Source organism: Lysobacter sp. CC-YZS074, assembly GCF_056739745.1.
The window spans coordinates 173014-628072 of sequence record NZ_CP200301.1 but is presented as its reverse complement, the minus strand read 5'-3'; the positions used below and the strand labels follow the sequence as shown (position 1 = coordinate 628072).

General features: G+C 70.4%; 405 protein-coding genes, 4 tRNA genes and 2 pseudogenes (2 of these 411 running past the window's edge). 163 read left to right on the top strand and 248 right to left on the bottom strand.

All coding sequences use genetic code 11. From position 1 onward, the window contains the following. The 7 genes from U8331_RS02725 to U8331_RS02695 form a co-directional block, all read right to left on the bottom strand. Positions 1-456, bottom strand: partial view of an ABC transporter ATP-binding protein gene (locus U8331_RS02725; protein WP_481132104.1) — the 5' portion only. 393 nt of this gene lie to the left of the window's left edge; 456 of the gene's 849 nt are visible here — the first part of the coding sequence; its start codon is at positions 454-456; the stop codon falls past the left edge of the window. 19 nt (positions 457-475) lie between these two features. Then, the gene (locus U8331_RS02720) at positions 476-1264 is read right to left on the bottom strand and encodes an ABC transporter permease (protein ID WP_481132103.1); all 789 of its coding nucleotides are present in this window, start codon (positions 1262-1264) and stop codon (positions 476-478) included. A 13-nt stretch (positions 1265-1277) separates the two neighbouring features. Next, positions 1278-2477: a cystathionine gamma-synthase gene (locus U8331_RS02715; RefSeq protein ID WP_481132102.1), complete on the bottom strand. Its 1200-nt coding sequence runs from the start codon at positions 2475-2477 to the stop codon at positions 1278-1280. A 126-nt stretch (positions 2478-2603) separates the two neighbouring features. After that, a complete protein-coding gene (locus tag U8331_RS02710; protein WP_481132101.1) occupies positions 2604-3980 on the bottom strand; it encodes a pyridoxal-phosphate dependent enzyme in 1377 nt (458 codons plus the stop codon). A 298-nt stretch (positions 3981-4278) separates the two neighbouring features. Further along, on the bottom strand, positions 4279-4497 hold the full coding sequence (locus U8331_RS02705) for an HP1242/YdcH family protein (protein ID WP_481132100.1): 219 nt from the start codon (positions 4495-4497) through the stop codon (positions 4279-4281). A 420-nt stretch (positions 4498-4917) separates the two neighbouring features. Then, positions 4918-5514 (bottom strand): hypothetical protein, encoded by a 597-nt coding sequence (locus U8331_RS02700; RefSeq protein ID WP_481132099.1) that lies wholly within the window; start codon positions 5512-5514, stop codon positions 4918-4920. Further along, positions 5511-5987, bottom strand: coding sequence for a DUF4398 domain-containing protein (locus U8331_RS02695; RefSeq protein WP_481132098.1), 477 nt, complete (start codon positions 5985-5987; stop codon positions 5511-5513). The genes U8331_RS02700 and U8331_RS02695 overlap by 4 nt, the downstream gene beginning before the upstream one ends. On the opposite strand from U8331_RS02695, the gene U8331_RS02690 reads away from it, so the two are divergent. After that, the gene (locus U8331_RS02690) at positions 5980-7089 is read left to right on the top strand and encodes a PilT/PilU family type 4a pilus ATPase (protein ID WP_481132097.1); all 1110 of its coding nucleotides are present in this window, start codon (positions 5980-5982) and stop codon (positions 7087-7089) included. The genes U8331_RS02695 and U8331_RS02690 overlap by 8 nt on opposite strands. Positions 7090-7272: 183 nt before the next feature. Here U8331_RS02690 and maiA read toward each other — a convergent pair whose 3' ends face one another. From maiA to rplM, 5 genes are all read right to left on the bottom strand, one after another. Continuing rightward, positions 7273-7938, bottom strand: a complete 666-nt coding sequence (maiA, locus tag U8331_RS02685) for a maleylacetoacetate isomerase (protein ID WP_481132096.1) — start codon at positions 7936-7938, stop codon at positions 7273-7275. A gap of 96 nt (positions 7939-8034) precedes the next feature. Then, positions 8035-9021, bottom strand: a complete 987-nt coding sequence (locus tag U8331_RS02680) for a fumarylacetoacetate hydrolase family protein (protein ID WP_481132095.1) — start codon at positions 9019-9021, stop codon at positions 8035-8037. Positions 9022-9165: 144 nt separating this feature from the next. After that, positions 9166-9240 (bottom strand) — tRNA-Gln (locus tag U8331_RS02675). A gap of 24 nt (positions 9241-9264) precedes the next feature. Then, positions 9265-9657 (bottom strand): 30S ribosomal protein S9, encoded by a 393-nt coding sequence (gene rpsI, locus U8331_RS02670; RefSeq protein ID WP_481132094.1) that lies wholly within the window; start codon positions 9655-9657, stop codon positions 9265-9267. Positions 9658-9666: 9 nt separating this feature from the next. After that, positions 9667-10095, bottom strand: a complete 429-nt coding sequence (gene rplM / locus U8331_RS02665) for a 50S ribosomal protein L13 (RefSeq protein WP_215218826.1) — start codon at positions 10093-10095, stop codon at positions 9667-9669. 237 nt (positions 10096-10332) lie between these two features. Between rplM and U8331_RS02660 the strand changes: the two genes are divergently transcribed. Continuing rightward, a complete protein-coding gene (locus U8331_RS02660; RefSeq protein WP_481132093.1) occupies positions 10333-11448 on the top strand; it encodes a (Fe-S)-binding protein in 1116 nt (371 codons plus the stop codon). A gap of 97 nt (positions 11449-11545) precedes the next feature. Then, positions 11546-12193: a 2-polyprenyl-3-methyl-6-methoxy-1,4-benzoquinone monooxygenase gene (gene coq7 / locus U8331_RS02655; protein WP_481132092.1), complete on the top strand. Its 648-nt coding sequence runs from the start codon at positions 11546-11548 to the stop codon at positions 12191-12193. Positions 12194-12338: 145 nt separating this feature from the next. On the opposite strand, the gene speD is transcribed toward coq7, so the two are convergent. Then, the gene (gene speD / locus U8331_RS02650; RefSeq protein WP_481132871.1) at positions 12339-13130 is read right to left on the bottom strand and encodes an adenosylmethionine decarboxylase; all 792 of its coding nucleotides are present in this window, start codon (positions 13128-13130) and stop codon (positions 12339-12341) included. A gap of 175 nt (positions 13131-13305) precedes the next feature. Between speD and crp the strand changes: the two genes are divergently transcribed. Then, complete coding sequence (gene crp, locus U8331_RS02645) at positions 13306-13995, top strand: cAMP-activated global transcriptional regulator CRP (protein ID WP_481132870.1); 690 nt, start codon at positions 13306-13308, stop codon at positions 13993-13995. A 286-nt stretch (positions 13996-14281) separates the two neighbouring features. Here crp and U8331_RS02640 read toward each other — a convergent pair whose 3' ends face one another. The 8 genes from U8331_RS02640 to U8331_RS02605 all read right to left on the bottom strand — a co-directional run bounded on the left by U8331_RS02640 (position 14282) and on the right by U8331_RS02605 (position 21493). Next, on the bottom strand, positions 14282-15058 hold the full coding sequence (locus U8331_RS02640; protein WP_481132091.1) for a haloacid dehalogenase-like hydrolase: 777 nt from the start codon (positions 15056-15058) through the stop codon (positions 14282-14284). Beyond that, entirely contained in the window at positions 15055-15846 is a 792-nt protein-coding gene (gene trpC / locus U8331_RS02635) for an indole-3-glycerol phosphate synthase TrpC (RefSeq protein WP_481132090.1), read from the bottom strand. Before trpC ends, U8331_RS02640 begins: the two co-directional genes overlap by 4 nt. A gap of 4 nt (positions 15847-15850) precedes the next feature. Further along, a complete protein-coding gene (gene trpD, locus U8331_RS02630; RefSeq protein WP_481132089.1) occupies positions 15851-16885 on the bottom strand; it encodes an anthranilate phosphoribosyltransferase in 1035 nt (344 codons plus the stop codon). 148 nt (positions 16886-17033) lie between these two features. Further along, complete coding sequence (locus tag U8331_RS02625; RefSeq protein ID WP_481132088.1) at positions 17034-17606, bottom strand: anthranilate synthase component II; 573 nt, start codon at positions 17604-17606, stop codon at positions 17034-17036. 1 nt (position 17607) lies between these two features. Beyond that, the gene (gene trpE, locus U8331_RS02620) at positions 17608-19164 is read right to left on the bottom strand and encodes an anthranilate synthase component I (RefSeq protein ID WP_481132087.1); all 1557 of its coding nucleotides are present in this window, start codon (positions 19162-19164) and stop codon (positions 17608-17610) included. 99 nt (positions 19165-19263) lie between these two features. Then, positions 19264-20283, bottom strand: a complete 1020-nt coding sequence (gene yegS / locus U8331_RS02615) for a lipid kinase YegS (RefSeq protein WP_481132086.1) — start codon at positions 20281-20283, stop codon at positions 19264-19266. A gap of 174 nt (positions 20284-20457) precedes the next feature. Further along, positions 20458-21132 carry a ribulose-phosphate 3-epimerase gene (gene rpe, locus U8331_RS02610; RefSeq protein WP_481132085.1) on the bottom strand — a complete coding sequence of 225 codons (675 nt, stop codon included), beginning with the start codon at positions 21130-21132 and terminating at the stop codon, positions 20458-20460. 25 nt (positions 21133-21157) lie between these two features. Then, the gene (locus tag U8331_RS02605; protein WP_481132084.1) at positions 21158-21493 is read right to left on the bottom strand and encodes a J domain-containing protein; all 336 of its coding nucleotides are present in this window, start codon (positions 21491-21493) and stop codon (positions 21158-21160) included. Between the two features lie 182 nt (positions 21494-21675). On the opposite strand from U8331_RS02605, the gene U8331_RS02600 reads away from it, so the two are divergent. The 3 genes from U8331_RS02600 to U8331_RS02590 all read left to right on the top strand — a co-directional run bounded on the left by U8331_RS02600 (position 21676) and on the right by U8331_RS02590 (position 24161). Next, positions 21676-22617 carry a phosphoribosylaminoimidazolesuccinocarboxamide synthase gene (locus U8331_RS02600; RefSeq protein ID WP_481132083.1) on the top strand — a complete coding sequence of 314 codons (942 nt, stop codon included), beginning with the start codon at positions 21676-21678 and terminating at the stop codon, positions 22615-22617. 1 nt (position 22618) lies between these two features. Next, a complete protein-coding gene (locus U8331_RS02595) occupies positions 22619-23095 on the top strand; it encodes an Mpo1 family 2-hydroxy fatty acid dioxygenase (RefSeq protein WP_481132082.1) in 477 nt (158 codons plus the stop codon). A 178-nt stretch (positions 23096-23273) separates the two neighbouring features. Beyond that, positions 23274-24161 (top strand): DMT family transporter, encoded by an 888-nt coding sequence (locus U8331_RS02590; protein ID WP_481132081.1) that lies wholly within the window; start codon positions 23274-23276, stop codon positions 24159-24161. A 209-nt stretch (positions 24162-24370) separates the two neighbouring features. On the opposite strand, the gene U8331_RS02585 is transcribed toward U8331_RS02590, so the two are convergent. The 6 genes from U8331_RS02585 to hppD form a co-directional block, all read right to left on the bottom strand. Beyond that, on the bottom strand, positions 24371-25231 hold the full coding sequence (locus U8331_RS02585; RefSeq protein WP_481132080.1) for an NAD-dependent epimerase/dehydratase family protein: 861 nt from the start codon (positions 25229-25231) through the stop codon (positions 24371-24373). 3 nt (positions 25232-25234) lie between these two features. Further along, a complete protein-coding gene (gene nhaA, locus U8331_RS02580) occupies positions 25235-26470 on the bottom strand; it encodes a Na+/H+ antiporter NhaA (protein ID WP_481132079.1) in 1236 nt (411 codons plus the stop codon). Positions 26471-26521: 51 nt separating this feature from the next. Next, a complete protein-coding gene (locus U8331_RS02575) occupies positions 26522-27502 on the bottom strand; it encodes a calcium/sodium antiporter (protein WP_481132078.1) in 981 nt (326 codons plus the stop codon). Positions 27503-27581: 79 nt separating this feature from the next. Next, positions 27582-28265 carry a lectin gene (locus U8331_RS02570; protein ID WP_481132077.1) on the bottom strand — a complete coding sequence of 228 codons (684 nt, stop codon included), beginning with the start codon at positions 28263-28265 and terminating at the stop codon, positions 27582-27584. Positions 28266-28384: 119 nt separating this feature from the next. Beyond that, complete coding sequence (hmgA, locus tag U8331_RS02565) at positions 28385-29680, bottom strand: homogentisate 1,2-dioxygenase (RefSeq protein WP_481132076.1); 1296 nt, start codon at positions 29678-29680, stop codon at positions 28385-28387. Between the two features lie 14 nt (positions 29681-29694). Beyond that, positions 29695-30789 carry a 4-hydroxyphenylpyruvate dioxygenase gene (hppD, locus tag U8331_RS02560; protein WP_481132075.1) on the bottom strand — a complete coding sequence of 365 codons (1095 nt, stop codon included), beginning with the start codon at positions 30787-30789 and terminating at the stop codon, positions 29695-29697. Positions 30790-30898: 109 nt separating this feature from the next. Between hppD and U8331_RS02555 the strand changes: the two genes are divergently transcribed. Beyond that, positions 30899-31378, top strand: coding sequence for a MarR family winged helix-turn-helix transcriptional regulator (locus tag U8331_RS02555; RefSeq protein ID WP_481132074.1), 480 nt, complete (start codon positions 30899-30901; stop codon positions 31376-31378). Between the two features lie 113 nt (positions 31379-31491). On the opposite strand, the gene U8331_RS02550 is transcribed toward U8331_RS02555, so the two are convergent. Both U8331_RS02550 and U8331_RS02545 read right to left on the bottom strand, forming a co-directional pair. After that, complete coding sequence (locus tag U8331_RS02550; protein ID WP_481132073.1) at positions 31492-33084, bottom strand: peptide MFS transporter; 1593 nt, start codon at positions 33082-33084, stop codon at positions 31492-31494. Between the two features lie 211 nt (positions 33085-33295). After that, the gene (locus U8331_RS02545; protein WP_481132072.1) at positions 33296-34159 is read right to left on the bottom strand and encodes a tryptophan 2,3-dioxygenase; all 864 of its coding nucleotides are present in this window, start codon (positions 34157-34159) and stop codon (positions 33296-33298) included. A 150-nt stretch (positions 34160-34309) separates the two neighbouring features. Here U8331_RS02545 and U8331_RS02540 point away from each other — a divergent pair, with 150 nt between their 5' ends. From U8331_RS02540 to U8331_RS02520, 5 genes are all read left to right on the top strand, one after another. Then, positions 34310-37522 carry a lamin tail domain-containing protein gene (locus tag U8331_RS02540; protein ID WP_481132071.1) on the top strand — a complete coding sequence of 1071 codons (3213 nt, stop codon included), beginning with the start codon at positions 34310-34312 and terminating at the stop codon, positions 37520-37522. Positions 37523-37730: 208 nt separating this feature from the next. Further along, on the top strand, positions 37731-38804 hold the full coding sequence (gene pdhA / locus U8331_RS02535) for a pyruvate dehydrogenase (acetyl-transferring) E1 component subunit alpha (RefSeq protein WP_481132070.1): 1074 nt from the start codon (positions 37731-37733) through the stop codon (positions 38802-38804). After that, positions 38801-39802: an alpha-ketoacid dehydrogenase subunit beta gene (locus U8331_RS02530; protein ID WP_481132069.1), complete on the top strand. Its 1002-nt coding sequence runs from the start codon at positions 38801-38803 to the stop codon at positions 39800-39802. The genes pdhA and U8331_RS02530 overlap by 4 nt, the downstream gene beginning before the upstream one ends. A gap of 96 nt (positions 39803-39898) precedes the next feature. Then, on the top strand, positions 39899-41302 hold the full coding sequence (locus tag U8331_RS02525; RefSeq protein WP_481132068.1) for a dihydrolipoamide acetyltransferase family protein: 1404 nt from the start codon (positions 39899-39901) through the stop codon (positions 41300-41302). Positions 41303-41421: 119 nt separating this feature from the next. Continuing rightward, positions 41422-41805, top strand: a complete 384-nt coding sequence (locus U8331_RS02520; protein ID WP_481132067.1) for a VOC family protein — start codon at positions 41422-41424, stop codon at positions 41803-41805. A gap of 1 nt (position 41806) precedes the next feature. Here U8331_RS02520 and U8331_RS02515 read toward each other — a convergent pair whose 3' ends face one another. The 16 genes from U8331_RS02515 to birA all read right to left on the bottom strand — a co-directional run bounded on the left by U8331_RS02515 (position 41807) and on the right by birA (position 54239). Next, on the bottom strand, positions 41807-42916 hold the full coding sequence (locus U8331_RS02515) for a GGDEF domain-containing protein (protein ID WP_481132066.1): 1110 nt from the start codon (positions 42914-42916) through the stop codon (positions 41807-41809). 201 nt (positions 42917-43117) lie between these two features. Beyond that, positions 43118-44431: a tryptophan--tRNA ligase gene (locus tag U8331_RS02510; protein WP_481132065.1), complete on the bottom strand. Its 1314-nt coding sequence runs from the start codon at positions 44429-44431 to the stop codon at positions 43118-43120. A 125-nt stretch (positions 44432-44556) separates the two neighbouring features. Continuing rightward, positions 44557-44757, bottom strand: coding sequence for a CsbD family protein (locus U8331_RS02505; RefSeq protein WP_481132064.1), 201 nt, complete (start codon positions 44755-44757; stop codon positions 44557-44559). Between the two features lie 202 nt (positions 44758-44959). Further along, entirely contained in the window at positions 44960-45124 is a 165-nt protein-coding gene (locus U8331_RS02500; RefSeq protein ID WP_481132063.1) for an entericidin A/B family lipoprotein, read from the bottom strand. Between the two features lie 135 nt (positions 45125-45259). Further along, positions 45260-46183, bottom strand: a complete 924-nt coding sequence (rocF, locus tag U8331_RS02495) for an arginase (protein ID WP_481132062.1) — start codon at positions 46181-46183, stop codon at positions 45260-45262. Positions 46184-46886: 703 nt separating this feature from the next. Then, positions 46887-47429: a hypothetical protein gene (locus U8331_RS02490; RefSeq protein WP_481132061.1), complete on the bottom strand. Its 543-nt coding sequence runs from the start codon at positions 47427-47429 to the stop codon at positions 46887-46889. Positions 47430-47888: 459 nt separating this feature from the next. Next, complete coding sequence (locus tag U8331_RS02485; protein ID WP_481132060.1) at positions 47889-48299, bottom strand: hypothetical protein; 411 nt, start codon at positions 48297-48299, stop codon at positions 47889-47891. A gap of 1 nt (position 48300) precedes the next feature. Then, entirely contained in the window at positions 48301-48720 is a 420-nt protein-coding gene (locus U8331_RS02480; RefSeq protein WP_481132059.1) for a hypothetical protein, read from the bottom strand. Next, a complete protein-coding gene (locus U8331_RS02475; protein WP_481132058.1) occupies positions 48717-48986 on the bottom strand; it encodes a hypothetical protein in 270 nt (89 codons plus the stop codon). The genes U8331_RS02480 and U8331_RS02475 overlap by 4 nt, the downstream gene beginning before the upstream one ends. Next, entirely contained in the window at positions 48983-49222 is a 240-nt protein-coding gene (locus U8331_RS02470; protein WP_481132057.1) for a helix-turn-helix transcriptional regulator, read from the bottom strand. Before U8331_RS02470 ends, U8331_RS02475 begins: the two co-directional genes overlap by 4 nt. A gap of 94 nt (positions 49223-49316) precedes the next feature. Then, on the bottom strand, positions 49317-50168 hold the full coding sequence (locus U8331_RS02465; protein WP_481132056.1) for a hypothetical protein: 852 nt from the start codon (positions 50166-50168) through the stop codon (positions 49317-49319). A gap of 89 nt (positions 50169-50257) precedes the next feature. After that, positions 50258-51490 (bottom strand): tyrosine-type recombinase/integrase, encoded by a 1233-nt coding sequence (locus U8331_RS02460; protein ID WP_481132055.1) that lies wholly within the window; start codon positions 51488-51490, stop codon positions 50258-50260. Positions 51491-51665: 175 nt separating this feature from the next. After that, positions 51666-51741 (bottom strand) — tRNA-Thr (locus U8331_RS02455). Positions 51742-51753: 12 nt separating this feature from the next. Then, positions 51754-52440 carry an SPOR domain-containing protein gene (locus tag U8331_RS02450; protein ID WP_481132054.1) on the bottom strand — a complete coding sequence of 229 codons (687 nt, stop codon included), beginning with the start codon at positions 52438-52440 and terminating at the stop codon, positions 51754-51756. 48 nt (positions 52441-52488) lie between these two features. Next, positions 52489-53229 carry a type III pantothenate kinase gene (locus U8331_RS02445; RefSeq protein ID WP_481132053.1) on the bottom strand — a complete coding sequence of 247 codons (741 nt, stop codon included), beginning with the start codon at positions 53227-53229 and terminating at the stop codon, positions 52489-52491. Then, entirely contained in the window at positions 53226-54239 is a 1014-nt protein-coding gene (gene birA / locus U8331_RS02440; RefSeq protein WP_481132052.1) for a bifunctional biotin--[acetyl-CoA-carboxylase] ligase/biotin operon repressor BirA, read from the bottom strand. Before birA ends, U8331_RS02445 begins: the two co-directional genes overlap by 4 nt. 193 nt (positions 54240-54432) lie before the next feature. On the opposite strand from birA, the gene U8331_RS02435 reads away from it, so the two are divergent. Then, positions 54433-54690, top strand: a complete 258-nt coding sequence (locus tag U8331_RS02435) for a hypothetical protein (protein WP_481132051.1) — start codon at positions 54433-54435, stop codon at positions 54688-54690. A gap of 24 nt (positions 54691-54714) precedes the next feature. Further along, positions 54715-55473, top strand: coding sequence for a M90 family metallopeptidase (locus U8331_RS02430; protein WP_481132050.1), 759 nt, complete (start codon positions 54715-54717; stop codon positions 55471-55473). Positions 55474-55648: 175 nt separating this feature from the next. Here U8331_RS02430 and U8331_RS02425 read toward each other — a convergent pair whose 3' ends face one another. The 12 genes from U8331_RS02425 to U8331_RS02370 all read right to left on the bottom strand — a co-directional run bounded on the left by U8331_RS02425 (position 55649) and on the right by U8331_RS02370 (position 64756). Next, a complete protein-coding gene (locus tag U8331_RS02425; RefSeq protein WP_481132049.1) occupies positions 55649-57046 on the bottom strand; it encodes an ATP-binding protein in 1398 nt (465 codons plus the stop codon). 138 nt (positions 57047-57184) lie between these two features. Further along, a complete protein-coding gene (locus U8331_RS02420; RefSeq protein ID WP_481132048.1) occupies positions 57185-57868 on the bottom strand; it encodes a response regulator transcription factor in 684 nt (227 codons plus the stop codon). Positions 57869-57931: 63 nt separating this feature from the next. Continuing rightward, the gene (locus U8331_RS02415; RefSeq protein ID WP_481132047.1) at positions 57932-58306 is read right to left on the bottom strand and encodes a PepSY domain-containing protein; all 375 of its coding nucleotides are present in this window, start codon (positions 58304-58306) and stop codon (positions 57932-57934) included. Positions 58307-58465: 159 nt separating this feature from the next. Beyond that, positions 58466-59389, bottom strand: a complete 924-nt coding sequence (locus tag U8331_RS02410) for an arginine deiminase-related protein (RefSeq protein ID WP_481132046.1) — start codon at positions 59387-59389, stop codon at positions 58466-58468. Further along, positions 59386-60405 carry a tRNA dihydrouridine(20/20a) synthase DusA gene (gene dusA / locus U8331_RS02405; RefSeq protein ID WP_481132045.1) on the bottom strand — a complete coding sequence of 340 codons (1020 nt, stop codon included), beginning with the start codon at positions 60403-60405 and terminating at the stop codon, positions 59386-59388. Before dusA ends, U8331_RS02410 begins: the two co-directional genes overlap by 4 nt. Positions 60406-60436: 31 nt before the next feature. Continuing rightward, positions 60437-60955, bottom strand: a complete 519-nt coding sequence (locus tag U8331_RS02400) for a GNAT family N-acetyltransferase (RefSeq protein WP_481132044.1) — start codon at positions 60953-60955, stop codon at positions 60437-60439. A gap of 72 nt (positions 60956-61027) precedes the next feature. Then, positions 61028-61834 carry a hypothetical protein gene (locus tag U8331_RS02395; protein WP_481132043.1) on the bottom strand — a complete coding sequence of 269 codons (807 nt, stop codon included), beginning with the start codon at positions 61832-61834 and terminating at the stop codon, positions 61028-61030. A gap of 99 nt (positions 61835-61933) precedes the next feature. Then, the gene (locus U8331_RS02390) at positions 61934-62377 is read right to left on the bottom strand and encodes a hypothetical protein (RefSeq protein WP_481132042.1); all 444 of its coding nucleotides are present in this window, start codon (positions 62375-62377) and stop codon (positions 61934-61936) included. 118 nt (positions 62378-62495) lie between these two features. After that, on the bottom strand, positions 62496-62900 hold the full coding sequence (locus U8331_RS02385; protein ID WP_481132041.1) for a hypothetical protein: 405 nt from the start codon (positions 62898-62900) through the stop codon (positions 62496-62498). A gap of 198 nt (positions 62901-63098) precedes the next feature. After that, positions 63099-63821, bottom strand: coding sequence for an HAD family hydrolase (locus U8331_RS02380; protein ID WP_481132040.1), 723 nt, complete (start codon positions 63819-63821; stop codon positions 63099-63101). 104 nt (positions 63822-63925) lie between these two features. Beyond that, the gene (locus U8331_RS02375; protein WP_481132039.1) at positions 63926-64273 is read right to left on the bottom strand and encodes an EF-hand domain-containing protein; all 348 of its coding nucleotides are present in this window, start codon (positions 64271-64273) and stop codon (positions 63926-63928) included. 300 nt (positions 64274-64573) lie between these two features. Continuing rightward, positions 64574-64756: a CPXCG motif-containing cysteine-rich protein gene (locus tag U8331_RS02370; protein WP_481132038.1), complete on the bottom strand. Its 183-nt coding sequence runs from the start codon at positions 64754-64756 to the stop codon at positions 64574-64576. Positions 64757-64945: 189 nt separating this feature from the next. On the opposite strand from U8331_RS02370, the gene U8331_RS02365 reads away from it, so the two are divergent. Further along, positions 64946-65443 carry a hypothetical protein gene (locus U8331_RS02365; RefSeq protein WP_481132037.1) on the top strand — a complete coding sequence of 166 codons (498 nt, stop codon included), beginning with the start codon at positions 64946-64948 and terminating at the stop codon, positions 65441-65443. Positions 65444-65453: 10 nt separating this feature from the next. Then, positions 65454-66677 carry a PQQ-dependent sugar dehydrogenase gene (locus U8331_RS02360; RefSeq protein ID WP_481132036.1) on the top strand — a complete coding sequence of 408 codons (1224 nt, stop codon included), beginning with the start codon at positions 65454-65456 and terminating at the stop codon, positions 66675-66677. Between the two features lie 190 nt (positions 66678-66867). Here U8331_RS02360 and U8331_RS02355 read toward each other — a convergent pair whose 3' ends face one another. Together U8331_RS02355 and U8331_RS02350 are read right to left on the bottom strand one after the other, a co-directional pair. Continuing rightward, positions 66868-67788: an EF-hand domain-containing protein gene (locus U8331_RS02355; RefSeq protein WP_481132035.1), complete on the bottom strand. Its 921-nt coding sequence runs from the start codon at positions 67786-67788 to the stop codon at positions 66868-66870. A gap of 221 nt (positions 67789-68009) precedes the next feature. Further along, complete coding sequence (locus U8331_RS02350) at positions 68010-68819, bottom strand: N-acetylmuramoyl-L-alanine amidase (RefSeq protein WP_481132034.1); 810 nt, start codon at positions 68817-68819, stop codon at positions 68010-68012. Between the two features lie 305 nt (positions 68820-69124). On the opposite strand from U8331_RS02350, the gene U8331_RS02345 reads away from it, so the two are divergent. The 3 genes from U8331_RS02345 to U8331_RS02335 all read left to right on the top strand — a co-directional run bounded on the left by U8331_RS02345 (position 69125) and on the right by U8331_RS02335 (position 72031). Next, a complete protein-coding gene (locus tag U8331_RS02345) occupies positions 69125-69652 on the top strand; it encodes a porin family protein (RefSeq protein WP_481132033.1) in 528 nt (175 codons plus the stop codon). A 196-nt stretch (positions 69653-69848) separates the two neighbouring features. Further along, the gene (locus U8331_RS02340) at positions 69849-71144 is read left to right on the top strand and encodes an APC family permease (RefSeq protein ID WP_481132869.1); all 1296 of its coding nucleotides are present in this window, start codon (positions 69849-69851) and stop codon (positions 71142-71144) included. Positions 71145-71224: 80 nt separating this feature from the next. Beyond that, complete coding sequence (locus U8331_RS02335) at positions 71225-72031, top strand: hypothetical protein (protein WP_481132032.1); 807 nt, start codon at positions 71225-71227, stop codon at positions 72029-72031. A 113-nt stretch (positions 72032-72144) separates the two neighbouring features. On the opposite strand, the gene U8331_RS02330 is transcribed toward U8331_RS02335, so the two are convergent. From U8331_RS02330 to U8331_RS02310, 5 genes are all read right to left on the bottom strand, one after another. Then, the gene (locus tag U8331_RS02330) at positions 72145-73443 is read right to left on the bottom strand and encodes a metallophosphoesterase (RefSeq protein WP_481132031.1); all 1299 of its coding nucleotides are present in this window, start codon (positions 73441-73443) and stop codon (positions 72145-72147) included. A gap of 420 nt (positions 73444-73863) precedes the next feature. Next, on the bottom strand, positions 73864-74103 hold the full coding sequence (locus U8331_RS02325; RefSeq protein WP_481132030.1) for a hypothetical protein: 240 nt from the start codon (positions 74101-74103) through the stop codon (positions 73864-73866). Positions 74104-74262: 159 nt separating this feature from the next. Continuing rightward, positions 74263-75072, bottom strand: a complete 810-nt coding sequence (locus tag U8331_RS02320; protein ID WP_481132029.1) for a TSCPD domain-containing protein — start codon at positions 75070-75072, stop codon at positions 74263-74265. An 81-nt stretch (positions 75073-75153) separates the two neighbouring features. Beyond that, the gene (locus tag U8331_RS02315; RefSeq protein WP_481132028.1) at positions 75154-76038 is read right to left on the bottom strand and encodes a histone H1-like repetitive region-containing protein; all 885 of its coding nucleotides are present in this window, start codon (positions 76036-76038) and stop codon (positions 75154-75156) included. A gap of 124 nt (positions 76039-76162) precedes the next feature. Continuing rightward, positions 76163-78316 carry an adenosylcobalamin-dependent ribonucleoside-diphosphate reductase gene (locus tag U8331_RS02310; RefSeq protein ID WP_481132027.1) on the bottom strand — a complete coding sequence of 718 codons (2154 nt, stop codon included), beginning with the start codon at positions 78314-78316 and terminating at the stop codon, positions 76163-76165. A 616-nt stretch (positions 78317-78932) separates the two neighbouring features. Here U8331_RS02310 and U8331_RS02305 point away from each other — a divergent pair. From U8331_RS02305 to U8331_RS02275, 7 genes are all read left to right on the top strand, one after another. Then, a complete protein-coding gene (locus U8331_RS02305) occupies positions 78933-80390 on the top strand; it encodes a Do family serine endopeptidase (RefSeq protein ID WP_481132026.1) in 1458 nt (485 codons plus the stop codon). A 37-nt stretch (positions 80391-80427) separates the two neighbouring features. After that, complete coding sequence (locus U8331_RS02300) at positions 80428-80820, top strand: hypothetical protein (protein WP_481132025.1); 393 nt, start codon at positions 80428-80430, stop codon at positions 80818-80820. 6 nt (positions 80821-80826) lie between these two features. Beyond that, entirely contained in the window at positions 80827-81417 is a 591-nt protein-coding gene (locus U8331_RS02295) for a phage holin family protein (protein WP_481132024.1), read from the top strand. 61 nt (positions 81418-81478) lie between these two features. Further along, entirely contained in the window at positions 81479-81925 is a 447-nt protein-coding gene (locus U8331_RS02290) for a hypothetical protein (RefSeq protein WP_481132023.1), read from the top strand. Continuing rightward, positions 81922-83070 carry an AI-2E family transporter gene (locus U8331_RS02285; RefSeq protein ID WP_481132022.1) on the top strand — a complete coding sequence of 383 codons (1149 nt, stop codon included), beginning with the start codon at positions 81922-81924 and terminating at the stop codon, positions 83068-83070. Before U8331_RS02290 ends, U8331_RS02285 begins: the two co-directional genes overlap by 4 nt. Before the next feature lie 208 nt (positions 83071-83278). Further along, a complete protein-coding gene (locus U8331_RS02280; RefSeq protein ID WP_481132021.1) occupies positions 83279-83995 on the top strand; it encodes an HAD family hydrolase in 717 nt (238 codons plus the stop codon). Then, positions 83992-85368, top strand: a complete 1377-nt coding sequence (locus U8331_RS02275; protein ID WP_481132020.1) for a leucyl aminopeptidase family protein — start codon at positions 83992-83994, stop codon at positions 85366-85368. Before U8331_RS02280 ends, U8331_RS02275 begins: the two co-directional genes overlap by 4 nt. A 45-nt stretch (positions 85369-85413) precedes the next feature. On the opposite strand, the gene U8331_RS02270 is transcribed toward U8331_RS02275, so the two are convergent. From U8331_RS02270 to U8331_RS02255, 4 genes are read right to left on the bottom strand one after another with little or no spacing between them, the layout of a single operon-like run. Further along, entirely contained in the window at positions 85414-86016 is a 603-nt protein-coding gene (locus U8331_RS02270) for a response regulator (protein WP_481132019.1), read from the bottom strand. A gap of 52 nt (positions 86017-86068) precedes the next feature. After that, positions 86069-87271: a sensor histidine kinase gene (locus U8331_RS02265; protein ID WP_481132018.1), complete on the bottom strand. Its 1203-nt coding sequence runs from the start codon at positions 87269-87271 to the stop codon at positions 86069-86071. Between the two features lie 23 nt (positions 87272-87294). Then, positions 87295-88065: an ABC transporter permease gene (locus U8331_RS02260; protein ID WP_481132017.1), complete on the bottom strand. Its 771-nt coding sequence runs from the start codon at positions 88063-88065 to the stop codon at positions 87295-87297. Beyond that, entirely contained in the window at positions 88065-88982 is a 918-nt protein-coding gene (locus U8331_RS02255; RefSeq protein ID WP_481132016.1) for an ABC transporter ATP-binding protein, read from the bottom strand. Before U8331_RS02255 ends, U8331_RS02260 begins: the two co-directional genes overlap by 1 nt. 221 nt (positions 88983-89203) lie before the next feature. Between U8331_RS02255 and U8331_RS02250 the strand changes: the two genes are divergently transcribed. From U8331_RS02250 to U8331_RS02235, 4 genes are read left to right on the top strand one after another with little or no spacing between them, the layout of a single operon-like run. Then, positions 89204-90466 (top strand): efflux RND transporter periplasmic adaptor subunit, encoded by a 1263-nt coding sequence (locus U8331_RS02250; RefSeq protein ID WP_481132015.1) that lies wholly within the window; start codon positions 89204-89206, stop codon positions 90464-90466. Positions 90467-90526: 60 nt separating this feature from the next. Beyond that, positions 90527-91219: an ABC transporter ATP-binding protein gene (locus U8331_RS02245; protein ID WP_481132014.1), complete on the top strand. Its 693-nt coding sequence runs from the start codon at positions 90527-90529 to the stop codon at positions 91217-91219. Positions 91220-91247: 28 nt separating this feature from the next. Continuing rightward, on the top strand, positions 91248-92405 hold the full coding sequence (locus U8331_RS02240; RefSeq protein ID WP_481132013.1) for an ABC transporter permease: 1158 nt from the start codon (positions 91248-91250) through the stop codon (positions 92403-92405). A 31-nt stretch (positions 92406-92436) separates the two neighbouring features. Continuing rightward, positions 92437-93750 (top strand): ABC transporter permease, encoded by a 1314-nt coding sequence (locus U8331_RS02235; protein ID WP_481132012.1) that lies wholly within the window; start codon positions 92437-92439, stop codon positions 93748-93750. 230 nt (positions 93751-93980) lie between these two features. On the opposite strand, the gene U8331_RS02230 is transcribed toward U8331_RS02235, so the two are convergent. From U8331_RS02230 to U8331_RS02175, 12 genes are all read right to left on the bottom strand, one after another. Beyond that, a complete protein-coding gene (locus tag U8331_RS02230; protein WP_481132011.1) occupies positions 93981-96266 on the bottom strand; it encodes a carboxy terminal-processing peptidase in 2286 nt (761 codons plus the stop codon). 315 nt (positions 96267-96581) lie between these two features. Beyond that, entirely contained in the window at positions 96582-97610 is a 1029-nt protein-coding gene (lipA, locus tag U8331_RS02225) for a lipoyl synthase (protein ID WP_481132010.1), read from the bottom strand. Between the two features lie 63 nt (positions 97611-97673). Then, positions 97674-98375 carry a lipoyl(octanoyl) transferase LipB gene (gene lipB / locus U8331_RS02220; protein WP_481132009.1) on the bottom strand — a complete coding sequence of 234 codons (702 nt, stop codon included), beginning with the start codon at positions 98373-98375 and terminating at the stop codon, positions 97674-97676. After that, complete coding sequence (locus tag U8331_RS02215; RefSeq protein ID WP_481132008.1) at positions 98363-98641, bottom strand: DUF493 family protein; 279 nt, start codon at positions 98639-98641, stop codon at positions 98363-98365. The genes lipB and U8331_RS02215 overlap by 13 nt, the downstream gene beginning before the upstream one ends. Before the next feature lie 131 nt (positions 98642-98772). After that, positions 98773-99993 (bottom strand): D-alanyl-D-alanine carboxypeptidase family protein, encoded by a 1221-nt coding sequence (locus U8331_RS02210; protein ID WP_481132007.1) that lies wholly within the window; start codon positions 99991-99993, stop codon positions 98773-98775. Positions 99994-100066: 73 nt separating this feature from the next. Continuing rightward, on the bottom strand, positions 100067-101305 hold the full coding sequence (locus tag U8331_RS02205) for a septal ring lytic transglycosylase RlpA family protein (RefSeq protein ID WP_481132006.1): 1239 nt from the start codon (positions 101303-101305) through the stop codon (positions 100067-100069). Continuing rightward, positions 101302-102441 (bottom strand): lytic murein transglycosylase B, encoded by a 1140-nt coding sequence (gene mltB / locus U8331_RS02200; RefSeq protein ID WP_481132005.1) that lies wholly within the window; start codon positions 102439-102441, stop codon positions 101302-101304. The genes U8331_RS02205 and mltB overlap by 4 nt, the downstream gene beginning before the upstream one ends. A 99-nt stretch (positions 102442-102540) precedes the next feature. Continuing rightward, the gene (gene rodA / locus U8331_RS02195; RefSeq protein WP_481132004.1) at positions 102541-103653 is read right to left on the bottom strand and encodes a rod shape-determining protein RodA; all 1113 of its coding nucleotides are present in this window, start codon (positions 103651-103653) and stop codon (positions 102541-102543) included. After that, positions 103650-105638, bottom strand: a complete 1989-nt coding sequence (mrdA, locus tag U8331_RS02190; protein WP_481132003.1) for a penicillin-binding protein 2 — start codon at positions 105636-105638, stop codon at positions 103650-103652. The genes rodA and mrdA overlap by 4 nt, the downstream gene beginning before the upstream one ends. A 1-nt stretch (position 105639) precedes the next feature. Further along, positions 105640-106125: a rod shape-determining protein MreD gene (gene mreD / locus U8331_RS02185; RefSeq protein WP_481132002.1), complete on the bottom strand. Its 486-nt coding sequence runs from the start codon at positions 106123-106125 to the stop codon at positions 105640-105642. Further along, positions 106122-107252, bottom strand: a complete 1131-nt coding sequence (gene mreC, locus U8331_RS02180; RefSeq protein WP_481132001.1) for a rod shape-determining protein MreC — start codon at positions 107250-107252, stop codon at positions 106122-106124. Before mreC ends, mreD begins: the two co-directional genes overlap by 4 nt. Positions 107253-107398: 146 nt before the next feature. Then, on the bottom strand, positions 107399-108445 hold the full coding sequence (locus tag U8331_RS02175) for a rod shape-determining protein (RefSeq protein WP_481132000.1): 1047 nt from the start codon (positions 108443-108445) through the stop codon (positions 107399-107401). Positions 108446-108729: 284 nt separating this feature from the next. Here U8331_RS02175 and U8331_RS02170 point away from each other — a divergent pair, with 284 nt between their 5' ends. Further along, a complete protein-coding gene (locus U8331_RS02170) occupies positions 108730-109662 on the top strand; it encodes a carbohydrate kinase family protein (protein WP_481131999.1) in 933 nt (310 codons plus the stop codon). Positions 109663-109678: 16 nt separating this feature from the next. Here U8331_RS02170 and U8331_RS02165 read toward each other — a convergent pair whose 3' ends face one another. The 16 genes from U8331_RS02165 to U8331_RS02090 form a co-directional block, all read right to left on the bottom strand. Beyond that, positions 109679-110146: an aminoacyl-tRNA deacylase gene (locus U8331_RS02165; protein WP_481131998.1), complete on the bottom strand. Its 468-nt coding sequence runs from the start codon at positions 110144-110146 to the stop codon at positions 109679-109681. 176 nt (positions 110147-110322) lie between these two features. Continuing rightward, positions 110323-111039: a hypothetical protein gene (locus U8331_RS02160; RefSeq protein WP_481131997.1), complete on the bottom strand. Its 717-nt coding sequence runs from the start codon at positions 111037-111039 to the stop codon at positions 110323-110325. Between the two features lie 257 nt (positions 111040-111296). After that, entirely contained in the window at positions 111297-113246 is a 1950-nt protein-coding gene (locus tag U8331_RS02155) for a M1 family metallopeptidase (protein ID WP_481131996.1), read from the bottom strand. Between the two features lie 78 nt (positions 113247-113324). Continuing rightward, positions 113325-114095 carry a bifunctional demethylmenaquinone methyltransferase/2-methoxy-6-polyprenyl-1,4-benzoquinol methylase UbiE gene (ubiE, locus tag U8331_RS02150; RefSeq protein WP_481131995.1) on the bottom strand — a complete coding sequence of 257 codons (771 nt, stop codon included), beginning with the start codon at positions 114093-114095 and terminating at the stop codon, positions 113325-113327. Between the two features lie 107 nt (positions 114096-114202). Further along, entirely contained in the window at positions 114203-115606 is a 1404-nt protein-coding gene (hslU, locus tag U8331_RS02145; protein ID WP_481131994.1) for an ATP-dependent protease ATPase subunit HslU, read from the bottom strand. 4 nt (positions 115607-115610) lie between these two features. Then, positions 115611-116162 carry an ATP-dependent protease subunit HslV gene (gene hslV / locus U8331_RS02140; protein ID WP_481131993.1) on the bottom strand — a complete coding sequence of 184 codons (552 nt, stop codon included), beginning with the start codon at positions 116160-116162 and terminating at the stop codon, positions 115611-115613. A 266-nt stretch (positions 116163-116428) separates the two neighbouring features. Beyond that, the gene (xerC, locus tag U8331_RS02135) at positions 116429-117253 is read right to left on the bottom strand and encodes a tyrosine recombinase XerC (protein WP_481132868.1); all 825 of its coding nucleotides are present in this window, start codon (positions 117251-117253) and stop codon (positions 116429-116431) included. A 242-nt stretch (positions 117254-117495) separates the two neighbouring features. Then, positions 117496-118167 carry a DUF484 family protein gene (locus tag U8331_RS02130; protein ID WP_481131992.1) on the bottom strand — a complete coding sequence of 224 codons (672 nt, stop codon included), beginning with the start codon at positions 118165-118167 and terminating at the stop codon, positions 117496-117498. Next, positions 118164-119003 carry a diaminopimelate epimerase gene (gene dapF / locus U8331_RS02125; protein ID WP_481131991.1) on the bottom strand — a complete coding sequence of 280 codons (840 nt, stop codon included), beginning with the start codon at positions 119001-119003 and terminating at the stop codon, positions 118164-118166. The genes U8331_RS02130 and dapF overlap by 4 nt, the downstream gene beginning before the upstream one ends. Positions 119004-119010: 7 nt before the next feature. Next, a complete protein-coding gene (gene lptM, locus U8331_RS02120; RefSeq protein WP_481131990.1) occupies positions 119011-119400 on the bottom strand; it encodes an LPS translocon maturation chaperone LptM in 390 nt (129 codons plus the stop codon). Positions 119401-119437: 37 nt separating this feature from the next. After that, the gene (locus U8331_RS02115) at positions 119438-119839 is read right to left on the bottom strand and encodes a YbaN family protein (protein WP_481131989.1); all 402 of its coding nucleotides are present in this window, start codon (positions 119837-119839) and stop codon (positions 119438-119440) included. Between the two features lie 241 nt (positions 119840-120080). After that, positions 120081-122219 carry a S9 family peptidase gene (locus U8331_RS02110; RefSeq protein ID WP_481131988.1) on the bottom strand — a complete coding sequence of 713 codons (2139 nt, stop codon included), beginning with the start codon at positions 122217-122219 and terminating at the stop codon, positions 120081-120083. A gap of 207 nt (positions 122220-122426) precedes the next feature. Next, the gene (locus U8331_RS02105) at positions 122427-124538 is read right to left on the bottom strand and encodes a prolyl oligopeptidase family serine peptidase (RefSeq protein ID WP_481131987.1); all 2112 of its coding nucleotides are present in this window, start codon (positions 124536-124538) and stop codon (positions 122427-122429) included. Positions 124539-124740: 202 nt separating this feature from the next. Then, positions 124741-125091, bottom strand: a complete 351-nt coding sequence (locus U8331_RS02100; protein WP_481131986.1) for a hypothetical protein — start codon at positions 125089-125091, stop codon at positions 124741-124743. A gap of 190 nt (positions 125092-125281) precedes the next feature. Further along, positions 125282-126202 (bottom strand): patatin-like phospholipase family protein, encoded by a 921-nt coding sequence (locus U8331_RS02095; RefSeq protein WP_481131985.1) that lies wholly within the window; start codon positions 126200-126202, stop codon positions 125282-125284. 25 nt (positions 126203-126227) lie between these two features. Continuing rightward, a complete protein-coding gene (locus U8331_RS02090) occupies positions 126228-127205 on the bottom strand; it encodes a helix-turn-helix transcriptional regulator (protein ID WP_481131984.1) in 978 nt (325 codons plus the stop codon). Positions 127206-127361: 156 nt separating this feature from the next. Between U8331_RS02090 and U8331_RS02085 the strand changes: the two genes are divergently transcribed. After that, on the top strand, positions 127362-128027 hold the full coding sequence (locus U8331_RS02085; protein ID WP_481131983.1) for a DUF481 domain-containing protein: 666 nt from the start codon (positions 127362-127364) through the stop codon (positions 128025-128027). Between the two features lie 211 nt (positions 128028-128238). Here U8331_RS02085 and hemC read toward each other — a convergent pair whose 3' ends face one another. From hemC to dtd, 8 genes are all read right to left on the bottom strand, one after another. After that, positions 128239-129147, bottom strand: a complete 909-nt coding sequence (hemC, locus tag U8331_RS02080; RefSeq protein ID WP_481131982.1) for a hydroxymethylbilane synthase — start codon at positions 129145-129147, stop codon at positions 128239-128241. A 101-nt stretch (positions 129148-129248) separates the two neighbouring features. Further along, positions 129249-129971 carry a LytR/AlgR family response regulator transcription factor gene (locus U8331_RS02075; protein ID WP_481131981.1) on the bottom strand — a complete coding sequence of 241 codons (723 nt, stop codon included), beginning with the start codon at positions 129969-129971 and terminating at the stop codon, positions 129249-129251. A gap of 81 nt (positions 129972-130052) precedes the next feature. Beyond that, positions 130053-130745: an alpha/beta hydrolase gene (locus U8331_RS02070; RefSeq protein WP_481131980.1), complete on the bottom strand. Its 693-nt coding sequence runs from the start codon at positions 130743-130745 to the stop codon at positions 130053-130055. Between the two features lie 46 nt (positions 130746-130791). Next, on the bottom strand, positions 130792-131829 hold the full coding sequence (locus tag U8331_RS02065; RefSeq protein WP_481131979.1) for a patatin-like phospholipase family protein: 1038 nt from the start codon (positions 131827-131829) through the stop codon (positions 130792-130794). Between the two features lie 90 nt (positions 131830-131919). Beyond that, positions 131920-132918 carry an SDR family oxidoreductase gene (locus U8331_RS02060; RefSeq protein WP_481131978.1) on the bottom strand — a complete coding sequence of 333 codons (999 nt, stop codon included), beginning with the start codon at positions 132916-132918 and terminating at the stop codon, positions 131920-131922. A 51-nt stretch (positions 132919-132969) separates the two neighbouring features. Further along, positions 132970-133045: transfer RNA gene (locus tag U8331_RS02055), tRNA-Ile, on the bottom strand. Positions 133046-133127: 82 nt separating this feature from the next. After that, a complete protein-coding gene (rpoD, locus tag U8331_RS02050) occupies positions 133128-135011 on the bottom strand; it encodes an RNA polymerase sigma factor RpoD (protein ID WP_481131977.1) in 1884 nt (627 codons plus the stop codon). A 101-nt stretch (positions 135012-135112) separates the two neighbouring features. Beyond that, on the bottom strand, positions 135113-135553 hold the full coding sequence (dtd, locus tag U8331_RS02045) for a D-aminoacyl-tRNA deacylase (protein ID WP_481131976.1): 441 nt from the start codon (positions 135551-135553) through the stop codon (positions 135113-135115). A gap of 115 nt (positions 135554-135668) precedes the next feature. Here dtd and U8331_RS02040 point away from each other — a divergent pair, with 115 nt between their 5' ends. The 3 genes from U8331_RS02040 to U8331_RS02030 all read left to right on the top strand — a co-directional run bounded on the left by U8331_RS02040 (position 135669) and on the right by U8331_RS02030 (position 138706). Next, entirely contained in the window at positions 135669-136595 is a 927-nt protein-coding gene (locus U8331_RS02040) for a lauroyl acyltransferase (RefSeq protein WP_481131975.1), read from the top strand. Between the two features lie 70 nt (positions 136596-136665). Next, positions 136666-137208 carry a PH domain-containing protein gene (locus U8331_RS02035; RefSeq protein WP_481131974.1) on the top strand — a complete coding sequence of 181 codons (543 nt, stop codon included), beginning with the start codon at positions 136666-136668 and terminating at the stop codon, positions 137206-137208. Then, positions 137201-138706 (top strand): PH domain-containing protein, encoded by a 1506-nt coding sequence (locus U8331_RS02030; RefSeq protein WP_481131973.1) that lies wholly within the window; start codon positions 137201-137203, stop codon positions 138704-138706. The genes U8331_RS02035 and U8331_RS02030 overlap by 8 nt, the downstream gene beginning before the upstream one ends. Positions 138707-138721: 15 nt before the next feature. Here U8331_RS02030 and U8331_RS02025 read toward each other — a convergent pair whose 3' ends face one another. From U8331_RS02025 to def, 6 genes are all read right to left on the bottom strand, one after another. Then, positions 138722-139738, bottom strand: coding sequence for a glycosyltransferase family 4 protein (locus U8331_RS02025; protein ID WP_481131972.1), 1017 nt, complete (start codon positions 139736-139738; stop codon positions 138722-138724). After that, positions 139738-140811, bottom strand: a complete 1074-nt coding sequence (locus U8331_RS02020) for a CDP-glycerol glycerophosphotransferase family protein (protein WP_481131971.1) — start codon at positions 140809-140811, stop codon at positions 139738-139740. Before U8331_RS02020 ends, U8331_RS02025 begins: the two co-directional genes overlap by 1 nt. Then, positions 140808-141623 carry a glycosyltransferase family 2 protein gene (locus tag U8331_RS02015; RefSeq protein ID WP_036212241.1) on the bottom strand — a complete coding sequence of 272 codons (816 nt, stop codon included), beginning with the start codon at positions 141621-141623 and terminating at the stop codon, positions 140808-140810. The genes U8331_RS02020 and U8331_RS02015 overlap by 4 nt, the downstream gene beginning before the upstream one ends. A gap of 78 nt (positions 141624-141701) precedes the next feature. Beyond that, positions 141702-143000: a 16S rRNA (cytosine(967)-C(5))-methyltransferase RsmB gene (gene rsmB / locus U8331_RS02010; protein WP_481131970.1), complete on the bottom strand. Its 1299-nt coding sequence runs from the start codon at positions 142998-143000 to the stop codon at positions 141702-141704. After that, on the bottom strand, positions 142997-143926 hold the full coding sequence (gene fmt / locus U8331_RS02005) for a methionyl-tRNA formyltransferase (protein WP_481131969.1): 930 nt from the start codon (positions 143924-143926) through the stop codon (positions 142997-142999). The genes rsmB and fmt overlap by 4 nt, the downstream gene beginning before the upstream one ends. A 151-nt stretch (positions 143927-144077) precedes the next feature. Continuing rightward, positions 144078-144590, bottom strand: coding sequence for a peptide deformylase (gene def, locus U8331_RS02000; protein WP_481131968.1), 513 nt, complete (start codon positions 144588-144590; stop codon positions 144078-144080). Positions 144591-144760: 170 nt separating this feature from the next. Between def and U8331_RS01995 the strand changes: the two genes are divergently transcribed. From U8331_RS01995 to U8331_RS01965, 7 genes are all read left to right on the top strand, one after another. Continuing rightward, positions 144761-145912 (top strand): LysM peptidoglycan-binding domain-containing protein, encoded by a 1152-nt coding sequence (locus U8331_RS01995; protein WP_481131967.1) that lies wholly within the window; start codon positions 144761-144763, stop codon positions 145910-145912. 74 nt (positions 145913-145986) lie between these two features. Further along, complete coding sequence (dprA, locus tag U8331_RS01990; protein WP_481131966.1) at positions 145987-147258, top strand: DNA-processing protein DprA; 1272 nt, start codon at positions 145987-145989, stop codon at positions 147256-147258. A 73-nt stretch (positions 147259-147331) separates the two neighbouring features. Continuing rightward, entirely contained in the window at positions 147332-147820 is a 489-nt protein-coding gene (locus U8331_RS01985; RefSeq protein WP_481131965.1) for a DUF494 family protein, read from the top strand. Positions 147821-148014: 194 nt separating this feature from the next. Next, entirely contained in the window at positions 148015-150492 is a 2478-nt protein-coding gene (locus U8331_RS01980) for a DNA topoisomerase I (protein WP_481131964.1), read from the top strand. Between the two features lie 243 nt (positions 150493-150735). Then, entirely contained in the window at positions 150736-151290 is a 555-nt protein-coding gene (gene tsaC / locus U8331_RS01975) for an L-threonylcarbamoyladenylate synthase type 1 TsaC (protein WP_481131963.1), read from the top strand. Positions 151291-151366: 76 nt separating this feature from the next. Next, positions 151367-152113 (top strand): DUF4124 domain-containing protein, encoded by a 747-nt coding sequence (locus U8331_RS01970; protein ID WP_481131962.1) that lies wholly within the window; start codon positions 151367-151369, stop codon positions 152111-152113. Continuing rightward, complete coding sequence (locus U8331_RS01965; protein WP_481131961.1) at positions 152110-152778, top strand: DUF4124 domain-containing protein; 669 nt, start codon at positions 152110-152112, stop codon at positions 152776-152778. Before U8331_RS01970 ends, U8331_RS01965 begins: the two co-directional genes overlap by 4 nt. An 8-nt stretch (positions 152779-152786) precedes the next feature. Here U8331_RS01965 and U8331_RS01960 read toward each other — a convergent pair whose 3' ends face one another. Beyond that, entirely contained in the window at positions 152787-153563 is a 777-nt protein-coding gene (locus tag U8331_RS01960; RefSeq protein ID WP_481131960.1) for an SDR family oxidoreductase, read from the bottom strand. Positions 153564-153648: 85 nt separating this feature from the next. On the opposite strand from U8331_RS01960, the gene U8331_RS01955 reads away from it, so the two are divergent. Beyond that, positions 153649-153990 carry a hypothetical protein gene (locus U8331_RS01955; RefSeq protein ID WP_481131959.1) on the top strand — a complete coding sequence of 114 codons (342 nt, stop codon included), beginning with the start codon at positions 153649-153651 and terminating at the stop codon, positions 153988-153990. 522 nt (positions 153991-154512) lie between these two features. Here the strand turns inward: U8331_RS01955 and sppA are convergent. Then, a complete protein-coding gene (sppA, locus tag U8331_RS01950) occupies positions 154513-156393 on the bottom strand; it encodes a signal peptide peptidase SppA (protein ID WP_481131958.1) in 1881 nt (626 codons plus the stop codon). A gap of 64 nt (positions 156394-156457) precedes the next feature. Then, a complete protein-coding gene (locus U8331_RS01945; RefSeq protein ID WP_481131957.1) occupies positions 156458-157900 on the bottom strand; it encodes an MATE family efflux transporter in 1443 nt (480 codons plus the stop codon). Positions 157901-158020: 120 nt separating this feature from the next. Here U8331_RS01945 and U8331_RS01940 point away from each other — a divergent pair, with 120 nt between their 5' ends. After that, positions 158021-159211, top strand: coding sequence for a DUF3667 domain-containing protein (locus U8331_RS01940; RefSeq protein ID WP_481131956.1), 1191 nt, complete (start codon positions 158021-158023; stop codon positions 159209-159211). A 29-nt stretch (positions 159212-159240) separates the two neighbouring features. Here the strand turns inward: U8331_RS01940 and U8331_RS01935 are convergent, their stop codons facing one another. Beyond that, positions 159241-159897: a DUF3106 domain-containing protein gene (locus tag U8331_RS01935; protein ID WP_481131955.1), complete on the bottom strand. Its 657-nt coding sequence runs from the start codon at positions 159895-159897 to the stop codon at positions 159241-159243. Then, a complete protein-coding gene (locus U8331_RS01930) occupies positions 159884-160879 on the bottom strand; it encodes a hypothetical protein (protein WP_481131954.1) in 996 nt (331 codons plus the stop codon). Before U8331_RS01930 ends, U8331_RS01935 begins: the two co-directional genes overlap by 14 nt. Positions 160880-161019: 140 nt before the next feature. On the opposite strand from U8331_RS01930, the gene U8331_RS01925 reads away from it, so the two are divergent. Next, on the top strand, positions 161020-161175 hold the full coding sequence (locus U8331_RS01925; RefSeq protein WP_481131953.1) for a hypothetical protein: 156 nt from the start codon (positions 161020-161022) through the stop codon (positions 161173-161175). A gap of 143 nt (positions 161176-161318) precedes the next feature. Beyond that, positions 161319-163553: a primosomal protein N' gene (locus U8331_RS01920; protein WP_481131952.1), complete on the top strand. Its 2235-nt coding sequence runs from the start codon at positions 161319-161321 to the stop codon at positions 163551-163553. Between the two features lie 155 nt (positions 163554-163708). Here the strand turns inward: U8331_RS01920 and U8331_RS01915 are convergent, their stop codons facing one another. Then, positions 163709-164464: an NYN domain-containing protein gene (locus U8331_RS01915; protein ID WP_481131951.1), complete on the bottom strand. Its 756-nt coding sequence runs from the start codon at positions 164462-164464 to the stop codon at positions 163709-163711. An 84-nt stretch (positions 164465-164548) separates the two neighbouring features. Between U8331_RS01915 and U8331_RS01910 the strand changes: the two genes are divergently transcribed. After that, a complete protein-coding gene (locus U8331_RS01910) occupies positions 164549-165844 on the top strand; it encodes an NAD(P)/FAD-dependent oxidoreductase (RefSeq protein ID WP_481131950.1) in 1296 nt (431 codons plus the stop codon). A 145-nt stretch (positions 165845-165989) separates the two neighbouring features. On the opposite strand, the gene rpoH is transcribed toward U8331_RS01910, so the two are convergent. The 6 genes from rpoH to rhlB all read right to left on the bottom strand — a co-directional run bounded on the left by rpoH (position 165990) and on the right by rhlB (position 172159). Next, positions 165990-166883, bottom strand: a complete 894-nt coding sequence (rpoH, locus tag U8331_RS01905) for an RNA polymerase sigma factor RpoH (protein WP_481131949.1) — start codon at positions 166881-166883, stop codon at positions 165990-165992. Positions 166884-167049: 166 nt separating this feature from the next. Continuing rightward, positions 167050-167742, bottom strand: a complete 693-nt coding sequence (gene ung / locus U8331_RS01900; protein ID WP_481131948.1) for a uracil-DNA glycosylase — start codon at positions 167740-167742, stop codon at positions 167050-167052. Beyond that, the gene (locus U8331_RS01895; protein ID WP_481132867.1) at positions 167739-168545 is read right to left on the bottom strand and encodes a response regulator; all 807 of its coding nucleotides are present in this window, start codon (positions 168543-168545) and stop codon (positions 167739-167741) included. Before U8331_RS01895 ends, ung begins: the two co-directional genes overlap by 4 nt. Positions 168546-168562: 17 nt before the next feature. After that, positions 168563-169507 (bottom strand): permease-like cell division protein FtsX, encoded by a 945-nt coding sequence (ftsX, locus tag U8331_RS01890; RefSeq protein WP_481131947.1) that lies wholly within the window; start codon positions 169505-169507, stop codon positions 168563-168565. After that, a complete protein-coding gene (gene ftsE / locus U8331_RS01885; protein WP_481131946.1) occupies positions 169504-170190 on the bottom strand; it encodes a cell division ATP-binding protein FtsE in 687 nt (228 codons plus the stop codon). Before ftsE ends, ftsX begins: the two co-directional genes overlap by 4 nt. A 199-nt stretch (positions 170191-170389) precedes the next feature. Next, the gene (rhlB, locus tag U8331_RS01880) at positions 170390-172159 is read right to left on the bottom strand and encodes an ATP-dependent RNA helicase RhlB (RefSeq protein WP_481131945.1); all 1770 of its coding nucleotides are present in this window, start codon (positions 172157-172159) and stop codon (positions 170390-170392) included. A 221-nt stretch (positions 172160-172380) separates the two neighbouring features. On the opposite strand from rhlB, the gene trxA reads away from it, so the two are divergent. From trxA to U8331_RS01865, 3 genes are all read left to right on the top strand, one after another. After that, positions 172381-172707 (top strand): thioredoxin TrxA, encoded by a 327-nt coding sequence (gene trxA / locus U8331_RS01875; protein WP_481131944.1) that lies wholly within the window; start codon positions 172381-172383, stop codon positions 172705-172707. A 282-nt stretch (positions 172708-172989) separates the two neighbouring features. Continuing rightward, on the top strand, positions 172990-174801 hold the full coding sequence (gene rho / locus U8331_RS01870) for a transcription termination factor Rho (protein WP_481131943.1): 1812 nt from the start codon (positions 172990-172992) through the stop codon (positions 174799-174801). 94 nt (positions 174802-174895) lie between these two features. After that, entirely contained in the window at positions 174896-176710 is a 1815-nt protein-coding gene (locus U8331_RS01865; protein ID WP_481131942.1) for a monovalent cation:proton antiporter-2 (CPA2) family protein, read from the top strand. A 48-nt stretch (positions 176711-176758) separates the two neighbouring features. Here the strand turns inward: U8331_RS01865 and U8331_RS01860 are convergent, their stop codons facing one another. From U8331_RS01860 to U8331_RS01845, 4 genes are all read right to left on the bottom strand, one after another. After that, positions 176759-179875, bottom strand: coding sequence for an ankyrin repeat domain-containing protein (locus U8331_RS01860; protein WP_481132866.1), 3117 nt, complete (start codon positions 179873-179875; stop codon positions 176759-176761). Between the two features lie 280 nt (positions 179876-180155). After that, positions 180156-180428, bottom strand: a complete 273-nt coding sequence (locus tag U8331_RS01855) for a YcgL domain-containing protein (RefSeq protein WP_481131941.1) — start codon at positions 180426-180428, stop codon at positions 180156-180158. 126 nt (positions 180429-180554) lie between these two features. Then, the gene (cydB, locus tag U8331_RS01850; RefSeq protein ID WP_481131940.1) at positions 180555-181568 is read right to left on the bottom strand and encodes a cytochrome d ubiquinol oxidase subunit II; all 1014 of its coding nucleotides are present in this window, start codon (positions 181566-181568) and stop codon (positions 180555-180557) included. Further along, positions 181568-182995, bottom strand: coding sequence for a cytochrome ubiquinol oxidase subunit I (locus tag U8331_RS01845; protein WP_481131939.1), 1428 nt, complete (start codon positions 182993-182995; stop codon positions 181568-181570). Before U8331_RS01845 ends, cydB begins: the two co-directional genes overlap by 1 nt. Before the next feature lie 186 nt (positions 182996-183181). On the opposite strand from U8331_RS01845, the gene U8331_RS01840 reads away from it, so the two are divergent. Further along, the gene (locus tag U8331_RS01840) at positions 183182-185605 is read left to right on the top strand and encodes a S9 family peptidase (RefSeq protein ID WP_481131938.1); all 2424 of its coding nucleotides are present in this window, start codon (positions 183182-183184) and stop codon (positions 185603-185605) included. 456 nt (positions 185606-186061) lie between these two features. Next, entirely contained in the window at positions 186062-187018 is a 957-nt protein-coding gene (gene hemF / locus U8331_RS01835; protein ID WP_481131937.1) for an oxygen-dependent coproporphyrinogen oxidase, read from the top strand. Between the two features lie 301 nt (positions 187019-187319). Here hemF and polA read toward each other — a convergent pair whose 3' ends face one another. The 4 genes from polA to U8331_RS01815 form a co-directional block, all read right to left on the bottom strand. Beyond that, positions 187320-190124 (bottom strand): DNA polymerase I, encoded by a 2805-nt coding sequence (polA, locus tag U8331_RS01830; protein ID WP_481131936.1) that lies wholly within the window; start codon positions 190122-190124, stop codon positions 187320-187322. A gap of 800 nt (positions 190125-190924) precedes the next feature. After that, positions 190925-191203, bottom strand: coding sequence for a hypothetical protein (locus tag U8331_RS01825; protein ID WP_481131935.1), 279 nt, complete (start codon positions 191201-191203; stop codon positions 190925-190927). A gap of 71 nt (positions 191204-191274) precedes the next feature. Continuing rightward, entirely contained in the window at positions 191275-194424 is a 3150-nt protein-coding gene (locus tag U8331_RS01820) for an RHS repeat-associated core domain-containing protein (RefSeq protein ID WP_481131934.1), read from the bottom strand. Further along, positions 194421-197165 carry a hypothetical protein gene (locus tag U8331_RS01815; RefSeq protein WP_481131933.1) on the bottom strand — a complete coding sequence of 915 codons (2745 nt, stop codon included), beginning with the start codon at positions 197163-197165 and terminating at the stop codon, positions 194421-194423. Before U8331_RS01815 ends, U8331_RS01820 begins: the two co-directional genes overlap by 4 nt. Positions 197166-197344: 179 nt before the next feature. On the opposite strand from U8331_RS01815, the gene U8331_RS01810 reads away from it, so the two are divergent. The 4 genes from U8331_RS01810 to chaB all read left to right on the top strand — a co-directional run bounded on the left by U8331_RS01810 (position 197345) and on the right by chaB (position 199872). Further along, on the top strand, positions 197345-197650 hold the full coding sequence (locus tag U8331_RS01810) for a DUF2782 domain-containing protein (protein WP_481131932.1): 306 nt from the start codon (positions 197345-197347) through the stop codon (positions 197648-197650). A 22-nt stretch (positions 197651-197672) separates the two neighbouring features. After that, entirely contained in the window at positions 197673-198068 is a 396-nt protein-coding gene (locus tag U8331_RS01805; RefSeq protein WP_481131931.1) for a cupin domain-containing protein, read from the top strand. 80 nt (positions 198069-198148) lie between these two features. Further along, a complete protein-coding gene (locus U8331_RS01800; RefSeq protein WP_481131930.1) occupies positions 198149-199579 on the top strand; it encodes an MFS transporter in 1431 nt (476 codons plus the stop codon). A gap of 65 nt (positions 199580-199644) precedes the next feature. Further along, positions 199645-199872, top strand: a complete 228-nt coding sequence (gene chaB / locus U8331_RS01795) for a putative cation transport regulator ChaB (protein WP_481131929.1) — start codon at positions 199645-199647, stop codon at positions 199870-199872. Positions 199873-199884: 12 nt separating this feature from the next. Here chaB and U8331_RS01790 read toward each other — a convergent pair whose 3' ends face one another. The 7 genes and pseudogenes from U8331_RS01790 to U8331_RS01760 all read right to left on the bottom strand — a co-directional run bounded on the left by U8331_RS01790 (position 199885) and on the right by U8331_RS01760 (position 210709). Further along, the gene (locus tag U8331_RS01790; RefSeq protein ID WP_481131928.1) at positions 199885-200733 is read right to left on the bottom strand and encodes an EAL domain-containing protein; all 849 of its coding nucleotides are present in this window, start codon (positions 200731-200733) and stop codon (positions 199885-199887) included. A 70-nt stretch (positions 200734-200803) separates the two neighbouring features. Continuing rightward, positions 200804-202267: pseudogene (locus U8331_RS01785) on the bottom strand (sensor domain-containing diguanylate cyclase); the annotation flags it as partial. Positions 202268-202875: 608 nt separating this feature from the next. Continuing rightward, on the bottom strand, positions 202876-205056 hold the full coding sequence (gene uvrD / locus U8331_RS01780; protein WP_481131927.1) for a DNA helicase II: 2181 nt from the start codon (positions 205054-205056) through the stop codon (positions 202876-202878). A 65-nt stretch (positions 205057-205121) separates the two neighbouring features. After that, entirely contained in the window at positions 205122-206885 is a 1764-nt protein-coding gene (locus tag U8331_RS01775; protein ID WP_481131926.1) for a GAF domain-containing protein, read from the bottom strand. Then, positions 206878-207429 carry a biliverdin-producing heme oxygenase gene (locus tag U8331_RS01770; protein ID WP_481131925.1) on the bottom strand — a complete coding sequence of 184 codons (552 nt, stop codon included), beginning with the start codon at positions 207427-207429 and terminating at the stop codon, positions 206878-206880. The genes U8331_RS01775 and U8331_RS01770 overlap by 8 nt, the downstream gene beginning before the upstream one ends. Before the next feature lie 80 nt (positions 207430-207509). Further along, positions 207510-209867 carry a S9 family peptidase gene (locus U8331_RS01765; protein WP_481131924.1) on the bottom strand — a complete coding sequence of 786 codons (2358 nt, stop codon included), beginning with the start codon at positions 209865-209867 and terminating at the stop codon, positions 207510-207512. Positions 209868-209977: 110 nt separating this feature from the next. Further along, the gene (locus U8331_RS01760; RefSeq protein ID WP_481131923.1) at positions 209978-210709 is read right to left on the bottom strand and encodes a YdcF family protein; all 732 of its coding nucleotides are present in this window, start codon (positions 210707-210709) and stop codon (positions 209978-209980) included. Positions 210710-211016: 307 nt separating this feature from the next. Here U8331_RS01760 and U8331_RS01755 point away from each other — a divergent pair, with 307 nt between their 5' ends. Genes U8331_RS01755 through U8331_RS01740 form a run of 4 tightly spaced genes read left to right on the top strand, consistent with a single transcriptional unit; the run spans position 211017 to position 215488 of the window. Continuing rightward, positions 211017-212213, top strand: a complete 1197-nt coding sequence (locus tag U8331_RS01755; protein WP_481131922.1) for a beta-ketoacyl-[acyl-carrier-protein] synthase family protein — start codon at positions 211017-211019, stop codon at positions 212211-212213. Between the two features lie 2 nt (positions 212214-212215). Continuing rightward, positions 212216-213019 carry a beta-ketoacyl synthase chain length factor gene (locus tag U8331_RS01750; protein ID WP_481132865.1) on the top strand — a complete coding sequence of 268 codons (804 nt, stop codon included), beginning with the start codon at positions 212216-212218 and terminating at the stop codon, positions 213017-213019. Then, the gene (locus U8331_RS01745; RefSeq protein ID WP_481131921.1) at positions 213012-213830 is read left to right on the top strand and encodes a glycosyltransferase family 2 protein; all 819 of its coding nucleotides are present in this window, start codon (positions 213012-213014) and stop codon (positions 213828-213830) included. The genes U8331_RS01750 and U8331_RS01745 overlap by 8 nt, the downstream gene beginning before the upstream one ends. Next, positions 213827-215488: an NAD(P)/FAD-dependent oxidoreductase gene (locus U8331_RS01740; protein ID WP_481131920.1), complete on the top strand. Its 1662-nt coding sequence runs from the start codon at positions 213827-213829 to the stop codon at positions 215486-215488. Before U8331_RS01745 ends, U8331_RS01740 begins: the two co-directional genes overlap by 4 nt. A 69-nt stretch (positions 215489-215557) precedes the next feature. On the opposite strand, the gene U8331_RS01735 is transcribed toward U8331_RS01740, so the two are convergent. Further along, positions 215558-216025, bottom strand: coding sequence for a hypothetical protein (locus tag U8331_RS01735; RefSeq protein WP_481131919.1), 468 nt, complete (start codon positions 216023-216025; stop codon positions 215558-215560). Positions 216026-216177: 152 nt separating this feature from the next. Between U8331_RS01735 and U8331_RS01730 the strand changes: the two genes are divergently transcribed. Next, complete coding sequence (locus U8331_RS01730; protein WP_481131918.1) at positions 216178-216924, top strand: hypothetical protein; 747 nt, start codon at positions 216178-216180, stop codon at positions 216922-216924. Between the two features lie 56 nt (positions 216925-216980). Here U8331_RS01730 and fabG read toward each other — a convergent pair whose 3' ends face one another. The 8 genes from fabG to U8331_RS01690 form a co-directional block, all read right to left on the bottom strand. Beyond that, complete coding sequence (gene fabG, locus U8331_RS01725; protein ID WP_481131917.1) at positions 216981-217718, bottom strand: 3-oxoacyl-ACP reductase FabG; 738 nt, start codon at positions 217716-217718, stop codon at positions 216981-216983. A 254-nt stretch (positions 217719-217972) separates the two neighbouring features. Then, positions 217973-218368 carry a hotdog family protein gene (locus tag U8331_RS01720; RefSeq protein WP_481132864.1) on the bottom strand — a complete coding sequence of 132 codons (396 nt, stop codon included), beginning with the start codon at positions 218366-218368 and terminating at the stop codon, positions 217973-217975. Between the two features lie 56 nt (positions 218369-218424). Beyond that, entirely contained in the window at positions 218425-220788 is a 2364-nt protein-coding gene (locus tag U8331_RS01715) for an MMPL family transporter (RefSeq protein WP_481131916.1), read from the bottom strand. Beyond that, a complete protein-coding gene (locus U8331_RS01710; protein WP_481131915.1) occupies positions 220788-221465 on the bottom strand; it encodes a LolA-related protein in 678 nt (225 codons plus the stop codon). The genes U8331_RS01715 and U8331_RS01710 overlap by 1 nt, the downstream gene beginning before the upstream one ends. Next, positions 221392-222360 carry an LpxL/LpxP family acyltransferase gene (locus tag U8331_RS01705; protein WP_481131914.1) on the bottom strand — a complete coding sequence of 323 codons (969 nt, stop codon included), beginning with the start codon at positions 222358-222360 and terminating at the stop codon, positions 221392-221394. The genes U8331_RS01710 and U8331_RS01705 overlap by 74 nt, the downstream gene beginning before the upstream one ends. Beyond that, on the bottom strand, positions 222357-222662 hold the full coding sequence (locus tag U8331_RS01700) for an ApeI family dehydratase (RefSeq protein ID WP_481132863.1): 306 nt from the start codon (positions 222660-222662) through the stop codon (positions 222357-222359). The genes U8331_RS01705 and U8331_RS01700 overlap by 4 nt, the downstream gene beginning before the upstream one ends. Positions 222663-222825: 163 nt before the next feature. Further along, positions 222826-223518: a COG4648 family protein gene (locus U8331_RS01695; RefSeq protein WP_481131913.1), complete on the bottom strand. Its 693-nt coding sequence runs from the start codon at positions 223516-223518 to the stop codon at positions 222826-222828. Positions 223519-223555: 37 nt separating this feature from the next. Further along, positions 223556-223825 (bottom strand): phosphopantetheine-binding protein, encoded by a 270-nt coding sequence (locus U8331_RS01690; RefSeq protein WP_481131912.1) that lies wholly within the window; start codon positions 223823-223825, stop codon positions 223556-223558. A 134-nt stretch (positions 223826-223959) separates the two neighbouring features. Here U8331_RS01690 and U8331_RS01685 point away from each other — a divergent pair, with 134 nt between their 5' ends. From U8331_RS01685 to hemB, 4 genes are all read left to right on the top strand, one after another. After that, on the top strand, positions 223960-225390 hold the full coding sequence (locus U8331_RS01685; RefSeq protein WP_481131911.1) for an NAD(P)/FAD-dependent oxidoreductase: 1431 nt from the start codon (positions 223960-223962) through the stop codon (positions 225388-225390). Next, the gene (locus U8331_RS01680; protein WP_481131910.1) at positions 225387-226382 is read left to right on the top strand and encodes a chorismate transformation FkbO/Hyg5 family protein; all 996 of its coding nucleotides are present in this window, start codon (positions 225387-225389) and stop codon (positions 226380-226382) included. Before U8331_RS01685 ends, U8331_RS01680 begins: the two co-directional genes overlap by 4 nt. A 69-nt stretch (positions 226383-226451) precedes the next feature. Further along, positions 226452-226700 (top strand): hypothetical protein, encoded by a 249-nt coding sequence (locus U8331_RS01675; RefSeq protein WP_481131909.1) that lies wholly within the window; start codon positions 226452-226454, stop codon positions 226698-226700. Between the two features lie 138 nt (positions 226701-226838). Further along, positions 226839-227834 carry a porphobilinogen synthase gene (hemB, locus tag U8331_RS01670; protein ID WP_481131908.1) on the top strand — a complete coding sequence of 332 codons (996 nt, stop codon included), beginning with the start codon at positions 226839-226841 and terminating at the stop codon, positions 227832-227834. A 248-nt stretch (positions 227835-228082) separates the two neighbouring features. Here hemB and U8331_RS01665 read toward each other — a convergent pair whose 3' ends face one another. Further along, the gene (locus U8331_RS01665; protein WP_481131907.1) at positions 228083-228982 is read right to left on the bottom strand and encodes a TolB family protein; all 900 of its coding nucleotides are present in this window, start codon (positions 228980-228982) and stop codon (positions 228083-228085) included. 45 nt (positions 228983-229027) lie between these two features. Here U8331_RS01665 and aroE point away from each other — a divergent pair, with 45 nt between their 5' ends. Further along, positions 229028-229876, top strand: coding sequence for a shikimate dehydrogenase (gene aroE / locus U8331_RS01660; protein WP_481131906.1), 849 nt, complete (start codon positions 229028-229030; stop codon positions 229874-229876). 12 nt (positions 229877-229888) lie between these two features. Beyond that, complete coding sequence (locus tag U8331_RS01655; RefSeq protein WP_481131905.1) at positions 229889-230146, top strand: YkgJ family cysteine cluster protein; 258 nt, start codon at positions 229889-229891, stop codon at positions 230144-230146. A gap of 242 nt (positions 230147-230388) precedes the next feature. On the opposite strand, the gene U8331_RS01650 is transcribed toward U8331_RS01655, so the two are convergent. Beyond that, positions 230389-230931, bottom strand: a complete 543-nt coding sequence (locus U8331_RS01650; protein WP_481131904.1) for a gamma carbonic anhydrase family protein — start codon at positions 230929-230931, stop codon at positions 230389-230391. 127 nt (positions 230932-231058) lie between these two features. Between U8331_RS01650 and xth the strand changes: the two genes are divergently transcribed. Continuing rightward, entirely contained in the window at positions 231059-231826 is a 768-nt protein-coding gene (xth, locus tag U8331_RS01645; RefSeq protein WP_481131903.1) for an exodeoxyribonuclease III, read from the top strand. A gap of 24 nt (positions 231827-231850) precedes the next feature. Here the strand turns inward: xth and U8331_RS01640 are convergent, their stop codons facing one another. The 6 genes from U8331_RS01640 to U8331_RS01615 all read right to left on the bottom strand — a co-directional run bounded on the left by U8331_RS01640 (position 231851) and on the right by U8331_RS01615 (position 240301). Beyond that, complete coding sequence (locus tag U8331_RS01640; RefSeq protein ID WP_481131902.1) at positions 231851-232681, bottom strand: OmpA family protein; 831 nt, start codon at positions 232679-232681, stop codon at positions 231851-231853. A 1-nt stretch (position 232682) separates the two neighbouring features. Continuing rightward, positions 232683-233678: a type VI secretion system-associated protein TagF gene (gene tagF / locus U8331_RS01635; RefSeq protein ID WP_481131901.1), complete on the bottom strand. Its 996-nt coding sequence runs from the start codon at positions 233676-233678 to the stop codon at positions 232683-232685. Continuing rightward, positions 233678-237457 carry a type VI secretion system membrane subunit TssM gene (gene tssM, locus U8331_RS01630; RefSeq protein ID WP_481131900.1) on the bottom strand — a complete coding sequence of 1260 codons (3780 nt, stop codon included), beginning with the start codon at positions 237455-237457 and terminating at the stop codon, positions 233678-233680. Before tssM ends, tagF begins: the two co-directional genes overlap by 1 nt. Positions 237458-237476: 19 nt before the next feature. Then, entirely contained in the window at positions 237477-239000 is a 1524-nt protein-coding gene (locus tag U8331_RS01625) for a hypothetical protein (RefSeq protein WP_481131899.1), read from the bottom strand. A 103-nt stretch (positions 239001-239103) separates the two neighbouring features. Then, entirely contained in the window at positions 239104-239364 is a 261-nt protein-coding gene (locus U8331_RS01620) for a PAAR domain-containing protein (protein WP_481131898.1), read from the bottom strand. Positions 239365-239467: 103 nt separating this feature from the next. Next, positions 239468-240301, bottom strand: a complete 834-nt coding sequence (locus tag U8331_RS01615) for a M15 family metallopeptidase (RefSeq protein WP_481131897.1) — start codon at positions 240299-240301, stop codon at positions 239468-239470. 288 nt (positions 240302-240589) lie between these two features. Here U8331_RS01615 and U8331_RS01610 point away from each other — a divergent pair, with 288 nt between their 5' ends. Next, positions 240590-241315 (top strand): hypothetical protein, encoded by a 726-nt coding sequence (locus tag U8331_RS01610; RefSeq protein ID WP_481131896.1) that lies wholly within the window; start codon positions 240590-240592, stop codon positions 241313-241315. Positions 241316-241387: 72 nt separating this feature from the next. On the opposite strand, the gene U8331_RS01605 is transcribed toward U8331_RS01610, so the two are convergent. The 3 genes and pseudogenes from U8331_RS01605 to U8331_RS01595 form a co-directional block, all read right to left on the bottom strand. Continuing rightward, the gene (locus tag U8331_RS01605; RefSeq protein ID WP_481131895.1) at positions 241388-242407 is read right to left on the bottom strand and encodes a 3-oxoacyl-ACP synthase III; all 1020 of its coding nucleotides are present in this window, start codon (positions 242405-242407) and stop codon (positions 241388-241390) included. A gap of 163 nt (positions 242408-242570) precedes the next feature. Next, positions 242571-242879: pseudogene (locus U8331_RS01600) on the bottom strand (DUF4156 domain-containing protein); the annotation flags it as partial. A 287-nt stretch (positions 242880-243166) separates the two neighbouring features. Next, entirely contained in the window at positions 243167-246088 is a 2922-nt protein-coding gene (locus U8331_RS01595; protein ID WP_481131894.1) for a M16 family metallopeptidase, read from the bottom strand. 193 nt (positions 246089-246281) lie between these two features. On the opposite strand from U8331_RS01595, the gene U8331_RS01590 reads away from it, so the two are divergent. The 3 genes from U8331_RS01590 (at position 246282) to sstT (ending at position 249060) form a co-directional block, all read left to right on the top strand. Beyond that, positions 246282-246995 carry an SDR family oxidoreductase gene (locus tag U8331_RS01590; RefSeq protein ID WP_481131893.1) on the top strand — a complete coding sequence of 238 codons (714 nt, stop codon included), beginning with the start codon at positions 246282-246284 and terminating at the stop codon, positions 246993-246995. A 193-nt stretch (positions 246996-247188) separates the two neighbouring features. Then, positions 247189-247671, top strand: a complete 483-nt coding sequence (locus U8331_RS01585) for a tRNA (cytidine(34)-2'-O)-methyltransferase (RefSeq protein ID WP_481131892.1) — start codon at positions 247189-247191, stop codon at positions 247669-247671. Between the two features lie 165 nt (positions 247672-247836). Then, entirely contained in the window at positions 247837-249060 is a 1224-nt protein-coding gene (gene sstT, locus U8331_RS01580) for a serine/threonine transporter SstT (RefSeq protein ID WP_481131891.1), read from the top strand. A gap of 66 nt (positions 249061-249126) precedes the next feature. On the opposite strand, the gene U8331_RS01575 is transcribed toward sstT, so the two are convergent. Both U8331_RS01575 and nirK read right to left on the bottom strand, forming a co-directional pair. After that, the gene (locus U8331_RS01575) at positions 249127-250947 is read right to left on the bottom strand and encodes a DUF885 domain-containing protein (protein ID WP_481131890.1); all 1821 of its coding nucleotides are present in this window, start codon (positions 250945-250947) and stop codon (positions 249127-249129) included. Between the two features lie 218 nt (positions 250948-251165). Continuing rightward, positions 251166-252542: a copper-containing nitrite reductase gene (nirK, locus tag U8331_RS01570; protein ID WP_481131889.1), complete on the bottom strand. Its 1377-nt coding sequence runs from the start codon at positions 252540-252542 to the stop codon at positions 251166-251168. Positions 252543-252773: 231 nt separating this feature from the next. Between nirK and U8331_RS01565 the strand changes: the two genes are divergently transcribed. The 4 genes from U8331_RS01565 to U8331_RS01550 all read left to right on the top strand — a co-directional run bounded on the left by U8331_RS01565 (position 252774) and on the right by U8331_RS01550 (position 257090). Beyond that, positions 252774-253199 (top strand): DUF2946 domain-containing protein, encoded by a 426-nt coding sequence (locus U8331_RS01565; RefSeq protein ID WP_481131888.1) that lies wholly within the window; start codon positions 252774-252776, stop codon positions 253197-253199. A 99-nt stretch (positions 253200-253298) separates the two neighbouring features. Further along, complete coding sequence (locus U8331_RS01560) at positions 253299-255413, top strand: TonB-dependent copper receptor (protein ID WP_481131887.1); 2115 nt, start codon at positions 253299-253301, stop codon at positions 255411-255413. A gap of 107 nt (positions 255414-255520) precedes the next feature. After that, on the top strand, positions 255521-255901 hold the full coding sequence (locus U8331_RS01555) for a hypothetical protein (protein WP_481131886.1): 381 nt from the start codon (positions 255521-255523) through the stop codon (positions 255899-255901). A 112-nt stretch (positions 255902-256013) separates the two neighbouring features. After that, complete coding sequence (locus U8331_RS01550) at positions 256014-257090, top strand: LacI family DNA-binding transcriptional regulator (RefSeq protein WP_481131885.1); 1077 nt, start codon at positions 256014-256016, stop codon at positions 257088-257090. A 15-nt stretch (positions 257091-257105) separates the two neighbouring features. On the opposite strand, the gene U8331_RS01545 is transcribed toward U8331_RS01550, so the two are convergent. From U8331_RS01545 to U8331_RS01520, 6 genes are all read right to left on the bottom strand, one after another. After that, entirely contained in the window at positions 257106-258536 is a 1431-nt protein-coding gene (locus U8331_RS01545; protein ID WP_481131884.1) for a sensor histidine kinase, read from the bottom strand. A gap of 67 nt (positions 258537-258603) precedes the next feature. Continuing rightward, on the bottom strand, positions 258604-262290 hold the full coding sequence (locus tag U8331_RS01540; protein WP_481131883.1) for a hypothetical protein: 3687 nt from the start codon (positions 262288-262290) through the stop codon (positions 258604-258606). Between the two features lie 13 nt (positions 262291-262303). Continuing rightward, positions 262304-268585, bottom strand: a complete 6282-nt coding sequence (locus U8331_RS01535; RefSeq protein WP_481131882.1) for a DUF7927 domain-containing protein — start codon at positions 268583-268585, stop codon at positions 262304-262306. Positions 268586-268961: 376 nt separating this feature from the next. Continuing rightward, complete coding sequence (locus tag U8331_RS01530; RefSeq protein WP_481131881.1) at positions 268962-269657, bottom strand: response regulator transcription factor; 696 nt, start codon at positions 269655-269657, stop codon at positions 268962-268964. Between the two features lie 95 nt (positions 269658-269752). Beyond that, positions 269753-271465: an alpha-amylase family glycosyl hydrolase gene (locus tag U8331_RS01525; protein WP_481131880.1), complete on the bottom strand. Its 1713-nt coding sequence runs from the start codon at positions 271463-271465 to the stop codon at positions 269753-269755. Next, a complete protein-coding gene (locus U8331_RS01520; protein WP_481131879.1) occupies positions 271462-272964 on the bottom strand; it encodes an MFS transporter in 1503 nt (500 codons plus the stop codon). Before U8331_RS01520 ends, U8331_RS01525 begins: the two co-directional genes overlap by 4 nt. A gap of 219 nt (positions 272965-273183) precedes the next feature. Between U8331_RS01520 and U8331_RS01515 the strand changes: the two genes are divergently transcribed. The 3 genes from U8331_RS01515 to U8331_RS01505 all read left to right on the top strand — a co-directional run bounded on the left by U8331_RS01515 (position 273184) and on the right by U8331_RS01505 (position 279792). Continuing rightward, positions 273184-274812 carry an alpha-glucosidase family protein gene (locus U8331_RS01515; RefSeq protein ID WP_481131878.1) on the top strand — a complete coding sequence of 543 codons (1629 nt, stop codon included), beginning with the start codon at positions 273184-273186 and terminating at the stop codon, positions 274810-274812. Between the two features lie 10 nt (positions 274813-274822). Further along, complete coding sequence (locus tag U8331_RS01510) at positions 274823-277666, top strand: alpha-1,6-glucosidase domain-containing protein (protein WP_481131877.1); 2844 nt, start codon at positions 274823-274825, stop codon at positions 277664-277666. Between the two features lie 89 nt (positions 277667-277755). Further along, a complete protein-coding gene (locus tag U8331_RS01505; RefSeq protein ID WP_481131876.1) occupies positions 277756-279792 on the top strand; it encodes a glycoside hydrolase family 97 protein in 2037 nt (678 codons plus the stop codon). 18 nt (positions 279793-279810) lie between these two features. Here the strand turns inward: U8331_RS01505 and U8331_RS01500 are convergent, their stop codons facing one another. The 9 genes from U8331_RS01500 to U8331_RS01460 form a co-directional block, all read right to left on the bottom strand. After that, positions 279811-280149 carry a zinc ribbon domain-containing protein YjdM gene (locus tag U8331_RS01500; protein WP_481131875.1) on the bottom strand — a complete coding sequence of 113 codons (339 nt, stop codon included), beginning with the start codon at positions 280147-280149 and terminating at the stop codon, positions 279811-279813. 66 nt (positions 280150-280215) lie between these two features. Continuing rightward, entirely contained in the window at positions 280216-280353 is a 138-nt protein-coding gene (locus U8331_RS01495; RefSeq protein WP_481131874.1) for a hypothetical protein, read from the bottom strand. 40 nt (positions 280354-280393) lie between these two features. Then, the gene (locus tag U8331_RS01490) at positions 280394-280768 is read right to left on the bottom strand and encodes a nuclear transport factor 2 family protein (RefSeq protein WP_481131873.1); all 375 of its coding nucleotides are present in this window, start codon (positions 280766-280768) and stop codon (positions 280394-280396) included. Positions 280769-280841: 73 nt separating this feature from the next. Further along, complete coding sequence (locus U8331_RS01485; protein ID WP_481131872.1) at positions 280842-281144, bottom strand: hypothetical protein; 303 nt, start codon at positions 281142-281144, stop codon at positions 280842-280844. Between the two features lies 1 nt (position 281145). Then, the gene (locus U8331_RS01480) at positions 281146-281649 is read right to left on the bottom strand and encodes a GNAT family N-acetyltransferase (RefSeq protein WP_481131871.1); all 504 of its coding nucleotides are present in this window, start codon (positions 281647-281649) and stop codon (positions 281146-281148) included. A gap of 58 nt (positions 281650-281707) precedes the next feature. Beyond that, positions 281708-282151 carry a YbbD-related protein gene (locus tag U8331_RS01475; protein WP_481131870.1) on the bottom strand — a complete coding sequence of 148 codons (444 nt, stop codon included), beginning with the start codon at positions 282149-282151 and terminating at the stop codon, positions 281708-281710. A 599-nt stretch (positions 282152-282750) separates the two neighbouring features. Then, positions 282751-283542: a hypothetical protein gene (locus tag U8331_RS01470; RefSeq protein WP_481131869.1), complete on the bottom strand. Its 792-nt coding sequence runs from the start codon at positions 283540-283542 to the stop codon at positions 282751-282753. A 120-nt stretch (positions 283543-283662) separates the two neighbouring features. Then, complete coding sequence (locus U8331_RS01465) at positions 283663-284115, bottom strand: hypothetical protein (protein ID WP_481131868.1); 453 nt, start codon at positions 284113-284115, stop codon at positions 283663-283665. A 574-nt stretch (positions 284116-284689) separates the two neighbouring features. Continuing rightward, the gene (locus U8331_RS01460; protein ID WP_481131867.1) at positions 284690-287329 is read right to left on the bottom strand and encodes an alpha-amylase family glycosyl hydrolase; all 2640 of its coding nucleotides are present in this window, start codon (positions 287327-287329) and stop codon (positions 284690-284692) included. A 299-nt stretch (positions 287330-287628) separates the two neighbouring features. Between U8331_RS01460 and U8331_RS01455 the strand changes: the two genes are divergently transcribed. Together U8331_RS01455 and U8331_RS01450 are read left to right on the top strand one after the other, a co-directional pair. Next, on the top strand, positions 287629-290328 hold the full coding sequence (locus U8331_RS01455) for a TonB-dependent receptor (protein ID WP_481131866.1): 2700 nt from the start codon (positions 287629-287631) through the stop codon (positions 290326-290328). Positions 290329-290869: 541 nt separating this feature from the next. After that, positions 290870-292288 (top strand): solute:sodium symporter family transporter, encoded by a 1419-nt coding sequence (locus U8331_RS01450; RefSeq protein WP_481131865.1) that lies wholly within the window; start codon positions 290870-290872, stop codon positions 292286-292288. Positions 292289-292693: 405 nt separating this feature from the next. On the opposite strand, the gene eda is transcribed toward U8331_RS01450, so the two are convergent. The 6 genes from eda to U8331_RS01420 all read right to left on the bottom strand — a co-directional run bounded on the left by eda (position 292694) and on the right by U8331_RS01420 (position 299431). Next, on the bottom strand, positions 292694-293356 hold the full coding sequence (gene eda, locus U8331_RS01445) for a bifunctional 4-hydroxy-2-oxoglutarate aldolase/2-dehydro-3-deoxy-phosphogluconate aldolase (RefSeq protein WP_481131864.1): 663 nt from the start codon (positions 293354-293356) through the stop codon (positions 292694-292696). Between the two features lie 156 nt (positions 293357-293512). Continuing rightward, complete coding sequence (gene glk / locus U8331_RS01440; protein ID WP_481131863.1) at positions 293513-294484, bottom strand: glucokinase; 972 nt, start codon at positions 294482-294484, stop codon at positions 293513-293515. Continuing rightward, positions 294481-296406, bottom strand: a complete 1926-nt coding sequence (gene edd, locus U8331_RS01435; RefSeq protein WP_481131862.1) for a phosphogluconate dehydratase — start codon at positions 296404-296406, stop codon at positions 294481-294483. The genes glk and edd overlap by 4 nt, the downstream gene beginning before the upstream one ends. Beyond that, positions 296406-297113, bottom strand: coding sequence for a 6-phosphogluconolactonase (gene pgl / locus U8331_RS01430; RefSeq protein ID WP_481131861.1), 708 nt, complete (start codon positions 297111-297113; stop codon positions 296406-296408). The genes edd and pgl overlap by 1 nt, the downstream gene beginning before the upstream one ends. A 7-nt stretch (positions 297114-297120) precedes the next feature. Further along, the gene (gene zwf / locus U8331_RS01425; protein ID WP_481131860.1) at positions 297121-298587 is read right to left on the bottom strand and encodes a glucose-6-phosphate dehydrogenase; all 1467 of its coding nucleotides are present in this window, start codon (positions 298585-298587) and stop codon (positions 297121-297123) included. Between the two features lie 577 nt (positions 298588-299164). Beyond that, entirely contained in the window at positions 299165-299431 is a 267-nt protein-coding gene (locus U8331_RS01420) for a hypothetical protein (protein ID WP_481131859.1), read from the bottom strand. A gap of 266 nt (positions 299432-299697) precedes the next feature. Between U8331_RS01420 and U8331_RS01415 the strand changes: the two genes are divergently transcribed. Then, positions 299698-300276, top strand: a complete 579-nt coding sequence (locus tag U8331_RS01415; protein ID WP_481131858.1) for an outer membrane beta-barrel protein — start codon at positions 299698-299700, stop codon at positions 300274-300276. A 166-nt stretch (positions 300277-300442) separates the two neighbouring features. After that, entirely contained in the window at positions 300443-301036 is a 594-nt protein-coding gene (locus U8331_RS01410; protein WP_481131857.1) for a hypothetical protein, read from the top strand. Between the two features lie 193 nt (positions 301037-301229). Here the strand turns inward: U8331_RS01410 and U8331_RS01405 are convergent, their stop codons facing one another. From U8331_RS01405 to U8331_RS01385, 5 genes are all read right to left on the bottom strand, one after another. Continuing rightward, positions 301230-302267: an NAD(P)H-dependent glycerol-3-phosphate dehydrogenase gene (locus U8331_RS01405; RefSeq protein ID WP_481131856.1), complete on the bottom strand. Its 1038-nt coding sequence runs from the start codon at positions 302265-302267 to the stop codon at positions 301230-301232. A 10-nt stretch (positions 302268-302277) separates the two neighbouring features. Continuing rightward, complete coding sequence (gene secB, locus U8331_RS01400; protein WP_481131855.1) at positions 302278-302802, bottom strand: protein-export chaperone SecB; 525 nt, start codon at positions 302800-302802, stop codon at positions 302278-302280. Positions 302803-302939: 137 nt separating this feature from the next. Next, positions 302940-303377: a rhodanese-like domain-containing protein gene (locus U8331_RS01395; RefSeq protein ID WP_481131854.1), complete on the bottom strand. Its 438-nt coding sequence runs from the start codon at positions 303375-303377 to the stop codon at positions 302940-302942. A 60-nt stretch (positions 303378-303437) separates the two neighbouring features. Continuing rightward, the gene (locus U8331_RS01390; RefSeq protein WP_481131853.1) at positions 303438-303854 is read right to left on the bottom strand and encodes a hypothetical protein; all 417 of its coding nucleotides are present in this window, start codon (positions 303852-303854) and stop codon (positions 303438-303440) included. A gap of 51 nt (positions 303855-303905) precedes the next feature. Next, a complete protein-coding gene (locus tag U8331_RS01385) occupies positions 303906-304382 on the bottom strand; it encodes a YiiD C-terminal domain-containing protein (protein ID WP_481131852.1) in 477 nt (158 codons plus the stop codon). A 78-nt stretch (positions 304383-304460) separates the two neighbouring features. On the opposite strand from U8331_RS01385, the gene U8331_RS01380 reads away from it, so the two are divergent. From U8331_RS01380 to cfa, 10 genes are all read left to right on the top strand, one after another. Further along, positions 304461-305225, top strand: coding sequence for a uroporphyrinogen-III synthase (locus U8331_RS01380; protein WP_481131851.1), 765 nt, complete (start codon positions 304461-304463; stop codon positions 305223-305225). A 44-nt stretch (positions 305226-305269) separates the two neighbouring features. Beyond that, entirely contained in the window at positions 305270-306262 is a 993-nt protein-coding gene (locus tag U8331_RS01375) for a uroporphyrinogen-III C-methyltransferase (protein ID WP_481131850.1), read from the top strand. Then, the gene (locus tag U8331_RS01370) at positions 306259-307524 is read left to right on the top strand and encodes a heme biosynthesis HemY N-terminal domain-containing protein (protein ID WP_481131849.1); all 1266 of its coding nucleotides are present in this window, start codon (positions 306259-306261) and stop codon (positions 307522-307524) included. Before U8331_RS01375 ends, U8331_RS01370 begins: the two co-directional genes overlap by 4 nt. A gap of 51 nt (positions 307525-307575) precedes the next feature. Then, complete coding sequence (egtB, locus tag U8331_RS01365) at positions 307576-308859, top strand: ergothioneine biosynthesis protein EgtB (RefSeq protein ID WP_481131848.1); 1284 nt, start codon at positions 307576-307578, stop codon at positions 308857-308859. Beyond that, entirely contained in the window at positions 308856-309827 is a 972-nt protein-coding gene (egtD, locus tag U8331_RS01360) for an L-histidine N(alpha)-methyltransferase (protein WP_481131847.1), read from the top strand. The genes egtB and egtD overlap by 4 nt, the downstream gene beginning before the upstream one ends. A 62-nt stretch (positions 309828-309889) precedes the next feature. After that, positions 309890-310108: a hypothetical protein gene (locus tag U8331_RS01355; protein WP_481131846.1), complete on the top strand. Its 219-nt coding sequence runs from the start codon at positions 309890-309892 to the stop codon at positions 310106-310108. 65 nt (positions 310109-310173) lie between these two features. Further along, on the top strand, positions 310174-311274 hold the full coding sequence (locus tag U8331_RS01350) for a DNA topoisomerase IB (RefSeq protein ID WP_481131845.1): 1101 nt from the start codon (positions 310174-310176) through the stop codon (positions 311272-311274). A gap of 335 nt (positions 311275-311609) precedes the next feature. Then, positions 311610-312590 carry a hypothetical protein gene (locus U8331_RS01345; RefSeq protein ID WP_481131844.1) on the top strand — a complete coding sequence of 327 codons (981 nt, stop codon included), beginning with the start codon at positions 311610-311612 and terminating at the stop codon, positions 312588-312590. Between the two features lie 51 nt (positions 312591-312641). Beyond that, complete coding sequence (plsB, locus tag U8331_RS01340; protein WP_481131843.1) at positions 312642-315692, top strand: glycerol-3-phosphate 1-O-acyltransferase PlsB; 3051 nt, start codon at positions 312642-312644, stop codon at positions 315690-315692. 136 nt (positions 315693-315828) lie between these two features. Next, the gene (gene cfa, locus U8331_RS01335; RefSeq protein ID WP_481131842.1) at positions 315829-317037 is read left to right on the top strand and encodes a cyclopropane fatty acyl phospholipid synthase; all 1209 of its coding nucleotides are present in this window, start codon (positions 315829-315831) and stop codon (positions 317035-317037) included. Between the two features lie 221 nt (positions 317038-317258). On the opposite strand, the gene U8331_RS01330 is transcribed toward cfa, so the two are convergent. Beyond that, positions 317259-317468: a YdcH family protein gene (locus tag U8331_RS01330; protein ID WP_481131841.1), complete on the bottom strand. Its 210-nt coding sequence runs from the start codon at positions 317466-317468 to the stop codon at positions 317259-317261. An 87-nt stretch (positions 317469-317555) separates the two neighbouring features. Between U8331_RS01330 and ttcA the strand changes: the two genes are divergently transcribed. The 3 genes from ttcA (at position 317556) to U8331_RS01315 (ending at position 320509) form a co-directional block, all read left to right on the top strand. Next, positions 317556-318437, top strand: a complete 882-nt coding sequence (gene ttcA / locus U8331_RS01325; protein ID WP_481131840.1) for a tRNA 2-thiocytidine(32) synthetase TtcA — start codon at positions 317556-317558, stop codon at positions 318435-318437. Positions 318438-318513: 76 nt separating this feature from the next. Continuing rightward, complete coding sequence (locus U8331_RS01320; protein ID WP_481131839.1) at positions 318514-319419, top strand: recombination-associated protein RdgC; 906 nt, start codon at positions 318514-318516, stop codon at positions 319417-319419. A 241-nt stretch (positions 319420-319660) separates the two neighbouring features. Next, positions 319661-320509 (top strand): M48 family metallopeptidase, encoded by an 849-nt coding sequence (locus tag U8331_RS01315; RefSeq protein ID WP_481131838.1) that lies wholly within the window; start codon positions 319661-319663, stop codon positions 320507-320509. Between the two features lie 12 nt (positions 320510-320521). Here the strand turns inward: U8331_RS01315 and U8331_RS01310 are convergent, their stop codons facing one another. Together U8331_RS01310 and hemH are read right to left on the bottom strand one after the other, a co-directional pair. Beyond that, a complete protein-coding gene (locus U8331_RS01310) occupies positions 320522-321421 on the bottom strand; it encodes an alpha/beta fold hydrolase (protein WP_481132862.1) in 900 nt (299 codons plus the stop codon). Between the two features lie 14 nt (positions 321422-321435). Further along, complete coding sequence (gene hemH / locus U8331_RS01305; protein WP_481131837.1) at positions 321436-322404, bottom strand: ferrochelatase; 969 nt, start codon at positions 322402-322404, stop codon at positions 321436-321438. 183 nt (positions 322405-322587) lie between these two features. Between hemH and U8331_RS01300 the strand changes: the two genes are divergently transcribed. The 5 genes from U8331_RS01300 to U8331_RS01280 all read left to right on the top strand — a co-directional run bounded on the left by U8331_RS01300 (position 322588) and on the right by U8331_RS01280 (position 325845). Beyond that, positions 322588-323460 carry a lipid-binding SYLF domain-containing protein gene (locus U8331_RS01300; RefSeq protein ID WP_481131836.1) on the top strand — a complete coding sequence of 291 codons (873 nt, stop codon included), beginning with the start codon at positions 322588-322590 and terminating at the stop codon, positions 323458-323460. 79 nt (positions 323461-323539) lie between these two features. Beyond that, the gene (gene tatA / locus U8331_RS01295) at positions 323540-323782 is read left to right on the top strand and encodes a Sec-independent protein translocase subunit TatA (RefSeq protein WP_481131835.1); all 243 of its coding nucleotides are present in this window, start codon (positions 323540-323542) and stop codon (positions 323780-323782) included. Between the two features lie 31 nt (positions 323783-323813). Beyond that, positions 323814-324359: a Sec-independent protein translocase protein TatB gene (gene tatB / locus U8331_RS01290; RefSeq protein ID WP_481131834.1), complete on the top strand. Its 546-nt coding sequence runs from the start codon at positions 323814-323816 to the stop codon at positions 324357-324359. Next, positions 324356-325138, top strand: coding sequence for a twin-arginine translocase subunit TatC (gene tatC / locus U8331_RS01285; RefSeq protein WP_481131833.1), 783 nt, complete (start codon positions 324356-324358; stop codon positions 325136-325138). Before tatB ends, tatC begins: the two co-directional genes overlap by 4 nt. 2 nt (positions 325139-325140) lie before the next feature. Continuing rightward, positions 325141-325845 carry an RDD family protein gene (locus tag U8331_RS01280; protein ID WP_481131832.1) on the top strand — a complete coding sequence of 235 codons (705 nt, stop codon included), beginning with the start codon at positions 325141-325143 and terminating at the stop codon, positions 325843-325845. A 535-nt stretch (positions 325846-326380) separates the two neighbouring features. On the opposite strand, the gene U8331_RS01275 is transcribed toward U8331_RS01280, so the two are convergent. The 3 genes from U8331_RS01275 to U8331_RS01265 all read right to left on the bottom strand — a co-directional run bounded on the left by U8331_RS01275 (position 326381) and on the right by U8331_RS01265 (position 329123). Next, a complete protein-coding gene (locus tag U8331_RS01275; protein WP_481131831.1) occupies positions 326381-327298 on the bottom strand; it encodes a hypothetical protein in 918 nt (305 codons plus the stop codon). A gap of 123 nt (positions 327299-327421) precedes the next feature. Further along, on the bottom strand, positions 327422-328258 hold the full coding sequence (locus U8331_RS01270; protein ID WP_481131830.1) for a BPSS1780 family membrane protein: 837 nt from the start codon (positions 328256-328258) through the stop codon (positions 327422-327424). A 124-nt stretch (positions 328259-328382) separates the two neighbouring features. Beyond that, entirely contained in the window at positions 328383-329123 is a 741-nt protein-coding gene (locus U8331_RS01265) for a glutamine amidotransferase (RefSeq protein WP_481131829.1), read from the bottom strand. Between the two features lie 74 nt (positions 329124-329197). Here U8331_RS01265 and glyQ point away from each other — a divergent pair, with 74 nt between their 5' ends. The 4 genes from glyQ to U8331_RS01245 all read left to right on the top strand — a co-directional run bounded on the left by glyQ (position 329198) and on the right by U8331_RS01245 (position 338453). Next, complete coding sequence (gene glyQ / locus U8331_RS01260; RefSeq protein ID WP_481131828.1) at positions 329198-330133, top strand: glycine--tRNA ligase subunit alpha; 936 nt, start codon at positions 329198-329200, stop codon at positions 330131-330133. After that, a complete protein-coding gene (glyS, locus tag U8331_RS01255; protein ID WP_481131827.1) occupies positions 330133-332310 on the top strand; it encodes a glycine--tRNA ligase subunit beta in 2178 nt (725 codons plus the stop codon). Before glyQ ends, glyS begins: the two co-directional genes overlap by 1 nt. Before the next feature lie 389 nt (positions 332311-332699). Further along, positions 332700-334496 (top strand): autotransporter assembly complex protein TamA, encoded by a 1797-nt coding sequence (locus tag U8331_RS01250; RefSeq protein WP_481131826.1) that lies wholly within the window; start codon positions 332700-332702, stop codon positions 334494-334496. Further along, positions 334497-338453, top strand: coding sequence for a translocation/assembly module TamB domain-containing protein (locus U8331_RS01245; RefSeq protein ID WP_481131825.1), 3957 nt, complete (start codon positions 334497-334499; stop codon positions 338451-338453). Between the two features lie 37 nt (positions 338454-338490). Here U8331_RS01245 and U8331_RS01240 read toward each other — a convergent pair whose 3' ends face one another. The 7 genes from U8331_RS01240 to U8331_RS01210 all read right to left on the bottom strand — a co-directional run bounded on the left by U8331_RS01240 (position 338491) and on the right by U8331_RS01210 (position 348234). Continuing rightward, positions 338491-340146: a Na+/H+ antiporter gene (locus U8331_RS01240; RefSeq protein ID WP_481131824.1), complete on the bottom strand. Its 1656-nt coding sequence runs from the start codon at positions 340144-340146 to the stop codon at positions 338491-338493. Between the two features lie 98 nt (positions 340147-340244). Then, positions 340245-340976 carry a hypothetical protein gene (locus tag U8331_RS01235; protein ID WP_481131823.1) on the bottom strand — a complete coding sequence of 244 codons (732 nt, stop codon included), beginning with the start codon at positions 340974-340976 and terminating at the stop codon, positions 340245-340247. After that, on the bottom strand, positions 340976-341908 hold the full coding sequence (locus U8331_RS01230) for a hypothetical protein (RefSeq protein WP_481131822.1): 933 nt from the start codon (positions 341906-341908) through the stop codon (positions 340976-340978). The genes U8331_RS01235 and U8331_RS01230 overlap by 1 nt, the downstream gene beginning before the upstream one ends. A gap of 108 nt (positions 341909-342016) precedes the next feature. Next, positions 342017-343096, bottom strand: coding sequence for an SDR family oxidoreductase (locus U8331_RS01225; RefSeq protein WP_481131821.1), 1080 nt, complete (start codon positions 343094-343096; stop codon positions 342017-342019). A 160-nt stretch (positions 343097-343256) separates the two neighbouring features. After that, positions 343257-344642 carry a sialidase family protein gene (locus U8331_RS01220; RefSeq protein ID WP_481131820.1) on the bottom strand — a complete coding sequence of 462 codons (1386 nt, stop codon included), beginning with the start codon at positions 344640-344642 and terminating at the stop codon, positions 343257-343259. Between the two features lie 527 nt (positions 344643-345169). Then, positions 345170-347059, bottom strand: coding sequence for a tRNA uridine-5-carboxymethylaminomethyl(34) synthesis enzyme MnmG (mnmG, locus tag U8331_RS01215; protein ID WP_481131819.1), 1890 nt, complete (start codon positions 347057-347059; stop codon positions 345170-345172). 623 nt (positions 347060-347682) lie between these two features. Further along, positions 347683-348234, bottom strand: a complete 552-nt coding sequence (locus tag U8331_RS01210; protein ID WP_481131818.1) for a hypothetical protein — start codon at positions 348232-348234, stop codon at positions 347683-347685. Positions 348235-348492: 258 nt separating this feature from the next. Here U8331_RS01210 and U8331_RS01205 point away from each other — a divergent pair, with 258 nt between their 5' ends. After that, entirely contained in the window at positions 348493-349500 is a 1008-nt protein-coding gene (locus U8331_RS01205) for a pyridoxal-phosphate dependent enzyme (protein WP_481131817.1), read from the top strand. A 13-nt stretch (positions 349501-349513) separates the two neighbouring features. Then, positions 349514-349939, top strand: coding sequence for a ketosteroid isomerase-related protein (locus U8331_RS01200; RefSeq protein WP_481131816.1), 426 nt, complete (start codon positions 349514-349516; stop codon positions 349937-349939). A gap of 180 nt (positions 349940-350119) precedes the next feature. Here U8331_RS01200 and U8331_RS01195 read toward each other — a convergent pair whose 3' ends face one another. The 6 genes from U8331_RS01195 to bioB form a co-directional block, all read right to left on the bottom strand. Next, the gene (locus U8331_RS01195; protein ID WP_481131815.1) at positions 350120-350773 is read right to left on the bottom strand and encodes a hypothetical protein; all 654 of its coding nucleotides are present in this window, start codon (positions 350771-350773) and stop codon (positions 350120-350122) included. Between the two features lie 94 nt (positions 350774-350867). Further along, entirely contained in the window at positions 350868-351878 is a 1011-nt protein-coding gene (locus U8331_RS01190; protein WP_481131814.1) for a multidrug resistance efflux transporter family protein, read from the bottom strand. Positions 351879-351891: 13 nt separating this feature from the next. Next, positions 351892-352833, bottom strand: coding sequence for a malonyl-ACP O-methyltransferase BioC (gene bioC, locus U8331_RS01185; RefSeq protein WP_481131813.1), 942 nt, complete (start codon positions 352831-352833; stop codon positions 351892-351894). Beyond that, positions 352830-353642: a pimeloyl-ACP methyl ester esterase BioH gene (bioH, locus tag U8331_RS01180; protein ID WP_481131812.1), complete on the bottom strand. Its 813-nt coding sequence runs from the start codon at positions 353640-353642 to the stop codon at positions 352830-352832. The genes bioC and bioH overlap by 4 nt, the downstream gene beginning before the upstream one ends. Before the next feature lie 42 nt (positions 353643-353684). Further along, a complete protein-coding gene (bioF, locus tag U8331_RS01175; RefSeq protein ID WP_481131811.1) occupies positions 353685-354902 on the bottom strand; it encodes an 8-amino-7-oxononanoate synthase in 1218 nt (405 codons plus the stop codon). 3 nt (positions 354903-354905) lie between these two features. After that, a complete protein-coding gene (gene bioB, locus U8331_RS01170) occupies positions 354906-355973 on the bottom strand; it encodes a biotin synthase BioB (RefSeq protein ID WP_481131810.1) in 1068 nt (355 codons plus the stop codon). A 49-nt stretch (positions 355974-356022) separates the two neighbouring features. Here bioB and U8331_RS01165 point away from each other — a divergent pair, with 49 nt between their 5' ends. Then, entirely contained in the window at positions 356023-356847 is an 825-nt protein-coding gene (locus tag U8331_RS01165; RefSeq protein ID WP_481132861.1) for a double zinc ribbon domain-containing protein, read from the top strand. A 202-nt stretch (positions 356848-357049) separates the two neighbouring features. Here U8331_RS01165 and ubiA read toward each other — a convergent pair whose 3' ends face one another. Further along, positions 357050-357946, bottom strand: a complete 897-nt coding sequence (gene ubiA / locus U8331_RS01160) for a 4-hydroxybenzoate octaprenyltransferase (RefSeq protein ID WP_481131809.1) — start codon at positions 357944-357946, stop codon at positions 357050-357052. Between the two features lie 119 nt (positions 357947-358065). Here ubiA and U8331_RS01155 point away from each other — a divergent pair. The 15 genes from U8331_RS01155 to U8331_RS01085 all read left to right on the top strand — a co-directional run bounded on the left by U8331_RS01155 (position 358066) and on the right by U8331_RS01085 (position 372429). Further along, positions 358066-358142 (top strand) — tRNA-Arg (locus U8331_RS01155). Positions 358143-358163: 21 nt separating this feature from the next. Next, positions 358164-358679: a c-type cytochrome gene (locus U8331_RS01150; RefSeq protein ID WP_481131808.1), complete on the top strand. Its 516-nt coding sequence runs from the start codon at positions 358164-358166 to the stop codon at positions 358677-358679. A 115-nt stretch (positions 358680-358794) separates the two neighbouring features. Beyond that, on the top strand, positions 358795-360570 hold the full coding sequence (locus U8331_RS01145) for an ExeM/NucH family extracellular endonuclease (protein ID WP_481131807.1): 1776 nt from the start codon (positions 358795-358797) through the stop codon (positions 360568-360570). A 51-nt stretch (positions 360571-360621) separates the two neighbouring features. Next, positions 360622-361326, top strand: coding sequence for an alpha/beta hydrolase (locus U8331_RS01140; protein ID WP_481131806.1), 705 nt, complete (start codon positions 360622-360624; stop codon positions 361324-361326). Further along, complete coding sequence (gene zapE, locus U8331_RS01135; protein WP_481131805.1) at positions 361319-362416, top strand: cell division protein ZapE; 1098 nt, start codon at positions 361319-361321, stop codon at positions 362414-362416. The genes U8331_RS01140 and zapE overlap by 8 nt, the downstream gene beginning before the upstream one ends. 79 nt (positions 362417-362495) lie before the next feature. Next, positions 362496-362999 carry a hypothetical protein gene (locus U8331_RS01130; RefSeq protein ID WP_481131804.1) on the top strand — a complete coding sequence of 168 codons (504 nt, stop codon included), beginning with the start codon at positions 362496-362498 and terminating at the stop codon, positions 362997-362999. A gap of 47 nt (positions 363000-363046) precedes the next feature. Then, a complete protein-coding gene (locus U8331_RS01125; RefSeq protein WP_481131803.1) occupies positions 363047-363499 on the top strand; it encodes a DUF421 domain-containing protein in 453 nt (150 codons plus the stop codon). Positions 363500-363503: 4 nt separating this feature from the next. Further along, positions 363504-364856, top strand: coding sequence for a PQQ-dependent sugar dehydrogenase (locus tag U8331_RS01120; RefSeq protein ID WP_481131802.1), 1353 nt, complete (start codon positions 363504-363506; stop codon positions 364854-364856). Between the two features lie 29 nt (positions 364857-364885). Further along, positions 364886-366208 carry an amidohydrolase gene (locus U8331_RS01115; protein WP_481131801.1) on the top strand — a complete coding sequence of 441 codons (1323 nt, stop codon included), beginning with the start codon at positions 364886-364888 and terminating at the stop codon, positions 366206-366208. Positions 366209-366499: 291 nt separating this feature from the next. Then, entirely contained in the window at positions 366500-367384 is an 885-nt protein-coding gene (locus tag U8331_RS01110) for an NADPH-dependent 7-cyano-7-deazaguanine reductase (protein ID WP_481131800.1), read from the top strand. A gap of 187 nt (positions 367385-367571) precedes the next feature. Continuing rightward, entirely contained in the window at positions 367572-367931 is a 360-nt protein-coding gene (locus U8331_RS01105; RefSeq protein WP_481131799.1) for a LysM peptidoglycan-binding domain-containing protein, read from the top strand. After that, a complete protein-coding gene (locus U8331_RS01100; RefSeq protein WP_481131798.1) occupies positions 367928-368443 on the top strand; it encodes a hypothetical protein in 516 nt (171 codons plus the stop codon). Before U8331_RS01105 ends, U8331_RS01100 begins: the two co-directional genes overlap by 4 nt. Positions 368444-368542: 99 nt before the next feature. Further along, complete coding sequence (locus U8331_RS01095) at positions 368543-369640, top strand: hypothetical protein (RefSeq protein ID WP_481131797.1); 1098 nt, start codon at positions 368543-368545, stop codon at positions 369638-369640. Positions 369641-369648: 8 nt separating this feature from the next. Continuing rightward, positions 369649-371628, top strand: coding sequence for a BCCT family transporter (locus U8331_RS01090; protein WP_481131796.1), 1980 nt, complete (start codon positions 369649-369651; stop codon positions 371626-371628). 84 nt (positions 371629-371712) lie between these two features. Continuing rightward, positions 371713-372429 (top strand): UPF0149 family protein, encoded by a 717-nt coding sequence (locus U8331_RS01085; RefSeq protein ID WP_481131795.1) that lies wholly within the window; start codon positions 371713-371715, stop codon positions 372427-372429. A gap of 82 nt (positions 372430-372511) precedes the next feature. On the opposite strand, the gene U8331_RS01080 is transcribed toward U8331_RS01085, so the two are convergent. Further along, positions 372512-372829: an antibiotic biosynthesis monooxygenase family protein gene (locus tag U8331_RS01080; protein ID WP_481131794.1), complete on the bottom strand. Its 318-nt coding sequence runs from the start codon at positions 372827-372829 to the stop codon at positions 372512-372514. Between the two features lie 29 nt (positions 372830-372858). After that, on the bottom strand, positions 372859-373209 hold the full coding sequence (locus U8331_RS01075) for a tRNA-binding protein (RefSeq protein ID WP_481131793.1): 351 nt from the start codon (positions 373207-373209) through the stop codon (positions 372859-372861). 152 nt (positions 373210-373361) lie between these two features. On the opposite strand from U8331_RS01075, the gene sugE reads away from it, so the two are divergent. After that, positions 373362-373676, top strand: a complete 315-nt coding sequence (sugE, locus tag U8331_RS01070) for a quaternary ammonium compound efflux SMR transporter SugE (RefSeq protein WP_481131792.1) — start codon at positions 373362-373364, stop codon at positions 373674-373676. Positions 373677-373921: 245 nt separating this feature from the next. Here sugE and crcB read toward each other — a convergent pair whose 3' ends face one another. The 10 genes from crcB to U8331_RS01020 form a co-directional block, all read right to left on the bottom strand. Beyond that, positions 373922-374305: a fluoride efflux transporter CrcB gene (gene crcB / locus U8331_RS01065; protein ID WP_481131791.1), complete on the bottom strand. Its 384-nt coding sequence runs from the start codon at positions 374303-374305 to the stop codon at positions 373922-373924. 30 nt (positions 374306-374335) lie between these two features. Continuing rightward, positions 374336-374641: a VOC family protein gene (locus U8331_RS01060; protein WP_481131790.1), complete on the bottom strand. Its 306-nt coding sequence runs from the start codon at positions 374639-374641 to the stop codon at positions 374336-374338. An 83-nt stretch (positions 374642-374724) separates the two neighbouring features. Next, positions 374725-375333 (bottom strand): DUF1294 domain-containing protein, encoded by a 609-nt coding sequence (locus U8331_RS01055; protein ID WP_481131789.1) that lies wholly within the window; start codon positions 375331-375333, stop codon positions 374725-374727. Positions 375334-375345: 12 nt separating this feature from the next. Beyond that, entirely contained in the window at positions 375346-375585 is a 240-nt protein-coding gene (locus tag U8331_RS01050; RefSeq protein WP_481131788.1) for a DUF2200 family protein, read from the bottom strand. A gap of 115 nt (positions 375586-375700) precedes the next feature. Beyond that, on the bottom strand, positions 375701-377017 hold the full coding sequence (locus U8331_RS01045) for a hypothetical protein (RefSeq protein ID WP_481131787.1): 1317 nt from the start codon (positions 377015-377017) through the stop codon (positions 375701-375703). A 240-nt stretch (positions 377018-377257) separates the two neighbouring features. Next, positions 377258-378016 carry a hypothetical protein gene (locus U8331_RS01040; protein WP_481131786.1) on the bottom strand — a complete coding sequence of 253 codons (759 nt, stop codon included), beginning with the start codon at positions 378014-378016 and terminating at the stop codon, positions 377258-377260. Positions 378017-378134: 118 nt separating this feature from the next. Then, positions 378135-378959: a S1 family peptidase gene (locus U8331_RS01035; RefSeq protein WP_481131785.1), complete on the bottom strand. Its 825-nt coding sequence runs from the start codon at positions 378957-378959 to the stop codon at positions 378135-378137. 463 nt (positions 378960-379422) lie between these two features. Then, on the bottom strand, positions 379423-379923 hold the full coding sequence (locus tag U8331_RS01030) for a hypothetical protein (protein WP_481131784.1): 501 nt from the start codon (positions 379921-379923) through the stop codon (positions 379423-379425). 209 nt (positions 379924-380132) lie between these two features. After that, positions 380133-380684, bottom strand: coding sequence for a hypothetical protein (locus U8331_RS01025; RefSeq protein WP_481131783.1), 552 nt, complete (start codon positions 380682-380684; stop codon positions 380133-380135). Between the two features lies 1 nt (position 380685). Beyond that, entirely contained in the window at positions 380686-381621 is a 936-nt protein-coding gene (locus tag U8331_RS01020; RefSeq protein WP_481131782.1) for a hypothetical protein, read from the bottom strand. Positions 381622-381901: 280 nt separating this feature from the next. On the opposite strand from U8331_RS01020, the gene U8331_RS01015 reads away from it, so the two are divergent. Continuing rightward, positions 381902-384127, top strand: a complete 2226-nt coding sequence (locus U8331_RS01015; RefSeq protein WP_481131781.1) for an NADP-dependent isocitrate dehydrogenase — start codon at positions 381902-381904, stop codon at positions 384125-384127. 59 nt (positions 384128-384186) lie between these two features. Here the strand turns inward: U8331_RS01015 and U8331_RS01010 are convergent, their stop codons facing one another. Beyond that, on the bottom strand, positions 384187-385221 hold the full coding sequence (locus U8331_RS01010; RefSeq protein ID WP_481131780.1) for a DUF4344 domain-containing metallopeptidase: 1035 nt from the start codon (positions 385219-385221) through the stop codon (positions 384187-384189). A gap of 43 nt (positions 385222-385264) precedes the next feature. Continuing rightward, positions 385265-385474 carry a hypothetical protein gene (locus U8331_RS01005; protein ID WP_481131779.1) on the bottom strand — a complete coding sequence of 70 codons (210 nt, stop codon included), beginning with the start codon at positions 385472-385474 and terminating at the stop codon, positions 385265-385267. Between the two features lie 114 nt (positions 385475-385588). On the opposite strand from U8331_RS01005, the gene U8331_RS01000 reads away from it, so the two are divergent. The 4 genes from U8331_RS01000 to U8331_RS00985 all read left to right on the top strand — a co-directional run bounded on the left by U8331_RS01000 (position 385589) and on the right by U8331_RS00985 (position 389345). Continuing rightward, positions 385589-386476 (top strand): LysR substrate-binding domain-containing protein, encoded by an 888-nt coding sequence (locus tag U8331_RS01000; protein ID WP_481131778.1) that lies wholly within the window; start codon positions 385589-385591, stop codon positions 386474-386476. Between the two features lie 56 nt (positions 386477-386532). Further along, on the top strand, positions 386533-387411 hold the full coding sequence (locus tag U8331_RS00995) for a class I SAM-dependent methyltransferase (protein WP_481131777.1): 879 nt from the start codon (positions 386533-386535) through the stop codon (positions 387409-387411). Between the two features lie 172 nt (positions 387412-387583). Next, the gene (locus U8331_RS00990) at positions 387584-388117 is read left to right on the top strand and encodes a pseudouridine synthase (RefSeq protein ID WP_481131776.1); all 534 of its coding nucleotides are present in this window, start codon (positions 387584-387586) and stop codon (positions 388115-388117) included. Positions 388118-388256: 139 nt separating this feature from the next. Continuing rightward, complete coding sequence (locus U8331_RS00985) at positions 388257-389345, top strand: hybrid sensor histidine kinase/response regulator (protein ID WP_481131775.1); 1089 nt, start codon at positions 388257-388259, stop codon at positions 389343-389345. Between the two features lie 162 nt (positions 389346-389507). On the opposite strand, the gene U8331_RS00980 is transcribed toward U8331_RS00985, so the two are convergent. Both U8331_RS00980 and hrpB read right to left on the bottom strand, forming a co-directional pair. Further along, a complete protein-coding gene (locus U8331_RS00980; protein ID WP_481131774.1) occupies positions 389508-389867 on the bottom strand; it encodes a hypothetical protein in 360 nt (119 codons plus the stop codon). A gap of 99 nt (positions 389868-389966) precedes the next feature. Continuing rightward, on the bottom strand, positions 389967-392492 hold the full coding sequence (gene hrpB / locus U8331_RS00975; protein WP_481131773.1) for an ATP-dependent helicase HrpB: 2526 nt from the start codon (positions 392490-392492) through the stop codon (positions 389967-389969). A gap of 37 nt (positions 392493-392529) precedes the next feature. Here hrpB and U8331_RS00970 point away from each other — a divergent pair, with 37 nt between their 5' ends. After that, complete coding sequence (locus tag U8331_RS00970) at positions 392530-393336, top strand: TatD family hydrolase (protein WP_481131772.1); 807 nt, start codon at positions 392530-392532, stop codon at positions 393334-393336. A gap of 198 nt (positions 393337-393534) precedes the next feature. Here U8331_RS00970 and U8331_RS00965 read toward each other — a convergent pair whose 3' ends face one another. Together U8331_RS00965 and U8331_RS00960 are read right to left on the bottom strand one after the other, a co-directional pair. Further along, positions 393535-394305 carry an ABC transporter permease gene (locus tag U8331_RS00965; RefSeq protein ID WP_481131771.1) on the bottom strand — a complete coding sequence of 257 codons (771 nt, stop codon included), beginning with the start codon at positions 394303-394305 and terminating at the stop codon, positions 393535-393537. Continuing rightward, a complete protein-coding gene (locus U8331_RS00960) occupies positions 394302-395342 on the bottom strand; it encodes an ABC transporter ATP-binding protein (protein WP_481131770.1) in 1041 nt (346 codons plus the stop codon). Before U8331_RS00960 ends, U8331_RS00965 begins: the two co-directional genes overlap by 4 nt. A 156-nt stretch (positions 395343-395498) precedes the next feature. Between U8331_RS00960 and U8331_RS00955 the strand changes: the two genes are divergently transcribed. The 4 genes from U8331_RS00955 to U8331_RS00940 all read left to right on the top strand — a co-directional run bounded on the left by U8331_RS00955 (position 395499) and on the right by U8331_RS00940 (position 400036). Next, positions 395499-396290 carry a ferredoxin--NADP reductase gene (locus U8331_RS00955; RefSeq protein ID WP_481131769.1) on the top strand — a complete coding sequence of 264 codons (792 nt, stop codon included), beginning with the start codon at positions 395499-395501 and terminating at the stop codon, positions 396288-396290. Positions 396291-396529: 239 nt separating this feature from the next. After that, positions 396530-398071 (top strand): alpha/beta hydrolase, encoded by a 1542-nt coding sequence (locus U8331_RS00950; protein ID WP_481131768.1) that lies wholly within the window; start codon positions 396530-396532, stop codon positions 398069-398071. A gap of 22 nt (positions 398072-398093) precedes the next feature. After that, positions 398094-398840, top strand: a complete 747-nt coding sequence (locus U8331_RS00945; RefSeq protein ID WP_481131766.1) for an ABC transporter ATP-binding protein — start codon at positions 398094-398096, stop codon at positions 398838-398840. Beyond that, a complete protein-coding gene (locus U8331_RS00940) occupies positions 398837-400036 on the top strand; it encodes an ABC transporter permease (RefSeq protein ID WP_481131765.1) in 1200 nt (399 codons plus the stop codon). The genes U8331_RS00945 and U8331_RS00940 overlap by 4 nt, the downstream gene beginning before the upstream one ends. 71 nt (positions 400037-400107) lie before the next feature. On the opposite strand, the gene U8331_RS00935 is transcribed toward U8331_RS00940, so the two are convergent. The 5 genes from U8331_RS00935 to rpmH all read right to left on the bottom strand — a co-directional run bounded on the left by U8331_RS00935 (position 400108) and on the right by rpmH (position 405163). Further along, the gene (locus tag U8331_RS00935; RefSeq protein ID WP_481131764.1) at positions 400108-401130 is read right to left on the bottom strand and encodes an energy transducer TonB; all 1023 of its coding nucleotides are present in this window, start codon (positions 401128-401130) and stop codon (positions 400108-400110) included. A gap of 145 nt (positions 401131-401275) precedes the next feature. Continuing rightward, a complete protein-coding gene (gene mnmE, locus U8331_RS00930; RefSeq protein WP_481131763.1) occupies positions 401276-402634 on the bottom strand; it encodes a tRNA uridine-5-carboxymethylaminomethyl(34) synthesis GTPase MnmE in 1359 nt (452 codons plus the stop codon). Positions 402635-402753: 119 nt separating this feature from the next. After that, the gene (gene yidC, locus U8331_RS00925) at positions 402754-404445 is read right to left on the bottom strand and encodes a membrane protein insertase YidC (protein ID WP_481131762.1); all 1692 of its coding nucleotides are present in this window, start codon (positions 404443-404445) and stop codon (positions 402754-402756) included. Positions 404446-404460: 15 nt separating this feature from the next. Continuing rightward, positions 404461-404943: a ribonuclease P protein component gene (gene rnpA / locus U8331_RS00920; protein ID WP_481132860.1), complete on the bottom strand. Its 483-nt coding sequence runs from the start codon at positions 404941-404943 to the stop codon at positions 404461-404463. Positions 404944-405022: 79 nt separating this feature from the next. Next, entirely contained in the window at positions 405023-405163 is a 141-nt protein-coding gene (rpmH, locus tag U8331_RS00915; RefSeq protein ID WP_031374044.1) for a 50S ribosomal protein L34, read from the bottom strand. Positions 405164-405386: 223 nt separating this feature from the next. Between rpmH and dnaA the strand changes: the two genes are divergently transcribed. The 10 genes from dnaA (at position 405387) to U8331_RS00865 (ending at position 416687) form a co-directional block, all read left to right on the top strand. Further along, positions 405387-406721 carry a chromosomal replication initiator protein DnaA gene (gene dnaA / locus U8331_RS00910; RefSeq protein ID WP_481131761.1) on the top strand — a complete coding sequence of 445 codons (1335 nt, stop codon included), beginning with the start codon at positions 405387-405389 and terminating at the stop codon, positions 406719-406721. A 252-nt stretch (positions 406722-406973) separates the two neighbouring features. Further along, a complete protein-coding gene (gene dnaN / locus U8331_RS00905; protein WP_481131760.1) occupies positions 406974-408074 on the top strand; it encodes a DNA polymerase III subunit beta in 1101 nt (366 codons plus the stop codon). Between the two features lie 98 nt (positions 408075-408172). Further along, a complete protein-coding gene (recF, locus tag U8331_RS00900; RefSeq protein ID WP_481131759.1) occupies positions 408173-409291 on the top strand; it encodes a DNA replication/repair protein RecF in 1119 nt (372 codons plus the stop codon). Between the two features lie 127 nt (positions 409292-409418). Next, entirely contained in the window at positions 409419-411896 is a 2478-nt protein-coding gene (gene gyrB, locus U8331_RS00895; protein ID WP_481131758.1) for a DNA topoisomerase (ATP-hydrolyzing) subunit B, read from the top strand. 114 nt (positions 411897-412010) lie between these two features. Further along, a complete protein-coding gene (locus tag U8331_RS00890; protein ID WP_481131757.1) occupies positions 412011-412814 on the top strand; it encodes a M48 family metallopeptidase in 804 nt (267 codons plus the stop codon). 121 nt (positions 412815-412935) lie between these two features. Next, the gene (locus tag U8331_RS00885; RefSeq protein WP_481131756.1) at positions 412936-414126 is read left to right on the top strand and encodes a tetratricopeptide repeat protein; all 1191 of its coding nucleotides are present in this window, start codon (positions 412936-412938) and stop codon (positions 414124-414126) included. A 147-nt stretch (positions 414127-414273) separates the two neighbouring features. Continuing rightward, a complete protein-coding gene (locus U8331_RS00880; RefSeq protein WP_481131755.1) occupies positions 414274-414942 on the top strand; it encodes an energy transducer TonB in 669 nt (222 codons plus the stop codon). 102 nt (positions 414943-415044) lie between these two features. Continuing rightward, positions 415045-415800: a MotA/TolQ/ExbB proton channel family protein gene (locus U8331_RS00875; protein ID WP_481131754.1), complete on the top strand. Its 756-nt coding sequence runs from the start codon at positions 415045-415047 to the stop codon at positions 415798-415800. Between the two features lie 35 nt (positions 415801-415835). Next, positions 415836-416258 carry an ExbD/TolR family protein gene (locus U8331_RS00870; RefSeq protein WP_481131753.1) on the top strand — a complete coding sequence of 141 codons (423 nt, stop codon included), beginning with the start codon at positions 415836-415838 and terminating at the stop codon, positions 416256-416258. Positions 416259-416273: 15 nt separating this feature from the next. Beyond that, on the top strand, positions 416274-416687 hold the full coding sequence (locus U8331_RS00865) for an ExbD/TolR family protein (RefSeq protein WP_481131752.1): 414 nt from the start codon (positions 416274-416276) through the stop codon (positions 416685-416687). A 68-nt stretch (positions 416688-416755) separates the two neighbouring features. On the opposite strand, the gene U8331_RS00860 is transcribed toward U8331_RS00865, so the two are convergent. The 3 genes from U8331_RS00860 to cls all read right to left on the bottom strand — a co-directional run bounded on the left by U8331_RS00860 (position 416756) and on the right by cls (position 419439). Further along, positions 416756-417529 carry a pyridoxine 5'-phosphate synthase gene (locus tag U8331_RS00860; RefSeq protein ID WP_481131751.1) on the bottom strand — a complete coding sequence of 258 codons (774 nt, stop codon included), beginning with the start codon at positions 417527-417529 and terminating at the stop codon, positions 416756-416758. Between the two features lie 89 nt (positions 417530-417618). Beyond that, complete coding sequence (locus U8331_RS00855) at positions 417619-417894, bottom strand: hypothetical protein (protein ID WP_481131750.1); 276 nt, start codon at positions 417892-417894, stop codon at positions 417619-417621. A gap of 108 nt (positions 417895-418002) precedes the next feature. After that, the gene (gene cls, locus U8331_RS00850) at positions 418003-419439 is read right to left on the bottom strand and encodes a cardiolipin synthase (RefSeq protein ID WP_481131749.1); all 1437 of its coding nucleotides are present in this window, start codon (positions 419437-419439) and stop codon (positions 418003-418005) included. Positions 419440-419506: 67 nt separating this feature from the next. Here cls and U8331_RS00845 point away from each other — a divergent pair, with 67 nt between their 5' ends. After that, positions 419507-420595, top strand: a complete 1089-nt coding sequence (locus U8331_RS00845) for a PA0069 family radical SAM protein (RefSeq protein WP_481131748.1) — start codon at positions 419507-419509, stop codon at positions 420593-420595. A 207-nt stretch (positions 420596-420802) separates the two neighbouring features. Here the strand turns inward: U8331_RS00845 and U8331_RS00840 are convergent, their stop codons facing one another. After that, a complete protein-coding gene (locus U8331_RS00840) occupies positions 420803-422629 on the bottom strand; it encodes an SLC13 family permease (protein WP_481131747.1) in 1827 nt (608 codons plus the stop codon). A gap of 163 nt (positions 422630-422792) precedes the next feature. Between U8331_RS00840 and U8331_RS00835 the strand changes: the two genes are divergently transcribed. Together U8331_RS00835 and U8331_RS00830 are read left to right on the top strand one after the other, a co-directional pair. After that, complete coding sequence (locus U8331_RS00835; protein WP_481131746.1) at positions 422793-423890, top strand: sensor histidine kinase; 1098 nt, start codon at positions 422793-422795, stop codon at positions 423888-423890. After that, complete coding sequence (locus tag U8331_RS00830; RefSeq protein ID WP_481131745.1) at positions 423890-424324, top strand: response regulator; 435 nt, start codon at positions 423890-423892, stop codon at positions 424322-424324. Before U8331_RS00835 ends, U8331_RS00830 begins: the two co-directional genes overlap by 1 nt. 15 nt (positions 424325-424339) lie before the next feature. Here the strand turns inward: U8331_RS00830 and U8331_RS00825 are convergent, their stop codons facing one another. Then, complete coding sequence (locus tag U8331_RS00825; protein WP_481131744.1) at positions 424340-425071, bottom strand: 2OG-Fe(II) oxygenase; 732 nt, start codon at positions 425069-425071, stop codon at positions 424340-424342. 364 nt (positions 425072-425435) lie between these two features. Between U8331_RS00825 and U8331_RS00820 the strand changes: the two genes are divergently transcribed. From U8331_RS00820 to U8331_RS00790, 7 genes are all read left to right on the top strand, one after another. Next, a complete protein-coding gene (locus U8331_RS00820) occupies positions 425436-425999 on the top strand; it encodes a hypothetical protein (RefSeq protein WP_481131743.1) in 564 nt (187 codons plus the stop codon). Next, the gene (locus U8331_RS00815; protein WP_481131742.1) at positions 425996-426619 is read left to right on the top strand and encodes a hypothetical protein; all 624 of its coding nucleotides are present in this window, start codon (positions 425996-425998) and stop codon (positions 426617-426619) included. The genes U8331_RS00820 and U8331_RS00815 overlap by 4 nt, the downstream gene beginning before the upstream one ends. Positions 426620-426657: 38 nt before the next feature. Beyond that, positions 426658-427419, top strand: coding sequence for a hypothetical protein (locus U8331_RS00810; RefSeq protein ID WP_481131741.1), 762 nt, complete (start codon positions 426658-426660; stop codon positions 427417-427419). 84 nt (positions 427420-427503) lie between these two features. Continuing rightward, positions 427504-428262 carry a hypothetical protein gene (locus U8331_RS00805; protein ID WP_481131740.1) on the top strand — a complete coding sequence of 253 codons (759 nt, stop codon included), beginning with the start codon at positions 427504-427506 and terminating at the stop codon, positions 428260-428262. Between the two features lie 85 nt (positions 428263-428347). Further along, positions 428348-429058 carry a C39 family peptidase gene (locus tag U8331_RS00800; protein WP_481131739.1) on the top strand — a complete coding sequence of 237 codons (711 nt, stop codon included), beginning with the start codon at positions 428348-428350 and terminating at the stop codon, positions 429056-429058. Positions 429059-429088: 30 nt separating this feature from the next. Next, entirely contained in the window at positions 429089-429850 is a 762-nt protein-coding gene (locus U8331_RS00795; RefSeq protein ID WP_481131738.1) for a hypothetical protein, read from the top strand. 52 nt (positions 429851-429902) lie between these two features. After that, positions 429903-431306 (top strand): transporter, encoded by a 1404-nt coding sequence (locus U8331_RS00790; RefSeq protein ID WP_481131737.1) that lies wholly within the window; start codon positions 429903-429905, stop codon positions 431304-431306. 26 nt (positions 431307-431332) lie between these two features. Here U8331_RS00790 and U8331_RS00785 read toward each other — a convergent pair whose 3' ends face one another. The 5 genes from U8331_RS00785 to U8331_RS00765 all read right to left on the bottom strand — a co-directional run bounded on the left by U8331_RS00785 (position 431333) and on the right by U8331_RS00765 (position 436282). Then, a complete protein-coding gene (locus U8331_RS00785) occupies positions 431333-432784 on the bottom strand; it encodes a sigma-54 dependent transcriptional regulator (RefSeq protein ID WP_481131736.1) in 1452 nt (483 codons plus the stop codon). Positions 432785-432904: 120 nt separating this feature from the next. Further along, entirely contained in the window at positions 432905-434008 is a 1104-nt protein-coding gene (locus tag U8331_RS00780; RefSeq protein WP_481131735.1) for a class 1 fructose-bisphosphatase, read from the bottom strand. A gap of 86 nt (positions 434009-434094) precedes the next feature. Further along, on the bottom strand, positions 434095-434403 hold the full coding sequence (locus U8331_RS00775; RefSeq protein WP_481131734.1) for a hypothetical protein: 309 nt from the start codon (positions 434401-434403) through the stop codon (positions 434095-434097). A gap of 131 nt (positions 434404-434534) precedes the next feature. Continuing rightward, entirely contained in the window at positions 434535-435179 is a 645-nt protein-coding gene (locus U8331_RS00770) for a response regulator transcription factor (protein WP_481131733.1), read from the bottom strand. Then, entirely contained in the window at positions 435176-436282 is a 1107-nt protein-coding gene (locus U8331_RS00765) for a sensor histidine kinase (protein WP_481131732.1), read from the bottom strand. The genes U8331_RS00770 and U8331_RS00765 overlap by 4 nt, the downstream gene beginning before the upstream one ends. Before the next feature lie 144 nt (positions 436283-436426). Between U8331_RS00765 and U8331_RS00760 the strand changes: the two genes are divergently transcribed. After that, complete coding sequence (locus U8331_RS00760; RefSeq protein WP_481131731.1) at positions 436427-437164, top strand: DUF2306 domain-containing protein; 738 nt, start codon at positions 436427-436429, stop codon at positions 437162-437164. Here the strand turns inward: U8331_RS00760 and phhA are convergent. Next, positions 437116-438003, bottom strand: a complete 888-nt coding sequence (phhA, locus tag U8331_RS00755) for a phenylalanine 4-monooxygenase (RefSeq protein WP_481131730.1) — start codon at positions 438001-438003, stop codon at positions 437116-437118. The two genes, U8331_RS00760 and phhA, sit on opposite strands and share 49 nt — an antisense overlap. Before the next feature lie 133 nt (positions 438004-438136). On the opposite strand from phhA, the gene U8331_RS00750 reads away from it, so the two are divergent. Then, entirely contained in the window at positions 438137-438610 is a 474-nt protein-coding gene (locus U8331_RS00750) for an Lrp/AsnC family transcriptional regulator (RefSeq protein ID WP_481131729.1), read from the top strand. An 84-nt stretch (positions 438611-438694) separates the two neighbouring features. After that, the gene (locus U8331_RS00745; RefSeq protein ID WP_481131728.1) at positions 438695-439684 is read left to right on the top strand and encodes a GGDEF domain-containing protein; all 990 of its coding nucleotides are present in this window, start codon (positions 438695-438697) and stop codon (positions 439682-439684) included. Here U8331_RS00745 and U8331_RS00740 read toward each other — a convergent pair. After that, positions 439681-440706 carry a TIGR00266 family protein gene (locus U8331_RS00740; RefSeq protein WP_481131727.1) on the bottom strand — a complete coding sequence of 342 codons (1026 nt, stop codon included), beginning with the start codon at positions 440704-440706 and terminating at the stop codon, positions 439681-439683. The two genes, U8331_RS00745 and U8331_RS00740, sit on opposite strands and share 4 nt — an antisense overlap. Before the next feature lie 752 nt (positions 440707-441458). Next, a complete protein-coding gene (locus U8331_RS00735) occupies positions 441459-442235 on the bottom strand; it encodes a rhomboid family intramembrane serine protease (protein ID WP_481131726.1) in 777 nt (258 codons plus the stop codon). 137 nt (positions 442236-442372) lie between these two features. Between U8331_RS00735 and U8331_RS00730 the strand changes: the two genes are divergently transcribed. Both U8331_RS00730 and U8331_RS00725 read left to right on the top strand, forming a co-directional pair. Next, on the top strand, positions 442373-443542 hold the full coding sequence (locus U8331_RS00730) for a class I SAM-dependent rRNA methyltransferase (RefSeq protein ID WP_481131725.1): 1170 nt from the start codon (positions 442373-442375) through the stop codon (positions 443540-443542). 45 nt (positions 443543-443587) lie between these two features. Next, the gene (locus U8331_RS00725; RefSeq protein WP_481131724.1) at positions 443588-444637 is read left to right on the top strand and encodes a mechanosensitive ion channel family protein; all 1050 of its coding nucleotides are present in this window, start codon (positions 443588-443590) and stop codon (positions 444635-444637) included. Positions 444638-444655: 18 nt separating this feature from the next. Here U8331_RS00725 and U8331_RS00720 read toward each other — a convergent pair whose 3' ends face one another. Beyond that, complete coding sequence (locus tag U8331_RS00720) at positions 444656-444940, bottom strand: hypothetical protein (protein WP_481131723.1); 285 nt, start codon at positions 444938-444940, stop codon at positions 444656-444658. 91 nt (positions 444941-445031) lie between these two features. On the opposite strand from U8331_RS00720, the gene U8331_RS00715 reads away from it, so the two are divergent. Beyond that, positions 445032-446642, top strand: coding sequence for a DNA recombination protein RmuC (locus U8331_RS00715; RefSeq protein ID WP_481131722.1), 1611 nt, complete (start codon positions 445032-445034; stop codon positions 446640-446642). A gap of 145 nt (positions 446643-446787) precedes the next feature. Here U8331_RS00715 and U8331_RS00710 read toward each other — a convergent pair whose 3' ends face one another. The 6 genes from U8331_RS00710 to U8331_RS00685 all read right to left on the bottom strand — a co-directional run bounded on the left by U8331_RS00710 (position 446788) and on the right by U8331_RS00685 (position 451111). Continuing rightward, positions 446788-447927: an MlaA family lipoprotein gene (locus U8331_RS00710; RefSeq protein WP_481131721.1), complete on the bottom strand. Its 1140-nt coding sequence runs from the start codon at positions 447925-447927 to the stop codon at positions 446788-446790. A 62-nt stretch (positions 447928-447989) separates the two neighbouring features. Next, complete coding sequence (locus U8331_RS00705; RefSeq protein ID WP_481131720.1) at positions 447990-448277, bottom strand: STAS domain-containing protein; 288 nt, start codon at positions 448275-448277, stop codon at positions 447990-447992. Between the two features lies 1 nt (position 448278). Then, positions 448279-448923: an MlaC/ttg2D family ABC transporter substrate-binding protein gene (locus U8331_RS00700; RefSeq protein ID WP_481131719.1), complete on the bottom strand. Its 645-nt coding sequence runs from the start codon at positions 448921-448923 to the stop codon at positions 448279-448281. Positions 448924-448928: 5 nt separating this feature from the next. Then, positions 448929-449483: an outer membrane lipid asymmetry maintenance protein MlaD gene (gene mlaD / locus U8331_RS00695; protein WP_481131718.1), complete on the bottom strand. Its 555-nt coding sequence runs from the start codon at positions 449481-449483 to the stop codon at positions 448929-448931. A 90-nt stretch (positions 449484-449573) separates the two neighbouring features. After that, positions 449574-450323, bottom strand: a complete 750-nt coding sequence (locus U8331_RS00690) for an MlaE family lipid ABC transporter permease subunit (RefSeq protein ID WP_036209832.1) — start codon at positions 450321-450323, stop codon at positions 449574-449576. Continuing rightward, positions 450323-451111 carry an ABC transporter ATP-binding protein gene (locus U8331_RS00685; protein WP_481131717.1) on the bottom strand — a complete coding sequence of 263 codons (789 nt, stop codon included), beginning with the start codon at positions 451109-451111 and terminating at the stop codon, positions 450323-450325. Before U8331_RS00685 ends, U8331_RS00690 begins: the two co-directional genes overlap by 1 nt. A 303-nt stretch (positions 451112-451414) precedes the next feature. On the opposite strand from U8331_RS00685, the gene recC reads away from it, so the two are divergent. Together recC and U8331_RS00675 are read left to right on the top strand one after the other, a co-directional pair. Beyond that, positions 451415-454762: an exodeoxyribonuclease V subunit gamma gene (recC, locus tag U8331_RS00680; RefSeq protein ID WP_481131716.1), complete on the top strand. Its 3348-nt coding sequence runs from the start codon at positions 451415-451417 to the stop codon at positions 454760-454762. Next, positions 454759-455059: the start of a UvrD-helicase domain-containing protein gene (locus U8331_RS00675; protein ID WP_481131715.1), read on the top strand. The gene runs 3410 nt beyond the window's last position; the window shows 301 of its 3711 coding nt (coding positions 1-301); it begins with the start codon at positions 454759-454761; its stop codon lies beyond the right edge, outside the window. The genes recC and U8331_RS00675 overlap by 4 nt, the downstream gene beginning before the upstream one ends.

Below are 455059 nucleotides of genomic sequence, written 5' to 3'. Positions count from 1 at the left end.
GAGCGTGAGGAGCCGGCGGTTCGCGAGTTCGGCCAATTCGGAAAATTCCAGGATGGAATCCACTTGACCGCGCACCTGCCCCGCGCGCAGCCCCATCGCCGTCGCCCGCAGGAAAATATTCTCGACCAGCGTCCCTTCCTGGTTGAATCCCAGGCTCAGGTTCAGCAGGGCCTGGCGCGAGCCCTGCATCGCGACGTGTCCGCGCGTGGGCTGGAAAGCGCCCGTCAGCACCCGCAACAACGTGGTCTTTCCGGCACCGTTGCTGCCGATCAACGCGACCCGATCCCCTTCCTCGATGTTGAAGGTGACATCGTCCAGCAGCGTCGCGAACTGGCGCTTGGGCAGCGACGTCGCGGCACCGAGCAGAGTCTTGAACCAGGAGGTATCGCGCTGCTGCGGTTGCACGTAGTAGGGAACGTCGAGACCGACGTTGACTGCACGGATGTAAGCGCTCATCGATCGGGTACCCCCGTCCTTATATCCACAGGGGTACGAAACGTGCGTAGCGCCGGTAGAGCAAGCTGGCCAGGCCCCATCCCAGCAGGGTCAGTACGCCGACGTAGATCAGGCTCGATGACGGGATCGGCTGCCCGAGCACCGGTGCGCGAACCACGGTGATCAGGTGATAAGCAGGGTTGAGGTGCACCGCCCACCAGCCGATGTGCCCCGGAGGGAATCGCTCTCCCACCCAGAGGATGGGGGTCAGGAGCATGCCGAAACGGAGCATCGTATTCGCCGCCTCCCCCGTATCGGGATGGCGCGCGCCGACCAGTGACATGCAGGTCGACCACCAAACCATGTTGGCGACCACCAGCGGGAACGTGAGCGCCATACTGAAAATGTTGGTCCAGTGCATGTCCGGCGACCATATCAACACGCCAACAAGTACCAGCGACGAGCAGACAAAATAGAAAAATGCCTTGGACAGGGATCGCAGCACAAAGTCAGTCAGACGTGTGCGTCCGTCCATGATGAACGATTTGTGGCTGCGCAGGATGGAAGCCGCCTCGTTGGTGCACTGGACCATGAAGCGCCACACCACGTATCCCGTGGCGAGATAGGCAATGAAAAACGCGGGGTCGTGGCCCATCAGCCGCGAATAGATGCTGCCGATGGCTCCTACGAATATCGCCACCGGAAGGAAGACCCACGCCAGCCCCAGCCTCGTGCGCCGATACTTGGTCGCTATGTCGAGCCAGCTGGAATACGACCAGAACTCCGGATAGCGGGCGCTGTCCCGGAGATGGGAGAGGAAGCTCGGCATCACCGTTCGAGTCTCAACTGCCGTTCGTCGATGTCGGATCAAGCGACCGCTGAAGGTCTCCACGAAGGTCACCTACGCCTTCCACGCCCACGCTCAGCCGCACCAGGCTATCGCTCACGCCCAGCTCCGCCCTGCGCTCCACCGGCACCGACGCATGCGTCATGATCGCCGGGTGGTTCACCAGGCTCTCGACCCCGCCGAGTGACTCGGCGAGGGCGAACAGCTCAGTCCGCTCGCAGAAGCGCTTCGCCGCCTCGACGCCGCCTTTCAGCACGATCGACACCATCCCGCCGAAGCCGTCCATCTGTCGCTTGGCGAGCTCGTGCTGCGGGTGTGACTTCAGCCCCGGGTAGATCACCTTCTCGATCGCCGGATGGGTTTCCAGCCACTCGGCCAGCGCCTGCGCGTTCTCGCAGTGCGCCTTCATCCGCAGGTGCAGCGTCTTCAGCCCGCGCAGCGCCAGGAAGCTGTCGAACGGCCCCTGCACGCCGCCCACGGAGTTCTGCAGGAACGCCATCTGCTCGGCCAGTTCGGCATCGTCGCCGACCACCACCATGCCGCCGACCATGTCGGAGTGGCCGTTGAGGTACTTGGTGGCCGAGTGCATGACGATGTGCGCGCCGTGCTCGATCGGACGCTGCAGGATCGGTGAGGAGAAGGTGTTGTCGACCACCACGATCAGGCCGCGCTTGCGGGCGATCGCGGCGATCTGCGCGATGTCGACCAGCTTCAGCAGCGGGTTGGTCGGGGTCTCGATCCAGACCATCTTCGTCTCGGGACGGATCGCGGCCTCGAAGGCGGCCGGGTCGGCGAGGTCGACCCAGCTGAAGTCCAATCCGGCGGTGCGGCGGCGGACGCGCTCGAACAGGCGATAGGTGCCGCCGTAGACGTCGTCCATCGCGATCACGTGGCTACCGCTGTCGAGCAGTTCGAGGATCGTCGAGGTCGCCGCCATGCCGGACGCGAACGCATAACCGCGGGTGCCGCCCTCGAGGGCGGCGACGCAACGCTCGTAGGCGAAACGGGTCGGGTTGTGGCTGCGCGTGTATTCGAAGCCCTGGTGCACGCCGGGGCTCGACTGGACGTAGGTCGAGGTCTGGTAGATCGGCGTCATCACCGCGCCGGTGCTCGGGTCGGGGCTCTGCCCGGCGTGGATGGCCAAGGTGCCGAGACCGGGCCTGGAGCCGGACTCGCCGGTGTGTTCTTTGCTCATGTCGTGCGTTCCGTTACCACGGCGAGGCGACCGCGAAGTTTAGCAGCTGGGCGCCGGGCGATCGTGGAGTTCGTAAGCTGAACAGAGTTACGGATCGCGGCCGGCCTGCCCACAATTCGCCGGCCGTCACTCCACCCGCCGCCGCAGGTAGTTCAGCAGGTCGATCCGCGTGATCAGCCCCAGGAACCGCTCCCCTTCGGTGATGATCGCGACGTGCCCGCGGTCGAATACCGGCAGCAACGATTCGATCGGCTGGCGCACGTCGATTTTGTCGAGCTTGCTGACCATGGCGGTCGACACCGGGTCGCGGAACCGCGCCTCGTCGCCGTAGACGTGCAGCAGGGCGTCGGACTCGTCGACGATGCCTACCAGCTGGTCGCCCTCCATCACCGGCAGCTGGCTGACGTCGTACAGCTTCATGCGCTGGTAGGCGGTCACCAGCAGGTCGTTGGGGCCGACGACCACCGTGTCGCGCTGGGAGAACGGCCGCAGGATCAGGTCGCGCAGGTCGCCGTGCTGCTCGCGCTCGATGAAGCCGTTGTCGAGCATCCAGTAGTCGTTGTACATCTTCGACAGGTACTTGTTGCCGGTGTCGCAGACCAGCACCAGCACCTTCTTCGCGGAGGTCTGCTCGCGGCAGTAGCGCAGCGCCGCGGCCAGCTGGGTACCGGTGGACGAGCCGCCGAGGATGCCTTCCTTCTCCAGCAGCAGCCGGGCGGTCAGGAAGCTCTCCCGGTCCGAGATGGCGTAGGCCTTCTTCACCCGGGTGAAGTCGGAGATCGGCGGCAGGAAGTCCTCGCCGATGCCTTCCACCATCCAGCTGGCGGACTTCTCCACGATCTCGCCGCGGTTGATGTAGTCCTCGAGGATCGAACCGACGGGATCGGCCAGGATCAGCTCCGTATGCGGGGACTGCTCGGCGAAGCAGCGCGACAGGCCCGTCATGGTGCCCGAGCTGCCGCAACCGAACACGATCGCGTCCAGCCCACCGACCTCGGCCATCTGCGCGAGGATCTCCGGGCCGGTGCCGGCCTCGTGCGCGGCCGGGTTGTCGGGATTGCCGAACTGGTTGATGAAGTAGGCGCCCGGGGTTTCGCGCGCGAGCCGCTCGGCGAGGTCCTGGTAGTAGTCGGGGTGGCCCTTGGCCACGTCCGAGCGGGTCAATACGACCTGCGCACCCATCGCCTTGAGGTTGAAGATCTTCTCCCGGCTCATCTTGTCGGGGACCACCAGCACCAGCTTGTAGCCCTTCTGCTGGGCGACCAGCGCCAGCCCGAGGCCGGTATTGCCGGCGGTGCCCTCGATGAGGGTGTCACCCGGCCTGATGTCTCCCCGCGCCTCGGCCGCCTCGATCATCTTCAGGCCGATACGGTCCTTGATCGAGCCACCCGGATTCTGCGATTCGAGCTTGAAGTAGAGCTCGCAGGGACCGGTGTCGAGGTGCTGGGCCTTGACGATCGGGGTGTTGCCGATCAGGTCGAGTACGGAGGAGGCGATGGGCATTCGGGCACGGATATGGCGTCGCGCAAAGGGCGGCGGATACGGGAATTCTACGGGAAGGGCGCGGGGGCCTGGCTCCGGCGGCTCGTCGCCGCGGCGGGTCAAGCCGGACCGGATTTTTTGTAGGAGCGGCTTCAGCCGCGATCCTGGGGTGGCGCACGCGGCCGTTTACCCGATCGCGGCTGAAGCCGCTCCTACAGAAGCACGCCTATTACCGGCGCCCGATCGGGTTCGTCCGGGGCAACGGCGCCTTCGTGGGCGACGGCGGCCGACGAGGAGGCCGCCACCGCCCGCGAGGGACTCAGTGCCTCCGGGTGTCGTACATCCGGACCAGACGGTCCTTGGCGGCCAGCTTTTCGCGCTTCATGCGCGCCAGGGTGGTGTCGTCGACCGGCAGCAGGCCGAGTTCGGCGTCCATCACCTTCTTGTCCAGGGTCTGGTGATGCTGGTAGAGCTGCTTGAATTCGGGGTTTGCCTTGATCAGCGCTTCGATTTCCGGCTGCGGTTGTTCTTCGAACATGAAAGCCTCCTTCAGCACGAATGCAAACGCCCCGACCGGACGGTCGAGGCGTTGCGGGGTGTCATCAGCGGTGCCAGGTGCGGGACACGCGGGGCGGGTCCGGCCCCACCCGCCCCCGGCAGATCGGCCACCGGTTCGGTAGCGGATTCCTGTTCGGCGGCGTCTCGCGAAACGGGTATCTGCATGTCGGCCTGGTTCGTCGCCAGACGGAAAAATGTCCGTCTGGAGTCCGACCCTACTCCTCGGATTCGGGGGCGGCAAGCGGGGTTGGAGCGGGACGTGATGGCTGGCAGGCACGTGGGCGGCGGAACCCAGCGCCGTGGCGCATTCCGAGGCTAACCTGCTGATGAATAATGTATTTTTTACACGCCGATCCGCGACACCTGTGGCTCTTGTAGGAGTCCGTACCGGAGTCGGCGGTCACTCGTCGTCCGACGCTTCCTCGGCCTGGCGCAGCAGCTCGGCCTCCTGGCGGGCCAGTTCAGCCTCCCGCTCGCGGGCGGCCTTGAGCCGGGCGGCCTCGGCACCCGCGACGTTCTGCAGGGCCGACTCGATGTCCTCCATCGCTTCGGCGCTGCTGGTCGCCTGCGCACGCAGGCGGGCGGCCTCTTCGGCCTGGATCCGGGCCTGGATGCGCAGGCGTTCGGCCTCTGCCCGCGCTTCGGCCGCGTCGCGCTGGCTGGCCTCGACGATCAGTTCGCTGCGGGTACGCTCCAGCCGGTCGATCCGGCGCTGCATGGCCTCGGTGCGGGCGGCGACTTCGGCGATGCGGACGCGGCGCTCGGCCACGTACCGGGCGACGTCGTACTGGCTGCTGCGTGCGTTGGCGAGCACCTCCACCGCCTGCCGCGCCTGCAGTCGCTCGTACGCGGCGAGGTTGGCGGTTTCGCTGTCGGCGTCCAGCGTAGTGAGCTGCTGCGACAACTGGCTGACCACCACATCATCCTGGGCAAACGCGGGCATGGCGGCGAAGGCCAATGCCAGCGCCACCGCGGCGCCTCGGGAACGCAGGTTCATCGGCCACCTCCCAGACGGCGCTGCAGTTGTTCGACTTCGGCCTGGCGCTGCGCCAGTTCGGCCTCGGCCAGCGCCTGCCGGCTGAGCGCATGGGCCAGGTCGGCGTCGGCATGGGCCGCCGCCGCCAAACGCCGGGCATCGTCCTGCCGGCCTTCAGCCATCGCCGCCTGGGCACGGGCGAGACCTTCACGTGCCAGTTCGACCTGGTCAGCGGCGTACTGGTCGGCGTCCGCTCCGGTGGCGCGGACCACGGCCTGCTGCGCCGCGTTCAGCTCGGCGGTCGGCGGCGGCAGGGTCGCGCACGCACCGAGCGCGCAAGCGAGCACTGTGCCCATCAGCGGGAAACGAATTTGTGCGAAGCTGACATGCATGGGGATACCGTGGCGATAGTGTGTCGCCCGGCCATTGTGATCAGGGCGGCGTTGCGGTTGCAACGGGTCGCCGTCGCCAAAGAGAGGTGTGTGCATGGACATCGGCTATTTCCTGAAGCTGATGACGGAGAAGAACGCGTCGGACATGTTCCTGTCCACCGGCGCACCGGTCTACATCAAGATCGAAGGCAAGCTGCATCCGCTGGGCAACACCGGCCTGCCGCCGGGCATGGTCAAGAAGATCGCCTACTCCCTGATGGACGAGGGCCAGGTGCCGCAGTTCGAGCGGGAGCTGGAGCTGAACATGGCCTATGCGCTGCCGGAGGCCGGGCGCTTCCGCGTCAACGTGTTCAAGCAGCGTGGCGAGGTCGGCATGGTGATCCGCGCGATCCGCAGCGTGATCCCGTCGATCGAGGAGCTGCAACTCCCGCAGGTGCTCAAGAACGTCATCATGGAGCCGCGCGGGCTGGTGCTGATCGTCGGCTCCACCGGCTCGGGCAAGTCGACCACGCTGGCGTCGATGATCGACTACCGCAACAGCAACATCTCCGGGCACATCCTCACCATCGAGGACCCGATCGAGTACCTGCACCGGCACAAGCGCTCGCTGGTCAACCAGCGCGAGGTCGGCCTCGACACCCACGCGTTCCAGCACGCGCTGAAGAACGCGATGCGCGAAGCGCCGGACGTGATCCTGATCGGCGAGATCCTCGACCAGACCACGATGGAGGCGGCGATCGCGTTCGCCGAGACCGGCCACCTGTGCCTGGCCACGCTGCACTCCAACAACGCCGACCAGACGCTCGAGCGCATCCTCAACTTCTTCCCCGAGGCGGCGCACAAGAACGTGCTGATGAACCTCGCCCTCAACCTCAAGGCGGTGATCTCGCAGCGCCTGGTGATCGGTACCGACGGTCGCCGCCTGCCGGCCGCCGAGGTGCTGCTCAACACCCCGCACATCCGCGACCTGATGCGTCGCGGCCAGGTGCACGAGATCAAGCAAGCCATGGAAGAATCGCTGGAGGAAGGCATGGAGACCTTCGACCAGTGCCTGTTCCGGCTGGCCAAGGAAGGCAAGATCGACATGGAGGAGGCGCTGCGGGCAGCCGACTCGCGCGACGGCCTGGCGCTGAAGTTCCGGCTGTCGGAAGGCGCCGGTGCCGAGCACGACCCGTATGCGGACGTGTTTTCCACCGACCACTAGCCGACGGGGTTGTAGGAGCGACGTGAGTCGCGACCCACTGACCCGCCGAGGTCCCGCGCACGAACGTATTGGCTGGATCGCGCGATCGCGCCCCCGGGTCGATCGACGCGCGATGGCTTGTCAGTGGGTCGCGACTTACGTCGCTCCTACGAGGTCGCTCCCGCCGCTTGGAGGCGGCGCCGATCAGTTCGCCTGCGGCGCGTCCGGCTGGCTCTCCGGCCGGGCGGCGTCGAACTCCGGCAGCGCGAGGCAGTTGCGTTCGATCCGCTCGATGGTCGGGAACGGCGACAGGTCGAGGCCGAAGCGCCGGGCGTTGTAGACCTGCGGCACCAGGCAGCAGTCGGCCAGCCCGGGAATGTCGCCTTCGCAGAACTCGCCGGTGGACGGGTGGTCGGCAAGCATCGTCTCGACTGCGGCGAAGCCACTGGCGATCCAGTGGCGCACCCAGTCGTCCCGCTCGGGCTGGGGCACGTTCCAGGTGCGGTCGAAATACTGCAGCACGCGCAGGTTGTTGAGCGGGTGGATCTCGCAGGCCACGGCTTGGGCGATCGCACGCACGCGCTGGCGGTCGCGACTGGACACCGGCAACAGCGGCGGTGATGGCCAGGTCTCGTCGAGGTACTCCAGGATCGCCATCGACTGGCGAAGGATGCGGTCGCCGTGCTTGAGCACCGGCACCAGCTCCTGCGGGTTAAGCAACCGATAGTCGTCGGTGTGCTGTTCGCCACCATCCCGGACCAGGTGCACCGGCAAGGTGTCGTACGCCAGCGCCTTGAGGTTCAGGCCGATGCGCACGCGGTACGCGGCGCTGGAGCGCCAGTACGAATACAGCTGCAGTTGCTCCGACATCCGCGCCCTCCCCTCTGTCATCTGCGCTCCCCTGCGCACGGTAATACGGTGCCGGCACCGGCGGACGGCCGCCCGCCGGTGCGACACCGCCGCCGGTCAGGCGTCGTGGCGCTCGATGCGCTGTTCGATGGCACCGAAGATGCTGCGGCCTTCGCCGTCGAGCATCTCGATCCGGACGGTGTCGCCGAAGCGCATGAAAGGCGTGCTCGGCTTGCCGTCGCGGAGGGTCTCGACCGTGCGCTGTTCGGCGAAGCAGGAGGCACCCAGGCTGGTGTCCTCGTTGGCGATCGTGCCGGAACCGACGATGGCGCCGGCCGAGAGCGGCCGCGTCTTCGCCGCGTGCGCGACCAGCTGGGCGAAGTTGAACTGCATGTCCACGCCGGCCTCCGGTGCGCCGAACCACTTGCCGTTGACGTGGGTCAACATCGGCAGGTGGACCTTGCTGTCACGCCAGGCGTCGCCGAGCTCGTCCGGGGTCACGAACACCGGGCTGAGCGCGGACCGCGGCTTGGACTGCAGAAAGCCGAAGCCCTTGGCGAGTTCGCCGGGAATCAGGCCCCGCAGCGAAACATCGTTGACCAGTCCAACCAGTTGGATATGGCCGGCGGCCTGCTCGGGCGTGACCGCCATCGGGACGTCGTCGGTGACCACCACCAGCTCGGCTTCGAGATCGATGCCGTATTCCTCGCTGGGCACCCGCACCGGATCGCGCGGACCATAGAAGCCGGCGCTGACCGCCTGGTACATCAGTGGATCGGTGTAGAAGCTCTCGGGCACCTGGGCGCCACGTGCACGGCGCACGCGCTCGACGTGCGGCAGGTAGGCGCTGCCGTCGACGAATTCGTAGGCACGCGGCAGCGGCGCCGCCAGCGCCAGAGGATCGATATCGAAAGCGTCGCCCGCTTCGCCGGCGTTCAGGCGGTCCGACAGGGCATTCAGCCGGGGCGCGGCATTCGACCAGTCCTCCAGTGCACGCTGCAGCGTATCGGCGATGCCGGTGGCGCGCACGCCGCGCGTCAGGTCACGTGAAACCACGATCAGGGTGCCGTCGCGGCCACCTTCCTTGAGGGAACCCAGCTTCATTGGATGAGCCTTGTGTCGGGCGCTGCAGCGCGATGGTTTCAATTGTAACCGGTTAGCTGCGGCGGGCCAGCGCACGGCAGGCGCCCGGCCGCCCGAAACCGCGGGCAACAAAAAACCCGCCTTGCGGCGGGTTTCTTGCGGATCTGGCAGCCCCGGATGGATTCGAACCACCGAATGCCTGAGTCAGAGTCAGGTGCCTTACCGCTTGGCGACGGGGCTGTGGAACTTGTGTCGGAGCGTATTTTAGCGCTTCGAGAACTGGGTTGCACGACGTGCCTTGTGCAGGCCGACCTTCTTGCGCTCGACCTCACGGGCGTCGCGGGTCATGAAGCCGGCCTTGCGCAGCTCGCCCTTCAGCGAGTCGTCGTATTCGACCAGCGCACGGGCGATGCCCAGGCGGATCGCACCGGCCTGGCCGGTGGTGCCGCCGCCGGCAACGGTGACGTTGACGTCGAACTTGTCCGTCGACTGGGTCAGCTCGAGCGGCTGGCGCACGATCATGCGCGCGGTCTCGCGGCCGAAGAACTCGTCGATCGAACGCTGGTTGATGGTGATCTTGCCATCGCCCTTGCGCAGGTAGACGCGGGCGGTGGAGGACTTGCGGCGGCCGGTGCCGTAATTCTGCTGGATTGCCATGTCGGTACCTTAGATGTCGAGCGGCTGCGGCTGCTGGGCGGCGTGCGGATGCTCGGCGCCGGCGTAGACCTTGAGCTTGCGGTACATCGCGCGGCCGAGCGGGTTCTTCGGCAGCATGCCCTTGACCGCGATCTCGATGACGCGCTCCGGGTGGCGCTCGAGCGCCTGGCCCAGGGTCTCGGTCTTGAGGTTGCCGATGTAGCCGGTGAAGCGGTGGTACTTCTTGTCCGCCAGCTTGTTGCCGGTGACGGCGATCTTCTCGGCGTTGATCACCACGAGGTAATCGCCGGTGTCGACGTGCGGGGTGTAGACCGGCTTGTGCTTGCCGCGCAGGCGGTGCGCGAGTTCGGCGGCGAGGCGGCCGAGGGTCTTGCCGGTGGCGTCGACGAGGTACCAGTCACGCTGGACGGTCTCGTTCTTGGCGGTGAATGTCTTCATGACTGGTCTTCTATGGGTACCTGGTCGGGCTGGTTGCGGCTGCGTCCGTGGTGGACGCGGGCCGGAACTTCACCGCGCGTTGAATCGCCCGCAGTGCAACCGCGGAACGAAAGAGGCGGAATGATAGCGGCACTCGCGGGACATCGCAAGCCACCGGACCGCCCATGCTAGCATCGCCGGATGCCCGCCGCCACGCCCGCTCACCCTCTCCGTCGGGACGGGCCGGGAGCGCGCGCCGTGGTGGCACTGGCGGACCGTTGCGTGCAGTGCGGGCTCTGCCTGCCGGCCTGCCCCACCTACGGCCATGACCGGGTGGAGACGGAATCACCGCGGGGGCGGATCGCCTTGGCGCGGGCCTGGGAGCTTGGCACCATCGAGCCGACCGCCACCGGCGACGGACACCTCGACCATTGCCTGGGATGCCGCAGTTGCGAAGCGGTGTGCCCGGCCGGGGTGGAGTACGGCGACTTGCTGCGGCTGGTGCGCGAGCGGCAGCGGGATCGTCGCGGCGCGCCCCGGCTGCAGCAGGCACTCGAATGGCTGGTGGCGTACCCGCGTTGGCTGGACGGTCTCCTGGATCTGTACCGTCATCTTTATCCACTCGTCCCAAAGCCTCTCCGGCGACTGCCGCGACCGCCCCGTGCCGCGCTCCGCTCCAGGCCCGCGACGCCCGGCACCGACGGCACCTCCGTGGCGCTGTTCGTCGGTTGCGTCGCAAACCGTTACGAGGGCGCGGTCCGCGATGCCCTGGCGCGGCTCTGCGCCGCCATCGGTGTCCAGCTGCAGATCCCGGAGAACCAGGCCTGCTGCGGCAGCGTGCATGCCCATGCCGGCAACGCGGCCGGCGCCGGGACCCTGGCAGCACGCAACCGGGAGGCATTTGCCGGTCACCGCCGGGTACTCACCGTGGCGAGCGGATGCCACGAATCGGTCGCTGCCATCGCCCCCGGTGTGACGGAGGACGCGCTCGCATTCCTCGCTACCAGGCGCGACCGCCTGCGGTTCGCGGAACGCCGCGAACGGGTCGCGCTCCACCTGCCCTGCACCCAGCGCAACGTGGGGGGCTCGGCATCGGCATTGCGCCGGCTGCTGGACACGATTCCGGGACTTGAAGTGGTGGAGCTCGATGCCGGCTTCGGCTGTTGCGGGGCGGCCGGCACGGCAATGCTTGCACAGCCTGCCCGCGCGGCCGATTTCCGCCGCCCCCTTCTGGAACAGCTCGCCGCCAGCGGCGCCACACGGCTGCTGAGCGCGAACATCGGCTGCCGCCTGCACCTGGCCAACGGCACCGCCATTCCGGTGCAGCATCCGCTCGAGCTGCTGGCCGAGGCGGTTCGACCGGACCCGCTTTAGGAGCGGCGGGGCCGCGCTCACGTCGCTTCGACCTGGGCCCTGTCCAGCCGGGTGCGTGGCCCACTCGACCACGCCGGAGGTCCGCTAGACTGGCCGCATGACCCCCTCCAGCCGCCATCTCAGCCCCCTCGACCGCGTCCTCGACGAAGCCCAGCGCGCGCTGGAAACCGTCCTCGGCGCCCCCGCGGCCGAACGGCCGAACCCCGCGGCAGGGGAGCCCGATATCGTGCTGGCCGACGACGAACGCCGGCACGCCGCCGGGCTGATGCGGATCAACCATGTCGGCGAGGTCTGCGCGCAGGCGCTGTACTGCGGCCAGGCGGCGGTCGCCCGCGACGAGGCCACGCGCATGCACCTGCTGGCGGCGGCGCAGGAGGAGACCGATCACCTGGCCTGGTGCGCGGACCGCCTGCGGGAACTCGACAGCCGTCCGAGCCTGCTCAACCCGCTGTGGTATGGCGGCAGTTACGCGATCGGCGCGGTGGCCGGCCTGCGCGGCGACGGATGGAACCTCGGTTTCGTGGTCGAAACCGAACGCCAGGTGGAGGCGCATATCGACGAGCACCTCACCTCGTTGCCCGGCGACGACCACCGCAGCCGGGCGATCCTGCAGGTGATGAAGGCCGACGAGGCCCGCCACGCCGACAACGCCGAAGCGGCGGGAGCGCGGGTGCTGCCGTTTCCGATCCCGCGCCTGATGGCGGCGGCGTCGAAGGTGATGAAGACGGTCGCGTACCGGATCTGAGAAGGCGACCGCGATCACCGGGGCGGCAACGGGCGACCGGGCGTTCGATCGCGGCTGGAGCCGCTCCTGCAAAGGCGGGGACTCACGCCGCCAATGGAAAAGGCCGGCATCTGCCGGCCTTTTCGCACTACCCCGGACGTGCGACTCAGTCGACCAGGTTGCGGCCGTGGTAGAGCTCCTCGATCTCGCGCTTGAGCCGCGCCTCGATCTTCATGCGCTCCTTGAACGACAGGTTGCGCGCCTTCTCCTCGAACAGGTACTGGTCGAGGTCGAAGTCCTTCAGGTGCATCTTCGTGTGGAAGATGTTTTCCTGGTAGACGTTCACGTCGATCATCTCGTAGCGCGAGCGGATGTTCTTGGCCAGGTAGTCCTGGATCGAGTTGATCTTGTGGTCGATGTAGTGCTTCTTGCCCTTCACGTCGCGGGTGAAGCCACGCACCCGGTAGTCCATCACCACGATGTCGGACTCGAGCGACTCGATCAGGTAGTTGAGTGCCTTGAGCGGCGAGATCACGCCGCAGGTGGCCACGTCGATGTCGGCGCGGAAGGTCGCGATGCCGTTGTCCGGGTGGGTCTCCGGATACGTGTGCACGGTAATGTGCGACTTGTCCATGTGCGCGACCACCGCGTCGGAGATCACGCCCTTGGCGTCCTTCTTGTCGATCACCGGCTCCTCGGAGATGAGGATGGTCACCGACGCGCCCTGCGGGTCGTAGTCCTGCCGGGCGATATTGAGGATGTTGGCGCCGATGATGTCCGCCACGTCCGTCAGGATCTGGGTCAGGCGGTCGGCGTTGTAGGCCTCGTCGATGTACTCGATGTACCGCTGTCGCTCCTCTTCGGAGGCGGCGAAGCTGACATCGTAGATGTTGAACGAGAGCGCCTTGGTGAGGTTGTTGAAACCCTGCAACCTCAGGCGCGGCAACGGCTTGACCACGGCGTTTCCCGGTACGGCGAACAAGAAGGCGATTATGCGGCAATCGGGTGCGCGGGGAAAATGAAGATCGTGCCGCCGGTCACGACGCCAGCCGCGGGCATGCCACGCAGTGGCAGGATTTGCCTCGCGACGCCAGTTCGCCCTAAGCTCGCCCGATCATCCATCATTCATGATCATGTCAGCCCACCCGGTAGCTCCCTTGACTGCTCTGAGCCGCACCCACAGCCCCCTGCTTCCCGATGGCGCCGTGATCGAGCGGTTCCTGGCCCACTGCCACCGGCGACGCTATCCGTCGCGGACGGACGTGTTCCGCCCCGGCGATCCGGCCAGCACGCTGTATTACGTGGTGTCGGGTTCGGTCAGCATCATCACCGAGGAGGACGACGGCCGCGAGCTGGTGCTGGGCTATTTCGGGCCGGGCGAGTTCGTCGGCGAGCTGGGGCTGTTCATCGAGAACGACCAGCGCGAGGTGATCCTGCGCACCCGCACCCCGTGCGAGCTGGCCGAGATCGGCCACGAGCGCTTCTACGACCTGCTGCTGTCGCGGCTGGCGCCGGACGCGCCCAAGCTGCTGTACGCGATCGGTGCGCAGATCTCGCGGCGCCTGCTGGACACCAGCAGGAAGGCCGGGCGCCTGGCTTTCCTCGACGTGACCGACCGCATCATCCGGGCCCTCCACGACCTGGCCAGGGAACCGGAAGCGATGAGCCATCCCGACGGCACCCAGCTGCGGGTGTCGCGGCAGGAGCTTTCGCGCCTGGTCGGCTGCTCGCGCGAGATGGCCGGGCGCGTGCTCAAGAAGCTGCAGGCCGACGGCAAGCTGCACGCCCGCGGCAAGACGGTGGTGCTGTACGGCACGCGTTGAGGCGGCAGGCGTTGAGGAGTCCAGCGGGCGGCCCAGGGGCCGCCCGTTTGGTTTGGTGGTCCCGCCGGAACCCCGCCCCCAAGCGTACGGCTCCGGGTTCCGTAGGAGCGGCTTCAGCCGCGATCGTGGACGCGGCGCGGGCGAACGGGCATCCGATCGCGGCTGAAGCCGCTCCTACAACAGCCCGGGCACAGCCCGGACAGCGTGCACGGACACCGGAGTGGGAAGCGGTGCCGGCGTTCCACCGCCCCACCCGGCGATGCACAGGTCGCGACTTGCGTCGCTCCTACATGCCGCCGGCGGGCGGCGCGACCGGATCCCCCGCCCTTCCCGGGCAGCCCCAGTTGAGGACGGGCGTACCCGGCGGCAGCACGCGGCGGAACATTCCGACCCGGTCCGCCTTGGGGTTCACCACCACGGGCCTAGCGGCTGCCAGCAGCAGCGGCAGGTCGGCGCTGCTGTCCGAATAGGCGACCGCGACCGGCGCGGTGAAGCCAGCCTCGCGCAGCATCGTCATCTTCATTTCGTTGTGGCAGTGGCGGGTCGCGACCACCGCGCCGAACCGGGGGCCGACCTGCGTCCCGACCACCGGCACGTCCTCGTGGGCGACGAAGGCGAGGATCGCGCGGGCCAGTTCCGGCGGCGCGCCGGTCGCGATCACCACGCGGTCGCCGTCGACGCGGTGCCGGTGCAGCACCTCCAGCGCGACCGGCAGCAGCCTGCGGCGGATGCCGTCGGTGTGCAGGGCAACGTAGCGGTCGGTCAGTGCATCGAGGTCGCGGCGGCGGTGGAAGCCGACGGTGCCGGCCCAGACGAAGCCGGAGATCCCCACGCGCCGGGTCGGCAGGAACGCGATCATCGGCCCGAACACCGGGGCGATCAGCGCCGCCAGCACGGTGCGCCACCACGCGCGCCGGATCAGCCACTTGAACAGGTGGCCGCCGGAATCACCGTCGTAGAGGGTGTGGTCGAAATCGAACACCACCAGCGGCGCGCCGTCGCGCGTGGCCGGATAGGCCGCGCGGGCGTCGTCCTTGCGGGGACCCGGGCCGGCGGTGCTCATCGCGCGAACAGCCGCTGCAGCGCCGCGCCGGGATCGCGCTCGCGCATGAAGGACTCGCCGACCAGGAACGTCCCGACGCCGGCCTCGTGCATGCGGGCCACGTCGGCCGGGGTGGCGATGCCGCTCTCGGTCACCAGCGTGCGGTCCGGCGGCACCGCCGGCTTCAACGCCAGGGTGGTGTCGAGCGAGACCTCGAACGTGCGCAGGTTGCGGTTGTTGACGCCGATCAGCTCGCAGTCGGTCTGCAGCGCGCGCTCCAGTTCGTCGATATCGTGCACCTCGACCAGCACGTCCATGCCGAGCTCGTGGGCGAGGTTGGCCATCTCCACCAGCGGCGCGTCCTCCAGCGCGGCGACGATCAGCAGGATGCAGTCGGCGCCGATCATGCGCGCCTCGTACACCTGGTACGGGTCGACGATGAAGTCCTTGCGCAGCACCGGCAGCGTGCAGGCCTCGCGCGCCTCGCCGAGATAGCGGTTGCTGCCCTGGAAGAAGTCGACATCCGTGAGAACGGAGAGACAGGCGGCGCCGCCGGCCTCGTAGCTGCGGGCGATCGCGGCCGGGTCGAAATCCGGGCGGATCAGCCCCTTCGACGGGCTGGCCTTCTTGACCTCGGCGATCACCGCGGCCTCGCCGGCGGCGTGCCTGCGGTGGATCGCCTCGACGAAACCGCGCGCCGGCGGCTGCGCGGCGGCGCGGGCGCGGACGCTGTCGAGCGAACGGATCTTGCTGCGCTGCTCGATCTCCTCGTGCTTGCGGGCGAGGATGCGCTGGAGGATGTCGGTCATGCGGCTATTGTCCCGCGAGTTCACGCGTGGTGGCGACGAACTCGTCCAGTTTCGCCCGCGCCGCGCCCGAGGCGAGCGCCTTGCGCGCACGGTCGATGCCGTCGGCGATGTCCTCCGCCACGCCGGCCACGTACAGCGCCGCGCCGGAGTTGAGCGCGACGATCTCGCGAGGCAGGCCGTCTTCGTTCCGCAGCGCCTGCAGCAGCATCGCCTTCGACTCCTTCGGCCCGGACACCTGCAGGTTGCGGCTGGCCGCCATCGCGATGCCGAAGTCCTCCGGGTGCACCTCGTACTCGCGCACCTTGCCGTCGCGCAGCTCGCCGACCAGCGAGCCGGCGCCGAGCGACAGCTCGTCCATGCCGTCCCGACCCCACACCACCAGCGCTCGCTCGGCGCCGAGTTCTTCCAGCACGCGGACCTGGATGCCGACCAGATCGGGATGAAACACGCCCATCAGCACCGCCGGTGCGTTGGCCGGGTTGGTCAGCGGGCCGAGGATGTTGAACATCGTGCGCACGCCCATCTCGCGCCGCACCGGCGCGACCGCCTTCATCGCCGGGTGGTGCAGCGGTGCGTACATGAAGCCGATGCCGGTGCGCTCGATGCATTGCGCGACCTGCTCCGGCGCCAGTTCGATCGACGCGCCGAGTGCCTCGAACGCGTCGGCGCTGCCCGACTTCGACGACACGCTGCGGCCGCCGTGCTTGGCCACGCGGCCGCCGGCGGCGGCAATCACGAAGGTGCTCGCGGTCGAGATGTTGAAGGTGTTGGCACCGTCGCCGCCGGTGCCGACGATGTCGACCAGGTGCGTGCGGTCGGCGACGTCGACCGGCCGGGCGAACTCGCGCATCACCCGCGCCGCGCCGGCGATCTCGCCGACGGTCTCCTTCTTGACCCGCAGGCCGGTCAGGATCGCCGCGGTCATGCTCGGGCTGACCTCGCCGCGCATGATCTGGCGCATCAGCTCGACCATCTCGTCGTGGAAGATCTCGCGGTGCTCGATGGTGCGCTGCAGGGCTTCCTGGGGGGTGATGGGCATGGGTGTGTCTCTTCTTCTGGTTCGATCCGGGCTTGTGTAGGAGCGGCTTCAGCCGCGATCGTGGAGCCGGTGCGGGCGGACGACTGTCCGATCGCGGCTGAAGCCGCTCCTACACAAGCCCCGGCATGCGCAGTGATGTTGGCCTCCGTCAACGCTCGAGGAAATTGCGCAGCAGTGCGTGGCCGTGCTCGGTCAGGATCGACTCGGGGTGGAACTGCACGCCCTCGACCGGGTGCTCGCGGTGGCGCAGGCCCATGATCTCGTCGAAGCCGTCGTCCTCGGTCCAGGCGGTGATTTCCAGGCAGTCCGGCACGCTGTCGCGGGCAACGACGAGGGAGTGGTAGCGGGTCGCCTCGTAGCCGTCCGGCAGGCCGGCGAATACGCCGCGGCCCTCGTGCCGGATCGGCGAGGTCTTGCCATGCATGATCCGCTTGGCCCGCACCACCTGGCCGCCGTAGACCTGCCCGATCGCCTGGTGGCCGAGGCAGACGCCGAGGATCGGCACGCGCGCGCCGAGCCGCTCGACCACCTGCAGCGACACCCCGGCCTCATTCGGGGTGCACGGCCCCGGCGAGATCACGATCCGCTCCGGCGCCAGCGCCTCGATCCGCGCGACGTCCAACTCGTCGTTGCGGACCACCTTCACCTCGGCCCCGAGCACCTGCAGGTACTGCACGAGGTTGAAGGTGAAGCTGTCGTAGTTGTCGATCATCAGCAGCACGTCACAGTCCCCGCGCCGCTTCGGCCACCGCGCGGAACAGCGCGCGTCCCTTGTTCATGGTCTCGTCCCATTCCTTTTCCGGGTCGGAGTCGTAGACGATGCCGGCGCCGGCCTGCACGTGCAGGCGGCCGTCCTGGATCACCGCGGTGCGGATCGCGATCGCCATGTCGGCGTCGCCGTGCCAGCCGAGGTAGCCGATGCTGCCGGCGTAGACGTTGCGCTTGATCGGCTCCAACTCGCGGATCACTTCCAGCGCGCGGATCTTCGGCGCGCCGCTGACGGTGCCGGCCGGGAAGGTCGCGCGCAGCACGTCGGCGTAGCTCAGGCCCTGTTTGAGCGTGCCGGTGACCTCGCTGACGATGTGCATGACGTGGCTGTAGCGCTCGATCACGAACTGCTCGCCGACCTCGACCGTGCCCGCCTCGCTGACCCGGCCGACGTCGTTGCGGCCGAGGTCGATCAGCATCAGGTGCTCGGCGCGCTCCTTCGGGTCGGCCAGCAGCTCGGCTTCGAGCGCTGCGTCCTGCTCGGGCGTCGCGCCGCGCGGGCGGGTGCCGGCGATCGGGCGCACGGTGACGGTGCCGCGGCCGTCGGCGTCGTGCTGCAGGCGCACCAGGATCTCCGGCGAGGAGCCGACCACCTGCATTTCGCCGATGTCGAGGAAGTACATGTACGGCGACGGATTCAACGCCCGCAGCGCGCGGTAGACATCGACCGGGCGCGCCTTGAACGGCACCGATAGCCGCTGGCTCAGCACGACCTGGAAGATGTCGCCGGCGCGGATGTAGTCCTTGGACTGCTCGACCGCCTTGATGAAGCCCTCGCGGGTGAAGCCGGAGACGAAGTCGGCCTCGTCGAGCCCGGCCGGGTCCAGCGTTTCCGGGTATGCCGCGCCGGTGCGCAGTCGGTGCACCAGCTGGTCGAGCCGGCGGTTGGCGCGCGCGTACGCCTGCGGCTCGGCCGGGTCGGCGTGGACGATCAGGTACAGGCGGCCCTTGAGGTTGTCGAACACCGCGACTTCCTCGGACTGCATCAGCAGGATGTCGGGGGTGCCCAGCTCGTCAACAGGATGGCCGTCGGGTTTGGGCTCACCGCCGGGACCGGCCAGCCGCGGCTCGATGAAGCCGATGCACTCGAACCCGAACCAGCCGACCAGCCCGCCGGTGAATCCCGGCAGGTCGTCGATGGCGGGTACCGAATGCAGCGTGCGCAGCCGCTCGACCTCGGCGAACGGGTCGGCGACCTCGCGCGCGTCGACCAGCTCGCCGTGCTCGGTGACGTACAGGGTGTGGCCGGCGAAGGCGTACACGCGCGCGGCCGGCAGGCCGATGATCGAATAGCGGCCGAAGCGCTCGCCGCCCTCGACCGACTCGAACAGGTAGGTGTGCGGGCCGTCGGCGAGCTTGAGGTAGACCGAGAGCGGGGTGTCGAGGTCGGAATGGACCTCGCGGACGACCGGGATGCGGGTGTGGCCGGCGGCGGCCTGCTGCTGGAAGCGTTCGAACCGGTTATCGGTCTTGGCGGACGCGCGGGGCGCGACGTTCGTAGGCGTGGTCATGCGGCATTTCCTGGGAGTGCGACGGGGCGAGGACGGCGGCGGCAAGCCACCATCGCCAACCCGTGTCGGCACTGCAGGAAATCGGGTTCGCCCGGGAAATCATCGCGCTACTTTATCCGCTTCCTGCGACGTGCGCGACGGTCGCAGCAGGGCGCAATCGGCGGGCAGGTGCATGCGCGCGCGGCCCGCCACGCAGTCGATGCGGAACCGGGTCGACTCGACCGGCTCGCCGTCCAGATTGAGTACGAACGGCTGGTCGGCCTCGATCCGCAGCGACGGCAGCCGCGCGCGCACCGCCACCCGGTCCAGCGCCGCCTGTCGGCCGCGGGTCAGGACCGCACCGATGGTGGCCACGACTTCGCCTTCGAGCGTCGGCACGATGGTCAGTTCGAGCAGGTCGTCGTCGACCACGGCGTCCCGACACAGCACCTGGCCACCGCCCGCCTGGCGGCCGTTGCCGATGCCCAGCGCGATGAAGCCGCCCTGCCAGATGAAGTCCGCGCCGTCGGCGGAGGTGGCGCTGAAACGGGCTTCGATGGGATCGATGCGGCCGAGCCGCGCGATGCCGGTGACCAGATAGGCCAGACCGCCGAGCAGCTTCTTGAGGCCTTCGTCGGTCTCGACCGTGACCTGGGTGCCGAAGCCGCCGCTGGCGAGGTTGGCGCACCAGTGGCTCTGGTCACGGTCGAGGTTGTCGATCCGCAGCAGGTCGATCGCGACGGCGGGCCGTTCCAGCGCCAGTTCCAGGGCGACCAATGGCTCCAGCGGGATGCCGGCGGCGGTGGCGAAGTCGTTGGCGGTGCCCAGCGGCACCAGTGCCAGCGCCGGCAGCGCGTCGGCAGCCTCGTCGCGGTGGGCCAGCGTCGCGGCGACCTCGCTGAGGGTGCCGTCGCCGCCGGCCGCGACGATGGTGTCGACGCCGTCGGCAATGGCTTCGGCGACGTAGCGCTCGGCATCGCCGCCCTCCCAGGTCACCCGCACGTCCAGCCGGACGCCGCGTTCGCGCATCGACGCGACCGCGTCGCGCAGCGGCTCGTCACCGGCCGACTTGCCGTTGAGGATCAGCCGCCAGCGCGGCCGCGTGGCATCGGGTGCGGTGGCTGTCGGCGCGGCGGGCATGCGGCGAGGCTAGCAGCCGGCGACGGGCGCGCGGTGAATGCCGGCGCTGTCATCACCCGGTCATGCTCGATGCCCAGCATGGGAGGCCATAGCAGGGACGACCGGCGGAGGCGGGATTGCCTCCAGATTCCCCGGAGACCGGATGCCACGAGGCGTCCGGTCTTCTTTTTTCGCTCAGCCGCGCACACCGGCGACCGCGGCCTTCATCCGTCCGACCACGTCGGCGTAGTCGTCGGCGTTGAAGATCGCCGAACCGGCAACGAAGGTGTCGGCGCCGGCCGCCGCGATCTCGCCGATGTTGTCGGCCTTGACCCCGCCGTCGATCTCCAGCCGCACCGTCCGGCCGCTGCGGTCGATCCGCTCGCGCACGCGGCGCAGCTTGTCGAGCGTCGACGGGATGAACGCCTGCCCGCCGAAGCCCGGGTTGACCGACATCAGCAGCACCATGTCGAGTTCGTCGAGCACGTAGTCGAGCACCTCGACCGGCGTGCCCGGGTTGAGCACCAGCCCGGCCTGGCAGCCGTGCGATTTGATCAGCTGCACGGTGCGGTGGACGTGGCGGCTGGCCTCGGGATGGAAGCTGATCACGCTGGCACCGGCCTTGGCGAAGTCCGGCACGATGCGGTCCACCGGCTCGACCATCAGATGCACGTCGATCGGCGCGGTCACGCCGTGCTTGCGCAGCGCCTCGCAGACCAGCGGGCCTATCGTGAGGTTGGGCACGTAGTGGTTGTCCATCACGTCGAAATGGACCCAGTCGGCACCGGCCTTGAGGACGTTGTCGACCTCCTCGCCGAGGCGGGCGAAGTCGGCCGAGAGGATGGACGGGGCGATTACGGTCGATTGCATGGCATGGCCTCGGTGGGAGCGCGGGTCACTTCCGTCCGCGCAGGGTCTTGATCCGGTCGTAGGCGCGGTTGATCTCGCGCGCCCTGGTCTCCGCCTGCCGGCGCAGCTCGCTGGCAGCGCCGGCGACGCGGTCCGGGTGGTACTGGCCGATCAAGCGGCGATACGCACGGTCGACTTCCTCGTCGCCGGCGTCGGAGGTCAGCCCGAGCACGGCGTACGGGTCGTCTCGGCGCAGGCGGAACCAGTCGACATCGAAGGCGTGGCCGATCAGCAGGCCGATCAACGCGCCCAGCAACGGGTTAACCCGCAACAGTGCGGCGCCGGCGAACACGCCCAGCAATTTGCCGTACCAGCGCCGCATCGGCGTGCCCTTCCTCGACTCGTGGCGGACCGGGGCGGGAGCGCCCCGGCGAGGCCCGCCAGTCTACCTGCAGCCGGCGCCCGGCCGGCGTACACTGCCCGACCCCGTCGCGCACGCGCGCGACCACCGGTGCGGCGCGACGGCGGGCCACCGTGCCACGCGTGCCATCCAGGGATCCGACGTTGTCCACCACCGTGCTCCGCTCCGCGCTCTCCGAATCCGACCTGCCCGGCCTGCCGCTGCGCCACCGCGGCAAGGTCCGTGACGTGTTCGACCTGCCGCACGACCGCCTGCCGGCCGGCACGCCCCCGGGCGACTACCTGCTCATGGTCGCCACCGACCGCCTCAGCGCGTTCGACGTGGTGCTGCCCGACCCGATCCCCGGCAAAGGCGAGATGCTCTGCCAGATCAGCAATTTCTGGTTCGACCGGACCGAGCACATCGTCGCCAACCACCTGACCGGGATCGACGTCGCCTCGGTGCTGCCGGACGGTGTCGATGCCCCCCGGTATGCGAAGCGCGCGGTGGTCACCAAGCGCCTGAAACCGGTGCCGATCGAGTGCATCGCCCGTGGCTACGTGATCGGCAGCGGCTGGAAGGACTACCAGCGCACCGGCCGGATCAGCGGCATCGCCCTGCCCGACGGCCTGCGCCAGGCCGAACAGCTGGCCGAGCCGATCTTCACCCCGTCGACCAAGGCAGCGGTCGGCGACCACGACGAGAACATCGACTTCGACACCGCGGTGCGCCTGTGCGGCGCCGAGCTGGCCGAGGCGGTGCGCGACGCCACCCTGCGCCTGTACCGCTACGCCGCCACCTACGCGGCCGAGCGCGGCATCCTGCTGGCCGACACCAAGTTCGAGTTCGGCACCGATGCCGACGGCCGGCTGTATGTCATGGACGAGATGCTGACGCCGGACTCGTCGCGCTACTGGCCGGCCGACGAATACCGGGTCGGCAGCAGCCCGCCGAGCTACGACAAGCAGATCGTGCGCGACCACCTGGAGACGCTCGGCTGGGACAAGACCCCGCCCGGCCCGAAGCTGCCCGCCGAGGTGATCGAACGCACCCGAGCACGGTATGCCGACGCGCTGTGGAAGCTGGCGGGGATCAGCGTCGACTGACATGACCGCGCCAGTACGCCCGCTCGACCGCTGGTTCGCCAGCTACTCCGGCGACCACCGCAACGCCACCAACCAGCTGATCCACGTCGTCTGCGTGCCGGCGATCGTGTGGAGCATCGTCGCCCTGCTGTGGTGCATCCCGGCACCCGGCACCTGGTTCCGCGACGGCTTCTGGGCGGCACTGGCGATGTTCGCCGCCACCCTGTTCTATTACCGCCAGTCGCGCCGGCTCGGGCTCGGCATGCTGGCGATGTTCGTGCTGATGGCGTTGCTGAGCCGCGCGATCGCCGACGCGTTCGGCATCCGGGTGTTGCTGTGGACCGCGGTGGCGGTGTTCGTGGTCGCGTGGATCGGGCAGTTCGTCGGCCACAGGATCGAAGGCCGCAAGCCGAGCTTCCTGACCGATCTGACCTACCTGCTGATCGGCCCCGCCTGGGTGCTGGCCAAGCTCTACCGGCGGATGGGCTGGGCGTACTGAGCCACGTGGCATCGGCCGAACACGCGCCGGCGCGCATCACCTGCCATGGACCGGGTCGCAAACCGTTATGGCCGACGGGGCAAGGACAATGCCCTCCGGCCGGTGTCATCCTCTCCTCCTGCCGCTCGCCGCGCCCAGTGCCCGAGCAGCGCCGCCGAGTCCTGCCAGGAACCGCTCCATGTCCCCACGCGACATCGTCCTCGTGCTGCTGGTCTGCGTCGCCTGGGCCGGGAATTTCCTGACCTCGGCCTACGCCCTGCGCGAAATCCCGCCGTTCCTGTTCACCGCGCTGCGCTTCGTGGCGCTCGGGCTGCCGTTGCTGTACTGGCTCAAGCGCCCGGCGCCGGGACAATGGCCGCGGCTGCTGTCGGTCTGCCTATGCGTGGGCGTGCTGCACTTCGGCCTGAGCTTCGTCGCGCTCAAGCTGGCGGGCGACCTGTCGTCGCCGGCGATCGTGATCCAGAGCTACATCCCGATGACCGCGCTGCTGGCGTGGGTGGCACTCGGCGAGAAGTTCGCCTGGCGCACCGGCCTGGCGATCGCGGTCAGCTTCGGCGGCGTGCTGGTGCTCGGCTTCGACCCGCTGGTGCTGGACGATCCGCTGGCGCTGGCCCTGATGCTGCTGGCGGCGTTGTTCCTGGCGGTCGGGACGGTGCTGATGAAGGGCCTGCGCGGGATCGATGCATTCGCGATGCAGGGCTGGACCGCGTTGATCGCGGTGGTGCCGCTGCTGGCCATCAGTACTTGGCTGGAACCCGGTGCCCTCGCCGCGCTGCCGTCGGCGAGCTGGGTGGCCTGGGTCGGGGTGGCATACGCGGCGTTCATCTCCTCGCTGCTGGGCCATGGCCTGTACTACATGCTGGTGCAGCGCTATCCGGTTGCGCAGGTCACGCCGTGGCTGCTGCTGACGCCGGTGCTCGCGGTCGGTCTGGGCATCGCGTTCTGGGGCGACCGGCCCGGGCCGCGTCTGTTCATCGGCGGCGCGATGGTGCTGGGGGGCGTGCTCGGCGTGGCGTTGCGGGCGCTGAAGAAGGCGCGGACGTTGCCACCGGCGAAGGAAGTCTAGAGGCCGCGCAAGCGGATCGACTTCTGTAGGAGCGGCTTCAGAAGGCTCGTGCCACGCACTGGATTTCCGGCGCGGCGACTTCGGTCCACCGCGCGATCGACGGTCGCGCGAGCGCGTTGCCGCCGTTGGACATTCCGATGGCAGCGGGTCGCGACTGACGTCGCTCCTACGTACGCGTGGTGCTTGGGCGCGCCGGACGGAGGCCGCGCCTACGAGTGCGCGAACATCGCCGGCTCGGGCCGGAACGCGCGCGGCGCGTAGCCAAGGTCGCGCGTTGCGGGGCCGGCATCGAACACGAGATCCTCGCGCATGCGCCCAATCGCGGCGTCGCCGAGTCCGCGTGCGCGGCCGGTCAGCTGCGCAAGCCGCAACGCGAAGGCGAACAGCGGCGCGGGCAATTCCACCACGCGCGCCGGCGGCTGCAGGCAGGCAAGCACGCGTCCGACCATCTCCCGGTACGTCAGGGTTTCGCCCCCCGGCAACGCATAGGTCCGGCCGTGGCTGGCGGGACGCTCCAGACACGCGAGCGCGGCGTCGGCAAGGTCGTCGACATGGACCGGCTGACGCAGGCCGCACGCGCCGCGCGGCAATGGAAACACACCGCTCCGACGGGCGAGCGCGGCGATCCGGGTCAGGCTGGCGTCGCGACCGGCACCGTAGACGAGCGTCGGCCGCAGCAGCGTCGCCGCGGCGCCCCGTTCGGCGGCGCTGGCGAACACGGTCCGCTCGCCCTCGCCCAACCGCCGCACCAGGTCGCGCTCGGCCGGATCGACGGATTCGCGCTTGGTCTCGAGGCTGGTGGAACCGAACGCCACCACCCGCGGCGCCGCCACCGATCCCCGCGCGTACCAGCGCGCGAAACGGTCGAGTGGCCCGCAACTGAGGATGCTGTCGAAGCGCGGTGGCAGCGGGGGCATGCGGTCGAACTCGCCCTCCACCCAGTGCAGCCCGGGCCCGCCATCCGGCGGCCGGCGCGACAGCGCGGTGACCTCCCAGCCGGCGGTACGCAGGCGCTGCACCAGCGGCACGCCGATCTGGCCGCTGCCGCCGAACACCAGCGCGGTGCGCACGTTTCAGTCGCTCCGGGCGTTCGCCGGCAGGACCGCGCGCAACCAGAGGAATCCGATCAGCGCGGCGATCACCGAGGCGCACAGCACGCCGAGCACGGCGGCCTCGTAGTTGAGCGGGTCACGGTAGCCGAGCGAGGCGATGAACAGGCTCATGGTGAAGCCGATGCCGCACAGCACGCCGAGGCCGATCATCGACCGCAGGTCCATGCCGTCGGGGAAGCGCGCCCAGCCCAGCGCCCGCATCGACACCGCCGCGCCGACGATGCCGATGGGCTTGCCGACCACCAGTGCCAGCGCAATGCCCAGCGGCAGCGCCGCGAACGCCGCCTCGATGCTGAGGTCGCCCAGCGCCAGGCCGGCATTGGCGAACGCGAACACCGGCAGGATGGCGTAGGCCACCCACGGGTGCAGCGCATGTTCGAGATGCTCCAGCGGCGAGTGCTCGACCTCGTCGTTGATCTCGTTGTGCGGGTTGACGTGCGGGATCATCAGGCCGGTGGCGACGCCCGCCAGGGTGGCGTGCACGCCCGACTTCAGCACGCACACCCACAGCACCACGCCGAGCAGCAGGTACGGCGTCAGCGCGGTCACCCCGCGGCGGTTGAGCAGCCACATCAGCGCCAGCGCGGCGCCGGCCCACGCCAGCGCCACCAGCGACATGCCGTGCGAATAGAACAGCGCGATGATGACGATCGCGATCAGGTCGTCGACCACGGCGATGGTCGACAGCAGCAGTTTCATGCCGACTGGCACGCGCGAGCCGAGCAGTGCCAGCACGCCCAGCGCGAAGGCGATGTCGGTGGCGGTGGGCACCGCCCATCCGCGCATCGCCTCGGCATCGCCGTGGTTGAAGCCGGTGAAAATCAGGGCGGGAACCGCCACGCCGGCGATCGCGCAGACCAGCGGCAGGATCAGCTGCGAACGACCGGCGAGTTGCCCGGTCAGCGCCTCGCGCTTGATCTCCAGCGCCACCAGCAGGAAGAAGATCGCCATCAGGCCGTCGTTGATCCAGAGCAAGGCGGGCTTGGCGATGTTCAACTCGCCGATGCGGACCTGCACCGGCAATTCGAGGAAGCCTTCATAGGCTTCTTCCAGCGGGGAGTTGGCGAAGATCATCGCCAGCACCGCCGCGCCAATCAGCATGATGCCGCCGGCGGCTTCCAGGCGGAGGAAGTCGGTCAGCGCGTTCAGCGCACGCTGCGACAGCGGACGGCGGGTCGGGGAATGCGTTTCGGTCATCGGGGCAGTGTAACAACGGCCCCGGCCCGTCGGCGTGCACTACGCGGCGGCTCAGCCCTGCGCCGCGACGCGCCCGGCGCTGTCGATCAGCATCAGCTCGAAGGCGAACCACGCCAGGAAGCCGACCAGCAGCACCGCGCCCTCGCCACGGCTTACACGCAGGTCGCCGCGCAGCATCGGATAGATCACCAGCGCGAACGCGAGTGTCGCCGGCAGCACGAAACGGACCAGCATCCCCGGCAGCACCACCGGCTGCCACAGCGCCATCGCGCCGACGATCACCAGCAGGTTGAACACGCTCGAGCCGATGACATGCCCGACCACGATGTCGCCCTGTCCGCGGCGGGCGGCGGCGACCGCGGCCGCGACCTCCGGCAGGGCGGTGCCGATCGCCACCGGCAGCAAGCCGGTGAGCAGCGGCGACAGGCCCCGGCCCGCACCCAGTGCCAGCGCATTCGCCACCACCAGCCGGGAGCCGAAGTACAGCAACGCCGCGGCGATCGCAAAGCGGACGAGGTTGAGCCCGAGGTCGCTGCTGGTCCGGGCGAAGCCGCCGAGCTCCTCCTGCAACCCGGGCGCCTCGTGACGGGCACGGGCGAACGCAAACGCCAGCGTGGCAGCGAAGCCGAGCAGCAGCACGCCGCCCTCGACGCGCGACAGCATGCCGTCGAGGCCGAACACGATCGCGGCCGCGGTGCCGGCCACCAGCACCAGCAGCAGTGGATTGAGCGCGCGCCAGCGCACCAGCAGTGGCGTGGCCAGCGCGGCGGCACCAAGGGTCAGCCCGAAGTTCACCACGTTGCTGCCGATCGCGTTGCCCAGCGCCAGGTCCGGCTCGCCACGGGTCATCGCCTGCAGGTTGACCGCGATCTCCGGCAGCGAGGTGCCGAACGCCACCAGCACCAGGCCGGTCACGAACGGCGACGCACCGGCGCGCGTCGCCAGGCCGGAGGCCCCCTTGACCAGCGAATCGCCGCCGAGCGCAAGCAGCAGCAGTCCGAGCAGGAACAGGCCGAGCGCTTCCAGCATCATCGCGTCCTCCGGTGGGTCCGGCTCATTCTAGGCACGCGGGTGATACCGGGCGTGTGCCCGTAGCCGACCCGGAGCCCGCTCAGGCGCATCCCTCGACATAGTCCACGTGCGGCGGCCGCCCGACCCGCCACTCGGTGACGGTGCCCTGCGCATCGGTCTCGAAGATCAGCACGGTGTCGCCAGCTTCCGGCGCGGCAATGCGCAGGTACTCGCCGCCCTCGACGTACTTGTGGTTGCTGCGCTCGATGCGGTCACCGTACAGGGCCTCGATTTCCGCCTCGTCCATTCCGCGCCGGCCGCCACCCGGCGCGGTCAACCGGTCATTGGCGACGGAGTAGCGGACGAACTCGCCGTCGCCGAACATCAGTGCGAAATAGGCGATGCTCGGCTGCCCGGCCGGGTTGAGGTGGAAGCAGGTCTCGCCTTCGGCGGGGTTGCCGCTGAGCTCGCCGTCCCACGCCTCGCGCACCTCGTCGGCGCTCATGCCGAAGCGGGCGGCGCCGTAGCCGTCGAAGCGCGCCGGGCCGGTGCCGCTTTCGCCGTCCTGACCGTCCGTCGCCGGCACCTGCCCGGGGGACGCATCTACGGACGGGATGGCTGAAGCGCCAGCGGGGTCGGCGTCTACCGGCGTATCGGTCGCGACGTCCGCCACCGACGGGCCGGCATCGGTGGTCGCGGTGGCCGCCGGCTCGTCACCGGCGCAACCCGTAAGTGCCAGGGCCAATGCGGTCACGAGGAGGATTCGCTGCGGTGTGACGGGCATCGGTTGCTCCTGCGGAAGGACGGCGTCCGATCGTCCACGCGCGTTCGTCAACAACGCGCGAACGATCGCTCCACATACCTCCGCCTGCGACACCCCGCCGGGACAGCGGCCGGTGCCGGTCAGCCGGGGAAGTGTTTCCGCAGGCCCGCCCAGCACGCCTGGTAGTCGCGCTGCCGGTGCGCGGCGTCGACCGCCTGCCGGGTCGGCCGGATCACTCCGCGCGCCTCGAACATGAAGGCCATGGTGTCGCGCACCACGTCGGGCTTTGAGAGATCGGCACCCGACGCCTTCTCGAACGTGGCTGCATCCGGGCCGTGGCCGGTCATGCAGTTGTGCAGGCTCGCGCCGCCGGGCACGAAGCCTTCGGCCTTGGCGTCGTAGGCGCCGTGGATCAGGCCCATGAACTCGCTGGCGACGTTGCGGTGGAACCACGGCGGCCGGAACGTGTCCTGCGCCACCAGCCAGCGCGGCGGGAAGATCGCGAAGTCCATGTTGCCCACGCCCGGCGTGTCGCTCGGCGAGGTCAGCACCAGGAAGATCGACGGATCCGGGTGGTCGAAGCTGATCGAGCCGATCGTGTTGAAGCGGCGCAGGTCGTACTTGTACGGCGCGTAGTTGCCGTGCCAGCCGACCACGTCCAGCGGCGAGTGGCCGATGCCAGCGCGCCACAGGTGCCCCTGGAACTTGGCGACGAGTTCGAAGTCACCCTCGATGTCCTCGTACGCCGCCTCCGGCGACAGGAAGTCCCGCGGATTGGCCAGGCCGTTGCTGCCGATCGGCCCCAGGTCTGGCAGGCGCAGCAGCGCGCCGAAGTTCTCGCAGACGTAGCCACGCGCCTCGCCGTCAGGCAGTTCGACGCGGAAGCGCACGCCGCGCGGAATCACCGCGATCTCCTGCGGCTCGAGCTCCAGTACGCCCAGTTCGGTCGCGATCCGCAGCCGGCCCTGTTGCGGCACGACCAGCAGTTCGCCGTCGGCGTCGTAGAAGAAGCGCCCGTCCATCGACGCGTTGGCGGCGTACAGATGCACGCCGATGCCGGTCATCGCGGCCGGGCCGCCGTTGCCGGCCATGGTGAACAGCCCGTCGACGAAATCGACCCGGGTCTCCGCGGGCGGCATCGGCAACGGGTTCCAGCGCATCTGGTCCGGGCTGACCGGCCCGGCCTCGAAGTCGTTGTGCAGGCGCGGCTGCGCGTACGGCTCGAACGCGCCGTGCATCGCCGCCGGGCGGATCCGGTACAGCCAGCTGCGCCGGTTGTGCCCGCGCGGCGCGGTGAACGCGGTGCCCGACAGCTGCTCCGCGTACAGCCCGTGCGCGACCCGTTGCGGCGAGTTCTGCCCGACCGGCAGCGTGCCGGCGACGGCCTCGGTGGCGAACTCGTTGCCGAAGCCCGACTGGTAGCCGTTCGATTCCATCGCCGTCGGCCTGCTTACAGAACGCCGCGCTTCATCTGGTCGCGCTCGATCGACTCGAACAGCGCCTGGAAGTTGCCTTCGCCGAAGCCTTCGTTGCCCTTGCGCTGGATGATCTCGAAGAAGATCGGACCGATCGCGTTCTGGGTGAAGATCTGCAGCAGCAGGCGCTTCTTGGTCTCCATGTCGGCGTCAAGCAGGATCTTGTTCTTCTGCAGGCGCGGCACGTCCTCGCCGTGGTTGGGCACGCGCTGGTCGATCACCTCGAAGTAGGTGTCCGGCGTATCGAGGAACTCGACGCCCTCGCCGCGCATCTTTTCCACCGTCTCGTAGATGTCGTCGGTGAAGCAGGCGATGTGCTGGATGCCCTCGCCCTTGTAGGCGTCGAGGTATTCGTTGATCTGGCTCTTCGGGTCGTTGGACTCGTTGAGCGGGATGCGCACGATGCCGTCCGGCGCGGTCATCGCCTTCGACACCAGGCCGGTCTTGGCGCCCTTGATGTCGAAGTACTTGATCTCGCGGAAGTTGAACAGCTTCTCGTAATAGTCCGACCACTTCGCCATGTTGCCGAAGTAGAGGTTGTGGGTCAGGTGGTCGATGAAGGTCAGGCCGAACCCGGCCGGGTTCTGGTCGGCGCCCTGCACCGGCAGGAAGTCGTCGCCGTAGGCACTGCCCTTGTCGCCGTAGCGGTCGACCAGGTACAGCATGCAGTCGCCGATGCCCTTGACCACCGGCGCGTCGATCGCCTTGGTTTCGGGCTTGTGGTCGATGGCCTCGCCGCCGTTGGACAGCACGGTCTGGCAGACCTTGTCGGCCGGCTCCTTGAAGCGGATCGCGAAGCCGGCCGCGCACGGGCCGTGGGCGCGCGCGAAGTCGGCGGCGAAGCTGTCGGGATCCTCGTTGACCAGGAAGTTCACCCCGCCCTGGCGGTAGACCGTGATCGGCCGGGTCCTGTGCTGCAGCACCGCGATGAAGCCCATGCGGCGGAAGTAGCCGTGCAGCATGTCGCCCTGGCCTTCCGGCGCGGCGAATTCGACGAACTCGAAGCCGTCGATACCGAGCGGGTTTTCGAACGTGGTGACCTGCATGCCGAGGTTGGGCTGGGCGCTCATGGGGAACTCCGGGCTGGTGCTTGCGGAAAGCACGTGGACGATGCGGCCGTCACGGGCCGACTCTGGGTTTATAGTTTCACATGAAACCATACGCAAGGCACGGCGCAGCATGAACGACGGACCCGCGACCCCGCCGCACGCCCAGCTCGACCTTGAGCGCTTCCTGCCCTATCGGCTGTCGGTGCTGTCGAACCGGGTCAGCGACTCTATCTTCCGGATGTACGCCGACCGCTTCGCCCTGGGCGTGACCGAGTGGCGGGTGATGGCGGTGCTCGGTCGTTACCCGGACCTGTCCGCCAACGAAGTCGCCCAGCGCACCGCCATGGACAAGGTCGCGGTCAGCCGCGCGGTCGCCCGGCTGGTCGAATCCGGCCGGTTGCTGCGCGAGGTGCACGGCGACGACCGGCGCCGTTCGGTGCTGCGCCTGAGCGAGGCGGGCGGCCGGATCTATGACGAGGTCGCGCCGCTGGCGCTCGAGTTCGAACGCCGCCTGCTGGCCGGCATGGACACCGCCGAACGCGAGTTGCTGTTCCGCCTGCTCGACCGCCTGGACGAGCTGGAGCTGCAGGCCGAGGCCGCCAGGAACTGACACCGCGCAGGCGGCTTCCCTCCCGACGCGATACGAACCGGCACAAAAAACGGCGGCCTCGTGGCCGCCGTTCTGATGGAAGCGGCCAGGCCCGAGGGCATGGCCACACCGGATCAGCGCAGTTCCTGATCGGTCCGGGTGCCGGCCGCGGCCGGCTCTCCCAGCTCCTTCTGCCCGGCCAGCACGCGGTCGTGGCGTTCCGTATCCACGCCTTCGTGCATCAGCTTGCGGATCAGGGGCGAGACCAGGATGACGACCACACCGACGCCGATCGCGATCCAGCCAATCTGCTGGTAGACGTCCAGCACCGGGGTGGCGGTGCCGCCCTCGCCGGCTTCGGCGCCGGTCGCGTGGGCGATAAGGCCGCCGATGTAGTTGCCGGCCGCGCTGGCCAGGAACCACGTGCCCATCAGCAGGCTGACCATGCTGGCCGGGGCCAGCTTGGTCATCGCCGAGAGGCCCACCGGCGACAGGCACAGCTCGCCCATCGTGTGCAGCAGGTAGATCGCGAAGATGAAGATCACCGGGGTCGGGTTGCCGGTACCGGCGGCCACGGCGCCGGCGACCAGCACCAGGAAGCCCAGGCCGAGCTGCATCAGCCCGAGGCCGAACTTGGCCGGGGTCGACGGCTCCAGCCCGCGCTTGGCCAGCGCCAGCCAGAGCCAGGCGAACACCGGCCCGAGCAGGATGATGTAGATCGCGTTGAGCGACTGGAACATGCCGGCCGGGACTTCCCAGCCCAGCAGGGTGCGGTTGACCTGCTCGTCGGTATAGACGTTAAGCGAGGAGCCGGCCTGCTCGAACAGCGCCCAGAACAGCGGCTGCAGGCCGATCAGGAACAGCGCGGCGAGGATGCGGTCGCGGTAGATCCTGTCGAGCTTGAACACCGCGGTGAACAGGAGGTAGGCGACCACGATGGCACCGAACACCGCCAGCAGCATGCCGACCGCGGACTGGTACTGCACCAGGAACCAGACCACCACCACGCCGACCAGGCCGATCAGGTAGATCATCCACTCCGTCGGCACGCCCAGCATCGGCTTCCTCAGCAGCGCCGGGTCGGGCGCCTCGCCCTTGCCACGCAGGGCCGGGCGGCCCCAGACGAACACGACCAGGCCCAGCAGCATGCCGATGCCGGCCGCGCCGAAGCCCCAGGCCCAGCCGATCTCCTGACCCAGGTAGGCGACCAGTGCCGAGCCGATCGCCGCGCCGAGGTTGATGCCCATGTAGAAGATCGTGAACGCGGGGTCGCGGCGGGCGTCGCCCGGCCGGTACAGCTGGCCGACGATCGCCGAGATGTTGGCCTTGAGGAAGCCGACGCCCATGATGATGAAGGCGAGTGCCAGCCAGAACACGTTGAGCATCGGCGAGTCCTGCCCGCCGCTTCCCTCGAACGCCATGAGGCCGTGGCCGATCACCAGCAGGATCGCGCCGTACTGCACCGCCTTGCGCTGGCCGATGTAGCGGTCGGCGAGGTAGCCGCCGATCACCGGCGTGATGTAGACCAGCGCGGTGTAGGCACCGTAGATCAGGTACGCCTTCTGCTCCGAGAACAGCCAGTGCTGCACCAGGTAGAAGATCAGGATGGCGCGCATGCCGTAGTAGGAGAACCGCTCCCACATCTCGGCAAAAAACAGCACGTACAGACCACGCGGGTGGCCGAGGAAGGTCTTGCCTTCGTCGAGTTGGGCTGGGTGGTTGGCCACTGGCTTTCTTGCTCCCCTGCAAATCGGATCGGATCAGCCGCCCTTGGCCGGGCGGTCTCGTGTCGGGTCACGGCGCGGCACGATCCCCGCCCCGGCCTCGCCGCATGGGCGAAAACAGAGGAGGTTTAACCGCTGCATAACGCGCGCGTCAAATGAATGGCCGATTGTTGCGGTGCAGCGCGACGGCGCGCGGGCGAGCCGGTTCGCCGGGCTAGGTACGCGGGGCCCCGATCGAAGTGCGGACCTCGAACAGTTCGGGGAAGAACGTCAGCTCCAGCGCCTGCTTGAGGAAGCCGACCCCGGACGAACCGCCGGTGCCGGGCTTGAAGCCGATGATGCGCATCACCGTGCGCATGTGGCGGAAGCGCCACAGCTGGAACTGGCTTTCCAGGTCGACCAGGTCCTCGCACAGGTGGTAGGCCGCCCAGTGCGCATCCGGGTCCTCGTAGATGCGCTGGAACACCGGCAGCAATGCGGGCTCCGACGCCTGCGGCAGCGACCAGTCGCGTTCGACCCGATGCGCCGGCACCGCGTGGCCATGGCGGGCCAGGTAGCGCAGCGCCTCGTCATACAGGCTCGGCGCCTCCAGCATCTCGCGCAGCGACGCCTGCGCCGCCGGGTCATGGGCGAACACCTGCAGCATCGACGCGCTCTTGTTGCCGAGCAGGAACTCGATCATGCGGTACTGCAGCGACTGGAACCCCGACGACGGCCCGAGGGTGTCGCGGAAGCGCACATAGTCCGACGGCGTCAGCGTCTCCAGCACCGACCACATCTCGGTCAGCTGGCGCAGCACCTGCTTGCAGCGCGCGAAGATCTTCTGGCAGCTGCCGAGCTCGTCCGCGCGCAGGTGGACGATGGCCGCCCTGAGCTCGTGGATCATCAGCTTCATCCACAGCTCCGATACCTGGTGCTGGACGATGAACAGCAGTTCGTCGTGCTGGGCCGGGTCGGCCAGCGGGCGCTGGGCGTCGAGCAGGCGGTCGAGCCCGAGATAGCCGGCGTAGCTCATCCGCCCCGACAGGTCGGTGTGGATGCCGGTTTCCAGTTCCCGCTCGTTCTTGTCGACGCTCATCGCCTGCTCCCGTGGGGTGCGAAAGGGTATCGCATCGGGCCGCTCCGCCCGATCCGCCCGGCCCCGGCCGTCACGCCGGCGCAACTTTCCTGCGGCAAGATCGCGCGATGCCGCCGCGCAAGGCCGGCGGTCCAACCCGGGGAACGACTCATGGACAAGGTCACGGGCCGCCTGCTGGCGGGATTGCTGCTGCTGGGGATGTTCGGCGGCGCCGGTACGGCCGGCGCGCAGGTGGTGGTCAGCCAGGTGTACGGCGGCGGCGGCAACTCGGGCGCGACGCTGAAGAGCGATTTCATCGAACTGCGCAACAACGGCGCGGCCCCGGTGTCGCTCGACGGCTGGAGCGTGCAGTACGCGTCCTCGTCGGGCTCGAGCTGGCAGGTCACCACGCTGCAGGGCGGGATCGCCGCCGGCGGCTACTACCTGGTCAAGCAGGCCGATGGCAGCGGCGGCAGCGTCGACCTGCCGCCGCCCGACGCGACCGGCACCATCGCCATGTCCGGCAGCAACGGCAAGGTCGCGCTGGTGGCGGCGACGGCGGCGTTGACCGGCACCTGCCCATTGGCCGGCGCGGTGGATTTCGTCGGCTACGGCAGCGCCAACTGCTTCGAAGGCGCCGGCGCGGCACCCGGGCTCGGCAACACCACCGCGGCGTGGCGCGATGGCGACGGCGCGGTCGACAACAACGACAACGCGGCCGACTTCGAGCGCAACGCGCCCGCCCCGCGCAACAGCGGCAGCGACGAACCCCCGCCGCCCGATCCGGCGACCGAGCTGACCATCGCGCAGATCCAGGGCGACGCCCTGCTGTCGGCGTACGTGGACCAGCGGGTGGTCACCGAAGGCGTCGTCACCGCGCGCAAGTTCAACAACGGCTTCTTTCTGCAGGCCGCCAACGACGACGGCGACCCTGCCACGTCCGAGGCGGTGTTCGTCTACACCGGCAGCGCGCCGCCGGCGAGCGCCGCGGTGGGCCACCGGGTGCGGGTGACCGGCACTGTCGACGAGTTCGTCCCCGCCTCCAGCCGCAACCAGCTCGCCATCACCGAAATCGTCGACGCCGAGGTGGAACTGCTGGGCACCGGCGCCACCCTGCCCGCTCCGGTCGCATTGACCGCGGCCGACCTGTCGCCCGGCGCCGCACCGGCCACGCTCGAGCGGCTCGAAGGCATGCGCGTCAGCCTCGCCGAGGCGGTGGTGGTCGGCCCCAGCGGTGGCTCGATCGACGAGAACGATGCGCGCGCCACCACCGACGGCGTGTTCTACGTGACCCTGCCGGAGGTCGGCCGGCCGTTCCGGGAACCGGGCATCGGCGTGCTCGACCGGATCGAGGTGCCTGCCGGCAAGCACCCGCCGCGCTTCGACACCAACCCCGAGCGGCTGATGGTGCGCAGCTGGGGCCAGATCGGCGCCGAGCCGCTGTCGGTCGACGCCGGCGCCACGGTCGGCGGCCTGGTCGGCGTGCTCGACTATCACAGCGCGACCTGGGCGCTGACGCCCGATCCCGCCTCGCCGCCGGCGGTCAGCGGCGGAATGGCCCCGGTGGCGCTGGCGGCTGCCGGCGCCGACACGGTGACCGTCGCCGGCTTCAACCTGCTGCGCCTGTTCGACGAGGTCGACGACGACAACGGCGCGGTGACGCTGACGCCCGAAGCGCTGGACCGCCGGCTGTCGAAGGCGTCGATCGCGATCTGCGATTACCTGCGCGCGCCCGACATCCTCGGCGTGGTGGAAGTCGAGAACCAGCGCGTACTCGGCCTGCTCGCCGACCGCATCAACACCGGCTGCGCCGGCGCTCCGGGTTACGTCGCCCTGCTGCAGCCCGGCAACGACGTCGGCGGGATCAACGTCGGCTTCCTGGTCAGCCAGCGGCTGGTCGGCGCCGGCGCGCGCGTCGAGGTGCTCGACGTGGTGCAGTTCGGCAAGGACGCGACCCTCGCCAACCCCGACGGCAGCACCAGCCTGCTCAACGACCGCCCGCCGCTGCTGCTGCGCGCCCGCGTGCACCACGCCAACGGCGCGGCCTACCCGCTGACGGTGATCGTCAACCACCTGCGTTCGCTCAACGACGTCGACTCGACCGACCCCGGCAGCTCGGGCTGGCCGACCGACGGCGACCGCGTGCGGGCCAAGCGCGGTGCGCAGGCGGCGTTCCTGGCCGGGCTGGTCGAGTCGCTGCAGCAGTCCGACCCGGCCGCGAACATCGTACTGGTCGGCGACTTCAACGCGTTCGAGTTCAACGACGGCTACGTCGACGTGCTCGGCGTGGTGCGCGGCGACGAAGCGGCCGCGGACGAGGTGCTGCTGCACGTCGACAGCCCGCTGACCACGCCGCTGCTGGACGGTTCGGCCTTCATCGGGGAGCCGGCGCAGCGTTATTCGTATTCCTTTGGCGGCAACGCGCAGTCGCTCGACCACGTGCTGGTGAACGCCGCGCTGGTGGCGGGCGCCGGTTCGATCGCGGTCGAGCACGCGCGCATCAATGCCGATTTCGGGGTGGACAATTTCGACGACGCGACGATCGCGGTGCGCTCGTCCGACCACGACCCGGTACGGCTGACGATCGGCGTGCCGCAGTTCCGCAGCGCCGACCTCGCGGTGGAAGCGGAGGCCTCGGCTACGCGGGTGCGCCCCGGCGAGCCGGTGACATTCACGGTGCAGCTGGCCAACACCGGGCCGGATGCGGCCGAGGCCGCCGGGATCGCGTTCGCCCTGGACGCGCCGGTATCGCCCGCGGTGCAGGCACCCGCCGGCTGGACGTGTGCGCCGCCGGCGCAGGACGGCGGCACCACGACCGTCGGCTGCCACCGCCCCACCCTCGCCGCCGGCGGGGAGGCGACGTTCACGGTCGAGGTGCTTGCCCCGCCCGCGCCGTCCGACGGGTTGCAACTGGTGGCCGCGGCGCAGTCCCACGTCACCGACCCGGCCAACGGCAACAACCAGGCCACGGTGGATGTCGTTGTCGGCGCCGAGGCCGATCTGTCGGTGCAGCTGATCGGCCAAGCACGCCGCGGCGCGGTCGCGGTGTTCGTGGTGCCGGTCCGCAACGCCGGTCCGGACGCCGCGGAACAGCCGCGCCTGTTGCTGGAAGGCAACGTCGACAGCCGGCATGCGGCGGTCGCCGCGCCCGACGGCTGGCAGTGCACCACCGTGCGCGAGCGCGGCGTCGACTTCCGTGCCGAATGCCGGCGCGACCGCCAGGCGACCGGGACCGCGTGGTTCGCATTCGCGGTGGTGGACCCGTGGCATGCGCCCGGCGAGCCGGTCTGGTTCACCGCGCAGGTCGGCGCCGACACTTACGACCCGGCACCCGGCAACAACCACGACAGCGCCGAAGCCAGTGCCGGCCGCGGACGGCGCTGAGCCGCCCTGGGCACTACGGTAAACAGGGGCGTGGCGTCGCCGCGTCCCCTGCCCGTCTCCACGGCTCCGTTCCCACCGAGACCCTGCCGCGCCGGTGACACCGCGCGGCAATCCGTCCATACGGCGGGCGCTTGCCGCATCGCGCAACGGATTCTTCAGGCCTGCCCGGTATCATCGGGGGCTTCCGCATGACCGAGGAACAGGCGCAATGACGGTCGCCGCATCGTTCGAGATCGAATACCTGCAATACATCGGGCCCGACGGCAAACCCGTCGCCGAGCTGCCCGAAGCCTTCCGTGACCCCAGGGCGCTGCTGCCGCTGTTCAAGCAGATGCTGTTCGTGCGCACCTTCGACAGCAAGGCGATCAAGCTGCAGCGCACCGGCAAGCTCGGCACCTACGCCGCCTGCCTGGGCCACGAGGCCACCCACGTCGGCATCGGCGCCTCGATGAAGCCCGAGGACGTATTCGCGCCGAGCTACCGCGAGTACGGCGCGCAGTTCATGCGCGGGGTCAAGCCGCGCGAGGTGCTGCTGTACTGGGGCGGCGACGAGCGCGGCAACGACTTCGCCGAGGCGAAGAACGACTACCCGTGGTGCGTGCCGATCTCGACCCAGTGCCTGATGGCGGCCGGCGCGGCGCTGTCGTTCAAGCTGCGCAGGCAGCCGCGCATCGCGGTGGCCTGCTGCGGCGACGGCGGCTCGTCGAAGACCGACTTCTACGCCGCGCTCAACTCGGCCGGCGCCTACAGCTCGCCGCTGGTGCTGTGCGTGATCAACAACGGCTGGGCGATCTCGGTGCCGCGCAATTCGCAGACCGGCGCGCAGACGCTGGCCCAAAAGGGCCTGGCCGGCGGGCTGCACTGCCTGCAGGTCGACGGCAACGACTTGGTCGCCGTGCTCGAAGGCATGCGCCGCGCCACCGAGCGCGCGCGCAACGGCGGGGGCGGCAGCGTGATCGAGTTCATGACCTACCGCCTGCACGACCACACCACCGCCGACGACGCCACCCGCTACCGCGACGATGCCGAGGTCAAGGATGCCTGGACCCGCGAGCCGATGACCCGCCTGCGCACGTACCTGACCGACGCCGGCGTGTGGAGCGAGGACGAGGAGAAGGCCTGGCTGGAGGAATGCGGACAGAAGGTCGACGTCGAGATCAACGCCTACCTCGAGACCCCGGTGCAGCCGGTCGAGGCGATGTTCGACCACCTCTATGCCGACCCGCCGGCCGACCTGCTGGCCCAGCGCGAACAGGCGATCGCACGGGAGGGCCGCGCATGAGCAGCAACGACAAACAGCCCGCTCCGATCACGCTGATCGAAGCGCTGACCCAGGCGATGGCCTACGAGATGCGCGCCGACGACAGCGTGGTCGTGCTCGGCGAGGACGTCGGCGTCAACGGCGGCGTCTTCCGCGCCACCGCCGGCCTCCACGCACAGTTCGGCTCGGAACGCGTGATCGACACCCCGCTCGACGAGACCACGATCGCCGGTTTGACCGTCGGCATGGCCAGCCAGGGCATGAAGCCGATCGCCGAGGCGCAGTTCGACGGCTTCATGTACCCGATGGTCGACTTCATCGTCTGCCACGCGGCGCGCATGCGCTACCGCACCCGCGGCCGCCTGCACTGCCCGATGGTGCTGCGCGTGCCGTGGGGCGGCGGCATCCGCGCGCCGGAGCACCACAGCGAGGCCAACGAGGCGATCTTCACCAACGTGCCGGGCCTGCGTGTGGTCATGCCGTCCTCGCCGCAGCGCGCCTACGGCATGCTGCTGGCGGCGATCCGCGAGCCGGACCCGGTGATCTTCTTCGAGCCCAAGCGCATCTACCGGCAGTACAAGGAGCTGGTGCCGGATGACGGCGAGGCATTGCCGCTGGATGTCTGCTACGTGCTGCGCGACGGCGACGACGTGACCCTGGTGACCTGGGGCGCGCAGGTGAAGGAAGCGCTGGAAGCCGCCGACAAGCTCGCCGAGGACGGCATCAGCGCCGAGGTCATCGACGTCGCCACCCTGCGGCCGCTGGACTTCGCCACGATCGCCGAGTCGGTCAGCAAGACCGGCCGCTGCGTGATCGTGCACGAGGCGCCCAAGACCGCCGGCTTCGGCGCCGAGATCGCCGCGCGGCTGGCCGAGGAATCGATGTACGACCTGCTCGCACCGGTCGAGCGCGTCACCGGCTACGACACCCACATCCCGCTGTTCCGGCTGGAGATGAAGTACCTGCCGAGCGTCGACCGCGTGGTCGCCGCGGCGAAGCGGGCGATGGCCGCCGGCTGACCGCCGGTCGCGGTGGCCGGCACGCACCGGCCGCCGCGCGCACCCACCGATGCACTGCCCGGGCGCCGCGGCGCCCCCGCAAAACGAAGGACTGCCATGAGCAACAACAAAACCTTCTTCCTGCCCGACCTCGGCGAAGGCCTGCCGGACGCGACCATCGTCGAATGGAACGTCAAGGTCGGCGACACCATCAAGCTCGACGACGCGCTGGTCTCGATGGAGACCGCCAAGGCCGTGGTTGAGGTGCCCTCGCCGGTGTCCGGCAAGGTGCTGAAGCTGGCCGGCGCCGCCGGCGACGTGATCACCACCGGCGCGATGCTGGCGGAGTTCGAGGTCGACCCGTCGATGCCGCAGCGCGCCGAGGGCCAGGACACCGGCCACCACCACGGCGGCGGCCAGCCGGCGAAAGGCGTCGGAAGCGAGGACCCGGCACCGGACCACCGCGTGGTCGCCTCCGACGAGGGCGGCGCCATCGAGGACGAGGGCGAACCCGCGCCCAAGGGCCAGCCGCGGCAGGACAGCGGCACCGTGGTCGGCGCCATGCAGTCGTCCGACGCGGTGCGCAGCGAGCAGGCCAGCACGGTGGGCGGGGTCAAGGCGATGCCGGCGGTGCGCGCGCTCGCGCGCAAGCTCAAGGTCGACCTCACCCGCGTGCGCGCCACCGGCGCCGACGGCGTGGTGACGATGGCCGACGTCAAGCAGGCCGCCGCCGACGGTTCGGCCCCGCTCGGCGCCGCGCCGGCACCGCGCGCGGCCGACCGCGCCGCCACGGCACCCGCGCCGTCCGCCGCGCCGGCCCAGCGCAGCACCCTGTCGCAGGGCGGCCGGCCGATGCGCACCCAGCCGCCGGGCGTCGCCGCCAGCGGCCAGCCCGAGCAGCTCAAGGGCGTGCGCCGCAACATGGCGCGGGTCATGGCCGACGCGCACGCCAGGGTCGTGCCGACCACGCTGGTCGACGACGCCGACCTGCACGCGTGGATCGGCAAGCAGGACATCACCGCCCGCCTGATCCGCGCGATCTGCGCGGCCTGCAAGCAGGTGCCGGCGCTCAACGCGTGGTTCGACGGCGACAAGCTGGTCCGCACCATGCACCCGCACGTCGACATCGGCATCGCGGTGGATACCGAGGACGGCCTGTTCGTGCCGGCCCTGCGCAACGCCGACATGCTCGACGGCACCGCGGTGCGCGGCGCGATCGGGCGCCTGCGCGGGCAGGTCGAGGACCGCAGCATCCCGGCCAGCGAGCTGTCGGGCTACACCATCAGCCTGTCCAACTTCGGCATGTTCGCCGGCCGCTACGCCACCCCGGTGGTGGTGCCGCCGACGGTCGCGATCATCGGCGCCGGCAAGCTGTCGCACGATGTCGTGGCGGTGATGGGCGGCATCGAAGTGCACCGCCGCATGCCGATCTCGCTGACCTTCGACCACCGCGCCTGCACCGGCGGCGAGGCCGCGCGCTTCCTCAAGGCGCTGCTGGACGACCTGTCGGCGCCGCAGTAGGCCACCGGCATCGATGCGAACGACCAGGGCGGCCGCGTGCCGCCCTCGTCGTATCTGCACCTGCTCCCCATCCGCGTCGCGCTACAGTCGGGCCGAGCCCCTCCCCACGGAGAACACCGATGGCCCATCGCAGCCGCCTCGCCGGTTTCATCATCGACAGCCGCAGCGACGACCTCGACGCCGCCGCGAAGTTCTGGAGCGGCGCGCTCGGCATCCCGGTCGCCGACCCCGATTCGGGCGGCACCGGCCAGTACGCCGAGTTCGGCGGCGCACCCGGCGACCTGCACGTCGAGGTTCAGAAAGTCGACCATCCCTCGCGCGTGCACCTCGACATCGAGACCGACGACATCGATGCCGAAGTCGCGCGGCTGGAGGCGCTCGGCGCCACGCGGGTCGCCTTCGTGAAGCGGTGGTGGGTCATGCAGGCGCCCGACGGCCAGCGCTTCTGCGTGGTGCGGATGCGCGAGGACAACGGGCGCGCCGCATCCAACCAGTGGGACTGACCTAGTCCGCCATCCGGAACGTGTCGTCCACCACGACCCGGTCGCGGCCGCCGGCCTTGGCCCGGTAGAGCGCCTGGTCGGCGCGCTCGAACACCTGCTCGGGCGCGTCCCGCTCCGGATCGCCCATCGCCACGCCCGCCGACACCGTCAGGCGAAACGGCAGCCCGCTCTCCACCACCTTGCGCCGGACCCGTTCGGCGACCTCCACCGCGCCGGTCGCGCGGGTGCCCGGCAGGATCAGCAGGAACTCCTCGCCGCCGAAGCGCACCGCGACATCGCCTTCCCGGATCGACGCGGCCACCGCCGCGGCCACCGCCTGCAGCGCGCGGTCGCCAAGCAGGTGGCCGTGCACATCGTTGATCTGCTTGAAGCGGTCGATGTCCACCACGACGACGCAGTACGGGCCGCGGTTGAGTCGCGCGAGCGCCTGCGGGTCGACCCGCAGCTTCGCCAGCGCCCCGCGGTTCAACAGCCCGGTCAGGGGATCGTGCCGGGCGGTGTACTCGATTTCGTCGTGGCGTTGCTGCAGGTCGGCGCGCGAGGCTTCCAGCGCCAGCAACATCGCGTCGCGCTCGTCGACCAACCTGCGCTGCTCGCGCGCGTAGCAGCGCAGCTCCAGCAGGTGCTCGGTCTGCCGCGCCAGGATCTGCAGCCCCTCGATCTGCCCCGGGTCGAGTTGGCGTGGGCGCACATCCACCACGGAAACGGTGCCCAGCCCGTAGCCGTCCGGGCTGCGCAACGGCACACCGGCGTAGAACCTCAGCGGCTTGTCACCCAGCCGCAGGTCCAGGCTGGAGAACCGCGGGTCGCGGGCGATGTCGCGGATGACCAGCACGCGCTCCGGGTCGCGGATCGCGTGGTCGCAGATCGCCAGGCTCCGCGGGGTTTCGCTGACGCCAATGCCGATCCGCGCCTTGAACCGCTGCCGGTCGCGGTCGATCAGCGAGACCACCGCCGCGGGCGTGTCGCACAGCGTCGAGGCGAGCCTGGCGATATCATCGAAGGGCTGTTCGGCGCCGGTGTCGAACAGATCGTAGCGGTCAAGCGCGGCCTGTCGCCGCGCCTCGTCCGCCGGGTCGGTCCGGTCGCCGGAATCGGTATCGGAAAGCATCAGGGGCGGAGGGAGGCGGGCCAACGGCGGCAGCATATCGGCGCCGGGCGGCCCGAAACGTGACGACCGGCGCCCGCGGTGCGCGCGGTCAGCTGCCGGAAAGCTTGCGCGGATGGAGCCGGAGCCCGGCGCGATCTCACCGTCCGCCGGCACAACCGGCGGCTCGGACCAGGATGCCCCGCAGTGACCCGGCGACGTGCCTCAACCCGTCCGGGCGGCGGCCTTCTCCGCGTCGGCGGCGGCCAACGCGGCCAGCGCGGCCTGCACGTCCCCGGCGCCCGTGTCCTCGCCCAGCGCCAGCGAAGCGTCTGCACCGGCGAAGCCGTCGCGCTTCAGCGCGCCGATGCGCAGCCCTGCTTCCCGCGGCGAGTCGAAGCCGGCGCTCTGCAGCAACACCCGGTCGCCCTCGACCAGCTTGAAGTAGAAGCGGCCGTCGCCTTCGCGGTACTGCTTGAACTGCGGCAGGACCGCACGCACGGTGCCCATGGTCGACGGCGTCGCGACCTGCGACAGATCCCGCAGGCCCACGGCTTCGCGCAACCCGCGCAGGAAAGGCACCGCGCGTTCCTCGCGCAGGCGCGTCGCTCCATCGCGCAGAATCGCCTCGATTTCCTGCGGCCGCGCCATCAGCGCCTCGTACTTCTCGCGCAGCGGCGCCACCTCGGCATCGATCCGCTCGAACAGCGCCGCCTTGGCCTCGCCCCAAGCGATCCCGTCGGCGAACGCCTGCCGCATCGCGGCGGTCTCCTGCTCCGACCCGAACGCGCGGTAAAGCTGGAACACGTTGGAGGTCTCGGCGTCCTTGGGCTCGCCCGGCTCGCGCGAGTCGGTGACGATCGAGTAGATCAGCTTCTTCAGCTCGGCCCGCGGCGCGAACAGCGGGATCGTGTTGTCGTAGCTCTTGCTCATCTTGCGGCCGTCGAGGCCCGGCAGCGTCGCCACCTGCTCCTCGATGACGACCTCGGGCAGGACGAAGTGCTCGCCGTAAAGATGGTTGAAGCGCTGGGCGAAGTCGCGCGCCATCTCGATGTGCTGGATCTGGTCGCGTCCGACCGGGACCTTGTGGGCGTTGAACAGCAGGATGTCGGCCGCCATCAGCACCGGGTACATGAACAGCCCGGCGGTGACCGCGGCATCGTCGTCCTCGCCGGCCTCGCGGTTGCGGTCGACCGCGGCCTTGTAGGCGTGCGCGCGGTTGAGGATGCCCTTGCCGGCGACGCAGGTCAGCAGCCAGGTCAGCTCGGTGGTCTCGGGGATGTCGGACTGGCGGTAGAAGCGCACCCGGTCCGGCTCCAGCCCGCAGGCGAGCCAGGTCGCGGCGATCTCCAGCGTCGAGCGCTGCACCCGCGCCGGGTCCTGCACCTTGATCAGCGCGTGGTAGTCGGCGAGGAAGTAGAAGCTCTCCACGCCGGCACCGTGGCTGGCCCCGATCGCCGGGCGGATCGCGCCGACGTAATTGCCCAGGTGGGGCGTGCCGGAGGTGGTGATACCGGTGAGGACGCGGGTCGGCTGCATGGGAGCAAAGCGGCTGGAACGGCCGGCCAGTTTACTGCAGCGCCCGCGCCGGTCCGGCCGCGGCAGGTCACCGGCAAAAGAAAACGGGCCACGCGGGCCCGTTTCCGGATCGCACTTCCGGGGGGTCAGTGCAGGGTGTCGCTGAAGTCGCGGACCTCGCGGTCGGCGCGATCGCGGTTCCAGCCGTAACGCTCCTGCAACCGGCCCGACAGGTACTCGGCGTTGCCTTCGGCGACGTCGAAGTCGTCGTCGGTCAGGTCGCCCCACTTGGCCTGCGCCTTGCCCTTCAGCTGGTTCCACTTGCCGGCGATGATGTCCTTGTTCATGGATGCTCCTCTCGGTTTCGATAAGGGAAGCGGTGCGATGCACCACGCATCCAGTGTCGGTCGGCGGACATTCGCGTCGGGTAGGCTTGGCGTTAATTAGGTGCGCACAACACTGAACACGCTGGACGGCGCTTCCGGTCCTTCAAAAAAAAAACAGGCCGGGAAAACCCGGCCTGTCTTTGATTCCACGCGGAATGCTGCCTCAGCACTCGTCGGACTGGTCACAGTCGAGGTGGCCTTCGGCCTCGCTCTCGATCTTGTCTCCGGCCGCTCCGACGTCCTCGCCGACGCCGGCCATCGTGTTGCAGGCAGTCAGGGCGCCCATCGAGAACAGGGACAGCAGCATCAGGGCAATCAGTCGCTTCATGGGTATCTCCTCGGCAATGGCTGGGCGGGGCCGGACAGCAGCGTGCTGTGCGACCGTGGCTGCATCATTGCGTCGGCACCCGTGAAGCGCGCGTGCAGTGACTGAACGGCAACCGCGCCGGCCCGCCCGGGCCGATCAGTCGCGCATCAGCGTCGACTTGCCGAACAGGCTCTCCACCAGGTCGATGGCGACCAGCGCGGTGGCGTTGTTGCGGTCGAGGATGGGGTTGAGCTCCATGATGTCGAGCGAGGCCATCCGGCCGCTGTCGGCGATCATCTCCATGCACAGCTGCGCCTCGCGGTAGTTCGGGCCGCCCGGAACGGTGGTGCCCACGCCGGGGGCGACGCTCGGGTCCAGGAAATCGACGTCGAAACTCACGTGCAGGTGGGTGTTGTCGTCCATGCCTTCCAGCGCCTCCTCCATCACCCGCTTCATCCCGACCTCGTCGATGTAGCGCATGTCGTAGACGTCGAGGCCGTGTTCCTTGACCAGCCGCTTCTCGCCCTCGTCGACCGAACGGATGCCGATCTGCCGCACCGCGCTCGGGTGGATGGCCGGCGCGTCGCCGATGAGGTGGGTCAGCTCCTTCGGCCCGAGACCGCACAGGCAGGCGACCGGCATGCCGTGGATGTTGCCCGACGGCGTGACCTGGCTGGTGTTGAAGTCGGCGTGGGCGTCGAGCCACAGCACGCGCAGGGTCTTGCCGCTCTCGCGGCAATGGCGGGCGACGCCAGCGATGGATCCGAGGCCGAGGCAGTGGTCGCCCCCCAGCAGGATCGGCATGCGGCCGCCGGCGAGTTCGGCATGCATTGCCTCCATCACCAGCCGGTTCCACTCGGCGACTTCGGCCAGGTGCCGGTAACCCTCGACGGGGGCGAGCCACGGGTTGCGCGGGCCTTCCAGGTTGCCGCGGTCGACCACGTCGATCCCGCGGGCGATGAGTGCCTCGCCCAGGCCGGCGATGCGCAGCGCCTCCGGCCCGAGCCGTGCCCCCCGGTCGCCGGCGCCGACGTCGGTGGGGGCGCCAATGAGCGAAACGGAAGGATAGGTGCGGGTCATGGGAGCCTCCTCGACTGGTGCGGCTGTCGGCATCGTAAAAGACAGCCAAGCAATTGATATCTATGGAAATTAAATCAGGCGCATCGGGATTGTGCCCCCAAATGTGCCCCCACGTTGCGCCCGCTGGGGCCGTGGTGATCCCGGCCAGTCTATCGTGCCGCCTCCGCTACTTCCCTCTACTTTAGTGACGCGCGGGCAGTGCTCACGCGCGCGATGCCTTGCGAAACCCGCCATCGCGTAGGGCTTCGTCCGCGCGTAGAGGCGTCCAACAATTCGCGCCGTTGGCCTCTTTAAGCGGTCCCAAAATCGGCAATTTGTTGCGCTTTAGGCGATCCAAGCGGGACACGGCGGTCACCGGGGAGGCCCCGCCCAACTTTGCCTAGCCCGTCTTCTGAATTGTTGAAGCGCGCAGGAAGGGGAACGCCCGGTCTCCGGGAGTCACGCCTCCGGACTCTCGGACGCCCCCGTCCGGCGGAAGGGCGCGGGCCAAACGCGCCACACGGCAAACGCCAACCTCCCGCCTCCCGCGCGTAGTGGTCAAAAAACTCCGGCAGTCGCTCGACACTTTGCCCGACAAGTGGGTCAGGCTTTGCCCTTCGGGTGTCCGAAAAGTCCGTTGATCCAGCGCCGATGCTCCTCGCTAGCTCACGACTGCCGCAAAAAAGCCCGCCGAAGCGGGCCGGGGTCGGCTTAGGCCGCTAGGTTAGTAATCCGGGCCGCCCTCACCGAAAGGCTGCTCCAGCCTCTTGATCCGCATCTCTGCCTCGACGAGCCGCGTGTAGAGGTCGTTCAACTGGAAGTCGATCTTGTCCTCGACGCGATCGATTCGCTGCCAAGCGTTATCAACGGCTTTCTTGTTGGAGTTGCCCATCTGGAGGGCCAGGTTGCCCACGTGCCACGCATAGAAAGCAAATGCAGCAACAAGACCAATCCGCCATGGCAGCGAGATGCTGAAGTCGGGCAGTAGGTACTCCGACCCCATCCAGATCCCTCCAATGACGGCCAAAAAGATTGCCAAGCAACCTAGCTCGTACATGATGGACAGGGCGACCAGCGCCCCCGCGATGGCGACTCCCAGCGCCATCCAGCCCGGGGACGTGCCGCCATCCAAGTAAGCTGCAACGCCCAGCGCTATCACTGATATCGCGAGCCCAGCGGGATAGCGCCAGTACCACGGCCACTCCCATATCTCTGAGAACGTGCCGTCGGGATCAGTCGTGATCCCCCATTTGCCCTCCTTCCCCATTTCGCACCGCCCTCTTTAAGGGTTCCCTCTTCCAGTATGCGCCGCGCCATTGGACACGACTGCTTGATCGCTTCAACCCCGCCCCACGCCCAGCATTGCGAGCAACGCCGCGCGTGCCGTGACTTGCCCGACTACCGTGCCGGCTCTACTACTTTTCAGGGTGTCAGAAAACTCCGCCACCTTGCCGTGATCTTGCCCCAATTCGCAGCTCTGTCGCCGTGCCTGTCGCGCCTATCTCTAACCGCGCTGTTCGGGCACGTTGCCGCTGGGTTCCCTCGCGCGCCATCAATCCCGCCCTCCCATTGGTAGAGTCTTAGAGGTGCCCGATGGTCGGGGCGGCGCGCGGCGGATTTTCCGGCTTATGGACCCGATAGCCGGGGCAGCGTGGCGATTTTTTCACCAGCACTGCCCCGATGGTCGGGTCAGTCCGCCCCGATGGTCGGGGTGGCGTTTTGTTTTTCAGGCCGCCAGCTGCTCGGGTGCCCGCCTCCACTTGGCCGACGCGGTGACGGTAGGGGCAACGTCCAACTTGCCCTTGCACGGATCAATGGGCATCCAAGTGAAAGCGTAGAGGTTCGGCCCGTGCAATCCGCCCTGTCGGGTCAGCTCGATCATCCCGAAGCGTTGCAGCTCCTCTAGCGCGCGCTGCAACGTGTCTTTTGATCGCCAACCCCGATCCTTCATCCATGACCACGGGGCGGCAAGGTCGCCATTGTTGTGGCCGTTGTACCCGGCGCCCATGTCCAGAATCAGCGCCTTCGACTTCAGCGACAGCGCGCGGAAGTTCGGGCTATCAATGACCGCCGACGGGATGCGCAGGAAGTTCCCGGCCTCGCGCCTGCCCAATGCCTTAGCTCGCGTCCGGGCCATGTCATGCCGCCTCCCTTGCGTCGGGTCCAGCCGTTGCCGTGTTGGGCGCGGCTGTCTGGCATCCGGCCTTTTCAGGGGTCGCGGTAGCGGTGGGAGCCGGTTGCACGCTGGCGGCGCCCTCCCGGTGCGCCAGACGTTGCCCCGCCGCCATGCGCGATCCGGTGCGGGATGCCTCCCTCATCCGGCTGCGGACCCGCTCCCATCGTGCGGCCACCATCGGCCCCACCTCGGCCAGCTTGTCGACCAGCGCCGACGGCAGCGACGCCCTTAGACGCGCCTCGCCATCGGGTTTGGCCATCTCGCACAGCAGGCCGCATACCCGCTCGCCGGCCAAGTGCTGGCAGCGGTGCCAGTCGTCGGCCAGCGGGCACACCGGCGCGCTGCATCCATCCCATCGGGGGCAATCGCGGGGGCACGTCATGCCGCCACCGCCTGCGCGATCAACTCGCGCGCTGCATCCAACAGGTCGGCTGCATCAACGATGCCGGGCACGGGGTCGGCCGTGATGATGGCCAGCCGCTGCAACTGGCCGCGCGCTGCATCGGTAGCGGACAAGGCCAGGAACAGCGCCGCCGCTTCCGCGCTATGCTTCGTCCCGCATCGGCCGCAAGCCCCTGCAATCGCCCCCTGCATCCCGTCGGTCGCCAAACTTGCCGGGGTCAGGGGGTTTTTATTGGGCGCCGTCATGCCGCGCGCCCCTTGCCGTCACGGTCGGCGATGCGAGCCGCGATCCATTCCGATATTTCGTGATGCGGCCAAGCCGAAGCCCTCTGGCCGATCTTCAATGGCGCGGGGAAGTCGCCCGATTGCACGCGGCGGTATATCTCTGACCGGCTAAGCCCGGTGCGGGCCTTTACTTGCGGCAGGCGTTCAAGGATCAAGGCGCCCGTGGCGGGCGGGGTCATAGTGATGCGGGCCGTCATGGCATCCCTCGCGATACCCAGAACCGTTCCGGGCTTGCGTCGGAATACTCAAGATTTCGGCCGCCGTAATGTCCTAACTTCGGACGGGTCCGTCCTAAGATCGGACGCGGGCGCCGGGAATTTTCGCCGCTCTTTTTAACACCGTGTCAGCGATTGTTGACTTCGCCGGCTTGTCCCACTGCCAACTGTCGAACAACGCGGAAAGGCGGTCAGCTGCCGTATTGTGTTCACGGGGTAAGTCGGAGAACGCCCATAGACCAGCGATCACACGCAGCAAGGTTTCTTCACGATCCGATCGGATTTCTGAGGATGCCCGCTGTGAGGCTTTATGGTCCCCCTTCAACTCATCTGCGATGCGTACAACGTCCTCCCGTAGGAACTTTGCAGCGTCAAACAAGTTCTCCGGCTGCTGCGCGAATAGGGTGTTGGTACTAGAGACCACGACGAAGCATCGCTGCTCAGGAAATCCCTGTTCGCACCAGCCCCTTGGCGCGATCGCAAGTCCCCCAATGTGACCGCCGCTTTCGCACGCCCGCCGTACGCTTGCCGGTCCAACCGTCAGATGCTTCCCCCACACAACAAAGGTGTGGCCCCATCCGGTACCGTGATCGTGATCCGGCTCCCAGCCGTCGCCATCCAAGTCGCCAAAAAGCTCAAGCTCCGTCCCATCGGAGAATGAGAGTGTTTGCCTTCCCTCGCACTGCCGGTAGTAGCTATCGCGACTGTTCCAAGAGAATTCGGCCTGAACTCCCCACTTGTCATACTGGAGGGAAGTGAGGAAGCCGTCTCGATTGGTCGTCATCACGACCGGCAACCACGCATGTCCTTCAATCGGCACGTCGGGACTGAGGCGATAAAGCATTAGTTGACGAAGCCCTTCGCGATCCGTTCCTAAGACCTCCGCCGCCTCATCCCAGTTCAGATAGATACGATTCTCATAAGGCATTGCGCACCCTCGCGCCCCTGTAGGGTCGCCGCGCCAGCGCCGCAGGGTCACGGCGTTTTCGCCCCGTCGGGCTAGGCGCGGCTGTTACGTCATGCCTTGCGCTTGAACGCCACAACCTTACCGGCGCCAACCCGCAGCGTATCCAAGTAGTCGGCCCATGCGGCCATCATCTTCTGCCGTTCCGCGAGGTATTGCGCGCGGTTGTATGCGGCCCGCACCTTGTTCCGCTCGGCGTGCGCCAGCTGGCGCTCGATCACGTCGGGCGCCCACCCCATTTCGTTGAGTCGCGTGGAGGCCATCGCGCGGAAGCCGTGGCCGGTCATGGTGTGCTTGTCATAGCCCATGCGGCGCAGCGCCGCGTTCACCGTGTTCTCGCTCATCGGCTCGGCCGGCGTCCGCAGGCTGGGGAACAGGTAGCGGCCGCGTCCGGTAAGCGGGTGAAGCTCGCGCAGGATCGCCACGGCTTGCGGGGCCAGCGGGACGACGTGCGCCTCGCGCACCTTCATCTTGTGCGCCGGGATGCGCCACAGCGCGCCGTCTAGGTCCATCTCGCTCCATTCGGCATGGCGCAACTCGCCCGGCCGCACGAACAGGTAGGGGGCCAGGCGCAGGGCGCAGCGGGTCGCAAACTGGCCGGTGTAGCCGTCCAACGCGCGCAACAGGTCGCCCATCAATGCCGGGTCGGTGATTGCAGCGCGCGACGTGCGCACGATGGGGGCCAGTGCCCCGCGCAGGTCCGCCGACGGGTCGCGGGTCGCGCGGCCGGTGGCGATGGCGTAGCGGAACACCTGCCCGCACTTTTCCTTTGTCCGGTGGGCGGTTTCGTTCGCCCCTCGGGCCTCGATCCGCCGCAAGGTGGCCAACAGGGTCGGCGCGTCTATCTCGGCAATAGGCAGCGAGCCAATCCACGGAAAGACGTTGTCGACCAGCATCCATTCCGACTTCACGAAGGTGGAAGGGGCCAGCTTGGCGCGCTGGGTCTCCAGCCATTCGCGGCCGATGGCCTCGAAGGTCTCGGCGCTGGACAGCTTCGCCCGGACCTTGCCGGCCTTGCGCTCGGCCGACGGGTCGCGCCCATCCCGCACGGTGGCGCGCGCTGCATCCCGCTTCCGTCGGGCCTCGGCCAGCGTGACCTCGGGATAGACGCCAAGCGCCAGCCGCTTTTCCTTGCCGGCATGGCGGTATTTCATCCGCCAGTAGCGCCCACCGGCAGGGGTGATTTCCAGATAGAGGCCGCCGCCGTCAAACAGCTTGCGGGCCTTGTCGCCCGGCTTGGCGTTGCGGATCGCCGTTGCGGTCAGGGTGCCGGTGTCGCTGGCCATCTGGGGGCATCTCCGCTATCGGATGGGGGCATTTCGCCCATGTGCCCCCTAATGTGCCCCCATGTGCCCCCGGATGCAACGGGACGCCCCGGAACCATGCGGGCACAAAAAAACCCGCCGTAGCGGGCTTTCAGCTTGATTTCGGACCTTCCGGGGACTACCTGAAACCGGTCTATGGTGCCGGCTGTCAGAATCGAACTGACGACCTACCGCTTACAAGGCGGTTGCTCTACCAACTGAGCTAAGCCGGCGAAACGCCCATTCTAACGTGAGCCGCCCTGGCCTCCGCGTGGCGGGGACGCGACCGCCTCGAACCCGTCGCAGCCCAGTGGTTCGTGGCCGGCCGCCGCGATCCGGGCCTGTGCCGCGGCGGCGTCGAATCCCTCGGCCACGGCGGCATCCACCCAGTACCGTGCCGGACCCGCGCCCACCGGGACCTGCTCGGCGGCGAAGCCGGCTTCCTGCAGCGCCTGCACGCGTTCGCGCGCGGCGTTCTCGTTGCGGTACAGGCCGAGCGCAACCGATCGTGCGTCCTCGCCCTCGCGGATCACGAACCAGTCGCGGAAACCGGCGGCGGCGATGCCGGCGGCGGCGGCCTCGGCGGCTTCCATGCTGGCTGCGGGCAGCAGCACCTTCCAGCTGCGGGCGCTGCCAGCGTAGTCGCGATATCCCCGCACCTGCACCGCCTGCGGGCGCAGTCGCGCCTGCGCCGCGTCCGCTGCCGCGGCCTCGGCAAACGGCCCGAAGCGCACGCAATGGTCGACCGTCGCCATCGCGGCGGCGGGTTCCCGCGCCACCGCAACCGCCTGCTCGGACACCAGTTGCAGGCGGGCGACACCGGCCGGTAGCGTGTCGACACGAGGCGCCAACGGCGCCGGGCGCATCGCCCACCACAGCGCCACCCCCAGGTTGAGTACCAGCAGCAGGACGATCAGCGCGCGGATCAGCATGGCGGGATTGTAGTCAGGCCGTCCACGCCGACGCATCCGCGCCGGAGTTCATGGCGCGGCGTCGACCGTGGCCCATTGCGCGAGCCCCTCCAGCACCAGGTGCGGCTTGAGTGTCGCCGCGGGCAGGTGCGGCGCCAGGGCCTGCGCCCCACCGCCGTGCAGCACCAGGCGCGGCGTCGTTCCCAACGCGCGCGTGGCGGCGTCGAGGCTGTCCCCGATCAGGCCCAGCGCGGCCCCGTCGCAGCCCGAAGCGAGGGCGTCGGCGGTGTCGTCGGCGAACTCGCGGTACTCGCCGCCGTCCACCGGCAGTTGCGCGGCGCGGGCGTGCAGGGCCTCGCGCATCAGGGTGGGTGAGGGGGCGATGCGTCCGCCGAGGTGCCGTCCCCCGTCGTCGAGCAGGTCCAGCGTCAATGCGGTGCCCACGCCGCAGACCAGCGCCGCGCCCTCGCCGGTCGCGTGCTGGCCGAGCAGGGCCAGGAAACGGTCGACGCCGAGCCGCGCCGGTTGCACGTAGGCGATCCGCAGGCCCCGCCAGCCACGCGTGGTCCGGGCCATCGAGATGCGCCGGCAACGCGCCGTCAGCGCCTGCAGCAACGCCGTCCGCGGCGTGTCGCCGGCCACGCTGGCGACGTAGGCAGTGTCGATCCGCTGCGGGAGCAGGTCGTCCAGGGCGCCGGCCCAACCGGCATCGCGGTGGGCCACCGACATCACCTCGCCGGGACTTCCGTCCGCGGCCAGTGGCGCTGCCTTGAGCCGGGTGTTGCCCAGGTCGAACAGCCAGGCCGTCATGTGCCGGCCCCGGCAGCGCGCCGCACGCTGACTTCGCCGGAATGGAAGCGCCGCTCGCCGCCGTTCTCCAGCCGCACCCGCAGCGCGCCATCGTCGGCCAGCCCGAGCACCGTGCCGGCGGTCCGGTCCTGCGCGCCCTGCACGTCGACGGCCTGCCCCGCCAGCGCATCCAGCGGGGCGTAGCGGGAAAGGAACGGCGCCAGCCCCACCGCATCGAATTCATCCAGCGCCGGTACCCAGCGCGCCAGCAGCGCCGCCGCCAGTTCGTTGCGCGACGGCAGCCGGGGTTCGCCCGTCGTGGCCAGCGTGTCCAGGTCGCACCAGGGCTGGTCGATGCGAGCGGCGAACGCGTCCGGCATGCGGACGTTGAGTCCGAGACCGATCACCGCGCGCACCGGCCCGGCGTGTTCGCCACCGCCTTCGACCAGCAGTCCGCCGAGCTTGCGCAGGTCTCCACCGTCGCCGACCACCACCAGGTCGTTCGGCCACTTCAGGCGCACCGCGTCGAATCCGAGCCCGTGCAGGGCTTCCACCGTGGCGATGCCAGCGACCAGGCTGAGTCCTCCGAGCCGCGACAGTCCACCGGCGAAGCTGCGCGCCAGCGACAGGTAGACGTGCGCCGCCAGCGGCGAGGCCCATTCGCGCCCGCGGCGGCCGCGTCCGCCGGTCTGGCGTTCGGCCAGCAGCACGACGGCGGTGCCATCACCGTTGCCGCTGCGCCGCAGCAGCTCGCTGTTGGTCGAATCCAGGGTCCAGGCCACTTCCAGTGCCGCGGTCCGCGCCCGCACCTGCGGGGGGAGGCGGGCGGCGATCGCATCGCTGTCGAGCAGGTCGAAGGGCTGCAACAGCGCATAGCCGCGCCCGGCTTGGGCCTCGATCGGTACTCCGGCCTCGCGCAGCGCCTCGATCCGCTTCCATACCGCGGTGCGGGTCTGGCCACTGGCGCGGGCCAGGGCGTCGCCGGACACCGGGCCTTCGATCAGCCGTGCCAGCAGTTCGCGCTCGTCCATCAGCCCGCCCCCGGGACGCGGCGGACAAGGAGGGACGTGGCGGGATGGCGGTTTCGTGGCATCGCCCGATTATGCGCGACCCGGTTCCGGGCACGCCGTTGCTGCGACGCAGCACCCCAGCCACGACGGGCGCGGAATCGCGTTATAGTCGGGAACTGGCCGGGAGCGCCGCCCCCGGCATCGCGAGGTCTCCATGCTGCGACTCTGCCTCTGCCTGGTGTTCGTCCTGCTCAGTGCCGGCGCGGCCGCACGCGAGGTCAAGATGAGCTCGCCCAACGGCGGTGGCTGCTCGGAGCAGGCCGTCGCCACCGCCAAAAAGGCGCCGGTCAGCGCGACCCCGGCCGCCGGCCCGGCCGCCGAAACCCGGATCAAGCCCAGCGTGCACAGTGACGCACCCGGCCGCCTCAGCTCGCCACGCTGGCACAGCTTCCTGCCCGGCATGTTCCGCTGAGCCGGACGCCCGCCTGGTTCGCCCTTGCTCGACCTGCTGCGCCGGTGGTGGCGCCCGGCCCCTGACCCGATCGACCCCACGCTCTGGCATGACCTCCGCCAGGCGTTGCCTTGGGTGGCAGCGCTCGACCGCGACCGCGACGCGCGCCTGCAGGCGCTGGCCGCACTGTTTCTCCAGCGCAAGGCGATCACCCCGATCGGCGATCTGCACCTCGACGCCCGCCAGCGCTGCATGCTGGCGGCGCTGTGCTGCCTGCCGCTGCTCGAATTCGGCGAGCAGGGGCTGCACGGCTGGTCGCAGCTGATCGTTTACCCCGATGCATTCCGCGTGCAGCGCAGCCACGTCGACGCGGCCGGCGTGCTGCACGAATGGCACGACGAGCTGATCGGGGAAGCCTGGGATGCCGGCCCGGTGATCCTGTCGTGGGCGGACGTGCAGGCCGACTGCGCCGACCCGGACGCCGGCTTCTGCGTGGCCGCGCACGAGATCGCCCACAAGCTCGACGTGCTCGACGGCGTGCTGGATGGCACCCCGCCGCTGCCGCGCGACTGGCAACGGGCGTGGGCGCGCGATTTCCAGCGTGCCTACGACGCCCTGGTCGAACAGGTCGAGGCGGGGATCGACACCGCCGTCGACGCCTACGCGGCCGAAGCCCCGGAGGAATTCTTCGCCGTGGCGACCGAGTACCACTTCAGCGACCCGGCGACGCTGCGTTCGGCGATGCCGGTCGTGGCCGCCCACCTGGAACGGCTGTACGGCCCCTCGCCATTCGCGAACCGCTGATCGAGGGGCCCCTGTAGGAGCGGCTTCAGCCGCGATCGTGGAATCGTCCACCCGTGCCGACCCCGATCGCAGCCAAAGCCGCTCCTCGGGCAACCGTGCGCCTCACCCGCACGAACCGCCACTACGTCCCTCCGCACGAAGCCTGCGCGTAACCCCGGAAAATTTCGGCGCCGGCTTACAGCCGCGGCGGCAACTGCACTTCGAAGCGGGCGCCGCCCAGCTCGTCGGAGGCACGCACGTCGAGCGTGCCGCGGTAGGCCCGCACGATGTCCTGCACGATCGCCAGGCCGATGCCGTGGCCCTGCACGCGCTCGTCGCCGCGCACGCCACGCTGCAGCACCAGCGCCACCTTGTCCGGCGGGATGCCGGGGCCGTCGTCGTCCACCGCCAGCAGCAGCCCCGGCCGGCGGTTGGGCGCGGTCTCCCCGGGCTTGACGGTCAGCAGCACGCGCGACTTCGCCCACTTGAACGCGTTCTCGAGGAGGTTGCCAAGCAGTTCCTGCAGGTCGCCGGGTTCGCCGATGAACTGCGCGCCCTCGGCGATGTCGAACTCGCACAGCACGCCCTTGCTGGCGTAGACCTTCTCCAGGCTGCGCACCAGCTGCTCGGCGTGCGGCTCGATGTCGACCGGTGCCGAGAACAGCGCGTGGCCACCCGAGGCGGCGCGCGCGAGCTGGTACGAGACCAGGTCGTTCATGCGCCGCAACTGCAGGTCGACGTCCTCGCGCAGCTCGGCTTCGGGCACCTTGTCGTCGAGGCGCGCGCGCAGCACCGCCAGCGGCGTTTTCAGGCTGTGGGCGAGGTCGGCGAGGGTGTTGCGCTGCTGGTCGAGGTTTTCGCGCTCGCTCTCGATGAAGGCGTTGATGCTCTCGGCCAGCGGCTCGAGCTCGCGCGGGTGGCGCTCGCTCATGCGCGAGGCCACGCCGCGCTGGACCCGCTTGAGCTCCTCGATCACCCGCCTCAGCGGCAACAGGCTCCAGCGCAGGATCACCGCCTGCAACAGCAGCAGGATCAGGCCGGCACCGCCGAGATAGCGCCACAGCGCCTCGCGGAACACCTCGACCTGCCGGCTCAGCGCGGTCGTGTCCTCGAGGATGTAGACGGTGTAGGGCACCTCGGCCGACGGATCATCGCCACTGGCGTAGATCAGTCCACGCCCGTAGCGGTACACCTCGCCGACATCGCCGCTGATCTCGGTGATGGGCAGGCGGCGTTCGAACACTTCCTCGCGCGCTTCCAGCATCTGCGCCGGCGGCAGCACCGGGCCCACGGACGATGCGGAGTCCCAGTGCTGGCCGTCATCGAGCACCACCTCGGCATACAGCCCGCTGCCGGGCCGGTCGAAGCGCGGATCGGGCGAGGTGTACGGCGGGATGAAGGTGCCGTCGCGGGCGAACTCGCTGTCGGCATAGGCCAGCGCGTAGCTGCGCAGGCGCTGCCTGAGGTTGCTTTCGGCGGTGTCGAGGAACGCCCGGTCGAGCGCATAGCCGGCGAGCGCGAGGAACGCGATCAGGCCGAGGCTGGCGGCGAGCACCTGCCGGGCCTGCAGCGAACGTGGCCGTCCCCACCTCATCGCGCGCGGACCGCCGCGACCGGAGTGTCGAAAAAGGGCGCGGCGGAGTCGGACATGCGCGGCAGGTTACAAAGGACGGCACGCCGGCGCGAGTGCGGGCGGCCGCGCGTGGCGGCCATGCCGTTGATGGTGCGCGGCCTACTCGCCGCTGCGCGGGATCGCGAACCGGTAGCCGCGGCCACGCACGGTTTCGATCGGCTTGAGCGTGCCGTCGGGGTCGAGCTTCTTGCGCAGCCGGCCGATGAACACCTCGAGCACGTTGGAGTCGCGATCGAAGTCCTGCTGGTAGATGTGCTCGGTGAGGTCGGCCTTCGACACCAGTTCGCCGGCGTGCATCATCAGGTACTCGAGCACCTTGTACTCGTAGCTGGTGAGGTCGACATTGCTGTCGTTGACGCTGACCGTCTGCGCGGCCAGGTCCAGCGTGACCGGCCCGCATTCGAGCGACGGCTTGCTCCATCCGGCCGCGCGGCGGACCAGCGCATTGAGCCGGGCCAGCAGTTCCTCGACATGGAACGGCTTGACCAGGTAATCGTCGGCGCCCTGCTTCAGGCCCTCGACCTTGTCCTGCCAGCTCGAGCGCGCGGTGAGGATGAGCACCGGGAACTTCTTGCCCTCCTCGCGCAGCGCCTTGATCAGCTCCATGCCGGACATCTTCGGCAGGCCCAGGTCGATGATGCCCAGGTCGAACGGCACCTCGCGCCCCATGTACAGCCCTTCTTCGCCATCCTGCGCCGCGTCGACCGCGAAGCCTTCGCGCTTGAGCCGCGCTGCGAGCGTTTCGCGCAGCGGTGCCTCGTCTTCCACCAGCAGGATTCGCATGGGTACTCCTTTACGGGTCGGCCGGCAGCCCTGAACAGGGGCCGTTGACTGAAGGTTGGACGTTCAGTTGTCGTCGCCGCGTGTACGGGCAGGCGCCCGCGCCGCGGCATCGTCGACATACACCCGGACCCGGCCGCTGGCGTCGACCACCTTGATCCGGTTGATGTCCCGTCCATCGTACGGCACCCGTTCAGCGCTGAGCACCTGCGCGCCGGTGCGGCGCTCGACCCGGCGAACCGCGGCCGACAGCGCGCGGTGGTCGGCGTCGCGCTCGGCGCGATGACCGGCGTGGCTGCGGTCGACCCGGCGCTCCACCAGGTCGCGGTGCGATTCGCGCGACTTGTCCCGCGTACGCTGCGCCGTCGCGTCGCCGGCCGCGGTCACGGTGACCGACAGCAGCACGACGGACAGGGCGATGGTGGCGGGACGGCTGGGCATGGACACTCCAGGGAATACATCTGCGCCGCACGCAGGACGCGGCGGTGATGCGGGCATTCTTGGAACGGGGCGGTGAATCCGATCTGAACTTTTTCTTCACATCCCGGGCAGCGTTCAGGCCCGACACGTTGCCCCACCGCGGGACGGCTGACAACCGCGTCAGTAGATCTCGCCGATGCAGCAGCGCAGTGAACCGCCGGCGGCTTCGAGCGCTTCCAGTCCCACTGTACGCAGGCCGAACCCTGCCGCGGCCAGTGCGCCGCGCGTGTCGTCCCCCAGCGCCTGTCCGGCGCCTTCGCTCATCCACACCGTGTCCTCCGACAGGGCGATGGCATTCCCGGCGAACGCCGCATGCTCGGCCGGTGACAGCACGATGGCGTGCGGTGCATAAAGCGCGGCGATCGCGTCCACCACCGCCGGGTCGGCAAACCCGCGCGGGCACAGGAGCGCGGCCCGGCCGGCCAGCACCGCGAGCACCACGTTGGTGTGGTATTCGCCCGCCGCCAGGTCGAACATCAGGGTCGCACGCAGGTCGAAGGCGTCATGCATCAGCCGCGCGCCCTCCTCGTCGCAGCGTTCCGACAGGCCGGCGAAACCGAGGCCGCGGGCGCGGTCGATCACCAGTGAACCGGTCAGCTCGCACGGGTGCGGTTGGCCGGAGAGATCGATCTCGGCGTAGTCGAGCACGCCGCCCAGGAAGCCGCGGATGTCCTTGCGCGCGGCTTCGCGCTGGCGCACCGGATGGCGCATGCGGCCCACCACGTAGCGGCCGGCGGCGGTGGCGAACACGTTGTTGGGGAACAACGCGTCGGGGGTGTCCGGGTCACCGGCGAAGCACACCGCCGGCAGCACCTGCGCGATCGCGCGATGCAGGTGGCGGTGCTCGGCCGAGGCGCGGACCGCATCGAACCCGGTGGCACCGGCCATGTAGCGGTTGTCCGACGCCGACTGCTCGGCCAGGCGGAAGCCGTCGGGCGCGACCAGGAACGCCGCCCGCGCAGTGGCCGGCCCGAAGTCCGGCGCGACCCCACGGGCGAGGTTGAGGAAGGCGCCGGCGTCGCGGGTGATGGCCCGGTTGATCATGCCGCGTCGGCCCGGGACTGGAAGGACTCCGTCACCTGCAGCGCGCGTTCGACCAGCGACCAGTCGGCCCCCGGCCGGTGCGCACCTTCGCTGAGCACCTGGCGGAACGCCCGGCCGCCACGCTCGCCGGCGAACAGGCCCAGCAGGTGGCGGGTGATGTGCTTGAGGTAGACGCCACGCGCGAGCTGGCTTTCGACATACGGCCGCAGCGCGCGCAACAGCTCGCCACGGCTGCGCAGGCCGGTGCCCGCGTCGCCGCCGAACCACGCGACATCGAGCCGGTGCAGCAGGTAGGGATCGTGGTACGCCGCGCGGCCGAGCATCGCGCCATCGACGTGGTCGAGATGCGCGGTCGCCTCGACCTGATCGGCAATCCCGCCGTTGACGACCACCTGCAGGTCGGGACGCTCGCGCTTGAGCCGGTAGGCCCAGTCGTAGCGCAGCGGCGGCACCTCGCGGTTCTCCTTCGGGCTCAGCCCCTGCAGCCAGGCGTTGCGCGCGTGGACCACGAACATCCGGCAGCCGGCGTCCGCCACGGTATCGATGAAGGCGCGGAACCTGTCGTAGTCGTGGTCGTCGTCGACGCCCAGGCGGCACTTCACCGTCACCGGCACATCGCACGCGGCCACCATCGCCGCGACCGATTCGGCCACCAGCGCCGGCTCCCGCATCAGGCAAGCGCCGAAGCGTCCCGCCTGCACCCGGTCGGACGGGCAGCCGCAGTTGAGGTTGATCTCGTCGAAGCCGGTGTCGGCGCCAATCCTCGCCGCCCGGGCGAGCAGTGCCGGCTCGCTGCCGCCGAGCTGCAGCGCCACCGGGTGCTCGACCGGATCGAGCGCCAGCAGCCGCGCGCGGTCGCCGCGGATCACCGCGTTGGCGTGGACCATCTCGGTGTACAGGCGCGCGTGCGGCGCCAGCAGCCGGTGGAACACCCGGCAGTGGGTGTCGGTCCAGTCCATCATCGGGGCGACGGACAGGCGCAGCCGGTCGGGCGGAATGGCGGGCGAAACAGTCATCGCGTCATTGTACGGACGGGCGGGCTTCGCCTCAGGCACCGGCCGGCGGTGCCCACACCATGTAGACGTCGGCACGCGCGTAGTGCGAGCCCGGCCGGGGGGCCGGGTGGTGGACGAAGCCGACGCTCTCGTACAGCGCCAGCGCCGGGCCCAGCTTGCGGCTGGATTCGAGGAAGAGTTCGCGCCCCTGCAGCGCGCGGAAGGTGTCCAGCGCGGCCCGCATCAGCCGGCGGCCGACACCGCCGCCACGCATCTCCGGCGCCACCGCCATCTTGGTCAATTCGTAGACACCGTCGCCTTCGTGCAACAACGCCACCGTGCCGACCGCGCGCTCGGTACCGTCCGGGCCGGTGGATATCGCGAACAGGATCCGGCCGCCGTTCGCCAGCAGGTGCACCTCCGGGTGGGAGAGCACTTCGCGGTCCACCGGTTCGACCGTGAACCAGCGTTCCAGCCATTCGAGATTGAGGCGGGCGAAGTCGTCGCGCCAGCGGGGCGCGAACTCGACGACGCGGATACCGTGGGCGGGATCGGGGGCGGCATTGTCCATGCGGCAATGATAGGAGCGGCGTCGATCCCGATGCAGCGCGCGGCCGCGGCATGCCGTCGGCACGCGCGGGCGTCAGCCGTTCCTGCCGTTTCCGTTATTGCCGTTGCCTTTGCCGTTGTTGCCCTTGTTGCTGTTGCCCTTGCCGTTGTTGCCGCGATGGCCCTTGCCCTCGTTGCCCCGGCCCTGCCCCTCGTTGCCACCATGGCCGCGGCCACGGTCGCCGGCTTCATCGTTGCCACGGCCGGCGCGGGCGTTGCCGTTGCCGTTGCCGCTGCCGGGGTTGCCACGGCTCGGCGACGCCGCGTGGCTGTTGTCGCCGGCCCGGTTGCTCCGGACCTGGCGGCGCGGGCCATCGCGGTCGTCCCGCTCGAGGATCAGCCGCGCGCGTTCCGGGTAGTCGTCGTACAGGTCCTCGTCGATCCGGATCGGCCGTCCCCAGCGGTCGTAACTCGACACCAGCCCGTTCTTGAGCCGGTGGAACTCCGGAGACCCCGGCTTGATACCCAGGCGCTGGGCCAGCGCACCCCAACCTTCGCCGCGGTTGTCCTGCCACTGGTCGGCGACGTAGCGGCACGGCCGGCCGATGAGCTGCGCGATCGCGCAGGCGTAATAGACGTCGCCCGCCGCCCAGCCGCGCTCGCCCAGCAGCGTGGTGACCAGGTCACGCGGCGCGCCGTAGTAGCGCACCATCTCGTCGACGAACGGCTGCTGGTAGCGGGTGCCGTAGCGGTTCACGTCGCCCAGCCAGGTGTCCACCCACACATCGCCGGTGCGCGGGTCCCAGCTGACGGTCTGGGCGGACGCGGTGCCCGCGCCCAGTGTCGCGGCCAACGCGGTGGCCAGCGAGAAGATGCGGAACCTGGTGTTCATGGAACCCATGGCGTGTTCCTCCGTTGCTTGGTGCGACAGGTCGACGATGGATGCTCGCGGCGTCGGGGTGAATGCGTTCTGAAATCGACCGCTCCGGGCCGACCGGCTTCAGCGGGAGATCACGAACTTGCCGAACGCCACTCCGAGGCTCCAGCCTTCGCCCTTGCCGGCAAGCGCCAGCGACACGTCCCCCTTGGTCATCACCTGGGCCTTGCTCGACCGGCCGGCGCTGGCGTGTGCCTCGGCGGTGGCATAGGTGCCCAGCACATCGTCGATGTGGCGAATGCCGGAAAACTCGCCGATGCCGTCCTCGATGCGGGTCTTGCCGAAACTCAGGCCGCCGCCCTTGGTTTCGATCTTCACCGCCATGCTCTGGCCGTTGTCGCAGGTGACCGTACCGTTGCCCGAACCGGTCTTGTAGAACACCGACCAGCCCGACAGGTCGAAGCTGAGCTTGCAGTCGATCGGATCGGCCGCACGGGCCGGAGAAGCGGTCATGGCGAGGCCGGCCGCGGCCAGGATCGGGAACAGCAGGACATGCCGGGAATGCATGGCGTCGACTCGCGAGGGAACGAAGCCGGCAGGCTACCCGAACGGCGGTCGCCGCACACCGCCATGACGAAACGGCACCGCGTGTGCGATGCCGTCGGGGTGGTATCGGGCGGGATGATCAGTCGTGGTCGCGCCAGCGCCGCGCTTCCCAGCGACGGCGGTCGTCGCGGTCCCAGCGGCGGTCGCGGCGGTCGTAGCGATCGCGGTCATAGCGCGCGTCGTAGTACGAGCCACGCACCTTGCACTTGCCGTTGTGGTTGCAGTTCACCCGGGTGTTGCCCGGACCGTTGCGGTAGTAGCCGTGCGCCACGCCGTACGGGGGGCCGGGCCGGTAGCTGCGCGCCACGCGGCGGTAGTAGGTCGGCCGGCCGTAGCGGTCGCGTACGACGATCAGGCGGTCGTTGTGGCCGTAGTGGCCGTGCCGGTAGTACGGCTGGCCGCTGCGGAACATCACGTCGGCCACGTCGACCAGTACCCGCACCAGGTCGTCGCCACTCTGGGCCCGAGCGGGGGCGGGCGCCATGGCGGCCATGCCGAGGCCGACGGCGAAAACGACCGGAGCGAGCCAGCGGGGGAAAGGCGATGTCGCGGCGGTGGGCATGGTGCGGTCCTCGGTTCGCCCGCGGCGGCGGGCACGGATCGACCATGCCGGGGCCCGGGTGAACCGTTTTTTAATATTCCGCTGACGCGACCGTCACGCCTTCCACCGGTCGGGTGCCGCTCAGGTTCGGGCCTGCGCCGCCAGCTCGGCGACCGCGGCGGGCAGCTCGCCGGCGGTGGCCACCGTACGCAGTCGCGGCTCGTCGACCGGCACGGCGGCCACGGTCTCGTGCGCCCATGTGGTGTGGTACGGCACGTGGATACCCCAGCCGCCGAGGGCGAGCACGGGAGCGATGTCCGAACGCAGCGAATTGCCGATCATCACGAAGCGCTGCGCCGGCAGCTCGAACTCCTCCAGCAGCCGCGCGTAGGTCGCCGGATCCTTCTCGCTGACGATCTCGATCCGGCGGAACAGTCCCGCCAGGCCGCAATCTCGCACCTTGGCTTCCTGGTGGAACAGGTCGCCCTTGGTGATCAGCACCACCTCGAAGTCACGCGCGATGGTCTCGACCGCTTCGCGCACCCCGGGCAGCAACTCCACCGGATGGCGCAGCAGTTCCTTGCCGAGGCCGACGATGCGGTGCAGGTCACTCGCGCTGATGCGCTCGGCGGTCAGCTCGACGGCCGCCTCGATCATCGACAGCACCATGCCTTTGACGCCGTAGCCGAACACCGCGATGTTGCCGGTCTCGACTTCGTACAGCCGCTCGTGCACCCGCGCGTCGGCCAGGTCGATGTAGCGGCCGAGGATGCGCTCGAACTCGAGCTGGGCGGCGTCGAAGTAATCCTGGCTGCGCCAGAGGGTGTCGTCGGCATCGAAGCCGACCATCGCGATCGATTCCATCGCGGCAGTATGCCGGCCACCGCCGCGGCGGGCCATGAAACAGCACTCGGTAAAAGAAGAGGGCGGCCGTGGCCGCCCTCCCGTGCAACGTCGCGGAACGCGGGTTACTCGGTTGCGCCGGTCGCGGCGCCGCCACCGGCCTGCACCTTGGCGACGTAGGCCTGGTACTCCTCGGCGGTAAGCGAGCCGTCGGCATCGACGTCGGCTTCGGTGAACACCTGGCCGAGCGCCGGGACCGCGGCGGCCTCGGTCTGGCTCAGGGCGCCGTCCTTGTCGAGGTCGACGTCGTTCCAGCTCTTCTTCACCGGTGCAGCCTCGGCCGGCGTGGCCGACTGCATCGCGGCCTCGGCTTCGGTCGCCTCGCCGGTGGTGGCGTCCTGGGCGAACGCAGCCGGCATGGCCAGCGAGGCGGCGATGGCGAGGAGGAGCGAGTGACGGGAAAGCTTGTTCATGGGGAATCTCCTGAAGTCGGATGGTGCAAAGAAGCGTGGTGCGGTCTGTTCTGTGTTGTCGCCGCCCGTGCACCTTGCCGAGGCCGAAATGAACCGATTCGGCCCCGCGGCTGTTAAATAAACGTTGGCTTAACCCCTCGGGAAACCGGATGCGATAGCCCCTTTGAACAGGCCCCACAAAACCGGGCACTTCCGCCCTGCGGCGCGTGCTGTAAGCGGTGAACGAGGCTGAACGGCAACGGAACCTTCATCCGCCGACGCGGCCCGCGATCGTCGCGCACTGCGTTGGCCCGGATGCGATCACTCGTTTTCCGCCGCGACCCGGACCGCGGGCGTGCCTTCTTCCACCGCCACGGTGACTTCGATCGGGCGGCAGCACACCGCGCAGTCCTCGACATAGCGCTGGTGCTCGACCGAATCATCGAGCAGCAGCTCGATCGGCTCGCCGCAATAGGGGCAATGCACGGTGGTGCTGGGCAACATGGCGGATCTCCACGGCTGGCCGCACGACGGTAACCACGGCGGCGTCAACGCAAGGACAGCCCTCACGCCTGTGTCACCGCGGCCGCGCAAAGCTGGCGCCGACGCCCTGCCCACCCGGCGCCACCGTTCCGTCGCCGCATCGGGCGTTCCGCCACTGACCGCCTGCCATCGACCGCACCGGAGCGCGCCATGAAGCTGCGACACGTTTTCAGCACCCCCGACCTGCCGACCGCCCGCGCCGTCATCGACGCCGCGTGCGATGCCGGCGTGCCCGACGAGGACATCCTGCTGGTGGCCCGATCGGACATCGAAGTCGACGGCATTCCGGACGAGCGCAAGGAAGCCGACACCGACATGGTGCCGGCCGCGGTCCGTGGCGCCGGCTACGGGGCCGGGGCCGGACTGCTGGCGGGCCTGGTCGCGGTGGCGATCCCGCCCCTGGGCATCACCCTGGCCGGCGCCGCCGCGGCCACGATCGCGGGGGCCGCGGTGGGCTCGTGGGCCTCGGCGCTGATGGGCTCCTCGCTGCCGGACCCGATCCGGCGCAAGTTCCACGACGAGATCGAGGCCGGCAACATTCTGGTCGTGCTCGATGGCGACAAGGACCTGCTGACCATGGTGGAGCCCCGCGTTGTCAGCGCGGGGGCGACGCCGCTACCTTTCGAGGCGTCCAAGACCCTGTCATGAGGCCCGTCCCATGTCCGTCCCCGATCGCCGCGTTTCCGGTACCGCCCCGCGCGTCCTGACTGCGCGCCTGCTCTACCCCGCCCTGCTCGCCGTACTCGCCGGCTGCAGCGCCGGTAATGGCGACGCGGCCGAGCCGTCCGCCGCCGCGCAGGCCGAACCTGCGGCCCCTGCGGGTGGAGCCGCGCCGGGCGGGGACGGCCGGCCATTCACCGCCACCGAGGTCGCCCGCTTCGACGAACCGTGGGGGATGACCTTCCTGCCCGACGGCCGGCTGCTGGTGACCGAGAAGGGCGGCGCGCTGAAGCTGCTCGCCCCCGGCGGCACCGCGGGCGAGGTCACCGGCGTGCCGGAGGTCGACCACGGCGGCCAGGGCGGACTGGGCGACGTCGTACTGCACCCGGAGTTCGCCGACAACGGTCTGGTCTACCTGAGCTATGCGGAAGCCGGCGACGGCGACACCCGTGGCGCGGCAGTCGCGCGCGCGCGCCTCGAGCCCGACGGGAACGGCGGCGGCACCCTGTCCGGCCTGGAAGTGATCTGGCGGCAGGTGCCCAAGGTCGCCGGGCGCGGCCACTTCGGCCACCGCATCGCCTTCGGCCCCGACGGCCATCTGTGGATCAGCTCCGGCGAGCGGCAGAAGTTCGACCCCGCGCAGGACATGCAGGCCAACCTCGGCAAGGTCATCCGCCTCAACGACGACGGCAGCGTGCCGGCCGACAACCCGTTCGCCGAACAGGGCGGCGTCGCCGCGCAGGTGTGGTCGCTCGGCCACCGCAACCCGCTCGGGTTGGCCTTCGATGCGCAGGGCCAGCTGTGGGAGCACGAGATGGGCCCCGCCGGCGGCGACGAGCTCAACCGCATCGAGCGCGGCGGCAATTACGGCTATCCGGTCGTTTCCAACGGTGACCACTACGACGGCCGTCCGATCCCCGACCACGACACGCAGCCACGGTTCAACGCGCCGCGAATCACCTGGACGCCGGTCATCTCGCCCGCCGGGCTGGTGTTCTACGACGGCGACCGCTTCCCCGAGTGGCGCGGAGACGCGTTGATCGGCGGGCTGTCGTCGCAGGCACTGGTGCGTGTCGAGTTCGACGGTGACCGCGCACGCGAGGCCGAGCGCTTCGACATGGACAACCGGATCCGCGAAGTCGAACAGGGTCCCGACGGCGACATCTGGCTGTTGGAGGACGGCGAAGGCGGCCGTCTGCTGCGCCTGAGCCCGGCAGGGTAAGCCGGGTCGACGCGGGCCCCATGCCGTGGTGGGGCGGGTTCAGCCGCGATCGTGAGGTCGGACGGGCGTGGCAAGCATCCGATCGCGGCTGAAGCCGCTCCTACAGGAATAACGGTCCCGGGAGGTACCGGGTCGGCAAAAAGAAGGCGCCCCGGGGGCGCCTTCGTTGTTTGCGGATGATCGGACGGGTTCAACCCGCGGCGGCCGCGCCGCCGTCTTCTCCACCACCGCCGTCCTCGTCGTCCATCCCGGTGCCATCGTCGTCCATGCCGTCGCGGTCGTTCATGGGATCGGGTTCGACCGCTTCGGTGTGGTCGTCGCGGTCGGCATCGCGCACGTTGCTGTCGTCCGCCCGATCGCCGGTGGCCCGGTCGTCGCCGTCGTCTTGGCCGGTCCGCGCGGAGGCGCGGAACTCCGCGTCGGTGACGAAGCCGTCGCTGTCGGCATCCATCATTTCGAAGTTGGCGCCGAAGTCGGCATCGACACCGCCCTCGTCGGCGCTGATGCGGCCGTCGCCGTCGGCGTCGAGCTGCGTCCAGACGCCCCTCTGGCTCGCCGCCGAATTCACGGCCGCGCGGTCCGCGCCTTGGGCACCGGCCGCATGCGCGCCGTGCTCGCCGCGGGCGTGGGTACGGAACTCGATATCGCTGACGAAGCCGTCGTGGTCGGCGTCCATCATGTCGAAACCATTGGCGAACTCGGCATCGACGCGACCTTCGTCGCGACTCACACGGCCATCGCCGTCGCCGTCCAGGTCGGCCCAGACGCTGCGCTGGACCACGTCGGCGTGGCCGGCGGCCTGCGCCGCGCCGCGCGACTCGACCGGGGGCGGCGGGGGCGCCGCACCGAGCGCATCGGTGGCGTCGTCCGCGGTGGGCACGCGCGGATCGACGGCCTGCTGCGCGGCCTGGGTCGGGTTGACCTGCGGCGGCAGCGCGGGGTCGGGCGCGACCGCGTCCTGTGACGGAGCGCTTTCACCGGTCGACCCGATGGCGGCGTTGGCATTGCCGTTGGCGTCGACGACGCCGGTGGCCTCCTGCGCGACGGCCAGCGGCGCGGCCAGCGCGGTGGCGAGTGCGACCGCCAGCAGATGGCGGGTCCGGATGTTCATGCGGTCTCTCCTGTGCGGTGGGGGAATTCGCGGCCGGCGCAGGGGACGCGCGGCAGGCCGACGATCGACCCGCCGGGATTTACGCGACGTGACGCCGTGCGGCACCAACGATGCCGTCACCCGGTGTTGGCGCCGTCTTATCGAAACCTCCTGTTAAACAACCAGCCGGAGCGCTGGCGACGCGCACGGCTGTTGCTGCGCAGCAAGCGATCGCGTGGCGGCTAGCGCGTGGGCAGCGGCGGTGGCGCGGCCGGCGCAGGAGCCGGCGCGGGCTCCGGGGCGGCCGGTGGCAACTCCATCAACTGCAACTGCAGGTCGTGGAGGATCTCCGCGTCGCCGGGCAGCCAGGTGCGCTCCTCGCGGGCGCGGTAGTGGCGATGGAACGCCGCCAGTGCCGCGCCGGGGTCTCGCAGGTCGTAGCCGACCAGGCGCAGCGCCGCCCACGGGTCGAACCCCGGCGGCGGGGCGGCCCGCACGTCGCGTGGCCACAGGCCGAATCCCGCCTCGGCCAGGCGCTGCCACGGGAACCGCACGCTCGGGTCGTCCTTCTTGGTCGGCGCGACATCGCCGTGGGCGACCACCAGGTGCGGCTGGATGCCGTTGCGTTCGACGATGTCGGCCAGCAACACCAGCAGCGACTGGATCTGCGCGTCGCTGAAAGGTTCGTGGCCGTTGTTGTCCAGCTCGATGCCGACCGAGGTCGAGTTGAGGTCGCTGATGCCGGCCCAGCGGCTGCCGCCGGCATGCCATGCGCGCGCCTGCTCGGACACCAGCTGGTACAGCCGGCCGTCGTCGCCGATCAGGTAGTGCGAACTCACCGGCCCGCCCGAGTTGCGCGTCTGCAGTACGCGCAACGCACCCTGCGCGCTGTCCATCGCGGTGTGGTGCAGCACGATGATGCGTGGACGACGCGGCTCGTGGTTGGGGGAACCGTACCACTGCGCGATCGGGTTGCGCGGCAGGCCACTGCTGGCGCACCCGGCCAGCAGTGCGACCAGCAACCATGCGGAAACGAGCGACAGACGTCTCATGCGCGACGACCTCCTGTTGAACGTCCATACCCTAGAGCAAGCGCGCGGCCGCCGCGCGCCGGGCCACTCGCGCGCGTGACAGACGGGCCGCGGCCCGTGGATGCGGCTACCGGTGCGCGGCCTTCGTCAAGACGCGCAATGTTCCAGCGGCGGGACGGTGCATCCAGCGATCCGCGCTTTGGCCGCGCCGCGCCGCACCCATCTCTTTCCCGCAGCGATGGCTGCCCAGGCATTCCGCCGGGGCCCCTCGCCGGTCGCCGCCGCATTCCTTCCCCGCGTCGCGGCGCCCGCAGCAGGAGTCAACGATGAGCAAGCGCAACATTCTTTCCCGCGGCCTTCTCGCCATCACCCTCGGCGCCGCCGTGTTCGGCGCGCAGGCGGCCGAACCGACCGGCTTCTATCTCGGCGCCGGTGCCGGCCAGGCGATGATCGACGACGGCGCGCTGGACGACGAGGACACCGCGTTCTCGGCCTTCGCCGGCTACGACTTCAACCGCTACTTCGGCCTCGAGGCCGGCTACGCGGACCTGGGCAAGACCGAGCCGCTCGGCGCCGCCGGCCCCGAGCTCGAGGCCGACGCCGCCTACCTGGTCGCGGTCGGCACGGTGCCCTTCACCGACCGCTTCTCCGGGTATGCCAAGGCCGGCTACAGCGACTGGAGCGTGGACACCTCGATCGCCGGCCTGGACGACGACGGCAACGACCCGACCTACGGCCTCGGCGTGCAGTACCGCTTCACCGACAACGTCGCCCTGCGCGGCGAGTACAACCGCTTCGAGGTCGAGGACAGCGAGATCGACCTGGCCCAGGTGCAGGTGCGGTTCGATTTCTGACCGCTGACCACCGACGTTCCACCCCACGGCCGCCGGCGATCCCGGCGGCCTTTTGCGTGCACGCGGCCGGCGTGGACGCTGGCGACGGGATCATGCAATCTGCGTCGGCAGCCACTGCAGGGGACAACCTTTGAGCGCTTCGAACCCTTCCGGCATCGCCGCCGCGCCGGCACCGACGCCACCGGGCGATCCGGCCATGGTGCGCGCGGTCAGCCGCTGGCAGCTGTTCGGCCTGGCGATCAACGACGTGATCGGCAGCGGCATCTACCTGCTGCCGGCCGCCGCGGCATTGCTGCTCGGCCCCGCCAGCCTGTGGGCGGTGCTGCTGGCCGGCGCCGCGGTCGCGCTGCTGGTGCTGTGCTACGCGCAGGCCTCGAGTTACTTCGACCAGCCCGGCGGCGGCTACCTGTACGCGCGCGAGGCATTCGGGCCGTTCGTCGGCTTCGAGGTCGGCTGGATGCTGTTCCTGACCCGCATCGCCAGCGCCGCTGCGCTCAGCAACGGCCTGGCCGAGGCGGTCACCCATTTCTGGCCCGGCGCCGCCGACGGTGCGGTGCGGGTGGCGATCGTGGTCGGGTCGCTGGCGTTCCTGGTGATCGTCAACGTGGTCGGCGTGCGCGCCGCCGCGCGTACCGGCGTGTTCTTGGCGATCGCCAAGCTGCTGCCGCTGCTGATGTTCATCGCGATCGGCGCGATGTTCGTCGACAGCTCGCTGGCCGCGCCGCTGGCCGGCGAGATCCCGCTGCGCGACCTCGGCGAGGCGGCGCTGCTGCTGCTGTTCGCGTACGCCGGTTTCGAGAACCTGCCGGCCGCCGCGGGCGAGTACCGCAATCCGCGCCGCGACGTGCCGTTCGCGTTGCTGGCGATGATCGCCACGGTGACGCTGGTGTACTTCGCGGTGCAGTGGGTCGCGCTCGGTACCCTGCCCGGCCTCGCCCGGTCGCAGACGCCGCTGGCGGACGCCGCGGCGCTGTTCGGCGGTGGCTGGCTGGCACTGCTGCTGACCGTCGGCGCGACGGTGTCGATCCTCGGCACCAACAGCAACACGATCATGCTCGGCCCGCGCTACCTGCACGCGCTGGCGATGGACGGCTACGGCCCGCGGGCGCTGGCGTCGATCCACCCGCGCTTCCGCACGCCCGCGGTCGCCATCCTCACCCTCGGCGTGCTGTCGCTCGCGCTCGCGCTGACCGGCTCGTTCGTGCAGCTCGCGCTGCTGTCGGTGGTCGCGCGCCTGTTCACCTACATCGGCACCGCGGTGTCGGTGCTGGTGCTGCAACGCCGTCATGGCGCCGCGCCGGGCGCAATGCGGTTGCCCGGCGGGCCGCTGATCCCGGTGCTCGCGCTGCTGCTGTCGCTCGGGCTGTTGGCCAGTGCAAAGCTCGAAAACCTCATTGCGGGCGCGATCGCGCTGGCCATTGGCGCGGTGGTGTACAGGTTCCGCCGCCGCCCGGTCGCCGGTTCATCCAGCGCCACCGTGGTCGGGGGCTGATCGCGGCGCGCGTTTTTCACGATGCGCGCACCGTGGCGCGGGCTTCATAAGGCTCCCCCACCGCGACGGAGCCGCACACGATGACCCGCACCCTGCCCCTGCAACTGTCGATCCTCGCCGCCGGCGCAATGCTGGCCCTGCCGGCCCAGGCGATCGACGATGATCGTTTCACCCTGCGCCTGAGCGCGATGTCGGTCGACGCGCAGAGCGAGTTGAGCGCGAGCACCGTCTTCGAAGGCGAAGACTACGATTTCAGCGAGGACTTCGACTTCGGCGGCGAGGAGACCGTGCCGCGGGTCGAAGGGCAGTTCCGCTTCGGCGAGCGCAACCGCCTGCTGTTCAACTACTTCAACTACGACAAGGACCGCCGCTTCACCCTCGGCGAAGACGTCACCTACGACGACGTCACCATTCCGGAAGGCAGCTTCCTCGACTTCGAGGCGGAGTTCGAAGTCGCCAGCCTGGTGTACGACTTCGCCGTGGTCGAGACCGACCAGCTCAGCTGGGGCCTGCAGATCGGCGCCGAGTACGCCAAGCTCGAGGCCAACGCCTTCGCCGATGTCGACATCGACACCTACAGCGCGCGCGAGGTGTCGGACGGCTACGCGCCGGTGGTCGGCACCCGCGTCACCTGGGCGCCCGCCGAGCAGTGGCGCGTCATCGCCCAGGGCCAGTACCTCGACGCCGACTGGGGCAACTTCGACGACTACGAAGGCGACCTCAGCCGCGCCAACGCGCTGGTCGAATACCGCTTCACCGACAACTTCGGCGTCCACGTCGGCTACGACTGGTTCCGCCTCGATGTCGAACAGAGCGGCAGCGACGGCGTGATTGGCTTGGAGCAGGAGTTCAAGGGGCCGGTCGCCGGCGTCACCCTGGCGTTCTGACTCGCGCGGCACCGCTCATCGGCGAGCGGCCGGACTGCCCTCGGGCAGCCGGCCGTTTTGCTTTGGACCCGTCCATAGCCCGCAACCGGAATGCCGATCGCCGCCCGGGCGGTTCAGTAGGGCTGCGGCACCGCCGACAGCTCGCGATAGGCCCCGAACATGTCGCCCAGGAGCTGCCGGTCGTTCGCCTCGAGCAGGCTGAACTCGCGCGTGCGCGTGGCAGGGGCGGTGTCGAGCCCCCGCGGAACACCGATGTCCAGCACCGACGGCACGCCGTTGTCGTAGACGAGCACCTCCGGCAGCGCCTCGTCGTCATTCACGTCGACCGCATACACGCGCCCGTCGTGCAGCTGTTCGATCCGCTCGACCACGCTATGGCCAACGACGACCTGCTCGACTCCGAAATGCACCAATACCCGGTCCACATCCTCGGTGGAGGCGGCGGGGTAAACACCATCCAGCTCGCGGAAATAGCCCCGGTACTGCGTGACCCCGGCGTCCCCCAGCACGCCATCGAGCGCCGCGCGGTCGGCCACCGCATTCGACGCCCAGTAGCCGCGCATGGCCGCGTTGAGACCGTCCACCGTCAGCCCGGCATCGGCGATTTGCGGGGAAACACCGCCGTGCGCGAAAAGCACGTCGCCAAGCTTGAGCACGACCGGCTGGGCACGCAGCCATGCGCCGATCACCGTGTCGGCGGCAAACGCCTCGTCGACGCCGCCCATCGTGCGCAGCGCATAGCGGTGCTCCGGATGCGCCCGCGAAATGTTGCCGCGCAGGATGTACTGGTCGTGGTTGCCCAGCACTATGCGCACGGCACCTCCGGCGGCATGCGCCTGCCGGGCGAGCTCGTGCAGACGCCACAGCACCGCGAACACCTCGCGGCCACGATCCACGCTGTCGCCCAGCACCACCAGCTGCCCGTCGCCGAATCGCCACTGTCCGGCGGCATCGACGATGCCCGTTTTTTCGAGCGCGGCGTCCAGGAACCGGAGGTTGCCCTCGAGGTCGCTCAGCACCACCAGCTTCCGCGGCATCGATGCGGCCGCCGGCGGCACCGGCGCGCTGTCCAGCGGGTAGGCGCGCGCTACGCCTGCGCAATCGATGCTCAGCACCGCCGAGCGGCCGGTTGCGCGACGTACCCGGTCCTCGCAGAACCACGACGCCGACCAGGTGCCGTCAGCACTCCGGCGCACCACCGGGCCGTCGAGGTGGCCCGGCAAGGTGACCTGCTCGCCGGTTCCGGCGTAGTGCTGCAGGCCGATAGCGCCCGGCCCGGCGGGTACAAGCAGGCGCGTGTGCACCCCGTTGGCGGTCAGCTCGACCTTCGCCGATGAAATTGCCGCAAGGGCGACTCCGGTGCACACCAGCACCAGCAGAACCAGAACGAAAATCCAGCGCTTCCATCGCATGCAGGCATCTCCATTGGCAGAACAAGACTCCCGGCCGCTCGGGGTGATCGCCGGGATTACCCCCTCTACGCAGTGCGATCCGGCGGCCGACTATCGTCGAGGGAAACACCGGATTCAACTCGGCATATTCAAGCGGCAGCCGAGCGCGGCGGCCGCGATGTTCAAAATGCACATTCGATCGCCCCGCGCCTGGCAACGATCATCGAGGTATAGCTCGCTGAGCGCCACCCAGAGCGGGCGGCGGAGCGCGACTTCATCGGCTGAGAAGGACATCATTCCGCCCCGGGATCGCCCCAAACCTGCCAAGCTCCAACCGGGGCATTTCGGTTGCGAACGCGACGGAACTTGCCGGGCCGGGCCGCGACAAGCGCGACGCATTTACACATGGGCGAGTTGGACAAGAAGCTCTCCGATGGCCCCTCAGGCGTCCCGCGGCACCAGCGGCATGCGCGCGTGCAGCGCGAACATGATGCCGGCGCCCGCCACCACCGCGCATGCAGCCCAGGTCGGCTGATGTGAAAGCTCCTGTGCGGCCACGATGCCGATGATGGGGGGCGCAAACGAGAGCAGGCTCGCCCAGTGGACGGACACGGCGTTCCCGCATGCAGCGCACGCCCGTGTCTGGGCCGGGCCCAAAAGGGCCTTCTGCAGGTCCGTCATCGCCCGCTTCCGGCAATAGGGGCAAACAACCATGGCGGCACCTGGAGCCGATCGCTGACAAGGCACCGGGCAGGACATGCGTGCGGTATCGCGTGCGTGCCCGGCGCACGGAAAAGGACTCTGCGGAGCCCTCTTCCGGTTACCTGCTGAAAATACCCCTTACCCGCACTTGCTGTAACCGCAGTTCAGGCACGTCGCGCAGCCGTCCATGATCACCACCGCCTTGGTATTGCACTTGTGGCACATGGTGGCGCTGGGCGGGAAGGCGACGCCGCCGTCGCCGGTGACCTCGACGTCCTCGCTGCGCGGAGTGTCGCTGATGCGTGGCTCGGGAAACAGCTGGCCGCTGCGGTCGTCGCGCGGCACCTCGCTTACTTCAGCGTTTTTTTTTGAGTCGAGCGCGGCGTAGGCGGCGCGCTTTTCGGCGATCAGGGCGCGCTGGGCGTCGCTCATTTCCGGGTCGTGCATCATGCCGATCGCCTTGAGGTGCTCCTCGACGATGCTGCCCAGCTCGGCCACCAGTGACGGCATGTAGACGCCGCCGGCCTTGAAGTAGCCGCCCTTGGGGTCGAACACGGCCTTCATCTCGTCCACCAGGAAGGTCACGTCGCCGCCTTTGCGGAACACGGCGGACATGATGCGCGTCAGCGCCACGATCCACTGGAAGTGGTCCATGTTCTTGGAGTTGATGAAGATCTCGAACGGACGGCGCTGCTCGTGCTCGCTGCCGGCGTTGAGGACGATGTCGTTGATCGTCACGTACAGGGCGTGCTCGAACAGCGGGGTCTTGAGCTTGTAGGTGGAGCCGACCAGGGTCTCGGGGCGCTCGATCTTCTCGTGCATCTGGATGACCTTGGCGCCGGGCTGCACGGCCTCGGGCGCGGGGGTCGCCGGGGTGGCGGCCTTGGCCTTGTCGTCGGCGGTGACGACGCTGTAGCCCTTGATTTTCTTGTCGATCTTGACGGCCATCGGCCAGCTCCTGGTGCGGTGTTGCGTGTGCGGTGAAGCGCCCCACCTCCCCGCCGACGGCGGGAAGGTGGGAAGCGCGGCTTACGTGTTGCCTGTCGTGGTCTTGCGTGCCGCGGTCTTGCGGCCGGTCGTCTTGCGGGCCGCCGACTTGCCGGCGCTGGTCTTCTTGGCCGGGGCCTTGCTGGCGGACGACTTGCGGACAGTCGCTTTCTTGGCGGTTGCCTTGCTGGCCGATGCCTTGCGGGCCGGCGATCTGGCGGCCGCGGTCTTCCTCGCGATTGCCTTCTTCGAGGTGGCCTTCTTCGCAGTCGCCTTCCTGGCACCGGCCTTCCTGGCGGCCGACTTGCGGGCGGTGGTCTTGCCCGCGGTCGACCGGCTTGCGGTCTTCTTGCTGGTCGCCTTCTTGCTGGTCGCCTTCTTGCTGGTCGCTTTCTTGCTCGCGGCCTTGCTCGCCGACTTACTGCTCGCCGACTTGCTGGCGGTCGCCTTCTTGGCGGTCGCCTTGCTGGCAGCCGACTTGCGGGCCGGTGCCTTGCTGGACGCGGTCTTGCTGGCGGCGCCCTTCTTCGCGGCGCTCTTGCGAGCGGTGGACTTGCTGGCCGCCTTGCTCGCCGACTTACTGCCCGCCGACTTGGCCGTCAACTTGCTGGCGGCCTTCTTGCTGGCGGCCTTCTTGCTGGCGGCCTTCTTGCCGGTCGCCTTCGTGCCGGAGGCGCGCTTGCCGATGCCGTTGCGCTCCATTTCCCCGGCCTCGTTGCGCGCCTCGGCGGCGACTTTGGCCAGCTTCTTCTTCGCGTTCCCCACCGACTCGCCCGCGGCCTCGCGGACGCGGGTCGCGCTGGTGCGGACGGTCGCCGCCGCTTCGCCAGCGGTGGTGGCGATGGTGGTGCCGATGCTGCTGGCGGTTTCCTTGACGCTTTCGGCCGCTTGCGAGAGCGTCGCCGTCACTCCATTACCGTTGCTCATGTGCCCTCCTCACGGGCGTCGTATTGGCTTGCGGGTAACGCGGTGAAACCTTGCGGTGAAACCATTGTGTTACCACGGCGATGCTATACCTGCTGCGCGCGGGTGGGACAGTGAACGCCGGCCGTCAGAACTTGCCGTAGTAGCCCTCTTTCAGGGCGTCGAACAGGTTGGCGGCGCTGTGCATCTCGCCGTCGTATTCGATCTGCTCGTTGCCCTTGACCTCCACCACCTGGCCGTCCTCGAGCTCGAAGCGGTAGGTGGTGTTTTCCAGGTCGGCTTCCTTGACCAGCACGCCCTGGAAGGCGGCCGGGTTGAAGCGGAACGTGGTGCAGCCCTTCAGCCCCTTGGAGTGGGCGTAGGTGTAGATGTCCTTGAAGTCCTCGTACGGGTAATCCGTGGGGACGTTCGCGGTCTTGGAGATCGAGCTGTCGACCCACTTCTGCGCGGCGGCCTGGACGTCGACGTGCTGCTTCGGGGTGACGTCGTCGGCGGCAATGAAGTACTCGGGCAGCTTCTCGGCGGCGTCCTCGGAGAACGGCATCGCCTTCGGGTTGACCAGCGCGCGGTACGCCAGCAGCTCGAACGAGAAGACGTCGACCTTCTCCTTCGACTTCTTGCCCTCGCGGATCACGTTGCGGCTGTAGTGGTGCGCGAACGACGGCTCGATGCCGTTGGAGGCGTTGTTGGCCAGCGACAGCGAAATGGTGCCGGTCGGCGCGATCGAGCTGTGGTGGGTGAAGCGCGCGCCGACTTCGGCCAGCTCGCTGACCAGCTCCGGGGCGACTTCCGCCACGCGCTGCATGTAGCGCGAGTACCTGGCGTGCAGCACCCGGCCCTCGACCTGCTGGCCGATCTTCCAGCCGTCCTTCACCATCTCCGGGCGCTTGCGCAGCATCTCGGCGTCGACCTCGAAGGTCTCGGTCATGATCGGCGCCGGGCCCTTCTCCCTCGCCAGCTCCAGGCCCATTTCCCAGCCGGCAACGGCCATCTCGCGGGCGATGCGGTCGGTGAACTCGCATGAGGCCTCGCTTCCGTACTTCATGCGCAGCATGGTCACCGTGCTGCCCAGGCCGAGGAAGCCCATGCCGTGGCGGCGCTTGCGCATGATCTCGTTGCGCTGCTGTTCCAGCGGCAAACCATTCACCTCAACCACGTTGTCGAGCATGCGGGTGAACACGCGCACGACCTCGCGGTACTCGTCCCAGTCGAACTCGGCCTTGTCGGTGAAGGCGTTGCGCACGAACTTGGTCAGGTTGACCGAGCCCAGCAGGCAGGCGCCGTAGGCCGGCAGCGGCTGCTCGCCGCAGGGGTTGGTCGCGCGGATGTTCTCGCACCACCAGTTGTTGTTCATCTCGTTGACGCGGTCGATCAGGATGAAGCCCGGCTCGGCGTAGTCGTACGTCGAGACCATGATCATGTCCCACAGGTGCCGCGCGCGGATGTGGCCGTAGATCTTGCAGGCGACCAGGCCGTCGTCGCGGACGATGTAGTTGCGGTGGGTCGGCCACTCGCGCCACACCACCTGCGCGGCGTCGTCGAGGTCGACGTCGCCCTTTTCCTTGATGTTGACCGGGAACACCAGCGGCCAGTCGCTGTCCTCGGCGACCGCTTCCATGAAGCCGTCGGTGATCAGCAGGCTCAGGTTGAACTGGCGCAGCCGACCGTCCTCGCGCTTGGCGCGGATGAAGTCCTTCACGTCGGGGTGCGACACGTCGAAGGTGCCCATCTGCGCGCCGCGGCGGCCGCCGGCCGACGACACGGTGAAGCACATCTTGTCGTAGATATCCATGAAGGACATCGGGCCGGAGGTGTAGGCGCCGGCGCCGGCGACGAACGCGCCGCGCGGACGCAGGGTCGAGAATTCATAGCCGATGCCGCAGCCGGCCTTCAGCGTCAGGCCGGCCTCGTGGACCTTCTCGAGGATGCCGTCCATCGAGTCCTCGATGGTGCCGGACACGGTGCAGTTGATCGTGCTGGTGGCCGGTTTGTGCTCGAGCGCGCCGGCGTTGGAGGTGATGCGGCCGGCCGGGATCGCGCCCTTGCGCAGCGCCCAGGTGAAACGCTCCATCCAGTACTGCTGCTTCTCGGGCGTAGGCTCGGCCTCGGCCAGCGCCTTGGCCACGCGGCGGTAGGTGGCGTCGATGTCGCCGTCGACCGGATCGCCGCTCTTGGTCTTGAGCCGGTACTTCTTGTCCCAGATGTCCTGGGACGCCGGCTGCATCGCAATGTCCTGGGTCGACGTGTCCATCTTCACCGCCTCGAGGCGCACCGTACTCATGCCTGTCCTGTCTCCTCGTGATGGCCGCGCATGGGGTCGCGGCGCTGTGTTGCCGTTGTCTGGTTGGGTGCCGGCACGTGGCCGGCCCGTGTTGTCGCATTGCCAGGCCGCCGCCCGGAAGGCGCCGACGGCGGCGCGCGCGAATGCGCCTGGCGCACCGCGTCGCATCCGATTTTTGTTACCGGTGTAGGTCCACCAAGGGCCTGCTCCGTCAGCCGTCCGGCCCGCGTCCTGCGGTGCTCCGGAAGGCGGTCCACCATCCCGAGCACACCCCTACGCTTGGGCCTCGACCGCATCACCAACCACAACATGTTGTGTGCGATGCAGGAGGGCAAGCTACGCCCGGGCGGGGGTGAAGTCAACGCTTCCGAAGCCCGGTACGGAGTGCTAGGGCGGGTGCCGGAGAGCAGTGGCCGGAACGGTCGGCCGATTGCGTTTTTGCGCCTCCGGTGGCGTCTTTGCACGGGATGCAGGCCACGCATGACCGGACGGCTCACCGGCTGAACAGGCTTCATCGACGATTAAATGCCGCTGCACCAGACTGGGCGCCTGCCGCCGGGCCGCTCGTGCGCGCCCTGCCGTCTGCATATGCCATCAGGGGTCCCGTATGCCATCGATGCCCAGCCCGAACTCCCCGCCCGCGCGGCGCCCGCTGCGGCTGCTTGCCGCGCTGACGCTGGCCGCCGGCTTCGGCGGTTTCGCCGCCACCGCGCTGCTGCACGGACTGCAGCAGCCCGCGGCCGCCTATCCCGCGCCGGCCGCGGTGGCGCCGATGGTGGGGCAGTTGCCGGCGGCGGTGGCCGGCCAGCCACTGCCTTCGCTCGCGCCGATGCTGGCGCGGGTCACTCCGGCGGTGGTGAGCGTGCACACCAAGCAGCGGGTCCGGGTCTACAACCCGTTCGCCAACGATCCGATCTTCCGCCGCATGTTCCCCAACGTGCCGCAGGAGCGCATCGAGCAGTCGCTCGGTTCCGGAGTGATCGTCGACGCCGCACGCGGCCTGGTGCTGACCAACCACCACGTGATCGAGGGCGCCGACGAGGTGTCGGTCACGCTGTCGGACGGCCGCACGATCGAGGCCGAGTTCGTCGGCTCCGACCCGGACACCGACATCGCGGTGATGAAGATCCCGGCCACCGGCCTGCAGGAGATTCCGCTGGCCGATTCGGCATCGCTGCGGGTGGGCGACTTCGTGGTCGCGGTAGGCAACCCGTTCGGCATCGGCCAGACCGTCACCAGCGGCATCGTCTCGGCGGTCGGCCGCAGCGGCCTGCGCGGACTCGGCTACCAGAACTTCATCCAGACCGACGCCTCGATCAACCCGGGCAATTCCGGCGGCGCGCTGGTCAACCTGGACGGCCAGCTGGTCGGCATCAACACCGCCAGCTTCAATCCGCGCGGCTCGATGGCGGGCAACATCGGGCTGGGTTTCGCGATCCCGGCCAACCTGGCGCGCAGCGTGATGTCGCAGCTGGTCACCACCGGCGAGGTGCGGCGCGGCACGCTCGGGCTCGACACCCAGGCGGTGACCGCGCGGCTGGCCGAGGGGCTCGGCCTGGACGCCGCACGCGGCGCGGTGGTCACCCGGGTCTTCGACGGTTCGGCCGCGGCCGCCGCGGGGCTGCAACCCGGCGACGTGATCGTCGCCGCCGACGGCGAGCGCATCGACAGCCCCGAGGAACTGCACAACTTCGAGGGCCTGCAGGCGGTCGGCAGCCGGGTCACCCTCGACATCCGCCGCGACGGCCAGGCGCTGCAGGTCGAGGCCGCCGTGCGCGAGCAGCCGCGCAGCTTCGCCGGGGCGCAGCTCGATCCGCGCCTGACCGGCGCCACCTTTGCCGAGCTGCCCGAAGGCCTGCGCCAGTCGGGGGTGCGCGGGGTGCTGGTGGAGTCGGTCGCGCGCGGCAGCCGCGCCGCCCGCAACGGCCTGCGCGAGGGCGACCTGGTGGTGGCGGCCAGCGCCGGCGAGTTCGACGACCTGTCGGGTTTCCGCGCCGGCTTCACACAGCCTCCCGCACAGTTGGTGCTGCGCGTCGTCCGGGGCAACCGGCCGGGACTCCTGCCGATGCAGTGACGCCGCGCGCCGCCCCGACGCCAAGGAGATTCCCCAGATGAGCCCGACCGACGCCACATCCTCCACCACCGCATCCACCTCCGGCACCGCGCTCAAGGACAGCCTGGGCGAGGCCGGCGGCCACCTGAAACAGGCCGCGCGCGATGCCGGCGAAGCGATCAAGGGCGCCGCCGGCGCGGCGGGTGACGAGCTGCGGCTCGGCAAGGCGCACGTGAAGTCCGACCTCGCCGACGGCGCGCTCGCCGGCCTGACCGCCGCCGAGCAGGCCAGCCTGGCGGCGCGCGAGCAGGCCGACCAGCTGATGGAGAAGGGCCGCGACATGATCGACAGCGCCGCCGAGCTGATCCGCGAGCGGCCGATCGCTTCGTTCGGCACCGCCTTCGCCGCCGGCTGGATCATCGCCAAGCTCGCCCGCGGCAGCCACCGGTAAGCGGCGGTGCAGCGCACCGGAGCGCCCGGCGACGCACCGCCCCCCGGCGGTCCCGCCGATCCGCACGATCCGCATGAGCACGACGCCCCGCCGCCGGACCTGATCGAGGCCCTGCGGCAGATCGGCGCCACCGGCCGCGCCAGCCTCGGCGCGTCGGTGGACTCGGTGAAGGCGCTGCGCTCGCTGGTGGTGGCCGACATCTCGCTGGCCCGCAGCGCGATGGGCCGCACGCTGGCGCTGAGCGGCGTCGCCATCGCCGCGGGCGCGTCGGCATGGCTGCTGCTGATGTCGACCCTCGTGGTGTTCCTCAGCCGCCACGTGGGCCTGTCGTGGTCGGTCGCGATGCTGCTGCCCGCGGTGCTCAGCCTGGCGGTCGCGGGGTGGGCCGGCTGGCAGGCGATGCGCTATTTCGAGCACACCCGCCTGCAGGCGACGCGGCGGCAGCTGGCCCGGCTCGGCATCGGCGAGCTGGCCGACTTCATGCCCGACCCGGACTCGCCCGAGTCCACCCGGGAAGCCGCGCGCCAGCGCGTGCCCGAGGACGGCGAGGGCAAGCCGCTGAAGGACGGGCGCGGCGTCGATCTCACCCCGCCCTGACCGCATCCACCCGCCAGCCGGTCCAGCACACGCACGGCCACAGCCAGGGGAGCGCCGCGCCATGAGTTTCGACAAACTGATCCAGAAGGTCGCCCAAGCCGAAGACGCACTGGAGGCGCACGAGCGCCGCATCGGCGCCGACCTGCGCCAGCTGCGCGGCTCCTGGAAGGCGATGTGGACGCCCGGCCGGATCGTGCTGGCGGGACTGGTCGGGGGCTTTCTCGCCGGCCGCGCCGAACCGTTCGGCAACGCCGCGCGCAGCGGCAGCGTGGTCCGCATCGTGTCGATGCTGACCAGCATGTTCGCCAGCACCACCGCCAGCCATGCCGCGGCCGAAGCCGAACAGGCCGCCGAGACCTCGGGACAGGTCGCCGGTGTGGTGGCGCCCGACGCTACGGCGATGGGCCAGTACGCGCAGACCGCGGCCGCCGAGCAGCTCGCCCACGAGCGCCTGCTGCGACACGCCGCCGCCGCGCGCGGGGCCGGCAGCGAGGCGGTCGACCCTTGAGCACGTCGGCCGCCGGCGAGCCCCCCGCCCGGGGCGCCGGGCTGGCGTCCGGCGCGTCGGCCCCGCGCGAACCCGTACCGGGCGACGATCCGCCGCTCGCTCCCGTGCGTCCGCGCGCCTCGGCCGCGCTGGTGGTGCTGGCGGTGCTCGCGGTCGGCTACACCCTGTGGGCAGCGCAGGACGTGATCCTGCCGGTGCTGCTGGCGGTGCTGTTCGCGCTGATCGGCAACCCGATCATCCGCGGCCTGCAGAAGCTCTTCATTCCGCGCGTGCTTGGCGCCGTGCTGGTGCTGCTGGGTGGCATGGCGGCGACGGCGGCGCTGGGCAACCAGTTGATCGACCCGGCCACCGAGTGGGCGCGCCAGGTGCCGCGCGAGATGCGCGAGCTCGCACCGAAACTGCGCGAGATGGCCAAGCCCATGCAGGCCGCCAACGAGGCCGCCGCCGACATCGCGCGCGCCGCCGATGCGCCCGAGGCCACGCCGGTGCAGGTGGTGCGCACCGAGGCCAACGAACCGTTCAAGAAGCTCACCGCCACCCCGCGCCTGGTCGCGTCGGTGCTCGCGGTGGTGCTGCTGACCTTCTTCTTCATGATCTACGGCGAGAGCCTGCAGCGGAACGCGCTGGCGCTGCTGCCGACGCGCCAGCAGAAGCGGGTCACGGTGGAGATCCTGCATTCGATCGAGCGCGAGATCTCGCGCTACGTGCTGACCATCAGCGTGATCAACTTCACCGTCGGCATGGCGCTGGCCGGGATCCTCTACCTGCTGCAGGTGCCGCTGGCCGAGGCGCTGCTGTGGGGGACGATGGCGGCGGTGCTGAACTTCGCCCCGTACGTCGGTCCGATGATCGGGATCATCATCATGCTGATGATGGGTTTCGTCGCCTTCGACGATCCGTGGAAATCGCTGCTGCCGGCGGGAATCTACCTTGCCCTGCACACGCTGGAGGGGCAGATCATCACCCCGATCGTGCTCGGCCGGCAGATGCGGCTGTCGCCGCTGGTGCTGATCCTCGCGCTGATGCTGTTCGGCTGGCTCTGGGGAATCATCGGGCTGTTGCTGGCGGTGCCGCTGCTGGTCTGCGTGAAGATCGTGCTGGCGCGGATCGAGGGCATGGAAGGCTGGGCGCGGCTGTTCGAGTGATGCGGGTGTGGAGGGCTCTTGCCGATCCCTGCCGGGTTTTTCCGGCGGGCTGTTGTAGGAGCGGCTTCAGCCGCGATCGTGGAAAGGACGCGGGCGAACCATTGTCCGATAGCGGCTGAAGCCGCTCCTACAAAGGCGTCAAAAGTCCTTGGATGGCAGCCCGCATCGCTTGCCGCGGCCACCCGCCCCGCCCGCGTAGAATGCTCCGGTGCATTTCACCGTCCGCGCCATCACCCTGGACCTCGACGACACGCTGTGGCCGATCGCCCCGGCGATCCTCCGCGCCGAGGACGCGCTGGAGGCTTGGCTGCGGGCACACGCGCCACGCGCGGCGGTCCGCTGGCCGCTGGACGCCCGCCGCCGGTTGCGCCAGCAGTGCGACGACGAGCGCCCGCACCTCGCCCACGACATGACCGAGCAGCGCCGCTGGATGATCGAGCGCATGCTGGCCGAGGCCGGCGAGGACACCGCATTGGTGCAGTCGGCCTACGACGCCTACTTCGCCGCCCGCTGTGAGGTCGAGCACTACGACGACAGCGTGCCGGCGCTCGAGCGGCTCGCCGCGCGGCTGCCGCTGGCGGCGCTCAGCAACGGCAACGCCTGCCTGCGCATGATCGGGCTGATGCACCTGTTCCGCTTCCAGCTCGGCGCCCGCGAGCACGGCGCGGCCAAGCCGACGGCCAGCATCTTCCACGCCGCCTGCGCGCAACTGGGCTGCGAACCCGGCGAGGTGCTGCACGTCGGCGACGATATCCGCACCGATGTCGAAGGCGCCCAGCGCGCCGGCCTGCGCACGGCCTGGATCAACCGCGAGGGCGCCGACTGGCCGCGCAAGCTGCCGCCTCCCGACCTCGAATTCACCACCCTCGCCGCACTCGCCGACTGGCTCGAAGCGGCCCCACAGCCGGAGTCGATGTCCGCATGAACCTGCCCCCCGGATTTGCCGCGCCCGCCACCACCGCCGACGCCCTGCCCCTGCACGTGGTGGACCGCGCCGGGTTCGCGGACTGGCGCCGGTCACAGGACGACGCGGCCGGTGCCTGGCTGGACGCCCAGGGTTTCGACGGCTCGGCCGGGAGCGCGCTGCTGCTGCCGGGGCCGGGCGGCGCCGCCGCCGCGGTGATCGGTGTCGGCGACCGCCTCGACCCGTACAGCTACGGCCATGCGCCCTCGGCGCTGCCGCCGCGCACGTTCCGCCTCGCCGGTGAACACGACGCGGACACGCTGGCGGCGCTGCGGCTGGGGTGGGGCTTGGGCGCGTACCGCTTCAATCGCTACCGCCAGCCGCCGCGGCAGCCGGCGCGGCTTGAAGTCGACAACGCCGCCGAGGTGATCGACGCGCTCGCCGCCTGCACCCGCGTGCGCGACCTGGTCAACACGCCGACCGAGCACATGGGGCCGGACGAGCTGGAGCAGGTCGCCTGCGAGATCGCCGAGCGCCACGGCGCGGCGATCGAGGTCATCGGCGGGGACGACCTGCTGGCGCGCAATTTCCCCACGATCCACGCGGTCGGCCGCGCCAGCCACCGCGCCCCGCGGTTGATCGCGCTGCGCTGGGGCGAGCAGGCCCACCCGCACGTCGCCATCGTCGGCAAGGGCGTGTGCTTCGACACCGGCGGGCTCGACCTCAAGCCGGCCGACGGCATGCGCAACATGAAGAAGGACATGGGTGGCGCCGCGCACGCGATCGCGCTGGCCGAGTGGGTGATGGCGCGCAGGCTGCCGCTGCGCATCACCCTGCTGGTCCCGGCGGTGGAGAACTCGGTCGGGCCGAATGCGTTCCGCCCCGGCGAGGTCATCACCACCCGTGCCGGCATCAGCGTCGAGGTCGACAACACCGATGCCGAGGGCCGGCTGGTGCTGTGCGATGCGCTGGCCTACGCCGGCGAGCAGTCGCCGGAACTGCTGCTCGACTTCGCAACGTTGACCGGCGCGGCCCGCATCGCCCTCGGCCCCGACCTGCCGGCGCTGTACAGCAACGACGACGGCGTCGCGGGCGAGTGGCTCGAGGCCGGCCTGCAGCAGCGCGATCCGCTCTGGCGGATGCCGCTGTGGCGCCCGTACTGGCGCTACCTGACCAGTGGCATCGCCGACATCGCCAACAGCGGACCGAGCCGGATGGGCGGCAGCATCACCGCCGCGCTGTACCTGGAGCGCTTCGTCCCGGCCGGGCAGAAGTGGGCGCACCTGGACGTCTACAGCTGGAGCGATGCCGACCGCCCCGGCCGACCGGCGGGCGGCGAGGCGCAGGGCCTGCGCGCCGCATTCGCGATGCTGCAGGCGCGCTGCGCCGGTTGAGGCCAGGCTCGCCGGGGCGCTGCCCCGGCGGGACGCGGCGCCGGCCTACAGCCAGCCTTTCTGCCGCGCCAGGCGATGGGCCTCGATGCGATTGCCGACACCCAGCTTGCCGATCGCCTCCGACAGGTAGTTGCGCACCGTTCCCTGCGAGAGCCCCAACCGTCCCGCAATGTCCCCGGCGCTCTGGCCCTCACCCGCCAAGCGCAGCACCTGGCGCTCGCGGTCGTTGAGCGGGTCGGCCTCCGACCAGGCTTCCAATGCCAGCTCCGGATCGATAGCGCGGCCGCCGCGATGCACCTGGCGCAGGGCGTCGGCCAGGCGCTCTGCAGGGGCGTCCTTGAGCAGGTAACCCGCCACGCCGGCGTCAAGCGCACGGCGCAGGAAGCCGGCGCGGGCGAAGGTGGTGACGATCACCACGCGCGTAGTCAGCTGGTGCCGATGCGCGCGCTGGGCAAGCTCCAGCCCGGTAAGGCCCGGCATCTCGATGTCGGTCACGAGCACGTCGGGCGCCAGCCGCTGCAGCTCGCGCCAGGCGCTTTCGCCGTCGCCGACCGCGCCGACCACCTCGATGTCGGGCTCCAGGTCGAGCAGCGCCGCGAGCGCGCCGCGCAGCATCGCCTGGTCCTCGGCAAGCAGGACGCGGATCACGGGTGGAAGGGGGCGACGGGCATGCGCGGAAACTTAGCAGAGCGGCATGCGCTCAGGATGCCTCCGGTGCAGCGTCGTCGTTTGCTGCCAGCGGCAGCCGCACCTCGATGCGGGTGCCGTGGCCACGCTGGGAGTCGATGCGCAGGCGCCCACCCAACCCCTCGATGCGCTCTCGCATCCCGTCCAGCCCGTTCCCCGGCACGATCGCCCCGCCGCGGCCGTCATCGGCGATCCGCAGCACCGCCTCGTCGCCTTCGGCAGCGAAACCGATGCGGGCGTTGCGCGCCTGCGCGTGCCGCTGGATGTTGGTCACCGCCTCGCGCACGGTCAGGGCCAGCACGGTTTCCACGCGCGGCGGCAGTACGCCTCCGGCGAGGCCGTGCGCGTCGTAGTCGTACTGCAGGCCTACGCCGCCGCATTCCAGCAGCAGCCGGGCCGAGGCCAACTCTGCGGCCACGCGCGCGGCGCGGATGCCGCTGACCGCCGCGCGCACCTGGGCCAGGGCGTCGCGGGAGACGCGGCTGACGTCGGCCAACTCGCGTTGGGCGCCGGTCGGGTCATGCATGATCAACCGACCGGCAAGGTCGGTCTTCAGCGCCACCATCGAAAGCGTATGGCCGAGCAGGTCGTGCAGATCACGGCCGATGCGCTCGCGCTCGGCGGTTGCCGCCAGCCGCCGCACCTCCTCCTGCGACAGCCGCAGCGCGGCGTTGCGCGCCTGGTTGATGCATTCGACCTGGACCAGCGTGCTGACGATGAAGGTGACCAGCGGCAGCCACACGACCGATCGCGCCGGATAGCCGATCCACAGCGCAAGGCCGACGAAGCCGATGTTGAGCAACAGCAGCAGCACGATCAGGCCGACCGCCGAGCCCACCTGCCGGTGGCTGATCATCACGCAGCCGAACACGAAATAGCTCATGCCCGACGGATACCAGGGCAGCAGCACGGCCGACAGCAGGACCATCGCGATCGCGTAGCGCGGGGCCGTGCGCGCCGGGGCGAGGAGGGTCCTGGCGTACAACAGCAGGAACAACGGATAGGAAATCGCCGTCAGCAGCGCCCAGCGTGCGTCGTACCCGCCCGGCGAGAACGACGGCACGATGAACACCCACACCGACCACAGTACGTGCACCGCGTCGAACCACGGCGAGCGGCCCGCGCGCAAGGTTGCGGCGGTCAGCGAATCCGGGGCCGGACGCAGCCAGGCCCGGACGGACGCGGGGACGAGTTTCATGGCACGCGGGTCGGTCATGGCGCGATCATGCCACCGCCGGCTCAGCCGACACGCTGCAGCCGGCGCAGTGCCAGCAGGAAGAACACCGCGGTGAACGCCACCAGCACGCCCAGGTGCAACCACACGCTGCCTCCGGACGACCGGCCGACCACCGCCAGCGCGATCTGTCCGAGGTGGTAGGACGGCCACAATGGCGCCAGCCGGGCGAAGATGTCCGGCAGCATCGCCAGCGGCAGCCACAACCCGGACAGGAACGACATCGGCAGGTACAGCAGGTTGACCACCGCCGGCGCGGCCGAACCGCCGAAGAGGGTGCCGACGAACAGCCCGAGTGCGCAGAACGGCAACACCCCGAGCACATCGACGACCAGCAGCATCGCCCATTGCCATGGCGCCAGATCGACATGGGCCAGGCCCGTGCCGAGCAGCAACAGCATCAGCGAGATGACGGTGGCGAAGCTCATGGCCATCGCCATCTTGGCGAGCAGGTATGCCCCGGGCGGCGTCGGCAGCGCCCGTCGAAGGGCCAGGAAGCCGCGCTCGCGTTCGCTGGCGACGGTCACGCCGAATCCGAACAGGGCCGCGCCCATCACCCCGAACACGCCGTAGGTAGCCAGCAGGTAGCGCGCGGCCTCGCCGCCGCCCCGGCTGTCCAGCAGCACCCCGAACAGCAGGTAGAACAACGACGGGAACAGCAGCGTCGGCAGCACGAACGCCGGTGTGCGCAACAACCGCAGCAGCTCGCAGCGGGCTTCCAGCCAGTAGCTGCGCAGCGACGGGTACGGGACGAGGGTGGAAGCGACGGTATTCATCAAGCGGCCTCGCGGGCGGTCGGGGACGGGGTGTCACGGGTCAGGGCGATGAAGGCTTCGGCCAAGCCGGCACGCTGGACTTCCAGCTCCGACAGCGCCGGGTCGTCCGCCAGCAGCCGGCGGACCACGGCCTCGGCTGCGTCGGTCACGATGTCCAGCCGCGCCTGTTCCCGGCGCACCCCGACAACGCCCGGCCAGCCGCGGACGCGCTGCGCGTCCAGCGCCGACAGGCAACGGACGCGCCGTTGCGAGACGTGCGCGCGGACCTCCTGCATGCTGCCCGCGGTGACCACCCGGCCGTGGTTGACCACGGTGACGCGGTCGGCGAGCGCCTCGGCCTCCTCCAGGTAGTGGGTGGTCAGCATCACCGCGCATCCACGGTCGACCAGCTCGCGCAATGCCTGCCACAACACCTGCCGCGCCTCGATGTCCAGGCCGGTGGTCGGCTCGTCGAGGAACAGCAGCCGCGGGTTGCCGCACACGGCGAGCGCAAACTGCACGCGGCGTTGCTGGCCGCCCGAGAGCTTGCCGTAGCGCCGCCGCAGCAGGCCGTCCAGTCCGGCCAGCGCCACGCAGTCGGCGACGCTGCGTGGATGCGGGTAGTAGCTGCGGGTGAGCTCGAGCAGCTCGCCCACCGTGTTGTTGTCGTGCAGGCCACCCGACTGCAGCATCACCCCGACCTGGCGCCGCGCCGCGAGCGTGTGCGGCGCATGCCCGAACAGCAGCGCCTCGCCGCGATCGGGCGTGAGCAGCCCCAGCAGCAGACCGATCGCGGTGCTCTTGCCGGCGCCATTGGGGCCGAGCAGAGCGTGTACCTGGCCGGCGTGCAGCTCCAGGTCGATGCCGTCGAGCGCGGTGACGGCGCCGAAACGCCTGTGCACGCCACGCAATGTCGCCAGCGCGTTGCCGTGTTTCATGGAGGGCCTCCGTGTCGGCCATGGACAGTGGCGACATGGTCGCCACCCGCCGCGGCCGCCGGCAGTCGCGGGCGTCAGCCCAGGCACATGACAACTGTCAGGTGACCGGCGATTGACCGATCGACTACGCTGCAGCCTGCTTCGACAGGCCGGCCCGGGGATGTGCACCGGAAAGGGGCCGGGGCTGTCACTTTTTCTCCGTCCAGAACGTCAATCACTCGATGACCGACTCCGCAGACCTCCTCAGCGAACTCAAGATCGACCGCAAGGCACCACCACCGCCCTCGAGGCGTGGACTCTGGATCGGCGCAGGCGTGGCCGCGCTGCTGGCAGTGCTGGTGCTTGGCGGCTGGGCGCTGTTCGGCCGCGACGATATGCCGGAGGTGCGGACCGCTCCGGTGGTGGCGATTGGCGGTAACAACGGCGGCAGCGCGTCGGTGCTCGACGCCACCGGCTACGTGGTCGCGCGGCGGATGGCGACGGTGTCGGCCAAGGTCACCGGCAAGGTGCGCGAGGTGCTGATCGAGGAGGGCCAGCGGGTCGAGGCCGGCGAAGTCATGGCCACGCTCGACCCGGTCGACGCCGCTGCCCAGCGCGCGCTGGCCAACGAGCAGCTCGGCGCCGCGCGCAGCCAGGTCACCGCGGCGCAGGCCCAGCTGCGCGAGGCCGAAGCCAACGCGACCCGGCTGCAGCCGCTGGTCGACCAGCAGCTGGTGTCGCAGGCGCAGTACGACCAGGCCGTGGCCGAGCGCGATGCATTGCGCGCGCAACTGGCGACCGCGCGGCGCCAGGCCGGCGTCGCCGAGGACCAGCTGGCGATCGCCCGCATCGGCGTCGACAACACCGTGGTGCGTGCGCCGTTCGCCGGCGTGGTGATCGCCAAGGCGGCGCAGCCGGGCGAGATGATCTCGCCGCTGTCGGCCGGCGGCGGGTTCACCCGGACCGGCATCGGCACGATCGTCGACATGGACTCGCTGGAGGTGGAGGTCGACGTCGGCGAGGCCTACATCGGCCGGGTGCAGCCGGCGATGCCGGTCGAGGCCACGCTCAACGCCTACCCGGACTGGCAGATCCCCGGCGAGGTGATCGCGATCATCCCCACCGCCGACCGGGGCAAGGCCACCGTCAAGGTACGCATCGCGCTGCACGAGAAGGACGAACGCATCGTCCCCGACATGGGCGTGCGGGTGAGCTTCCTGGAAAAGGCGCAGCCGGCGTCCGCGGATGCCGAAAAGCGCGGCGTGCTGGTGCCCGCCGCGGCGATCGTCCCGCGCGGCGACGGCGACGCGGCCTTCGTGCTGAGCGACGCCGGCGGAGCCGAAAGCGCGGTCGAACTGCGTAGCGTCGAAGTGGGCCGCAGCCTCGGCGACGACCGCGAAGTGATGTCGGGCCTGGCCGGTGGCGAGCAGGTCGTGCTCGATCCGCCCGAATCGCTCGAGGACGGCGCGCAGGTGCGTATCACGCAGGCGCCGGACGAAGGCTGATCCATCCGCTGCCGGCACGCCGCCGGCGACGTGCAACCCCTCCCAAACAAGGACGCCGCCATGTCACTGGTCTCGATCCGCAACCTCACCAAGAGTTATCAGCGCGGCCCGGAGACGGTCGAAGTGCTGCACGGCATCGACCTGGAAATTCCCGAGGGCGACTTCGTCGCGCTGATGGGGCCCTCCGGTTCGGGCAAGACCACCCTGCTCAACCTGATCGGCGGGCTCGACTCGCCCAGCGGCGGCGAGATCGAGATCAACGGCCAGCGCATCGACGCCATGGGCGCCGGCCAGCTGTCGAACTGGCGCAGCGACCACGTCGGCTTCGTGTTCCAGTTCTACAACCTGATGCCGACCCTCAACGCGCAGAAGAATGTCGAGTTGCCGCTGCTGCTGACCCGGCTGTCGGCCGCGCAGCGCAAGCGCAACGCCGAGATCGCGCTGAAGCTGGTCGGGCTGGAAGAACGCGGCAAGCACCGGCCCAATGAGCTCTCCGGCGGCCAGCAGCAGCGCGTCGCGATCGCCCGCGCGATCGTGTCCGACCCGACCCTGCTGATCTGCGACGAACCCACCGGCGACCTCGACCGGCAATCGGCCGAGGAGATCCTCGCGCTGCTGCAGTCGCTCAACCGCGACCACGGCAAGACCATCGTGATGGTGACCCACGACCCCAAGGCCGCCGACCACGCCCGCCGCACGATTCATCTCGACAAGGGCAGCCTCGTCGAGGGCGAGCTGGCCGCCGCGCACTGATGCGCGTTGCTTCCGAAGGAGCCGGGACATGAAATACCTGCACCTGATCTGGGCCGCGCTGTTCCGCAGCAAGACCCGCACCCTGCTGACGCTGCTGTCGGTGGTCGCCGCGTTCCTGCTGTTCGGCATGCTCGATTCGGTCCGCGTGGCGTTCAACGCCGGCGGCAGCGTCGCCGGCGCCGACCGGCTGGTGGTCGCCTCGCGCCTGTCGATCACCCAGACCCTGCCCTCGCGGCTGACCGCACAGATCGCCGCGGTGCCGGGGGTCGAGAAGGTCGTCTACGCCAACTGGTTCGGCGGCATCTATCGCGACCCGAAGAACTTCTTCCCCAACTTCGCGGTGGGCCCGGACTACTTCGAGCTGTACCCGGAGTACACGATCCCGGCCGACCAGCTGGAGGCGTTCAAGGCCGACCGCACCGGCGCGATCGTCGGCGCCGCGCTGGCCGAGCGCCACGGCTGGAAGATCGGCGACACCATCCCGCTGCAGGCGACGATCTTCCCGAAGGACGGCAGCAACGACTGGAGCTTCACCCTGCGCGGCATCTTCGAGCTCGAGGACGACCAGCGCCGCGGCGAGGAGAACCAGCTGATGTTCCACTGGGACTACTTCAACGAGGCCAACGACTACATCCGGGACGAGATCGGCTGGTACATGGTCAAGCTCACCGACATCGACCAGGCGTCGCGGGTGGCGCAGGCGATCGACGCGATCTCGGCCAACTCCGACCACGAAACCAAGACCCAGACCGAGCAGGCGTTCAACCAGGCCTTCATCAAGCAGTTCGCCGACATCGGCCTGATCGTCAGCGCGATCATGGGCGCGGTGTTCTTCACCCTGCTGCTGCTGACCGGCAACACCATGGCCCAGGCCGTGCGCGAGCGCATCCCCGAGCTGGCGGTGCTGAAGACGATCGGCTTCACCAGCCGCAGTGTGCTGATGCTGGTCCTGGCCGAGTCGGTGCTGCTGGTGGTACTGGGCGGCCTGCTCGGGCTGGCGATCGCCGCGGCACTGATGCCGGCGGTGAGCGCGGCCAGCGGCGGCATCGTGCAGCTGCCGACCGTGCAGACCCAGACCTGGCTGGTCGGACTGGCGCTGATGCTCGCGATTGGATTGGTGGTCGGCGCGCTGCCGGCATTGCGCGCGATGCGGCTCAACATCGTCGACGCGCTGGCGGGACGCTGAGCGCGGTCCACCCTTTGATGAGGAACCGGCAATGAAACGGATGAAGAAGTGGCTGGGCAACATCGGCGTGGTGCTCGCGCTCGCCGTCGGGCTGGCGGCGTGGATCGCGCTGCCGTGGTGGGGCGTGCTCGCGGTCGCGGTGCTGCTGGCGCTGTGGCTGGTGCTGACCCGCACCGGCCGGCTGGCCCTGGCCGCCACCCGCGTCGGCGTCGCCAGCCTGCCGCAGCGCTGGGGCGCCTCGTCGGTGATCATCGTCGGCATCGCCGGCGTGGTCGGCGTGCTGGTGGCGATGCTGGCGATGGGCGAGGGCTTCGCCGAGACGCTCAACAAAACCGGAAGCGACGACAGCGCGATCATCCTGCGCGGCGGCTCGCAGGCCGAGACCAACTCGGTGATCACCCGCGACCAGGTGCCGCTGATCTCTTCCCTGCCCGGCATCGCCAGCGGCCGGGACGGGCGGCCGCTGCTGTCGCCCGAGTTGTCGCAGGTGGTCAATCTGTCCAGCCAGGCCGACGGCACCGACGTCAACGCGCAATTGCGCGGTGTCGGCCCCAAGGCCTGGGAAGTCCGGCCGCAGGTGGAACTGGTCGAGGGCCGGCGGTTCGAGCCGGGCCTGCGCGAGCTGATCGTCGGCGCCGGCGCGCACGAGCAGTTCCGCGACCTGGACGTCGGCAACACCATCGAGATCGGCAACCAGCAATGGACCGTGGTCGGGCGCTTCGAGAGCGGCGACTCGCACGAATCCGAACTGTGGGCCGACACCGAGGTGGTCGCCAACACCTACAACCGGTCCGCCTACCAGTCGGTGACCGCCCGCCTGGCCGACGGCGGCATGCAGCAGCTCAAAGCCGCGATGGCCGCCGACCCGCGGCTCAAGCTCGATGTCGAGACCACCCGCAGCTACTACTCCAAGCAGTCCGAGGGCCTGACCAAGCTGATCAAGGTGCTGGGCACGGTGATCGGCACGATCATGGCGATCGGCGCGGTGTTCGGCGCGCTCAACACCATGTACGCGGCGGTCGCCGGCCGCGCGCGCGAGATCGCGACGATGCGCGCGATCGGCTTCCGCGGTCTGCCGGTGGTGGTGGCGGTGATGCTGGAAACGATGCTGCTGGCGCTGCTGGGCGGCATCCTCGGCGCCGCGCTAGCGTGGCTGGTGTTCAACGGCTACACGGTGTCGACGCTGGGCAACAATTTCAGCCAGGTGGTGTTCTCGTTCCGGGTCTCGCCGGAGCTGCTGTGGAGCGGACTGAAGTGGGCGCTCGGCATCGGCCTGGTCGGTGGCCTGTTCCCCGCGCTGCGGGCGGCCCGGCTGCCGGTGACGACGGCGCTGCGCGCGGCGTAGGACGGGCGCATCCGGTCGGAAGGGTCCCGCCCATCGCGGCGCGGCTCCGGGCTGTTGTAGGGGCGGCTTCAGCCGCGATGGTGGAGTCTGCACGCGCGACCGGTCACCCGATCGCGGCTGAAGCCGCTCCTACAGATGCAGCGCGCGGTAATGCACACCCGTGTATCTGGCATTGATGCAAAAAAAACGGGCGCTCGAAGCGCCCGTTTTCCATTGCGGCCGTCGTGACCTCAGTCTGCCCAGTGCCCCGCACTGGCCGACGCCGGCAGCACCGCCGCCGACAGCTGGGCGTCGTTGCTGAGCAACCACACGGCATCGGCCAGGATCGCGGCCGATTCGCGCAGCAGCGGGTCGGGGCGGTCCTCGGCGGCCTTTTCGCGGGCGGCGTCCTCGACGATGTCGCGCTCGTTGGCGGTCAGGCCGTCGTCGAGCGAGGCCACGGCCAACGGGTCGAGGGCCAGGCCCAGCTCCTTGCGGATGTCCTGGCGCTCCTGCCGGCGCGCCTCGTTGGCGTCGCGCTCGGCGCGGCGCTCGGCCTCGTTGAGCGAGATCGAGGTTTCGGCGGCTTCCTCGCGGTAGCGCTCGACGTCCTCCTTCCACCACTGGAACTCGCGGTTGTCGGCCACACGCTCGCTGTGCAGCGCCTCCAGTTGCGGCAGCAGCGGAGCGAAATTGCCGTAGCGGATATGCGGGACCTCGGCGATCTTGGTCCACGGCAGCGCGTTGTCGTAGGTGCTCTCGCCGTACTCGGTGGCGTCGACCGAGGCCGGGAACGCGATGTCCGGCACCACGCCCTTGTTCTGGGTCGAACCCCCGCTGACGCGGAAGAACTGGGCGATGGTCAGCTTGACCTGGCCGAAGCGCTCCTCCTCGTTGGCCGGCCAGCGGTCGAGATCGACCAGGTTCTGCACCGTGCCCTTTCCGAAGGTGGTCTCGCCGATGACGAGGCCGCGACCGTAGTCCTGGATCGCGCCGGCGAAGATCTCCGACGCCGACGCCGAGCCGCGGTTGACCAGCACCGCCAGCGGACCGTCCCAGGCCACGCCGCTGTCGCCGTCGCCCTCGACGCTGACCCGGCCGCCGGACTCGCGCACCTGCACCACCGGGCCCTGGTCAATGAACAGACCGGTCAGCTCGATCGCCTCGGTCAGCGAACCGCCGCCGTTGTTGCGCAGGTCGAGCACGACGCCGTCGACGTCCTTGGCCCTCAGCTCGCGCAGCAGCCTGGCGACGTCACGGGTCGCCGACGCGTAATCGTCCTGGTTGAGCCGGCGCCCCTCGAAGTCCTGGTAGAAGCCCGGCAGCTCGATCACGCCGATCCGCTGGTCGGGCGCCTCGCCCTGTCCCGGGACCGTCATGATTTCCGACTTCGCAGCCTGGTCCTCCAGACGCACCTCGTCACGGGTGATCACCACCCGCACCGGCTTGCTGTCGAGGCCGGCCTCGGCGGGGATCACGTCGAGCCGGACCTCCGAGCCCTTGGGCCCGCGGATCTTCTCGACCACGTTGTCGATGCGCCAGCCGATCACGTCGACCATCGGCCCGCTTTCACCCTGTCCGACCGCGACCACGCGGTCGCCCGGAGCGAGGATCTCGGACTTGTCGGCCGGGCCGCCCGGGACGATCTCGCGGATCGCGACGATGTCGTCCTGCTTCTGCAGCACCGCGCCGATACCCTCCAGCGACAGCGACATCGAGAGGTTGAAGTTCTCCGCCGAGCGCGGGGTGAAGTAGTCGGTATGCGGGTCGATCGCGCCGGCGTAGCTGTTGAGGAAGGTCTGGAACACGTCCTGGCCTTCCAGCTCGGCGACGTTCTCGGCGAGGTTGGCGTAGCGCTTGTCGAGGGTCTCGCGGATGCCGTCGGCTTCCTTGCCGGCCAGCTTCAGGCGCAGCCAGTCGTTGCGCACCGACTGCTTCCACAGCTGGTCGAGCGCGGCGGTGTCGGCGGCCCAAGCGGCGTCTTCGCGGTCGTAGTGGAAGCGGTCGTCGCCGGTGAAGTCGAAGATGTCCTGCTTGAGCAGCTCCCGGGCGTAGTCGACCCGCTCGTTCACCCGGTCGCGGTACAGCGCGAAAATCGCGTAGGCCGGCTCGAGCTCGCCGCTCTTGATCGCGTCGTCGAAACGGGTCCTGTAGCGGTCGAAGCGGGCGATGTCGGCGGCGGTGAAGAACTGCTTGCCGCCGTCGAGCGCCTCCAGGTAGCGCTCGTACATGTCGGCCGAGAGGGCGTCGTCGAGCGGCTGCGGCCGGTAGGCGTAGCGGCTGTCGGACAGCAGGCCGTACACCAGCTTGGCGGCGGTGACCTGGTAGTCGGTCGGCCCGCTGGGCAGCGTGGCGACGGACTTGCCGGCCGCCGGCTCCACCGGTTCGCGCAGCGTGGCCGGAGCCGCTTCCTGCGCCGCGGGCGCATCGGCCTGCGACGGCAGCGGGACCACCGGCGCAGTGCCGTTGTCGGCGCGCGCGAGCAGCGCAAGCGGCGCGGTGAGCAGGAGGGCGAACAGGGGGGTCTTGGCGATCATGGGGGACTTCTGGGGCTACTTCGCGGAGGGGTTCGCGGTCGCCGGTGGCGGCGGCCACGTGGTACGGACCAGGCTCAGGGTTGCAACAAGCTGGGACCGTTCGACAGTGCCGAAAGTTGCAGCAGGTGTCACGCCCATGGCGCACAAACCGGCCCTGCTGCGACGCGCGCCACCGTTGCGGTTCAGCTTGCGCCTCGGCACGACCGCGGCGGACACCCGAACAGCGCCGGCGACCATCGATGCCGGTCGCCGGCGCACCCCATCACATCAGGATCGACGCGAAGACCGCGCCAAGACGGCCAGCGTCCGCGGCGCTCAGGCCGGGATGGCGAGCCCGGCCTCGGCGGCCGAGCGATCGGCGTGGTACGACGAGCGCACCATCGGGCCGGACGCCACGTGAGTGAAGCCCAGCGAGGTACCGAACACCTCCAGCGCCTTGTATTCGTCCGGCGTCCAGTAACGCATCACCGGGTGGTGGTGGGCGCTGGGCTGCAGGTACTGGCCGATGGTGATCATGTCGACATCGTGTGCGCGCAGGTCGCGCAGGGTGTCGTGCACCTGCTCCATCGTCTCGCCCAGGCCGAGCATGATGCCGGACTTGGTGGTCACCTCCGGATGCTGCGCCTTGAACCTCGACAGCAGGGTCAGCGACCACTGGTAGTCGGCGCCGGGCCGGACGTTGCGGTACAGGTGCGGCACCGTCTCCAGGTTGTGGTTGAACACGTCCGGCGGGTTGGTCGCGAGGATCTCCAGCGCGCGCTCCATCCGGCCCTTGCCACGGAAATCCGGGGTCAGGATCTCGATCCTCGTGCCGGGGCTGTGGTGGCGGATCGCGGCGATGCAGTCGACGAAGTGCTGGGCGCCGCCGTCGCGCAGGTCGTCACGGTCGACGCTGGTCACCACCACGTACCGCAGCCCCATGTCGGCGACGGTGCGGGCCAGGTTGAGCGGCTCGGCCGGGTCCAGCGGCTTTGGCCGGCCGTGCGCCACGTCGCAGAAGCTGCAGCGGCGGGTGCAGACCTCGCCGAGGATCATGAACGTGGCGGTGCCATGGCCGAAGCACTCGTGGATGTTCGGGCAGCTGGCTTCTTCGCAGACCGTGACCAGGCGGTTCTCGCGCAGCTTCTCCTTGAGCTTGGCGACGGCGTTGCCGGACGGGATCCGCACCCGGATCCACGACGGCTTGCGCAACACCGGCGCCTCGGCGAACTGCACCGGCGAACGGCTGATCTTGTCGCCGGCGAGCTGCTTCACGCCTTCCTGTAGCCGGCCGGGTTGCGGCGAAACCGGCGCATCACCGCTGACGACCGCGAGCGGGATGGTCTTGGGCGTGGATTCGGTCATGACGGTCGAAGGGTCCGGAAAAGCGCGCCGCGGGCTTCCTGCGACAGGCGCGGAGGGAGGGAATCAGGCGGCCGGGAGCGCCGGCGGCGGCGCGTTTTCGACGGCGAGGCCGAACTGCGCGGCGAGGTGTTCGACCAGCGCGGGCTTGACCGCGTCCATTCCCGACGGGCCGCCCAAGTCTACCATCGAGGTCACCTGCAACCCCGCGTAACCACAGGGATTGATGCGCTGGAACGGCGACAGGTCCATGTCGATGTTGAAGGCCAGGCCGTGGAAGGTGCAGCCGCGCCGCACCCGGATGCCGAGCGCGGCGATCTTGGCGCCCGCCACGTACACGCCCGGGGCACCGTCACGGCGCACCGCCTCGATGTTCCAGTCGGCCAGGGTGTCGATGATCGCCTGCTCGATGCGGCAGACGTACTCGCGCACGCCGACCTTCAGCCGCTTCAGGTCCAGCAGCGGATAGAGCACGATCTGGCCGGGCCCGTGGTAGGTCACCTGGCCGCCGCGGTCGACGTTGACCACCGGAATGTCGCCGGGCATCAGCACGTGTTCGGCCTTGCCGGCCTGGCCGAGGGTGAACACCGGCTCATGCTCGACCAGCCACAGTTCGTCCGGGGTGTCGGCGCCACGGGCGTCGGTGAAGGCCTGCATCGCGCGCCAGACCGGCTCGTAGCGCTGGCGGCCGAGGTCGCGCAGGCGCGCCGGCGGCAGCACGCCGGGGCCGATGGCCGCGGGCGCGGCATCCGCGGTTATAGCGTCCACTTCACTTCCGGATGGTCGCGCAGCACCTGGTGGGCACGCTCGTACTGTTCGCGCGAGTCGGCGCGGAACGTGATGCGGACCGACACGTAGCGGCCGTTGGAGGAGTGCTTCCAGGTCACCTGCTCGGTCACCACCTCGATCCCGGCATCCAGCAGCAGGGTCGGCAACACCGTTTCCAGGTCCTTCTCGGCGGTGCCCATCGCGGAGAGCTGGAACTCGCCCGGGAACTGGAAGCCGTGTTCGGGGTTGTCGGATCGGATTTCCATGGACGGATTATGGGCGCGCCGGCGGTGCAACCCAAGGGCGCGGACGGAACGCCCGGTTCCAGCGGCGGTAGCGGACGGCGGAAACGGAACGGCCGGCTTGCGCCGGCCGTTCGCGTTGATGCCGGGGTCGGTCAGACCGACTCCCACCACATCCAGAACTCGTCCCACAGGCGCTTGAAGAAGCCGCCCTCTTCGACCGCGTCCAGGGCGACCAGCGGCCGCTGGGCGACCACCTTGTCGTCAAGCATGACCTTCACGGTACCGATCTCCTGACCCTTGCGGATCGGCGCCACCAGCGTCTTCGGGACGTCCATCATCGGCTTGAGGCGCTCGTAGCGGCCTCGCGGGATGGTCACCAGCAGCGGCTCGGCCACGCCGAGCTGCACCTGGTCGGCCCCGCCCTTCCAGACCTTCTGCTCGGCGACCCGGGTCCCGGCCTCGTACAGCTTGTGGGTCTCGTAGAAACGGAAGCCCCAGTTGAGGAGGGCCTGGCTGTCGTCGGCGCGCTGCTTCTCCGACGTGGAGCCCAGGACCACCGAGATCAGCCGCTGGTCACCGCGCTTGGCCGAGGCCATCAGGCAGTAGCCGGCGCCGGAGGTATGGCCGGTCTTGATGCCGTCCACGCTCTTGTCGCGCCACAGCAGCACGTTGCGGTTGGGCTGGGTGATCGGACCGACCGTGAACTCCTTGATCTTGTTGTAGGAGTACGACTTGGGGAAATCGTGGATCAGCGCGCGGCCGAGCAGGGCGAGGTCGCGCGCCGTCGACACGTGGCCCTCGGCCGGCAGGCCGGTCGGATTGACGAAGTGGCTGTTCTTCATGCCGATCCGCTCGGCATACATGTTCATCAGGGTGGCGAACGCGTCGACGCTGCCGGCGACGTGCTGGGCGAGCGCGATCGCCGCGTCGTTGCCCGACTGCACCACCATGCCCTTTTCCATCTGCACCAGCGGTGCGGTCTTGTTGACCTCGAAGCCCGAATAGCTGCCGTCGGTACCGGCGCCGCCGGTGCGCCAGGCGTGCTCGGTCATCATCACCGGGTCGTCTTCGCTGATCTTGCCGCCGGCCAGCTCGGCCGCGATCACGTAGCTGGTCATCACCTTGGTGATGCTGGCCGGCTCCAGCGGCTGGTCGATGTTCTCGCCGGCCAGCACGTTGCCGCTGGCGGCGTCCATCACGATCCAGGCCTCGCCCATCACTTCCGGCGGCGGCGGCACCGGCAGGGCGTCGCTCGCAGGCGCCTGCGCCGCCGGCTTGGGCGCGGGCGTGGGCTGCTGCGCGAACGCGAGGCCGACGGTGAAGGTGGTCAGCGCGGCCAGGCCGATCGCACGAAGGACAACGGGGGCTTTCATCGTTCAACTACTCCGGTCGGCCCCGGGGGCCGGTCTATCAGGATGTTTGGCGGGAACGCGCGGCTCGTCGCGGTCACTCGCGCACCGGCTGCGGGGTGCCGAACCCCAGGCCGATGATGCGACTGGACAGCGCAGAAACCGCCTGCGCGGCCAGCGGACCGACGCGCAGGCGCCAGACCTGCTGGCCGTTGGCGGACCCGCCGTGCAGGCTGGCGCGGTCGATACCGGCCTGGTGCAGCATGGCCAGGGCACGGTCGGCATTGTCGCGGGCGGCGAAGCTGGCGACCTGCAGGACCACGCCGTCATTGCCGGCCGTGGCGCTGGCGGGAGTCGCCGCGGCGGCGGGGGTGCCGGAGCCGGTCTTCCCGGGCACGGCCGGGCGACCGGTCGCGACCCTTACCCGGCGCTCGCGCATCCACGCGTCGAACTCGTCGGCGGTCATCGGCTTGCCGTCGCCGCCGAGGTCCAGGCGGCCACCGCCGGCGACAACGCGATCGGCGCTGGCGGCCTGCGCCGCAGACGGGCCGCCGACCGCGACGCCCGCGGGCGGTTCGATCGGGGTCGCCGGCAGGGCGGCGACCAGCCGGTCCATGCTGCTCGGCGCGGCGTCCGCCGCGGCCACCCGGGTGTCGACCGTGGCCGGCGCCGGCGTCCGGGCACGCAGCGGCTGGGCCTCGCCCGGCAGCAGCGCGCGCACCTCGACCCGGCCGGTACCCGCGCGGGTGATGCCCAGCTTTACCGCGGCGGCATAGCTGAGGTCGATGATGCGCCCTTCGTGGAACGGCCCCCGGTCGTTGACCCGCACGACCACGGACCTGCCGTTGTCGAGGTTGGTTACCCGGGCGAAGCTCGGCAGCGGCAACGTCTTGTGGGCGGCGCTGAACGCGTACATGTCGTACACCTCCATGTTGGAGGTCCGGCGGCCGTGGAACTTGTTGCCGTAGTAGGACGCAAGGCCTTCCGCGACGTAGCCGCTGGCATCGTCCATCACGTGGTAGTTCTTGCCGAGTACGCTGTAGGTCGAACGGTTTCCGTAGCGCGACCGCGGCTCGGCGACGACCGCGGGTTCGGGGATGCGCGACACGTCGATGTCGACGTCCGGCGCGGAGTCCTGGATGTGCGGCGCGTACAGCCCGCCCGCGGTGTAGTGGCCGCGCTTGGACGGGTCTTCCTGCGCCGGCGGATACGGCGACTTCAACCGCTGTCCGCCGCTGGCCGCGGGCTCACCGGGAACGCTGGCGGTGGGTTGCTTTGGCTGGCTGGCGCAGGCGGCCAGGCCCAGCACGACCGCGACGGCCGCCAGCCGCCTCATGCGCCGGCGTCTGCCAGTGCGTTGCGCGCGGCGAGCGGATCGCGGCCGGCGATCGCCTCGGCCAGTTCGTACACCGCCATCGCGTAGTGGCGCGAGTTGTTGTAGCGGGTGATCGCGTGGAAGTTGTTGAAGCCGATCCAGTATTCCTTGCCGTCCACGCCGTCGAGGGTGAACAGGGTCGCCTTGGGCGCACCCTGGACCGGGGTCGCGGGGGTGTAGCCGCGTGCGGCCAGCTGCTCCAGCGTGTAGCGCGGCTCCAGGCCTTCCGGATCGAACGCCACCGCGCCGTCGGCCTTCCTCGCGCGCACCACCACCGGGCCGCCGCGCTGCCAGCCGCCCTTCTCTACGAAGTAGTTGGCGACCGAGGCGAACACGTCGTCGAGGCTGTTGAACAGGTCGACCTTGCCGTCGCCGTCGCCGTCCACCGCGTAGTCGCGGTAGCTCGACGGCATGAACTGGCCCCAGCCCATCGCACCGGCATAGCTGCCCTTGAGCGTGGTGATGTCGAAACCGTTCTCCTCGCCCATGGCGAACAGCTGGGCGAGCTCGTCGCGGAAGAACGCTTCGCGCTGGTTCTCGCGGGCGACCTTGGCCGGCTCGTTGGTGCGCGGGTAGGCGAACGCCAGCGTGTACAGCGCATCGACCACCGGGTAGCTGCCCATGTTGCCGCCGTAGCTGGTCTCCACCCCGATGATGGCGGTGATGATCTCGGCCGGCACGCCGGTGTCCGCCTCGGCCTTCGCCAGCGCGTCACGGTGCCGGGCGAGGAATGCCTGACCGGCGTCGATACGGGCCTGGGTGATGAAGATCGGCCGGTACTCGCTCCACGGCTTGCCTTCGGCCGGACGCGACATCGCCTTGATGATGCTGTCGCGGATCTCGGCCTGGCCGAGCACCTGGGCGATCTCGACCTGGTCGACCCCGTAGCGGGCGGCCGTGGTGCGGATGAACTCGGCCTTGGCCACGTCCAGCGGCTGCACGTTCGGCACCTCGGGCGGTGCCGGCGGCGCGGCGGGCTCGACGGCGGCCGGTTCTTCCGGTTGCGGGGGAGGCGACGGCGGGGTCTGCGTGGCGCAGGCCACCAACGCGAGCGGGAGCGCACAAAGCAGGGCGCGGCTGGCGAGGTTTCGGGTCATCGCGGCGAGGTTAGCACTTGTTCCGGAGGGTCAAAACCGCGTGAGTGCCGCATGCCGCCCGCGAGTCAGGTTGTGTTGTCGTTCATGGGCCGGCGCGGGTCAGTGCCCGTGCACCGGCCGATGCGCGCGCACCGCCATCACCACGCCCAGCCCGGCCAGCAGCGAGACCGCCGACGTGCCGCCGTAGCTCAGCAGCGGCATCGGCACGCCGACCACCGGCAGCAGCCCGGCGATCATGCCGCCGTTGACCACCACGTAGACGCAGAACGCCAGCCCCAGCGCGCCGGCGACCAGGCGCGAGTAACCGTCGCGCGCGGCCGCGGCGATCCACAGGCAGCGGCCGACCACGAACAGGTACAGCGCCAGCGTCACCACCACCCCGACCCAGCCGAACTCCTCGCTGAGCACGGCGAAGATGAAGTCGGTGGTGTGTTCGGGGATGTAGTTCAGGTGGGCCTGGGTGCCCTCGCCCCAGCCCTTGCCGCTCAACCCGCCCCCACCGATGGCGATCTTGCTCTGGATGATGTTCCAGCCGGCACCGAGCGGGTCGGACTCGGGGTCGAGGAAGGTCATGATGCGGTCCTTCTGGTAGGGCCGCAGCAGCCAGAACCAGGCCACCGGCGCGACCGCCGCCACGCCGGCGATGGCGGCACCGAACCACCACCACGACAGCCCCGCCAGGTACAGCACGAACGCGCCGCTGATGCCGACCAGCATCGCGGTGCCGAAGTCCGGCTGCAGCAGGATCAGCCCGGTCGGCGCGCCGATCAGCAGGCCGGCGACCAGCACGGTGCGCAGCCGCGGCGGCAGCGGCTGGCCGTTGAGGTACCAGGCGGCCATCATCGGCAGGCTCAGTTTGAGCAGCTCGGACGGCTGGAAATAGAACACGCCCAGGTTGATCCAGTGCGCGCCATGGCGGCCCTGTCCAATCACCAGGACGGCGAGCAGCGGCAGCAGCGAGGCGCCGTAGATCAGCGGCGTCCAGTTGCGCAGCTGGTTCGGCGGCAGGCGCGAGAGCCCCCACATCGCCGCCAGCCCGACACCGAAACGCGCGCCCTGCGCGAAGACCAGCGACATCGACTGGCCGCCGGCGCTGTAAAGCACCGCCAGGCCGATCGCCATCAGCGCGAACAATGCGCCCAGCAGCGGCAGGTCCAGGGTGCGGACCAGGCGGAACAGCAGATCGATCAGCCAGCGCAGGATCACGTTCATGGCGCGACCTCCCCGGCGTCATTGGCGTCGACATCGGCGTCGGCGTTGTCGCCCGGTGGCGCCGCGGCCTGCGCATCGGCATCCGGGTTGGACACACCGGCCGCCGGCAGCGCCGGGCGCTCGACGTCCCCGAAGCCCTCCGGCATCTTGCCGAGCAGCCACGCGTCGAACACCGCGCGCGCGATCGGCGCGGCGGCGCTGCCACCGTAGCCGCCGTGCTCCACCACCACCGCCAGCGCGATGGTCGGTGCCTCCGCCGGTGCGTAGCCGACGAACAGCGCCGTGTGTCGCAGGTGGTACGGCAGCGAATGCGGGTTGGCGCTGATGTTGCCCTTGCGGCTGGAGCGCTGGGCGGTGCCGGTCTTGCCGGCGATGGTGTACGGCGCGCCGGCGCCGGCGGCGCGCGCGGTGCCGCGCGGACCGTTGACGGTAGCGACCATGCCCTCGTGCACCGCCTGCAGGTGCGCGGGGTTGTCGGTGATGGGTTCGGCCGGGGTGGGTGGCAGCGCCTGCCACGGCGCCTGGTAACCGTCGCGCCGGGCCTCGACCAGGCGCAGCTCGTGCAGGTCGCCGCCGTTGCCGATCGCCGCGGTGGCGCGCGCCAGCTGCAGCGCGGTGGCGATCCAGTAGCCCTGCCCGATGCCGGCGATCACGGTCTCGCCCGGGTACCACGGCTCGGTGCTGACCGAACGCTTGTAGTCGCGCGAGGGCACCACGCCCTCGTTCTCGCCCAGCAGGTCGATCCCGGTCACCTCGCCGAAGCCGTAGCGGTGCATGTACCGGGCGAAGGTATCGATCCCCATCTCCAGCGCGAGCTCGTAGTAGTAGGTGTTGACCGACTGCGCGATCGACTCGCGCAGGTCGACCCAGCCGTGGCCGCCGCGGTGGGAGTCGCGGTAGCCGCGGCGCTGGCCCGGGATGAAGAACTCGCCGCTCGAGAAGGTCCTGTCACCGGGCTCGCGCAGGCCGCTGTCCAGCCCGGCCAGGCCGACCATCGGCTTGACCGTCGAGCCCGGCGGCCCGCCACCGAGCACATTGCGGTTGTACAGCGGGCGCGACGGATCCTTCAGCAGCGCATCGTAGTCGGCCTGCGAGATGCCGTTGACGAACAGGTTGGTGTCGTACGACGGCTTGCTGACCATCGCCAGCACCTGCCCGTTGCGCGGATCGATCGCCACCGCCGAGCCGTCGGCATCACCGAACGCGGCGACCATCGCCCGCTGCAGGTCGAGATCGATCGACAGCCGCAGGTCGGCGCCGGGCACGGCCGGCACGCGCCCGACCACGCCCATCGGACGGCCGTCGACGTTGGTCTCCACCTTTTCGTAGCCGACCTGGCCGCGCAGCGCCTCCTCGTAGGAGCGCTCCAGCCCGGTCTTGCCGGTGTGGCTGAAGTTGGCGATGTCCTCGCCCATCGCTTCCACGTCCTCGGCATCGACCCGGGCGACGTAGCCGATCACGTGGGCGAACAGTTCGCCATGGAGGTAGCGGCGGTTGAGGTACGGGACGATCTCCACTCCCGGGTAGCGCCAGCGGTCGACCGCGAAGCGCGCCGCCTCGTCCGGGGTGACGCGCATCTTCAGCGGTACCGGCTTGAACCCGCGGGTCGCCTTGCGCGCCTCGTGGAAGGCCTCGATCTCCTCCGGCGTCAGCGCGACCAGCCGCGACAGCGCCGGCAGCCATCCGGCGGGATCGCCCGCCTCGTTCATGGTGACTTCGAGGCGGAACGCGGGGACGTTGTCGGCGAGGATCCGACCCTGGCGGTCGTAGATCAGCCCGCGCCCCGGCACCACCGGCCGCAGCTTGATCCGGTTCTGCTCCGAACGCGTGGCGTAGTCGTCGTACTGCCAGACCTGCAGGCGGAAATACCACAGCGACAGGCCCGCCAGCGCGACCACGACGCCGAGGAAGGCGAGCGCGGCGCGGCGGCGGAACTGCTCGGCCTCGGCCGCGGTGTTCTTCAGCAGGCGGCGTGGGCGGCGCATCTCAGCGCTTCCGCCAGTGGCCCAGGCGCAGCGCGTCGAGCAGCACGAACACCGGCGGCCACAGCAGCATGCCGGTCAGCGGCGCGAGCCAGAACATCATCGGCAGCGGCTGGATGCCCAGCGCGATGTGCAGGCCGGCGGTGACGATGCGGTCGTTCAGCAGCAGGCCGCCGATGGCGAGCGCCTGCTGCGAGATCGGGAAGAACCGCAGCCGGGCGCGGAAGCGCTGCAGGATGAACGCCATCACCACCAGCCGCAGCGCCTGCTCGCCGAGCAGGCTGCCGAACGCGAGGTCCGCCAGCAGGCCGACCGCGAAGGCGAACCCCAGGCCGAGCCGGTCGGGGTCCTCGATGACCCAGTAGGCCACCACCAGCGCCAGCCAGTAAGGACGCAGCGGCAGCAGCATCGCCGGCAGCGGCAGCAGCCCCAGCAGCAGCGCGGCGACCACGCTGGCGGGCATCAACCAGGCGGGCCGGTGACGACTCACCGGCGCACCTCGCCGTCGGTGGCGCGGTTCTTCGCGTCGCGCTCGGAGTTGCCGGTTCGCTCCGCCGCCGCAGGCGCGCCACCACTGTTACCGGATTGCGCGGCACTGTCCGGGACGGGGGGCGCCTGCCCCGGGGCGGCGGTGGGCGGGCCGGACGATTCCGGCGCCGCCGTCGCGGGCCCTGCCGGCGGGTCCTGACGGGCGCCCGGCGCATCCGCGCCGTCCGCCTCGGCCGGCATGCCGGGGTCGGGCAATGCCGCCTCGTCAATGCCCACCGGTGCCCGCGCCGGAATGCTGCGCAACAACAGGACATCACGGCCGCGATCGAGCCGCGCGGCCGGACGCACCTCGCCGACCAGGAACGCGCGGCTGTCGTCGGGCCGCAGGGTGACGATCGTGCCGACCGGGAACCCCGCCGGGAACCGCCCGCCCAGTCCCGAACTGACCAGCCGGTCGCCCACCCTGATGTCGGTCGACAACGGGATGTTGGGCAGGCGCAGCAGGTCGCTGCGTCCTTCGCCGTAGGCGACCAGCCGCACGCCGCTGCGGGCCACCGCCACCGGCAGGGCATGCGACGGGTCGGTCAACAGCAGCACGGTCGCGTGCATCGGTCGCGCCTCGATCACCTGTCCGACCAGGCCGCCGGCGTCGATCACGCTCTGCCCCACCCGCACGCCGTCGCGGGTGCCGGCGTCGAGCACCAGCCGCTGCCGGGTCGGATCCAGGTCGACATCGAGGATCGGCGCCAGCTGCACGTCGAGATTGCCGCGCTGCGCGGCGCCGAGCAGGCCGCGCAGGCGCGCGTTGTCGGTGGCCAGCGTCTGCAGCCGGGTGATGCGGGCGCTGTTGACCAGCAACTCGTTGCGCAGCCGCTCGTTCTCCTCGGTCAGCTGGGCCAGGGTGCCGGCGTCGTCGTAGAGCGTCCGGGCGACCTGGCCGGGCAACCCGGCGACCATCCACAACGGTTGCACCAACAGGGACGCCTGCTGCCGCGCGCGGTTGAGCCAGCCGCCGCGGTGGTCGAGCACGATCAGCACCAGCCCGAGCGCCAGGTAGGCCAGCAGGCGCAGGGTGCCGGCGACGTCGCCGCCGCGATTGGGCGTGGTGGGGCCGGCGTAGGGCGGCACGGGCTCGGCTCAGCAGAACGGTGGTGGAAGACGGCCCCTGCGACGCAACGGGCAAGGTCGGGACAGGCGGGGCCGGTGCAGACTCGAAGCGACCCCGCCTCCCGGACTCCCCGCGGCGGGGGAGAAAAGAAGCGGCTCGCGGCGCCTCACTCCGGCGCGAAGAATTCGTTGCCGTGCATGTCGACCAGCTCCAGCGCACGGCCGCCGCCACGGGCAACGCAGGTCAGCGGATCGTCGGCGACCTGCACGTGCAGGCCGGTCTCCTCGCTGATCAGCCGATCCACGTCCTTCAGCATCGCGCCACCGCCGGTCAGCACGATGCCGCGCTCGGCGACGTCGGCGCCCAGCTCCGGCGGGGTTTGCTCCAACGCCAGTTTGATCGCGGTGACGATGCCGGCCAGCGGCTCGCGCAGCGCCTCGAGCACCTCGTTGGCGGTGATGGTGATCATCTTCGGCACGCCCTCGGCGAGGTTGCGGCCGGTGACCTCCATGCTGCCGTTGTCTTCCTGCGGGTAGGCGCAGCCCAGCTCCATCTTGACCCGCTCGGCGGTGGCCTCGCCGATCAGCGTGCCGTAGGTGCGTCGCACGTAGGCGATGATCGATTCGTCGAAACGATCGCCGCCGATCCGCACCGACGCCGAGTAGACAATGCCGTTGAGCGCGATCACCGCGACCTCGGTGGTGCCGCCGCCGATGTCCACCACCATCGAACCGCGCGCCTCGGTCACCGGCATGCCGGCGCCGATCGCCGCGGCCATCGGTTCCTCGATCAGGTAGACCTCGCGGGCACCGGCCTCCTCGGCCGATTCCTTGATCGCGCGGCGCTCGACCTGGGTCGAGCCGCACGGCACGCACACCAGCACCCGCGGGCTCGGCCGCAGGAAACGGCTCTTGTGCACCTTGCGGATGAAGTGCTTGAGCATCTCCTCGGTGTAGGTGAAGTCGGCGATGACGCCGTCCTTCATCGGCCGGATCGTGGTGATGTGCCCCGGGGTGCGGCCGAGCATCTGCTTGGCCTCCGCGCCGACCGCCGCGACCGAGCGGTTGCCACCGATCAGCCGGTCCTGGCGCACCGCCACCACCGACGGCTCATTGAGGACGATGCCCTGTCCGCGGACATAGATCAGGGTGTTGGCCGTGCCCAGGTCGATGGACAGGTCGTTGGAGAACATGCCGCGAAACTTCTTGAACATCGTCGAAAGGGCCGTGGGATGGGAGCCGGAGCGATCGACTAGCCTAGCAACCCCCCCCCTGCCCGGCAACAGAAAAACGGCCCCGGGCGGGCATCTTCTGCCCGTCTCCGTCGCCTCCGCGACCGCCGTCACACGGCCGCGGCGCGGGCCGTCGCTGGCCGCCGCCCGGGCCAACCGCTAATCTAGGCGCCGCGCGCCGTCCGGCGCCGCATTCCCGCGCAATCCCCGCGCCGCCTGCACGTGTCCGGCCCCGACGGCCGGCTCCACCCGGAGTGTGAATACCGATGTCTGCCCTGATCTGCGGCTCGCTGGCCTATGACTCCATCATGGTGTTCCAGGACCAGTTCAAGAACCACATCCTGCCGGACAAGGTGCACATCCTGAACGTGTCGTTCCTGGTGCCGCAGATGCGCCGCGAGTTCGGTGGCTGCGCCGGCAACATCGCCTACAACCTCAAGCTGCTGGGCGCCGACCCGATCCCGATGGCGACCGTCGGCCAGGATTTCGGCCCCTACCGCGAGTGGTTCACCGAGCAGGGCATCCGCCTCGACCAGGTGCGCGAGCTGCCGGAGCTGTTCACCGCCCAGGCCTTCATCACCACCGACCTGGACAACAACCAGATCATCGCCTTCCACCCCGGCGCGATGATGGAAAGCCACAAGAACCACGTGCGCGATGTCGAGGGGGTCACCTTCGGCATCGTCGCCCCGGACGGCCGCGAGGCGATGCTGCAGAACGCGACCGAGTTCGCCGAAGCCGGCATCCCCTTCATCTTCGACCCGGGCCAGGCGATGCCGCTGTTCAATGGCGAGGAGTTCCGCCACTTCATCGAGCAGGCCGACTACGTGGTGGTCAACGACTACGAGTCGAACCTGCTGCAGGAACGCACCGGCTGGAACGAGGCCGAGATCGCCTCGCGGGTGAAGGCCTACATCACCACCCGCGGTCCGCGCGGCTCGGAGGTCCACACCGGCGAGGCGACGATCCAGATCCCGCCGGCGCGCGAGCGCGCGGTGGTCGATCCCACCGGCTGCGGCGACGCGTACCGGGCCGGGCTGATCTTCGGCCTGATGCGCGGCGACGACCTCGCCACCAGCGGCCGGATGGCCTCGCTGATGGGCGCACTGAAGGTGGAGCATCCCGGCACCCAGAACCAGCGCTTCGACTACGCGACGTTCGCCGCGCAGTACAAGGACCAGTTCGGCCACGCGATCTGATGTCCGCGCCGCCCGCTCACATCACCTGGGCGAGGTGCAGCATCCGCGGATTCGCGAGCCGCTCGAATTCACCGTAGGGCATCCGCACCAGGTCGGTATGGGTGCCTGCGTTGAACGCGATCTCCTCTTCGCTCGAAAGCCGGATGTCGGCGTACACCGGCATTCCGTAGAGATTGCCGAACGGCGGCATCGCGCCGAGCTCGCAGTCGGGGAACGCGTCGCGGAAATCGGTCTCGGCGGCCAGCTCGACGGCTGCGCCGTCCAGCGCACGCGACAGGCGTGCCAGGTCGGTCCGGTACGCCGCCGGCATCACCACCATCGCCAGCGTGCCGTCGACCTTGACCATCACGGTCTTGGCGAAATGGCGACTGCCGATCTGCGCGGCGTTGGCGGTTTCCTGCGCGGTGACGGTGCGGTCGTGGGTGAGCGTCTCGTACGGCACGTGGCGCTCGTCGAGGAAGTGGTGCAGGCGCGGCGCAAGCATGTCGGCGGCCTCCGCAGGCGGGAGTTTCGAGCCTACGCCGGTGAGTGTGTCGCGACGTGACGGAACCGTAGGAGCGGCTTCAGCCGCGATCGGGTAATCGTTCACCCGCGCCGGTTCCCGATCGCGGCTGAAGCCGCTCCTGCAAGAGCGTGCGGGAGGCTCCCGCGTGGCCCGGCTCAGTTCCAGTCGGGCAGCTTCGACGGCTCCAGCCCGCCGGTTTCGAACACCGCGGTGCGGGTGCCGCCTGCCTTCACCGGGAACTCGATCGACAGCACCGTCGCCTCGCCGGCGAGCTTCCACAGCGCCGCCTCGTCCTCGATGAACATCGCGATCGCCTCGTCGGTGTCGGGGCGGCTGGCGTCCATCCGTCGCGGCTCGCCGTCATCGGCAGTCACGCCGACCTTGCAGCCGCCGTAGCAGTCGAAGTCGCCGGCCTCCAGCGTCAGGTAGGCGCTGTCGCCCCACTCGGGATGGTCGCGGAAGATCAGCCGGACCGGACGCGGGGTGGCGCCGTCGGTCTCGACGTTCTCCTTCGCGTAGATCGCCGCCGACAGCTGCTGCTCCGCGCCGACCCGCTCGGTCTGATAGGCCCACAGCGCCTCCATCCGCGCGGCCTCGCTTTCCTCGTTCGCCTTGGCGGTCGCCTCGGCGTGCTGCGCCTCGACGCGGGCGGCCGCCTCGCTGTCGGGGTACTCGGCCCGCAGCACGTCGCCATGGGCCTTGGCCAGGCGCCAGTTGCCGGCCGCGAACTGCTCGTCGAACTGCGCGGCCATCGCCGCGGCGGCCTGTTCGCGGGCGGCGGCCTGTTCGGCACGCTGCGCCTCCGGGTCGGCGGCGGGCTGGCAGGCGGCGAGTGCCAGTACGGCGGACAACAACGTGACCTGGATCTTCATCGGGATTTCCTCGGCGACAGTCTGCCCATTGTAGGAGCGACGTGATTCGCGACCCACTGACAATCGTGTCGCCGCGCACAACGCGCTGCCCGGTCGCGCGACCGGCACATCGCGTCGATCGAAGCGGGAACAAGGGTCAGTGGGTCGCGAATCACGTCGCTCCTACAGAACAGGAACGGACGAAGAGTCGGGCATGCAGGTCGCAAAACAACGCGGCCGCCCGGAGGCGGCCGCGAGGGTCGTGCATGCCGGCGCGATCAGTCGGCCTGGGCGGCCGCTTCCTCGCCCTTAGCCTTCGCGATCACCGCTTCGACCGAGCCGGTGGTGATCGGGTGGTAACCGGCGCGCGCATCGGCCAGCACCGTCTCGGCCAGTGCCAGGCCTTCCGGCGTCTTCACCAGTTCGGCGTAGGTCGGCATGATCAGCTTGCGGCGGCCGACGCGCTCGAGGAATTCGGCGAGCTCCTCGTTGGCTTCGTCGTAACCGCTGCGCACCGTCAGCGGGTACCAGCGCTGGGCGATCTCGCCATTGGCGGTGCCGGTGAACCCGTACGCCTCATCGAGCGTAGCCAGCTGCTCGGCCGACAGCGTCTCCGGCATGCCTTCGACGAAGTGCACCCACTCCTGCGTGGTCCACGCCTCGGTCACCGACGCTGCCGGCAGCGCGCCGCCGTCCAGCCAGGCCTTGCGCGCGGCATCGACCGCGTCGAAGCGCGGCGAGGTGACTTCCGGCGCCGAGTCGGGGATGCCCGGCTCGTAGATCCACTGCTCCAGCTCGGCCTCGGTGACCTTGCCCGGGTGCTTGGCCAGCAGGTGCTCCTTCGCGTATTCGATGAAGGTCTGGCTGTCGATGCCCTGGAAGGCGAAGTGGTCGAAGTAGCCGCGCAGGAACGCGTCGAACACCTCGCGACCGAAGCGCTGCTCGAGGAACGCGAGGAACCACGCGCCCTTGTCGTAGGCGACTTCGCTGCCGTCGGCATCGATCGCCGGCTCCACGCCCGGGCGGATCGCCAGCGACTGTGCGGCGTCGGACATGTCGCCGATGGTGTCGCGCAGCGCGTTGCGGGCGATCGCGGTCTCCATGTCGGCGCGCTCCTTGCCGTACAGCGCCTCGACGATGCGGTTCTCGACGTAGCTGGTCACGCCTTCGTTGAGCCAGCCGTGGTTCGGGGTGACGAAGGTGACCAGGTTGCCCGACCAGCTGTGCGCCAGCTCATGCGCGATCAGCGACACCAGCGACTGGTCGCCGACGATCACGGTCGGGGTGATGAAGCTCAGGCGCGGGTTCTCCATGCCGCCGTACGGGAACGACGGCGGCAGCACGAGCATGTCGTAGCGGCCCCAGCGGTACGGGCCGTACAGCTGCTCGGTGACCTCGATCATCTTCTCGGTGTCGGCGAACTCCTCGGCGGCCTTCTCGACCATCCCCGGCTCGGCCCAGACGCCGCTGCGGTCGCTGATCGGCTCGAACACCAGGTCGCCGGCGGCGATCGCCAACAGGTAGGACGGGATCGGCTGCGGCATCTCGAAGCTGTAATCGCCGTCACGCTCGGCCTCGGGATCGTTGTCGGCGCTCATCAGCACCATCACGTCCTTGGGGCTGGTCACGTTTGCGGTGTAGGTGAAGCGCACCTGCGGCGTGTCCTGCAGCGGCACCCACGAACGCGCGTGGATCTGCTGCGACTGGCTGAACATGAAGGGCTGTTCGCCACCCTCGGTCATCGCCGGGGTCAGCCACTGCAGGCCCGACGCCTCCGGCGCGGTGTGGTAGCTGACGCGGATGCGCTCGCTGCGCTGCGGCGCCTCGATGGTGAGCTTGCTGCCCAGCGGCGGCTGCGGCTCGGCCAGGGTGTACTTGAGGTCGACCCACTTGCCGTCCTCGCGCTCGCCGACGACCTTTTCGATGGTCAGGTCGCGGGTGTCGAGGACCAGCTGCGTCGCTTCGGGGTCGACCCAGTCGAGGGTGTAGGTGGCGCTGCCGGCGAGCTGCTTCTGCTCGAAGTCGAGCGCCAGTTGCAGCGCCAGGTCCTCGATGCGGACCTTGCCCGGCTCGGCGTAGGAATGCTGGTCGAAGTGCGCGACCGGCTCGGTGGTCTCCGGGGTGCCTTCCGGCGGGGCGGCGGTGTCGGCGGCCGGCGCGGACTCGCGCGAGCAGCCGGCCAGCGCGGTGGCGCCGACCAGGCACAGGGTCAGGATCGATGAACGCATATCGGGCCCACGGTTACGGGTGAGCCGCCGAGTGTAGCGCCGCCGCCGCGGGGCGGCGAAGTGCCGTGTCTGGCGGCGTCAGGCCTTGTAGCCGGTGTGGATCGCGACGATGCCGGCCGACAGGTTGCGGTAGCTGCAGCGCGCGAAGCCGGCCGCCTCCATCATCGCCTTCAGTTCGGCCTGCGGCGGGTGCTTGCGGATGCTCTCGGCGAGGTACTGGTAGCTGTCGGCGTCGCCCGCGAACAGCCTGCCGAGCCGCGGCAGGATTTTGAACGAGTGGAAGTCGTAGACCGGCTTGAACCACTCCTGGGTGACCTCGGAGAACTCCAGCACCCGCGCCTGCCCGCCGACCTTGAGCACGCGCTGCATCTCGCGCAGCGCGGCGTCCTTGTCGGTGACGTTGCGCAGGCCGAATGCAATGGTGACGAGGTCGAAGCTCGCGTCCGGGAACGGCAGCGCCTCGGCGTTCATCTGCACGTACTCGAAGCCGGCGACGCGGCCGCGGTCGAGCATGCGGTCGCGACCGACCCGCAGCATGTCGCCATTGATGTCGCCCAGCACGATCGAGCCTTCGGCGCCGACCCGCTCGTTCAGCAGCAGGGCGATGTCGCCGGTGCCGCCGGCGAGGTCGAGCACGCGGTCACCCCGGCGCACCTGCGCGGTGGCGACGAAGTAGCGCTTCCAGACCCGGTGGATGCCCAGCGACATCAGGTCGTTCATCAGGTCGTAGCTGCCGGCAACCGAGGAGAACACCTGCCCGACCAGCTTCTGCTTGTCGCCGGTGGGGACGTCGCGGAAGCCGAAGTGGGTGGTGGTGGGGGCGCGGTCGTGCGGGGTCTGGTCGCTCATGCGGCGGATTATCGCACCGGTGGCGGTGGCGCCGGGCGTAGGTGACGCGGCCGTCGGTGAGGGTGGCCGGTGCGGCCGAGCGCGAGGCCAAGGCCGCGACCCGGCCGCTACAGGATGTAGCGACTCAGGTCCGGATCCTCCACCAGCTCGCCGAGGTGCTCGTCGACGTAGGCACGGTCGATCGTGACCGCCTCGCCGCCGCGGTCGGGAGCGGCGTAGCTGAGGGTGTCGAGCAGGCGTTCGAGTACGGTGTGCAGGCGGCGGGCGCCGATGTTTTCCTGGCGCTCGTTGACGGTCGCGGCGATCTCGGCGATGCGTTCGATCGCGTCGTCGGCGAACGCCAGCGACACGCCCTCGGTCTTCAGCAGCTCGACATACTGGGTGGTCAGCGCGGCCTTCGGCTCGGTCAGGATGCGGACGAAGTCGTCCTTGTCGAGCGAGCCGAGCTCGACGCGGATCGGGAAGCGGCCCTGCAGCTCCGGGATCAGGTCGCTCGGCTTGGCGAGGTGGAACGCGCCGGATGCAATGAACAGGATGTGGTCGGTCTTCACCGAGCCGTACTTGGTCGACACGGTCGAACCTTCCACCAGCGGCAGCAGGTCGCGCTGCACGCCTTCGCGGCTGACATCGCCACCGCCGACGTTTTCGCCGCGCTTGGCGACCTTGTCGATCTCGTCGATGAAGACGATGCCGTGCTGCTCGCAGGCCTCGATCGCGGCCTCGCGCACGTCGTCCTCGTTGACCAGCTTGCCGGCCTCTTCCTCGACCAGCTGCGGGCGCGCGGCCTTGATGGTCATGGTGCGCTTGTGGGTCTTGCCGCCGCCGATCTGCGAGAACATCTGCCGCAGCTGCTGGCCCATCTCCTCCATGCCCGGCGGGGCCATGATGTCGACGCCGACGTTGACCGCGGTCTCGATGTCGATCTCGCGGTCGTCGAGGTCGCCGGCGCGCAGCTGGCGGCGCAGCTTGGCGCGGGTGTCGGACTCGCGCGACGATGGCTCGGCGCCGATGTCGACGGTGGTGGTGTTCGCATCGCCCGCGCCGAAGCCGAAGCCGGTCGGCTGGCGCTCGCGGCGCGGCAGCAGCGCGTCGAGGATGCGGTCCTCGGCGCGCTCCTCGGCCTGGGTGCGGACCTTCTGCTTGGCCTGCTCGCGGTAGAGCTTGACCGCGGTGTCGGCGAGGTCGCGGATGATCTGCTCGACGTCCTTGCCGACGTAGCCGACCTCGGTGAAACGGGTGGCCTCGACCTTGACGAACGGCGCGTTGGCCAGCGTCGCCAGCCGGCGCGCGATCTCGGTCTTGCCGACGCCGGTCGGACCGATCATCAGGATGTTCTTGGGCATCACCTCGTTGCGCAGCTCGTCGTCGAGCTGGCTGCGGCGCCAGCGGTTGCGCAGCGCGATCGCGACCGCGCGCTTGGCGTCCTGCTGGCCGACGATGTGGGTGTCGAGCGCCTGCACGATCTCGCGCGGGGTCATGGTGGCGTTGGAGGTATCGGGCTTGTTCGGCATGGGATCAGAGCTCTTCGACGACGACGTTGCCGTTGGTGTAGATGCAGACCTCGCCAGCGATGCGGATCGCCTCGGTCGCCATGGTTTTCGCATCCAGCTCCGTGTGCGCCATCAGCGCGCGCGCGGCCGACAGCGCGTACATGCCGCCGGAGCCAATGGCGATGATGCCGTCGTCGGGCTCGATCACGTCGCCGGTGCCGCTGATGACCAGCGAGGTCTCCTTGTCGGCGACCGCGAGCAGCGCTTCGAGCTTCCCGAGCCGGCGCTCGGTGCGCCAGTCCTTGGCCATCTCGACCGCGGCGCGGGTCAGCTGGCCGTGCTTGGACAGCTTGGCCTCGAACAGCTCGAACAGGGTGAACGCGTCGGCCGCGGCGCCGGCGAAGCCGGCGATCACCTGGCCGTCCTTGCCGAGCCGGCGGATCTTGCGCGCGTTGGCCTTCATCACCGTGTGGCCGAGCGTCACCTGGCCATCGCCGGCGACGGCAACGTGGCCGTTGCGGCGCACCGACACGATGGTGGTGGCGTGGAAGACGTGGGGATTGTGGCTGGGGTCCATGCGGGCCTCCGGGGTCGAACCCCATGGATGGGGATGGCCGATGCGGCTCGCAAGGGTGCCTCACCCACGCCGAGGCGGCGCCTGTAGGAGCGACGTGAGTCGCGACCCGCCGACCGCTCACCTCGCGTCGCTCAACGCGGAGTCCGCTCGCGCGTCCGAAGATTCGCGTTCATCGCCGCGCCGGTAGTTGTCAGTGGGTCGCGACTCACGTCGCCTCCTACGATAATTCGCGGGCGAAGGTGACAAGCCCGGAAGCCGGAGGCTGGTCAGCCCTTCCGCTTCGCCCTTGGATGCGCGGCGTCGTACACCTTCGCCAGGTGCTGAAAATCCAGGTGCGTGTAGATCTGGGTCGTGGCGATGTCGGCATGGCCGAGCAGTTCCTGCACGCCCCGCAGGTCACCGGAAGACTCGAGGATGTGGCTGGCGAAGCTGTGCCGCAGCAGGTGCGGATGCACGCGCTTGAACAGCCCCTGCCGCTGCGCCAGCTGGCGCAACCGGTACTGCACCGCCCGTGGCGTGATCGGCCCGTTGCGCCCCGGGAACACCGGCGCATCCGCCGTCGCACCGGTGGACGCCCGCCACTCGGATAGCGCCCTTCGCGCATGCGAGCCCAGCGGCACGCTGCGCTGCCGGCTGCCCTTGCCGAGCACCGTCACCAGCCCATCGTCCAGCTGCAGGTCGCTCCAGCGCAATGCGCACAGCTCCGACAAGCGCAGCCCCGACGAATAGAAAAGTTCCAGCAACGCCCGGTCGCGCAACCCCAACGGCACATCGGTCGGCACCTCCACCAGCACCTTCGCCTCGTCGGGATCCAGCACCTGCGGCAACTTGCGCGGCGCCTTCGGCCCACGGATCCCCACCGCCGGATTGGCCGCCACCCGCCCCTGCTTCAGCAGCCAGCCGTAGAAGCTCCGGCACGCAGACAACCGCCGCTGCAGGCTCTTGGCCGACAACCCCCGCCGATGCTCCGCCGCGACGAAACCGCGCACCTGTTCCGGCTGCATGCCCGCAAGCTCGATGCCGTGCGCACAGGCCCACTGCGCCAGACCGTCGAGATCACGTCGATACGCATCCAACGTATGCGCCGACATCCTGCGTTCGACCGCCAGGTGCGAAAGAAAGTCGTCAATCGCCGAGTTCACGCCGTGGCTCCAATGGCTGTCCCCCTGCCCTCTCAATACAGCGCGACCCCGCCATGTCGAACGACTTCACAAATGACCCACCCGAAGCCCCCACCACACAAACGCCGACGCGGCGTCCCGGCCGGAGCCGGCACGCCCCAGCGCTTTTTGCCTGAGCGTCATCGCCATTCCGGCAAAAGCCCGAACGCCGCCTACCCGAACCGCCCCAGCGCCGTCGCCAGCGCCTCGCCCATCATCCGCAGGAACAACGTCCCCATCCCCGGGAAAAACCGGTTCGGATCACTGCTGCCCACCGCGATCAACCCCGTCCCCGGCAGCGGCAACAGCGCCGTCGACTGCACCTGCTCCGCCTGCGCCCCGTAGAGGAACGCGTGCTTCTCCGGCTGCAACCGCCCGCACAGCGGCTCACCGTCGGCCAGGCAATCGCGGAACGGCGCCAGCCGGGCGTCATCCGCACCGACCACCTGCAGCCAGTCGCTGTCCTCCAGCCCCTCGACCGGCCGGAACACCACCAGCCGCACCCGATCGCCGTTGAAATCCTCCGCCAGGCTCGCCGCCATCGCCCGCAACGTGTCGGCCGCGCTGTCCTGCCGCATCAACGCCAGCGTCAACTGGTGCGTCCGCACCGCCAGCCGTTCGTTCTCCTGCGCGTTGCCGAACAGCTCGTGCAGGCGCCGGTTGAGCTCGCGGTTCTTGTCGCGCAACACCTCCAGCTGGTAGCTCGCCAGCGATGCCGCCGGACCCTCGTCGCGCGGCACCACCAGGGTCAGCGACAGGTCGGGGAACTGCTGCAGGAAACGCGGATGACGGCGCAGCCACGCCGCCACCTCGTGCGCGCCGAGTTTCTCGGTCGTGTCAGTCATGCCACCCACTCTCCTTCGAACACGAAACTGGCCGGCCCGGCCATCGTCACCGGCGCCGCGTCGGCCGGCCAGCCGATCCGCAACTCGCCGCCCGGCAAGGCGACGGTGACCTCGCGGTCGACCTTGCCGCGCCGCATCAGCACCACCGCGGCCGCGCAGGCGCCGCTGCCGCAGGCCAAGGTCTCGCCGACGCCGCGCTCGTGCACGCGCAGGCGGATCCGTCCGCGCGATTCGACCTGGGCGAAGCCGACGTTGACCGACTCCGGAAAACTCCCGTGGCCCTGCAGCAGCGGAGCGATGGTGTCGACCGCGGCGGTGGCGACATCGTCCACCTCGACCACCGCGTGCGGGTTGCCCATCGACACCGCGCCGAATCCGACGATGGAGCCGCGGATCGCCAGCACGTACGGATCACGTTCGGCATCGAAGCCATGCAACGGAATGCGCGCGGGCTCGAACACCGGCACCCCCATGGTGATGCGGTAGCCGTCATCCAGGCGCTGCACCGCATGCGTGCCGACCGGGCTGTCGATCCGGAACCGGTCCTCGCCGGTGGCGCCCGCCCGGACCAGCCAGGCGGCGATGCAGCGTGCTCCGTTGCCACACTGTTGCGACGGTGAACCGTCGGCGTTCCAGATGCCGTAGGCCGCGACCGAGCCGGGAGCCCGGGCGTCCTCCACCGTCAGGATCTGGTCGCAGCCGACGCCGGCATGCCGATCGGCAAGCGCCCGACACAGTGCGGGCTTGGGTGGCGTGCCGCCACCGCGCAGGTCGAGCACGACGAAATCGTTGCCCGCGCCGTGCATCTTGCTGAAGCGCAGGGCCGGACCGGGCATGGCGGACTCAGCCATCGTCGTCGGCGGACCCGTCCTCCGCCGGGCTGGCCGGTACCGTGGCCGGGTCGATCGGGAGCGGATCGGCCGGCACTGCGGACGGTTCCGGCTCGACTGTGGCCCCTGCGCCATCGGGCGCGGGGTCGACCGCGTCGGGCATCGGATCGGTGGTGGCGGGGTCGTCGAGCAGCGGATCGACCGAAGTCGGATCGGGCAAGGCGCCTGCCGGTTCTTCGGCGGGCATCGTCGCCGGGACCTTGATGTCGACGGGCACCGTACCGGCCGGCACCTCGGGATCCTCTTCCACCGGCGCCTCCGGCATCACCAGCGGTCCCTTGTTTCCGCAACCGGCCAGGGCCAGCGGCAGTGCGAGCAGGAGCAATGCGGTTCGAGCGTTCATCGGCGCAGTGTAGCGGCGGCGCCCGTGGCTGCGTAGCTCACTGCGGCGGCGGTTCCGGCCGCGCCCACAGCCAAGCCGCCACGACCGCCATCACCCCGGTGCCCAGCGCCGCCATCCACCAGCGCGGCGCGGTCAACCACAGCACCAGCGCGCAGGCCACCATCGCCGTGGCCGCGAACCGCTTGGCCCGCCGCGACACCGCGCCATGGCGCTGCCAGTCGACGATCATCGGTCCGAACTGGCGGTGTCGCAGCAGCCAGCCATGCAGCCGTTGCGAACCGCGCGCGGCCGCGTAGGCCGACAGCAGGATGAACGGAACGGTCGGCAGGCCCGGCAACACGACGCCGAGCAGGCCGAGGCCGAGGCTCGACCAGGCCAGCAGCCACCAGGCCCAGCGCAGGCGGGAGGGTGGCTGGGGCGTGGGGGTCGGGTCCGGCATCGGGCCATTGTCGCCCGAGGGGACTTCCGTTGGAGGGTAGGAGCGACGTAAGTCGCGACCCACTGACCATCGGCGGCCGGCGGTCAACGCGCCTTCGCGGTCGCGCGATTGTTGCCGCGCGTCGACCGCGGCAAGGTTGGCTGTGTCGGCGGGTCGCGACTCGCGTCGCTCCTACAGAAGCATGGAAGCCCCGGGCCGTGCCCGGGGCCGGGGCCGGGGCCGGGGCCCGGGCCGGATCACATCAGCGCGCGGTCTCCGCCACGCCGAGGCGGTCGAGCATGAACGCGTACATCTCGGCCAGCTCGCGGTAACGGCGGAACCGTCCGGACTTGCCGCCGTGGCCCGCGTCCATGTTGGTGCGGAACAGCACCGGCTCGCTGCCGGTGTTGAGGTCGCGCAGGCGCGCGACGTACTTGGCCGGCTCCCAGTACTGCACCTGCGAGTCCCACAGACCGGTGCCGACGAAGGTCGCCGGATACGCCTGCTTCGAGAGGTTGTCGTAAGGCGAGTAGCTCAGCATGTACTCGTAGGACTCGACGCTGGTCTCGGGGTTGCCCCACTCGTCGTATTCGTTGGTGGTCAGGGGGATCGATGCATCGAGCATGGTGGTGACCACGTCGACGAACGGCACCTGCGACAGGATCACGTCGTAGGTCCGCGGCGACATGTTCGCGATCGCGCCCATCAGCAGGCCCCCGGCGCTGCCGCCGTACGCGGCGACGCGGTCGGGCGCGGCGTAGGCCTGCTCGACCAGGTACTTCGTCACGTCGATGAAGTCGGTGAAGGTGTTCTTCTTGTTCAGCAGCTTGCCGGCGTCGTACCACTTGCGGCCCATTTCCTGGCCGCCGCGGATGTGCGCCAGCGCGTAGACCATGCCGCGGTCGAGCAGGCTCACCACCGGCAGGTTGAAGTTGGGGTCGGTCGAACTGCCGTAGCTGCCGTAGGCGTACTGCAGCATCGCCGCGCTGCCGTCCTTCTCGAAGCCGTTGCGGTAGACCAGCGTGACCGGCACCTTGACGCCGTCGCGCGCGGTCGCCCACAGCCGCTCGGTGGTGTACTTCGACGGGTCGTAGCCGATCACCGGCTGCTGCTTGAGCTGGCGGCGCTCGCCGGTCTTCGTGTTGAGCTCGTACGTGGTCGCCGGCGTGGTCAGCGAGGTGTAGCTGTAGCGCAGCCAGTCGGTGTCGGGCTCGGAGTTGGTCGACAGCCCCATCGAGTAGGCGGTTTCGTCGGCCTTGACGTATTCGGACGCGGCGCCGGGCTGCCCCGCTTCGCCGCGCAGCAGGCGGATGCGCTCGAGTCCGCCGGAGCGCTCGGCCACGGCGGTGAAGCCGTCGAACAGCTCGAATCCGTCGAGGAACACCTCCTCGTCGTGCGCGATCCACTCCTGCCACTGTGCGCGCGAGCTGGCGTCGCTCGGCGCGGTCATCAGCTTGAAGTTGGCCGCGCCGTCCGCGTTGGTGCGGATCACCCAGCGGCCATCGTGGTGGTCGGCGTCGTACTCGACGTCGCGCTCGCGCGGGGCCAGGACGGTGAACTCGCGCGGGTCGGCGGCCGGGGCGCAGCGCGACTCGCTCGAGACCGTGCTCTCCACGCCGATGCAGATGTACTTGTCGTCACGGGTGCGGCCGATGCCCATGTAGAAGCTGTCGTCGTGCTCCTCGTAGACCAGCACGTCGTCGCTGGCGGGGGTGCCGAGCACGTGCTTCTTCACCCGCACGGTGAGCAGGGTTTCCGGGTCGTTCTCGACGTAGAAGATCGTGCGGTTGTCGTCGGCCCAGACGATGTTGGGCGAGACGCCGCGGATCACGTCGGGCAGCACCTCGCCGGTGGCGATGTCCTTGACCCGGATGACGTACTGGCGGCGGCCGACGTCGTCCTCGGCCCACGCCAGCAGGCGGTTGTCCTGGCTGACTTCCCAGTCGCCGACGCTGAAGTAGTCCTTGCCGTCGGCCATCACGTTGAGGTCGAGCAGCACCTGCTCGGCGGCGTCCATCGAACCCTCGCGGCGCGCATAGACCGGGTAGTCCTGGCCGGTCTCGAAGCGGCTGTAGTACCACCAGTCGCGCTCGCGGTACGGCACCGAGCTGTCGTCCTGCTTGATGCGGCCGACGATCTCCTCGTACAGCCTGTCCTCCAGCGGCTTGAGGCGCGCCATGAAGGCGTCGGCGTAGGCGTTCTCGGCGTTGAGGTAGGCCAGCATCACCGGGTCGTTGCGGTCGTCGTCGCGCAGCCAGTAGTACTCGTCCTGGCGCTGCGCGCCATGCGGCGCGGTGACCGTGTGCGGGCGCTGCTCGGCATCGGGCGGCGGCGGCAGGTCCTGGGCGAGGGTCGGGGCGGAGACGGTCATCAGTGCGGCCAGCAGCAGGGTGGGCTTCATGGGATGGGGTCCGGGGGTGGGAAGTGCAACCGGGGATTCGGGTTCGGGAGCCGTTCCGATATAGGAGTGGCGGCGGCATGCCGTCGCCGGTGGGTCGCGATCCGCCGAACGCTGGAGGCGATGTACAGGTCGCGACTCACGTCGCTCCTACAAGGGCATGAATGCGCATACGGAACGGGCCGGCGAATGGCCGGCCCGTTTTCAAACTCAATCGTTCAACTGGTTCCAGAGGAACGTATAGGCCAGCGCACTCATGTGCGCGGCCTGCTTGTTGTTGGCCGAGCCGCCGTGACCACCCTCGATGTTCTCGTAGTAGCGCACGTCCTCGCCGCCTTCGAGCATCTTCGCCATCATCTTGCGGGCGTGGCCGGGGTGCACGCGGTCGTCGCGGGTGGAGGTCATGAACAGCGTCGGCGGGTAGTCCTTGCCCTCCTGGTACAGGTGGTACGGCGAGAAGGTCTGGATGAACGCCCACTCTTCCGGCTTGTCCGGGTTGCCGTACTCGGCCATCCACGACGCGCCGGCCAGCAGCTTGTGGTAGCGCTGCATGTCCAGCAACGGCACCTGCACCACGATCGCGCCGAACAGCTCGGGGTACTGGGTCAGCATGTTGCCCATCAGCAGGCCGCCGTTGCTGCCGCCCTGGATGCCGAGCTTTTCCGGCGAGGTGATCCCGCGGGCGACCAGGTCCTGCGCGACCGCGGCGAAGTCCTCGTAGGCCTTGTGACGGTTGGCCTTGAGCGCGGCCTGGTGCCAGCGCGGGCCGTACTCGCCGCCGCCGCGGATGTTGGCGACCGCGTACACGCCACCCTTCTCCAGCCAGCCCTTGCCGACGCTGCCCGAGTACCCCGGGGTCATCGAGATCTCGAAGCCGCCGTAGCCGTACAGCAGGGTCGGCGTGCTGCCGTCGAGTTCCAGGTCCTTCGGCTTGACGATGAAGTACGGCACGCGGGTGCCGTCCTTGCTGGTCGCGAAGTGCTGGGCGACCTCGTGGGTGGAGGCGTCGAAGAACGCCGGCATCGACTTGAGCACCTGCGGCGCCTGGCCGACCTCGGCGATCGCCAGGGTGGCCGGGCTCAGGTAGTCGTCGGCATGCACCCAGACCGCGTCGCTATGGTCGGGGTCGACCGCGCCGACGCTGACGCTGCCCTCGGGCTGGCCGGTGAAGTCGCTGCGGCTCCACTCGCCTTCGCCACCAGCCGGCGGGGTCAGCACCTGCAGGTCGTTCTTGACGTCGTCGAGGATGTTGAGCACGAGGTGGTTGGCGGTGGCGGTGACGCCGGCCAGCGAGGTGGTGTCGGTTGGTTCGAACAGCACGGTGAAGTCGCCGCCGCCGGCCATGAAGGCATCGAAGTCCGCGGCGACTAGGCTGCCGGCCGGGAACGTGCGGCCGCCGGCCTCGTAGGCCTCGCGCAGCTCCAGCACCAGCCAGTCCTTGTGCACCGACTTGTTGGCCGAGTTGGGCGCGTCGATCTTGCGCAGCCCGCCATCATCGTCGACCAGGTACAGCTCGTCGTTGTAGAACGCCAGCGTGCGGCTGACGAAGTCGCGTTCAAAGCCCGGCGTGTGGTCGTGCATGGCGGCGATGTACATGTCATCAGCCTTGCCCTCGTAGACGACCTCGGCCTCGCCGATCGGGGCGCCGCGGGTCCAGCGCTTGACGATGCGCGGGTAGCCGGACTCGGTCATCGAGCCGGGCCCGAAGTCGGTGTAGACGTAGACGCTGTCGCGGTCGATCCAGCCCAGTCCGCCCTTGGCCTCGTCGCGGAAGAAGCCGCCTTCAACCCACTGCTTGCCGGCGAGGTCGAACTCGCGGGTGACGTCGGCATCCGCGCCGCCGCGCGACAGCGCGACCAGGCAGCGCTGGTACTCCGGCGGCAGGCAGTCGGCGCCGTGCCAGACCCAGTTTTCATCCTCGGCCTTGTTGAGGGCGTCGAGGTCGATAACGGTTTCCCACTCGGGGTTGTCGCTGCGGTACGACTCCAGCGTGGTCCGGCGCCAGAGGCCGCGCTCGTGCTGCGCGTCCTTCCAGAAGTTGTAGTAGTGGTCGCCGATCTTGGAGACGTAGGGGATCTTCGCTTCGGAGTCGAGGATCGCGCGGATCTGCGTTTCAAGCTGTTTGAACTCCAGCGTGCTGGCGAGTTCCTGCTCGGTGACGGCATTGCGGGCCTTGACCCAGTCCAGGGCCTGCTCGCCCTCGACGTCTTCAAGCCACAGATACGGATCGGACACGGCGGCCTCCTGGGCGTGGGTGGCGCCGGCGGCCAGGGCGAGGCCGGTGATCAGTGCGGCCTGACAGGCCTGCGACAGCGTGGACATGGGCGCTCCGGGATGGGGACGAAAGCACCGAAGCTAGCACAGCGACGGGCGCCTCCAGACGTGCCCGGAGTCATGCGGGTCGGCCACCGACGGATGCTCGGCGGGGCTATGCCATCGACCTGGAAGTGCCCGGCGACGGTCGCCGAACCGCGCTTCGCCTGCGGGGGCCGCGCACACGACGAACGGCCCCGCCGGCGCGACCTCAGGCCGCGCGGGGCAGCGCCGGTGCCGTCCGCGGCGAACCGCGGCGGCGGGCCTGTGGCCCGACCTGACGCCGCGCGGCAGTGGCGCCGCGCTGGACGCCGGCGCGGTCGGCGAGGCCCCGACGGACGCCAGCCGCCCGGGCATTGTGGGCGTCGTCGCTGCGCCGGACCCAGCGCAACGCGGCCCAGCCGCTCAGCGGCATGCCCAGCAGCCACAGCGGCAGCCAGCCCAGCGCCTCGTGGTGGCCTCGCGCGGCGGGGAGCAGCAGGACGAGGGTCGCACCGATGGCGAGGGCGTAGCGCAGGATGTCGTCGACAACGGTGGGGCTGGCGGCTTCGGAACGGCGCATTGGACGTGGCCCTGCAGGAGTGGGATGGCAGGATTGCGCCGGGGCATCTCACGGGCTGCGATTCGGTGCGGCCGGCGCAATGGCGCAACGGAGCAAGCAACAGCACCCACCCCTCCCGACAACACCCCTCCGACATACCCCCGACAACACCCCGACCGCGCCGCCTCCGGGACGTCGCCCCGCGCTACCCTCAATACCCCGCCTCATCCAGCGCCCGCTCGGCCTCGTATCGCCCCAGCGCGATCAACTCCTTCGCGCGCCAGAACTCGTAGAACTGGCACGCGTCGCGCGGGATGCGGATCACCAGTTCGGGCGGGTCGAGCGCGAGCTGCACGCGGGCGATCTGCGCCTGCATGGTGTCGAGCGAGCGGGCCATCAGTTCGGTGAAACCGTAGCGGCCGCCGTCGTTCTCGACCGCCCCGCGGTGCAGGCGGCGCTCGATCCAGTCCAGCAGGCGCGAGTGCGCCGGCGCTTCGTCGCCGATGCGCGGCTCGGGCGCTTCGGGTTCGGCGGGCGTCCCCGGCGGCCGGTTCGGCCAGCTGTTCATGTCCACCGCGATCAGCCGGTGCGCATCGCACAACCGGGTGGCGGTGATCGGCAGCGGCGCCAGCAGGCCGCCATCGACCAGTTCGCGGCCGTTGACCCGGTGCGGGGTGAAGATGCCCGGGATCGCGATCGAGCCGCGCACCGCATCCCACAGGTCGCCCTGCCGCAGCCACACCTCGCGCTGGCGCATCAGGTCTACCGCGACCGCGGTGAAGTCGATCGGCAGGTCCTCGATCTGCAGGTCACCGGTGCGCTCGCGCAACGCCGCCATCAGTCGGGTGCCTTCGAACAGCGCCGGCCGCCCGAACACCGGGTCGAGCAGGCGCAGCATGTCGGTGCGCGACATCGACAGCAGCCAGTCGCGGAACACCGGCAGCTGCCCGGCGGCGAACAGCCCGCCGACCAGCGCGCCGCTGGACGAACCGGCCACCGCGACGATGTTCAGTCCGCGCGCGACCAGCGCGTCGATCACGCCGATCTGCGCCAGCCCGCGCGCGCCGCCGGCGCCGAGCACCAGCGCGACCGGCTCGCCACGCTCGATCCTGGGAGCGTCGGCCGGCGCCATCATCCGCGCCACCGCAGGCCGGCGATCACTTCGGATCGCGCTCGTAGTTGGCGATCGCCAGCGACAACAACGTGCGGGCCTGCTCGCGCAGCGACGGTGGCTCGACGATCTCGGCGTCGCTGCCGTAATGCAGCACGTCCATCAGCAGCTCTCGGCCGGAGCTGTACGGCAGCTTCAGTTCGTAACGGCCGTCGGGAAGGAACCGCCCCTGCTGCTGCGAGTGCCAGTGCTCGTCGGCGACCCAGCGCGCGGCCTTGGCGCTGAACACGATCGTCGCCCAGCCCTTGGGCGTGCCGGAGAAAATCCCGTAGCTGGACGCCAGGTGCTGGTCGAGGTCCTCGTCCGGCAGGTCGCGCGCGGCTTCGTCGAGGGCGCGCGCGTTGCTGATGCGGTCGACCGCGAAGCTGCGCAGCGCCTCGCGCTCGTGGTCCCAGGCATCGAGATACCAGTTGTCGCGGTAATGGGTCAGGCGCTGCGGCGAGACCGTGCGCCGGGTGTGCTGGTCGGTCGAGCGGGCGCGGTATTCGAACGCCAGTTGCCTGCGGTCGAGCACCGCGGTGGCCACGTGGCGGAACGCGGTCTCGTCGAGCCGGCGGGTGCGGTGCGGAATCACCCGCACGCGCTCGACCGGCACCCGGCGGCCGCCGGCGTGGTCGTCGAGCAGCTTCTCGATGCGTTGCTGCAGCGGCGCCAATGCGTTCGACAGCACCCCGCCGCCGCTGCGGACCAGCAGTTGCTGCGCGGCCAGCAGCGAGTGCAGTTCGTCCGAGCTCAACCACAGGCCCGGCAACTCGAACCGACCCGGGTCGTCCGGGTCGTAGCGGAAGCCGGCCTCGCCGTTGCCGATCACCGGCGCCATCAGCTGGTCGCGCAGGTAGGCCAGGTCGCGATAGACCGTCGCCCGCGAGCACTCCAGCTCTTCCTGCAGGCGCGGCACCGTCACCGGGTAGCGCGCGGCGGTGAGGATGCGGTGCAGGGCGTGGATGCGTTCGATGCGTTCCATGGCGGGCGGTCCGGTGCGTCGGTGAAGCGACGAAGGCGCCAAGGATCGCACCGGCCGGTGCACGGCCGCCAGCGTGGGACGGCGCGCCCACTTTGCGGGTTGGGCCGGCGGCACCCCGTTGGCATACTGGCGACTGGCCCATTCACGTTGGCGAAGATGCTTGCCGCGCTGGGGCTGGTCCTGCTGTCCGGCCCGTTCGTCACCCTGCCACCGCCGGCGCATGTCGGCGAGCCCTCGCTGGTCGCGCTTGGCAGCGACCCGGCGCAACTGCGGCTGTTCTGCTGGTCGACCCGCTGCGGTGATGCCGAGTGGCGGCAGGCGCTGGCCCCGTCGAGCGAGCTGTTCGTCGGCACCGGCACGCAGGGCCCGCGTCGCCCCACCCTGCCAGGCAGCCAGCCCTGGATCGGCCTGTACGCGCCGGCACGCGCGCGGCTCAGCACCGACAGCTACGCCAACGACTGGCGCATCGGCACGCGCTACCGCATGCAGGCGATGGACACCGGCCCGACCCGACTCGACCTGCAGCTCGGCGCCGGCTACCGGATGGCATCGCTCCACGACGACGGCATCACCCTGCCCGGCCCGGTGCTGCGGGGCGCACTGGAGATCGCCCACGACCTCGGCCCGCGCGCGCACTGGAACCAGCGCATCCAGTTCGAGACCGGCCAGGGGATGACGTTCGTCAAGCAGTCAGTCGGGCTGGACGTCGAGCTTTGGCCGTTCTGGACGCTGGAAACCGACTTCCTGATCCGCCACGACGAGGTGGGGCTGAGCGGCAGCGAATCGGCCGAATCCTCGCTGAGGTTGCGGCGGCGGTTCTGAGGGGCGGGCGCTTCGGCGCGGGTGGCCCTTTGAGCGGCTCCCTTTCCTGCGCGGGTCCTCAGCGCGGGTTGGCGCCTTTGTAGGAGCGGCTTCAGCCGCGAATCGGCAACCCGCAGGCACACGATTCCACGATCGCGGCTCAAGCCGCTCCTACAAAAAGTTCCGGAGATACCTTGGGGAACGGCCCGCCGCAGCCGCACGCTTCCCCGGCCTACAGCCCGAGCAGCTCCCCGGCGCCACACTCCAGCAGTTCCGCGGCGACCGCGCGGCCCAGCTCCTCCGGCGATTCGCCTTCGCCACCCGCAAGCACCAGCCGGCCGTCCGCCGCCGAGCCGACCAGGCCCTGCAGCCGCAGCTGTCTGCCGTCGAGCGTGGCCAGCGCGGCCACCGGCACGTGGCAGCTGCCGTGCAGCGCGCGGTTCATCGCGCGCTCGGCCTCGACGCAGCGGCGGGTCTCGGCGTGGTCGAGCGCGGCGAACAGCGCGATCGTCGCCGGGTCGTCGTCGCGGCATTCCACTGCCACCGCGCCCTGCGCCGGTGCCGGCAGCCAGTCCGGTGCGGTCAGGCGGGCACGGATGCGATCCTCGAAGCCGAGCCGCTGCAGTCCGGCGCAGGCCAGCACGATGGCGTCGTAGTCACCGGCGTCGAGCTTGGCCAGGCGGGTGTTGACGTTGCCGCGCAGGTCGCGCAGTTGCAGGTCCGGACGCCGGGCACGGACCTGGGCCTGGCGGCGCAACGAGGAGGTGCCGACCACCGCGCCGTGCGGCAGGGCGTCCAGCGTCGCGTGGAGGTTGCTGATGAACGCGTCGGCATGGTCGGCACGGGCCAGGATCGCCGGCAGCGCGAAGCCGGGCTCCAGCTCCATCGGCACGTCCTTGAGCGAATGCACCGCGCAGTCGGCCTCGCCGCGCTGCATCGCCAGCTCCAGTTCCTTCAGGAACAAACCCTTGCCGCCAATTGCGGCCAGCGAGCGGTCCAGCACCTCGTCGCCGCGCGTGCTCATCGGCACCAGCACCACTTCAAGGCCGGGATGGGCGGCGCGCAGGGCAGCGGCGACGTGTTCGCTCTGCCACAGGGCGAGCGGGCTCTTGCGGGTGGCGATGCGCAGGGTCTGGCTCATCCGGCCATTATCGCAGGCCGCGACAGCCCTGTAGGAGCGGCTTCAGCCGCGATTCGGAACTGTCTGGCGGCGCCGGATCCGGATCGCGGCTGAAGCCGCTCCTACAAATGCTTCAGCGTCTCGCGCAGCCCGGCCAGGCTGCGCCGGCTGACCTCGAGCGGCTGCTTGCCGTGGCGCAGCACGGCATGGGTGTGGCCGTCGGGCATCCGGCGCAGCTCGGTGATCTCGTGGCGCGCGACCAGGCAGTTGCGATGGATACGCACGAAGCGCTCGCCGAATTCATCCTCGAGCGATTTCAACGACTCTTCGATCAGGTCCTCGCCGCGGGCGTGGTGGACGACCACGTATTTCTCCTCGGCCTGCAGGTAGTGGATGTCCTCCAGCGGGATCAGCCGCAGGCTGCCGCGCAGGCGCGCGCACAGGTGGCTGCGCGCGGGGGTGTCGCGCGCGGTGCGCTCGCGGCCGGCGGTGAACGTGCGCACCCGGTCGAGCGCGGCGGCCAGGCGCTCGGCACGGACCGGCTTGACCAGGTAGTCGATCGCCTCGGCTTCGAAAGCGGAGAGCGCGTGGGCGTCGTACGCGGTGCAGAACACCACCGCCGGGCGCGGCTCGAACGCGGCGAGGTGGCGTGCCGCCTCCAGCCCGTCGATGCCCGGCATCGCGATGTCGAGCAGGACCAGGTCGGGCTCGTGCTCGGCGCACGCCGACAGCGCCTGCGCACCATCGGCGGCCTCGGCGACCACTTCGACGCCGTCCATCTCCCGCAGCAGCCCCTGCAGGCGCTCGCGCGCCAATGGCTCATCGTCGGCGATGACTACCTTCATCCGCTGCCCCCTTTCGCACCGTCCGGCACGTGGCGACTCCGCGCCGCTCCGGGCCGATCTTAGCGCTGCCGGCGCATGGGGTCAGCCGGCGCCGAGGCGGGCTTCGAGCCAGTCGCCCAGGTCGCGGATCTGCTCGGCGCAGACCTGGTGGGCCATCGGGTAGGCCCGCCATTGCACGTCGAAGCCCAGCTGCCGCAGCAGCTGCGCGCTGCGCTCGCCGGCCTGGAACGGCACCACCGGATCCTGCGTGCCGTGGGCAAGGAACAGCGGCTGGCGCCGCGCCGCTTCCCCCACGGTCTGCGGCAGCGCCGCGAGTGATCCGGGCGACAGCGGCAGGTAGCTCGACAACGCCACCACGCCGGCCAGCGGCCGGCCGCGGCGCAGGCCGGTGGCGAGCGCGATGGCGCCGCCCTGCGAGAACCCCGCCAGCAGCACGCGCTCCGGCGCCACTCCGCGTTCACCCTCGCGCGCGATCAGCGCTTCGACCTGGGCCACCGACTGCTCGACACCGCTCTCATCGGCACGGTTGGCGAGGTCGAGCGCGACGATGTCGTACCAGGCGCGCATCGGCACGCCGTTGTTGATCGTGACCGGCCGCACCGGCGCATGCGGAAACACGAACCGCAATGCCGGCCAGTCCCCGCGTACCAGCTCCGGCACGATCGGGGCGAAATCATGGCCATCGGCGCCGAGGCCATGCAGCCACAGCACGGTCCATCGCGGGTCGGCCCCGGTCTCCTGTTCGACGGTCTGCAGCAGGGTCTGATCGTTCATCGCGGCATTGTGGCGGCTCGCCGCACCACGGCCAACCCGTGCGGCGTCAGTGGGACGAAGCGGCAGCGCTGCAGTCGGGTTCCCGGTCGATGACTCCCAACCAGGCGCCGCGCTCGACGCACTTGGGCGCGCGCGCCCTGGCCCGCTCCGCCGCCGCGTCCGCCGCGGCTTTGGCGCGGTCGTTGCGCAACCGGGCGATGGCGGCCTTGATCCGCGGCATCGCCGCCATCGCGGCCCGTTCGCCCTCGAGGATGGCCCGCTCGCGCTGCTCGAAGTCGGCCGCGCCGATCCCCGCCACCGTCGGCCGGATGACGATGTCGGCGCGCGCCATCTCCTGCTCACCGAGCTTCTGGCCCATGATGCTGATCGACTGGTTGACGATGCCGAGCAGGTGCGCCGGGTTCTGCCCCGACGCCTTGCTGGAGATGTCGACCGCGATGACGAAGTCGGCGCCCAGGTCGCGTGCGGCGTCCACCGGCACCGGACTGACCACCCCGCCGTCGACGTAGTGCCACTGGCCGATCGCCACCGGCTCGAACACTCCCGGCACGCTGCTGGAGGCGCGCACCGCCTGACCGGTGTTGCCGCGCGCGAACGCGACCCGCTCGCCGGTTTCCAGCCGGGTGGCGACCGCCGCGAACGGTTTGCCCAGGCGCTCGAGCGGGCGACGGTCGACCTGGTTGTTGACGTAGTCCTGCAGCGCCCTGCCTTCGATCAGACCGCCGGAAAACAGGCTGACGTCGCGGATCTGCGCTTCGTCGAGCGCCACCGCGCGCTGCTGCAGGGCGAACGGGTCCATGCCGCTGGCGTAGAGCGCGCCGACCACGCTGCCGGCACTGGTGCCGGCGACCACGTCGGGGTGGATGCCGTTGGCCTCGAGCATCTTGATCACGCCGATGTGGGCGAAACCCTTCGCCGCGCCCCCACCGAGCGCCAGGCCGACGCGGATCTTCGGCGGCGGCACGGAGGCGGCGACCGGCTCGGCCGGCGGGGGCTCGGGACGGACGTTGTCGCCACAGGCGGCGACGAGGCCGAGCGGAAGCAGCAACAGCGGCATCAGCCGGTGGCGGAGTGCAGGCGACATAGACAGGGCTGGACGGCGAAAACGCGGAGGATACGCCGGCGCCGCACCGCAGTTGAACCGGAGAGTGCTGGCGGGCGCCGCGATGCGGACTCAGCCGAGCAGCCCGGCAAGCGCTGCCACAACGATCGCGAGCAGCACAGGCACCGCGCCCATCCACGCCCACCGGTGGCGGCTCAGACGCCACTGGAAGCTGGAGTCGATCGCCTCGTCATCGAAGCGGCCGTGCGCGCCATGGTCACCGGCGACAGGCGAATGGAGGTTGTCCTCGCGTCCTTCGGGCAGCGGCTCGTCGGTGTGCTGGCCGTCGACGGCGGTGCGCGCCAGGTGTCCGTCGAGCCAGCCGGGTATCACCTTGTTGCCGAGGATGGCCTGCACCGCCGGCCAGCCGACCCACGACTCGCGGCGCTTGTGGGTGGCGGCCCAGACGATCGCCCGCGCCGCCAGCTCGGGCTGGAAGATCCTGCCCATCGGCCGCGGCCGGCAACCCATCGTCGTACGGCCCCAGCCGAACTGCGGCGTGTTGAACGCCGACAGGTGCACCATCGTGATCCGCACCTGGCTGCGCGCGTGGATCAGTTCGCTGCGGATCGAATCGGTGAATCCGCGCATCGCCGCCTTGGCGCCGCAGTACGGCGCCTGCAGCGGAATCGAACGGTACGCCAGCGCCGACCCGACCTGGATGACCACGCCGCGATCGCGTGGCCGCATCCGCTTCAATGCCGCGCGCGTGCCCCAGACCGCGCCGAGGTAGGTGACCTCGGTCGCACGCCGGAAATCATCCGGATCGACCTTGAGGAAATCGGAAAAAATGGTCGCCATCGCGTTGTTGACCCACACGTCGATCGGGCCCCACTCGCGCTCGACGCGCTCGGCCGCGGCCTCGACCTGGTCGTGGTCGGCCACGTCGGTCTCGACCAGCAGCGCCCGGGACCCGAGCGCCTCGATCTCGCGCCGCGCACCTTCAAGACCGTCACGCCCGCGCGCGAGCAACGCCACCCGCCAACCCTGCCGGGCGAATTCAACCGCGGTGGCGCGACCGATGCCGGCCGACGCGCCGGTCACCACCGCGATGGGAGCGTTCGATGACATGGCGCCACTGTGGCGTGGCCGCAATCGAAGCGGAGTGAAGTGGCGCGGACTTGGTGGGCCCACCAGGACTCGAACCTGGAACCAAAGGATTATGAGTCCTCTGCTCTAACCATTGAGCTATAGGCCCGCAGCGCGGGTGGCGATTGTAGCCCCGAAAACGACGAAGCCCCGCGCTGGGCGGGGCTTCGCGTGATGCTGCCGGAGGCGGATCAGTCGATATCGAGGAAGCTGCGCAGCTGCTCCGAGCGGCTCGGGTGGCGCAGCTTTCGCAGCGCCTTGGCCTCTATCTGGCGGATCCGCTCGCGGGTGACGTCGAACTGCTTGCCGACCTCTTCCAGGGTGTGGTCGGTGTTCATGTCGATGCCGAAGCGCATGCGCAGCACCTTGGCCTCGCGCGGGGTCAACCCGGCGAGCACGTCGCGGACGGTCTCGGTGAGGTTGATGTTGGTGGTCGCCTCGACCGGGGACTCGACGTTGGTGTCCTCGATGAAATCGCCCAGGTGCGAGTCCTCGTCGTCGCCGATCGGGGTCTCCATGGAGATCGGCTCCTTGGCGATCTTCATGACCTTGCGGATCTTGTCCTCGGGCATGTCCATTTCTTTCGCCAGCTCTTCCGGCGTGGCCTCGCGGCCGTACTGCTGGAGCATCTGGCGGGAGATGCGGTTGAGCTTGTTGATCGTCTCGATCATGTGCACCGGGATACGGATGGTGCGCGCCTGGTCGGCGATCGAGCGGGTGATCGCCTGGCGGATCCACCACGTGGCGTAAGTCGAGAACTTGAAGCCGCGGCGGTGCTCGAACTTGTCGACCGCCTTCATCAGGCCGATGTTGCCTTCCTGGATCAGGTCGAGGAACTGCAGGCCGCGGTTGGTGTACTTCTTGGCGATCGAGATCACCAGGCGCAGGTTGGCCTCGACCATCTCGCGCTTGGCCTTGCGCGCCTTGGCCTCGCCGTAGGCCATGGTGCGGCTGATCTCCTTGAGGTCGGCGAGCGACAGGCGCATCGACTGCTCGACGGCGAGGGTCGCCTCCTGTTCGGCGATGATCATGTCCTTGACGTCGCGCAGGCCGGACGCCCACTTCTGCTTGCGCTTGAGCAGCTCGTCGACCCACTCCAGGTTGGTCTGGTTGCCGTCCCAGGAGCGGATGAAGTCCTTGCGCGGCATCTTGGCGACGCGGGTGGCCAGCTCGAGGATCCGGCGCTCGTGCAGCTTCACCTGGGCGACGGTGTCGCGCAGGTTGCGCACCAGTACGTCGGTCAGCGGCAGCGGCAGCTTGAAGGTGACGAAGATCTCCGCCATGTCCTCGCGCAACTTGATCACCGACTTGTGCGCCGGGCCGTGCTTGGCGTAGGCCTTCTCGAACTTGGCGTACAGGGCGGCCAGCGCCTCGAAGCGGACCTCGACCTCGGCCGGATCGGGGCCGGTCGGGCCCTCGTCGGCGGCGCCCTCGTCACCGTCCTCGTCGTCGGCATCGTCGTCGGACTCGGCCTCGTCAACGGCGGCGGCCTTGTCGTCACCGGTATCGGCGGAGACCGGCGAGGCGGCGACGGTCGGGTCCTCGAGCTGGTCGAGGAAGCCGACCAGCAGCTCGGCCAGGCGCTTCTTGCCGGCCTTGTGCAGTTCGTAGTCCTGCAGGACCAGGTCGATCGTGCCGGGGAACAGCGCCAGCGAGGCCTGGACCTGGTTCAGGCCCTCCTCGATGCGCTTGGCGATCGCGATTTCGCCCTCGCGGGTCAGCAGCTCGACCGTGCCCATCTCGCGCATGTACATGCGCACCGGGTCGGTGGTGCGGCCGCCCTCGGCGTCGAGGCCGGTCAGCGCGGCGGCGGCTTCCTCGGCGGCGGTGTCGTCGACATCGCGGCCGCTGCCGCTTTCACCGGCGAGCAGCAGGGTCTCGGCATCCGGCGCGACCTCGTGCACCTGGATACCCATGCCGTTGATCATGCCGATGATGTCTTCGATCTGCTCCGGATCGACGATGTCGTCGGGGAGGTGATCGTTGACCTCGGCATAGGTCAGGTAGCCCTGCTCCAGGCCCTTGCTGATCAGCTGCTTGATGTCGGACTGGGGGGCCTGACGTTCGTTGGCCATACGGCTGTGCCACCACGTGATGGGGGGAAAGGAACCTTCTATTATACCAGCCGGCTCCCACCGCTGCCTGAAAGGCAGTGGCGACGCGGCTTTGCCGGGCCTCAGGCCCGCAGCAGGAAGGTGACCGGGCCGTCGTTGACCAGGCTGATCACCATATGGGCACCGAAACGTCCGGTTTCCACCCCGGGCGCATGCAGTTGCCGGCAGGTTCGCAGCAGCTGGTTGAACACCGGTTCAGCCTCCGCCGGCGGCGCCGCGGTGCTGAATCCCGGGCGCATGCCGCTGGAAGTGTCGGCGGCCAGGGTGAACTGGCTGACCAGCAGCAGGCCGCCGCCGGTGTCCGACAGTCCGAGGTTCATCCGTCCCGCCTCGTCGGCGAACACGCGGTAGCCGAGCAGGCGGCGCGCCATCTTCGCCACCTGGGTGTCGCCGTCGCCGGGCTCGATGCCGACGAGGGCCAGCAGGCCGGGACCGATCGCGCCGACGGTGACACCGTCGATGCGGGCGTTGGCCTGGGTGACGCGCTGGATGAGGGCAAGCATGGCGGTCGCTGGAACGGGATGGGCGCAGCCTAGTCGCAGTCGCCGTCTGGAGCCAGCGCGGCTGCCACGCCGGCATACACCGGCCGCGACCGTTGCCGTCGCTACACTGCCGGCGATGACCCACCTTGCCGCCCACCTGCTGTACCTGTTCGCCGCCCTGGTCGCACGCCTGCCGGGTCCATGGCGGGCGTGGCTGGCCGACACACTGGCCGAGCGCGCCGTGCGCCGGGCCAGCCGCGAGGCGCGGGTCACCCGCTGCAACCTCGCCATCGCCTATCCGCAGCTGTCCGAGTCCGAACGCGACCGCCTGGGGGGCGCGGTGATGCGCAGCACCACCCGGCAGATCCTCGACACCCTGCGGCTGTGGACCCGCCCGCATGGGGAAAACCTCGCGCTGATCGTCGAGCAGCACGGCACCGGGCACTTCGACGCGGCGCTGGCGAGCGGCCGCGGCGTCATCGTCGCCGCGCCGCATTTCGGCAACTGGGAACTGCTCAACCAGTGGCTGGCCTCGCGCACGCCGCTGGCGATCCTCTATGCCCCGCCGGAGTCGGCGGTCGGCGAGGCGTTTCTCAACCGGGTACGCGCCTCCGGTGACAGCGACCGGGTCACCCAGGTACGGGCCGACGGCGCCGGCGTGCGCCAGTTGTTCAAGCGGCTGGCGGCCGGCGGCGTGGTCGGCATCCTGCCCGACCAGCAGCCCAAGCGCGGCGACGGCGAGTTCGCGCCGTTCTTCGGCACCGAGGCGCTGACCATGACCCTGCTCGGCCGGCTGGCCGCGCGCAGCGGCGCGACCGTGCTGATGGCGTGGTGCGAGCGCATCGAAAGCGACGCCGGCCGCCCGGCGTTCGCGCTGCACGTCGAACCGGCCCCGGCGGCGGTGTCCGACCCCGATCCGAAGACCAGCGCCACCGCGCTCAACGCCGCGGTCGAGCGCATCGCCCGGCGCGACCCCGCGCAGTACCAGTGGACCTACAAGCGCTTCTCGTTGCGCCCCGCCGGCAGCGGCGAGGAAAACCCGTACTGGCCCGAGTGCTACTGAGCCCGGGCATCCCTGTCCGGCCCGCCGGCCGGCGGTTACCCTTCGCCACCGGGGAGTGAAGGGGACCACCATGGACACGATGCCGAAGACCGATCCGCAGGAGCCCGATCCGCACGCGGCGGACGACGCACCGCCGTGGCACGCGTTGCCACCGCGGGCGCGGCCGTTGTTCCTGATCGGCGCGGTGGTGCCGCTCGCCGTGCTCGGCATGGTCGGCGGAGGGCTCGTGGCGCTGGTTGCCAGCACCGCGGTCGACATCGAGCGGCTGGTCCTGGTGGGGTGCGGCGCGGCGCTGGCGGGCCTGGGCGGTGCGTCGTTCGGCCTGTGGCTGGGCCTCAAGCAGTACCGCCACACCGCCTGGCGGCTCGACGCGCACGGGCTGGCGCTGCGGCGCGGCCGGTTGTGGCAGCGCGAGACCCGGGTGCCCGCGAGTCGCGTGCAGCACCTCGACATCAAGCGCGGCCCGCTGCAGCGCGGGCGTGACCTGGCGACCCTGGTCGTGCACACCGCCGGCACCCGGCACAGCTCGGTGACGGTGCCGCACCTCGATGCCGGCGACGCCGAGCGCCTGCGCGACCGCCTCGGCCGTGCGGTCGACCACGACGATGACTGAGCCGGCCAGCACCGACTCGCCACGCGCCACCCCGCACACGCGGCCGGAGCGCCGCCTGCACCCGATGTCGTGGCTGTTCGTGCTGGTCGCCCAGCTCAGGCAGTTCATCGTGCCGCTGGTGGCGCTGCTGGTGTTCGGACAGGGCGACCGGAACGAGCTGTGGCCGCTGATCGGCGTTGGCGTGCTCGCGCTGCTCTCGTTGTGGCAGTACTTCACCTACCGCTACGACGTCGCCGACGACGCGCTGGTGGTGCGCAGCGGGCTGCTCGAGCGCAGCGTGCGGGTGATCCCGTTCGCGCGGATCCACAACGTCGCGCTGCAGCAGTCGGTGCTGCACCGGCTGTTCGACGTCGCCGAGGTGCGGCTGGAGTCGGCCGGCGGCAAGAAGCCCGAAGCCGAGATGCGGGTGCTGCGGCTGGAGGATGCGCTGGCGCTGGAGGCGCTGGTGCGTCGCCGTGGTCGCGGGGCCGGCGCGGCGACCGACGATACCGAAGCCACGACGCCGCTGCTTGAGCTGCCGCCTGGCGAAGTCCTCCGGCTGGGACTGGTCTCCAACCGCGGGCTAATCCTGCTCGGTGCCGCCTTCGCCGGCGTTTCGCAGTTCAACCAGCGGCTGATCCCGGACCTGTTCGAAGGTTGGGGCGAGGCGCTGTTCGGCTGGGCCGGCGAGCACGGGTTCGGGCCGGCGCAGTACGTGCTGGCCGGCGCCAGTTTTCTGTTGCTGGCGGTGCTGCTGTTGCGGCTGCTGTCGGTGGTGCTGGCGTTGCTGCAGTACCACGGCTTCCGCTTGAGCGAGCACGGCCGCCGGCTGACGGTTGAACGTGGCCTCGCCGCACGCTGGCGCACCAGCGCCTCGCGCCGGCGGATCCAGGCCTGGACCCTGCGCGAGGGCCTGATGCACCGCTGGCTGCGGCGGCAATCGCTGGAGGTCGACACCGCCGTCGCCGAGGAGCAGAACCAGCAGCGCGCGTTGCGCGAGGTCGCGCCGATCGCCACGCCGGAACGTTGCGAGGCGCTGATCGACCACCTGCTGCCACGCGTCCGCTGGGATGCGCTGGAGTGGCAGCCGCTGCCGCGAAGCAGCTGGTGGCGGCTGTGGCTGCCGTCGATCCCGCTGACCGCGCTGGCAACGGCGGTGCTGGGCTGGCACTTCGGTGCGCCCGGCCTGCTGGCGCTGGCGTGGTTGCCGTGGTCGGCATTCGTCGAGCGCCGCCACGCCGCGCGCGCGGCGTGGGCGCTGGGGCCGGAACTGGTCGCGGTGCGCGAGGGCTGGCTGGCCCGCCACTGGCGCTTCGCCGAACTCGACAAGCTGCAGGCGCTGCAACTGGTGCGCTCGCCGCTGGACCGGCGCTGCGGCACCGCGACGCTGTGGCTGGACACCGCAGGCGCCTCGCCGATGGCGCCGCCGCTGCGGCTGCGGTTCCTGCCGGTCGAACAGGTCGAGGCGCTTTACGCGCGGCTGTCACGCGAAGTCGCCCGGCGGCCGCTGCGCTGGTGAGTTGCGCCGCCGGGCTCAGCCGCCGCGCAGGCGCGCCAGCCCGGCCTGGTAGAACGCCTCGACCTGGGCCAGCTTGGACTCGATCCGGAATTGCTCCATCGGGTAGGCGACACGCCGCTGGCCGTCGCCGACCAAGCGCTGCAGCGCGCCCGCGAGCGCATCGACGTCGTCGACCGGCACCAGCGGCGTCCGCAGTTGCGGCGCGAGGTGGCGTGCGCCGTCGCTGGCGGTGGCCACGATCGGCAGGCCGGCCTGCATCGCCTCCAGCAGCACCAGCCCGAACGGCTCGCGCCGGGCCGCGCTGACGAAGCCGTCGAACGCAGCCAGCCAGTCCTGCGGGCGCTCGGCGAAACCGGGCATCAGCACGTCGTCGCCGGCCTGCTTTCGCAGCGCGTCCCATGCACTGCCCTGGCCGACGATCGCCAGCCGTGCGTTCGGCAGCCGCGCGCGCTCGAACGCGTCGACCAGCACGTCCAATCCCTTCCCCGGCTCCGCGCGACCGAGCGCGCCGACCAGGAAGGTATCATCCGCAATGCCGTGCTCGGCGCGCAGCCGCGCGCGTGCGTCGGCCGACGGCTCGCGCGGCAGGGTCCAGTTGTCGATCTGCGCCGAGCGCTCACGCAGCGCCGGCGGAATGTCGCCGAGCTGCCACGGCGCGATCGCGATCAGCCCGTCCAGCGGTGCGTGCTGGCGCGGCTTGTAGGCGATGTGCAGGGTCGCCACACGCAGGCAATCGAGCCCGTCCAGCCCGTGCAGCGCGCGGCAGCCGCCGCTGAGGTGGGCGTGGGCGACGTCGGGCCGCAGCCGCCGCAGCAGCCGCCGCGCACGCCACGACGCCGCGACGTTGCCGACCACCTCGACCTTCACCTTCGGATGCACCCGGTGCGCGATCGCGTCGGGGCGATTGGCGGCGCCGGCGCGGCGCAGCACCAGGGTGACGTCATGGCTCGCCGCCTGCGCCGCGGCCAGCTCCAGCGCGTGGCGTTCGCTGCCGGCGAAGCGGCTGGTCAGCAGCAGGTGGACGATGCGCATCAGGCCGGGCCCCAGTAACGCAGGCGGCGGCGCAGCTTGAACTTGCGCCACGGGTCGAGCGGGCGGCGCTTGAGCGAGGCCACGCCGCCTTCGGCGAGGAAACGGTCGACCGCTTCCAGTGTGCGCTCGCTGGAACGCCCGTCGCGGTACGGGTGGATGCGTTCGCCGAACTCACGGATCGCCGCCATCAGCTCCGGCGGCCGCGACAGCGCGCGCTCGATCGCCGGCTCGAACTGCGCCGGATCGTCGATGTCGATCAGCTGCGGCCCGGGGCGCCGGTTGCGGAAGGTGACCACCGGCTTGCCGGTCAGCAGGAACTCACTCAGCGCCGAGGACGTGTCGGAACACATCATGTCGACCTGCCCGAACAGGTCGAGGATGTTGTCGTCCTCGGCGAAGCGCAGGTGTTCGTTCTCCAGCGCCCGGTACATCGCCACGACTTCCGGGTCGGTCTTCGGGTGCAGGGTGACGATCCAGCGCCAGCGCCCGTCGCGCGACAGCCGCCTGACCTCGTCGTGCAGGGCTCGCGCGGCGCTCCACGACGGCGAGAACGTCGAGTGGTACAGGATCACCGGCGTATCGCGCACCGGCGGCACCTGCTCCGGCAGGCCGGCGAGGAACGGATCGAGCTTGGGCCAGCCGGTCTCGATCACCCGGAAGAAGCCGTGGCGCCCGGCCAGTGCCTGGAACGCGGCGGTGTCCTGCGGACCGGTGGTGCAGTACAGGTCGAAGAACGGGCGGATGTAGATGTGCCGCGGCTTGCCGGCGTCGAACCCGTGGAAGGTCTGTACCTTCACGCCCGGGAAGAAGTGCGGCAAGGCGTTGCTGGAGGTGAAGATCGCGGTCGGGTTCCACGCGCGGACCTGCTCGACGGTGACCAGCCGGCGCTCGTCTGCGGTGAGCTCGTCCGGCCCCTCGTCCTCGCGGCCGTCGAAGAACCACGCCACCTCGTCGCCGCGCGCGCGTGCGGCGGCCTGCAGCGGGCGGAGGATGCCCAGCGCATAGCGCACCGAGCCGTACAGCAGATAGCGCTTCGGATCAGCCGTGGCGCCGGCGCCACGACGGCCGGTCATCGATCCAACCCGTGGCGCAGCAGCACATCGCGCGCGCTTTCGATCGACCCGGGGTTCCGGTGCATCTCGTAGTAGCGCAACCGCTTGTAGATCGCATAACTGGCGGCCACGTGGGCGACGATGAAGCCACGCCAGCCATCCAGGATCGCCAGGCGCAACAGCCAGTCCTTCAGAAAGGCGGCCAGATAGACCAGCGGCGCCATCCATATCCGCGGCGCACGCCCGCGCGCGTGCCAGTCGCGGCATTTCAACTCGGCGTAACGCAGTACCTTGAGCTGCTTGTGCGGCAGCGTCGGGTTATGGAGGTGATGGAAGGGCGCTTCGAACATTTCCGCCGCCCCCTCGAAACGCAGCGACTCGTGTACCCGTGCGTCGGTCCAGCGCGCACGTCCACGGTGGTAAAGGCGCTCCACCTTCTCGCCCACCATCGGTCGGTACCAGCGCATCGGGGCGCCCATGTACCAGGTGCTGCGGCGGAGAATTCCGACCGCGGCTCCGCTCTGGAGCATCGACGGCAACCTGGTTTCCAGTTCGGCCACCAGCGCCGGTTCGAGGAATTCGTCCGCGTCCAGCACCAGTATCCAGTCGTGGGATGCCTGGGTACTGGCGAAGTTGCGTTGAGCACCGAACCCCAGCCAGTCCTGGTGGACCACGCGCGCTCCGTGGGCCTGGGCCACCGCCACGGTGTCATCGTCGCTGCCGCTGTCGACGACGAGCTTTTCGGACGCGAATGGCACGCTGTCCAGGCAGCGCGCGATGTTGTTTGCCTCGTTGTGGGTGATAACCACAAGGCTGATGGGAAGATGTGACATGGCTGGATAGTAATCCGTCGCGCACTCCCGGATGGAGATCGCGCACTCCGAAACAACCACCAGGCCGGGCCCGAACCGTTATCCGGCCTTGCGCAGCCGCGCGTAGAAGAAGCCGTCCATGCCGCCCTCGCCCGGCAGCCGCTGGCGGCCGGCGCCGCTGGCGTGGCCGAAGCGCTCGTTTAGCGACTCGGCGCGCGCGTCCGCGGTGCGGGCGAGGAAGGCGTCGACCTGCGCCGCGTTCTCGGCGACCAGGATCGAGCAGGTCGCGTACAGCAGCACGCCGCCCGGTGCGAGCGTGCGCCACAGGCTGTCGAGCAGGCCGGCCTGGGTCGCGGCCAGCTGCTCGAGGTCGGAGGCGCGGCGGTGCAGCAGGATGTCGGGCTGGCGGCGGATGATGCCGGTCGCCGAGCACGGCGCGTCGAGCAGGACCGCGTCGAACGGCGTGCCGTCCCACCACGCGTCGAGGTTGCAGCCGTCGGCGGCGTGCAGGGTCGCGCCGCCAAGGTGCAGGCGTTCCAGCGTGGCGGCGACCTGATGCAGGCGTACCGGGTCGATGTCGAGCGCAGTCAGCCGCAGCGACGGGTCGCGCTCGAGCAGGTGCGCGGCCTTGCCGCCGGGGGCGCTGCAGGCGTCGAGCACGCGCGCGCCGGCGGGTGCGGCGATCGCGTCGGCCACGAGCTGGGCGGCGCCGTCCTGCACCGACACCAGCCCGTCGGCAAAGCCCGACAGGGTCGCGACCGGCACCGCGCTGGCCAGCCGCAGCGCGTCGGGCAGGCCGTCGACGGATTCGGGTTCCAGCCCGGCCTCGCGCAGGCGCGCGGCGTAGTCGTCGCGGCCGATCCGGCGGGTGTTGACCCGCAGCCACAGCGGTGGCGGCTGCTCGCTGGCGGCGAGGATCTCCGCTTCGCGCCCGGGCCAGTCGGCGGCGATCCGCTGCCGCAGCCACTGCGGCCACTGCGCGTGCGGCTCGGCGCCGGGCAGGCCTTCGCGCAACGCCCGGCGCAGCAGCGCGTTGACCATCCCGGCCTGGTGCTGGCGGCCGAGCGCGCGCGCGGCTTCCACGGTCGCCGCGACCGCCGCGTGCGGCGGCAGGCCGAGCGGGTCGAGCTGGGCGAAGCCGGCCATCAGCAGCGCACGCAGTTCGCGATCACGCCGGGCCAGCGGCCGCGGCAGCCACGCCGCCAGCGCGGCGTCGTAACGGGCCGGCTGGCGCAGCACGGCAAGGCAGATCGCCTCGACCAGCGCGCGGTCACGCGGATCGGGCAGCGCCGGCAGCGCGGTCGCCAGTTCGCCCTTGAGCGAGCGGCCGTGGTGCAGCACCGCGTCGAGTACGCGCGCGGCGGTGGCGCGCGTCAGGGTGCCGGGGACCGGCTTCATGCGGTGCCGGCGGCGAGTAGTTCGCGCCGGCCGTTGAGGTAGTCGGCGGCGGCGACCGGCTTGCCGCCCTCGCGCTGCAGCGTCCGCACCCGCAGCGCGCCTTCGCCGCAGGCGATGTCGATGCCGTCGCGGCCGGCCAGCAGCACCGTGCCCGGCGCGCGGCCGTGGGCCAGCGGCAGCGCGGTGGCGGCATGGATGCGCACGCGCTCGCCGGCCAGCGGCGCCTCGGCCACCGGCCACGGATTGAACGCGCGCACGGTGTTGGCCAGTTCGACCGCGGGCCGCGACCAGTCCAGCCGCGCCTCGGCCTTGTCGAGCTTGTGGGCGTAGGTGACGCCCTCGGCCGGCTGCGGACGCGCCAGCGGCAGGAGGGTCGCGCGCAGCAGGCCGAGCCCGTCGGCCAGCACCTGCGCGCCGAGTTCGGCGAGGCGGTCGTGCAGCTGGCCGCCGGTCTCCTCCGGCCCGATCGGGGTCGATTGCGACAGCAGCACCGGGCCGGTGTCGAGGCCCTTTTCCATCTGCATCAGGCACACGCCGGTTTCGGCATCGCCGGCCTGGATCGCGCGCTGGATCGGGGCCGCGCCACGCCAGCGTGGCAGCAGCGAGGCGTGGACGTTCCAGCAGCCGTGTTCGGGGATGTCGAGCACCGCCTGCGGCAGGATCAGGCCGTAGGCGACCACCACCATCAGGTCGGGTTTCAGTGCGGCCAGCGCGTCGCGCGAGACCTGCGACTTGAAGTTCTCGGGCTGCAGCACTTCGATCCCGCGGGCCAGCGCCTCGCGCTTGACCGGCGACGGCGTCAGGCCGCGCCCGCGCCCGGCGGGACGGTCGGGCTGGGTGTAGACGGCGACGATCTCGGCCTTGTGGGCCGCGGCGCGCAGGCAGGGAACGGCGAACTCGGGGGTGCCGGCGAAGACGATTCTCATGGGCGCAATGCTACGCGAGGCGGTGGGGACGCTTCGGAGGGATGCGAGGGGACGGGCCGCGACCGGCGCGGGCTCCGGAGCCGCCGGATCGCGGCTGAAGCCGCTCCTAGAAAGGCCCCGGGCGGGTCCGGAATGTACCGGGCGCCAGGAGTCAGGCCGCGTTGCGGCGTGCCTTGGCCAGCTTCTTGCGGACCATCTCGCGCTTGAGCGGCGACAGGTAGTCGACGAACAGCTTGCCCAGCAGGTGGTCCATCTCATGCTGGACACACACCGCGAGCAGCCCGTCGGCGTGCATCTCGAACGGCTGGCCGTCGCGGCCGATCGCCCGGACGGTGATCTCGTTGGCGCGGGTGACGTCGGCGAAGATGCCGGGCACCGACAGGCAGCCCTCCTGGTAGACCTGTTCGCCCTCGCGCGCGGTGATCTCCGGGTTGATGAACACCAGCGGCCGGTCCTTCTCCTCGCTGACGTCGATCACCATGAAGCGCAGGTGCACGTCGACCTGGCTCGCCGCCAGGCCGATGCCGGGGGCGTCGTACATGGTCTCGAACATGTCGTCGAGCAGTTGCTGGAACTCCGGCGTGGTCACCCGCGCCGGATCGACCGGCTCGGCGACGGTGCGCAGGCGCGGATCGGGGAATTCGAGGATCGGGAGCAGGGACATGGCGGCAAAAGGGGGCGTGGGTCACAACCACGGGCAACAGTTGGATTGTAACGCCGTTATGCGTGCCGGATCGCTTGCAACCGCGCGGTTCATCTGGGCTATAGTGCCGACGGCCCCCGTCAGATACTGACGCGCGGGCGCACCTGCAAGGGGAACCAGGTAGAACCGCCATGTTGAAACCGATCCGCGCGGCCATGACCGCGGCGTTGCTGATTGTCGCCACCTATGCGATGGCCGCCGAGATGCGTGGCGACCACCCCGACACCTACGTGGTGAAGAAGGGTGACACCCTGTGGGACATCGCCGGCCGCTTCCTCGAGAAGCCCTGGTTGTGGCCGGAGATCTGGCAGGCCAACCCGCAGGTGCAGAACCCGCACCTTATCTATCCCGGCGACGTGCTGTCGCTGGCCTACCTCGATCGCGTGACCGTGGCCGAGCCGGGTCCGCGCGAGGTGGCTCCGGTCACCGGCGTACCGCTGTCGGAGATCGAGCCGTTCCTGAAGGACCTGCGCGTGGTCGACCAGTTCGACCACCTGCCGTACGTGGTCGCGCTGGAAGAGGGCCACATCCGCGCCAGCCGCGGCCAGGTGGCCTACGTCAAGGGCCTGCCCGACGCGCAGCCGGGACAGCGCTACCAGGTGGTGCGCCCAACCCAGCGCTACACGCGGCTGGACCGGGTGGCCTGCTGCGACCTCTTCCACAAGGACGATCTCGACTTCCGCGGCAAGCGCACGATCGATTTCGAACAGTTCTGGACCAATGCCGTGGTGTCCGACAACGGCCATGAGCTGCTGGGTTACGAGCTGATGCAGCAGAACACCGGCACGGTCACCCGTGGCGAGGTCGCCGGCATCGAGGCGACCACCCTGCTGCTGGACGACAGCGGCCGCGAGGTGCGCGTCGGCGACCGCCTGATCCCGGTCGAGGCCCAGCCGTACGACCTGCAGTTCTTCCCGCATGCGCCGAGCCAGCAGCTCGAGTACGGCCGCGCCCGGGTGCTGGCGGTGGCCGACATGCTCAGCACCGGCGGCAGCCGCGACGTGGTCGCGCTGTCGGTGGGTGCCCGCGACGGCGTCGACAACGGCACCGTGTTCTCCAGCTGGGAAATCGGCGACACCGTGGCCGACCGGGTCGAGAACGGTCCGTGGGACCGCAGCGAGGACACCTTCGGCCGGGCCGACAAGGTGCGCCTGCCCGACGAGTTCGCCGGCCACATGATGGTGTTCCGCACCTTCGACAGGGTCAGCTACGCGCTGGTGATGGACAGCATCCGTCCGGTCCGGGTCGGCCACGAGCTCAAGCACCCCGACGCCCCGTACTGAAGTAGGGGTTTCCCTACGACGATTCGCGACGGCGCCCGAGGGCGCCGTCTTCGTTTGCGGCCGATGCTGGACGGATGCACGCAGCCGATCCCAGCCTCGCTACCGCCATCGCTCCGCTACGACCGGAAGATCCCGAACCGCAGGCGCTCCCGGCCGAAGCGCCTGCCGACACCGAGGCGCTACTGCGCCTGGTGGCCTGTGGCGGCGCGGCCGAACCGCGCCGGCGCCTGCTGGAGCACGCCGCGCCCGCGGCGGCCTTGGTCGCCGGGCCCTCGCTGTGGCGTGCCTGCGGGCTCTTGCCGGCCCAGCAGGCCCGCCTCCGCCACCCCGCCCCCTGCGCGCTCGACCACGCCCGCGCCTGGCTCGACCACCCGCGCCACCACCTGCTCGGCTGGCACCATCCGGACTACCCGCCCCTGCTGCGACGGACACCGCATCCCCCGCTGGCGCTGTTCATTGCCGGGGAACCGGCGCTGCTCTGGCATCCGGCGGTGGCGATCGTCGGCAGCCGTTCGCCCACGCCGGGCGGCCGCGACAACGCGGCGACGTTCGCCCGCGCGCTGGCCGGCGCGGGACTGACCATCGCCAGCGGGCTGGCCGCCGGCATCGACACCGCCGCCCATCACGCAGCCCTCGCTGCGGGCGGGCACACCCTGGCGGTGCTCGGCACCGGCCCGGACGTTCCGTATCCGCGGAGCAACACCGGCCTGCACGCCGCCATCGCCGCCGACGGCGCAATCGTCAGCGAGCATCTGCCGGGGACCGGCCCACGCCGGGAACACTTCCCCAGCCGCAACCGCATTCTTGCCGGGCTCAGTCTCGGCACCCTGGTCATCGAGGCCGCGCACCGTTCCGGCGCGCTGATCACGGCGCGCCTCGCCGCGGAATCCGGCCGGGAAGTGATGGCCCTGCCCGGCTCGATCCACAACCCGCTGGCGCGCGGCTGCCACCGGCTGATCCGCGACGGGGCGGCGCTGGTCGAGCGTCCGGAGGACGTCGTCGACCTGCTGGCGCCGCTGGTGCAGCGACTGGCCGGCGACTTGCGCGAGCGGCTGGCCGCCCCCACTTCGGAGGCGAACCCGGCCATGCGCCAACCGGGGTCGACCGCCTCCCGCGCGACTGCGCCGGCGCGACGCCACTCCCACGGCCAGCGCTCGACCCAGGACGACCCCGCCGACGCCGACCACCACAGGTTGTGGCAGGCACTCGGCGAAGACCCCACGGATATGGACCAGCTGGTCGCCCGGACCGGATTGACGCCCGCCCGGCTGTCCTCCATCCTGCTGCTCATGGAGCTCGAGGGTCGCGTGGAGGCGCAGCACGGCCGGTATCACCGCAGCCGCTGAACCCGTCGCCTGGCGGGCGTGGCGGCCACCACTCCTGACCCACCGCGCCGCCTGCGGCGCAGGCCGAGGGGAAATGAAAGAAAGCATTCTGGACGTCCTGCTGTACCTGTTCGAGCACTACCTCACCGATGACGCGGACCTCGTCCGCGACCGCGACAACCTGCAAAGCGGCCCGCTGTTCGACGAGCTCGGGAAGGCCGGTTTCAGCCCCGCCGAGATCAACAAGGCCTTCGAATGGCTGGACGCGCTGGCCCGCCAGCGGCCCTCCGCCGCGCCCGCGCGCGCCGACGGTCCCGTCCGCGTCTACGCCGGCCCCGAGCTCGACCGCCTCGACACCGACTGCCGCGGCTTCCTGCTGTTCCTGGAGCAGCATGGCGTGCTCGACGCAGGCCAGCGCGAGCTGGTGCTGGACCGCGCGATGGCGCTCGACCAGGACGGCATCGACCTCGACGACCTCAAATGGGTGGTGCTGATGGTGCTGTTCAACCAGCCTGGCAGCGAGGCGGCGTACGCCTGGATGGAAACCCAGATGTTCGACGACGAACCCGATCCCGTGCACTGATTCCGTGCACCGCGCGGTGCAATGCGGATAATGCGCGGGTCGCCCGCCTGGCGGGCCCGTGCTTGACAGCGGCGCCCGCCGCGTGATTCCACTAATAAATGAATGCGTCAGCGCCCGCGGCCTCCCGCCGCGGGCGTCGTCTTCTCTCGCGCCCTCTCGCGTGGCCTTCACGGCCCGCCCGGAACCTGCCCCGCATGGCCAAGAACCTCCTCATCGTCGAGTCGCCCGCCAAGGCCAAGACGATCAACAAGTACCTCGGCAAGGACTTCGTCGTCCTCGCCTCGTATGGCCATGTGCGCGACCTGGTGCCGAAGGAGGGCGCGGTCGACCCCGAGCGTGACTTCGCGATGCGCTACGACCTGATCGAGAAGAACGAGAAGCACGTCGAGGCGATCGCCAAGGCGGCCCGCGGCGCCGACGCCATCTTCCTGGCGACCGACCCGGACCGCGAGGGCGAGGCGATCAGCTGGCACGTCGCCGAGATCCTGCGCGAGCGCGGCCTGCTCGACGGCAAGCCGCTGCAGCGGGTGGTGTTCACCGAGATCACCCCGCGCGCGATCAAGGAGGCGATGAACGCGCCGCGCGACATCGCCGCGCCGCTGGTCGATGCCCAGCAGGCGCGCCGGGCGCTGGACTACCTGGTCGGCTTCAACCTGTCGCCGGTGCTGTGGCGCAAGGTCCAGCGCGGGCTGTCGGCCGGCCGCGTGCAGAGTCCGGCGCTGCGCATGATCGTCGAGCGCGAGGAAGAGATCGAAGCGTTCAAGGCGCGCGAGTACTGGTCGATCGAGGCCGAGTGCCAGCATCCCTCGCAGGCCTTCAGCGCGCGGCTGGTCAAGCTCGATGGCGCGAAGTTCGAGCAGTTCACCATCACCGACGGCGAGACCGCCGAGGCCGCGCGCCAGCGGCTGGTGTCGGCCGCCGGCGGCGCGCTGCAGGTCACCGACGTCACCAGCAAGCAGCGCAAGCGCCGCCCGGCGCCGCCGTTCACCACCTCCACCCTGCAGCAGGAGGCCGCGCGCAAGCTCGGCTTCACCACCAAGCGCACCATGCAGGTCGCGCAGAAGCTCTACGAGGGCGTGGCGCTTGGCGACGAAGGCACGGTCGGCCTGATCAGCTACATGCGTACCGACTCGGTGGCGCTGTCGGTCGACGCGGTGGCCGAGATGCGCGACGTGATCGCGCGCGACTACGGCACCGGCGCGGTGCCGGACCAGCCCAACGTCTACAAGTCGAAGTCCAAGAATGCCCAGGAGGCCCACGAGGCGGTGCGCCCGACTTCGGCGCTGCGTACCCCGGCGCAGGTCTCGCGCTTCCTCGAGGACGACGCCCGCCGCCTGTACGAGCTGATCTGGAAGCGCGCGGTCGCCAGCCAGATGGTGCCGGCCACGCTCAACACCGTGTCGGTCGAACTGGCCGCCGGCAGCGAGCACAGCTTCCGCGTCTCGGGCACCACCGTGATCGACCCGGGCTTCCTCGCCGTCTACGAGGAGGGCAAGGACGCCAAGGCGAAGGAAGACGAGGACGAAGGCCGCAAGCTGCCGCCGATGAAGCCCGGCGACCGCATCCCGCTGGACCGCATCCACGCCGACCAGCACTTCACCGAGCCGCCGCCGCGCTATTCCGAGGCCAGCCTGGTCAAGGCGCTGGAGGAATACGGCATCGGCCGGCCGTCGACCTACGCTTCGATCATCGCGACGCTGCTGTTCCGCAAGTACGTCGAGCTGGAAAGCCGCCGCTTCCACCCGACCGACGTCGGCCGCGCGGTCAGCAAGTTCCTGTCGAGCCACTTCACCCAGTACGTCGACTACGACTTCACCGCGCGGCTGGAGGACGAGCTCGATGCGGTCAGCCGTGGCGAGGAGGCCTGGGTGCCGCTGATGGAGCGGTTCTGGCAGCCGTTCCACGAGCTGGTCGAGGACAAGAAGGAGTCGCTCGACAAGGTCGACGCCGGCAGCATCCGCGTGCTCGGCGCCGACCCGGCCAGCGGCCGCGAGGTCAGCGCGCGCATCGGCAAGTACGGCCCGCTGGTGCAGATGGGCACGGTCGAGGACGAGGACAAACCGAAGTTCGCCTCGCTGCAGCCGGGCCAGAGCATCTACTCGATCACGCTGGAGCAGGCGCTGGAGCTGTTCAAGATGCCCCGCCTGCTGGGCGAGCACAACGGCGATGAGGTCAGCGTCGGCATCGGCCGGTTCGGTCCGTTCGCCAAGCGCGGCAGCACCTACGCCTCGCTGAAGAAGGAAGACGACCCGTACAAGATCGACCTCGAGCGCGCGGTGTTCCTGATCGAGGAGAAGGAGGAGATCGCCCGCAACCGCATCATCAAGCAGTGGGACGGCAGCGACATCCAGGTGCTCAACGGCCGCTTCGGCCCGTACATCAGCAACGGCCAGCTCAACGGCAAGATCCCGAAGGACCGCGAGCCGGCGTCGCTGACGCTGGAGGAAGTGACGAAGCTGCTGGAGGAGACCGGCAAGCCCGCCCGCGGCCGCTTCGGCAAGAAGGCCGCGAAGAAGGCCGCGCCAGCCAAGAAGGCGGCCGAGAAGAAGGCGCCGGCCAAGAAGACCGCCAAGAAGGCAACAAAGAAGGCCGCAAAAAAGACGACCAGGAAGGCCGCGGCCAAGAAAGTGGCGAAGAAGGCCGTAAAGAAGGCGGCCACGAGCGCGGAATAAGGCGAGACCCCGCGGGCCGAGGCAACACGTCGCCGCCGCGCATGGCGGAGCGCTGCAGGAGCGACGTAAGTCGCGACCCACTGACGCCCTGGGCGCGCCGCGATCAACGCGCCGCCACGGTCGCGCGACCAGAACTTCGCGTCGATCGACGCAAGCCGGTTGCCAGTAGGTCGCGACTCACGTCGCGCCTACAGACCCGCTGATCGACACATGGCGGCCCGACGGGGCGCTATCCTGCCCGCCATGTTGACCGACCTCGCCCCTGCCCTCGCCGCCCTGCGCAACGGCGGCGTCGTCGCCTACCCTACCGAGGCGGTCTGGGGCCTGGGATGCGATCCATTTGACCAGGCCGCGGTGCTGCGCCTGCTGGCGATCAAGCAGCGGCCGGTCGACAAGGGCCTGATCCTCGTCGCCGCGCGGGTCGAGCAGCTCGACCCCCTGCTCGACTGGGACGCGCTGCCCGGGGAGCGCCGCGCGGCGGCCATGCATTCCTGGCCCGGTCCCAATACCTGGATCGTTCCGGCCGGTCCGCGCGTGCCGCCCTGGATCACCGGCGCCCACCAAGGCGTCGCCGTACGGGTCAGCGCGCACCCGGTGGTGGCCGCATTGTGCGAGTCCTTCGGCCCGCTCGTGTCGACCAGCGCCAACCGCTCCGGCCAGGCGCCGGCGCGGCGGCGCACAGCGCTCGACCCGGCGCTGTGCGCACTGGTGGATGTCACCACCGGGGGAGAAACCGGCAACCTCGCCGCACCGACGGCCATCCGCGACGCCCGCACCGGCGAGCTCCTGCGCGCCTGACCCGGCGCGTCGGGGACGCGTTCACACCGGTCGCGGCACCATGGCGCCCATGCACGCTCCCCGACACCGATCCGCGATGGCAATGCTCGCCCTGCTGGGTCTGGCGTTGCCGCCCGCGGGATCGGCCGCATCCACTGCCGACGGGGTGACGATCTACCGCTGCGTCGCTCCCGACGGCCGGCTGACCCTGCGCGATAGCCCGTGCGCGAACGGCGAGCGCCAGCAGGCGCTCGAGATGCTGCGGCCGCAGGACCCCACGCCGCGCCCGGCGCCGGCCCCGGTCACTCCGCCGGCCGCCGCTGCGACCGCTCCCGCTGCAGCGCCCCAGGTGGTCGTCGTGGAGCCCTACACGCCCACCTACGAGTGCACCACACCGGATGGCGACCGCTATGCCAGCCACGACCCGGCCGGCAATCCGCGCTGGGTGCCGCTGTGGACGCTGGGCTACCCGGCCACCGGTTATCCGTACCGGAGGGCGCCGTCACGGCCGCCTCTGCCGCCGGTGCGCCCCGCCGCCGCGGGTGGCGTTTCGATCGGCAATGGCCTGGTGTTCGACGGCATCGGCCGGCCGACCCCGGCGCCGCCGGGTGACCGCTCCCGGCTACCGGCGCTGCCGCCGGCGGTCGGACTGGCGGCGACGCCGGGCACGTGGATCCGCGACGACTGCCGCCCGCTGCCCCGGGCCGAGGTCTGCGAGCGCCTGCGCGACCGTCATTGGGAGCTCGGCCGCCGCTACAACAGCGCGTTGCAGAGCGACCGCCGCGCGATCGACGCCGAACAGCGCCTGATCGACAACCGGCTGGCAGCGGAGTGCGCCTCGTGACCGGTCCACGCCGGCTGCCACTGCTGATCCTGTGCGCGGTGGCGGCGGGTGCCTGGGCGCAGGATTCGGTGGTGATCTACCGATGCACCTCGGCCGACGGCGCGGTGACCGTGCAGAACGACACCCCCTGTCCGAAGGGCAGCCGCCAGGAGCGGCGCGTGCTCGAAACCGCACCGCCGTCCGCGCCGCCGTCCGCACCGCCCATTCCACCTCCCGCCGCTCCCGCGCCGGCAGCAGCGTCCTCCGCCCCGGTACTGATGCCGATGCCCGCGGCCTCCGCCGGGCCCGGCAGGAACCCGCCGGCGCTGCCCGACATCGAAACCGGCATCGAAGTGGAGCGGCGGCCACCGCCTCCGCTGTTCGCCTGCCGCACCTGGGAGCGCGAGGACTATCTCACCGACAGCGAGGTGCCGGCCGAACGCTGCGCGGCGATGCGCACCACCGGCCTGGACGGTGACCCGGCACGCGGCGCCGGCGCGGCCTGCATGATGGTCACCGATGCCTGCCAGCCCGTGCCGGCGGCGGAGCGGTGCGACCGCTGGCAGCAGCTGCTGCAGGCCAACGAAGCGACGGTGGAGTTCGGCCGCGCCGAGAACCCGGCCGCGGCGGTCGCCGAACTCGAACGCGTGCGCGCGATCGTCGAGCGCAATCTCTGCGACGGCTGAGCGCCGCCTCAGAACCCGTAACGCAGGAACCCGCCGTCCACCGCGATGCACTCGCCGGTGACGTAGCCGGCCGCCGGCAGGCACAGGAAGGCGACCGCCGCGGCGACCTCGTCGGGCTCGCCGACCCGGCCCATCGGCGTGCGCAGCAGCACCTCGTCGAGATAGTCGGGGTCGGCCAGCTTGCCGGAGGTGCGCCGGGTACGGATGTACCACGGCGCCACCGCGTTGACCCGGATGCCGTCCTCCGCCCATTCGACCGCGAGGTTCTTCGTCATCTGGTGCAGTGCCGCCTTGCTCATGCCGTACGGCGCGCCGGTGCGCACGTGCGTCAGGCCGGACACGCTGCCGACGTTGACGATCGACGACGCGGCGTGTCGGGTCAGCAGCGGGTGCAGGTAGCGCGACAGCTCGAATGCCGAGAACAGGTTGACCTCGAAGATCCGGCGCCATTCGTCGTCGCCGTAGTCGGTGCTCGGCTTGCCGGCGTTCATGCCGGCGTTGTTGACGAGGATGTGCAGGCCCTCGCCGAAATCCTCGACCCAGTCGAGCAGCTCGCGACGCTGTTCCCCGTCGCCGACGTCGGCGGCGAAACACTGCACCTCGCGCTCGGGGAAGTCCTCCAGCAGCTCGGCGCGGGCGCTGTCGAGTCCGGTGGCGTCGCGGGCGGCCAGCAGCACGTCGGCACCGAAGCCGAGCAGCTCGCGCGCGATCGCGCGGCCGATGCCGGCGCTGCCGCCGGTGACGAGGGCGAGTTGGCCGTCGAGCCGCCAGCGTTTCGGGTCCATGCCTGCTCCAGTCGGGGCGCCACGCCGGGACGGCGCGCTGGCGCGACCGGCGTAGGATAGCCGCGAGCCCTTCGAGGATGCCGCGATGCCCCGTCCGATCCGCGCCGCTTCGCTCCCTGCCGCCGTTTTCCGTGCCGGCCTGTCCGGTGCCACGCCGTGGTACGTGGCCGTTCCCCGTGCCGTGCGTCTGAATGCGCCGGGGTTCCGCCGGGTGGCGATGGCGGGCCTCGCCCTTGTTGCAGTTGCCGCGCTGTCCGCCTGCAAGCCGACGCCGCCGGATCCCGAGCGGCCGCCGGAACCGCAGGCCGCACACGCCGAACTGCGCGACGCAGTGCAGGCCCCCGTCGACAGGGCGCGCGCGGTCGAGGACGAGTTGCAGCAGGCCGCCGAGGCGCAGCGCGCGGCGATCGACGCGGCCGGCGGCTGAGGCCGTCGCGGCGGTTCCGTGCCCTCGCGCCGGTCGATGCCGTTGCGGCGGTCGACGCGTGATGGCGGTTGATGACCTGACGGCGGTCGATGCCCTGATGGCGGTCAATGCCGTGGCGGCGGTCGATGCCGTTGTAGGAGCGACGTAAGTCGCGACCCGCCGAACGCCCGGAACGATGTACAGGTCGCGACTTGCGTCGCTCCTACCAGAAGCACCGCACCAGGCCGGCAGTCGAAACCGTGGCGATGGCGGCGTTGCCCCACCGGCTTTTTGTAGGAGCGGCTTCAGCCGCGATCGTGGCGCCGGTGCGGGCGGACGATCATCCGATCGCGGCTGAAGCCGCTCCTACAGAAGCCCGAATCGTCGGGTCGTCGGATCCGATCGCCGGATCGCCGGTGACCGGATCGGGGTCGGGTCGGGGCCGGGATGCAGACAAAGACGCCACGGTGATTCCCGCGATGCCGGCGGAACCGCGGCCGGCAATGCTGCCGCTCGCCCCCACAAGCCGATCGCGCCGGCGCGCTACTCCCCGCAGAAGCAATGCGCCAGCGACTTCACCGGCACGCCGGCGACCGGTTGGATCGCGCCTTCGAGCAGCTTCAGGTCGGCGTCCACCTGCGGCAGCGCCTTGGCCAGCACGCCGCGGGCGATGTCCGAGTCACCCAGCACCATCGCGCCGATCCGGCTGCTGGCGAAGCCGGTGAACCACTGCTCGAACGGCGTCGCGATCTTCTCGACGTAGTACACCGCATAGTCGTCGCCGAGGTCGGCCAGCTTCGCGGCCGCGTCGATGGCCGCCTGCAGCCCGCCGAGCTCGTCGACCAGTCCGCGCGCCTTGGCCTGCGCACCGCTCCAGACCCGGCCGCGGGCGACCGCGTCGATGGCGGCCACCGGCTGTTCGCGCGCTTCGGCGACCTTGCCGATGAAGTCGCGGTAGCCCTTTTCGATCACCGACTGGATGACCTGGCCCACCTGCGGGTCCAGTTCGCGGGTGATGTCGAAGGCGCCGGCGAACGGCGTGGTGCCGACGCCGTCGGTATGCACGCCGATCTTGTCGAGCGCGCGCGGGAGGGTCGGGATCATGCCGAAGATGCCGATCGAGCCGGTGATCGTCGACGGGTCGGCGTAGATGCTGTCGGCGTCCATGCTGATCCAGTAGCCGCCGGATGCGGCCAGGTCGCCCATCGACACCACCACCGGCTTGCCGGCCGCTTGCAGCGCGACCACCTCGCGGCGGATCTGCTCGGAGGCGAACACCTCGCCGCCGGGCGAGTCAACCCGCAGCACCACGGCCTTCACGTTGGCATCGTCGCGGGCCTGCCGCAGCAGCGCCGAGGTGGATTCGCCACCGATCACGCCCGGCGGTTGCTCGCCGCCGGTGATCGAACCTTCCGCCACGACGACCGCGACGTGCGGGCGCACCGCGGCGACCGGGCCGATGGCGGTGTCCAGATGGCCGAGGTAGCCGTCCAGCGACACCTGGCGGAAGCCGCCCTCGGCGTCGGCATCGGCGACGCCGCGCTCGACCAGCAGGTCGGCGACCTGTTCGCGGGTCTTCAGGCCGTCGACGAATCCGTGCTCCAGCGCGTGGCGGGCGAGGTCGCCGCCGACCGCGGCGATCTGCTCCGGCAGCTGCCGGATGCCCGCGGCGATGGATGCCGGCGCGATGTCGCGCGCCTTGCCGATGTCGGCGAGGTAGCGGTTCCAGAGGTCGTTCATCCAGTACAGGTCGGCCTCCTTCGACTCCGGCGAGGCCGCATCGAGCACGAACGGCTCGGCCGCCGACTTGTACTCGCCCACCTTGAACAGGTGGACGTCGACGCCGAGCTTGTCCTGCAGGCCCTCGCGGTAGTACTGGCGATAGCGGCCGAGGCCTTCCAGCAGCATGCCGCCCATCGGGTCGAGGTAGACCTCGTCGGCCTGCGCGGCGACCAGGTACTGCTCCTGCGACATCATTTCGGAGAACGCGACCACCTGCTTGCCGCTCCCGCGCAGCCGGGCAACCGCCGCGGCGACCTCGCGCCGGCTGGCCATGCCACCGCCGACCAGGCCGTCGAGCTGCAGCAGCACGCGCTCGATCCGCTCGTCATCGCGCGCGTTGTCGAGCGCGCGCAGCAGGTCGCGCAGCTGCACCTCGCCACTGTCGTCGCCCAGCGCCTTGGCCACCGCGCGGGTGGCGGGGTCGACGCTGTACTGCTCGACCAGCGCGCCCTCCGGCGCGATCACCAGGGTGGTGCGGTCCAGCAGCGGCTCGATGCCGTCGCCGGCGCTCATCAGCGCCAGCACGAAGAACAGCAGGACGAAGAACACCAGATTGAAGATCAACCGGCGGGTGAAGTTCATCGCGTCCCACAGGCCGATGAAGAAACGCGCGATGGGGCCGCGATGCGGGGCCTGGGTCATGGGGTTCTTTTCCAAAGGAGCTTTGCAGTCGATCAGGCCAGCCTACCTGCTGGGCCGTTCCGCTTCATCGGTCGGAGGTCACCCGCGCCGCGTCGGGCGCCGGGTCGCCGGCTGACCGGTTCAGCAAGCGGCGCAGGTGTTCGGGCCGGCTGGAGCGGGAAAAACGCAGGCCGAGCAGCACCGCCGCGACCAGCAGCCCGGCGATCAGCCCCAGCCACATGCCGCGCGGACCGAGCGCCGGCACGAACCCGCCCAGCCCGAGCCCCAGGCCCGCGCCGAGCGGCATGCCGATCGCCCAGTAGGCCAGCACCGCCAGCAGCATCGGCACCCGGGTGTCGCCCAGCCCGCGCAGCGCGCCGGCCGACAGCACCTGCACGCCGTCGGGAAACTGGAACGCCGCCGCGTACAGCAGCAGCACCGCGGCCAGTGCGGCCACCGCGGCGTCGTCGGTGTAGAAGCCGACGATCCATTCGTTGCCCAGCAGCAGCGACAGCGCCGACACCGTCTGGGTGGCGAGCACGATCACGTAGCCGGCCCGCGCGGCGCGGCGCACGCCGCCGGCATCGCCGCGACCGAGCGCGTGGCCGACCCGCACCGTGGTCGCCTCGGCCAGCCCCATCGGGATCATGAAGCACAGGCTGGCGACGTTGATCGCGATCTGGTGCGCCGCCGCCGGGACCTCGCCGAGCCGGCCGATCAGCAGCGCGGTGGCGATGAACAGGCCGCCCTCCATCGCCACCGTGACCCCGATCGGCAGGCCGGTCGCGAGCAGCCCGCGGATCGTGGCCCAGCGTGGCGGGTCGAAGCGGGCGAACAGGCGCAGCCCGGCGAACCGCTTCGAGCGCCGCAGGTACAGCACGAAGGCGATCGCCTGCGCCCACATCATCACCGCCGAGGCCACGCCGGGTCCGCCCGCGCCCAGCTCCGGAAAGCCGAACGCCCCGTAGGTCAGCACGTAGCCGATCGGCAGCAGCAACCCGAGCCCGCCAAAGCCGAGCACCATCGTCGGCAGGGTGAAGTGCAGGCCGTCGCTGAGGTAGCGCATGCACAGATACAGGGTCAGCGCCGGCACGCCCCAGCGGATGCCGTGGATGAAGTCGGTCGCGCCGGGGACGATCGCCGGCGCGATGCCCATCGGCGCGAGCGCGTGCGCCGCGGCGGTCATGAAGCCGAACAGCAGCACCCCGAGCACCGCCGCCAGCCACAGCGCCTGGCGGAACAGCGCGCCAATCTCTTCGCGGCGGCCGGCGCCGTCGAGCTGCGACACCGCCGGCGGCAGCGACATCAACGTGCCCATCGGCACCATCATCGGCAGCCAGAACAACGCGGTGCCGACCGACACCGCGGCCAGCGTTTCGGTGCCGTGGTGGCCGGCGATGACGCTGTCGACGAAACCGATCAGGCCGGTCGACAGGTGGCCGAGCACCAGCGGCGCGGCCAGCACGGCGCTGCGGCGGATCTCGGTGGAGGCGCGCGGCGGCGCGGGGGAAACGCGGGGGGAGGACATCGGACAACCGATCGCGCGACTGCGGCCGCGCCGCCGAACCGCTGTCGGGCGCTGGCGCCGGGTCGCGGCGGGCCGCTATCTTAGCGCCCGCCAGTGACGGCTTCCGGGGAGAACGTCAGCATGAGCGAACACGCGACCACCGCCACCGCGCACCACGCGCTGACGCACTGCGAGAACTGCGCGGCCGAGCTGCACGGCGAGTTCTGCCACGCCTGCGGGCAGTCGGTGCACAACCCGATCCGCCACGCCGGGCATGCGGTGGAGGAATTCTTCGAGGCGTTCTGGCACCTGGACGGCCGGGTCTTCCGCACCCTGCGCGACCTGCTCTCGCCGGGCCGGGTCGCGATCAACTACCTCGCCGGCCACCGCGCCCGCTATATCGCGCCGTTGCGCCTGTTCGTGGTGCTGAGCCTGCTCACGTTCTTCATCGGCGCGGCGACGGTGCACTTCGACGACACCGACGTCGTGAACGTCAACGACAGCGCCGCTCAGTTCGAACGTGCCACCACCGTGGCCGAGGTCGAGCGGTTGCGCGACGAACTGACCGCCGAGATCGACAAGGCACGCGCCGACTCTTCGGATGTTCCGGGCGTTGACATGGCCCTTGTCGCCGCCGAGGCCCGTATCCGCGGTGCGGCCGCGAACCGGCTGGTCGAACTGGGACAGTCGCCCGACGAGCAGGCCGCCGACGCCGCCGTCGGCGCGGACACCGCCTCCGCGCGCGACGACGATGACGGTCTGCGGATCAACCTGTTCGGGCACCGCGGGGCCTGGGATCCGGACACCAACCCGGTGGTGATCGGCTGGTGGCCGGACTTCGCCAACGCCTGGCTCAACCGCAAGGTCGGCAACATCGAACGCAACATGGAGACCGAGGCGTTCGCCTCGCCCGAGTTCTGGGTGCAGGGCCTGATGGCGGCCGCGCCGACCGCGCTGTTCCTGCTGGTGCCGGTGTTCGCGCTGCTGCTGAAGATCGTCTACCTGTTCAGCCGGCGGCTGTACCTGGAGCACTTGGTGGTGGCGCTGTACAGCCATGCGTTCCTGCTGCTGGCGCTGGCGACGCTGTTCGTGCTGTCGCTGCTGGGTGACTGGCTGGGAGCGACCTCGGTGTGGGTCGGCATCGTGATCGCGCTGGCGTGGACCGGCGTGTTTGCGTGGATGGGGCTGTACCTGCTGCTGATGCAGCGGCGGGTGTACCGGCAGGCCTGGTGGCTGACGCTGCTCAAGTACCTGGTGGTGGGCAACATCTACTTCGTGATGCTGCTGGTCGCCACCATCCTGATGTTCCTCGCGCGCCTGGCGCAGGGCTGATCCCGGCACTTGGAGCAGGGCGCCGCCACCTAGCGGTGCAGCCGGTCCCAGAGCCAGTCGTCACGGCTGGCCGCCGCGGTGGACACCAGCTCCCGGCGCAGGCGTTCGCGCTCCTGCGGCGGGGTGCGCTGGACCAGCACCGCCAGGCTCTGCCGCTGCGGCGGGGTCATGGCGTGCAGCACCCGCAGCACGTCGGCGTGTTCCGCAGCCGGGACCTGCGCCAGCAGCGGCTGGAGCGCGGGGTAGTCGGCCCCCAGGTCGGGACCGAGCAGCCAGCCACGGCGTTCGCTGCGGTCCAGCGCCTGGAACTGGGCGCGCAGCTCCTGCTGGCGTTCGGCCGGCAGCCCGGCGAACCATCGCGCTGCCGTCTCCACCCGGTGCCGGGCGGACGGCTCCAGTGCCTGGGCGGCGCGGTAGCGTTCACGCCGGGCGCCGCGCTCGGCCGGTGGCAGCGCGTCCCATTCGGCCGCGCGGGCGGCGAAGGCCTGGCGCCGCGCCTCGCTCCAGCCGGCCCAGCGCGCGGCACGTTCCTGCAGGCGCTCGCGCTGTTCCGGCTGCAGCCGCGGCAGCACGGCCTCGAAGTCACGCAGCACCACGGGCGTGGACCAGGCCACCGCCGCGGCCATCCACAGCAAGGCGGCGACGCCTGCCCGCAGCGGCGCGTGCCGGGAATCAGTGCGGCTCATTGAAGGTCTCCCCGAGGGCGCCGGGTGCCGACGCGACGTTGTCCGGCACCGGCGGCGAAGCGACGACGCCCTCCTCGCGCATCGGCCCCGGCTCGGCCCCCGGCACGGGCGTGCTGGCGCCCTGGGCCGCCAGCCAACTGTAGAAGGCCAGTTCCCGGGCGGCGTCCATGCCCTGCGGATCGGCCAGCAGCTCGAAGTCCCGGTGCGAGACCAGTCCGGCTTCGGCGCCGTAGCGCGAGGCCGGTTCGGCGTCCGGCAGGCCATGCGAGCTTCCGGGTCGGGCGCGTTCGAAGCGCTCCGGCCACAGGAAGGTCGCCAGCAGCGCCAGCACACAGAGGGCCAGCAGCGCCCACAGCAGCGGCCGCAGGTCGCGCGGTGGACGCTGCGGCGGAATCGCGGCGGGCGCCACGGGCGGGGCGTCACCCAACGCGGATTCGCGGGCGCGACCCAGTCGGACCAGTCGCACCGGCGGCAGGGTCTTGATGCGGCGATGGACCTGTTCACGCAGACGCTGCCAGGCCACGGGGTCGGCGCGACCGTCGTCGTGGCGCGGCAGCGCCTGCTGCAGTGCCAGCCGGTAGGTCGCCGGCGCGACGCCGAGCACGGCGGCCGCCTCGGGTTCCTCCAGACCGGCCGCCAGCCGCAACAACAGCGCCGCGCGCGGCCCGCTGCCGAGCCGGGCGAGGCGATCGGTCGTCTCCAGTTCGGCGGCGACCGGTCCGTGCCGGCGCAGCCCGGGCTGGGCCAGCAGCAGCTCCCAGAACCGGCGCGGCCAGTCCGCCATGGCCATTGCCGCCGCCTCGGTCCGGAACCCCCGCATCGCCGCGGCCAGCGCGGCGTCGCCGGTGTCCGGATCGCCGCACTGGAGTTCGGCCAGAACCGCGCCACGCCGTTCGACGCCGCGCAGGAACGCCGCCAGCGCCGCCGGCGCCGCGTGGGCAGTGGGCGGAGTGGCTGGATGGAACGGAGGGGATTCGCTCATCGGAAGGACTTCACCATGACCCGATCATAGCGATCCGTACGGCCCCGGCCGGCGCTTGACAATCCCCGTAAATGTTCGCGAATGAAGCGTGACGAGGGTTGCGGCGAAAATCGGTTGTGCACAGACGGAGGCTTGGTCGCATGAATGCCCTGTTCAGCGTTGAGCGACGCCGCATTGCAGCAATGTTTCACGCGCAAGTGACTGATAAACATCGATTTAGCGTGCTTGGCACTTTTTTCACCAACCCGGCCGGAGGGCTTGTACCAGCGTCGTCGCGCGCCGTCGGCGCGAGTTGATGCACAGACTTATCCACACCAGATGTGGATAACGGGCATTTCCCTTTCAAAACCGGCACTTGGGCCCACTTTGTCAGAGCCGCGGCAGCAATGCCCCGCAACCTGACCCGCGGCGCCCCGGGACAGATCGCTAGACTGCCTCCATGCCGCCGTCCCCGTCGAACCCGCCCGTGCTGCGCGTCGCCCTGCCGTTGCCGCTGCCGCGCCTGTTCGACTATCTCACTCCTGTTTGCGACGGACCGGAGCCTACCGTCGGCGCCCGCGTGCGGGTGCCGTTCGGGGCGCGCGAACTGGTCGGGGTGGTGGTCGCACTGCCGGGCTCGGTGGACGCCGAAGCACCGGCGCTGAAGCCGGCGCTGGCGGTGCTCGACGCCGGGCCGCTGTTCGCCGGCGAGCTGCTGGAGTCGCTGAACTGGCTCGCGCGCTACACCCACGCCCCGCCCGGCGAGGTCTTCGCGACCGCGTTGCCGGGGCCGCTGCGCCACGGCGAAGCCCTGCCGGACACCCGGACCTGGGGTTGGCAGCTCACCGGGGCCGGCCGGACCGGATGGGAGGCGCTGCGGGCCGGCCGGCCACGGCAACTGGCCGAGCGGCTGGCCAGGGGGCCGCTGGACGAGGAGGCGCTCGACGCCGATCCGGCGGCGGGCGGGATCGCCGCCTGGCGAGCCGCCGCGCGCTCGCTGCAGCGTCGCGAACTGGCCGAACGGGTCGCGGTGGCCGGTTCGACGGCGGCGCCACTGCCGCGGCCCGGCCCCGTCCTGCACCCCGAACAGCAGGCGGCGGTGGACTCCGTGCTGTCCGGGCGCGGACGGTTCCACCCGGTCCTGCTCGACGGCGTCACCGGCAGCGGCAAGACCGAGGTGTACCTGCATGCGATCGCCGACTGCCTGGCGCACGGGCGGCAGGCACTGGTGCTGGTCCCGGAGATCGGGTTGACCCCGCAGTTGCTGGCGCGGTTCCGCGCCCGGCTGGGGGTGCCGGTGCACGTGCTTCATTCGGGGCTGTCGGACGGTGACCGCGCCCGCACCTGGGCGGCGTGCCTGCGCGGCCAGGCCCGGGTGGTGGTCGGCACCCGCTCGGCGGTGTTCCTGCCGCTGCCCGAGGCCGGGCTGCTGGTGGTCGACGAGGAGCACGACGGCAGCTACAAGCAGCTCGACGGCATCCGCTACCACGCCCGCGACTTCGCCCTCGTACGCGCCAAGGCGCTGGAGGTGCCGATCGTGCTGGGCAGCGCGACCCCGTCGCTGGAATCGCTGCGCAATGCACAGACCGGACGCTTCGCCTGGTTGCGGCTGCGCCAGCGTGCCGGCGGCGCGCAGCCACCGCGCGTGCGGGTGCTCGACGTCCGCAAGCGACCGCTGGTGGCCGGCATGTCGCCGGAGCTGCTGGATACCGTGGGCCGTGCGCTGGAAGCCGACGGGCAGGTCCTGGTGTTCAGGAACCGGCGCGGCTATGCCCCGGTGCTGCTCTGCCATGACTGCGGCTGGAGCGCGCAGTGCCAGCGTTGCGACGCCCCGATGACGGTCCATGCCGGCGGCCGCCGCCTGCAGTGCCACCATTGCGGCGCGCGCCGGCCGGTGCCCAACGCCTGCCCCGATTGCGGCGGGCTGGCGTTGCAGTCGCAGGGCGCCGGTACCGAACGGATCGAAGAGGCGCTGCAGGCGCGGTTTTCCAACGGCGAGGGCGATGGCGGCGACGTACCGGTGCTGCGGATCGACCGCGGCACCACCCGGCGCCGCGATGCGCTGGAGCAGCACCTGGCCGGTTTCGGCGAACGTCGCGGCATCCTGGTCGGCACCCAGATGCTGGCCAAGGGCCACGATCTGCCCAACCTGACCCTGGTGGCGGTGGTCGGCATCGACGAAGGCCTGTTCTCGGCGGACTTCCGCGCACCGGAGAAGCTGGCGCAACTGCTGATCCAGGTGGCGGGCCGTGCCGGGCGCGCCGAACGCCCCGGCGAGGTCGTGCTGCAGACCCACCACCCCGAGCACCCGCTGCTCGCCACCCTGCTGTCGGGCGGCTATGGGGCATTCGCCGAACTCGAACTGGAACAACGCGAAGCCGCCGGCTTCCCCCCCTTCGCACACCTGGCGATGCTGCGGGCCGAAGCCAAACAGACCGAACGGGCGGACGGCTTCCTGCAGGCCGCGCGGCGGGAGATCTCGAAAGTGCCGGTGCCCGGGCTGGAACTCAGCGGTCCGTTGCCGGCGCCGATGCCGCGACGCGCGGGTTACCAGCGCAGCCAGCTGCTGCTGTCGTCGCCGCAGCGGCGCGAGCTGCACGCCGCCCTCGACGCGGCCCTGCCGGCGATCCGCGCCCTGCCCGAGGCGCGGCGGGTGCGCTGGTCGCTGGATGTGGATCCGGTGGATCTGTACTGATCGTAGCCGGCGAGCCCGGACGGCGTCGGTGCTTCTGCAGGAGCGGCTTCAGCCGCGGTCGGGCATTTCCGTGGGCCGGCTCCGGCCAGATCGATCGCGGCTGAAGCCGCTCCTACAAAAACCCGAAGTTCGCGGGCTGATCGAGGGGCCGCCCGCTACTCCGCCTTCCGCGAGCGCTTCGAGGGCTGGCGCGGCCTGGGCTTCTCACGCACGCGGATGCTCTGCTCGTCGCGCTGGACGTCGAACAGGCCGGTCGCCTCGATCAGGTCGCTGAGCTTGCGGTAGCCGTAGTTGCGCGAGTCGAAGGAGGCCTGGTTGCCGATCTGCTGGCCAACGGCGCCCAGGTTGGACCAGCCGTCGTCGCCGCTGGCGAAATCGACCGCGCCGCGCAGCATCTGCAGCAGGCGCGCGTCGTTGCGCAGTTCGACCGGGGTGCGCGGCTCGGTGGTCGGGGCGGTGCCGCCGTTGTCGGCCTGCCCCAGCGCCTCGACGTAGGTGAACTTGGAACACGCGTTGACGAACGGGTCCGGCGTCTTCTTCTCGCCGAATCCGTACACCTTCACCCCGTCGGTCAGCAGCCGCATCACCAGCGGAGTGAAGTCGGCATCGCTGGAGACGATCGCGAAGCCGTCGAGGTTGCGCGCGTACAGCAGGTCCATGGCGTCGATCACCATCGCCATGTCGGAGGCGTTCTTGCCACGGCTGTAGGCGAACTGCTGGACCGGGCGGATGGCGTACTGGTGCAGGCAGGCTTCCCAGCCCTTGAGGTGCGGGTTCTTCCAGTCGCCATAGGCGCGGCGCACGTTGGCCACGCCGTAGCGTGCCACCTCGGTCAGGATCACGTCGAGCTTGGCCGCCGGGGCGTTGTCGGCGTCGATCAGCAGGGCGATGCGTTTCTCGTCTTGCGCCATGGTGGGTCTCCGCGGGTCCGGGCCGAGCCTAGCGCACCGCGGTGATCGGCAGGACAATGGCCCGGCCGCAAACCGGGAGCGTCGATGCAGCAGCCTCACGTGGTGATCGTCGGTGGCGGGTTCGCCGGCCTCTGGGCGTGCCGCGCACTCGCTCGCGACCCGGTGCGCGTCACCCTGGTGGACCGCCGCAACCACCATCTTTTCCAGCCCCTGCTCTACCAGGTGGCGACCGCCGGGCTGTCGGCGCCCGACATCGCCGCGCCGCTGCGGCACATCCTGCGGCGCCAGGCCAACGCCGAGGTGCGGCTGGGCGAAGTGACCGCCATCGACACCGCGAACCGGCGGATCGCGCTCGCCGACGGCGGCGCGCTGGGCTACGACTTCCTGCTGCTTGCCAGTGGCGCCACCCATGCCTATTTCGGCCACGACGAGTGGGCCGACGTCGCGCCGGGCCTGAAGACGCTGGAGGACGCGCTGGGGATCCGGCGCCGGGTGCTGCTCGCGTTCGAACGGGCCGAGGCGAGCAGCGACCCGGACGAGCGTGCGGCGTGGCTGGAGTTCGCCGTCGTCGGCGGCGGCCCGACCGGGGTCGAGCTGGCCGGCACCCTGGCCGAGATCGCGCGCCATACGTTGCGCCGCGAGTTCCGCCGCATCGACCCGTCTCACGCACGGGTGCGGCTGCTCGAAGCCGGGCCGCGGGTACTGGCGGGCTTCCCCGAGTCGCTGTCGGCACGGGCGGCCGCGCAGCTGCGCCGGCTCGGGGTGGAGGTGGTCACCGGCGCGCCGGTCAGCGCGATCGACCGCGACGGCTACACCCTGACCGGCGATGGCGGGCCGCGCCGGGTGCGGGCACGCACCGTGTTGTGGGCCGCCGGCGTCGCCGCCTCCCCGCTCGGGGCGCTGCTCGGTGCCGAGCTCGACCGCGCCGGCCGGGTGCGGGTGGATCCGGACCTGGGCCTGCCCGGCCGGCCCGAGGTGTTCGTCGCCGGGGATCTCGCCAGCGTGCGGTCCGACGGTCGCCCGGTGCCGGGCGTGGCGCCGGCGGCCAAGCAGATGGGGCGCCACGTCGCCGCCGCGATCCGCGCCCGGCTCGCCGGGCGACCCGCGCCGGCGTTCCGCTACCGCGACTTCGGCAACCTCGCCACCATCGGCCGCATGGCCGCGGTGGTCGACCTGCACGGCATGAAGCTGTCAGGCCTGCCGGCGTGGTGGTTCTGGCTGGTCGCGCACGTGTTCTTCCTGATCGGCTTCCGCAACCGGCTGGCGGTGCTCACCAACTGGGCATGGGCGTACTGGACCTACCAGCGCCACGCGCGGATCATTTTCGGCCGGCCGGAGGCGGAGGCGCCGACGGATCCGCGCGGCACCGGGCCTTTGTAGGAACGGCTTCAGCCGCGATCCGGCGACCGTTCGCTCGCGCCGGTTCCACGATCGCGGCTGAAGCCGCTCCCCCGAAAAGCCGGGCCGCGCAAAAGGAAACGGCCCGGTTTCCGGGCCGCCACCGTGAGACTCGTTACGCCCGCCGTCAGGCCGCGAACAGCGCGCGCATCTTCTTCAACGCGTTGGCTTCGATCTGGCGGATGCGCTCGGCGGACACGCCGTACTCGTCGGCCAGCTCCTGCAGGGTCACCTTGTTCTCGCTGCCCAGCCAGCGCCGGGCGACGATGTCGCGCGAACGCTCATCCAGGCCGGCGAGGCCTTCGCGCAACAGCTGCAGCTGGCTGTCCTCCTCGTCCTCGCGCTCGTACATCTGCGAGGGGTCCTCGGCATCGGCGCGCAGGTAGGCGGCCGGCGACGGCGGGGCGCGGTCGTCGTCCTCGTCGGCCGGGGCATCGAAACCGATGTCGCGGCCGGACAGGCGCGACTCCATCTCCAGCACCTCGCGCTTGGAGACGTTGAGGTCGGCGGCGACCGCGGTCACCTCGGCGTCGTTCATCCAGCCCAGGCGCTTCTTGCTCTTGCGCAGGTTGAAGAACAGCTTGCGCTGCGCCTTGGTGGTGGCGACCTTCACAATGCGCCAGTTCTTGAGGATGAACTCGTGCATCTCGGCGCGGATCCAGTGCACCGCGAAGCTGACCAGGCGCACGCCCTGCTCGGGGTCGAAGCGCTTGACCGCCTTCATCAGGCCGATGTTGCCTTCCTGGATCAGGTCGCCCAGCGGCAGGCCGTAGCCGTTGTAGCCGCGCGCCACGTGCACGACGAAGCGCAGGTGCGAATGCACCAGCTCGCGGGCGGCGTCGAGGTCCTCGTCGTCGCGGAAGCGGCGCGCCAGATGCTGCTCGTCCTCGGCGCTCAGCACCGGGATCTTGTGCACGGCGCCGATGTACGCGTCGAGCGAGCCGAGCGGCGTCAGCGCGTTGAGCGCAGGCACCGGCAGGCTGTTGGAAACCAGGGCGTTGGAAGCGGTGATCTCGGTCATGGCAAGGATGTTAGCAGTCGTCAAGGGGGAGTGCTAAGGCCGAATCAGGGGCTTCATCGTCCCATTCACGGAACAATCAGCCCCGGACACGCAGGTAAGACTGCTCCGGTACGCGTAAGTTCCGGGTCAACAGCGGGGCGAGGCCCGCAGTCCGATCAGCCGCGGGTCAGGCCGGCGGCGGCAGCGACCAGTCGATGGGGGCCTGGCCCCGCCGCACCAGGTATTCGTTGGCCGCGGAGAAGTGCCCGCAGCCGAGGAACCCCCGGTGCGCCGACAGCGGCGAAGGATGGGGCCCCTTGAGCACCCTGTGGCGGCTGCGATCGATCACCGCGCCCTTCTTCTGCGCGTAGCTGCCCCAGAGCAGGAACACCAGCCCTTCGCGTTCACGGTTGAGGGTTTCGACCACGTGGTCGGTGAAACCTTCCCAGCCCTTGCCCGCATGCGCACCGGCGGAGCCGGCCTCCACCGTCAGCACCGCGTTGAGCAGCAGCACGCCCTGTCGCGCCCACGGCAGCAGGCAGCCGTGGGACGGCCGCGGGATGCCGAGGTCGCGCTCGATCTCCTTGTAGACGTTGAGCAGCGACGGCGGCACGTCGACGCCCGGGCGGACCGAGAAGCACAGCCCGTGCGCCTGGCCCGGCCCGTGATACGGATCCTGGCCGAGGATCACCACCCGGGTGGCATCGAACGGGGTCGCGTCGAACGCGGCGAAGATGTCCGGGCCGGGTGGGAAGATCCGCGCGCCCTGCGCCTGCCGCTGGCGCAGGAAGGCCGACAGCGCCTGCATCTCGTCGCGTTGCAGGTAGTCGCCGACCCGCGCCTTCCAGGACGGTTCCAGCCTGATCCGGTCTTCGCTCACGCCAGCTTGGCCGCCCGCAGCTGGAACAGGGTCTTGGTCACCAGCAGGCGCTCCTCGATCGGCTTGAGCACGAGGTCGTTGGCGCCGGCGCGCAGCAGCGCGCTCTGGTTCTCGGGGTTGGCGTCGCCGGTCATCACCAGCACCGGCAGCCGGCGCTTGCCGTAGCCGAAGTCGCCGCGCACCCGTTCGAGCAGGTCGTGGCCGTCGAGATCGCCCTTCAGGTAGACGTCGGTCAGGACCAGGTCGGCGCCCGGATCGTCGTTGCCGCGGTGGGTTTCGAGGTACTCCAGCGCCTCCTCGACGCCGACGAAGTGCAGCACCTGCAACTGCTGGCGCTCGAGCATGCGCTTGGTCGCCAGTGCCACCACCCGGCTGTCCTCGACGTACAGCACGCGCGCGCCCGGGATAGGCTCGGGCTGCACGTAGCCGCGGATGAAGGCGGCCAGGGCGTTGTGGCCGAGCGCCTTGTCGAAGTAGTCGGTGACGTCCTCGGTGAAGCGGCGCGACTCCAGGTGGGACTGCGCCTCGCCCGACACCACGATCACCGGTACGTAGGCCTGGCCGGCGGCTTCGCGGACGGCCCGGGCGAGTTCGATGCCGTCACCGTCGGGCAGCGCCAGCGACGTGGTGACCAGATCGACCGGGCCGGCGGCGAGCGCCGCGCGGGCCTCGTCGATCCCGGCGCACGGCACCACCTCGGCGCCGGCCAGTTCGCGCACCAGCACGTCGCCGATCAGCTTGCGCACCAGTTTCGAGCCGTCCACCACCATCACCCGGGGGGCGTCGGCGGCCACGTGGCGCATCTTGTCCTCGGGATTGCTCATGTGTCGGTGGGTCGGGTCTGGCGGAGGTAATGGCCGGTGACCAGCCCGGCGCCGATCCAGCCGAGCAGGCCGGCGCCGAGCACGATCACCAGCGCATGCTGCGGACCGAAGCCGCGCAGGGCGAAGTCGCTGCCGTAGCTGCGGGCCAGGTCCGCCAGCGGCGCCCGCAGCGACAGGTCCGCCGCGGTCAGCAACGCCAGCGCGAGCGCGCCGGCGACCAGGCCGTAGCTGAGCCCAAGGTACAGGAACGGGCGGCGGATGAAGCCGTCGGTGGCGCCGAGCAGTTGCAGCACGCCGATTTCCTCGGTGCGCTGCTGGATGTCGAGCCGCACGGTGTTGCCGACCACGAGCAGGGCGCCGAGCCCGAGCATCGCCGCCAACACCCAGGCGACGCGCCCCCCGAAGCGCAGCCAGCCGTCCAGCCGCTCACGCCAGGCGGCGTCGTGCTGGACGATGTCGGCTTCGGGCAGTTGCCGCAGCGCGGCGGCCAGCAGCGCCTCGTCGCCGGCGGGGACCACCACCAGCAGGCTCGGCAGCGGATTGCCGTCCAGTCCCGCCAGCGCATCGCCGAGGCCGCTGGATTCGCGCAGTTCGGCCAGCCCCTGTTCCGGCGTGCGGTGCTCGACCGTCGCGACATCGGTGCGTTCGCGCAGCCGGTCGGCCAGCGCGCCGGCCACCTCGACCGTGATTTCCGGCTTGAGGAACAGGCTGATCCGGCGCGCCTCCTGCACGTCGCCGGCAAAGCGCTCGATGTTGGCCAGGGTCGCCCACAGGCCGAGTGGGAGCGCGAGCGCGACCGCCATCACGCCGATCGTCAACGCCGTCGACCACGGTTTGCGCAGCATCCGGCCGAAGCTGGCCACCAGGCTGTAGACGTGGTGGTCGAACCAGGTGCCGGCGCGCGAACGCGACGGGGCCGTGCGGCCGGGCGCAATACTCATTGGGCCAGGTCCTCCGGCGCGATGTCGTCGGCCAGTTCACCCTGGTTGAGCACCAGCACGCGCTTCTTCATGCGCTTGACCAGCGCAAGGTCATGGCTGGCCACCAGCACGCTGGTACCGCGTTCGGGCAGCGATTCGAACAGGGCCATGATCTCGGCCGACAGGGTGGGGTCGAGGTTGCCGGTCGGCTCGTCGGCCACCAGCAGTCTCGGCTCGGCGACGATCGCGCGGGCGATGCCGACGCGCTGCTGCTCGCCCGCCGACAGCTGCGCCGGCAACGCCTGCGCGCGGGCGCCCAGGCTGACCCGGTCGAGCACCGCGCGCACACGCTTGTTGATCTCGGCGCGGCGCATGCCCTGCAGCAGCAGCGGCAGGGCGACGTTGTCGGCGACGTTGCGGTCGGCCAGCAGCCGGTGGTCCTGGAACACCACGCCGACCTCGCGCCGGTGCATGGCCACCTTGCGGCCACGCACGCGCAGCAGGTTTTTGTCGCCGAACAGCACCGCGCCGCGGCTGGGCCGCTCGGCCAGGTGGATGAGCTTGAGCAGGGTGGTCTTGCCGGCGCCGGAATGCCCGGTGACGAACAGCATCTCGCCGGCGCCCACCTCGAAGCTGACCTCGCGCAGGGCCTGGCGGCCGCCGCTGTAGAGCTTGCTGACGTTGTCGAAGCGCAGAACGCTCATCGCGCACCTGTCGAGGACGATCGCCCAAGTATCGATGTCGGCGGCGGCGATGGCCAGCGGGAAGCCGCCGTGGAGCGGCGTGGCTCGCGATCCCCTTACCGGCAAGTACGACCGGCCAGGTGCGGCGACACCCCGGGGACGGTTGCCCCCGGAACGCAGCGGAAAGGGCGATGCCGGTAATGCGGCATCGCCCGGACCGTCATTTCCGCGAACGCGGGTCGCGCTTGACGATGTCCTCCAGCCGGCGGCGGATGCGCGAGAGCAGTCCCGGCTTTGCCGCCGCGCTGGTGCCGGAGGACGGCGGCGCCGGGGACGCCTTGGGCTTGGCCGGTCGCGCGGTGACCTCGCGAGGCTGCCTGGACCCCGCCTGCGATGCGGGCGTGGCGGCGACCGGGGCGTCCGTCCCGGCGTCCCCACCGTCGACCTTGCGGCCACCGCGCCGGCGCCGGCGCTTGCGCGGCGGCCGCTGCGCGTCGTCGTGGGGAACGGTGTCGGGCGCGGTGACCGCGGTCTGCGGGCGCGGTTCGCGCGCGGCCGGCGCCTCGGCACCGGGCTGCGCCGCGGTCTCTTCGCGGCGTGGACGACGGCTGCGGCCGCCCTCGCCCCGGCCACCTTCGCGGCGCGCGCCCTCGCCACCGCTACGGCGTCCACCGCCGCCACCGGTCCGGCTGCGGCCCCCGCCACGACGTTCCTCCTCGGCCGCACGCTGCTCGCGGGCTTCCTTGAAGATCGCGCCGATGCTCTCCTGCTCGCCGTCGTCACCCTCGACCGGCTTGCGCTCCGGCCGCGGCAGCGCGACCAGCAGGTCGGCCTCGACCGGCGCGGTCGGCAGCTTCTGCTCGATGTAGGCCTCGATGTCCGGCAGGCCCATCGCATAGCGCTCGCAGGCAAAGCTGATCGCGTCGCCCTCGGCGCCCAGCCGCGCGGTGCGGCCGATGCGGTGCACGTAGTCCTCGGCGTCGAACGGCAGGTCGTAGTTGAAGACGTGGCTGACGCCGTCGATGTGGAGGCCGCGGGCAGCGACGTCGGTCGCCACCAGCAGTTCGAGCTGGCCCTTCTGGAACCTGTTCAGCAACGACTCGCGCTTTTTCTGCGGGACATCCCCCGACAGCACGCCGACCCGATAGCCGCCCTTCTCCAGCGCGCGGGCGACCCGCTCGACCCAGACCTTGGTGTTGACGAACACCATCGTGCGCGCGCCTTCGCTGCGCGACAGCAGGCCCAGCAGCAGCGGGATCTTCTCCTCGTCGGCCGGGAAGTACACGACCTGGCGGACCTTGGCGGCGGTGATCGTCTCGGTTTCGACCACGAGCTTCTCGGGCTCGTTCATGTGTTCGTAGGCGAGCTCGAGCACGCGGTGGCTGAGGGTCGCGCTGAACAGCAGGGTCTGACGCTCGGTGCGGATCGGCATGCGCCGCAGCAGGAAGCGGATGTCCTTGATGAAGCCGAGGTCGAACATGCGGTCGGCCTCGTCGAGCACGCACATCTCGCAGGCGTGCAGGCTCACCACCTTGTGCTGCTTGACGTAGTCGATCAGCCGGCCCGGGGTGGCGATGATGACGTCGACGCCCTGCTGCAGCAGCTCGCGCTGCTTGTCGTAGTCGACGCCGCCGTAGACCAGGGCGAACTTGAGGCCGAGGTCGGATCCGAACTTGACCGCGTCCTTGTGGATCTGGATCGCCAGCTCGCGGGTCGGCGCCAGGATCAGCGCGCGCGGGTCGCCGGGCTGGCGCTCGGCCAGTGCCGGGCGGGTCAGCAGGCGGTTCATCACCGCGACCAGAAAGGCCAGCGTCTTGCCGGTGCCGGTCTGGGCCTGGCCGGCGACGTCGCCGCCCTTGAGCGCCACCGGCAGGGTCATCGCCTGGATCGGCGTGCACCGGGTGAAGCCGGCCGTCTCCAGTCCGCTCAGCAGGCTCGGATGCAGGTCGAAGGAAGAAAAGGAAATATCGGTAAGGGGCTTGTCGCTCATGCGGGTCGGGGTTCTCGGGATTTCTTTGCGAAACCAGGCGCTTTGCGCGCCTTGCGTGGGTGGCGTCCGCGAAGCAGACTGCCGGGGTCGGCCAGTTTCGTCCCTGACCGCAGCGTGCGGGGCCTTGAAGCCGCCGCGAAACACCCCAGTCTAACGCGTAACCCCCGGGCAGAAGGGGCCGGCGATCATCCGTCGCCGCCCGCCCACCGCAGGAGAAGCTTGTGAGCGACAAAATCATGCAGGTCGGCGATGCCGATTTCGATACCGCCGTGCTGCAGTCGTCCGAACCCGTGCTGGTCGATTTCTGGGCCGAATGGTGTGGCCCGTGCAAGATGATCGCCCCGGCGCTGGACCAGCTGGCCGAGGAGTACGACGGCCGGGTCAGGATCGCCAAGGTCAACGTCGACCACAACCGCGCCACCGCGATGAAGTACCACGTGCGTTCGATCCCGATGCTGCTGCTGTTCAAGGACGGCCAGGTGCAGGAAACCCAGATCGGCGCGGTCGGCAAGGGCCAGCTCGCCCAGTTGATCGAAAAGGCGCTCTGAACCGCGGCCGCCGAGGCCCGTTCCCCGCCTTTGCACCGGTGCCGCCCGCCACCCGCGCGGCGGCCCGGACTGAACCGTTGTTCCCGCGCCGCTTGCGGGCCTCCCGGAAGCGGTGCTAGTTTCGCCCTACCCGGCGCCTGAACAGTCGCAACGACCCGCCCCTGGCACCCGCCGGAGCGAGGCCCGCCAGACCGGTTCCCCGCCGCACCCTTCTCGAACCTTCGTCCCAGACGCTCCGCCCGCCTTTCCGCGGGCGCTCGCCGCTTAGCGAGGAATCCCCGCTTGTCCGATAACACCCCCGACGCCGGCGAGATCGCCGAAAAGCGCGTGCGCAAGCCGCGTGCCAGCAAGGCCGACACCTCGACGCCCGACAAGGGCGCGCCGGCCGCGGCCGACACTCCCAAGGCCGCCGCGGCCAAGGCGGAGGCCGTCCCCGTCCCCGCCAGCGCCCCGCCCGCGGAGCCGAAGTCCGCACCACCGGCCAAGGCCGACAGCCCCGCTGCGCCGCAGGCACAGGACAATGCCGGCGGTGGCAACGCCGGTGGCTCCGAGCCGCGCGAGGCCCAAGGCGAAGGTCGCGGCGAGCGCCCGCGCGGCGACGCCCCGCGCAACGGCGGCGAACAGCGCGGCGACAACAACGGCCGCGGCGACGGCAATCGTGCCGACAACCAGCAGCGCGGTGGCGAACAGGACGGCGGCCGCGGCAACCGGCGCGATCGTTTCCGCAACCGGCGCGACCGCAACCGCAACCGCGACGGCCTGCCCAGCGACGACGGCGGCAACGAGAACTTCGTCCCGCGCCCCAACCCGCAGGTGCCCGAGGGCTTCCCGAGCTACACGCTGACCGACCTCAAGCGGATGCCGGCGCACAAGCTGCTGGAGATCGCCGAGCAGCTGAACATCTCCGAGGGCGTCGCCCGCGCCCGCAAGCAGGACGTCATCTTCGCGGTGCTGAAGGTGCTGACCCGCCACGGCGAGGGCGTGCAGGCCGACGGCGTGCTGGAAATCCTGCCCGACGGCTTCGGCTTCCTGCGCGCGGCCGAGGCCAGCTACCTGGCCGGCCCGGACGACACCTACATCAGCCCGAGCCAGATCCGCCGCTTCAACCTGCGCACCGGCGACCACCTGTCCGGCCGCATCCGCTTCCCGAAGGACGGCGAGCGCTACTTCGCCCTGTCGATCGTCGACACCATCAACGGCGAGCCGCTGGAAGCAAGCAAGAACAAGGTCCTGTTCGAGAACCTCACGGCGCTGTTCCCGCGCCGCAAATTCAAGCTCGAGCGCGGCGACGGCAGCACCGAGGACATCACCGGCCGCATCCTCGACCTCATGGCCCCGCAGGGCAAGGGCCAGCGCGCCCTGATCGTCAGCCCGCCGAAGGCCGGCAAGACGATGATGATGCAGCAGGTCGCCACCGCCATCACCCACAACCATCCCGACGTGCACATGATCGTGCTGCTCATCGACGAGCGGCCCGAGGAAGTCACCGAGATGCAGCGCACCGTGCGCGGCGAGGTGATCAGCTCGACCTTCGACGAGCCCGCCGCGCGCCACGTGCAGGTCGCCGAGATGGTGATCGAGCGCGCCAAGCGCCTGGTCGAGCACAAGAAGGACGTGGTGATCCTGCTCGACTCGATCACCCGCCTCGCGCGTGCGTACAACAACGTCGTGCCGAGCTCCGGCAAGGTGCTCTCGGGCGGCGTCGACGCCAACGCCCTGCATCGCCCGAAGCGCTTCTTCGGCGCGGCACGCAACGTCGAGGAAGGCGGTTCGCTGACCATTATTGCCACGGCGCTGGTCGACACCGGCAGCAAGATGGACGAGGTGATCTACGAGGAGTTCAAGGGCACCGGCAACTCCGAGGTCCACCTCAACCGCCGCATCGCCGAGAAGCGCGTCTACCCGGCGATCGACATCAACCGCTCCGGCACCCGCCGCGAGGATTACCTGATCGAGCCCGAGCTGCTGCAGAAGATCTGGATCCTGCGCAAGCTGCTGCACGGCATGGACGAGATCGGCGCGATGGAATTCCTGCTCGACAAGATGAAGAACTCCAAGAGCAACGACGAGTTCTTCGCCTCGATGAAGCGCTGAGCCACAGGCGCCAAGCAGAAGGAAAGGCCCCGCAACCGCGGGGCTTTTTCGTAGGCCCATGCCGCGCCCCATAATCGCGGTACGGAGGTGACCGATGCACGGCGGCGGACTCGAATTGGCCCTGGTGTTCCTGCTGGCCGCGGTGATCGCGGTACCGGTGTTCCGGCGTTTCGGGCTCGGGGCGGTGCTGGGTTATCTGGCTGCCGGGGTGGTGCTCGGGCCCTATGGACTGAAGGTCATCCGCAATGCGGAGCCGGTCCTCGCCGCGTCCGAGATCGGCGTGGTGATGATGCTGTTCGTGATCGGGCTGGAGCTGTCGCCGTCGCGGCTGAAGATCATGCGCAAGCCGGTGTTCGGTGCCGGCGGCGCGCAGATGCTGGCCAGCGGGCTCATCCTCGGCTTGCTGGCGACGTTCGCCGGGTTCGGCTGGAAGGCCGCGCTGGTGGTCGGCCTCGGCCTGGCGCTGTCGTCGACCGCGGTGGGGCTGCAGCTGCTGTCCGAACGCAAGGCGCTGACCAGCGAGCACGGCCGGCTGGCGTTCGCGATCCTGCTGTTCCAGGACCTGTGCGCGATCCCGTTGCTGGCGGCGATCCCGCTGCTCGGCCAGGCCGCGGCCGCGGACGAGGGGCTGGGCTGGGAGGCGGTGCTGAAGGCGGTCGCGGCGATCGCGGCGCTGGTGATCGGCGGGCGGGTGCTGCTGCGCCACGTGTTCCGGATGGTGGCCCGGTCGATGATGCCGGAGGTGTTCACCGGCGCGGCGCTGCTGACAGTACTGGGCTCGGCGTGGCTGATGCAGGTGGCTGGCCTGTCCGCCGGGCTGGGCGCCTTCCTGGCCGGCGTGTTGCTGGCGGACTCCGAGTTCCGCCACGAGCTGGAAGCGCAGATCGAGCCGTTCAAGGGCCTGCTGCTGGGGCTGTTCTTCATGGCGGTGGGGATGAGCATCGACCTCCAGCGGGTATTGGCCGAGCCGCTGCTGATCGAGGCGATCGTGCTCGCGCTGCTGGCGGTCAAGTTAGCGATCCTGTTCGCGATCGGGGTGCGGCCGGGCGGCCTGTCGCGTCGCGATGCGCTGCAACTGGCGGCGGTGCTCGCGGTCGGCGGCGAGTTCGCCTTCGTGGTGTTCTCCGAGGCGGTCAAGGCCGGCCTGCTCGACGATGTCATGCGCGACCGGCTGGTGGCGGCGGTCGGCGTGTCGATGGCGCTGACGCCGCTGCTGATGATCGCGATCGCGCGCCTGCTGCGCGGGCATCCGGTGGTGCGGCCGCCGCGCGATTACGACCCGATGCCCGACGACGGCCACCCGCAGGTGCTGATCGCCGGCTTCGGGCGGTTCGGCCAGATCGTCGCGCGCCTGCTGCTGGCGCAGAAGGTGCCGTTCATCGCGATCGAGCACAGCGCCGACCAGGTCGACTTCATGCGCCGGTTCGGCAACCCGCTGTACTACGGCGACCCGGCCAAGCCCGACCTGCTGCGTTCGGCCGGCGCCGCGCACGTGCGGGTGTTCGTGGTCGCCATCGACGACCCGGACGCGAGCCTGCGCACGGTGCGGGTGATCCGCCGGCTGTATCCGGAGGCGAAGGTGTTCGCCCGCGCACGCGACCGCCGCCATGCGTGGGCGCTGATGGACCTGGGCGCGCACGCGCTGCGCGAGATGCTGCACTCGAGCCTGCAGATGGGCGAGGACGTGCTGGCCGCGCTCGGGGTGCCGACCGATGTCGCGCGCGACCACGCGCGGCGGTTCCTCGAACACGACCAGCGCCTGCTGCGGGCGCAGTACCTGGTGCACGACGACGAGGACGCGGTGATGCAGGCGTCCAGCGACGCCCGCCGCGAACTGGAACAGCTGTTCGACGCCGACCGCGGCGAAGGCGTGCTCGGCGGCCTCGCCGCACCGCGGTCGAAGGACTGATGCAGCCGGCGTCGCAACCACCGCCTCACCGGTGGGCTGACGCGCCGCTCAGCTGCGGTCGCGCAGGAACCGCGCCATCGAGACGTCGCCACCGGGCGCGGCCGGCGGCGCGAACTCGGCGGCAATGTCGACGAAGCCGCGCATCACGGCGATCTCGCGCGGGCTGCGATTGAGGCCGTCGCGCAGTTCGGGGTCGGCGCCGGCGCGCAGCAGCCACTTCACCACCTTCAACAGGCCGTGCAGCGCAGCCAGGTGCAGCGGCCCGAAGCCGCGCGGATCCTGGCTGTCCAGACGCGCGTCATGGTCGGTCAGTTGCTCCAGGCCGGCGATCAGCACGTCCTCGTCGGCGGCGCTGCCGGGTTCGGCGCGGGCGCCGAGCAGCAGCAGCAACGGGGTCGCGCCAGCAGCGGCGACATCCAGGTCCGGCTCGCCGTCGGCCAGCAACAGGGTGTCGAACAGCGCGACCAGGCGGGTGCGCTCGCGCGCGCTGAAGCCGTACATCGCCGCGCAGTGCAACGCGGTGCGGCCCTGCGAGTCGACCGCATGCACGTCCGCGCCGGCACCGAGCAGGCGCGCGGCCACGTCCGGCAGGCCCAGTGCGCAGGCGACCATCAGCACGGTAAGCCCGCCCGGCAGGCGCTGCTCGATATCGGCGCCGGCGGCCAGCAGGCGGTCGGCGATCTCGGCGTGGCGCATGCTGACCGCCGCCGACAGCGGCGTCGCGCCCGAGTGCGCGGCCAGCTGCGGGTTGGCGCCACGCGCCAGCAACAGGTCGACCACCGCCTGGTGACCGCCGCCGGCGGCGCGCAGCAGGCCGCTGCAGCCCTGGCTGTCGAGCGCATCGACCGGCAGCCCGAGGTCGAGCAGGCGGCGCACCGCATCGGCGTCCCCGACGATCGCCGCGGCCGGGACGTCGGACTCCTGCAGGCGCCGCCGCGGCAACGGCCAGCCGCGCCAGTCGAGCCAGTCGGCCAGGTCGCGGCGGCCGGCCGACAGCGCGACGCCCAGCGGGGTCTGGCCGTCGGCCGCGCGCAGGTCGGGGGCGGCGCCGCGGGCGACCAGCCGGCGCACCATCGGTTCGCGCCCCAGCGCGGCCGCCAGGTGCAGCGGGCTCATGCCGTGGCTGTCACGTGCGTTGAGGTCCACGCCGGTGTCGAGCAGGCGGTCGAGCAACGCCGGCCAGCCCAGTCGCACCGCGAGCGCGAGTGGCGGATCGCCCGCGCGGTTCGGCGCGAACGGATCGGCGCCGCGGTCGAGCAGTTCGAGCGCCAGCGGTTCCAGCCCGCGTGCTGGCGGATCGCTGGCCGTGCAGGCGGCGAGGAAGCGTGCCAGCCCACCCGCACCGGCGGGCGACACCGCCCGGTCGAGCAGGGCCCGCAGCGAAGGCAACGCCGACGGCCCCTGGCCGAGCAGCACCGCCATCGGGGTGCGGCCGGCGCCGTCGCGGACCTCCGGGTCGGCGCCGCGCGCCAGCAGCCATTCAAGCTGGTGCGGCGGCACCACGCCGTCGCCGTCATGCAACAGGGCGCCCAGCTCGGCCGGTCCGAGCAGCGCCGCCACGGTGCCGAGCTGGTATTCGCGTCCTTCGCCCAACCCCTCGCGCAGCAGGGCGGCCGGTGCGCGGTCGACCAGCGCGACCTCCTGGTCGCTGACGCTGACCGGCAGCGCATAGGCGGGATCCAGCGCGGCCACCAGCGGCCAGCGCCCGGCTGCCGCGGCGTGCTCGATCGCGCGCCTGCCGTCGTGGTCCAGCCGCTCGGGATCGACACCGAAGTCGATCAACCGCTGGACCAGCGCCGGGGTGGCGCCCTCGGCCAGGCAGGCCAGCATCAGCACGGTCCGGCCGCGCTCGTCGGCCACGGCCAGTTCGTCCGACCGGGCGGACGGCACTTTCGCCAGCACCCGCTCGAACACCTCCAGGTGGCTGCCACGCGCAGCCTCATGCAACGGCGTGCGGCCCTGCGCGTCCGCCGCGAGCGGGTCGGCGCCCGCGGCAAGCAGGGCATCCGTGGTATCGACGTGGCCCGCCATCGCGGCTTCGTGCAGTGCGCTGCGCCGGCTCCGGCCGCGCGCGTCGACCTTGGCCCGCAGCTTGAGCAGCAACAGCACGCCCGCGGGGTCGTCGTCCTCGGTTCCCGCCGCGGCCAGCAGCGCCGGCTGACCGTCGGCGGGCTCGGGCCGCGCGCCGCGTTCGAGCAGGAAGCGGGCCAAGCGCCAGTTGCCGGCGGCGCAGGCGATGCCCAGCGGCGACATGCCTTCGCTGTTGAGTGTTTCCAGCTCGGCGGCGGCGTCGAGCAGCAGCGCCGCCACGCCGGGGTCCGAGCTGCGCGCCGCCAGGTGCAGCGGGGTGTTGCCGTCGGCGTCGGTGGCGCGCGGATCGGCGCCATTGGCCAGCAGCGTCATCACCGCATCCGGGCGCCCATGCCAGCTGTCGCGGGTCGCCGCCAGCAGCGGGGTCATTCCGGCGTGCGGCCGGTTGAGCGCCACGCCGCGGGAGATCAGCGCACGCAGCAGGCGCAGGTCCGGCAGCACCGCGGCGAGCACGGCAAGGCTGCGCTGGTCGCGGTCGCCGGCGGGCGGCGGCGCGTGCGGGTCGGCACCGGCGTCGATCAGTTCCAGCGCGCGTTCGACCCGGCCGCCGCGTGCCGCCTCGTACAGCGCCGGCTCCAGCGGTTCGACCGGGCCGGTCGGGGCGACCCTGGCGATGAGCACGTCGTCCTCGATCGCAGCGGGCGTGGCCGCGGCAATGCCGGCGGTCGGCAACGGCGTCGTGAACGGCGGCTCCGCGGCCGGGAGCTCGCCGGCCGGCACGGCATCCTCGTCCTCGAACCCGTCGTCGAAGAACCGCAGCGCATCGGCCGGCGTCACCTGCTGCAGCCACGCGTGCAGCGCCACCGAGGCGACCAGCAACACCAGCGCCGCCAGCCAGCGCGGAGCGTCGGTCAGCAGGCCGGGCCAGGCCAGCGCGGTGACCAGCGCCGCCACGACGGCCACCGCGACCGCCACCGCCAATCCGCGCCAAGCCCCCGGCTCCAGACCGGGCAGCGCGCGCCAGTGATCGCCCAGGGCACCGCCGTCCCGCTCCAGGCCTTGCCACAACGGCCACAGCCGCCACAGCACGACAAGCGCGAGGCCCACCATCGCGCTCAGCCCGAGCGCCGCCATCAACGACCCGCCGCCAAGCAACGCCGACAGCGGCCACGCCACCGCCAGCGCGAATGCGGCGACCGCGCCGGCCCACAGCATCAGCAGCGGGGCCATCGCCCGGCGCAGTGGCGCGAACGTCAGCGGATCGCCGTTGCGCCCGTGGCGCGCGGCCAGGGCGAGCAGCGGCTGAGCCAGGGTACCGGCGACCGCCGCGACCCAGCCGCCGACCCCGGCCAGCAGCGCCAGCACCGCGGCGCCGGCGGCGAGGCCGGCCAGCGGTGCGGGAGGCCTGCGCCACTCAGGCATCGGTGCCCCAGTCGTCGGTCATCGGGTCGAGCGCTTCGCGGTGGGGCATCTGCAGGTGGAACCCGCGCGAGGCCAGGTTCTCGCGCACGGTGGCGGCATCGCTGCGGGCGAGCTTGCGGTCGGCGGTGAGCGCCAGTTCCATCACGAACTGCAGCTTGCCCAGCGGCTCGCGCACGGCCGCCGGCACGCGCTCGAAATCGTCGCGGGCGGCGAGGAACACGTAGGTGTCGTCCTTGCGGAGGCTCTTGTAGACGTACGCTTGCATGGCGGCGGCCGGGGAAAGCAGCGCGGCAACGGGATCGGGCCACAAGCATACCCGCAGCCACGCGCCCGCAGCCCCCGGCGCGCGCATCCGCCGTTCAGTGACGGGCCACGCCGCCCATGCCAGCCCTCAGTGGTATCCGGCGTCGGCGGCGACCTTGCCCTTGAACACGCTGTAGGACCACCACGTGTAGCCGAGGATCGCCGGCAGCAGGATCACGATCCCCACCAGCAGGAAGCCCTGCGACGACGGCGGCGAGGCCGCGTCCCAGATGCTCATGGCCGGCGGCACGATGTTGGGCCAGATGCCGAGCACCAGGCCGATGAAGCCGAGCACGAAGAAGCTCAGCGTCAGCAGGAACGGCCGCGCGTCGCGCCCCTCGCGCATCACCGCACGCCACAGCAGGAACGCGTTGGCCAGCGCCAGCAGCGGCACCGGCGCCAGCCACAGGAAGTTCGCGCCCTCGAACCAGCGCGCCATGATCCGCGAGTCGAGGAACGGCAGCCACGTGCTGACCAGTCCCATGAACACCACCACCCCGACCACCAGCGGCCGGGCCGTCACCCGCGCGACCTTCTGCAGCGGCCCTTCGGTCTTGAGCACCAGCCAGCTTGAGCCCAGCAGCGCGTAGCCGGTCACCAGCGCGATGCCGGTCAGCATCGAGAACGGGCTGAACCAGGCGAACGCGCCGCCGACATACTCGCCGTCGACCAGCGGCAGGCCTTCGACCAGCGCGCCGAGGATCACGCCCTGGGCGAAGGCGGCCACCATCGAACCCAGCGAGAACGCCGCGCCCCAGAACTTGCGCCCGCGGGTCGCCTTGAAGCGGAACTCGAACGCCACCCCGCGGAAGATCAGCGCGATCAGCATCAGCAGCACCGGCACGTACAGCGACGACAGCACCACCGCGTAGGCGCGCGGGAACGCCGCCAGCAACCCCGCGCCGCCGAGCACCAGCCAGGTCTCGTTGCCGTCCCAGATCGGGGCGGCGGTGTTCATCATGTGGTCGAGCTGGCCGCCGTCCTCGGCGAACGGCGCGAGGATGCCCAGGCCGAGCACGAAGCCGTCGAGCACGACGTACATCAGCACGCCGAACCCGATGATCGCGAACCACACCACCGGCAACACCGTCTGCAGGTCCATCACTCCGCCTCCCTGATCGCGTCGCCGTGGCGGTTGCCGACCGACAGCGGCCGCGCCGGCGTGCGCTCGCCCTCGTCGTGCTCGGGCGCCGGCTCGTGCGGCAGCGGACCGCGCCGGACCAGCTGCAGCAGGTACCAGATGCCGCCGCCGAAGATGATCGCGTAGGCCACCGCGTAGGTGATCAGCGAACCCAGCACCGCGGCTGCCTCGATGTTCGGGCTGACCGCCTCGCTGGTGCGCAGCAGGCCATACACCACGTACGGCTGGCGACCGATCTCGACCACGTACCAGCCGGCCAGCAGCGCGATGAAGCCGGTCGGCGACATCAGCCGCCAGGCGTTGAGCAGCCACGGCGAGTCGTACAGCCGCCGGCGCCGCCACGCCCACGCCGAGGCGATCACCAGCAGCAGCATCGCGGTGCCGATGCCGACCATGACCCGGAAGCCCCAGAACACCGGCGCGACCGGCGGCCGCTCCTCCGGCGGCACCGCGCTCAGCGGCTCGATCGTGCCGTCCCAGCTGTGGGTCAGGATCAGGCTGCCGAGCCGAGGCACCTCGACCGCGTAGTCGTTGCGCTCCTCGGTGGCGTTGGGCCAGCCGAACAGCACCAGCGGCAACCCGGCGCCCTCCTCGCCTTCTTCCCAGTGCCCTTCCATCGCCGCCAGCTTGGTCGGCTGGTGCTCGGCGACGTTGAGCCCGTGCAGGTCGCCGACCGCGACCTGCAGCGGCACGGCGATGATCGCGAACGCCACCGCCAGCCCGAGCATCCGCTTGCCGGCGGCGACGTGCTCGCCGCGGCGCAGGTACCACGCACCGACGCCGCCGATCACGAAGCAGGTGGTGATGAACGCCGCCAGCGCCATGTGCGCCAGCCGGTACGGGAACGACGGGTTGAAGATGATCGCCCACCAGTCGACCGGGTGGAAAACGCCATCGATGATCTCGTGCCCCTGCGGCGTCTGCATCCAGCTGTTGGCCGCGATGATCCAGAACGTCGAGATCAGCGTGCCCAGCGCGACCATGCAGGTCGCGAAGAAGTGCAGCTTGTGCGAGACCCGCTTCCAGCCAAACAGCATCACCCCGAGGAAGGTCGCCTCCAGGAAGAACGCGGTCAGCACCTCGTAGGAAAGCAGCGGCCCGAGGATGTTGCCGGCGCGCTCGCTGAGCACCGCCCAGTTGGTGCCGAACTGGAAGCTCATGACGATGCCGCTGACCACGCCCATGCCGAACGAGATCGCGAAGATCTTCAGCCAGAAGAAATAGAGGTCGCGCCACAGCGCCTCGCGCGTGCGCAGCCAGCGGAACTCGAGAAACGCCAGCCAGCTCGCCAGGCCGATGGTGAAGGCCGGGAACAGGATGTGGAAGGAGATCACGAAGCCGAACTGCACCCGTGACAGGAACAACGGCGAGAACCACTCTGCATCCACGCATCGCACCTCCGCGGCGCGCGGGGGTGCGCCGCGGCGACCATTGTACGCGCCGCCCGTCAAGCCATCGGTCGCGCCGACCGCGGAACCGCGACACGGGTCACCGTGGTCCATGACCGCTGGCCGGTTCGCCCATGCCGCGCCGCTGCTACGCTTCGGCCACTTTGTCCGCGGGAACCCTTGCCGATGCTTCGCCTGCTGCCCCTGTCCGCCGCCCTGCTGCTGTCCACCTCCCTGCTGCCCGGCAGCGCGTTCGCCCAGGGCATTCCGCTCGCGCAGAACGCGGCCGCCCCGACCCCGGTCACCCTCGACCAGGCCATGGCCGACCCCGACTGGATCGGGCCGCCGGTCGAGCAGGCGTGGTGGTCGTGGGACGGTACCCGCGCGCAGTACAACCTCAAGCGCGAAGGCGAGTCGATCCGCGACACTTGGGAGGTCGGCATCACCGGCGGCGTGCCGGTGCGCGTCGAGGGCGCCGCCCGCGCCCAGCTCGATGCCGCCAATCCCGCCTATGACGCCAGCCGCACCCGCATGGCGTTCGTGCGCAACGGCGACATCTTCGTGCGCGACCTGCGCAGCGGTGCGCTCACCCAGGTGACCCGCAGCAACGACGCCGAGTCGCGCCCGCAGTGGAGCCGCGCCGGCAACCTGGTGTTCCGTGCCGGCAACGACTGGTACCAGTGGCGCCCGGGCCTGGGCACCAGCCAGGCCGCGATCGTCAAGGCCGAGAAGGACCCCGACGCCGAGCCGCTGCCCGACGACCTGCGCGACCGCCAGCTGCGGCTGATCGAAACCCTCGCCACCGAGCGCGAGCGCCGCGAGGCGGCGCGCGAGCAGGAGCAGGCCTGGCGCGCCGCCGACCCCACCCGCGCGCCGCTGCCGGCCTACCTCGGCGACGGCCTGGCGATCGTCGACAGCGCCCTGTCGCCCGACGCCGCGTGGCTGCTGGTGGTCACCGAGCCGAAGGACGGCGACGGGGGCCAGAGCGGCAAGATGCCGAAGTACGTGACCGAATCCGGCTACGAGGAGTTCGAGGACGTGCGCGTGCGGGTCGGCCGCAACGCACCGCTGCCGCACCGGCTGTGGCTGGTCGAAGTCGCCAGCGGCAAGGTCGCCGAACTCGAATTCGACGCCCTGCCCGGCATCGGCACCGATCCGCTCGCGGCGCTGCGCGAGAAGGCCGAGCTGCCGCCGCTCGAGGGCGACCGCCCGGTGCGGGTGGAAACCGACGGCGACGGCAGCGGCCCGGCGATCCACTGGAGCGACGACGGGCGCAGCGCCGCGGTGCTGCTGCGCGCGGTCGACAACAAGGACCGCTGGATCGCGACGATCACGCCGGCCGCCGGTCAGGTCGACCGGGCGGCGCTCGCCACCCGCCACCGCCTGCACGACGACGCATGGATCAACTGGAGCTTCAACGACTTCGGCTGGACCGGCGACGGGGCGTTGTGGCTGCTGTCGGAGCAGACCGGTTATTCGCACCTCTACCTCGCCGACGGCGCCGGTGAACCACGCGCGCTGACCTCGGGCCAGTGGGAGGCCTCATCGCCGGTGCTCGGCGCCGACGGCCGCACGTTCTTTTTCATCTGCAACCGCAACTGGCCGGGCGACTACGAGGTCTGCGCGGTCGATCGCGACGGCGGCGGCGTGCGCGAGGTGACCGCGCTCGACGGCGTCGAGAGCTTCGCGCTGTCGCCGGACGGCTCGCAGCTGCTGGTGCGCCACTCCGACAGCTACCTGCCGCCGCAGCTGGCGGTGGTCGACACGCAGGGCGAGGAAACCGCGCTGCTGACCGACACCCGCAGCCCCGAATTCAAGGCGCGCCAGTGGATCCAGCCGGAGATCGTGCAGATCCCGTCGAGCGACGGCGCCGGCACCATCTGGGGCAAGTACTACGGCCCGGCCGACATGCAGCCCGACAAGCAGTATCCGGTGGTGATGTTCGTCCACGGCGCCGGCTACCTGCAGAACGTGCACGACCGCTACCCGGTGTACTTCCGCGAGCAGATGTTCCACAACCTGCTGGTGCAGAACGGCTACATCGTGCTCGACCTCGACTACCGCGCGTCCGAAGGCTACGGCCGCGACTGGCGCACCGCGATCTACCGGCAGATGGGCACACCTGAACTGCAGGACTACCTCGACGGGCTGGCCTGGCTGGGCGCCAACCGGCAGGGCGACGTCGATCGCGCCGGCATCTACGGTGGCAGCTACGGCGGCTTCATGACCTTCATGGCGCTGTTCAAGGAGCCGGGCACGTTCAAGGCCGGTGCCGCGCTGCGCCCGGTCGCCGACTGGTCGCAGTACAACCATGAGTACACCTCCAACATCCTCAACACCCCGGTGCTGGATCCGGAGGCGTACCTGCGCTCGTCGCCGATCGAGTTCGCCGAAGGCCTGCAGGACAACCTGCTGATCGCCCACGGCATGATCGACAACAACGTGTTCTACAAGGACTCGGTGGTGCTCGCCCAGCGCCTGATCGAACTGCGCAAGGATGACTGGGAGCTGGCCTCGTACCCGCTGGAGCGGCACGGTTTCGTGCATGCCGACAGCTGGTACGACGAGTACCGGCGGATCTTCGAGCTGTTCGAGGAGAGCCTTAAGTAGGCCGCGACACCCGCTTCGCCACTTGCACCACCGGCGCCTGCACACCCGCGTGTGCAGGCGTTTTTTTTGAGCCGACCTAGCCCGACCACCTCACGCTTTCCGCTTGCGCGACCGCGACCGCGACCGCGGGTGCAGGTGCGGATGCGGATGCGGATGCGGATGCGGATGCGGATGCGGATGCGGATGCGGATGCGGATGCGGATGCGGATGCGGGATTTTGTAGGAGCGACGTGAGTCGCGACCCACTGACAACCGGCCCGGGACCGGTCGACGTGCCCTCCGATCGCACGGCCGATGGATCGCGTTGACCGCGGCGCCGCCACCGGTCGACGGGTCGCGACTCACATCGCTCCTACTGGAGGCATCGCCTTCGCCGCGCCGGCGGGCACGCGACGCCTCCGACGCCCGGACACGCACGTGGCCGGCCCCGCCACCCCGCTCGCCTAGAATGCGCGCATGAGCACGCCCACCGCCTCCCCCGCCCCCGACTTCACCCGCGTCCGCGACTACCTCACCGGCCTGCAGGACCGCATCTGCGCCGCGATCGAAACCGCCGACGGCCAGGCCCGCTTCATCGAGGACCGCTGGGAGCGCAGCGCCGAGGGCAGCACCAGTGGTCTTTCGGGCGGCGGCGGCCGCACCCGCATCCTGCGCGACGGCGCAGTCTTCGAGCAGGCCGGGATCGGCTTCTCCGACGTGTCGGGCACGAAACTCCCGCCGTCGGCCACTGCCAACCGTCCGGAGCTGGTCGGCGCCTCCTGGCGTGCGGTCGGCGTCTCGCTGGTGTTCCACCCGCGCAATCCGTACCTGCCGACCACCCACGCCAACGTGCGCCACTTCCACGCGCAGCGTGACGGCGAAACCGTCGCGTGGTGGTTCGGCGGCGGCTTCGACCTGACCCCGTTCTACCCCTTCGACGAGGACGTGCTGCACTGGCACCGCACTGCCCGCGAGCTGTGCGAGCCGTTCGGCGGCGCGGCGCGCTACGAGGCCCACAAGCGCTGGTGCGACGAGTACTTTTTCCTCAAGCACCGCGACGAGACCCGTGGCGTCGGCGGGCTGTTCTTCGATGACCTGCAGGGCGACGCCGGGACCGACTTCGGCTACCTGCGCGCGGTCGGCGACGGCTTCCTCGACGCCTACCTGCCGATCGTCGAGCGTCGCCGCGACAGCCAGTACGGCGAGCGCGAGCGGCAGTTCCAGCTGTACCGGCGCGGTCGCTACGTCGAGTTCAACCTGGTGTTCGACCGCGGCACTCACTTCGGCCTGCAGGCCGGCGGGCGCACCGAGTCGATCCTGATGAGCCTGCCGCCGCTGGTGCGCTGGGAGTACGGCTACCAGCCGGAGGACGCCAGCGCCGAGGCGCGCCTGGCCGACTACCTGCGCCCAAGGGACTGGCTGGCGGAGCTGTAGGCAATAAAAAGCCCCGCAGGCAGGGGGGGCCGGCGGGGCTGGTGGAACGGGACCTGGGGAGGGGTCTTCGTTCCGGGGATCACTCCAGGGGAGGGAGAGATCGTCGACAGACGTTGCATCTGTCGAGGGCTAGTTGACCATTCCCTACATGGATGAATCGTGAAGATTCAGGTTAAAGATTTGTTGGATTCAGGACGGATTCAGAGCGCCAGAATCGGCCAATCTAAACCGCCCGGAGATGGGCGCGGCCGGGCGTTTATTGACCCGGTGCGCACCACGAGCGTGCCGGGCATCCGTCGGCTCAGTGCGCCTCGTCCCAATCCAGCCCCACCCCGCTGTCGACCACCAGCGGGACCCGCAGCCCGGCGGCCGCCGTCATCCGCCGCGGCACCTCGGCCAGCAGGGTGTCGACGAAGGCCGCATCGACCTCGAACACCAGTTCGTCGTGCACCTGCATGATCATCAGCGCCGGGGCCTCGCCGCCGTCACCGCGTTGGCCGGCCAGCCAGCCGTCGATGTCGACCATCGCCCGCTTGATGATGTCGGCCGCGGTGCCCTGCATCGGCGCATTGATCGCGGCGCGTTCGGCGCCGGCACGCAGGCCCTGGTTGCGGGCGCCGATGTTCTCCAGGTACAGGCGGCGGCCGAACACGGTTTCGACATAGCCCTGGTCGCGCGCCTGCTGGCGGGTGCGGTCCATGAACTCGCGCACGCCCGGGTAGCGGCTGAAGTACAGGCCGATGTAGTCCTGCGCCTCGCCGCGCGAGACGCCCAGCTGCTTGGCCAGGCCGAACGCGCTCATGCCGTACATCAGGCCGAAGTTGATCGCCTTGGCCGCGCGACGTTCGCCCGGCTCGACCGTGTCCAGGGTCTTGCCGAACACCTCGGCAGCGGTCGCCTTGTGGATGTCGGCGCCGGACGCGAACGCGCGCAGCAGCGCCGGGTCTTCCGACAGGTGGGCCATGATCCGCAGCTCGATCTGCGAGTAGTCGCAGGCGACGATCCGGCGCCCTTCCGGCGCGATGAACGCCTTGCGGATGCGACGACCGTCCTCGGTCCGGATCGGGATGTTCTGCAGGTTCGGGTCGGACGACGACAGCCGGCCGGTGGCCGCGCCGGACTGGTGGTAGCTGGTGTGCACGCGGCCGGATTCAGCGTTGATCATCTGCGGCAGCTTGTCGGTGTAGGTGCTGCGCAACTTAGCCAGTCCGCGGTAGTCGAGGATCACCCGCGGCAGCTCGTGCAGGTCGGCGATCGCTTCCAGCGCTTCCTCATTGGCCGACGGCTGGCCTTTTGGCGTCTTCACCAGCGCCGGCAGCTTCAGTTCCTCGAACAGCAGCGCGCAGACCTGCTTGGGCGAGTCGAGATTGAACGCGCGGCCGGCCAACTCGGTCGCGCGCTGCTGGGCGGCCAACATGCGCGCGCCGAGGTCGGCCGACTGCCGGCGCAGCTCGGTCGCGTCGACCAGCACGCCGTTGGCCTCGATGCGCTCCAGCACCGGCACCAGCGGCACCTCGATCTCGCGGTAGACGCGCTCCAGCTGCGCCTCGGCAGCCAGCTTCGGCGACAGCACCCGGTGCAGGCGCAGGGTGATGTCGGCGTCCTCGGCGGCGTAGCGGGCGGCGTCGTCGATCGCGACCTGGTTGAAGGTGATCTGCTTGGCACCCTTGCCCGCGACATCGACGTACTTGATGGTCTCGTAGCCGAGGTAGCGGCTGGCCAGCGAGTCCATGTCGTGGCGGCTGGCGGTGGCGTTGAACACGAAGCTCTCGAGCATGGTGTCGTCGGCGTAGCCGTTTACCTCGACGCCGTGGCAGCGCAGCACGTGCAGGTCGTACTTGCCGTTGTGGCCGACCTTGCGTTTGCCGGGATCGGCGAATGCCGGTTGCAGCGCCGCCAGCACCGTGTCGCGGTCGAGCTGCTTTGGTACGCCCGGATAGTCGTGGCCGAGCGGGATGTAGCAGGCGCGGCCGGGCTCGACCGACAGGCTCAGGCCGACCAGCCGCGCACACAGCGCGTCGAGTGAGTCGGTCTCGGTGTCGAAGGCGAATTCCCCGGCGGCCTGCAGGCGCGCGATCCATTCGCCCAACTGCGCCTCATCGAGCACGGTCTCGTACTCGCCGGGCGCCGACAGTGCGGGGTCTACATCCACCGGCGTCGCGGCGGCGCGCGCGTAGCCGGCGGCGGTGCTGCGCACACCGGCACGGTCGGCCGCGGCCTCGGCCGAATCGCCACCCTCCAGCTCGCGCAGTGCCTGCTTGAAGCCGTAGCGCGCGTACAACACCCGCAGCGCCTCGACATCGCGCCCGCGCAGCGGCAGCTCGTCGTACCGGCGTTCGAGCTGGAGGTCGGTGCGGATCGTGGTCAGCGTGCGGTTGAGCGGCAGCCGCTCCAGCGCCGCGCGCAGGTTGTCGCCGATCTTGCCCTTGATCGCTCCGGCATTGGCGATCACCCCGTCGAGGGTGCCGTACTCGGCCAGCCACTTGGCCGCGGTCTTCGGCCCGCACTTCTCGACGCCCGGGATGTTGTCGACCTTGTCGCCCATCAGCGCGAGGTAGTCGATGATCTGGTCGGCACGCACGCCGAATTTGTCGATCACCGCCTGGTCGCTGTCGAGCCGGCTGCCACTCATGGTGTTGACCATGACGATGCCGGGGCACTCGCCACCATCACCGTCGACGCACGGCCGCACCAGCTGGGCAAAGTCCTTGTCGCTGGTAGACACCGTGACATCGACGCCGGCGTCGGCCGCCTGCACCGCGAGCGTGCCGATCACGTCGTCGGCCTCGACCCCGTCGATGCGCAGGATGTCGATGCCCAGCGCCTGCACGATGTCGCACATCGGCTGCACCTGGGCGCGCAGCTCGTCGGGCATCGGCGGGCGGTTGGCCTTGTACTGCTCGTCGAGGTCGTCGCGGAAGGTCTTCCCGGGCGCATCGACCACGTAGGCGATGTAGTCCGGCTGCTCCTTCAGGTGCGCGCGCAGCATGTTGACCACGCCGAACAGCGCGCCGGTCGGCTCGCCGGCGTCGTTGGTCAGCGGCGGCAGGGCGTGGAAGGCGCGGTAGAGGTAGCTGGAGCCGTCGATCAGGACTAGTCGTTTCATCCGGCGATTCTACGGCCGCGGCCGTCGCCGCAAGGCCACCCCCGATTCGGGTCTCGTGTGACCTGTCGCCCTTGTACGGGCTCGCCGTGCATCAGTAGCGCCGCTCACAACGCCAAAGACGACGACGAGACCCTCCCCGCGCCGCGGAGTGCAGACAAGCGCGGGGCCATCTCCCGCGCGCTCGACTCTACCGCGTCCAGCCGGACTGGTCGGCCACCGCACTGCGCCGCATCGGCCACTTGTCCGACGATGATCTACACAAGATCCGCGATGTTCGCCGAGGGGCGCAGCGAATACGAATCCTCGGTAACACACGAAAACCCCAGCATAAGCATCTCCACGCGTGCCGGCGCCGACCAGGCTCCGTATACGCCGCTATATTGCCCTTGGCATCGCCCGCCTATGCCTACTGATACGTTAAGTGAAACTCGCGCTTGAGCTGGTGCCGCACGTGACCACACGCCAAGCGCTGGACTTCTTTGCCGAGAGGCCAGAAAGAGCCAGGAGTCCGAAGGGTAAGCGCTACGGCCAGCCCTATCGCACCCGTGAACAAGCCCGCCATCCGGCGGGCTTTCTCATGTCCAGCGAAGGCAGCGACGATCACGTGTGTAGAACTTTTGCAGCAAGGTGGCGCCACAGTGCTACACAGAACCATATCCTGCCCTCACTCCCACGCCCTGCTTCCAAAGTACGGCAGCCGTACTTTCTTCTCGACCGGCGCTGCAGCAACACGCCATTAGTCCAGCAGCAACGTCAAAAACGACAAGGCCCGCATTGCTGCGGGCCTTGTGCTTCGTGGGTCAGCTAATTGCTCTCTGGCCTCGTTGGAGTTGCATGGAATTGTTTATGAAGTGCGCAGAGATCAAGACAAACAAGGCTCCCACCCCAACGCCACCTCCAAAGAGCAATGCTCGCGGCCAGAAATCAGCTCGACCAGGCTCATCACCAACAACCAATACCCCGATCAAAAAAACAGGAATGAGGGCGGCGGTCACGGTGTTAGCAATCATGTAGGCGGACCAAAGCCAATGCCGCCACGCCGCCTTGCCTTTCACATGAATCTGCAGGAGCGCCGACATTATGAGTCCTGATGACACAGCCAACCCGCACACATAGCCGGCCCCGCAGAGCAAAAACACTTCGAGCCCCGTCATAACTTGTCCTCGACCCTCTCTTCGATGCGAGGAGCAGGCGGCTTCTCGATCGCCTTGTCAGCAACAGTATTCACCACAACCATGCCACCTTCTGGGACGGCAGCTTTCTGCACTGCATTCAAAGCGGTGCCAGCCACTTCATCTACAAGGCCGCCAGCAGCACCGCCCACTGCGCCTGTAACACCAGCAAGAGCCATCTTTTCGCCGTCGTAGTCGTACGAGTTCACATCACTGCCATGATCCATGGCGTTCCCGACTGTCTGCGCAGTTCCTTCGCCCACTATGGCTCCAATGATACCTGCTGTAGCTGCCGCTCCCACGGATGAGCCAGCTCCCAATGTGGCACCGGTAATCGCACCGCCAACTGCCCCGCCAAGTGCGCCCGCGAAGCCTTGCTTCAAATCGCCACCACTGGTTATGAGCGCTACAGCACCGCCTCCTATGCCGCCAACGATGAAGCCAATCCCACCGCCGATCGCATTGACAACGAGGCGCCCATCTGGATCTGTGGACTTGTACGGATTGTTATTGGCGTACCAATAGCGATTGAAGTTGAAGCCGTTGAGGGTGCTGACCCCAACTGGATCAACGCTCAGGAACCGCCCGACCTGCGGGTCGTAATAGCGCTGCTGCATATACGTCAGCCCGGTCCGCGCATCCTCCACATGCCCGGTGTACCCCGGCCCGTCCTTCAGCGGCCGGTTCAGCGCCTGCCCATACGGCTCGTACTCGGTGCGCTCCAGCACGCCGCGGTCCTGCCCGGTCACCACCACCGGGCTGCCCAATGCATCGGTGTGCTGGTAGCGGTTGCTCCAGGCGCCGGTAACGGTGTCCCTCTCGCGCGTCGCCACCAGGCTGCCGCCCAGGTAGATGTACTGGTGTTGCTGCGTCTTGCGCAGGTCGCTGTCGAACATCAACGCGCCGGACTGGCTATACAGGCTGTACTTGCTGCCCGCGCCTGTGACGAAGTCCCGCACCCGGCGGCCGTGGCCATCGTAGACGTAGCTAAGGGTGCCTCCGGCGGTGCTGGTGCGCAGCCGGTTGCCGTAGTCGAAGGTAAATGCCGCGCCGTTCTTCTGCGCCAGGTTGCCCTGCTCGTCGTAGCCCAGGCCCACCACCGTGGTGCCGCCACAGCCGCCGGCCTTGACGTTGGTCAGCCGCCAGAACTGGTCGTAGCAGTAATGGTGGTCGCGTGATTGCGCGCCACCAATCCGGACCTGCGTCAGGTTGTCCAACACGTCGTAGGCGTAGGTGGCGTTCGCGGTGCCGTACATCGGCGATTCCACGCCCGTCAGCCGGCCCAGCCCGTCGTAGCTCATGGTCCGGTTGCCGCGCTGGTTGCGGCCAGTCGCGCCGTCACTGATCGCGGCGACGTTGCCATTGCTGTCGTAGTCGTAGCCGTCGTCCAGGAACTTGGTGCTGCCGTAGGCGTCCATGCTGCGGTCAGGCAGGCCGCGGGCGTTCTGGGCCAGCGTATGAACGATGCCGTTGCCGTAGGTGAACCGGCTGATGGCGCCGTTTGGGTGGTAGCTGACGTCGGTGGCGTAGCTGCTGGCCTGCGTGGGTTGGCCCAGCGCGTTGGGAGCGTAGCCGACACTCAGCCCACCGGGGTACCCGTTTGCGCTGAGATGGCCGTTGGTGTTGTACCCGTGGGTGATCGACCAGTCGATGCTGCCCCACTGCATCCGCTCCATGGTCGGCAGGCGGCGGCGGTTGTAGGTATAGCTGCTGGTGACCACGTTACTGCCGTTGTAGGCGGTGACGCTGGCCGGCAGACCGTCGGGGGTGTAGCTGGTGACGGTGTCGCCTTGGCCATCCGGAAAGCGCAGCTCTACCGGGCGATTGCGGGCGTCAAACGTTCGGTCGATCCGCCGGGCCACGACCGCCGAGGCCGCCAAGCAGCCGGTTGCGGTGCTGTTGTAGCCGCCGGCCGACCACGCGAGGTTGCCGGCCGCGTCGTAGCCCATGAAGGTATCGCCAGTCTCCGGCTCGGATGTGCGGCACAACTGCTGATGGCTGTCGTAGTAGTAGTCGCGATCGAGGGCCACTGTGCCACCGGTCGGATTGCTGCTGTCGCTGCGGCGCAGCCTCAGCGGTTTGCCGAACGGATCCCGCGTGATGTGCGTATACGCCCCGGCGGGGTGCCAGACGGCGACGGGCGTGTCATAGCTGGGCCCGTCGAAAGCCTGGAACCAAGTGCGAGTCTGGTTGCCACGCGGGTCGGTCACGCGTGTGTAGGGGCCGCTCGCATTATTGAGATAGGACGTGGTGGTCGTCAGGTCACCCAGCTCCGAGTCCTGCGTAATGGTCCTTACCCGGCCAAGCGCATCGTAGGTGGTCGCGGTGCCCTCGAGACCTGCATCGGTCCAGACCCCCAGACTCCTGACCGGATAGGACTGAAAGGCCAGCTGTCCGGCGGCGTCATAACGGTTCACCACGATGCTGCGGGTGTTGGCCGGGTCGGCTTTGTCGTAGCTCTCCATCACCACCGGCCGCCACATGGCGTCGTAATGGGTCAGCTTGTAGCCGTTGCCGGTGCGTTCCCACATGCGCCAGTGGTTCGGCAGCCCGTAGACGCCCGACACCAACGAGAACGTACGGGCGGTCGAGGTCCACGCCACCATGTCGCCATCGGGATAGTCGGTCAGCTTCAACCGGCCCATGGCGTCGTACTGGTAGCCGGTGGTGAAGCCGTTCTCGTCGGTGACCGAGGCGATGGTGCCGTCGGGATTGACCGTTGCCGATTGTGTGCTGTTGTCGGCGTGCTTGATGTTGCGCGGAATGCCGCGGTACCAGTTGGACAGCGTGGTCTCCTTGCCCGCGCCGTCACGGACCCACGCCACGGTACCGTCGGCGTTGTAGCCGGCGGTCTGCCGGAGCTTGCCGAACGACTCGATTGCCTGCGGCTGCGCCTTGGCGGTGAAGGTGGTGTGCGACACCACGTCGCCGTTGCACGCAGTGCTGGCCGGCACCGCCGCCGTGCATTTGACGCTCGCGACCTGACCGAGCACCCAGTCGTCGAGATCGTCGCGGTAGGTGGTGACTTCGGTGCGGGAGTAATCAGCCGCCCAAGCCGGGGTAAGGGCCAGCAGGCTTGAGGCGGTCAAGTACAGGCCGATGCCGATCCAGTACGTCGTGCGGTTCATCGAGTGCCCTCCTCATCCATAAGGGGTTGCGAAAGCGGCTCGCCAGGACCGGTCGAGTAGGGATCGGGGCAGAACCCTTCGCACCCGCCGCCACCTCCGCCATCGCGCACCAGAACTGTTTTGGGTGCGGAATACACGCTGCAAGCTGCTGAATTGCAGGCCCTGACGCGATAAACATAGGTGCCCGCGAACCTCTGGGTTTCACTCCGGTAAACCGCACCCCCGTTGTAGATCGTCGTCCAGCCGGCGGTATTGGGATTCATCTGCAGTTCGTAAGCCGTCGCGTTGGCAACGGCTCCCCAGCGGACGACGTAGGCCTGGTTGGTGGTGGCGGCGGTCACTGGTACCGAAAGGCTTGGCGCGGCGACCGGCGACAGCGTCACCGTGCTCGTCTTTATCGCCGAGTAGCCGCTGCACCCGCCGGCATTGCATGCACGAACACGGTAGCCATAGCTGCCGTTGGCCAAGCCGGACACCGCCTTGCTCCTGCCGGCGCTGCCGTAAATCCGGGACCAGCTCCCGCCATCCTTACGCTGGTCCAGCTGGTAACTTGTCGCGCCGGTAACGGCTGTCCAGCTCACGGTGTGCGCACCGTTGCTGGTCGCGGGTACAGAAAGGGTCGGCGCGCTGGTCGGTGGCAACGTCACCACGGTGGTCTGCACCGCCGAATAGCCGGTGCATCCTTCGGCATTGCAAGCGCGGGCGCGGTAACCATAACTGCCGGCGCCCAGGCCGGAAATCGCCCGACTGGTGGCCGCGCCGCTGTAGACCCTGACCCAACTCCCGCCACCCAAGCGCTGATCCAATTGGTAGCTGGTCGCGTTGCTGACGGCGGACCAGCTCACGGTGAATTTGCCGCTGTTGTTTGTGGCCGGCGCCGTGAGCGCAGGGGCACCAATCGGCGGGACAGGATCGATGCCGCCATTCGACGCCACACTCGACCGTTTGACGCTTACCGGCCGGCCAAAGGCATCGAATGCACTGATGCGGTAGTCGAAGTTGCCGCCGTCCTGGACGACGACCCTGCGCAGAAGCGGCCTGTGGTACTCGGCGGCGAACCCGCCGCCGTCTGGCCGCGGGCTGGTGCCCCACTTTGCGGGGTACTCGTGATCGAGTTGGGTAAGGTCGTGAATGCTCCAAGAGGTACGGAGTACTGACGACCCCTTGCCCTCCTCCACCTTGAGCAGCTTCCCCTCGTTATAGCGGTAGCTGTTCCCATAGTGATAGCGGGTCCAGTTGCCCGCCGGGTCAGTCACCGTTGTTCTGGAAGAACCCGCGCAATCATCGCTGGTACAGCGGGGAATGCTGCAGTCCATGGTGGGCGGGCACACCGGGTACGACGAGTCGCCTCCCGGCTTGTAGTAGGTCGATGGGGAGCTATAGGCGTAGGTCCAGGCTCCCGCAGTCAGCCCGGGGCCGCTGATCTTCTTTTCAGCCAGCGACAACGCGTCGTAGGAAATTGTCCAGAACGAAACGTCGTCGTTGACGAAGTTGTGAGGGGTGGTGAAGTTGAGGCAGTTGAGCGGGACGTTGGTCCGCCCATGCGACCGGATTTCCACCTTGAAATCGCCCACCGCGCCGGACGGGTGTGTGACCCGCCCGGCAAACGAGTGAGGAGCCATCACGTCGGGATTTCGCGTGCACGTTCGCCACGGCTCGCTTGGAGGGCCCTGGATGTACTCGATCCTGGAGTTGAGGAACCCAGCAAAATCAATGGTCCATCGGGAAGTGTCCGGCAACACCACGGACGACAATGTCTTGTCGACGTTGTTGGCCGCTGCGTACTGGTATTTCCACGTTTTCCCGTGCGCCACGACACTGTCGATGTAGCCGTCACCGTTGTAGTGGATGTCTATGCGACGGGCATCACTGGATTGGATGGACGTCAGACGGACTGGCGAGGTCCTCGCATTGGTGTAGGCATAGGTGACCCAGTTCCCGAAACGGTCTTCGACTCGGGTGGGGTAGAGAACGTTGCGCCGGCGGGCGCGACGGCTCGTGGAATTTTTTGGAATCCCCAGCACCTCGATCACAGTGGTCGACTCCAGAATCGGCTCGAGATCCTGCGCCATCCAGTCAAACCAGTATCGGGTACCATCCGGGGCGACCGCGAGGAAGCCCTCGCCGCCGCCGGACCAGTTTTTGATGCTCGGCAGACAGGCGAGCCGGGTCTGATCCGCTGTGATCCAGTAATAAGGGCCCCCAGTGGAAGGCCTGGGCCGCGATGGATCCAGCAGCAGCATCTCGCCGCCGCCCGTGGGGAGTCTGAGATTGTGCCCCTGCCAGTAGTCTTTGGGGTGGAAGTAATCGGTTCCGACGGGAATAACAGGCGGACGCGCGCCGGCGACAGTGGTCACGGAACACCGCTTTCCCGGTGTATCAGCAATCGCGCTGACCCAGTCCGGGGCGAAAACGCCGCTGATGTTGGGGAGGTCGATCTCCCAATCCGCCAAAGGGAACTCGGCGTTGACGTAAGAACCCTTACGCGGGCGGACGGAAAAGCTCCGGGTGAACGCCACCGGCAGATCGTTGCTGCCAGGAACGCTGACATCCGTTACCGAGAACGACAACGCACCGTTGGACAGACTCACCTGGTCGCCGAACAGGTCCGGCCCGAGCGCATCGACCTTGCCGCTATCCGCGACGCGCTTGCCGTACTCCTCCCAGACCTGATTGGCTTCCTGGCCAAACCCCTGCCCGCTCGTCAGAACGAGCAGCATCGCGACACAGAACCGTTTCATCCCCTGTTCCTTCCGTGGGCCCTTCATCCTTTTCGAAGGGCATTTACATCGCTCGGAGCGCCTTCCCGCACCCCGACCCCAAAAAGGTTTTATACCGGGCAAAGCGACTCGCGCAACTTTTCGCCTGGAACGACGCACTCCGGAGCGGACGAGTATGCTCTCGGCACAGGTTCTTATCCATGACGAGGCCTCCCATGCGCATCGCTCTGCTCGCCCCGCTCGCGCTGTCCCTCCTGGTCGTCGCCTGTGCGACCACCCCGCTCGACCCGACGGCGTCGCTGCAAAACCCCCAGGTCACCCGCACGGTGGCCGAGAACGGCGACGTCATCGAGGAGTACCGCGTCGCCGGGCGCCTGCAGGTGGTCAAGGTCACCCCGTCGCGTGGCCCCGTGTATTACCTCCGGGACCAGGACGGCGACGGCCAGGTCGATGAGGACGAAGGCCCGGTATCGCCCGTGTGGTGGAGGCTGTTCGAGTGGAACTGACACCCCCAATGGAGAAATGCCGATGAAGGGCTTCGTCGACGACATCGAGAAACTCACCACCGACAACACCGATTTCCGCCGCGTGCTCTACACCGGCAAGCACCTGCAGCTGGTGCTGATGGCACTCGAGCCCGGCGAGGAGATCGGCGCGGAAGTGCACGACACCCACGACCAGTTCCTGCGCATCGAGGCCGGCCGCGGCGAAGTCGTGATCGACGGCACCACCCACAGGATCGAGGACGACTTCGCGGTGATCGTGCCCGCCGGCGCCCGCCACAATGTCATCAACACCGGCGATTCACCGATGAAGCTGTACACCCTGTACGGGCCGCCGGAGCATCGCCTGGACGTGGTCCACCCCGACAAGCCCGCCGCCGAGTCCGACGAGGAGCATTTCGACGGGCGCACGACGGAGTAGCCACGCCCCTGCGATGGATCCCAGACAGCCGGCCCCGCGCCGGCTGTCGTGTTTTCGCCACCCCCAAACGGACCGGAGCCTTGCGCCGCGAACGCCTGCTGCCGCTGATCATCGCCACCGCGCTGTTCATCGAGAACATGGATTCGACCGCGATCACCACCTCGTTGCCGGTGATCGCGGCGGAGTTCGCGGTCGAGCCGGTGGCGCTGAAGCTGGCGCTGACCACGTACATGCTGGCGCTGGCGGTGTTCATCCCGGTCAGTGGCTGGGTGGCGGACCGCTTCGGGGCCCGGCCGGTGTTCATGGGCGCGATCGGGGTGTTCCTGCTGGGATCTATCGCCTGCGCGGCGTCGCAGTCGCTTGGCGGCCTGGTCGCCGCGCGGTTCCTGCAGGGCTGCGGCGGCGCGATGATGGTGCCGGTCGGGCGGCTGGTACTGCTGCGCAGCGTGTCCAAGGCCGAGCTGGTGCACGCGTTGAGCTGGCTGTCGATCCCGGCCCTGCTGGGGCCGATGCTGGGACCACCGCTGGGCGGGCTGATCACCACCTACGGCCACTGGCGCTGGATCTTCCTGATCAACATCCCGATGGGGCTGCTCGGCATCTGGCTGGCGTGGCGCTACATCCCGCTGCTGAAGCAGCCGGTCAAGCCGCTGGACTGGCGCGGCTTCGCACTCTCGGCCAGCGGCCTGGCACTGGCGATGTTCGGCTTCTCCGTCCTCGGCCGGCACCTGGTCAGTCCCGCGCTGGCGCTGTCCGGACTGGTGCTCGGGCTGGCACTCATTGCCGGCTACGTGTGGCACGCCCGGCGCCACCCGCACCCGCTGATCGACCTGCGGCTGCTGGAACTGGCGACGTTCCGGATCGGCGTGATCGGCGGTTCGCTGTTCCGCATCGGCATCGGCGCGCTGCCGTTCCTGCTGCCGCTGATGCTGCAGACCAGCTTCGGCCTCAGCCCGTTCCAGTCGGGCCTGATCACCTTCACCTCGGCCGCCGGCTCGATGTTCATGAAGACCCTGGCCGGGCGGATCCTCCACCGCTACGGGTTCCGGCCGGTGCTGGTCGCCAATGCGTGGATCGCTTCGCTGATGCTGTGTGCGTTCGGGCTGTTCCGCGCCGACACGCCGTACCCGCTGATGGTCGGCGTGCTGCTGGTGTCGGGATGCTTCCGGTCGCTGCAGTTCACCAGCCTCAACGCGATCGCCTACGCGGAGGTCGACCAGGCACGGATGAGCCAGGCCAGCAGCTTCGCGGCGATGGCGCAGCAGGTCTCGCTCGCACTGGGCATCACGCTGGGCGGTTATGCACTGACCGTGTCGAGCCTGGCGACCGGCGAACCGACCAGCGCGGCGATCAACTTCACCTTCGCCTTCCTCACCATCGGCGCGATGTCGGCGAGCTCGGCGCTGATGATGGCGAAACTGCCGCGTGACGCCGGCAAGGAAATGGCCACGCGCGCGCGCAGCGGCCGCGAGGTGGCCGAGCCGAAGGTGGAGCAGCGCTCGGCGACCTGAGCCCGTTCGCGGCGCCTTGACCCGGCATGCGGATAGTCGGCAGTTCCCCGGACCGGAGCATTGCCATGCCCTACGACCGCATTTCCGACCTGCCCGACTCGGTGCGCGACAACGTGCCCAAGCACGCGCAGGAGATCTACAAGGAGGCGTTCAACAGCGCCTGGGACGAGTACAGGGACTCCGACGACCGCCGCGGCGACGCCTCGCGCGAGGAAACCGCGCACAAGGTCGCGTGGTCGGCGGTGAAGGGCAAGTACGAGAAGGGCGACGACGACAAGTGGCACGCCAAGTAGGCGTCGCTTCGCTCAACCCTCGCGCCCGTCCGGTCGCCCGGCGCACCAGTGCGCGAGCGGCATCGGTCGGCTGAACAGGAATCCCTGGCCCAGCTCGCATCCCAGTTCCAGCAGCGCGTCGCGCTGCGCGGCGGTTTCGATGCCTTCCGCGACCACGTCCAGCTCCAGGGCGCGCCCGAGCGTCAGCACCGCGTCGGCCACCGCGGCCGACGCGGTCGCGCCGAAACCGGGGCGCAGGGCCTCGACGAACACCCGGTCGATCTTCACCGCGGCCAGGCTCAGCCGGTGCAGTGACCCCAGCGAGGAGTGTCCCGTCCCGAAGTCGTCCAGGGCCGCCACCACGCCCGCGGCCCGCAGGCGGTCGAGCATGTCGCCGACGCGTACCGGGTCGTCCATCAACGCCCACTCCGTCACCTCGATGCGCAGTTGCGCGGGGGCGATGCCATGGTCGCGGAGCAGCGCGAGCAGCCGTCGGTCGAAGTCGGGGGTCCGCAGGTGGCGCGGCGAGACATTCACGTTCACATACTGGCCGGGGCCGAGCAGCGTCACCGCCGCGCGGGCGGTCAGGCCGTACATGCACCAGTCGATCGTTTCCAGCAGCCCGCCGGCCTCCGCGGCGTGCAGGAACTCTCCGGGTGCAAGCCGCCCGCGGCTCGGATGGCGCCAGCGCAGCAGGGCTTCGTAGCCGACCACCGCGCCATCGGCCAGGCGGACGATGGGCTGGAAGAACGGCTCGAACTCGTCGCGCTCGACCGCACGGCGCAGCTCGCCCTCGAGTCGCAGCTGGTCGGTGGCCTGCTGGTGCAGGGCCTCGTCGAACACCTCGAACTGCTGGCGGCCGTTCGCCTTGGCGCGGTACATGGCGATGTCGGCATCGCAGCAACTCGTCGGCGTGCCGGTAGCGCGGGTCGCTCACCACGATGCCGATGCTCGCCGAGGTGAACAGGTCGCGTCCGGCCACGACGATGGGCTCGCGCAGGCGTGCGATCAGCCGCTGGGCGAGACGCACCGGCACCTCGTCTCCGGCGATGTCGTCCATCAGGATCGCGAACTCGTCGCCGCCCAACCGCGCGGCCAGATCGGGCGCGCGCACGCAGGCCGAGAAGCGGCGCGCCACCTCGACCAGCAGCTGGTCGCCGACCAGGTGGCCGGCGCTGTCGTTGATCACCTTGAAGCGGTCCAGGTCCAGGAACAGGACGGCGAACCGGTGGTGCGGGTCGCGCTCGCGACGCGCCATCGCGCGCTCGAGCTGTTCGCGCAGGTAGGCGCGATTGGGCAGGCCGGTCAGCGCGTCGTGCATCACCTCGTGCTGCAGGCGCCGCTCGACGCGTTCGCGCTCGGCGATCTGCTCGCGCAGTTCGCTGGTGCGAGCGGCGACCCTGCGCTCCAGCCCGGCGTAGGCGTTCTTCAGCGAAGCCGCCGCGCGCTGGCGCTGCAACCCGTGCGCGATCTGGTAGCCGATGAAGGTCAGCAGCTCCTGGTCGCGCCGGTCGTAGCGCGTCCCGCTGCGGTAGCTCTGCACCGCCAGCACGCCGACCGTGTGCTCGTCGCAGACCAGCGGCACCCCGAGCCAGCACCGGGTCGCGCCGGCGTCGCCGTCGAGTTCGCCCTGCCGGCGCAGTGCTTCGACCTGCTGCCTGCCGGTGCCGGTGGTGAGGTCGGCCAGCAGCGGACGCGCGTTGCGCAGCACGTACTCGGTCACGCCGGTGCCGGGCGGGCGCGGCGCCGGACGCGGGTACAGCTCGTCGACGAAATAGGGAAAGTGGAGGTTGCCGTCGTCGCCCAGCAACGCGATGTAGAAGTTGTCGCTGGTGATCACCTCGCTCACGGCCGCGTGCACGGCGGCATAGAACTGGTCGAGCCCGGCGGCGGTCTGCGACAACTCGACGATGCGGAACAGTGTGGCCTGCAGCCGCTCCCCCCGTTCGCGCTCGGCCACCTCCTCGGACAGGGCGCGGGTGCGGCGCGCGACCTCGTGTTCGAGGGTGTCGACGGCGTGGCGCCGGTCCAGCGCGGTCAGGATGTGGCTGCCCATGAACGACAGCACCGCCTGGTCCTCCTCGCTGTAGCAGGGATAGGTGTCGTAGTTCTGCACCACCATCACTCCGCGAACCCGGCCGTCGCCGATCATCGGCACGCCGAGCCAGTCGGCGCTGTGCGGGCCGACGATCTGCAGCGGGCCGGACACTTCCGCGGCGAGGGTCGCGGTGGGGCCGCGCAGCGGACGCGCATCCGTCAGCAGGTACCAGGTGAGGCTGTGGCGGAGCGACTCGAGCGGCTCCTCTTCCAGGTCCGGCGACTGCCACGCCTCCTCGGCGGTGTCGACGAAATAGATGAAGCGCACGACCTCGCGTCCGGGATCATGCAGCGCGATGAAGAAGCTCTCGGCATACATCAGCCGGCCGATCACCCCGTGCAGACGCCGCAGCATGTCGGGCATCTCGATGCCGGCGCTGGCCAGGTCGGAGATCTCGAACAGCGCGCGCTGGATGGCCTCCGACTTGCGCAGGCGCTCGGCCTGCCGCGACAGGGCGGCCTTTTCCAAGGCGTTGTCGACGTACGGCCGGAGGGCGTCCCGCCACGCCTCCATCGACGCCGCCACCAGCGCGCCGTCGGCACCGCCCAGCTCCAGCCTCATGCCCGCGCCGGCGGGCGCGGCGGCCGAGGCCAGTTCGTACGACACGTCCGGCGAAGCCGCGCCGGTGCCACCCGGCGGGAACGCGTGCTCGCCGCGGGCGGCATCGACCCACCACTGCACGACGGCGCGCCCGCCGAACCGCGTCGCGGCCTCGCGTGCCAGCAGTCCCGTGAACGCGGCAAGGTCGGGGCACGAAAGCCACGTCTGCACCGGGACGGCTGGACGGCTCGGGTTCTCCTGCAACATGCCTCCCTATCGGCCACAGGAGGCCGGCGCTTCAGCCCCGCGGGCCGGCTTCTACTTCACCAGCCCGGCCGCGGAGCCGGCGTGAATCCGGGCCGGATGCTGAACAGGGAGGCGCCCGGCTACCCCGGCTGCAGGTTGGCGTAGGCCAGCACCAGCCACTTGCTGCCGGCCTCGTCGAAGTTGACCTGCACACGCGCGTGCGCGCCGCTGCCTTCGAAGTCGGTGACCACGCCGGGGCCGAACTTGGCGTGGCGCACGTTGGCGCCGAGCGGCAGCGCGGGCTGCTCGATCGGCGCGTGGCCGAAATTGCGCTTGGGCGCGGCGCCGGCCATCGGCCGCGACACCTGCAGCTTCGGCCGGACCTCGTGCAGCAGCGCCGGCGGGATCTCGCGCAGGAACCGCGACGGGATGCCGTACATCTCCTGGCCGTGGATGCGGCGCGCCTCGGCGTAGCTCAGCACCAGCTTCTCGCGCGCGCGGGTGATGCCGACGTAGGCGAGCCGGCGCTCCTCCTCCAGCCGCCCGGATTCCTCGATCGAGCGGTTGTTCGGGAACAGCCCTTCCTCCAGCCCGGCGAGAAAGACCAGCGGAAACTCCAGCCCCTTGGCGCTGTGCAGCGTCATCAGCTGCACGCCGTCCTCGCCGGCCTGGGCCTGGCCTTCGCCGGCCTCCAGCGAGGCGTAGGACAGGAACGCGACCAGCTCCGGCATCGCCTCGACGTCCTCCTCGTCGCTGCGCGAGAAACGCGAGCCCACCGAGACGAGTTCGTCGAGGTTGTCGGTGCGTGAATCGAGCTGGCCCTTGCTCTCGCGCGCGTAGTGCTCGCGCAGGCCGGAACGAGCGAGTACGTGGTCGATCTTCTCCTGCAGCGGCATCGGTGCGAACTCGGCCTCGAGGTCGTCGACCAGCTTGAGGAAACCGGCCAGCGCGTTGCGCGCGCGCGCGGCGAGGACCGGCTCGTCGGCCAGCCAGCGCGCGGCGACCCACAGCGGCGCACCGTCGGCGCGCGCGCGGCGGCGCACTTCGTCCAGCGTGCGCTCGCCGATGCCGCGTGCCGGGGTATTGACCGCACGCTCGAACGCGGCATCGTCGCTGCGGTTGGCGACCAGCCGCAGGTAGGCCAGCGTGTCCTTGATCTCGGCGCGCTCGAAGAAGCGCTGGCCGCCGTACACGCGGTACGGCACCTGCTCGGACAGCAGCGCCTCTTCGAACGCGCGCGACTGCGCGTTGCTGCGATACAGGATCGCGACCTCGCCGTGGCTGCCGCCGTCGCGCACCCACTGGCGCAGCCGTTCGACCACGAACCGCGCCTCGTCGATCTCGTTGTAGGCCGCGTACAGGTCGACCGGCTCGCCGCTGCCGCTGTCGGTCCACAGCTTCTTGCCGAGACGGTCGGGGTTGTGCGCGATGACCGCGTTGGCGGCGTCGAGGATGTTGGCCGAGGAGCGGTAGTTCTGCTCCAGCCGGATCGTCCGCGCGCCCTCGAAGTCGCGCAGGAAGCGCTGCACGTTCTCGACCTTGGCGCCGCGCCAGCCATAGATCGACTGGTCGTCGTCGCCGACCACGAACACCCGCCCGCTGTCGCCGGCGAGCACACGCACGAACGCGTACTGGATCGCGTTGGTGTCCTGGAACTCGTCGACCAGGATCTCGCCGAAGCGGTGGCGGTAGTGCGCCAACAACGCAGGGGTGTCGCGCAGCAGTTCGTGCGCGCGCAGCAGCAGCTCGGCGAAGTCGACCAGTCCCGCGCGCTCGCAACGCTCCTGGTAGGCGGCGTAGCAGCGCTGCATGACTTCGCCCCACTGGTCGTTCGGGTCCGGCTGCAGGTGTTGGGGGCGGCGGCCCTCGTCCTTCTGCGCGTTGATCCACCACGCGATCTGCCGCGGTGGGAAGCGGCTGTCGTCGAGCTCCAGCGCCTGCACCACGCGCTTGACCAGCCGCAGCTGGTCGTCGGAGTCGAGCACCTGGAAGCCTTCGGGCAGCTTCGCCTCCTGCCAGTGCAGCCGCAGCAGCCGGTGGGCGAGGCCGTGGAAGGTGCCGATCCACATGCCGCGGGTGCCGCCGCCGAGCTGCGCGTCGACGCGCTGGCGCATCTCGGCCGCGGCCTTGTTGGTGAAGGTGACCGCGAGGATGCCGTGGGTCGGCACCCCGAACACCTCGTGCAGCCAGGCGATGCGGTGGGTCAGTACGCGGGTCTTGCCGGAGCCGGCGCCGGCCAGCACCAGGTAGTGGCCGGGCGGCGCGCTGACGGCCTCGCGCTGCGCCGGGTTGAGCGCGTCGAGCAGGTGGGAGACATCCATCGGGCCATTCTACCGGCGGGCATCGCAGTGCCTGCGCCGACGGGGGGAGCCTTCACCGCCGCCCTTCAGGAATGCTCGGGTTCCCGAGCGGTGCCGGACAGCGCGACCGCCTCCCCCTCCACGCGGTGCATCAGCCGTCGCAGGTCGCTTTCCAGCTGCTCGATGCGGGCACCGAGACTGGCTGTTTCCGCGTCGTCGAGATGAACCAGCCCTCCCAGCAGCGAAGCCATTCCGTTCAACCGCAGCTTCTGGTCGTGCAGCTTCTGGCGCTGGTAGCGACTTTCCAGGTCCTGTCGGTCCCGCGCCACGGCCCGCGCGCGACCGCGCTGTTCACGCAACACCCGCGACAGCCGCTCGGCGCCGCGCCCGTCGCTGGCCGACCAGGGCCGGCTGCGACCGGAAACGGTCTCGCGCCAGATGGCGAAGCTCTTGCGCGGGGCGATGCGCTGGCCATCGTCGGTGGCGACGAGCGCCTTGTGCGGCTGCCCCGCCCAGTGGACCTCCTCGACCTGCTCGACGCGGAACAGGAACAGCCAGTCGCGCGGGGCGCCGAGGTTGATCGCCAGCAGCCCCGCCAGGCCCGGGGCGCCGAGCGCGGGGATGTTCCATTCCGCCGCGGCATCCGTCATCGCCAGCCCCGCCGAACCGTGCCGCACGGCCCAGTCCACCAGGGGCGCCGCGTCCCGCGATGCCGGGGCGCGACCACTGGTGTGCCAACGCCCTCCGATCGACAATCCCGCGCCGGCGCACTCGAGCACCTCGGAGACCCGCTCCAGCTCCTCGGCAAGTGCACGGTCGAAATCGCTCGCCTGGGCGAGCCGCTGGACAACCGCGTCCCGCAGCCGCTGGGCACGGTCGAACCGCTCCATGGTGAGCTCCTGCTCGCGGGCGGCGACGCGCATCGACACGAACATGCCGAACAGGTCCGCGGCCGCACGCGCGCTGGCGGACACAAGGCGCGGCGAGCGGTGGTGACAGGCGACCAGCCCCCACAGCCGTCCGCCGCTGACGATCGAGATCGACATCGAGGCCGCCACGCCCATGTTGCGCAGGTACTCCAGATGCACCTGGGCGACGCTGCGCAATACATGCTGGCTCAGATCGAGCGGGGCGCCGGCCGGGTCGACCGGTGGCACCACCGGGACGGCCTCGTAGGCGGCGTCGGGAATGATCCGGATGCGATTGCGCAGATAGAGTCGCCGCGCCGGCGGCGGGATGTCGGTCGCCGGATAACGCAGACCGAGATACGGCTCCATGTCGTCCTGAGCGACCTCGGCGATGACCTCGCCGGAGTCGTCTTCGCGGAACCGGTACACCATGACCCGGTCGTATCCGGTGAGCAGGCCGACCTGCTCGGCCACCTGCTGGAAGAAGTCGTCGCCGACGTCGCCGTGTCCCAGCTGCGCGATCATCCGCTGCGCGACGGCGGTGGGCGTACGTGTTTCGGAGCGCGGTGCCTGCGGCTCGAACTCCAGGTGGAGCAGCTCGTCGACCGCATGCGCGGTGATGTCGCAGACGGTCATCAACGCGCCCACGTTGGTGGTGCACACGCGCTGCGCGGTGGCGTCGCCGGGTGCGGCGGCGGCCACCGCATCGGATACCTGGGACACCACGTCCTCTTCGAGGAACTCGTGCAGCTCCAGGCCGAGCACCGCCTCGGGCGCCAGGCCGAGCAGCGCCTCGACGTTGGCCGAGACGTGCCGGATACGCCAGTCCGTCCGCGAGCAGCTGATCAGGTAGCCATGCGGCTGGATCGCACCGGACAGGTGGACGGGTGCCCGCAGACAGGCGTCGAGGTCGAGCTCGGGGGAAGGTACGGGGTCAGTCATTGAAGTCCTCGTTTCTGGCCCGGCGGAAAGCGGCCTCTGCTGTCGCAAACGCGGCGATCGCGGCGTCGCGGCAACGCCCGGTCTGTTCGGGATCGAGCGTCGCCGCGTCCAGGCTGGACAACACGTCGCCCCACATCGGACTGCGCGCAAACCGCTGGAGGAAGTCGGCGCCACTCCCGCCGCCGTATCCAAGGAGCTGGGCCTGCCGCTTCAGCGGGCGGGCGCCGACCGAAGCACCGGCCAGCACGTACGTCCATCCCAGCCGCGCCGCCTCATCGTCCAGCCGTGGGCCGTTGTGCACGACGTCCGGCACCGGACGGACGTCCAGCATGCGCATGTCGTCGAGCAGCTGCCGCTGCAACGCTTCGAGCGCCCCATGGCGGCCGAGCGCCGCCCGGCTGGCGGCGAGAAAACCGTGCATGCCACGCAGGTAGTGCCGGTACGCCGCCCCGTCGGCGAAGCCGCCGCCGACAAGCGCGTCGACGCGCGAGTGGGCGTCGGACGTGCTTTGGCGGAGAGTGGTCCGGAGGCAGGGATGCGTCATGGACCGTCAAGATACGGGAGCGCCGATGAATCGGCGCGTCCCGCGTTCAGCTCCGGTAACGCGGTACCCCGCCGCCGCGTTCAGTCGTCGCCCATCCGGTACCCGTCAGGCGGGGTCGCGCCCATCAGGTGCTCGACGAAGTAGTCCCAGCGACGCCGGGTCATGTAGTCGCTGTCCTCGCCGAAGCCGTGGCGGGCGTGCGGGAACAGGATCAGGTCGAAGTTCTTGTTGGCCTTCACCAGCGCGTCGACCAGCAGCAGCGTGTTCTGCGGCGGCACGTTGTCGTCCATCATGCCGTGCGCCAGCAGCAGCTTGCCCTGCAGGTTGCCGGCGCGGGCGGGGTTGGCCTGGGCGTCGTAGTTGCTGTCGCCCTCGGCGTCGACGACCTCCAGCCCCTGCCACTTCTCGGCCCAGTCGTCCTCGTAGCTGCGGTTGTCGTGGTTGCCGCTCTCGCTGATGCCGACCTTGTAGAAGTCCGGGTAGGTGAACATCGCATCGGCGGTCGCGTAGCCGCCGCCGGAGTGGCCCCAGACGCCGACGCGGTCGAGGTCGATCCACGGGTGGCGCTCGGCGAGCTGCTTCAGGCCGGCGACCTGGTCGGGCAGGGTGTTGTCGCCGACGTCGCCGTTGAAGGCGTCGTGGAAGCTCTTGGAGCGCCACGGCGTGCCCATGCCGTCGATCGCTATCACTACAAAGCCCAGTTCGGCCAGCGCCTGGTGGTCGCTGCGCGCCGGGCTGAAGCTGCGGCCGCGCACCGAGCCGGTCTGCGGGCCGGGGTAGATGTAGTTGACCACCGGGTACTTCTTCGACGGATCAAGGTCGGTCGGCTTGAACATCATCCCGTACAGGGTGGTCCTGCCGTCACGCGCGGTGACGGTGATCGGCGTCGGCGGCACCCAGCCGGTCGCGCGCAGGCGGCGGTCGTCGGCGCGGGCAATGGTGGCGATGGTGCGGCCGTCGTCGCTCGCGCGCAGCACGGTCACCGGCGGCACGGTCGGGGTGGAATAGCTGTCGACGAAGGTCGTGCCGTCGGGCGACAGGGTGACGGTGTGGTTGGCGTCCTCGGGGGTCAGCAGCACCGGCTCCCCACCGTCCAGCGAGGCCTTGTAGAAGTGCTGGTAATACGGGTTGCGGCCGTCTTCCATGCCGACGCCGCGGAACCAGACGGTGCGCGTGTCCGCATCGACCCGCAGCACCTGGGTGACGTTGCCCTCGCCTTCGGTGATCGCGTGCTTGAGCGCGCCGGTGGCGAGGTCGTACAGGTACAGGTGGCCCCAGTCGCTGCGCTCGGAGAACCAGATGAACTCGTTGGACTCCGGCAGGTACTGCCAGTTGACCCGGCCGTTGCCCGACTCGAAGTAGGTCGGCACGCGCTCGTGGTAGACCTCGCGCACCGCGCCGGTGGCGGCGTCGGCGACGCGCAGCCAGGTGTCCTTGTGGTCGCGCGAGGTCGAGGCGAACGCGATCGACGCGCTGTCCGGCGCCCACTGCACGTCCTCCCAGCCGCCGTAGCAGCTGACGTCGTCGCACAGGGTCGAGCGGTGCTGGTCGGGGGGCATGTCGAGCCGGACCACAGTTTTGCCCGGCACGTCGATGATGACGCGCTCGATCATGGTGACGTGCTCGTCGCCGACGAACGGGTACTTCCAGCGTTCCACCTTCGGCGCGCCGATATTGGTGCCGACCAGCACCATCTCGCTGGTCCGGCGCTGGTCCTGCTGGAAGGTCGCGATCTTCGTCGAATCCGGCGACCAGACCAGGATCGGCCGGTCGCTGTGGGTCCAGCCGGCGTTGTCGGTAGCGTAGCCGTAGTCGGTGACGCCGTCGGTGGTCAGTTGTGTCTCGACACCGGTGGCGGTGTTCCGGACCCATAGGTTCCAGTCGCGGATGAAGGCGGCGAGCCTGCCGTCGGGGGACTCGACCACCGGCGCGTCGCTGCCGGGCGCGTCGTCGCCGGCCGGCTTGCGGGTGGCGGTGGCGCTGGCGGCCTCGCACACCGCCTCGCGCTGCAGGTCGCACAGGTAGTGCTGCCGGCCGAGCGCGATGTCGAAGCGGCCGTCGGCGGCGATCTCGAAGCCGGTCACCGGCAGCTTGGCGGCATCGATGTCCTTGCCGCTGGACTTTGCCAGTGCCGCGGCGAGGGCGTCGTGGTCGAACGCATCGGTGATCGCGCCGGTGGCCGCGTCGACACGGCGGAAGTGGTCGCCGTCGGCATCGTGGTCCTTGAACCAGAAGTGGCCGTCGTCCTGCCAGACCACGGTGCTGACCGCGTGGTCGAGCAGCGGCGTGGTGTTGTAGCCCATGAAGCGCTCGGCGCGGGCGTAATCGGCGTCGGTGAAGACCTTGCCGGGCTCCTGCGCGGTCGCCGGCAGCGCGGCGGCCAGCCACGCGGTGAGGATGGCGCCGGTCAGGCGCGGCTTGCGGTTCATGACACCCATGCGGTTCCCCCGATCGTTGTGGTCAGGCGCCGCCGATGGCCGGCGGCGCGACCGGTCAACCTTACCGGAACGGTGGCCGGCGGATGGCGGGCGGTCGCGGCAGCGCGACGTCAGGTGACCCGCGACAGCATGCGGTGGTTGCCGGTCAGGCGCGCCCAGCGGGTGCCCAGGTCGCTCCAGCACACGTAGGCGGCTTCGCCGGCGAGGCGCAACAGCACGCGCGGCCCCAGTTGCAGGCGCGGCTCGGCCGCGCAGAGCTCGGCGTCGAAACCGAGTTGGCGGGCGAACAGGGCGCAGCGGGCGAGGTGGTAGCGGCTGCTCAGCAGGGTGACCCGCAACGGGGCGGCCACCAGTGCAGCCCCCTGTTCGAGCGCCGACGGAGCGGCGGCGAGGAGGGCGCGCGCATTGCGCAGGTTCTCCATGGTGTCGCGCGAACGCGCCTCCAGCTGCAGCGGCGCGTCGCTGGCGAGGCCGCGGGCGAACAGGCCCTGGCGGGCGAGTTCGGCCTCGGTCGGTTCGCCGTTCGCGCCGCCGCCGAGCAGCACCACGCTCGACGGTGGCCGTTCGCGCCAGAGCGAGACCGCGCGGTCGAGCCGGGCCTCGAAGTCGTGGTCGATACGCCCGCCCGGGGCGTGCTTGCCGAACAGCAGCACGCACTCGCCGCGTTCTGGCACGCAGGGAGCCTTGCGCGCGGTACGCAGCACGTGGAGGAAATAGCCGACGTAGACCAGCCCGGCACTCAATACGCACGCCGCGCCAGCGACCGCCGCCGAATGCCAGACATCGCGGTCGCGGACGAGGGCGAGGACGTGGGCGGCGCGGGAAGTGGGCGAGGCGGACACGGAGGTGGATCTGCGGGCGGAGTCGGCCAGTGTACGCCCGTGAAGGGCGCGTGATTGCGCGATGAAGCCGGGTGGTCCGGGCGGCTTCAGCCACGATTGAGGGTTCCATGTAGCAGGCGGCGACACCCGCGCCTTCGCCGTGGCTGCGGCAGGCGCTCCTGTTCACGTTCACATCGTCTCGGCCGCGCACGGCCGCTGGCATACTGCGGCGGACGCGGCGTTCCAGGCAGCGCCGAACCGCCAGAACCAGGAAGTCAGAGTGTCGCCAGCGCCCCCGTTGCTCCCGCCGTCGCCGCCGTTGCCCCCGATGTCCCCGCTCGCGATCCGGGCGTTCAGCGCGACCACCGCGCTCGGTCGCGGCGTGCAGGCGCAGCAAGCGGCGCTGATGGAACGCCGCAGTGGTCTGCGCCGGAACGATTTCGGCCCCGCCGGCGAGGACGGTCGCCCGCTGCCGTGCTGGATCGGCCGGGTCGACGGCCTCGAGGACGTGGTGCTGCCCACGGCGCTGTCGCGCTGGGATTGCCGCAACAACCGCCTCGCCTGGCTGGCGCTGCAGGCTGACCGCCTGCTCGACGCCCTGGCCTCGCGGGTCGAACGCCACGGCGCCGAGCGCGTGGCGGTGGTGATCGGCACCTCGACCTCGTCGATAGGTGCCACCGAAGAGGCCTACGCACGCCTGCACGATGGCGCCTTCCCGCCGGACCTCGCCCGTCCGATCGTCCATACCGTGCACTCCACCGGTGACTTCGTGATGCACGCGGCCGGACTGCGCGGCCCATGCATTACCGTTGCCACCGCGTGCTCCTCCAGCGCCAAGGTGTTCGCCCAGGCCTCGCGGCTGATCGACGCCGGCCTGGCCGACGCGGCGCTGGTCGGCGGTGTCGACACCCTGTGCGGCAGCGTGCTGTACGGCTTCAACTCGCTGCAGCTGGTCTCGACCGGGCCGTGTCGTCCGTTCGCGGCCGAACGCGACGGGCTCTCCCTTGGCGAGGCCGGTGGCTTCGCCCTGCTGGAGCGCGCCGTTGACGGCGAGCCCGGACTGCAGTTGCGCGGCTACGGCGAGTCCAGCGACGCCCACCACATGTCGACCCCGCACCCGCAGGGGCTTGGCGCGCAGCTGGCCATGCGCGACGCGCTGGCCCGTGCCGGCGTCGACGCGGCAGAGGTGGGGTATCTCAACCTGCACGGCACCGCGACCCCGGCGAACGACAGCGTCGAAGCCGGCGCGGTGGCGGCGATGTTCCCGCCGTCGCTGCACGCCAGCTCGACCAAGGGCTGGACCGGCCACACGCTGGGCGCGGCCGGGATCGTCGAGTCGGTGATCGCGCTGCTCGCGCTGCAACACGGCACCCTGCCCGGCATCCTCGGCGACGGCACGCCCGACCCCGCGTGCGGTCCGCAGATCCGCTTCGACAATGCGGAGCGCGACATCGCGTACGCGATGAACAACTCGTTCGGCTTCGGCGGCAACAACTGCTCGCTGGTATTCGGGAGCGTGCGGTGACGGTGCTCGGCGCCACCGTCGAAGGCATCGGCTTCTGGAGCCGCGGCCTGCCGTCGTGGGACGCGGCGCGCGATTTCGTCCGCGGCGCCACGGTGCCCGACGCCGCGCCCACGCGGCCATCGCCGCAGCTGCTGGCGCCCAACGAGCGCCGCCGCGCGCCGGAGACGGTCGCAGTCGCGCTCGAGGTCGCCCTCGCCGCCTGCACCGCCGCCGGCCGCGATCCGGTGTCGCTGCCGTCGGTGTTCGCCTCCACCCATGGCGAACTGGCGATCACCGATTACATGTGCGAGGCGCTCGCCTCGCAGCCGCAGTCGATTTCGCCGACCCGCTTCCACAACTCGGTGCACAACGCCGCCGCCGGCTACTGGACGATCGGCACCGGCGCGATGCAGCCGGCGACCGCGGTCAGCGCCTATGACGCGAGTTTCGCCCAGGGGCTGCTGGAGGCGCTGGCGCAGCTGGCGGGCGGCAGCGAGGCGGTGCTGCTGGTCGGCTACGACGGCGCGTCGACCGGCCCGCTGGCCCATGTCTCGCCCAGTGAAGGGCTGCTCGGCGGCGCCCTGGTGCTGTCACGCACGGCGCGCGACGACGCCGTACAGCTGCGGGTCGAATGGCCCGGGGGCGGGCGCGATGCCGGACCCGCGGTCCGCGGCCCCCTCGCGAGCGGCCTGTCCGGCAACGCGATGGCGCCGATGCTGCCGCTGTTCGACGCGCTGGCCGGCGGCGAACGCGAGGCCATCCTCAAGGCCGGTCCCGGACGGATACTGCGGGCCGCCATCACCTATCCGGAGCGTGCGCATGGTTGATCGTCTGGACCGCAACAACATCGCGGTGGTCATTCCCGCGCTCAACGAGGCCCTGCGCATCCGCGGCGTGGTCGAGGGCGCACTGGCCGAGTGCGCCACCGTGATCGTGATCGACGACGGTTCCGACGACGACACCGTCGCGCGCATCGCCGACCTGCCGATCGTGCTGCTGCGCCACCCAGTGCGGCGCGGCAAGGGCGCCAGCCTGCGCGACGGCTTTGCCGAGGCATTGCGGCGTGGCTGCAAGGGCGTGCTGACCATGGACGGCGACGGCCAGCACCTGGCCGGCGACATCCCGCGCCTGCTCGCCGCCGCCGGACGGTACCCGGACCACATCGTGATCGGCGCGCGCCTGCGCAAGCGCGCGCAGCAGCCGCGCTACCGCCGGCTGGCAAACGCGTTCGGTGACTGGGGCATCGCCTGGGGCACCGGCTACCGCATCGCCGACACCCAGAGCGGACAGCGCCTGTACCCGGCCGCGGTGGCCGCGCTCGGCGACGTGCCCGGCGAGGACTTCGTGTTCGAGGCGCAGATCCTGATCTCGGCCGCGCAGCAGCTCGGCACCCGCTGCGTGTCGGTACCGATCGAATCGCGCTACGCCTGCGTGCACACCGACGAGGAGTTCCGCGCCAGCCACTTCAAACCATGGCGCGACTTCAGCCGGATCACCGGCCATGTCGTGCGCGGCGTGCTCCGGCGCGGCGGCATTCCGGCGGTGTACCGCAGCATCCGCGAGCACCCGGCACTGATCGACGACCCCAGCGGCGAGTTCGCGCCGGCGGCGGCGCAGCAACCGGCCCGATCGCAATGAGCACGGAGCCGCCGGGCACCGACGTCGCCATCCTCGGCGGCGGGCTCGCCGGCCTGAGCCTGGCCATCCAGCTGCGCCAGCGCCAGCCCGACCTGCAGGTCACGGTGCTGGAGCGCCAGCCCCATCCCGTGCCGGAGGGCGCGTTCAAGGTCGGCGAGTCGACGGTCGAGATCGGCGGCCATTATTTTTCGCGCGTGCTGGGCCTGCGCGACCACCTCGACGCCCGCCAGATCCGCAAGTTCGGCTTCCGCTTCTTCTTCAGCGAAGGCCGTGAGGCGGTCGACCGCTGCACCGAAGTCGGCGTCAGTTCGCTGCTGCCGACGCCGTCATGGCAGATCGACCGCGGCCGTTTCGAGAACTTCCTCGGCGCCCGCGCGCGCGCGCTCGGCGTGGAGTTCATCGACGGCGCCGTGGTGCGCGCGATCGAGCTGGGCGACGACACCCATCACATCGGCTTCGAGCATGCCGGCGCAACCCGCGAGCTGCGGGCGCGCTGGCTGGTCGACGCCAGCGGCCGCGCGGGCCTGCTCAAGCGCAAACTCGGACTCGCCGAGGCCAATGGCCACGACGCCAACGCGGTCTGGTGGCGCGTCGAGGGCCGGCTCGATCCCGGCACGTGGTCCGACGATCCGGCATGGCGGGGCCGTTGCGACCCACCCGACCGCTGGCGTTCCACCAGCCATCTGTGCGGTCCGGGCTACTGGGTATGGATGATCCCGCTGTCGTCGGGGGCGCACTCGGTGGGCATCGTCTGCGATGCGGCGACCCATCCGCTGGCGACCATGAACACCCACGACAAGGCCATGGCTTGGCTGCGCGAGCACCAGCCGCGGCTCGCCGCCGATCTCGACGATGGCGGCCACCCGCCGCAGGACTTCCGGTTCCTGCGCGACTTCTCGTACGGATGCCGCCAGGTGTTCTCCGGACAGCGCTGGGCCATCACCGGCGAAGCCGGCGTGTTCGCCGATCCGTTCTACTCGCCCGGCAGCGACTTCATCGCGATCGCCAACGGCTACATCTGCGACCTGGTCGAAAAGGACCACGCCGGCGAACCGCCCGGCGCTCACGCGGCCATCTACCAGCAGCTGTACTTCTCGTTCTACGAAAACACCCTGAGCCTCTACACCGGCCAGTACGCGCTGTTCGGTGACGCGCGGCTGATGCCGCTCAAGGTGATCTGGGACTACAGCTTCTACTGGTCGCTGCTGGCGCCGCTGTACTTCGCCGACCGCCTGGCCGCGCTGCCGGTGCTCTCGCGCCTGCGCGACACCTTCGCCCGCGCCGAGGCGCTCAACGCCTCGATGCAGCCGTTGCTGCGCGCATGGGGCGAGTGCAACGCCGCGGGGGCTGCCGGCCCGCTCGACCGCCGCAACCTCGACCAGTACCGCATCGGCTGGTTCCACGAACTCAACCGTGCGCTGGACGACCGGCTCGACGACGATGCGCTGGTGGCCCGGCTGAAGGCGAACGTCGAACTGATGTCACGTCTCGCCGCCGAGCTGCTGGCGCGTGCGCGCCTCGAGCATCCGGGACTGGGCGACCATGGCCTGGCGGCCCTGCTCGAGGGTGTCGTCGCCGGGCCCGGGCCGTTGCTGGAGCCGGAGTGGTACGGGGAAGCCGCTACCGCTTCGCGGCCGGAGCCGGAGCCCGCGCTCTAGCGGAAACCCGCGTCAGCTCATCGCACCGGGTGACGTCGTCGTGCCAGCCTCACCCGGCCGCGGCGGACCTCACTCCACCGGCGGCTGCGCGCCCATCGGTGGCGGGTTGACCACGTGCACCGCGATGCCGCGCGCATGGATCCGGCTCGGGCTGATGTTGATCCCGACACCACCGCCGAGATGGCTGCTGCCGCCGAACCGGCCGCCGCCGACGCCGATGCCGACATTGCTGCCGCCCGGCCCCTGCGCGGTGCCTTCGAACAGCACGCCGTTGGCGCCGAGCTCGGCCGCCGCCAGCCGCAGCTTGCCGATCACCTCGTCCATCTTGTTCTGCTCGCCGTAGGTGAACCCGCCGCTGGAGGCTTCCAGCATCGCGATCTCCTCATAGCGGCCCGGCGGCGCCGAGAAATACACCCGCACCTGCTCCGGCGCGATCGCCGGCCGCGCGGGGCCCAGCATCACCTTGGAGGTGCTGGCGCAGCCGCCGGCGGTGGCCAGCGCCAGGACGATGGCAACGAGTGCGGTCTTCGGGCGCATGGGCGTTTTCTCCGGCCGGGACGATCGGCTGCGAGTATCCACCGGCGCGTGCCTTCGCCGGGTGAACCCGGCAAACTGACATCGCCGCCGGCCACGGCGGCGCACATAGGCGCCGGAAGGGGCCGCTTTTACACAGGGGATGGAACAACGCCATGAACAAGCAACTGCTGGCGGCCGCGCTGCTCGCCGCCTGCCTCGCCGTGCCTGCGCACGCCGCCGACGTGATGGACAACGCACAGGTCGTCCAGATGGTCGACCTCGGCCTCGATGAAGGAGTGATCCAGGCCAAGATCACCGCCTCGCCGAACCACTTCGATACCAGCCCGAACGCGCTGGCCGAGCTCAAGCGCGCGGGCGTGTCGCCGGAGATCATCCAGTCGATGATCCTGGCGGGCAGCAGCACCTCCGCCGGTGCCACCGACACGGCGTCGCAGGAGCTCGTGCTGGTCGCGGCCGACGGCAGCCGCACGGCGATCCAGCCGGTCCGCGTCGACGTGGAGATCTCCCGCCGCAAGATGTGGATTCCGGTCGCCGGTGCGTTCATGAACCCCGAGACCTTCATGACCATCAACGGCGAACATGCGCCGGCGCGTACCGGCCCGACCCCGTCGTTCGTCACCAACGTCGCTCCGCTCAACGTGCGCCTGCTGCACATGGGCGACAACGAGGAAGGCGGCCGCTACGTGGTGTTCGACGGCACCCGCTCGGACCGCGAGATCGAACTGGTCAGCGAGGCCATCGGCGGCGGGCGGCACCAGCTCACGCCGAAGGTGCCGTTGCAGGCCGGCGAGGAGTACGCCTTCATGGTCACTCCGCCGCTGCCGTCGGGCGTGGCGTTCTGGGGCTGGTTCACCACTCCGGGCAACGCCGGCCGCGCCTTCGACTTCGGCGTCGACTGACCGCGCCCGCGCGGGAGCGTGGCGCCCCGGCGTGCCCGCTCCCGTGCTCCGGCGGCTCAGCCCATGCCGCCGTTGATGCCGATGACCTGGCCGTTGATGTAGCCGGCCTCGTCGCCGCACAGAAAGGCCACCAGCGCGGCGACCTCCCCGGGCGTGCCGGCGCGCCCGGCCGGCACCATCTGCTTGACCTGTCCGGGCGGGAACGCCTCGGCCGCCATGCGCCCCTCGACCACGCCCGGGGCCACCACGTTGACGCTGATCCCGCGGCTGGCCATTTCGCGCGCGAGCGATCTGCTGGCGCCGTGCAGCGCCGCCTTGGCCGCCGCGTAGTTGGCCTGCCCGCGATTGCCGAGCACCGCCGCCACCGACGACACGCTGACGATCCGCCCCCAGCGCGTGCGCGCCATCGGCAGCAGCAGCGGCTGGGTGACGTGGAAGAAGCCGTGCAGCGACACATCGATGACCCGCCGCCATTGCGCGTCGGTCATGCCGGCGAGCGGGGCGTCGTCGTGGATGCCGGCGTTGTTGACCACCACCTGGATCGGACCGTCCCGCAACAGGGTTTCGATGGCGGCCCGCGTCGCCTCACCGTCGGCGACGTCGAACGCGACCGCCTCGGCGCTGCCGCCCTCGTGGTGGATCGCCGCGACCACCTCCTGCGCGCGCGCCAGGTTCGCGTTGGCGTGGACGATCACGTGCAGGCCGTCGGCGGCGAGGCGTTCGCAGATCGCGCCGCCAAGATCGCCGCTGCCGCCGGTGACAAGGGCGCGGCGCGGGGCGGAGGGGTGGGTCATGGGCGGCGGTCCGGTGGTGACTGGTGTGGCTGGGTGGCCATTGTAGGAGCGACATCGGTCGCGACCGCGGAGTGCCGTCCGGGGCGCCGGAAATGCGCCTCCGCCGACGCGGCGAGCGCCAACCGGCGGAACCGGATGCCACCAGGCTTTTTGCAGGAGCGGCTTCAGCCGCGATCGGGTGCTGGGCCGCGCGCATCGGTTCCCGGATCGTCGACATCCAGCGGCGCCGGACCACGATCGCGGCTGAAGCGCTCCTACAAGGCGCCGGTCCGCGGCTGCAGGACCACCGCGGCGCGGCCTTCGGCCAGCAGGGTCCCGGCATGGGTGATGCGGAATCCGTACTGCTGGCTGGTCGGCGACGCCACCAGCTGCCGCGCCTCGCAGACGAGGTCGCCGGGCAGGTCGTCGATCCGGGCGACGTGCAGTTGCACGCCGCGCAGGGCGACCAGCACACCCGGCGTCGCCGCGCCTCCACCGGCCGCGGCCAGCAGTCCGCCATGCACCGCCATTGCCTGCGCGCCGTACTCGCACAGGTGCACCGCTCGCAAGCGGCCGCCGCTGCGCAGCGGGTGCGCCGTGTCGCGGTGGCGACCGGCGCGCAGGCGGATGGCGTCCGCGCTCCAGTCCACCACCTCGTCCCACAGACACATATCGCCCTGGTGCGGGACCAGCGCCGCGATCGCCTCGCGACTGGCCGGCAGCGGCTTCACGGCGCGACCCCGGCCCGCGGCGCCACCGGCCGCCGCACGATCAGCAGCGCCAGCACGAAGTTGGCCAGCACGCACATCGCCACGGTGCCGCCGATCGCGCGCAGCACCGGAATGGACGAGGCGGCCAGCAGCGAGAACACCAGCAGCGTGGTCAGGCTGCAGACGATGATCGCGTGCAGCGCGCGCAGTTGCTCGGCACGGCCGTCACCGGCGTGGTCGAAGAACAGCGCATAGTCGAGCCCGAGGCCGGCGCCGAGGATCAGCGCGACCAGGTGGAACAGGTTGAGCTCCACCCCGCCGGCTCGCAGTACCGCCAGCACCAGCAGCGTGGTCAACACCATCGGCGCGAGCACGCGCAGCACCCGCCGCGGCGAGCGCAGCGCGACCCACACGGTCGCCGTCAGCAGCACCGCGGCCAGCGCCAGTGCCCACAGCACCCGTTCGCGGTACTCGGCGACCAGCGACTCGGAAGCCTGCTTGAGGTCGAGCAGCTGCGCGCCGGCGTCGCCGACCACCCGGGCCACCGCGCCCGGGTCGCCGATACCGCTCAGCGCCACCAGTGCGGTGGCGCCGGATCCACCGCGCAGCAGCAGGCCGTCGACACGGGCCGCCAGTGGCGTGCCGGCGAGGTCGTCGGCGGTCAGCGGCACCGCTGCGCGCGCGGCGGCGACGTCGGCGAGGAAGGGTGCGAAGGCATCCTCGCGGAACGGGCTGGTCGCCAGCGCGGTGGCGAGCTCGGTGCGCAGGGCAGCGGCGCCGGGCAGCCGCGCCTGCCGCGCACGCTGGGTCTTGATGCTCGGCAGGTAGCGCGCGGCGTGGTCGAAGCCGGTGATCGCGTGGTCCGCCAGCAGCCGCTCCAACGCCGGCTGCAGTCGCTCGGCCGCCTGCAGCGCGGCTTCGGCGTCGTCGCCGCGCAGGGCGACGAGGTAGCGCACGTCGGGCGCGCCCAGTTCGGCGCGCAGCTGCGCGTCGCGCGCCAGGGCTTCGGGGGGCACCGGGGTCAGTTTCGACAGGTCGTTCTGCCAGAACGGCCCCGGCGCCAGCACTACGACGGCGAGCGAGGCCGCCGCGACGACGGCGAAACCCCCAGCGCCGAACCGGGGCCAGCGCGCGAGGCGTTCCCACAGGCGTCCCAGCCGCGGCGAATCGGCGACGTCGCGTGGCGCCGGATCGATCAGTCCGGGCAGCAGGAACCGGGTCGCCAGTGCGGCGACGCCGAGGCCGACCACGGTGAACACCGCCAGCTGCTCCAGCCCTTCGACGCCGGACACGAGGAACGTCAGGTAGGCGATGCAGGTCGCCGCCACGCCGGTGCCAAGGGTCGGCCACAGCGCGCGCGCGCTGGCCCACGGCGACAGCCCCGGCCGCTGGTGGCTGAACAGGTGAATCGGATAATCCTGGGCGACACCGATCAGAGTGAAGCCGAACGCGACGGTGATGCCGTGCACGCCGTCGAAGCCGAGGGCGACCGCCGACAGCCCGGCGAGGCCGCCACTGGCCAGCGGCAGCGCACCCAGCAGCGGCGCCTTCCAGCTGCGGTAGGCCAGCGCCAGCAGCAGCACGAACACCAGCGTGTCGAGGCTGCCGATGCGGCTGGCCTCGCGCGCGGTGCGGCCGCCGACCTCGACCGAAAACGCGCCGGGGCCGGTCATCTCCAGCCGCGCCGGGCTGCTCCCGCGCACGCGCGCGAACGCGGTTTCGATCGCCGCCACCGCCTGCTGCTGGCCGGTCGGATCGAACCCCGCGGCCCGCGTCTGCACCGCCAGCAGCGCCTGCCCGCCGGAGCGGTCGAACCACACCCCGTGCAGGCGCCGGGGCGCATTGGCCGGCTGCCAGCTTTCGGCCAGCACCAGCGTTTCCAGCGTTGGATCGGCCGGCAGCAGCGGCTCGACCAGCGCCGCCATCGGCGAACCGAGGTCCTGCACGCGGGCGTCGAGTTGGGCGGTCAGGAATGCGCGGTCGAACGCGCGCCCGCCGGCGGCATCCAGCGTCGGCGACAGCAGGTAGCGGTACGGCCGCAGGCGTTCGGGAATCGCCTCGAGCCCGGCTTCGCCGCCGTTGGCGACCAGGGTGAAGCGGGCGTCGGCCGCGAGCGCATCGCGCAGCGCGGTCGATTGCGCGGCTAGCGTGGCCGGCTCGTCGCCCGACAGCGCCAGCAGCAGCAGGCGCGAGCCCGGGCCTTCGCCGAGTTCGTCGATCAGCAGCTTCTGCGCCGGCGTGCGCGCGTCCGGCATGAACTTGCGCAGGTCGCCGCTGAGCTGCAGGCGCGGGCCGATCAGCGCGCCGGCGAGCAGCAGCAGGCCGAGCCAGGCCAACGCGAGGGCGAGCCGTCGCGCCGGTGTCGTGCCGCGGCCCGCCATCAGTCGGCGGTGCTCCCGCCGTGGCAGAGGGCGGCAAAACCGTCGCTGTCGTCGATCTTCGACGCGGCGGTGGCGGCGCTGGCAAGCAGGGTGCGCTGCGGCTCGGCGGCGCCGGTGGCGCGGGTTTCGATGCAGCGCAGTTCCGCGCCGCGCCCGTGCAGGACGATGTCGCGCACCTGGCGGGCGAGTTCGGCCTGGCGCGGCACCAGGGTCAGCGCCCAGTCCTGGCGCGTGCCCTGGCTGCTGAGCGCGTAGTAGGCGTCCAGCCGCTCGCGGTCGCCCGACAGCAGCGCGCCGAAGCTCGCCTGCAGCCCGGCCAGTTCCGGCGCGCGCGACAGCGGAAAGGTGCGCGGCGACTTGCCCTCGCGGGCGATGGTCACCTCGCCGGCACGGATCGTAGTGATCTCGGCGTAGGGCGCGCGGACCTCTCGCACCAGCACGTCGTCCTCGGGGCGCCGGTACTCGCCGCTCAGCCGCAGCGGATGCTTGAGCAGGCGCGACTCGCGCAGTTCGACGAACGCGGTGCGCATCGGCGCCGGGCGCGCCAGCCGGTCGAGGATCCAGTCGGTGGCGACGGCGTCGATCACCGCCGGGCGGGCCTGCTCAGGTTCCGCGGCGGGCAGCGAGCCGGTCGCGCCCATCAGCGCCAGCAGCCAGGCGGTCGTCGTGATTCGCATGATCGGTCTGCCAGAAGTCGTAGAAGTTGAACCAGTTGAACGGGGCGCTGCGGGCATGGTGCGCCAGCCGCGCGGCGTAGCGCTGCACCAGGCCGGAAAGCAGCTGCGCCCGCTGCGCGCGCGGCATCTCGATGCCCTCGCTGAACACCTCGAACGCCAGATCGTAGCGCCGACCGCCCCGATACAGGCCGAACGCCAGCACCACCGGCACCTTCAGCACCGAGGCGATCAGCCACGGCGCGGTCGGGAAGTGCGCGGTCGCGCCGAGGAAAGGCGCCGGTTGCGACGGCTGCCCCGGATGGGTGCGGTCGACCAGCAACGCCACCAGGGCGCCGGCGTCGGTGGCCTCGCGGATCGCCATCACGATCGACGGGCCGTCCTGGCCGGCATCGATCACGGTGCGGGCGATCTCCGGGTTGAGCGCGTCCAGCAGCTGGGTCATCGCCGGGTTGTGGGCCTTGTCGAGCACGACCCGCACGGTGACGTCGGGGCGCTGGCGCGCGAGTACCCGCAGCACCTCGAAACTGCCCAGGTGGGAGCCGAACACGAGCACGCCGCGGCCGCGGTCGATCTGCTCGTGCAGTGCTTCCAGACCCAGCGTGCGGATGTCGAAGCGACCGGTCTGGCCGCTGAGCATGAACACGCGGTCGAGGATGGTCGAGGCGAAGCTGTGGATGTGGCGGGCGACGTCGAACAGGCCGGCGCGGCGGTCGAGCACGCGGCGCAGGTAGTCGCGCGACGCCCGCCGCTCCGGCCCGCGCACGATGAGGAAGTAGAGCGTGATCGGCGGCAGCAGCAGGCGCGCGACCGCACGGCCGCCGACGCGCGCGATCGTGCGGATCAGCCAGATTGCGAACCAGCCGCCGCCCTCGGGTCGCTGCTTCCAGTCGCTCATGCGTCGTCGCCCTCGTGACCAGCCTCGGCGACGACCTCGCCGGTCGCCAGCAGCACCTCGGCGCGGACCACGCGGAACTGCCAGCGCGGCGCGGCGCCCTCGAGTTCGACCTGCGCCGCTTCGCCCGGCAGCAGCGGCTGCAGGAACTTCACCTGCGGCAGGCGCAGTCCGGGCGGCAGCACGCCGTCGCGGGCCTCGATCGCGTCCATCACCCGGTCCAGCAGGACCACGCCGGGGACCAGCGGTCGGCCCGGGAAGTGGCCCGGCAGGCTGGGGTGGTCGGCGGAAATCATGAACGGCATCGGCACGGCGGCGGTGAATCACGAAGCGGGGCGCAAGGATACGGCAGCCGGGCCGCCCCGGCCGCGCATCGCTTTGCCACGGCGGACCTGGAACCGTGCGCGCTGCCGGGACTGCATGAACGGTTCAGCCGCACTGTGCCGACGCCCTCCCGGGAACCCGGCTTCAGTCGAACAGCGTCCGCCAGAACCCCGGCCCGAGCGCCGCCATCCGCCGCAGGAACTCCGGGAAGTTGCGATACGGCCGGTCCGGGAACCGGCGCTTGCGATACACGTACTCACCGACGAAGAACCCCGCGACGATGCCGTAGTTGAGCAGGTTGGCGAACCACGACCAGGCGTCCTGCGAGACCACCACCAGCGGGGGGTGCCCCAGCCGGGCCAGCACGCCGTCCGGCACCGCGATCATGGCCAGCAGTCCGTTGGCCAGCGCCAGGCCGGCCAGCAGCACCGTCCACAGCGCGGTCAGGCGGCGGGTGTAGGCCTTGAGTTCGGGCTTCAGCCCGGCCGGCTTGCAGCCCTCGAGGCCCGCCACGATCCGGCTGATCAGCGGCACCCGGCCGGCGCGCAGGGTGCGGCCGAACCACCACGCCAGCAACGCGGTGAACACCATCGGCGGCGCCAGCAGCAACAACGCCGGCACCGCGCTGCCGCGCAGCGCCCACAGCCCCGCCAGCACCGCTGCGAGCACCGCCCACGCCCATGCGCGTCGCCGTGCCAGCGGCCCCAGCAGCACGATCACCGCCAGGTCGGCCAGCGCCGCGAGCGCGACCACGCCGCTGCCGTCGATGCTGGCCCAGTGCGCGAGCAGCGGATAGGCGATCGCCAGCAGCAGCCGCAATGCGGCGGGCGCGTTCAAGGGCGCGCGTCCAGGACGCGGTGGCGCCGTCGGCGCCTCAGGCCGCCTTGTGCTGTTCGATATGCGACGACAGCGCGCGCAACGAGGCGAAGATGCGGCGGTTCTCGTCGCTGTCCGAACGCAGCTGGAAGCCGTATTGCTTGCTGATCGCCAGCGCCAGCTCGAGGGCGTCGATCGAGTCCAGCCCCAGCCCGTCGCCGAACAGCGGCGCCTCGGGATCGATCTGCCCGGGCGCGGTGCCTTCCAGGTTCAGGCTCTCGACCAGCAGTTGCGCCAGTTCGTGCTCGGCGGGGGTTTGTGCAGACATCGGTACTTCCAGGGCAGGGACAATGAGAGCGGCAACGATCCGTGATCGTGCCGCCGCGCGCAACTGCGTCGCTCCGCCATTGCTGTCCGTGCCGGCGCATTCGCCTGCCGGACGGCCGCCAGTATCATGCCGCCATGACTGTTTCCGCTTCCGTCGCCACGGCCGGCACCGCTGCGCCCCCCGGCCGTGATCCCGCGACCCCCGACGTGCTGGTGATCGGCGGCGGCCCCGCCGGCTCCACCATCGCCACCCTGCTCGCCCGCCGCGGCTGGCAGGTCACCCTGCTGGAGAAGGAGCGTCACCCGCGCTTCCACATCGGCGAGTCGCTGCTGCCGATGAACATGCCGATCCTCGAGCGCCTCGGCGTGCTCGAGCAGGTCCGCGCGATCGGCGTGCTCAAGCTCGGCGCCGACTTCCCGGTCGACGACGGCAGCTACAACCGCTTTCCGTTCGCCCGCGCACTGGGGAACAGCCCGGGGTTCGCGTTCCACGTCAAGCGCGAGGAGTTCGACCGGCTGCTGTTCGAACACGCCCGCGGCGAAGGCGTCGACGCGCGCGAGCAGGTGCGGGTCGAGCGGATCGAACTCGATGGTGGAAGCCCGGTCGTCCATGCCCGCGGCAGCGAGGGCCCGCTGTGCTTCCAGCCGCGCTACGTGGTCGACGCGAGCGGCCGCGACGCTTTCCTCGGCGGCAAGCTCGGGCTCAAGCGGCGCAACCCGCGGCATGCATCGGCGGCACTGTTCAGCCATTACACCGGGGTCGAACGCCGGCCCGGCGAGGACGCCGGCAACGTCAGCATCATCCGTCACGAACACGGCTGGCTGTGGCTGATCCCGCTGCGCGACGGCGTCACCAGCGTCGGCGCGGTGTGCACGCCGGAGTACCTCAGGCAGCGGCGCGGCGACAGCGCGGCGTTCCTGCAGCAGACCCTCGATTCTGTACCGGCCGCCGCCGAGCGCATGCGGGGCGCGGTGCGGGTCGCGCCGGTGCACGCCACCGGCAACTACGCCTACGACTGCAGCCGCATGAGCGGCCCGGGCTGGATGCTGCTGGGCGACGCGTGGTCGTTCGTCGACCCGATGTTTTCCTCGGGGGTGTTCCTGGCGATGAACAGCGCCGAGCTCGGCGCCGACGCGGTCGACGCGCTGTTGCACGAACCGGCACGCGAGCACGCGCTGATGGCGGCGCTGGAACGCAAGCTCACGCGCGGGCTCGACGAGTTCAAGTGGTTCATCTACCGCTTCACCTCGCCGACGATGAAGGCGCTGTTCGCACGGCCTCGCAACGTGCTGCAGGTCGAGCAGGCCGTGATCTCGATGCTGGCCGGGGACGTGTTCGACGCGCCGGCGGTGCGCTGGCGGCTGCGCGTGTTCCGCCTGATCTACGCGATCGGCGCGCTGCGGATGGCGCCGCAGGCACTGCGCTCGTGGCGCCACCGGCGACGCCAGGGCTCGGTCGGTTTCGACGGCGACACCCTGCACTCGAGCCCGCCTCCCGCGACCGTACCGGCCGGCGAAGCACTGTCGGCGCAGTTCGCCGGCCATGATGCGGGTGCGGGTCGATGAGCGCCGCCCCGATGCTGCCGCGGCCGCGGCTGTCGGTCGACTATGTCGACGGCGAACCGGGCCCGCTGTTGCAGGAAGCGGACGTGCTCGCGGTGTTCGGCTTCGGCGCGGGCGCCCCGGCCAGCGACGATCCGCGCTACCTGCGGGTATCGCTGCAACCGCACGGTGCCGCGCCGCTGGAAGTCTGGCGCGGCGGCGGCAGGGTCGAGCGTGGCCGCGACGGCGATGTCGCCTGGTCCGAAGACGGCGCGCTGCAGTTCGGCGCGATCGAGATCGACGAGCCGGGCGACGACGACATCGCCGCCGCGGCCGAGGCGGCCTACCGGCGCCTGTTCGGCGCGCTCGGGCAACGCGGTTACCCGCACCTGCTGCGGATCTGGAATTACCTCGACGGCATCACCAGCGGCGACGACGACCACGAGCGCTACCGCCGCTTCTGCGTCGGCCGGGCGGCCGGGCTGGGCGGGTTCGAGGCCGAACGGCTGCCCGCGGCCACCGCGATCGGCCGGGTCGACGGCCGCCGCCGGCTACAGGTGTACTGGCTGGCTTCGAAAACGCCCGGCGAGCCGCTGGAGAACCCGCGCCAGCTCAGCGCCTACCGCTATCCGCGCCAGTACGGACCGCAGCCGCCGAGCTTCGCCCGGGCGATGTTGCCGCCCGCCGGTGGCGCGATGCCGCTGCTGCTGTCGGGCACCGCGGCGATCGTCGGGCACGAGTCGCGCCATGCCGATTCGGTGGCGACCCAGCTCGACGAAACCCTCGCCAACTTCGACAGCCTGCTCGCCGCCGCCCACGCGCGCCGGCCGTCGCTGCCGACCCGGTTCGGCCCAGGTTCGCGGTTGAAGGTCTACGTGCGCGACGCCGCCGAGCTCGACACCGTCACCGCACTGCTGGCCGAGCGGCTGGATCCGGCGGTGCCGCGCATCGTCCTCCACGCGGCGATCTGCCGGCGCGAGCTGCGGATCGAGATCGACGGCGTGCATGACCTTTGAGCCGTGCGCCCGGGCCCCCGCCCGGGCCACCATGGGTTCCCTCCACCGCCAGCACCGGGAGACAAGCACATGGGACTGATCAGCCTGATCTGGGGCGTGGTCGCGATGATCTGGATGGTGATCGCGCTGGTGCCGCTGCTGGGCTGGGGCAACTGGTTCCTGATCCCGTTCGCCGCGGTCGGCGCGGTGATCGCCGCGATCGGCATCGGCCTGACCAGCCCGGAGAAGCGCGGCCGGGCCAAGGCCGGGCTGGTACTGAACGGCATCGTCATCATCGTCGGCATCGTCCGGCTGAGCCTGGGCGGCGGGATCATCTAGTCCGGCGAAACACCGGCTCTTGTAGGAGCGGCTTCAGCCGCGATCGGATGGTGGGCCGTGCGCCCGTTTCCACGATCGCGGCTGAAGCCGCTCCTACAGAACCTTGGGGCCACACGGCACGGGCGTAGAATCGCGCCCATGAGCAGCTATCCCTATACGCGCCCGCGGCGGATGCGCCGCGACGAGTTCTCGCGCCGGCTGATGCGCGAGGCGGTCCTCACCACCAACGATCTGATCTACCCGGTGTTCGTGCACGAATCGGCCGGCCGGGCGCCGGTGGCGTCGATGCCGGGCGTGGAGCGACTGTCGATCGACGAGCTGCTGAGGGTCGGCGAACAGGCCAGCGAGTTGCGGGTGCCGGCGATCGCGCTGTTCCCAGTCACCGCGCCGGAGGCCAAGTCGCTCGACGCCGTCGCCGCCTGGGACGACGACGGGCTGTGCCAACGCGCCGTGCGTGCGCTCAAGCAGCGCTTCCCGCAGCTGGGCGTGATCACCGACGTCGCGCTGGACCCGTACACCAGCCACGGCCAGGACGGCCTGCTCGACGACGGCGGCTACGTGATGAACGACGAGACCGTCGAAGCCCTGGTGAAGCAGGCCCTGTCGCACGCGCGCGCCGGTGCCGACGTGGTCGCCCCGAGCGACATGATGGACGGCCGCATCGCCGCGATCCGTGCCGAACTCGAGGGCGAGGGCCACGTCCACACCCGCATCCTGGCCTACAGCGCCAAGTACGCCAGCGCGTTCTACGGCCCGTTCCGCGACGCCGTCGGCTCCTCCGGCGCGCTCGGCAAGGCCGACAAGAAGACCTACCAGATGGACCCGGCCAACACCGACGAGGCCATGCACGAAGTCGCCCTCGACCTCGACGAGGGTGCCGACATGGTCATGATCAAGCCGGGCATGCCGTATCTCGACATCGTGCGCCGGGTGAAGGACGAATTCGGCGTGCCGACCTTCGTCTACCAGGTCAGCGGCGAGTACGCGATGCTGAAGGCCGCGGCGACCAACGGCTGGCTTGACGAACGCGCCTGCGCGCTGGAGGCGCTGGTCGGCATGAAGCGCGCCGGCGCCGACGGCGTGCTGACGTACTACGCGCTGGATGCGGCGCGCTGGTTGCGCGAGGACGACTGAGCCAGGCGCGATCGCCTGGCGGTCCCGCACTCCGCGCCCTGGGCTCCAGCTCGACTCCGCTCCGACTCCGCCTCGGCATTCCGGCACTCGGCACTCCGAGACTCGGAGCTCCGGTGCGGTTCGGCTCGCGCCAGATTCCGGGCTGCGGGCTTCTGTAGGAGCGGCTTCAGCCGCGATCGGATGGCCCTGCGCCCGCGCCAGCTTCACGATCGCGGCTGAAGCCGCTCCTACAAAAGCGCCGCGCAACGCTACTCGATGCAGCCACTCTCCCCGTCCGCCACTGGCGCCTTCATCCGGTAGATGTCCAGTCCGCCCGCGCGTGGCGCCCGGGCGACGCCGGTGACCAGCAGTTCGCCGGGCTTGTTCCAGTCGATCACCGGTCCCAGCGTGGTCGCATCGGCGGTGTTGAACGACAAGGCCAGCGGCTGGGTGCCGACATAGCGCCGACCATCGCAACGCGCGAGCTGCAACTGCACCGGCGCGGACCCCGCGTCCTCGGAACGCGCGAACACGATCGCGGCGCCGTCGCCCAACCAGGCCGCGTCGAACTCGTCGGCGGCGGTATTGATGCCGGCCACCGCCACCGGCTGCACGAATGCCGCGCCGTCCCAACCCGCGACGAACAGGTCGTGGCCACCCTCGCCGCCGTGCCCGTCGCTGGCGAACAGCAGGTGGCGGCCATCACCACCCGGGGTCGGCGCCCATTCGTCCCCGGCGGTGTTGATGGCGGCGCCGAGGTTCTCCGCGGTGCCGTAGCCGTCGCCGCGCACGGGCGCGCGGTACAGGTCATCGCCACCGTGTCCGCCGTCGCGGCTGGAGAAGAAGTACAGCCACTCGCCGTCGGCACTGAACATCGGATCGAAATCGTTGGACGCGGAGTTGATCTCCAGCGGGCGCGCGGCCTGCCAGCGCCCGTCGACCAGCCGGGCCTGCCACAGGTCCCAGCCGCCGGCGCCGCCTTCGCGGTCGGTGCTGCCCCAGACGATCCGCTGCCCGTCCGGGCTGACACTGGCACGCACCTCGGTGGCCCTGGTGGACACCACGTGCATGCCTTCGATGCCGTACTCGGCCAGCCAGGCCGCGGCGGTGCCGGCCGTTAACACCCCCGCGAGTAGACTGGCGCCCGCTAGGACCGTGCGCTGCTGCATCCGCGTCTCCTCCCGTACCTGCCATCCAGTCTAAGCGAGGCCGCCATGCCCACTCCCCGTTACGCCGTGATCGGCCACCCGGTTTCGCACTCGCTGTCGCCACTGATCCACGCCCGTTTCGCCCGCCAGACCGGTATCGCGCTCGAGTACTTGGCCATCGACGCGGCGCCGGAGAACTTCGACGCCGTGCTGGCCGCGTTCGCCGCCGAAGGCGGGCGCGGGGCCAACGTGACCCTGCCGCACAAGCAACGCGCCGCGGCCGCCTGCGGCCACCTCACGGATCGCGCCCGCCGTGCCGGCGCGGTCAACACCCTGATCCGCACCGCCAGCGGCTGGGACGGCGACAACACCGACGGGCTGGGGCTGGTGCGCGACCTCACCGGGCGCCACGGCCAGGACCTGCGCGGCCGCAAGGTGCTGCTGCTCGGCGCAGGCGGCGCCGCCCAGGGCGTCGCCCCGGCGCTGCTCGACGCCGGCATCGCCGATCTGTTCGTCGTCAACCGCACCGATGCGCGCACCGACGCGCTGGCCGACGCGCTCGGCGAACCCGAGCGCGTGCACCCGCGCTACTTCAACGACCTCGGCTCGATCGGCTCGTTCGACCTGATCATCAATGCGACGTCGGTCGCCCGCTCGGCCGACAACGGGCTGGTGCTGCCCGGCTCGCTGATCGCGCCCCGCTGCGATGTTGTCGACCTCGGTTATGGCGACGCGGCGATCCCGTTCCTGTCGTGGGCGCGCGCATCCGGCGCCGACCACACCATCGACGGCCTCGGCATGCTGGTCGAGCAGGCGGCCGAGAGCTTCCAGCGCTGGCACGGCGTACGCCCCGAGACCGACGCGGTCTATGACGCGCTGCGCGCCGGCGAGTTCGACATGGCCACGGCCGGCTGAGCGACTCCTTTCATGGATTGCCGCGCTGGCTGCGGCGCATGCTGCATCGCGCCTTCGATCACCTCGCCGATTCCCGGCATGCCGCACGGCAAGCCGGCGGGCATACCGTGCGTGCAACTGGACGACCGGCTGCGCTGCAGATTGTTCGGCCGGCCCGAGCGGCCGGCGTTCTGCGCCTCGCTCAGGCCGGAGGCGGCGATGTGCGGCAGCGATCGCGAAGGCGCTCTGACATGGCTGGCCGCGCTGGAGCGCGCAACGCTTCCGGGATAGCGCTGGTTAGAAAACCTCGAGCGAGGCTCTGGCCCGCAACCAAGCGCGGCTCTCGTCGGTATCGTCGACTCCACGGTCGGAAAACGGACCTGGACGTTGGCCTGAGCCCTTGCAGGAGCGGCTTCAGCCGCGATCAGGGAGCCGGCTTGCGCAGCCAGTCACCCGATCGCGGCTGAAGCCGCTCCTGCAACTGCCCCACAGTCGACGGGGTGCGTCGGAACCTCGCACGCCCGCACCGCATCTCAGCCCTGCGCCATTCCCAGGTACTGGTCCTTCAACCGCATGTAGTGGCCCGCGCTGTAGCGCAGTTGCTCGATCTCGCGCTCGTTGAGCTTGCGCACGAACCGTGCCGGGTTGCCGAGCCACAGCTCGCCCTCGCCGACGGTCTTGCCCGGCGGCACCACCGCGCCGGCACCGACGAAGCCATAGGCCTCCACCACCGCACCGTCGAGCACGGTCGAGCCCATGCCGATCAGGCTGAAGTCGCCGATCCGGCAGGCATGCACGATGGCGCCGTGGCCGATGGTGACATCGCTGCCGATCACGGTCGCGAACCCGCCGGGCCGGGTGAACGGCCCCTCGTGGGTGACGTGGACGACGGTGCCGTCCTGCACATTGGTGCGCGCGCCGATCTCGATCGAGTTGACGTCGCCGCGGACGACGCAGCCTGGCCAGATGGAAACGTCGTCGCCGAGGGTGACCCGGCCGATCACGGTCGCGGCGGGGTCGACGTAGACGCGCTCGCCGAGGACCGGCGCATGGTCGAGGAAGGGTCGGATGCTCATGCGTCCATTCTAGCGGCCGCACCGTCGCCGTCGCAGTACGCAGGACGGGCGGATTACCGGTGGGTCGTGCCGCGGAACGCCTGCGTTTTCCTGCGGAATGCCGGTGGCGTCCCGTTAGACTGCGCCGATGAAGATCGCCAGCTGGAACGTCAACTCGCTCAATGTCCGCCTGCCGCACCTGCAGCAATGGCTGCAGGCTGCCGCTCCCGACGTGGTGGCGCTGCAGGAAACCAAGCTCGACGACGAGCGCTTCCCGGACACCGACATCGCGGCGCTGGGTTACCGCAGCGTGTTCGCCGGGCAGAAGACCTACAACGGCGTGGCGATCCTCTCGCGCGAGCCGGCCACCGACGTGCAGGTCGGGATTCCCGGCTTCGTCGACAAGCAGAAGCGGGTGATCGCCGCCACGGTCGGCGGCGTGCGCCTGGTCAACCTGTACGTGGTCAACGGCCAGGATGTCGGGACCGACAAGTACGCGTACAAGCTGCGCTGGCTGGAAGCCGTGCACGACTGGCTTGCGGCCGAGTTGACGCGGCATCCGCGGATGGTGGTGCTTGGCGATTTCAACATCGCGCCCGACGAGCGCGATGTGCACGATCCCGAGCGCTGGAACGAGCACCACATCCTGACCTCGGCGGCCGAACGCTCCAGCCTCCAGCGGCTGCTCGCGCTCGGGTTGCACGACGCCTACCGGCTGCACCACGACGGTGCCGGGGAATTCAGCTGGTGGGACTACCGGCAGGCGGCGTTCCGCCGCAACCTCGGCCTGCGCATCGACCTCACCCTGGTGTCGGAAGCACTGCGATCGGGTTGCGCGGCGGCCGGGATCGACCGCGAGCCGCGGACCTGGGAGCGGCCGAGCGACCACGCGCCGGCCTGGGTCCAGCTGGGGTGATCGGCCACCGCCGAGCGCCGGCGGTTACAGCACGCGGAATTCGATCCGGCGGTTGCGTGCGCGTCCCTCGGTGGTGGTGTTGTCGGCCACCGGCCGGTCCGGCCCGAAGCCCTGCACGCTGAGGTTGTCGGCCGCCACGCCGGCACCCTCGAGGTAGGCCTTCACCGCGATCGCCCGCTGCAGGCTCAGGGCGACATTGGCCTCGCGCCGGCCGACGTCGTCGGTGTGGCCGATCACCTGCACCTGCTGGTCGCCGACCTGCTTCATCGCGACCACCATCTCGTCGAGGATCGAACGGCCGGCCGCGGTCAGCGTGGCGCTGCCGCTCTCGAACTCGATGATGCGGTCGGCCAGTGCCTGGTCGAGCAGCTCCTGCTGGCGGTTGCCCCCGCCGCGCAGGGCGTTCTTGACCAGGAAGTTCGGACCAGCGGCGGTGGCCAGCGCGCTCGCCACCTGCTGGCGCTCGGCCTCGTTGCCGACCTGGCCGCTGATGCGAACGCTGTTGCCATTGACCGCCAGCTCACCGGTGCGGACCTGCTGCAGGTCGGGTCCGAGCATCGCGACCACCCGCTCGCGCCAGTTCGGCGGCGCCATCACCGCATCGACCTCGATCCGGTCGACTACGCGCTGGGCGCCGTAGAGCTCGCGCAGGCGCGCCAGCACCGCCGCGCGGGTCGCCTCGTCGGGCACCGTCCCGGCGGCGATCACCGGCTTGTCGGCAGCGGTGGCCGCCACGGCGGGACGGTCGGCCTGGGCGAATGCGGGTGCCGCCATCAGCGCCAGCAGCACGCAGGACACGAGGCGCAGCGGGGAGAACAGGGCGGACGGGAGCCGCGGGGACAGGGCTGGACGCATGTCAGGTTCCGAGGAAGGTTTCGTTGAATGTCCTGCGCGCCATGCGCAGCGAGAGGTCGTCGCGATCGATGTAGCTGACCAGCTTGTTGAGCGCGTAGTCGCCGTCGAGCTGGTCTTCGACCCATTCGGCGTCATCGACCCGGATGACGTGTTCGGCGCCGACCTGCGGGTCCATCGCCGCCTGCAGGGTCCGGCCGTCGGCACCGTTGAAGCCGACCAGCAGTTGCGGCCCCGCCAGGCCGTCGCCCTCGCGCACCAGCAGCACCAGTTCGAAGTCGGAACGGCCGAGGAAACCACCCACCAGGTCCAGCCACAGCGCCGCCACCAGCGGCCGGTACAGCGCGTCGCGCGGCAGCGGCAGCGACAGCGCCTTGTCGATCTGACCGGCACCGCCGACCACCAGCGGCTGCATCAGCAGGCCCAGCGCGGGCAGCAGCCAGCGCAGCTGCACCCGCGGGTGGCCGGACTGGCGCAGCAGGTCCTGCAGCGCGCCGATGTCCTGCAGGTCGATGAAGTCGTTGAACGGTGCTTCGTACACCTGCGGATCCGGACTGACCGTGACCCGCAGTTCGGCCAGCGTACGCAGGGCGTCGCCGGCATCCTGCGCGTCCACCGCCTGGCGACCAAGGCGGGCCAGGCTCGTCCACAGGCGCGACAGCGCCAGCGGACTGCGGCCGATGAAGGCCAGCGGCTGGGTCAGCTCGATACGGGTCGCGGTGAGGAACGGAAAGCGGCGTTCGGACGCGTCGCGGCTGGGAATGAAATGCCCGCCGATCGCGACCCGGCTACGGGAACCGAGAAAGGCGAAATGCAGCGCCGGGGCGCCGTCGTACAGCTGCTTCCAGCCCGGATCGCGCGCGAGCAGCTCGATCCCTCCGCCGGCCCAGCGGTCGAGCGTCAGCATCAGCTGGTGGTTGTCCGGCGTGCGCACGAAATCGCCGCGGCTGGGCAGCTTGCCGAAGTAGCTCAGCGCCTGCGCGGCCTCGACCGCGACCATCACTGCGCCTCCGCCGCGGTGGCGGTGCTGGAGGTGCCGCCCGACACGGGTACGGCGCCGGCGACCAGCGCCGGCAGTTGCAGGCCGAGCGCATCGTTGCCGTCGCTGTTGGGCTGCACCACGCTGACGATGCGCAGTTCGACCTCCACTTCGGCACCGTCCTGGGTCCACGCCAGGCGGTAGTGGTTCTTGCCGAGGTTCTGCTTGCTCGCGGCCTCGAACATCCGCGCCATCGCCTGGTCGCCGGGCTGGTTGAACACGTCCACGCTGCGCCCGTCACCGGTCACCGCGGCGATGCGCACCCCGGGCACGCCCTGCCCCGGCAGCTGGAAGGTGTGCCACTGCGGCGGAGTGTTGCGGTAACGCATCTGCTGGCCGTCGATGGTGACGGTGTACTCGCGCCCGCGCGCCGCCAGCGGCAGGATCTGGATCACCATGGTCGGGCCGTCGCCGGCGGCGCTGGCGCCGACCCAGCGGCCGTAGTTGGCCACCAGTTCGGGACGCAGGTTGATGCCGATGTCGGCCCACTGACGCGCGGTCAGGGTGTTGCCGCGGCGGATCACCAGCGAGCCGAGCGCGCCCTCGCCGAATTTCGCGATCGCGCCCTGCGGGCCGAACATCCGCTCGATGTCGGCCGGCGCGGCCTCCACGGTCGCGTCCGGTGCGTACGGATAGCGCTGGCCGATGCCGTCCTCGAACGGCCGGTGTACCTGCGCCGCCCAGGTCCGGTTGAGCTCGGCTTCGGTCGGCGCCACCAGTGCGGCGAAGCTCTGCATCAGCGGCCGCAGCAGCAGCGGCCGCAGGGTGTCGCGCTGCGCCTGCGCCAAACCGTTGAGCATGTGCTCGTCGACCAGCTTGAGCGCGGCGGCGAGTTCGGAGCCTTCGCCATCGAAGGTCTGCTGCATCAGCTGGCGTGCACCCGGGCCCGGGTCGCCCTGTGTCCTGATCGCGTTGAAGCGGCTGCGGATCTTGCCCAGCGCCTCGAAGTACTGGTCCAGCAGCGGCGGGTTGCCCTCGTGGCTGGCCAGCAGGCGGGCGAGGCCGGCGAACTCCTGTCCGATCGGGCCGGCGGCGACGGCGACCTGCTTGCCGGTGTCCGGATCGACCTGGACCGGGATCGACGTCGGGTTGCGCCGCATGATGACCCGGTTGAACCAGGCGACGAAGCCGCCCTTGGCGGCGCCGGCGACGGCATTCGCGGCCGCCGGGTTGTCCCACACGGTTTCCCGGTTGACCGCTTCCAGCAGGGTCCGCAGCGGCGAACCGGCCGGGTCGCCCAAGCGGTTCATCTGCGTCACCGCGGCGTCGAAGCTGTCGAAGCGGGCGACGCTGACACCCTGCAGGAACCTGCGCCACTCGCGCGCGTACTCGGCCTTGTACAGCGCGGTCAGCTCCTTGGCGATGTGCTGCGGGCTGCCGGCCAGGGTGAGGTCGTTCTGCACCGTCGCCTCCAGCACCCAGTCGGTGCTGCTGAGCTCGGTGGTGGCGGCCTCGGCGATCGCGTCTTCGACGTAGTTCTCCCACGCCTCGCGGGTGAACGTGCCGGGGATCTGGTGGCTGCCGGTGATCACGTCACCACCGGCCACGGCCGCATCGTCCCCGCCCAGCAGGCCGGCGACCGACACCGGGCTGAAGCGGGTCGCCGCGCGCGCCTTGATCTGGGCGTACACGCGGTCCCGGGCCGGGGTGCCCTTCATCACCGCGCGCAGCGCCTGGCGGCTGTCATCGACGAGGCTGTAGCGGGTCTCGATCTGCGGCCAGTCGGCGCGGCTGGCCTGCTGCACGTAGAAGGTCATCAGGCGACCGGCCGCGCGCAGCATTTCCTCCCGCGGCATGGCGCCGCGGTTGGATTCGAGCCAGCCACGCCAGAACCGGGTCAGCTGGTCGCCCAGGTGGGTCGCTTCGACCCTGGAGCGGTCACCCAGCATGAGGTAGGTCTTGAGCGCGTTGTAGGCATCCTGCGAATCGGTCGGCGAGGCCTCGCGGTACAGCCGCTCGCCCGCGTCGGCGGCGGGTTCCGCGTCCGTCGCGCCGGTGGCCGCATCGTCGCTGTCCAGCCCCGCCACCCGCGGCGCGCGCAGCTCGCCGGCCTGCCCGACCACGCGCCCGAGATAGTCCTCCAGGCGGGTACCCACCGGCTCCAGCATCAGCTGGCGCATGCCGTGGAAGTACTCGCGGCGCAGCGTCTGCTCGATCGCCTCGCCCTGGTACAACCCCAGGCCGAGGCTGAGCGGATGGTCTTCGCGATAGCGCTCGAGCTGCTCGAGGCGGTCCTGCAGCACCATGAGCGCCTCGATCCGGGACTGCAGGTCGACCTTGCCTTCCTGCAGCGCGATCGCCTTGTCGAGGTCGGCGCGAACGTCCGACACCAGCTGGCGGTTGCCGGTGTACGACCAGGTCCAGCCGGTCAGGGCCACGCCCAGCGCGAGCACCGCGGCGGCGAACGCGGCGTAGCGCAGGCGTGTACGACCCGGGCTGGAGTACTGCCGCACCAGCTCGCGGTCGGCGAAGATGACCTTGCGGAACAGACCGAGCAGGAAGTGGCTGCTGTCGGCCGGCGCCACCACGTCCTCGCCGCCGGCGCGCGGCGGCAGGCCGAACTGGCGGCTGACCCGCTCCGACGCCGGCTGCACGGCGACGCCTTCCTGCAGCGCGCTGGTGAAGTAGAAGCCGCGGAACACCGGCTTGAACTGGTAGGGGTTTTCCTCGAACAGGGTGGCGACGAAGGTGCGCAGCGCCGGCTTGATACCGGCGAACTCCATCGGCATGGTCAGCAGGCCCGGCGCGACCTCGCGGCCGCGTGCCATCGCCATCTGCGACAGGCTCATCTCTCGCAGGCCGTCGGACAGTTCGTCGAAGTGGCCGTCGAACGCTGCGAGAGCATCGGCTTCCCCGCTGACGTCGTAAGGCAGCGTCGCGCCCCAGGCGTTCTCGCGCTCGGACGGATCCAGGCCGCGGAAGAAGTCGGTGAACCCGCTGATCAGGTCGGCCTTGGTGAACACGACGTAGACCGGGGCGTGCACTTCCAGCCGCTCCGTCAGCTCCTGCACGCGCTGGCGCAGGTTCTTGGCCAGGTCGATCGCGAACTCGGGCTTGCTGCCCGACAGCTCGGCGATCGAGGCCGCGATGATGATGCCGTTGATCGGGGCCCGAGGGCGGTGCTTCTTCAGCAGGTCGAGGAAGGTCAGCCATTCCAGCCGGTCCTCGGCGCTGACCGAGTAGCGGCCGGCGGTATCGAGCACGATGCCTTCGGTGGTGAAGTACCAGTCGCAGTTGCGGGTGCCGCCGAGCCCGTGGATGACGTTGCTGCGGTTGTCCTCGAACGGGAAGCGCAGGCCGGAGTTGAGGATCGCGGTGCTCTTGCCGGCGGCCGGGTTGCCGATGATCACGTACCACGGCAGTTCGTACAGGGCCGCGGTGCCGCGGGTCTGGCCCAGGCGCGAGGTCTTGATCGCCTTGACCGCCTCGCCCATGCGTTCGCGCAGCAGCTCGGCGTCGGCGCGTACCGCCGGCTTGGCGTTGGCGACCGCCTGCTCGGCCTGTTCGTTGACCATCGCATCGATGCGCTGTCCCGCGCGCCGGGCGCGGACCTTGCGGACGATCACCGCCACCAGCCAGATCGCCGCCACCGCCAGCAGGACCACCAGCAGCCAGCCGCCGGCGGCCAGCAGGCCATCGATGCCGAAGTAGGCGACCGCGGCGGCGGCGGCGATGCCGAGCGCGGCCAGCACCCGGTAATCGGTCAGCCAGTAGCGGAGATTCATCCAGAAACTGCTCATCAGCGTACTTCCAGTCTTGTCAGGCGATGGCCGCAGCGGCGGCCGGGGTTCGGGAACGGGTACCGTCGTCCGCAACGGCGTCGGATACGGCGAGCGGCGACAGCACCAGCGCGACGCGCGCCTCGCTGTCGGCCAGGCTCACCGCGAGGACCGGCGCCTGCCCGGCGATGACGTGGGCAGCGGCGGTCGACAGCAGGGCCAGCGGCGCCACCGCACCGGTATCGCCGCAGGCCAGTCCCAGGTGGCGCGTGTCGTCCACCGGCTCCAGTTCCGGCAACGCCATGGCGACGGCGGCGGCGATCTCGATCGCGCGGCTGGGGCGGTGGTCGGCATCGCTGAACACCAGGGCGATGTCGTCGACCGGTTGCGCCGCGGTCTCCAGCGCGCGCTGCAGCAGCGTGGCGGCCTCGCGGCCGGCACCGCGACCCTGGCCCGCGCGGCCGTGAAGCAGGCGATGCAGGCGGACCGGTTTCGGACCGCTCCCGGCTCCGCCCGGGCACCCGGCAGCGAGCAGCACACCGGCGGCACCTTCGCCCGGCACCAGGCCCTCCGGATGTCCGCTCACCAGCAACTCGCGGCGGGCGTCGAGCCGGTCGACGCTGGCCTCGCCGATCGACGAATGCACTGCGAGCAGCAGGTGGGTGTCGCCGGGCTCGCCGGCGTCCGGTTGCCCCAGTCGCTCCAGGCATCGCCAGACCTCGACGGCGCCGGCGGCAGGCGTGACCTCGACGGTGAACTGGCCTTCGACGAAACCGACCGCCCGGGCCTTGCCGTCGAGCCACGCGCCGCTGGCCGTCCTGGCCGCGGCCGGCCATGCCGCCGGCACCAGCAGCCGGACCCGCAGTTGCGACGCGGCCGCGGCGGGAGCCGACGCCCGTGACGAGCGCGAATGGTGCATCGCATGCGGGTGCATGCCGCCGACCGGCGACGACTCGGCGGTATCGGACGATGCCGGCGGCAACGCGGTGAACAGCAGGTCTTCGACCACCGGATCCAGCAGCGCCAGGGCGCGCAGTGCTTCCTCGCCGAAGGTGCGTTCCGCCGGGCCGGCGTTCCCGCTGGCGACCAGCGCCGCCTCGAGCGCGGGCGCGACCATCGAAGGGTCGAGCCCGTCGACCTCGGCGGCGAACACCGGCAGGCCGAGCTGGTCCTTCAGCCGCGGATGGAGTGGCGGCCGCTGCGGCTGCGCCAGCGCCTGCGCCACCGCGGCGCCATCCTGCCCGGCGCGCAGCCATGCGGCGCTACCCAGCAGGTACAGCAGGCGATCGGGGTGCGGCCCCTCGCCGGCCTGCGGCAGGCCGGCGTCGCCCGCTTGGGCGGACGGCGCCGCGTTCGCACCCCGCGCACGGATGCGGCGCTGGACCCCGCGTGCCAGCAGCCAGCCGCCGAGCAGCACCAGCGGCAGCAGGAACAGCCAGGTGGCCAGGTGCCCCGCGGTCGGGCTGATGCCGGCGGAGCGCCAGTACAGCACCACCGCGGTCCAGACCACCACGAGGCCGAGCAGCCCCAGCCCACCGGTGCGCAGGAGTCGTCCGCCCTTCATGCCGGGCTTCCTGCATCGTTGCGCACTGGGTTCGCGTTGGTCGTGTCCATTCGAGGTCCTGCACCGACGCGTCCGGCGCCGGCATCCGTGTTCCTGCCCGGGGTCAGCCGATGAAGGTCCGCATCTGCCCGGCGATCAGCGTCGCACCGCAGGCGGTCTTGTCACCGTGCCGGGCAACCGGCTGGCCGTCGATGACCACGGTCGGGTCGCCGGCGGCGATGACGGTGTCGCCGTGCTGGCTGCAGCTGACCTTGTCGCCCACGCGCGCGATCGGTTTGCCGTCGATGTCGGTGGTCGCGGTGCTGCTGACCACGGCGCCGCCATGGTCGATCTTGTCGCCGACGACGATGAAGGGTTGTGACATGGCCATGCTCCCTGGCGGGCCCGAGGCGGGCCGCTGGCGTCCGTTGCCGGCCGCGACGATAACAGGACTGCGCGCCGGGTTCACCTGCGTCGTGCGAGCGCGCTCAGCGCGGCGGACGCACCCCGTCGCGCCGCAGTTCGACGTGGCCGTAGTCCTGGATGCTCTTCCAGCCACCGCCCCAGACCAGGCCGACGGAGCGCGCGACTTCGCCGTAGAGGTGGTAACCGCGCCGGGTCCATGGATCGCGCATGTCCCATTGCAGCTGGCCGCCACGCACCGGTGCGCTGTCGGCGGCGAGGCCGTACTGGTGCCAACTGCGGCCGGCGGTGGCACGGGTCACGTGTTCGCCCTGCGCCGCCAGCCGGGCCTGCCGTTCGGGGCTGCGATAGCCCTCGACGAGCGCCATTTCGTAGCCGTACTGCTCGCGCATGACCTGGTACACCGCCAGCAGGCGCTGCTGGAAGTCGGGATCGAGCCGGTGCCACTTGCGGTCGGCGGTGGCGATGCCCGGCACGACGCGGATCGCCTCGGCGGTGGAGAAGACCGCGGGCGGCAGGTCCGCCGGCGGTGCGAGACGCTCGCCGCGCAGCAGCGCCAGCACGTGGCTGTCGGCCGAGGCGGCGGTGGCGTCATCGTAGCCATCCAGCAGCACCTGGCGGCGCATCTGCAGGATCAACAACGGCGGCAGCGTGAGCAGCAGCAGCGCCACCAGCAGTGGCACGCGGTAGCGCGCGAGCATGCCGCCGACGTGCTGGCCACCTTCGCGCAACCGCCTGCCGGACGCATCCGCCTGCCCGCTCACGCGCGAGTGCCAGCGCCCGAACACCGCGCCGAGCCGCGAGAACAGCCGGTCCGCGCCGGCCAGCACGCCGTCGCGCGCGGCGGGGAACAACGCGAGCCAGGCGACGGTCGCACTCACCGCAAAAAAAATCGCCATCCATAGCGCCATCATGCAAACACCGTCCGTGGTCTGAATCGTTCCGGGCTCCGGCCGCCCCGCCGTCGAATTGACGTACCCCCGGCCCCGCCGCAGAATGCGGCCGCGACCGGACCGGCAAACGTGCCGCTTCGGCCAGGGATAACACCAGCCGGAAATCCGGCGGGGAAAGGAGTCCAGGTGGACCGGCAAGATGCCAAGCCCAGCCGCCCGAGCCTGTTGGCCGGCGCGCAATCCAATACCGCGCAACCAGGCGTCCGACAGTCGCCGGCGCGAATCCTAGCAGACATGGAAAGCCCTGCCGGCACCCGCCGCGCGGGCACCGGCCGTCGCCGCTGGGCCGCGCCCGCCGTCGTCGTGCTGCTTGCGATGGCGGTCACCGGATGGCTGCTGCTGCCGGCTGACAAGGGCGACGCCGCGGCGCCGGCGCGCGTCTCGCTCGGCAAGGACGCCGCGATGCCGGATGCCGCTCCGCTGCCACCGTCCGCCGCGACGATCATCGAGGAAGCGCCGCTCGCAGGCGATCGGGCGTCCGCCGCCGGCTCGTTCGAAGCGAACGACGCCACCACTGCTACCACCGCGACCGCCGCCATGGCGGCCGCACCGGAGGCCGACACCGCACGGACGGCTCCGGGCAATCCGTTCGCCGCCGCGTCGGCGGTGCGCGAACCGCGCCCGGCGCCGCCGCGCGCGCCAAGCCGCCAGCCCAGGGCCGATGACGAGCCCGACCTGCTGGCGGTACTGCTGGGCAACATCCGCGCGGGCGACAGCAGCGCGGCCGCACGCGACGTGGACAGCATGGATGCGTTGATCCAGAGCATGCAGGCCAGTGAAACCGCGGCCGCCGGCGGTGCCGAGCCGGCACGCGCCCGCCGGCCGCTGCGCACGCGGTCGGAGCAGATCCAGTCCAACCTGCGCGAGTGCCCGCCACCGAACACTCCGCAGGGCCTGCGCTGCCGCCAGGAAATCTGCGCGGTGTACGCCGGCCGCGACCCCGCCTGCCCGGCAGGTTGAACACTTCGCCCGGCGCGCATCAGCGCCGGCGGGGATCTACCAGCGTCGGCGCGGGTCAGCGCAGGCGGCGTTCTACCAGACGACCTCGGCCATCGAGCAGTTCAGGCCCGAGCCGATGCCGAGCAGCGCGACCCGGTCGCCCTTCTTCAGCCGGCCCATCTCGCGCAACTTGCTGAGCACGATCGGCACCGAGGCCGGGCCGATGTTGCCGTGCTCGTTGAAAATCGTCAGGACCTTCTTCGGGTCGATCCCCATCGCCTTGGTGAAGGCGGCGGTGTGGACTTTGCTGACCTGGTGGATGACGAACTCGTCGAGCTCCTCGGCCACCCAGCCAAGCTTCTGCTTGGCGACGCCGAAGGTCTTCTGGGCCAGCTTGATGCCTTCGATCAGCAGCATCCGGGTGTCGGTGATCATGCCGTCGAGGTTGCCGCGGCACAGCTTGTTCCACTCGGTCGCGGCGCGGGTGACGCCGCCCTTGTAGCGCGGCGCGCCCGGCGCCAGCTCGGCGCGGGCCAGCACCATCGCGGCGGCGCCGGAACCCAGGGTCAGGGTGGCCAGTTCGCTCTTGAAGTCGGCCTCGGTGACATCGGCGCGGGTCATGCGCTCGATGGTCTTCTCGTAGGCGAGGTCGGCCGTCTCGCCGTCGACCACCAGCGCGTAGTCGATCTCGCCGCGCTCGATCATCCGGCTGGCGATGTCCATGCCGTTGATGAACGCCAGGCAGGCGTTGGCGACGTCGAAGTTCTGGCAGGTGTCGGGCAGGCCGAGGTTGCCGGACACGATCGACGCGGTCGACGGTTCCAGGTAGTCGCGGCTGACCGAGGTGTTGACCAGCAGGCCGACCTTGTCCGGGTCGATGCCGGCGTCGGCCAGTGCCTTCACGCCGGCCAGAGTGGCGGCGTCGGAGGCGAGCATGGCGCTGTCGTCCCACAGGCGCCGGGCGTGGATCCCGGCGATGTCACCCAGGACGTCGGTCCGGATGCCGAGGCGGTCCAGGGTCGGCTTGAGCCGGGCGTTGATCTCGTCCGAGCCCAGCCGGCGCGGCGCGTCGATGTGGGCCAGGCCGGCAATGGCGACGTGTTGGAACAGCATGAGCAGCGAACCGGAAGGCAAAGATCACGACAGATTAACGTTTCGCCCGGTCCGCTGCATTACTGGGGGCTGGCCGGCTGAACGCTCAGCCGCCGATCGGGTACGTCCGCGCGCCGGCCGGTGGGGCTTGCGTCGGCACCGAGGGCGCCGCCACGGTGCTGCCGCAATGGTAGGCGGCGAAGCGCTGGTCGCCGTCCAGCGGCGGCGCCACGGGCTGGATGGTGTCGGCATCGAGGCCGGGTGCTTCGTTGCGGGCGAGGGTTTCGAGTTCCTCGCGCACGCGCAGGTTGTTGCGCTCGTAGAACGCCACGCTGTCCTTGACCGACACCGCGATCTCGCCGCGCTTGACGCAACCGGCCGGCGGGCCGCCGGCGCCGATGACCCGCACCGCGCTGGCGCCGGGCGCCATGTGCACCCAGGTGCAGCCACTGGCGAGCACGAGCGTGGCGGTGGCGAGGATGAGCGGTCGGATCATGGCGGCTCCAGGGGAAGGCGGGTGCGGAATCAGGCGCGATTGTCGCGCGGGTGGAACGGGTTTTGACGCCATTGCGGTGAATCGCGGGTGACTCGCGTTGCCGCGGGCTGCTGTAGGAGCGGCTTCAGCCGCGATCCGGAACCGGCGCGGGCGCACGGTTGCCGATCGCGGCTGAAGCCGCTCCTACAGACAGAACGGAAGCTCGCCAACGGGCAAAGTCCGTGCCGCGATACCGCCGTGCGCCCACCCGCCGGGTGGAGGACCACCCGGCGGATGCAACCGGACTACTCGGCGTCGGCACCCTCGCCGGCCTGGGCGGCGGTCGCACCGGCCTTGGTCGCCACCGGGTTGCCGTCGGCGTCCAGCACCTGCACGGTGCCGAAATCCAGCGCGCGCACCGGTGCCTCGATCTGGCCGAGATCACCGACCACCACCCAGGTCAGGGCGGACGGGTCGATCGTGCCGGCCGCCTCGGCCACCTCGGCCGGGGTCAGCGACTCGATCTCGGCCTGGCGCTGCTGCACGTAATCGTCGGGGCGGTCATAGCGGACCATACCGGCGATGGTGCTGGCGACCGAGCTGGCGGTCTCGTAGGCGCCCGGCAGGCTGCGGATCTCGTTGGAGCGGACCTTGGCGACTTCCTCCGCGGTCGCCGGAGCCTTGCCGCCGGCGTACTCGGTGATTTCGCGCTTGAGCTCGGCCATCGACTCGGCGGTCTTGTCGATCTGCACCGGTGCAAACGCCAGCCACGGCCGCTGGCCCATCGCGTCCGGCGAGAAGCTGTACGAACCGTAGGCCCAGTGCTTGTCCTCGCGCAGGTTCATGTTGAGGCGCGAGCTGAACTGCCCGCCGAGCACGGTGTTGGCGAACTCGAACTGGGTCGCCTGCTCCGACTTCGTCGACGGCACCAGCTGGCCGACGAAGATGTTGGCCTGCACCGCACCGGGCTGGTCGATCAGGAACACGCGCGGGCTGTCGGGCAGCTCGACCTTCGCCACCTCGCCGGTGCTCGCCGGCTCGCCGGCCGGGTCCCAGTTGCCGAGGTGCTTCTCGAGCAGTGGCACCACCTGCGCCAGGGTGGTGTCGCCGACCACCACCAGCGTGGCGTTCTCCGGCCGCACCCAGGTGCCGTGATAGCCGACCAGGTCGTCGCGGGTGAGCGAGGCGATCGACGCCTCGGTACCCGAGCCGCTGAACGGCATCGCGTAGGCGTGGCCTTCGCCGTACAGCAGCGGCGGCATCACCCGCAGCGCGGCCGAGTTCGGACGCGCCTTCTCCTGCTTGATCCCGGCGATCCAGCTGGCCTTGACCCGGTCGATCTCGGCGGGGTCGAAGCGCGGCTCGCGCAGCATGTCGGCGAACAGCGCCAGCGACGGGTCGAGCTGGTCCTTCAGCGCCGACAGGTAGGCACTGCCGCCGTCGAGCGAGGCGCTGGCCCCGAGCTCGGCGCCCAGCGCTTCGGCCCGCGCGGCGAAATCCAGCGCGCCGTACTCGCCGGCGCCTTCGTCGAGCATGCTCATCGCGAAGCTCGAGGTGCCGAGCTTGTCGTCAACCAGCGCGTCGGCCTTGTAGCCGCCGTCGAACAGGTAGTTCATCTGCACCACCGGCACCGCGTGGCGCTCGGCCAGGATCACCTCGGTGCCGTTGCTCAGGGTGGCTCGCTGCAATTCGGGGAAGGTCAGTTCCGGGAACTCCTCCGGCATCGGCACGCCGGTGCTGCGGTCGACGGTCGACGCGGTGGTGCTGTACTGGTCGTTGGCCGGCGGCAGGTCCAGCGGGGCCGGGTCCACCGCGGGCTCTTCGGCCAGCGGGGTGCGCTCGCCCGGCAGCACGACCAGGGTGTGGTCGCCGTCGCCGAGCCACTCGTTGCCGACCGCGACCAGCTGCGCCGGGGTCGCCGCCGCGACGGTCTGCAGGCTGTCGCGGAAGCAGTCCGCCTCGCCGGTGTAGATCTCGCAGCTGGCGAGCGCGTCGGCCTTGCCGCCGAAGCCGCCAATGCGCTCGATGCCGCGGATGAAGCCGGCGCGGATCACCGTCTTGGCCTGCGCGACCTCGCCGGCGGTCGGGCCTTCGTTCAACAGGCGCGCCAGCTCCTCGTCGATGATGGCCTCGACCTTTTTCGGGTCGACGCCTTCCTTGACGCTGGCCATCACCAGGAAGTTGGAGCCCAGCTGCGACTCGCTGACACCGGCGCTGACGCTGTCGACCAGCTGGTCCTGGTGGACCAGGCGCTTCTCCAGCCGCGAGGTGTCGCTGCCGCCGAGGATCTGCGCCAGCACGTGCAGCCGGTCGACGTCGGCGGTGCCGGTCGGCGGCACGTTCCAGGCGCGGTAGATGCGCGCCTGCGGAACGCGGTCTTCCATCACCTCGCGGGTGTCGGCCGGGCGCACGGCGATGTCGACCGCCGGCTGCGCCATGTCGGGGCCGGCCGGGATGTCGCCGAAGTACCTGGCGACCTTGCGCTTCGCGGTTTCCAGGTCGATGTCGCCCGCCAGCACCAGCACCGCGTTGTTCGGGCCGTACCAGGCGCGGAACCAGTTCTTGACGTCCTCCAGCGAGGCGGCGTTGAGGTCGGCCATCGAGCCGATCACGCTGTGGTGGTACGGGTGGCCTGCCGGGTACAGCGCCTGGTTGAGCTTGGTCCAGACCTGGCCGTAGGGCTGGTTCTCGCCCTGGCGCTTCTCGTTCTGGACCACGCCGCGCTGCTCGTCGAGCGTCGCCTGGTCGATCGCGCCGAGCAGGTGGCCCATGCGGTCCGACTCCATCCACAGCGCAAGGTCGAGCGCGGTGGTCGGCACGTTCTGGAAGTAGTTGGTGCGGTCGGTGTTGGTGGTGCCGTTCATGTCCGTGGCGCCGACCAGCTCGAACGGGGTGAAGTACTCGCCGGGGTTGTTCTCCGAGCCGTTGAACATCAGGTGCTCGAACAGGTGGGCAAAGCCGGTACGGCCGCGCGGCTCGTCCTTGCTGCCGACGTGGTACCAGACGTTGACCGCGACGATCGGCGCCTTGTGGTCCTCGTGCACGATCACCCGCAGGCCGTTGGGCAGGGTGAACTCCTCGTAGGCGATGTCGACGCCGGCGGCGGGCGCGGCCTGGGCGGCGGCCGGGGCCGGGACGAAGGCGGTGGCGCCGATCGCGGTGACGAGGGCCAGGGCGAGCGTGCCCTTCTGCAGCAGGCCCTGGCGGGCACGGTGGGATGCGGTCATGGTGACTCCCCTGTCGGTGGATGGGCGGCGTCCGGGCGGACGGCAACGGCCCATCCTAGCGGCGGGGACGGAAGCGGGCACTAGGTCACAAGTCCCGGTGGCGGCATGGACGGAGCCGGCGATGCCGCCGCCGTCGCGCCGCACTCCGGGGGGCGGCCTAGACTGTCCGCAGTTCCGTACCGGGAAAAATCCGATGTCCATCGACACCGACCGGCACTGCCTCGTCACCGGCGCCAACCGCGGCCTCGGCCTCGAATTCACCCGCCAGTTGCTGGCCCGCGGCGACCGCGTGGTCGCGACCTGCCGCCAGCCCGGCCGTGCCCACGCACTCAACCAGCTGGCCGGCGAGCACCCGGGCCGGCTGCACGTGTTTCCGCTCGATGTCGCCGAGCCGAAAAGCCACGCCGAGCTCGCGCGCGAGCTGCCGCTGGTGCTCGACGGCGGCCGCATCGACCTGCTGCTCAACAACGCCGGCGTGCTGCACTCGGGCGAGCGCTTCGGCAAGGTCGATCCAGCAATCCTCGACCACAGCCTGCACGTCAACGCGACCGGGCCGTTCCTGCTGACCCAGGCGCTGGCGCCGCTGCTGGCCGACGGCGGCACGGTCGCCAACCTGTCGTCGGAGCTGGGCTCGATTGCCGGCAAGGAGGCGTTCCGCACGCCGAGCTATGCGATCTCCAAGGCCGCCCAGAACATGGCGACCGCGCTGCTGGCCCGGGCGCTGGCCGAGCGCGGGATCACCGTGCTGGCCTTCCATCCCGGCTGGGTGCGGACGGAGATGGGCGGCGAGAAGGCACCGGTCGAACCGGCCGAGGCGGCGGCCGACATGCTCGCCACCATCGACCGCGCCGAGGCCTCGCTGAGCGGGCGCTTCGTCGACCGCAAGGGCGAGCCGATGGCGTGGTAGCCGGTGACCACCGCTTCCGCGTAGGAGCGACGTAAGTCGCGACCCACTGACGCAATGAGGTCGGTCGTTCAACGCGCTTCCTCGGCCGCGCGACCGGATATCGCGCCAATCGCCGAACTACCGGTTTCCAGTGGGTCGCGACTTACGTCGCTCCTACAGAAGCGGTGACCGGCGCTGGCCTAAACTGCCGCCCATGCTCCACGTCATCCTGTTCCAGCCCGAGATCCCGCCCAACACCGGCAACGTGATCCGGCTGTGCGCCAACACCGGCGCGCGGCTGCACCTGGTGCGACCGCTCGGCTTCGCGATCGACGACAAGCAGATGCGCCGGGCCGGGCTCGACTACCACGAGTTCGCGCGGATGCAGGTGCACGACGACCTCGATGCCGCGCTCGCGGCGAGCACCAAAGCCGACGGCGCGCCGCCGCGCGTATTTGCGCTCAGCACCCGTGGCCGCACCCGCTTCGACACCCCGGCCTACCGCGAAGGCGACGCCCTGCTGTTCGGCTGCGAGACCCGCGGCCTCCCCGACGCGGTGCTCGACGCGCTGCCAACGGAGCAGCGCCTGCGGCTGCCGATGCGGCCGGACAACCGCAGCCTGAACCTGTCGAACGCGGTTGCGGTGACCGTGTTCGAAGCGTGGCGGCAGCTCGGGTTTGCCGGCGCCGCCGACTGATTCACGCAAACCCCGGGGTGCGATCACGCGCACCGGACGGCCAGCCATTCACGAGCGTCGCCCAAGCCCGCGGGCTGCGCGCCGCGTTCGCGCCGCGCGCGCGCGCGCGCGACAATCGGCCACCCGGCGCACGCGCCATCGCCCTCCTCCCGTCCGAGCCCGCCCATGCCGCTGCCCGCCTTCCTGCGCCGCCCCAGCCTCGTCACCCAGATCGTCATCGGCCTGGTCGCCGGCACGATGCTGGCGCTCGTCTCGCCGCAGGCGGGCACCGCCGCCGGCCTGCTCGGCACCGTGTTCGTCTCGGCACTGAAGGCGGTCGCGCCGGTGCTGGTACTGGTGCTGGTCGCCGCGGCAATCGCCAACCACCGCCGCGGCGAACAGAGCGGCATCCGGCCGATCCTGCTGCTGTACATCGCCGGCACCTTCACCGCCGCGCTGGTCGCGGTGCTGGCCAGCTTCGCGTTCCCGACCACGCTGCAACTGGCGCTGCCCGACGACATCGCGCTGACTCCGCCGGAAGGCATCGGCCAGGTCCTGCAGACGCTGCTGATGCAAATCGTCGACAACCCGGTCAACGCGCTGGCGACCGGCAACTACATCGGGTTGCTGGCGTGGGGCATCGGCCTCGGGCTGGCGCTGCGGCATGCGTCCGACGGCACCCGCGCGGTACTCGCGGACTTCGCCGAAGCGGTCACCTGGCTGGTGCGGCTGGTGATCCGGCTGGCGCCGCTGGGCATCTTCGGCCTGGTCGCGGCGACGCTGGCGCAGTCCGGCCTCGACGCACTGCTCGACTACGCCCGCCTGCTCGCGGTGCTGCTGGGCTGCATGCTGTTCATGGCGCTGGCCGGCAACCCGCTGCTCGTGTTCCTGAAGACCCGCCGCAACCCGTACCCGCTGGTGTTCACCTGCCTGCGCGAGAGCGGCATAACGGCGTTCTTCACCCGCTCCTCGGCGGCCAACATCCCGGTCAACCTGGAGCTGTGCCGCCGGCTCGGCCTGCCGGAGGAGACCTACGCGGTGTCGATCCCGATCGGCGCCACCATCAACATGGCCGGCGCGGCGATCACCATCACCGTGCTGACGCTGGCCGCGGTCAACACGCTCGGCATCACGGTCGACCTGCCGACCGCGCTGCTGCTGAGCGTGATCGCCACGGTCGGCGCGTGCGGCGCATCGGGCGTGCCCGGCGGCTCGCTGCTGCTGGTGCCGCTGGCCTGCGGGCTGTTCGGCATCTCGACCGACCTGGCGATGCAGGTGGTCGCGATCGGCTTCATCGTAGGGGTGGTGCAGGACTCGGCGGAGACCGCGTTGAACTCCTCGACCGACGTGCTGTTCACCGCGGCGGGCTCGCCCGCACGCGTGGATGCGACGCCCGATCCGATCGCCTGAACCGTGGCGGCGGCTGGTGCTTAGCCGCCGCGGCACCCGCGCTACGACGCGGGTGCCGCCATCGCATCACCGCGCCGGGTACTGCTCGCGCATCAGCTCTGCGATCGCCGACACCGGCGCATTGCCGTAGCTCAGGAACCGGTTGTGGAAGGTCTTCAGGTCGAAGGCCTCGCCGAGCTCGGCCTTGCGCTGCTCGCGCAGGTCGTAGATCTCGGCATAGCCGGTGAAGTAGCTGGTCAGCTGCACCTGCGACAGGCGCACGCGGCGCCATTTGTTGACCGCCTCGGTCTCCTCCTGGAAGGCCTCGCGGCGCAGCAGGTCCATCGCCTGCGCCTCGGTCATGCCGTCCACGTGCACGGCGTAGTCGAGGATCGCGTTGGTCACCACGCGCAGGTTCCACTTGCCGTACATCAGCCACATCTCGGGCTCCTGGTTGCCGTAGCCCTGCTCCAGCATCATCCGCTCGGCGTACACCGCCCAGCCTTCGATCATCGCGCCGTTGCCGAGCAGGCTCTTGACCAGGCTCGGGCTCTTGTTGGCGTGCAGCAGCTGGGTGTAGTGGCCGGGGATGCCCTCGTGGATGTTGAGCACCTGCAGCACCCAGTGGTTGTACTCGCGCAGGAAGCTCTCGGCCTGCTCGTCGTTGTACGCATCGAGCGGGCTGACGTTGTAGTAGGTGTCGGCGGTCGGGTTGAACGGACCGGGCGCGCTGACCGAGGCGCCGGCGCCGCCGCCACGCATGTACTCGGGGGTTTCGCGCACCACCAGCGGGCGTGACTCGTCCTGGTCGAGCAGGTCGTGCTCGCGGACGAAGTCGGCCAGCAGCGGGATCTGCCGGTTGATCTCGTCGAAGAACCCGTCGCGCTCGACGTGTTGCGCGGACAGGTGGTCGATCATCATCCCGATCCGCTCGAGGCGGTCGTCGGGCATGGCGGTGTCGGCGAAGTACTTCGGCCACAACTGCACGGTGATCTCGTCCATCCGCCGGTGCAGCGACTCCTTCTCCTCGACGGCGCGCTGGTACAGCTCGGCGGCGCTGTAGTGCGACTGGATGTCGTAGGCGAACTTCTGCTCGTAGAGGTCCTTGCCGATGCGGAACGACCGCGCGTCGCCGGTTTCGGCGAGCCGCTGCTGTTCGCCCTCCAGCCAGCCGATCCAGCCCTCGATCGCGCCACGCGCGGCGTCGATGCGGGTGTTGAACGTCGCCTGTTCGGCGGCGTCGAGGCCGGATGCCTTGATGCGCTCGCGCAACGCCTCGTCGAACACGCTGAGCGCGCCGCGGCTCTGCACGATCGCCAGCTCGACATGCTCGGCGGTCGGGTCGGCAATGTTCGCCTTCGCCGCGGCGTAGTACTGCGGCACCTGTTCGATGCGGGCCATCACCGTGCGCAGGCGCGCGTCCTCGTCGGCGTACGGGGTGTTGAGCAGCAGCGCGACGGTGCCGGCGACGTTGTAGTTGGACGGGTCCCAGGCCCAGTCGCGGAACCGCTGCTGGTACCAGACCGACGACTCGAACTGGTTCTTGAGCAGCATGTGGTCGATGCGCTGCGGCGCCGGCAACTGCTGCGGGTCGAACGCGGCCAGTTCGGCCAGCGCGCTCTTCGCGAACGCGAGGTCGTCGGCGCGGCGGGCGGCGTCGGGGATGGTCAGGATGGCGGCGTTGTCGTAGCGGCCGGAATAGATCGACCACTCCGGGCTGCGCTCCAGCGCGCGCATCAGCAGCGATTCGGCGAGCGCGTCGAAACGCGTGGCCGCGGCGGTGTCGTCCGCCATCGCCGACAGGGTTGCGTCCGCCACCGGCAGCGTCGCCGGCTGGCAGCCGGCCAGGGTGCCGAGGCCGGTGGCGAGGATCATCGACAGGGACAGCGAGAGCGGTGCATGGCGCATGGAAGGGCTCCGGTTCGGGGCGGCGGCGCAGGTGGCGGCGCGGGGAGTGGACGCCGATCATGACCGGGAAGCCTGCCCGCTGCAGGGTGCCAGAGGTCGCCCGTCCGGTTCGCGACCGATCATGCACACCCGCTCGGGTCGGCGCACGGCCGTGCGGCAGAAAAAAGCCGGACCGCGTTCGCGGCCCGGCTGCGGTAGGGGCAGGGCACCGGCGTGCCTCAGTGGCCCGAGTGGACGTCGATCTCCTCGTCGGTCTGGAAGATCGTCGGGTCGGCCTCGCCCTTGACGGTGAGGAACCCGGCCAGGCCCTTCTCCGCGCGGCTGAGCGCATGGTCGACCAGGATGTACCGGCCCGGGTAGTCGACATTGAACTCGACCATCGTCGCCCCGCCCGGCGGCACCAGCGTGGTCTGCACGTCGGTCAGCGGCGGGCTGGTGAACGAGGCCAGGTTGTAGACCCGGTCGAACACCTCGCCGATCAGGTGGAAGCTCGAGGTCAGGTTCGGCCCGCCGACGCCGAAGAACATCCGCACGCTTTCGCCGACGTTCGCCTCCATGGGGTAGGTCTTGGTCAACGCGTCCATCGAGCCGTTGAACATCAGGTGCTCGGGGTTCTCGTCGAGCAGCTTGTCCAGCGAGAACTCCTGCAGCCCGCGCGAACCGTGCTTCTGCGCGGTGTAGAGCTCGCCCTGCATCACGTAGAACTCCCTGTCGACCGGCGCCAGGCCGCCTTCCGGCTCGACCAGGATCATTCCGTACATGCCGTTGGAGATGTGGTGGGCGATCATCGGCGTGGCGCAGTGGTAGACGTAGAGGCCCGGGTGCATCGCCTTGAAGGTGAAGCTCTTGGTCTGGCCCGGCGCGACCTGGGTCACCGCCGCGCCGCCGCCCGGGCCGATCACCGCGTGGAAGTCAACCGAGTGGATGTTGATGCTGTCCTCGGCGTTCTTCAGGTTGACGGTGACGCTGTCGCCCTGGCGGATGCGCAGCAGCGGGCCGGGCACGGTGTTGTTGAAGGTCCAGTAGCGGTACGTGCTGCCGTCCGAGAGCTTGCCCTCGACCTCGGTGGTCAGCAGGTCGTAGGTGATGTGCCGGGGCGCGCGGTCGCCGACCGGCTCACCGACGTCCATGGGGTTCCTGGCGATGTCGACCGCGGTGCTGACGGTCTCCGCCACGTCGCCGACGATCAGCTTGCCGAACATGCCCGCGGCCTTGTGGCCCGGGATGGTGCACAGGTACTCGAAGGTGCCGGCCCGGGTGGCGCGGAACACGATCGTGGTCGCCGCGCCCTCGCCGACCAGCTGGTCGGATTGCGCGCCGAATTCGGGCACGGCGACATCGTGCATCGCGCCGTCGCCATTGACCACGGTGATCGCGACCACCGCGCCTTCGGGCACCTTCAGGTCGGGGGCGACCTGGCCCTTGATCGCGCCGGCATCGCCGACGAAGACCAGCTGGCCTTCGTGGATCTGCGTTTTCAGGGTGAAGGTGACGTCGGCCACCGGGGTCACGGCCGCGTGGTGCTGGTCGGCGAAGGCCATCGGCGTGAAGCCGCCGGCGGCCGCGAGGGCGAACAGGAGGACCAGGTTTTTCATCTTCGGGTGTCCTTCGGAGGTGTCGGGTTCTTCGTTGCCACGCACGTTAGGCGTCCGGCGAAGGGCCCACCCTGATCTGGATCAAGTCGACCGGACGGCTGCGTATGGAGCAATCCCGGCATTGGTCGGCGCTCTGCCCGAGGCCGCCGAAAGGGGCTCTTCGGCTCCATACGCCACCGTCTTGACCTGGATCAGGGACGGCGGGGCGAGCGATGCGAAAATGGCATCGCGATGAAAGCCATCTGCCCGCGCCGTGTGTTCCGCTACTGGACCAGCCGGCTTGCGCTGGCCGCGATGCTGGCGCTGGCGGTGGTGCCGACCGCCGGCCGCCTGTACGCCGGTGCATCCGGTGCGGCGATCGCCCATGCCGCCCAGGCCGGCACCGATGCCGCGCACGGCCACGCCCACGGCATGCACGCGGCCGACGCCGACGCCACCGCACCGCAACCGTTCGCGCCCGCGCCGGGCGGAGGGCACGCCGACCATGCGGACTGCCCGTACTGCCCGCTGCTGGCCCAGCTCGCCGGCAGCGCACCCGCGCGGCCGCTCATGGCGATCGCACCACCGGGCCCGGCGCCGTCGCTGGCCGTGACCCCCGGCCACGCCGCCCGTCGACCCCACGGGCTGCACGCCCGCGGACCGCCCACGACGGCCTGATCCGCGCACCCGGAGCCGCCGCGCTCCACCCGAACGACTCCGCATTCCGCTGCGCCCATTGGCGCCGCACGCCCCCTCTTTGCCCAAGGAAGCCCCGCCATGACGAGCCTCCGTGCCCCGGCGACCCACCTGTCCTCCCTCTCCGCCGCCCTGTGGCTGGCGCTGTCCGCGCCGGCGCTGGCCGCCGCACCCGCCGCCCCCGATGTCCCGGCCGACACCACCGCCGACCCGTTCGACCTCGACGCGATCGTCGTCCTCGCCGCCGCGCCGGTGTCGGCGCTGACCTTCGACACCAGCCCCAAGCTGCCGCGCCAGCCGGTCCCGGCCAGTGACGGCGCCGACTACCTCAAGACCATTCCGGGCTTCTCCGCGGTGCGCAACGGCGGCACCAACGGCGACCCCGTGCTGCGCGGCATGTTCGGCTCGCGCCTCAACCTGCTGACCAACGACGGCGCGATGCCCGGCGCCTGCCCGAGCCGGATGGACAACGCGATGTCCTACGTCGCGCCCGAAACCTACGACCGGCTGGTCGTGGTCAAGGGACCGCAGACCGTGCTGTGGGGGCCCGGCGCCTCGGCCGGCACGGTGCGCTTCGAACGCGACCGCGAGCACTTCGAGTCGCCCACGTTCAAGGCTGCCGGCAGCCTGCTCGGCGGCAGCTTCGGCCGCAACGACCAGGTCGTCGACGCGACGTACGGCGAGCGCCTGGGCTACGCCCGCGTCAGCGCCAACCGCTCCGAATCCGACGACTACCGCGACGGCAATGGCGACACCGTCGGATCGGCGTGGAAGAAGTGGAACGCCGACGCCGCAATCGGCTGGACACCCGACCCCGACACCCTGCTCGAACTCGGCGTGGGCATCGGCGACGGCGAGTCGCGCTACGCCACCCGCGGCATGGACGGCAGCCAGTTCGAGCGCGACAACGCCAGCCTGCGCTTCGAGAAAACCAACATCGGCGAGCACCTGCGCGACATCGAGGCCAGCGTGTTCCACAACGTCGCCGACCACGTGATGGACAACTACAGCCTGCGCGAGCCCAACCCCGACGGCGCGATGCCGATGCCGATGGCGAGCAACGTCGAGCGCCGCACCAGCGGTGGAAGGTTCGCCGCCACCTGGCGCGGCGACGCCTACGAACTGGTCGCCGGCGTCGACGGCCAGGACAGCCGCCACCGCCGCCGCAACGGCATGGGTCGCGACACCTACAGCGCGCAGCCGTGGACGGTCGACGCGCGCTTCGCCAGCCTCGGCGCGTTTGCCGAGGGCACCTGGTTCCAGGGCGAGCGCAACCGCTGGATCGCCGGTGCGCGCTTCGACCGCGCCGAAGCCACCGACGAGCGCGCCACCGTCTCCGGTGGCCACGGCGGTGGCGCGATGCCGAGCCCGACCGCCGGCCAGACCCGCGAGGACACGCTGTCGGCCGGCTTCGTCCGCTTCGAACGCGACGCCGCCCGCCGGCCGCTGACCTGGTACGCCGGCCTCGGCCACACCGAGCGCATGCCCGACTACTGGGAGCTGTTCTCGGCCAGGTCGTTCGGCGGCGGCATGGGCATGGGCGGGGCGAACGCGTTCGCCGGGCTCGACACCGAAAAGACCACCCAGCTCGACATCGGCCTGCACTACCGCGGCAGGAAGGTGGACGCGTGGGTGTCGGCCTACGCCGGCCGGGTCGACGATTTCATCCAGTTCCACTACCCGGCCGACGGCATGATGGCCGGCAGCAGCATCGTGTCGAATATCGACGCGGAGACCCGCGGCGCCGAGCTCGGCGTCGAACTGCGCCCGACCGGACACTGGAAGCTCGGCGCCACCCTCGCCCATGCCCGCGGCGAAGACCGTGACAGCGGCCGCCCACTGCCGCAGATGACCCCGCTGGAGTCGCGCCTGACCGCGACGTGGGACAACCGCCAGTGGACCGCCGGCGCCCTGCTGCGGGTGGTCGACGGCCAGGACCGCGTCGCCCCCGGCTACGGCAACGTGGTCGGCCAGGACCTCGGCCCCAGCCCTGGCTTCGCCACCGTCGCGCTCAACGCCGGCTACCGCTTCGACAACGGCCTGCAGCTCACCGCCGGCGTCGACAACGTGTTCGACCGCGCCTACAGCGAGCACCTCAACCTCGCCGGCAACGCCGACTTCGGCTACCCGGCCGACCCGGTGCGGATCAACGAGCCCGGCCGCACCGCGTGGCTGAAGTTGAACCTTGCGTGGTGAGGTGAGCCCCACCGGTGGCGGCGGCCCACGCCGCAGCCATTGCTCCCCATCGACTTTCCCGCCGCCGTCTGCTTGGATGGCGGCTCTTGTCCTTGGGGGAGGACACCTTGGCCTACACCGTCCGCGTCGACCACCGCCATGGCCTGGTCGACGTGCAATACACCGGCAGCGTCACCATCGCGAGTCGGACGCAGGCGTACCAGGAAACGCTGGAACTGCTGGCCGACACCGGCTACCGGCGGATCCTCATCGACTATGTCGAAGCACGGCCGCAGGCCGAACGGATCGTCGACATCAGCACGTTCGTCCGCCGGATCTCCTGCGACCCGCTGCTGCACGTGTGCCGGATCGCCTTCGTGGGCCGGAACGGCCAGCTGTTCAACGCCACCGTGGAAGTGCTCGCCGAGGCGCGGCACTACCCGTTCCGGCGTTTCCACGACCGCGAGTCGGCGCTCGAATGGCTTGGCGGAACACCGGTGGCGCCCTGACCCGCCCGCGGCCCGGCGATGCGCGGGTGGGCGCCGGCACCCGGCCATCCGCCCATGCCACCGCGGTGGCGCCGATGCGGCCGGCCGCCGCTGCGCCTACACTCGATCCGGCATGAGCAGTCCGACCACGCCGCCGCGCAGGCGCACCAAGGCCACTTCGATCGACATCGCCCACCACGCGGGCGTCTCGCAGGCCACCGTATCGCGCGTGCTGCGCGGCTCGCCGCTGGTCAACGCCGAGACCCGCCGCCGGGTCGAGGAAGCGGTGCGCGAGCTCAACTACACCGTCGACCGCCACGCCTCCAGTCTGCGCCTGCAGCGCTCGGGCACGCTGGCGCTGCTGCTGTTCGAGGACCCGACCGCGGACGACTCGCACATCAACCCGTTCTTCCTGTCGATGCTCGGCTCGATCACCCGCGCCTGCGCGCGCGCCGGGCAGGACCTGCTGGTGTCGTTCCAGCAGCTGTCGGACGACTGGCACGCCGATTACGCCGACAGCCGCAAGGCCGACGGCCTGATCCTGCTCGGCTACGGCGATTACCTGAGCTACCGCGGCAAGCTCGACACCCTGGTCGGACAGGGCACCCGCTTCGTGCGCTGGGGCGCGGTGCTGCCGGACCAGCCGGGGCTGTCGATCGGCTGCGACAACTTCCACGGCGGCGAGCTGGTCGGCGCGCACCTGGCCGGGCTCGGCTGCCGGCGCGTCGCCTTCCTCGGCGATGCGTCCAGCCACTACCCCGAGTTCCTCGACCGCTACCGCGGCTGCGACGCCGCGCTGCAGGCGGTCGGCGGCGCGATGGACCCGGCGCTGCAGGTCGACGCGCAGAGCGCCGAGGACGACGGCCATGCCGCCGCCCGCACGCTGATCGAGCGCTGCGGCAGCACGCCGGCCGAGCCGGGTTTCGACGCGGTGTTCGCCGCCAGCGACCTGATCGCGATCGGCGCCCTGCGCGCGTTCGAGGAACACGGCCTGCGGGTCCCCGACGACGTGCGGATGGTCGGCTTCGACGACATCCCGACCGCACGCTTCACCCATCCCGCGCTGACCACCGTCGCCCAGGACACCACCCGCGCCGGCGAGCTGCTGGTCGAGACCCTGCTGGCGCTGGTCGACGGCCAACCGGCGCAGAGCCGGATGCTGCCGGCGCAACTGGTGGTGCGGCGGTCGAGCGGGGCGAGTACGGACTGATCGCGCTCGTGCGTGTCAGTGCCGCAGCGTCGCCTCGACCACCGGCGATGCCGGGGCGTCCCGACCGTCCATCGCCCGTGGCAACCGCAGGCACACGCGCGTGCCTTTGCCCGGCACCGACTCGATGTCGATAACGCCGTCGGCCTCGGCGACAAGGTTGGCGATCACCGCAAGTCCCAAACCGGTGCCCTCGCCCGCGGGTTTGGTGGTGAAGAACGGCTCCAACGCCTGCTGCCGCACCGCCTCGTCCATGCCGTGGCCGGTGTCGACGAATTCCAGCCGCACCCGTTCCGCTTGCGGATGCACGTGCACTTCGAACCGGCCGCGGCCATCAATGGCGTCGTTCGCGTTGGCGGCCAGGTTGATGACCAGCAGCTCGAACTGGGCCCGGTCGAAGCGGATCCGGCAGGTGCCCGGGGTGGTGTCCAGCACCACTTCGACGGCGGGGTCGAACAGCTGGCGCAGGACCGGCCGCATGTCTTCCATGGCCGCCGCGGCGTCGAACACCTCGTGCCGGGTCACGTCGCGGCGGCTGAAGTTGAGCAGCTTGTGGCTGACCGTCGCCGCCCGGCGCGCGGCCGATTCCACGCCGTCCAGCGCCGCCCGCATGGCTTCGGCGTCGCCGCGGCGGCGCCCCTGCGCGGCGTAGCCCTGGATCAGCCCGAGCAGGTGGTTGAAATCGTGCGCCACCCCGCTCGACAGCCGCCCCACCGCCTCCATCTTCTGCGCGTGGATCAGCTGCTCGCGCACCCGCTCGCGCTCGCGCATCTCCTCGTGCAGCGCCCGGTTGGCCTGTTCGAGCTCGGCGCCGCGCCGGGTCGCCATCCGCAGGCTGTCGCGGAAGGCGGCCGAGCTGCGGTCCAGCACGATGGTGATGAACAGGAAGATCATCGCGCCGATCACGCCATCACCGACCACCGCCGCGACCTCGTCGAGGCCGCGGCCCGCCACGAAGTCGGTGCGTATGCCCAGCACGATCGCGAGCACGATCCAGCCGTACAGCAGCCACAGCGCGCGACGGCCGATCATCAGGCCGGCGATCACCAGCCAGACCACATGGATCAGTTGTTCGAACTGCTGGGACTCGTAGCCGCCGGCCACGTAGGCCAGCATCATCGCGGCCGCGGCGACGGCCACCAGCTGCCGCACCGCCCATTGCACCCGCCCGCGGCGGATCAGCACGAAACTGAAGACCGCCAGCGCGCTCACCGCGAGGCTCGACGCCAGCGCCACCGGCTCGCCGGGACGCAGCGGCAGCGGAACGACGAGCAGGCGGTAGGTCCAGGTCAGTGGCGGCAGGCTGGCCAGCAACAGCAGCACGACCTGCAACATCGGCGCGTTGCGCCGGTCGACCGGGTCGTCCGCAGGCACCCGGGCCAGCCAGGCGCGGATGCCGCGATCGGGAGGGGCACTGGCGCCGCTGCGGGCGTTCTCGGCTGGAGTCATCGGACAGGGACGCGGACGCCACAACGGCAGTGGCCGCCACGATATCGCAGGTGCGCGGCGTCGCCGGCTAGTAGCTGCCGGTGAGGTTCACGAACCAGCCCCGGTGGTCGTAGTCGAAGTCGGTCAGGTCGTCGCTGAAGTCGGTGAAGTTGTAGCCGACGCCGATCCGGAAATGGCGGTTGAGGTCGCGGTCGACCCCTACCAGCCAGCCCTCGCGGGTGCCGCCGTCGTCGACGTCGAGCCAGCGGTACTCGGCCAGCGCGTGCCAGCGTTGCAGCAGCTCGTAGCGGAGCTGGCCGGCGGCGAAGGTCGTGGCCGAATCGAACCATGCGCCGGTGCCACGGCCGAAGCGGACCTCGCCCTCGCGCCGGGCCAGCTTGGCCGCGAGTTCCCAGTTCACATCGACCCGGTACACGCCCTCCAGCGATAGCACCCGGGTCTTCTGGTCGTAGTCGGCGCCACCGACCTGCCCCAGCGTGGCCAGGTCGTAGAGGTGGGTGTAACGGCCGAACAGGCCCCAGCGGGTGTTGTCCCACGGCCGGTAGGCAAAGCCGAGGTTGCCCTCGATGAACTTCGCGCCGGCGGCCGGCTGCAACTGGTCGTCGGTGTCGGCGTAGTTCAGCCGCGCCGCCAGCCGCCAGCTGTCGTTGACCTGGTGGCTGACGCGGTTGGTGCTGACCCACTGGGTGCGACGCTCGGCACCGGTGTCGCGGCGCCACTCGAGCTTGCTCTGCCAGTCGGTGGCGGTCGAGGTGCGGCCGCCGTGCACGCTCACCGCACGGCGGTCGACTTCGCCACCGCCGGTGTTGACCAGCTCGCCGTCGCTGAGGGTGAAGCCGGTGTTCCAGCCGCGCGCCGGGTAGAAGTCCATGCCGAACGTGTGCGCCAGGCCCGACGCGTCGCGGTCCTTGAGGAACTGGCTCTCGTTGAACAGGTTCACCTGGTCCGACAGTCGCCAGCGCTGGCCCAGGGTCCAGCCGTTGCGCGCGCGCGGGTTGAACAGCGGGTCGTAGCCGGTGCGGTCGGTCGAGGCGGTGTAGCTGCCGTAGAAGCTCTGCTGCGCGCTCAACCGGTACTCGGCGTTGACCTGCGCGGCATCGCCGCGGTCACCGGTGCCCACTTCGGCACCGACGCTCGAGAGGTTGGCGAAGTGGTACGTGCCGCCCACGCTGAGCGCATCGTTGTCGGCATAGCGGCCGCTGTCGTCGTCGAGGGTGAGCTGCGCGGTGCTGTACAGGTCCAGCGCGGTGCCGATGCGGTGGGAGTAGCGCAGTGCGCCAAGCAGGCCGGCGGCCTCGGTGGCGGCGCGCTCCTCCTCGACCCGGCGGACCTCGGCGGTCAGCGCATTGGCCTCGCCCAGGCGCCATTCGAGCGTCGCCTGCGCCTGGGTGAGCGCCTCGCCGGCGCGTTCGGCGCGGCTGAAGCGCGCGTACAGGCCGAGGTCGGTGCCGAGCTGGCCGAGCACTTCGCTGCCGTACTCCTCGATCGCGGCACCGGTGTCGTTGCGCGCGACGGAGTAGCCGGCATCGACGTGGCGCCACCAGGCGCCGGCGCTCCAGTCGTTCGCGCTCCAGCCCAGCTCGCGGAAGTTGGCCCGTGCCTCGACCGCGGTGGCCTCGCCTTCGCGCGGTCCGACGGGGTTGAGCCGGGTGAAGTCCAAGCCGCCGTTGTCGGAGAAGAACACCGGCGCGCCGGTGGATTCGGTGCGACCGTGTTCGAGCTTGAGGTAGGTGCCCTTGCCGGCCTGCAGGGTGACGTCGCCGGTGGTCAGGGTGTAGTCCTCGCCGGCGCGGTTCTCGTCGACCCGGGTCAGGCCGACGCCGAGATGGTCGCCGAACCAGTGCTTGCCACGCAGGCCCGCGGCGACCTCGTCGGCATCGAAGCCGTCCGGCACCCATTCGTAGTCGACGATCAGCCGCTGCTCCAGCCCGTCCAGCGGCCGGTCGCGCGTGATCGTCGGACGATTGAGCAGGGTGAGTTGCGCCAGCGGGCGCGTCAGCAGGATGCGGCCCTGCAGCTCGTCGATCTCGTAGTCGGCGCCGCGCACCAGTTCGACGCGCTCCTCGACGCGGCCGGTGGTGGCGTCGCGCACTTCGAGCACGACCTGGTCGGACCCGGGCAGCACTTCGGTGTGGCGCAGGTAGTACAGGCTGCCACCGGTGCCGATGAACTCGCTGTGGCCCGGCGCGGTCTGCGCCTCGGAGGCGAACACGCGCAGCAGGGTGGCCGGGTCGCCCCAGGCGTTGGTCGCGCGCGAGCGCCAGTTCAGCGCGGCGCCGTACAGCGAGCGCACGTACTGGCCGTACTCGGTGCCGGTGAGGCCGGTGGAGAAGTTGCCCCACAGCGCTTCGTTCTTGTCCCACTCGGCCCGCAGGAAGAACCGGCCCATCGTGTCGACGTCGCGCCAGGTGCGCGAGTCGTCGCCGTAGGTCGGGTAGTACAGGTCGGGATCCAGGCGCCGGAACACGTCGCGTGCGTCGGCGTCGGTGAAGCCGTCGAACAGGTCCTCCAGCGGCCGCTCGCGGGTGTCGGCCTGGGCGGTGACGAGATACTTCCCGGCCGCCTTGCCCTTCACGTAGAACGCCAGCCGGCCGTCACCGAGGATGTCGTCGTCGCGGCCGGTCTCGGCCAGGGCGCGCCCGGGACCGCTGGCGCGGTTCTCGTGGACCGTCACGTCGGCGATGCCGACGCCGAAGAAGTAGCGGCCGGTGACATCGACGTCGAGCGTGTAGCGCGCCGGCTCGCGGGCAGCGTCGCCGCCGACCGCGATCTCGAACCGGTGGTGGCCGACCGGCACCAGGTACTCGGCGACGAACTTGCGCTCCAGGTCGACCGGGTAGCCGTCGCCGTTGATCGACAATGCCTGGCCTTCGGGCAGGTTGCGGCCTTGGATGCGCACGCGCGAGCCGTACACGGCGATGTTCTGCTGGCGCAGCCCGTTACCGTCGAACGCCCGGTCGACCAGGCTGCGCTCGAGCGCGGTGTCGGCATCCATCGCGACCCCGAGCGCCGTCTCGGCCTGGTCGCGCAGCCGCAGGGTGCCGCGCTCGGCTTCCTCGGGGCGGACCAGCTGGATCGTGCGCGGCGCGGTCTCGTCGACGTTGCCGTCGGCATCGTAGGCACGCAGCACGTAGACCAGCTCGTCGCCGGTACGGAACCGGTGGCCGGCCGGCAGGGCGCCGTCCCACTCGGCCTGGATCGCCGCGGCGACCTCCACCGGCACCGTGGCCACCGGTTCGATGAGGTCGGCGTCGCCGGCGCGGAACAGCACCAGCTCCATGCGTTCGATGAAGGCCGGGTAGTTGCCGCGCACGAAGAACCGCACCGGCGCGCTGACAGCGCGCCCGTCGAACGCGACCATCGTCGGCGCCGAAACCGACAGTTCCGGCTGGCCGAGGTCGGGGTCCTCGGTTGCCCAGATCACCCCGCCACCCGGCAACTGCACCGAGAAGCGGCCGGCCACTTCGGCGCTGCCGGGCGCCTGGACGGCGATGCTGGCGCGGCGGTCAGGCTGCAGCGCCTCGGCGCTGGAGCCGGCATCGGTGCCGTCGCTCGCCGGCTGGTCGTAGCTCCGGGTGTGCAGGCGAAACAGCAAACCGTCGCCGCTGGTGCACGCGCGGTCGCTGCAGTCGGTTCCCGCGGGAATCGCGTTGGCACCGGCGCTGGCCGCGCCGTCGGCGTCCTGCGCAAGGGCCGCGGGCACGACGCCGTACAACGCGGCGACCAGCGCCAGGTCGAGCAGTTTCATCTTCATGTCGGTTCCCCTGTCAGTTGCGCCGCATGCCGACCGGGGCAGCCGGATCGTTGCTGGTGTCCACCCGCAGCGTTTTGCGCAGCGGCGGACTCAACCGTGCCGCCAGCGCCTGCTGCACGGATTGCGCGCGGCGCAGGCCGAGCGCGGTGTTGTAGGCGTGGGAGCCACGCACGTCGGTGTGGCCGACGATGACCACGGTGCCGCCGCCGAGCGACTCCAGCCGCGCCGCCACCGCATCGAGCAGCGGCTCGTACCCGGGCCGGATGTCGGACCGGTCGGTGTCGAACAGGACGGTGCCGAGCAGGGTGCGATCACCGTCGACCGCGGCCACCAGCGACTGCGGGTCACCGGCGCGGGCACGTACCGTCACCTGCAGGCCGTCGCGCGCCGCGTCGTCCAGCCGGGCGACGAGTGCCTGCTGGACCGCGGTTGCGCGGCGCAGCGCCAAAGCCTCCGCGCCGTCGGCGGTGATCACCACCTCGCCGCCACCGTGCGCCTGCACCTGCGCGGCCATGCGCGCGACCACGGGCAGGTGGCGCGCGTCCACGTCGGCGCTGCCGGGAGCGAACAGCACCTCGCCCAGTTCCAGCTCGATCGTTTCGCGGCCGCCGGGGATCGCCTGCACCGGCAGGCGCACGCCGAAGTCGAAGCGCACCGGCAGGCCGGGAGTGACCCGACGCAGGCGCGGGTTGTCGGTGGTGAACTCGCTGCCGGCCGGCAGCGTCGCCGGGTCGACCTTGAGGATGAAGTTGCGCCCGCGCGAGGTGTCGCCGCCGTGCACGTCGGCCAGGTGGTAGCGCCCGTACTGGTCGGTCTCGACCAGCAGGCCCTCGACCGAGGCGATGCGCACGCCGGGGATGCCACGCTCGTCGATACCTTCGTTGCGGATGACGTAATCCACCTGGTAGCCGCCGTCGACCGGCGTGACCCGGCGTTCCACCGTCGGTGCCGCCGCGGCCAAGCCCCTGGCGGCGTCGCCGGAGCGCTCCACGCGGGTGCGGCCTTCGGCGTCCATGTGGACGCTGATGCCCTGCCCGCTGGCGAGCACGAAGTCGCCGGTGAACGCGGGCTCGCGCAGACGTTGGCGAATGACGATCCGGTGCGCCTGCGCCGGGTCGGCGACCGATTGGCGCCCGCTCAATTCACCCACGTCGAGGCCGTGCAGCAGCGGGGCGCTGGCGTCGGCCACCGGCTGCATGCCATCGCCGTGGTCGATCGCAGTCGAGCCGGCGACGTAGGCAGCGGCGTCGAAGCCGCCCTGCACGCGCAGGCCGCCCAGTGCCGCGCTGTCCTGCCATCCGTCGCCATCGCGGTCGTCGAACACGGTGCCGAACACCAGGCTGTCGTCGAGCAGCGGATCGGACGCGAGGGTGACCTGGGCGGTGGCGACGTTGGAGACCGCGCGGCCGTCGGGTGCGGTCGCGACCGCCTCGTTGACATGCACGCCGGCCGGCACGCCGGCGCCGACGCGCAGCAGATAGACGATCGTCGCCTGCTCGCCGACGGCGATGTCCAGCCCGCCGATGCGCAGCGGGTGGTGTCCCGGCGACAGGGTGAAGGCACCGTCGCCGTCGGCCACTTCCATCGAACCGTCGACGTAGACGAAGCCGGCCGGCGGCACGTCCATGACCGTGCCGTCGACCACGTGCGCAAGGCCGACGTTCTCGACGGTCAGGGTGTAGCGCAGCAGGTCGCCGATGCGGGCTTCGCGCGCACCCGCCGACTTGACGATGCGCAGGGCCTGCTCGGCCTCGACCGTGACGGTGATGGTCGCGGTGTCGCACAGGTCGGGAATCCGGCGCGAGCACATCCGGTAGACCATCGTGTAGTCGCCCGCAGGGGTGCCCGGCGCGACCGAGATGACGCCGGTGGCGGTGTCCAGGGCCACGCCCGGGTGTCCGGCCGGCTCCAGCAGGGTGAGAACGGTGTTCTCCTGCGATGCGCCGCCGTTGTTCAGCGCGTCGTTGTCATAGGCATTGCCGGCCACCGGCTGACCGGCCTCGGCTTCGATCGGGCCGCCGTCGTCATCGTCGGCGCGGATCACGTTGACCGGTGCGGTCAGGCAGCCCGCGGTCGACGGCGGGTAGTCGACGACGACGTCGACGCTCGGGTCAACGTCGAACTCGACATGTGCCCGCGGCACCAGGCCGGCGAAGCCGTCGTCCTGCTGAACCCACACGCCGTCCTCGAGCCGCCAGCCCGGCCAGTCGGCACCATTGCCCTGCGCATCGACACGCGCCCCCGGCCACAGCACCTCGCCGCTGAGCGGCAGTTCGTTCGACCGGACCACTTCATTGCCCGCCGCATCGCGCCAGACCAGCGCCAGCGGCGAGTCGGTGGCCGGTACGAAGTTGGGCACGACCTCGTAGCGCAGGTAGGCGGCATCGGCGCGGCACACCGCCGCGGCGGTGACGCGAAGGACGCGCTCCACCGGGTGCTCGGTGGCGCAGGCGGGGTCGCAGGTCGGCGCTTCGCCGTCAGGCTCGTCCGGATCGCCGCCGCCGACGGCCGCCACCCGGTTGCCGACGCTGACCGCCGCGTCCTGATCGACGGTGGCGGTGTAGCTGACCGAGTAGCGGCCAGGCACGGTACCGGCGGGCAGGGTGAAGGTGCGCACGTCGTCGGAGGCGGCCTCGGCGAAGCCGCCCGGGTTGGCGCTCACGCCGGCGTAGGTCAAGCCCTCGCCGAGCCGGTCGCTCAGGACCACCGGGCTCAGCGTCGCCGCATCGCCCACGACTGCGGTGAGGGTGTAGGTGATCGCCTGCCCGAGCGAGACCTCGGTGCCGGACACGGGATCGGCGGTCTTGGCCACCGTTACCTGCGGCGCACCGAGGGGGTGCGAGGTGGTGCAGGCGGTGCATTCGGGGTCGGGATCGCCACCGGCGGTGGTCACCACCACGCTGTTGCCGACGTCGCCGGACGCGGACGCGGCCACGGTGGCGGTGTAGCTCACCTCGTAGCGGCCCGGCATCGTGCCGACTGGCAGGGTGAAGGTCCGCACGCGGTCGCTGCCAGCCACGGTGAACGCACCGGCGTCGGACACGCTGAAGTCGACCAGATCGGTATCGAGCGTGTCGGTCAACACGAGTGGCGCGGTCAACCTTGCCGCCGAAACTTCGGCCACGAGGGCGTAGGTGATCGCCTGCCCGGCGACGACCTCGCTGCCGGTGGCCGGATCGGCGGTCTTGGTGACCCGCACCACGGGCGCGCCGATCGAGTGCTCGGTGGCGCAACTGGTGCACACCGGGTCGGGTTCGCCGCCGGGCGGGTTGCTGGCGGTGACCGCGTTTCCGACCGTGCCTGTCGCGTCGGCATCAACGGTCGCGGTGTAGGTCACGCTGTGTGTGCCGGGCAGCGCGCCGGCCGCCAGGGTGAACGTGCGTGCGTTACCCGAGCCTGTGACGCTGAAGTCGCCGGCGGCGGTGACCGCTCCGAAGGTCAGCCCGGCACCGAGCGTGTCGGACAGGGTCAGCGCTTCGGTGGTGGCCGAGTTGGCGACCGTCGCGGTCAGGGTGTAGGTCAGGGTGTCGCCCGGCAGCACTTCGCTGCCGTTGGCCGGGTCGGCGGACTTGGTCACGCTGGTCGCCGCCGCGGTCACCGGGTGCTCGGTGGTGCAGCTGGTGCACACCGGATCCGGCTCGCCACCCGACGGGTTGCTGGCAGTGACCGCGTTGCCAACGGTGCCGGTCGCGTCGTCGTTCACGGTCGCGGTGTATATCACGCTATACGTGCCCGGCAGCGCACCGGCCGCCAGGGTGAACGTGCGCGCGTTGCCCGAGCCGGCGACGGTGAAGTCGCCGGCGCTGGTGACTGCCCCAAAGGTCAGACCTGCACCGAGCGTGTCGGACAAGGTCAGCGCCTCGGTCGTCGCCGAGTTGGTAACCGTGGCGGTCAGGGTGTAGGTCAGGGTGTCGCCCGGCAGCACTTCGGTGCCGTTGGCGGGGTCGGCGGACTTGGTCACGCTGGTCGCCGCCGCGGTCACCGGGTGCTCGGTGGTGCAGCTCGTGCACACCGGGTCGGGCTCACCACCTGGCGGATTACTGGCCACCACGTTGTTGCCGACGGTGCCGGTTGCATCGGCATCGATGGTCGCGGTGTAGGTGACGCTGTAGGTGCCCGGCAGCGTGCCGGCGGCCAGGATGAATGTTCGTGCGTTGCCGCTACCACTCACGCTGAAGTCACCGGCGGCGGTGACTGAACCGAAGGTCAGCCCGGCACCGAGCGTGTCGGCCAAGGTCAGTGCCTCGGTGGTAGCCGAGTTCGTCACCGTCGCGGCCAGGGTGTAGGTCAGGGTGTCGCCCGGCAGCACTTCGGCGCCGTTGGCGGGGTCGGCGGACTTGGTCACGCTGATCGCCGCTGCCGTTACCGGGTGCTCGGTGGTGCAGCTGGTGCACACCGGATCCGGCTCGCCACCCGGCGGATTGCTCGCCACTACGGCATTGCCGACCGTACCGGTCGCGTCGTCGTTCACGGTCGCGGTGTAGGTGACGCTGTAGGTGCCCGGCAGCGCGCCGGCGGCCAGGATGAATGTTCGTGCGTTGCCGCTACCACTCACGCTGAAGTCGCCGGCGTTGGTGACCTGACCGAAGGTCAGGCCCGCGCCGAGCGTGTCGGCCAGGGTCAGCGCCTCGACGGTCGTCGTTCCTTCCACATCAACGGCGAGGGTGTAGGTGATCGTCTGACCCGCAATCACTTCGGCCGAGGCACCCGGGCTGGCGCTCTTCGCGATCGACACCGAGCCCTGCTCCACCGCGACGTCGGCCTGGTCCTCGTTGTTGGCGGTATCGGCCTCGGACACCGTCGTATCCCCGGCTCCCAGCGCGACGCGCGCGGTATTGGTGACGGTGCCGGCGCGCACGGGGGCATCGACGTCGATGCCGATCGTCACCGAACTGCCGCCGGCGCCGGCGGTAGCGGTACCCGGCAACGAGCCGATCACGCCGGAAATCGTGTATCCGCTCGCATCGTCCCCGGAGACGGTGACGTCGAGATCGCCGCACACCGCGCCCCCGGTGGCCGCACCGCAGGTCACGTCGCTGGCGGTGACGCCGGTGATCCCGACCGGCAGCGAATCGGTGAACACCGCACCTGTCGCCGCGTGGGTGCCGCTGTTGCCGATCACGAGGGTGTAGGCGATCGGTTCGCCCCCCTCGACCGTGGTCGGTGCGGTCTTGTCGATCGACAGATCGACGATGCGCGGGATATTCGTGATGGTGCAATCGACGTTGTCGCCGAGTTCCATCAGGTCGATCCGTGGCGGGTTGGCCGGGTCGAAAGCCCCGCCCGGAAGCACGGTCTGCGAACCGGTGTTGGCATTGGTGCAGGCGATCGTCGAGTCGTACTGCGCGAACGTGGAAACGCTGCCGGCGGCAAGGCCCTGCTCCAGCGTCAGCACGTTGCCGGGCATGATGGCCATGCCGCCGATATAGGGATAGCTGCTTCCGCTGCCGGTGGTGGTTTCGCTGCCGGTGGCGCCGCCGGCGACGTTGAGGACCTCGTAGGTGAACTGGTCGGCCGGGTCCGCACGGCCTTGCGGCAGGGCCACGCGGACGCGCAGTCCGCCCCACCGCATGCCGAAGGTAAAGCCCTGTTTGCCACCGCCGGTGTTGACCTGGCCGAGGACCTGGAAGGTGGCCGGATCGCCGCGCTCGGTGGTGAACAGCGCGGCGTTGGCGGTACCCGTCTTGCCATTCAGCCGTACGCAGCTCCCCCAGCCCAGGGCCTCGCACTCCGACGTGGCCGGATCGCCCGGCGCGTCCCAGCTCAGGTTGTTGGCGGCATTGGCGCCAAGCCATTCCAGCAGCTGCAGGCTGCTTCCACCGGTGACGCCGAAGTCCAGCCACTCGCCGTCGTTGGTGCTCTCCGCATCGGCCAGCACGAGCTCGAAGTTGTTGAATGCCTCACCACCACCGGGCGAGAACAGGTGGATGTTCCGCAACACCACCGTGGTGTTGGTGGCCGCACTGTCGACGGCCGTGTAGAGCGCGGCGTAATTGGGGGTGTAGATCGTGTAGTAGCCGGAGCTGCCGCTGAACTGCGACCCGCTCCAGGTGGGGGCCTGGGTAGCCTGCAGCCCGGAGCCGGTGGCGACGTCGACCACCGCGTCGAAGGCGAGGCGCGAGCCATCCGGCATGTCGAACTCGAGCGGGTACGTGCCGCTCGTGCTCAGGTCGATGCCGTCGAACTGGAGCCAGCAGATTTCGGTGACGTGCTGACCGTTCGACTCCGGATCGGCCAGCCGGCACTCCGCCGCCTGCACGCCGGAGGCACAGGCGCCGAGCGCCAACAGCAACACGGCTTGCTGCCACCTCGGTGGCTGCGGGCGTCGCCCTGGAATGGCGGCTCCGACCCGGCCGCCGAGGCGTTGCAGGAACGAGGACAGGCGGGAGGCGACGGAGTTCCGGTCGCGCGCGGCGCGGATATTCGAGCAGCTCATTCCATTCAACCCTTCTGCCCGCCGGACGGCGGGCGCAAGAAAACGGCGGGCCGGCGGGGCCCGCAGTCAGTCAGTCGGTCGGGGATTCAGGAACGGAATGGATCCGCCGCAGCCACGCGCTGCGCTGCCGCCCCCCTGCCAGCGGAGGCGCACTCTAGGGACCCACATCACACTTTGCAATCACTTGCGACTCACCTCGGGGTGAGCGACTGCAAGTTTCGGACCTCGGCCCGCGTCAGACTTCCAGCACGTAGCCGACCGCGCGAACCGACCGGATCGGCAAGGTCTCACCGAGGGCCGCGGCGGCGCGGCGGCGCAGCCGGTGCACCACCATGTCCAGACGGTGCGGGTCGAAATCGGCGGGGTCCTCGGCCATGCACGCCGCGATCGCCTTGCGGCTCACCACCTGGCCGCGGTCACCGGCCAGTGCGGTGAGCAGCTTGTGCTCGGCCTGGGTGAGCATCATCGATTTGCCGGATGGCGAGCACAGCCGCCACCCCTCCAGCTCGATCTTCCAACCGCCGGCAGGCGCGCCCACGGAGCGGCCCGTGCGGCGGGCCAGGCTGCGCAGGGTGGCCGCCAGTACCTCCACGTCCACCGGTTTGGTGAGGTAGGCGTCGGCGCCGCCATCGAGCCCGCGTACGCGGTCGGCGGCGGCCGCGCGGCCGGTCAACAGCACGCGCGGTGCGTCGGACACCGTGGCCAGATGCGCGGCGAGGCTGAAGCCGTCCTCGTCCGGCAACCCGACGTCGATCACGAAGAACGCGAAGTCCCGCGCCAGCATCGCCCGGTACATCTCCCGCGCGCTGCCCACGGCCTCCACCTCGTAACCCTCGTCGCGCAGCCCCGGGACCAGGATGCGGTCGCGGAGCTCGTCATCGTCCTCGACGAGCATCACCCAGGACGGACTGGCGACATCGTTGTCGGACATGCGACTCCCGCGCGTGGGCACCGCTGCCAACGATACGGCAGCGGCCGTGGCCACTCCATTGCGACGTGGCTGCGAAGCGGACGCTTTGCCGCCGATCAATCCCCGCGCCGCGTACCGGCCATCGCGATGTCGAGCGCTCCGGCCAGGCCCGCGTCGCGCACCGGCGCATCGAGGACGAACACCTTGACTCCGTGCGCGGGCACCGTCGCTGCCAGCGCATCGCTGCTGGCGACCTCGACGCGTCCACCGTCCAGCGCGTCGCGCCATTCGCCTGCCTGCAGGTAGCGCTCGACCGCGAACGCCGCCGGTGCGTCGCCCTTGTTGAGCAGCACCAGCGCGATCTGCGCCTGGTCGCCGTGCTGCAGCACGCGGTAGAACGCGGCGCGGTCGCCTTCCAGTTCCACGTTGACCTGCAGCCCGCGCTGCAGTGCGGGCGTGGTGGCGCGGACCCGGGCGATCCGCACCAACTGCCTGTGGATCGGGTGGCCGATCGCGGCGTCGATGCGGTCCTGCCCGAAGTAGTTGCGGTTGCCGGCATGCTCGCCGGCGCCACGCATGAAGCCGGTTTCCGAGCCGTAGTAGACGACCGGGATCCCACGCGCGGTGAACAGCCAGTTGTGGGCGTCGATGAAGCCGGCATCGTCGGCATCCATCCGCGGCATGTCGTGGTTGTCGTAGAAGGTCATCAGCTCGTAGGGGTTGGCGTACGGGCCGTCGACCAGGTACAGCGCATCGGCCAGCGTTTCGTACCCGCCGTCGGCGGTGCCGAACACCTCCTGCAGCGCCGCCTTCAGGGGGAAGTCGAGCACGCTGACGCCGCCGTTCTCCGGCCAGGTGTGCGGGGCGATGTTGGCGGCCTCGTGGTCGAACGCCTCGCCGAACATGAAGAACCCCGGGTGCCTCGCGCGGATGCGGTCGCTGAAGGCTTTCCAGAACGGGTGCGGCACGTGGCGGATGGTGTCGAGGCGGAACGCGCCGGCGCCCTGGTCGATCCACCGGGAGTAGGCGCGCACGAAGTAATCGAGCACCGCCGGATTGGTGTCGTCGAGGTTGGACAGCTGGGCGAGGTCGGGCTCGTCGTGGAAGAACGCGTGCAGCGGGTTGCCGTCCGGATCGAGGTCGGCCGGCGCGAGATTCTGGTGGTCGGCAACCAGGGTGCCGTCGGCGTCGTACAGCTCGCCGAACTTCGGCTGGTCGACCGGCATCGTGAACGACGGCGAGCCGTGGTTGGCGACGATGTCGAGCACGGTCACCAGCCCGTGTTCGCGCAGTCCCGCGGTGAGGCCGGCGAAGTCGAGGCCGGGACTGGGCAGGTGTTCGTCCACCTCGAAGAAGTTGACGCCCCAGTAGCCGTGGTAGCCGGTCTTGCCGCGGTCCTTGAAGAACGCGTCGGAGCCGACCGGGTCGCCGCCGGTGAAGGCCTCATCGGGGTTGTCGACGATCGGCGTCAGCCACACCGCACCGAAGCCCATGTCGGCGATGTAGCCGGCGTTGTCGAGCAGGCCGCGGAAGTCGCCGCCGAGATAGCCGATGTTGCCGCCGTGGGTCTCCGCTCCGGGGGTCGGCCGGTCGAAGGTGCGCAGCGCCGGGTCGGAACCGCCCTGCTCGCGCTGGTCGTTGGACAGATCGCCGTTGACGAAGCGGTCGGTCACCACGAAGTACACCGCGTTGGCGGCGAACGGCTCGGTGGTGCCGACGTAGTCGACGGCGTGCGCGGCGGGTGCGGCGGCACCTTCCGCCGGCGCGGCGACGTGGACGCAGCCACCCGCCAGCGCGGCCAGCAGGGCGAGGGACAGGGCGGATTTCATGCGGCCTCCCGACGTGGCACGGCGCGGCCCGACGTACCCGGCTCGCGCACCCGCAGCACGCACAGCCCCGCCACCACCAGGCTCAGGCCGCCGACCGCCAGCGCGTTGACCGGCTCACCACCGAGGAAGGTGTTGAGCAGGAACCCGAGCAGGCTCGCCGCCACCAGCTGCGGGATCACGATGAAGAAGTTGAAGATGCCCATGTACACGCCCATCTTGGCCGCCGGCAGGCAGTCCGACAGCAGCGCGTAGGGCAGCGACAGGATCGACGCCCAGGCGAAGCCGACCCCCACCATCGACAGCAGCAACCAGCGCGGGTCGTCGATCACCAGGAACGACAACAGGCCGAGCCCGCCGAGCACCGCGTTGACCAGGTGGCTCATGCGCAGCCCCAGCCGCCGCACCATCGCCGGAATGACCATGGCCGCCAGCGCCGCGAAGCCGTTGTAGGCCGCAAACAGCACGCCGACCCAGTTGGCGCCCTCGTTGTAGGTGGCCGATGTCGGATCGTCGCTGCCGAAGTGCACGCCGGTCACCGCCGCGGTGGTGTAGATCCACATCGCGAACAGCGCGAACCAGCTGAAGAACTGCACCACCGCCAGCTGCCGCATTACCGGCGGCATGTGGTGGAGGTCGCCGAGGATGCTTGCAACCGGGTGGTCGGCGCGCAGCCGGCGCAGCGCGAACTGGGCCAGCCCGTACGCGGCCAGCAGCCCGGCGAGGATGTACAGCTGCCTGTCGAGCGCGAACGCCGCGACCGCGCCGGCCAGCAAAGCGCCGGCACCGAGCCATGCACCGCCGTGCCTGGCCAGCCGCGCCCTGTCCAGCGGCGGCCGCACCTGCACCGGTGCCTCGTCCCAGGCATGCAGCTGCGCCGGCGGGTATTCGCGGGTGCGCAGCACGGTCCAGCCGACCGCCAGCAGCAGCACCGCGCCGCCGAACCAGAACGCGTAGCGCACCGTGTCGGGCACCTCGCCCGGGCCGGCGGTGTTGGATACGCCGAAATGCGCCAGCACGAACGGCAGCAGGCTCGCCACCACCGAGCCGACGCCGATGAAGAAGCTCTGCATCGCGTAGCCGGTCGGCCGCTGGCGGCATGGCAGCTGGTCGCCGACGAACGCGCGGAACGGTTCCATCGCGATGTTGATCGACGCGTCCAGCACCCACAGCGTGCCGGCGGCGATCCACAGCACCGGCGACTCGGGCATCACGAACAGCGCCAGCGTCGCCAGCACCGCGCCGACCAGGAAGTACGGCCGGCGCCGGCCCAGCCCGGTCCAGGTGCGGTCCGACAGGTAGCCGACGATCGGCTGCACGATCAGGCCGGTCAGCGGCGCGGCGATCCACAGCACCGGGATGTCGTCCATCTCCGCGCCGAGGGTCTGGAAGATCCGGCTGACGTTGGCGTTCTGCAGGGCGAACCCGAACTGGATGCCGAGGAAGCCGAAGCACATGTTCCAGATCTGCCAGAACGACAGTTGCGGTTTGTCGCCCGCCATGCCCCGGCCCGTCACGTCATGCCCCATCCGCACCACCCCCAAGCAAGTCCGTCGCCATGGTAGTCAGCGGTGCAGGTGCACAATTTTCCTGCAAACGTATTCATCGCCGGCGCACCCGCGGCGGCAACATGCTGCGGTGCGGGCCGTGGAATAGTGGCGCCCCGGCGAGCCGCCCCCGCGGCCGCCCAACCGACCGGCGAGATGTTTGTGGGGACGCGGATGGCGACAGCACCCTGGTGGCGCGGCGCGGTGATCTACCAGATCTACCCGCGCAGCTTCCTGGACACCAACGGCGACGGCGTCGGCGACCTGCCGGGCATCATCGCGCAGCTCGACCACGTCGCCCGCCTTGGCGTCGACGCGATCTGGGTGTCGCCGTTCTTCACCTCGCCGATGGCCGACTACGGCTACGACATCGCCGACTTCCGCGACGTCGACCCGCTGTTCGGCACCCTCGCCGACTTCGACCGTCTGCTGGCCGAGGCCCACGCGCGCGGCATCCGGGTGATGATCGACCAGGTGTTGAGCCACAGCTCCGACCAGCACCCGTGGTTCGCCGAGAGCCGCGCCAGCCGCGGCAACCCGCGCGCCGACTGGTACGTCTGGGCCGACCCGAAGCCCGACGGCACCCCGCCCAACAACTGGCTGTCGATCTTCGGCGGCGGCGCGTGGACCTGGGAGCCGCGACGCGAGCAGTACTACCTGCACAACTTCCTGTCCTCGCAGCCGCAGCTGAACTTCCACAACCCCGCCGTGCGCGCGGCGATGCTCGACAACCTGCGCTTCTGGCTCGACCGCGGCGTCGACGGCATGCGGCTGGACTCGATCAACTTCTGCTTCCACGACGCGCAGCTGCGCGACAACCCGGCCAAGCCTGCGCACCTGCGCGTCGGCCGCGGCTTCAGCGCCGACAACCCGTACGCGTACCAGTACCACCACTACAACAACACGCAGCCGGAGAACCTCGCACTGATGGAGGAGCTGCGGGCGCTGTTCGACCGCTACCCCGGCGCAACCACGCTCGGCGAGATCTCCTCGGAGGACTCGCTCGGCACCATGGCCGAGTACGTCACCGGCAAGCGCCTGCACATGGGCTACAGCTTCGAGCTGCTGGTCGAGGACCGCAGCGCGGCATACATCCGCCACACGGTCGAGAACCTCGAGTCGCGCATGAGCGACGGTTGGCCGTGCTGGGCGCTGTCCAACCACGACGTGCAGCGCGCGGTGACGCGCTGGGGCGACGGCACGCACGGCGCCGATGCGAGCGACGACTTCGCCCGGCAACTGGTCGCGCTGGTGTGCTCGCTGCGCGGCTCGGTGTGCCTGTACCAGGGCGAGGAGCTCGGCCTGCCCGAGGCCGAGGTGCCGTACGAGAAGCTGCGCGACCCGTACGGCATCGCGTTCTGGCCCAACTTCAAGGGCCGCGACGGCTGCCGCACGCCGATGCCGTGGACCGCCGACCCCGATGCCGGCTTCAGCCCGGCCGAGCCGTGGCTGCCGGTGCCCGAGACCCACCGCGCGCGCAATGTCGCCACGCAGGAGGCCGACCCGGGCTCGGTGCTCAACAGCGCGCGCCGCTTCCTGCGCTGGCGCAGCGCGCAGCCGGCACTGGTGGGCGGCGACATCGCCTTCGTCGACGCGCCGGAGCCCGTGCTGGCGTTCACCCGCGCGCTGGGCCAAGAGCGCGTGCTGGTGGTGTTCAACCTATCGAACGGTGAAGTGTCGTGGCCGCTGCCGGCCGGCATGGCGCCGCGCGCGCTCGACGATCACGGACTGGCCGCCGGCGCGGCCGCCGATGGCGAACTGCGGCTGCCGCCGCACGGGGTGTTCTTCGCCCGCATCGACTGAGGAGGTCGCGATGGTGGTACGCAGCGTCGGAAGCAGTCCCGCCGGTTCGCCGGCCTGCGCGGCCCGGCGCCTCGCGATCGCCCTCGCGCTGGCTGCCGGCGTCGCCTTACCGACCTGCGCGGCGGAGCCCGCTGGAAGCCTTGCGCTGCCGACGGGTTCCACCATTGCCGCGCTCGATACCGCGGCCTGCGATGCCGACGCATTCGCCACCACGCTGCATGCCGCGCCCGGCGCCCTGACCGATGCCAGCGCGTACTGGCTTGACCGTCGCCTGTTGCAGTGGCCGGGCGTCGACGCCGATGCCTCGTCGCAGTTCCGCCTGTACCACTCGGCGACCGGTGCGATCACCGCCGGTGCGGGGCGCGCGGTCGATGGTGCCGATGGCGCGCTTGCGCTGTCGGTGCACGACGCGCCGCTGCCGGACGCAATCGCCGGGCGCTTCGGCTTCATCGGCGACGGCGTCGTGCTGTCGCTGGCCGATGCCGATGCCGCCACCGTGCCGTCGCTGCTGCGCGGCCAACTGGTGCTGGTGCGCGAAGACGCCGACGCCAAGGTGCTCGCCGCGACCACGCTGCAGCACCCCGGCGCGCTCGACGACCTCTACGCCGCGGCGGCCGCGGTGGATGACCTCGGCGCGACGCCCGACAACGACGGCACCGGCTTCCGCCTCTGGGCACCGACCGCGCGCGACGTCTCGCTGTGCCTGTACGACGACGGCAGCGGCGCCGCCAACGCGCGGGTGCCGCTGCAACGCGACGACGCCACCGGTGCCTGGTTGACGCGGCTGCCGGGCGACCGTTCCGGCACCTACTACACCTACTTCGTCGACGTGTTCGTGCCCGGCACCGGCGTGGTCCGCAACCGCGTCACCGATCCGTACTCGATCAGCCTGACCACCGATTCCAAGCGCAGCTACATCGCCGACCTCGACGACGCCACGCTCAAGCCCGCCGGCTGGGACGACGCGGCACGACCGGCGCCGCTTGCGGCGCAGACCGACATGGTCATCTACGAGTTGCACGTGCGCGACTTCTCGCGCGACGACGCGACCGTCAGCGCTGCCAACCGCGGCAGGTACCTCGCCTTCACCGAATCCGGCAGCAACGGCATGCGCCATCTGCACGCACTCGCCGATGCCGGCCTGACCGACGTCCACCTGCTGCCGGTGTTCGACCTCGCGACCGTGCCCGAGGCCGGCTGCATCGAACCCGACGTGCCGGCCGCCGCGCCCGACAGCGACGCCCAGCAGGCCGCGGTGATGGCGGTCGCCGCGCGCGACTGCTTCAACTGGGGCTACGACCCGTACCACTTCAACGCGCCCGAGGGCAGCTTCGCCAGCGACGCGGCCGACGGCGCGGTGCGCATCCGCGAGTTCCGCGCGATGGTGCAGGCGCTGCACGCCGCCGGCCTGCGGGTCGGCATGGACGTGGTCTACAACCACACCACCGCGTCGGGGCAGGTGCAGCGCTCGGTGCTGGACCGCGTCGTGCCCGGCTACTACCAGCGCCTCGACGCGCACGGCGCGGTCACCACCTCGACCTGCTGCGACAACACCGCCACCGAGCACCTGATGATGGGCAAGCTGATGCTCGATTCGGCGGCGCTGTGGGCGGAGCACTACCGGATCGACTCGTTCCGCTTCGACCTGATGGGCCACCAGCCGCGCGACGTGATGGAACAGCTGCAGCGCCGAGTCGACGAAGCCGCCGGCCGCCACGTGAACCTGATCGGCGAGGGCTGGAACTTCGGCGAGGTCGCCGACGGCGCGCGCTTCGTGCAGGCCTCGCAGCTTTCGCTGCAGGGCTTGGGGATCGGCACTTTCAGCGACCGCGCGCGCGATGCGATCCGTGGCGGCGGTGCCGGAGACCGGGGCGCGGCGATGTTCGTCCAGGGCTACGTCAACGGCCTGCACTACGCGCCCAATGCCCACGCCGCGCCGGGCGATGCCGACGCCAGCCGCGACGCGCTGCTGCACGCCGCCGACCTGGTCCGCGCCGGCCTCGCCGGCACCCTCGCCGACTACGTCATCACGGACGCCACCGGCGCGACCATCCCGCTGTCGCGGCTCGACTACAAGGGCCAGCCCGCCGGCTACGCCGCGCAACCGGCCGAGGTCGTCAACTACGTCGAGAACCACGACAACCAGACCCTGTTCGACGTCAACGCGCTCAAGCTGCCTGCAGGCACCGGCCGCGAGGACCGCGCCCGCGTGCAGGTGCTGGCGTTGGCGCTGAACGCCTTCAGCCAGGGCATCGCCTACTTCCACGCCGGCGGCGAACTGCTGCGCTCCAAGTCGCTGGACCGCAACAGCTTCGACTCCGGCGACTGGTTCAACCGGCTCGACTGGAGCGCGCGCGACAACCACTTCGGCACCGGCCTGCCACCGGTACCGGACAACCGCGACAGCTGGCCGCAGATGGCGCCGCTGCTCGCGGACCCGGCGATCAAGCCGACCGCGCGCGAGATCGCCTTCACCCGCGACGCCTTCCTCGACCTGCTACGCATCCGCGACAGTTCCACCCTGTTCCGCCTGCGTAGCGCCGATGACGTGAAGCAGCGGCTGCGCTTCCACAACACCGGCCCGGCGCAGAACCCGGCGGTGATCGCCGGCGAGCTCGACGGCCGCGGCTACCCCGGCGCTGGTTTCGACGCGCTGCTGTACCTGGTCAACGTGTCGGCCGAACCGCAGACGCTCGCGATCGACGGTGCCGCCGGCCGGCGCTTTGTGCTGCACCCGGTGCACCGCGGCGCCGGCGCCGCCGACCCGCGTCCGCGCGAAGCCGCGTCGTTCGACCACGCCACCGGCCGCTTCGTCGTGCCCGCCCGCACCGCGGTGGTCTACGTCATCGAGTGAACAACGTTCCGCGTCCGCTTCGGGCGCTTTCGGGAAGACCGGCACGCGCGCCGGAATCCGCCACCCGGTTAGCAAGGGGAAGAACACACATGCGCCGTCCAATCCTGTCCATCGTCCACGCGCTCCTCGCTGCCGCGCTTCTGGCGTCCACCGCCCATGCCGAAACGGTCGCCACCGTCACATCCCCGAACGACGTGCTCACGGTCGAACTCGACCTGCACGAAGGCCGCGTCGGCTACCGCGTCGAGCGCTTCGGCGAACCGGTGATCGAGACCTCCGCGCTCGGCTTCATGCTGCGCGGCAGCGGCAAGCTCGAACGCAACCTCGCCCTGACCTCGCAGGCGACCCGCAGCTTCGACGAGACCTGGGAGCAGCCCTGGGGCGAGGACCGCTTCGTCCGCAACCACTACAACGAGCTGCGCGCCACGCTGACCGAGACGATCAGCCCGCAGCGCACCTTCGACGTGGTGTTCCGCGTGTATGACGACGGCATCGGCTTCCGCTACGAGTTCCCGGAGCAGGCCGCCGCCGACGAGCTGATCATCGACGACGAGCTGACCGAGTTCGCCCTCGCCGACCCCGCCACCGCGTGGTGGATCCCGGCCGGCGAGTGGAACCGCTACGAGTACCTGTACAACCGCACGCCGCTGGCCGAAGTCACCACCGCCCACACGCCGATGACCGTGCGCACCGACGACGGCCTGCACATCGCCTTCCACGAGGCCGCGCTGGTCGACTACGCCGGCATGTGGCTGCGCCGCGCCGACGGCCGCCGCTTCCGCGCCCAGCTCGCGCCCGCCTCGGAAGGCTGGAAGGTCCGCCGCACGCTGCCGTTCAACACCCCGTGGCGGACCCTGCAGATCGCCGACAGCGCCGCCGCGCTGTACGAATCCTCCGACCTGATCCTCAACCTCAACGAGCCCAACCGGCTCGGCGACGTGAGCTGGTTCACGCCGGGCAAGTACGTCGGCATCTGGTGGTCGCTGCACCTGGAGACCGAAACCTGGGCCACCGGCAAGAAGCACGGCGCCACCACCGCCAACACGAAGCGCTACATCGACTTCGCCGCCGAGCACGGTTTCCGCGGCGTGCTGGTCGAGGGCTGGAACCCGGGTTGGGATGGCCAGTGGTTCGGCAACGGCTACGACTTCGACTTCACCCGCGCCACGCCCGACTTCGACATCGAGGCGCTGTCGGACTACGCCGCTTCAAAGGGCGTGCACCTGATCGGCCACCACGAGACCGGCTGCGCGGTCAGCCACTACGAGGACCAGATGGCCGACGCGTTCGCGATGAACGCCCGGCTCGGCATCGACGTGGTCAAGACCGGCTACGTCTGCGACGCCGGCGGCATCGAACGGCGCCTGCCCGACGGCTCCATCGCGCGCGAATGGCACGACGGCCAGTGGAACGCGAACCACCACCTACGCGTGCTCGAAGCGGCGGCCAGGCACCGCGTCGCGATCAACGCGCACGAGCCGATCAAGGACACCGGCCTGCGCCGCACCTACCCCAACTGGGTCAGCCGCGAGGGCGCGCGCGGTATGGAGTACGGCGCCTGGGCCGACCCGACCAACCCGCCCGAACACGAGGCCAACCTCGTGTTCACCCGTATGCTGTCGGGGCCGATGGACTACACCCCCGGCATCCTCAGCCTGCAGGGCCGCGGCCAGCCGATCCAGACCACCCTCGCCAAGCAGCTCGCGCTGTACGTGGTGCTGTACAGCCCGGTGCAGATGGCCGCCGACCTGCCGGAGAACTATGCGAAGCACATGGATGCGTTCCAGTTCATCAAGGACGTGCCGGCCGACTGGTCACGCACCGAAGTGCTCAACGGCGACGTCGGCGACTACGTGACCTTCGCGCGGCAGGACCGCCACAGCGACGACTGGTACCTGGGCAGCATCACCGACGAGCGCGGCCGCGTGCTGCGGGTGCCGCTGTCATTCCTTGAGCCCAGCCGCGCCTACACCGCGCAGGTCTACCGCGACGGCGAGGGCGCCCACTGGCGCGACGCGCCGTTCGCGTTCGAGCGGGAGACGGTCGAGGTCACCAGCGCCGACGTGCTGACCCTGCGCCTCGCCGCCGGCGGTGGCCAGGCGATCCGGTTTGTGCCGCGGCCTTAGCGGCCACCGGGCCGGCAATCAGGCCTTGCGCACGAACTCCGACTTCAGCTTCATCGGGCCGAAGCCGTCGATCTTGCAGTCGATGTTGTGGTCCTCGTCGACCAGCCGGATATTGCGCACCTTGGTACCGGCCTTGAGCGCGCCACTGGCGCCCTTGACCTTGAGGTCCTTGACCACCGTCACCGCATCGCCATCGGCCAGCACATTGCCGACCGCGTCGCGGTGCACCACCTGCGCCTCGTCGGCCGGCGCGGCGTCGCGGCTCCACTCGTGCGCGCATTCGGGGCAGACCAGCAACGCGCCATCCTCGTAGGTGAAGGCGGAACCGCAGGCGGGGCAAGGAGGCAGATCGGACATCGGAAGCTCGCGGAACGTGGCCGGTGGCGGCGGAAGCACGCCATTGTCGCCGATGACGGCGCGGGCTTACCGCGACGGTCGCCCACCACGCGCGCAATGCCGCACCGCGCGGGCCAACTGGCGGAGCAGGTAGACGCCGCCGACCACCAACGACGCCGCGACCAGCAGCACCGCGTGGTGGCCCAGCATCGAATCCAGAATCATCCCGTCATTCCGTCGTGGCCCATGGCCCCACCATACCCCGCTATTCCGCCGGCGACTCGGTATGCCCCGCCGCCAGCCACCGGCCGCCCTTCCGCACCCACGTGGTGGTGTCGTACACCAGCATCTCGACGTGCTCGCCGCCGGCGGTGAACGCCTGGCGCGCCCTGTACGACGCGATCGCCACGTCCGGCGTCGGGAACACCACCCGCTCGTCGAAGAACTCGAACGACGTGAGCCGCGCATCCTCCGACAGCGCCATCGCCTTGTACTCGGCTGGCGTGAAGTGGTGGATGCCGTGGGCGTTGGCCGTCACCGCCGGCTCGTCAAGCAGCGCGATGGCCGCGTCCACATCCATGTCCACCATCGCCTGCCAGAACCTGCGCTCCAGGCCCGTGATTTCGTCCGCGGTCGTCATCCCGTGCCCTCCGCCAGTGGAAAGCGCCGACTTTCGCATACCGGGGACGCCACGCCCGTGACGGCACCGCGCGCTACCAGAGCCACCGGGCGACGCGCATCAACAGGTCACAGAGCCAGCCGAACACGCTTGGCGCAAGGCGCGGGAAGGCGAAGGACAGAACGGCGAAACCCAGGATCGCAGCGCCCAGGCAGGACAGCGGCAACGCGTCCTCCGACACCGGCGCGATCTGGCTGTTGACGAGCAGCCAGAGCAGGCCAAACAGCGGCACAGAGAACAGCAGCGATGCGAACGCGGCCGCCGAGCGCCCGCCAAGTGTGAGGTCGGGGTCGATGCTTCGACGTGTCCGGGTACGTGGCTCCTGGCTTGAACGCACGTCAGGCCGTGGCTTCGAATGAGGCGTGGTATGCGACCTGCCCGGAGGGAACGGCGCCTCCCAGTGCAACGGCCTGGAAGTACCGGGCCGGAACGCCCGGCAGTACCAGGCCCGGCTCGGGGCGGAAGCCGAAGCGCGCATAGTAATCCGGCTCGCCGAGTACGACACAGCCCGCCGCGCCCAGGGCGCGGAGTTCCCTTAAAGCGTCAGCCACGAGGAGCGCCCCCAGCCCTTGACCCTGGCGCTCGGGAACAACGGACACCGGACCGAGGCCATACCAGTCCGCAGTGCCATCAGAGATGGATACAGGCGACGCGGCAACGTGACCCACGACCTGCCCCTGATCTTCGGCGACAAGCGATACGGCGAGCTGGCCGGCGTTCCGGAGCGCTGCAACGATGTGCTGCTCGGTGCCACTGGAATGCTCGGCGGATCGAAAGGCGGCAACGGTCGCAGCCGCGATGGCGGAAATGTCAGCGGCAACTTCTTTTCGGATGTTGGTCATATCACCAAGCCTGCGTCAGAGTGAAGCAGTGCAGAGAAGCGGCGGCGGCTCGAGTGAATTATTGGTGGGCATAAGTGCGCCAATGAAGCACTCGTTGCCCATCCGTTCTGACACCGACAAACATGTACTTCGTCGCGTCCGCCGGACACCTGAAGAAGGTATATGACTCGCGGAGTTCCTGCTCGCTTGGCCACCAACGGCGCTGGATGTAGGCCGGAACAGTGTCTTCGAAATCGGTCGGAGTGCAGCTTTCTGGAAGCGCCAGCGAACTTCTGCCTGGAATTGAGAAAGACAGCTCACTGACATTTGAGTCAATGTTGTGGGTTTCCTGGAGATTCGTCGCGTTCAGAGGTAACCAGCGCGGAATCCACCCCCTCTCCAAGTAGCCACTATCAATGACTTCTTTGGCTGTGGGGTAAGAGACGTCAGTTGTCTCCCAGAAGCAACCAGGCGCCAATAGGCAAGCCAAGAGAACCAATGAATGCTGAAAGTGTTTACTCATCTGCAAACACCTAAATTAAGCCGACCCGCAGCGGACAACTGGAGCACGACGCGCTTGCCGATGCGACGGTGTGGCCGAAGGAACGATGCGGGTTCGACTTGAATGAATTGCTAGGTCTGCAGCCAATATGCCTGCCGACCTAGTGAAGATCCACCAAAGGAGCCTGACTGCCATTTGTTGAAACCTCGACAATCGCAGTATCTGTTCCGCTTGGTAGTGACACCCGCATCCCAAACCGAAGCTGCCTTTTACCAGCGAAAGATCTTGAGCGGTAGGCGCACCAGTAACAGATTGTAAAGCGAGCATCAGACGCCTCCGGGTGGGTTTGCAAGTACGCGGTGCGTGCAGCATCAAACTCTCGAGTGTGCTCGAGCCGCTTGAAGTGCCAAGCGCCTAGCGCAAGTAAAACGATCGCCAAGATTGCGCCGATTGGCCCGCCTACATGGATTTTGCGCACCCGAGATGTCTCCGTGCAGACCTAACGCCTGAATTAAGCCGACTTGCGTAGTGGAGGCAAAAGCGTAGCAAGCTTTCTCTGCCACGCTTTTGCTGTAACGAAGCAAGTTCGGCTTGAATGAATTAGGCCCGACCTAAGCGCGCTACAGCTCATCGCCATGGGCAAATGGCGGCTGCGTAGGTCCGAGCCAAACGGTAAAGCACTCCGCCGGTTTGGCTGACCTATCACCGAAGTGCAGGGCTCCAGAAGCGCGAACGTGCTTTAGGTAATTGATGACGTTCTGGTGCTTGCTTGGAGCCTTATCGAGACGGGCGCGTTGTAGCAAGTCTTTACTGCCCGTCTCAATCACTGCGTTAAAACGCCAATTCAATATTCGATGTGCCGCCTGCGGAGCGTCTTTCCACGGCACCTGATACTCCAAGAAATAGTAGTGGAGTGCATTCTCGGGGTCCTGGGCTGCTTTCAGCAAATTTGGATACGCCTCCCATACGGAGTCGGCGATACACACGCCCGCCCATTCCTGTTGTTGCTCCGTTAAGTATGCTTGTGTAAGCGCATCTCCTAGGGTAATCGCGGTTTCTGGGTTGTGATAAAGCTGCCCCGCAGCTACCGCGCCTCTCACAGGAAGCTTCTTAACCAGCATGAAAATGAAGAGCAGCCTCGCGTACAACAGCAGCTTGAGGCAGCTCTCCTCGCTCTCGTCGAGTGCGACCAGCACAATCGAATCGGAAAAAATCTGACGGTAGCACCAAGGCTCACCTAGCTTGTGATTTGGGAGATAGGTGGGGCCGGACTTATCAAGTTGATGACGCGTGTTGAGGGCGGCCGTTGCCGATACCGCGTCCTCGTACTCTTTGGCCAATTCGTCTAGCGGCCTATCTTGAAGCAGCTGCTTGAAGCCAAGGATGTCTAGGAATGCGACGGCACGCGCCATGAACTCTCTCGTAGGTCTAACGCCTGAGTTAAGCCGACGTGCGTAGCGGAGCCAACAACATGGCAAGCTTTACCTGCCATGTTATTGGTGTAGCGAAGCAGGTTCGGCTTGAACGAATTGTTAGGTGCGTGCCTGATTGGCGACTTGAAGCACCTGATGGGTGAGATGCACCGCTACATCTTGGGCAAGCGAGTATGCAGGATGGATGACCTCAAAGGCTTCCCGCGCTTCCTCAAGTAATTTCATGCGTGTTGCCTCATCCAGCATGGCGAGCGAATTACGCTTGAACAGGTGATGTGCAACGAAATTCCTGGCTTTTAGGGCCTTACCGAACGCTGCTTCAAGGTCTTCAGCCATGTTGAGTTTTTTCCCCATCCTCCTGAGGGATTTGCCGAGCGTAAGCCCGTCGATTGCCGCCCGGAGACGTTGGTAGGCATCTGGATTGGGAGCTAAAAAACTGTTCGTCTCAAGCGCATCAAGCGCGAGGAGAGCTGTACCAAGCTCCATTTCGAGCATTTGCGAGACTTCTAGTGCTCGCCCTGCTGCTTCATAAACTGCCTGACGCGTAGACATGTGGTCAGCACCTAACACTTAGTCGACCCCAAAAATGGGGTGGTATCCGATACTCGCCGCGCTGGCGCACTCCCGTCAACCGCGCAGTTGCGGGCTTTCCGCACATCCCGCCGACCTCCACGCCGGCGCTACACCTCGATCCTGCGGTGCTATCTGTTACCGCCCCGGATACGCCGCATAAAACTGGCGCGCCGCCGCCAACAGCAGCTTCGCGAACTGCCGCCGGCCCCGGCTGCAAGCCGGCCCCACAGCCCCGCCGGCCGCCAGCCACCCGAATCCACTGCCCTGGCGGCGGATTCCACCCTCCAGGCACTGGATTCCAGCCCCGCAGCCCCGGATATCACTTCCCGGACACCGTTTCTCAGTGTCGAGAGACTGAATTTCACTCCTGCCACCACTGGAATTCGCCCCTCACACCATTGGTTTCCAGTCCCGGCGCTACTGACCGTCAACCCTCGATGCTTGAATTCCCGTCCCCGAAGGATCGATTTTCACCGGTCGCCGAGCGGGCGGCAGTATCCGGATCCCTGGCCGGCAGTCCCGGGTGGATGCCGCGCACTCCCCCGGGCGGGCGCTACTCACTGCTCGCCGGCATCGCGCCCAGTGTCACCGTGACGGCATCCATTACCCGCGCCCCGTCCGTGGTGCCGCCGCCGAACGCCATCGGCCCGGCGGTCGGCTGTAGCGGCCGGTAGTCGCCGTCGTAATCCCACGTGGTGACGTACAGCCGCGCGCCGTCCAGCGATGCCGGCTCGCCCAGCGCGGGGGCCGGCAGGATGAAGGTGATGGTGCGGGCGGCGGGGTCGACGTGGATGGTGGCGCCGGGGGTGATCGGGTTGCCTTCGTCATTGGCGCTGGCGCCAGCCGATGCGGTCAGCAGGTTGGACCAGCCGTGGGCGCGCAGGCGGCGGTGCCAGTGCATGCCGTCGGGGAGGCCGGCGTGCTGGCCGGGCATGGCGGTGGCACCGGGGCCGGCAGCGTCGCCGGGCAGCTGCAGGTAGGCGGTGATGGCCACGCGGTCGAAGCCGTTGGCGGGGTTCCAGCCGGTGCCGATGCCGCGCAGGGTCAGTTCGATGCGCAGGGCGCCGCCGGCGGTCCAGGCGCGCAGGCGCTCGATATCGGCTGGGTGCAGGTCGCGCCAGCCGGGGTCGGTCGGGTAGGTGTAGGTGCCGGTGGGGCCGGTGTCGTCGCCGCGTGGGTCGGCGTGGTCGGCGCGCAGTCGCCAGTCCAGGGCGACGCGGAAGTGGCGGGCGGCGCCGGCTTCGTCGTGGGCCGGGTCCCAGGCGACCACGCGGTGTTCGGTCGCGGAGTCGGTCATGCCGTCGGTGCGGACGGTGGCGCGCCAGCGGCCGTCGCTGTCGGCGCGCACGGCGGTGGTCGCGGCGAGGTTGCCGTCGGTCACGAGCTGGAAGGCGTGGCCGGGGCGCGCGGTGCCGGTCAGGTGCAGGTCACCGTCGACGGTGGGGATGGATGCGGGGTCGCCGCGGCGGATCGGGTCGATGGTCAGTGCGGCGGATGCCGGCGCGGCAGCCGTTGTGCCGCCCTGCCCGCGCGCGGCCCGCCACACCTGCCCGCTGCGCGGTGGCAGCACCAGCGTCACCGCGTCATCGGCGCCGACGGTGAGGTCGTCCGGGGCGCCGTCGATGCCGAACAGCCCGCGCAGGCGGGTGCCGGCCGGCAGCCCGGTGGCGAGGCGGTCGAGCAATGCGGGGTGGTCGGCGCTGTTGAGCACCACCAGCGCGCTGTCGCCGTCGTGGTCGGTGCGCCAGGCGATGGCGCCGGCGGCGGCCGGGTTGTCGGCGAGCACGGTCGGCACGCCGCGGGAGAACAGCGGGTGGTCGCGCCGCAGCGCGATCGCGCGTTGCAGGTAGCGGTACAGCGGCGCGTCGGCGTCGAAGTGGTCGCGGCCGCCACTGCCGGTACCGGCGGCGAACATCGACGCGCGCCGTTCGGCGAAGCCCTGCTCGGTGCCGTAGTAGATGACCGGGATGCCGGGCAGGGTCAGCATCGCCAGCAGCGCCTGCTTCAGCGCGGCCTCGTCGCCGCCGGCGAGGAAGCGGTCGACGTCGTGGTTGTCGAGGAAGCTCGGCATCCGGTGCGGGTCGGCGTGCAGCGCCATCATCGATTCGATGCGGTGGCGCAGCTCCGCGGTCGGCCGGCCGCGCGCGAACACGTCGCCGAGGCTGCCGTACAGCGGGAAATTGATCATCGACCCCAGCCCGCCGGGCGTGCGCATGTAGGCGTCGAGCTTGCGTGCCTGGGTGTCGTCGAACGGCCTGTCGCTGCCGAAGCCTTCGCCGAACGCGAGGAAGTCGTCGCGCCCGGTGGACGCGGCGACGCGGGCGATGCCGGGCGCGCCGGGGTCGTCGGCGTGCAGGAAGTCGGCGAAGAATTCCGCCGGCACGTGGAAGGCGGTGTCGACCCGGAACGCGTCGACGCCGACCTCGCGGATCCAGTGGCCGTAGGCCGCGCGCAGGGCGTCGCGCACGGCCGGGTTTTCGGTGTCGAGATCGTCTAGCCCGGCCAGCGCGAAGTCGAGCTCCTGCCGGCGCTGGCCGAAGTCGGTGATCTCCGGGGTCCAGTGGTAGAGGCCGGCGGCGAGGTCGGCATCGCGGCGCGGGTCGTTGCGGTCGAACGGCGCCTGCAGCGGCGCGCTGCGGCCCTGCGGGTCGGTGCGGACGGTGCAGTCGCGCGCGGGGTCGAGCGCGCCGTCGCCGCCGCCGTCATCGTCCGGCCCGCACTTCAGCCAGTCGCCGACGTGGTTCACCACCACGTCCTGCACCAGGACCATGCCGCGGCCATGCAGCGCGCGCGACAGCGCGCGGTAATCGTCGAGCGTGCCGTAGTGCGGGTCGACCGCGGTGAAGTCGCTGGCCCAATAGCCGTGGTAGCCGCCGTAGCTGCGGTCGGCATTGAGCCACTGCCCGGCCACCGGCGGGGTGATCCACACCGCGGTCGCGCCAAGGCCTTTGATGTAGTCGATGCGGCGGGTGAGTCCAGCCAGGTCGCCACCGCTGTAGCGCGACGGGTCGGCCGGGTCGTACTCGCCCGCGCCCTGGTCGTTGTTGGCGGGGTTGCCGTCGTCGAAGCGGTCGACCAGCACGAAGTAGATCACCTGGTCGCGCCAGTCCGGCGACGGCACGTGCAGTGCGCCTTCGCCCTGCTCCGCCGCGCCTGCCACCGGCATCGCGCCACACCACGCGAGTGCGGCCACGGCCGCGATCCGCCCACGCCAACCCGGCCCACTCCAGCGCAACGAACACCTCCGGCGGAATCGCCCGATGAATGCGCGCCCCACTATTCCACAGCGTCGTGACCGCCGATGCCGCGTTTCCGCGCGCCGCCAATGAATACGTTTGCAGCGCGATTTGTGCGGGGTATCACGCGTCTACCATCGCCCTGCGCCGGGGGACGGCCTTCGTTCCGCAGCGACGAAAGAACGGGGCCCGGGGCGCAACGAACGCCCGGTCGCGCGAGCGGCATGCGGGCACACGCATCCGAAGTGGAGGGGACATGTCCAACCTGAAACGCAACCTGCTGAGCGTGGCGCTGGCCACGGCGACGCTGATGATCGCCACCGGCGCGCAGGCGCAATCGTCTGCCCAGGACGAGCCGCAGCAGACCCCGGCCGAAGCCGCCGACGACGCCACCGAACTCGACACCGTGGTGGTCACCGGCATCCGCCGCGGCATCGAGGACGCCATCGAGGCCAAGCGCACCTCCACCTCCATCGTCGAGTCGGTCTCGGCCGAGGACATCGGCAAGTTGCCGGACATGTCGATCGCCGACTCGCTGGCGCGCCTGCCCGGCCTGACCGCGCAGCGCTTCGGCAACCGCCCGCAGGAGATCAACATCCGCGGCTTTGCCGGCGACTTCTCCACCACCCTGCTCAACGGCCGCGAGCAGGTCAGCCTGGGCAACAACCGCGGCGTCGAGTTCGACCAGTACCCGTCGGAGCTGATGAGCCAAGTGCTGGTCTACAAGACGCCGGACGCGCAGCTGGTCGGCCAGGGCCTGTCGGGCACGGTCGACCTGCGCACGGTGCGGCCGCTGTCGTTCTCCGAGCGCGTCACCGCGGTCAACCTGCGCGGCGACATGAACCGGCTGGAAGACAACGACGAGTGGGGCAGCCGCGCCAGCATTTCCTACATCGACCAGTTCGCGGACGACACCGTCGGCGTCGCGGTCGGCTATGCGCGCATGGACAACCCGACCCAGGGTCGGCAGTTCGAGTCCTGGGGCTACGCCGACGGCGTGCTCGGCGGCGCCAACCTGCACGCGATCGACGGCAGCAACCAGCGCGACGGCCTGATGGGTGTGCTGGAGTGGAAGCCCAGCGAGCAGTACCACTCCACCCTGGACGTCTTCTACTCGCAGTTCGACAAGGAAGAGAGCAAGCGCGGCCTGCAGATGGGCCTGGTGTACGGCAACGGCTCGACCCTGGTCGACGGCACCGTCAACGACAGCGGCACGATGACCGGGGCCCACTGGGAGAACGTCAAGCCGATCGTGGTGCGCAACGACTACAACAAGGCCGAGGACGAGCTGTTCGCCTTCGGCTGGAACCAGGCGCTGAAGATCACCCCGAACTGGACGGTGACCGCCGACATCGGCCACTCCTCGGCCACCCGCGAGGAGCGCCTGCTGGAGGTCTACGCCGGCCTGGCCGACGGCGGCCGCGACAGCGTCGACCTGGCGCTCAATCCCGACGGCTACTTCGATTTCAGCTTCGGCCAGCCCGGCGCCTACAGCGACCCGGACGCGCTGCGCATGTACGACCCGGGCGGCTGGGGCGGCGAGCGCGCGCAGGCCGGTTACCTGAAGGACTTCGAGGTGCGCGATGCGCTGACCTCGCTGCGCATCGACCTGAGCCGCACGTTCGACGCCGGCTTCGTCAGCGCGCTGCACTTCGGCGCCAACCTGACCGACCGCAGCAAGAGCCGCGCCTCGTCCGAGGCCACGCTGTGCATCACCGCGGCCTGCACCGAAAACGTCGAGGGCGTGATCCCGGCCGAGTACGTCACCGACACCTCGTTCGGCCACTTCGGCCTTCCGGGCGTGCTGGGGCTGGACGCGCTGGGGATGCTCAACGACGGCGTGTTCCACCTGTGGCGCAAGGACCACGCCGACATCTCCAACAAGAACTGGGAGGTCAACGAGCAGGTCTCGACCTTCTACGTGCAGGCCGACATCGACACCAACCTGGGTTCGGTCCCGCTGCGCGGCAATGTCGGCGCGCAGGTGGTCAGCGCCGACCAGGACTCGACCGGCATCGCGACCTTCGAGGGCGTCGCGCTCGGCGAGCAGGCGACCCGCGGCGCGACCAGCACCGAGGTGCTGCCGAGCCTGAACCTGTCGTTCGAGTTCCCGGCCGACCAGATGCTGCGCCTCGGCGCGGCCCGGCAGATGGCGCGCCCGCGCATGGACGACCTGCGCGCCAACGCCGGCTACGGCTTCGACGCGCAGCGCGGCATGCTGACCGGCACCGGCGGCAACCCGGAGCTGGAACCCTGGCTGGCCGACGCCTACGACGTGTCGTACGAGAAGTACTTCGGCGGCAAGGGGTACGTCAGCGCGGCGTACTTCTACAAGGATCTGAAGACCTACATCTACAGCCAGACCACCGAGTTCGACTTCCGCCAGTTGCCGCTGCCGGAGGGCACGCTGCCGCCGGGGCTGCCCGACGGCTGGTGGGTCGGTGAGTACACCCAGCCGATGAACGGCGAGGGCGGCACGCTCGACGGCTTCGAGCTGGCGCTGTCGGTGCCGCTGGACCTGGTGTGGGCGCCGCTGGAAGGCTTCGGCGTGGTCGCCAGCTACTCCGAGACCGACAGCGAGATCGAGCCGCTCGGCCCCGGCACCACCGAGCCGCTGCCGGGCCTGTCGAGTTACGTGTCCAACATCACCGCGTACTACGAGCGCTACGGTTTCTCGGCGCGCGTGGCGCACCGCAAGCGCTCGCGCTTCCTCGGCGAGGTGCAGGGCGCCGGCGGCGACCGCACCAAGGTGTACTTCGACGGCGAGTCGGTGACCGACCTGCAGCTGGGCTACACCTTCCAGAGCGGCGCGCTGCAGGACCTGTCGCTGCTGCTGCAGGTCAACAACCTGGAAAACGAGCCGTACCGCACCATCCACGACGGCCTCAGCGAGCGCCCGCACCAGTACTTCGAGTTCGGCCGCACCTATCTGCTGGGCGTGAACTACCGGTTCTGAGGCAGCGGGCTCCGGCCCGTCGTGATCCGTTCCGTCGTGGTCCGGACCACCGCGGTTCGAGTCACCGCAGTTCGACCCCGAGGACCCCCGAAGGTCGACAGCCCCCGCCGGTTCGCCGGCGGGGGCTTTTTGTTCCGCGACGTCACCGGTCGAAGGGACTCGCGGGCGCCGGGCTTCTGTAGGAGCGGCTTCAGCCGCGATCGGATGACCGGTCGCCCGCGCCGATTCCACGATCGCGGCTGAAGCCGCTCCTACACAGGCACGGACATCTCCACGGCGTTGTAGGAGCGACGTAAGTCGCGACCCACTGACATGCCGATCCGCGGCGATCAACGCGCAGGCGCGATCGCGCGAAACCGGCTGCACGTGGATCGCCGCGTCGAATGGGTTGTCAGTGGGATCGCGACTTACGTCGCTCCTACCGCCTACCGGGGGGTCGCCTGCCTGGCGAGCTGCATACGTATTCACCGCGGCGCCGGCGATGCTGCACTGCGGCCCTGCGCTAGCGTCGCGGGATCGATCGCCGAGGGGGTACCGGACCGTGGATTCGAATGCCTTGCAGGTGGCGGTGTTCATCGCCCTGACCGCGCTGGTCGCGCTGCTGACCTGGTGGCGCTGCCGCCGCGAGGTGCGCAGCGACGATGCGTCGCGCGACTACTTCCTCGCCGGCGGCACGCTGGCCTGGCCGTTTATTGCCGGCTCGCTGCTGCTGACCAACATCAGCGCCGAGCAGATCGTCGGCATGAACGGCGCGCAGATGATGCTGGTCGCGTGGTGGGAGTTCGGTGCCGCGGCGGGCCTGCTGGTGCTCGCCCACGTGCTGGTGCCGATGTACTACAAGCACCGCTGCACCACGACCACCGAGCTGCTGGAGAAGCGCCTCGGCGACCCGGCGTTGCGGCGCGTGGTGTCGGTACTGTTCCTGGCCGGCTACATGTTCATCCTGCTGCCGGTGGTGCTGTACACCGGCGCGGTGTTCATGAAATCGATGTTCGGGCTGGAGTGGTCGATCCTGGCGATCGCTGCGCTGTTCGCCGCCGGCGGGCTGGCCTACGCGGCGTTCGGCGGACTGCGCGCGATCGCCATCTCCGACACGTGGAACGGCATCGGACTGCTGGTGATGGGCGTGGCGGTGACGCTGTTCGCGCTGGCCGCGGTCGACTGGGATCTGTCGGGCATCCCGGCCGAGCGCTGGACGCTGGTCGGCGGCGACGACTCCGACATCCCTTGGCACACGCTGCTGACGGGCATGGTGTTCATCCACATCTTCTACTGGGGCACCAACATGGTGATCGCCCAGCGCGCGCTGGCAGCGAAGTCGGTGCGCGAGGCGCAGAAGGGCATCTACGCGGCGGCGGCGTTCAAGCTGGTGACGCCGCTGGTGGTGATCCTGCCGGGGGTGATCGCCTACAAGTTGTACGGCGATGTCGGCGACGTGGCGTACGGACGGCTGGTCGGCGACGTGCTGCCGGGTTGGCTGTCGGGCGCGTTCGCGGCGGTGATCGCCGGGGCGGTGCTGTCGAGCTTCAACTCCTGCCTCAACTCGGCCTCGGCGCTGTACACCTGCGACATCCATCTGGCGAAGGTGAACCCGGATGCGGATGCACGCCGGATCGGGCAACGGGTAGCGGTGGTGTTCGCGCTGACGTCGCTGGCGATGGTGCCGCTGTACCAGCACTCGGAAAGCATCATCGCGACGCTGCAGCAGCTCAACGGGCTGTATTCGATGCCGGTGCTGGCGGCGTTCGTGGTGGCGGTGCTGTTCCGGCGGATGGACTCGCGCGCGGTACGTGCGGGGCTGGTGTTCGGGGCGGCGTTGTATGCGGTGTTCACCTTCGCGTGGACGCCGCTGCACTACATCCATCTGATGTTCATCACGCTGGTGGCGACGGTGGCCCTGACCTGGGTGCTGGGGCGGGTGCTGGACGGGCGCGGCGTGGCGGTGCCTGGCGAGGCCTGATCCCTCGCACCTTCCGCTATTGCACGCTCTTGTAGGAGCGGCTTCAGCCGCGATCGTGGAGTCGGCGCGCGCGACCAATCATCCGATCGCGGCTGAAGCCGCTCCTACAAATGCCCGTCCACCTCGCGGATGCGCGATCCATGGCACGGACGCCCGTCCATGACGCGGGATGTCCGTCCGTGGCGCGGAATGCCCGTCCATCGCGCGGATGTAGGAGCGACGTGAGTCGCGACCCACTGACCCGCGGCTGCGCGTCGGTAAACGCGACCCGCGATCGCGCGAACGGGAAGCCGCGTTGAACGCGGCGACCTCGGCGGGTCAGTGGGTCGCGACTTACCTTCTACAGAACCTCTCCGGGCGAATCGGGGATCACGATGCTCCGGCAATGTTGGTGACGCGCTGGGCCTACGGACGCCCTGCTCCGCACCCGCATGCCAGTCCGGTGATTCGCGCCCAGTCGCGTGTTTCGATCGCGTTCTTCGGCACCATCCACGACCCGCCTACGGTGATGACGTTCGGCAGTGCGCGGTAACGCGGGGCGGAGGTGGCGTCGATGCCGCCGGTCGGGCAGAAGCGGGCTTGGGGGAAGGGGCCGGCAAAGGCTTTCAGTGCGGCGACGCCGCCGGCGGCTTCGGCGGGGAAGAACTTGAAGCGGCGGTAGCCGTGGTCGAGGCCGCGCATGAGTTCGCTGGCGGTCGCGATCGCGGGCAGCCAGGGCAGGCGGTGGGCGGCGGCCGCGGTATAGAGAGCGTCGGTGGCGCCGGGCGAGATCGCGAAGGCGGCGCCGGCGTCGGCGACGGCGTCGAGGTCGGCGGGGGTCAGGACGGTGCCGGCGCCGACGATCGCGCCGTCGACTTCGGCGGCGATGCGGGTGATGGCCGCCAGCGCGGCGTCGGTGCGCAGGGTGACTTCGAGCACCGGCAGGCCGCCGTCGACCAGTGCGCGGGCCAACGGCACGGCGTCGTCGAGATGTTCGATCGCGAGCACCGGCAGGACCGGGGCGCGGGCGAAGATGGCGTCGATGGCGTCGATGGCGGCGGTGCGGGTGGTGTGGTCGATGTGGGTCATGGGGTGCCGTGCGCCGGAGTGGTCCGCGTTGGATGGGCTGTTGTAGGAGCGGCTTCAGCCGCGATCGTGGGACCGGCGCAGGCGGACGCTTGCCCGATCGCGGCTGAAGCCGCTCCTACAACGGCCCGGCCATTCGTAGGCGAGCGACTCGCGGCATCATGCCCGCAGCGCGACGGCGGCGCCGAGCAGGCCGGGGTTGGGGTGGGTGGCGACCTGCACGGAGACCTGTTCGAGGTAGGCGGCGAAGCGGCCCTTGGCGAGGAAGCGTTCGCGGAAGGCGCTGCTGCGCAGGAACGGGATGAAGCGCGGGACGATGCCGCCGGCGATCATCACCGTGCGTGCGCCGTGCACGAGAGCGACATCGCCGGCAACGCTGCCGAGGATCGCGCAGAAGCGGGCCAGTGCGCGGCGGGCGACGACGTCGTGGCCGTCGAGTGCAGCGGCGACGACGTCGGCCGGGTCGCGCAGCTGCGGCGCCTGGTCGCCCCCGGCATCGAGCCCGCGCAGCACCGCGTCGATGCAGGCCAGGCCGCTGCCGGACAGCACGCGTTCGTAGGAGGTGCGGCCGTGGCGGGCATTCATCCAGCGCACGATCGCCTGCTCTTCGTCACCGAGCGGGGCGAACGCGACGTGGCCACCCTCGGTCTCGACCACGCGCCAGTCGCCGTCGCTCCCGACCAGCAGGCCGACGCCGAAGCCGGTGCCCGGGCCGAGCACGCTGACCGGGCCGCGCAGGGTGTCGCCGGCCGGGCCGTACAGGGCGATACGGTCGTCCGGGCCGAGCGCGGGCACGGCCCAGCCGACCGCGCCGAAGTCGTTGATCAGGCGCAGCTCGTCGAGGCCGAGCGCCGCCTGCAATTCGGCGCGGCTGAACGACCAGGCGCGATTGGTCAGGCGGATCTCGTCACCGGTGATCGGGCATGCCAGGGCGATTGCGGCGCGGCGCGGGCGTGCGTCGACCAGCGACAGGTAGTGCTCGGCGGCGTGCTGCAGGCTGGCGAAGCCGGCGTTCTCGAGCGACTGCGGGTGCAGCAGCTCCGGAACCGCCGCGGCCGGGTCGACCAGCGCGAAACGCGCGTTGGTGCCGCCGATGTCGGCGATCAGTTCGAGCCGGTCGTCGTGGCTCATGCGTCGACCTCCGCGCCCGGCAACGGCTGGATGCCGACGGCGCCGCTGCCGGGATCGGCGGCACCGATGCCGGCCGGTGCAGCCGACGCGGCACGGTCGTCGCGCGGGTCGCCGAACAGGCTGCACGCGCCCTGCTCGGCGGTGCCGGCATTGGCGCGCATCAGGCCGAACAGTTCGCGGCCCATGCCGGCATGGCTCGCCGGGTCGACGGCGAAGGCCGATTCGCGCGCACGCCACTGCGCCGGCTCGACCTGCGCGTCCAACGTGCCGGCCTCGGCATCGATGTGGACCGTGTCGCCGTCGCGCAGCCGCGCGATCGCGCCGCGGTCGACCGCTTCCGGGGTGACGTGGATCGCGGCGAGCACCTTGCCCGACGCGCCCGACATGCGGCCGTCGGTCAACAGCGCGATGCGCTGGCCGCGGTCCTGCAGCAGGCCGAGGGTCGGGGTCAGTTTGTGCAGCTCCGGCATGCCGTTGGCGCGCGGCCCCTGCCCGCGCACCACGCAGACGAAGTCGCCTTCGAGCGCGCCGGCACGGAACGCGTCGAGCACGGCGTCCTGTGAATCGAACACCCGCGCCGGCGCGGTGATCACGCGGTGCTCCGGCGCGACCGCGGAGATCTTGACGATCGCGCGGCCGAGGTTGCCGTCGAGCCGGCGCAGCCCGCCCTCGCCGTCGAACGGCATCGCCACCCCGCGCAGTACCGACGGGTCGAGCGAGGCCGCCGGCGGTTCGCGCCAGCGCAGGGCGAGGTCGTCCAGCCACGGCTCCATCGCCTGCCGTCGCAGGTCGCCGCCGTGCACGCAGGCGATGTCGGGGTGCAGCAGGCCGGCATCGATCAGCTCGCGGATCGCGAAGCCGAGACCGCCGGCCGCCTGGAAGTGGTTCACGTCGGCGCTGCCGTTGGGGTAGATCCGCGCCAGCAGCGGGGTCACCCGCGACAGCGCATCGAGGTCGTCCCAGTCGATCACGATGCCGGCCGCGCGTGCGATCGCGACCAGATGGATCGCGTGGTTGGTCGAGCCGCCGGTCGCGGCCAGGCCGACCATCGCGTTGACGATCGCCTTCTCGTCGACGGTGCGGGCGAGCGGGCGGTAGTCGTCGCCGAGCGCGGTGATGCGCAGCGCCTGTTCGGTCGCGGCGACGGTCAGCGCATCGCGCAGCGGCGTGCCCGGGTTGACGAAGGCGGTGCCCGGCATATGCAGGCCCATCACCTCCATCAGCATCTGGTTGGAGTTGGCGGTGCCGTAGAAGGTGCAGGTGCCGGCACCGTGGTAGCTGGCCGACTCGGCTTCGAGCAGTTCCTCGCGGCTCGCCTTGCCCTCGGCATGGCGCTGGCGCACGGCGGCCTTGTCCCGGTTGGACAGGCCGGTGGTCATCGGCCCGGCGGGCACGAAGATGACCGGCAGGTGGCCGAAGCTCAGCGCGCCGATCAGCAGGCCCGGCACGATCTTGTCGCACACGCCCATCAGCAGCGCGGCGTCGAACATGTCGTGGCTCAGCGCGACCGCAGTCGACAGCGCAATGGTGTCGCGCGAGAACAGCGACAGCTCCATGCCGGCGCGGCCCTGGGTGACGCCGTCGCACATCGCCGGCACGCCACCGGCGACCTGTGCGCTGCCGCCGGCGGCGCGCGCGGCGGCGCGGACCAGGCTCGGGTACTGCTCCAGCGGCTGGTGCGCCGACAGCATGTCGTTGTAGGCGGTGACGATGCCGATGTTGCCGGCGTGACCGCCACGCAGCGCCGGCTTGTCCACACCGGATGCGGCGAAACCGTGGGCGAGGTTGCCGCAGCCCAAGGCCAGCCGCGCCGGCGACCGCGCGCGTGCCGCGTCCATCCGCCGCAGGTAGTCGCCGCGGCTGGCGCGGCTGCGCTCGGCGATGCGTGCGGTGACGCGCTCGACGGTGGGATGCAGGCTCATCACGGGCTCCAATGTACGTGCACCGGTGCGGTCGCCGCGTCGAGGACCGCCGCGACCGGCAGGCGTGGGGTTGCGGCCGGAGTGAGTGCGCGCCGCAGCACCTCGCGTTTGCCGCCGGTGATCACCAGGTGCAGTGCGCGGGTGCGCAGCAGGCGCGCGGCGGTCAGGCTAATGCGCGGGTACGGTGCCTCGGGCGGCAACGGTTGCGGGTCGACCCGGCAGGCATCGAACGTCGCGCGCGGGTCGATCGCGCCGTCCAGTTGCGGCGCACCCGGGAACAGCGAGGCGACGTGGGCGTCGCCGCCCATGCCGAGCACGACCGCGTCGAACGGTTCGGGATAGCCGGCGAGCAGGTCGCGTGCGGCGCGCTCGGAGCGGTCCGGGTCGCCGTCGGCAACGGTCAGGCCGGCCAGCCGCACGCCGGCGGCCGCGGCGAAGACCTCGGTCAGCGCGCGCAGGTTGCAGGCCGGGTGGTCGTGCGGCACGCAGCGTTCGTCGGTCGGCAGCAGCAGCACCTGCCCCCACGGCAGCGGCGCGGCGGCGAGCCGGCGGTACAGCGGCAGCGGCGTGTGGCCGCCGGCCAGCGCCAGCATCGCCCGGCCACGGTGCGCGATCGCACCGTCGCAGCTGCGCCGCAGCTCGGCGGCGACGGCCTCGGCGAGGGCGTCGGCGCTGTCGTAACGGTGCTCGGTCGGCCTTTCACTCATGGCCGGCTCACTCGCGCCACGCGTGGCCGTGCCGCTCGGCCAGGGTGACCGCGCGCGACGGCCCCCAGGTGCCGGCCGGGTACGGCCGCGGGGTCATGCCGGTCTGGCGCCAGCCGTCGTGGATCGCGTCGATCCACTGCCACGCCGCCTCGGTTTCGTCGCGCCGTACGAACAGGGTGCCGTTGCCCTCGATCGCGTCGAGGTACAGCCGCTCGTAGGCGAGCCGGCGCCGGTGGGTGGCGAACTGCTCCTGCATGTCGAGGTCGAGCGCCACCTGCGACAACTGCAGGCCGTTGCGGTCCAAGCCCGGCGTCTTGTGCATCATCCGCAGTTCGATGCGTTCGCCCGGCTGCAGCCGGATCACCAGCGTGTTGGGCTGCAGCGGCGCGCCGCCGTGATCGAAGATCGAATGCGGCACCGCGCGGAACTGCAGGTAGATCTCGGTGCAGCGCTGCGGCATGCGCTTGCCGGTGCGCAGGTAGAACGGCACGCCCTTCCAGCGCCAGTTGTCGACCCGGGCACGGAGGGCGACGAAGGTCTCGGTGCTGCTGGCGCGGCCGAGTTCGTCAAGGTAGCCCGGCACCGCGACCCCGCCGACGGCGCCGGCGGTGTACTGGCCGGTGACGGTCTCGGTCGCCACCTCGTCCCTGCCGATCGGCCGCAGCGAGCGCAGCACCTTGATCTTCTCGTTGCGCACCGCGGTCGGCTCGAACCGCGACGGCGGCTCGATCGCGACCAGGCACAGCAGCTGCAGCAGGTGGTTCTGCAGCATGTCGCGGCTGGCGCCGGAATCGTCGTAGTAGTCCCCCCGGCCCTGGACGCCGACGGTTTCGGCGACGGTGATCTGCACCTGTTCGACGTGGCGCGCGTTCCACAGCGGCTCGAACAGCGCGTTGCCGAAACGCAGCGCGAGCAGGTTCTGCACGCCTTCCTTGCCGAGGTAGTGGTCGACCCGGAACACACGGTCCTCGTCGAACACGCGGGCGACGCCGTCGTGGATCGCGGTCGCGCTGGCAAGGTCCTGGCCGAGCGGCTTCTCCAGCATCACCCGGGTGCCGGCGCCGCCAAGCCCATTGGCGCCGAGCGCGTCGCAGACCGGCGCGTACCAGCGCGGCGCGGTGCTGAGGTGGCAGACCACGTCACCGCCGTCGCGCAGCGAAGTGATGGTGCCGCACAGTGCGCGCAGCGAGTCGGCGTCGTCGAGCGCGGCGGGGTGGTAGTGGATGCGGGCAAGCAGGGCGGCGAGCGCGGCCGGGTCACGATCGGCCGAGGACAGGTGGCGTTCGACCGCATCGGCGACCAGTGCGCGGAAGTCTTTGGTGTCGAGTTCGCTGCGGGCGGTGCCGAGGATCCGCAGTCCCGGCGGCAGCAGGCCATCGCGCTCGAGTCCGTACAGCGACGGCAGCAGCATGCGCCGGGCGAGGTCGCCGGTGGCACCGAAGATGGCCAGCAGCGAGGCGGAGGTGCCAGTCATTGCGCGATCCGGACGGGAGAAGCGCAGGTTAATCCGCGTCCGCCTCCCGCAGGGGCTGCATACGTTTGCAGCGCGCCGGTGTGCGCTGCAGGCCGCTCAGGGCGTGGCGCCGCCTCCGAACCACGCCCACAGGACTCCCGCCAGCAGCGCCGCGAGTGCACAACCGCGCGCGACCAGCTCGGCACGATCGCGCCGCAGCGGCTTGTCGGACTTCATCGACGTTCCCCTTTCCCCGTAGGCGCTATCCAACGCCAGTGCAGCGGGGATGTCTGCGACCGCAATCACAACGCGCGCGCGGGGCTGCTGCCGATCAGGGGGCAAGCCGGATATTGCGGTCGCGCCTATCGACGATCGAGCGACCGGCTCGCGCCCAAGGTCTAGTGCGTATGGCGGCCGCGGCCCGGGCCCGGGCGCGCATTGGCGGGCGGCGCGTCGTGAAGGGCCGCCGCACCGGCCGGCTGGCTGGAGGCGGCCGACACCGGCACCGCGAGCCGGGCCATCGGATCGACCCGCGGCTCCCGCCCCGGCTGCGTCGGCCGCATGCCCGACGGCACGTGCCAGCTGTGCGCCCGCGGCTTCATGACGCCACCTCGCCGAACGGCGGCTCCGGCGCGAGCACCAGCCTTGGCTGCTGGTAGCTCCACGCGGTGTAGGCGTGCTCGGCGACGTTGAGCCAGTCGACCTTCAACCGCGCGTAGTTGCGCGACCAGCAGCGCGACAGCGCCGGCTCCACCTCGGCCCACGGCCGGCTGCCGAAGTAGGCGCGCGCCTCGATGCCCATCGCGCAGGCCGCCGCCTGCGCCGCGTCCTTGAGTGCCGTGGATGTGTTGCGCGCGCTGGCCATGGTCGTACTCGCGTGTTGCCCGGGGAGTGGTGACGTTAGGCGCGGCGACATTAAGTGCCGATCAATTCAACTCGCGGGCGTGCGGCGGATGCTCCACACGACGTCGTCCGCGCGGACCCTGAACCTTCCGTGTAGTTCCTGAACTTCCGCGTACACAATTCAGTCGATGTTTGGCCGCCACGGGGATACTGCCGATGCCCGAGCCGCGGCGCGTCCCCCGATAGCGACCGCAGCCGGACCGTTCATTAGAAGAGGCCAAGACCTTTATGAAGAAGTCCCTGCTTGCCCTGACCCTGCTTGCCGCCCTCCCGTTCGCCGCCTCGGCCGCCGACGGCGTGTCCTACAACTATGTCGAAGGCGGCTACATGGCCACCGACACCGACAGCGGCGATGCCGACGGCTGGGCCATCAACGGTTCCGGTGCGATCGCCCCGAACTTCCACGTCTTCGGCGGCTACTCCGGCCAGAAGACCGACGACTTCACCGTCGGCGACCTCCGCTTCGACGGTGTCGATATCGACCAGATGCGCCTGGGCATCGGCTACAACCACGAGATCTCGCCGCGCGCCGACCTGCTGACCCGGGTCGCGTATGAGCGCTCCGAGGACGAGTTCGACAACGACCTCAACGGCTACAGCGTCGAAGCCGGCGTGCGCGGTGCGCTGACCCAGAACCTGGAGGGCTACGCGCTCGCCGGTTACGAGGACGGCAGCGACTACGACGGCGACTTCTACGGCCGCGTCGGCGCGCAGGTGAAGTTCAACCCGATGTGGGGCATCAGCGGCGACGTGAAGTTCGCCGACGGTGATACCCAGTACTTCATCGGCCCGCGCATCACGTTCTAAGCGTCACCCCCGCGTTACCGCGACAGTCTCTCTCTCCCCTGAAATCGTCGCGCCCCGCCCCGGCTCCGGCCGGGGCTTTTTTGTGAACGCGGTTTGCGTTTACGTGAATTTATCGTTAAGTTGCGCCGCCGCCGCGAGGCGGTGCAACCCCACAAGGAACCATCACATGAACAGCAAGACCGCCCTCCTGGCCGCCGTGTTGGCCGCCGCCCCGTTCGCCGCGTCCGCCGGCGGCGTCGACTACACCTATGTCGAAGCCGGCTACGTCCATCTGGATGTCGAAGACGGCAACGACGACGGCTTCCAGCTGCGCGGCTCGGTCGCCGTGGCCGAAAACGTCTACCTGCACGGCGGCTACGCCTCGATCGAAGCCGATGACTTCAACGTCGAACTCGAGGAGAGCCAGCTCGGCGTCGGCCTGCGCAGCGACCTGGGCGAGCGCGCCGACTTCATCGCCGAGCTGGGCTATGTCCGCTACGACCTGAGCGTCGACGACGTGCTCGGCGTGAGCGGTTCGGACTACATCGATGGCGGCCGCGTCAGCGTCGGCCTGCGTGGCCTGCTGGCCGATCGCGTCGAGGGCTGGGCCAAGGCCAGCTACAACGACGGCGGCGACTTCGACGGCTCGTTCTCGGCGCTGGTCGGTGCGCAGGTCAAGTTCAACCGGACCTGGGGCGTGTTCGGCGAGATCGAGAGCGGCGAGCTGCTCGAGGACATCGACACCACCAAGTACATGGTCGGCGTGCGCGCGAGCTTCTGATTCGCAAATCGCAACAGCAATGAAGAAGCCCGGCTCCGGCCGGGCTTTTTGTTGCCGCGCGGTTTTCCGCATTTGTAGGAGCGGCTTCAGCCGCGATCGGATGCTAGTTCGCTCGCACCGATTCCATGATCGCGGCTGAAGCCGCTCCTACAGCAGCGCAGACAGCCGATCAGGAATTGGCGCCAGCATGGCCTCAACCGAACAGCGCCGCCGGGTACTCGGCCTTCTGCTCGCGTGCCATGAGCTGTCGCAGGCCCTCGCCGGGGGTGATCTCGCCGTGCAGCACGGCGTAGACGGCCTCGGCGATCGGCAGTTTGACCTCGTGGCGGCGGGCCAGCCTCATGACCTCGTCGGCGGTCTGCACCGACTCGACCACCTGCCCGATCGCGGCCACCGCCTCGTCGATCGACCGTCCCTGCCCGAGCGCGAGGCCGAGCCGGCGGTTGCGCGACAGGTCGCCGGTGCAGGTCAGCACCAGGTCGCCGAGGCCGGCGAGGCCCATCAGGGTCTCGGGCTGGCCGCCGAGCGCGCGATTGAGCCGCAGCATCTCGTTGAGGCCGCGGGTGATCAGGCCGGCGCGGGCGTTGAGCCCGAGCTGCATGCCGTCGGCCACGCCGGTGGCGACCGCGAGCACGTTCTTCATCGCGCCGCCGAGTTCGGCACCGAGCATGTCGTCGCCGGTATAGGCGCGGAAGCTCGGCCCGTGCAGCACTTCGGCGACCGACTGGGCGAATGCGGCGGTGTCGGAATGGACGGTCAGCGCGGTGGGCAGGCCCAGCGCGACCTCCTTGGCGAACGACGGCCCGGTCACCACCGCCAGCGGCACGCCCGGACCGAGCACCTCGGCCGCGACCTCGTGCAGGAAACGGCCGCTGCCGGGCTCGAAGCCCTTGGTCGCCCACGCCACCCCGGCCGCGGCAGCCCGGTGCGGAGCGAGCTCGCGCAGGGTGCCGGCGAAAGCGTGCGAGGGCACTGCCACCAGCACCAGGTCGGCACCCTCGAGCGCGGCGACCAGGTCGGTGGTCGCACGCAGGGTATCGGGCAGGGTGATGCCGGGCAGGTAGCGGGCATTCTGCTGGCCCTGGTCGATCATCGCGACGCCGGCGGCGTCGCGGCCCCACAACACGGTGTGGTGGCCGTGGCGCGCAATCAGTGCCGCCAGTGCGGTGCCCCACGAGCCCGCGCCGAGCACCGCGACGCGTTGCGCGTCGCTGTTCAGGCTGACTGCCATGCAGTGCCGGTCAGGCGTTGCCGCCCGCTTCGGCGTCGTTGAGCTCGCTGGCCTGCTTGGCCGCGCGCTGGCGCAGGCCTTCGGCGTACAGCGCGTCGAAGTTGATCGGCTGAAGGAAGAACGGCGGGAAGCCGCCCGACTGCACCAGGCTGCTGATCAGCTGGCGCGCGTACGGGTACAGCACGTTCGGGCAGTGGGTGCCGAGCATCGCGTCCAACTGCGCGGCTTCGAAGCCGGCCAGGCCGAACACGCCGGCCTGCTTCACCTCGACCAGGTACATCGGCTTGTCGCCGGCGTTGCAGGTCAGGGTGATCCCGAGCACCACCTCGTAGGCGTTCTCACCCAGGCGCTGCACGCTCTGGTTGAGGTTCATCTGCAGCTGCGGCTGGGCCTGCTCGTTGAACACGGCCGGGCCGCCGGGCACTTCGAACGAGACGTCCTTGGCGTAGATCTTCTCGACCGTGAAAGCCGGGCCGGTGTTGCCGGTGGCGGCCTCGGCCGGCGCGGCGGCGCCGTTGACGTTTTCTTCGGACATCTCGTTGACTCCAGCGATAAGGCGGAAAGGATCGATTATGGCACGCGCATGCCAGCCGGCCACCGTTCAGGATCGGGTCGGTCGAGGCCGTTGCAATGGAGTGGACGGCGGACGGCATCCGCCGCCGGCGCCGGGGCTCAGCCGCGGCCCTTGACCAGCGGCAGCTCGGCCTGCTGCCAGGCCTGGATGCCGCCGTCGAGCCAGTAGACCTGCTCGAAACCGGCCTTCTTCAACCGCTTGGCGGCGCCGGCCGAGGCCTGCCCGGTGCGGCAGGTGACCACGACCGGCAGCGCCTTGGCGCCCACCAGCAGCTTGTTCTCGGGGTCGAACTGGCCGGGCTGCACCGACTTGCTGCCGGCGATGTGGCCCTTCTGGAAATCGTTGGTCGAGGACAGGTCGACCACCAGCGCGTTGTCGCGGTTGATCAGCGCGGTCAGCTCGGCCGGGCGCAGGGCCTTGTAGCCGCGGAACAGGCGCGCGATCTCGGTGAAGATGATCGCCACGGTGAGCCCGACCAGGCCCAGCGAGAGGTACGGATGGCGGCCGGCGAAGGCCAGCAGTTCGTCGAGGGTCACGGCGTCACGGCAGCGATTGCGGGGGCGGCATTGTCGCAGAAAGCGCCAGGGGTGGCCGGCTCACTCCTCCGCCCAGAGATCGGGCAGTCCGCTGGTGACCCACCAGGTCTTGCGCTCCTCGTCCCAGCGCCACCTCTCCGTATAGCCGACCATGCGCTGTTCCATGGTGTGGCGGTTGACCACGCCGATCTCGATGTTGCGCACCGCGGTGCCGGCCTCGATGTTGCGGCTGGCGCCGCGGTCGCGGTAGGAGGTGATCTGCACGTGTTCGTAGCGCTTGAGCTCCAGATCGGTCAGCGGTTCCTCCTCGCGCACCTTGGGGTCGATCAGGGTCGCCGCGCCGTCGAAGTCGCCCCAGCGGATCGCACCGGACCAGGCGTACTGGGCGGTGTCGAGGGCATCGGCGGCGGGGCTCGAGCTGGCGCAGCCGGCGACCGCCAGCACGCAGAGCAGTATCAGGGCGTTGAACAGGCGCATCGGCGCTCCGGAAAGTGGCGGAAAGGGGCGTGGCTCTTGATGGCCGCCATCCTAGCCCGGCGATGGCGCCGTGGGCCGGGCGATCGCGACGTAGCGCGCGGTGAACGCGGTGGCGATGCCGCCATCCGGCAGCGGCACCTGCGCGACCAGGTTGGCGCGGGCGCGGCCGCGCTGGCGCAGGGTCCGGATGAACTCGTCCCAGTCGCCGCCGGGACCGAGCTCCGCGCTGACCCGGATATCGTCGAACAGCGGCGCCAGGTAGCGCACCTGGCTGTCGGCCACATAGATGTCGGCTTCAAGCCCGGCGGCCTCGACCTGCAGCGACACCAGCCCCCACGACGCCAGCGTCATCATCGACGCCAGGCTGCCGCCGAACGCACAGCCCTTGTCGTTGACGTGGCGCGCCAGCGGCGCGTGCAGCGCCAGGCGGCGACCGTCGTAGCCGGCGATGCGCAGGTCCATCGCCGCCACCGGCGGCATCGACCGGTAATGCTCGAGGAGATGTTGCAGGGCTTCGCTGTGGGGCATGCGCGGGCGGAACGCGGAAGGAACAGGAGGCGCCGAGGATAGGCCATGCCTGCACGCCGCAGTGGCTATGCTGCGCCCATGTCGAACCGACCCCTTCCCGGCTGGCAGCTGATTTCGCTGCGCCCGCGCGGCCAGCACGCGCCGATGCGGCAGGCCGCGGCACGGCGTGGCGGCGGCGTGATCGCGGTGTCGCCGTGGGCGCTGCAGCCGCTGCACGACGCGCGCGCGCGGGAGGCTCTGGCCGCCGCACTGGACGCCTCGCGCGTGCTGTTCACCAGCCCCGCCGCCGTGCGCGCCGCCCATGCGCTGCAACCGCTGCGATCCCGGCCCGGACAGTCATGGTTCGCGGTGGGCAGTGGCACCGCCGCGGCGTTGCGCGCGGCCGGCGTCGACGCAGTGGCGGCGCCGCGCCGCATGGATAGCGAGGGCCTGCTGGCGCTGCCCGGGCTGCAGGCGGCCGCTGTCGAAGGTGCCCTGGTCGGCCTGGTCACCGCCCCCGGCGGCCGCGGCATGCTGGTACCGGCCCTGCGGGACCGCGGCGCACGCGTGCTCCGCGCCGATGTCTACCGTCGCGAGCCGCTGTCGCCGACGCCGCGCGCGGTGGCGGCACTGCAGGCGCTGCGCGGGCCCGCGGCGATCGCGGTATCCAGCGGCGAGGGGCTGCAGCAGGTGCACGGCAACCTTCCGCCGGACCTGGTGGCGCGGCTGCACCGGCTGCCGGTCGTGGCCGCAAGCGACCGGCTGGTCGAGCTGGCGCGCACTCTCGGTTTCGCCACGGCGGGCCGCGCCCGCAGCGCCCGCGCCGCCGACCTCGCCGAAGCCGCCGCGACCGCGCTTCGCTGACGCTCCGGTAGCATGGCAGGCCCCCTCCAGGCCGCGCCGATACCGTGATCCCGACCCCCGACGATGTATCCCCTCGGCGCCGTGCACGGACCTGGCCGTGGCTGGTCCTCCTGCTCGTGCTGGTGGTGCTGGGCGCCGCCGGGTTCTACGGCTGGCAATGGTGGCAGCAGGACCAGGCCGCGCGCGCCGCCCATGCCGACGCCGCGGTCCAGCTGGAGGCACTGGATGCGCGGGTCGACGCGCTGCGGCGCGACCAGCGCGCCCAGGCGCAGCGCCTGCAGCAGGCCGACGCGACCAATCGCGTGCTGCGCGACGAACTGCTGGGCCTGGGCGAGCGTTCGGCGATCATCGAGGACAGCTTCGCCCGCTTCGCCGATCCCGACCGCCACGGCGCCCAGGCCCTGCGCCTGGACGAGGCCGAACTGCTGCTGTCGCTCGGCCAGCAACGGCTGCTCATCGCCGGCGACCTCGACGGCGCGCGACGTGCGTATGCCCTGGCCGCCGGGGTGCTCGAAGGCGTCGACGATCCGGCCTACCTGAGCCTGCGGCAGACGCTGATGCAGGAACGCGCCGCGCTGGATGCGCTCGAGGCCGAACCGCGGGTGCAGGCGCTGGCCCGCCTGGACGCGTTCACCGCCGCGATCGACACGCCCGGCCCGCGCCCGCGCATCACCCGCGACACCGACATACCGTGGTGGCGCCGCGCCTTCGGCGCAATCGTCCAGGTCCAGCAAAGCGACCACGCCGTCGCCGTCCAGCCGGCCGACGTCGCCGCCGCCCGCGCCGGCCTGCAGCTGGAAGTCAGCCTTGCCCGTGCCGCCGCCGAGCGCCGCGACCCCGAAGGCTGGCAGGCGGCGCTGGTCCGCGCCGGCGACTGGCTGGCACGGCTGGAGTCCGACCGCGAAACACTGGCGCGCCGCCGCGCACAGCTCGACCGCATCGCCGCGATGCCGCTTTCACTCACGCTTCCGACCCTCGGCACGACACTGGCGCAACTGCGCCAGTTGCGCGCCGCGAGCGAGGAGCCCCGCCGATGAACCTATTCCGTAACCTGCTGTTGCTGATCGTGCTGGTGCTGGTCGGTGCGCTGGCCGCCCAGTTGCTGGTGCAGGATCCGGGTTACGTACTGGTGCGTTACCGCGGCACCGACTACACCACCACCCTCGCCGCCGCGGTGCTGATCGGCGTGGGCGCGCTGCTTGCGCTGTGGCTGGTGTGGAAGCTGCTGAGCCTGCCGCTGGTGGCCCTGCGCCGACGGCGCGAGCGTGCGGCGCGGGCAAAGCTCACCGACGGCCTGGATGCGCTCCACCTCGGGCACTGGACCCGCGCCGAACGCCTGCTCGATGAAGCCGCGCGCAGCCCGAACGCGGTCGACGACGGCATCGCACCGATCGCCCATGCGGGCGCGGCGCGCGCGGCCGCATCGCGGGGCGAGGACGGCGCGGCGCGCAGCCACCTCGACGCGCTCGCGACCGCCCATCCGGTCACCCGCGCGCTGGTCACCGCCGAACTCGCGCTCGCCCACGGCCGCCCGGCCGAGGCGCTCGACGCGCTCGACCGCCCCGAGCTGCAGCCGCTGCCGCCCCGCGGCTTGGCGCTGCGCGCGCAGGCGCTCGCGCTGAGCGGCCGCACCGGCGAGGCCTACGGTCTGCTCGGACCGATGCGCCAGCAGCAGGTGATGCCGCCGGCGCAGCTCGACGACATGGAAGCGCGCTGGGCGGAGGCTTCGTTGCGCCAGGCCGACGACGCCAATGTGCTGGCCGACCGCTGGGAAGCGCTGCCCAAGTCGCTGCGCACCGAGCCGGCCGCGGTCGCCGCCTATGCCGAGCGCGCCGCCGCGCTGCGCTGGGAGGATGCCGCCGCCGGCAGCATCGAGCAGGCGCTCGACACCCGCTGGGACGAAGACCTCGCCGGCCTCTATGGGCGGCTGCCGATCGGCCGCATCGATGCCCGGCGCGCGCGCGCCGAGCGCTGGCTGCAGGACCACCCCGCCAGCCCCGGCCTGCTGCTGGCCCTGGCCCGGCTGTCGCGCGCGCAGGGCCAGTGGCCGCAGTCGGAAGGCTACCTCCACCGCGCGCTCGCCCAGGGCGCCAATGCGGAAGCCTGGGAGGAACTCGGCCACGGCTTCGCCCAGGCCGGTGACGAGCCGCGTGCGCGGCTGAGCTACGCCAATGCACTGCGCGCCAGCCGCGGCGACGCGATCACCGAGCTGCCCGGCCGCGACATGCGCGAGCGGATCTACGATCAGGCGGTAGTCGAGGAGCGCGACGCCCACGGCATGCCGCGCCTGCGCGAGTAGGGCGGGCACGTCGTCATTCCGCCTTCGCCGCGGCCGGTTATGCTCGGGACGATGCCGTCATCGAGCACTGCCACCACCCCCGCGGACCGCGCCCGGCACGAGCCGCTCGCAGCCCGCTACCGCCAGGTACGGGCCCGCAGTGCGGCCATCGCCGCGCCGCTGTCGGCCGAGGACGCGATGCTGCAGTCAATGGCGGACGCCAGTCCGGCCAAGTGGCATCTGGCGCACACCACCTGGTTCTTCGAGTGCTTCGTGCTGGGGGCCGAGCCCGGCTACCGTCCGGTCGACGAGGCCTGGTACCACCTGTTCAACAGCTACTACGTCAGTGTCGGCGTCGCCCCGCCGCGGGCGCGACGGGGGCTGCTGTCACGTCCTGCACTCGAACAGGTGCTCGGCTACCGCGAAGAGATCGACGCGCGCATGGTCCGCCTGCTGGAGAACGGAGTGCCGGAGCCACTGGCGCAGCGCATCGAGCTGGGACTCAACCACGAGCAGCAGCACCAGGAGTTGCTGCTGACCGACATCAAGCACGCGTTCTGGAGCCAGCCGCTGCAGCCGGCATACCAGGAAGCCCCGGCTGACGCGGGCGGCACGGCGAGCGCGATGGCGTGGATCGCCGCCGATGAGGCCATCATCGAGGTCGGTGCGCCGGCCTGGCCCGCGGCGGCGGCGTTCGCCTACGACAACGAGTCCCCCCGCCACCGGGTACTGGTGCCGGCGCATGCACTCGCGCGGCGGCCGGCCAGCAACGGCGAGTTCCGCGCGTTCGTGGACGACGGCGGCTACCGCACCGCCGGCCTGTGGCTGAGCGACGGCTGGGACGCGGTCCGTGCGGAAGGCTGGGAACGGCCGCTGTACTGGGACGCCGGCCTGGAGCGCGAGTTCACCCTCGGCGGCTGGCGACCGCTCGACCCGCACGCGCCCGTGTGCCACCTGAGCCATTACGAGGCCGATGCGTTCGCGCGCTGGGCCGGCGCGCGGCTGCCGACCGAGTTCGAGTGGGAGCGTGCCGCGGCGCAGGCGCCGATCGCCGGCAACTTCGTCGAGTCGATGCGGCTGCACCCGGCCGCCGGCGCCGCCGGAACCGGTTTCGCGCAGCTGTTCGGCGATGTCTGGGAGTGGACCGCCAGCGCTTACGTGGCGTACCCGGGATTCCGAGAGATGCCCGGCGCACTGGGCGAGTACAACGGCAAGTTCATGAGTGGCCAGCAGGTCCTGCGCGGCGGCAGTTGCGCCAGCGCGGCCAGTCACCTGCGCGCGAGCTATCGCAACTTCTTCCCGCCCTCGGCGCGCTGGCAGTTCTCCGGCGTGCGCCTGGCCCGGGACGCCCGATGACGCCCGCGACCGAAGCCATGTCGCTGACCGACCTTCATCCCGGCCGCGACGACATCCTCGGTGACGCCCTCGCCGGGTTGTCGGCCACGCCCCGGCGGCTGCCGTCCAAATACTTCTACGACGCGCGCGGCTCGCAGCTGTTCGAGTCCATCACCCGGCAGCCGGAGTACTACCTCACCCGGGCCGAGCTGGCGCTGCTGGAGGCGTCGATGCCGTCCATCGCCGCTGCGCTGGGCGACGACGTACACGTGGTGGAGTACGGCAGCGGCAGCGGGCGCAAGACCCACCTGCTGCTCGACGGGCTGCACGATCCGGTCGCCTACACCCCGATCGAGATTTCGCGCGAGGCCCTGCTGGCCAGCGTGGAACGGCTGGCGCAGGCGTTCCCGCGGGTCGAAATGCTGCCGGTGTGCGCCGACTTCACCCGGCCGGTGCCGCTGCCCCGCCCCGGGCGCGAAGCGGCCTCCACCCTGGTGTTCTTCCCGGGCTCGACCCTGGGCAACTTCACCGACGACGAGGCGGTCCGCCTGCTGGAGTCGATGCGCACGACGATGGGGCCCCGCGGCCGGGCGCTGGTCGGCATCGACCTCGACAAGGAGCCGGCGCTGATCGAGGCCGCCTACAACGACGCCGCCGGCGTCACCGCGGAGTTCACCCTCAACCTGCTGGCGCGGCTCAACCGCGAGATCGGCAGCGACTTCGACCTGGACGGGTTCCGCCATCGCGCGGTCTATTCGACCGGACGACGCCGGATCGAGACCTGGCTGGTCAGCCAGCGGGCGCAGGAGGTCCACCTCGCCGGCCGCACGTTCGGCTTCCAGCCGGGCGAGACGATCCAGGTCGAATACAGCCACAAATACACCGACGACTCGTTCGCCGCCCTGGCCGCGGCCGCCGGGCTGCAGGTGGCGCAGTGCTGGGACGACGCCGGCCACCGCTTCGGCCTGCGCCTGCTGCGGCCCGCCTGACGGCACGCGCCGGCTGCAGCTGGCGGAGGCATACTCGGGCCACACTCCATCGAGGACCCGCCATGCGCCTGCTTTCGATCGCCCTGCTCACCCTGGCTGCGGCCGGCTGCGGCAGTGTGGAGTACCGCGACACCAACGCCGCCGTGGACGCCCGCCCCGAGTGCGCCGGCGCACAATCGCGCCCCGGCGAGGGCGTGGCCGCGTGGTGCGACCGGAGCCAGGAAGCGGTGTGGTCGAGCGGGTCGGAGTCGGCCGAGATCCGCTTCGGCGGCGACGACTGAGTCCGCCCTGTCGGATTCCCGACCCATTGCCGCCACGTTGACGGCCGCGGCCGTATCCATGGTGCATGTCGACCCCCACCCCCGGCGCCGCCGCCAGTGAACTGGCGGCCCGCGCCGCCGCCGATGCCGGCCTGCGGCACGTCTGTGACGACGAGCCCGGCATCGCCCGCCGCCGCGCCGGTCCGCACTTCAGCTATATCGACCCCAACGGCGCGCCCGTCGACGACGAGGCGGTGCTGCAGCGCATCCGCTCGCTGGCCATCCCGCCGGCATGGACCGAGGTCTGGATCTGCCGCACCCGCAACGGCCACCTGCAGGCCACCGGCCGCGACGCGCGTGGGCGCAAGCAGTACCGCTACCACCCGGACTGGCAGCAGGTCCGCGGCGACGGCAAGTTCGACCGCATCATCGCGTTCGGCCAGGCCCTGCCGCGGCTGCGCCGGCGCCTGCGGCGCGACCTGCGGCAGCCCGGCTTCCCCCGCGACAAGGTGCTGGCGATCGTGGTGGCGCTGCTGGCCGACACCCTGGCCCGGATCGGCAACGACGCCTACGCGCGCAGCAACCGGTCGTTCGGCCTCACCACGCTGCGCAACCGCCACATCGCCTTCCTGCGGGGCGGCCGGGCGCGGCTGAAGTTCCGCGGCAAGGCCGGCGCCGAGCACGAGATCGAGCTCGACGACGCGCGCCTGGCGCGGCTGGTGCGCCGTTGCCGGCAATTGCCGGGGCAGGCGCTGTTCCAGTACCGCGACGACGACGGCACCCTGCAACCGGTCGATTCCGGCGAGGTCAACGAGTACCTGCGCGAGGCGATGGGCGAGGCGTTCAGCGCCAAGGACTTCCGCACCTGGGGCGGCACCCTCGCGGCCTTCCGCGAATTGGCCGCGACGCCGGTGCCGCAAGGCCGCGACGGCGGCGAACCGAGCGAACGCGCCCTTACCGCCGCCCGCAACCAGGTCATCCAGGCCGTCGCGCGACGGCTCGGCAACACCCCGGCGGTGTGCCGCAAGGCCTACGTCGACCCGGTGGTGTTCGACGGCTGGCGCGACGGCCGGCTGCAGCGCGCGGCCAATGGCGCGCGCGGGGCGCGGCAATGGGAAGCGGCCGCGCTGAAGTACCTGCGCGCGGCGCATCGGCGTGGTGGTCGCCGGAACGGCAGGCGGCGCTGACCGTTGCATCCGGTGTACGCGGATGCGGCCGGCGACAGTTGATAAAAATCAATCACTTGCAAATAACATCAAAAGTCTTGCCTAAGAAGCTCGCAACAACTACCCTGCGCTGCGCCCGGCGTTCGCCGGCGCCATGTCCAACGGCTTGTTTCCGGCACCGCCGGGATCTTCAAGGGAGGCTCCGGCCTCCTTTTTTCTTGCCGGACGCGCACGGCGCGGGGCTCCCGCGCGCGCTGCCCCGCCATTCGCCGACGTCAATCCGGAACCGGTTTGGCTTGTACGCCCGTCCGCCCCCGGCCAAGATGCCGGCCTGCGCCCGGGGGGAACCGCACCGCATGTCATTGATTCCACGCGCGATCGTCCAGCGCACGAAGGCCACACTGCTGCCGGCGGTCGCGCTGGCGCTGCTGGCCATCGCCGTGCTGGTCGCGTTGCTGGCGAGCGGCGGCTGCCAGCGCGAATCGCCCGCGGATCCGTCACCGGCCGCGGTCGAACCGGCGGCTGCGGTGCTGCAGCTGGCCGGCGACCTGCGCAGGAACGACCTCGCCGGCTACGCGCGCCATGCGCTGCCGCCGACCCTGCATGCCCGGATGGTGGCGGCCTGGCGCGACGGCCGGACCATCTGGCCGCTGACCGAACTGCCACTGGACGACCGCCTGCCGGCGTTCATCACCGCCCTCGCCGCGGCCGACTCGGAGAAGCAGCTGCTGTCGGCCTACCAGCGCCAGTTCGCCGGCGCCGACCGCGAGCTGCGCAGCGCGGCCGCAACCCTGGGCCTGTTCGCGGGCCAGTACGTGCGCGAAGCCGGCGACTACAGCCAGGTCGAACGCGAGCACTACCTGCAACTGGTCACCGCACTGAGCCAGTGGGCGCGCCAGGCGCCGCTGGCGGATGGCGCCAAGGCCAGGGCCGCGATCCCGCAACTGACCGCGGCCGCGCGGCTGACCGGCCTGGCGGGCGGCACCGGGACGTTCCACCGGCTCGGGATGGAGCGCAGCCTGGGTCGGCTGGGCCCGTTCTTCGGCCGCTTCAAGCAGGTGCTGGTCGGCTACGGCCTGGACTTCGACCGGACCCTCGACGGCGTGCGGGTCGCATTGATCGAGCAGAGCGGCGACCGCGCCCGGGTGTCGCTGGACTACACCCTGGCCGGGCAGCCCGTCAGCGCCCAGGTCCGGCTGGAGCGCCGCGATGGCCGCTGGTACCTGTCCGACCTGCTGCGGCACGCCGAAACGGCGGCAGGTCCGGCCCCGGCGACGCCCGCCGTTCCCGGCGGGGCAGCGGAGGAGCCATCGGCGCCGGAGCTCACCGCCCGCTGAGCCCGCTCCCGCCTGCATGGCGTGAACGGGCGAACCGGCATAATGGCGCCGATGCCGAAACAGACACCCCTGCCGTTCCCGGGCGAGGCCGCCAAGGCCGCCGGTCCGGACCCGACCACGCCCGCTTCCAGCGCCGGCGACGTTCCCGCGTCCGTACCGGGTGCGCCCGGCGATGCACCGACCGACGGGCAGCAAGCCAGCCCGCTGCCCCCGCCCGGGGAACCGCTGCTGACCCCGGACGAGCGCGTCGCGGCGGCGGTACTCGCGCCCGAACCCCTGGCGTGGAACGAGGCCGCCCCGCTCGGCGACGCCGCCGAGCCCGCGCACCCCTATCCCGACACACCGCTCGACACGTCCCTCGATGCGGACCCCGGTGACGGGCGCGTTCGCGGCGCCGACGGCAGTGGCGACCCACGCCCGGCGTTCGAACCCGGCTCCACCCTCGGCGGTGCCCCCGCCGGCACCGCGACCACGGCCGCCAGCCCGCCCGGCAGTGCCCCGGCCCCGGCGCTCCCGCAGACGCCACCCGGCCCCGATGCCCCGCGCGAGCGGCTCGCCCGGCGCCCCGCACCGGCCCAGCGCCGTCCGTGGTGGTCGCGCCTGCTGGGCAGGATCATGGCGCCGTGGGTGTCGCTGACAATCGAGCCCGCCGACCCGGTCAGCCACGCCCCCGACCTCGCCGGGCGTCCGGTCTGCTACGTGCTCGAGGACTACGGCCTGTCGAATGCGCTGATCCTCGAGCGCGCCTGTCTGGAAACCGGCCTGCCTTCGCCGCTGCATCCACTGCCGGGCGACCCGCTCGGCCGCAAGCGTGCCTACGTCGCGCTGTCGCGGCGCAACGTCAGCGCGCTGGCGCCGCTGCAGCAGTCGCTCGGCAACACCCCGCCCTTGGCCAAGACCCATTCGGGCTCGCTCGCGCGGTTGCTGGAAGCGCACCGCGAGGACCCGGCGCTGGACGTGCAGCTGGTGCCGGTGTCGATCTTCGTCGGCCGCGCGCCGGACAAGCAGAGCGGCTGGTTCAGCGTGCTGTTCTCGGAAAACTGGGCGCTGGTCGGCCGCTTCCGGCGGCTGCTGGCGATCGCGCTCAACGGCCGCGACACCACCGTGCGTTTCGCCCCGCCGGTCAGCCTGCGCTCGATCATCGCCGAGGACCTGCCGCCCGAGCGCACGGTCCGCAAGCTCTCGCGCGTGCTGCGCACCCACTTCCGGCTGATCCGCGCGGCGATCATCGGCCCCGACCTGTCGACCCGGCGCCTGCTGGTGGACCGCGTGCTCAACGCACCGCCGGTCAAGGACGCGATCGCCGACCAGGCCCGCCGCGACAGCTCCAGCCCGGCCGAGGCCTGGAAGAAGGCGCACGGCTACGCCTACGAGATCGCCGCCGACTACTCGCACCCGGTGGTGCGCTCGGCCAGCTTCCTGCTGACCTTCGTCTGGAACCGCATCTACCGCGGCGTGCTGGTCCACCACCTCGACAAGCTCAAGCAGGCCGCGCCGGGCCATGAGGTGGTCTACGTGCCCTGCCACCGCAGCCACATGGACTACCTGCTGCTGAGCTACCTGCTCTACACCAAGGGCATCGTGCCGCCGCACATCTTCGCCGGCATCAACCTCAACCTGCCGGTGATCGGCACCGTGCTGCGCAAGGGCGGCGCGTTCTTCGCCCGGCGCAGCTTCCGCGGCAATGCGCTGTACTCGGCGGTGTTCCGCGAATACATGGCGCAGCTGGTCTCGGGCGGCTATTCGATCGAGTACTTCATCGAGGGCGGGCGCTCGCGCACCGGCCGGCTGCTGCCGCCCAAGGGCGGCACCCTGGCGATGACCGTGCGCGCGTTCCTGCGCCAGCCGACCCGGCCGGTGCTGTTCCAGCCCATCTACATCGGCTACGAGAAGCTGATGGAGGGCAACAGCTACCTCGACGAGCTGACCGGCAAGCCGAAGGAGAAGGAATCGATCTGGCAGCTGGTCACCGGCGTGCCGAAGGTGCTGCGCAGCAACTACGGCCAGGTGGTGGTCAACTTCGGCGAGCCGATCCGGCTCGGCGAGGTGCTGGCCGAGCACGCCCCCGGCTGGGACGGCAGGGCGGTGTCCGACGAAGACAAGCCGATCTGGCTGTCCAACACGGTCGACGCACTGGCCCAGCGAATCCAGGTCAACGTCAACCGCGCCGCCGACGTCAATCCGATCAACCTGCTCGCGCTCGCCCTGCTGTCCACGCCCAAGCACGCGATGGGCGAGGCCGACCTGCTGGCGCAGATCGCGCTGTCCAAGACCCTGCTCGACGAGATGCCGTACTCGGACCGGGTCACCGTGACGCCGCATTCGCCCCGGGAAATCGTCGCCCATGGCGAGGAGATCAACGTGCTGACCCGCACCGTGCACCCGCTCGGCGACGTGCTGCACGTCGGCGGCGACAAGGCGGTGCTGCTGAGCTACTTCCGCAACAACGTGCTGCACCTGTTCACCGCCGCAGCGTGGGTCGCCTGCTGTTTCCAGAACAACCGCCGCATGGCGCACGACAGCGTGCTGCGGCTCGGGCGCAGCGTGTACCCGTTCCTGCAGGCCGAACTGTTCCTGCCGTGGAGCGAGGACGCGTTCGTCGAACGCCTGGGCGGCACCATCGAGGTGTTCATCCGCGAAGGCCTGCTGGAACGCGTCAACGACGAGGACGGCGGCATCCTGGCGCGCAACACCGGGCAGAGCGACGAGGTGTTCCGCCTGCGCGCGATCGGCCACTCGCTGCAGCAGGCGTTCGAGCGCTACTACATCGCCATTTCGGTGCTGGCCAAGAACGGCGCCGGCACGCTGTCGGCTGGCGAGCTGGAAAGCCTGTGCCAACTCGCCGCCCAGCGCCTGAGCCTGCTGTACGCGCCGGCCGCGCCGGAGTTCTTCGACAAGACCCTGTTCCGTGGCTTCATCCAGAAGCTGCGCGAACTGAAGCTGGTCTGGGTCGACGCCAACGGCAAGCTCGCCTTCGACCAGCGGCTGGAGGCGTGGGCGCGCGACGCCAAGTTCATCCTCGGCCGCGAGCTGCGCCACAGCATCGAGAAGGTCAGCCCGGAGGCGGCGCGGCCGGACAGCGAGGCGATGCCGGTCGACTGAGCCGGCGGCCGCTGCAGCGCGCCGGCCGCGGCGTTAGGATGGCCCCGGCGCGACCGGAGTCGTCGCGGGCCGGCCGCCATTGCCCCGCCGCGGGTCACCGCGGGCCTGTGCCGCGACCCAGCACGAGGAATCGCGCATGGTGCCGCCGCCCGATACTGCCGTCTCCGACGAGACCCCCGCCGCCCCGGCCGCCGCTCCCCAGGCCGCGCCGCGGCTCGACACCGCTCCGCAGCAACTGGTCGCCGGCCTGCTCGGCCGCGCCGACATCCGCATCGACGGCGACCGGCCGTGGGACATGCAACTGCACGACCCCGGCGCGCTCGAACGCGCACTGGCCGAGGGCAATCTCGGCCTCGGCGAGGCCTACATGGCCGGCGCCTGGGACTGCGAGCGGCTGGACATGTTCTTCGACCACCTGCTGCGCGCCCACCTCGACCGCGAGGTGCAGCCGGCGCGGCTGGCCTGGCACGCACTGCAGGTGAAGCTGTTCAACCGCCAGAACCGCACCCGCGCCTGGCAGGTCGGCAAGGCCCACTACGACCTCGGCAACGACTTCTACGAAGCGATGCTCGATCCGTCGATGGCGTACTCCTGCGGCTACTGGCGCGACGCCGACGACCTCGCCGCGGCGCAGGCGGCCAAGCTCGAGCTGATCTGCCGCAAGCTCGGCCTGCGGCGCGGCATGCGCGTGCTCGACATCGGCTGCGGCTGGGGCAGCTTCATGGGCCATGCCGCGCGCCACCACGGCGTCGAGTGCATCGGCGTCACCGTGTCGAAGGAGCAGGCCGCGTGGGCGCGCGAGCGCTATGCCGGGCTCCCGATGGAATTCCGCCTGCAGGACTACCGCGAACTGGACGAGCGCACGGTGGGTGGGCGGGTGGACGCGATCGTCAGCGTCGGCATGTTCGAGCACGTCGGCCACAAGAACCACCGCCAGTACATGGAGGTCGCCGCGCGCTGCCTCGCCGACGACGGCCTGTTCCTGCTGCACACGATCGGCAAGAACCGCCGCGAGTCGGTGCCCGACCGCTGGATCGACAAGCACATCTTCCCCAATGGCGAGACGCCTTCGATCGGCCAGATCGGCGATGCGATCGACGGGCTGTTCGTCTGCGAGGACCTGCACAATTTCGGCGCCGACTACGATCGCACGCTGATGGCGTGGCACAGCAACTTCGAAGCCGCCTGGCCGCGCTTCGCCGACCAGCTTGGAGAGACCTTCCGCCGCAAGTGGCGCTACTACCTGCTGTCGTGCGCCGGGGCGTTCCGCGCGCGCGAGCTGCAGCTGTGGCAGTGGGTGCTGTCGAAGGACGGCGTGAGCGGCGGCTATCGGCGGCCGGGGTGACGGGCAGGGCCGCCTCGTTCCTGCGCGTGGTCCCATGCCCTTATCGGAGCGACGTAAGTCGCGACCTGTACATCGGTCGGGAGCACACGTCACCGCCGGTTATCCTCGCTGCCGGACAGGGCCGTTTCGTGGAGCGAAACCGCTCCCCGTTCACGGGCTTCGGCCGGGTTCGGCGGGTCACGACTTACGTCGCTCCTACACAGCCCTCGGAGTTGCCGCGCCTAAGCCGGCTCGTCCGGAATAAGCGCGCTCTCCAGCCGGGCGATGCCGTCCTTGAGCAACAGCCGGCGCTTCTTGAGCCGCTTGAGGGCGAGGTCGTCGTGGTCGGCCAGTGCCGACAGCCGGTCGATCGCGGTGTCGAGGTCGCGGTGCTCCTGCCGCAGCGCGGTCAGGCGATGGGCGATCTCGGCAGGGTCGTCGCGGTCGTTCATACAGCCAGCTTAGCGCGGCCTCCGCCCGGCGCGCCGCGACCACCGCCTCGGTCCGTGCGACGGGCGGCCGGTAGAATCGGCGGCCTGATGAACACCGTCCTACCCCTGCTGAACAAGGCGCCCACCGCCGACATCCTCCCGCTGGCCGAGCCGCTGCCGCGCGCCGGCGAGCTCGACCGCCTCGGCAAGCGCCTGCGCCACCAGGTCGGCCAGGCGATCGCCGACTTCGGCATGATCGAGGACGGCGACAAGGTCATGGTCTGCCTGTCCGGCGGCAAGGACAGCTACACCATGCTCGACGTGCTGCTGCAGTTGCAGAAGAAGGCACCGGTCTCGTTCTCGATCACCGCAGTCAACCTCGACCAGAAGCAGCCGGATTTCCCCGAGCACGTGCTGCCGCAGTACCTGGAATCGATCGGCGTCGATTACCGCATCCTCGAACAGGACACCTACTCGGTGGTCACCCGCGTGGTGCCCGAGGGCAAGACGATGTGTTCGCTGTGCTCGCGGCTGCGGCGCGGCGCGCTGTACACCTTCGCCGAGGAGCAGGGGTTCACCAAGATCGCACTCGGCCACCACCGCGACGACCTGGTGGCGACGTTCTTCCTCAATCTTTTCTTCCACGCGAAAGTCTCGGGCATGCCGCCCAAGCTGCTGTCCGACGACGGCCGCCACGTGGTGATCCGGCCGCTGGCCTACGCCGCCGAGGCCGACATCGCCCGCTACGCGCAACTGAAGGACTTCCCGATCATCCCGTGCAACCTGTGCGGCTCGCAGGAGAACCTGCAGCGCAAGCAGGTGCAGCGGATGATGGCGCAGTGGGAGCGAGAGACGCCGGGGCGGATCGAGACGATCGCGCGCGCGCTCGGCGACATCCGGCCCTCGCAGCTGGCCGACCCCAAGCTGTTCGACTTCCTCGGCCTCCGGCCCGGCGCGGTGCCCGACTCCGCATCGCCGGCCGCCGGCTGATTCCCTAACCCGCGTCGCGACCGCGCAGCCCGGCTGCGCGGTGTCGCGGCCGCACGCACCTCCCACTGGACCCTGCATGTTCTTCCGCAACCTGACCTTCTTCCGCTTTCCGTCCACCACCAAGCTCGACGCACTCGACGCCGGCCTCGACCAGTGCCAGCTCAAGCCGGTCGGCCCGCTGGAGCTGTCCAGCCGCGGCTTCGTCTCGCCGTACGGGCGCGACGCCGAGGTGCTGACCGGCCGCCAGGGCGACGCGATCTGGCTCACCGTCGGCGGCGAGGACCGGCTGCTGCCGGGCGCGGTGGTCAACGAGATGCTCGCGCGCAAGCTCGACGAGATCGAGCAGAAGGAAGGCCGCCGCCCGGGCGGGCGCACCCGCAAGCGGCTCAAGGACGAGCTGATCACCGACCTGCTGCCGCGCGCGTTCATCAAGCCCAGCCGCACCGACGCGCTGCTCGACACCGGCCACGGCGTGATCGCGGTCGACACATCCAGCCGCAAGTCGGCCGAGAATGTCTGCAGCGAGATCCGCCGCGCGCTCGGCAGCTTCCCGGCGCTGCCGCTCAACGCCGAGGTCGCGCCGCGCTCGGTGCTGACCGGCTGGGTCGCCGGCGAGCCGCTGCCCGACGGCCTGTCGCTGGGCGAGGAGTGCGAACTGCGCGACCCGGTCGACCAGGGTGCGGTGGTCAAGGTGCAGCGCATGGACCTGCACAGCGACGAGATCGCCCGCCACCTGGAGACCGGCAAGCAGGTCACCCGGCTCGCGCTGAGCCTCGACGACCACGTCAGCTTCGTGCTCGGCGACGAGCTGATCGTGCGCAAGTTCAAGCTGCTCGACGGCGCCGTCGACGAGCTGGAATCGACCGACCGCGACGACATCCGCGCCGAGCTCGACGCCCGCTTCGCGCTGATGAGCGCCGAGGTGAAGCGGCTGTTCGCGGTGCTGGAATCGGCGCTGAAGCTGAGCAAGGCCGACGGCTGAAAACGATCGCCCGGGGCCGCTTTGTAGGAGCGACGTAAGTCGCGACCGGTACATCGTCCGGAATTCGACGCGAATGGGCCACCGGTCATGTCCGGCGAAGCAGGCTTCGGGGTGCATCGCGGTCATCCACCATCCCGGCGTCTGCCGGGTTCGGCAGGTCGCGACTCACGTCGCTCCTCCGGCATCCGGCCGGCGTAGCGCGCCCGATGCACGCGTCCACCCGATCCGCCACCATCACCCCATGTCGCCTCCCTTCCGCCTGCTCGCACCCCGCCCCCGCACCATCGAGCGCGATGCGTTCGAGCTGGTGCTGGCCGATGGCCGGTCGATCGAGGTGCAGCGCGTGCGCGATCCGCGGGCGCGACGGATCCGGCTCAGCGTCGACGACCGCGGTGCGCGCCTGACCCTGCCGGCGCGGGCGAGTGCCGCGACCGCCGAACGTTTCGCGATCGAACACCGCGAATGGCTCGCGGCACAGCTCGACCGCCACGCCCCCGGCGACCTGCCGCGGCTGCAGCCGTTCGAAGCGTCCACGCTGCCGCTGCGCGGCGGCGTGGCGCCGTTGTGCTGGCAACCGGGGCGACTGTGCCGGCTGCAGTTCGCGGCGCCGGGCGGCGACGCTTGCGATCACATCCGCGACGACCGCGGCGGCGACCCTGCCACCGACGCCGCCACGCTCGTGTTCACCCTGCCGCCGCGCGCCGGTACAGCGGCAGTCGCCCGTGCGCTGCGCGACTTCTACGAGGCGCAGGCCCGCGCCGATGTCGGCCGCTGGCTGCCGCGCTACCTCGACCGGCTGCCGCGCGCGCCGCGCCGGTTCCGGTTCAAGGTGATGCGTTCGCAGTGGGGCTCGCTCGCGCCGGACGGCACGGTCGCCCTGGACCTGTCACTGGTACTCGCGCGGCCGTCGGCGTTCGAGTACGTGCTGGTGCACGAGCTGTGTCACCTGGTCCACCACGACCATTCGCGCGCGTTCTGGCGCGAGGTCGCGGCGCGCTGCCCGCACTGGCAGCACGAACGCGCCTACTTCCGGGCCGAGGGCAGCCGGCTCAAGGGCAGCCTGCGCTCGCTGCTGGCCCACGGCGGCTGATGCGGAACCTGCTCAGCCGCGCGTTGCGGTGAAGCAGTCGCCGATCGCCGCGGCCACCTCGCGGGGTTGCTCCATGTGCAGGTGGTGGCCGCCATCGAGGACCACCAGTTCGCCGCGGCGCAGGCAAGCGAAGCGCGCACGCCGCAGGCCCTCAGGGAAATACGGTTGCGCCGGGCTCGCGTAGATCACCCGGACCGGGCACTCGATCGCCGCGAGCAGGTCGCGTACCTGCGCCTCGCTCATGCGCACCGCGGTCGGCCGGGTCAGCCGCGGGTCGCTGCGCCAGGTGTAGCCGCCGGCCTCGCCACCGGCCGGCGCCAGGCCACGTTCGACCAGCAGCCGCGCGGCCGCCTCGCCGATGCCGCCGGCCCGGACGCGCGCCTGCGCGGCCGCCTCGATGTCGGCGAATACCCGCAGCGGCCGCGGCGCGGCCCCGGCCCCGGCCCCGGCCCCGGCGAAGGCACGGTGCAGGCGCAAGGCGCTGCGATCGGTGTCCTCGGCGAGGGCGCCGAGCGCCTCGATCGCGACCAGCCGTTCGATGCGCTGTGGCACCGCGGCGGCCATCACGCTCGCCATCGCGGCGCCGAGCGAATGGCCAAGCAGGGCGAAGCGCCGCCAGCCCAGTGCGTCGGCGGCGGCGAACACGGCGCGTGCGGCGTTGACCACGGTGTACTCGGCGGCCGCCGGCAGGTGCGCGCTCGCCCCGTGACCCGGCAGGTCGAGGGCCACCAGGTCGAGCGCCATCCGGTCGCTTCCGGCCGAAGCCCCGCCCGTCAGATGCGGCCACAGCGGCAGAAAGCTCGCCGCGTTGTCGAGCCAGCCGTGGAGCGCCAGGACTTTCGGCGCACCGTCGACGCCACCGCGAAGCCCCGCGAGCCGGCCGAAATCGGTGTCGACGGCACATTCGCGCAGCGGCGCCGGCGCCGTCACGTGCGCCACGGGCCCAGCGCGCGCCGGACCACCGTGGCCAGCGCGGCCGCGTGCGCGGGGCTGTCGTTGAGGCAGGGGATGTAGCGGAGTGTGCCGCCGTGTCCGGCGAACTGCTCGGCGAGCATGATCGCGACTTCCTCGAGCGTTTCCAGGCAGTCGGCGGCGAAGCCGGGAGCGATCACGTCGACCGTGCGGATGCCGCGCGCGGCGAGCGCGCCGAGGATGGCGTCGGTGGCCGGCTCGAGCCAGCGCTCGCGGCCGAAGCGCGACTGGTAACTCAGCGACCACGCATCGTCGCGCAGCCCCAGGGCGGCGGCGATCGCGCGCGCGCTGGCTTCGCACTGCCGCGGGTACGGGTCGCCGGCGTCGGCGACGCGCTGCGGCAGGCCGTGGAACGAGAACAGCAGGTGCTCGCCGCTGCCGGCGGCCTCGCGGTGGTCGCGCACGGACTGCGCGACCGCTTCGACCCACGCCGGCTCCAGGTGGTAGTCGTCGACCACCCGCGTCGCCAATCCGCCGGCCCGGGCTACCACGTCGGCGACCGAGGCGGTGGTGGTGGTCGAGTACTGCGGGTACAGCGGCAGCACCAGTGCCCGCGTGACGCCTTCCGCGCGCAGCCCGTCCAGCACCGCGGCCAGCGACGGGCGGCCGTAGCGCATCGCGTTGACCACCCGCAGGTCCGGCAGTTCGCGCTGCATCGCGGTGGCCAGGCGCGCGGTATGCACCGCCAGCGGCGAGCCGCCGTCGAGCCAGACGCTCGCGTACTTGGGAGCGACCTTCGGCGCGCGCAGCGGCAGGATCACCCCGCGCAGCAGCGGCAGCCACAGCCAGCGCGGCAGCGACACCACGCGCGGGTCGGACAGGAACTCGTCGAGGTAGCGGCGCACCGCCGGCGCGGTCGGCGCGTCGGGCGTGCCCAGGTTGACGATTACAACGGCGGTATCGGAAGCAGCGGCGTCGGTCATCGGCATAGGATGCCAGCTGGCGGCGGGGGTTCGCCTCCCTGTGCGGAACACCGTGTGCGCCGCGCGCAGCTGCCGTGTTCCCCTCCGATTCATCGCCGCGTCACTAGCCTGAACCGCACTGCGCGGAAACCTTCGTCCGACGCGCAGGTCCTATGATCCGTCCGACCCTTTCCGGAGCCCGCCATGTCGATCCTGCCGCGCCTTGCCGTTTTCCTGCTTGCCGTCGGGCTGGCATTGCCCGCGGTGGCCGGCGTCACCGAGGACGAGCGCGCCCAAAACGCGGTGCGCGTGCTCAACGAGATCCAGGCGATCCCCGAGTCGGGCATCCCCGACGTGCTGTTCGACGAGGCCAAGGCCATCGTCGTCGTCCCCGACACCCTCAAGATCGGGCTGGTGATCGGCGGTCGCCGCGGCCACGGCCTGGTCTCGGTCAAGAATCCGGACGGCACCTGGTCCAACCCGGCCTTCGTCAAGCTGACCGGCGGCAGCATCGGCTTCCAGGCCGGCGTGCAGTCTTCCGACGTGGTACTGGTGTTCACCAGCCAGCGCGGGCTGGACTCGATCGTCAACGGCAAGATCACCCTCGGTGCCGATGCCAGCATCGCCGCCGGCCCGGTCGGCCGCACCACCGGCCTGGCCACCGACGGCCGGCTGAAGGCGGAGATCTGGTCGTGGTCGCGCGCGCGCGGGCTGTTCGCCGGGGTCGCACTGGACGGCGCGGTGCTGAGCATCGACGACGACGCCAACCAGGCCGTCTACGGCGCCGGCACCACGCCACGGATGATCTTCGAAGGCCGCGCCGGCCAGCGTCCGTCCGACGCGGTGGTGACCTTCCGCGACCAGCTCGAGGAGGCCACCGCCGCCGCCCGCCTGGCCCGCGGCACCACGCCGGCCCACCCGCCGCTCGCCAGCCCCGCGGTGAACGCGACGCCGGCGCCGGTCGCGGTGCCGCCGCAGGCCGCACCGGTACAGCCGCAGCCGTTCGAGCCCGTCGACAGCCCCTACCCGCCGGCCGAACCGGCGGTGACGACCGAGCCGCTGCCGCCCACGCCGTAAGGCGCTCGCGGCCCGCGCGGCCGCGGCGGTCACATGGCTTGCGGTATCCTCCGCATCCCACTTTCCGGCGAGCATTCCGATGGGCAGTTTCAGCATCTGGCACTGGTTGGTCGTGCTGGTGATCGTGGTGCTGGTGTTCGGCACCAAGCGCCTGAAGAACGTCGGCAAGGACCTCGGCGAGGCGGTCAAGGGATTCAAGCAGGGCGTGGCCGACGACGAGCGGCCGGCCGCGCGCCTGCCTGACGAACGCCACCGCGACGACGCCCCGCTGGACGGGCGCGACGCCGAACGCCGCGACGACGAGCACGTCCGCCGTCCGTGACGCGGCCACGCCGCCGCGTACGCCGTTCCCCATGTTCGACATCGGCTTTTCCGAGCTGTTCCTGGTCGCGGTCGTGGCACTGATCGTGCTCGGCCCCGAACGCCTGCCGCGCGCCGCGCGCTTCGCCGGGCTGTGGGTGCGGCGCGCACGCGCGCAGTGGTATTCGGTGAAGTCCGAACTGGAGCGCGAACTCGCCGACGACGAACTCAAGCGCAGCCTGCGCGCGACCGGGGAGGAACTGCGCGCGGCGCGGGCGCAGCTCCACGAAAGCGGCCAGGCACTGCGCCGGGAATTCGAAGCCGGCCACGACGCGTCGATGGCCCCCCGCCCCGCCCCCGATGACCGGCCGTCCGACTCCCCGCGGGACACGCCGCCCGGGCCGGACGATCCGCGGCCCGACCCCGGGCCGGCGCGCGAGCCGGGGCCGCACGCCCCCGAGCCGCGCGAACCCGGCACGCCGGACCGGCCCCACCACGATCCCGATCCGGGCACGCCCGATCGCCGCGAGCCCGGCGACCCCACGCCCCAGCGGGTCGATGCCGGCACCGACCCGGCCGGCCCGGGCCCGCGACCGTGACCGCACCGGACCACCGCGACGGCCCAGCCCCGGCCAGCGACCCCGACACCGCCAACGAGCCGCGCCTGATCGACCACCTGCTGGAACTGCGCGGCCGCCTGTTGCGTGCGGTCGCCGGGCTGGTGCTGGTCACGCTCGCGCTGCTGCCGTTCGGCAACGACCTCTACGCCTGGCTGGCCGAGCCGCTGCTGGCCAAGCTGCCCGCCGGCGGCCAGCTGATCGCGGTCGAAGTCGCCAGTCCGTTCTTCGCGCCGGTCAAGCTGGCGTTCTTCGCCGCGCTGATGGCGACCACGCCGTGGCTGCTCTACCAGGGCTGGGCGTTCGTCGCGCCCGGCCTGTACCGGCGTGAGAAGCGGTTGGCGCTGCCGCTGCTGGCCTCCGCGGTGGCGCTGTTCTACGCCGGCTGCGCGTTCGCCTACTTCCTGGTGCTGCCGGCGGTGTTCGGGTTCCTGGTCAAGGTCGCGCCCGACGGCGTGGCGATGATGACCGACATCAACGCCTACCTCGACTTCGTGCTGGTGCTGTTCCTCGCCTTCGGGGCCAGCTTCGAACTGCCGGTGGCGCTGGTGATCGCCAGCCTGCTCGGCTGGGTGACGCCGGCACAGCTGCGCGAGTCCCGCGGCTACGCGATCGTGGGCATCTTCATCGTCGCCGCGGTGATCACCCCGCCCGACGTGGTCTCGCAGCTGATGCTGGCGATCCCGATGTGCCTGCTGTACGAGCTGGGCATCCTCGCCGCGCGCTGGCTGGCGCCGCGCGGGCCGGACGCCGCGTCCTGAGAATGGCGGGCAGCGCCTTGGCGCCGGCCGGGTTCTGGCAGCGCGCGGCGGCCTGGACGGTCGACGCCGCCTGCATCGCGCCGCCCGCGCTGCTGCTGGCGTGGCCGTGGCTGCAACCGGCCGCCGCGCACTGGTGCGCGCGCTTCGAATCGCTGGTGCAGGCCACCGGCGAAGCGCTGGCCACGGCGATCGTCGACGGCGTACCGCTGCCGATGCTGGCGCTGTCGATGAGTCACGACCCGCGGCTGGCCGAAGCGATGCACGCGCTGCACCGCGCGAGCTGGGCGCTGCTGCTGCCGCCGCTGCTCGCGTTCGCCGCGGTCGGCGCGCTGTGGAACGTGACCGGCGAATGCTCGCGCTGGCAGGGCAGCGCCGGCAAGCGCCTCCTCGGCCTGCGGGTGGTGGACCCGGCCGGCGCACGGCCCGGCATCGTCCGCTCGCTGTGGCGGCATGTCGCCGGCACCGCCTCGTGGGTCACCCTCAACATCGGCCACGCGATGGCCGCGGGCGCGCCGGAACACCTCGCACTGCACGACCGGATCAGCCGCACCCGGGTGGTCGCCGAAGGCGGCACCGATGCGCCGCTCCCGCACTGGGCGCGGGCGTGGCTCGGGTTGCTGGGGGTCGGCGCGGTAGCGCTGGTCGCGTGGGCGACCGCGGCGGCGAGTGCGCTGATGGAGGCCGCCCTGCTCAACGCGCTGTACTGAGGCGTCGCTTGGCTGCCGGGTGACTGGCGTCGGGCGACCAGGCATCGGGGCTTCGGACTGGGGCCGGCTTTTGTAGGAGCGGCTTCAGCCGCGATCGTGGAGCCGGCGCGGGTGGACGGCTGCCGGATCGCGGCTGAAGCCGCTCCTACAGAGGCCCATGGCGACGATAAAGGCGCATCACGACGAAACGGTCCGTGCCGGCGATGCCGACGCACGCTTGCCTTCCAAAGCCGGCGCCATTCGGGCGAGGGGCGAGTGGAGGGGGGTTGCGGAGAGCAGGCCAAGGACAGCCTGCGCCGCGACTTAGAGACAGGACGTCGTCAGGAGCGCGGAGCAACCCTCCTCCACCCGCGCCTCGCGCAGCGCCCTCGCCCGAAGCAAAAAGCCCGTAACGCCACCAAGGACCCGAGGCCGTGCGAAGACTGTATCGGCGGAAAAGATCCCGACCGTTGACGAAGGTCCGACAGCGACAAACCGCAGCGGCGGTCGTACCCGCGAAAAACGCGGGGCGGCCGTGCCGCCCCACGCATGCCCATCAGGCGGTCAGCGCATCCACCGGAACCACGGCGGTGTCGTCACCGCCGCAGACATCGCGCCACAGGTGGTACATCGCACCGAAGCCAACCACCAGCATCGCGAGCAGGAACCCGAGGTACAGCGGCAGCCCGATCACGATGCCCAGCCAGGCGCCAGCGACCTTCGCCAGCAGCCCCACCACCATCACCAGCACCACCGCGACGATGCCGAGCACGATGATCCCGACCACGTAGGTCAGCAGCATCACCAGCAGCGGCAGCAGGTTCTTGAACGCACCGGCGAAACCGTCGCCGATGGCCGCGAACATGCCGCGCCCGCGCAGCGCCACCTGCCCCACCGCGACCGACTGCACGCCGAAGAACACCGTGCCCACCAGCGCCATCAGCAGGTAGGCCAGGCCGATCCCGGCCGGCAGCTGCATCATCGCCGCGGACGGGTCGCCGCCGATCATCGACGACTGCATCATCTGCGAATACCACTCCAGCACCCCGCCGGCGAACAGCATCAGCAGCCCGACCGCCAGCAGGTTCTGCAGCACCGCGATCACGATCATCAGGCCGATCGCGCGCAGCGAGGTCGGCAGGTCGCCGAAGCCGCCGAACACGTCCGTCGCCTGCGCCGGGCGGCCGCTCTCGGCCGCGTCGATCAGCCGCAGGTAGCCGACCGTCAGCATGCCCAGCACCACCATCACCGGCACCAGCACGACCAGCGTCGCCGCCAGCATCGAACCGACGCCGGGCCCGGCCGCGGCCACCACGATGCCCGACAGCAGCGCGGCGGCGATCGCCACCACCACCGCCGCCACCAGTACCAGCGCCGCTCCGCCGAAGATCGCCTTCGGATTGCTGCGGCCCAGGTTGACCGCGTTCTTCAACCAGCCGAAGCCGGCCATCGGACCCATTGCACGAGTCGCCATTCCTTTCCCCTTGTATGACAGTCCATGGATGCCGGCCCGTGGGCCGACGCGTCTAGACCGTGCGCCGCGCGCACGGCGTTGCCCTCCCCCGGAGGGCGAACTCCTGACGAACCCTTGAGCCGCTCAGGCTTCGAAGCCGCGATGCGGCGGCGGCACCGCCGGCGCATCGCCGATGGTCTGCCGCCACGCGAGGCACACCGCGCCGCCCATCACCGGCAACAGGATCGCGGTCAGCAGCAATTGCACGGCGAACGCCGCCGCCGGCACGCCCACGGCGAAGCCCAGCAGCATGCCGAGCAGCTGCAGCGCCAGGCTCAGCGCGATCACCGCGATCATCATCAGCAGCACCAGCACCACCAGCGCGCCCAGGTTGCGCAGGCAGGCGCGCAGGCTCAGGCCCATCGCCGCGAACGCACCGCGGTCGGTGAACATCACTTCCGGAATGGCAACGAAGGTGAAGAAGCCGGAGATCACGCCCACCACCATCACCGCGAGCACCCAAAGCAGCAGGCGACCGGCCGGCAGCGACTCGGCCAACTGCGGATCGGGGTTGGTCTGCATCTGCGCGAGCACCAGCGACACCTGCTGGAGCTGCTCGGGGCCGATCATCGCCACCAGCAGGATGCCCATCACCACCAGCGCCGCCACCTGCGGCAGCAGCATCGCCAGCAGGCGCAGCAGCTTGCCGTCGCGCACGCCCTGGACCAGGTGCGCGGGCACCGCCGGCCGACCCTGTTCGACCTCGCGCGCGGCATAGACCACGCCGCCGAATAGAACCGGCCCGGCCAGCGCCATCAGCAGGCTCAGCCAGACCTGGCCGCCCATCGAACCCAGCGCGGTGAGGCCGCCCCAGATCAGCCCGAGCAGGCCGAGCGACAGCGGCGCCTTGCGCAGCAGCGCGATGCCGCCCAGCAGCCATTCCGCGCCCGCACCCGGACGCACCTTGCGAATCGTGTCCATACCCACCCCGATACCTGATCGTTCACACGTGTTCCGGCCCCGGCCGGGACCGCCACCCGCACGTTAGCATCGCCGCCGGCGCATCCGGCCGCGGCCGGCCGCCGCACGGCGGCGGACCGGGCGATTATCGCGCGCCGGCGATCCCGCGCGCGTGGTGCACGAACCGCCGCAGCACCCGCCGCGCCTCCGGGGCCGCGCCGACCCCGGCCAGCATCGCCGCCGGATCGAAACCCTCGCGCTGCAACGCGACCTTGCGGGCCTGGATGTAGCCGCGCATGTGGGTCGCGCTGAATTCAGGATGGAACTGCACGCCCCACGCCGCCTCGCCCCAGCGGAACGCCTGGCACGGGTCGCCGGCCGACCGCGCCAGCGCGACCGCGCCCTCGGGCAGGCGCAGCACCGACTGCATGTGGGTCAACTGCGCATCGAAGCGCGCCGGCAGCGGCGCCAGCAGCACGTCGTCAGCGGCCGCCGGCAGCAGTTCGACCTCGACCGTGCCCATCTCGCGCCCGGCCGGGTTGTTGCCGACCTCGCCGCCGAGCGCGTGCGCCAGCAGCTGGTGGCCGTAGCAGATGCCGAACAGCGGCAGTCCCGCGTGGGCGGCGTCGCGCAGCCATGCCGCGCTGGCCTCGCTCCAGTCGAGCCGCTCGGTGACCATCGCGCCGGAACCGGTGACGATCACGCCGGCGAAGCCGTCGCGGGTGGGCAGCACGTCGCCGCCCTGCACGTCGACCACCACCGCGGCGTCGCGCCCGAGCCCGGCGGCGACCCGGATCCAGTGCGGGAAGTCGCCGTGGCGTTGCATCGGCCCGACCGGCTTGCCGGTCTCGATGATCAGGAACGGAGCGGTCGACGGGACGGTCATGGCGGCCTTCTGCGGCGGGGTCTGGCGGGAGCGCGCCGTATACTAGCCCGCTTTGCACCACGGCCCGGAAGACCATGTCGAACGCCCCCGCGGACGCCGCCCCGCCCACCTTCCAGCAGCTCATTCAACGCCTGAACGAATACTGGGCCGCGCAGGGCTGCGTGCTGATCCAGCCGCTCGACCTCGAGGTCGGCGCCGGCACCTTCCACCCGGCGACGTTCCTGCGCTCGCTCGGGCCGGAGCCTTGGAACGCCGCCTACGTGCAGCCCTGCCGCCGCCCGACCGACGGCCGCTACGGCGACAACCCCAACCGCCTGCAGCGCTACTACCAGTACCAGGTGGCGATGAAGCCGTCGCCCGACAACATCGTCGAGCTGTACTTCGAGTCTTTGAAAGCACTCGGCGTCGACCCGCTGGTGCACGACCTGCGGCTGGTCGAGGACAACTGGGAGTCGCCCACGCTCGGCGCCTGGGGACTGGGCTGGGAGGTCTGGCTCAACGGCATGGAGGTGACCCAGTTCACCTACTTCCAGCAGGCCGGCGGCATCGAGTGCAGGCCGGTGCTGGGCGAGATCACCTACGGCCTCGAGCGGCTGTGCATGTATTTGCAGAACGTCGACAACGTCTACGACCTGGTCTGGACCCACGGGCCCGACGGCAGTCCGGTGACCTACGGCGACGTCTACCACCAGAACGAGGTCGAGCAGTCGGCCTACAACTTCGAGCACGCCGACGTGGCCGAACTGTTCCACCGCTTCGACGCCTGCGAGGCCGAGGCCGCGCGCATCACCGATCTTGGTCTGCCGCTGCCGGCCTACGAGCAGGTGATGAAGGCCAGCCACAGTTTCAACATGCTCGATGCGCGCCGCGCGATCAGCGTGACCGAGCGCCAGCGCTACATCCTGCGCGTGCGGAAAATCGCACAGGGCGTGGCCGAGGCCTACCTCGCCCAGCGCGGGAAGCTCGGCTTCCCCGGCCTCAAGCGCAACTCCACGGAGGAGGCCGCCTGATGGACGCGAGGATGCAACCGCTGCTGGTCGAACTGGGCACCGAGGAGCTGCCGGTCAAGGCACTGCCGGGGCTGGCGCAGGCGTTCTTCGACGGCGTGATCGACGGGCTCGCCAAGCGCGGCGTCGCCTTCGAGCGCGGCGAGGCGAAACCGCTGTATACCCCGCGCCGGCTCGCCGTGCTGCTGCCGGGCGTGGCCACCGAGCAGCCCGAACAGTCGTCCGAGGTGCTCGGCCCCTACCTCAACATCGCGCTCGACGCCGACGGCCAGCCGACCCGCGCCCTGCAGGGTTTCGCCGCCAAAGCCGGAGTCGAGTGGACCGCGCTTGGCAAGGTCACCGACAACAAGGGCGAGCGCTTCTTCCACCGCTCGGTCAAGCCGGGCGCCAGGACCGCCGAGCTGCTCGGCGAGATCGTCGCCGAAGCCATCGCGGCAATGCCGATCCCCAAGCCGATGCGCTGGGGCGGCCACGACTACGGCTTCGCCCGGCCGGTGCACTGGCTGGTGCTGCTGCTGGGCGCGGACGTGGTCGACGCCGGCCTGCTCGGCGTGCGCAGCGACCGCATGAGCCGCGGCCACCGCTTCATGCACGACAAGCCGGTGTGGATCGGCACGCCCGGCGACTACGTCGAGTCGTTGCGCGGCGCGAAGGTGCTGGTCGACCCGGACGAGCGCCGCGCGCGCATCGTCAGCGAGGTCGAGGCGGCCGCGCGCAAGGCCGGCGGCCACGCGCGGATCGACGACGGCATCCTCGGCGAGGTCAACGGCCTGGTCGAGTGGCCGGCCGCGGTCGCCTGCAGCTTCGACGCGGAGTTCCTCGCGGTGCCGGCCGAGGCGCTGATCGCGACGATGGAGGCCAACCAGAAGTTCTTCCCGGTGCTCGACGCCGACGGCCGGCTCAGCGAGCACTTCGTCGGCATCGCCAACATCGAGTCGAAGGACGCCGCCGAGGTCCGCAAGGGCTACGAGCGGGTGATCCGGCCGCGCTTCGCCGATGCCAAGTTCTTCTTCGTCGAGGACATGAAGCAGGGGCTGGCGTCGATGAACGACGGCCTCAGGACCGTCACCTACCAGAAGCAGCTGGGCAGCGTCGCCGACAAGGTCGCGCGCGTGGCCGCGCTGGCGGAGGCGGTGGCGCGGCAGGTCGGGGTCGACCCGCAGCTGGCAAAGCGCGCGGCGGAGCTGTCGAAGGCCGACCTGCAGTCGCGGCTGGTCGGTGAGTTCCCGGAGCTGCAGGGCATCGCCGGGCGCTACTACGCCGCGGTCGAGAACGAGCCGGTCGAGGTCGCGCACGCGATCGACGAGGCCTACATGCCGCGCTTCGGTGGCGACGCGATCGCGCCGTCGAAGCCCGGCCAAGTGCTGGCGATCGCCGAGCGGCTGGACACGCTGGCCGGCGGTTTCGCGGCCGGCCTCAGGCCGACCGGCAACAAGGACCCGTTCGCGCTGCGGCGCAATGCGCTGGGGTTGGCGCGGACGTTGATCGAGGCGGAGCTGGACGTGTCGCTGGACACGCTGCTGGCGGCCGCGCGCGATGGGGTCGGCGCGGTGCAGGTCGGCAAGGACGCGGCGGCACCGGCCGATGCCGGGCAGCTGCGCGAGTTCGTGTTCGACCGGTTGCGCGGCTACTACGCCGAGCAGGGCGTGACGCCGCAGCAGTTCGAGGCGGTGCTGGCGGTTGCGGGTGCCTCGGTGGACGGGGCCGCGATTGCGGCTGAAGCCGCTCCTACAGGGGGCCGTGCCGGATCCGAAGATGTTGCAGGAGCGGGGTCGTTGCTGGACTTCGACCGCCGTGTCCGTGCGATCGCCGAGTTCGCCCGGCTGCCCGAGGCCGAGGCGCTCGCCGCGGCCAACAAGCGCAGCCGCAACATCCTGCGCAAGGCCGAGGGCGCGGTGGCCGACACGGTCGACCCGGCGCTGATGAGCGAGGCGGCCGAGCGCGAGCTGGCCGACGCCGTCGACGCCGCGATCGCCGACACCGACCCGCTGCTGGCCGCGCGCGACTACGTCGCCGTGCTCGGGCGGCTGGCGCGGCTGCGGCCGCAGGTGGACGCGTTCTTCGACGCGGTCATGGTCAACGCCGACGATGAAGCGGTGCGCAACAACCGCCTCGCCCTGCTGAAGCGGCTCAGCGACCGCCTCGGCAGCGTCGCCGCGATCGAGCACCTGTCGATCTGAGGCAGTCCCGCCTTTGTAGGAGCGACGCAAGTCGCGGACCACTGACAGAAGGTGGCGCGATGGTCGACGCGTTTTACGATCGCGCGATGGAGGCATCGCGTTGATCGCGGTGGCCTCGCCGGGTCAATGGGTCGCGACTTACGTCGCTCCTACCGTGCGTGGTTTGCGCGGTACGTGGTCGCGAGCGCGTTGTTCGTCACGTTGGTGGATGGCGCGGGTGGACGATTCCGCGATCGCGGCTGGAGCCGCTCATACGCCCGCAGGAAGAAGTCACTTGGGGGACGAGCCCGCACTCTCGCCGTTCCGCGCGGCGCCCGCGACGGCTGCCGGACGCACCGGTGACACACCGCCTTAATCGCTTTTTGACACCTACCGGCTATCCTGCCGCGATGCGCTTCCCCCATCGCATCACCGCTGCCGCGCTGTGCCTGATTGCCAGCTCGGTCGGCGGCGTCGCCCATGCGGCGCAGGTCGGCGCGGTCGACATCGTCGGGCTCGACGACGAGATGGGCGCCAACGTCGCCAGCGCGCTGTCGCTGGTGGAGGCACAGGGCCGCGAGGTCTCCGGGCGCCGCCTCGCTTACCTGATCCGCGAGGCCGACGACGAGTCGCGCGAGGCGCTGCAGCCGTTCGGCTACTACTCGCCGGACATCACCGTCGAGCGCAGCCGCAACGGCGACGGCGCGCCGGTCACCGTCACGATCACCGTCGACCCCGGCGAGCCGGTCCGGGTGCGCGGCTTCAATGTCGCGATCGAGGGCGAGGGCGGCCGCGACCGCTACCTGCGCGAGGACCTGGCCGAGTTCCAGCCGCAACCGGGCGACGTGTTCGAGCACGCCGTGTACGAGGCCAGCAAGTCGATCATCAGCCGCCGCCTGGCGGTGCGCGGTTACTTCGACGCCGATTTCGCCAGCCGCAAGGTCGAGGTCACCCGCGCCGACCACGCCGCCGACATCGACCTGGTCTGGACCAGCGGCCAGCGCTACGACATGGGGCCGATGACGTTCGAGCAGACCCGCCGGATCATCCGTCCGGAACTGATCGAGCGGCTGGTGTACTGGGAGGAAGGCAGCTACTACCACCAGGGCAAGCTCGACCGCCTGCGCGAATCGCTGGCGCGGCTGGACTACTTCGCCAGCATCGACATCGAACCCCGCCCCGAGGACGCGATCGGCAACGACGTGCCGGTCACCGTCACCCTCACCCCGGCCAAGCGCAGCATCTACACCGCCGGCCTGAGCTACGGCACCGACAGCGGGGCCGGCGTGCGCCTCGGGCTGGAGCGGCGCTACCTCAACGACCGCGGCCACAAGGCGCTGGCCCAGCTGGACTATGCCGAGCGGCGCAAGACCCTGACCCTGCAATACCGCATCCCGGCGTTCGCCTGGCTGGACGGCTGGTACACGATCAGCGCGCAGGCCGCGGACGAGCAGACCGACTACATGGACAGCCGGCGGATCGAGTTCGTCGGCAGCCGCAGCGGCCAGATCAACCGCCATCTCACCGCCGTCGCCTCGCTGCACGCGCTGCGCGAACGCTGGGCCTATGTCGGCGAGGACGACGGCGACCCGGCCACGCTGCCCGATTACCGCTACGCCACCTACACCTACCCCTCGCTGCGCGCCGAGTACGTCGATGCCGACAACCTGGTGTTCCCGCGCGACGGCCTGGCCGGTTCGCTGATGGTGCGCGGCGGTGTCGAGGGCGCCGGTTCGGACGCCAACTTCGCCCAGACCCGCGCGACCGCGCACTGGTTCCGCGGGCTGGGCGCGAACAACCGGCTGATCGTGCGCGGCGAGCTGGGCCACACCTGGACCGACGCGCTGGTCGACATGCCGCCGAGCCTGCGCTTCTTCGCCGGTGGCGACGACAGCATCCGCGGCTACGCCTGGCGCGAGGTCGGTCCGCGCATCGAGGGCGCCGACGGCAAGCTGTATGCGCTGGGCGCGAAGAACGTCGCGACCGGCAGCGTCGAGTTCGAGCACTATTTCAACGAAAGCTGGGGCGCCGCGGTGTTCGCCGACACCGGCAGCGCGTTCAACAGCAGCCCGGACTGGCGCAGCGGCGTCGGCGTCGGCGTGCGCTGGCGCTCGCCGGTGGGACCGGTGCGGGTCGACGTCGCCCACGGCCTGGACGACCCCGACTCCTCGTTCCAGCTGTACCTGAGCGTCGGGGCGGACCTGTAGATGGCGCCCGTCTTCCGCACGCCGCGACCCGACGAGCCGACCCGCGAGGAGCGCGAGGCGCACATCGCCGAGCTGCGCCAGCGCCGCCGCAGCCGGCTGCGCCTGCTCGCGCTGCGCGCGGTGCTGGGCGCCGGCGCGCTCGGGCTGGTGCTGGTGGTCGGGCTGTACTGGCTGCTGTCGACCGTCGGCGGCCGCGAGTTCCTGCTCGCGCAGATCGTCCAGCGCCTGCCGGACAACGCCGCACTGAGCTGGGAGAAGGCCGATGGTCCGGCCTCGGGGCCGCTGACCCTGCACGACGTGCGTTTCAGCTGGGACGCGATCGTATTCACCGCCCGGCGCGTGCACCTGGACCCGGCGCTCGGTCCATTGCTGGGCCGGCGCCTGCGGCTGGACGCGCTGCAGGTCGAGCAGGCCACGCTGGACCTGCCGGTCAGCGAGGAGCCGTTCGAGCTGCCGCGCTGGCCCGACTCGCTGCCGCAGATCGCGCCGCCGCTCGCGCTGGAGGCCGACGACATCCGCATCGACGGTTTCGCGGTAAGTCGCGAGGGCGTGCCGCTGATCGACATCGCGCGGCTGCGCGGCGGGCTGGTCGCCGACGACGGCGAGCTGCATGTCGAGCACCTGGTGGTCGACAGCGACCGCGGCCGCTTCACCGCCCACGGCGACTACGTGCCGCGCGATCACTACCGGGCCGACCTGGTCGCCACCGCGCTGCTGCCGGCGGCCGACGGCCGCACGCCGGCGCGGCTGGGCTTCGTCGCCCGCGGCGACCTCGCCCGGATGGACGTCGCGCTGGCCGGTCGCGCGCCCGGCCCGCTGCAGGCGACGCTGGTGTTGCGTGGCGGTACCGGCCCGCAGGTGGTGACCGGAAGCGGCAAGGTGGTGACCGGCGGGGCCGGCGTGGAGCGCCCGCGCTGGCAGCTGCGCGTCGCCGCCGACGCGCTCGATATCGGCCTGCTGACCGACCCGCAGGCCGCGCCGACGGAGACCCCGCTGTCGCTGCGGTTGCAGGCCGATGGCATCGGCGGCGCGGCGGACGTGAGCGGCGAGGTGCACCAGGGCGAATTCGTGGCCCGGGTGGCGGAGTCGCACGTGCGGGTCGAGGAGCAGATCCTCGAACTCGACCCGCTGCGCCTGGAGGTCTTCGGCGGCACCGTTCTCGCACGCGGCCGCGCCGACTTCAACGACCCGGCGGACGCCACCTTCCGCTTCGCCGCCAACGCGCGCGACCTGCGTTGGGGCGGCACGGCCGCCACCGGCACGCCGCCGTCGCCGGTGATCGAGGCCGATGGCGACTTCGGCCTCGCCGGCACCCTGCAGGCCTGGGCGCTGATCGGCACCGCCACCCTCGCCCGCGACGGCGAGCAGGCGACGCTGCGGCTGGACGGCCGCGGCAATGCCGAGCGGATGCGGCTGCGGTCACTGGACGTGGCGATGCCGACCGGCACCCTCGCCGCCGAAGGCAGCGTCGCCTGGGCGCCCGCGCTGGCCTGGGACATCGACGCCCGGCTGGCAGGGTTCGACCCGGGTTACTTCGCCGCCGGCTGGGACGGCGCGGTCAACGGCGAGCTGTCCAGCACCGGCCACACCCGCGACGACGGCGGACTGGAGCTCGGTGTCGATGTCGCCGACCTCGGCGGTCGCCTGCGCGGGCGCCCGCTCGACGGCCGCGGCCAGCTGCAGATGCACGGCGCGGCCCCGGCCAGCGAAGGCGCCAGCGAATTCGAAGGCGAGCTCGCGCTGAGCCTCGGCGACAGCCACGTCGAAGCCGCGGGGCGGTTCGGCGAGACCCTCGCGATCGACGCCCGCTTCGCCCCGCTGCGGCTGGCCGACCTGCTGCCCGACGCCGCCGGCACCCTGCGCGGCGAGCTGCACCTGTCCGGCGCGCGGACCGCGCCGGACGTCGCCGCCGACCTCGACGGCAGCGGCCTGCGCTACGGCGACTGGAGCGCCGACGCGCTGCGCGTCGACGGCGAGCTGCCGTGGTCGGGCGGTGGCGGCGCACTCGACGTCGACGCCACCGGCCTGCAGCTCGGCGTCGCGCTGGAGCGGCTGCGGATCGATGCGCGGGGCGCGGTCGAAGACCTGCAACTGGATGCGCAGGCACAGGGCGACGTCGGCAGCGTGGCGCTGACCGGCGGCCTGCACCGCCGTGGCAGCGGCTGGCGCGGCACGCTCGCCTCGCTGCGACTGCAGCCGACCCGCGGCGCCGGCTGGCAGCTGCGCGAACCGGCCGGTTTCGGCTGGAACACCCGCGGCGGCCGCCTGGCGGCCACTCTCGAAGAAGCGTGCCTGGCCTCCAGCGCCGGCGGCGTGCTGTGTGCCAGCGCGGACTGGCCGCGTGGCGGCGTGGCGGTCAACGGCGAAGGTCTGCCGCTGTCGCTGCTGGCCGGCTACCTGCCCGAGCGCGAACCCGGCCGTCCCTGGGTGCTGAGCGGCGAGGTCACACTGGACGCCCGCCTGCGCCCGGTCGGCAGCGGCTGGGCCGGGCACGCACGGCTGAGTTCGGCCAGCGGCGGTTTCAGGACCAGCGAACGCGCGCGCACCGAGCTGATCCGCTACGACGACCTGCTGCTGACCGCCGAGTTCCGCCCGCAGGGCATCGAGGCCGACCTCGGCGCGGTGCTCAACGACGACGGCCGCCTCGAAGCACGCCTGGCCACCGGCTGGGATGCCTACGCGCCGCTCGATGGCGAGATCGCGCTCGACATCGACGAGCTGACCTGGCTGGAGCTGTTCTCGCCCGACATCGTCGAGCCGACCGGACGGCTCGCCGGCCGGGTCACCCTCGGCGGTACCCGCGCCGAGCCGCGCCTCGGCGGGCAGGCGCAGCTGACCGACTTCAGCACCGAGATCCCGGCGCTGGCGATCACCCTGCACAACGGCGTCCTGCGCCTCGACGCCGCCCCCGACGGCAGCGCGCGGATCGCCGGCAGCGTGCGTTCGTCCTCGGCCGCGGGCAACCCCGACAGCGGCGTCCTCGAGATCGACGGCACGCTCGGCTGGCAGGGCGGCGACACTCCACTGGTGCTCAACCTGCACGGCGAGAACGTGCTCGTGTCCGACACCACCGAGCTGCGCGCGATCGCCAGCCCCGACCTGCAGGTGAGCTACCGCGCCGGCGAGCCGCTGCAGGTCACCGGCGAGGTGGTGGTGCCGGAGGCACGGATCGACCTGGAGGGCCTCGACCAGGGCGTGTCGACCTCGCCTGACGTGGTGGTGCTCGACCCGGTCGACCCCGAGGCGGGCCCCGGCACGCCGCTGGCGATGGACCTGACCCTCGTCGTCGGCGAGGACGTGACGATGAACGGCTTCGGGTTGGAGGGCGGCGTCGACGGCCGGGTGCGGGTCCTGTCGCGGCCGGGCCGCGAGATGCTCGCCAACGGCAGCCTCGATGTCTCCGGCGAGTACACCGCCTACGGCCAGGACCTGCGGATCACCCGCGGCCACCTGAGCTGGTCCAACGACCCGATCGCCGACCCGTTCATCAACCTGCGCGCCGAGCGGGTGATCGGCGAGATCACCGCCGGCGTCGATGTCAGCGGCCGCGCCAGCGCGCCGGAGGCGGAAGTGTGGTCGAACCCGGCGAGCTCGCAGTCCGAGGCGCTGGCCTATCTCACCCTCGGCCGCTCGCTGTCGGGCCTGACCAGCGCCGAGCGCGGCGACATCAACGCCGCCAGCGCCGCGCTCACCGCCGGCGGCAGCCTGCTGGCCTCGCAGATCGGTTCGCGGATCGGCCTCGACGACGCCGGCGTGATGCAGAGCCGCGCGCTCGGCAGCGTGTTCGGCATCGGCAAGCAGCTCTCGCCTCGGCTGTACGTCAGCTACGGGGTGTCGCTGCTCGGCACCGGCCAGGTGCTGGTGCTGAAGTACCTGCTCGGCCGCGGCTTCGACATCGAGATCGAATCGAGCTCGATCGAGAACCGCGGCTCGGTCAACTGGCGCAAGGAGAAGTAGCGGCCACGTGCACGGGGGCCGCCGCCGCGTGCGGTGGTCAGTGCCCCTCGGCCGCGCGCTGGCGCAGCGTCGCCTCGGCCAGGTCCAGCTCGCCGACCAGCTTGCGGTGGATCACGTCGTCGATCGCCCGGGCGCGGCGCAGCCGGTACAGCTCGTCGCGTTCGGCATCCAGCGCCGCCAGCCGCAGCCGGCGCTCGGCCTGCTCCACCCGTTGCATCTGCACCGCGTCCTCGCCGCTGAGGTCGCCGTAGTGCAGGTGGCGCTGGTAGGCGTCGCGCAGCAGCACCGCGGCTTCGGCGCGCGCGGCTTCCTCGCCGGGGTCGGCCAGCGGCTCGGCGACGAGCCGGTCGATGCGCCGCATCGCCGCCTCCGACGCCGCGACCCGGGCGTTCGATTCGGAATCCCTGCGCTCCGGCTCGGGCAGCGTCCCGGTCAGTCCGCGCACCAGCAGCGGCAGGCCGATGCTGGCGATCAGCAGCGACAGCAGGATCACCCCCATCGCGATGAAGATCACCACCGTGCGCGCCGGGAACGCGCTGCCATCGGGCATCAGCAGCGGCAGGGTCAGGATGCCGGCCAGGGTGATCGCGCCGCGCACGCCGGCGGTGGCGATGATCGCCAGCAACCGGGTCTGCGGCATGGTGGTGCGCTCCCCGCGCAGGGCGGCACGGAACACGGTCAGCCGGATCGCGGTCCACACCCAGGCAAAGCGCAGCAGCCCGAGCACGAGCGTGATCACCACCACGTAGCCGAGCAGGTGCCAGACGTCGTTGCCGCTGCCGCTGGCTTCGGCCGCCTCCGGCAGCGCGCGCACCATCGCCGGCAACTGCTCGCCGAGCAGGACGAAGATGATGCCGTTGAGCGCGGTCTGCACGGTGTCCCACACCGCGTGGCGCTGCATCCGGGTGGCCGCCAGCGGCCGTCCCGACAGTTCGCCGTAGTGCATCGCGATCCCGGCCGCGGCGGCGGCGAGGATGCCCGAGACGTGGAAGTGCTCGGCCGCCAGGTAGGCCGCGAACGGAATCAGCAGGCTGACCAGGATCTGGATGCCCGGCTCCTCGCCGGTGCGCCGCACCAGGAATCGGTTGAGCCGCCCGATCGCCCAGGTCACCCCGACGCCGGCCAGCAGGCCGCCGCCGGCGACCAGCAGGAAACTGGCCGAGGCGTCGCCCAGCGAAAACGTCCCGGTCAGCGCCGCGCTCACCGCGAAGGTGAAGCAGACCAGGCCGGTGGCGTCGTTGAGCAGCGACTCGCCTTCGAGGATGTGCATCAGCCGCGGCGGCGGCGGCGCGCCCGCGGTCATCGCGCCGACCGCCACCGGGTCGGTCGGCGACAGGATCGCGGCCAGCGCGAACGCCACCGCCAGCGGCACCGCCGGCACCAGCCACCAGATGAACCAGCCCATCCCGACCACGGTGAACACCACCAGGCCGATCGCCAGCGCGAGGATCGGCTTCCAGTCGCGGAAGAACGCGCCCTTGGGAATGCGCCAGCCGTCGAGGAACAGCAGCGGCGGAATGAACAGCAGCAGGAACAGGTGCGGGTCGAACGCGACATCGAAGCCCAGCGTCGACAGCCCGGCGCCGATCGCGATCTGCAGCAGCGGCAGCGGCACCTTCGGCAGCAACCGCGCGACGAACCCGCTGACGACGACCGCCAGCAGGAAGACCAGGACCATGGTGACGACGTGCATGCCGCGGTATGCCTCGATGAAACGGAGGGTTCATCTTAACGGCGCGCCGGGAGGGTCCCGGCGGTGCGACGTCGCGCGGAAACGGCGAAAGCGGCGGGTCAGGCGCCGGCGTGTTCGAACAGGCCGGCGCCGGCGCTCCACTCGAACAGCGCCGGCTTGCAGTGTTCGCTGCCGCCCACGCGCAACTGCACGCGCCCGCGCTCCAGCCCCACCTGCACGGTGTCGATCCCCATCTCGCACACCGGCGCCACCAGCGACAGGCGCTGGAACAGCGTGCCCCCGGCCTTGTCCATCACCTGCACCTCGGTGACGGCGGCGCCGGCCTCGACCGGCACCTGGAAGTAGAACCGTTCGGTGGACGCGGCCTGCAGCAGCGGCCATGGACCGGCCGGCCGGTTGCCGTCATGGTCCAGATGGGCGACCTGGCGCAGCCGCATCGGCAGCGAGCGGCCGCTGCGGTAGTCGGTCCAGCTGCCGGTGAGGACGGGCTGATGCGGGCCGAATCCGCTCTGGTGGAACCGCAGGCGCGCGCTCGGCAGGCCGCCGGTGTCGAGCTCGTCGAGGCCCGGTATCCACGTGTGCAGCGCGGCGTCGCGGGCGCCGTGCGACATCGTCGGGCGCAGCCGGATCGGCGTGCGGTGGCGGTCGTAGAAGTAGGTGCCGCGCACGACCGAGTTGTACGAGTCGATCACCACCGTGACCGCCGAGCCACCGATGTCGCCCTGGTACACGGCCTGCGAACCCGCCGCCGGCAGCGCGAGCGCGAGCGTGAGCAGCGCAACGACGGGCAGAAACGCGTGCCGCCGCCGGCCCCTTCTGGTCGTGGCCATCAGAACGCCACCTCGGACACGTCGCGCAGTTCCAACTGTTGCGGTGAGACGAACCGGTAGCGGTGCCGCTCCTCCGTGCCGGCGCGGTAGTCGATGCCGTCGCGCGGACGGAACACGAACCAGCCCCGGCGCTCGAACGCCACGCTGCCGTCCCGCGCCAGCGCCTCGAGGCGCGCGTGCCGGCGGTAGCCACCCGCCGCTGCGTCGTACAGGTAGTAGTGGCGCGCGAACGCGGGCGCGGCACCTGCGGTGGCCGGCGGGGCCACGGCGGATACGTGGAAATCGACCCGGTCGTCGTCGTCGAAGAAGCCGAGGCGCAGCGTTTCAAGTCCGTCGAAACGAACATCAAGGCCGTCAATCACCTGCACCGGCGCCCCGCTCGAACGGTCGATGACGCTGATGCGGTCGACCCGGCCGGGGTGCTCGCCGATGGCCTTGCGCGCGTGCACGCGGAACTCCCACGGCCCGTCGGCCAAGGGCTGCAGCAGCTCGCCGTCATACGCCGCGCGCGCATCGCTGGAGAAGCGCACGATGCGCTCCAGCGCGACCGGCACGGCGACACGCGTGCGCAGGTCGACGTGGCGCCCGCGCAACCGCGGTGGCGCGGCGTACGCCATCGGCTCCAGCACCAGGGTGGCACCGGGCAACGCCGGATCGTCGAGCACGTTGAGCATCGGCGCGTCGCCGTCGCGGAACGGCGTCTTCTCCAGGTCGACGGGAAGGCGCGTGGTGCCGTCGACGAGGAACCCGCCGAGGCCGTCCTGCTGCCCGTCGTGCACCAGCAGCAGTTCCACCGGCGCCGTGCCGGCGGTGCCACGGTAGACAGTGACCGGCCGCACCTGCGCGAAGGCCACGCTGGACAACATCGACACGGCGAGGCCGATGGCCAGGGCGCACGGCGTCGTGCCGCGTCGGCGGCGCTTGTTCTTCATCGGCGGCTCCCCGGGTGCCTGTTCAGGGCTGCGAGGATACCCGGCCGTCGCGCCCGGTCATCGATGGCGCTGCCGCGTCGCCGCCGACGACATCACGCCTGCCGACGGTCAGCCGCGCGGCCCGCCCATTGCCGGCAGGATCACGCCGTTGACGTAGCCCGAGCACACCGGCGAGGCGAGGAACACGTACGCCGGCGACATTTCCTCCGGCTGCGCGGGCCGGCGCATGTCGCTGTCCTTGCCGAAATCGGCGACCTTCTCGGCCGGCCGGTCGGCGGGATTGAGCGGCGTCCACACCGGCCCCGGCGCGACCGCGTTGACGCGGATGCCGCGGTCGAGCAGGTTGGCCGCCAGCGACATCGTGAAGGCGTGGATCGCGCCCTTGCTGGCCGAGTAGTCGAGCAGCTGCGCGCTGCCGAAGATCGCCACTTCCGAGCCGGTATTGATGATGCTGGCGCCCTCGCCCATGTGCGGCAGCGCCGCGCGCGCCATCCGGAAGTAGCCGCCGATGTTGGTGCGCAGGGTCTCGTCCCACTGCGCGTCGCCGATGTCCTCCGGACGTGCGGCGTGCTGCTGGAAGGCGGCGTTGTTGACCAGCACGTCGAGCCGGCCGAACGCCTTGACCGTCTGCTTGACCGCCTTCTCGCAGAACTTCGTGTCCTTGACGTCGCCGGCGATGACGATGCAGCGCGCGCCCTCGGCCTCGACCGCCTCGCGGGTCCTGTCGGCGTCCTCGTGCTCGGCCAGGTGCAGCACCGCGACGTCGCAGCCCTCGCGCGCGAACAGCACCGCCACCGCGCGGCCGATGCCCGAGTCGGCGCCGGTCACGATCGCGGCCATGCCCTCGAGCTTGCCGCTGCCCTTGTAGTCGGGCGCCAGGTAGCGCGGCTGCAGGTCGAGCTCGTGCTCGTGGCCGGGCTTGGCCAGGTGCTGGGCCGGCATCGGGTTGGTCGGCTGGTCCCGCGCGCCGGCCTGCACCGGCTGCTTCTTCGCCTTGCCGCCGGAGGCCTTTTTCGCCGCCCTGCTCTTCGCGTCGGCCTTCTGCTGGAGCGCGCGCTGCGCCTGCGCCGTCTGCTTGCCTTCGCGGGTGCCGGCGGCAGCCGATTTGCTCGCGGCGTTGCCGGCCTTCGCCTTGTCCTTGCCCGCCTTGCCGGTGCCGCGTTCGTCGGTGCCCTTGCGTGTCGCCATGTGTGCCGCCTCGCCGTCGTGGGTGCGCGGCGCGGCCGCGCGTCGCTGGCGAGTCAATCAGGGCACGTGTTGCGCAGGCGTGACCGACGCGCAACGGCGACGTGAGTGGCACCGCATCCGTCCATCCGGTCGCGGTGGCAACACGAAGACGGCGGCGCCGTTAGCGGCTCGCCTGCACCGTCGCCCCGTGGAGCCGCGGCGTGCCGTCGACGACGTCGGTCCATACCACCCGCATCGCGCCGTCCCCGGCCCGCGCGAGCTGGGCAAAGCCGGTGCCGCGGCCACGCCCCTGCAGCGCGGCCAGTTCGATCCGCTGCCACTCGCGCAACAGGTCCGGCGCGAACCGCGCCAGCTGCAGCGACTGCCCGCCGGCATCCTCGCGCGTCCACAGCACCCAGATCGAATCGCCATCGAGCGCAACGTCCGCCCGGCCCTGCACCGCCTCGCCCCGGTCGACCGTGACCGGTGCGGCGTACGTGTCGCCGGCATCGCTCGAGCGCGCCAGCTTCAGCGCCGGCACGCCATCGGCGGCGGTATACCAGCCGACCACCGCGACCGCGCCGTCGACCGCGAGCGCCGGCCCGTTGACCGGGCACGCCGGCATCCTCCAGCCATCGGCATGCACCGCCGCCGGCGCACTCCAGCGCTCGCCGTCGAACCGCGTCGCGACGACGTCGCGCACCTCGTCCACGCTGCGGTCGCGATAGACCACCAGCGGCCCACGCGCGGTCACCGCCGCGTCGGTCTGGCAGCAGTCGCAGGTCATCGCATCGAGCCGCGCCTCGCCACTGCGCGCGAGCGACGCGTCGAACACCGCGGTGCGCAGCGTCATCGCCGGTGGCACGTGCTCGTCGGAACCTCCGCCATGACCCGCGTGTCCCGCCGACCCGCCGGTGTTCCTGTCCCCGGCCGCACCGCCACCGTGGCCATCGTGTCCCCCGCCGCCGGTCTCGCGCCCGTCGAGCCAGGCCACGCCGATCCGGTCGTCCGCCGCCGGCCACAGCGACACGAACCCGTGCTCGGTCGGCGTGCCATCGTCGTTGACCAGCACCGGCCGCGACCAGCTCGTACCGCCGTCGTCCGACCGCACCAGCGCCACGTCATACGCATACGTCGCCGCCCCCGACTTCTGCAGCCAGTGCGCCCACAACGCACCATCGGCCGTCGCGACGATGTGCGGCGTGTCCGCCCAGTTGACGAACCAGTCGTCCCCGCGCGCGATCACCCGCGGTTCGCTCCACCCCGCTTCGCCCCAGCGCGCGAACTTCAGCGCATGGCCCGCACCATCGGGCTCGATCCACGACAGCAACAGGCCACCATCCGGTGTCGCCACCAGATCCGGCTGCGCCGCATGCCCCGGGCTCGGCAACGCCCAAGGCTCCATCGTGGCCGGCGCCGGGTCCTCGATCTCCGCCGCCGCTTCCGACGCAACGGCTGGTTCCGCGCCAGCCGCCGGACGGCCCGCGGCGGCGCCATCCGGCGCAGAGGGCTGGCACGCCGCGAGCGCGGCGGCGAGGACGAGAACCGGAATCAACTGGATGCGCATCGCCGCAGCCTAGCGCGGATCGGCTGCCGGTCATGCGGCGCGGATCGAAACACGGCAAGAAACGCCGGAGCCGCAGGTCCCGACGCTGGACAAATTTTGCCCAACCGTCGCCTTCCGAAGGCCGCGATCGAGGCAAAAAGCCTCGACCGTGGACAAAATTTGTCCAATCGCGGGGCTCCAAACCTCGCGACCGACCTCCTCAGCGCGCCCGAATTCCCCCGATACCACACAATACCCCGGCACCACCCGCAGCACCCCGTCAAAACACCCGCCAAGAGCGGTGCCGCGACCGGGTGTTGTCGAAGCGGGCATGGATGCCCGCGGCCGGTGAGTCGGTCATGGATGACCGACCGAACCGGTCGGCAAGCACCCGGTCGCGGCGCCGGTCCCTCCCGGAGCCGACCAAGCGCCCGGCCCGGAAGCCTCGAAACCCCCCGGCACCTGCAACCCGAAGCCGGACAAAATCAGAGCCCGCAACCCCGGCCGACCCCAATCAGCGTCCCTTCGCCGGTACCCCGCCGGACTCCCTACGCCACCCGCTCCCTGCGGCCCCGCGCCAGATGCACCAGCAGCAGCGAGATCGCCGCCGGCGTCATCCCCGGGATCCGCTGCGCCTGCCCGACCGTCTCCGGCCGCACCCGCTCCAGCTTGCCCGCCACCTCCGCCGACAACCCCCGCACCTGCACGAAATCGAATCCCGCCGGAATCACCGTGTCCTCGTGCCGCCGCTGCCGCTCGATCTCCTCGCGCTGCCGGTCCAGATAGCCCGCGTACTTCACCCCGATCTCGACCTGCTCCGCCACCGCCGCGTCCGCCACCGCCGGCTGCAACGACGGCGCCGACAGCAACTTCCGGTAATCCAGCTCCGGCCGCTTCAGCAGGTCCAGCGCACTCGTCTCCCGGCTGACCTCGACCCCGACGTGCTGCGCCAGCTCGCGCCCCAGCGGATTGTTCGGCGCCGCCCACACCCCGCCCAGCCGCGCCCGCTCCGTTTCGATCGCCTCGCGCTTGGCCTCGAACGCCGCCCAGCGCGCGTCGTCGACCAGCCCGAAGCCCCGCCCGACCGGCGTCAGCCGCAGGTCGGCGTTGTCCTCGCGCAGCTGCAGCCGGTACTCCGCGCGGCTGGTGAACATCCGGTACGGCTCGCTGGTGCCGTGGGTGACCAGGTCGTCGACCAGCACGCCCAGGTACGCCTCGTCGCGGCGCGGGCTCCAGCCCTCGGCATCGCGCACCAGCCGCGCCGCGTTGAGCCCGGCGAGCAGCCCCTGCGCGGCGGCCTCCTCGTAGCCGGTGGTGCCGTTGATCTGGCCGGCGAAGAACAGCCCGGCGACCGCCTTGGTCTCCAGCGTGCTCTTCAAGCCGCGCGGGTCGAAGTAGTCGTACTCGATCGCGTAGCCGGGCCGGGTGATGTGGGCCTGCTCGAAGCCACGGATGCTGCGCACCAGCTCCAGCTGCACGTCGAACGGCAGCGAGGTCGAGATGCCGTTGGGGTAGATCTCGGCGACGTCGAGGCCCTCGGGCTCGACGAAGATCTGGTGGCTGGCCTTCTCGGCGAAGCGCACCACCTTGTCCTCGATCGACGGGCAGTAGCGCGGCCCGGTGCCCTCGATCTGGCCGGTGTACAGCGGGCTGCGGTCGAGCGCGGCGCGGATGATGTCGTGGGTGCGTCCGGTGGTGTGGGTGATCCAGCACGACACCTGCCGCGGGTGGTCGGCGTGGCTGCCCATGAACGAGAACACCGGGCGCGGGTCGTCGCCGGGCTGCTCCTCCATCTGCGCGTAGTCGAGCGTGCGGCCGTCGATCCGCGGCGGCGTGCCGGTCTTGAGCCGGTCGACGGTGAACGGCCCTTCGCGCAGGCGAAGGGCGAGCGTGGTCGCCGGCGGCTCGCCGGCGCGGCCGGCGGCGTGGGTCGCCTGGCCGACGTGGACCTTGCCGGCGAGGAAGGTGCCGGCGGTCAGCACCACCGCCGGCGCGACAAAGCGCAGGCCGGTCTGGGTCAGCACGCCGGTGACGCGGCCGGCGGCGAACTCGATGTCGTCGACCGCGGCCTGGAACAGGGTCAGGTTCGGCTGGTTCTCGACCGCGCGGCGGACGAAGGCGCGGTAGAGGTTGCGGTCGGCCTGGCAGCGCGTCGCGCGCACCGCCGGGCCCTTGCTGGCGTTGAGCCGACGCCACTGGATGCCCGCGGCGTCGGCGGCGCGCGCCATGACGCCACCGAGCGCGTCGATCTCGCGGACCAGGTGCCCCTTGCCGATCCCGCCGATCGCCGGGTTGCAGCTCATCGCGCCGACCGTCTCGATCGCGTGGGTCAGCAGGAGCGTGCGGGCACCGGCGCGGGCCGCGGCCAGCGCGGCCTCGGTACCGGCGTGGCCGCCGCCGACCACGATGACGTCGTATTGGTGGAAGCTCTGGGTCATGTCGATGCAGGCCACGGTGCGGCATGGCGGCGGAAGGCGCGAGAGGACGTGATTTTACGGCTCCGCGAAGAGGGGCGGCCCGGACGTGGCGCTCCGGGTCCAAGGCACGTTCAGATGTTCTGTTAAGACCACGTCAACCTTGGCACGCTTCGTGCGTTCTCATTCCTGCACCCAACGGGGCAGGCGCCAGGCGCCGGTCGGAATTGGAACAGGGGCCGACCAGGTGCCCGTCGGGGAAGCGCAGGGGCCGGATGTCGGGGGACGTCCGGCCCCTTTTTTTGTCTACCGTTCGTCGGCTGGCGGCCGCAGCAGGCCCCCGTAGGGCCCAAAAAGCGCAGCGCTGCTCATGGGTTGCGCGGATTTTGCGCGGCCCCGCCGCGCCGCGCCGCGACCGTCCGGTGGCTTTCCGGCCTGCTGCCGCGGCCGTCCGCCTACCCCTGTCCAGACACGCGAAAGCCCCGCGGGGCGGGGCTTTCGGTGAGGGCGCCGACGCCCGACGGGGACGGAACAGGGGGGATCCGTGATTCCGCGTCGGACGTCGACATTGAAGCGACGCCCCAATTACGTCGCATTGCGACGCAATCTGTCAATACCCGCGTCAGCCCGTCATGCAAAACGCCCGGTTACCGCTCGACCTCGCGCTGGCGATCGACGGCGCCGCTGCGCGCCCGCCGCATGATCTGCTCCATGCGCGAGCCGCCGCGGTCGCGGGTGGCGCGCGGCGGCGGAGCCGGGCGGACCGACGCCGCCGGACGCGGCGCCCGCTGCGGCACCACGGGGGTGGACCGCTCCAGCCGCTCGCGCTGCAGGCGGCCGATGTCGCGCCACGGGGCCTTGCGGTCGTCGTCGCGGTCGTGGTGGTCATTGCCGCCATCGTGGTGGCCACCGCCATGGCCGGGGCGGATCACCACCGGCGGCCGGTAGTAGCCGTAGGGATAGCGGCCGTAGCCGTACGGGTAGCGGTAATAGCCGGGGTAGCCGTAGTAGCGCGAGTAGTAGCCGCTGCCGTAGTACCCGTTGCCGTAGTAGCCGTACGGGCTGCCGTGGTAGCGGTACTCGGTGGACGGCTGGCCGTAGTAGTAGTCGCCACGGTCCTGGCGATAGGTGTAGCCACTGGTCATGCAGCCGCTGAGGACGGCGACCGCCAGGGCGGGAAGCAGGAGCTTGCGGATCATTTCGAATCCCCCTTGGTATGCAGCCATCGTCCGGCCGAGGTATTGAACTCGCGCTTAATTTCGGGTAATGCGCCGGGCTTCAGCTGACTGGTTCAGGCGCACCGGCCCGTCATGGACGCATCTGGATGCGGCGTGGAACGCAGCGCGCACACCGCGGACGTGTTGGGTGAGCGCGCGAGTTGGGAGCCACGTTACTCCAACGCACCAACAGCCCCGAAGTTGACGCCGGGCGGCAGCGCTTGCGCTAGGCTCCGGCGGATGGACACCCCCGCCGAGCCCGCTTCCGTCCCGCGTCCACCTGCCGCCGCGGTGGCCGACTTCGATGCCGTGCTCGCCGCCGCCGCCCGCATCGCCCCGCATGCGCATGCCACCCCGGTACTGCGCTCGCGCACGCTCGACGCGATGGCCGGGTGCGAGCTGCATTTCAAGGCCGAGCATCTGCAGCGCGCCGGCGCGTTCAAGTTCCGCGGCGCCTGCAACGCGGTGTGGTCGCTCGACGGACCACAGGCCGCCCGCGGGGTGGTCACCCATTCCTCCGGCAACCACGGCGCGGCGCTGGCGCTGGCGGCGCGGACCCGCGGAATCGGCTGCCACGTGGTGGTGCCCGAAGGCGCGGTCGCGGCCAAGCTCGCGGCGATCGCCGGCTACGGGGCCACCCTGCACCACTGCGCGCCGGGCATTTCCGCGCGCGAGGCGATGTGCGAGCAGGTCCGTCGCGCCAGCGGCGCCGAACTCGTGCACCCGTACACCGACCCGCGGGTGATCGCCGGCCAGGGCACCGCAGTGCTGGAACTGCTGTCGTCGCCCGATCCGTTCGACGCGGTGGTGGTGCCGGTCGGCGGCGGCGGGCTGGCGTCGGGCAGTGCGCTTGCGCTCGCCGCGTGTTCGCCGCGGACCGCGCTCTGGCTGGCCGAACCGGCCGGTGCGGCGGAGACCGCGGCCTCGCTGCAGCGCGGCGAGCGGGTCACCGATTTCGTCCCCGACACGGTCTGCGACGGCCTGCGCGGCACCCTCGGCGCACCCAACTTCCACCTGCTGCAGCGCCACGACGCCAGGGCGCTGGTGGTCGGCGACGCCGACACGGTGCGCGCCATGCGGCTGATCTGGCGCCATTGCAAGCAACTGGTCGAGCCGTCATCGGCGATCGCGCTGGCTGCGGTGCTGGCGCAGCCGAAGCGCTTTGCCGGCCAGCGCGTCGGCATCGTGCTGACCGGCGGCAACGTCGACCTCGATGCCCTGCCCGCGCTGTTCGCCATCGCCCGCTGAGCCGGACCCGCCCATGAAGATCGACGGCACCCGCAGCAACGACCGCGCCACCGAGCTGGTGCTGGCCTACTACGCCGCGTTCAACCGCGGCGACTGGGACGGCATGCTCGGCCTGCTCGACGACGCGGTCGAGCACGACCTCAACCAGGGCCCGCGCGAGACCGGGCGCGAAGCGTTCGCGGCCTTCCTCCGGCGCATGGCCACGCATTACCGCGAGCAGTTGCACGACATCGTGGTGATGACCTCGCCCGACGGCGCGCGCGCCGCGGCCGAGTACGTCGTCAATGGCGAGTACCTGGTCGACGACCCCGGCCTGCCGCCGGCGCGCGGCCAGCGCTACCGGCTGCCGGGTGGCGCGTTCTTCGCGATCGCCGACGGGCGGATCACCCGGGTCAGCAACTACTACAACCTGCCGGCGTGGATCTCGCAGGTGGACTAGATCGACGTGGGGGCGCCGTGTCGGGCTTGTGTAGGAGCGACGCAAGTCGCGACCCCCTGACCTCCGGGGCGTCCGCGATCAGCGCGACGTCGCGGTCGCTCGAGTGGTTTACCGCGTCAAACGCCGCGCCGCCGGTTCCCAGTGGGTCGCGACTCACGTCGCTCCTACCTCGTGCCGCCGCTACAACGGCTGCGGGTTCTCTCCGGCGGCGGCGAAGTCGCCGCTGGCCAGTCGCGCCATTCCCTCGACCAGCAACAGCCGGGTGACCGCGGCGCGTTCGGCGAGCGGCTGGCCGTGCAGGCTGTCGAGCAGCATCGACACCGAACGGCAGCGCCCAGCGTGGTCATCGCCCTGCAGGCCGGCGGTGAAGTCGTCGTTGAGCATCGCCGCCCGTACACCCGCCGCGCGCAGGGCCTGGCGGGCCGGCGCCGGGTCGCGGGTGCGCGGTGGATGCTGCATGGCGCCGACGAATACTTCGGCCACGGCGCCGGCGAAGCGCTCGCGGCTGGCGTCGCTCAGCCGCGCGGCGGTGGCGTTGAGGCCCGCCAGGCTGCGGTCGGCGGCGGGGTCGAACAAGCGGCACAGCACCTGCGCGTCGGCCGCGTCGCGACTGCTTGCGTGCACGGCCTGGAACAGGGCGTCGATCGAGCGGTCCGGCGCGCGCGCCAGCAGTTCGGTGCCGTCGGCGACGAGCACGGCCGGGTCGAAACCCCATTGTTCGATCGCCGCGGCGGGCTCGGGCTGCTGCGCCAACGCGGCCGCGGAGGGCGTGCACAGCAGCGCGCAGACGGGCAGCCGGGTGACAAGGGAACGAAGGCGCGGAATCGGCGGCATCGGAGGCGGACGTGGCGGGATGCAGCGACCCTAGTCTCAGGCACCTGAACGCCGCGTCGTTGCGCCGATGCGCCCGACCAATGCCCGCCCCCGGTCAGCCACCGCGCTCGCTGCGCAGCACGCGGGTGGCGCGCGGGTCGCCGGCGGCGCCGCGCGCGGCGATCCAGCTGAAAACCGCGATGCCCGCGACCACCAGCGCCGCGCCCCACAAGGCGCGTCCCTGCGGCCAGCGCTCACCCAGCCACAACACCCCGATCACGGTGGCGAACAGGATCTCGGCCGCCTGCATCGCCTCGGCCGCGGCCAGCGCGGTGGGTTCGTTGCGCACCATCCCGGTGGCCTGGAAGAACAGCACGGTGGCGATGATCCCGGCACCGAGCGCCACCCCCGCCGCGAGCCAGACCTGCCCGGCCGACGGCGCCCCCGCATCGACCGCGGCATACAGCGCCAGCGCGAGCCACGCCGGCTGGCTGGCCAGGGTCAAGCCGAACACCCGCTGGGTCGCATTGAGCGCAGGCCCGCCGGGATGTCGCTCCAGGTGCAGCAGCAGTCCGCGGTTGCCGAGCGGGTAGGCCACCGCGGCCACCGCCACGCAGCCCAGCGCGATCCAGCCGTCGCGGTCCAGCGAACCGCCGCCGACGCCGAACTGCATCAGCAGCACCCCGGCGACCACCACCAGCCCGGCCGCCAGCGCCGGCAGAGGAATCCGGCGCCGCTCGTCGTCGTACAGGAACGGCGCGCACAACATGCCGGCGATCACGGTCAGCTGGAAGGTGCCCGCCACCAGCCACGACGGCCCGCTGGCGGCGGCGTAGCTGAGCCCGCAGTAGAACAGCACGAACCCGACCGCGCTCCAGCCCAGCCACGGCCCCGGATGGGCCCGGATCGCCCGCCACACCGGCGCCACCCCGCCCTGCCAGCGCATCAGCGGCAGCATCAGCGGCAGGGTGATCAGGTAACGCAGCGCCGCCGTCCACGCCCAGTGCCCGCCACCCGTGGCGGCGGCGCGGTTGAGCACGTAGGCGCAGGTGAAGAACAACGCCGCGGCCAGCGCGATCGCCACGGCGAGCAGCGCGGTGCGGCGAGGGTCGATGCCGTGCGTCATCGTCGCCGGGCGGCTAGCGCCGGCGCACCTTGATGTTCGACAGCGGCACGCTGACCTCGTCGACGCCGCCGGTGCGGATCGGCGCGCCCGGTGGCGGCCCCCACGCGTGGGCGTAGATGACCTCCCAGCTGGCCGGGAGCTGGCCGCCCAGCGCCCCGCCGTCGCGCAGGCGCAGCGGCTCGTAGGCCTCGGCGGCGCGGGCGAAGCGGACGCGGCCGGTGAGGCTGCGGCGGCGGGTCGCCATGGCGTTGGTGGCACCGATCGTGCGCAGCTCGCGCATCAGGTGGGCCAGGTCGGGATGGCCGAGGCGGAACTCGTCGCGGTCCAGCACCGGGTCCTTGAAACCGGCGGCGACGAGGGCGTCGCCGAACTGGCCGATCGCCGGGAACAGGCTCACGTGCGGTGCCTCGTCGGCGGCGGCGAAGGCCTCGCGCAGCTCCCACAGCGTGTCCGGCCCGAAGGTGGATACCAGCAGCAGCCCGCCCGGCTTGAGCACCCGGCGGAAGCCGGCGAACACCGCCGGCAGGTCTTCGACCCACTGCAGGCACAGGTTGGAGAACAGCACGTCGACGCTGGCGTCGCGCAGCGGCAGCGCGCGGGCGTCGGCGCAGACCGGCAACGGGCGCCGGGTGAACGGGTTGAGCCGGCCCGCCAGTCCAGCCGCTTCGGCGGCGTTGCGGCGGGCCTCGGCCAGCATCCCGGGGGCGAGGTCGAGCGCGAGCACCTGCGCCTTCGGCCAGCGCTTCTGCATGGCGGCGGCGGCGTGGCCGGGGCCGCAGCCGAGGTCGACCACCACCTCCGGCGGCGCGCGGCCGAGCGCGGGATCGTCGAGGTAGTCGAGCTGCTCCATCAGCCGCGAGGCCACTTCGCGCTGCAGCGCCGCGGCGGAGTCGTAACCGTGGGCGGCGCGCGAGAACGCGCGACGGACCTGGCGGTGGTCGAACAGGCCGCTCATGACCGCCTTACCGCCGGCCGCGCCCCGCCCACGTCGTTGGCGGCGAGCGACTGCATGAAGCCGTCGATCTCGGCGGCGACCCGGTCGGCGGCGCCGAGGAACGGCGCATGGCCGGCGCCGTCGATCACCACGCTGCGTGCGCCGGGCGCGAGGGCCGCGGCCGCCGGCATCGCACCGGACGGCACCAGCCGGTCGCGGCGGCCGGACAGCCACAGGCTCGGTACCCGCAGCCGTGGCAGCTCGGCGCGCAGGTCGACCGAATCCAGCAGCGCCAGACCTTCCTGCAGCGCGCGCGGCGCCGGCTCGCCGCGCTCGAACGCCTGCGCGCGCAGCCGCCGCAACTCGTCCTGCGCACTGGCCGAACCGAGCGACTCCAGCGCGAGGAAGCCCTCCAGCGTGCCGCGGAAATCGCGTTCCAGCGCGTCACCGAAGTTGCCGAACAGACTGGTGCTGACACCGTGCGGCCAGCCGTCGGTGTCGTCGCGCACGAACCGCGGCGAGGACGCGACCATCACCAGCCCGCGCATCCGGTCGGGATGGTCGAGCGCGGCGCGCAGGGCGACCTGGCCGCCGAGCGACCAGCCCAGCCAGGCCGCGTCGGGAACGCGCTCGACCAGCGCCGCGGCCAGTGCGGCGGGCTCCAGCGGCGCGGCGTCGTCGCGCGCATGGCCGTGCCCGGGCAGGTCGACCAGGTGCAGGGTGTAGCGCCCGGCCAGCCGCTCGACCAGCGGTGCGAACAACCCGCCATGCATGGCCCAGCCGTGGATCAACGCCAGCGCGGGGCCGCGCCCGTGCGTCTCGATGAACATCGGTTCGTTCCAGTGTCTGTCAGTGGTGGGGCGTGCGCCGGCTCATGCCGGCCAGCCCTGGATCGAGGCGACCCGCGCCTCCGCCTCGGCGCGGTCGCGCGCGACCACCAGGGCCTGCACGAGGCCGTCGATATCGGCCGGCCCGTGCAGCGCGGACAGCGTGATCCGCAGCCGCGCCCGGCCCTCGGGCACGGTCGGCGGGCGGATCGCGGCGACCCAGTAGCCGTCCTTTTCCAGCGACGCCGACATCGACAGCGCACGTGCGTCGTCGCCGACCAGCACCGGCTGGATCGGCGTGTCCGAAGGCAGCAGCACCAGGCCGGCCGCCTTGGCCCTGGCGCGCAGCCGCACCGCCAGTTCGCCCAGCTTCTCCCGGCGCCAGCGCTCGGTGCGGGCCAGCTTGACCGCCGCCAGCGACGCCGCGGCCTGCGCCGGCGGCAACGCGGTGGTGTAGATGTACGGCCGCGCGGTCTCGGCCAGGTGCTCGACCAGCGCGGCGTCGCCGACCACGGCGGCGCCGTAGCCGCCGAGCGCCTTGCCCAGCGTCGCCAGTTGCAGCGGCACCTGCTCGACCCCGAGCCGCGCCGCGGCCACGCTGCCGCGGCCGTCGGGCCCGACCACGCCGATGCCGTGGGCGTCGTCGACGTACAGCAGGGCGTGCTGCGCGCGGGCGACGATCGCCAGCTCGCGCAGCGGAGCGAGGTCGCCGTCCATGCTGAACACGCCATCCGTGGCCAGCATCGCAACGCCCTCGGGCAGGCTGCGCAGCTGCCGGATCGCGCCTTCGGGGTCGTTGTGCGGGTAGCGCCGCAGGCGGCAGCCGGCCAGCCGCGCGGCGTCGATCAGGCTGGCGTGGTTGAGCCGGTCCTGCACGCAGACATCGCCGTCGCCGAGCAGCGCCTGGATCACCGCGAGGTTGGCGAGGAAGCCGCTGCCCAGCAGCAGCGCGCGCGGCGCGCCGAGCCAGTCGGCCAGTTCCTTTTCGAGGGCGTCGTGGACCTGGTGGTGGCCGCAGACCAGGTGCGAACCGACCCCGCCCGCACCTTCGCGCGAGGCGGTGTCCTGCAGCGCGCCGACCACCGCATAGTGCTGCGACAGGCCAAGGTAATCGTTGCCGCAGAAGTTCAGCAGGCGGCGGCCGTCGAGCTCGACGTGGGCTCCGTCGCGATGGGTGGCCACCCGGCGCACGCGACGGCGCGAGGCGGCCACGCGCGCGTCGCGGGCGGCGTCGATCCGCTCACGCCAGGACGGGCGCGCCACGGCTCAGGCCGCGCAGGTCGGGCGGGCGGCGTCCGTGCCGGTGGCGTGGCTGTCGGGTTCGATGATGTCGGCGTGCACGGTGCCCCCCGGAGTGTCCGCTGTCTCGACGACCTGCATCGGGCGCAGGCCGAGTCGCTCGAACAATGCCAGATCGCGCTCGGTGTCGGGGTTGCCGGTGGTCAACAATTTTTCGCCGTAGAAGATCGAGTTGGCGCCGGCGAGGAAGCACAGCGCCTGCAGCTCGTCGCTCATCTGCTCGCGGCCCGCCGACAGCCGCACCATCGAACGCGGCATCAGCAGGCGGGCGACGGCAATGGTGCGGACGAACTCGAACGGGTCCAGCTCGGCGGTGCCGGCCAGCGGCGTGCCCTCGACCTGCACCAGCCGGTTGATCGGCACCGAGTCCGGATGCGCGGGCAGGTTGGCCAGGGTCTGCAGCAGGCCGGCGCGCTGCTCGCGCGACTCGCCCATGCCGACGATACCGCCGCAGCAGGTCTTCATGCCGGCGTCGCGCACGTGGCCGAGGGTGTCGAGCCGGTCCTGGAACTCGCGGGTGTGGATGATCTCGTTGTAGAACTCGGGCGCGGTGTCGAGGTTGTGGTTGTAGTAGTCGAGGCCGGCGTCCTTCAGCGACCTGGCCTGCTCGCCGCTGAGCATGCCGAGGGTGGCGCAGGTCTCCAGCCCGAGCGCCTTCACCCCGGCGATCATCTCGGCCACCTTCGGGATGTCGCGGTCCTTCGGCGAGCGCCACGCCGCGCCCATGCAGAAGCGGCTGGCACCGGCCGCCTTGGCCGCGCGGGCGCGCTCGAGCACGGCGTCGGTCGACATCAGCTTCTGCGCCTCGACCCCGGTGTGGTAGCGCTGCGCCTGCGGGCAGTACGCGCAGTCTTCCGGGCAGCCGCCGGTCTTCACCGACAGCAGCGTGCTGACCTGCACCTCGGCCGGGTCGAAATGGTCGCGGTGCACGCTGGCGGCGCGGTGCAGCAGTTCCGGGAACGGCAGGTCGAACAGCGCGCGGACCTCCCCCCTCGACCAGTCGTGGCGGAGGCGGGTTTCGCTGACAGCAACCATGGGGGATTTCCGACAGACGCGCGCGGGGCGGGAGCGCAGTCTGGAAATCATGGCCGGCACTGTCAACCTGCACATCCCCGAACAGGTTGACAGTCGCCGCGCCATGCTCGGGCGCTGGTTGTGGCCGCCACGCTGCCTGCTGTGCGGGGCGCGCGGCGCCGGGCGCGACCTCTGCGCGGCCTGCGCGGCCGCCCTGCCGTGGCTGGGCAACGCCTGCCGCCGCTGCGCGCTGCCGCTGCCGCTGCCGCCCGGCACCGCCGCGCCGGCACCGGGATGCCCGCCGTCTCTGGAGGGCGATCACGACACCCGCGCCGCCCGCGCGGCGAACGACCCGCGGGCGCTCTGCGGTGCCTGTCTCGGCGTCCGCGCGCCGCTGGCCGAAACGCATGCGGCCTGTCTCTACCGCTCGCCGCTGGACCGGTTGCTGCCGCGCTTCAAGTTCCACCGCGACCTCGCCGCGGGCCGGCTGCTCGCCCAGCTGATGATGGACGCCTTCGCGCCGGTCGCCCGTAGCTGGGCGGCGCCGGCCACCCTGCACCCGCTGCCACTGCACCGGCTGCGGCTGCGCCAGCGCGGTTACGACCAGGCGCTGGAGCTGGCCCGGCCGCTGTCGCGCGCACTGGGCCTGCCGCTGCAGTGCGACGTGCTGGTGCGGACGCGCCACACCGCGCCGCAGTCCCGGCTCGACGCCGACCGGCGCCGGCACAACCTGCGCGACGCCTTTGCGGTCCGTCCCGGCATCGGGCTGCCCGCGCACGTGGTGCTGGTCGACGACGTGATGACCACCGGCGCCACCCTGCACGCCGCCGCGACCGCACTGCGTCGCGCCGGGGTGGAGCGGGTCGATGCGTGGGTATGCGCGCGGGTGCCGTGAGCTCAACTGTCTTCCGCTGCACACATGTAGGAGCGACGTGAGTCGCGACTCACTGACCACCGCCTCCGGCGCGATCATCGCGGCGTTTGATCGCCCGATCACGGTTCTGCGTTGACCCACCTGACCCGGTGGTCAGTGGGTCGCGACTCACGTCGCTCCTACCCGTGCCGGGAAATCAGGCGACCTGCACCAGGGCGCTCGTTCACCGCAACGTGTAGTCCACCGCGATCCCGCCGAACACCGCCAGCCCCACCCAGTGGTTGTGCAGGAATGCGCGGAAGCAGACGTCGCGCTCGCGGCGGCGGGTGATCCGGAATTCCCACAGCACCAGCGCCAGCGCCACGCCCCAGCCGGTCCAGTAGGCGCCACCGAGTCCGGCGCGCTGCCCGACCAGCGCCAGCGCCGCGAACACCAGCGCGTACAGCACGCCCTGTGCGACCAGGTCCAGCTCGCCGAACAGGATCGCCGTCGACTTGCTGCCGACCTTGAGGTCGTCCTCGCGGTCGACCATCGCGTACCAGGTGTCGTACGCGGTCGACCACAGGATGTTGGCGACGTACAACAGCCACGCCAGCGCCGGCACCTCGCCGGTGACCGCGGCGAACGCCATCGGAATGCCCCAGCCGAACGCCATGCCCAGGTAGACCTGCGGCAGGTAGGTGTAGCGCTTGAGGTAGGGATAGCTGGCCGCCAGCACCACGCCGACGAAGCTGAGGTACACGGTCAGCCGGTTGAGCGTCAGCACCAGCGCGAACGCCGCCAGCATCAGCACCGCGAACAGCGCCAGCGCCTCGCGGCCACGCACCGCGCCGGTCGCCAGCGGCCGCGCGCGGGTGCGCTCGACATGCGGGTCGAGCCAGCGGTCGGCATAGTCGTTGATCACGCAGCCGGCCGAGCGGGTCAGCCAGACCCCGGCGGTGAACACGAACCAGGTCCACAGCGGCGGCACGCCTTCGGCCGCCAGCCACAGGCCCCACCAGGTCGGCCACAGCAGCAGCAGCCAGCCGATCGGGCGGTCGTTGCGGGTCAGTTTCCAGTACAGCGCCAGCCGCGCACGCCAGGCGGGCACGCCCGGCGCCGGGGAAGTGGGGTCGTCCATGCGGGAAGGTTAACGGAGCCGACCGCGTGGGTCGTCGCGCGAGGGCCAGACACGGGCGCGCTTTGCCGCTAGAATGCCCTGCTCGCGTGTCCGGCCCGCCGGTCCCGCGTCCTAGCCAGGCGCCCGTAGCTCAGCCGGATAGAGTAGTGGCTTCCGAAGCCATTGGTCGGGGGTTCGAATCCCTCCGGGCGCGCCAACCTTTTTTGTCTGGTGGATCGTGCGCAACTACGACCTCGAGTTCCTCAAGAGATTCTCCCTGGTGATCGGGTTCCTGATCCTGTTCACCTTCGGCCTGATGATCGTCGCGTACTTCGTGCACAAGTCGCTGCCGCATGACGTGCCGGAAGCCGTCACCCGGCGTACCGAGGCGCGCATCACGCCGGTCGGCGCGGTCTATGCCGGCAGCACCGGCGCCGCCGCGCAGGCCGCGGCGACCGCCGCCGCCGCCGCGGCCGCCGCGTCCCAGGTCGCCTACGGCGGCACCATGGACGGCTCGGTGATCTTCAACAACCTGTGCACCGGCTGCCACACCTCCGGCGCCGGCGGCGCACCGACCATGACCTCGGCCGACTGGGCCAGCCGCATCCCGAAGGGCGTCGACGTGCTGCACCAGCACGCGATCGAAGGCTTCACCGGCAACACCGGCGTGATGCCGCCGAAGGGCGGCAACCCCGCCCTGACCGACGAGCAGGTCATCGCCACCGTCGACTGGATGCTGGCCAACCTGCAGTAACGGCCACGCCGCTGGACCCCAACGCCGCCTCCGGGCGGCGTTGTCGTTTCCGGACCCGGCGCTCCGGCCCGGCCGGCCGATAATCCCCACCTCCCACCAGCGGTCCTTGCCTGCCATGCCTGTCCACTCCGGCCTCACCCGCACGCTCACGCTGTCGCTGCTGCTCGGCGCCGCCGGCTGCACCACGCCGCCGGCGCCATCCGGTGACCTGCTGCGGATCGGTACGGTTCAGGGCGCTGCGGACAGCAGTCCGCTGATGGGCCGCACGGTGGCGGTGGAGGGCACGGTGGTGGCCGATTTCGACGGCAGCCGCGGCAGCGACGGCGACCTGGGTGGCTGGTTCGTGCAGGACGCCGGCGACGGCGACCCCGCCACGTCCGACGCGTTGCTGGTGCTGCCCGCCACCGCCGCGCCCGACCTCGTCCGCGGCGACGCGGTGCGGGTGCGCGGCGAGGTGGTCGAAGTCGCCCGCGGCGATGACGGACGAACCACCGCGCTGCGCCCGGTCGAGCTCCTGCGATTGGCGCCGGCCGCGATGCCCGAGGCGGTGGTGCTCGATGCCGCCCCGACCGACTGGGAGCGCCTAGAGGCCATGCGGGTCCGGATCGACGGCCCGCTGCAACTGATCGGCCAACGCGACGCCGGCCGCCTCGGCGCGATCGAGGCGGTGTTCGGTGCGCGGCCCTGGCAGCCGACCGAGCGCGCCGCGCCCGACAGCGATGCCGCCCGCGCGATCGCCGCCGACAACACGCGCCGCCGCCTGCGCCTGGATGACGGCCATCTGGAAGCCGCGCCCGCCCCGCGCCTGCCGGCAGGGCTAGCGGCCGCCCGCCTCGGCAGCCGCCTGACCGGGGTGGAGGGCGTGATCGAGTCGCGCGACGGCGCCACGGTCCTGCAGTTGCTCTCGACCCCGCAGCTCGAACCCGCGGCCGCGCCGCCCGCGCCCCGGGTCGCCGGCGACCTCCGGGTGGCCGCACTCAACCTCGAGAACCTGTTCAACGGCGACGGCCACGGCGGCGGCTTCCCGACCGAGCGTGGCGCACGATCGCCGCACGAGTACCGCCGCCAGCTGGGAAAGCACGTCGCCACCCTGCGCGGACTCGACGCCGACATCGTCGCCCTGATGGAACTGGAGAACGACGGCTACGGACCGCGGTCGAGCCTCGCCACGCTGGTCGCGGCGCTGAATGCCGGCGGTGGCGACTGGCGCTTCGTCGACGCCGGCCGGGGCCCCGGCGACGACGCCATCCGGGTCGGGGTGATCTACCGCGGCGACCGGGTCCGCACCGAGGGCGCGCCGGCCACGCTGGACGAAGGGCCGTTCGGCGCCAGCAGCCGGGTGCCGCTGGCGCAGGCCTTCGTCCCGGTCGACCGCACCGGCGGGGACGACGGCACCGCGCTGGTCGTGGTCGCCAACCATTTCAAGTCCAAGGGCTGTGGCGGCGCCGAAGGAGCCAACGCCGACCACGGCGACGGCGCCGGCTGCTGGGATGCGCTGCGCACCGACTCGGCGCGCCGGCTGGACGCCTGGCTGGCCGCCGACCCGACCGGTTCCGGCACGGCGCTGGCGCTGGTCGTCGGCGACCTCAACAGCTACGCCGCCGAGGCGCCGGTGCGCGCCCTGCTGGATGCCGGCTGGTACGACGCGTTTGCGGTCGCCGGTGTCGAAGCGCCGTACAGCTACGTCTACGACGGGCTGCTCGGCCGGCTCGACCACGCCCTGCTGAGCCCGGCGCTGGCGGCCCGCATGCGCGGCGCCGCCGAATGGCACAGCAATGCCGATGCTCCGTACGGCGCCGGCTACCGCGGTGCGGATCCGGCCGCCGCGCCCACGCCGTGGCGCAGCGCCGACCACGACCCGCTGCTGCTCGGCTTCGACCTGCGTGACTGAGGCGCGCGCTCGCCTAAACACCCTGTTAACCGCCCGCCGTATCATGGCCGGATGAGCGATCCCACCTTTCCCAAGGACGCCGAGTTCCTCGGCGGCAAGCCCGCGCCCGTCACCCTGGCCGGCCCGGCCGGCGCGATCGAGGCCATCGTCGAGGCGGCCGAGCCCAACGTGCCGGCGCGCCCGCTGGTCGCGGTGATCTGCCATCCGCTGCCGACCGAAGGCGGGACGATGCACAACAAGGTCGTGACCATGACCGCGCGTGCGTTCCACCAGTCCGGCGCCAGCACGGTGCGCTTCAACTTCCGCGGCGTCGGTGCGTCGGACGGGAGCTTCGACGAGGGCCGCGGCGAGGCCGACGACCTGCGCGCGGTCGTTGCCTGGGTGCGCCGCCAGCGCCCGGACGCGCACGTCTGGCTGGCCGGCTTCAGCTTCGGCTCCTACGTGGCCTACCAGGTGGCGGCCGAACTCAAGCCCGGCATGCTGGTGATGATCGCGCCGCCGGCGGGCCGCGGTTATGGCTTCGACCAGGTCACGCCGTTCGACGGCCCGTGGCTGGTGGTGCAGGGCGAAGCCGACGAAGTGGTCGACCCCAACGACGTCTACGCCTGGGTCGAGGGCCTCGAGCAGCCCCCGGAGCTGGTCCGCATCCCCGACACCAGCCATTTCTTCCACCGCCGGCTGGTCGACCTGCGCGGCGCGGTCAAGAACGGCATCAAGCCGTACCTCCCGGCGGCGACCACCACGCCCGATGACTGACGCCGACGCCGCGCGGCCCAGCGCGCGCTACGCCGCCGGTGTCGCCCGCGGCGACTGGAACGACGACCCGGCCCAGCACCCCGCACTGGCCGAACTCGACCGCCTGCACGCGGCCCTGGTCGACCCGCCGCGACAGGGCCTGTTCGACCGCCTGCGCGGCATTCCGGCACCGGCACCCGATGGCCTGTACCTGTGGGGCGGGGTCGGCCGCGGCAAGACCTTCCTGATCGACCTGTTCTACGACGGCCTGCCGATCGCGCAGAAGCGCCGCACCCATTTCCACCGCTTCATGCGCGAGGTCCACGCCCGGCTGCGCGCCCATTCCGGCGAATCCGACCCGCTGCGCGCGATCGCCCGGCAATGGCGCCACGACCTGCGCGTGCTGGTGCTCGACGAGTTCTTCGTCACCGACATCGGCGACGCCATGCTGCTCGGCCGCCTGCTCGAACGCCTGTTCGCCGAAGGCGTGGCGCTGGTCACCAGTTCCAACATCGAGCCCGCCGGCCTGTTCAAGGACGGCCTGCAGCGCGACCGCTTCCTGCCGGCGATCGCACTGGTCGAGAAGCACTGCCACGTGCTCCACCTCGACAGCGTGCATGACTACCGCCTGCGCGCCCTGACCCGCTCGCCGGTCTACCACGCCCCGCTCGACGCCGACGCCGACCAGTGGCTGCGCGCGCGCTGGGACGAGCTGACCGCCGGCGCCCCGGGCGAGGACGGCCCGCTGGTGATCGACGAACGCCCGATCCCGGTGCGCGGCCTCGCCGAGGGCCACGCCTGGTTCGACTTCGCGGCGCTGTGCGAGGGCCCGCGCGCGGCCAGCGACTACATCGAGATCGCGACCGAGTACCACACCGTGCTGGTCGGCGGCATTCCGCGCTTCGACGGCCACAACGACGACCCCGCGCGCCGCTTCGTGCACCTGATCGACGAGCTCTACGACCGCCACGTCAACCTGGTCTGCACCGCCGCCGCCGCACCGCCCGGCCTGTACACCGGGCAGAAGCTGGTCGGCGCGTTCGAACGCACCGCTTCGCGCCTGATCGAAATGCAGTCGGCCGAGTACCTGGCGCTCGAGCACCGCGGCTGACCGCCGGCACCGCGTCCCACACGCGGCCTCTACACCGCCAAACCGATAGTCCGGTGCAACTTTCCACCGGACCCGGTATGTGAAGCCGGTCAAGAGCTCCACCCTTCAGCTCGACGAGCACCTGGCCTTCCAGCAGAAGATGTTCGCCGTGCGCTGCATTGGCATGCTGCTGCTGGCCGCCTGCGTGCTGGCCGCACTGGCGGGGCTGTTCGGCGGCAGCGGCCCGTTCGCCCAGGGCCACGAGGCCAGCGGCCCCGCCGAGGTGCGCTATCCGCGCTTCACCCGCTACCAGATGCCCGTCCGCTTCGAGTTCGAAGTCGACACCGCCGCGATCGGCGGCGACACCTTCGACGTGGTGTTCGAAGGCGACCACGCGCGCGGATTCTCGTTCGAGGAGGTCCTGCCGGAACCCGATGCGGTGGCGGTCGCCGACGACCGGGTCCGCTACACCTTCAAGGCCGAGCCGGGCGTGCGCCAGCTGGTCATCGTGCAGGGCCAGCCCGAACGCATGGGCCGCCTGTCGGGCACCGCGGCGGTCGCCGGCGGCGCGCCGATGCGGATCGACAGCTTCGTCTACCCCTGACGGTTGCGCCGGCAACCGCCGCGTCACCCACTTACCGGGAGCAAGCCATGGAAACCGTACTGCGCGCGGCCGCGATCTACCTGATCCTGCTGCTCGTGTTCCGCATCAGCGGCAAGCGCGCCTTGGCCGAGATGAACGCCTTCGACCTGGTGCTGCTGCTGATCATCGGCGAATCGGTGTCGCAGGGACTGATGGGCGACGATTTTTCGGTCACCACCGCGGTGATCCTGGTGGTGACGCTGGTGGTGATGGAGCTGGGCTTCGCCTTCATCAAGCAGAAGTCGCGCGCCGCCGAGCGCTGGCTCGACGACGTGCCGCTGGTCGTGGTCGAGGACGGCAAGCCGCTGAAGGACCGGATGGACCGCGCGCGGGTGGACGAGGAGGACGTGCTGGAGGCCGCCCGCGGCACGCACGGGCTGGAGAACATGCAGCAGATCAAGTACGCGGTGCTGGAGCGCGGCGGCTCGATCTCGGTGATCCCGAAGTCCGGGGCGGCGTAGCGACATGGCACCGGTCGGCACCGCGGGCGGCAGTGGCCGGTCGGTCCGAAGCGGTCGCGGGCGGTGGCTGGCCCTTTCGCTCGCCGTTCTCGCCGCGGCGGGGTGCGAGACCGCCGACGTCGCGTTCCGGCAGGGGGTCGGCCCGGATCCCGTGCTGCCGCCGCCCGAACGCGGCCTCGTGCCGACGGTCGACATCGCACCCGCCGAGGGATGGCCGGCGGGCGATGCCCCCGACCCCGCCGCGGGTCTGGCGGTCAACGCGTTCGCTACCGGGCTGGACCATCCGCGCTGGCTTCACGTGCTGCCCAACGGCGACGTGCTGGTGGCCGAGACCAACGCGCCGCCGAAGAAGGAAGCCGGCGGCCTCAAGACGTGGCTGATGAAACTGGTGATGAAGCGCGCCGGCGCCGGGGTGCCCAGCGCCGACCGCATCAGCCTCCTGCGTGACGCCGACCGCGACGGCACCGCCGAGCAGCGCCACGTCCTGCTGGAGGGCCTGCATTCGCCCTTCGGCATGGCGCTGGTCGGCGACACTCTGTATGTCGCCAACGCCGACGCGGTGGTGGCATTTCCGTATCGCGACGGGCAGACCCGGATCGACGCCGCGCCACGCGCGGTGGTCGCGCTGCCGGGCGGACCGATCAACCACCACTGGACCAAGAGCCTGCTCGCCGGCGTCGATGGCCGCCGGCTGTATGTCGGCGTCGGCAGCAACAGCAACGCCGGCGAGCGCGGCATGGCGCACGAGGTCGACCGCGCGGCGATCCTCGAGGTCGATCCTGCCGTCGGGCGCTACACCGTGTTCGCCACCGGCCTGCGCAACCCGGTGGGGCTCGACTGGCAGCCGGCCAGCGGCGCGTTGTGGGTCGCGGTCAACGAGCGCGACGAACTCGGCAGCGACCTGGTGCCCGACTACCTGACTTCGGTCCGGCGCGGCGCCTTCTACGGCTGGCCGTACAGCTACTGGGGCGGGCACGTCGACGCGAGGGTGCAGCCGCCGCGGCCTGGGCGGGTCGCCCGCGCCATCGAACCCGATTACGCGCTCGGCAACCACGTCGCCCCGCTGGGGCTGGCGTTCTACGACGGTGCGCTGATGCCGCGCCTGCGCGGCGGCGCGGTGGTCGGGCTGCACGGCTCGTGGAACCGCCGCCCGCCCAGCGGCTACAAGGTGGTGTGGGTGCCGTTCGACGACGGTGGCCGCCCCGACGGCATGCCGGTGGACCTGCTGACCGGCTTCGTCGACGAAGGCGGCAACGCCCACGGGCGGCCGGTCGGCATCGAAATTGCCGCCGACGGCGCCATCCTGGTCGCCGACGATGTCGGCAACACCGTCTGGAGATTGGCGCCGGCGCGCTAGGATCGGCGGACCACACCCGGGGACCACCGATGCGCCAGTTGCTCCTGCCCGCCCTGCTCGCCAGCCTGCTGGCGCCGACCGCCGCCGCCCGGACCGCCCCGGCCACCGCCACCACCGAACGCCCCGAAGTCGCCGCCGCCGCCGAACGCCTGCGTGACGACGTGGTCGCGCTGCGCCGGCACTTCCACCAGTTCCCCGAACTGTCCAACCGCGAGATCGACACCGCGGCCAGGGTCGCCGAGCACCTGCGCGACCTCGGCCTGGAGCCGCGCACCGGCATCGCCCACCACGGCGTCACCGCGATCATCGAAGGCGGCAGGCCCGGCCCGCGGATCGCGCTGCGCGCCGACATGGACGCGCTGCCGGTGACCGAGCAGACCGGCCTGCCGTTCGCGTCGAAAGCGACCACCACCTTCAACGGCCAGCCGACCGGCGTCATGCACGCCTGCGGTCACGACGCCCACACCGGCATCCTGCTCGGCGTCGCCGACGCGCTGGTGGCGATGAAGGACGAACTGCCCGGCCAGGTGATGCTGGTGTTCCAGCCGGCCGAGGAAGGCGCGCCGGCCGGCGAGGACGGCGGCGCATCGATGATGCTCGACGACGGCCTGTTCGCCGACTTCAAACCCGAGGCGATGTTCGGGCTGCACGTGTTCTCGTCGCTGCCGGTCGGCACGCTCGCCGTTCGCGGCGGCCCGCTGATGGCGGCGTCGGACAAGTTCACCATCACCGTGCAGGGCGTGCAGACGCACGGCTCGCGGCCGTGGGGCGGGGTCGATCCGATCGTCGCCGCGGCCGACCTGATCGGCACCGCGCAGACCGTGGTCAGCCGCCGCAGCGACATCGCCAGGCAGCCGGCGGTGGTCAGCTTCGGCGCGATCCACGGCGGCATCCGCTACAACATCATCCCCGACTCGGTGGAGCTGGTCGGCACCATCCGCACCTTCGACGAAGGCATGCGCGAGAAGATCCACGCCGACCTGAAAAACGTCGCCGAACACGTCGCCGCCGCCCACGGCGCCACCGCCGACGCGCAGGTGCCCGACAGCGAGGGCAACCCGGTGACGGTCAACGACCCGCAACTCACGGAGCGCATGCTGCCGAGCCTGCGCGCGGTCGCCGGCGCCGGGAACGTGATCGAACCGCCACTGCAGATGGGCGCCGAGGACTTCGCCTACTACGCCCGCGAGGTGCCGTCGATGTTCTTCTTCGTCGGCGCCACCGCCCCGGGCATCGACCCCGCGACCGCGCCGGGCAACCACTCGCCGAAGTTCATGCTCGACGAGTCCTCGCTCGACCTCGGCCTGCGCGCGATGCTGCAGGTGACGCTGGATTACCTGTACGGCGGGTGATCGGTGGCGCTGCGCCGCGTGGCCGGCGGGACGACTGACGCTGTACCCGCTGCCGGCCACCCGGCAGGTGCCGAGCCGTCGCCGAAGACCGGCATACCCGCGAGCCGGCCTGCGACGTTCGCGCCGCTGGGGGAGGAGCGACGTGAGTCGCGACCTGTACATGGTCCGGGAGCCGATCAAGCACGGGTAACCGCGCATCTCCGACGAAGCACGCTTCGGACGCTCGCCCCGCCCTCCATCGTCCGGCACCCGGCCGGAACAGCCAGGCCACACCCGCGCGATAATGCCCGCATGCAGACTTCCGACCTCCCCCTCGGCCGCCACGTCGACTACCCGCGCGAATACGACGCCTCGCTGCTGTTCCCGATCCCCCGCTCGCTCGGCCGCGGCGAGATCGGTCTGGACGATGCCGCGCTGCCGTTCACCGGCCACGACCGCTGGCACGCCTACGAACTCGGCTGGCTCGACCTGGCGGGCAAACCGCGGGTGGCAACGGCGACCCTGACGGTGCCGGCGGACTCGCCGCACCTGATCGAATCCAAGTCGCTCAAGCTCTACCTCAACTCGTTCAACGCCAGCCGCTTCGACCACGACGACGCCGTGCGCGAACGCATCGCCGATGATCTGTCCCGCGTGGCCGGCGCGCCGGTCGCCGTCGCGTTCGGACTGCCCGGCTTCGACAGCGACAGCGACCCCGGCACTCCGGCGGCCGGGCTCGCCGCCGCGCCGCCCGATGCCCGCGGCAGCAACGACGCGGGCGCCGCCGTCCACTCCATCGACGACCTGCCGGTCGCGATCGACCACTACGGCCCGCCGCGCGCCGATTTTCTCGCCGCCGACGCCGGCGACATCGTCGAGGAAACCCTGTCCAGCGCGCTGCTGAAATCCAACTGCCCGGTCACCGGCCAGCCCGACTGGGCGCGCGTACTGATCCACTACGACGGCCCACGACTCGACCGCGCCGGGCTGCTGCGCTACCTGGTGTCGTTCCGCGACCACTGCGAGTTCCACGAGCAGTGCGTCGAACGCATCTTCGCCGACCTGACCGAACGCGCCGCCCCGCACCGGCTGTCGGTGGAAGCGCGCTACACCCGCCGCGGCGGCCTCGACATCAACCCGTGGCGGGCGACACCCGGCACCGTCGCCCCGGCCGCGGGCCGCGACCTGCGGCAGTAGCGCCAAGGCGCGTGGCGGGCCCGGGCGCTCGCCACGCCCGACCACTGCGCGCCCGCCCTTGCGGCGCTCCGCACACCCGCCGCCAGCACGCCGCGCGCGTTGCCTGCCGCCCCTGTTCACACTGGCGCGATCGGCCCTTAACAAATCCCGTGCCATGTTGACTCCGCCCACGGCAGGAGTCGCAACCATGAGCCAACCGGACCGAAGAGCCGATTTTTCCGGCGTCAGCGCCAGCGTCGACACCACCGGCGAAGTCACCGGCCAACGCGCGGATTTCTCCGGCGTCAGCTCGAGCGTGGACACCAGCGCCGACGTGGTCGGCGGCGAACGCGACCACCAGACCTACACCGTCGAGCGCGGCGACACCCTGTCGCATATCGCCAAGCGCTTCTACGGCAAGGCCGGTGAGTGGAACACCATCTTCCAGGCCAACCGCGACCAGCTCGACGACCCTGACCTGATCCAGCCCGGCCAGGTGCTGCGCATTCCCCCGCTCGACGCCGACCGCGGCGGGCGTTCCGGATCGACCACAGGAGATCAACGATGACCGTTCCCTTTCGCCATGCGCTGGCCGTAGCCGTGCTGGCCTCGATTGCGATCGCCGGCTGCAAGCGCAACGACGCCGACGTGCAGACCACCGCCAACACCGGCGCCGCCACCTCGCCCACGGCGGTCGAGCCGCTGGAGCCGGCCGCGCCCGCCACGGCCCCGGCCGACCGCACCGCGCAGGCGGCGGTCGACGTTACCTCGGTGACCCTCGGCACCCAGGTCGGCGATGACATGTCGATCACCGACCCCACCACCACCTTCGGCACCGTCGGCCCGATCGTCGTCTCGGTGATGACCAACGGCGCTGCCAGCAACGTCGACCTCACCACCCGCCTGGTCTACCAGGACGGCCAGCAGGCCGGCGAGGAGACCGAGACGATCAGCACCACCGGCGAGGAAACCACCAACTTCACGTTCAGCAACACCGCGCCCTGGCCGACCGGCAACTACACCGCGCAGGTGTGGGTCAACGGCACCGAGGCGCAGAGCACGACGTTCACCATCCGCTGAGCGCATAGGCATCTCTCCCCCGTCGGCAACGGCGGGCAAGCTGGGCGCGGTCGCACACCGCGCCCCTTTTTTTCTCCCTGCATCCGCCATGGAGGAAGCATGCGCTGGGTCGCCATTGTCGGAGCGGCGGCGCTGGGCCTGTTGCCTATCCTGCCGAGCGGCGCCCGGGCCGCGGACGACCGGCTCGACGCAGCCGGCCTCGAAGCGGGCGGTGCGCTTCGCCTCAACTACGGCTGGAAGGACTACGATGCCGACGACAAGTTCGACCTCGAGCTGGTGCGGGTCGACCTGGCATGCGACCGCGGACGCTTCATCTGTTCGGCGCAGTACCGCTGGTACGAGGGTTTCTCGGCGGTCCATCATGCCTGGATCGGCGTACAGGTTACCGACGCGCAGCAGGTGCGCGCCGGCGTGCTGCAGGCACCGTTCGGCCTGCTGCCCTACGCGTCGCACAGCTTCTGGTTCGGCTCCGGCTACTACCTCGGCATCGAGGACGACTACGACCTGGGCGTCGCCTGGACTGGCGAGCGCGACGGCTGGCGCGGCGACGTCGCGCTGTTCGCCAGCGACGAGTACGGCACCGGCCGCGAGGACGGACGCTACTCGTTCGACGTCGCCACCACTCCCGGGCGCCCGTTCCGCGAACGCGAGCGCCTCGTCGGTCGGATCGAACGCAGCACCGCGCAGGGCGACTGGACCACGCGCCTCGGCGGGTCACTGTCGCTAGGCCACATCGAGCGGCGCCCGGACGGCGCCCGCTTCGGCCACCGGGCCGCCGCGCTGCACGTGGAATCCACTCGCGGCCCGCTCGAGCTGGAAGCCCAATGGGCGCGCTACCGCTATGACGTACCCGGCGAACGCATCGCGTTGACAGCGTTCCTGTTCCCCTTCGAGATCGCCGCCGAAGCCGACGTACTGACCGCCAACGTGGCTTGGACGTTCAGTGAGGCCGGCTGGTTCGATTCGATCACCTGCTACAACGATTACAGCACCACCCGCGCGCGTGGCGCCGGTGTCGCCGATTCGGTGCAGAACGTCACCGGCTGCAGTTTCGCCAAGGGCGTGACGTTCACCTACGTCGACTGGATCGCCGGACGCAACATGTGGTTCGCCGGCGGTCCCGGCATCGGCGTCCATGCCGCCGACAGCGACCGCTGGCACTCACGCCTCAACATCAACGTGGGCTTCTATTTCTAGGAGGCAGCATGAACACCGCGACCACCGCCAAGCCGCGCCACCGGATCAATCCGCCGGTGTTCTTCACCTCGGTCCTGCTGGTGCTGGTGTTCGTGGGAATGGCGGTGATCTGGCCGGACCGTTCGGACCGCTGGTTCTCGGCGCTGCAGACCTGGGTGATCGCCCAGGCGGGCTGGTTCTACGTGCTCGCCGTCGCCGGCTTCCTGGTGTTCGTGGTCACGCTGGCGGTGTCCAGATACGGTGCCATCAAGCTCGGGCCGGACCACAGTGAGCCGGACTACAGCTATACCTCGTGGTTCGCGATGCTGTTCTCGGCCGGCATGGGCATCGGCCTGATGTACTTCGGCGTGGCCGAGCCGATCATGCACTACACCGATCCGCCGGTCGGCGATCCTTCGTCGGTGGCGGCGGCGCGGCAGGCCATGCGGATCACGATGTTCCACTGGGGCCTGCACGCGTGGGCGATCTACGCGGTGGTCGGGTTGGCGCTGGCCTACTTCTCGTTCCGCCACGGCCTGCCGCTGACCATCCGCTCCTCGCTGTACCCGCTGATCGGCGAGCGCATCCACGGGCCGATCGGCCACGCGGTCGACATCTTCGCGGTGCTCGGCACGCTGTTCGGCGTCGCCACCTCGCTGGGCTTCGGCGCGATCCAGGTCAACTCCGGCCTGGCGTATCTGTTCGACGTGCCGGTCGGCATCGGCGTGCAGGTCGTACTCATCGCGGTGATCACCGCGATGGCGACGGTGTCGGTGGCGTTCGGACTCGATGCCGGCATCAAGCGCGTGTCCGAGTTCAACCTCGTCATTGCGGTGGTGCTGCTGCTGTTCGTGCTGGTCGCCGGTCCGACGATATTCCTGCTGCAGACCCTGGTGCAGAACACCGGCGCCTACCTGTCCAACCTGTTCTCGATGACGTTCAACCTCTATGCCTACGAGCCCAGCGGCTGGATCGGCGGCTGGACCCTGTTCTACTGGGGCTGGTGGATCGCGTGGTCGCCGTTCGTGGGCATGTTCATCGCGCGGATCTCGCGCGGGCGCACCATCCGCGAGTTCGTGGTCGGCGTGCTGCTGGTACCGCTGGGCTTCACCTTCCTGTGGATGACGGTGTTCGGCGACACCGCGATCCACATGGTGATGATCCAGGGCATCGACGAACTCGCCACCGCGGTCGCCGCCGACGAGTCGGTCGCGCTGTTCCGCTTCCTCGAGGAACTGCCGCTGGCGGGCATCTCCTCGCTGCTGGCGACGGTGCTGGTGGTGACCTTCTTCGTGACTTCGTCGGACTCCGGCTCGCTGGTGGTCGACATGCTGACGTCGGGCGCGGCCGAGGACTCGCCGACCTGGCAGCGGGTGTTCTGGTCGGTGCTGGAGGGCGTGATCGCCGCCGCGCTGCTGGTCGCCGGCGGGCTGGGCGCGTTGCAGACCGCATCGATCGCCAGCGCATTGCCGTTCTCGATCGTGATGATCGTGATCTGCTGGGGTCTGTTGCGCGCGCTGCGAATCGAAGGGGCCAAGCGGGTGAGCCTGCGCCAGGCCCGGGTCGGGCCTCGCGGCGCGCACGCGGCGCTCAACTGGAAGCAGCGGCTCGGCACGATCCTGCACCAGCCGACCCTCGACGAAGTGCTCGAGTACCTCGGTGAAACCGCTGCGCCGGCGCTGGAACAGGTCGCCGCCGAGCTGCGCCGCCGCGGCCTGGACGCGCTGGTCGAGCGCGGCGACGACGGCCGGGTCTGGGTGGAGGTGCGCCACGGCGCGGAGATCGACTTCTACTACTCCGTCCATCCGCGACCCTACGACCCGCCCGCCTTCGTGATGAGCCAGGCGATGCCGGCGAAGGCCGAGGCCGCGCGCTACTACCGCGCCGAGGTGCACCTGCGCGAGGGCGGGCAGGACTACGACATCATGGGCTGGCGCGAGGAGACGGTCATCAACGACGTGCTCGACCAGTACCAGCGCCACCTGCACTTCCTGGCCGCGGTGCGCTGAGCCACCGGCCGTCCCGAATCCACGCCCGCCGCCGCCGGGCGCGGCTACCATGGCCGCCCGCGTCGCAACTCCGAAGGCCCCATCATGAACAGCAAACCGCCCGCCTACCTCGACGACGACCGGATCGAGCGCCTCGCCGACCTGCTGGAGCAGCGCGCGGTGCCGTTCAAGGGCTTCAACCTCGAGGCGCTGGACGGCTATCTGTCGGCGCTGGCGGTGGGTCCCGGCGACGATATCCCGATGGCGATCTGGGAGCCGCCGGTGTGGGGCAAGCCGCCGCGCTGGAACGACGCCGCCGAGCGCGCGGAGGTCGAAGCGCTGCTGTTGGGCCACCACCACACGGCTTCCGCCCGCGTGCGCCACGGCGATGACGACCTGCCCGACCACCTCGCCCCGCTGCTGTGGTTGCCCGAGGACCCGGAAGAGGAAGCCGACGACGAACTCGACGTCGGCCGCGACTGGGCACTGGGCTTCTTCACCGCGGTCGAGCTGCGCGAGGTCGAGTGGGACCAGTGGCTGGACGACAACGAGTGGATCGACGACATATTCGGCCTGCTCGACCGCCTCGCCAGCGGCGAAGTCCTCGCCGAGGACCCGACCGCCCCGGCCACCCCGATCAGCTACCGCGAACGGCTGGAGATCATCGCCGGCCTGCCCGACATGCTCGCCGACCTGCACCACCACCGCATCGACGCCCTGACGCCACGCGAACCGATCCGCCGCGAAGCCACGCCCGACCGCAACGACCCCTGCCCCTGCGGCAGCGGCCGGAAATACAAGAAGTGCTGCGGCGCCCACTGAGCCGCGCGGGTCTACGCAAAAGCCGCCGCCTTCCGTAGGAGCGGCTTCAGCCGCGATCGTGGAACCGTCCGCCCGCGCACCATCAGACCCCGTGATCCCGCTCCACCCGCGCGACACGCACCTTGAACGCCGCGTACCACCGTTCGCGCCCGATGGCCCGCGCCTGCGCATGTTCGGCGTCGGCCTTCCAGCGCGCGATAGCTTCCAGGCTGTCCCAGTACGACACCGTGATGCCGGCCTCCTCGCGCGCCGACTCCACGCCGAGGAAGCCGGGTTGCCGCGCGGCCAGCTCCAGCATCCGCCCGGCCATGGCGCCGTAGCCATGGTCACCCCCGGTGCGCACCGAACTGAAGATCACCGCGTAGTTGGGCGGGCGCGGCGTGTCGGCGATCGCGGCCATCGAAGTCTCCATGTCGGGGGTGGATGCCGTCACAGCAGTCGGGTGCCGAGCGGCACGTCCTTGTCCGGCACGCACAGCGCGACCCGGCCCTGTTCGTCGTGGAAACCGGTCACCAGGCACTCCGACATCAGCGGCCCGATCTGCTTGCGCGGGAAGTTCACCACGCCGACCACCAGCCGGCCGACCAGCGCCTCCGGCGTGTACAGCGCGGTGACCTGCGCGCTCGACTTGCGTACGCCGATCGCCTCGCCGAAGTCGACCTGCAGCACGTAGGCCGGCTTGCGTGCCTGCGCGAACACCTCGGCATGGACGATGCGACCGACGCGAAGCTCGACCTTCAGGAAATCCTCGAAGCCGATCGTTTCCATTGTCGTCTCCATGGTCGGCATCCTACGCCGCCGCCCGCCGCCGCGCGCTTCAGCCGGCGGCGCGGAACTACCGCCACGCCGTTGCTATCCTTGCGCGCGGAGGACGACCTCCCCCTTTCCGGGCACCACGACCAGGACGGCCTGGCCCCACCAGGAGCCTTCCCATGGCTTGGATTTCCCTGTTCGTCGCCGGCCTGCTCGAAGTGGTCTGGGCGTTCTCGATGAAGCAGTCCGAAGGCTTCACCCGGCTGATGCCGAGCGTGGTCACCGCGGTCGCGATGGTCGCCAGCTTCGCCCTGCTCGCCTTCTCGATGCGGCAGCTGCCGCTGGGCACCGCCTACACCGTCTGGACCGGCATCGGCGCGGTCGGCGCGTTCATCTCCGGCGCCGCCTTCCTCGGCGAACCGCTCACCCCCATGCGCATCGCCGCCGCGGTGCTGATCGTGTCCGGGCTGGTGCTGATGAAGCTGTCGTCGTAGGCGCGGCCGGAGGCGACCGCCCGCATCGTGATGGCCCGTGTTGGCGCACGTATTGTCGACGACACGGAGCGGCCGCCTCTCACCGCCGCGGGCACGCCCCGTACAGGGGCGACGTAAGTCGCGACCCGCCGACCCCGCCTACCGATGTACAGGTCGCGACTCACGTCGCTCCTGCCGGCAATGCCGCGCCGGCCCGCGAACGCCCACGCCGCGCGTATCCCCGGGCTTCTGTAGGAGCGCGCCACTCAGCGCGGCAGCAGCGCCACCGCGCGGATCCCCACCCACACCGCCGCGATGCCGAGCACCATGCTCGACCCCGCGTACAGTGCCGCGACCCCGAGCTCGCCGCGGCGGATCAGCTGGGTCGCCTCCAGGCCGAACGCGGAGAACGTGGTGAACCCGCCCAGCACGCCGGTGAACAGCAACAGTCGCGTGCCCGGCCCGAACACCTCGTAGCGCGCCACCGCGCCGGCCAGCAGCCCCATCGCCAGGCAGCCGAGCACGTTGACCGCGAACGTGCCGGCCGGGAACCGCGCCGGCCCCGCCAGCTGCAGCACCCACCCGCCGAGCGCATGGCGCGCGACCGCGCCGACGAAGCCGCCAAGGCCGACCAGCAGCAGGTCCTTCATCGGGCAATGCCCCACCGGTTCCGTATCACCTCAACCCTCCGGGTCCGACCAGACCGCGAACTCGTTGCCGCTGGGCTCGGTGAAGTGGAACCGGCGCCCGCCCGGGAAGGCGAAGACCGGCTTGACCACTTCGCCGCCCGCCTCCACCACCTTGGCGAGCGTCGCCGCCAGGTCGGCGCGGTAGAAGCCACCATCCAGCCCCTCGTCGGCAAACGCCGCGTAGTCCGGGTCGTAGTCCTCGAACGACCAGCCGAACGCCTGCTGGAAAAAACGCTTGGTCGCGAGCAGGTCGCGCGCGGGGTATTCGACGTAGTTGATCTTCTCGTGTGCGGGCACGGCCTGGCTCCTGTGGTGCGGTGATGTGCGGTTTGGCTGGGCGATGGGCCCGCCCGTAATACTGGACGTACGACTGGGCGACGTCAGCCGCCGAACGACTGTGCCAGCTCAGCCGCGCGTCCCGATGAGACCAGCCACCCCACGGCAACCAGGTTGACTACCACGGTGACCCAGAACACCGACTGGAAGGACTGCTTGACCGTCTTGTGCCGGAACTGCTGCTGGGCGATCAGCGCGCCGGGCCAGCCGCCGAGCAGGTCCGCCAGGTGCAGGTTGCTCTCCGGCGTCCGGCGCGCACCGCGGCCGGCTGCCGACTTGTCGAACCAGTACATGACATAGGACACCGCGCTCAGGGCGACATAGGCGCCAGCGAGAGGCAGCGGAATCCACCCGATGAGCGCGGCCACCGCGGCTGCAATCAATGCGGCGATACCGATGGTGGCGCGCGGCAGCCGCGAAGGTTGCCGCGGCACTTTGATCCGCTGGCCCGCGTGCCGGATTTCCCTGGCCTGCAGCCGGCCGCGTGAATCCTTTGCGGGCAGGTAGGAAATCAGGTCGCCGGGAGCGGGACGACGCGAGCCGCGCTGGAACGCATTCACGTGCACGAACGCACGCTCGCCACCGCCGCTCGGCTCGACAAAGCCGAATCCCTTCTCGTCATTCCAATCGGTAATCCGTCCAGCGAATCGCACTGGTCGCCTCCATCAGGGCTGCGCGCAATCATGCCAGCGCAGTGACCGCGCCGTGGTAACCGTCAATCGAAATCTTCGATGTCGTCGGCCAGCCGCACCCACCCGTGCATGCGCGCCTCGTAGATCGCGCTCGTCCCGCACTGCCTTTTCCAGCTCCGCCTGGTCGTAGCCGGTAAGCCAGCTGGTGACCTGGTCGAGCTCACCCCTGGTGCGGCCCTTGCGTTCCGCCTTCTGCACGTAGAGCAGGTACACGGAGGCGAACGGTGTGCTGAAGATGCGATATTCGGAGCCTTTGGCGATCAGGCGAAGCCGTATTCGATCATGGAGGCGTCCGCAGCGGACATCAGATCTCCCGTGCAGCCAGGCCTCATTGCGCCGATGCGCCGCCGCCCGGCGTCGACGAACACACCTCCACCGGCGAGCAGGTGACGGTTGCCGAGCAGGTGAACGTTGGACGGCGCCCGATGACTTTCGGGACACCGCGATCATCCTTGCCCCACACCGGCTCGTCGTCCTCCGTGCAATTCAGAGGTCCGACAGAAGGCGTGCTGCGGAGCGGACACGCGCCCGCCAGCCCGCCGCGCACATGGTTCTCCGCGAGGGCGCGGCTCGACAGCGGGATGGACTCCTTCGTGAACGTCCGGTTCTCCGTACGACACTCGCGATCGGCGTCCGGCTGAGCTGACTGGACCAGGGAGGGCTCAGGCGGTCGCCCGCCTACTGCTGCGGCAGGCCCAGTGGAAGCTGCGGCAATCTGCGGCTCCGCGCCGATCCCAGCGTGCTGTGCAGGCGCTGATGCTGGCGCCGATTGGGGTTGTCCGGTGCGCTGCTGTGCCGCGATGCTGGCATTGATGCCGGCAAGCGTCGAATCCAGCTCGCGGCGCGACTCCGACTCCCGCTCGCGGGCGATATCGATCCCCGCATCGAGCACGCCGTTGGCCACCGCACCAAACATCGCCCAGCGCTCGGCAGAGCGCGCCTCACGCGCGGCAATCTCGCGTTCCTGCCTGAGTCGCGCTTCCTCTGCACGGCGGAGCTCCGCCTCGCGGCGCTCGTTCGCCTTGGTGGCGGCGGCGAAACCCAGCTCGTCGGTCATCGGCAGGTAGTCGTGCTCGGCGATGTCCAGCTGCGATGTGCCCTTCGCGTGCACCACGACCTTGGCCCGGATGCCCGGCCCGTTGGCCGTCAGGTAGTAGCTGTAGAAGTGCGCACCGCAGTCCCACATGAACGTTATGCCGCTGCCGTCGCGCTGCAGGGTCGCGGTCCCGGGCTGACTCACGCCAGGGCAGTTTGCAAAGCCGGTTTCCAGAACTTCATGAGCTGTTGCGTCAGCAGTGCCTCCGGGATAGGCATTGCCGATCATGAACCGGCCCGCCAAGCTGCCGTCCAGCCCGTGCAGGCGTATGACGGGTCGGCCCAGCGGCGTGCGAGCCACCTGCATGATCCAGCCGGATTCGACCGATATGAGGATCGCGTCGACGTACGGCTCCAACGGCATCTTGTCCGGCGGCAGATGGTCCCAGTTGGCCGGCGGCGTACTCGCGGCTGCCTTGGCGTCTTCGAGCGCAACCCGCGCAGCTTCGTTGGCCGCGCGCGCGCGCTCGAGCGCAGCCCGCACGTCCGCCGCACTTTGAGCCTGGGCTTGGGTTACGAATGCCAGTCCGCCCATGTAGAGGCCAAGCACGACTGCAGCCACTTTCCTCCCGCAGCGCGCGTTTCCGGCCACGCGTAGCGGCGTTGCCAACCTGCCAAATGGTTTCATGCCGATCCCAGTCCCCTGTGCCGTCTCGTCGTTGACACGGCTCCGCATTCTGACACCGCTACTGGACCGTGATCGCAGTACCCGCTTCACTCGAACAAGAGCGACCAGCGTCCGGAACATGCCGGAGCCGGCAGCAGCGGACCGCCATTCGGATCGGGCCCACTACGCAGCCGTTACGGCATGCCCGGCATCGCGAAGAAAGTTCATCGCCGCCTGCTCGGCCTTTGACGCCACTCCGCCCTCGGATGGACAAAGCAGGCGGTAAATCTCCGCGCAGACACCCAGCGCGCTGAGGCAGGAGTCGCGCGAGTACGCGGCGACGGTCCCTTCCAGGCGGCGTGCCCAATCCGGTGCGGCGGTCTCCAGCCGCCTGACCCCGGCCGGCGCCGCGCCGACCGCCTCGAGCGCCAACGGGCCGAGCACCCGCCCGCGCAGGAAAGTGATGAGGTCGATCGCCTCGAACAGTTCGCCGCGCAGCACCTTGGCGGCGCCGTAGTGGATCCATGTCCAGAAGCGCTGTTCCAACCAGACCTTGTCGGGCTGCGGGTAGCCGGTGAACGAGCGGGCAAGGGCTTCGCCGAACTCCTGTCGCTGCCACAGAACGACCGGGCGGTCGACGACCGCGCCAACCCGCTCCACGTCCACGAACTTCAGGTCGACGTGCAGCAGCGGCGATGCGTACAGGCAGATCAGCACCCGCGGCTCGCCGACGTGCTCGCCGGTGAAGCACGCGACCAGGTGGCCCATCGCCGAAGCGATCAGCTCGCGGTCGGCCATGACCTCGTCGAACGCGCACGACCGGACGGCAATGACGAGGTCGACGTCACTGTGTTCGTCCATCGAATCGTCCGCCCATGAGCCGGCGGCCGCCACACCGACGATGCGCGGGTCGGACCGGAGGACCGGCAGCGCGCCGGCCACGAACTGGCGATGCGCGGCCGGTGCGCTCGAAGGCGTGTCGAGAGGGAGTTCCATGTATCCAGGTCCCGGGGATCCGCTATCAGCCTATCCAAGCGCCACGTCCCGGTCATGTCGGGGCTCAGCGCGTTTTCCCGACAGCGCTGTCCGTCGCCATGGTCGTTTCGATCCAGTCGCCGTAGTTGGCCAGCCGCACGCCGTAACTGGTCTCCCCGTACCGGCCTGGGCGGAGTTCCACGCCGGTCACCTCGGCACGCTTCCACGAGGTGATACCTGCAACGTGCCACTCATCTTCCACCGCCACCAGGATCGGCCCGCCGCTGTCCCCACTACCGGTGGTCGCCTCAAGGGGAAGCGCGTCCGGTGGCGGATCGAAGGTGTATCCGATCCACCGGCCTTCCGAGACAGTGATCTCGTTGTAGCCATGGCGCAGATCGGTCCGGTTGGGACCGTGCAGGTGGTGCCCCTCCGAGCCGGTTCCCGTGGCTCCCCGCCCCATGATCCGGACGACCTTCCCCAATGCCGAGCCGTTGTAGATCGAGGCAGGCGCAACGTCGCGCACCGGCTCGGCGAGCTGGATCAACGCGATGTCGTCAGACGACGCGATGAAGTCGAAGAAGGCCGCCCAGTCACCCGACGTCATCGCGGCATCGACCATCGCCTGGGGCGCCTGCTTGTAGCCGGGATGGACGACGACGCGGCTGACAGCACGGGGCGTGCCGCCGACAACGACCGCATCCACCGAGTGCTGCCAGCTGACCGCGTGGGCGGCCGTGATGACCCACCGGGGCGCGATGAGGACCCCATGGCCCTCGCCGGGAAGATCCGCCAGCGCCGGGAACCCGGATACAGCCATCCGATACTGGAGATCCGGGACGTCATCACGGATGACGACTGCGTTGGCGCCGAACGAGGCCAACAGGAGGAGAAAGGCTGCACTACGCATTGGCAACATCCGCTGTCAGGAGCATCCATTGTCGAGCCCGGCACGCTCGTTAGCCATATCGCTGGCATCGAGGTCCGCACACGCGGTGGCGCGAGTACCGGCAGCCATTCCATCCGACAGCGGTTTCCACTGCCTCCACCTCTGGAATCCCCTCCTACAGAGACTGAAATCCAGTCCTCCCGACACTGGAATCCAGTGCCGCCGATACCGGATTCCAGTCCTGCCAGCAGTGGATGCCACCGCTCCGCGCCCGGATTTCACTCCCCGGCGATTGACCGCCACGGGCCGATCCCCGGCCGCCACCCGGCGACGCGTGAAAACCACCCGTCGACGCCCGGAAACCACCCGCCGGGTGTTGAAACCCACTCCCCGGGCACTACCCGCCACGCAAAACGCAACGGGCGGGCCCCGGAGGACCCGCCCGCTGCATCCATCACGGCCGGCGAACCGGCCGCGCGATCACTCAGGCCATCGCCGGCTCGGCGACCGGCAGCGGCTGCACGGCCGGTGCGTCACCGACGTCGTCGCGGTTGCGCCAGCGCGCGCCCAGCTGCTTGCGCATCGCCTCCAGCCCCGCGCCCTCGCCGGTGACCTTCAGCAGGCCGTAGCCCTCCAGCGCGGTGGAGTAGACGTCGCTGCCGAGCAGCATCTCGGTGTCCTGCGCGCGCTCGACCAGCAACTGCAGCCGGCGCAGGCGCGGGCGCAGCGCGTCGATGGCGGCCAGGTCGGCGCGCGCCTCGTCCAGCCCGAGGCTGGCCGGCACCACCGACGGGTTCTCCACCAGCACGTCGAGCACCCGGCGGCAGAACGGCTCGGAGCCGTCGCCCATCTTCAGCAGCCCGCGCACGTCGGCGTCGGGGAAGGACTTGAGGTCGGCCAGGTCGACCTCGAGCGCGGCGAGGGCGGCGTCGATCCGCTCCAGGCGGTCGGCGGCGAAATCGAGGGATACCAGATTCTGTTTCATCACTGCTCCATGCATTCCATGTGTGACCCCGACCCGAAGCACGGGCGCCGGCCTCCGGCCGGGGGTGGGTGCTCCGGTGCCGGGTGGCAGAGGGAGCGGCGGCAATCTAGCAAACTTCGATTCGAAGGGCAGATTCTGTGCGACAAGATCGACACGGTCAAAATGCTGACCCAGACAGCACCTGACGAATTGTTTGCTCGACCGGCAATTTATTCCCGAAACAACTTATAGACACGCTTAATAACCATTAGCGTGGTCAAAATAACGCAAAGCCAAGTTGCGAGCACAACGCTCGAGAGAAACACTGCGGCGAAATCTACAACACCGCCCTCTTGGTTTGAAAGCATTGAATGTATGAGCAAAGAACAAAGTGAACCGATCGCCAGCAGGGTCGTGAAAGATATATTGGCTACCGTTTGATCAATTACCATTTTGAACATCCGAAAGCGCGCTATCAGACCGTCGTCTGAATTTTCCTTCCTCTCCAATTCCGATATTCGCGCTTCATTCTTATTCTTTTGGTCGAACATAAGCACCAATAAATTCAAAAGAAGACCTAGAAAGATCGCAGATGCATTGATAAAAGCGTTTCTTGTCTCATCCGTCATGTCGTATCTAATGTAGAGCGCGCAGATCATAAGCAGACAAGGCAACCCGACAAACACGGCGTAGTCGGTCCAACTCTTACTGCCAGTGGAGAAGTCACGAAGGGACTCCATATGGGCAGCTAGAATTGCTTCAACATTAATTTTGCTGGTCATTCTACGCTCCGCCTATAACTTCCACTTCCAGGTCGCTAATCAGCTTCCGCGAATAACTAGTAATTGACTGGAAGTCAGGGATGCCGTCGTTGAAAGTGACTTCTTTTGGGTTAAGGACAAACTTTGCCTTTGGATTTCTGCTCGTATCTAGAGAGACTGATCGCGATCTGCCATTCCAGACGACTTCAGCTGTGGCTCCGGAGCAGGCAGGGTCTGATAGTGCAACAATTTTCTCCCGCCTCTTCGTGTTATTGAGAAGTGCACCTAGCTTCCCAAACGTTCCTCCGGGCTTACGCAGAATTAGTGTTTTTTCTACACTTTCGTCGCTCAAGTAATTGGCAGGGTCATCCGCGCCCTCAGGTTCGAAGTGAGAAATACGAATGGACTTTACATCCGCATCCTTGAGCCACTTGTTAAGAACCTCCTCCGAAGCGAGAGGGCGAAGCGTAACTCCGCAGTGATTCATAAGACCTTGGATGAAAATCTCAAAGTATTGGCGAAACCATGATTTGACGCTGACATTTCCTATCATGTGAAAAACCACAAATCCGCGACTCCCGTGCGACGGCAGCTTCATATATACAAAGTGCGCAAAAGCATCGCCTTCGTCGTGAAGCTTGTCATAAGTCTTTGCAAGGCTTTTTGAGCTAACGATTTCGCTCTTTGTGCCATAGCTTCCTTGGTGCACAAAAAATCCGAGATCGCGCTTCGAAGCATCGCAAGCCAAGCCTGACACTCTTACGATTCGATTGCCCTTATTGACTAAATAGGTCCGGTATTTAGTACGCTGACTGCAGAAATTTTTCACCAGATCCATCAGATCATGATTTTTTTTCCCATCCGGAATTTTACCCAGCGGGGCATACTTCTTTTTCCCCGAAACCTGAGAGTTACGTATCAAGATCTCATATACTGCGACTGAGTTGGTCGAGCTCACGGTTCCCCCTGATGGTTGCAAAGCGCGTCGGACACTGAGTAGCTCCGTTCGGAGCACTACCCGATGGTCCGCCCTGTACATTCGGCAGTCAAACCGCCACGTACGTGGGGTATTGCTCCTTATCCGATAGGCAACGGAACAGGTACCGACGCTCTCGCATCATGCGAGCTATCGAGAAGGCTGGCGATATTCCCTCATTCGTCATTCCAAGAGCACCTTTGCCCCACCTACCCCAAGGCGCGACAATCACGGGCTTCCAGTTCGCAAGCGAGCCGCCCCCATGTCCGACACCCCCAAGATCATCTACACCCTCACCGACGAAGCCCCGTTCCTGGCCACGCAGTCGCTGCTGCCGATCGTCGAGGCCTTCGTCGAGACCGCCGGGGTCGAGGTGGAGACGCGCGACATCTCCCTGGCTGGACGCATCCTGGCGCAGTTCCCGGACGTGCTTCCGGCCGACATGCAGGTCGGCGACCACCTGGCCGAGCTGGGCCAGCTGGCCACCACGCCCGAGGCCAACATCATCAAGCTGCCCAACATCTCGGCATCGGTGCCGCAGCTGAAGGCGGCCATCAGGGAGTTGCAGGCGCAGGGTTACCCGCTGCCGGACTACGTGGACGAGCCGAAGACCGACGCGGAGCGCGACGCCAAGGCGCGCTATGACCGGGTCAAGGGCAGCGCGGTCAACCCGGTGCTGCGCGAGGGCAACTCGGACCGCCGCGCGCCGCTGTCGGTCAAGAACTACGCGCGCAAGCACCCGCACCGGATGGGCGCGTGGTCGGCGGATTCGCGCTCGCACGTGGCGCACATGGACGGGGGCGACTTCTACGGCAGCGAGCAGTCGGTGACGGTCGACAGCGCGACCGACGTGCGCATCGAGCTGGTCGGCACCGACGGCGTGACCACGGTGCTGAAGGAGAAGACCGCGCTGACCGACCGCGAGGTGATCGACGCCTCGGTGATGGACACGCGCCGGCTGGCGCAGTTCATCGATGCGCAGATCGACGACGCCAAGGCGACGGGCGTGCTGTTCTCGCTGCACCTGAAGGCGACGATGATGAAGGTGTCGGACCCGATCATCTTCGGCGTGGCGGTCAACCGCTTCTACGCGCCGGTGCTGGCGAAGTACGACCGCGAGCTGATGGAGGCGGGCTTCGACGCGAGCAACGGCATTGGCGACCTGTACGCGCGGCTGCCGTCGCTGCCGGCGGACTTGCAGGCGTCGATCAAGAGCGACATCGATGCGCTGTACGGCGAGCGCCCGGCGCTCGCGATGGTCAACTCGGACAAGGGCATCACCAACCTGCACGTGCCGAGCGACGTGATCGTCGACGCCTCGATGCCGGCGATGATCCGCGACAGCGGCCGCATGTGGAATGCGAAGGGCGAGCTGCAGGACGCCAAGGCGATCATCCCCGACCGCAGCTACGCGGGCATCTACCAGGCGGTGATCGAGGACTGCAAGGCCAACGGTGCGTTCGACCCGGCGACGATGGGCAGCGTGCCCAACGTCGGCCTGATGGCGCAGAAGGCCGAGGAGTACGGCAGCCACGACAAGACCTTCCGCGCGCCGCGCGACGGCACCATCCGCGTGGTCGACACCGCCGGCAAGGTGCTGCTGCAGCACGCGGTGCAGGCCGGCGACATCTGGCGCATGTGCCAGACCCGCGACCTGCCGGTGCAGGACTGGGTGAAGCTGGCGGTGAGCCGTGCGCGCATCAGCAACACGCCGGCGGTGTTCTGGCTGGACCCGCAGCGCGCGCACGACGCGCAGCTGATCGCCAAGGTCGAGACCTACCTGAAGGACCACGACACTAGCGGGCTCGACATCCGCATCCTGTCGCCGGTGGAGGCGATGGCGTTCTCGCTGGAGCGCATCCGCCGCGGCGAGGACACCATCTCGGTGACCGGCAACGTGCTGCGCGACTACCTGACCGACCTGTTCCCGATCATGGAGCTGGGCACGTCGGCCAAGATGCTGTCGGTGGTGCCGTTGATGGCCGGCGGCGGGCTGTTCGAGACCGGCGCCGGCGGCAGCGCGCCCAAGCACGTGCAGCAGTTCGAGGCCGAGGATTACCTGCGCTGGGATTCGCTGGGCGAGTTCCTGGCGCTGGCGGCGTCGCTCGACCACGTGGCCGAGACCACCGGCAACGCGAAGGCGAAGGTGCTGGCGGATGCGCTGGATGCGGCCAACGGCGCGTTCCTCGACAACGACAAGTCGCCGTCGCGCAAGCTCGGCGGTATCGACAACCGCGGCAGCCATTTCTACCTGGCGATGTACTGGGCGCAGGCGCTGGCGGCGCAGGATGAGGATGCGGCACTGAAGGCGAAGTTCGCGCCGCTGGCGAAGGCGTTGACGGAGAACGAGGAGAAGATCGTCGGCGAGCTGGTTGCGGTGCAGGGCAAGCCGGTGGAGATGGGCGGGTATTACCACCCGGACTTGGCGAAGGTGAGCGCGGCGATGCGGCCGAGCGCGACGTTCAACGGGGCGTTGGCGGGGTTGTGATCTGAAGCGGGGTTGCGGCCGCGTTTGAGGTGTCTGCGCGGTCGCGACTTACGTCGCTCCTACGGGGCGTCAGCGGGTGGGCCCGCGGGACGGACGACCACCGGCGGCACGCCGGTCTCGCCGCGGGTGCTTTCGCGTTGCCGCAGCCAGGCTTCGGCTTCGTCGGCATCCATCCGGTATTCGGGCGCGAGGTGCGGCGCCAGCAGGCGGACCCAGGCGTCGTTGGCGCGGCGGGCTTCGGCGGGGCAGGTTTTGGCGCGGCTTTCGGGCAGGTCGCCGCGCTCGACCATGTCGGCGAAGCGCTCGGGGTCGGAGCCGTACAGCAGGCACTGCAGGTTGAAGTAGCGCTGCAGGCCCAGCGAGTGCATGTCGGCGTAGGCCTGCATGGTCACGTCGGTTTCGGCGCCGGCCAGGAACGAGTGGCTGGCCATGCGCAGGTTCTGGGCGACTTCGCGCGGGGATTCGTTCTCGCCGCCGATGCGCTGCATCAGCGCGGTGGCGAACTGGTCGACGGCGTCCTCCTGGCGGCCGGTCACCGGCAGGTCGAGCAGGTCGATCAGGGCGTGGCCGGTCTCGTGCGAGACGATGAAGCGGATGTTGGCCCAGACGTAGCGCTCGGCCAGCTTGTCGGCCGGGATGTCGGGCAGGTCGAGTGCGCTGCCGCCCGTTTCGGCCAGCTGCTCGCCCTGGGCGTAGAGCGCGTGCAGCATCTCGTAGCACAGCACCACTTCGCGCTTGTCGGGCAGGTAGTAGGCGTCGGGCTGGCCGCAGGCGGTGGCGACGTAGGTGATCGGCGCGGGCAGCAGCAGCAGGCCGTCGAGCCAGTGGACTTCGGGCAGCTCGCGCAGCAGGTCGGCCTCGCGCACGCGCTCGGCGGTTTCGGCCAGGGCCGGGTCGCCGGTGTCGAGATAGCGGTAGGTGAAGTTGACCGGCGTGGGGCCGGTGGGCTCCACGTCGTCGGCCGGTGGCGCCGGCGCCGCGGCGGGCTCCGGTGCGGCGTCGTCCTTCTGCGCGACCCATTGGGCGTGCCCGCACGCGCCGCCGACAGCGCCCATGGCCACCAGCGCCAATCCTCCGAGAATCCTGCCCAGCATGCGTCGCCCCCCGAACGTCCGCCGCCATGGTACGGCGGTGGGGTCAGCTGCGACTGCCGACAGATCGGGCCGCTGTGGCGGAGAGCACGTCGCCGCGGACCGGGGCGGGTGCACCCGTCGTGGTCGGCCGCGGCTCATCGCGCGCGGTGGCGGGTGCGGGGCGCCCGGCGGCGGCGTGCGGTATGGCGTCGTCCACGTGCGCGGGGTCGATCCGGAAGCCGTGAAGGAACAACAGGCCCTGGTAGAGGTTCATGGCGTGCTCCTGGCGTGGCGGGATGCCTGCCTTGTTCAACGGCGCACAAGCTATGCCTGCAAAACGCCCCGGAAAAGCGATACTTGTGCAAGCCAGACTTGAGCAGGATTCAACATGAGCCGGTCACCGCTGCACCTGCTGCCGGGCTTCGTGGCGGCCGCCCGGAGCGGCAACCTGACCCGCGCGGCGGCGGCGCTGCACATCACCGTGAGCGCCCTCAGCCACCAGATCCGCGCGCTCGAGGAGCGGCTCGGGCGACGCCTGTTCGAACGCAACTCGCGCGGCGTGCGGCTGACCGCCGAGGGCGAGCGCCTGATGGCACGGGTCGGTCCGCAACTGGAGGCGCTGGAACAGGCGCTGCGCCCGCGCGGCGCGCGCGACGGCGAGGTGCTGACGATCAGCGTGCTGCCGTCGATGGCGTCGGGCTGGCTGGTGCCGCGACTGGGGCGCTTCCTCGCCGCCCATCCGCAACTGCAGCTCAACCTGCTGTCGTCCGAGCGGCTGGTCAACTTCGACAGCGACACCGAGGTCGACGCGGCGCTGCGGATGGGGGCCGGGCGCTGGCCCGGGCTGGTCGCCGAGCACCTGGTGGACGAGTCGATGGCGCCGGTCGCCAGCCCGGCGCTGATCGAGCGGCTCGGCGCCCACGCGACACACAAGTTGCACCGCTGGCCGTTGCTGGGCGAGGCCGGCAAGCGGCACTGGGCGCGCTGGTTCGAACGCCACGGCGGCCGCGAGCCGGAACGGTACGTCGCGCAGCTGGACGACCTCGAATCGCTGCACCGCGCCGCGGTCGACGGCATCGGCGTGGCGCTCGGGCGGATGGTGCGCTCGCGCACGCTGATCGACAGCGGCCAGCTGGTGGTGCTGAGTCCGCACCGGCTGCCCAGCGACTACAACCACTACCTCGTGTACCCGCCGCGTTCGGCCGACCACCCCGGCCTGCTGGCGTTCCGCGAGTGGCTGCAGGCCGAGGCGCGCGCGGCCGCCGCCGTTCGCTGAACCGGGACGCGGGTGCTGCGCTACGCTGGTGTCCCTTCGATCTCCCGGCCGCCACCATGAAACGTCTCCTGCTTGCCGCCCTGATCCCCACCGCGTTCGGCGCCTGCGCCAGCGACACCCCACCGGCCCCCGCAGCGGAGCCCGCCGCGACGGAAAACAGCAGCGTCGCCCCGCCGGTGGCACCGGACATGGCGCTCGCCGCCGTCCTGATGGGCGACTGGCGCGACCCCGCCAACGTCGCCCGCGACCAGTACCGCCATCCGGCCGGCACGCTCGGCTTCTTCGGCCTGGAGCCGGACCAGACCGTGGTCGAGATCACCCCGGGCGGCGGCTGGTATGCCGAGATCCTCGCGCCCTACCTGCGCGAGGACGGCCGCTACATCGCCGCGGTGGTCGATCCCGGCACGTTGCCGGCCGGCGGTGGGCGCGATTACCAGCAGCGCAGCCGCGACGGGCTGGAGGCGAAGTTCTCCGGCGACGCCGCGCGCTACGACCGCGCCACCGTGGTCGCCTACGACCCGGCCGCGCCGGTATTCGGTCGCGCCGGTTCGGCCGACCTGGTGCTGACCTTCCGCAACGTCCACAACTGGCGTTCCGACGGCCAGGCGGAAGGCATGTTCGACGGCTTCTTCGACGTGCTGAAGCCTGGCGGCACGCTGGGCGTGGTCGAACACCGCGCCGCGGCCGACGTGGGCGAGGACGACGGGTCCGGTTACGTCGGCCAGGCCCAGGTGATCGCCATGGCGGAGGCGGCCGGCTTCGAACTGGTCGGCGCCAGCGAGATCAACGCCAACCCGGCCGACACCAAGGACCACCCGAACGGCGTGTGGACCCTGCCGCCGGCCAACAACCACGACGATGCCGACGACGCGAAGTACCAGGCCATCGGCGAAAGCGACCGGATGACGCTGCGCTTCCGCAAGCCCGGCGCCTGACGGCCGGTCCCTACCGTTGTAGGAGCGACGTCAGTCGCGACCCACTGACCTTCGGTTGCCCGGCGATTCACGCCACTTCGCGGTCGCGCGAACGCCGGCCCCCGTTGAACGCGGCGCCACTCGGACGTCAGTGGGTCGCGACTGACGTCGCTCCTACAACACGAATCTCTCCATGCTGATCGCGTTCAACAAACCCTTCGGGGTGCTGTGCCAGTTCACCGACCGCAGCGTGCCGCCGCGGCCGACGCTGGCCGGCTTCGGCCTGCCGCCGGGCGTGTACGCGGCCGGACGGCTCGACCACGACAGCGAAGGCCTGTTGCTGCTGACCGATGACGGCGCCCTCGCCCATCGGTTGACCGACCCGCGGCACAAGCAGCCCAAGACCTACTGGGTGCAGGTGGAAGGCGAGCCGCGCCCGGACCAGCTACGGGCGCTGCGCGACGGCGTGGTGCTGCGTGACGGCCCGACCCGGCCGGCGCGGACCGAGCGGATCGACCCCCCGGCGCTGTGGCCGCGCGATCCGCCGGTGCGGTTCCGCAAGACGGTGCCGGACGCGTGGCTGGAGCTGGTCATCGGCGAGGGCCGCAATCGCCAGGTCCGGCGCATGACCGCCGCGGTCGGGCTGCCGACCCTGCGCCTGGTGCGGGTCGGGGTCGGCGATCACCGGCTCGACGGCCTGCGGCCGGGTGATTGGCGACACGACTGAGCGCACGACCGGGCGCCGCTCTGAACCGTTCATCGGGGAATCATGGAATGATTGGCCAACCGGGTCGAAGCTTGCGATTCTCCGAGGTCCCATTCAGCTTCTTCCGCCGCCCATCCGGACGGGCCACTCCAGGATCCCCATGACCCCGACCGAAACCGCGCTGGGCCGCATTCTCGTCGTCGACGACCAGGCCGCCAACTTGCGCGTGGTAAGCACCCTGCTGTCGCGCGAGGGTTACCAGGTGGTCACCGCCGGCGGCGGCGAGGAGGCGCTGGCGCGCTACGCCGAATCGATGCCGGACATGATCCTGCTCGACATGATGATGCCGGGCATGGACGGCTTCGAGGTGCTCGCCGCGCTGCGCGCGCAGGAGCCGCCGTTGCAGATCCCGGTGGTGTTCGTCACCGCCGCGCACGACCGCGACCTGCTGCTGCGCGCGTTCGATGCCGGCGTGGTCGACTACGTCACCAAGCCGTTCCTGCCCGAGGAGCTGATCGCCCGGGTCAATGCGCACATCGGCCTGAAGCTCACCCGCGACCGGCTCGAGCGTGTCGCCCGCGAACGCGAGGAGCTGGTCAACCTGGTCGCCCACGACCTCAAGAATCCGCTGTCGAGCGTGCTGTTCGCCAGCGACATCCTGCTGCAGAACGGCTGCAAGCCCGAGCGCGTCCCGCGTTACCTGCAGATGATCCACGAGAGCGCTGACGACGCGATCGGTTACATCCGCCATTACCTGGAGTCGCGCAGCGACGCCGGCGGCCACGACGAATCGGCCAGCGCGGACCTGGGCGCGGCATTGCAGTGGCTGGTGCGACGTTACGAGTTCCAGCTGGACGCGACCTGCATCCAGGTGCAGGTCTCGCTGCCGCCGGAAGGCACGCGGGTGGCGATCGACGAGCGGGTACTGCGGCAGCTCGGCGAAAACCTGGTCACCAACGCGATGAAGTACGCGCCGGACTGCGAGCTGCTGCTGGCCGGCCGCGCCGGGCCGCCGGGCTACTGGCAGATGATTGCCGCCGACCGCGGCCCCGGCATTCCACCGTCGAAGCAGCGTGAGCTGTTCAAGCCGTTCAGCCGGCTCGACCGGTCCGACGACGGCATTTCCAGCGGGCTCGGACTGTCGCTGGCCAAGCAGATCGTCGCCAACGCCGGCGGCCAGCTCTGGTACGAGGACCGCGAGGGCGGCGGCGCCTGCTTCATCGTCGAGCTGCCCGCCGCGGAAGGTTGAGGGCCGGGCTGCGGGCCCGTCGCTCGGTGCCTGGTTTTCCGGCGCTTTCCTTCCTGGCCGGCACGCCGTTGTAGGAGCGGCTTCAGCCGCGATCGGATCGTCCACTGGGGCCGACTCCACGACCGCGGCTGAAGCCGCTCCTACAGAATGCGGAGGCCGGGCTTACTCGGAACTGGGCGTGGCCGCCGCTTTGGCCGCGCGGCTGCGGCTGCGCGTGCCCGTCCTGGCGCGACGCGCCTCGACGCGCTTGGCGCTGCCGTCGATGGTGCCGTTCTCGGACTGCCGCGCCTTGCGGCGGGCGGCGTACCACAGCAGCCCCGCGCCGGCCGCGGTGGCGACCACCAGCGCCGGATGGCGACGGACGAAGAAGCCGGCCACGCGCGCACCGCCCTTGATCGCACCGAGCTTGGCACCCGCGTCCAGCCAGCGGCCGGCGTTGTCGGGCACCACGTGGCGGAGGCTGTCGCCGACGCTGCTGGCGAAGTCCAGCGCGCGGTCGGGAATCATGTCGAGTCTGCTCATCTCGGTGGTCCTGCGGTGGAATGGGCACCAGTCTCGGCAAGCGGCCGTTGAGCCCGCGTGAGCCGGAGACGCCACCGGCGCCGGTGGCTGAACGGTTCGTCAGGTGCCGCGCGGCTTGGCCCGGTGGGTCGCCTTCGCCGTCCACGGGTCGTCCGGCCATGGGTGCTTGGGGTAGCGGCCCTTCATTTCCTTTTTCACTTCCGGATAGGTGCGCTCCCAGAAGCCGCGCAGGTCGCGGGTGACCTGCAGCGGCCGCCCGCCCGGCGAGAGCAGGTGCAGGGTCAGGGGCACCCGGCCGTCGGCGATGCGCGGCGAATCGGCCAGCCCGAACAGCTCCTGCAGCTTGACCGCGAGCACCGGCGCCAGCGGCTCGTCGGCGTCCTCGTCGAAGCCGTACTGCACCGGGCGCTCCAGTCCCGACGGCACTTCGATGCGGGTCGGCGCGAGTGCGTCGATGCGCCGGCGCAGCGACCACTCGACGCCGCTTTTCAGCGCCTCGGCGAATTCAGTGTCGGTCAACGCATCGAGTCGTGCCTTGCCGGCCAGTGCCGGCTGCAGCCACTGGTCCAGGGTCGCCAGCAGGTGCGCGTCGGAAAGGTCGGGCAACCCGAGCTCCGGGCACCAGCGCTGCAGGCTGCGCACCCGCGCGCGCCACTGCCGCAGCGACCCGGTCCACGGCAGGGCGTCGATGCCGAGCTGGCGCACCGCGTCGACCAGGGCCTCGGCGTAGCGTGAGCGGTCGGGCTGGGCGATCGGCTTGCGCTCCAGCACGATCTGGTCGAAACGTCGCTCGCGCACGGCGGTGATCGCGTTGCGGATGGCGTCCCACAGCACCCGGTCCGCGGTGGTGAAGCGCTGCGACCAGTCGCGTTCGAGTCGCTGCGGGTCGAGCGGCACGGCGCGCTGGATGCGGGCGTCGCGCTGCCGCGCGTCGTCGCGCAGTTCGGTCACCAGCAGCCACGGTTCGCCGAACAGCGTGCTGTCGTCGAACAGCCGCGCGCTGCGTCCGTTGGCGAGCTGGTAGCGCAGCGGGTCGCTAGGGTGCTGGCGCGCGATGCGGTCGGGCCAGGCGTGGGCGAGCAGGTCGCCCAGGCGGTGCGGCGCCACCGACTCCGGTGCCGCGGCATCGACCCGCAGGCGCCGGCGCCACTGCTTCGCCGCCTGGTCGATCGCGGCCAGTGCGCCGCGTGACGCATCGGCGGGGACGCGGCCGCGGCGCGACGCGGCGAGCGCCTGCCAGCGGGTGGCGAACGCGTCGCTGCCACCGCGCAGCGGGTCGCGCGCCTCCACCAACGCGGCAAGGTCGCAGGCCAGCGCGCGGTCGGCCGGGGTGTCGGCCGCGAGCAGCATCGCCGCCAGGCGCGGATGGGTGCCGAGCGCGAGCATGCGGCGGCCGGACGCGGTGATCGCCCCGCCATCCAGCGCGCCGAGCCGCTGCAGCAGCTCGCGCGCGGCGGCGAGTGCACCGGGGGGTGGCGGGTCGGGGAATCGCAGTCCGGCATCGCCCCAGCCGGCCAGTTCGAGCGCGAGGCCGGCCAGTTCGACCTGCGCGATCTCCGGCCGGCGCTGCGGCTCCAGCCGCTGCGACTGCGGCCAGAGCCGGTACGCCCAGCCTTCGGCGACACGGCCGGCGCGGCCGGCGCGCTGGTCGGCCGATGCCTGCGCGATGTGGACCACGTCGAGCCGGGCGAAGCCGCTGTTGGGGTCGAACCGCGGTTCGCGCGCCAACCCGCTGTCGATCACCACCCGCACGCCGGGCAGGGTCACGCTCGACTCGGCAACGTTGGTCGCCAGCACCACGCGGCGCCGCTGGTCCGGATCGGGCTGCAGCACCCTCGCCTGCTGTTCGACCGGCAGGTCGCCGTGCAGGACGAGGAGGTCGACATCGGCCTGGTCGCCGCCCGACAGCAGCGCCGCCTGCGCGCGTTCGATCTCGCGCCGGCCCGGCAGGAACACCAGCACGTCGCCCGGGTGCGCAACGAGTGCGTGCGCGACCGCACGGCGGACGTGGTGCTCCAGCTTCTCCTCGCGCCGCCCGGGAAAGTGCGCGACCTCGACCGGGTAGCTGCGCCCGGCGCTGCTCAGTCGCGGTGCGTCGAGAAACTGCGCAAGCCGTTCGCCGTCCAGCGTGGCCGACATCACCACGATACGCAGGTCCTCGCGCAGCGACGCCTGCACGTCGAGCGCGAGCGCGAGGCCGAGGTCGCCGGCGAGGTGGCGCTCGTGGAACTCGTCGAACACGATCGCGCCGACGCCATCCGGCCCGTCGCCGCCCAGCATGGGGTCGTCCTGGATCATCCGGGTGAGGATGCCTTCGGTGACGACTTCGATGCGGGTGGCGGCGCTGGTCCGGTGGTCGAACCGGATGCGGTAGCCGACCGTCTGGCCGACCTCTTCGCCGCGCTGCGCGGCCATGAACCGCGCGGCCGCGCGTGCGGCGACGCGGCGCGGTTCGAGCATGACGATGCGCCGGCCGCGCAGCCATGCGGCATCGAGCAGCGCCGGCGGCACCTGGGTGGTCTTGCCGGCGCCGGGCGGCGCTTCCAGTACGAGGCGCGGATGGCCGGCGAGGCTGTCGCGGATCCGCGGCAGCAGGTCGTCGATGGGAAAGGTCGGGGCGCTCACCTGCGCAAGGATAGGGGTTCACCTAGAATCCGCGCCCATGGACTTGATCGACATCGGCGCCAACCTCACCCACGACTCCTTCGACCACGACCGCGACGCGGTGATGCAGCGCGCGCGCGAGGCCGGCATCGTGCAGATGGTCGTCACCGGCGCCAGCCGCGAACACTCGCCGCAGGCGCTCGCCCTCGCGCAGGCGCACCCTGGCGAGCTGTTCGCCACCGCCGGCGTCCACCCGCACCACGCCACCGAGTACACCGCCGAATGCGATGCCGAGATGCGCGCCCTGCAGGCGCATCCGGAAGTGGTGGCGGTCGGCGAATGCGGGCTCGACTACTTCCGCGATTTCTCGCCGCGGCCGGCACAGCGCCGCGCGTTCTCGATGCAACTGCAGATCGCGGCGGACACGAACAAGCCCCTGTTCCTGCACCAGCGCGACGCCCACGCCGACTTCATGTCGGTGATGCGCGAATTCGACGGCCGGATCGGCCCGGCGGTGGTGCACTGCTTCACCGGCAGCCGCGAGGAACTGTTCGACTACCTCGACCAGGACTGGCACATCGGCATCACCGGCTGGCTGTGCGACGAGCGCCGCGGCCAGCACCTGCGCGAGCTGGTGAAGAACATCCCGGCCGACCGGCTGATGATCGAAACCGATGCGCCCTACCTGCTGCCGCGCACGGTGAGGCCGGCGCCCTCGCACCGCCGCAACGAGCCGATGTACCTGGCCCACATCGTCGAGGAACTCGCGCGCGACCGCGGCGAGGCCGTCGCGGTGACGGCGGCCAACAGCACCGCCACCGCACGGGCGTTCTTCGGGCTGACGGACGCCACGGGCAGGGATTAGCGGGCTGTGCCGGCCGTGGCTACGGCTGCGTGACTGCGTCCCAGTGGCGCCCGGCCGCGATATGGCCGTCTGTAGGAGCCGCTTCCGCCGCGATCGGACAGCCGTGCGCCTGCGCCGATTGCACGATCGCGGCTGAAGCCGCTCCTACAACAGCGCCGAACGCCGACCAATGCAGTCCCGGGGAATCGCCGCGCAGCCTCAGCTGCGCAGTCCCGTGCCCCGCTTCAGCAGTACCAGCCCAAACGCGGACAGCCCCACCACGAAGCCGACCATCAGCGCGTACGCCACCCACAGCGGCACGTCGCTGACGCCGAGCAGGCCGTAGCGGAAGGCGTTGACCATGTAGAAGATCGGGTTGGCGTGGGTCATCGCCTCGGCCCAGTCCGGCAGCAGCTTGACCGAATAGAACACGCCTCCCAGGTAGGTCAGCGGGGTGAGGATGAAGGTCGGCACGATCGCGATGTCGTCGAACTTGCGCGCGTAGACCGCATTGACGAACCCGGCCAGCGCGAAGATGGTCGCGCCCAGCAGCACCGTGGTCAGCGTCACCAGCGGGTGCGGCACCTCGACATCGGTGAAGAAGGACGCGATCAGCAGCACGATGGCGCCCACCGCCAGTCCGCGGGTGACCGCGCCGGAGACGTAGCCGGTGAGGATCACCCAGTTAGGCATCGGGCTGACCAGCAGCTCCTCGACGTGGCGACCGAACTTGGCGCCGAAGAACGAGGACGCGATGTTGCCGTAGCTGTTCTGGATGATGCTCATCATCACCAGCCCCGGCACGATGAAGTCCATGTAGGCGATGCCGTCCATGGTGCCGATGCGCGAGCCGATCAGGCCGCCGAAGATCAGGAAGTACAGCGTCATGGTGATCGCCGGCGGCACCAGGGTCTGCGCCCAGATGCGCAGGATCCGGGTGATCTCGCGGCGGGTGACGGTGCCGAGGGCGACGAGGTTGGGGTGGCTCATGCGGTGGGGTGTCCTGTGGCCTGCGTGGCGGTGGCGGCGTCGGTGGCACCGCCCGCCGCCTCGTCCCCGGCGGCGACCATGCGCACGAACAGCTCTTCGAGCCGGTTGCTCTTGGTGCGCATCGAACGCACCCGGATGCCGGCGCCGTCGAGCGCGGCGAACACCCGGTTGAGGTCCATCGCGCGCGGCATGTCGATGTCGAGAGTGTGGTCGTCGCGGGCGATCACGGTGGTGCCTTCGATCTCGGGGAGGCGCGCGGGCAGCCGGCCGTCGATGTCGAGCACGAAGCCCTCGACGTCGAGCCGTGCCAGCAGGGACTTCATCGGCCCGGCGGCGACGATCGTGCCGCGGTCGATGATCGCCAGGTTGCGGCACAGGTATTCGGCTTCCTCGAGGTAGTGCGTGGTCAGGATGATCGTGGTGCCGGCGGCGTTGATCTCGCGCAGCGTCTGCCACATGCCGCGGCGGATCTCGATGTCGACGCCGGCGGTGGGTTCGTCGAGGATCAGCAGGCGCGGCCGGGTCATCATCGCGCGGGCGATCATGAGCCTTCGTTTCATGCCGCCCGAGAGCGTGCGGCTCATCATCCTCGCCTTGTCCCACAGCTGGGCGCGCCTGAGTTCCTCCTCGGCGCGCTGCAGCGCGACCTCGCGCGGGATGCCGTAGAAGCCGGCGTAGTTGACCAGGATGTCGAGCGGCTGCTCGAAGGTGTTGAAGTTGATCTCCTGCGGCACCAGGCCCATCAGCCGCATCGCGGCGTCGCGGTCGCGGGTGATGTCGGTGCCGAAGATCTCCACCGCGCCGGAGCTCAGGTTGACCAGCGAGCTGACGATGCCGATCAGGGTGCTCTTGCCGGCGCCGTTGGGGCCGAGCAGGGCGAAGAAGTCGCCCTCGGCGACATCGAGCGAGACGCCTTTCAGCGCCTCGACGCCCGGGTTGCGCGGGCCGGCGTCGTAGGTCTTGCGCAGGTCGCGGACGGAAAGCGCCGGGACCGCCCGGTCCGGCGCGGCGACGGCGGTCGCCTGGGTCTGGGTCATCGGGTGTGGGCCTTGCAACTGCGGAGGGACTTGCGGCTCGCCGCGACCGGTGTCGGGGAAGCCGCGAAACGATCCCGGTAGTATAGGCGGCCGGTCGGCCGTGGCCCGGCCACCCTCTGCACACACTGTTCCGTGGATCCTCCCGGGCAGCAGCGCATGTCCCGCATCCCGAAGGTTCCCGTGGCGATCCAGCACTTCCCCCTCAAGCTCGTTTCACGCCGCATGCTCGCGCCGAGTGTCGGCCACTACGTGTTCGTGCGCGACGATGGCCAGCCGCTGGACTTCATCCCCGGGCAGTTCATCCAGGTGCATTTCCAGTACGCCGACGGCACCGCGACCAAGCGTTCGTATTCGCTGGCGACCATCCACGACCACGCCATCGGCCCGGGCGAGGCGGTCGAGATCGCGGTCAGCTACGTGCCCGGCGGCGCGGCGACGGCGCTGTTCGAAGGACTCGACATCGGCGAGGCGGTCGATGCCAGCGGGCCGTTCGGCCGCTTCTGCCTGATGCCGGCCGATACCAACCGGCGCTACCTGCTGATCGGCACCGGCACCGGCGTGACTCCGTACCGCGCGATGCTGCCGCTGCTGGAGCAGGCGATCAACGAACGCGGCATCCAGGTGGTGCTGCTGTTCGGCGCGCGCACGCCGGCGGAGCTGCTGTACGGCGACGAGTTCCGCGCGTTCGCCGACCGGCATCCGGACCACTTCCGCTTCGTCCCGTGCTTCTCCCGCGAGTTGCCGGCCAAGGGCTCGCCGCAGGACCACGCCGACGTGCGTCATGGCTACGTGCAGCAGTTCCTGCCCGAGTTCGCGCCCGACGCGGCCGGGGACATCGCCTACCTGTGCGGCAACCCGAACATGGTCGACGCCTGCTTCGAGGCGCTCAAGGAAGGCGGGCTGGAGATCAAGCAGATCCGTCGCGAGAAGTACGTCAGCAGCAAGTAGCAGCGACGTCGTCAGTGGCGACCCACTGACCTTACGCGCCACTCAACGTGCCCCCGTCGGGCGATTCTTGTTGCCCCGGCTTCCGGTGCCGCGAGGATCCGATGGCCGGTCGGTCGCGACTCATGCCGCGCCTGCATCGGCGGGATCCCCGCCGGTTGCCCGCACGACCTTTGTCACATCCGGCCCGACGCGGCCGTCTGTCATCCTGAGGCGATTGGCCTTTGGACCAGAGGGGATCCATGCACACCACCCGACTCCTGCCTGCCGTGCTCGCGGCATCGATGGCAGCCATCCTGCTGGGCGGCTGTGCGCCGGCGGGCGACAGTGCCCCGGCCGGCAACGCCGTCGCCGAGGGCTCGCGCTACTTCGGCGATATCGCTTTCCAGTCCTGCTCGCTAGAGAGCGCCGTCGGCGGCGAACCCGTCGAGGCCCAATGCGGAACGCTGGAGGTCGCCGAAAATCCCGCCGCGCCCAACGGCCGTCGCATCCGCCTCAACATCGCCTGGTTGCCCGCCAACGGCGGCAATGGCGGTGGTGCCCCCGACCCGGTGTTCTTCCTAGCCGGGGGACCGGGTCAGGCGGCCACCGAGCACGCCGGCTCGGTCGAGCGGATGCTCGCGGAGGTCGGCCGCCAGCGCGACATCGTCCTGATCGACCAGCGCGGCACCGGCGGCTCCAACCCGCTGGAGTGCCGCGACGCCCAAGGGGAGCCGATGCAGCTCGACACCGAGTTGTACGACTCGCCGGAACAGATCACCGCGTTCGCGCGCGAGTGCGCTGCCAGCATGGCCGATCGTGCCGACCCGGGCTTCTACACCACCACCGACGCGGTGCGGGACCTGGAAACGGTGCGCAAGGCGCTGGGTGTCGGGCAGGTCAACCTGTTCGGCGTGTCCTATGGCACCCGGGTCGCCCAGCAGTACGCCATCGCACATCCGGACCGCGTGCGCACCATCGTGCTCGACGGCGTCGCGCCCAACAGCCTGGTGGTCGGCGGCGAGTTCGCGCAGACGCTGGAGGACGCGCTGGCGTTGCAGTCGGCCAAGTGCCGGGAGCTGCCCACCTGCGCCCGGCGCTACCCGGTCGACATGCGCGAGCAGTTGCGCACGGTGATGGCGCAGCTCGAGGCCGCTCCGGTCGAGGTCGACTACCGCCACCCGCGCACCGGCGCGCTCGAGCACGACACCGTCACTGCCGATGCCGTCGGCGCGCTGGCCTTCATGTTCTCGTACGCACCGCAGACCGCATCGCTGCTGCCGCTGGTGATCGACGAGGCGGCGCACGGCCGCTACGCCCCGCTGATGTCGCTGGTGGAGATGAACGCCCTGCAGATGGAGGGCCAGATGTCCCGCGGCATGCAGTGGTCGGTGATCTGCGCCGAGGACGCCGGGCGCTGGCAGCGCGGCGGCGATGACACCGACACGCTGATGGGCGACGGGGTCGCCGAAGGCCTGTTCGCCGCGTGCCCGGCCTGGCCACACGGCACCGCACCCGAAGGCTTCCACCAGCCGTTCGCGTCCGAGCTGCCGGTGCTGCTGCTGTCGGGCGAGCTCGACCCGGTCACCCCGCCGCGCTTTGGCGAACAGGTGGTCGAACACCTGCCCAACGGCCGCCACCTGGTGCTGGAGGGACAGGGCCACAACGTGTCGTGGATCGGCTGCGCGCCCAAGCTGGTCGGCCAGTTCATCGAGAGCGCCGACGCGGCGTCGCTCGATGCTTCCTGCCTGGACTCGCTGGGCTACGTGCCGCCGTTCGTCACCTTCAACGGCTGGGCGCCGTGAGCCACTACGGGGAACCGACCACATGATTACCGCAGACAACCTGCACAAGGCGTTCAAGACCAGGACCGGCACGGTCAAGGCCGTCGACGGCGTGACCTTCGAGGCGCGCGACGGCGAGATCACCGGCCTGCTCGGCCCCAACGGCGCCGGCAAGACCACCACCCTGCGCATGCTCTACACGCTGATGAAGCCCGACAGCGGCTCGGTCGGCGTGGACGGCATCGATGCCGCCGCCGATCCGGCCGCGGTGCGCCGCGTACTCGGCGTGCTGCCGGATGCGCGCGGCGTCTACAAGCGCCTGACCGCGCGCGAGAACATCGCCTACTTCGGCGAGCTGCATGGCATGTCGAAGGCGGAAGTCGCCGCGCGCACGACGGCACTGTCGAAGGCGCTGGACATGGACGGCATTCTCGACCGCCAGACCGAAGGCTTCTCGCAGGGACAGCGCACCAAGACCGCCATCGCCCGGGCGCTGGTCCACGACCCGCGCAACGTGATCCTGGACGAACCGACCAACGGCCTGGACGTGATGACCACGCGTGCGATGCGCGGCTTCCTGCAACACCTGAAATCCGAGGGTCGCTGCGTGATCTTCTCCAGCCACATCATGCAGGAGGTCGCCGCGCTGTGTGACCGCATCGTCATCATCGCCAAGGGCCAGGTGGTCGCGTCCGGCACCGCCGACGAGCTGCGCGCGCGCTTCGGCGAGGACAACCTGGAAGACGCCTTCGTCAAGGCGATCGGCACCGACGAGGGACTGCACGCATGAGCCGCACACAACGCAACAACGCCTTCGCCCAGCTGTGGTCGGTCGCGGTCAAGGAGCTGCGCGACTTCGCCCGTGACCGCCGCACGCTGGCGCTGACCCTGCTGCTGGGACCGGTGCTGTATCCGGCGCTCATGCTCGGCATGGGCACCATGGCCGAGAGCCGCGCCAAGACCCAGCTCGACGAGCGCCTGGAGGTGCCGGTACTCGGCGCCGAACGGGCACCGAACCTGGTCACCTTCCTCGCCGGCCATGGCATCGACCGGGCCGAAGCGCCGGCCGATGTCGACGCGGCGGTGCGTGCCCAGGACATCGATGTCGCGCTGGCGATCGACGAGGACTTCGCCGAGGACTGGCATGCCGGCCGCCCGGCCGGCGTGGAGGTGATCCACGACAGCACCCGCCGCAATGCCGAGATCCCGGTCAAGCGCCTGCGCGGCGCGCTGCAGGCCTACAGCCAGCAGGTCGGTGCGCTACGCCTGTACGCCCGCGGCATCGATGCCTCGATCACCGCACCGGTGGCGGTCGGCGCCCGCGACCTCGCCACGCCGGAAGCCAAGCGCGGGGTGCTGCTGTCGATGCTGCTGCCGTACCTGCTGATCCTGATGTCGTTCCTGGGCGGTGCGTACCTGATCATGGACGCGACCGCGGGCGAGCGGGAACGGCAGTCGCTGGAGCCGCTGCTGGCCACGCCCGCTTCGCGCGGGGCGATCGTCAGCGGCAAGATGATCGCCGCCTGCCTGGTCGGCATCACCTCGCTGCTGCTCACCCTGCTCGCGTTCAAGCTCAGCGCGCAGTTCGCCAGCGGCATGGCGCAGATGCTGGACGTGCGTTTCGCCGCGATCGCCAAGCTGCTGCTGATCCTGCTGCCGATGCTGTTCATCGGCACCACGCTGCTGAGCTTCCTGTCGGCGGCGTCCAAGAGCATGAAGGAGGCGCAGAGCCACATGACCTGGCTGATGCTGCTGCCAATGCTGCCGATCATGCTGCTGGCGGTGAACCCGCTGAAGTACGAGCCGTGGCAGTTCGCGGTGCCGTTCCTGGCCCAGAACCAGATGATCCAGAAAGTGATCCGCGCCGAGCCGATCGACGCCCAGACGTGGGTGATCTACCTGGCGGCGGGCTTCGGGCTGGCAGCGATGCTGTGGTTCGCGGCGGTGCGTCGCTACCACCAGGAGAAGCTGGCGATCTCCGGATGAGCCGCGGAATCGGGAAATGAAAAAGCCCGGCGCGAGCCGGGCTTTTTCATGGTTCGCCACGACGGCGCGGGTCAGCTGCCGGGATTGAAGCCGATCGCGCGGCGCGTGGTGACCGGCGCCGAAATCGGCTGGAAGCGCCAGCGCTGGACCGCATCGAGGGCGGCGCGGTCGAACACCCGCGAGGGTTCGGCCCGCACCACGCGCGCCGAGGTGACCGAGCCGTCGGTGCCGACCGTGTACTCGACCACGACCTCGCCCGAACGACCCGAGCGCAATGCATCGCGCGGGAACTCCGGAGCCGGCATCGACAGCGGACGCAGGTCGTCCGCGGTCGGCTTGGCCGCGGCGGCCGCACGCGCCTGCGCGGCGCGCTGCTCGGCGGCGCGACGGTCGGCCGCTTCCTGCTGCGCCACGCGGGCGGCTTCGGCGTCGGCAGCCTCCTTGTCGGCGGCCTCCTTCTGCGCGAGTTCGCGCGCGGCCTGCTCCTGCTGGCGCTTCTGGTCGGCCAGCCGCTGACGCTCGATCTCGGCCTGCCGCGCCACTTGCTCCTCGGCGCTGACCTTCTCCTCGGCGGCGCGGGCGATGGCGGCCTGCTGGCGCGACTCGATGTTGCCCTTGAGGCGGGCCAGGGCCGGGTGCTCGGGCTGGACCTCCTCCACCAGCGCGGCCAGGCGGCGCGCCTCGACGAAGTCCTCGCGGGTGATGCTCTGCTCGGTCGCGATGACGGTCATCGGCAACAGGTCGGTCAGCGCGCTGGCCACCGAGGCATCGGCCGGCGACTGCTCGCGCAGGGCCAGGTAGTACTCCACTGCGTTGTCTTCGGCCGGCGCGTACAGGCGGTTCTCGCTGTAGGCCTTGCGCGCGGCCTCGCGCAGCTGCCCGGCATCGAGCCCGCTGACCATGGTCGATGCCGCGCCCTCGCCCGCCGCGGCGGCGGCTGGCGTCGTGGTGCTGTCGGCGTTCGTGGCAGCGCCCCCCGGCGCGGCCTCCTCGCTGCCGCACGCCGCCAGTGCCAGCCCGACGGCCAGTACCAGCGACAGTTTTGAAACGACGGACAACCGGCCCGGTTGCCGGTCCTGTGAATTGACGATCATGACGAACTCCCCTGAAGTGCGGCCTGCTGGGCGCACCTGCACAAGGTCGCGATAGCGCGGCGTGCTTGTCAAGCCACGCGGCCGCGGCGTTTGCTGAAGCGGCGCGGCCAACGCGGAAAACCCGACTTTCATCACAATTTTGCGGCTACTTGCCGATGCAGAAGCTCGAGAACACGTGGCCCAGCAGGTCGTCGGCCCGCACTCGGCCGGTGATTTCCCCCAGCGCCTCGTGCGACCCGCGCAGGGCTTCGGCGGCAAGGTCGAGCGCCTCGTGCCGCAGGTGCAGGCGGGCGTCTTCGAGCTCGGCAGCGGCGCGGGCGAGCGCATCGACGTGGCGGGTCCGTGCGGTGAACGCGCCCTCGCCGGCATCGGCACCATCCAGCACCAGCGCACGCAGCCGTGCGCGCACAGCATCCAGGCCTTCTCCGGTGTGCGCAGACAACGGCAGCGGGGGCTCGTCGGCGGCGCCCGGTCCCGGCAAAGACGTCTGATCGACGGTTCCGAGCAGGTCCACCTTGTTGAGCAGCCACAGGCGGCGCGGTACGCCGGCGATGGCGTTCTCCACCGCGGCACGGCCGGCGCCGGGATCGCGTGCATCGAGCACAACGACCGCGAGGTCGGCGCGTTCGAGTTCGGCGTGCGCGCGGCGCATGCCCTCGCGCTCGATCGGGTCGCCGCCTTCGCGCAGACCGGCGGTGTCGACCAGCGCCAGTTCGACGCCATCGACCCGCACCACCTCGTGCAGCAGGTCGCGGGTGGTGCCGGCGATGTCGGTGACGATTGCCCGGTCGCTGCCCGCCAGCGCGTTGAGCAGCGAGCTCTTGCCGGCGTTCGGCGGGCCGACGATGACCGCGTGCAGGCCGTCACGCAGGCGGCGGCCGCGCTCGGCGGCGGCGCGCAACGCCTCCAGCGCCCGGGCCAGCGAATCCAGCCGTGCGCGCAGCGCGGCACCGCCGAGGGTGTCGAGCGGCTCGTCGGCGAAATCGATCGCCGCCTCCACATGCACCCGGATCGCCAGCAGCTCGGCGGCGATATCCTCCACCCGGTGCGAGAACTCGCCGTCCAGCGCACGCCGTGCCGCCCGGGCGGCCCGCACGTCGCCGGCGGCGATCAGGTCGGCGACCGCCTCGGCCTGCGCCAGGTCCAGCCGCCCTTCCAGGAACGCGCGTTCGCTGAACTCGCCCGGCCGCGCCAGTCGCGCCCCGAGTCCGCTGCAGCGTGCGAGCAACGCCTGGAGCACCGCGGTCCCGCCGTGTCCCTGCAGTTCCACCACGTCCTCGCCGGTGTAGCTGGCCGGTGCGGCGAAGTACAGCGCGATGCCATCGTCGATGGCTTCACCGTCGTGGTCGAGGAAACGCACGTGGTGGGCGTGGCGCGGGCGCAGCTCGCGGCCGGCGACCGCCTCGCCGATGGCGCGCGCGAGTGGACCTGACAGCCGCACGATGCCGACGCCACCGGCGCCCGGAGCGGTCGCGATGGCGGCGATGGTGTCGCGGTCGTTCATGCGGTTCAAATGTTCCTGAAAGACGCGAGCGGCGGCGGGTACAAGTATGGGTGGCCGCACCCGGCGACAACAAAAACCCGCCGGTCGGCGGGTTTTCGTCGTGTACGTGCCGCGGCCGGTCAGGGCTTCGCCGGTGCGTCGCTGTATTTCCTGATCATCCACCACTGCTGCAGCAGACCCAGGCCGGCATTGGTCACCCAGTACAGCACCAGGCCGGCCGGGAAGAACGCGAACATGACGCCGAACACCAGCGGCATGAACTGCATCATCTTCGCCTGCATCGGGTCGATGCCGGTCATCGGGTTGAGCCTCTGGGTCGCCCACATCAGCGCCATGTTGATGACGGGCAGCACGAAGAAGGGATCGCGCGCGGTCAGGTCCTGGATCCACAGGATCCACGGCGCATGACGCAGCTCGACCGACTCCGACAGCATCCAGTACAGCGCCAGGAACACCGGCATCTGCACCAGCAGCGGCAGGCAGCCACCGACCGGGTTGATCTTCTCCTTCTTGTACAGCTCCATCATCGCCTGCTGCAGCTTCTGGCGGTCGTCGCCGTAGCGCTCCTTGAGCTGGGCCATGCGCGGCTGGAACTTGCGCATCTTCGCCATCGACTTGTACTGCGCCGCCGACAGCGGATACATCAGCAGCTTGATGATCACCACCAGGCCGACGATCGCCCAGCCCCAGTTGCCGAGCAGGCCGTGCAACTTGTCGAGCACCCAGAACAGCCAGCCGGCGAGGATCGCCATCAGGCTGAAGCTGGAGAAGTCCACCGCCCGCTCCAGGCCCGGCACCTGCTGCGACTGGATGTTGGCCACCAGCTTGGGACCGACCCACAGACGCGCCTCGGTGGCCGCTGTCGCGCCCGGTGCGACGCTGACGCCGGGGCCGAGCTCGCGGATCAGGTAGCGGGTGCCGCCGTTCCCGTCCGGCGTGGCCAGCGAGAACGTGCTGGTGTCGTCGGCACCGGGAATCCAGGCGCCGAAGAAGTGGTGCTGCAGCATCGCGATCCAGCCGCCGGTGACCTGCTTGTTGAGCGGGCCGTCGTCGACGAAGTCCTCGTAATCGCGCTTCTCGTACTTGTCCGTCGCGCTGTACCACGCCGCGCCCTGGAAGCTGTACTGCTCGACGTTCATCGGGCCCGAGGATTGCAGTGCGCGCGGCACCCGGCTCAGCTGCCGGTACACGAACCCCTGCCATGGCGCGGTACCGCCGTTGACCACCTCGTCGCGGACGTGGACGACGTAATCGCCGCGGTTGAAGGTGTAGGTGCGGCGGATGGTCACGCCGTTGGCGCCGGTCCAGGTGAACGGCACGACCAGCTGCTCTTCATCCGGATCGAGGCTGAGGTCGGCGCCGGCCGGCAGCGCAGCGCGATCGAACACGAACCCGGCTTCGTGGCTGGGGGCCGGGCCGGCGTTGCTCACCCACCCGCTCTGGGCGACGAAGTAGTCCGCCGCGTCCTGGGAGAACAGGCGCACCGGGCGGCTGCCGTCATCGGCCGTGCTGGGGTACGCGAGCAGGTCGACCTGGCGGACTTCACCGCCGTCCAGCACCACGTCCAGGACATCGGTGCGGACCTCGACGGCGCTGGGTGCCGGAGTCGGGCCGGACACCGCCGGTTGACCGGCGGCCGGAACCGCCGGAGCCGCCTCGATCGACGGAATGCTGCCGGCGGCGGCCGCCGGGACAGACGTGCTCGGGGTGATCGGTGCGGGCGGCAGTGCCTGCTCCTTGTCCCATGCCATCCACAGCAGGGTCGCCACCATCAGCCAGGCGAAGATCAGGAATACACGGGTCTGGTTCATGGGCAACGGACAGGCTCAGCCGGCGCGCGGCGGCGTGGGGGAAGAAGGGAGTGGCTCGGCCGATCCGGCCGGCGCGGGCATTGTGACCGCCGCCGTGGATGCGGGCAACGACGCACCCGCCAGGGCGCCGCTGCGGCGCAACAGGCCGAGGAAGGCCTCGCGCAGTTGCGGGCCGGAGCACTGCGCGGCGGCCGGACGGGCGACTACGACGTAGTCGCCATCGGCCAGCAGCCGACGGTGTTCGCGGAAACTGTCGCGCAGGACACGCTTGATGCGGTTGCGCCCGACGGCGCGGCGATCGACCTTGCGTGATACCGCGAGGCCGAGGCGGGCGCCCGATGCAGGCGCCTCGACCGCCGCCACGGCATCCCCGGCTGACGGCTTGTGCCAATGCAAAGCAAGCACGGGCAGCGCCACGCGCCGGCCGTGCTTGAAGATGCGGTCGAAATCGGAACGCGCGCGAACCCGCGCGGTGCGCGGGAAGCGGGTCGTGCTCATCCGGTCGGCAACGGCGGCGATGGGCGGCCGTTGCTGCACTACGCGTGGTCGGGCGGAAGCCGGACCAGGGGCGCAGTGATCAGGCGCAGAGACGCTTGCGACCCTTGGCGCGGCGACGCGCGAGGATCTTGCGGCCGTCGGCGGTCGCCATGCGGGCACGGAAGCCGTGGTCGCGCTTGCGCTTGAGGTTGCTGGGCTGGTAGGTGCGCTTGGTGGCCATGGGAACGGCTCTGGTTCGTGCGGAAAAGACCGGCAAGTCTAGCGGCCGCCGGCAGCCCCGGTCAAGCCGCCCCGCCCTGTCGGCCCCGCTGTGCAGACGCCGCTTCGCTGTTCGCGTCCATGGCCGAATGGTAGTCTGGCCGGCCCCCTACTGATCCCCGCGGCGCGGCGTTGTGCTGCGCGGGCGGGTCGTCATGTCCACGCGCATCATCCAAGAACATCTTATGGACGTCTGGCCCCGCTGCCTCGAACGCCTCGAAGCCGAGTTCCCCGCCGAGGACGTCCATACCTGGCTCAAGCCGCTGCAGGCCAGCCACCGCGAAGGCGCCACCGTGCTGTACGCGCCCAACGCCTTCGTGGTCGACCACGTGCGCGAGCGCTATCTCGACCGCATCCGCGAGCTGCTGGCGCATTTTGCCGGTTCCGACGAGGTCAGTCTGGAGGTCGGGTCGATGCCGCGCGCGCCGGCAGCGGTCCGCACGCCGGCGGCCACCGCGAGGCCGGAACCGGCAGCGCCGGTCGAGGCGTTCGACGGCCATCTCGACAACCATTACACCTTCGACAACTTCGTCGAGGGCCGCAGCAACCAGCTCGGCCGCGCCGCCGCGTGGCAGGCCGCGCTCAAGCCGGGCGACCGCGCCCACAACCCGCTGCTGCTGTACGGCGGCACCGGCCTGGGCAAGACCCACCTGATGTTCGCCGCCGGCAATGCGATGCGGGCCGCCGATCCGTCGATGCGGGTGCTGTACCTGCGTTCGGAGCAGTTCCTGGCGGCGCTGATGAAGGCGCTGCAGGACAAGGCCAACGGCATGGCCGCGTTCAAGCGCCAGTTCCAGCAGGTGGATGCGCTGCTGATCGACGACATCCAGTTCTTCGCCGGCAAGGACCGCACCCAGGAGGAGTTCTTCCACACCTTCAACGCGCTGATCGACGGCAAGCAGCAGATCATCCTGACCTGCGACCGTTTCCCGCGCGAGGTCGAGGGGCTGGAACCGCGGCTGAAGTCGCGGCTGGGCTGGGGCCTGTCGGTGGCGATCGATCCGCCGGACTTCGAAACCCGCGCCCAGATCGTGCTGTCCAAGGCGGCCGAGCGGGGCGCGGTGATTCCCGAGGAAGTCGCGTTCCTGCTGGCCAAGAAGATGCGCTCCAACGTGCGCGACCTCGAGGGCGCGCTCAACACACTGGCGGCCCGCGCCAACTTCACCGGCCGGGCGATCACCGTGGAGTTCGCCCAGGAGACCCTGCGCGACCTGCTGCGCGCGCAGCAGCAGGCGATCGGCATCCCCAACATCCAGAAGACCGTGGCAGACTACTACGGGTTGCAGATCAAGGACTTGTTGTCGAAACGGCGGACCCGTTCGCTCGCCCGTCCGCGTCAGATGGCCATGGCGCTGACCAAGGAGCTGACCGAACACAGCCTGCCGGAGATCGGCGACGCGTTCGCGGGCCGCGACCACACCACCGTGCTGCATGCCTGCCGCCAGATCCGCAGCCTGATGGAGACGGACGGCAAGATGCGCGAGGACTGGGACAAGCTGATTCGCAAGCTCAGCGAGTGATGTCGCCCTTCCCCGCGAACATGTGCGGGACGTGCGGACAAGTTGTGGACAAGTAGGACACGGCCACCGACCGGCAAAACTGTCCACAGGTTGTACCGGAGCTCACAAGGCGGTTATACCGTCGTTGGCAGCCGGTGTATTTGTTTAGGATTCAATGGGTTATCGGAGTTTTCCCGGGTTTTGGCCGACTCCATCACCACCAGGCTTTTGATTTATTCAACTCTTTTGTATTGGGCATAGGGGAAGGACGGCATGCGTTTCAGCCTGCAACGCGAAGTGTTTCTCAAGCCGTTGGCGCAGGTCGTCAACGTGGTCGAGCGTCGGCAGACGCTGCCGGTCCTCGCCAACCTGCTGGTCCAGGTCAGGGATGGACAGCTGTCGCTGACCGGTACGGATCTGGAAGTGGAAATGGTGTCGCGCATCGCGGTCGACGACGCCGAAGATGGCGAGACCACGATCCCGGCACGCAAGCTGTTCGACATCGTTCGCGCCCTGCCCGACGGCAGCAAGGTCGCGATCAGCCAGAGCGCCGACAAGGTCACCGTGCAGGCGGGGCGTTCGCGCTTCACTCTGGCCAGCCTGCCCGCCAACGACTTCCCGTCGATCGACGAGGTCGAGGCGACCGAGCGGGTCCGCGTCCCGGAAGCCACCCTCAAGGAGCTGATCGAACGCACCGCGTTCGCGATGGCCCAGCAGGACGTGCGCTATTACCTCAACGGCCTGTTGTTCGACCTGCGTGAGACCAGCCTGCGCTGCGTCGCCACCGATGGCCACCGTCTGGCCTTGTGCGAAGCCGAGTACGAGGGCAGCGCCCAGACCAAGCGCCAGATCATCGTGCCCCGCAAAGGCGTGACCGAGCTGCAGCGCCTGCTGGAGGGTGGCGAGCGCGAACTGGAGTTGGAGATGGGCCGCGGCCATATCCGGGTCAAACGTGACGACGTCACCTTTACCAGCAAGCTCATCGACGGGCGCTTCCCGGACTACGAAGCGGTGATCCCGATCGGAGCGGACAAGGAAGTGCGCATCGATCGCGAAGTGCTGCGCGCCTCTCTCCAACGCGCCGCCATCCTTTCAAACGAGAAGTATCGCGGCGTCCGTATCGAGGTGTCGCCGGGCCAGCTCAGGATCAGCGCCCACAATCCGGAGCAGGAAGAGGCGCAGGAAGAAGTCGAAGCCGAGACCCGCGTCGACGATCTGGCGGTCGGTTTCAACGTGAACTACCTGCTGGATGCGTTGACGGCCCTGCGTGACGAGCAGGTGGTGCTTGCATTGCGCGATGCCAACTCGTCCGCGCTGGTCCGCGAAGCGGCCAACGATCGGTGCCGTCACGTCGTGATGCCTCTGCGACTCTGACAACGCATGTTCCACGTGGAACGGCTCTTAGTACGACACACGCCCGGTTTTTCCGGGCGTGTCTGTATTTGTACGATCGAAACGGTAGGTGGAGCGGCGTGGAGGTAGTCCGGCTCGATCTGCGCAACCTCCGGCGGTTCGAGCACTTGCAGCTGCATCCGGCTCCCGGCATGAACGTGATCACGGGCGAAAACGGCGCCGGCAAGAGCAGTGTGCTCGAGGCGCTGCACCTGATGGGTTACGGCCGCAGCTTTCGGGGACGGGTGCGGGACGGCCTGGTTCGCAGCGGACAGGCCGCGCTGGAGGTCTTCGTGGAATGGCGCGAGGCCGGTCGGGAATCTTCGGATGGCGCGGCCGTTACGCACGACCGACTCCGGCGCGCTGGCCTCCGGCACAGCGGACAACAATGGACCGGCCGCCTCGATGGCCACTCTGTCGACCAGCTGGGTGCACTGTGCCAGGCCTTGGCTGTGGTTACGTTCGAACCCGGGAGTCACGCCCTGGTCAGCGGTTCCGCCGACAGCCGACGCCGGTTCCTGGACTGGGGATTGTTCCACGTGGAACCGGAATTCATGCCTACATGGCGGCGCTACTCCCGTGCGCTCAAGCAGCGCAACGCGCTTCTGAAGACCCGCGCCAGCGCCGCGCAGCTCGATGCCTGGGATCGTGAGCTGGTGGAAGCCGGCGAGCCCCTCACCACCTATCGCGAAGGCTACCTCGGTTCACTGGAGCCGGGCATGGCGACGCTGGCGGCGCACCTGTCCCCGGTTTTGGGGGCGGCGAGCACCGCATACGCCCCGGGGTGGCGTCGGGAGGAGCTGTCGCTGGCCGATGCCCTGCTGCTGGCGCGACCCCGCGATCTACAGGCGGGTTTTACCTCTGTCGGGCCGCACAGGTCCGACTGGAGGATCGACTTCGCGACCTTGCCGAATCGGGAGACACTGTCGCGTGGCCAAGCCAAGCTGGCCGCACTCACCGCCCTTCTCGCCCAGGCCAGTCACCTCGCGTCTGCGCTGGGTGAGTGGCCCGTGGTGGCGCTCGATGACCTTGCCTCGGAGCTGGATGCACGCCATCAGGAGCGGGTGCTCGGCTATCTCGCCGGTTCCGGGGCACAGACCTTTGTCACGGGCACGGAGGTGCCACGGGCCATAAATTCGGCCGGGGCGCCCGCGACGGTGTTCCACGTGGAACACGGCGCTGTGCAGCTTCAAACCTGAGTGCCAGTGGCCGGGGTGCACCGGTGCCCGCCGGGGAGCGGCCCGCCTCGGCTATAATCGGGACACGCAAATACATATGAGTACGGGGTCCCCACGCCATCGTGGCGCCTCGTCGGAGCCGCTGCGCATGACATCAATCGAGCACGATCCCGCATCCGGGCAGGAAGACGCGTCGACCGACGCCCCGGCCGCGTCGCAAGCCTATGATTCCAGCAAGATCACCGTCCTGCGCGGTCTGGAGGCGGTGCGCAAGCGTCCCGGCATGTATATCGGCGACGTGCACGACGGCACCGGCCTGCACCACATGGTGTTCGAGGTGGTCGACAATTCGGTCGACGAGGCGCTTGCCGGTCACGCCGACGATATCGTCGTCACCATCCACGAGGACGGTTCGGTTTCCGTGTCCGACAACGGCCGCGGCATGCCGGTCGACATCCACAAGGAAGAAGGGGTGTCGGCGGCCGAGGTGATCCTGACCGTGCTGCACGCCGGCGGCAAGTTCGACGACAACAGCTACAAGGTGTCCGGTGGCCTTCACGGCGTCGGCGTGTCGGTCGTCAACGCACTGTCCGAACACCTGTGGCTGGATGTGTGGCGCGACGGTCACCACCACCGCCAGGAGTACGCCCTGGGTGAGCCGCTCTACACGCTCCAGCAGCTCGAGGCGACCGACAAGCGCGGCACCCTGCTCCGCTTCAAGCCGTCGCCGGAGATCTTCACCGACGTCCAGTTCCACTACGACATCCTGGCCAAGCGGTTGCGCGAGCTGTCGTTCCTGAATTCCGGGGTCAAGATCACCCTGGTTGACGAGCGTGGCGAGGGCAAGCGCGACGTGTTCCAGTACGAGGGCGGTATCGCCTCCTTCGTTGAGCACCTGGCCCAGCTCAAGACCCCGCTGCACGCCAATGTGATCGCGGTCAGTGGCGAAGAGGCGGGCATTACCGTCGACGTGGCGATCCAGTGGACCGACTCCTACCAGGAGACGATGTTCTGCTTCACCAACAACATTCCGCAGAGGGACGGCGGCACGCACCTGCAGGGGTTCCGCGCGGCCCTGACCCGCACCCTGAGCAACTACATCGAGCAGAACGGCATCGCCAAGCAGGCGAAGGTCAACCTGTCCGGCGACGACATGCGCGAGGGCATGATCGCGGTGCTGTCGGTGAAGGTTCCCGACCCCAGTTTTTCGTCGCAGACGAAGGAAAAGCTGGTCAGCTCCGACGTCCGGCCGGTGGTCGAGCACACCTTCGGTGCCCGGCTGGAGGAGTTCCTGCAGGAACACCCGCAGGAGGCCCGCGCCATTTGCGAGAAGGTGGTCGACGCCGCCCGCGCCCGCGAAGCCGCCCGCAAGGCGCGCGATCTGACCCGCCGCAAGGGTGCCCTGGATATCGCCGGCCTGCCCGGCAAGCTCGCCGACTGCCAGGAAAAGGACCCCGCCCTGTCCGAACTGTTCATCGTCGAGGGTGACTCGGCCGGTGGCTCGGCCAAGCAGGGCCGCAACCGCAAGAACCAGGCGGTGCTGCCGTTGCGCGGCAAGATCCTCAATGTCGAGCGCGCGCGCTTCGACCGCATGCTCTCATCGGCCGAGGTCGGCACCCTGATCACCGCGCTCGGCACGGGGATCGGCAAGGACGAGTACAACCCGGACAAGCTGCGCTACCACCGCGTCATCATCATGACCGACGCCGACGTCGACGGCAGCCATATCCGCACCCTGCTGCTGACGTTCTTCTACCGTCAGATGCCGGAATTGATCGAGCGCGGTCACGTCTACATCGGCTTGCCGCCGCTTTACAAGATCAAGCAGGGCAAGACCGAGTTGTACCTGAAGGACGACGCCGCGCTCGACGCCTACCTGGCCGGCAACGCGGTCGAGGGGGCTTCGCTGATCCCGGCCGAAGGCGAGCCGCCGATCACCGGCGAGGCCCTGGAAAAGCTGCTGCTGGCCTATGCAGGCGCTCGCGAGACGATCGCGCGCAACACGCACCGGTATGACCCGCTGGTGCTGGAAGCGCTGATCGACTTCACCCCGCTGGACTCCGCCCATCTGAGCGAGAACGTTGACGAACAGCACGAACTGGAAGCGCTGGAGAAGCGGCTCAACCGCTCCGGCATGGGCAAGCCCCGGTACGCGCTGAGCCTGCAGCCGGCGACCGACGCCCACCCGGCCGCCCTGCTGGTCAAGCGCATGCACATGGGCGAGGAGTTGCTGCAGGTGCTGCCGCTGGCCGCGTTCGAAGGCGGCGAGCTTCGGGCGCTGCGCGAGGCGGCCGCGCAGTTGCATGGCCTGGTCCGGGAGGGTGCGCAGATCGTCCGCGGCAATCGCGCACAGCCGGTGGACAGCTTCGCCCAGGCCCAGGCCTGGCTGCTCGAGGAAGCCAAGAAAGGCCGCCAGATCCAGCGCTTCAAGGGTTTGGGCGAAATGAACCCGGAGCAGCTCTGGGAAACGACCGTCAACCCCGAAACCCGGCGCCTGCTGCAGGTCCGGATCGAGGATGCGGTGGCCGCCGACCAGATCTTCAGCTGCCTGATGGGCGATGTCGTCGAGCCCCGACGCGAATTCATCGAGGACAACGCCTTGCGGGTCGCCAACCTCGACGTCTGAGCCCCTCGCCCTTTTGCGGACATACGGCGCCGTATCCAGAAGTCGGCGCCGACTTTGACGGCCTATTCATCGCCGGCCCACTACAACGGGCTTTCACGGAACAGGAACTCCGCCATGAAACGTCTGTTGCTCGGGCTGGCGATCGCCGCCGCGGCCGCCGCGTGCGCCACCACCACCTCCCCCACCGGGCGGACCCAGCAGGTCGGCGCCGTGTCCCAGCAGCAGCTGGACCAGATGGGTGCGCAGGCGTTTTCGGAATACAAGGCGAAGCTGCCGCAGAGCAGCAGTTCCAGCCAGACCGCGTACGTGCGATGCGTGGTCGGCGCGATCACCCGCCAGCTGCCCTCCGACTGGCAGGCCCAGTGGGAAAGCGCGCTGTTCGTCAACGAGTCGCCCAACGCCTTTGCCCTGCCCGGCGGCAAGGTCGGCGTCTACACCGGCATCTTCGATGTCGCCCGGAATCAGGACCAGCTCGCGGCGGTGATCGCGCACGAGGTCGGCCACGTGGTTTCCCGCCACCACGACGAACGCGTGACCCGGCAGCTCGGGGCGCAGGCCGGGCTCGGCATCCTCGGCGCGCTGGTGGGTTCGCAGTACGGCTCCAGCGCGGCGCAGGCGACCCAGCAACTCGGCGGCGCCGCGGTGCAGACCGCCTTCCTGCTGCCCAACAGTCGCACCCAGGAATCGGAAGCCGACATCGTCGGCCAGCAGCTCATGGCCAAGGCCGGTTTCGACCCCGAGCAGGCGGTCAACCTGTGGCAGAACATGATCGCCGCCGGGGGCAGCCGCTCCCCCGAGTGGCTCTCCACCCACCCGGATCCGCAAAGCCGCATTGCCGAGCTCGCCGCCCGTGCCGAAGGCCTTGAGCCGGTGTACCAGCAGGCCCGCGCAGCCGGGCGAAAGCCGAGCTGCGGTTAACACGACGTGTCGGTTCAGGCAGGGCGGTTACCTAGCGTCACCGGTTTCTGCTAGGTTGGCCTCCCCCTGAATGCCAGACCCGCGTCCGACCGTACTTCGGACGTTTGCCTGAGGTGAACCGATGAGCCATTCCTTCTCCCGCCACCGCCTGCTGTGCACCGCCGTCGCCGCGGTGCTGGTCGCCACGATGGGCGCTGCCGCCGCGCAGTCCTCTCCCGACCGCGGCCGGTCCGATCGCCGCCAGATCGAGCAGCAGCGCGCCGGCGCCGAGCAGTTCCCCGAAGCGACCCGCGAGGCGCCGGAGACGAAGGCTTCCGCGAGGACCGCCCGCAAGTTGCAGGAGATGGTCGACCTCCAGCAGGAAGGCAGCGGAGCGGAGGCCGTTGCGATTGCCGACGCGATTCTCGCCGACGCCGACTCCAACGCCTACGAGAAGGCACTGGCCGCGCAGACCGCGGCCCAGGTGGCCTACGAGGCCGGCGACGTCGACCGCGCCGCCTCCCTGTTCGGTCAGGTGGTCGAGCTGGACGCGCTCGACAACAACAACCACTACACGATGATGCTCAACCTCGCCCAGTTGCAGCAGCAGCAGGAGCACTACGCCGAGTCGCTCGCGACCTACGACCGCTTCTTTGCCGAAACCGGCAGCAAGGACCCGCAGGCGATGATGATGAAGGGGCAGGCATTGTTCCTGCTCGAACGCTATCCCGAAGCCGCCGAACTGATGGAGCAGGCCATCCAGAGCAGCGGCGAAACCAAGCCCGAATGGCAGGCCCTGCTCATGCAGGTCCACGCCAAGGGCGGCAACGCCGGTGAAGCGGTCCGCATGGCCGAACAGGTCGCGGCAGCCAAGCCGGACGACCGTCGCGCCCAGCTGAACCTGGCGGCCACCTACCAGCAGGCCGGAATGCAGGACAAGGCGGTCGCGGTGCTGGAGAAGATGCGCGGCGCCGGTCAACTGACCGAAGCGAACGAGTACCAGCAGCTCTACGCCACCTACATCAACATGGAAGGCAAGGAGAGCGAAGCCATCGCGGTGATCGAAGACGGGCTGGCGAAAGGCGTGCTCAGCGAAGATTTCAATACCACGGTCGCCCTCGCCCAAGCCAACTACTTCTCGGGCCAGACCGGCCCGGCCATCGAGGCCTACCGGAAGGCTGCGCCCCTGGACAACGACGGTTCCACTTATCTGAACCTGGCCAAGGTCCTGCTTAACGAAGGACGGGACGCGGAAGCGAAGGCGGCCGCAACACGGGCCTTGGCGAAAGGCATCGGCAATCCCGATGAGGCGCAGTCCATCATCGAGCGGTAAACGCATCACGAAAACACCAAATTTCGCTTGGAAGCCCCGAACGAGTTTGGTATATCCTAGGAAGTTCCCGTGGCGCAAAACGCCGCAGGAGCCTGATCTTCCGAGGCGCAGCCAGCGCCCGGCATTCCTCCCCGAGCTGACGGCGCAATGACGCAAGACTTGGAAATCCCCGCTAAGAAACAAGACGACCGCGAAGGGTTGAACTGGGCGCGCATCGCCGGTATCACCATGGCGATCGCCGTGCACTGCGCGGCCCTGTTGATGCTGCTTGCGCCGATGGCGCCGCCGCCGCAGGACAAGGCCGAGGAAGAGGTGACCTTGGTGAACATCATCAAGCCGCCACCGCCGCCGCCGCCGCCGCCGCCGCCGCCGCCGGAACCGCCCAAGCCGATCACTCCGCCCAAGGAGCTGTCGCCGCCGAAGCCGACCCCGCTGCCGCCGCCGCCCGAGCCGCCGCCGATCGTGGTCGACGATCCGAGCCCGGTCGACGTTCCGGCGCCGCCGCCGGCCCCGCCGGCGCCGCCCGCCCCGCAGAACACGCTGGGCTCGGTCGATCCGTCGTCCCGCTCGCGCAACCCCCCGGACTATCCGCCCAGCGCCCTGCGTGCGCAGATCGAGGGCACGGTGATCCTGGTCATCAGCATCGACGCCCAGGGCAACGTGCTGGACATCGAGGTCGAGAAGTCCAGCCGGAACCGCGATCTGGACCGGGCGGCAGTCGCCGCGGCCCGGAAGTGGCGCTTCAACCCGCAGATCGAAAACGGTGTCGCGGTCGCCAGCCGGGTTCGTGTTCCGGTCGATTTCAACCTCAACTGATCCGTGCAGGATGGACCCGCGGGTTCATCCGCCCGGCTCGGCCTGAGCCACAGTTGCTGTAACTCGTAGTCCCTTCTTCCACGACATCTAAAGGTAAGCGTCATGCTTCAGGAAACCACCACCGCCGCTGCTGCTGCCGGAGGCAACAACGCCGAAGCATTCCAGCAGATGAGCTTCACCCACATGGTCCAGAACTTCGACACCGTCGCCTGGATCGTGTTCCTCACCCTGCTGATCTTCTCGGTCCTGTCGGTCTACTGGATCGTCATCAACCTGATCAAGAACATGCGTCTGCGCGCGACGTCGGATCGCGTCATCAGCACGTTCTGGGAAACCACCAACGCGCAGGACTCGATCCGTTACATGGAAGAGCAGAAGCGCAGCGAGCCGTTCTCCAAGATCGCGCTCGATGCCGCCCAAGCCGCCGCGCACCACCAGCGCCACGAGGGCTCGCGCCTGGTCGAGTCGCTGAACCGCTCCGAGTTCGTCGACCGCGCCCTGCGCCAGGCCGTCACCCGTGAGTCGATGAAGCTCGAGTCCGGCCTGACCGTACTCGCCACCGTCGGTTCGACCGCGCCGTTCGTCGGCCTGCTCGGTACCGTGTGGGGCATCTACCACGCCCTGATCCGCATCGGCATCAGCGGCAATGCGTCGATCGACGCGGTCGCCGGCCCGGTCGGCGAGGCGCTGATCATGACCGCGATCGGTCTGTTCGTCGCGATCCCGGCGGTGTTGGCCTACAACTTCTTCACCCGCATGAACCGCGTCACCAACAGCAAGTTCGATACCTTCGCCCACGACCTGCACGATTTCTTCGCCACCGGTTCGCGCGTTGGCGAGCTGGCGGCCAAGCGCTGAGCATCGGTCACTGACAGGTTAGTTGGAGTTCGGATATGGCCTTCAGTTCAGGCAACGATAGCGGCGGCCCGATGGCCGAAATCAACGTCACGCCGCTGGTCGACGTGATGCTGGTGCTGCTGATCATCTTCATGATCACCGCACCGTTGATGTCGCACAAAGTTCAGGTCGAGCTGCCGGAGGCTGACGTCGCCAATCTCGAACAGATGGCGCCGGAGGTTCCGCCGATCACCCTCGCGGTCACCCAGGACGGCAAGCTGTACTGGAACGACGAGCCCGTGACGATGGAGCTTCTGGAAAGCCGCCTGTCGGTCGAAGCGCAGAAGACACCGCAGCCGCAGATCAATGTTCGCGGCGACAAGACCACCAAGTACCGCATCATCAAGGACGTGGTGCAGGTTGCCCAGCAGCAGGGCATGCGCAAGGTGGGCTTCGTCGCGATCAAGGATCGCAATTAATCCGGAGAGCAGGACATGGCTTTCAGTTCCAACTCCAGCGGCGGTGCAATGGCCGACATCAACGTGACCCCGCTGGTCGACGTGATGCTGGTGCTGCTGATCATCTTCATGGTGACCGCACCGATCGCTTCGTACCCGATCGAGGTCAACCTGCCGCAGCGCTCGACCCAGCCTCCGCCGCTGACCGAGCCGCCGCCGCCGGTGAAGCTGCGGATCGACGCGTCCGGCCAGGTCTTCTGGAACAACTCGCCGTATCCGCTGTCCGCGATTGCGAACATGATGCGCGAGACCGTCCAGCGCGACCCGACCAACCAGCCGCAGCTCGAGATCGACGTCAATCCGGATGCGGACTACGGCATCCTCGCCAAGGTACTGGCGCACGCTAAGACCGCCGACATGAAGAAGATCGGCTTCGTGCAGAACGATTGATCGAAGTACCGCAGTACACGCAGACGCTTACTGTCGTATTGGAAACGCCGCCTTCGGGCGGCGTTTTTTTATTGCTTGCCGGCGTTGCTGTCGAGGATTGCAAGGTAGGCGCGTACGGTAGCGGCAAGCCCGTCGTAGAGGGCCTCGCCAATCAGGGCGTGGCCGATCGACACCTCGAGCACACCGGGTACCGAACGCAGGAACAATCCGAGGTTGGACTGGCTGAGATCGTGGCCGGCATTGACCCCCAGGCCGGCGGTGCGGGCCCGTTCCGCGACCGTCGCGAACCTGGCGAGCATCGGTGCCGCGTCGGCGTTCGCGGCGGCCTCGGCGAACGGTCCGGTATACAGCTCGATACGATCCGCGCCGGTCGCCGCGGCGTGCTCGATCGCACCTTCTCCGGCGTCGTCGGCGTCGGCGAACAGGCTGACCCGGCAGCCGAGCTCGTGCAGTCGTTCGACCAGGGGCCGCAGGCGGTCGCCATCGCGGGCGAAGTCGAAGCCGTGGTCGGAGGTGAGCTGGGCGTCGGAGTCGGGAACCAGGGTCGCCTGCGCGGGACGCACCCGCTCGCACAAGGCCAGGAACCCGGGGTATCCCGGACGGGGTGGCGCGAACGGATTGCCCTCGAGGTTGAACTCCACGCCGCGTTCGCGGGTGAGATCGGCCAGTGCGAGGACATCGTCGCTGCGGATGTGACGCGCGTCGGGGCGCGGGTGGACGGTGATCCCGTGGGCGCCGGCGTCGAGGCAGGTCCGCGCGGCGCGGAGTACGTCCGGATCACCGCCGCCGCGCGAGTTGCGCAGTACGGCGATTTTGTTGACGTTGACGCTGAGCACGGTCATCGGCCAAGCCTAGCGCGACAGCCGGCGGCGCAGAAGCCCGGGCGAGGTCGTCGCGGTCGCGGCGGGTCGGAAGCGCCCTTCCGGCCGGATCAGCGAGGTGCCGCGGCGTCGCCGTTCGCGTTCGTGTCCACCCTGGCCTGGCGGCGGACCTCGGCCTGCTCCCGAAGGCGCAACAACTCCGCCGGGTCGATCATCATCGCCTCGCTGCGGCTGTTGCTGTCGACCCGCCGCGCGAGCAACTGCATCACCCCGCCCAGTGCGAACGCGAAAGCCGCCAGCAGGCACACCAGCAGCAGGGCGACGGATGTCGTGGTGAAAGCCACCACCAGGGCCGCGAGGGCGATCAGGAACAACAACCAGGGCATTGCCGTGCTCCAGTGACGATTGCGCGAAGTGTAGCGAAGGGGCGTTGTCACCTGTCGCCGGCGGGTCCGCCCACGCCACCGCTGGTCGGCCGCGGAACCAGGCGACGGTTACAGCAGCGGCGACACCAGCCGCGCCAACGCCTCGGGCATCCGGCTCCGCCACAGCGGCCGGTCACGGTCGTCGCGCACCCGCACCGCGCGACCGCACTCGTGCTCGATCAGCCCGGCCAGCCCGTCGGCCACGTCGCGGTTGCGGAACAGCACCGACACCTCGAAATTAAGCCTGAAGCTGCGGTGGTCGAAGTTGGCGCTGCCGACGATGGCGAGATCGTCATCGCACAGCAGCGCCTTGGTGTGGAGCAGGCGCGGCCCGTATTCGTAGATCCTCACCCCGGCGGCGAGCAGCTCGTCGAAATAGGACCGCGCGGCGTAGGTCACCAGCCGGCTGTCGCTGACCTTCGGGACCAGCAGGCGCACGTCGAGCCCGCCGAGCGCGGCCGAGGTCAGCGACATCATCGCCGCCTCGCCGGGCACGAAGTAGGGCGTCACCAGCCACACCCGCCGCTGCGCCGCGTGGATCGCGCTGACATGCACCCGGTGAATCGCCTCCAGCGGCGAATCCGGGCCGGACACCACCACCTGCGCCGCCACCGGCCCGGGCTGCGGCGGCGGCCCGGGCAGCTGCCGCGGCGCGGTGCCGGTCGCGTACGCCCAGTCTTCGACGAAGACCAGCTGCAGCGACCGCACGATGTCGCCCTCCAGCTGGAGGTGCAGGTCCCGATAGGCGTCGTTGCGCAACCGCTCGTCCTGCTCGTCGGTGATGTTGATGCCGCCGGTGAATCCGACGCGGCCGTCGATCACCACGATCTTCCGATGGGTGCGCAGGTTCAACCAGGGGCGCTTCCAGAACCAGCGCAGGCGCAGCGGATGGAACCAGGCCACCTCGCCACCGGCCTGGAGCAGCGGGCGCAGGAAGCGTTTCGACACCTTCTTCGAACCCACCGCGTCCAGCAACAGCCGGACCTGCACCCCGGCGCGCGCGCGCTCGGCGAGCGCATCGCGCAACGCGGTGCCGGTGCGGTCCGGCTCGTAGATGTAGTACTCGAGGTGCACGTGCGACTGCGCCTGGACGATCGCCGCCAGCAGCGCGTCGTACTTGGCCGCGCCGTCGACCAGCAGCCGCGCGCAGGTTGCCGTTGCCGGGGGCAGGCCGGTGCTGCCCTGGGCCACCCGCGCCAGCTCGGCGGCCTCCGCATCCGGCTTCAGCCCGGCCGGCAGCGGCGGCAGCGCGGCCCGCGAGCGGACGCGGCGCAGGCGCTGGCGCTGGATCCGTTGCGGGCCGAACACGTAGTAGACCAGGAATCCCAGGTACGGCAGCGCCGCCAGGCTGATCAACCAGCTCAGCGTCGCCGCCGGCGAACGCTTCTGCAGCACGATCCACAGCCCCAGCCACAGCACGTACCCCGCCCAGCCGAGGGCCAGGACCAGTTTGAGGTGGTCGAACGAGACGAGTTCGCGCCACAGGTCGAACGGGGCTTCGTGCATCGGTCGCCGCCTGAACAGTTAAGAGGGCGTCGCTTGCGGTGCGACAGCGCCGGCCTAGGCTAAGCGCATGGACGATGCCCGCAAAGCCCAGGCGCCGATCAAGGGTCGCGGCGCCGCCTCGCGCGTGCGCGGCCGCTTCGCGGTCACCGAGGCGGTCGGCGCCGACGACGGCTGGGGCTCGGTCTACGAGGACATCGCCGAAACGCCGCGCCCGGCCACCGAGGTGACCGAAGAGCGCGCCCGCAGCGTGATCACCCGCAACGACTCGCCCGATGTCGGCTTCAGCCAGTCGGTCAACCCGTACCGCGGTTGCGAGCACGGCTGCGTCTACTGTTTCGCCCGGCCGTCGCACGCCTATCTGGACCTCTCGCCCGGGCTGGACTTCGAGACCCGGCTGTACGCCAAGACCAACGCCGCCGCGCGCCTGCGCGAGGAGCTGGCGAAGAAGGGCTACGCGCCCAGCACGATCGCGCTGGGCATCAACACCGATGCCTACCAGCCGATCGAGCGACGCTACCGGGTCACGCGCGAGGTGCTCGAGCTGCTGGCCGAGTGCCGCCATCCGGTCAGCTTCGTCACCAAGAGCGCGCTGATCGAACGCGACATCGACCTGCTCGCGGCGATGGCGCGCGAGCGGCTGGTCACCGTGTACTTCTCGGTCACCACGCTGGACAACCGGCTGGCGGCGCGGATGGAGCCGCGGGCGTCGGCGCCGCACGCCAAGCTGCGGGCGATGCGCGCACTGTCGGAGGCCGGCGTCCCGGTGGGCGTCATGGTCGCGCCGGTGGTGCCGATGATCACCGACCGCGAGATCGAGCACATCCTGGAGGCGGCCCGCGACCACGGCGCCGGCGCGGCGGGCTACGTGCTGCTGAGGCTGCCGCACGAACTCAAGCAGGTCTGGCGCGAATGGCTCGAGCTGCACTATCCCGAGCGCGCCGCGCACGTGATGAGCCTGATCCGGCAGATGCGCGGTGGCAAGGATTACGACAGCGGATTCGGCACGCGGATGCGCGGCGAAGGTCCGTTCGCCCAGTTGATCGCGCAGCGATTCGCCAAGGCGCACCGGCGGCTGGGATTCGGCCGGCTGCCGCCGCTGGACAGTTCGCGGTTCGTGGCACCGCGCAAGCCGTCACCGCAGGGTGATCTGTTCTAGCAGGCGCCGACTCGCCGAAGCGTCGAAACTTTGTAGGAGCGGCTTCAGCCGCGATCGGACGGTCGTGCGCCCGTGCCGGTTCACGATCGCGGCTGAAGCCGCTCCTACAAAAGCCCGGACCGGGTTCTCGGGTCGAAATCCGGGGACGAAGCCGATCGGCGGGAACCGACAGGCGGAACACGGCAAAGCGGGCCGCGAGGCCGGGTCTCAGCCGACGCCCGGCCACAGCGGGCCACCCAGCCAAAGCCACCGGGTCATCCACGCGCTGACGAACGCCACCAGCACCGTCAGCGGCACGCCGATCCTGACGAAGTCGGCGAACCGGTAACGTCCGGGCCCGAGGATCAGCAGGTTGCCGTGGTGGCCGATCGGGGTCAGGAACGCGACCACCGCGCCCAACGCGGTGCACACCACGAACGGCGTCGGGGCCACGCCGAGCGACTGCGCCAGCTCGATCGAAATCGGCCCGAGCAGCACCGTGGTCGCCGAGTCCGACAGGATCTGGGTCAGCAGCGCCGCCATCGTGAACAGCACCAGCAGGATTGCCAGCACCGGCCAGCCCGCCACCACCTGGCGCAATCCGGCGGCCAGCAACTGCGCGGTGCCGGTCTGTTCCATCGCGATGCCGAGCGGAATCACCCCGGCGATCATCACGAACACGCGCACGTCGATATCGCGGTACGCCTGGCCGATGTCGACGCAGCGCGTGGCGACGATGGCCACCGCGCCCAGCAGAAACGCCAGCGGTGCCGGCAGCCATTCGGTGACGGTGGCGAGGATGGTCGCGCCGAGGATCGCCAGTGCCAGCGGCGCGCGCTGGCGCCGCTTGGCCTCGCCGGCGAACGGCACCAGCATCAGGAAGCCGTGGTGGGTGGCCAGCTCGGCGAACCGCGCGGGCCGCCCCCACAGCACCAGCAGGTCGCCTTCGCGCAGGCGCGCATCGGCCAGGCGCGGGGCCATGTCGGCGCCGCGCCGCCACAGCCCGGCGATGACCGCTCGGAACTGCTGGGAGAAATCCAGCTCGCGGATGCTGCGCCCGATGAACTCCGAACCCGGCGCGACCACCGCCTGCACCAGTTGGCATTCGTCCTCGACGGGATCGCCCTCGCGCGCACTCTCCGCGAAGCGCGCGATCGCATACAGCTCCAGGCCCGGATCGTCGTGCAACGACGCCAGCGCGTCGGCCGACGCCTCCACCAGCAGCACGTCGCCGCTGATCAGCGGACTGGTGCCGCCGAGGTCTCGCCGCAGCCGGCCATCGCGCAACCAGCCGACCATGCGGAACTTGTCGCCGAGCGACTTCTGCAGGTCGGCCAGCGGCCGCGTGCTCCAGCGCGAACCTTCGGTCACCAGCAGCTCGGTGCGGTAGCGGTCCAGCCGCAGGTACTCGTCGTCGGCGGCGCCGGTCCCGCGCTTGGGCAGGATCCAGCGCGCCAGCAGCATGTAGACCACGCCGATCACCACCAGCGCGATGCCGATCGGGGTGATCGAGAAGATCCCCAGCCCCGCCGCGCCGGTGCGCTCCAGCATGTTGTCGGCCAGCAGGAACGCCGGCGCGCTGACCAGGGTGAGGCAGGTGCCGAGCGAGGCGGCCAGCGACATCGGCATCAGCAGGCGCGACACCGACAGGCCGCGCGCCTTGGCGAAGCGGGTCAGGATCGGCAGCATCATCGCGGTCACCATCACGTGGTGGGTAAACGACGCCATCGCCGCCACCGCCGGCATCGTCACCGCGATCGCGCGGGTCTCGCTCTTGCCCGACGCGCGTCCGATCCACTGGCCGATGTGCTCGGTGATGCCGGTCGCCGCCAGTCCGCCGGAGATCACAAACACCGCCGCGACGATGATCGCCGGTTCGCTGGCGAAGCCCGACAGTGCCTGTTCCTCGTCGAGGATGCCGGTCACCACCAGCGCCAGCAGGATCAGCATCGCGCTGACGTCGATGCGCAGCCGCTCGCTGATGAACAGGTACAACCCGCCCGCCAGGATCAGCAGGAACATCACCTGTTGCAGGGTGAACGGGAGCAGGTCCATGCCGGCATTGTGCGGTACAACGCCGTGATGCGCAGCGCATGGCTGCACCGGCCCGTCACGACGGCAGCGGCTACACTTTCGCCAAACCGCCTGCCCCGAGCCGATGTCCCGAGCTGCCGAACGACCTGCCGCCCCCAACGGAGACGACTGCTTCCGATTGGCGATGGCCGCTTCGGGGATCGGCATGGCGGTGGTCGATCTCGACGGCCGCTGGCGCGAGGTCAACCCCGCGATCGAGCGCATGCTCGGCCACGACGCCGGCGCGCTGGTCGGGCGGCCCGCGACCGACTTCATCCATCCCGACGACCGCGAGCTCACCCGCGGCGGCATCGCCGCGCTGATCGAAGGCCGCATCGAGCAGATCGACAACCAGAAGCGTTACCTGCACCGCGACGGCGCGGTCGTCTGGGTGCACACCAACGCGGCGCTGATGCGCGATGCCGGCGGCGCCCCGATGTTCCTGGTCGTGCAGTTGCGCGACGTCAGCGCCGAACACGCGGCGCAGGCGCTGATGCAGGCGGCCGCGGAAGAGCGCGCTGCCGCCCTGGATGCTTCCACCCGCCAGTTGCAGCTGTTTGCCGACGCCGTGGCGCACGACCTGCGCGCACCGCTGAGGTCGATCGAGAGTTTCTCGCGGCTGCTGGCCGCGCGAGCCGGCGACGTGCTCGATGACACCGGGCGCGACCATCTGGAGCGCATCCGCAACGCCGCCTCGCGCATGGGCAGCCTGCTGGCCGCACTCGGCGAGCTCTCGCACGCCACCCGCGCCGAACTGAAGCCGGGTGACGTTGACCTGACCCTGCTTGCCGAATGGGTACTGGCCGAACTGCAGGACGCCGAACCCGGCCGGACGGTGGAGCTGCATGTGCAACCGGGGCTCACCGCGCACGGCGACGAGCGCCTGCTGAAGCTGCTGCTGGGACGTCTGCTGGACAACGCCTGGACGTTCTCGCGCGACCAGCCGGTGACCGTGATCGAGGTGCGTGGCACCCGCGATGGCGACACGCTGCGGGTGTCGGTCCGCGACCGCGGCAGCGGTTTCGACATGCGATATGCTCACAAGCTGTTCGAGCCGTTCCAGCGTCTGCACGGACCGGACGAAGGCGGCGGCCACGGGCTTGGACTGGCGATCGCGCAGCGCATCGCCGAGCGCCACCAGGGCCGACTGTGGGCCGAATCGAAGCCGGGTGCCGGCGCCACCTTCCACCTCGAACTGCCCGCCGTCCCCTTCGCGCAGCCGAACCCGGAAGAAGCCAGGTGATGCACAAGGACATCCTGCTGGTCGAAGACAATCCCGACGACGTCGAGCTGACCCGGCTCGCGTTCGACGAGGCCAAGATCGCCAACCGCCTGGTGGTGGTCGGCGACGGCGCCGAGGCGCTCGACTTCCTGTTCGCGCGCGGCAAGCACGCCGGCCGCGACCCCGAGGACCTGCCGTCGATCGTGCTGCTCGACCTCAACCTGCCCAAGCTCGACGGCCGCGAGGTACTGCAGGCGATCCGCGCCAACGAGGCCACCCGCACCCTGCCGGTGGTGGTGCTGACCACCAGCACCGAGCCGTTCGACGTCGAGGCCAGCTACGCGCTCGGGGTCAACAGCTACATACAGAAACCGGTCGACTTCGAGCAGTTCGTCTGGGCGGTCAAGCAGGTCGGCCTGTACTGGCTCGTGCTCAACCACGCGCGCACGCCGTAGCCGCGGACGGCACGCTCAGGCGGGCGCGCCGAACAGCGTCTCCGCGCGCTGGAACAGCACCCAGCTGGTGGCGATGAACTTGTCTCCGCCGTGCGGCCGGTTGCCGCGATGGGTGTGGGTGAACGCGGCCGGGGCGATCAGCAGTGAGCCCGTGCGCGGCGCGACCTTGCGGTGCTGGTACAGGAACTCGGTCTCGCCCTGCTCGAAATCGTCGTTGAGGTAGACCGTCCACAGCAGGTGCCGGTGCAGGGTTTCCGCGCGCGGGTCGCGCGGGTACAGCTCGCAGTGCCAGTAGGGATACCCGCCGCGGCCCCCGCTGTAGCGCTGCAGGTTGACGCCGCCGGGGCGCAGCACGGTCTGCACCACCGGGGTCAGCTCGGCGTCGCTCATCGACTGCAGGCGCTCGGCGGTCAACCGGTGGCGGGCGCCGTCGGCACCCGGCACTTCCAGCATCAACGGTGCGATCAACGCGTGCGGCCAGCGCCGCAGGTACGCCAGCACGCCCTTGAACACTGCCCTGGTGAGCGCGGCCTCGGCGTCGTGCCATTCCGGGCGACCGCTGATGGTCAGGTCACGGCTGTCCTTGAGGTCGGTGTGGACGCCGCCACCGACCCGGCCCGGGTGCACGTCGGGACTCGCGCAGAACCGCTCGATCCAGCGCCGGCAATCGGCCGGGTCGAGCGCGTCGTGCTGGATGGCGATGAAGTCGTCGTCGCGGCCGTCGCCGCCGTCGAGCCGGGAGGTCATGCGCGTCACCACGGACTGCAGCCGGAAAACGGCCATCCTCGCACGGGCGGCGCGGGTTACAGAAAGGCAACGCGCTGGCCGCCCCATCGGAGGGTCGGTCGATCGCAGAAGGAAACCGCGCCGGCAGCGGCTCTCGCCGGCAACGCGCCTTCACAGAGGCTCCACATTCTTGAACCGGGCGGCGGCCGGTCGGCCAGCGACGTTGCAGGGTTGCAACGATTCGCGCGTGTGCACGGCGGAGGCACTCGTCCCCGCCGCAGAAACCTGAACGTTTTCAAGGATTTGCCGAATTGGCACGGATCTCGCGATAGCCCCCCTGCCGCCGTGGCGCGATCGCGCACGGCATCGATCGCAGGGGAAATCCATGCCTGTTGTTCCGCTCGTCCGCGCCTTGCCGCGCGCCTGTCGCTGGGTTCTGGTGCCGGTCGCGCTGGCCGCCGGCGCGACCGCGCTGGCACAGGAACCGCCGGGCAGCCCGGGCGATGATCCGGCCGTGGTGGTCACCCGCACGGTCCAGCCACGCATCGCCTACCGTGGCGTGCCGCGAGAACAGAACCCGGTCCATGCGCAGGCCACCGTGTTCCCGGCCCGGGTGTTCCACGACACCCTTGGCGGCGTGCTCGGCCGCCTCGTGGGCGACGAGGCGCTGGGACAGACGGGCTCGGCCGGGATCACAGCACTTGCTGGCTTGCCTGCACTGACCGGCACCGCCGGCGCGCTCGATACCCGCGCCGGCCTGATCCACTCCTCCGCGGCCGCGTCGGCCGGCCAGGCCGCGGCGCTCGGCGCCGCGGGCGGTGCGTTGGGCGGCGCGACCGGGACGATCGGCCGCGTCACCGGCGGTCTGGGTGCCACGATCACCGGCGCCGTCACCGGTGTCCTGCCGGGGCTCGCGCCCGCCGGCGCCGACGGCGGGGCGGGCCGGTGAGCACCCGGACCGCGCTCGCGGCAGTCGCCGTCCTGTGCCTCGGCGCCGCCCCGGGTTTGCAGGCGCAGGAGGCGTCGCCCGGCCGCGACCACGCCCGCATCGCCGGACAGGCGGGTCATGCGGTCTCCGGCCGTGTCGCGGTCAACCAGGCCGCGGGCAGCGGCAACGCGCAGGCCAACCTCGCCGTGCTTGCGATCTCCGCCGGTGGACAGGGCCAGGCGGCCTTGCAGGTCCGCCAGCACCCGGCACCCGGCGCACGCGACCGTGCGGCGAGCACGCAGCTGCAGGGCCACGCCTTCGCCGGCAGCCAGGGATTGCTCTCGATCAACCAGGTCGCCGGCAGCGGCAACGCGCAGGCCAACCTGTTCGTCGTCGGCCAGCGATCGGTCTCGACACCGATCCCACTACCAATCGCCGGTCTGGACGACACGGCCCTGGCCGAGGTGGCCGCCGAGACGGGTCCCGGCGACCACGCCACGCCGATTTCGCCACGCGACGCCCGCATTGCCGACGACGCCTTCCGCGGCAGCCAGGGCGTGGTCCAGCTCAACCAGACCGCGGGGGTCGGGAACCTCTCGACCAACGCCATCGTCCTCCAGCTGCCCGGGGGCACGCCTTGACCGTTGCATCGCATCAACCACGACAGGAGAGAGACACCATGAGACTTCGCCACACCCTGCTTGCCGCCAGCCTGCTGGCGTTCGCGGCGCCCGCCTTCGCCGCCGGCGACGACGCCACGCTGTACAGCGACTGGGACATGTCCAGCAGCATCTACCTGACCGGTGACGTGTTCGCCAGCGGCGATATCGACATCGGCAGCCAGTCCGGCGCCCTGGTCGACCAGGACCAGGCCACCGTCGCCAACTGGTCGGTCGGCGATGGCGACAACACCGCCACGGTCGCCGGCGATGCATTGAGCAGCGCGGTGGGCAACATCGGCGCCAACATCGCCGCCGGCGTGGGCAATGCCCAGGCCAACGATGCCGCGCTGTCGGCGGTGGATGGCGATGCGGTGTTCGCCTCGGCGATGGTGTTCAACAGCCAGCTCACCAGCAGCAACCTCGGTGACGACGCCGGTTTTGCCGATGCCGGTCTGGCCTACGACGCCGGCGTCAGCGACAACGTGCTGGCGGGCGCCGCCGGCAATGTCGGCCTGAACGTCGCGTCGGGTGCGGGCAACGCGCAGGGCAACGCGCTCGCCGCTTCGGTCAGCACCTCGGGCGCGGCCGCCGCCGCCAGCGCCGACAGCGAACAGGAAACGTCGATGAACACGCTGGTCGCCGGCATGGACCTGGACAACACCGCGTTCCTCGACGGCGCCGCGCTGTCCGGAGCGATCGGCAACATCGGGGTCAACATCGCCGCCGGCGTCGGCAACGCGCAGCACAACGGCCTGTCGATCGCGGTCGCGACCGACTGAGCTTGCCGGAGGACGGCCGCCCCGTGCCGTCCTCCGCCATGACACCCCTTCGCGACACCCACCCACTGCACAAGGAAACGTCCAATGAAGATCCAGACCACCCTGCTGGCCGCCGCGCTGCTGGCCATCGCCGCTCCCGCCTTCGCCACCGGCGACGACGCCACGCTGTACAGCGACTGGGACATGTACAACAGCATCTACGTCACCGGTGACGTGTTCGCCTCCGGCGAGATCGAGGTCGGCAGCCAGTCCGGCGCGCTGGTCGACCAGGACCAGGCGACCGAGGCCAACCTGTCGTTCGGCGACGGCGACAACGATGCCTCGGTCACCGGCGACGCGCTGAGCAGCGCCACCGGCAACGTCGGGGCCAACGTCGCGGCCGGCGTGGGCAATGCACAGGCCAACGACACCGCGCTGGCCGCGGTCGACGGCGAGGCGGTGTTCGCCTCGGCGCTGGTGTTCTCCAGCCAGAGCACCATCGCCAACACCGGCGTCGACGGCTTCTTCGGTGACGAGGTCGCCTACGACGCGTCGGTCGGCGACAACGTGCTGGCCAACGCCGCCGGCAACATCGGCCTGAACGTCGCCGCCGGCGTCGGCAATGCGCAGGGCAACGCGATGGCCGCCTCGGTCAACACCTCCGGCACGGTGGCCAACGCCGCCGCCGACAGCGAGCAGCTGACCGGCATCAACACCGCCGACGTGCTGTTCGACCTCGACAACACCGCTTCGCTGGACGGCGCCGCGCTGTCGGGCGCGATCGGCAACATCGGCGTCAACATCGCCGCCGGCGTCGGCAATGCGCAGCACAACGGGCTGTCGATCGCGGTCGCTTCGGACTGAGGCAGCACGGCGGGGACGGCACCGGCCGTCCCCGCTTCGCGTTTGAAGGAAGGAGCCGCACTGCGGCAAGGGGAGCGTCGGGAGCATGAAGGCATTGCCGGACATCGTGGTCGCCATTGGCCTGCTCGCCGCACTGCTGTTGTGGCCGCGGGTCGGCCACGCGCAGGCCGTGTTCGACGCCAGCCGCCTCGGCAGCGCGCCGGTCAGCAAGCAGGTCAGGACGTTCCGCGACCTGCGTTTCCGCGAGCTGATGCCGCAGCAGTACGACTTCAGTTGCGGCTCGGCCGCGCTCGGCAGCCTGCTGCAGTACGGCTACGGCATCGAGACGGACGAGCAGGAGCTGATCCGCAGGATGATGGTCGGGGTCGATCCGCAGCAGGTGCTGCGCAACGGCTTCTCCATGCTCGACATGAAGCGTTACGTGGAGACCATCGGCCTGCGCGCACACGGTTTCAGGATCGAGCCCGACGCGCTGTACCGGCTGCAGATGCCGGTGATCGCGCTGCTCGACCTGAAGGGCTACAAGCATTTCGTGGTGGTGAAGGGCGCCGATGCCGGGCGCGTCTTCGTCGCCGATCCCGCGCTCGGTCATCGGGTGATGATCGAGAGCGATTTCATCGAGGGCTGGAACGGAATCGTGCTCGCCGTGGTCGGCGACCGTCCGATGGATCCGGACTCGTATCTGGTCAACAGCCGCAGTTCGCCTGCGCTGGAACACCGGGTGGACGCACTGGACCGGGCCACCACGCCGCCGCGCGTGGTCGAGTTCGGACTGGTCCACGCCGACCTGTTCTGAGCGCGCCGCGGCCATCGAACGAGGGTCCCCATGAACCGACATACACTCCCCCGTGCCCTGTTCTGGGTCCTCGTGGCAGGTGCGGGCCCGGCATGTGCCGGGTCCGCCCTGTCTCCTGTCCGTGCCGAACTGGTCGACGACGCGACGCTGTCGGAAATCAACGGCAGGTTCTACGGCGCCAACATGCTGGTCGGGCTGCGCATCGACCTGGTCTCCACCCTGCACAACGCCCAGGGTGGCAGCGCCTACGCGACCGGCACGCTGCAGGTCACACCCGACGGCCATGGCGGTTATCACGTGCAGGTCGACACCGGCAGCGGTGCCGGTGCCGGCGAAGGAATCGCGCCCGCCGGTGGACGGCAGGCGGTCGGTGGCGAAAACCTGCAGGTCGACGGCATCGGCCAGGTTGCGCAGATCGCCGGCGATGGCAACCGCCTCGGCAACCTGACCTCGATCGGCTTCACCCGCGCCGGCGATGCGGGCGGCCAGCTCAACGGCCGCGCCAGCAGCGCCAGCAGCGCCGGTCAGATGAGCGCGCAGATCAGCTTCGACCCCGCGGTCGGCGCCGCCTTGAGCGTACGCGGCCCCGGCGCGCTGCTTTCGCAACAGCTGGGTGCGGAATCCGCCGCCGGCCGCGGCTCGATCAGGCAGCTGGGACAGATCGCCGGCGACCGCATGGTCGGCCGGAACGAGCTGCACCTCCAAGTGTTCACCCACGCGATGCCGGACCGCTGGCAGCGGCACCTTGGAGTCGAACAGGCACTGGCCGGTATGAATGGCATCGGCCGTTGATCCAGTGACCGCGCGCACGCGCGGCAGGGGTCAAAAAGGGGATGCCTGGATCATGCGTGTAAACGCTTCGGCGCTCGTCGCCCGACCGCTGTGCCTGGCCGTCGCGCTGGCGTTGGGCAGTGGCACCGTCCATGCCGCTGGCGCGTCTTCGACGGACGCGACCACCGCCGAGCTGCTGCACCGCATGGCCGAGCAGCTGGAGCGGCAGCAGGGGGAGATCGACCGCCTGCGCGGCCAGGTCGAGCAACTGCAGATGGCGCAGCGCGGTCGCGGCCTGGGGCCTGCACCGGACGGGATGCAGTCGGCCGAGCAGGATGTCGCCGCGCAGCAGACCGCGCGCGAGGCCGGACAGCTCGCGGTGGAGGACGACGCGGGCAGCGAGGACGCAGCGACTGCATCCGCAACGGCGTTGCAGCCCGCGGCGCCGGCGCGCGCACAGTCGCCGCCACAACCGCCACCGATCCAGGTCGGCGAGGCACGGCGCGACGAGGACGCCGAGCGCCGCGAGCAGGAGAAGGCGCTGGTGGTGCGCGAACATGCGCCGCTGTTCGAGCGCCGCTTCACTTTCGACGCCGGCATCAACTACAGCTACTACGATCGGCGCCAGCTCGCATTGAGTGGCTTCCTCGCACTCGACGCGATCTTCCTGGGCACGCTCAACCTCGACCAGACCAAGGCCAGCGTGATGACCCTGGACGTGTCCGGCCGCTACGGCCTGACCGACCGGTTCAGCCTGGAGGCGAGCGTGCCGTGGGTGCAGCGCGACACCCGTTTCATCAGCGGCGGGGCCGGCGGCGCGTCCAACGAAATCAGCGAGGTGCAGCTGACCTCCAGCGGCGTGGGCGACGTCAGCGTGGCGGCGTACTACCAGTGGGTGAAGGAATCGGCCCGCTGGCCCGACCTGGTCACCAGCCTGCGGGTGCGCGCGCCGACCGGACGCCATCCGTTCGGCCTCAAGCTGATCCAGGCCGACGAGGAAAACACCAACCTCAACGTGCCGGAGAACCTGCCCACCGGCACGGGCCTGTGGAGCACGACGTTCAATGTCTCGGCACTGCGCACCTACGACCCGGTGATCCTGTTCGGCAACCTCGGCTACACGCTGTACCGGCCGGAGGCGTTCGACGACATCTCGCCGGTGCTGGACCAGGTCTCGCCGGCCGAGGTGTCGCTGGGCAACACCCTGCAGCTCAGCGCCGGCATGGCGATCGCGCTCAACGACCGTTCGGCGATCAGCTTCAGCGTCGCCAACGCGTTCTCCGCCGCCACCCACACCACCGCACCCGGCGAGCGGGAGATGCGCGTACCGGGCAGCTCAAGCAACAGCTCCACCTTCAACGTCGGCGGCACCTACGCGTTGCCGTCCGGCTGGACCCTGAGCAGCCAGGCCACCGTGGGACTGACCCCGGACGCGCCGAACTTCGTGCTCGGGTTGCGCGCCTCGCACACGTTCTGATCGCCGCGACGCGGCGTCGTCGCGGATCAGGCGATGCTGACCGGCCCGCGGGCGTCGTCGTCGGTGTCGCCGGTGTCGCCGCCCGCGTCGCGCAGGCCGTGGCGGCCCATCAACCGGTACAGGGTGACCCGCGAGATCCCGAGCTCGCGTGCGGTATCGACCAGCCGGCCGCGGTTGCGCTGCAGCGCGCGCTCGATCGCTTCGCGGGTGGCGGCGTCGCGCACTTCATCCAGTGTCGGCGGCGGCCGCGACGTCGTGCCGTCGATGTGCAGGTCGGCCGCGGTGATCAGCCGGCCCTCGGCCATGATCACCGCCTGCCGCACGCGGTTGATCAGCTCGCGCACGTTGCCCGGCCAGCGATGGCTGTGCAGCGCATGGCGCGCGCACGGGGCGAAGCCCTTGAGCGCGCGCTGGCCTTCCTGCGAATAGCGTTGCAGTGCGTAGTCGGCGAGCTTGTCGATGTCGCCGCCGCGGTCGCGCAGCGGGGGCTGCTGCAGCCGCAACACGCACAGGCGGTGGTAGAGGTCGGCGCGGAAGCGACCGTCCTCCACCGCCTCCTCGAGGTCGTGGTGGGTCGCCGAGATGATCCGCACGTCCACCCGGATCTGTTCGTGGCCGCCGAGCCGCTCGAAGCTGCCCTGCTGCAGGAACCGCAGCAGCGAGGCCTGGCTTTCCAGCGGCAGGTCGCCGATCTCGTCGAGGAACAGGGTGCCGCCGTTGGCCATCTCGAAGCGGCCCAGTTTCCGTGCCTGCGCGCCGGTGAAGGCTCCTCGCTCGTAGCCGAACAGTTCGGACTGCACCAGCTCGTGCGGGATCGCGCCGCAGTTGATCGCCACGAAGGGATAGGCATGGCGGCGCGAGTTGCGGTGCACCGCCATCGCGGCGAGTTCCTTTCCAGTGCCGGTCTCGCCGGCGATGAACACCGGTGCGTCGGTCAGCGCGGCCTTGCGCAGGGTGCGGTTGAGCACCTGCATCGCCGGGCTGTCGCCGATCATGTCATCGCTGCCCTTGGCGCTGATCCGCTCGCCATGCTCGCACGCCAGCGCCGCCATGCCGTGGGCGTGGCCGATCACGGTGTTGAGCACGGCTTCGGGGCAGGGCAGGGTGACGTAGTCGTAGCAGTAGTCGCGGATCAGCCGGCGTACCGGCTCGTCGCGCAGCTGGGCGGCGTCGACCCCGGCGACCCAGCCGACGTTGTTGGCCGACAGCGCGTCGCCGAATTCGGCCAGGTCGTGTTCGGTGAATCCCTCGCGCAGGTCGAGCAGGGCGGCGTAGGGATGGCGCGACTGGTGCTGCAGGATGCGCAGCACCTGGCGCGAGTCGGGTGCGCGTCGCAGGCGCCAGCCCATCCGCTGCAGCCCGCCCAGCGACAGCACCCGCCCGGCACCGCCGCGGGTGACGTAGATGAGGTCGCGTTCGCCGGCGACGTGCGGACCGGCCTCGCCGGCGTCGGTGTCGCGCGCTGCGTCGTCGGCCACTCCCTCGCTCCTCGCCCCCGTCGCGCAACCGCCGCGTCGACTCCTCCCGGGCAAGTCATACCAACGTGGTCGGCCACCGCGAGCGGTCAGCCGTCCGCGCCGGGCGTGGCTATCGCAACGTCAGCCGGCAACCCCGACAGGCTGCGCCGCCGCACCCCGGTCGTGCGCCAGGTGGTACTCCACCGCCGCTTCGACCTCGGTCTTCGAACCCAGGAACACCGGCACGCGCTGGTGCAATCCGCTCGGCTGCACCTCCATCATCCGGCGGCGGCCAGTGCTGGCGGCGCCGCCGGCCTGCTCGACCAGGAAGCTCATTGGATTGGCCTCGTACATCAGCCGCAACTTGCCGCCCTTGGCCTCGCACTTGGCATCCAGCGGATAGCTGAAGATGCCGCCGCGGGTCAGGATGCGGTGCACGTCGGCGACCATGCTGGCCACCCAGCGCATGTTGAAGTCCTTGCCGCGCGGGCCGGTGGTGCCGGCCAGCAGGTCGGCGACGTAGGCCTGCATCGGCGGCTGCCAGTGGCGCTGGTTGGACATGTTGACCGCGAACTCCTTGGTCTCCTCCGGGATCCGCATGCCGCGGGTGGTCAGCATGAAACTGCCGATCTCGCGGTCGAGGGTGAAGGCATGGGTGCCGTGGCCGACGGTCAGCACCAGCGTGGTGTTGGGGCCGTAGGTGCAGTAGCCGGCCGCGACCTGCGCGTTGCCCGGCTGCAGGAAGTCGGCGTCCACCGGCGTGGTGACGCCGTCGGGGCAGCGCAGCACCGAGAAGATCGTGCCGACCGAGATGTTGACGTCGATGTTGGAGCTGCCATCGAGCGGATCGAACAGCAGCAGGTAGTTGCCGCGCGGCGACCCGTCCGGGGCGAGGTCGGAGATCGGCATGCTGTGGTCCATCTCCTCCGACGCCAGGCCGGCCAGGTGGCCGCCCCACGCGTTGGCTTCGAGCAGGACGTCGTTGGCGATCACGTCGAGCTTCTTCTGCGCCTCGCCCTGGATGTTCACACTGGCCGCGCCGGGGGTACCGGCATCGCCGAGCACGCCACCCAGCGCACCCTTGCCCACCGCGATCGAGATCGACTTGCAGGCGCGCGCCACCACTTCGATCAGCAGGCGCAGGTCCGGGCCCACGTGGCCCGCACGTTGTTCCTCGATCAGGAAACGGGTCAGCGAACAGGGCGTGGTCGATCCGGACGGGGCCGGGCAGGCGGGTGTGGTCATGGGCATCGGCGGCAGGGTGGCGGAAGGTGCCATTGTAAGCCGCGGGTCGGACCGGCCGGCCCCCGCCGCCGGTACCGCGTGCGCGATCAGGCGGCGTCGCGCAGCAGCCGTTGCGAACGCCGCACCACCGCGGCGAGGTTGGTCCGCGCCATCTCCAGCATCAGCAGCGGCGCGGCCGGGTCGGCGGTGTGCAGCACCCGCCGCGCGGCGTCGATCGCGTCGTCCACCACCAGCGCGCCCTCGTGATCGAGCATCACCCGCAGGCTGCGTGCGTGGGCATCCAGCTGCCGTTCCACCTCGGGGCACGGCCCCGCGCCGGCACGACGGATCGCCTGCTCGATGGTGGCATCGGTGGCTGCCAGTTCCTGCTGCAGTTCGTCACGGGAGAAGTTCATCGGGCGGAGCTTGGCCAACATTCGTCGCAGGGGGTGAGATCGGGGGCCGCGCATCATCGGCGCACCGGCGTGACCGCCCGGTGCAGGTTCGATGAACCTGCGTTCAGATCACCCGCAGCGACGGAGCGCTGTCAGATCACCCGGAGGGTGATGGCCTTGAGCACCGCGCGGGTGCGGTCGCGGGTGTCGAGCTTGTCGAGGATCACCGAGACGTAGTTCTTGACCGTGCCCTCGGCGAGGAACATCGCGCGGGCGATCTCCTTGTTGGAGTACCCGCCGGCGAGCAGGCGCAGGATGGCGACCTCGCGCTCGCTGAAGCGCTCCTTCGGGGCGTCGTCGGCGTGGTAGCGGTAGCGCGAGCGGATCGGGTCGGTGCTGACCGGCTGCAGCAGCACTTCGCCCGACGCGACCTTCTCGATCGCCGCGCGCAGGTCTTCCGGCGCGGCGTCCTTGAGCAGGAATCCCTGCGCGCCGGCCGCGGCCGCCTGCAACGGCAGGTCGGGCTCGTCGAAGGTGGTCAGCAGCAGCACCGGGGTGGCGTCGCCGCGCGCGCGCAGCCGGCGCAGTGCCTCGATGCCGTCGACGCCGGGCATGCGCACGTCGCTGAGCACGACGTCGACCGGGTGGTCGTTCAACTGCGCCAGCAGCGCCTCGCCGTCGTCGGCCTCGACCGCGATGGCGATGCCCTGCTGCTGCAGCAGGGCGCGCAGGCCGGCGCGCACCAGCGCCTGGTCGTCGGCCAGCGCGACCTGCAAGGATTCCGATGGCGTGTTCACACCGGGATCTCCGCGTCGATCCGCAGCGCGCCGGCGGTGCCGGTCGACAGCGCCAGCCGGCCGCCGAGCGTCGCCAGCCGTTCGCGCATGCCGGCCAGGCCGTTGCCCTCGCGCAGCGGAGCGCGCAGGCGGCCATCGTCGTCGATCCGCAGACGCAGGGTGCCGCCGTCGCGGCTCAGCGCCACGTTCAGCCGTTCGGCGCCGGCGTGGCGGGCGGCGTTGGTCAGCGCTTCCTGCACGGTGCGCACGATCGCCTCGGCGACGGCCGGGTCGGTGACCCGCACGTCGGGGTCGATCCGCAATTGCAGGGACGGCCGCGGCAGCGGCGCGGCGAGCGCGTGCAGCGCGGTCGCGAGGTCGAGCCCCTCGTCGTGGCGCATCGCCGCGACCAGGTTGCGCAGGTCGCCGAGCAGCTCGCCGGCCAGCGCGCGGCAGGTGCGCAGCTCGTCGCGCATCCGCAGCGCCGGGTCGGCTTCCAGCAGGCGCAGGTTGAGGCCGAGCGCGGTCAGCTTGTGGCCGGCAACGTCGTGCAACTCGCGCGAGACCCGCAGCCGCTCGTTGCTGCGCGCGCTGTCGGCCAGCAGCGCGCGGGTCGCCAGCAGGTCGGCGTTGACCGCCGCCAGCGCATCACGCGAGGCCTCGGCGGTACGTGCGTAGTGCGCCGTCAGTGCGGCGAAGGCCTGGAAACCCAGGTACAGCGTGGTGACCAGCAGTGGTTGCGAGTAGCCGGCGCCGCGCAGCAGCAGGTACAGGACGATGTTGAGCGCGACCACCACCGGCACCGTGACCCGCGGCGGCATGGCCATCGCCAGCTGCGCCACCAGCACCACCAGCAGTACCGGCGCGGTGCCGCCACGCGGCGCCAGCCACACCAGCGTGAGGGCGCAGGCCGCCTGCACCAGCAACGCGGGCACCCGCAGGCGGTGCTGCCAGGGCGACGACACCACGTCGATCGCCACGAACGCGACCAGGTATGCCAGTGCCAGCGTCCACATCAGGCCCGGCCGGTCGGACTGCTCCACCGGCAGGCCGAGCGCGACCGCACCCCAGGTGACCAGTCCGGCCAGCAGCATCGGCTGGGTCAGTGCGCGCAGGAATTCCATGCGTCGATGCTCGCCCCGCGCCCGGCCCCGCGCAATGCACGGGCGGCGGAAAGTGACTTCCGGCAGGGCGATCCGGTGACCGGCGGGACTGCGATCACCGGTCGTGCGAAAGCACGCTGTCGACTCCGATCACGGAGCAATACGATGCCCGCCTACTCATGGTTCCTGGCACTGCACGGCGTCGCCGGCAGCCTTGCGTTGATCACGTTCTGGATGGCGGCGCTGTTGCGCAAGGGCAGTCCGCGCCACCGGCTGTCCGGTCGCGTCTACCTGCTGTCGATGCTGGCGGTGGTCGTCAGTGCGGTGCCGCTGGCGTTGCAGCGCCTGATCGATGGCGACCAGGTGATCGCGGCCTTCCTCGGCTATCTGGTGGTGATCACCGCCACCGGCGTGTGGGGCGCATGGCGAGCGGTTGGCGACAAGCACGATGTGGTGCGCTACACCGGGCCGGTGTTCGTCGCGCTGGGTCTGCTGTCGGCTGCCAGTGGCGTGGGCGTGTTGCTGCTGGGTTTGCGGGTCGGCGCACCCCTGCTGATCGGGTTCTCTGTGGTCGGATTGCTGAACGGCGGCGCCATGTTGCTCAAGCGCCTGCGGCGCGACCGGCTGGCGGAGCGGCCGCGCTGGTGGCTGGTCGAGCACTACACCCAGATGGTCGGAAACGGCATCGCCACCCACATCGCGTTCCTGTCACTGGGCCTGCCGCGGCTGCTGCCCGCGATCGACGGGGTGGCGCTGCACTACACCGCGTGGTTCGGGCCGCTGCTTGTCGCCACGCTCGCCAAGCTGTGGCTCGACCACCGCTGGAAGCCACGCGCGCGCGGGCGCGCCACCACTCAGACGTCGGCGTCGGTCGGCCAGCCTTCGCCGGTGCCGCGGTTGTAGACCGTGTCGGTGTCGAGCACGTGGCCGGCGGGGATCGATTCGAGCTGCGCCAGCTTGTCGTAGATCGGCGCGAAGTCCGGGCCGGTCGCGTCCATCAGCTGCTCGAAGCTGTCGATCACGAAGTAGGTCTTTTGGTAGGTGTCGATGCGGTAGCGGGTGCGCATGACCCGCTCCAGGTCGAAGCCGATGCGGTTGGGCGCAGCGCTCTCCAGGCAGTGGATCGACTCGCCCTTGCTCGACACGATGCCGCTGCCGTAGATCCGCAGCCCGTCCTTCTGCCGGATGAGCCCGAACTCGACCGTGTACCAGTACAGCCGGGTCAGGTTGACCAGCGCGTCCTCGCCGATGCCGTGCGCCTTCACCCCGCCGCGGCCGTAGGCCTCCATGTAGTCGGCGAACACCGGGTTCATCAGCAGCGGCACGTGACCGAACAGATCGTGGAACAGGTCCGGCTCGGACAGGTAGTCCATCTGCTCGGGCGTGCGGATCCACCAGGTCACCGGGAAGCGGCGGTTGGCGAGGTGGTCGAAGAAGGTCAGCTCCGGCAGCAGGCCCTCGACGCCGACCAGCTCCCAGCCGGTGGCGGCGCGCAGGATCGGGTTGAGGTCGTCGAATTTCGGGATCCGGTCCGGGGTCATCTCCATCGCCGCCAGCGCGGCGAGGAACTCGTCGCTGGCGCGGCCGGGCAGGATCGCCTTCTGGCGCTCGAACAGCTGCGCCCAGACCCGGTGGTCGGTGTCGGTGTAGGTGTCCCACGGCTGCTCCACCACCGAGGTGGTGTAGACGGGCACGTAGCCCTTGTCGGTCATCTGGTGTTCGACGCGCTTGGGCGATTCCATGGCGTGGTTCTCCTGGCGGCAGGCGTGGATATCCCACTCTAGTCGGCTGAAGCCGCAATCGTGTTGCGTTCTTGTGCGGGCATGGGGATTCGGCGCAACATCATTGCGCCGTCGCCCCAATCTGCCGAATCCCATGCTCGCCGTCACCCTCGACCGCACCGACGTGCTCCTGCTCGACCAGCTCCAGCGGGCCGGCCGCCAGACCAACGCCGAGCTGGCCGAGCGGGTCAACCTGTCGCCGTCGGCCTGCCTGCGCCGGGTGCAGCGGCTGGAGCGCGACGGGGTGATCGCCGGCTACCGCGCCGAGGTCGATCCCGAACGCCTCGGGCTGGGCCTGCAGGCCTTCGTGCGGGTCCAGCTCAACCACCACGACAGCGCCGCGATCGCCGCCTTCAGCGACTTCGTCAACACCTGGGACGAGGTGGTCGCCTGCCATGCGCTGACCGGCGACATGGACTACCTGCTGCACGTGGTGGTGCGCGACCTGGAGCACTTCTCGCGGTTCCTGCTCGATCGCCTGCTCAACCAGGCCGGCGTCGACGACGTCAATTCGAGTTTCGTGCTGCGCACGGTCAAGGCGTTCCGCGGGCTCCCGCTGCCACGCTGAACCGTTCAGGTAAACCGGGCGAGGGTGACTGCAGGAAGCGCCGGCGCGGCCGATAACGCGGCCGACTTCCGGGACTGCGGCCCCATGCTCAACCAATGGCTCAAGGCCGACTTCCGCCTCATCCTGATCACCGTGTTCGGCGTGTTCACCGTCGCCGGCATCACGCCGTTCGCGATCTACCGGTTCGCTCACGGGCAGGTGGTGATGGGCCTGGTCGACGTCGCGATCCAGGCCGCCATCGCCGGCACCGTGCTGCATGGCTGGCGCGGCGGCAACCTGGACCGGGTCGGGCTGATCGCGGCGATCTCCTGCTCGGCCGGCTGCGTGGTCGTCGGCCAGCTTGTCGGCCTGCCGGGCGCGTTGTGGCTGTACCCGGTGCTGCTGGTCAACTTCCTGCTGGCCGCCCGGGGCCCGGCGATCCTGGCCTCGGCACTGGCCATCACCGTGCTGGCCACCAACGACGCGTTCGACCCGGTGGGTGCGGCGACCTTCGTGGCCACCGCGCTCCTGGTCAGCCTGTTCGCCTACATCTTTTCGTACCGCACCGAGGCCCAGCGCCGGCAGCTGGAAGGCATCGCCGCGCGTGATCCACTGACCGGCGCGCTCAACCGGCGCGGCATGGACCGCGAACTGCAGCAGGCGATGGACGCCGCCGTGCGCGACGGCAGCCCGGTCGGGCTGGCGGTGCTGGACCTGGACGGCTTCAAGCAGGTCAACGACGAGAACGGCCACGAAGCCGGCGACGCGGTGCTGCTGCAGTTCGCCCAGCTGGTCCGCCGGTTCACCCGCCGCGACGACCGCTTCTTCCGCCTCGGCGGCGACGAGTTCGCGCTGCTGCTGCCGGGCGCCGATGCCGACGCCTTGCAGCGCATCGGCCAAGCGGTCCGCCGGGCGATGCAGCGGCAGGACCGCGAAGGCGGCTTCGCGGTCACCGTGTCGATCGGCGCCACCACGCTGCGGCCCGGCGAGTCGGCGCGCGACTGGCTGCACCGCGCCGACACCGCGATGTACGAGGCCAAGCGCGCCGGCAGCAACCGGGTGGTGATCGACCGGCGGGTGCGAAGCGGCGACTAGAAGCCGTCGCCGTCCAGCATTCGGCCCAGCCCGCCGAGCACCGAGCCCTCGCCGCGGTCCTTGCCGCCGCCACCGGGCGCGGCCGCCAGCATACGGCCGGCCATGCGCGAGAACGGCAGCGACTGCAGCCAGACCTTGCCCGGGCCGGTCAGGGTAGCGAGGAACACGCCCTCGCCGCCGAACAGCATGCTCTTGATGCCGCCGACCGGGCGCACGTCCATGTCGACGCCGGCGTGGAAGGCCATCACGCAGCCGGTGTCGACATCGAGCCGCTCGCCGGGCTTGAGGTCGTATTCGACCACGGTGCCGCCGGCGTGCACGAACACCCAGCCGTCGCCCTCGAGCTTCTGCATGATGAAGCCCTCGCCACCGAACAGACCGGTGAGGATCTTGCGCTGGAAGTGGATGCCGACCTGCACGCCTCGCGCACCGGCGAGAAAACTGTCCTTCTGGCAGATCAGCCGGCCGCCGTGGTCGGCCAGCTTCATCGCCATCACGGTGCCGGGGTAGGGCGCGGCGAATGCGACCTTGCCCTTGCCGGAGCCGGAATGGGTGAAGACGGTGGTGAACAGGCTTTCGCCGGTGATCACGCGCTTGCCGGCCGACATCAGCTTGTCCATGAAGCCGCCGCCCTGGCCCGAGGCGCGGCCGTCGCCGAACACGGTATCCATCTGCACGGCGGCGTCCTTGTACATCAGCGAGCCGGCTTCGGCGATGGCGCTTTCGCCGGGGTCGAGTTCGACTTCGACGAACTGCATGTCGGCGCCGACGATGCGGAAGTCGATTTCGTCGTCGCGGCCGCGGCCGGAGCCGGTGGAGGGCATCGACGGCATGCCGGGCGGGCCGCCGGCGCCGCGCGGGACTTCGAGTTCGGTGACGTTGCCGACCGGCTGCCAGTCGGCGAAGCCTTCGCGCCAGCAGTAGTCCTCGGGGTGCTGCTGCGCGTGGGCGCGGGCGGCGTTGTCGTCGAGCGGGCCGACGCGCGGGCTGTTGCTGCCGGCGCTGAAGTACCAACGTTCCATGCGAATTCCCTGTCGATGTCCGGGTGAAGGAAACGAGTCTAGGCCGTGACGCCGGCCGCCGCGTATGCCGGAAGGCGGACGGGTGGGTGGTGGGCGGCAGGCGGCGGATGGTGGATGGACGGGGGGCGGATGAAGGGGGACGGGGGAAACTACGCCGGAATACCGGAATACCGGAATACCGGAATACCGGGACAGGGGGGCAGGGGGACAGGCGGGACAGGCGAGTCGCCGGGAGTAGGTCGGGAATGCGTTTGTAAAGACTGGGCTATTCCGGAGGAGCCAGCGGGACCATGCGTCGGCCCCGGGGAGCGCGTCGTGCCGAACGGGTACTGGCTGCCCGGTTCGGTCGGACATCCGTGCCCGACTCACCGGGCGCGGCCATCCATGGCCGCTGCAGCCAGTACCCGCCCGGCACGCCGCATTCGGCGGATCGGTGACGTCGCTCCAGCGGGATCTCGCGCGGATGCAGCGCGGTCCAGCGGGGCCCGCCGCGCATGGCTTTTCCGATCCGATCCGATCCGATGCGATCCGACCCGGCTCGACTCGACTTTCCGACCCCCACCCCGGCTTCCCGGCCGCCACTCGGGCTCCTGTAGGAGCGACGTAAGTCGCGACCTGTACATCACTTCGAAACCCCGCACCGGAGCACCCGCCACGCCACCGCGCCAAAGCGAACGCTTACTTCCCTCGGTGCAACAAACCACCGCCCGGGACGACCACTCCGAACGGAGCAATCTCCGTCCCGCCGCCCCTCACTCCCGCCGCCGGAACGGCAACACCGTCCCCGTTTCCCGCTCCCGCGGCCGGTGCCACAACACCGGCACGTCGCCGGGCGACGGCGGCTCGAGCGGGTCATCGCCGCGCTGCGCGGCGGCTTCGATCGCCTGTTCCTCCTCGATCTCCCAGCTGTACCTGCGCCGCGGTGCCTGCGGGTCGGCACGGCGCCACAGCAGCGCGGCCAGCGCGCCGCCGGCGGCGCCGCCGAGGTGGGCCTGCCATGAGACGCCGGGTTCCTGCGGCAGCACGGTCAGCAGCATGCCGCCGTACAGGAAGAACGCGATCATCGCCGCCGCGATCGCCGGCCGGTCGCGGCGCAGCAGGCCGAGCAGGAACACCAGGAACATTAATCCGTGGGTCACGCCGCTGGCGCCGAGGTGGTGGGTGCCGGGCTCGCCCAGCAGCCAGGCGCCGAGGCCGGAGCCGAGCCACGCCAGCGGCAGCGCGCGGGCGGTCGCGCGGGGGTAAAGCCCCAACGCGAGGGTGCCGAGCATCAGCAGGGCGATGGCATTGGCGGCGAGGTGGTCGAACGAGCCGTGCAGCAGCGGCGCGCCGAGCAGGCCGCGCAGGCCCGCGGCCGACCAGGGCTGCACCGTCCACGCCCGCAGGTCGACGCTGCCCTGCAGGGCGAACACCACCAGCAACAGCAGCACGGAACCGAGGCTGAGATTGAACGCGCGGCGCCAGCGGTGACGGTCGGCCGCGCGCTGGGCCTTCGGATCGAGGGGATGGGCGATGTCGGGAAGGTGCATGCGGCCGACATGGTGCCGCCGCGCAGGGTTGCAATGGAGTGCCGGTGGGATACCGCGTCCCGCGACCGCACCACCCCGACGCGAAACCGACCGCACCAACGCACGGGCGCCACGGCGCCGCCGCGTAGAATGGCGCGATGAACAACGAGCTCCCCACCGTCCGTCTCAAGAACGCCTGGAAATCGACCCACCCGTGGATCTTCCAGCGCCTGGTCGACAAGCCGGCGCAACGTCCCAGGCCCGGCAGCATCGTCGACGTGGTCGGGGTCGACGGCGAGTGGATCGGCCGCGGCTTCTACAACGGCCACTCGCGCATCGCGCTGCGGATGCTCGACAACGACCCGGCCGCGGTGATCGATGCCGGGTGGTTCGCGCGCAAGATCGCCAACGCGGTGTCGCTGCGCCGCGACGTGCTCAGGCTCGACGAGGTTTCCGACGCCTGGCGTGTGTTCCACAGCGAGGGCGACGGCATCAGCGGGCTGGTGGTCGACCGTTACGCCGACCTGCTGGTGCTGGAGTACTTCAGCGCCGGCGCGTTCCGCCACCGCGAATGGATCATGGACGCGCTGCGCGGGCAGTTCCCCGGTTGCCGCTTCCACGCCTTCGCCGACGAGCACGTGCAGAAGCAGGAGTCGTTCGACTTCCGTGGTACCGAGCCGGCCCGGCCGGCGGTGATCACCGAGCATGGGGTGAAGTTCCGCGCCGACCCGGCCGGTGCGCACAAGACCGGCTTCTTCGCCGACCAGCGCGAGAACCGCGAGTGGCTGAGCCGGCACGTTGCCGGCAAGCGCGTGCTCGACCTGTGCTGCAACACCGGCGGGTTCGCGGTGTACGCGGCGGTGTGCGGGGCGGAGGAGGTGGTCGGGGTCGACATCGATGCCGACGTGATCGGGATCGCCAAGGGCAACGCCAAACTCAACGACGTGCGCCCGCGCTTCGTGCAGGCCGACATCTTCCCGTGGCTGCGCGATGCCGGTAATGCCGGGGAGCGGTTCGACGTGGTGATCCTCGACCCGGCCAAGATGACCCGCGACCGCGACCAGGTGATCCCGGCGCTGAAGAAGTACCTCGACATGAACAAGCTGGCGATGAGCGTGGTCAAGCCCGGCGGTCTGTTCGCGACGTTCTCCTGCACCGGGCTGGTCAGCGAGGAGCAGTTCCTCGACATGCTGCGGCGCGCGGCGTTCTATTCGAATCGCACCGTGCAGGTGCTGAAGGTGAGCGGCGCCGGCGCCGACCATCCGTTCCTGGCCCAGGTGCCCGAGTCGCGCTATCTCAAGGCGGTGTTCTGCCGCGTGCTCGACTGAGGCGGCTTCACCGCGCGCGGACTCCGGCCGTGCTGTGCTCGCGGCATGGCACACGACAAGGTCGAACAGATCCGCCAACGCGATGACGTGCAGCGCGCGCTGCAGCAGACCGCGGTACGGCGCTCGCCCAAACCGGCGGTCGAGCCGCGCCACAAGGTGTGGCTCGGCACCTACGTGCTGCTGCTGCTCGGGCTGGCGGTGCTCTACTACCTGCTGCGGCTGGATGTGTTCGCGGTCCCCGAACGCTTCTTCCCGCTGGCGCGGCGGGCGACGCTGGGAGCGATGGCGGTGGTGCTCGCGCTGGGTGCGTCGAAGGCGGTCGAGGCCTATGCGATCGACCGCAGCTGCAGCCCGGTCACCCGCTACAACCTGAAGCACATCCTGCGGCTGACGACCTGGCTGGTGCTGGCGCTGATCGTGGTGTCGGTGCTGTTCGCCAACTGGTACGCGGCCGCGGCCTCACTGGGACTGATTTCGCTGGTGCTCGGCTTCGCCCTGCAGACGCCGATCACCAGCATGATCGGCTGGGTCTACATCCTCGCGCGCGAGCCGTACCGGGTCGGCGACCGGATCAGCATCGACGGCGCCACCGGTGACGTGATCGACGTCGGCTACCTCGACACCACGCTGTGGGAGGTCGGCGGCGACTACGTGTCCACCGACCATCCCAGCGGACGGGTGGTCAAGTTCCCGAACGCGAACGTGCTTTCCAGCGCCGTCTACAACTATTCCTGGCCGGTGTTCCCGTACATCTGGAACGAGATCGCGGTGCAGGTCGGCTACGACAGCGACCTGGAATTCGTCGGCCGCACCATGCAGGCGGCCGCCGAGGACGAGCTGGGCGAGGAGATGCTGGAGCGGGTGCAGGTGTTCCGCGAGATCCTCGCCCAGACGCCGGTCGACCGGGTGCAGGTGCAGGAGCGGCCGTCGGTGCTGTTCCGGGTGGCTGACAACACCTGGGTCGAGGCGCGAGTGCGGTACCTGGTCGAACCCAAGCGCGCCGGCCCGCTGAGGACCCGGCTGCTGGTCGACATCCTCGCGCGCCTCAACGCCGAGCCCGGTCGGGTCCGCTTCCCGAAGGGCGATTCGCGCTAGCTTCCCTGTTCGAACGGCTCAGTCGCCGTCGTATCCCGGCATCGGCTCGTAATGCCCGTCGATCCAGCGTTCCGCGTAACCCGGATCGTGCCGGCTGATCCACGTGCCCAATCCACGCCCCTCGGCGGCCAAGGCCTGCATCGCCTCGACCGCTTCGCGGCCCGCCGATCCGAACGTGTAGCGGTAGGTCGCCTTCGGGCCGAACCCCACCACGATCGCCCGCGCCTCGCTGGCGTAGCCGGTGACGCCCGAGCTTCCGCTGCGGTCGGCGTACGACGTCAGCGGTGGAATCCTTCTCGACATCGCGGGAGTGTCGCCCCGGCGATGTCATCCCGGCGCAACGGTCGCAGTCGGCGAGATGGGCGCGGCTTACACTGCCGGCATGGACACCTCGATGTTGCTGATTCCCGTGCTGGTGGCGCTGCTGGTCGCCATCGGCCTGCTGGTCGTACTGCTGCGTCGGCAGGGCGCGGCGCCGGCGGACGCCGACGCACCCGCGCTGCGCGCGGAACGCGACCGGCTCGCCGACGAACTGCGCGGCGAGCGCGAGGCCCTGCGCGTGCAGCTGGCCGAGACCGGGCGCCTGAACGGGCGGTTGGGCGCGCTCGAAGCCGAATGGACCGAGCGCGGGCAGTTGATCGAGCGGCTGCAGGCCGCCAGCGCGCAGCAGCAGGCGGCGCTGGAAACCGAACGCCTCGACGCGCGCACCGCGCAGCAGGCATTGCAGCAGCGCGGACAGGCGCTGGCAGCGGCGCAGGCCCGGGCCGGCGAGCTGGAGCAGGAAACCCGCGACCTGCGCGAGCGGCTGCAGCGGCTGCAGGGCGAGCACGCCGCGCTGTCGGCGAACCTCGCCCACGCGCAGCGCGCCCACGAGGAGATGAAGGCGTTCCTCGCCGACGCGCAGTCGCGCCTGTCGGCGGCGTTCTCGGAAATGGCCGGCAAGGTATTCGAGGAGAAGGGCCAGCTGTTCGAGAAAAACATCAAGGACGCCACCCTGCAGTCCAGGGCCGACATCGATTCGCTGCTCAAACCCTTCGCCGAGCGCATCGGCGAGTTCCGCGAACGGGTCGACACCCTGTACGGCGACGAGGCGAAGGAGCGCGCATCGCTGCTCGGTGCGGTCACCGAGCTGAAGACGCTCAACCAGGACATGGCCGGCCGCGCCGCCGAGCTGACGCGCGCACTGAAGGGCAGCTCCAAGGTGCGCGGCGACTGGGGCGAGCTGATGCTCGAGAGCGTGCTGCGCGGCTCGGGCCTGGAGGACGGCGTGCATTACGACCGCCAGAAGTCCGCCACCGGCGAGGACGGCGCGCGGCTGCAGCCCGACATCGTGGTGCGGCTGCCGGACGAGCGCTGCGTGGTGGTCGACAGCAAGGTCAACCTGGTGGCGTGGCAGGAGGCGATGAACGCCGAAACGCCGGAGCTGCAGCAGGACGCGATGCGCCGCCATGCGGTCGGGCTGCGCCAGCACATGAAGGAGCTGAGCGAGAAGAACTACCCGAAGGCGATCGGCGACACCGCGCTGGAGGTGACCATCGCCTTCATTCCGATCGAGGGCGCGCTGTCGGCCGCGCTGGGCACCGACCACGCGCTGCAGACCGACGCGTTCGACAAGCGCATCGTGTTCGCCTCGCCCAACACGCTGATGGCGCTGCTGCGGGTGGTCGAGCGGCTGTGGACGCGCGACAAGATCCAGCGCGAGGCGATCGCGATCAGCGATACCGGCGGCAAGGTGCTCGATGCACTGATGGGCTTCGTCGCCGAGTTCGACCTGGTCGGCAAGCGGCTCGACGATGCCGGCGAGGCGTTCAAGAAGGCGCGCCACCGGCTCAGCGAGTCCAACCAGGCGGTGATCCCGCGGGCACGCCGCCTGGCCGAACTGGGCGCGCGCGGACGCAAGGCGCTCAGCGAGGAACTGCGGCCGGAGAGCGAAGCGCGTGCGGGCGCGGCGACGCCGGCGTTGCGGCTGATCGGTGCGGCGGCGGATGCGTCGGACGAAGGCTGAGACGCCGGAGCAGTCCGTCAGAACCGTCCGGTAAACGTAGGGGCGGCTTCAGCCGCGATCCTCGAATCGTGCGCCCGCGCCGGGTTCAGGATCGCGGCTGAAGCCGCTCCTACAAGAAACCCGCACAAGCGTCGGACGGCCTGCCTCAGCCGTCGGTCGGCATCACCGGTACCGCGCCGGCCGGCACCAGCGGCAGGTTGTCGTCCTGCAGGTAGTCGGGCAGTGCGGTGTCGTCGGTGTCTTCCGTGCGGTCGCCGAAGATCTGGTACTGGCGCCGCTGCATCCACGCGTCGCGCACCAGTGCGTAGTCGTCGGCGGCGCCCTCGCGCAGGCTGTCGGTGGCCAGCAGCTGGGTGCGCACGTCGACCAGCTGCAGGCCCTGCAACGGGATCCGGGTGGCGTCGTCATTGACCTGGCGCAGCGGGCTGAGCGGCGCATCGCCGACCATGCCGAACACGTCGCGCACGGTACGCGGCCCGAACAGCGGCAGTTCGACGTAGCGCGACTTCTCCCAGCCCCAGATGCCCAGGGTCTGGCCGAAGTCCTCGCTGCGGCGCGAGAGTTTCGCGTCGCTGGCGGGGTCGAAGATGCCGCCGACGCCAAGCGTGCTGTTGAGCAGGAACCGCCCCATCGCGTGCGCGGCCTGCTTCGGCTTGCCCTGCAGCAGCGCATTGACCGCCGAGACCGGCTGGCCGAGGTTGCTGAAGAAGTTGCTGACGCCGAGCCGGACCGGCCGCGGCACCACCGCCACGTAGGCGCGCGCGAGCGGCCGCGCGACGACGCGGTCGACCGCGTTGTTGAAGCGGTGCATCTTGCGGTTGTAGCGCTCCCACGGGTCGTGGCTGGCCGGCACGGCGGCCGGCGGCGGCAGGCTGGGGTCGGCGACCGGGTCGTAGGGTTCGCCGCCGTAGATGGCGGCGTAGTCGAGCTCCGCTGCGGTCGGTGCGCCGGCGACCGGCGCCTGCGGATCCGCCGGTGCGACCGCGGCCGCGGCCGGAACATCGACAGCGGCCGGCTCGTCCGCGGCCGCGGCCGCCGGGTTCCACATGGCCGCATCGGGCGCCGCGGGCGGCTGGGCCTCGCCGCCGGCAGGCGCCGGCGATACCGAATCGACCGTGGTGACGGCACTCGCCGCCGGCGTCGTCGCTGCGCTGCCTTGGCCGGTGGAGGCGCAGCCGCTGGCGACCGCGGCGCTCAGCAGCAGAACGAGAAAGGGGGCGCGTGAAGCGGGCGCGGCATCTTGGCCGGTCTGTTGAACCGGTGCGTGGGGGGCGTGGGGGCGCATGGTGACAAGTTTAGTGGGCCGGGCCCGCCGCGGCCACGCGGAGGGCGGGATACCGGGTGGCCTCAGCCGGCGAAGCCCAGCGAGGGGCCCAGCCGGTAGGCCGCTCGCAGTTCGGCGAAACCGGCCGGTTCGCCGTCGATGACGACACCGGGCAGGCGATCGGCCATTTCGGCCAGCATCGCCAGGCCGGCGCTGTCGACCGCGTCCAGCGCGGTCAGGTCCAGCCGGCGGGCGCCATCGAGCAGCGGCCGCGCCCGGTCCCACGCGGCCGGGACCGCGGCACGGTCCAGCTCACCGCGGAACACCAGGGCGTCGCCGTCGCGGGCGACGCTGACCGCTGCGACGCTCACGTCAGTTGCCGGCCTGCAGCTTGCCGGCCTCGAGCTGCGCGGCGACCTCGTCGATCGACTGGCGCGACAGCGGGCCGTCGAACTGGTTACGGAAGGTCTGCACGAAGCTGACGCCCTCGACCATCACGTCGAACACCTTCCAGTCGCTGCCGGACTTGCGCAGCAGGTAGTCGACCGGGATCGGCTCGCCGCCCTCGCGCAGGAACTCGCTGGACACCTTGACCATCGAGCCGCCGCGCAGCGGGGTCTCGGACTTCACCCGCACCCTGAGCTGGCTGTTGAAGTCCAGCAGCGACGAGCCGTAACGCTGCATCAGGTTGTTGGCCAGCGCGTCGGCGAAGCGCTGCACGTCGGCCTCCGACGCGCCGCGGCCGTGCCGGCCCAGCACCAGCCGGGCGGCGTAGGTGCGGTCGAACATGTTGTCGAATTCGCCGGCGATGAAGGTCCGCAGCGCCTCGCGGTCGGCGCGGAACTCGTCGCGGCGCGCCTCCAGCGTGGTCAGGATCCGGGTCGAGTTGTCGAGCACGAGCTTGCTCGGCGACGCCGCGGCGGCGGTGGACGCGCCCTGCGGCTGTGCCAGCACCAGGGCCGGCGCGGCGGCAAGCAGCGCGGCGGACACGAACAGGGCGATCAGGTTGCGATTCATGGGGTTCATTCCGTAGGGGTTTCGGTGCCGCCTTCCTGGAGGTAGGCGGGCATTTCGTCGGATGCGGCGGCGCCGTCATCCGCGGGACCGGCGCCATTGTCCGCGCCGCCGCTGAACATGTACTTGCCGACCATCTGGATCAGGTCGACCGAGGACTGGGTCAGGAAGATCTGGTCGCCGGGTTTCAGCGGTTCCGGGTCGCCGCCGGGCTGCAGGCCCACGTAGCTCTCGCCCAGCAGGCCGGAGGTCAGGATCGCGGCGCTGGTGTCGGCCGGCAGGTCGGCGTAGCGGTGGTCGATCGCCAGGGTCACCACCGAATCCAGTTTGACCGGATCGAGGTCGATGTCCGACACCCGGCCGACGGCGACGCCGCCGATCTTGACCGGTGCGTTCTCGCGCAGCGGGCCGAGGTTGGTGAAGCGGGCGGTGATCTCGTAGGCGTCGCCGCCGAAGCCGAACTTGCCGTTGGTGGAGGCGATCGCCAGCACCAGCAGCGAGGCCAGGGCCAGCAACAGGAAGGCGCCGACGGCGAATTCGATACGGGGGGCTCGGGAGGACATGGGCATTACCTCAACCCGCCGACGGGCGGGTGTTGCATTGAAGAGTCCGCACACGGATGTGCGGGTTTTTGCGAACGGACTCGCATCGCGTCAGCGGAACAGCAACGCCGACATGACGAAGTTGAACATCAGCACCAGCAGCGAGGCGTTGACCACCGCCTTGGTGGTCGCCACCGAAGTGCCCTCGATCGTCGGCTCGGCGTGGAAGCCGACGTAGGCCGCGACCAGCGCCGCGACCGCGCCGAACACCGCCGACTTGACCAGTGCCATGCCGAAGTCGTCGACGAAATCGACGCTGTCGCGCAGCACCTGCCAGAACACGCCGGCATCGATGCCGATCACGTGCACCGCCTCGAAGTAGCTCGCCGACAGCGCCAGGCTGCAGAAGAAGCCGGTCAGCAGCGGCACGCACAGCACCGCCGCCCAGAACCGCGGCGCGACCGCCTTGCCGACCGGGTCGATCGCCATCAGGCCGAGCGCGGTGATCTGGTCGGTCGCGCGCATCAGCCCGAGTTCGGCGGCGATCGAGCTGCCGGCGCGGCCGATGAACAGCAGCGCGGTCAGCACCGGCGCCAGCTCGCGGTACAGGCCCAGGCCGACCAGCGCGCTGATCTGGCTGGAGGCGCCGTAGGTGTCGAGCGCGCGGTAGCCCAGCAGGGTGATCGAGAGGCCGACGAAGGCGCCGCCGACGGCGATGATCGGCAGCGAGCGCGCGCCGATCTTGTAGATCTCGCGGACGAACTCGCGGAACAGGTCGGCGCCCGGGCGCGAGGCGCGGATCACCGACAGGGTGAACAGGCCGGCGCGACCGACCGAGCGGGTGGCGGCGACAAAGGGCATCAGGCGGCCTCTGCGTTGCGGGGGGCGGCGTCGAACGGAATGGGACCGTCCGGCTGGCCGTCGAGGAACTGCCGCACCAGCGGGTCGGTGCTGGCCTGCAGCGCCCCGGGCGTGCCGGAGAACACGATCCCGCCGTTGGCAATGACGATCGCGTGGTCGGCCACCGGCAGGGTCTCGTGCACGTGGTGGGTGACCACGATGCTGGTCAGGCCGAGGCTGTCGTTGAGCCGGCGCACCAGTTCCATCACCACGCCCGAGGCAATCGGATCGAGGCCGGTCAACGGCTCGTCGTAGATCATCAGCGGCGGGTCCAGCGCGAGCGCGCGGGCCAGCGCGACCCGGCGCGCCATGCCGCCCGACAGCTCGCGCGGGAACGCATCGGCGGCGGCGCGCAGGCCGACCGCGTGCAGCTTCATCCGCACCAGCCGGTCGATCACGGGTTTGGGCAGCTTCGTATGCGTGCGCAGCGGCAGGGCGACGTTCTCGGCCGCGGTCAGGTCGGTCAGCAGGCCGTTGCCCTGCAGCAGCACGCCGATGCCCTTGCGCAGCTCCAGCAGCGCGCGGGTGTTGCGCGGCACCGGCTGGCCGAGCACCTCGACCGTGCCGGCGGCCGACTCCAGCTCGCCCGTCAGCGCCGCCAGCAGGGTCGACTTGCCGCTGCCCGAGGGGCCCAGCACCGCGACCACCTGCCCGCGCGGGACGGACAGGTCGATGTCGCGCAGCACCGTGCGGCCGCCGCGGTCGAGGCGGAGGCCGGCAATGCGGACGATGGGCGTGGGGTCGGACATCGGGACTCCTGTGGGCCGGCCGGTGCCGGGCGCCGGGAACCGCGCAGGATCGCGTTGCCAGGCTGAATCGCGCCATTATCGCAGGTGGCGCTTTCGGGCGCCTTCCAGTGGGGCGTTGGTAGGAGCGGCTTCAGCCGCGATCCGACGCCTGGCGCCCGTGCGGTTCCACGATCGCGGCTGAAGCCGCTCCCACAACGGCCGGGAGCCCGGACCCCCGGGACGGGCCCGGCGCCCGGCGCTTCATCGATTTCCTGCCGGCCCCGGTCTCGCCGTCTGCGACAGCCCTGCGGCAAGATGGCCGCGATGCCGAGCCCCGCCGATTTCCGCCTCTACCACTCCAACTCGCTCGAGGTGCTCGCGGGGCTGCTGGCCGAAGAAGTGCGCCGGCCGGCGCCCGGGCAGCCGCTGCTCGCCCCGGACATCGTGCTGATTCCGCAGGTGTCGATGCGGCGCTGGTTGCAGGCGGAGCTGGCGAAGGCGCACGGGGTCGCCGCCAATCTCGAGTTCCTGACCCCGGGCGAGCTGGTACGACGGGCGCTGGACGCCAATGTCGACGGCGCCGGCGAGGATCTCGATGCCGGGGCGCTGCGCTGGCGGCTGTTCGCCGCGCTGGGCGATGCGGCCCTGATGCGTGCGCCGGCGATGGCCGGCCTGCGCCGGTACCTGGCCGGCGACGATCCGCTCAAGGCCTGGGGCCTGGCCGGCGAGCTGGCGGCGGTGTTCGAGAAGTACCAGGCGTGGCGCCGCGACTGGTTGCTGGACTGGGAGCGCGGCAAGGACCCGCGCGATCCGCAGGCGCTGCTGTGGCGCCACGTCGCCGGTGGCCGCCGCCATCGCGCGCGGCGCATCGACGATTACCTGCGCCGCTTTGCCGGCGAGGGCGGGCAGGCACCCGCCAGCGCCCCGGCCGGCCTGCCGCCGCGCCTGTTCGCGTTCGCCACGCTCAACATCTCCCCCGACGTGCTGCGCGTGGTCGCCAGCCAGGCGCGGGTGGGCACCCTGCACTTCTATCTGCCGTCGCCGACGCCGGCCTACTGGGGCGACCTGCAGACCCTGGGCGAGCGCCTGCGGGCGGAGGGCGAGGACGCCTTCGAGACGGCGGAGAACCCGCTGCTGCAGGCCTGGGGCGCCGCCGGGCGCGACTTCATGGCGGTGCTCGGCAGCTACGAGGTGGTGCATCCGGCCGGCGACATCCCCGCGTATGTGGCGCCGGTGCCGGATCCGGCCGGTCCGCATGCCGACACCCTGCTCAAGCGCCTGCAGAGCGACCTGTTCCATCGCCGCGGCACGCCCGGCGCGCCGTTGCGCGCGCAGGTCGACCGCCGCGACCCGAGCCTGCAGGTGCATGCCTGCCACACCCGCCTGCGCGAGGTGCAGGTGCTGCACGACCAGCTGCGCGGGCTGCTTGACGACCCGCGGTTCGATCCGCCGCTGGAGCCGCGCGAGATCGCGGTGCTCGCCCCCGACATCGACCCGTACGTGCCGTACATCGAGGCGGTGTTCGGCGGCCGCGCCGGCCATGACGACTTCATCCCGTTCGCCCTGGCCGACGCCAGTCCGCTGGCCGGCGAGCCGCTCGCCGACGTGTTCCTGCGGCTGCTGGCGCTGCCCGTCTCGCGGTTCGGCCTGCACGAGGTGCTCGATCTGATCGCCAGCCGGCCGCTGGCGGAAGCGGCCGGACTCGACGCCGCGTCGCTCGAGCGCCTGCACGACTGGCTGCAGGCCGCCGGCGCACGCTGGGGTCTGGACGCGGCCCATCGCGAACGCCACCGCGCCCCGGGCGACGCCACCTGGACCTGGCGCTTCGCCCTGGACCGGCTGCTGCTCGGCCACGCGACCGGCGACGACGGCGACCTCGAGTTGCCCGACGGCCAGCTGCTCGCGCCGTGGCCGGAGCTGGAAGGCGGCGCGCTCTCGGCGCTGGACGCCCTGCTCCGGCTGCTACGCGTGCTCGAACGCCACGAGCGCGTGCTGGCCGAGGCGATGCCCCCCGCGCAGTGGCGTGAGCGCCTGCTCGGCCTGCTCGAGGCCCTGCTGCCGCCGCTGCCGTCGTCCGCCGCGGCGCAGCGTGCGCTGGAACGGCTGCGCCAGCTCGTCGGCGGGTTTGCCGACAGCGCCGCGCAGGCCGGCTTCGACGCCCCGGTGGCGCCGGACGTGGTGCGCGCGCATTTCGCCGCCGCGCTGGGCGAGGCCGACACCCGTGCACCGCTGCTCACCGGCGGGGTCAGCTTCGGCCGCATGGTGCCGCTGCGCCTGCTGCCGTTCCGCGCGATCTGCGTGCTCGGCCTCAACGACGGCGACTATCCGCGCCGTGATCCCGCAGCCGGCCTCAACCGGCTCACCGCCGAGCTGGGCACCGACGGCCGCCGCCACGGCGACCGGTCGCTGCGCGAGGACGACCGCTTCCTGTTCCTGCAGTTGCTGGCCTCGGCCGGCGACGTGTTCTACCTGAGCCATCTCGGCGCCGACGCGCGCGACGGCAGCGCGCGCGAGCCGTCGGTGCTGGTGTCCGAACTGCTCGATGCCGCCGCGGCCCAGCATGTCGATGCGGCCGCCGCGCGGGCGGCGCTGGTCGTGCACCACCCGTTGCAGCCCTTCGCGCCGGCCGCGTTCGGTGCCGGCGACGAGCCGCGGCGCTACAGCTACCGCGGCGAATGGCACCCGGCGGCGGGGCGCAGCGCGGGCGACCGGCACGCGCTGGCACCATGGAGCGGTGCGCCACTGCCGGCGGCCGAAGCCACGCCGGAGGTGGTCACGATCGCCGACCTGCGCCGGTTCCTGCGCGATCCGGCCGGCGAGTTCCTGCGTCGCCGGCTGGCGATGCGGTTGCCGGACGAGGTCGCGGCGGTGGAGGATGTCGAGCCGCTGCTGCTGGCCAGCCGCGGACTCGAACGCGTGGCGCTGCAGGAACAGGTGCTGCGCGCGACCCTTGAGGGCGATACGGCCGGCCTGGCGGCACGCCTGCGCGCCCGCGGCATGCTGCCGCCGGGGCCGCTCGGCGAGGCCCAGCTGACCGGGCTGCAGGCCGAGTTCGCCGCCTATGCGGAACTGTTCAATGACTGGCGCGGGCCGTCGGCGGAGTCGGCGCTCGCGGTGGACATCGCAATCGACGACGTCCGCCTGCAGGGTCGCGTCGAAGGCGTGTGGGGCGGTGGCCTCGGCCGGCTCCGGCCCGGCACGCCCGGTGGCAATGCGCAGATCCGTGACGGGCTCGACTGGCTGTCCGCCAACGCCGCCGGCCATCGGCTGGCGCTGGTGCAGTTCCACGACGCCGGCGACGGCCCGGCCCGGATCGAGCGCGCGCCACTCGATCCCGACGCGGCCCGCGCGACCCTGCGCGCGCTGTTGCAGCTGCGTGCGCGTGGCCTGGCCGAACCGTTGCCGTGGGGTCCGTACTCGGGCTGGGCCCACTACAGCGCGGAGCGTCCGGAAGCGGCGCTGAAGCAGGCACGCGAGCGTTGGGAGGGCGGCTACGAACGCTGGGGCGAACGCGACGGCGATGCGTTCCGGCTGACCCTGCGCGGGCGCGAGCTGTTCGACGACGCGGCCGCGACGGCGGCCTTCGTCGACATCACCCGGCGGGTGTTCGGCGCCGTGGTCGAGGGTTGCGCGTCGGAAGACGTCGACGGCGACGCGGAGGCACCGGCATGAACGCGCCCGCCCATCGCGACCCGTACCTGGACCTGCCGCTCGACGGCGTGCGCCTGATCGAGGCCAGCGCCGGCACCGGCAAGACCTTCACCCTCGCCACCCTGGTGACGCGGCTGATCGTGGAGCGCGGCCTGCGCATCGGGCAGGTGCTCGCGGTGACCTTCACCGAGGCGGCGACGCAGGAGCTGCGCAGCCGCATCCGCGAGCGGCTGGAGCAGGCGGCGCGGGTGGCGGCCGATCCGGACGGCCGCGATGACGACGCCGAAGCGGCGCTCAGCCGCGAGGTGGTCGAGCGCC

Excerpts from the sequence above, each read along its gene's own strand:
- U8331_RS02365 (WP_481132037.1), top strand. The coding sequence starts at position 64,946 with ATGAAGCTGCGACACGTTTTCAGCACCCCCGACCTGCCGACCGCCCGC.
- U8331_RS00715 (WP_481131722.1), top strand. The coding sequence starts at position 445,032 with ATGTTGCTGATTCCCGTGCTGGTGGCGCTGCTGGTCGCCATCGGCCTG.
- U8331_RS01575 (WP_481131890.1), bottom strand. The coding sequence starts at position 250,947 with ATGCGCCATGCACCGCTCTCGCTGTCCCTGTCGATGATCCTCGCCACC.
- U8331_RS02290 (WP_481132023.1), top strand. The coding sequence starts at position 81,479 with ATGAGTTTCGACAAACTGATCCAGAAGGTCGCCCAAGCCGAAGACGCA.
- U8331_RS00690 (WP_036209832.1), bottom strand. The coding sequence starts at position 450,323 with ATGCCCTTTGTCGCCGCCACCCGCTCGGTCGGTCGCGCCGGCCTGTTC.
- U8331_RS01385 (WP_481131852.1), bottom strand. The coding sequence starts at position 304,382 with ATGCCCCACAGCGAAGCCCTGCAACATCTCCTCGAGCATTACCGGTCG.
- U8331_RS01330 (WP_481131841.1), bottom strand. The coding sequence starts at position 317,468 with ATGAACGACCGCGACGACCCTGCCGAGATCGCCCATCGCCTGACCGCG.
- U8331_RS02155 (WP_481131996.1), bottom strand. The coding sequence starts at position 113,246 with ATGCGTTCATCGATCCTGACCCTGTGCCTGGTCGGCGCCACCGCGCTG.
- U8331_RS02320 (WP_481132029.1), bottom strand. The coding sequence starts at position 75,072 with ATGGCCGTCAAGATCGACAAGAAAATCAAGGGCTACAGCGTCGTCACC.
- U8331_RS01515 (WP_481131878.1), top strand. The coding sequence starts at position 273,184 with ATGGCGACAGCACCCTGGTGGCGCGGCGCGGTGATCTACCAGATCTAC.
- U8331_RS01715 (WP_481131916.1), bottom strand. The coding sequence starts at position 220,788 with ATGGCGGGCCGCGGCACGACACCGGCGCGACGGCTCGCCCTCGCGTTG.
- hemF (WP_481131937.1), top strand. The coding sequence starts at position 186,062 with ATGAGCACGCCCACCGCCTCCCCCGCCCCCGACTTCACCCGCGTCCGC.
- U8331_RS00855 (WP_481131750.1), bottom strand. The coding sequence starts at position 417,894 with ATGCCCTGGTTGTTGTTCCTGATCGCCCTCGCGGCCCTGGTGGTGGCT.
- U8331_RS01075 (WP_481131793.1), bottom strand. The coding sequence starts at position 373,209 with ATGGAGACGACAATGGAAACGATCGGCTTCGAGGATTTCCTGAAGGTC.
- hppD (WP_481132075.1), bottom strand. The coding sequence starts at position 30,789 with ATGAGCGCCCAGCCCAACCTCGGCATGCAGGTCACCACGTTCGAAAAC.
- U8331_RS02545 (WP_481132072.1), bottom strand. The coding sequence starts at position 34,159 with ATGAGCGTCGACAAGAACGAGCGGGAACTGGAAACCGGCATCCACACC.
- birA (WP_481132052.1), bottom strand. The coding sequence starts at position 54,239 with ATGGACGAGCGCGAACTGCTGGCACGGCTGATCGAAGGCCCGGTGTCC.
- U8331_RS02085 (WP_481131983.1), top strand. The coding sequence starts at position 127,362 with ATGCTTGCCGCGCTGGGGCTGGTCCTGCTGTCCGGCCCGTTCGTCACC.
- U8331_RS00750 (WP_481131729.1), top strand. The coding sequence starts at position 438,137 with ATGCTCGCCGTCACCCTCGACCGCACCGACGTGCTCCTGCTCGACCAG.
- U8331_RS01550 (WP_481131885.1), top strand. The coding sequence starts at position 256,014 with ATGAGCAGTCCGACCACGCCGCCGCGCAGGCGCACCAAGGCCACTTCG.
- U8331_RS02175 (WP_481132000.1), bottom strand. The coding sequence starts at position 108,445 with ATGTTCAAGAAGTTTCGCGGCATGTTCTCCAACGACCTGTCCATCGAC.
- nhaA (WP_481132079.1), bottom strand. The coding sequence starts at position 26,470 with ATGACCGAAACGCATTCCCCGACCCGCCGTCCGCTGTCGCAGCGTGCG.
- U8331_RS01080 (WP_481131794.1), bottom strand. The coding sequence starts at position 372,829 with ATGGCCGCGATCGCCGACACGCCGCGCCCGCCCAACTACGCGGTGATC.
- U8331_RS02465 (WP_481132056.1), bottom strand. The coding sequence starts at position 50,168 with ATGCCTTATGAGAATCGTATCTATCTGAACTGGGATGAGGCGGCGGAG.
- U8331_RS02035 (WP_481131974.1), top strand. The coding sequence starts at position 136,666 with ATGGACACGATGCCGAAGACCGATCCGCAGGAGCCCGATCCGCACGCG.
- U8331_RS00710 (WP_481131721.1), bottom strand. The coding sequence starts at position 447,927 with ATGCGCCCCCACGCCCCCCACGCACCGGTTCAACAGACCGGCCAAGAT.
- U8331_RS02505 (WP_481132064.1), bottom strand. The coding sequence starts at position 44,757 with ATGAACAAGGACATCATCGCCGGCAAGTGGAACCAGCTGAAGGGCAAG.
- U8331_RS02265 (WP_481132018.1), bottom strand. The coding sequence starts at position 87,271 with ATGACCGACCCGCGTGCCATGAAACTCGTCCCCGCGTCCGTCCGGGCC.
- mnmG (WP_481131819.1), bottom strand. The coding sequence starts at position 347,059 with ATGACCCAGAGCTTCCACCAATACGACGTCATCGTGGTCGGCGGCGGC.
- U8331_RS01105 (WP_481131799.1), top strand. The coding sequence starts at position 367,572 with ATGAGCCAACCGGACCGAAGAGCCGATTTTTCCGGCGTCAGCGCCAGC.
- U8331_RS02105 (WP_481131987.1), bottom strand. The coding sequence starts at position 124,538 with ATGTCCACGCTGTCGCAGGCCTGTCAGGCCGCACTGATCACCGGCCTC.
- U8331_RS01095 (WP_481131797.1), top strand. The coding sequence starts at position 368,543 with ATGCGCTGGGTCGCCATTGTCGGAGCGGCGGCGCTGGGCCTGTTGCCT.
- U8331_RS01920 (WP_481131952.1), top strand. The coding sequence starts at position 161,319 with ATGCCGCCGTCCCCGTCGAACCCGCCCGTGCTGCGCGTCGCCCTGCCG.
- cls (WP_481131749.1), bottom strand. The coding sequence starts at position 419,439 with ATGCACGAAGCCCCGTTCGACCTGTGGCGCGAACTCGTCTCGTTCGAC.
- U8331_RS01980 (WP_481131964.1), top strand. The coding sequence starts at position 148,015 with ATGGCCAAGAACCTCCTCATCGTCGAGTCGCCCGCCAAGGCCAAGACG.
- U8331_RS01775 (WP_481131926.1), bottom strand. The coding sequence starts at position 206,885 with ATGACTGACCCCGTACCTTCCCCCGAGCTCGACCTCGACGCCTGTCTG.
- U8331_RS00840 (WP_481131747.1), bottom strand. The coding sequence starts at position 422,629 with ATGGACCTGCTCCCGTTCACCCTGCAACAGGTGATGTTCCTGCTGATC.
- U8331_RS02060 (WP_481131978.1), bottom strand. The coding sequence starts at position 132,918 with ATGTCATCGAACGCTCCCATCGCGGTGGTGACCGGCGCGTCGGCCGGC.
- U8331_RS01620 (WP_481131898.1), bottom strand. The coding sequence starts at position 239,364 with ATGTCACAACCCTTCATCGTCGTCGGCGACAAGATCGACCATGGCGGC.
- U8331_RS02100 (WP_481131986.1), bottom strand. The coding sequence starts at position 125,091 with ATGCGCCGTTCCGAAGCCGCCAGCCCCACCGTTGTCGACGACATCCTG.
- U8331_RS01960 (WP_481131960.1), bottom strand. The coding sequence starts at position 153,563 with ATGGACCCGAAACGCTGGCGGCTCGACGGCCAACTCGCCCTCGTCACC.
- rpmH (WP_031374044.1), bottom strand. The coding sequence starts at position 405,163 with ATGGCCACCAAGCGCACCTACCAGCCCAGCAACCTCAAGCGCAAGCGC.
- U8331_RS01700 (WP_481132863.1), bottom strand. The coding sequence starts at position 222,662 with ATGCCGTTCATGATTTCCGCCGACCACCCCAGCCTGCCGGGCCACTTC.
- U8331_RS00965 (WP_481131771.1), bottom strand. The coding sequence starts at position 394,305 with ATGAGCCACCCCAACCTCGTCGCCCTCGGCACCGTCACCCGCCGCGAG.
- U8331_RS01825 (WP_481131935.1), bottom strand. The coding sequence starts at position 191,203 with ATGTCGGCGCTCCTGCAGATTCATGTGAAAGGCAAGGCGGCGTGGCGG.
- U8331_RS01005 (WP_481131779.1), bottom strand. The coding sequence starts at position 385,474 with ATGAACCTCTACCAGGGCCTGTTGTTCCTTCACGGCTTCCGGATCGAC.
- U8331_RS02065 (WP_481131979.1), bottom strand. The coding sequence starts at position 131,829 with ATGTCGCCTGCACTCCGCCACCGGCTGATGCCGCTGTTGCTGCTTCCG.
- tsaC (WP_481131963.1), top strand. The coding sequence starts at position 150,736 with ATGTTGACCGACCTCGCCCCTGCCCTCGCCGCCCTGCGCAACGGCGGC.
- U8331_RS01560 (WP_481131887.1), top strand. The coding sequence starts at position 253,299 with ATGACGAGCCTCCGTGCCCCGGCGACCCACCTGTCCTCCCTCTCCGCC.
- U8331_RS02370 (WP_481132038.1), bottom strand. The coding sequence starts at position 64,756 with ATGTTGCCCAGCACCACCGTGCATTGCCCCTATTGCGGCGAGCCGATC.
- mnmE (WP_481131763.1), bottom strand. The coding sequence starts at position 402,634 with ATGAACGACCGCGACACCATCGCCGCCATCGCGACCGCTCCGGGCGCC.
- U8331_RS02335 (WP_481132032.1), top strand. The coding sequence starts at position 71,225 with ATGACCCGCACCCTGCCCCTGCAACTGTCGATCCTCGCCGCCGGCGCA.
- U8331_RS02115 (WP_481131989.1), bottom strand. The coding sequence starts at position 119,839 with ATGCCGGACCCGACCCCCACGCCCCAGCCACCCTCCCGCCTGCGCTGG.
- U8331_RS01865 (WP_481131942.1), top strand. The coding sequence starts at position 174,896 with ATGCACGGCGGCGGACTCGAATTGGCCCTGGTGTTCCTGCTGGCCGCG.
- U8331_RS01145 (WP_481131807.1), top strand. The coding sequence starts at position 358,795 with ATGCCTGTCCACTCCGGCCTCACCCGCACGCTCACGCTGTCGCTGCTG.
- U8331_RS00745 (WP_481131728.1), top strand. The coding sequence starts at position 438,695 with ATGCTCAACCAATGGCTCAAGGCCGACTTCCGCCTCATCCTGATCACC.
- phhA (WP_481131730.1), bottom strand. The coding sequence starts at position 438,003 with ATGGAATCGCCCAAGCGCGTCGAACACCAGATGACCGACAAGGGCTAC.
- U8331_RS01015 (WP_481131781.1), top strand. The coding sequence starts at position 381,902 with ATGTCCGACACCCCCAAGATCATCTACACCCTCACCGACGAAGCCCCG.
- nirK (WP_481131889.1), bottom strand. The coding sequence starts at position 252,542 with ATGAAAAACCTGGTCCTCCTGTTCGCCCTCGCGGCCGCCGGCGGCTTC.
- U8331_RS01860 (WP_481132866.1), bottom strand. The coding sequence starts at position 179,875 with ATGGCGGCGCTCGGGCTGAGCGCGATGGTGGGCCTCGCGCTTGTCGTG.
- rodA (WP_481132004.1), bottom strand. The coding sequence starts at position 103,653 with ATGAACGTGATCCTGCGCTGGCTGATCGATCTGCTGTTCCGCCTGGTC.
- U8331_RS01735 (WP_481131919.1), bottom strand. The coding sequence starts at position 216,025 with ATGCGCCCGAAGACCGCACTCGTTGCCATCGTCCTGGCGCTGGCCACC.
- U8331_RS02165 (WP_481131998.1), bottom strand. The coding sequence starts at position 110,146 with ATGCTTGCGCCGCGCCTGCACCACTTCCTCGACGAGCGCCACGTGCCG.
- U8331_RS00940 (WP_481131765.1), top strand. The coding sequence starts at position 398,837 with ATGAGCCGCACACAACGCAACAACGCCTTCGCCCAGCTGTGGTCGGTC.
- U8331_RS00950 (WP_481131768.1), top strand. The coding sequence starts at position 396,530 with ATGCACACCACCCGACTCCTGCCTGCCGTGCTCGCGGCATCGATGGCA.
- U8331_RS00885 (WP_481131756.1), top strand. The coding sequence starts at position 412,936 with ATGAGCCATTCCTTCTCCCGCCACCGCCTGCTGTGCACCGCCGTCGCC.
- U8331_RS01540 (WP_481131883.1), bottom strand. The coding sequence starts at position 262,290 with ATGAAGATGAAACTGCTCGACCTGGCGCTGGTCGCCGCGTTGTACGGC.
- sugE (WP_481131792.1), top strand. The coding sequence starts at position 373,362 with ATGGCTTGGATTTCCCTGTTCGTCGCCGGCCTGCTCGAAGTGGTCTGG.
- recC (WP_481131716.1), top strand. The coding sequence starts at position 451,415 with ATGCCGAGCCCCGCCGATTTCCGCCTCTACCACTCCAACTCGCTCGAG.
- U8331_RS01025 (WP_481131783.1), bottom strand. The coding sequence starts at position 380,684 with ATGACCAGCAAAATTAATGTTGAAGCAATTCTAGCTGCCCATATGGAG.
- U8331_RS01230 (WP_481131822.1), bottom strand. The coding sequence starts at position 341,908 with ATGAAGAACAAGCGCCGCCGACGCGGCACGACGCCGTGCGCCCTGGCC.
- trpE (WP_481132087.1), bottom strand. The coding sequence starts at position 19,164 with ATGACCACGCCTACGAACGTCGCGCCCCGCGCGTCCGCCAAGACCGAT.
- egtB (WP_481131848.1), top strand. The coding sequence starts at position 307,576 with ATGCCGTCATCGAGCACTGCCACCACCCCCGCGGACCGCGCCCGGCAC.
- U8331_RS02020 (WP_481131971.1), bottom strand. The coding sequence starts at position 140,811 with ATGACCGGCCGTCGTGGCGCCGGCGCCACGGCTGATCCGAAGCGCTAT.
- U8331_RS02130 (WP_481131992.1), bottom strand. The coding sequence starts at position 118,167 with ATGACTGACACGACCGAGAAACTCGGCGCGCACGAGGTGGCGGCGTGG.
- U8331_RS00825 (WP_481131744.1), bottom strand. The coding sequence starts at position 425,071 with ATGACCTCCCGGCTCGACGGCGGCGACGGCCGCGACGACGACTTCATC.
- ubiA (WP_481131809.1), bottom strand. The coding sequence starts at position 357,946 with ATGGACGACCCCACTTCCCCGGCGCCGGGCGTGCCCGCCTGGCGTGCG.
- U8331_RS00800 (WP_481131739.1), top strand. The coding sequence starts at position 428,348 with ATGAAGGCATTGCCGGACATCGTGGTCGCCATTGGCCTGCTCGCCGCA.
- crcB (WP_481131791.1), bottom strand. The coding sequence starts at position 374,305 with ATGAAGGACCTGCTGCTGGTCGGCCTTGGCGGCTTCGTCGGCGCGGTC.
- U8331_RS00685 (WP_481131717.1), bottom strand. The coding sequence starts at position 451,111 with ATGTCCGACCCCACGCCCATCGTCCGCATTGCCGGCCTCCGCCTCGAC.
- U8331_RS02250 (WP_481132015.1), top strand. The coding sequence starts at position 89,204 with ATGACCGACTCCGCAGACCTCCTCAGCGAACTCAAGATCGACCGCAAG.
- U8331_RS01955 (WP_481131959.1), top strand. The coding sequence starts at position 153,649 with ATGCCCCGTCCGATCCGCGCCGCTTCGCTCCCTGCCGCCGTTTTCCGT.
- U8331_RS02525 (WP_481132068.1), top strand. The coding sequence starts at position 39,899 with ATGAGCAACAACAAAACCTTCTTCCTGCCCGACCTCGGCGAAGGCCTG.
- U8331_RS02710 (WP_481132101.1), bottom strand. The coding sequence starts at position 3,980 with ATGCCCATCGCCTCCTCCGTACTCGACCTGATCGGCAACACCCCGATC.
- U8331_RS01945 (WP_481131957.1), bottom strand. The coding sequence starts at position 157,900 with ATGTCCTCCCCCCGCGTTTCCCCCGCGCCGCCGCGCGCCTCCACCGAG.
- rpoH (WP_481131949.1), bottom strand. The coding sequence starts at position 166,883 with ATGACCGAGATCACCGCTTCCAACGCCCTGGTTTCCAACAGCCTGCCG.
- U8331_RS01125 (WP_481131803.1), top strand. The coding sequence starts at position 363,047 with ATGGAAACCGTACTGCGCGCGGCCGCGATCTACCTGATCCTGCTGCTC.
- U8331_RS01270 (WP_481131830.1), bottom strand. The coding sequence starts at position 328,258 with ATGGACACGATTCGCAAGGTGCGTCCGGGTGCGGGCGCGGAATGGCTG.
- U8331_RS02595 (WP_481132082.1), top strand. The coding sequence starts at position 22,619 with ATGACCGCGCCAGTACGCCCGCTCGACCGCTGGTTCGCCAGCTACTCC.
- ttcA (WP_481131840.1), top strand. The coding sequence starts at position 317,556 with ATGAACACCGTCCTACCCCTGCTGAACAAGGCGCCCACCGCCGACATC.
- egtD (WP_481131847.1), top strand. The coding sequence starts at position 308,856 with ATGACGCCCGCGACCGAAGCCATGTCGCTGACCGACCTTCATCCCGGC.
- maiA (WP_481132096.1), bottom strand. The coding sequence starts at position 7,938 with ATGTCGGAGCAACTGCAGCTGTATTCGTACTGGCGCTCCAGCGCCGCG.
- U8331_RS02310 (WP_481132027.1), bottom strand. The coding sequence starts at position 78,316 with ATGAGTACGGTGCGCCTCGAGGCGGTGAAGATGGACACGTCGACCCAG.
- U8331_RS00860 (WP_481131751.1), bottom strand. The coding sequence starts at position 417,529 with ATGACCGTGCTCAGCGTCAACGTCAACAAAATCGCCGTACTGCGCAAC.
- U8331_RS00740 (WP_481131727.1), bottom strand. The coding sequence starts at position 440,706 with ATGGAACGTTGGTACTTCAGCGCCGGCAGCAACAGCCCGCGCGTCGGC.
- U8331_RS01030 (WP_481131784.1), bottom strand. The coding sequence starts at position 379,923 with ATGAAACAGAATCTGGTATCCCTCGATTTCGCCGCCGACCGCCTGGAG.
- U8331_RS01545 (WP_481131884.1), bottom strand. The coding sequence starts at position 258,536 with ATGACTCCAGCCGAGAACGCCCGCAGCGGCGCCAGTGCCCCTCCCGAT.
- U8331_RS01675 (WP_481131909.1), top strand. The coding sequence starts at position 226,452 with ATGGGACTGATCAGCCTGATCTGGGGCGTGGTCGCGATGATCTGGATG.
- U8331_RS01665 (WP_481131907.1), bottom strand. The coding sequence starts at position 228,982 with ATGCAGCAGCGCACGGTCCTAGCGGGCGCCAGTCTACTCGCGGGGGTG.
- U8331_RS01405 (WP_481131856.1), bottom strand. The coding sequence starts at position 302,267 with ATGGCAGTCAGCCTGAACAGCGACGCGCAACGCGTCGCGGTGCTCGGC.
- U8331_RS02075 (WP_481131981.1), bottom strand. The coding sequence starts at position 129,971 with ATGAAGGTAGTCATCGCCGACGATGAGCCATTGGCGCGCGAGCGCCTG.
- U8331_RS02425 (WP_481132049.1), bottom strand. The coding sequence starts at position 57,046 with ATGAGGTGGGGACGGCCACGTTCGCTGCAGGCCCGGCAGGTGCTCGCC.
- U8331_RS02570 (WP_481132077.1), bottom strand. The coding sequence starts at position 28,265 with ATGCCCGTCACACCGCAGCGAATCCTCCTCGTGACCGCATTGGCCCTG.
- U8331_RS01895 (WP_481132867.1), bottom strand. The coding sequence starts at position 168,545 with ATGCGCCACGTGGCCGCCGACGCCCCCCGGGTGATGGTGGTGGACGGC.
- plsB (WP_481131843.1), top strand. The coding sequence starts at position 312,642 with ATGCCGAAACAGACACCCCTGCCGTTCCCGGGCGAGGCCGCCAAGGCC.
- tatB (WP_481131834.1), top strand. The coding sequence starts at position 323,814 with ATGTTCGACATCGGCTTTTCCGAGCTGTTCCTGGTCGCGGTCGTGGCA.
- trpC (WP_481132090.1), bottom strand. The coding sequence starts at position 15,846 with ATGACCGACATCCTCCAGCGCATCCTCGCCCGCAAGCACGAGGAGATC.
- U8331_RS01265 (WP_481131829.1), bottom strand. The coding sequence starts at position 329,123 with ATGACCGTCCCGTCGACCGCTCCGTTCCTGATCATCGAGACCGGCAAG.
- ftsX (WP_481131947.1), bottom strand. The coding sequence starts at position 169,507 with ATGAGTATTGCGCCCGGCCGCACGGCCCCGTCGCGTTCGCGCGCCGGC.
- U8331_RS02540 (WP_481132071.1), top strand. The coding sequence starts at position 34,310 with ATGGACAAGGTCACGGGCCGCCTGCTGGCGGGATTGCTGCTGCTGGGG.
- U8331_RS00700 (WP_481131719.1), bottom strand. The coding sequence starts at position 448,923 with ATGAATCGCAACCTGATCGCCCTGTTCGTGTCCGCCGCGCTGCTTGCC.
- U8331_RS01655 (WP_481131905.1), top strand. The coding sequence starts at position 229,889 with ATGGATTGCCGCGCTGGCTGCGGCGCATGCTGCATCGCGCCTTCGATC.
- U8331_RS00795 (WP_481131738.1), top strand. The coding sequence starts at position 429,089 with ATGAACCGACATACACTCCCCCGTGCCCTGTTCTGGGTCCTCGTGGCA.
- U8331_RS00775 (WP_481131734.1), bottom strand. The coding sequence starts at position 434,403 with ATGAACTTCTCCCGTGACGAACTGCAGCAGGAACTGGCAGCCACCGAT.
- U8331_RS01820 (WP_481131934.1), bottom strand. The coding sequence starts at position 194,424 with ATGAACCGCACGACGTACTGGATCGGCATCGGCCTGTACTTGACCGCC.
- U8331_RS02230 (WP_481132011.1), bottom strand. The coding sequence starts at position 96,266 with ATGATCGCCAAGACCCCCCTGTTCGCCCTCCTGCTCACCGCGCCGCTT.
- coq7 (WP_481132092.1), top strand. The coding sequence starts at position 11,546 with ATGACCCCCTCCAGCCGCCATCTCAGCCCCCTCGACCGCGTCCTCGAC.
- U8331_RS01465 (WP_481131868.1), bottom strand. The coding sequence starts at position 284,115 with ATGTCTACGCGTCAGGCAGTTTATGAAGCAGCAGGGCGAGCACTAGAA.
- chaB (WP_481131929.1), top strand. The coding sequence starts at position 199,645 with ATGCCCTACGACCGCATTTCCGACCTGCCCGACTCGGTGCGCGACAAC.
- U8331_RS01755 (WP_481131922.1), top strand. The coding sequence starts at position 211,017 with ATGTCCCCGCTCGCGATCCGGGCGTTCAGCGCGACCACCGCGCTCGGT.
- U8331_RS00970 (WP_481131772.1), top strand. The coding sequence starts at position 392,530 with ATGGACTTGATCGACATCGGCGCCAACCTCACCCACGACTCCTTCGAC.
- U8331_RS02305 (WP_481132026.1), top strand. The coding sequence starts at position 78,933 with ATGCCCAGCCCGAACTCCCCGCCCGCGCGGCGCCCGCTGCGGCTGCTT.
- U8331_RS02325 (WP_481132030.1), bottom strand. The coding sequence starts at position 74,103 with ATGACGGACCTGCAGAAGGCCCTTTTGGGCCCGGCCCAGACACGGGCG.
- U8331_RS00865 (WP_481131752.1), top strand. The coding sequence starts at position 416,274 with ATGGCTTTCAGTTCCAACTCCAGCGGCGGTGCAATGGCCGACATCAAC.
- U8331_RS01010 (WP_481131780.1), bottom strand. The coding sequence starts at position 385,221 with ATGCTGGGCAGGATTCTCGGAGGATTGGCGCTGGTGGCCATGGGCGCT.
- U8331_RS02530 (WP_481132069.1), top strand. The coding sequence starts at position 38,801 with ATGAGCAGCAACGACAAACAGCCCGCTCCGATCACGCTGATCGAAGCG.
- U8331_RS01505 (WP_481131876.1), top strand. The coding sequence starts at position 277,756 with ATGCGCCGTCCAATCCTGTCCATCGTCCACGCGCTCCTCGCTGCCGCG.
- U8331_RS02700 (WP_481132099.1), bottom strand. The coding sequence starts at position 5,514 with ATGAACCTGCGTTCCCGAGGCGCCGCGGTGGCGCTGGCATTGGCCTTC.
- tatA (WP_481131835.1), top strand. The coding sequence starts at position 323,540 with ATGGGCAGTTTCAGCATCTGGCACTGGTTGGTCGTGCTGGTGATCGTG.
- U8331_RS01035 (WP_481131785.1), bottom strand. The coding sequence starts at position 378,959 with ATGCGTAGTGCAGCCTTTCTCCTCCTGTTGGCCTCGTTCGGCGCCAAC.
- U8331_RS01120 (WP_481131802.1), top strand. The coding sequence starts at position 363,504 with ATGGCACCGGTCGGCACCGCGGGCGGCAGTGGCCGGTCGGTCCGAAGC.
- U8331_RS02470 (WP_481132057.1), bottom strand. The coding sequence starts at position 49,222 with ATGACGGCCCGCATCACTATGACCCCGCCCGCCACGGGCGCCTTGATC.
- U8331_RS01380 (WP_481131851.1), top strand. The coding sequence starts at position 304,461 with ATGTCGAACCGACCCCTTCCCGGCTGGCAGCTGATTTCGCTGCGCCCG.
- U8331_RS01275 (WP_481131831.1), bottom strand. The coding sequence starts at position 327,298 with ATGGCGACTCGTGCAATGGGTCCGATGGCCGGCTTCGGCTGGTTGAAG.
- U8331_RS02255 (WP_481132016.1), bottom strand. The coding sequence starts at position 88,982 with ATGAAACACGGCAACGCGCTGGCGACATTGCGTGGCGTGCACAGGCGT.
- U8331_RS01720 (WP_481132864.1), bottom strand. The coding sequence starts at position 218,368 with ATGTGTCTGTGGGACGAGGTGGTGGACTGGAGCGCGGACGCCATCCGC.
- U8331_RS01200 (WP_481131816.1), top strand. The coding sequence starts at position 349,514 with ATGAAGATCGACGGCACCCGCAGCAACGACCGCGCCACCGAGCTGGTG.
- lipA (WP_481132010.1), bottom strand. The coding sequence starts at position 97,610 with ATGACCGAATCCACGCCCAAGACCATCCCGCTCGCGGTCGTCAGCGGT.
- U8331_RS01685 (WP_481131911.1), top strand. The coding sequence starts at position 223,960 with ATGACTGTTTCCGCTTCCGTCGCCACGGCCGGCACCGCTGCGCCCCCC.
- dapF (WP_481131991.1), bottom strand. The coding sequence starts at position 119,003 with ATGCCCGGTCCGGCCCTGCGCTTCAGCAAGATGCACGGCGCGGGCAAC.
- U8331_RS02030 (WP_481131973.1), top strand. The coding sequence starts at position 137,201 with ATGACTGAGCCGGCCAGCACCGACTCGCCACGCGCCACCCCGCACACG.
- U8331_RS02555 (WP_481132074.1), top strand. The coding sequence starts at position 30,899 with ATGAACGACGGACCCGCGACCCCGCCGCACGCCCAGCTCGACCTTGAG.
- U8331_RS02680 (WP_481132095.1), bottom strand. The coding sequence starts at position 9,021 with ATGAAGCTGGGTTCCCTCAAGGAAGGTGGCCGCGACGGCACCCTGATC.
- U8331_RS01855 (WP_481131941.1), bottom strand. The coding sequence starts at position 180,428 with ATGCAAGCGTACGTCTACAAGAGCCTCCGCAAGGACGACACCTACGTG.
- U8331_RS02215 (WP_481132008.1), bottom strand. The coding sequence starts at position 98,641 with ATGGAAATCCGATCCGACAACCCCGAACACGGCTTCCAGTTCCCGGGC.
- U8331_RS01640 (WP_481131902.1), bottom strand. The coding sequence starts at position 232,681 with ATGCGTCCAGCCCTGTCCCCGCGGCTCCCGTCCGCCCTGTTCTCCCCG.
- U8331_RS01315 (WP_481131838.1), top strand. The coding sequence starts at position 319,661 with ATGTCGCCTCCCTTCCGCCTGCTCGCACCCCGCCCCCGCACCATCGAG.
- U8331_RS01455 (WP_481131866.1), top strand. The coding sequence starts at position 287,629 with ATGTCCAACCTGAAACGCAACCTGCTGAGCGTGGCGCTGGCCACGGCG.
- dprA (WP_481131966.1), top strand. The coding sequence starts at position 145,987 with ATGCACGCAGCCGATCCCAGCCTCGCTACCGCCATCGCTCCGCTACGA.
- U8331_RS01815 (WP_481131933.1), bottom strand. The coding sequence starts at position 197,165 with ATGAAACGGTTCTGTGTCGCGATGCTGCTCGTTCTGACGAGCGGGCAG.
- U8331_RS01345 (WP_481131844.1), top strand. The coding sequence starts at position 311,610 with ATGTCATTGATTCCACGCGCGATCGTCCAGCGCACGAAGGCCACACTG.
- fabG (WP_481131917.1), bottom strand. The coding sequence starts at position 217,718 with ATGACCCACCCCTCCGCCCCGCGCCGCGCCCTTGTCACCGGCGGCAGC.
- U8331_RS01085 (WP_481131795.1), top strand. The coding sequence starts at position 371,713 with ATGAACAGCAAACCGCCCGCCTACCTCGACGACGACCGGATCGAGCGC.
- U8331_RS01420 (WP_481131859.1), bottom strand. The coding sequence starts at position 299,431 with ATGGCCAGCGCGCGCAACACATCCACGGCACTCAAGGACGCGGCGCAG.
- U8331_RS01000 (WP_481131778.1), top strand. The coding sequence starts at position 385,589 with ATGAGCCGGTCACCGCTGCACCTGCTGCCGGGCTTCGTGGCGGCCGCC.
- U8331_RS01790 (WP_481131928.1), bottom strand. The coding sequence starts at position 200,733 with ATGTACCGCGCCAAGGCGAACGGCCGCCAGCAGTTCGAGGTGTTCGAC.
- U8331_RS01300 (WP_481131836.1), top strand. The coding sequence starts at position 322,588 with ATGTCGATCCTGCCGCGCCTTGCCGTTTTCCTGCTTGCCGTCGGGCTG.
- U8331_RS01925 (WP_481131953.1), top strand. The coding sequence starts at position 161,020 with ATGAATGCCCTGTTCAGCGTTGAGCGACGCCGCATTGCAGCAATGTTT.
- U8331_RS01615 (WP_481131897.1), bottom strand. The coding sequence starts at position 240,301 with ATGGCGATTTTTTTTGCGGTGAGTGCGACCGTCGCCTGGCTCGCGTTG.
- U8331_RS01140 (WP_481131806.1), top strand. The coding sequence starts at position 360,622 with ATGAGCGATCCCACCTTTCCCAAGGACGCCGAGTTCCTCGGCGGCAAG.
- U8331_RS02015 (WP_036212241.1), bottom strand. The coding sequence starts at position 141,623 with ATGTCACATCTTCCCATCAGCCTTGTGGTTATCACCCACAACGAGGCA.
- U8331_RS01280 (WP_481131832.1), top strand. The coding sequence starts at position 325,141 with ATGGCGGGCAGCGCCTTGGCGCCGGCCGGGTTCTGGCAGCGCGCGGCG.
- U8331_RS00845 (WP_481131748.1), top strand. The coding sequence starts at position 419,507 with ATGGACGATGCCCGCAAAGCCCAGGCGCCGATCAAGGGTCGCGGCGCC.
- xerC (WP_481132868.1), bottom strand. The coding sequence starts at position 117,253 with ATGTCGGCGCATACGTTGGATGCGTATCGACGTGATCTCGACGGTCTG.
- U8331_RS02640 (WP_481132091.1), bottom strand. The coding sequence starts at position 15,058 with ATGAGCACCGCCGGCCCGGGTCCCCGCAAGGACGACGCCCGCGCGGCC.
- aroE (WP_481131906.1), top strand. The coding sequence starts at position 229,028 with ATGCCCACTCCCCGTTACGCCGTGATCGGCCACCCGGTTTCGCACTCG.
- U8331_RS01805 (WP_481131931.1), top strand. The coding sequence starts at position 197,673 with ATGAAGGGCTTCGTCGACGACATCGAGAAACTCACCACCGACAACACC.
- pdhA (WP_481132070.1), top strand. The coding sequence starts at position 37,731 with ATGACGGTCGCCGCATCGTTCGAGATCGAATACCTGCAATACATCGGG.
- rnpA (WP_481132860.1), bottom strand. The coding sequence starts at position 404,943 with ATGAGCACGACCCGCTTCCCGCGCACCGCGCGGGTTCGCGCGCGTTCC.
- U8331_RS01940 (WP_481131956.1), top strand. The coding sequence starts at position 158,021 with ATGAGCGAACACGCGACCACCGCCACCGCGCACCACGCGCTGACGCAC.
- U8331_RS02245 (WP_481132014.1), top strand. The coding sequence starts at position 90,527 with ATGTCACTGGTCTCGATCCGCAACCTCACCAAGAGTTATCAGCGCGGC.
- U8331_RS02705 (WP_481132100.1), bottom strand. The coding sequence starts at position 4,497 with ATGTTCGAAGAACAACCGCAGCCGGAAATCGAAGCGCTGATCAAGGCA.
- U8331_RS01355 (WP_481131846.1), top strand. The coding sequence starts at position 309,890 with ATGCGCCTGCTTTCGATCGCCCTGCTCACCCTGGCTGCGGCCGGCTGC.
- U8331_RS01985 (WP_481131965.1), top strand. The coding sequence starts at position 147,332 with ATGAAAGAAAGCATTCTGGACGTCCTGCTGTACCTGTTCGAGCACTAC.
- polA (WP_481131936.1), bottom strand. The coding sequence starts at position 190,124 with ATGAAACGACTAGTCCTGATCGACGGCTCCAGCTACCTCTACCGCGCC.
- U8331_RS01235 (WP_481131823.1), bottom strand. The coding sequence starts at position 340,976 with ATGGCCACGACCAGAAGGGGCCGGCGGCGGCACGCGTTTCTGCCCGTC.
- U8331_RS01165 (WP_481132861.1), top strand. The coding sequence starts at position 356,023 with ATGGCCGGCACTGTCAACCTGCACATCCCCGAACAGGTTGACAGTCGC.
- edd (WP_481131862.1), bottom strand. The coding sequence starts at position 296,406 with ATGAGCCTGCATCCCACCGTCGAGCGCGTCACCGCACGCATCGCCGAG.
- U8331_RS02095 (WP_481131985.1), bottom strand. The coding sequence starts at position 126,202 with ATGGCGCCGGCCGACGCTCCCAGGATCGAGCGTGGCGAGCCGGTCGCG.
- U8331_RS01110 (WP_481131800.1), top strand. The coding sequence starts at position 366,500 with ATGCAGACTTCCGACCTCCCCCTCGGCCGCCACGTCGACTACCCGCGC.
- U8331_RS02415 (WP_481132047.1), bottom strand. The coding sequence starts at position 58,306 with ATGCCCAGCCGTCCCGCCACCATCGCCCTGTCCGTCGTGCTGCTGTCG.
- U8331_RS02110 (WP_481131988.1), bottom strand. The coding sequence starts at position 122,219 with ATGAAGCCCACCCTGCTGCTGGCCGCACTGATGACCGTCTCCGCCCCG.
- U8331_RS01390 (WP_481131853.1), bottom strand. The coding sequence starts at position 303,854 with ATGCGCCTGTTCAACGCCCTGATACTGCTCTGCGTGCTGGCGGTCGCC.
- U8331_RS01370 (WP_481131849.1), top strand. The coding sequence starts at position 306,259 with ATGAACCTATTCCGTAACCTGCTGTTGCTGATCGTGCTGGTGCTGGTC.
- U8331_RS01810 (WP_481131932.1), top strand. The coding sequence starts at position 197,345 with ATGACGAGGCCTCCCATGCGCATCGCTCTGCTCGCCCCGCTCGCGCTG.
- U8331_RS01565 (WP_481131888.1), top strand. The coding sequence starts at position 252,774 with ATGAAAGCCATCTGCCCGCGCCGTGTGTTCCGCTACTGGACCAGCCGG.
- U8331_RS02605 (WP_481132084.1), bottom strand. The coding sequence starts at position 21,493 with ATGCGGCGCTGGTACGGCAAATTGCTGGGCGTGTTCGCCGGCGCCGCA.
- hslV (WP_481131993.1), bottom strand. The coding sequence starts at position 116,162 with ATGGACCCCAGCCACAATCCCCACGTCTTCCACGCCACCACCATCGTG.
- crp (WP_481132870.1), top strand. The coding sequence starts at position 13,306 with ATGTCAGCCCACCCGGTAGCTCCCTTGACTGCTCTGAGCCGCACCCAC.
- U8331_RS01595 (WP_481131894.1), bottom strand. The coding sequence starts at position 246,088 with ATGACCGCATCCCACCGTGCCCGCCAGGGCCTGCTGCAGAAGGGCACG.
- U8331_RS00990 (WP_481131776.1), top strand. The coding sequence starts at position 387,584 with ATGCTGATCGCGTTCAACAAACCCTTCGGGGTGCTGTGCCAGTTCACC.
- U8331_RS02210 (WP_481132007.1), bottom strand. The coding sequence starts at position 99,993 with ATGAAAGCCCCCGTTGTCCTTCGTGCGATCGGCCTGGCCGCGCTGACC.
- U8331_RS02410 (WP_481132046.1), bottom strand. The coding sequence starts at position 59,389 with ATGATCAACCGGGCCATCACCCGCGACGCCGGCGCCTTCCTCAACCTC.
- ubiE (WP_481131995.1), bottom strand. The coding sequence starts at position 114,095 with ATGAGCGACCAGACCCCGCACGACCGCGCCCCCACCACCACCCACTTC.
- U8331_RS00820 (WP_481131743.1), top strand. The coding sequence starts at position 425,436 with ATGCCTGTTGTTCCGCTCGTCCGCGCCTTGCCGCGCGCCTGTCGCTGG.
- U8331_RS01770 (WP_481131925.1), bottom strand. The coding sequence starts at position 207,429 with ATGACGCATCCCTGCCTCCGGACCACTCTCCGCCAAAGCACGTCCGAC.
- U8331_RS02720 (WP_481132103.1), bottom strand. The coding sequence starts at position 1,264 with ATGCCGAGCTTCCTCTCCCATCTCCGGGACAGCGCCCGCTATCCGGAG.
- glk (WP_481131863.1), bottom strand. The coding sequence starts at position 294,484 with ATGAGCCACGACGACCGGCTCGAACTGATCGCCGACATCGGCGGCACC.
- cfa (WP_481131842.1), top strand. The coding sequence starts at position 315,829 with ATGGTGCCGCCGCCCGATACTGCCGTCTCCGACGAGACCCCCGCCGCC.
- U8331_RS02385 (WP_481132041.1), bottom strand. The coding sequence starts at position 62,900 with ATGGCGCCCGCCCCCGCTCGGGCCCAGAGTGGCGACGACCTGGTGCGG.
- U8331_RS02300 (WP_481132025.1), top strand. The coding sequence starts at position 80,428 with ATGAGCCCGACCGACGCCACATCCTCCACCACCGCATCCACCTCCGGC.
- U8331_RS01520 (WP_481131879.1), bottom strand. The coding sequence starts at position 272,964 with ATGGCGGGCGACAAACCGCAACTGTCGTTCTGGCAGATCTGGAACATG.
- U8331_RS01490 (WP_481131873.1), bottom strand. The coding sequence starts at position 280,768 with ATGACGACCGCGGACGAAATCACGGGCCTGGAGCGCAGGTTCTGGCAG.
- U8331_RS00790 (WP_481131737.1), top strand. The coding sequence starts at position 429,903 with ATGCGTGTAAACGCTTCGGCGCTCGTCGCCCGACCGCTGTGCCTGGCC.
- rpsI (WP_481132094.1), bottom strand. The coding sequence starts at position 9,657 with ATGGCAATCCAGCAGAATTACGGCACCGGCCGCCGCAAGTCCTCCACC.
- U8331_RS01530 (WP_481131881.1), bottom strand. The coding sequence starts at position 269,657 with ATGTCCGACAACGATGTCGCCAGTCCGTCCTGGGTGATGCTCGTCGAG.
- U8331_RS02500 (WP_481132063.1), bottom strand. The coding sequence starts at position 45,124 with ATGAAGCGACTGATTGCCCTGATGCTGCTGTCCCTGTTCTCGATGGGC.
- U8331_RS02240 (WP_481132013.1), top strand. The coding sequence starts at position 91,248 with ATGAAATACCTGCACCTGATCTGGGCCGCGCTGTTCCGCAGCAAGACC.
- hslU (WP_481131994.1), bottom strand. The coding sequence starts at position 115,606 with ATGCCGAACAAGCCCGATACCTCCAACGCCACCATGACCCCGCGCGAG.
- dtd (WP_481131976.1), bottom strand. The coding sequence starts at position 135,553 with ATGCTTGCCCTCATCCAGCGCGTCACCCAGGCCAACGCCCGCATCGAC.
- U8331_RS02395 (WP_481132043.1), bottom strand. The coding sequence starts at position 61,834 with ATGGGTTCCATGAACACCAGGTTCCGCATCTTCTCGCTGGCCACCGCG.
- U8331_RS01470 (WP_481131869.1), bottom strand. The coding sequence starts at position 283,542 with ATGGCGCGTGCCGTCGCATTCCTAGACATCCTTGGCTTCAAGCAGCTG.
- U8331_RS02040 (WP_481131975.1), top strand. The coding sequence starts at position 135,669 with ATGACCCACCTTGCCGCCCACCTGCTGTACCTGTTCGCCGCCCTGGTC.
- tssM (WP_481131900.1), bottom strand. The coding sequence starts at position 237,457 with ATGAGCAGTTTCTGGATGAATCTCCGCTACTGGCTGACCGATTACCGG.
- U8331_RS02350 (WP_481132034.1), bottom strand. The coding sequence starts at position 68,819 with ATGAGACGTCTGTCGCTCGTTTCCGCATGGTTGCTGGTCGCACTGCTG.
- zwf (WP_481131860.1), bottom strand. The coding sequence starts at position 298,587 with ATGACTGGCACCTCCGCCTCGCTGCTGGCCATCTTCGGTGCCACCGGC.
- U8331_RS02390 (WP_481132042.1), bottom strand. The coding sequence starts at position 62,377 with ATGCATTCCCGGCATGTCCTGCTGTTCCCGATCCTGGCCGCGGCCGGC.
- U8331_RS01705 (WP_481131914.1), bottom strand. The coding sequence starts at position 222,360 with ATGAGCGACTGGAAGCAGCGACCCGAGGGCGGCGGCTGGTTCGCAATC.
- U8331_RS01250 (WP_481131826.1), top strand. The coding sequence starts at position 332,700 with ATGCGCTTCCCCCATCGCATCACCGCTGCCGCGCTGTGCCTGATTGCC.
- rplM (WP_215218826.1), bottom strand. The coding sequence starts at position 10,095 with ATGAAGACATTCACCGCCAAGAACGAGACCGTCCAGCGTGACTGGTAC.
- U8331_RS00960 (WP_481131770.1), bottom strand. The coding sequence starts at position 395,342 with ATGACCCAGACCCAGGCGACCGCCGTCGCCGCGCCGGACCGGGCGGTC.
- U8331_RS01500 (WP_481131875.1), bottom strand. The coding sequence starts at position 280,149 with ATGTCCGATCTGCCTCCTTGCCCCGCCTGCGGTTCCGCCTTCACCTAC.
- U8331_RS02330 (WP_481132031.1), bottom strand. The coding sequence starts at position 73,443 with ATGCGATGGAAGCGCTGGATTTTCGTTCTGGTTCTGCTGGTGCTGGTG.
- U8331_RS02340 (WP_481132869.1), top strand. The coding sequence starts at position 69,849 with ATGGTGCGCGCGGTCAGCCGCTGGCAGCTGTTCGGCCTGGCGATCAAC.
- U8331_RS00765 (WP_481131732.1), bottom strand. The coding sequence starts at position 436,282 with ATGGAATTCCTGCGCGCACTGACCCAGCCGATGCTGCTGGCCGGACTG.
- uvrD (WP_481131927.1), bottom strand. The coding sequence starts at position 205,056 with ATGGATGTCTCCCACCTGCTCGACGCGCTCAACCCGGCGCAGCGCGAG.
- U8331_RS02260 (WP_481132017.1), bottom strand. The coding sequence starts at position 88,065 with ATGAATACCGTCGCTTCCACCCTCGTCCCGTACCCGTCGCTGCGCAGC.
- U8331_RS02360 (WP_481132036.1), top strand. The coding sequence starts at position 65,454 with ATGTCCGTCCCCGATCGCCGCGTTTCCGGTACCGCCCCGCGCGTCCTG.
- U8331_RS02375 (WP_481132039.1), bottom strand. The coding sequence starts at position 64,273 with ATGAACAAGCTTTCCCGTCACTCGCTCCTCCTCGCCATCGCCGCCTCG.
- cydB (WP_481131940.1), bottom strand. The coding sequence starts at position 181,568 with ATGGACCTGCAGACGGTGTTGCCGGTGGTGTGGTTCGCGATCATCGGG.
- U8331_RS01190 (WP_481131814.1), bottom strand. The coding sequence starts at position 351,878 with ATGACGCACGGCATCGACCCTCGCCGCACCGCGCTGCTCGCCGTGGCG.
- U8331_RS01915 (WP_481131951.1), bottom strand. The coding sequence starts at position 164,464 with ATGGCGCAAGACGAGAAACGCATCGCCCTGCTGATCGACGCCGACAAC.
- trpD (WP_481132089.1), bottom strand. The coding sequence starts at position 16,885 with ATGCCCATCACCCCCCAGGAAGCCCTGCAGCGCACCATCGAGCACCGC.
- U8331_RS00870 (WP_481131753.1), top strand. The coding sequence starts at position 415,836 with ATGGCCTTCAGTTCAGGCAACGATAGCGGCGGCCCGATGGCCGAAATC.
- U8331_RS02170 (WP_481131999.1), top strand. The coding sequence starts at position 108,730 with ATGTCTGCCCTGATCTGCGGCTCGCTGGCCTATGACTCCATCATGGTG.
- U8331_RS01525 (WP_481131880.1), bottom strand. The coding sequence starts at position 271,465 with ATGAAATCCGCCCTGTCCCTCGCCCTGCTGGCCGCGCTGGCGGGTGGC.
- U8331_RS01605 (WP_481131895.1), bottom strand. The coding sequence starts at position 242,407 with ATGCTGTTCCAACACGTCGCCATTGCCGGCCTGGCCCACATCGACGCG.
- U8331_RS01745 (WP_481131921.1), top strand. The coding sequence starts at position 213,012 with ATGGTTGATCGTCTGGACCGCAACAACATCGCGGTGGTCATTCCCGCG.
- yidC (WP_481131762.1), bottom strand. The coding sequence starts at position 404,445 with ATGAACCAGACCCGTGTATTCCTGATCTTCGCCTGGCTGATGGTGGCG.
- U8331_RS02420 (WP_481132048.1), bottom strand. The coding sequence starts at position 57,868 with ATGCGAATCCTGCTGGTGGAAGACGAGGCACCGCTGCGCGAAACGCTC.
- U8331_RS02695 (WP_481132098.1), bottom strand. The coding sequence starts at position 5,987 with ATGTCCATGCACACACCTCTCTTTGGCGACGGCGACCCGTTGCAACCG.
- bioC (WP_481131813.1), bottom strand. The coding sequence starts at position 352,833 with ATGAGCGGCCTGTTCGACCACCGCCAGGTCCGTCGCGCGTTCTCGCGC.
- U8331_RS02490 (WP_481132061.1), bottom strand. The coding sequence starts at position 47,429 with ATGGGGAAGGAGGGCAAATGGGGGATCACGACTGATCCCGACGGCACG.
- rpe (WP_481132085.1), bottom strand. The coding sequence starts at position 21,132 with ATGCAATCGACCGTAATCGCCCCGTCCATCCTCTCGGCCGACTTCGCC.
- U8331_RS00945 (WP_481131766.1), top strand. The coding sequence starts at position 398,094 with ATGATTACCGCAGACAACCTGCACAAGGCGTTCAAGACCAGGACCGGC.
- U8331_RS02715 (WP_481132102.1), bottom strand. The coding sequence starts at position 2,477 with ATGAGCAAAGAACACACCGGCGAGTCCGGCTCCAGGCCCGGTCTCGGC.
- U8331_RS01585 (WP_481131892.1), top strand. The coding sequence starts at position 247,189 with ATGCTCCACGTCATCCTGTTCCAGCCCGAGATCCCGCCCAACACCGGC.
- U8331_RS02275 (WP_481132020.1), top strand. The coding sequence starts at position 83,992 with ATGAACCTGCCCCCCGGATTTGCCGCGCCCGCCACCACCGCCGACGCC.
- U8331_RS01710 (WP_481131915.1), bottom strand. The coding sequence starts at position 221,465 with ATGCGAATCACGACGACCGCCTGGCTGCTGGCGCTGATGGGCGCGACC.
- dnaN (WP_481131760.1), top strand. The coding sequence starts at position 406,974 with ATGCGTTTCAGCCTGCAACGCGAAGTGTTTCTCAAGCCGTTGGCGCAG.
- U8331_RS02090 (WP_481131984.1), bottom strand. The coding sequence starts at position 127,205 with ATGGAACGCATCGAACGCATCCACGCCCTGCACCGCATCCTCACCGCC.
- U8331_RS01115 (WP_481131801.1), top strand. The coding sequence starts at position 364,886 with ATGCGCCAGTTGCTCCTGCCCGCCCTGCTCGCCAGCCTGCTGGCGCCG.
- U8331_RS01510 (WP_481131877.1), top strand. The coding sequence starts at position 274,823 with ATGGTGGTACGCAGCGTCGGAAGCAGTCCCGCCGGTTCGCCGGCCTGC.
- U8331_RS01350 (WP_481131845.1), top strand. The coding sequence starts at position 310,174 with ATGTCGACCCCCACCCCCGGCGCCGCCGCCAGTGAACTGGCGGCCCGC.
- U8331_RS01090 (WP_481131796.1), top strand. The coding sequence starts at position 369,649 with ATGAACACCGCGACCACCGCCAAGCCGCGCCACCGGATCAATCCGCCG.
- U8331_RS02590 (WP_481132081.1), top strand. The coding sequence starts at position 23,274 with ATGTCCCCACGCGACATCGTCCTCGTGCTGCTGGTCTGCGTCGCCTGG.
- eda (WP_481131864.1), bottom strand. The coding sequence starts at position 293,356 with ATGACCCACATCGACCACACCACCCGCACCGCCGCCATCGACGCCATC.
- U8331_RS00735 (WP_481131726.1), bottom strand. The coding sequence starts at position 442,235 with ATGCACCTTCCCGACATCGCCCATCCCCTCGATCCGAAGGCCCAGCGC.
- U8331_RS02480 (WP_481132059.1), bottom strand. The coding sequence starts at position 48,720 with ATGACGTGCCCCCGCGATTGCCCCCGATGGGATGGATGCAGCGCGCCG.
- U8331_RS02345 (WP_481132033.1), top strand. The coding sequence starts at position 69,125 with ATGAGCAAGCGCAACATTCTTTCCCGCGGCCTTCTCGCCATCACCCTC.
- U8331_RS00890 (WP_481131757.1), top strand. The coding sequence starts at position 412,011 with ATGAAACGTCTGTTGCTCGGGCTGGCGATCGCCGCCGCGGCCGCCGCG.
- bioB (WP_481131810.1), bottom strand. The coding sequence starts at position 355,973 with ATGGTTGCTGTCAGCGAAACCCGCCTCCGCCACGACTGGTCGAGGGGG.
- xth (WP_481131903.1), top strand. The coding sequence starts at position 231,059 with ATGAAGATCGCCAGCTGGAACGTCAACTCGCTCAATGTCCGCCTGCCG.
- U8331_RS00730 (WP_481131725.1), top strand. The coding sequence starts at position 442,373 with ATGAACAACGAGCTCCCCACCGTCCGTCTCAAGAACGCCTGGAAATCG.
- U8331_RS01225 (WP_481131821.1), bottom strand. The coding sequence starts at position 343,096 with ATGGCGACACGCAAGGGCACCGACGAACGCGGCACCGGCAAGGCGGGC.
- U8331_RS00935 (WP_481131764.1), bottom strand. The coding sequence starts at position 401,130 with ATGATCGTCAATTCACAGGACCGGCAACCGGGCCGGTTGTCCGTCGTT.
- secB (WP_481131855.1), bottom strand. The coding sequence starts at position 302,802 with ATGTCCGAAGAAAACGTCAACGGCGCCGCCGCGCCGGCCGAGGCCGCC.
- U8331_RS00810 (WP_481131741.1), top strand. The coding sequence starts at position 426,658 with ATGAGACTTCGCCACACCCTGCTTGCCGCCAGCCTGCTGGCGTTCGCG.
- U8331_RS01415 (WP_481131858.1), top strand. The coding sequence starts at position 299,698 with ATGAAGAAGTCCCTGCTTGCCCTGACCCTGCTTGCCGCCCTCCCGTTC.
- U8331_RS01650 (WP_481131904.1), bottom strand. The coding sequence starts at position 230,931 with ATGAGCATCCGACCCTTCCTCGACCATGCGCCGGTCCTCGGCGAGCGC.
- pgl (WP_481131861.1), bottom strand. The coding sequence starts at position 297,113 with ATGAGTGAAAGGCCGACCGAGCACCGTTACGACAGCGCCGACGCCCTC.
- dusA (WP_481132045.1), bottom strand. The coding sequence starts at position 60,405 with ATGACTGTTTCGCCCGCCATTCCGCCCGACCGGCTGCGCCTGTCCGTC.
- lptM (WP_481131990.1), bottom strand. The coding sequence starts at position 119,400 with ATGAACGCTCGAACCGCATTGCTCCTGCTCGCACTGCCGCTGGCCCTG.
- U8331_RS00980 (WP_481131774.1), bottom strand. The coding sequence starts at position 389,867 with ATGAGCAGACTCGACATGATTCCCGACCGCGCGCTGGACTTCGCCAGC.
- U8331_RS00955 (WP_481131769.1), top strand. The coding sequence starts at position 395,499 with ATGTCCCGCATCCCGAAGGTTCCCGTGGCGATCCAGCACTTCCCCCTC.
- U8331_RS01740 (WP_481131920.1), top strand. The coding sequence starts at position 213,827 with ATGAGCACGGAGCCGCCGGGCACCGACGTCGCCATCCTCGGCGGCGGG.
- U8331_RS01840 (WP_481131938.1), top strand. The coding sequence starts at position 183,182 with ATGCTTCGCCTGCTGCCCCTGTCCGCCGCCCTGCTGCTGTCCACCTCC.
- fmt (WP_481131969.1), bottom strand. The coding sequence starts at position 143,926 with ATGAGAATCGTCTTCGCCGGCACCCCCGAGTTCGCCGTTCCCTGCCTG.
- glyQ (WP_481131828.1), top strand. The coding sequence starts at position 329,198 with ATGTCGAACGCCCCCGCGGACGCCGCCCCGCCCACCTTCCAGCAGCTC.
- U8331_RS00875 (WP_481131754.1), top strand. The coding sequence starts at position 415,045 with ATGCTTCAGGAAACCACCACCGCCGCTGCTGCTGCCGGAGGCAACAAC.
- U8331_RS02575 (WP_481132078.1), bottom strand. The coding sequence starts at position 27,502 with ATGATGCTGGAAGCGCTCGGCCTGTTCCTGCTCGGACTGCTGCTGCTT.
- mlaD (WP_481131718.1), bottom strand. The coding sequence starts at position 449,483 with ATGTCCTCCCGAGCCCCCCGTATCGAATTCGCCGTCGGCGCCTTCCTG.
- rsmB (WP_481131970.1), bottom strand. The coding sequence starts at position 143,000 with ATGAAGCCGGTCCCCGGCACCCTGACGCGCGCCACCGCCGCGCGCGTA.
- U8331_RS02400 (WP_481132044.1), bottom strand. The coding sequence starts at position 60,955 with ATGGACAATGCCGCCCCCGATCCCGCCCACGGTATCCGCGTCGTCGAG.
- U8331_RS02235 (WP_481132012.1), top strand. The coding sequence starts at position 92,437 with ATGAAACGGATGAAGAAGTGGCTGGGCAACATCGGCGTGGTGCTCGCG.
- U8331_RS01765 (WP_481131924.1), bottom strand. The coding sequence starts at position 209,867 with ATGGGTGTCATGAACCGCAAGCCGCGCCTGACCGGCGCCATCCTCACC.
- U8331_RS01995 (WP_481131967.1), top strand. The coding sequence starts at position 144,761 with ATGTTGAAACCGATCCGCGCGGCCATGACCGCGGCGTTGCTGATTGTC.
- hemC (WP_481131982.1), bottom strand. The coding sequence starts at position 129,147 with ATGAGCCAGACCCTGCGCATCGCCACCCGCAAGAGCCCGCTCGCCCTG.
- U8331_RS01590 (WP_481131893.1), top strand. The coding sequence starts at position 246,282 with ATGTCCATCGACACCGACCGGCACTGCCTCGTCACCGGCGCCAACCGC.
- hemH (WP_481131837.1), bottom strand. The coding sequence starts at position 322,404 with ATGACCGACGCCGCTGCTTCCGATACCGCCGTTGTAATCGTCAACCTG.
- U8331_RS01610 (WP_481131896.1), top strand. The coding sequence starts at position 240,590 with ATGGAAAGCCCTGCCGGCACCCGCCGCGCGGGCACCGGCCGTCGCCGC.
- U8331_RS01680 (WP_481131910.1), top strand. The coding sequence starts at position 225,387 with ATGAGCGCCGCCCCGATGCTGCCGCGGCCGCGGCTGTCGGTCGACTAT.
- U8331_RS01690 (WP_481131912.1), bottom strand. The coding sequence starts at position 223,825 with ATGTCTGCACAAACCCCCGCCGAGCACGAACTGGCGCAACTGCTGGTC.
- U8331_RS01245 (WP_481131825.1), top strand. The coding sequence starts at position 334,497 with ATGGCGCCCGTCTTCCGCACGCCGCGACCCGACGAGCCGACCCGCGAG.
- U8331_RS01320 (WP_481131839.1), top strand. The coding sequence starts at position 318,514 with ATGTTCTTCCGCAACCTGACCTTCTTCCGCTTTCCGTCCACCACCAAG.
- U8331_RS00725 (WP_481131724.1), top strand. The coding sequence starts at position 443,588 with ATGGCACACGACAAGGTCGAACAGATCCGCCAACGCGATGACGTGCAG.
- U8331_RS01210 (WP_481131818.1), bottom strand. The coding sequence starts at position 348,234 with ATGATCCGCAAGCTCCTGCTTCCCGCCCTGGCGGTCGCCGTCCTCAGC.
- U8331_RS01100 (WP_481131798.1), top strand. The coding sequence starts at position 367,928 with ATGACCGTTCCCTTTCGCCATGCGCTGGCCGTAGCCGTGCTGGCCTCG.
- U8331_RS02435 (WP_481132051.1), top strand. The coding sequence starts at position 54,433 with ATGCTGCGACTCTGCCTCTGCCTGGTGTTCGTCCTGCTCAGTGCCGGC.
- hmgA (WP_481132076.1), bottom strand. The coding sequence starts at position 29,680 with ATGGAATCGAACGGCTACCAGTCGGGCTTCGGCAACGAGTTCGCCACC.
- U8331_RS01935 (WP_481131955.1), bottom strand. The coding sequence starts at position 159,897 with ATGAGCCGCACTGATTCCCGGCACGCGCCGCTGCGGGCAGGCGTCGCC.
- U8331_RS02315 (WP_481132028.1), bottom strand. The coding sequence starts at position 76,038 with ATGAGCAACGGTAATGGAGTGACGGCGACGCTCTCGCAAGCGGCCGAA.
- U8331_RS00880 (WP_481131755.1), top strand. The coding sequence starts at position 414,274 with ATGACGCAAGACTTGGAAATCCCCGCTAAGAAACAAGACGACCGCGAA.
- U8331_RS00805 (WP_481131740.1), top strand. The coding sequence starts at position 427,504 with ATGAAGATCCAGACCACCCTGCTGGCCGCCGCGCTGCTGGCCATCGCC.
- U8331_RS02025 (WP_481131972.1), bottom strand. The coding sequence starts at position 139,738 with ATGCGCATCGTCCACCTGCTGCTGACCAGCCGCTTCGCCGGCAGCGAA.
- U8331_RS00835 (WP_481131746.1), top strand. The coding sequence starts at position 422,793 with ATGGCCGCTTCGGGGATCGGCATGGCGGTGGTCGATCTCGACGGCCGC.
- U8331_RS00760 (WP_481131731.1), top strand. The coding sequence starts at position 436,427 with ATGCCCGCCTACTCATGGTTCCTGGCACTGCACGGCGTCGCCGGCAGC.
- zapE (WP_481131805.1), top strand. The coding sequence starts at position 361,319 with ATGACTGACGCCGACGCCGCGCGGCCCAGCGCGCGCTACGCCGCCGGT.
- U8331_RS01410 (WP_481131857.1), top strand. The coding sequence starts at position 300,443 with ATGAACAGCAAGACCGCCCTCCTGGCCGCCGTGTTGGCCGCCGCCCCG.
- U8331_RS02160 (WP_481131997.1), bottom strand. The coding sequence starts at position 111,039 with ATGAAGATCCAGGTCACGTTGTTGTCCGCCGTACTGGCACTCGCCGCC.
- U8331_RS00985 (WP_481131775.1), top strand. The coding sequence starts at position 388,257 with ATGACCCCGACCGAAACCGCGCTGGGCCGCATTCTCGTCGTCGACGAC.
- U8331_RS01625 (WP_481131899.1), bottom strand. The coding sequence starts at position 239,000 with ATGAAGGGCGGACGACTCCTGCGCACCGGTGGGCTGGGGCTGCTCGGC.
- rpoD (WP_481131977.1), bottom strand. The coding sequence starts at position 135,011 with ATGGCCAACGAACGTCAGGCCCCCCAGTCCGACATCAAGCAGCTGATC.
- U8331_RS02355 (WP_481132035.1), bottom strand. The coding sequence starts at position 67,788 with ATGAACATCCGGACCCGCCATCTGCTGGCGGTCGCACTCGCCACCGCG.
- rhlB (WP_481131945.1), bottom strand. The coding sequence starts at position 172,159 with ATGAGCGACAAGCCCCTTACCGATATTTCCTTTTCTTCCTTCGACCTG.
- U8331_RS01240 (WP_481131824.1), bottom strand. The coding sequence starts at position 340,146 with ATGCACGTCGTCACCATGGTCCTGGTCTTCCTGCTGGCGGTCGTCGTC.
- U8331_RS02475 (WP_481132058.1), bottom strand. The coding sequence starts at position 48,986 with ATGACGGCGCCCAATAAAAACCCCCTGACCCCGGCAAGTTTGGCGACC.
- U8331_RS02510 (WP_481132065.1), bottom strand. The coding sequence starts at position 44,431 with ATGCAGCCGACCCGCGTCCTCACCGGTATCACCACCTCCGGCACGCCC.
- U8331_RS01730 (WP_481131918.1), top strand. The coding sequence starts at position 216,178 with ATGAACAAGCAACTGCTGGCGGCCGCGCTGCTCGCCGCCTGCCTCGCC.
- glyS (WP_481131827.1), top strand. The coding sequence starts at position 330,133 with ATGGACGCGAGGATGCAACCGCTGCTGGTCGAACTGGGCACCGAGGAG.
- U8331_RS01970 (WP_481131962.1), top strand. The coding sequence starts at position 151,367 with ATGGCAATGCTCGCCCTGCTGGGTCTGGCGTTGCCGCCCGCGGGATCG.
- U8331_RS01910 (WP_481131950.1), top strand. The coding sequence starts at position 164,549 with ATGCAGCAGCCTCACGTGGTGATCGTCGGTGGCGGGTTCGCCGGCCTC.
- U8331_RS01205 (WP_481131817.1), top strand. The coding sequence starts at position 348,493 with ATGGACACCCCCGCCGAGCCCGCTTCCGTCCCGCGTCCACCTGCCGCC.
- U8331_RS01480 (WP_481131871.1), bottom strand. The coding sequence starts at position 281,649 with ATGACCAACATCCGAAAAGAAGTTGCCGCTGACATTTCCGCCATCGCG.
- U8331_RS00830 (WP_481131745.1), top strand. The coding sequence starts at position 423,890 with ATGCACAAGGACATCCTGCTGGTCGAAGACAATCCCGACGACGTCGAG.
- U8331_RS02070 (WP_481131980.1), bottom strand. The coding sequence starts at position 130,745 with ATGAACGATCAGACCCTGCTGCAGACCGTCGAACAGGAGACCGGGGCC.
- sppA (WP_481131958.1), bottom strand. The coding sequence starts at position 156,393 with ATGACCCAGGCCCCGCATCGCGGCCCCATCGCGCGTTTCTTCATCGGC.
- U8331_RS02445 (WP_481132053.1), bottom strand. The coding sequence starts at position 53,229 with ATGACGGCCTGGCTGTTCGACCTGGGCAACACCCGGCTCAAGGCAGCG.
- gyrB (WP_481131758.1), top strand. The coding sequence starts at position 409,419 with ATGACATCAATCGAGCACGATCCCGCATCCGGGCAGGAAGACGCGTCG.
- mltB (WP_481132005.1), bottom strand. The coding sequence starts at position 102,441 with ATGACCCGAAACCTCGCCAGCCGCGCCCTGCTTTGTGCGCTCCCGCTC.
- rocF (WP_481132062.1), bottom strand. The coding sequence starts at position 46,183 with ATGACCCGCACCTATCCTTCCGTTTCGCTCATTGGCGCCCCCACCGAC.
- U8331_RS02515 (WP_481132066.1), bottom strand. The coding sequence starts at position 42,916 with ATGCTTTCCGATACCGATTCCGGCGACCGGACCGACCCGGCGGACGAG.
- yegS (WP_481132086.1), bottom strand. The coding sequence starts at position 20,283 with ATGCCCGCCGCGCCGACAGCCACCGCACCCGATGCCACGCGGCCGCGC.
- U8331_RS02205 (WP_481132006.1), bottom strand. The coding sequence starts at position 101,305 with ATGAGGCGGCTGGCGGCCGTCGCGGTCGTGCTGGGCCTGGCCGCCTGC.
- U8331_RS01195 (WP_481131815.1), bottom strand. The coding sequence starts at position 350,773 with ATGCCGCCGATTCCGCGCCTTCGTTCCCTTGTCACCCGGCTGCCCGTC.
- dnaA (WP_481131761.1), top strand. The coding sequence starts at position 405,387 with ATGGACGTCTGGCCCCGCTGCCTCGAACGCCTCGAAGCCGAGTTCCCC.
- sstT (WP_481131891.1), top strand. The coding sequence starts at position 247,837 with ATGCCGCTGCCCGCCTTCCTGCGCCGCCCCAGCCTCGTCACCCAGATC.
- U8331_RS02485 (WP_481132060.1), bottom strand. The coding sequence starts at position 48,299 with ATGGCCCGGACGCGAGCTAAGGCATTGGGCAGGCGCGAGGCCGGGAAC.
- hemB (WP_481131908.1), top strand. The coding sequence starts at position 226,839 with ATGAGCAGCTATCCCTATACGCGCCCGCGGCGGATGCGCCGCGACGAG.
- U8331_RS02690 (WP_481132097.1), top strand. The coding sequence starts at position 5,980 with ATGGACATCGGCTATTTCCTGAAGCTGATGACGGAGAAGAACGCGTCG.
- mrdA (WP_481132003.1), bottom strand. The coding sequence starts at position 105,638 with ATGCGCCGCCCACGCCGCCTGCTGAAGAACACCGCGGCCGAGGCCGAG.
- U8331_RS02460 (WP_481132055.1), bottom strand. The coding sequence starts at position 51,490 with ATGGCCAGCGACACCGGCACCCTGACCGCAACGGCGATCCGCAACGCC.
- U8331_RS01475 (WP_481131870.1), bottom strand. The coding sequence starts at position 282,151 with ATGAGTAAACACTTTCAGCATTCATTGGTTCTCTTGGCTTGCCTATTG.
- U8331_RS01930 (WP_481131954.1), bottom strand. The coding sequence starts at position 160,879 with ATGAGCGAATCCCCTCCGTTCCATCCAGCCACTCCGCCCACTGCCCAC.
- U8331_RS02380 (WP_481132040.1), bottom strand. The coding sequence starts at position 63,821 with ATGGAATCGATCGCGATGGTCGGCTTCGATGCCGACGACACCCTCTGG.
- U8331_RS00995 (WP_481131777.1), top strand. The coding sequence starts at position 386,533 with ATGAAACGTCTCCTGCTTGCCGCCCTGATCCCCACCGCGTTCGGCGCC.
- tagF (WP_481131901.1), bottom strand. The coding sequence starts at position 233,678 with ATGGTCGCGGTCGAGGCCGCGCAGGCGCTGAGCTACTTCGGCAAGCTG.
- U8331_RS02450 (WP_481132054.1), bottom strand. The coding sequence starts at position 52,440 with ATGCTGATCCGCGCGCTGATCGTCCTGCTGCTGGTACTCAACCTGGGG.
- def (WP_481131968.1), bottom strand. The coding sequence starts at position 144,590 with ATGTCCCTGCTCCCGATCCTCGAATTCCCCGATCCGCGCCTGCGCACC.
- bioH (WP_481131812.1), bottom strand. The coding sequence starts at position 353,642 with ATGTTCATCGAGACGCACGGGCGCGGCCCCGCGCTGGCGTTGATCCAC.
- ftsE (WP_481131946.1), bottom strand. The coding sequence starts at position 170,190 with ATGAGCGTTCTGCGCTTCGACAACGTCAGCAAGCTCTACAGCGGCGGC.
- U8331_RS01495 (WP_481131874.1), bottom strand. The coding sequence starts at position 280,353 with ATGATTCTGGATTCGATGCTGGGCCACCACGCGGTGCTGCTGGTCGCG.
- U8331_RS02520 (WP_481132067.1), top strand. The coding sequence starts at position 41,422 with ATGGCCCATCGCAGCCGCCTCGCCGGTTTCATCATCGACAGCCGCAGC.
- U8331_RS01220 (WP_481131820.1), bottom strand. The coding sequence starts at position 344,642 with ATGCGCATCCAGTTGATTCCGGTTCTCGTCCTCGCCGCCGCGCTCGCG.
- U8331_RS00780 (WP_481131735.1), bottom strand. The coding sequence starts at position 434,008 with ATGACCACACCCGCCTGCCCGGCCCCGTCCGGATCGACCACGCCCTGT.
- U8331_RS00720 (WP_481131723.1), bottom strand. The coding sequence starts at position 444,940 with ATGTCGAGAAGGATTCCACCGCTGACGTCGTACGCCGACCGCAGCGGA.